This window comes from Caballeronia sp. HLA56 (assembly GCF_054655155.1).
This window is the reverse complement of the sequence record NZ_BAAHOB010000004.1, coordinates 230,687-692,059: the sequence shown is the minus strand read 5'-3', so window position 1 is coordinate 692,059 and position 461,373 is coordinate 230,687. Positions and strand designations below refer to the sequence as shown.

The following is a 461,373-nucleotide window of genomic DNA, read 5'->3' as shown; positions in this document are numbered from 1 at the left end:
CAGCAATTCGTCGATGCGTGAGATCTTGTGATCAGCGATGTGGGTCAGGACGTATTCGAGTTAGGCGCGCGGGTTGATCCCATTTAGCTTTGCCGACCCGATCAAGCTATACATCGCGGCGGCCCGCTCGCCCCCGCTGTCGGAGCCGACGAGCAGATAGTTTTTGCGTCCGAGCGCGACACAGCGCAGCGCGTTCTCGGCAAGCACGTTGCTGATCTCGACTTGACCGTCCTCGCAGTAGAATACGAGCGCCGCCCAGTGGTTCAGCGAGTAGTTGATTGCTTTGGCGAGCGCGGACTTCGTCGACAGCGTCGCGAGTTTCGTCCTGATCGTCGCTTCGAACTTCGTGAGTGTTGCCTTTCGCCGTAAAGGAGCCGGGTGTTTTCGGCGTAATGGCGCCAGAGAAAGGCGCCTGTTTCGGGGCTCGAACGGGGATCAAGAATCCTTGTTTTTACCTCCTTTCGCAAGTGCTGATTTATTGCTCTCGGGCATCGGACGAGGGGCGCGATAGCTTTCACCGTCGAGCACGACGCGGTATGCCGCATGTCGCAGGCGATCGAGCGTTGCGGCGCCGAGCATTTTGTTGGTCGCGAATGCGTCGCCCCATTCCGTAAAATCCAAATTACTCGTTAAGACAGTCGATGTATGCTCGTACCTCTCGGCGATCAGATCGTGGAAGTCTTCGTCTTCGGGCGTGCGCATGGGTTTCAGCCCAAAGTCGTCAATGATGAGCAGCGGCACCTTGGCAAGCGCCTAGAAGCGCCGTTCGTAGGAACCCACGGCTTGCGCGTTGCGTAGCGTGCTGAGAAGCCGGGTCTGGGTCATGAACAGGACATCGTGACCTTGCCGGGCGGCCGCATGGCCCAGCGCCTGCGCCAGATGGCTTTTGCCCGTTCCGCACGGACCGGCGATCAGCACGCTGACCTTCTCATCGATGAAGCGGCAGGTCGCGAGATCATGGACGACGGCGCGATTAAGATTGGGGAGCCGGTCGAAGTCGAAACCTTCCAGTGTCTTCTGGCCACGGAAGTTCGCGCGGCGCATGCGGGCGTCGAGCTTTCGATGATCGCGCCGTGCGATCTCGTCCTGAATGAGCAACGTCAAGAAATCGGTATAGGCAAGCTTGCGGTCGATGGCTTCACGGTTGCGTGCTTCGAGCGTGTCGAGGATGCCAGACAGTCGCAATTGCTTAAGGGAAAATGTGAGTTCGGGAATTGGATTCATGTTCAATGGATCAGGAGAGTCTGGGTATCGCGGCAGAAGCGGCCGCCGTGGGTGTAGGTACTCGCGCCCGATTCAATGGGCTCAGTCGACAGCCACGTCTGATCAAGGCCTTTCTGCAGGATCAGCTTGACGGCTTTGTAGCTTGGCGTGCCGAAGTGATTCGCCCGACGGCAGGCCGCCTCCAGGCGGGACGCGCCGAACTGCTGAGCGAAGCGCAGCACGCCCTGTACAGCGCGCAGCTTGATGAGAACCTGATCGCCGAAGAGCGCGTGAACAAGCGCGTAGCACGACGGCCCGATACGCTGCGCTTCTCTCAGGCACCATTGGGTGTCGTGCAGTTGCCAGGCCTGTGCTGCTGGCGGCATGTGATCGGCCACACGGATACGCGTTCCTGGCGCAGTCTGGCGGACATGCGATGCCGACAGTTCGTGCTCGTAGTAGAGCTGCACCATGGTGGCGGTTGCCTTGAGCCATAGATCTTTACCGGCAAGCCGGAACGGCACGGAATAGTAGGCGCGCTCGAATTGCACATGGGCGTCGCGATGGACCTTCACGCGCGCCCAGGTTGCCAGCTCGGGTGGCACATCGGGAAGCGGCCTCAACAGCGCCTGTTCGACATCTTCGAAACGCTTGAGCGGCACCTCGCGCGTCGTGCCATGCGTCCGGGTGCTGGCCTCTTGCATCACCCAAGCTTGCGCTTGCCGGTTGGCGTCGTCGAGATCACGAAATTCGCGAAGAGGAAGGAAGCTCGACTTCACGTATTTAACGCCCGATTCGACAATTCCTTTTTTAGCCGGGTCCCTCGGCGGACACGGATCGATCTTGAACGAATACCCTTCGGCGCATTGCGCATAGGCCCGCTGGACTTCGGGTTCGTAGATACAAGCCTTGACGATGGCGCACTCGGGGTTATCGATGGTCACGCGTCCCACTACGCCATTGAACCATTCGAAGGCGTGACGATGACATAGCAACCATGTGTCGACGCTCTGGTCGCGGACAAACTCGACGTATTGATGCCGCGACCAGCACAAGGTCATCACGAAGAACCACGTCTTGTGGATCTCGCCGGTGTGCGCATCGGTGATGGTCGGACCTGCGCCGAAATCAACCTGCGCGGCTTCTGCAGGTTTGAACTCCAGCCGCATCGGTACGTCCGGCGTGAACTCCGCCTTCAATTGCTGCAACAGCCTGTAGACGGATGAGTAACTTCCCGCGTAGCCGTGATTGCGCACCAGCGCACTGTGAATCGTCGTGCCGGGGACGCCGCGTCATGCCACTGGGCAATCTGTTCGCGCCACGGTTCGGCCGACGAGATACAGCTCGTGGGCAGGAACTCCTTGCGGCTGAACGCTGTAGCAAGCTGCGCGTCATCCGGCAGAGCGTTGTCCGGAGAAAGCCACCCGCGCTCGGTTGCGATCTCCCGCACGGCCGCGAGCTTCTTACGGCCCATGATCTTCGACCGGTCGATATCCCGGTCGGAGTCACCCTGGCGCATTCGCACCAGAACCTGTCGATATTGGTACATCTCGAACTTCCTCTTCAAGCCACCCTCCGGAGCAAATGCGTGCCGGGAGGGTAGCGGTTGGCGAAGTTCGAGCGCCCGACTCAGACGCCCGTGGCGCCTTTATGGCGAAAATCTACTGGCGCCTATATGCCGAAAGACTTGCGGCGCCTAAACGCCGAAAAGTCCCTGGCGCCTTTATGCCGAAAACGGTTTGGCTCCTTAACGGCGAAAGTTCACATCCTGCGGAATGCGGCGAGCCGGATCTGGGGATGTACGCCTTTGCGATTCGACGAGAAGTCGAACCATACTGCAGCCGGCTCAGTCGAGCCCGAGCGGTGATCGTCACGCACGTAGACCCAGAAGCGACCGGTCACCGTCTTTCCGTTGCCTGGCGCGAGCACCGCAACCGGTGTGTCGTCGACGTGTACTTCGCCGGCGACCAGCACGTAGCGCTGGATTGCTTCAACAAGCGGCCCGCAGAGCTCGGCGATCTGCCCGATCCAGCGGCCCATGCTGGCGCGATCCAGCGTCACGCCGTCGCGTGCCGCAATCTCCGATTGGCGATACAGCGGTTGGTGATCGGCGAACTTCGATACCGCAATGTCGGCCAGCAGGCTCGGATGCGCGATGCTGTGCTCGATCGGCAGGCTGGGCATCGCGGGCTGTTCGATGTGACCGCAGTCAGGACAGCACAGCTTGTGACGGATCGTGCGGATCACTTTGAACGCAGCCGCCACGCGCGCGAGCTGTTCGGAGACATCCTCGCCGAGTCGCTGCATCGTTGTCGCACACTTGGGGCAAGCCGGATTCGGCGTGAGTTCGATTTCATCGCGTGGCAAGTGCGGCGGCAGCGGCTCTCGCGTGGGCGCTCGACCGGGCGGCGCTGTCGACGTCTTGTCTCGGTGTCCTCGCGTCTCGGCCGCGCCCTGACCGGCCGTCAGGTCTTCCAGCTGCGCCTCGAGTTTATCGATCTGCCGGGCCAGTTTCTCGGACTTGCTCCCGAAGTACATCCGTCTGAGCTTGTCGATCTGCGCCTTCAGGCGTTCGATTTCGTCGTCCCGTGCGGCGATCTTCCGCACCATGTTCTCGATCGACGCCTGCTGCTCGAGCACCAAAGCCTGGAGCTCAGCGACGGTGGTGGGAAGCGGCGCATCTCTGGACATGCGTCGCAGTTTACGAGCCTTCGATCTGGTTTACAACATCAACAGAGCAGCGGTGCGTTGCGGGTGTCGCCAGTCGATGCCTTCGAGGAGCATCGACAGCTGTGCGCTCGTCAGATGGATCTTTCCACCGTCGGCCTGGGGCCAGATAAACCGGCCTCGCTCCAATCGTTTTGCGAGCAGCCAGAGGCCATCGTCGGTCGCCCAAAGCAGCTTCACGAGATCGCCGCGGCGGCCGCGGAAGATGAATACGTTGCCACCCAGCGGATTCTCTTCGAGCGCTGTCTGCACTTTCGCGGCCAGCCCCTGGAAGCCGCAGCGCATATCGGTCACGCCGGCCACGAGCCAAACGCGCGTACCTGCCGGCAGCGCGATCACTTCAGGCATTCCTGCAGGAACGCTTCAGCGCGCTCGGCAGACAGGCCGCGAATCCTCACACGCCGTTTGCCAATCTCCACCTCGATTTCGCACACGGGCGTCGGCATCGGTACGCCGCTCGGCGCTTGCGACGCCATTGCAGGCTCCGGCGGCTGCAGTACCAATGCCGAGTCGATCACCTCGACGCTCAGCAGATTCATGCTGGGCACGCTCGGCGCGGCTTCGAGTGCAGGGACGGCCAGCTTACCTTCACGGTATTGCTTGCGCCATCCGAACACCACATTGGCGTCGATGTCGTGCCGTCGCGCGAAAATCGACACCGACATGCCGGGTTCCAATGTCTCCCCGATCACCTGCTGCTTGAATTCTTGCGCATACGTGCGACGGGGATGCGTACGGCCCGCTGCGTTCGACATAGCTGACTGTCTCCGTCAATCTGAACGCGCCCATCATGCATCGAGAAATTCAGTACTGTGAAACGGCCGTGCCGAGTCGCTTACGTTGAAGCATCGCCGCGAAACTCTTGGCGAAATCGCGCAAGTGGCGCGCGGCTTTCCCCTCCTCCGCTCCGGAGCGATTCGCCTCCGCTTGCTCGATGACGGGCGCAAGCTCTTGCGCTGCTCGCGCGCAATCTCGCAGGCCTGCGGCCACCGAAAGGCATGGCGTGGACAAAATGCGGTTGAACGCTTCCTCAAGGCGCAGAGCGCCCTGCGCGCCGTGCCCGCCTCGTCGATTTGCGTTCCGAAGGGCGGCCAGAGACGCCGCCCGAAGCGCTTCGATTTCTCGCTCTTCTTCGCGCAGGCTCGCGCCCGCTCGCTCGGCCAACTTTCTAGCGTCGCGAAGCTCCGCGAGCATCGCCCGCAAATCAACGCTTTCTTCTTTCATGTCCGCTCGCTTTTGTGGGAAAAGGCGCGGCCATCTCTGCCATCGCTGTCGTCAACGTGTTGTCGGCCCGGCCGCCCGCATCTTCAGCTCGCGCTCCGCCTTGCCTGAAACGCCCGACGGCTTATTTGAGCGATGGCTCTAGTCGGCGCTCGGTGTGCGATTGCGCACTGCTCTGGCTGGCTTGCGACGCGAAACTCATTGAGCGCCGAGGGCAGTTTGGTGTCGAAAACATTCAAAAACCCAAAAAGAAAACGAAAAGAAAATGTGTTTCCCGACAATCTGGCGGGCTGCGGCCCAGCGCGCCAAGCGCGCCTTGTCCATGAACGCCGACGACGCGGCGGACGCCGCCGCGCCGAAGGAGGCGCGACGCCCCGATGGACCCGAGCCGGCGTCCTCCATCGAATACCGGGAGTCGCATCGCGGATTTTCGATTCGAGTCTTCTCCAACAACGACGGCTCCTTCTCGGTTCACGTGGAGGGCGGACGCGGCGAAGACGCCGCGAAAATCGAGAAGCGTCTCGCCGACGTAGGCGTTTCCATCGCGCAAAAGTTTCCATCGTTCGAGCGCGCGATGCGGTCCGTCGAGCTCGCAAAGCGCGCGATTGGCCCGTTTGCCGTGGATCGCGGCGACTGACGTTCTTGCTTGCGCTATCCTTTCGGAGACCTGCAAAGCCAACAGCATTGAGCCGTACCAATACCTCATCGCGTTGTTCAAAGGTCTACCGCACGCGCACACCGCCGACGACTACGAGGCTTTGCTGCCCTGGTGACTGAACCCAACCATGGCCTGACGCATGTCGCATGGCAATGCGCAAAGGACGCCGTCTAATGCTCGTTTCCGTTTAAAGCGCTATTGCGTTCACGATCGAGAAGATCTAGCAGGCGCTGAACATCTACCGGCTTCACGAGATGATGATCGAATCCAGCCGCCTGGGTACGCAGGTGGTCCTCCGCTTGTCCATAACCGGTAACCGCAATCAGCACCGGCTTCGCTGATCCCTTGTCCCTGATTCGTCTGGCGAGTTCGTATCCGTCGATCTCCGGCAGACCTATATCAAGGAGTACCACATCAAAGTGCTGAGTTTCGACCGCGTCGATGGCAGCTCTCGATTCGTACACGACGGTCGCAGTGTGCCCCTCGACCTCGCACAACATTCCCAACGAATCGGCTGCATCATGATTGTCGTCGACAATCAGTACGCGTGCCGCACCGGACCCAGGGGCTCCTAAGTCGGGCATGAAAGAATCTTCCACCGGCTGGGCGTTATCCGGATGAATCAGCGGCAAATTGATCGTGACGGTCGTACCCAAGCCCGGTCCAGGGCTCGTCAACGATATGGCTCCATCATGAAGTTGTACCAACCGCTTCACGAGCGACAAGCCGATCCCGAGGCCGCCTTCGGACCGATCGAGTGTCCGTTCGCCTTGGGAGAACAAGTCGAATATGTGAGGAAGCAGGGTCGGCGAGATGCCGCTGCCGTTATCGGAAATCGTAATGGTGGCCGTGTCGCTCAATGCGGCCACTGCGATTCGAATGCTCCCTTCTTCTTGCGTGTACTTACTCGCATTATTCAGTACGTTCACGAGCACTTGCGAGAGCCGCGTGGCATCGCCGCAGACCCAGACGGGCGTTAACGGCAGTTGGACCGAAACGTTCTGTCGACGGCTCGTCGTCATCGACGCAACCGTTTCGAGTGCCGCGTAGACTGCCGAGCCAACCAGCATTGGAGTACGCTGAAGCTTAATTTGCCCATGCGTGATGCGTGAGACGTCCAACAGATCGTCGACCAGACGCGCCATGCTGTCGATCTGACGATGAATCATGCCTACAAGGTCCGAGGCGCGCTGCTCAGACTGCTCCGGACGTTCTAACAATGTGATCGCGGTTCTCATCGGCGCCAATGGATTTCGCAGCTCATGCGCTAGCATCGCAAGAAACTCGTCCTTGCGGCGATCGGAATCACGCAGCGTCAGTTCAAGTTGCTTACGTTCGTTGATATCGACCACACTGCCGACGAGGCGATGCGGGTGTCCTTCGCTATCGCGCTGTAAGACAATACAGCCTTGCACCCACTGCGCGCCGCCATCAGCAACCGTTCGAAATTCGATTGGGTAGTCGAACGTCTCGCCGCGAGCCGCCGTCTGCAACGCAGCGTCAACGAGCCCTCGGTCTTCTGGATGCACTCGGGTCAAGACGCTTGAATAGGGTAGGCCCGTTGTGCCATCTGCGTCGTTCAACGACGTTTGATCATCGTCCCAGTAGACGCACCAGTTGCTCAGATCAACGTGGCCGGTTGTCGTGCGCGCACCCCGCATTGCAACGAACAGCCGGAGATCGCGATCCTTGATCGCTGCAATCCCCTCCTCTTCCTGCGTCCGGTCCGCGGTCACGCAGAACCATTCGACGAGCTCGTCTGTATCGTCGAGGATAGGCACGATGCGCGCCGTCATCGAACGATAGCCTTGCTCGCGCTGCATCAAGCGAAACGCTAACGTGCTGCAGAGCCGATCCTTAACGACGCCACGCCATTGACGACGGACGCGTTCGCGGTCGTCCGGATGCACGGCGTCGAACCATCCTGCATCGATTCGTTGGCGCGTGGCGAAACCCGTGAATCGTGCCCACTCTTCCGCGCCCATGAGAATTTGATGGCCCGAAGCATCAGTCGCCCAGGCAAGTTCGCTACTGAGTTCTGTCAACGCACGATGCCTACGCTCGCTCGCAAGCAGTTGCGCCTGTAGCCGGTAAAGCTCCGTCACGTCATAAGTCACGCCGAAGACTCGAGTAATACGCGACTGCGTTGCGTCGACTTCGCTTTCGCCCTTGAGTTGAAACAGACGTCGCTCGCCATTCGCGATAACGAATGGAAACGTAAGCTCGAACGGCGCGTCCTGACGCAACGCATCTGATACCGCTTCTGTGAACTGATTGCGCTTCTCAGGGGCAACTCGGTCCCACAGTTCGTTCAGCGGGACCTCACCGGTATCTTCAGAATAGCCGTAGATCTCGGCAGCGACGCGCGTAAGAGTCGCCGTGTTGTGTTCGAGGTCCCAAAGCCATGCACCGATGCGTGAGCTCGCCAAGGCCCGTTCAAGCAACGCCTCGTTGGATCTGCAGCGGGCAAGCGAAACAACCAATTCGTCGAGACTTGCTGCCATCGCGTACCCCAGCTAACTAGGCGCTTAAGAAAATGCTCGTGAGATCTGACTCGAGCACTGACCAGTTAAACCGCCCGATGATATCGCACGTCTGACGATTTCTTCTAACTAAACAAGATGCATGCGCTCTTCAGCTGAAGAGTATGAATGCTTGAAAGCGACGGCCTGAGGACATCAGATGTTTCTGGCCAGTACGCTAAAAGAACTAGTCCGATGTGGTTGTTGGTGCCTGCCCGAATAACGCTTTGAGGCAGAACAAATCTTCGTGACCTTTTCGATCAACGCCGCGTCGTCGCCAAACCAGTGCTGCAGTAGCGATTCCACACGCACCAATCCGGGGGTTAGTCTTAGATTGAGGCACGCTATGCAAATGCTTTCCTCCCAGCCCTGCGACTCACTTCGATTGACGCGCGCTTCGCGACGCAACTGTTCTGGGCCTAAATTTACGGTGATAAGTGTCGTTAGCTGGTCTATCCCCCAAGCAATTGATAGCATGCATCGATTCACGCCCCATTCCTCCGCACAGGCCGCCAGATTCGTCTTAGCAACGCTTCTGACGGTCTTCGTACTCTCCGGTCTCTGGGAACTGAAACCCGAAGGCTGGACGACGGCCTTACTGGGTCTTTCTTACGAAGCTAATTTCGAAGCCGCAGAGCGGTGGCGCTTTATCTTGACCTCGACCGGGTTTTCAGCTCTCGCTCTGATATTACCTGGCGTGCGCATAGCGCGGTTACTCGCCATCCAGCGTAAAGCGTTCGCTGCGTTGCGGGCGGAGCAAAATAAAAGCGACTCCCTTGCGCGGCATGATTCATTGACGGGTCTATATAACCGTCGTGTTTTTATCGAAACCTTGGACCAACGGCTTGCAATTCCGCATGAAAAAACTGCGGTCCTGATCATTGACTTGGATAAGTTCAAACCAATCAATGACACTTACGGTCACGCAACTGGTGACAAGGTGCTTTGCGAAATTGCGGTGAGGCTTGCCGAGTTTGGGAGCAATCGCTCGGCTACGGTTGCCCGGCTCGGGGGAGACGAGTTCGCGATGTTCATCCCCGAAGGCAGCAGAGAAACGCTTGCGCTGATATCGGAGAGCTTACTGCAGAAGATTGGGGCCCCCCTTTCCGCGATTTCAGGCAATGTGTCGATCAGCGCAACCATCGGGATCGGAATGAGCCCGTTTGACGCCGCCACCTCCGAAGCCCTCCTGAAATGCGCCGACCACGCGATGTACCGCGCAAAAAAAATGGGGAAAGACAGCTACCACTTCCACGAACCGCGTTATGACCAGGAACAAAAAGCAGCGGCCCAATTTGAAGAAGAGCTAGCGTATGCCGTCGCAAAAGAGGAGATCGAGCCTTACTTCCAACCGGTCGTGAGTTTGCCAGACCAGCGACTCGTCGGGTTTGAAATCCTAGCGCGTTGGCGACACCACGATCGTGGACTTCAAATGCCAGATACTTTTATCCCCATCGTTGAACGATTGGGCTTGATGCCTGAAATGAGCTTTTCGTTATTAAAGTTGGCGATCGCTCACGCCCTGACGTGGCCTGGAGAAATGACTCTGGCGCTAAATGTGACCGTCGGCATGCTAGAAGACAGCACGCTTCCCGAACGCCTTTGCAGCATCCTTGAGCAAGCGAACTTTCCCTTCAGTCGCCTGGAGGTCGAGGTGACCGAGCAGGCTCTGGTTGGCAATCTGCCCGCCGCACGCCGAGCGTTGCATGCTTTACGAGCAAGAGGCATCAGTGTATCGCTCGACGATTTCGGAACAGGTTACTCTGGGATTTACCATCTAACCCAGCTTGCGATCGACAAAATCAAAATCGACCGATCATTTATGAATGACCCGGTTCTAGGACGCGATAAAGTGATCTCTGCCGTGCTGGCGTTAAGCAAAGGCCTGAAGATGCTGACAACGGCGGAGGGCGTCGAAACAGACGAAGTGGCAAAGATGCTCAGCATCGGGGGGTGCGACTTTGGTCAAGGGTATCTTTTTGGCAAACCTATGTCCGGGATGGAAGTAGACCGCGTATTGGCGCGTACGCCGCTTAATACGCTTGGGTTCCGAGCGATTGCACGGCCGTCCGATAAGACGCTTCATAGCGTGACGTAATGTTCCCGCGCGCCTTCACGGAAAAGCTGCCGTCGACAAGAAATCCGCGCCGATTGGCGCATCGATGATCAATAGGTATCAGGCGGAGGTTGGTTGTCCATGAGCATTCGAATCCATAGGAAGGTTGGATCTCGCTAGGTGCTCAGATTAAAGCCGACGCCAAAACAGCCGTTATCCGTGTCATCGTACAACATTGAGGCATATTGGCCATGCGCCACCTATCGGTTCGAAGCAGCTTGCTAGCCGTCTCCGTGGTTTTCGGAGCGATGGTCCTATTCGGTGGGATTTTGGGAGTCGTAACGCTCAGCCGGGCAAATGCGAGTCTGAACCGAATTAATGAAATTGCGTCGCAGGTGACGGTCGTCAACGACGCTTATAAGAACTCAACCCGCACACGGTCCGCGTTGACGCGAGCCTATTCGGCACTAAAAGAGCGCAATGATGGCGCAACGCGCGATTCGGCGGTGAGCGCCGCCGCGACGACCATTAAGCGCGCTGCCGACGAAACCGAGGCGTTCCGCAACGCCGCGTCCGTCGAGGGGCAGGACGATGCGCTAAAGCAACAGTTGCTCGGGTCGTCAAACAAGCTCGCGGCGCTATTACAACAGGCCTCCGATGCACTGCTCGCAGGCGACACTAACGCCTATGCAACGATCAACGATCGCGACATCACCTCTTCGGGCGCGGCGTATTCAACCAATGTCGAGAAGTTTCAGGCCAGCGCGAACATGCTGTCCAACGATGCCGTCGCGCAGGTTGATCGAGAATATAAGTGGGTGATCGCCCTCGTGGCGCTCGGCGTGTCTGCTGCACTCGCGTTAATCGTCGCATCGCACTTCGCACTTCAACGCATCGTCACGAAGCCGCTGGCCGACGCGGCAAACCTGCTCGACCGCATCGCGGCCAACGATTTGACCGTGCCTATTCCCGAGGCGAGCGCCAACGAAATTGGCCAATTGTTGGCGGCAATGCACCGCATGCAGCGCGGCTTGACGCAAACAGTGGAGAATGTCCGCACCAATTGCGAAGCCATCTACGGCGGTGCGCGCGAAATTGCCGCGGGCAATCTCGATCTGTCGAGCCGTACCGAACAGCAGGCGGCGGCGCTTCAGGAAACAGCGGCAAGTATGGAGCAATTGACGTCGACGGTGAAGCAGAACGCCGATAACGCGCAGCTAGCCAGCGCTCAGGCATCAAGCGCGGCGCGGGTTGCTGAAAGCGGGGGCGAAGTCGTCGAGCGCGCGATCCATACCATGACCGCGATCAGCGGTAGCTCACGCAAGATCGCCGATATTATTGGCATGATCGACAGCATCGCGTTCCAGACCAACATTCTTGCGTTAAATGCGGCGGTCGAATCCGCGCGCGCTGGCGAACAGGGCCGAGGCTTCGCGGTGGTAGCAAGCGAGGTGCGCAGCCTAGCGCTACGCAGCGCGGGCGCCGCCCGCGACATCAAGGCGCTCATCACTACGTCCGTGGCCGACGTCGAGCACGGCAACGATCTCGTCGCGCAGGCTGGGCAGTCAATGAAGCAGATAGTCGGCGTGGTGCGCGATGTTGCCGCGCTGATGGATCAAATCCGGTCGGCGACGATCGAGCAGAGCACCGGCATCGAGGAAGTCGGTGAAGCGGTTTCGCAAATGGACCAGGTGACCCAGCAGAACGCCGCGCTCGTTGAAGAAGCCGCTGCGGCTGCGAGCTCGCTCGAACAACAGGCGCAATCGATGACGGATGCCGTTTCGGTGTTCAGACTCGCCGCGCACTGAACAATGCGGAATTAGTGCGCCTCGACGCGCGGGCTACCGCGTGCGCAAAAACAAACCCGTTTTCAATTGGAGTAGTAGATGAAGATGACGAAGATCGTCGGCGCAATCGCAGTTCTTCTCGCGGCCGGCATGGCCGCCAGCACTGCGCAGGCCGCGACATATGCGTACGTTTCGAACGCGGATAGCAAGGACATATCCGTCTTCAGCCTCGACGAGGCTAGCGGTGCGGTGACTGCGGTCGAGACCGTTGCGGTGGGCGGGACCGTCATGCCGATGGCGCTCTCGCCCGATCATTTGCGTCTTTACGCCGGACTGCGTTCGACGCCCTATAGCGCAGTAAGCTTCGCGCTCAATCCCCTTGACGGCAAGCTTATTGAATTGGGCAGGGCACCGCTGGCCGAGAGCATGGCCTATGTATCGACCGATGCAAGCGGCCGCTATCTGTTCTCCGCATCGTACGGCGGAAATATGGTAGCGGTGAACCGGATCGGTGCAAACGGCGTGGTGGGCGACGTGCAGCAGACGATCAAGACCGGTCCGATGGCACACGCCATCCGCAATGCGCCAGACAACCGCGCGGTGTTCGCGTCGGTGCTCGGCTCGGATGCCTGGCTGCGCTTCGGATTCGACGCCTCGAACGGTCAACTGACCCAGGACGTGGCGCCGGCTTATTCCTTACCTCCGAAGTCGGGCCCGCGTCACTTCGTCTTCTCGCCGGATCAGCGCTTCACTTATCTGATCGACGAGCTCGATGGCAATTTGCACGTGCTGTCGTTCGAGAACAAGCACGATGTGGTGAAACCGATTCAGACCGTCTCGATCTTGCCGCCCGACTTCTCCGGCGGCAATCCATGGGGCGCCGATCTGCACTTGACACCCGATGGCCGCTTCCTGTATGCATCGGAGCGGACGTCGAGCACGCTGGCGGCGTATAAGGTCAACAAGGCGACCGGCAAGCTGACGCGTATTGGCACGTTTTCGACCGAGAAGCAACCGCGAGGGTTTAACATCGATCCGTCCGGCAAGTACTTGCTGGCTGTCGGGCAACTGTCGCCTAAGCTAAGCGCTTACCAAATCGACGCCAAGACCGGCAAGCTGACTGCAATTGGACAGTATCCGGTTGGCAAGGGCGCGAATTGGGTCGAAATCGTCAGGTTCAACGGTTCGAACGTGGAGTAATATGAATTGCGACGTCGTCACGATTCACGTCTTGGCTTGGGCGAGGCGAGCGATGTCATTGGTAAAATTGTGTAGCCCTCTTGACCAGCGACCCATTTCCGCCCTTCTAACTTGCGCGGCCTCGACGGCGCAGCTAGGGGTCACAGAGCTGATCTGCCGCCGTTCCATCCAACAGATGAACCCTGTAGGTCGGACTCACGTTCGGGTTGACCAATATCAGTCACCTCTGGTGGGTCGTTTGAGTCTGGAGCGTCCGGAGTAAGAGGCTGAGTGTCGGGAATGGTCGGATCGGACATGATGTAGGTCCAATGTAAAAGGCATTCGATTTCCTAAATTAGTCGCGAACATATCGAATGCTTACCCGATCTGCGATTTTGGAAAGGCCCAAAGCCATACGTCATTCCTCGATTATGCTTTCCGACGGGCGGTTTGGCAGAGGTTTGCGCATATAGCCGTGTCATTTTACCCATCCTACCTGCTGCAGTTCTCGCTAGAAGCGCAAATTTCGCACTGTTAAGCACGTAAGCTCGATGGAACGGACGAGCGATTCCAGATCCGCCGTCGAGAAGTCTGTGTATTTCTACTTGCTGCTTTCTTCACGATACTGCGCCCGTCACCTGGCACGGGGCATCCTGTGTGCCATGTGTCGACGCCCAGCTTTCGTACTGAACACATTGCTTCTTGACGATGCCGTGATCGCCGACGTGTTCGGTCGGACTCCACCCTTGCCGAGCACATGCGACGCCGCCCCTTCATGTCCAGATGGCTTTCGCTTTACGTTTTGTCGGTTGCGCGCATGGCGTTGAAAGGGCCATGGCGACGATCAACTAGAAAGCCGCATGCTCATCAACGGAAATGTTGAGGTGTGTTAAGTCCGCTAATAGCGTTCAAACCCGCTATACCAAGCAGCTTTCCCGTCCGTTTTATTTGAACCACTTCGTGATGTAGTGGTCAACTAATCCCGGACACTGCGTTAAGTTTTTCTTCCGCAACAGCTGGTGCCAGTCCGTCGTTGAACTGATGCGGTCGTTTCCAGTTGTACCGGTGCATCAGATAGTGGCTGATATCCCGGTGCGCTTCCTGCGCCGACATGTATCCCACTGACGGCAGCCATTCCGTCTTGAAGCTGCGGAACAGCCTTTCCATCGGGGAGTTATCCCAACAATTTCCTCGACGGCTCATGCTCTGCTGTATCCGATAGCGCCAGAGGCGCTGACGGAATTTCCGGCTTGCATATTGGCCGCCTTGATCCGAGTGAAACAGCAAGCCTTGCGGTCGACCACGCTGCTCATAGGCCATCTCCAACGCCTGTGCGACCAGATCGGCATCAGGGCGTGTCGAGAACGACCAGCCAACAACCCGACGCGTGAACAGGTCGAGTACTACGGCCAGATAATGCCAACGGCCCTGCGCCCAGACATACGTGATGTCACCACACCAGACCTGATTCGGCGTACCAACCTCGAATTCGCGATTGAGATGGTTCGGGATATCGATCCGCTCGACCGTGGCTTGCTTGTAGATATGGCGCCCCGGCTGCTTGCAGATCAACCCGAGCTCTTCCATCAAGCGGCTGACCTTGAAGCGGCCAATCGCCGTACCTTCCTCACGCATCATGCCCATGATGCTGCGACTGCCAGCAGAACTTCGACTCTCGATGAACAGCTCATGTACTCGGCTACGCAGTGCCATGCGCTCGGCATCAACGCGTCGGGCTCGCCCTCGGTGGGCATACAGGCAAGACCGCGATACGTCGAATACCGCGCAGATCAGTTCGACCGATTCGCTTGCGCCAATCTGATCAATTACTTCGTACGTTCGATGCCTTCCGACATCAAGAGCGCGGTAGCCTTTTTTAAAATGGCCTTCTCACGCTCGAGGCGTTCGATACGTGCCTCGAGTTCCTGAATACGCTGTTGATCCGGCGTGATTGCCTTGCCCTGTGGCGTGACGCCCTGGCCTTCCACCTGAAGTTGCTGCACCCAGCGGCGCAGCACCGTCTCGCCGACGCCGACCGAGCGGCTTGCTTCCATATGGCTATAGCCCTGGTCGAGCACTAGACCGGCGGCTTGCTGTTTGAACTCCGGGGAAAACGTACGTCGTTGCTTGCTCATCAGACACCTCTTCATGGCGACCATTCTCGCCTAAATCAGCGTCCGGATTCATTAGACCACTACAAGATGCTGTGCGTATAAGATGTCGGGCGTTCCGCTCCCAGTCCTAAAGTTTGACAGAATCGCGTCGTTAAACAAACACTGGTTGGGCACTCTCAGGTCCAACCCTCGGTTAGGGCGCGCTTCGGTGCGCCCTTTTTTTGCTTTGATCACTTCGCAGCGCCCTCCGCTATCTACGTTACATCTTCACGCAACCTCCGCTACGTAAAGTCAGCGGCATCCATAAGCCCCCTTCCAAAATTATAAAAACTACGCTTTGGTATTTTGATAACAAGGGGCACTTCTTAAATAACAGCGTGGCGATGTCAACGGCACTCAGGAATTGATACAGTTTCTGTCGGCATCGGCACTTCAGATTTGATACACCGGGTTGTAGTGTTATTGCCGTGCCGACCGCATTCCGTTGGCGGCGTTCTCCTTTGTCGTAGTCGATCTCTTCATAACCAGTCCGGCGCGTCGCTTGTCGCGTAGTCGATAGCTCTCGCCTTGGATTGCCACGACGTGAGCGTGATGTAATAGCCGGTCGAGCATGGCAGCAGTGAGCGTTGCGTCATCGGCGAACGTCTGGTCCCACTGCCCGAACGGAAGGTTGCTGGTTACGATCAGACTGCCACGCTCGTATCGTTTGGCGATCACCTGGAAGAACAGGTTGGCCTGCTCACGGCTCATCGGCAGGTATCCGATCTCATCGATGATCAACAGCCTGTACGGGTTGATGAATCGTTTTAGCGCGTCTCCCAGCTGATTCTGTCGATGTGCCGTGGTCAGTATCATCAGCAGGTCCGCTGCGGTGATGAAGCGCACCTTGATCCCTGCTTGCGTTGCTGCGTAGCCAGCGCCAGACTTCAGTGTTGGAGGTCGTCACGTCGAGTTCGACGTTGGCTGCCTTGAACTGAGCGGCCAGCGGCACGTAAAAACTGCGGCGCAAATATCCGTTCATCCGTTCGACCTTGCCTTTGGTCTTCGCGCGATAAGGCTGACATAGCTCGGGCTTAAACCCGTAGTGCCGGGCGAAGTCGAGAAACCCCGGCTGAAAGCGATGCTGCTTCGGACCGTATGCATCCCGCTCGATGACAACGGTCTTCATATTGTCGTAGAGCGCACGACGCGGCACACCGCCGAACCAGTTAAAGCAGTTGACGTGACATCTCAGCAAGGTATCGAGCCGCATGTCGGAAACGAATTCGACGTAGGTCGCGCGGCTATAGCCGAGAGTGGCCACGAATGCGAACAGATTCGCTTCTTTGCGTCTGCGGAACTCGACCCAGTCGACCTGCATCTGATCGCCCGCAGCAGTCTCGAATCGCACCAAAGGATCGGGCGCCGGTACAGGTCGCAATGTGGCAACGAACTTGCGCACGATTCTCTCGCCGCCATCGAATCCCTTCGACTGAATCTCGCGCCACAGAACTGTCGCTGGAATCCAGTCCGGTGCCGCTGCCGCGATCCGTTCCCGGAGGTAGGCTTCGAACGGTTTCAGTATCGACTCGCGCGGAGTCGCCGCGGGCCGAAACTTCGGCGCGTCCTGCGCCGCCAGATACTTCCTTACCGTGTTGACCGAGCAGCCAACCTCACAAGCAATGGCACGCAGGCTCTTGCCCTGCCTGTGCAATATCCTGATCTGCATGTATCCCTCGTACGAGATCATCGCCGCTCAAAGCGGCCATTATACCTTCGTCGAGGTGTATTAATTCCTCAGTGCCGACGGTGTATCAATTTACAGGTGCCGATGACATCGACACGGAAAAAGGATCGGCCAGCGACGGCTGAAAAAGTATTGGTTGACTATGGAAGGCGTTTCCCCTGCTAGCTGACGACTCAAACTGTTCCTGAGCAGGTATCGTTATCAATCTTTCGCGATCTTTGCTATCCAGATAAGGTTACTTCTCCCTGCGATGCTGAAGCTTCAAAGCGAAACCCGCCCTCTAGAAACGTTTTCATGTGCCGATATCTAAGGGATCGACAAGCCAAACCGGACGGTAAAAAACATGAACAACGATCAACACGATATTGAACAGCGGGTGCGCCTGGCAGGTAGCAACATGTTTGAGTTGTTGCTGTTTCGCCTTGGTGCTACGCGCGGTACAGGTGCCCGCGAACTCTACGGAATCAATGTCTTCAAAGTTCGAGAAATCGTCGCAATGCCCAAGCTCACCGAACTGGCAGGGTCGTCTGACAAGATCCTTGGCGTCGCGGATGTTCGCGGCGAAATCATCCCCGTCATCGACCTTGCGAGAGTCACCGGATGTACCCCGCGCGAAGGAAATCGCATCCTGCTGGTGACGGAGTTCGCTCGCACGACCCAAGGCTTCGCTGTGGAGGAGGTCGACGATATTGTTCGCCTGGAGTGGAACCGCGTCCTCTCGGCCGAAGGACATTCGAGCGGCAAAACCGTGACCAGCATAGCCCGCCTTGACGCACACGCTGGCGGTAGACTCGCGCAGGTGCTCGACGTTGAGCAAATTCTGCGCGATGCCCTGCCTGCCAGTGAACCAGAAATCAACGAACAGAATACGGGCCGCCTTACTCTGCCGCCTGGTGCGCGGGTGCTGGCCGCGGATGATTCCGGTGTCGCGCGAGCCCTTATCGAAGAAAGTTTGAAGTCGATGGGGGTACCCTTCATCATGGCAAAGACCGGACAAGAGGCGTGGGATCTGCTGGAGAAAGCAGGCGAGAAAGCAGTTAAGGAAGGCAAGAAAGTCACGGACGACATCGCGTTGGTACTGACGGATCTCGAAATGCCGGAGATGGACGGGTTCACGCTTACCCGCAAGATCAAAGCTGCTGCTGGACTGCAGATGATCCCTGTTGTCATCCACTCGTCGCTGTCGGGCTCGGCGAACGAGCAGCACGTTAGAAAGGTTGGCGCCAACGCTTATGTGTCGAAGTTCGTTGCGGCAGAACTCGCTGCCGTCATGCGCCAGGCAATGTCCAAGGTTGCAGCGTGAACGGCATGTCTGGCAACTGACCCATGCGACCGTTTCCAACTAGACTCGGCGCGAGTGCTGTTTGGCAAGTCGGCGGCGCTCGCAAGCTCACCTTGTTCGTCGTCGATCAATCCATTCCGTTGTATAACGTCGTGATCGGAAGCTTGCGCTTCTTTGCCGATGCTGACCAAATAATTGAATTCGTCGATTGGCTTGACGCGGCGCCACAGGAACCACCATCGCCCCCGACGTGGAAATGGGTGTTTGAAAGTGGCTTTGATCAATCGATCGATGGGTCACGATCCAAAGGTTGGTGTTTGAAGCACAATTGAATGCAGCCCGCGTGGGCTGAGACCTCGGAATTTCGCCGCAACCGCGTGTTAGGACTTCTACATTGCGGGGTGAGCGGTCGGACCCCACTCATCTACTGCGCCAGCACTCCGCGCTTAATGCGCAGCGTGAGGCGCGTTTGTCGCAGTTACCTAGCGCGTCATATCCGGCTCAAAGCTTAAGTCGCTGCACTCCGCTGCAAGAACGCCTCAAGACGCCTGGCTAAAAATGCGATTCGTCATTCTTGGCCGTAAGAGCTCAGGGAGCGCATCAAGTTCCATTTACGTCTCCGAGACGCGCCCCTGACCTGCCCCGGTAACTTGAGACCGAATTGATCTAGGATAACGGCGCATCCATACGGAGCGCGTCATGAAGAAGAGTCGATACAGCGATGAGCAGATTGTTCGGATCTTGCGGGAGGCGGACAGTGCGCCGATTGCCGAGGTGGCAAAGCGACACGGTGTCAGCGACGCGTCGATTTACGCGTGGCGCAAGCGATTTGGCGAAATGGTCAGTGACGACGTCAAGCGATTGAAGGCGTTAGAGCTCGAGAACAACCGACTGAAGAAGCTCGTGGCGGAGCGTGACCTGGAAATCGAGGTCATGAGGGAGATTTCCGCAAAAAAATGGTAAGCGCACAGGCACGCCGCGAGCAAGCCCGCTATGCCATTTCGCGCGGGCTGAGCCAACGACGTGCGTGTGCGCTGATTCACGTCAGTCGCGCCAATCTCGGTTACATCAGCCTCATGCCGGGCAAGAACGGCCCGATCGTGGAGATGATGCGACGCCTCTCGGGTGATTATCCCCGCTTCGGCTCGCGGCGCATCCGCATCATGCTGGGCCGCGAAGGGATCGTCATCGGCAAGGAGCGGTGCAGCCGGTTGTGGGCGCAAGCCGGTCTTCAAGTGCCTCGCAAACGACGCCGACGCCGCGTTGCCGGTTCGCGTCCTCGACCGCTTGCTCCGAGCGCTCGCAACGCCGTATGGAGTTACGATTTCGTCTTTGACGCGTGTGCCAACGGCCAGCAACTGAAGTGTCTGACGGTCGTCGACGAGTACACGCGTGAATGTTTGGCCATAGATGTGTCTGGCTCGATCCGATCGGCCAGAGTCATTGAGGTGCTGAGCAAGCTAATCAGCGTTCACGGCGCGCCACGCTATATGCGAAGCGACAACGGCCCCGAATTCGTCAGCGCAGCGTTGCTCAAGTGGGTGGTATCGGAGAAGATCGAATCGGCGTTAATCGATCCCGGCAAGCCATGGCAGAACGGCACGAACGAAAGCTTCAACGGTAAATTCCGTGACGAATGTCTTGCTATGGAATGGTTTCGCAATCGGATTGAAGCCAAGATCGTGATTGACGACTGGCGACGGCATTACAACGAGGTTCGACCGCATTCGAGCTTGAACTACGACACGCCGCTGGCGTATCGCCAGCGCTTAGAAACCAATTCAACCCAAGCCGTTATTGCTAGAACGCAGTGGTCTTAGAAAAACGGGCAGGTCACCCCCGCTGAAAGCATACTGCTCGTACACAATCAGCTCGCCAATCTTAAAAAGTTGTTGGCGGCTAACGTCACGTCCGCGAGTGCGAGACAAGTGTAGCTTTGTAGGAAGTGACGCCAGTCGTAACACCATGGATAACACCTTTAGCAGGCAGCACTTACTTTCCGCCATGACTCCTCTTAATGAAAAAACGATACGGCATCCGTGAGCTTTCGACCCTGCCCATCCAGCGACTGCGCAGCAGCGGCTGCTTCTTCGACCAGCGCCGCGTTCTGTTGCGTTACGACGTCCATCTGCGTAATAGCCAGGTTGACTTGTTCAATTCCCTTACTCTGTTCAGACGAAGCACTGGCGATCTCCCCCATGATATCGGTGACGCGTCTCACGGCGTGCGTGAGTTCGGTCATAGTCGTGCCGGCGTCGTTCGCATGGTCTGCGCCATCAGCGATTTGAGCAACGGACATGGTAATGAGATCCTTGATCTCCTTTGCGGCGGTTGAAGAACGCTGTGCGAGCGTTCGCACTTCACCTGCTACGACTGCAAAACCACGGCCCTGCTCACCTGCACGAGCCGCTTCAACGGCCGCATTAAGTGCCAGAATGTTGGTCTGAAATGCAATACCTTCGATGATGCTGGTGATAGCAGAAATCTGCGACGAGCTTGAACTGATTGCGCTCATCGTCTGAATCACCTGATCGACGGCCTGATTGCCCTTATGAGCTATTTCTGAAGCGTGAGCGGCAAGCGAGCTAGCCTGCTGCGCGTTCTCGGAATTCTGCTTTACCGTCGAGGTCAGTTCATCCATGCTGGACGCAGTTTGCTGAAGCGCCGATGCTTGCTGTTCGGTTCGGGACGATAAATCAAAGTTACCCGTGGCAATCTCAGTTGAACCGGAAGCGATGTTGTCCGCCGCTGACCGGACCTCACCAATCATCTTGACGAGACTACCCTGCATGGTATGCATGGACGACAGCACGCTTCCATCGGCTGATTTATGGGCACCATCGATCGCGCGTAGATTTCCCTTCGCAACCCGTTGCGCGATGTTCGCCAGCACGCCAGGTTCAGCGCCCAGCGCGCGCAAGATACTGAAGGTGATGATCGCACCTGCAAAGATTGCGATCGACAAGGTTGCAACTGATAGTGCTATCAGCAGATTGCGCTGATGCTCGAATCGAACCTGTGCCTCATTGACCATCTCTACCGCGCGCGCATGGGTTGCGTCGGTGTAGGCGTTGGTCGCGCGTTTCAAATCTGCCAAGAGCGGACGACACTTGTTGTTGATAGCAGCAATGGCGGCGTCACGTTGACCGTCCATGGCAAGTCGGACAATCTCAAGGGCGACGGGCCGGTAGAGCCCTTCGATGCGAGGAATTTCAGTGGCGAGCTCGTGAGCTTGCGCAGGCATGTCTGTAGCGGCAGCAACCATCCGATTGAATTCGACGAGACGAACCTCGATTGTCTGCTCTGCCTTCAGAACAGCCTGGTGCTCAAGCTCAATGTCCGCAGGTGTCGTGACAAGCGCTAGATTGCGTACTGCCTCTGCGCGGTCATCGACTGCGGCGCGGATGGCCGTGGCCATTTCCGCGCGAGCATTGATGCCGTTGATAAATTTCTCGAATCGCGCGTTCGCATCGTTAAGCGAGCTCAGGGCCATACCAGCGATCATAAGAACGATCAGGCTCAGAGTTCCGAATGACGCGGCCAGTTTTGCCTTGATTGTCCAAGTTCCTTTTTTCATCTGTTTTCCGAAATGCATGAGTGGGAAACAAGGGTCATTCAGCACGAACGCACCCTCCGATACCTTTAAGCTTAACGGCGAGAAACACAGGTTTCTTGAGCCAATGCATCGCCTCCGTGACGGCATCTGTCTACTGCACGCAAAGGGACATGCTGTCGGAAATAAATACTGTCATCAAAACACTCAACTAATGCAAATCTCTAGTTTTCAGTATCAGCTTCAGAGGGGATCGGTCGTTAAGCATATTCGGATACGGCCGCGGGCCGTATTGCGAGAAAGTGGCAGTGACCACCTGGATTAATTCATTTCGCTGAGAGAAAAATGCTCCACAATCTAAATGTCAAAAGTAGGCTGGCGTGTGCGTTCTCGGTTCTGACTGTCATAGTGATCTGTATTTCGATCAACTCCATTTACGCGCTCAATCAGTCACGACAAGCATTCGAGTCTTATTTGGAAGGTGTTAGTGCGCGCGCAAACGTTGCCGCACGACTACGCGCGGCGGTCGATCGACGCGCCATCGCCGCGCGCAATGTTGTGTTGGTCACCACCGCGTCTGATCTTGCATTGGAGAAGACGGATGTCGTCGCGGCCCATTCCGACGTTCAGGCACATCTGACGGAACTCAAGCGGCTGGTTGCGAGACCCGATGCATCGGATCAGGCCCGCGCACTCGTTGGCCGTATTGATGAGATTGAGCAGGCTTATGCCCCTGTCGCTACTGCGATCCTGGAACTTGAGAATGCAGGTCGTCGGGACGCGGCGATTGCGAAAATGAACGCAGAGTGCCGCCCCTTGCTTGCCAAGCATGACCCATGCCACCGACGAGTATGCGGCGCTCACGCGACAAAAAGAAGCTGAGATCGCAGCCGATTATGATCAGCAGTATGTCTTGACCCGCAATATCCAGCTCGGCGTTTGTCTCGCCGCCATTCTGCTGGCGATCGGTGCAGCAGCGGCCATCACCCGCTCGATTGTCGAGCCTCTTAAGCGCGCGGTTCAGACTGCCAACGCGGTCGCGCAAGGCGACTTACGAACGACCTTGCATGTTTCAGGTCGCGACGAGACGGCGTCGCTGTTGCGGGCGCTCCAACAGATGAATGATCGATTGACCGCAACAATCGGTCAAGTACGGGAAAGCAGCACCGCTGTCGAATGCGCTGCAAGGGAGATTGCCACCGGCAACACTGACCTCAGCCAACGCACCGAGGAGCAGGCTGCATCGCTGGAACAAACCGCTGCCAGCATGGAACAACTTAACTCGGCCGTTAAAAGCAACTCCGAAAGCGCCTCACATGCGGCATCGCTCGCGGGCAACGCTTTCGACATCGCTCGACGAGGAAACGCAGTGGTTGGCCGCGTGGTTGAAACGATGAACGGCATCAGCGACAGCTCAACCGAGATCGCCAACATCACCGCAATCATTGAGGGCATCGCTTTCCAGACGAATATCCTGGCGTTGAATGCGGCGGTAGAAGCAGCGCGTGCCGGCGAACAAGGGCGCGGCTTTGCGGTCGTCGCCAGCGAGGTCCGAACACTCGCGCAACGCTCGTCGAGCGCCGCCAAGGACATTAAGACCTTGATCGAAAACTCGGTCCAAAAAGTCCAGGACGGAGCGCTCCTTGCAAGCGATGCGGGGCAAACGATGGCTGAGGCGACCGCTGCTGTGACCAAAGTGACTGACATCATGCAGGAAATTGCTGCGGCGTCAGGTGAACAAAGTCGCGGCATCGAACAAGTGAATCAGGCCATCGCGCAAATGGATCAGGTCACCCAGCAAAACGCCGCTCTGGTTGAGGAGGCGGCGGCCGCCGCTCAGGCGCTTCATGATCAAGGGATACAGCTTACCGCCGCGGTCGCTTTCTTTTCCATCGCCGAGGCCTAAACTGTTTTGGCGCGCCGATTTGCATCGTAGACCTCTTCGGTAGACTTCCGCCATTCGCTCAGTGTAGGAAGTCACCGTCGATCTTGGTGTCACCGCAATGCTCGACAAAATCGACTTCGCGAAAACCGGATAGCAGATCGTTCCAGTCAGTGAAGGTCCGGATCGGCACTGCTCGGCGGATTGCATTGCCGACTCCGCCCCGCACGTCGGCGCTGGTCGCCAAACGCTTTCTCACGCACATCTCGCTACTACCGATTCATCGTAGCGGCGCTGATCTCTGCGAGTTGCGTGCGCAATTCGTTTGGTAGCACCAAGTGACCGTGCCGTGTCATCGAGTCAAGCAGTGTCGGCATGAGCGCCTTTCGCCGCTCGCCGCATATCCGGTCGCTCGCCTCCCAGAGCGTGATGAGTTCCGCGCGCACGACATCGTTATAGCGACGCTGTGGACCTGGCTTGCCCATAGGTGGCAGGGACTCTTGGAACAGCATGCGTATTGCATGTTTGCGGTGATAGCCCGTCAATGAGACGAACTCGTCCAGGATCCGGCACTTATCGCTTCTCCCAGACCGTCGGTAACGCTCGCCGGTTGCTTCAGGCAATTAGTCAATTTTCGTCGCGTTGTCATGCACTGAATTAGGCTTTCCGTGATATCAGTGCTTGAAGCGCTCTCAGCTCCTTTTCGAGAACTGATCCTGCCTCGTTTCCACGTACAGCAAGTCATGCAGCGATCATCCTAGCCTCGTAATCGACGGGAGTGGAGAAATCGATAGAGGTGTGCAGGCGTTGTCGATTGTAGTAGCCCTCGATCCAGTCGACGATATCCAGACGAGCCTGCGCGCGCGTTTCGTAGCGAACCTGATAGATTCGCTCGACTTTCAGGGTTTTGAAGAAGCTTTCCATTGCCGCGTTGTCCCATGCATTAGCGCGACGGCTCATCGAAACGTTCATCTTAAAGTCAGCGGCCAGTTTTCGGTACGCCCGGCTTGCATATTGACTTCCGCGATCGGAATGTAGCAACAACCCCAGCGCGGGCTTACGGTGCCAGCACGCGCTGCGCAGTGCCTGGCAGACCAGTTCCGCGTTGATGCGCTCTGAAATTGACCAACCTACGATGCGTCGGCTTGCCAGATCCAGAATGGCAGCTAGGTATAGCCAACCTTCGCCGGTCCTGATGAACGTGATGTCGCTGACCCAAGCCTGATCGGGCTGCCAGCCGTCAAAACGACGATCAAGCAGGTTGGGGGCAACCGGTAAGCGGTGTGTCGAATCCGTCGTCACCCGATACGGGCGTTTATAGACCGGCCGCAGCCCTAGGCGTTGCAGACTACGGCGTACGCGTTCGGCGCTCGCCGGCTGGCCCTGGATCCTTAATTGCCTTACGATCCGAGGACGGCCGTAGCTGCCACGACTGGCCCGGTGAATCGCTGCCACCTCCCGATCAAGCGCGGCGTTGGCCTGCGCTCGCTGACTTGGCACGCGCTTACGCCACTGGCAATATCCGCTGCGCGACACCGTCAAGACGTGACACAGCCGAGTAACACTGTACTGGCCGCGGTGCTCGTCGATCCATGCGTACTTCACCGCGACCCCTTCACGAAGTACGCCGTCGCTTTTCGAAGGATCTCGATATCGAGTCTCGCACTGGCGAGCTCTTTCCGAAGTCGGCTGTTCTCCGCCTCAAGTTCGTTGATCGGGCGCGTCGATCGCGTGCTCTTCACTTCGTGACTGTCGACTTCGCCGATACTTTTAGCATTGCGACTGCGTCGACTCCAATTGCCCAAGGTTGCTACGGGCACCCCAAGCCTACGCGCGGCTTCGTGCTGCCCAACTGATTCGGCAAGCCTAATGGCCTCGACCTTGAACTCGTCTGTGTACTGCCGCTTTGGCACTAGCTTCTCTGACATTAGAACCTCCGTACAAACAGGAATTAGCAAATTTCTGCTGTACGTGAAATCGAGGCATGGTCAAACATCTGCTGCGTCGGCGTGCATCTGTGCAAGACCGGCATCCTTGTCATAGCCAGACGGCGTGCAGCGAGTAGCGGCAACATCGCGTAGCACCTCCGCAGCCATGCGAAGAGCTTCGGAAAGCGAAAGTGTATTCATAGCGTATTAAATGGATTTTTCCTCCCGGCTTGGCCGGACTCGTACTCCCATCGAAAACCAACGCGCTAGGGCCGCGCCAGTTATGCCGATACGTAGCTTGCACGTCGAACGATACTACAACGCAAGATGAACGATTCTAACTACTCTGCATCGTCATCTGCGAAGTATCGTGCCGCCGCCTCAAACATGCGCCGCTTTTCCGCTTTCACGTAAATGGAGGTGATTTGCAGTCAAGCCTGCCCCAGGATCGACCGAACCACGTCGGTCAGCATATCCCGTGCGACCGCTCGCGTGCCGAAGGTATGGCGAAACGCATGCGAGGAAGTGTTGACCAACTGGACTAGGTCTTCCGAGATCATCTCAGTCAGCGTTGCAGGGTCGGCCCGAAGCTCAATTACGACTCGCCGTACCGCCATGCGTACCAACCGCCCCGAGTGTGTCCGGCCTGTAGGCCATTTCAGGCTCGTCGGTGGCATGACGATTCTGCGCGGCGTAGGTCTCGGGACAAAATTGGCGCAATCTGCGGCCCTTCCGTTGGGCCATCGAAGTCGCAACCCCGGTCAGCCAATGGGCGCGAAGCGCATCGAGCGTAGCGCCGCTCACCGGTACGCGGCCCCAACTAATATCAATAAAGAGAGCCCGCCAAGATGATGAACCAACTTTGACGCAACTGCGCACGCCGGAGTTGGATGGCGCCCGGGAAGCAAATTAGCGCGATGATCGTCGCCGCACCCGACTGCTCAAGCAAGCCCGCCTAATGTATCCCCAGGCCGCCATCGAAGATCTTGACACTCGCACTGGTCGAGACGTGGACCCGCGTTCGCTCACAAGCCTGGCTCTCGGCGAATGGGTCGAGTCGGGATACAGCCTGCTCATTAGCGGCCCAACCGGCGCAGGTAAATCATGGCTCGCTTGCGCCCTCTCGCAGCATGCCTGCCGACGGGGGCACTCCGCCCTTTACTTGCGCTTGCCGCGTCTCGGCGAAGAACTGCGCGTCCTCCACGGCAACGGCGGCTTCACCAGATGGTTGCTGCAGGTCGCTCGCGTTGATGTTCTCCTGCTGGACGATTGGGGAATGGCTCCCCTCGAGGCGATAATTCGAACGATTTGCTCGAGATGATTGATGACCGGTCTGCTGGTAAAGCCACGATCGTGACCAGCTAGCTACCAATCGAACACTGGCATGGCTGGATAGGCGACGAGACGATCGCCGACGCAATGCTAGATCGCCTCATGCAGCGTCATCACCGCATCAAACTGATGGGCGAATCTCTCAGAAAACCGTCTACGGCGCCCAGCGGGCTGGAACCAGAACTCGACCAAAACTAGCAAGAAAATCTACAATCAACACCGCGCATTAATGCTGCGGCCTCTGCCAAGCGCGAGGTGCGTTGTGCAACGCTATCCGCCTGAGCTCGATCGACGCTAGCGGCGATGGCTAATAGCGCGGCTGGACTTCGTCCAATGGGTTCGCCAATCGACTTTCACAGGCCTTGTCCACCATGCTCACACCTCGCTCTAAAGCTGTGCGATATTCGTGATCGATATTGGCTTGGGTCGGGATAGAGATAGTGGGCCAGAGATGCCCGTCAAAGCCAATTATCTGAAGCAGCACAGCGGATCGGTTGCCGGCAGTGGCTGGTTGTTGGGAAATGAGTAAGCGATGAAGCCGGTAACGAATTTCCAATTTCAGTCTCTGATCGCGAGCGTAAACCGCATGGATGCCGTGCGACCGACTATCGTGATCCGCATTCCCACGCATCAAGCAGTATACGGATCGGACAGACCGTCGCACCGGTTGCCCGTACGATACGTAAAGCGAAGGCGTTTGGATGCGACTCCGGCGAAATAGCGAACTCTCAAGATACGTCGTCTGGTATTGTCGCGCCGCTACTCCGCCTTGACGCAAATCCAAGTTAGTCTGGCAGCGCTTCGCGAATGAGGATCGACTGAACGACATCTGCCAGCAAGTCCCATGCAGCCAAGGCCGCGAAATTTTCATCCGCTCAGAAGTGAATCTCTTACCAAAACCACGCTGGAACCGGAAATGACTCGAGGACCTTCGAGCCGAAGTCGATAATCGGCGCCGAGATCATGCAGTCGTTGGTGACGTTCGCCGTCACGGGAAACGAGAACGACGGGTAAAACCGGCAGCGCGAGACAGTCGAGAAACGTTCTGGTGATCGGCAGCGTCTGATAGCCGACGTGCGCCGTGCTACCGAACGTTGCGCCGAAACTGCCCGCCCGCACTGGCCAGGTCACGAAGCGCAGACGTCCCTCAGTCGATCGAAGGAGGCCGCCCTTGCGTCAACTCCCGCATCCAAGCCGGCCAGCGCTTATCGCGGGAGTGCGCCCGGCCGAAAAGCTCAATCTCAAGCTCGACAGAGGCGATATGGGCGGTTTGGTCAAGATATCTCGGCGCGGTAACGGGGCCAAACATCTCGTGACCATTCTTGCGCGTTGCCTCGATCGCCCGCTGGGCTGCGACCCTTCCGCTTTCGCCAAGCTCGAACGATTTGCGCAACGCGTCCCGCGTCGCTGCTGACTCGGGCAGGTGGTGCTCCCTCTCGCAATTTCGGTAATAGGCGGCCCAAGGAGACGCTTGCAAGAAGGCAGCGACTTCCACCGAGCAGAAACCCTCGGCCAACATAGCGCGCGCCGCGCGCCGCTCCGGGTTGGTTGGGAAAAACCGCTGCGCGGCCATGTCTTGTACAAAGTCCTGAAACTCGGCTTCCGCCTGCCCGCGTTTTCCAAGTTCGTCGCCCACTCCGCCACATTCGTCCGTTTGCTTGTTCACTTTCGGGTTCCCTCGTTCAGTTCCGCAAGCGTCACGCTCTAACGCCTAAAACGTATCGTTTTCGCTCAATCGCCAGGATCTAACTGGGACGCGGCAACAGCGTGTCTAGCAGGTCCTGCATCCTCCCTCCGTGATCAAGCTTTGCCTCAAGCCATTCATTGGCCTCCACGATCACGCCCATACGAACCTGCAATAGCTGGCGGTGATGCTCATTAAGCGCGCGGCCGATCGAAGCGAAAACCGCTGGCGCCACCTGCCAGTTTTTGTCGACGCAGCCCCGCTCGATCGCTTCTGCCAGTCCCGCGGCCGCCTCGGCTAGCGTTTCCTTGTCCAACGAACCAAACCCCAACTGGGCAACGCGAGCGGCCACGACCGTGGCGTGCGCGAGCGCTAGGACGGCTTCGGGGTCAGCGTCCCCCGCGCGCACGCGATCGAGCGAAGTCCATGAGCGAAGCGATATATGATTGGCGGTCGCCTCGTTCACAGGCAAGAACATGGCCTTGTTGTTGCGGGCGCGTTGGGCAAGCCTTCGCTTGATTTTGTTTTGCTGGACCATGACTTGGAAACGGCTCGGAATTCGGAAACAGGAGCATATTCGCGTGGCGTGCGTTCGCGAACGTCTTTTTGATTTAGGGCGCCATCGTCGAGCGTCGAACTTGCAAGCGTGTGGCGAACAAAAAACCGCCCGCAGGGCGGGACTCTTTGTCGGCAGCGAGGACCCGAGCGCCAGCACGGCGCAAGCGTGTACGATTGCAAGAGCAAACCAATTTGAGATCGTTATGCTACCGCGACTTAGACGGCTTCGACGGACGATGTTGCACCGTGCGATGAATCCCCTCGACCACCTTTTCGAGGGGGCAGGCGACTTGCGCCCCGCAAGAACTTCAGATCCTCACTCGACATTCGTTTCGGACGAGGCGCGCGCGCTGCACGGCGCGCTGAACGTCTTTGACGCTTGGTCGAATCGCATCTCAATGGTGTGCGAGTTGCACCTGCGTGCTGAAAATGGCGAAGCGGCCGCAAATCGCGCGACCCCATCGCTGTTAACGAACCATTGGTTGCTGCCAATGCTGTTTTCGGAACTTGAGCGGCAAGCAACTGGCGCAAGCCGGCGGACCCGTCGAGCGTTGCAAAACGTCAAAGTGGCCAAATCGAACGTCGCGCCATTCCTGAACCCGGCACAACGAGCCGAACAGCATGTGCGGGCGTTCGGCGACGCAACAGCGCGGTTGCAAGCGGCGTGCGAGCGCCTCCATGATGCACTCACCGAAGACGTCAATCGCCGGTCCTGAATGCGTCGATGCCTCTGTCGAGGCTTGTTATTTTTGCCATTGAGGTGATCTGGTTTTGCTACCGGCAAAATTGGCAAAGCGTTTATTTGATTGAAGCTAATCGGCTCGTCAAATGCTGCTACGGCGACGCAGTGTCCCCTTTCTGCTCCGTTTTTGGTTTCCTAAGTACAAGTGCAGTTTCTCCCGCACCTTTTCAAACAGAAATGGATCGAACCGGGCCATGTTTTATATCCATCTGCTCGTTCTTGCAGAAAGATCGGCGTACTTACTGATCTTCAGGCCGCGCTCAACGGTTGAGAATCGCCAGATGAGCCGCTCACCCGCTGGACACCGATATTCTTTTGTCCTGGCGTCGTAAATGAAGTCTTCCTTGCCGAACCGGCCATGAGCCGTTGCGCTCGATGTCACCGTCTTTGGAACGAACACGGTTATTCCGGCCTGATGGCATGCAAGTATCTCCTCGCTCTTGTAGTAGCCGCGATCCGCAACTGCGGTGAGCTTGTCGACGCCCATCTCTGTACGGGCAAGCTTCACCATCAATGCCAACTGATCACGATCAATGCCATCTGATCGTCACGACGTGCGCGACGATCAGATGGTGCTTCGTGTCTACCGCCGTCTGGATGTTATAGCCGACGACTCCGGTTCCTTGCGTCTTCATCGAACGGGCATCCGGGTCCGTGAGCGATCCCTGTCGGTCGGGTGCCTCGTTCAGCTTGACCTCGATTGCCTTGAGGCTTTGCATCTGTTCCTTCAAGGCTGCAATCTTTTCCCGTAGTCGCTCTGTTCTGGCCTTCGCGATTGCAGGCTCCTGACGATCCGCCGTATCCATCGCCTCGAGATAGCGGGCGATACTTGATTCGATGTCGCGCATGCGTCGTTCGAGCTTGGCGCTGGTGAAGTTGCGGTCGCGATTGTTCACCGCCTTGAACTTGCTGCCATCTATCGCAACGAACGCTTCGCCGAACAGGTCAAGACGCTGGCAGAGCATGACGAACTGACGACAGACGCTGCGGATTGCTTTGCCATTGTCCTTACGGAACCGCGCAATGGTCTTGAAGTTCGGCGCAAGGCGGCCCGTGAGCCACATTAGTTCGACGTTGCGCTGAGCCTCGCGTTCAAGGCGACGGCTGGATTGAATACGGTTCAGGTAACCGTAAATGTAGATCTTGAGCATTACCTCCGGATGATACGAAGGTCGACCCGTCAGCGCTGGCTCAACACCTTCAAATCCGAGCTTCTGAAGATCGAGCTCGTCTACAAAAACGTCGACTACGCGCACGGGATTGGTGTCCGTCACGTAGTCGTCATGTGCTTCAGGGAGGAGAAAGCTTTGTGTGCGACTGTCGCCTTGAACGAACCGCTTCATCTCGCTCACCCTCCGCTGTCGGATGAGCTATTTTACCGCGCCAAAACGGCGTTTTGACACGCTCTAGGCCGGTTTCCGACCCAACGCCGAGCTAGCGTTTCGTCTCGCGGCAAAATTTCGAAGGCAACCGGGCGGTAATCCTCCCGTCCAGTAAGCGGGATCAGAAGTAGAATTTCCAGCAAAGGGAGTTCTACGCAATGAAGAAGTCGAAGTTCACGGATAACCAGATCATGGACGCGCTCAAGCGCGCGGAAGCTGGCGTGACGGTGCCGGAGGTTTGCCGGGAGTTGGGCATCAGCACGGCAACGTTCTACAGCTGGCGCAGCAAGTACGGCGGGATGGACGTGTCGCTGATGGCGCGGATGAAGGAGCTGGAAGCGGAGAATGCGCGACTGCGCAAGATGTACGTCGAAGAGAAGATCAAGGCGGAGATCGTCGCAGAGGCGCTGGCAAAAAAAGACTGAGGCCATCTACTCGCCGCGAGATGGCCAGAGAAGCAGTAGCGAGCCGGGGCGTGTCGATCCGGCTTGCGTGCGAGGCATTTGGTATCAGCCAGACGTGCTACCGCTACGAGCGGCAGCGCAATGCAGAGAACGAGCAGATTGCCGACTGGCTGCTACGGCTGACCGACAATCATCGCAATTGGGGCTTTGGGCTGTGTTTCCTGTACCTGCGCAACGTGAAGGGCTTCGGCTGGAACCATAAGCGCGTGTACCGGATTTACCGAGAACTGGAGCTGAACCTGCGCATCAAGCCTCGCAAGCGGCTTGTACGGCAGGCGCCGGAACCGCTGATCTTGCCGGCGTCGGTGAATGCGGTGTGGTCGATGGACTTCATGCACGACCAGTTGAAGGACGGGCGCAGTATCCGGCTGTTCAACGTAATCGACGACTTTAACCGCGAAGCGTTGGGCATCGAGATCGACTTCTCGTTACCCTCGGCACGTGTCATCCGGGCCTTGGAGCAAATCATCGGCTGGAGAGGAAAGCCGTTGGCGATCCGGTGCGATAACGGTCCGGAGTACCTCAGTGATGCGATCACGCAATGGGCTGCAAGGCATGGCATCGCCTTGAACTACATTCAGCCTGGCAAGCCACAGCAGAACGCCTATGTGGAGAGATTCAACCGGACGGTGCGCTATGAATGGCTATCGCAATACTACTGGGACGACCTTGCGCACGTGCAGCACTTCGCAACCGAATGAATGTGGCAATACAATCACGAGCGCCCGAACATGGGCTTTGGCGGCATGACGCCGAAACAGCGGCTTATGGCCGCCGCATAGCCTCTACTTCTGACTCGCGTTAAAAGTGGGGGGATTACCCCTTTACCAGGTTGAGACTCTCGCACGCGGCGTACTGCCCGAAGGTCGAACCCGCGCGGACCAAACATATCAGTTACGTCAGGCGCACAGCGTGCCGTTGTTGAACGCATTCAGGATATGGCTCGATGAACAGGCGGCACACGTCCTGCCCGAAAGCCTGACAGGCAAGGCCATCAGCTACACGCGCAATCAGTGGGAATACTTGCGGCGCTACGTCAATGATGGTGACTCACCCATCGACAATAATTTGCTCGAGCGCGACATCCGGCCGTTTACGACCGGAAGAAAGGCATGGCTGTTCAGCGACACGGTTGCCGGCGCAAAGGCCAGCGCGATCATTTACAGCCTGATGTTGACGTGCCGTGCGTGCGGAGTCGAGCCCTATGCCTATCTGCTGACCGAGCTGCCGCAGCGCGCAGCTGATGCCGATATCCGTGACCTGCTCCCATTCAACTTCGTAACACGGAACGACGTATCCGCATCAACCTGATCGCGCAACGGGCAGTCGCTGGCTCTCGATGGTGTGCATTAATTCGCGCTTACGATTGAGTGGAGATCGACCACGCGCAGATACGTGGCCGCTAATCGCTCTGGGAGAAAAGCCTCAATGTAAGACTAGCCGCCATTACGAACGGCGGCCAGTCAACAACGAGTTTTACTGCGCCGCTGCTGTGCTTGCGGCAACCGGCGGAGTTCCTACCCGATAGCAAGCGGGTGTAGCGCCCGGTTTCGGCCGCTGATAAACCAGCTTGTAGCCATTCGTGCCACTCGCCCATGACGCCTTCGATGCAAATGTCAGCACTGGACCTGCGTTGTTGCTCGAACTTGGTGTCTGCGTGATGACGAGCGGTGCGAGCGCCGGATCGGTCTGTACCTTGTCGGCTTCGATAATACGGCGCACATGCGAGAGGCTCGCGGCGTACCAGTCGGCTTTCATCGTCGCATTTTGGATTACGAAGGGACGATAGGCCGGTCCGGCATTGTGACTGTCGATGATCATCCACGGATCCTTGTCCGTCGATTCTCCCAACTCGGACACCGGCATGGGCTTGCCGTCCGACGTCGACAGGTACGATGCGATGTCAACGCCCAGACGCGATCCGACCTTGCCAAGCGTACTCAAATCGAAGTGCGCCGGATCGCTCGCTTTAAGCTCGCTGTAATGCTTACCGGTCCAAGTGATAACGTGCGAGACATCGTAGCCGTCCGCTGTTGTGACCGTGCCGACGTTAGCGGGGACGGTCGCCTTTTGCGTAATGTACAGCAGGTCGCCCGGCTTCAAGTAACCGACCATGTTGGCGATGTTGCCCTGGTTGATATCCAGCAACACACCCGGCTCCTTTTGGCCTGAGCTTACGAGCGGATCATCGCCAGTAGAGCAAGCCTGCGAACCGATCCCCGTCTCGAGGTTATTAGTTTCCTGCGTGAGACCCGCGAAGTTGTACACCCATGAGGTGAAGTCTGAACAATCGACGCCTTGCCACTGAATCTCGTCACTTTGCGTCAAAGGCGTGAGGCTCTGCGACCCATCGGCGCGACGGTTCGCGGTGCAGGTCATTTTGGACGTGCTGCCGCCAGAGGTACTGCCCGAGGAAAAGTTGCGAAACTTAGCGGGCGACTTCGGCGGTAACCAGCCGGGGATGTGATGGTGGCAATAGTTGATGCCCTGATCGACCCAATAGTTCTCCACAGCCATGAGCAGTTCGCGCTGGAACGCCCCGACATCGCTGCCGCAAGCTGCCGCCGTGACCGGGCCGTAGCTCGCGGCGAACGGACCCCATGTGCCGCCGTTGGCAAAATTTTTCCAGTTCGCCACAGTGACGCCATTTCCGAGCTGTGCCTGAACTTCGTTCTTTCGATTGGCGAAGAGCGTGCCGAGCTCGCTTAACAGCTTTTCGCGATCCGTGCACGCCGCGCTGCTGATGGATACTGCGGCTGCATGACCGGGAAGCACATTCTTCAGGGCCGACAGTTTCTTGATGCCGGACTTGTTGTGACTGCCGCCGACGTAAGCGGCCGCGGCAGTGGTAATCGCGCAGTTACCGCTGACCGGTGCGTCGAGCGTGCCGTCAGAGTTGATGTTGCCTGCACCGGCGTTACATTGTGCGAGGTTGTCGCCGTTGCCGGCTTGCGCAACGATATTTTGCGTGCTCTCGACGACCGAGAGGCCGAGCGACGTGCGGCTCTGTGACTCCGCGCCGAGCGCGAGCGCCATCTTCGATCCATCGGAAACGTCCGTCGTAGTGCCGCTCGAAACGAAAGTCGGCGTGGTCGAGCTCACGTCGATGTCGCCCGCAAAGGCGTTCATACGTGACATCGCTGAAGCGATGTTGTCGGCAGTGAGGCCGCCTGCAGCGCGTGCGTCGGCAACGACGGCGTTCGAATAGGTGGAAACTACCATCTGAGACGGGGCAGTCAGGTAGACCGCGTCAAGTTCGCCGTTTAGCGTGGTGGCGGTGCCGGTTGCCTCTTCCTCGTAAGAACCGCCCGTGACACGTACGAACACCGGATAGTGCAGTGCCGATTTAAGCGTGAAGGAACCGTCGGACGCGGTAGTGCTAGTTGTGACGGGCTTGTCGGACACGGTACCGTCCGCTGCAAGCTCATGAACCTCGACCGTCGCGTTGCTGAGCGGACCCATGTAGACACTGCCGGAGGTCGACGGTGCAGAGCTGCCTCCGCATCCTGCAAAAACGGAGCAAAAGACCGCGAGCGTTGCGGCACTGATAAGGGTTGGTTTCACGAGTTCAAGGACGTTCAGTCTGGGTTTATGTGAATGGCGATGCGCCCAGGGCGCGCTCGCTGCTTATGTTGTTTCTACCTGATGAAGCGATCGCACCGTCGATCCACGTTTTCAGTTCCCGAACCATCTCTTTTATTGACGGCTTGCGGACCATCAACTTGAGGGTGGCGTGAGCCGGTGCGATGTCGCTTCGGCGTGCAAATTCCTACCGCATCACGCGTTAGGGGAAAACGGCATCGGAAAACGCGTAATACGCATTGCTGGAACCGCTCGACCCGTCAGTCAGTTTGATAAAGACTTTGCGTCCGATAAAGAACGGCATACCCCAGACAAAGGCGCGCGAGTCCTTGTTGGCGACAATGGCAATATTTCTGAACGCGCCCTTACCGCTGTTGATCAGACTGGTTGAATCGCCGACACGAAATTTGGCGGTCGCTTCCGTAGTTTGGCCTTTCAGAGTCGCGGATAACGCTGCTTCGGGCGCTGCACACCAGTGGGCGCCGCACGCGTGCACTCCAGCCGGCGGAGTGGCGAAGTAATATTCTTCGGTACCTGTATCGAAGTAGCTCGCAGAGTATGACTGCCCGTTCCAAACCGTCGTGAAGGTTCCATCCGGCGCGAGATCGATCACGTCGGTAACGTCGAGGGCATTGTTCGAACGCGTTGCGATGCCCAGCGTAAGCGTCCCCGGTGTGGCGCTCGCGCCCGACTCCGGAACCGCCTGTACGTTGAGCACGTAGCCATTGTTATCAGACGGAAGAGCCGCTATCGGATGAACAACGCGAAAATTCGCGGCCACGGGCTTAGCGATGGGCGTGCACCCTTCTGTAGTGCACTCGTAGTACCGAGGTGTTCTGAGCGAAATGAAACATGGATCCTTGCAATCGTTGAGGGATACCGGAGCAATCCCGAGCGTTCCGTTCGACGTCGGCTTGCTGCCTTTCGAACAGGAGTCGGGACGCGGATGATCGCCATACGACGCGCTTGCTTCATCGACGATCTGAATTGGAACACTCGATGCTTGGATGGCAGCTAACCGGACATCCGCGCGAGTCACTACTCCCCAAGCGGCCGATGAGACGAAGCGATAGCATTCCGCCAACGCATGTGCGTCGGGTCCTGCCATCGCCGAGAAGAGTTCAGGATGTTTGAGCGCGGAACGTTGCAATCGCAGGCCAACAGAGCCTGTATCCACCATGACGTTATTGACCGTTTCGCACATCGACGTGCCGGGCACGCAGACGGTGACGCTAATCAAGGCCCGGTTGATGTCATAGTTCGGCGTTTGCACGCTAATCGGTAATACGTTATCCGCAACTGTTGTCGCCGGGTTCGGCTCATTTGTGCCAACAACGGCGGACGTCGATGCCGGCGCCGACGCACCGGTAGCGGTCGTCGCTGGGCCTGATGCGCCAGGAGCAGACGTCGACGCCGTCGAGGAAACTGCGTTTGCTGCTGCCGCAGCTCCATTCGACGGTGTATTGGAGTTTCCTCCGCACGACACGAGGAAAGGAAGCGCAAGAAGAAATAGAGTGCTGACGAAATGCCGCATGTCTGCTTGTGTCAAGAATAAGTTGATGCACCCGGAACTTGGGCCGGGCTGAGGAAGGCATGCACAGCCTTTCAGGTTATCGACAGCGCCTGCGGTTCCTTGAGCAGTTTTGTGATGTGTGAGGGCTCGAGAGTCGCTTCATCGCACATCGATGTTCAGATAGGAGAAAGCGTCCTTCCTAACCCGTAGACGTGCCTGCATCAGGCCAATATGTTCGCGCAGGGGATAAAGTGCATCAGCATAGGCAATCGAACGCTGAATTCGTTAGCGACTGTTCAGCCGAAGCCAGTCCTTCAAGCAGCGCATGACGGTCGTCGTCATCGTCCAATAAAAGAGCCTTGCGCTCGACCGTCAGCAGACGGCCATAAGACCGATGATGCGTGACCAGATTCGCCGGCGATATATTGCTGGAATCAGCCGGAGCGCCGGAACGATAAACACCATGAGAGGTGGGAGCAGCGGTAGCGCCCGATCCATCGCACTCGCGAGCCAAAAGGGCCGTGTGCGGTAGAGGTAGCTCTTTCCGGAACGGTAATGACGAGTCGCCTGCTCGCTGATCGGAAGTCATGAGCGATGAGATTAGGGATGTCCACCCCGCTGCTTGATCGTCGATTTTCCGTGAACCTCGTGTGCTGTCACGGATCGGCGTAATCGAGCCGGGGATGATCGGCTTAATGAGGCCACATAGAGTAGCCCCGAAACGCAATTTAGAATGGTTTCAAGAATGCGGTTTTTTGCCTGATTTTGCAATGACGTTTTCGCCGCTTTCGGGCATTGGTCTGGGCTTACGGAAGCTCTCGCCTTCGAGGACGATCCGATAGCAACCGTGGCGCAGTCGATCAAGCGTGGCGGCGCCAAGCACACGGTTGTCTGGGAAGGCGTCTCCCCATTCGTCCAGATCAAGATTTGAAGTCAAGATCGTCGCTGCTCGCTCATAGCGGGCGGCAACGAGATCATGGAAGTCTTCGTCGTGTGGTGCGCGCAACGGTTTAAGCGCGAAGTCATCGACGATCAGCAGCGGCACACGCACGAACTGTTGAAACTTGCGCTCGTACATTCCTGTGGCACGCGCTGCATGCAGCTTCTTCAGTAGATCGGTCTGTGTGACGAACACGACATCGCGGCCCTGACGCGCGGCGCAGTGGCCCAACGCCTGCGCGATGTGCGACTTTCCAACGCCTGTTTGACCCACCATTAGAATTGCGACCTTCTCGTCGATGTAGCGTCCGGTCGCAAGATTGCGCGGCGACAATTGTTCTGTCCGGAGTGTTGCCTCACGGAATGATGCTACTCCCGGCTGGTTGTCACCGCGGAATCGTTTTGTGGTGAGGGCTGGCGCTGCGTAGCAGCGTCAGCCCTCACCACTTCGGCGTCGTCGCCGCTGAGTATCCGGGTCACCAGCTCCCTCGCTCGATCCGATCGCCACACTTTCACCCGGCGCTGCAGGGTGCGTAGTTGCGTGCCGGAATACAGCGTGGGCGCCATCGCAGTGAGACGCTCATAAAGCTGCTTTACCGTGATGCCGGGTTCGGTTTCGAGCCACGCCTGTATTTTCGGCCAGGTATGTTCGAACGGATCGTCGCGAGTGCGCCAGTCATGAGGGACGCGCGCTTTGCGGTGATGCGTCGGTCTAATCTCGCCGGCCTGCCACGCCGTCCCGAGACTGGACAGGAAGTCGGAGAGTGGAACCTCGGTTGCTGTCTTCGTCGACGCTAGCGGACCGCCGGACGCGCTGCTTAGTGCAATGCGCTGTTGTGCTTCGCGAATGCGATGCAGCAGATCCAACGGATCGAGCCTACGAAACCGCGCGCGAAGACTACGTTTGGTCGCCTCGGGAATAGATGGGGACCGCAAGACGCGTTCAAGCGGCGTCAACGGAGCTTCATAGAGCTTCGTCACCTTGGCGCCGTGACGCGTCTTCGATTTCAGTTTGAATGATGGCTGGAAGAAATTGATGTACAGCCGTGACACTTGATAGAGAGAAGCAAGCGTTTCCGTGGCTTCAAGACCTCGTAGCCTGCCGTAGCCCACAAGGCGGCGGACAATGGCGCCATTTTTTTGCTCGACCCACGCTTGATCGTTTTTCTTATAGGCACGCGAGCGCGTCAGTTCGATACCCGTTGCCTTGCAGAAGTCGAAGACAGCCGCGTTCATGAAGGCGCTATCGTTATCGCAGTCCAGACCACGCAACGGAAACGGTAAGGCAGCGCTCACCTGCTCGACGTGCTCAAGAACAAACGCGCTGCTGCGAAACGGCATAGCGAAACACTCGGTCCAACCCGTTGCGATATCTGTCATCACGAAGCTGTGTACAAAGTCGCCGTCGATCTTGGTACCACCGCAATGCTCAACGAAATCCACCTCAAGATAACCGGGTAGCGGGTCGTTCCAGTCAGTGAAGGTCCTGATCGGCACCGCGCGGCGAATCGCATTGCCGATTCCGCCAGCTCGCCGGCGCTGGCCGCTGAAGGCTTGCTCGCGCACATCCCGCAGCAGCCGATCAATGGTCGCGGCGCTAATCTGCTTGAGCCGCTGACGTAGGTCCTTGGGCAGCGACAGATGCCCATGCCGTGTCATCGAGTCAATCAGCGTCGGGATGAGCGCCTTCAGGCGTTTGCCGCAAATTCGGTCAGCAGCCTCCCATAGCGTGATCAGCGCGGAACGAACGTCATCGTCATAGCGGCGTTGCGGGCCTGGCTTCGCCTTCGGCGGCTGCGGCTCTCGGCACAGCACTCGGATTGCGTGCTTACGATGATAGCCCGTCAATTCAACGAATTCGTCCAAGATCTGGCGCTTGTCTTTCCGGTCGGAGCGGCGGTACCGCTCGCCAACTGCCTCGATCAATTCCCGTCTTGTTGTCATGCTGAGCCGCCTCGTCATAAGTCGCTCCCGCCAGCCGTCTGACAGGTAGCAAAATACTTGAGGCAACGAGCCTAGCTCGGTAACAAAAAACCTGAGTCAATGCGGCGGCCGCAGTAGTTGACGCCATACACAAGATCATCGATATGCGCCCGATTGAGCTTGGGAAGGCGGTCAAAGTCGAATGACTCGAGTGTCTTTCCTAGCGCAAAGCCGGCACGCAGGATGCGCGCGCCCAATTTCTTCTGGTCTCGCCGCGCGACTTCATCATGCAGCAGCATGGCGAGGAATTCGGTGTACGCAAGTTTGCCGTCGATCGCCTGTCGGTTGCGCTGTTCGAGCGAGTCGAGCACACCTGACAGGCGAAGTTGTTTGAGGGTCGTGTTCAGTTCGGGACTTGGATTCATGATGTTCAATGCAGAAGGAGGGAGTTGAGATCTCGACCGAAACGACCGCCACTCAAGTAGGTATCGGTGAGCGTTTGCGGGGCCGCGGCCACCGGCTCGCTGTCGAGTCCTTTGTCGAGGATGCCTTTGACGGTGCGGTAGTTCGGACTTGCAAACGCTAGGGCGCGATCACAAGCGGCATTCAGCCGCTGGTCGCCCACCTTCTCGCGCAGTCGCAAGATGCCCTGGACACCGCGCAGGTTCACAAGCACCTGGTCGTTAAATAGCGCGAGGGCGACCGCGAGACAGGCGGGCCCGATCTCTCTGGCACGAGTCAGACACCACTGCGGATCGTGCTCGAGCCATGCCTGTGCGGCCGGTGGCTGATGGTCTCGCACCGTATGACGATCGCCGGGCTTGCGCAGGCGTGGATGCGTTGCAACCAGGCCGTGCTGGTGGAACAATTGCACTACGGTGTCGGTGGCCTTAAGCCATAGATCCTTACCGACCAGCGTGAACGGTACCGAGTACAAGGCCTTGCGGTACACAACATGGCCGTCGCTATGCACGCTGACCTGCTTCCACATGGCTAGCACAGGCGGCACGTCGGGAAGTGCCGCGAGCAGTGGCTTCTCGACGGCAAAGCGTGCTAGCGGCTGCTCGTGGGGCGTGCCGTGCTTGCGGATGCTGGCTTCCTGCATGATCCATTCGTGTAACTGTCGATTCGCGTCGCTTAGATCGCGAAACGTGCGCAGCGGTACGAAGGACTTCTTCACATATTTGACGCCCGATTCCACAATTCCCTTTTTTGCGGGGTCGTGCGGCGGACAAGCGTCAACCCGAAAACCGTATGCCTCGGCAAGCGATGCGTAGGAGCGTTGTACTTCGGGGCTGTACATACACGCTTTAATGATCGCGCACTTCGCGTTGTCTATGATTACGCGCTCTGGGTGGCCACCGAACCATTCAAAGGTACGACGGTGGCAAGCCAGCCACGTCTCAACCGTCTGGTCGAACACAATCTCAGCATACTGATGCCTAGACCAGCACAACGTCGCCACATAGATCCACGTCTTGAGTGGAGCTCCGGATTCGTGAATCAATACGGGTCCGGCGCCGAAATCAACTCGCATCGCTTCGGCCGGAGCGAAATCCAGAATCGTCGTGGCGGCGACGCCTCGCTCGGCTTTCAAGTGGATCAGGAAACGACGCATCGCGGAGTAGCTGCCGGTGTAGCCGTGATTGCGTTTGAGCGCGCCGTACATGGTCGTGCCTTGCACACCGGCGTCGAACCAGCTGCGGATCAGGTCGCGAAATGGCTCGAGCGTTGAGATGCAACTGCGAGCTACGCCCGGATCGCGTCCAAATATGCCTGCGAGCTCCGCATCGTCCGGTAGCGGCCGGTCCAGCTCCAGCCAGCCCCGCTCGAGCGCCAACTTACGCACGCCCTTGAGTTTGCCGCGGCCCATAAGCCGCGCGCCAGCAATGTCGCGATCTGAATCACCTTGACGCATGCGCGTTAAAACTTGTCGATATTCAAACACTGAAGCGCACCGGGTTTTCCGGAGACCTTTACTCCTGAGAGAATAGAGTCATGGAAAACCTCGACAAAGCAAAACGGAAGACGGCGCCGAAATATTCGGCGGAAGTGCGTGAGCGCGCGGTTCGTATGGTGTTCGAGCATCGTGCGGAGTACGCGACGCAATGGGAAGCAATCCAGTCGATTGCCGCCAAGATGGGTTGCTCACGCGAAACGTTAAGAAACTGGGTTCGTCAGGCTGAGAGCGATCGTGGTCTGCGCGCGGGCCCCAAGACGCAGGAGCAGGACCGCATCCGCGAGCTTGAACGTGAAGTCCGGGAACTGCGTCAGGCCAATGAAATCCTGCGCAAGGCCTCGGCATATTTCGCACAGGCGGAGCTCGACCGCCGACCGAAGTGATGATTGCCTTCATTGACGATCACCGGTCGGCGTATGGGGTCGAGCCGATCTGCAGGGTGCTGCCGATCGCCCCGTCGACGTATTACCTTCATTTGTCTCGACGCGCTGATCCGCGTCGGCTGCCGCCGCGCGCGCAGCGCGATGCACTGCTGTGTCAGCATATCCGGCGTGTATGGGAAGAGAACTTTCGGGTATATGGTGCGCGCAAGGTTTGGCGGCAGCTATTGCGCGAAGGATTCAAGCTCGCACGGTGTACTGTCGAGCGACTGATGAAGCGGCTCGGGCTGCAAGGTGTGCGGCGCGGCAGATCGATTCGAACCACCGTCAGCGAGCGAAACACACCGTGCCCGCTTGATCACGTCCAGCGGCAGTTCAAAGCGTCAAGGCCGAACGCGCTGTGGGTGTCAGATTTCACCTTCGTGGCCACCTGGCAAGGCTTCGCTTATGTTGCCTTCATCGTTGATGTGTTCGCGCGACGCATCGTAGGCTGGAGAGTGTCAAGCTCAGCGCGTACTGACTTCGTGTTGGACGCGCTGGAGCAGGCGGTACATGAGCGCCGACCAGCCGAAAGTAACCGTTTGGTACATCATTCGGACCGCGGGTCGCAATACGTTTCAATTCGGTATACGGAGCGTCTAGCCGAAGCAGGAATCGAACCGTCAGTCGGCAGCGTCGGAGATTCATACGATAACGCACTCGCCGAAACGATCAACGGCCTTTACAAGGCAGACGTTATTCATCGTCGCGGACCATGGCGTAACGTGCAGGCGGTTGAACTCGCCACGCTTGAATGGGTGGACTGGTTTAATCACCGACGCCTGCTTGAGCCGATCGGCAACATCCCACCGGCCGAAGCGGAAGCCCGCTACTATGAACGAATCGCTGGAATGCCGATGGCAGCGTAACTCCAGCAAAAACGTCTCCGAAATTCCAGGTGCGCTTCAATTTATTGAAAGCGCGGCGCGAGATCAAGTCGCACTACCCGAGTGTCTTGACGACTACGTCGATGCTGTAACGCAGTACGAGTGGTAGACGTCTTTGTTGATGAGCTCGATCTAGTAGGCCTTGGGTTTGAGCGAGCCACACCCTCTTTGGTGGGCAGGCCAGCCTATCATCCTGACCTGCCCCGGTAACTTGAGACCGAATTGATCTAGGATAACGGCGCATCCATACGGAGCGCGTCATGAAGAAGAGTCGATACAGCGATGAGCAGATTGTTCGGATCTTGCGGGAGGCGGACAGTGCGCCGATTGCCGAGGTGGCAAAGCGACACGGTGTCAGCGACGCGTCGATTTACGCGTGGCGCAAGCGATTTGGCGAAATGGTCAGTGACGACGTCAAGCGATTGAAGGCGTTAGAGCTCGAGAACAACCGACTGAAGAAGCTCGTGGCGGAGCGTGACCTGGAAATCGAGGTCATGAGGGAGATTTCCGCAAAAAAATGGTAAGCGCACAGGCACGCCGCGAGCAAGCCCGCTATGCCATTTCGCGCGGGCTGAGCCAACGACGTGCGTGTGCGCTGATTCACGTCAGTCGCGCCAATCTCGGTTACATCAGCCTCATGCCGGGCAAGAACGGCCCGATCGTGGAGATGATGCGACGCCTCTCGGGTGATTATCCCCGCTTCGGCTCGCGGCGCATCCGCATCATGCTGGGCCGCGAAGGGATCGTCATCGGCAAGGAGCGGTGCAGCCGGTTGTGGGCGCAAGCCGGTCTTCAAGTGCCTCGCAAACGACGCCGACGCCGCGTTGCCGGTTCGCGTCCTCGACCGCTTGCTCCGAGCGCTCGCAACGCCGTATGGAGTTACGATTTCGTCTTTGACGCGTGTGCCAACGGCCAGCAACTGAAGTGTCTGACGGTCGTCGACGAGTACACGCGTGAATGTTTGGCCATAGATGTGTCTGGCTCGATCCGATCGGCCAGAGTCATTGAGGTGCTGAGCAAGCTAATCAGCGTTCACGGCGCGCCACGCTATATGCGAAGCGACAACGGCCCCGAATTCGTCAGCGCAGCGTTGCTCAAGTGGGTGGTATCGGAGAAGATCGAATCGGCGTTAATCGATCCCGGCAAGCCATGGCAGAACGGCACGAACGAAAGCTTCAACGGTAAATTCCGTGACGAATGTCTTGCTATGGAATGGTTTCGCAATCGGATTGAAGCCAAGATCGTGATTGACGACTGGCGACGGCATTACAACGAGGTTCGACCGCATTCGAGCTTGAACTACGACACGCCGCTGGCGTATCGCCAGCGCTTAGAAACCAATTCAACCCAAGCCGTTATTGCTAGAACGCAGTGGTCTTAGAAAAACGGGCAGGTCAATCCATCGACCTTGCTCAAGCTTTACATCTACGGGTACTTGAATCGAATTCAATCAAGTCGCCGCCTCGAGCGGGAAGCACGAAGGAATCTAGAATTGATCTGGCTGACGGGCCGACTGGTGCCTGACTTCAAGACCATCGCTGACTTCCATAAGGATAACGGCGTTGCGATCCGCAAAGTGTGCCGCGAGTTCGTGTTGCTTTGCCGTCGGTTGAGGCTATTCGCAGACGCTACCGTTGCTATCGACGGCAGCAAATTTAAGGCGATCAACAACCGTGACAAGAATTTCACTGACCGCAAACTTCAGGCTCGCATGGAGAAACTCGGACAAAGCGTTGCTCGCTATATGGATGAACTGGACCGGGCCGATCGAGAGCCAGCGAGCCTGCCGGATGAACGCATTCCTCACTTGAAAGAGAAGATCCAGAGTCTCAAAGCGCAAGTGCAGAAACTCGGTGAGATTGAGACGCGGATGCGCGCAGCGCCCGATGGCCAAATCTCGCTAACGGATCCGGACGCTCGCTCAATGGCAACCAGTGGGCGCGGCACGGGAATGGTTGGCTACAACGTACAGACCGCTGTAGACCTCAAGAGTCACATGATCGTTGCACATGACGTCGTCAACGTTGGACATGACCGAACGCAGTTGGCGAGAATGGCGGAAATGGCGCGGGACGCTATCGGCAAAAAGAAGGTGACCGTGCTTGCCGATCGCGGCTACTACAAGAGCGACGAAATTCTTCGCTGCGAGAAGCAAGGAATTAGGACACTCGTCCCCAAACCGCTGACATCGAACAGCAAGGCAGACGGTCGTTTCGACAAGCGAGATTTCGTTTACATTGAGACTGAAGATGAGTACCGCTGCCCAGCGGGAGAAAGAGCTATTTGGCGCTTCAAGACGGTCGAGGCGGGACTGACGATTCACAAATACTGGCCGTCAGCATGTCCAAGTTGCAAGCTCAAGCCGCAATGCACTCCGAGCCCCTATCGAAGGATAGCGAGATGGGAACATGAGAAGGTACTTGACGACATGCAGCGTCGCCTCGATAAGAGTCCACAGGCTGCAAGACTACGACGACAGACGGTCGAGCGCCCGTTCGGAACACTCAAGTTCTGGATGGGCTCGGCGCACTTCTTGACGAAAACGCTTCCTCGGGTGCGAACCGAGATGAGCCTTCACATCTTGGCGTACAACGTAAAGCGAGCAATCAGTATTCTGGGTACGTCGTCGCTGATCGAAGCGATAAGAACATAAGAACAAGCGGCGTGCCGCCTTGATCGGAAGCGAGGCGAATTTTCTTTTGTGACCGCACTTATTCGATCGTCCGTCGATTGACCGGGTACATCCGTGTGCTCGCCAAGGTGCTTCTCTTGTTTTCGCACAACCTCGACCCGAAGCGGACGGTAATGTCAGGCACATATCCGTCGCTATAGGACCCGTAAACGGTCATACGAGGTGATGCGCCCACCCTGAAAAAACATCAAATGATGTGCAACCGACTGTTCATTTCGCGTTTCTGCCACGGAGCGTGGGCCGCACGCGATTTAGATGGGGGATCACGATTCGCTATTCCATGTGCGCAATCGACTCCTTTGAAAACGCACACTGAAGAGCGGGTGCATCACGACAACTGAGCGCGAACAGCGCAATCGCCGCGACAACCGCCGGAACCGACAGAAGCATGAACACCGCACCGAACGACAGTCCCATGCTCATCATCACCCCGCCTGTCAACGCGCCGGCAACAGCTCCCATGCGGCCGACGCCAAGCATCCACGCCACACCGGTTGCGCGGCTCTGCGTCGGGTAGAAGGCGGCGGCCAGCGCCGAAATGGACGTGACCGCGCTCGTAACCGCCGTGCCGGTCAGGAAGATCAGCAACGCGAGCCACGCACGGTCCAACACGCCACTGCCGATGACCAGCACCAGTGCCGCCGACAACACGTAGGCGCACGCATTGACTCGGCGCGGATTGGCGCGATCCATCACCCAGCCGAGACACAGGTTGCCGAGAATGCCGCCGAGCGGAAACAACGAGGTCGTGAGCGCCGCCCCATGGGCGGTGAAGCCCGCGTCCTTGAACAGCGTCGGAAGCCAGTTGGTGAGGAGGTAATAGATCATCAGGCCCGTGAAGTAGGCGAGCCAGAGCATCGCGGTTCCGAAGCGGTACGGTTGCGAGACGATCAGCGACACCGACGACTTCGCCTTCGCCAGCGTCGAATCGCGCGTGTCGGCCGCGACAAAACGGAGCGCAGCGCTATCGTTCAGACGCGGGTCGTCGGAGATACGGCGCAGCACGCGTGCGATCTGCTCGGCCGGGCGCTTTTTCACGACCATGAATTGCGCGGATTCGGGCAACAACGCAATCAGCAAGACCGCCAGCACGAGCGGGCCGACCCCGCCGGTCACAAGCACGCTTTGCCAGCCGAAATGCGGAATGAGCCACGCCGCGCTCAAGCCGCCGATCGACAGCCCCGCGGAGAAGCCGCAGAACATCGTATTGACGGTGATGGCGCGGATGCGGGCGGGCGCGTATTCGGACATCAGCGTAACCGCATTCGGCATGGCCGCGCCCAGTCCGAGCCCGGTCAGAAAGCGCCAGGCCGTGAGCGATTCGATGGAACCCGCGTGCGCCGACGCAAGACTCCAGACGCCGAAGAAAAACACCGACAACACGAGCACCGCCTTGCGTCCGATCCGGTCCGCCGCCGGCCCGGCCGCGAGCGCGCCGATACCCAGGCCAATGAGCGCCGCGCTCATCACCGGTCCGAGCGCCGCGCGCGGGATGCCCCATTCGCCGACCAGCGAAGGCGCGATGAAGCCCACCGCCGCCGTATCGAAACCATCGGCGGCGACGACCAGAAAGCAAAGGATCAACACGATCCATTGATACGGCGAAAAGCGTTCGTTATCGATAAAGCTCTGGACTTCGAGGCTGTGCGTTTTCATTGCGGCTTGTCTCCGATGATTCGTTTATAAGGTCGATGAACAAGGCAGGCGGTCTTCTATGAGCCGTCATGCCGCGCCCGATGCGTGCCAGCCGCCATCCGCACTAAGCACGGCGCCGGTGACATAACTCGCCGCATCGGAGGCGAGAAACAGAATGGCCTGCGCGATTTCGTCGGGATGCGCGAGGCGTCCCATCGGCGTGCGGCGTTCGATGGACGGCAGGTCAATCTGCCCGTTCGCGACGAGCTTCTGCGCCAGTTCGGTCGCGACATAACCCGGCGCGACCGCATTCACCCGAATTCCGTCGCGGGCCCATTCGCATGCCATCGAGCGCGTCATCGCGGCGATGCCCGCCTTGGCCGCGCCGTAGGCGTTACGCTGCGGAATGCCCGCGAGCCCCGCGATGGAACAGAGATTCACGATGGCGCCCGAGCCTTGCGCGAGCATCGTCTTGGCGGCTTCGCGGCTGGCGAGGAACGTGCCACGAAGATGAACGCCGAGCAGCGCATCGAAAGCCTGCACGCTTTGTTCGACGGTCGGCTTCGCCTGTTCGCCGATACCCGCGTTGTTCACCAGCACGTCGAGCCGTCCGCAGGCGCGTTCGACCTGGCCGATCATCGCGACGACATCCGCTTCAGACGACACGTCCGCACCGAGCGCGAGATGTCCCGCGCCGCCGAGTGCTTCCACCCGCAGACGCGCTGCATCGCGATGCAGGTCCGCAATCGCCACGCGATACCCTTGCGCGGCGAACGCGTGGGCCGCCGCCCAGCCGATTCCGCTCGCCCCGCCCGTGACGAGCGCGACGCGTCGTTGTCCTTCATCCATCGACCTTCTCCTTTGATGAACTAGCGCACCGCCGCCGACAGACTCGCGAACTCGACGCGCCGAATGATGCGGCTCTCCTGCGCCACGATCAGATGCGCGGACGCCTGCAAATACACGGGCCACTCGGGATCGTCGTCGCGTGCGGTGCGGCGCCTGTCGTAATCCGCGATGCTCTCGTAGCCCCACAGATGCACGACCTGATTCAGCGCGCCGATGTCGCTCATGTAAAAGCCGACCGGCGCGCCCAGATACTTGAGCTGGATGGGCATGGCAAGACGGTCGAACACGTCGATGAATTCGGCCATGCCGCGCGGCCTGATCGTGTAGATGCGGTGATCGACGAAGGGCTTGTTGCTCATGCCACGCTCCTCAGTTCGCCGATGCTGTCGCGTTTTTTCACGCGGCTTGCCAGATGCAATCCGGTGAGATAGCCGAAGGTCATGATCGGACCGAGCGTGATTCCGGCGCCGGGATAGTTGCCGCCCATGACGCTCGCGCGGTCGTTGCCGACGGCATACAGACCGGCGATCGGCTCCGAGCCTTTCAGCACTCGTCCGTGTGTGTCGGTGGCGATGCCATCGAAAGTGCCGAGATCGCCCATCACGAGCTTGAGGGCGTAGTACGGCCCTTCGCCGACCGGCGCGACGCACGGATTCGGCGCGTGCGCGGCGTCGCCCAAATAACGGTTGAACGAGGTCGTGCCGCGTCCGAAAGCGCGGTCGTGTCCGCCCGATGCGTCGTGGTTGTACTCGCGCACGGTGGCCTCCAGCGCCGGGCCGTCGATGCCTGCGCGCTGCGCGAGTTCGGCGAGCGTGCGGCCCTTCACGAGATAGCCGTTCTTCAGATGAGGCGTCAGGGGCAAGGGCGCGGGCTTCGCGAATCCGAGTCCGTACTTGCGAATGGTCGCGTGATCGCAGACGAGCCACATCGCGGTTTCGCGCTCGTTGCAACACGCGTCGATCATCGCCGCGCCGACATCGTGATAGGAGTTCGACTCGTTGGTGAAACGCACGCCGCAACGCGTCACGCCGATTACACCCGGCTTGTAGCGATCGAGCAGATGCGGAAACACGCCGTAACTGCCGTCCTTCATCGGCACGCGCGAAACGAGCATCCACGCGGCGGGCTGCGGATATCGAAGATCGACTCGACCGCCCACGCGCTCGGCCATGCGCGCACCGTCGCCCGTATTGCCTTGCGGAACCGGCGACACATGCTCGCCGCCGCGCCGCACATGCGGATACGCTAACGCGATGCGCGCGAGATCGTGAGAAAAACCACCGCATGCGAGCACGACACCACGACGCGCAGTGATCCGCCGCGCTTGCCCGTGTGCTTCGACGACCGCTCCACTCACCCTGCCCTGCGCGGCGATCAGTTCCTTCGCGCCGGTATTGGTGTGGATCGGAATGCCGAGATCGAGCGCGGACTTCGCAAGCCGTGCGGCAAGCGCGTTGCCACTCGTCACTTGCACGCCGCGCTTGAAGAGCACGAGTTCTTTGATATGGCTCGCCAGCCGCTTCGCGACATACCATGCCGAAGCGAGAGACTTCGTCGCGTTGAAGAAGTGCTTGAGATCCGCGCTGGACGAATTGAACATCATGCCGATGAACGTGATCGTCTTGAGAGGCGGACGCAGCCGCTCGATATCCGCGCCGAGCGCGCGTGCATCGAAAGGCTTCGCCACGATGGAGCGGCCGACATCGACCCCGCCCGGTGCGTCGGGATGATAGTCGGGATACAGCGTCGGCAGAAACTCGACCGACGTTTCGCGCTCGAAGAACTCAACCATGCGCGGAGCGTTGTCGAGAAACGCATCGACCGCGTCCCGATCGAACATCGGGCCGGTTTCATGTTGCAGGTATTCCAGCGCGGCAGCACGCGTGTCTTCGATGCCCGCGCACTTCGCGTGGCGATTGCCGGGAATCCACAGCACGCCGCCGGAAAACGCGGTGGTGCCGCCGAAATACGCTTCTTTCTCCACGACGATCACGTCGAGGCCCTGCTTTTTAGCGGTGATGGCGGTGGCAAGACCGCCTGCGCCGGAGCCGATCACGAGCACGTCGCAAGCGAGATCGGACGACCCTTTTACGGTAGTCATCATCGTGTCCTTGATAAGTAAGCCGGGCGCGGCGGCGCCCGGGAGATGACGCGCTATGCTGCGCGTCTGGCCTCGAAGCCGGGGCGCGGCACGAGGTCCATCAACATGCACTCGAAGCGACGTTGTCAGGTTGGAGAGCCGGTCACGTAAGATGGCGTGATGAAGAACTCAAAATCGCTCTATCGCGGTCACCGTTTTCCGGCCGAAGTCATCAGTTGCGCCGTGCGTTGGTATTTCCGCTTCCAGTTGAGCCTGCGCGACATTGAGGAGTTGCTCTATGAGCGCGGTGTGATCGTGACTTACGAGACGATCCGATGCTGGTGCGATAAATTTGGCAAGGGCTTTGCCCACCGGGTGAAAGCAGCGCGACGCAAACCAGGTAGCACATGGCACCTCGACGAGATGTTCGTCACGCTACGTGGAGAGCCGTACCTGTTGTGGCGTGCGGTGGACGAGCATGGCGCCGAACTCGACATCCTGGTGCAAGAGCGGCGAGACAAGGCCGCCGCCAAAGAACCTGTCCGCATTTTTGTGTGCGAGGCGGTTAGCGGAGTCACCCGAGTGCGTTGGTAAAACGCTCTCCAAACAGGATGGCAAACTGGTTCATCGCGGACGACCAGTCGAACGCCGCGCGTACTGACTTTGCCAGCACGTTGCGCAATGCCAGCCACAGCAGCTTGATGGCGGCCTCGTCATTGGGGAAGTGGCCGCGTGTCTTGATGATCTTGCGTAGTTGCATGTTCAGACTCTCAATGGCGTTTGTGGTGTAGACGACACGGCGTATGTCCGGCGGAAACACGAAGAACGGTGTGACGTTCTCCCACGCCCGTCGCCACGACTGCACGATAGTCGGATACTTCGCACCCCACGGGCCTTCGGCGAAGGCCTCCAGGGCCTGCTGAGCGGCCTGTTCACTCGCGGCGGCATAGACCGGGCGCAGCGCTGCGGCCACGCTCTTGCGGTCCTTGTAGCTGGCGTACTCCAGACTGTTGCGGATCAGATGCACGATGCAGGTCTGCACGGCCGTACGCGGGTACGCCGTGCCAATCGCCTCAGCCAGTCCCTTCAGGCCGTCGACCACCGCGATCAGGATGTCCTGGCAGCCCCGGGTCTTCAGTTCGTTGAACACTTTCAGCCAGAACTTCGCACCTTCGGTCTGTTCGATCCACAGGCCGAGCACATCGCGCTGGCCGTCGGCCTGAATGCCCAGCGCCAGATACACCGCCTTGTTGCTCACCACGCCGTCGCCACGGATCTTCACACGCAGCGCGTCGAAGAACACCACCGGGTACATCGGCTCAAGCGGACGGCTTTGCCAGGCGAGCGCTTCAGCCATGACTTCGTCGGTGACCGAGCTGATGAAATCGGGCGAAACCTCGGTGCCATAGGCTTCGGCCAGAAACGCCTGGATCTCGCGCACACTCATGCCGCGCGCGTACATGGCGATGATGCGCTCGTCGAAACCGGTAAAACGGCGCTCGTGTTTCGGAATCAGGATGGGTTCAAAACTGCCGTCACGATCACGCGGCAGATCGACCCTGAGCGGGCCATAATCGGTGATGAGCGTCTTGCCGCTGGCGCCGTTACGTTCGTTGTCCTGGCCGTCGGGTTTCGGCTGCCCCGCCAGGTAGCCCAGATGCATCTTCATCTCGGCGCCCATCGCGCGCTCGATGAGTGCCTTGTTGAACGCCAGCATCAGGTCCTGGACCTCGGTGGGCGTCATCGGGCCTTTGACCAGGTCATCCAGCAGACCTTCCGGAAGGGCAGGTAGCGGCCCTCGGGCCGCTGCCTGAGAAGCGACGGTGCGTTTCTTCTTCATCGGCATATCCATGACTTTTACCTCACCTCTCATAATATGCCTCGCCCACAGAATTACGGATAGGTCCAATGCACGCGGCAATTTGTTCGAACTCGCGCTTTCACCTAAACAAGATATTGGGCCGTGTGGCCCCGTCCGGGTCATAGAGTGGTTCGAATCGGAAATCGCGTCTGGCAGGCGCGGTGCGGAGCATAAGGGAGAAGAGAGCTGGCCCACTATCGGGTTCGCCGATATCGAGTCAGCAAAAGCGCTGTTGGGGCAGGTACGGCTGATACGCAAGGGCTTGTTAGACCCTCGCAAAAGCGCCCAACAATCCGCGAGCGCCAAGGAACTTCAGGACGAAACTGTTGCAACACCAGTGCATCTGAGTTCAGATGCAAGCGCGTTGCTCCTCCGCTTCAACGAGTTGGTACGCGAAATTCCCGAAACAACTGAAGCGTTGCGTTTAGAGCGCAAACGAATCGGGCAAGACCTACTCCGTGCGTTTCGTCTGCGTACCTGTGGAGGCCGCTGCGCAGTGACAGGTCTATCGGTCTCGACGCTCCTGCGTGTTTCGCACATCAAGCCGTGGGCGCGCGCCACTGATACCGAAAGACTCAATCCCGCCAACGCACTGCTATTGGCGCCTCATCTAGATGCTGTGTTCGATAGAGGCTTTGCGACGTTCAGCGATTCTGGACACTTAGTTTTGTCAAACAGGTTGAGCGGCTTGGACCGTGAACAACTTGGGCTGTCAGAGGGCGGATTATTGACGCAGGCTACGGATGAGCAAACGGCATTTCTGGCATGGCATCGAGAAAACGTCTTCATTGGCTGACGTCAGGGGGAGTCGTTGCAGTCCGGGTGCTTCGTGCGAAGAACCGCCATCTCAGAGAGGGTGTGGTCTTTCGACGGACGTGCACGCGCTGAAACGTCTCGTTATCTATGCACTTGTACCCGCCGTATCGTTTCTCGCGGACACTCTCGCTACCTTCTACTCATCTGGTCGCCGCGACGTCCGCTTCCACTATGGCATCCAATATGTTCGCTCGCTGAGCGTCCCGGCTTGCGCGCCCATGCGGACTCAAGAGCACAGGTGATGGCTGAAGTGCAACGAACAGCTTCTCGCTTCGCGTAGGTCCTCTTCGCTTGACGACATTCACATCGATACCGCCGTCGGCAGGTCTGACCGCAAGTCGCAAGGTAGCTGGGGAGGCGTCCTGTGCGGACGCGAGCGGTCGAATCAGAACTAGAAGCGTCTCTGTCGACTGGGCCGCAAGATGAAGTCGCCGAAGCGATTCCGCTCGGATGTGCTGCTGCCAAAACAGCAACGCTCCACAGGTGCCGGCACTCAGGACGCGTTCGGCCGACCAAAGCGCGTCCGCGGTTTTCGGCGCACGAAGCCGCATGAGCTTCTCAAACGGTAGGCCGAGGTATGCGAGCGCAAGAGCATTGGGGACATGTGGGGCCTGAAGCAGAACGAGCGGTCGTTTGCTCACAGTCGCAAGAGCTGGTCGCAGCAAGCGTATCTCGCCGATTCCAGGCTGTTGAACGAGCAGCTCGACAAGCGAACCCACAGGCCAACCGCCACCTGGCAACTCTGCGGAGAGTTCGGGGTAGCCGGTTTCGACAGTCTTTCCGTAAGCGCGAGCAAGTTGAGACCCTCTCCAAATCGACGGGTGAATGTCCTCAATGTGTTTGGGGAGGGTTGCAATTGCTTGCAAGCTCTGTTGAGTGACGTGGCGGCCGGTTCTTCCGGCGACCGACTGATGTTGGACGTCGGCAACGTCATGGCACATCAATTCTCATTTCCACTCTCCCCTGTTTCGGCGATGCCCCGGCGTCGTCGTAACGCTCTTTGCCGCCAAGGCCGAATTTAGTTGGGCATTGAGACGCCGCGCGTCTCAATGCCCAACTTCAATGTCGGCAAGGCGTGTTAGCGGCCCGGGCGGTCTGCGCTCATATAAGTGCCGCTCGCTATCTGGTCGCATGGATGACTTTCATGAAAACAGAGAGGCAGGGCCGAACAGCGGTGGCAGTTTTGCTCGCAGATTGCCGGCAAGGCTGCTGGAGCTTTTGGCTGTCCTGGTAGCAGATGTTGCGAGCGACGTTGAAGTGGTCGCAAGAGAGCTTGGGCTCAGGGACGAGATGCGGGAAAGACTTCGCCGAGCGCTGGACCGAGTTGGTTGTGCGCAGGCGGTTTTGGGAGCAATGCGGGAGGTGGGCCTGAGGCAGTCGGCGCCGGCGGGGCAGTGTGCGCAGTTGCCGCGGTCCGGGCAGCTGAAGCAGGCGGGGTCTTCGAAGCAGTCGGGGCAGCTGAAGGAGTCCGGGCGGTTGACGGAGGAAATGTCGGCAGAGGGAAGCTACCGGGGCGGCGGTGGCGATACTGGCGGCAGCGATGACTACAGAGGAGACGAAGCGCTAGACGCAGTGGAACGCGTTCGGGGTGCGGTGGAATTGCTCGCAGAGGGGTGGCCACAGGACTACCCGGAGGGGGCGGTCGAGTGGCTTATTTTGGATGCAATGGAGGGGGCGGCGGGGTAGAAGGAGGGCTTTCTGACCCCAAACGCCCCAAAAATCACCCCCCCGCTAATAGTGTCCCTCAAGGGCGCAGGGGGCGGTTTTTCCTGGAATCAGAGGGGGGTTAAACGGGGGTTTTTTTATTAGCGTGCACCACGCCGAATGATAGTGTCCCCGGCCTTGCCCCGTAATGGTTTGCGGGAAAAATCACCCCGCTCGAGGGACACTTTTAGCAGAGGGGTGAGGGACGCTTTCATTCTTGGCGGGCAAACAATCGGCCTAGCGGTTGGCCCCTCGCTCCACGGTCACAGACTTCGCCAGATTCCGGATGTTGTCCACATTCGATAAAGACGTCGATCACGAACACGCGCCGGGTCTCGGCGCATCTCTGATGTCTGAGCCAACATCGCGATATCACGAAGACCTGTTGCGACGCCGGTTTGCGGTTTCATCGGAGTACGCTCCTGTTTCACCTCGTTAAGATAGGGCGTGATTTGCCCGGCTTTAAGAATTTCAGATACCTAACTTTCTGTCGCTGCAAGACGCCCGTCGAACTGCTATCCCGATAATATTGCTTATCATGATCTTCTTTTCGATAGCTTTCTTCAATTTCGATGGGCACTTCCCTGAGTCACGAAGTTGCGACGGACTTAGGTCGGTTGCCGATCATCTAGGTCAAATCCCGGCGTTTGTATCAAACACTACGAATCTCACTCGGATTGATACGTTCTCTCCAGCCGGCGTGAAAATTCGCCGTCACTCTTGGGAAATTGGCGCGCTATGCGGTTGTTCCGTGAAACAATCAGCTTGAAACGTTGCGTCATAAGGTTTATTTCTTCAAAAACAATTAGTTAGATCGCCTTGTTAATGTTGCATATTGTTTCACGGTCGCCACACTCTTCGGCTGGCAGGCAAACCACAAACCGATAAGGACTCCGTTACATTTTCCGAGTTCTCTTTGCAGGCTTTATACCTGAAACTCTTCGCAAGCGAGGGAATTCGAGGCAATTGGCGGGCGGCAGCAGGTGCGGATCGGGCTTGGATTTTTACTTCACCCTATGGCCGTCGATCGTCGGCTCAACGTCTCCTGCCCTGTCCGTCCAGCGTCCTGACGACCCCTATATCGCCAGGACCATATTGTTATGCCGGCTTAATGTTCGACGCCTGCTTACCCTTCGGACCCATTTTCTCTTCGTAGGTTTTCTGCCCTTCCGCGAGCGACCTGAAACCGTTCGACTGGATTTCCGAGAAGTGTGCGAACAGATCCTCACCGTCCGCATCCGGTGTGATGAAGCCGAAACCCTTTGCATCATTGAACCTTTTGACCGTACTAGTTGCCATTTTGTGTTTTGCCTTGAAAGTTGAGAACGGCGCGTCCCTCGCAAGCGCCGGAAGCGATCCTGATTGAGTGCATCTAGACGCGCAACGGCGCGACTCGACGAGAGCAGAGCGGTCTATCCCGATAATTCGACTTATCAGGCTTGACGAAAATCGCCCATCCTCCCCCTCACCCCCAGACCAACTATCGAACGGGGCGGGATGGGCCATCCACGACGTCAGTCCGGTACCAAAACGGCTGGTAACGTGATCGGCGCTTCAACGACTGATGCGGTCGCTCCGCCCTCCCCTGCGACCCGATGCGAAGAGACGAGATCGAACGCGCCGACGTGACCCGATGTCTACCGGCGTCTTCACCGCCCTTCCCAGCTTCTGAACCCGTTTTCGCGACGTGGTCGGCGTGGGCTCGTGCTCGAACTCTAGAGACGGTTCTGCGACCAACCGTTTCGTCCCTCCGAACGGTACCCGCAGCCCTGCAAGCCATGATTTCTTCGGTCGATTTGCTGCTGATGACGACCGTTTCGCGGGCTCCAGAAAATCAGATCGGTAGTTGCATTTGCATCCAAGATCGCGGGTCGGTCGATTCTGGCCTTGCTTGGATTGCGCGTCGTCGTGCTCCGCGTTCGCTTACTTGTGGCACCGCTGTCCGGCACCGGTCCGGCTTCGCGCCGAGAAATGTCGATTCCGCGTCACGCACCCGCGCGCCGCACTTTAAGCAGGTGTCGCAGACCGGCGATATGGTCGCGAACCGCACCCGTGAGCGGTGGCCTCGACGTGCTCAACAGAACGCTCGATGGTCGTACGTCGCCGAGTGCTTCCTGCTGCGCGTTAGCAAAGCGTTCGAGGTCAAGCCCTGTGGCCGGGCGAAGTTTGCCGGAGCGCAATGCAGCGGCGAATGACGGCATCCAGCCCGCAGCTTGCCGTCCAACTCGTTCCGTGAGGCTGAAGATCGTCAGCGAATCTCCGCCGGCTCCGAGCACGAACTGACGTGTATTGTCCGCATCGATGAAAGTTCGCCCAGCGTGTTGAAGGGCGATCTCCTGGCCGTCGGCGTCTTGTTGCTGGCGCGCTTGCTTGGCAACGTTGTCCGCAGTTTTGCGGCGCAGGAGGTGGGCGAAATCGACCGGATTGCGGAGCAGTGCGCGCAGGTAGTTGATCGGTGCCTTGGCAAGTTTTAGGTGATCCCAAGTGGCTTCCACGACATCTGAGAGACGCTTGCCGTGCTCGCGCGCTTCGCGCATGAGTTTGAAAATCAAGAAATCAAAGAAACCCAGGCCGCGCAGGCGTTGAAGATCCGCAGGCAATTGGCCCGGTTGTCTCTTTTGAAAAATAGAAGGGCTTAGATCCTTATATAAACCACCGTCTGCCACATTGGCAGACGGTACCGGCAATGAAGCTTGGGACGGGGAGAGCGCTGAGGACGAGAGCATTTCTGCAGTTTCGCTTTCGTGCGTGTGCGAAGGTTCGACCAGACCAAGGAGGGTCGCTGCGTGCTCCGTCAGGTGTAGGTATGCGCGCCCGAACAACCCTGCTTCAACATAGCGACCCTGTGGCCGACGATCGATTAGACCGGCGACCTCAAGATCATCGAGGCTGCGATAGAGCGTCCGCATGGATTGGAGGGCACGTCCCGTGAGCAACTCGCGACGGGCGAAGATGGCGGCGAAGGGCTTAGCCGCGTCAACCGTTCGGGCGAGGGCGGACAGTACGGCGCGAGCGCGCGGTGGGATCTGTTCAATGTGTGCGGCGCGGAAAGCCGCACGGAAGATAATCCAGGGCAGATTGGTTGAGTCACAGCGAAAGGCAGTGAGGGCGGCTGAATCTTCGGGATGTACTTCACCCTCGCCAGCAACGAAGCGTTGCGCGATAGACATGTCTAGCGGTCCATTACAGTAAATGGTTGGTTTCGCTTGACTGTCGATCTTGTTGCGCTACACTCCGGGTTGAGCGTTGTACCCTTTCCGGTTTCCAGCCGGGGAGTGTGGTGCTAGGATTTCCAGCCAAGCCCACTTATGCAAAGGCCCTCAGTTTCCAGCTGGGGGCCTTTGTCTTTCAGGCTTTAGTTTGCATCAGTCTTGGTTTCGTCACGAAAGATCAATAAAAACAGAGGCTTAGAAATTTTGTCGCGTCTTAGGGCTGCTTGCCCATTCCTTAAGTTACTGATTGCAAACGAGTTTCGCGCCGAAAATGATTACTTCAATTTCGATTCGATTAGGGTCTGAATTTCCTTGGCCCATTCGTTCGCGCGCTCTGCATCCACTTTCAGACGTACACCGATCACACCACCGCGAGTGGTGATCTCACAATAGTTTTTCTTTCCTCGCTTAACGATTAGCGTCTCTACGGCAGGCTGCTTCTTCACGGACTTAGCCTGCACGCTCGAAACTGCTTCCTTCTGCGTGTAACGCTCTTCCCTAATTAGGCGCTCAACAGCTTTGACAACTTCGCTTGTTCGCCCTTCTGAATGTGCCCGGGAGAGTTGAGCGGCGGCGTCGGCGCCCAATCTTTCAGGACGTTCTTCGAGGGCCGCTTTTGCTTCAGCTGGCAACCCATCGAACGCAAAAATTTTGCTGACGTGCGATTCTGACAATCCAACTGCCGTGGCCAACTCTTGTTGAGTTAATGCATCTGCAGCTTCTTGGAGGCGCTGAAAATGCCAGTATTTCTCGTAGTCAGAAAGGGAAGGGGCAAAGAGATTGGAAAAGAAGGCCAGTCTTTCGGCTTGATCCGGCTCCATTTCGGAAACGATCGAATCGATCTCCTCGATGCCTAAGTCTCTATAGATCGCAACGCGGTTGTTGCCAGCGTTGATATTCCATTCGCCGTCTTCGCGTGCTTCTAGGATTACCGGATGGACTAGCGGATGCTTGGCCAGGTTGGCTTTAAGTTCGGCATATTGCTCGGCGGTAAGCTTACGACGGCGTCCAGGAACCTCGTGAAGTTTCGCGATAGGGCGTTTAGCCCTTGCACCTTTGTCAAGCTGCAACTTGAGTTCGGCGATCTCTCTGCGTTGTCGCTCCGCGGTGGCCTGCAGCTGCATTAGTTGGCCCGGCGCTGTGCGAGGCGCTACCGGTTGGACGTCCAACGCTTTTTCCTTGTCCTCTGCCGTCACCTGAATATTCTTAGCCCGGGCGGCCTGTTCCTTCATCCACGAAGCCATTGTTACTCCTCCTGTGCCCAAATGGCGCACACCTTGTCATCTACGCGATCGACCAATTGATCTACCGGGTTGCGAATGCGGCGAAGCGTTTCGGCTCCGACGTCATTCGGCCCGAGATCGTAGAAAGTCGAAAATCGCATATTTGTATTGCGTGCCAGGTCGGATTCAGGAATCTCAATAGGCACGACGCGGGAACCATAGATCTGTGTAATCCAGCCTTGCAGGATCTGCGCGGCGGGCTTTGATGTCATGCGGGTAACAAGGACGTCGACGAAGTCAAACTCTTTTGCCCGACCATCGTCGAACGCTTGCATCCCGTTGATCAGATCACCGAACAAGTGCCAAAATTGCACCATCGACGCAAAGCTCAACATATCTGGCACGACTGGCACAATAACCCCGTCGGCTGCGAAAATCGCATTTATCGTAAGATAGCTTAGGGTCGGCGCGGTATCGACGATGATGTAGTCGTAGGTATCTTTCAGTTGCGACAATCCGTCGTGCAAAACCTGCTCAAAACGAACGTCTCCGTCACTAGCGGCTCGTGCGGGTAACATGAATTCCGCGTTGAACAGCTCGGTAGAGGACGGGATGATGTCGACGTTGGGCCAGTACGTCGGGACGGGGAGGGCGGTCATATCAAACGGTTTGCCCTCAAGATAAGCCTCGATCAAGGGCATGACGGTTTGGGATGAATCGACCTCAGCATGCGGATTGATGCCGTACAGCGTACTTGCGCTTCCCTGTGGGTCAAGATCGATGTGCAAGACGCGGCGACCTCGACGCATTGCGAGACCTTGAGCGAGAAGGGTGGAGGTCGTGGTTTTTGTCACACCGCCCTTAAAGTTCGCCACAACAATGACCTTCGCCGGACCGTTGCGAGGGAGGGGATTGCGCTCAGAGCGAATCCATGCAATCGTCTCCTCGACCGTAAACTGGCGAGGGGAGCCGGGCTTGGCTTGCGTGCCTGCGGGGAGTTCGCCTTTTTTAAGCACGTAGCCCATGCGCTGCTTATCGATTCCACACATCTCCTGGAGTCGAGCAGACGAAATGATGGGCGGCACTTTACGAGGAAAGGGCTCGAGCATCTCATCGCGGATTTTCTGCAGCATGCCGTCCGACAGTTTTGCCAAATGCATCAGATCAGCGCCGGTCGTTTTCCCTGCCCTGAGCTTTTTGATGGTGTCCATCGTTCTACCCGTAGCGTCCAGTGGACCGATTCAGAATATTTCGACCTAACCGGTCGAATTGTTCGAAGATTAGTCGCTGCGAAAAGTAAACGCAAGTTAACTTTGCAGCTGACGACTTACCGTAACGCCTGGCCAGCGGCGATTTCCCGCGAATATCTCGAAAAAAGTTGAAGTAGCGATCGGCCTGCCTGCATGAATCAACGTCGGCGCCTGGTCTCAGCGCTCAGCGGACTGAACGTCCGCACAAGGCGCGCGGTGCGGACGAAGGTATCGGTGCAAGCCAAATAACAGCTCATCAATGCGCTTTTGCCCTTCGCGTGTTTTCAATACATCAAGCCTGCTAGCCGTCATACATCCGGGGGCTAGTGGCCCCACCAACTCTCGAAGAACGGCCGGATCCATCGCCGGCTTGAATCGACCGCGCATTGCGTTCGGCGAATCTTTCCAAGGCTCCACCACGAACGTGCCTACCGATACTCCCGCTCATGCGGCGACGCGAACTGCCCTCTCATATTGCAAATACAAGCGTTAGATACACAACTAACCGTCTGTTCAGACCCTACCTTTAGATCGTCTTCCGCCAGACCATGGGCGAATCCGCGGACGCGGACCGGGCTCTACTCGCTTCGCTCCCCGAGCCTGAAGTGCCGGCCATTCGGTAACGATCCCTTTCGCAACACCTAAAACAAAGAATTATCTAGAAGAACTCCCCTAAGGGGCTCTGCCCCTGGCGCGCTACAAGGGAGATGGCTTCGCCCTGGCCGCGGGGCTTCCCCAAAATTTTTTCGGAAAACCGCCGAAAAAATCCCGGGTGATCCCCCTCCCCGCGTCCAGCCCTTGCAGCTTGCCTCCCCGGTCGTCGCCCGACGGTCGTCGGGTGCATGTGCGCAACACCAGCACATCCACCCCGAGACCTAAAGGAAAGACCATGACAGCGAAAACGAAAACCCCTCTCTCCGACATCTATACCCGAATGACAGAAAAAATCCTCGCCGACCTTGAGCACGGCGTCAGGCCATGGGTTAAGCCTTGGAGCGGCGCGAATGTCGATGACCGCATCACGGTACCTGTTCGGCGCAACGGTGTTCCTTACCAAGGCATCAACATCCTGCTCCTCTGGGGTGAGCAGCTCGACAAAGGCTTTCAGTCCAATCGTTGGATGACATTTAAGCAAGCACAAGTGCTTGGCGCCAACGTACGTAAGAACGAGCACGGAAGCCTTGTTGTCTATGCAAGCAAATTGACTAAAAGCGAGACTGCCGAGAACGGCGACGAGATCGAGCGTGAGATCCCTTTCATGAAGGGCTATACGGTGTTTAACGTCGACCAGATTGAGAACTTACCTGCCGAATACTGCGCTCAAACTGAAACCGTTCAAAGGCAGCCACTCGAACTCATTGAGCATGCAGAAGCATTCTTTTCCCGGACTCGCGCTGTGACTCGACATGGCGGAAATAAGGCGTACTACGCACCGTCGCAAGACATTGTGCAGTTGCCTATCCCTGACGCCTTCGAGACGCCGGAAAGCTACGCCGCAACGAAGGCGCATGAAATCACCCACTGGACCAGCCATACGACCCGTCTTAATCGTCAACTGGGCAAGCGATTTGGCGACGATGCGTACGCCGCGGAAGAATTGATTGCCGAGATGGGTGCCGCCTTCGTTTGCGCGCAGCTGGGATTGACACCGGAAGTTCGCGACGATCACGCCGCTTACCTCGACCACTGGCTCAAAGTCTTGAAAGCAGACAAGAAGGCAATTTTCACGGCCGCCAGTCAGGCGCAAAAGGCCTGCGAATTTTTATTCTCTCTGCAAGGTGCAGACGAACAGCAAGCAGCTTAAGGGCAATGACGAAGGCCTGAGCGAAACGCTCAGGCTGCTTCTGGAATTGATGGGGCACGATTCATGACCAACTTCACTGTTGTTTATGCGGTTAATGTGCCGCACTACGGCAAGACGCAAATAGAAGCGTCGACGGCGGCCGAAGCGATCTCGGTAGCCAAGCATTGTGATCCTGTGGAAATTTGCACCGAGCACGACCACAGTAACGCCGCCTGCGCGCGCATCGTCTCCATTTTGGACGATGCTGGTCGAAGCATTGCGGAGGGCGTCACGCTCGATGGGGCGTTTATGCGCTACGGCGGACGCACCGCCTGGCTCCTGTGCGAAGCGTCACCGGCATTACTCGAGAGTCTGCAGAAAATGGTCTCGCGCTCCGACGACCTCGTCCATGCACTAGTTTGCTCAACCGGACGCAACGAACATCTTGTGGAGCGGCTTTGCGCCGCGTGTCATGTCGCGAAAGCTGTCATTGCTGCGGCGAACGGCGACAAGTGATGCAAGCCGACAGTCGAGTTACCGGCGGGGAGGGCGCGCGCACCTCCGCAGAGGTTAACGCGCCGTCGAGAGATTATCAACGCCATCGCCGCAATGTGAGCTACCGCGCTTCGCAAGTAGTTCTGGGCGCGGTCTCAGAACATGGCAGTGCTCACAAATCAGTGGTGACTAGAATAAGCTTCCGCCGCACGCTTTGTTTCTCACAGAGCGCCCGCCAGCTTACTGCCGATGAGGCCGCCGACGATGCCGGCGGTTAGCGCGAAGACAGCCAGTAACATCACGAGCTGCCGCGCCTTGCGTTCAAGTGCGGTGTTCGCGATTACGAGTTGCGCAGCGCCACTGTTAAGCTGATTTCCGATCTGCGCGGCCGCTACGCGGCCCGCCTCCGTGAGCTTGTCGCTATTCTGCTCGATCACCGACTCGAAATTGAGCTTCGCCGCAAGAAACGCCTTGCCTGCTGCGTCAGTGGTTGCCCGCTCGATTTTGCCGGATAGCGCTTCATCAGCCTGTTCGAAGCGGCGCACAAGCGCATCGGCATCTTGTAAAAGCTCCGCCATCAGCGCTTCGCGTGCGGTGGATATGTTGCCACCCATGACGTCCCCCGTTACTTGAACAGCACCTTGTACACATCGTCCAGGTTCTTATGCGCGGACTTCGCGAGTCGCTGCGCCGAAATCATGCTGACGGCACGCGCTTTCATGTCCTCGTCGGTCGCTTCGCGAAGCATGGCCCGATAATCAGTCGCATCCGCGATGATCTCCGACACATTCTTCTTAAGCACACGCAGCCGCTCAAAAATCTCGTTTCGGAAAACCGCCGCCTCCGGCTTTAGCGTGAAGCACTTACGCTCCGCGTGAAGGCCAAACACCGTACTAAACAAGCGCGGCACATCGCTCGCGTCTTCAAGATCGACCTTGTTGAACACCACGCGGATTTTCTTCGGGGAAACGCCGAGCCCAGCCAGTGTCTCAATGGTGTTGACCGTGTCGATCTGCTGTTTCTTCTCGCTCACTGCTGGCACGACGAAATAGTCGAACTCTTCGTGTGAGCCGTCGAACTGGCTCATCTGTTTGATAAATTCCTCGACGTTCGATGCCCCTACATCCACGATGGCGGAGTCGAGCGTCATCAAATCCTCCTAAAGCCCCCCGTAGTCCTTGCCCTTGAGTCGTTCGGCGTTGGTACTAGACGACCCTGCATTAATCGTTTCGACCTCGAACTTCGGCGCATTCATGCGCGGCGCGAGCAGATTATCGACCAGCGTGGTTTTTCCCGGATTGCCACTGAAGTTGATTACGGCGACTTTCATGTGCGACTCCTTCGTTGCTGTTTGGCCAGGCGTTCATAACGTGCGAGCTTCTCGGCTTGTTCTGCTGGGTCAGGCTTCATCAATCGGTCAAGCTCTTGCATCGAGATCGGACCGTGTGACGTTGCGTGCTCCGATGAATCTGAATCGGTGACCGAAGATAAATCAGAGTGGTGTCGTTGTGACACTGGATCAGTGGCGCTGGAATGCTGCGCATTGGATTGAGTTTTATGCGCTGTAGTCTCTCGCTCGACCTGCTGCTTCTGCCGGTATCGGTACAAGTAGCTTTTCAATGTGGCCTCAGTCAAATCGATTCCACTCTCTCTTAGCGCCTTCAGAATATCTGCGATCCGCACACCCGCTGAGATCCTCTGTTCGATCAACGGCATCACCTCGCGTACTTTCGCCGCTTTGGTCTTTGGCTCCAGTGCTGTCAAAGCCTGCATTACGTCACGTTGCGGCATTCATGCATCCTCCGAGCTATTGATACGCAGTCCTATTGCATCTGATACGCATTATTCATACTATCAACTTGCCTCTGTTTTGCAACCTTTCTGCTGCTGCCTCGCATCTTTTTCGCCTACGCCCTTCGGGCTAGTCGACTATCACGCCCTTAACCCCTAGAGATCCCTGCCCTTAACAGGCCAGAAATCTCAATACACACCACGCACCCCCTTCGGGGATGCAAAGCCTTGGTTTTATCGGGCTCAAATCAAAAGTGACACTACTTTGGCTCTATAGCGTTGCTATAGGAATTCGCAGGAGAGCTATGTGTTTGCTCACTTGATGCCTATAGACAATACTATAGGTAAGAAGAATGAGTTACTCTATTTTCAACAACAGGGATAACCACGCATGAGCACAGGCAAATCGATCCCCGTCTGGTTTTCAGAGGAGGATCGCCGCAGGGTCGAAGAGGCCGCGGCATTGGCGGGCTATAAGCACCTGTCGAAATATATTCGCGATAAGGCAATGAGTCGTGATAACCAGCGCGACGCTGCTCGCGACAGCATGGAAACATGGGCTGAGCGCCAGGAGCTCAACGGTCGGCTCGAAGAGATTGAGCGTAGCCAAGTGACTTCGCACACACTGCTGGCCGCGCTGCTCTTCCTGATGCGCAAGAAGGCGACGACGGGCGAGCTCAATGATCTCGTGCTTGCATGCAAAGACGCCGAGATTGGCACCACTATGCCTGCGGAGTTGCTCGCGGCCTCATCTCCGGAACTCGCTTCGCTGATCGCTCGCTTGTCGGAGGAATCGTGATGTCTGATGTGACCGACCCGACTGGGTCTATCGAGCCCATCGAGCAGGTCGACGCCGATATTCAGGCGGCGCTCAGCTCACCCAGCATCAGCTACTGGCTGCGCGACGCGCTGCTCAGCGCGTTGCGGCGCGATTGCGTTGACGCGGCTCGCGATGCACAGATCCTGGCCACGTGGCTCGACAGGCGATGTGATGCAATCCTCAGGCGCAGCGGGAGCTAGGCCAATGCAGAAACACGAAGCGGAAAACGCGACGTTGCTGTTTGGCGTCAGCTTACCGATTGCCGGGTGGCTGGCCGGTACCTACGCTGCGGACGTGCCATTGCGCCCGCTCCCGGAAGCGCTCACCGTTGCGCTCCATATGACGCCGCACAACCCGCTCATTGCGATTGGTGTCGTGCTCGGTCTTAGCCTGGCCGCCACAACCGCGTATCTGTTGCATGAGTATGGCGACGACGGCTTCCGCGGCGCTCGATACCACCGGTGGCTGCGTGGTGCGCGCATGGCGAACTGGCATGGTGTCAAACAGCAGGTGAAGGCCGCGAATTGCCGTGAGAATCGCCGCCTTCGCTCTGAACTGAAGCGCGCGGCAGCGCTGGAGCCAGAGGCCGCGACCCCAAGGCTGGGCCGAAAAGCTAGGGCAACGGACTTGCCGCCCATCATGATCGGTCGGATGCCAATGCCGTTGCACCTTGAGAACCGGAACACGCTGATTTGCGCGACCATCGGCGCGGGTAAGTCGGTCGCCATGGAAAGCATGATCGCGTCGGCTGTGAAGCGCCGCGACAAAATGGCCGTGGTTGACCCGAACGGCACGTTCTATTCGAAGTTCAGCTTTCCGGGCGACGTCATTCTCAACCCGTTTGACCAACGTTCGGCCGGCTGGACGCTCTTCAACGAGATCCGGGGCGTGCATGACTTCGACCGGATGGCCAGAAGCATCATTCCCCCGCAACTGGATCCGACCGATGAGCAGTGGTGCGCGTACACGCGCGATGTACTGGCCGACACCATGCGCAAGTTGGTCGAGACCAACAACCCCGACCAGGACACGTTGGTCAATCTCCTTGTGCGTGAGGACGGGGAGGTCATTCAGGCGTTCCTCGCCAATACCGATTCACAGGGATATTTTCGCGAGAACGCGGAAAAAGCGGTCGCCTCGATCCAGTTCATGATGAACAAGTATGTGCGACCGCTGCGGTTCATGTCCAAGGGCGAGTTTTCCCTCTACCGATGGGTGCACGATCCGAACGCGGGCAACCTGTTCATCACGTGGCGTGAAGACATGCGCACGACACAGCGCCCGCTCGTGGCCGCGTGGATCGACACGATTTGCGCCACCATCATGAGCATCCCCGACAGTGCCGTGCCGCTTGCGCGTCGGCTTTGGCTCTTCCTCGATGAGCTGGAGTCGCTCGGCAAGCTCGAATCCTTCGTGCCGGCCGCAACCAAGGGCCGCAAGCACGGTCTGCGCATGGCGGCGTCCATTCAGGATTGGGCCCAACTGGATGAAACCTATGGCAAGGATGCTGCGCGAACCTTGCTCGGATGCTTTCGAAATTACCTCATTTTCGGCGGCTCGAACGCGCTCAATACCGATAAGGCGAGCAAGATCCTCGGCAAGCATCAGGTCGAGCGAGTCCAGATCACGACGAACGCAGGCGGCGGTGCCGGGGGCGGCGGCGGAGGGCGCAGCCGCAATATGGTCACCAGCCCGCCAGAACCCGTCGTGATGGATTCGGAAATTTCGTTCCTGAAAGACCTGGAGGGTTACGTCATGTTCGGCGAAGATTTTCCGATCGCAAAGATCAAGCTGGCCTACGTCAAGTATCCGCATCGCGCCACCGCAATCGAGATCAAGTGCCGGAGGCGCGGCCATGCTCAATGTGACGCCCATTCGCGGCAACAACCAGTATGCCGCAGCACATTATTTCTCGTCTGCCGACGATTATTATGCGAAGGAGAACCCTGGCGAGTGGCAGGGCGAAGGAGCGCGGCACTTGCGGCTCACCGGGCCGATCGAACAGGCACAGCTCTCGCGTCTCCTGGATGGACAGCTTCCCAACGGCCAGCGCATCCAGACCACATTCGACCCCGTCGACAACAAAAAGCGCATGGGGCTCGATCTCACGTTCTCGGCCCCCAAGTCGGTGTCGATGCAAGCGCTCGTCGCCGGCGACCGCGAAGTAACCGTAGCCCACGACCGTGCCGTGACGCGCGCGCTTAAGCAGGTTGAGCAACTGGCCGAGGCGCGCAAGAAGGTCAAAGGCAAGAGCTACCGTGAGCGCACGGGCAACATGACCATCGCCAAGTTCCGACACGAGATGAGCCGGGTGAAGGATCCCCAGCTGCACACGCACTCGGTCGTGATGAACATGACGCGACGCGCCGACGGCGCATGGCGCGCCCTCTCCAACGAGGACATATTCCGTGTTCAGCACGAGGTCGACGCGATCTACAAGGCCGAACTGGCGAAGGGCCTGCAGGCGATTGGCTACGCGATCCGTCTCGTCGACGACAAAGGCAATTTTGAGCTGGCTCACATCAGCCGCGACCAGATGGAAGCGTTTTCAGCGCGCAGTCGCGTGATCGAAGAGGCGTTGGCGAACGAGGGCAAGACGCGCGCAAGCGCGAGCACGCTCGAAAAGCAGGTCATTGCGTTTGCCACGCGCCCGCGTAAGGACGAGTCCGATCGCGAGATCGTCAAGCAATATTGGGTCGAGAAAAGCCGCGAGCTCGGTATCGATTACGGTTCGCGTTCCCGGCTCGACGGGCGCAGCTATGACGCGAAGGACGGCCGAGAACACCGAAGGCAAGCTGAGATCGCCGACACGAGTGGCATGCCGGAGGGACAGATGAACGGCAGCGTCGATGGTCGCGTCGGGCAACGGACTGACTCCGGCGAGCGCGACCGCGTTGCCGCTACGAATCTGCCAGCGGGAATTACGCCCGCGCAGGCGGTCGTGCAGTACGCGATTCACCACTTGACCGAACGCGAAGCTGTTGTGCGGGAGAGCGCCTTGATGGCGACCGCGCTGCGCCGATCCGTCGGATTAGCCGGTCCCGGCGAGGTGCGCACCGAGATCAAGCGTCTGGTCGGGCAGGGCGCACTGATCGAGGCGGTGCCGGCCTATCGCATGGCGGATCGGAAGGACGGACCCGCGCTTTCGTCCGCCGGTTGGAGACATTATCTGCAAGAGCTCAAGGGGTGGTCGAATAAGCAGGCGCAGCAATATGTCAACGCGGCAATCAAACACGGCTCGCTCGTTCCGGCCGAAAAGCGTTACACGACCCAACAGGCGCTTGCCCGTGAAAAGGCCATTCTTGCAATCGAGCGCACCGGACGCGGCGCTGTGGCACCAATCTTGGCCGTTACCGCCGTTCGGTCAGCACTCGAACGCTCCACGCTCAATACGGGGCAGCGTTCGGCGGTTGAGACCATCATTGCCACGAGCAATCGATTTGTAGGCATTCAGGGCGACGCGGGTACCGGGAAGACCTACACCGTTAATCAAGCCGTCGCGCTCATCAAGCAGGCATCGGCCTCGGCGATGGGAGAGGGCTACCGCACGGTCGCGCTCGCTCCGTATGGCAATCAGGTCAAGGCGCTCAAGAACGAAGGTCTCGAAGCGCACACACTCGCGAGCTTTCTTCGATCGAAGGAAAAACCGGTCGACAGCAAGACGATCATCTTGCTGGATGAATCGGGCGTCGTCGGTGCGCGCCAGATGGAGCAAGTGATGCGAACCGTTGAAAAGGCAGGGGCGAGAATGGTGTTGATCGGCGACACTAAACAGACCGAGGCGATCGAGGCAGGCAAACCATTCGCCCAGCTTCAGCACAATGGCATGCAGACCGCGCGCATCAGCGAAATACAGCGACAGAAAGATCACGAACTGAAAGCGGCCGTCGAACACGCAGCCGAGAGCCGCGTGCACCAATCGCTCGCCCATCTCAAACATGTTGAGGAACTGAAAGAGCCGGCGGAGCGACACCGCGCGATCGTGAATGACTACATCAAGCTCACCGATGCTGAACGCCGTGAAACCTTGATCGTCGCCGGCACAAATGAGGCACGTCGCGAAATCAACAAAATGGTGCGCGAGTCGCTGGCGCTCACGGGTACCGGACGCGAGTTTGAGACGCTGACCCGCGTGGACATGACGCAAGCGCAGCGCCGTTTCGCGCCTAGCTATCAGCCCGGCATGGTGATTCAACCGGAGAAGGATTACGTGAAGGCCGGGCTGATGCGAGGCGAAACGTATCGGGTCACGGAGGCGCTCCCTGGTAACGCGCTAGTCTTGTCGCGGCAAGACGGCACCACGGCCACGATCAATCCGCGTAAGGTGACGCAGCTCAGCGTCTATCGCCTTGAGCGGGCGGAGTTGTCTGTTGGTGATACGGTACGGATCAACCGTAACGACGCGGGTCGTGATCTCACCAACGGCGACCGCATGCGCGTCACAGGCGTCGGGGGCGTAATCGGTGGTGTCGTGAGCCTCGAATCGGTCGAGCAACGCAATGGTCGGCCTGTGCGGTCGTTGGAGCTACCGACCAGCCGACCCCTTCACTTGGAGCACGCATATGCTTCCACGGTCCATAGCTCGCAAGGGCTGACGAACGATCGGACCCTGATCGCGCTCGACACCAAGAGCCGCACGACGTCGATGAACCTGTATTACGTCGCCATCAGCCGAGCGCGGTATGAGGCACGCGTCTACACCGATTCGGTGAAATCGCTGCCGGCTGCAATCGCACGCCGCTTCGACAAGACGACAGCGCTGGTCATTCAGCGAGAACGCGAACTGCAGCGCCGCGGGCAAGGCATGCATCCGCGAGGCGCGGCGGAGGGTAAGAAAGGGTTGGAACGTCAATCGCTCGGAGACCGGCGCAGCCAACCAGCCAACGGTCACAAACCCTCAGACTATGCTCGATTTGGAGAGGCTTCGCTTTGACGGACGAACACTTGTTGATGGGTGCCCGCCAAGCACTTGAGAGCGTCCGCTAATCCTTCGAACGGTCGAAGGGCAGATGGATCAAATCAACGAGACATCGCGAGATCGGTCTAATCTTGATCGCGCAGGTGATTGCAAAGGTGCTGACCACGAAAATCGCGATCCAACGTCCCGGGTCCGGCCAGCTGGCAATCTGACCCAACATCTTTGTGGCAATAGCGGCGATCAGATAAGTGACCACTACGAAGGCGATTACATCGGCGAGGCGGATGAAAAGCGGACGGGTCATCTGTCGTGCTCCGTTTATAGATGGGCTGAGCGCTGCCGAGTTTGTAGATATGGCGTCTCTTGTCAAATTTGCTTTTCGCATGGCAATTAAGCGAGATTAGCAAGCTGTCGAACACCCAGCGAACATCCGTCACCAACGCACGCGCTGTTGCCACCCATTGTCGATATAGACGTCGATGGCGCGTGGGTTTTGCGGTAGCTGCCAGAGCACCTTGTCGAACACGGCAACGGTATATGTGTTGTCGTAGTTACCCACGACATACGATCCGATCCGCTGACCGACACACGCCCGTGCGCCAGATGCGTAGCCGTCATTGAGGGATGACTCCGAGACTTGCGGTCGATCATTCAGCGTGTACGTTCTATCGCCCCCGAACCAGCGGGCCTTGTTACCGCTCGATCCTTTGTGGCCCTGGACGACGTAGGCGCCACGTTCGGCGGGGAGCAAGGGTGCCGGGCAAGGATCGTACGGATCATAGACTTGACGGGCATAGCTCGATCCATCGTTGCCGTCAGCCTGATCGCAACTCGGAAACGGTCGCCCCTTGCTCAGATCGTGGTAGAGCTGATTGATGGGGGGCACGCACTCGCTTACGCCTTTGGGGCCGCCGTTGGATGCGGGGTTCGCGAGGCATAGCAACACCTTGCAGCCGTATTCCGAGGCCTGCGTCGACATCGACGTGCCGAGCACAAACAGAGCAACGAGGGTCTTTTTCATCCTTTCTTCTCCCAATGGCGCTTATATCGTGAGCGAGAAGCGTCAATCTACAAACTGCACGAACGGCGCAGTATCTTGCATGGTCGATGACGGTGATCGCTGGACAGGGACAGGCTGGGTTTCGTGTGATGACGACGCGGCGACGGGACGAGTCGGGCCGGCTTCGACCGCTGAGCCTCTGGTCGGTGTCGCGAGTCGCACCTTGACCGCCGGATCCTTGCCGCTATCCTCGACAGGATGGTCGGAAGTTTGGTCACGTCTCGACTGGCCGTCCGCAAACATCACCCATTGCGCTGGCGGGGCCGCTTGCTTCGCAGGCGCTGAGATGGCCGCCCGTCGCACCGCAACGCCTACATTGGCGCTATCTCGTTTTACTGCGGGCACGACGGGAATCGGTTCGGCAGTGTCTGTCGCGTTTGCGACAACCTTTTGTACGTAGCTTGGCTGACCCGCGCGATCTGGCCGGAAGCCACGCGTGAAATTGCCTGAGTAGTAGCAACTGAACGCCGCGCGCAGCGCCTGCTGATCGTCGGGTATTCGTGCCCTCGCGCGTCGATAGCAGTCTCGAAGAATCGCACCGCCGGCCTTGAGGTTGCGGCACGGCTCGAAAGCTGTTTCGTAGCGTTCGCCGTACTTCGCAAGGTTGTATCGATTAACCTGACCGAGGCCCATCGAAAAATTGAATCCCTGGCGTTCAAGCTCTCGTGCGGTTGCGACCGCTTCCGTCAGGTTGCGCGGCTGACGCTCGAGCCGACCGCCCACGACACCAATCGCGTAGGGATTGCCTGCCGATTCGGTACTCACCACGCCTTTGAGTGTTGTTGGATGAACCCAGGGGGCGCAATTGGCGGCCAGCTTCTCGAAGGGCAGGGGCGGCGCTGTCGTTTCCGCACCAGCAAACTGAGGGCAGACGATTAGCAGCCCTGTCGCCGCGACTATGGATGAGACGTCACGCGCCCGCATAAAGGATCTCCGATATGTATCGGCCGTTGCGCTCTGTGTATTTCCATTGGACAACAACGTCGATACGCCGCTTTACGCGCTCGATGATTTGTTCGCGTGTCATCGAGGTATGGCCGTCCATCAGCTCGCCAAACCGGTCGTACATCTCGGCGGGCGAATCCGTGTGGATGGTGGTGAGCGATCCTTTGTGGCCGGTGTTGAGCATGTTCACGAACTCGACCGCCTCCGAGCCGCGGATCTCGCCCATGATCACCCGGTCAGGTGTGAGCCGCATGCACGAGCGAAGCAACGTGGTCGGCGTCACCGCAGCTTGTCCTGATGCCTGATGGCGGGCGTAGGACAGTCGCACGCAGTTCGGCTGCGCCGGCTCGATTTCTCGGGAATCTTCGATTGTGACGATGCGTTCGTGCGCAGGTATTTCCTGTACCAGCGCATTGAGGCATGTCGTCTTGCCGCAATAGGTGCCAGCAGAGATGACAATATTCTTGTGCGCGAGGACAGCGCCGCGCAGGAATACGTCCCACTGCTTCTCCCGATACATCTCCTGCAGTCGTGCATCCGAGTATGGCTCGTCAACCACGTCGCCGTTCACGAAACGGAACGCGCCTTGCTCCAGGTACTTCGGCAGACTCATCCGAACCAGAGATTGCTTCCGAATCGTCATCGCGATTGTTCCCTCCGGAACGACGGGCGGGAGGATCATCTCCGCCCGATAGGTTCCGCGCTCGAAATCAGGAACGCCATCGTCGAGATTTACTGGTATTTCGGCCGAGAGAATCGGGCTGTCCCGGTCCACTTCAAGACTCTTGAAGGAGGCGGTGACATCAGCCAATGACGACAGAAGCTGATACGACAGGCCGGGCACTTCGATCTTTTCGGCGTAGTAGACGTCTTTCTTCCGAAGCCAGAGTTCGCCGGGCTTGTTAACCTGGATCTCGGTGACCTCCTTGTCATCGAGATAGTCTGCCAACAAAGAGAGCTTGGCCCGGAAGGAGGCAATTTGCGACATGTCTCCTCCTCATTGAATGAACGTCACGCCATCAACGTGCTTCGCCGTGTCGATTTGCTCCTTATAGATCGACGTGAAGTCCAGATCCTTGTTGACGTAGATGCGCACGCGGGAGCCCGCAGGTACCGTGACGGTGGGTTGGATGTTGATGTACGGAGAAAGCACTTGTTGCGACGACTGTGCCGCGGCCTGTTGCACCGACTGTCGGTACTGCGAGGCGGAGTTGTATTGATCGCCCGAACTCACACCGGCGTTCGATGCGCCCGCTCCAATGATCGACAGGAGTGCGGACATGCCAAAGATCTCAGCAAAATGGGTGTCGACAATGCCGCCCATACCCGCTGTTCCAAGTTGGTCGCCGCCAGCGCTGTCAATGGCAACTTGCACGCCGTCCGGGCGACGTAGTGTGTTCCACACGACGAAGAGACGATCCTGGCCCTTGCGCAGTTCCGCGTTGTACGTGCCGCACACCCGCGAGCCCCACGGAATCAGTTTGAGTCGGCCTTGTGCGCCGTATACGTCGCGTTGCACCAGCGCGCATAGTTGACCCGGCAGATCAGATATCGCTCGCGGCTCAAGTACCGCCTCGACGAACTCGCCCTGCAAGACCTTGTAGGGAAGGTTGTCGATCTGGCTCGCCATGCTCACCGGGACAGCGTTGCCGCTTACCGCGCGTGCGAAGCGCGAATTGGCATCTTGCGGACCCTGATTACCCGACGCGCCCCCTAACATCCCAGCGTTCTGCCGAACCTGGCCGCCTGCATCTGATCCAGGCTGCGGCTGAGCGCCTGCCGGCTGATTCGCGCTGTTTGGCGGGATGATGGCCGATTTCATGCGAGCTTCCAGCAGACGTCGCGCTTGTTCTCGACGCTGCATTTCCATTTGCTCCCGCTGAGCTTTCATCGGGTCATCGGCCTGAACCGTGCTTGCCGGTGTTGGCGCGGGGGCTGCAGCGACAGACGCAGTACTCGCCTGCTCACGATCCTTGAGCTTCGGCACAGGCTTCCGGTCAGGAAGCGAGATATCGCTGGTCGCGGCGGATTTCGCCGTGTCATTGCCGCTATGCTTGACCACCCAAACTGCCGCGATGGCACCGACCGCGATCGCGGCGATGGCGACGCCACCAAACCGCTTCTTACGATTGTCGACGACCATCGACGCATTCGCCTGCTTCTCCCACTCGCGAACGGCTGCTTCGCGGTCATCGGCAGCGTTGTTGTTCGGATCTGCCATGTCAGTGCTCCACAGCGCCGAGCGTTGAAGCGGTGCTCATATCGGCACGGTGATAAGGATTCGCGTTGTTCTGTACGCACAGGTGTGCGTCGCCATTGCGCAGCGTGAAGAGGCTCGCCGTGCGCTTGACGACCATATACGGGCCTTCCCTGCGCGGACTCACCGCGGACTCAGTACCGTCCGGGCCAACGGTGTAGAACGAGGGAATCTCGGCGTTCTGATCGAACAGAAAGTAAGTGAACTGCCCATCGTCAAATGCGCGTTTGAGCGGAATGGTGGCTTTGTCGCCCGACACACCGTAGTCGATGTTCAGTCGCGCAGGATCAATCCCGTTGCTTGTGCTTGCGTCGGTCCGGCCACCGCCGGCCATGCCGCTCAAGCTCGCATTTTGGTTCGAACCTGAGTTCAGATAGAAGAAACGCACGAGAAACGTCTGCGTCATGCGCGCCTTCGAACTGGTGAGCTTGAAGTAATACGTGCGCTTGTCCGTCACGACGGTCAGGTTGGTTGCCGCATTCGGCTCGACCGGCTTGATGAACAAGCGATTCTGGTAGGGAACCGTCTGCCAGGCGATCGAGTCACCCAACGAGACGACCTTGACGACCTCGTCATTGGCAAACTCGATAGAGGTCTGGTAACCGTATGTGCCGACTACCTCGTACACTTGATTCGGATCATAAGGCACCTGTTTGACGCGATCATCCGTTACAAGCGCGTGCGGGAGTTTGGCCGCCATTGATGAGGCTGGAATCAGCGAAATCGTCACGCTGCTGATTAGCGCGAGCCAAGCATTGGACGACGTTTACATGAATATTTGAATGGTGCTGATAACGGTCCCGAATCAGCCAGAGGCTTTTTATAACTGGCGCTTGGAAAGGACGACGTCAGAGTTTTACCGCGTGACTGCCAGCACGTTCAACGGCTTGACTTTGCTATCGAAAGTATGGAAGGCAACGGGACGACACAATCGGAGAGCGATGTGCGGTTACTTGCTGGATTGATTACGAGCCACGATTTCGACCGCAAAACCGTGGGTCTGATTCTGAGAAGCGCGTGTAGGCGCTCGACCTTCATTGGCACGACCGACGGCTTGAGTTTGCTAAATAGGGAGATTCTGCAAGAAGAATTAGTGGTCCATTTATCGATCGGATGTCGCGGCAGACGCAGCGAAGCACCACACTTCACAATACGAGGCTGTGTTCTCGAAGGTAAGCTTGCGGTGCTCGAGTCCGCGCGAAGATCACTTTAGTCCCGACTGAAGGCACTGCGATCGGGGCGTAGTTACTGCGGCAACGCTCGCTTACCGTTGAACACGGTGCCATTGCTGCTTCCGGCCAGTCCTGCAGCGACTAGCAATGCGGCGAAACGGATATATCGTGCGGTGCATTGTCTGCATCCGCTACCTACCAGGTGCGCAAGATCTGGCGAGTTGACAGGCCAGCGTCAACAATTCGAGGCACGGTGATGAGAAGATCGGCGGAGAACAAGTTGCGAGTCGTTGCGGTTCGCATTGACCCAGTAATCGAGCAGCGCCTCCGAGTGCTGGCCGAGGCATCGGGACGGAAGCAGTCGTTTTTCCTGCAGCGCATGATCGAGGAGGGGATTGACGCAATGGAAGACATTTGGCAATCACCCGAGACACTGGCCAAAATTCGGAATGGCGAACTATCGAACTTGGTTGGCGAGTACGCTACGACTTCTGATTTATTCGACCTGGAAGCGGCCGATACCTGATCAACGTAAATGCGGTTTCTTTTCCGCAGCCCGTAGCGATAAGTATTTGGCAATTGAAATGGGAGAAGGGATGAACAAGCAAGAATTGGTTGATGCAGTCGCATCTGAAGTTGGGATCAGCAAGAGCGCCGCGGAATAGGCAATCGGAGCTGTGTTGGAGACGATCTCGAAGGAGGTAGCGGCAGGAAATGGGGTTCAGCTTGTGGGGTTCGGCACGTTTGGCCGTGGTGAGCGAGCCGCGCGAACAGGTCGCAATCCGGCAACGGGCGAAGCGATGGAGATTGCTGCGTCGAAGACCGTGAAATTTACGGCGGGCAAAGCGTTCAAGGATGCGGTCAATCGGTCGTAACTTCGCGCGCGGTTGTTATCGAGCCACTCAGAAAAGCTGGCCCTCAAGCGGTTGCAGACTGGTGAGCTTGACAGCGCTCAGGCGCTCCGAGCCATCCGGATGAATCGATATGATCATCACGCGTTGCCCTCGTGCTTCACCCAAGACTTCGACGATGCGATCGCCGTAGCGTGCGATGGTGCCGCGAGGCAGCTTTCGCCTCATGATTTTGCGGGTAGAAGAAGAGGGCATAGAAAGATCTTGCAACTGCGACGTTGGCTCTACTTTCCTGGCGTTATGTCAACGCCGATGCGGTCTGCAAGGTCCAACAGTTCCGCGTAAGCCTGTTCGTCTCTCAATAGATTTCGTGAGCTGCCGACCTGCTGCAGCGTCCCCGTGGGAACGCGATCACCAAACAGCACCACGGAGCGCGCTGTGTCGTCCTGGCGTGAAATCCAGGAGAGCCCTTGAATGTCTTTGTGTTTTGCATGAATGGCCTCGGCCCACAGACGCGTATTCGGGTATTCATTCTTCTCTGTGTCGATCAACTGCTTGCGTTGCACGCCGAGTTTGCGTAGTGCGACGCTGCTGAGGTCGGCAAGCTTTAGGTCGCGTTGGGACTGTATTTTGGAATGCACTTGTCCCTCAAGCTTGTCCTTAGCGTAATTCTTATAGCCGGGCGCGTGAGAGACGTCATGGAACACCGATTCCATTGCGGCTGCGTCGAACGTGATCGCCGCGTAGATGGTCGGAATCGCCTTGCCTCTGTTATCGCGGATCGGGCTGAAACGCGCGTTGCCTTTCTTACCCGGATTGAATTCGCCAGCTTGGTACTGACCGGAGTGCACCCGGTGCAGCACCTGCTTTCTGTTCAGCGTCCATGGCGTGACATGAAGGGTCGCCGGCGGCGCTGGAGTCGGCGCCGATGTTGAATCCGACTGGATCTTGCTAGCGTCACCATCGCCCGAAGACGCGGCCATATCTGCCGCTGACGAAGGAGTGCGAGGTTTAGCCATGCAACACGCCTTCCACTTCGTCCTGGGCGGCGGCGAGAACCTGCGCCGGTTCGACCGCAAGCACATCTTGAGGGCGTCGGCCGGCCAAGAAGCTGTTTGCCGAGAGGAACCAGTAGGCTAGCCCCCAACTATCCTTTTTTTCGCCGAACATATCCAAAACGGGTTTAAGGGCCTTACGCGGCCGCCACCCGGCCTCGGGATCGAGCCCGTAACCCGGAAAGTAGTCGATGCCATTGTGGTGAATCGCGAAGATTCGGCGCTCGCGCTTCCACTTGTTGGGCTGGGTGCTGGGATTGGTTGCGCTTAAACCAGCGAGTTCGGTGACCTTAGCTGCAGTTAGCCAGTCGGCCCCTTCCAGCACGGCCTTGCGCGAACGCGCGAGCATTGCTGCTTCTTTAAGCAGGGTGGGTGTCGGAGGCGCCTTGGGTACGATGGCGTTGACCAAGGCCCTGAGCGTCTGCTCGTTTTGCTCGCTCAGCGTCTCGCCAAGAAAGGAGACAACGGTGGAAAGCGCTTGGGCGAGCATCACCGCCTGCTGAATACCCGCGTGAGCTAGGGGCACCACGATGACCTGTTCGGCTTTGTATTGCTCGAGCCAGCTTCGAACCTCCTGAGGGGTGCCGACCATGGGGGCAAATTCCGCAGGTTCATGAAGAGCAGGCATGGCAGGCTCCCGGATAGATTATGAAGAATATTGTATTGAATGATATCCGAAATAATCGTGCATGTCACCGACGATGCACCGGCCGACTACTGTTGCCGCGAGGAAGGCCGTTAGATCGCTGAATTGCCGATGTACTAAGTGGTCCTCGAAACGCTGATTATATTTATGTCCGCCCGCATGCCTACCGGATCGGGAGAGAAAGCCTCGCAATCCGCCCAGCGACCGCGGCAGCCGAGCCCCGTCGGCAGATATATACGTGCGGGCACTGTCGTAGCGGGGTAGCTTGATTCCGGCTGCATCCTTAAGCGGTCACTCGCGAATCGGCGCCAGCCAAATCAAATCGGATGCCCTTCTCGATCCAGGGGGCCTATTACCGTAAGCGAAACTGACAAATCCATTCACTCGGCACTGGGAAAGCATCACCGACGCGACAGTCGTCGCTCATCGTGGCTATGTGACAGAACGTCTACGGATAGCGCAGGGATTGAGCGGCCGCGCGCAGCACGTCGAGTTCGCCGGCTCGCCATCTCGACTTTGTTCCAAGCATTCCGGCGCTTGCTCACATGCTCAGGTAACGCGCACGACCTCTGCTTCGGCGAAGAACCACGTAGACATCGTCCGTGCCAGCTCTTCCACAACTTCCGAGTCGGTCCGGCCGGAAGACGCGCGCACGTGGAAGGAGTGATCTGCGTCTTCCACCACGTGCAGCGTGGCGCGTGGCCCCAGCGTCTCGACGACCGACTTCAGCAGGTGAAGCTCAGCCAGCTTGTCGCGCGTGCCCTGCAGGAAGAGAGTTGGGACCGTGACGTCCGCCAAGTGCTGTGCTCGCTCCACAGCGGGCGCACCCGCCGGGTGCAGCGGGAATGCTACAAAAGCAAGGCCACGCGCGCCATCGAGCGGGGAGATGGCTTGGGCTTGAGACGTCATGCGTCCACCGAACGACCTGCCGCCGGCGAAGAGCGGCAGGGCAGGCAGCCGCCGACGGGCTTCTGCGACGGCTGCCTGTACGGCAGCATGTGCCACAGCCGGCGAGTCTACCCGCTTGGAGCCCCGTTCCATGTACGGAAACTGGTAGCGCAATGTGGCGACATTGTTTGCCGCAAGCGCGTCGGCCAATGACGACATGCCGGCGTGCAGCATGCCCGCCCCGGCGCCGTGCGCGAAAACATACAAGGCTTGCGCGTCCTCCGGCACTTGGAGAAGTGTAGAGACCCTAGTGCCGTCGGGCAGTGCCAGGGAGAGCGATTCTGGGTCGTTCATCGCATTCAAGCCGTATCGTTGTGGCCTCGCGCCGTTTCTGCATCAACGAGATGTTGGAGACCGTTTGTGGAGGTCTTCGGCAAGGTATTATTGCACCGCTGGACCTTGCCGTTCACGATGAGCGCGTGCCCATCGTGAACGGCACCGAAGTCGCGTGGTGTCGGTTTACGACCGCAACCCCGACCTGCGAGCCGCAAAGTGATCCGCGCTTTGAGACATCGACGTATTAGCACGCCTGCATCGTTGTCGGCGATTTGTTACGACACTGCAATCAGCGTTAAAAGAAGTTCTCGAAGGGCAGGACATTTCTCCGGCTCTCTGGATTAGTCTGTCCCGCTGCAAACGGCCATCTTCGGCCGGTCGACCCTCTCGCGAAGTCGGCATTCGAATGGCTCCTTTCCTGCTGATGGCGGCCGCTCGATGGCTCGGGGAAGTGTAGCCTTCGTGGCACGTCTCCTCCGCAACAGGAAGGTGTGTTCCTGGCGCTGCTAAGGTCAGCCGGAACGTAAATCGAGCGCGACAACCCGAAGGGCAATATGGTCGCGCGGGGCGTTGACAGGACAGGTTCCGTCGGCAGCGAAGCCGTCACCTAACTGCTCCGTGAGGCGCGGCGTCGCCCGCGTGCATGCTTGCGCGCCCGTGTAGAACGGGCTATAGCAGGATGGCGAACTTTGTCGTGCCATGGATCCAGTCCTGTCCATCCGGCTCCGCTTGCTTATTTCAGGGATTATCTGTGCTCGCCTGCGATCGTGCCGACAAGCCATTATCGAAAAGGCGGTGACAGACGCGACTGGAGTCTGGGATGTCGCGGTGGCCAGCCTTTGCATGAGAAGGTCTGCAGAACCCATTACGCGCCCTGGCCTTTGCTCCGGAGCATCCGCAGATCCGCTAAATGAGGACAGAACGGGTGGTGGTAAATGCGCGCTTGTCTCTGCCATCACCTATCGTTAATCTGGCGTAAAAGGTCGGCGAGCCACAACATGCCAGCAAACGGACTACCACGGAAGCGTCTCGCCACGGTAGTTGTAGTAACGCAGTCCTGCCTTGCCCGATGACGCGGCTATCTGATTCACTATTCCGGGGATGCTTTCCTCAATGCTCAAGGTCGCATCGGCACCGCCCATTTCCGTCCGGACCCATCCAGGATCGACCAGCGCGAGGCTTTGTAAAGCGCTCCCGTGGCGCGCGGCAAAGGAGCGCATTAGCATATTCAAAGCCGCCTTGCTGGCGCGATAGACTTCCCATCCACCGCTTTCGTTCAGTGCCACGCTACCAAGACTTGAGGACATAATTGCTATCGTTCCTTGTTCTTTCACCTTGTCGTACAGCCGCTCAATGATGCGGATCGGACTCAACGCGTTTGTCACCATCAAACGGCTGAAGTCCTCGGTCGTAACCTCGTCTGCTCGATCCTCTGGACCAAGGGCGACACCGGCATTGACATACAGGACATCAAATTCGTGATCAGGCAGACGGCTCGCGAGGGCTTCAATTTCAGAGCTATCGGTAACGTCCATCTGCTCGATACGTATCTTCCCCGAAAACGCCTGTTCTAAGCGATGCAGCGGCGTATTGCCACTTCGTACCGTAGCAACGACGTTCCAGTCTCGCGAAAGCCACTCTTGGGCAAGTGCGAGGCCAAGACCACGCGATGAACCAATGATCAAAGCCTTTTTAGCGCTCGTCATATATAGATTCCTCCTTCAATAAGAGTGTTGAGACAACATTTTTTAAGACCTAAAGCAACCGCTACGGCCCTTGGTGTGACTATCGGAAAGTATGTTGCGCACCTCGCACCGCGTGCAATCGCCCGAGAGTCATAAGACATATGCCGGCGAGTAATGACCAGACCGGTCGCCGCCGCCTAAATTCTTTGTCATGAGGAAACTCGGGTGCCGGCGGCGAGCGGACGGCCAATAACCGATGTTCGCGCCGATGGCGGGAGCTTTTCGAATGGCTCCCATCACCCGCGATAGTTGCCCGCTACATTGCGCTTCTTGAAGCTGCGAAGCCTCACGGGCGCGCATCTGTTCAACCGTTCTCTCTCGCAAGCAGTTCGAGCTTGCCGATCGCTTTCGTTACCGCCGCCCGTGCGAGCATCTGGTCGTACCAGCGTTGTACATGCGGCGTCATGTCCAGAGTCACGTTTGGGAAGGCTCGTCGCCATATCCATCCGAAGTGGGCGATATCCGCGATGGAGTATTCGTCGCCCGCGACGAAGGGCTGTTCGGCAAGAATAGTGTCGAGCAGTTTCAGTTGACGATTCGCCTCGCCGGAAAAGCGCTCGATGGCGTGGGGCATCACTTCCGGTGCAAAGTTGAGAAAGTAACCTGCCTGTCCGAAGGCCGGACTCAGTCCAGACGCGTGAGCGAACAGTTGCTCAAATGTGCGCGCTCGGCGTACAGGGTCCCGCGAGAGAAGCTTGCCGTGCTTTTCGGCGAGAAAAACGAGAATGGCCGCAGACTCGGTCAGCACAAAATCGCGGTCTTCGGTGGTCAGCACTGGCACTTTTCCGTTGGCATTCAATGCGAGAAACGCATCGCTCTTCTGCTCGCCCTTTCGAACGTTGATGGCGTGCAGCGTGTAGTCGAGTCCGAGTTCTTCGAGTGCAATCGGCACCTTGACGGAGTTGGGTGTGGCGAATGCATGAACTTGGTACATGGGAAGTGATCCTTTCAGAGAGGGATATCGGCTTGGCCTGAGACGAACTGTGCGCGGCATTCGATCTCCAGTGAAGTCCGACCGGAGTGATAAGCGCTATTCCCCCAAGGAATGGCTCATGGTGCGCGGGATCAGATGCTTCTCGCTATTCCGCGCGGGAATGACAGCTATCGCTCATTGCTGTCTTCTGCGGAGTCGTGCTCGCATTGATGATCCACAGGTCTTCTCCCTTTTTCAGGCACTCGCGATGAACTCACTTTTTACGCAGACTCAGGTCGGCCCTTATCCGGTCAGTCACCGTGTCGTTATGGCGCCGCTCACACGGATGCGCACCGAAGCGCAGAACGTCCCCGGTGATCTGATGGTCGAGTACTACGCGCAGCGCGCTTCGGCGGGCGGCTTGTTGATTTCTGATGCAACGTCCGTGTCTCCGCTCGGTTTCGCCTATGTCGGCGCACCAGGCATTTATACCGACGCGCATGCGCGCGGCTGGAGACGCGTCACTGACGCCATCCATGCGAAAGGCGGACGTATCTTCCTGCAGTTATGGCATGCGGGACGACAGGCGCATCCCGCCAACATCGGCGGCGTATTGCCGGTCGCGCCTTCTGCCGTGCGCGCTTTTGAACACTCGGCAATTCAAGACAAAAACGGGCGCGTGATCGAGGTCGAGCAGGTCGTCCCGCGCGCACTCGCGCTTGAAGAGATTGCTGGCGTTATCGAAGAATTTCGTCGCGCCGCGACGCTTGCGAAGCGGGCCGGTTTCGATGGCGTCGAATTGCATGCTGCTAACGGTTATCTGCCCGACCAGTTTCTGCAGGACGGCTCGAACCACCGTACGGATGCGTATGGTGGTTCGCTTGAACGCCGGGCGCGCTTTCTGTTCGAGGTGTTCGACGCAATCGCTTCGGTGTGGCATGCCGACCAGATTGCAGTGCGCCTGTCGCCGGGGAGCTCGTATGGCACGATGTCCGATAGCGATCCGCATGCCACGTTCGGGTACGTCGCGCGGCGTCTGGACGGCTATGGGCTGGCGTATCTGCATGTCGTTGAGCCGCGAGTGCGCGGTAACGATGACGTCGCGGCAGCGGCGACCGCGGTTTCGGCAAAAGACCTGCGAGGCGTGTACAAGGGCACACTCATCGCGGCAGGCGGCTTTACTGCGGACAGCGCGCATCGCATGATCGAAACAGGCGACGCCGATCTTGTCGCATTCGGGCGCCTGTTTGTCTCCAATCCAGATCTGCCTGAGCGGCTGCGCATCGGGGCACCGTTGAACCATTACGACCGCTCGACGTTCTACGGCGGCAACGCACGCGGTTACACCGATTATTCCTTCCATAGCCCCGCGCCGGTTGCCTAACCGGACTGCACGCATCGCAAACTGGCCCGCTGCAGGATCGTCTGCGGCGGGGCCGCTTGTATTTGCGGATTGCTTTCGTGAACCGGAGACAGATGACAGAGACCGATCATCGGCAATTTCCATCGACCGGATGTTGTGACGCGCTAGACTTTCGCCTGAATACATCTCAGCCACAACAAGGACTTCACGGTCCGCAAGGAGAAGCAACGGCATGGACCGCATGGCAGCAATGGAAACGTTTGTCAGCGTCGTGGAGGCGGGTTCGTTCTCGGCGGCCGCCAAGCGGCTCAAGCTGGGGCAACCGGCCGTGTCGAAGTCGATCGCGCAGCTTGAGGAACGACTTGGCGTGCGGCTTTTGTTGCGCTCGACCCGCGGCCTGACGCCTACCGATGCAGGCCAGCGCTTTTACGAGCACGCAAGGCGCGCGATCGAAGAAGTGGACCTCGCCGAGCATGTCGCGCGCGACGCATCGACCGGGCTTTCTGGTGTGTTGCGCATCAGTGCAGCCGTGACCTTTGCGCGGCTGCATATCCTTCCGGCACTGAAGATGTTTATGAACCGGCACCCTAACTTGCAGATCGATATCGTGCTGGACGATCGCACCATTGACCTGCTCGAAAAAGGCGTAGACGTGGCGCTGCGCATGGGCTCGCTCGATGATTCTACGATGACCGCACGGCGCATTGCGCAAAGTCGTCGGCTGCTGGTCGGCACACCTGCGTATCTCGCCGAAGCAGGTGTGCCGAAGACCCCTGCGGAGCTCAGCCAGCATCAGGTGATCGTGTATTCGTTGCGAGGTGGTGGCGAGTCGTGGGCGTTCAGCCAGCAGGGCAAGGAAGTGGCGGTGGTGGTGTCGGGGCGTGTCAGCGTGAGCGCCGCCGAGGGCATGCGTACGATGGTGCTGAACGGAATGGGCCTGGCAATCGCGTCGGAATGGATGTTCTCGCCGGAACTTGCCGACGGCTCGATCCAAGCCGTCCTGACCGACTGGGAACTGCCCCCGATCGACCTGTGGGCAGTGTATCCGGCTGGACGCCTGGTGAGTGCGAAGGCGCGGGCGTTCGTCGCTTTCGTGGAAGCTTCACTTGGGGCCGAAGGCGCCAACGCCGGACGTGCGCCTTCAGAAAGCGAGCTTGCCGATTGACGCACCGCCGTCGACGTAGAGCGTCTGACCGGTCATGAAGGCGGCCGCATCCGAAAGCAGAAACGCGATCGTCGCGGCGATCTCATGAGGCTGGCCGAAGCGACTCATCGGTATTGCAGACAAATAGCGTTTCTCGCCCTCGCTTCCGGGCGGGTTGTTCGCGCGAAACAGCGCGGTCTCGGTCGGACCCGGTGCGACGGCATTCACCGTGATGCCCGTGCCTGCCAGTTCCAGCGCCCACGAACGCGCAAAGCTTACCAGCGCCGCTTTCGCCGCTGCATACGCCGTGCGTTGCGTCATGCCGAGAATCGTCAGGCTGGAAATGTTCACGACGCGTCCCCAGCCGCGTTCTTGCATGCCGGGAAGCAGCGCCTGAACCGTTTGGACGGCCGGGTGAAGATTTAGTGCGAGAACGTCATCGAGATCGTTTAGCGCGACGGCCCCGAGACGCTGCGGCCTGACTAACGCGACGTTGTTCACTACGCCGTCGAACGCGTGACGTCGCAAGAGGTCATTGAGGACCGCACCAGTTGTTGCGCGGTCGGCTAGATCGACGCGGACCAGTTCGCCCGGAAAATCGCTTGCTTCACGCGCCATCCCCACCACGTGGTGGCCGTCGGCAATCAGTTGTTCTGTCAACGCGAGGCCAATGCCTTTGGTCGCGCCGGTTATGAGAAATGTACGTTGTGTCATCTAATGTTCTCTTTGAATCAGAAGGATGAAGAGCCGCACCGGGTTCTCCAGCCCGGCAAGGCTGTCGCTTGGCGCTGGGCGTTGAGGCTTACGCCTTGGCCGTCGCTTTTTCCAGAACCGGGAACATGTCCGACGGGTCTGGACGACGCGTGTAGTCCGGGTTGACCTCCGAATACAGCACGGTGCCATCCTGTCCAATGACGTAACGCGCCGGCATCGGCAGGGTCCAGCTCGGGTCGTTATTGAACGCGGGCAGGTCATTCTTCAGGTTCTTGTACAACTCGACCAGATAGTCGGGCAACGCAAAGCGCAGGCCGAAGTCGGCGCCGGTTTGACCGTTCACGTCGCTCAGCACGGGAAAGCCGAGTTCGTTGGTACGCACGGACTTGCGGTTGTTGACTGGCGTCTGCGGAGAAATCGCCACGACCTTCGCGCCATAGGCCTGAATCTGCGGCAGCACTTCATTGATCGCCTGCAATTCAATGTTGCAATACGGGCACCACACGCCGCGATAGAACGTCACCACTAGCGGTGCCTTCACCAACAGAGCCGCAGACGACACGTCATTGCCATCCTGATCCTTGAGGTTGAAATGCGGTGCGCGGTCGCCAGCCTTGATTGCGCGGCCAGCTTGCCCACTCGCAATCAGTTCTGCTGTAGCGCGTTCCATCACCGGATGAATCTCCGGCGGTGCGTTAAAGGGCGGCTTACCCGCTTTGAAGTCGGCCCGGAATGCGTCGAGTTTGTCTTGCAGTGACATGAGTGTTCTCCGTTGAAAGGATTAAACGAATGAATAAATTCAGGCTGCGTTCTGTGCTGCTGCGATGCGCGCCACTTCGGCTGCGGTGATGCCTTCGAGCGCGAGGCCGTAGCCGATGCCCTTGTCGATCACGCGACGCAGGCGTTGAGTCAGGCCAATGCGCATGTATTTGGTGGTGAGCGGCGGCTGCTTTGTGATCGTCGCGGCGATGGCGGTCGAACGTGGACATGGCGGTTTCTCGGCGAGCCTACTGGAAGGGTTGGACGGTAGCCGTCAGGGCTCCCTTGGAGGGCTTATGCCGCAGCAGCGACTGGTTTGGTCCACTCATTACCGGCCATGAAGCCGTCGAGTTCGGTGTGGACGATGTGATTTGTGTAGTTGCTCATCACCTTCGTCGCCACGCCCAAGATCACTTCAAGGACGTTCTGACGGGTATAGCCGGCGACAAGAAACGCGTCCACATCGGCGTCCGGGACGAAGCCCCGCTCACGCACCACGAGCGTCGTAAAGCGATGCAGCGCTTCGAGTTTTGCATCGGGCAGCGGCGTGCCGGCGCGCAGTGCAGCGATCGCACCCGCATCCATCTTGATCATCTTTGCGAGCGTGCTGTGACCAGCCATGCAGTAGTGGCAGTTGTTCTCGAAGTTCGAGGTTAGATACACCACCTGCTGTTCGTGCGGTGTCAGCGTGCTTTTCGAGAAAAGGTCCCACAGCGCCGAGTAACCGGCCAGCAGCGCGGGCGACTCCGCCATATGCGCCTGAAGATTGGGAACGAAGCCAAATGCGCGCTTCGTGTTTTCGAGAACGGCCTTCGAGCCGGCCGGTGCGTTTTCGATCGAGTAGGTCGGGAAGTTGGTCATCGTATTGCTCCGGTTGGTTGACGGTGAGCAAATGATGAGAGTGAGCGCTTCTTCGGAGAAGGCAGGCGCGGTCGATAACAGTCATTCCTGTGAGGCATAACGCGACGGGGGCGTCGAGACGGGTTGCCCGAAAAACGGTGACGGTCCACCCACCAGGAAGAATCATTCAGGGCTCGGTCGACCGCCTTCGATCGTCGGCATTGGCAAGGGACGGGCCGCTTCCACTTCGAAGCGGACGCACAACTCGCGACTGAGCCATTGGCTGCTGAGGGTCGAGATGTGCCAGATCCGTCGGGCAGCAGGCGGTCCAGTTTCTGCCGTTCGCTTGTGCTTTTGCAGCGGTCACTCGAACGGCTGGTCCTCTCCGATCTAATGATCTAATCCGATGGGCACCCGCCAGCATTCGGCCACAAATGAACAGTCGACGGATTTCGACAGCTTCTAGATCAGATCGCCTGCAGCGTCGCCATGTTGGCGACGAATCAATGCGTTCAGTAACTTGAGGTCAGTCGGTTTAACTAGATGGTGATCAAATCCGGACAGTCGGGAGCGCTGAAGATGCTCTTCTTGTCCATAGCCGCTTAGGGCAATCAACACAGTGCTGGCATGTTTGGGTGACGCGCGCATGCGCTTTGCGACCTCGTAGCCGTCAATGTCCGGCAAACCAATGTCCAGCAGTACGACCTCCGGTTCAAACTCTTGTGCGATTGCCAACGCAGACAGACCATCTACCGCCAGCCGCACATTGTGCTGATCAAGCCGTAAGAACATCGCAGTGCTTTCTGCCGCGTCAACATTATCGTCTACCACCAAAATTTTTCTTGGCGTGTTCTCGACCATCGCCGCGTTGACCGCAGTGTGCTCCGTTGCATATTGCATGTCTTCCAGCAGCGCCGGCAAGCGAACCACAAACTCACTTCCTTTATCGATGCCTTCGCTAAAAGCCTGCACGGTTCCGTTGTGCAGCTCCGCCAGGCGTCTAACTAACGCCAGACCAATGCCTAGCCCCGCCGGTTTCCTATCAAGGGACAAGTCGGCCTGAACAAAAATCGTGAAAATAGTAGGAAGCAGCGCTGCACTCATTCCGATACCATTGTCTGATACCTTGAGTACTGCTTCGCGTTCTTCTCTAACCAGCGTTACCTTGATGAGGCCATGTGAAGGGGTGTATTTGACAGCATTGCCCACCAGATTCATCACGATCTGCTCAATGCGTAATGGATCACCCTCAATGAACAGAGGCTGATCAGGCACAGAAACAACAATCGTGTGTTGATGCCGTTCGATCTCGGGTTTCATTGCATCGATGGCATGTCGTGCGAGATCGACGACATCGATGCGCATCTGTTTAAGCTTAATGACACCGCGCGTGATACGAGATACGTCGAGAAGATCATCGACCAAGCCGACTTCATGCTCCAGTTGACGTTGGGCGATTGCGCGTGCTTTTTGTTCGATGGCGGGCTCAGCGGTACCACGTTCCCATATGTCCAAGCTGTTTCGAATGGAAGCCAGTGGATTTCGAAGCTCATGGGCGAGCATGGCTAAAAACTCGTCCTTGTTCTGATCTGCCGCTTGCAATTGATCGAGCGTTTCGTTTTGATCGGTCACATCATTGACGGTAAGCAGCACCAGTGCACGTGCCGGAAAATCGACACTTGTTGCGTTCAAACGCATGGTGCGTTTGCCTAAGACCGGAAACTCGTGCGTCAGGGAAAAATTCCTGACGCTCTTTGCCTCCGGCAGGATCTTTTCAAGCAACGCTTTAAGCGCTTCACTGTTCCATTGCCCGTTACCCAGTGAAAACAGCCTAGCCCCAATCGTCGAGTCGGGCTCTGTCTGAAACGTCTCATAGAACGCTTCGTTCGCTCGAACGATGCGCAAGTCGGAGTCAAGTACCAGTAACGGGTCAAAGATCGTCTCAAGCAATGAATCGGCGTAATCGCGCTCACGACTTGCCAAGTCGTGAAGCGCCTTCAGTTCATCGTTTCTATAGCGAAGTTCTTCGTTCGAGGTCGACAGTTCCTCGTTGATGGACTGCAACTCAGCCCTTGTTGTCTCGAGTTCCTCATTTGTACTTTGGAACTCTTCGTTGCTGGATAGCAGTTCTTCTTCGCTCGATCTAAGTTCCTCACGGGCACTTTCATGCTCTTCCAGCATGGAACGGATCTGTTCGCGTGCGGCTACAAGTTCCGCCGTGAGCTGTGCGATTTCCGCGTCTTTTCTTGCCAGGTTTCGAGAGCCGATACGGCCGACCAGGCGCTGCGACATGCGCAATACGGAATCCTTAATCGATCCTGTAACCATTGCAGGCAGAAGCGTCGGGCGAGCCGTCGTATCCTCGAAAAAGATGAGAAACCAGCGCCCGTCGACCTCATCTGAATGGAGTAAATGCACTTCAAGGTTAGCTTCGCGTGGGCCATTGAGAGAGGCTAAACGGATGGCTGTTTTGCGCGTTACCGAGCCGCTCGCGTCGCACTCCCTGACAGCCTGGCTAATAGGTAAAAAGATCTCGGGCTTGGCGAGGCGCTGCAGGCTTATGCTCGGAGGCCCGGCGGGATTGACGAGGAATGGGGAGGTGTCGCCGCGGAACTCGACAATGTTGAATTGCCCATCACAGATCACAAATGCAGGCGCGTAGCGCGCCACCACTTTTGCTTCGGCTTGGGCGACAAGCCGCTGAGCATGAGTGGGAATCGCTTTGTTCACTACTGCGCGTCCTGGCAAGGGCATCACTTCTGAGGGCGATTTCATCGAAAGCAACCGAGCCGCAGACTGACCCGTCCCGGCTCTCTTGTTGTAAAGCTTGGTGCGCTTGCTTTCGATCACTCCGAAGAGGGCAGAGAACGAGCCCACGCTCTCGGAAGGACCCAACATCAAAATGCCAGATGGGTTAAGCGCATAGTGAAAGAGCGGCATAACGCTGCCTTGCAGCACGGGATCGAGGTAAATCAGGAGATTGCGGCAGCTGATCAAGTCCATGCGTGAGAAAGGCGGATCAACAGCCACGTTGTGACGGGCAAACGTGCAGACGTCGCGGACATATTTTTCGACCTTGTAGTAATCGCCGTCACGAACGAAAAACCGCTCGAGCCGTTCGGGCGAAACGTTTCGGGCGATATTTTCGATGTAACGGCCTGCACGGGCCGTGTGCAGCGCGTCCTCACTGATATCCGTACCAAAAACTTGGAACTTCGTATCAATACCGTGTTCGCCGAGATACTCGAACATACAGATCGCAATTGAATACACTTCTTCGCCGCTGGCACAGCCGGGCACCCAGATACGGATTGGGCCAGTCGTTGGCGGATCATTAAAAAAACGTGGAAACACGCGTTGCGTCAAGGCATTGAACGCTTCTGGATCTCGAAAAAATTCAGTGACGCGGATCAACAGATCGCGGCCGAGGGCAAGCGGCTCTGATGGATCGGATCGAAGTAACGCTACATAGTCATCGATGTTAGACAGGCGGTGAAGCGCCATGCGTCGTGATAGGCGTCGATAAATGGTGCCGCGTTTGTAGTGACTAAAATCGACCTTGCAGGCGCTGCTCAAAATCCTGAACATGGGCCTTAAGCTTTCTTCGCTGGGGTCGGTGGCACGAGGAGTTTGCTCTAATCGAAAAAGGGCGAGATGGGGATGCATGCCCATTCTGCAGATTTCTTGACCAATACGCAAAGGCGGGAGGACAAGATCGACGCACCCCTGAGCCACGGCTAGGCGTGGCATGCTGGCGAATGCCGCGGTTGCTTCGTCCTGCGCAAGGGTGATCCCGCCCTCGCTATGCACCGATTGCAAACCAAGCACGCCGTCGGATCCCGTGCCGGACAAAATGACGCCGATTGCATTTGTTCCCTGGTCTTTCGCTAATGAATCAAGTAGGTCATCGACGGGCATCGGAGGGCCCATGGTCTTGTCACGCGGGCGAAGTCGAATTCGTCGATCTTTCACCGACATGCTGACAGCCGGCGGAATCACGTAAACGTGTCCCATCTCAATGGCCAACGCATCGGCGGCTTGCACAACTTTCAGTGATGTATGCCGGGCCAGAATCTCAGCCAACGAGCTCGCGTGGTCCGGATCGAGATGGATGACAACCAGACACGCAAGAGCGCAGTCTGGTGAAAACTCTGAAATCAACTCGGAGACGGCCTGCAATCCACCCGCAGAAGCGCCGATCCCGACGATTGGAAACGACCGGGATTCCGCCTTAACTGGGACGATCGCAAGTTTAGTCATACAAGACCCTCAGGTTAAAACACCAATTTTCCGTGCACCCGCCGAGTCTAGAGGGTAGGCATTGGATTTGCCCCCGTACTTCCGGACACCGTCTCACACTTGAGTTGATGAATCCGTCCTGCGCCTGAACTCACGAGGTGAACGGTATTTCAAGGCGCTGTGCGGATGCCTTTCGTTGTAATGCTCGAACGCCACTGCCAGATTGCGTACTGCCGTTGCAGCGTCCGGTTTGGGCATGAAGGCGACGTAGTCGCGCTTCATGGTCTTCACGAAGCTCTCGGCCATACCGTTGCTTTGCGGACTGCACACCGGTGTGGTGAGCGGCGTGAGTCCAATACCGCTCGCAAACGCACGTGTCTCGTGCGCAATATATCCCGAGCCGTTATCGCTTAGCCATTCAATCGAAGACGGTACGGCATCGACATTGCCAAACCGATGCTCGACGGCGGCAAGCATCACGTCACGAACATCGTTGCCGGTGTAGCCGCCTGTCGTCGCAACCCAGCTCATCGCCTCCCGGTCGCAGCAATCCAGCGCAAAGGTGACGCGCAGTGGCTCGCCATTTTCACACCGGAATTCGAAGCCATCGGAGCACCAGCGTTGATTGCTTCTGGCCACCGCAACACGTCCGTCGTGTTGAAGCGCACCTGGAATTTCGGAGACGTTTTTGCTGGAGTTACGCTGCCATCGGCATTCCAGCGATTCGTTCATAGTAGCGGGCTTCCGCTTCGGCCGGTGGGATGTTGCCGATCGGCTCAAGCAGGCGTCGGTGATTAAACCAGTCCACCCATTCAAGCGTGGCGAGTTCAACCGCCTGCACGTTACGCCATGGTCCGCGACGATGAATAACGTCTGCCTTGTAAAGGCCGTTGATCGTTTCGGCGAGTGCGTTATCGTATGAATCTCCGACGCTGCCGACTGACGGTTCGATTCCTGCTTCGGCTAGACGCTCCGTATACCGAATTGAAACGTATTGCGACCCGCGGTCCGAATGATGTACCAAACGGTTACTTTCGGCTGGTCGGCGCTCATGTACCGCCTGCTCCAGCGCGTCCAACACGAAGTCAGTACGCGCTGAGCTTGACACTCTCCAGCCTACGATGCGTCGCGCGAACACATCAACGATGAAGGCAACATAAGCGAAGCCTTGCCAGGTGGCCACGAAGGTGAAATCTGACACCCACAGCGCGTTCGGCCTTGACGCTTTGAACTGCCGCTGGACGTGATCAAGCGGGCACGGTGTGTTTCGCTCGCTGACGGTGGTTCGAATCGATCTGCCGCGCCGCACACCTTGCAGCCCGAGCCGCTTCATCAGTCGCTCGACAGTACACCGTGCGAGCTTGAATCCTTCGCGCAATAGCTGCCGCCAAACCTTGCGCGCACCATATACCCGAAAGTTCTCTTCCCATACACGCCGGATATGCTGACACAGCAGTGCATCGCGCTGCGCGCGCGGCGGCAGCCGACGCGGATCAGCGCGTCGAGACAAATGAAGGTAATACGTCGACGGGGCGATCGGCAGCACCCTGCAGATCGGCTCGACCCCATACGCCGACCGGTGATCGTCAATGAAGGCAATCATCACTTCGGTCGGCGGTCGAGCTCCGCCTGTGCGAAATATGCCGAGGCCTTGCGCAGGATTTCATTGGCCTGACGCAGTTCCCGGACTTCACGTTCAAGCTCGCGGATGCGGTCCTGCTCCTGCGTCTTGGGGCCCGCGCGCAGACCACGATCGCTCTCAGCCTGACGAACCCAGTTTCTTAACGTTTCGCGTGAGCAACCCATCTTGGCGGCAATCGACTGGATTGCTTCCCATTGCGTCGCGTACTCCGCACGATGCTCGAACACCATACGAACCGCGCGCTCACGCACTTCCGCCGAATATTTCGGCGCCGTCTTCCGTTTTGCTTTGTCGAGGTTTTCCATGACTCTATTCTCTCAGGAGTAAAGGTCTCCGGAAAACCCGGTGCGCTTCATGTCGCCGCGTGATGGTGGGACGCTTCGGCCGGCGCTGCAGCAGCAGGCCGTGAACGCGCATGACGCGATAAATGCGCTTGACGTTCACTGGCCCAGCACCATGCATCTCCCGGTTGCTGCGAATCACGCCCCAGACGCGTCGATAGCCGTAGCTCGGCAAGTCGATGACGGCCTCACGGATTTCCGCCACCAGTTCCGCATCGTCCGTCTGCACCGCGCTGCGCCTGTCTTGCCAGCTGGCAGGGCGTGCACGCCTGACCGACACGTTCGAGCGCGCAACGCCGAGAACATCACAGACCTGCTTCACTGGTCGTCCCCCGGCAATGATGGCGAGCGCGCTATCCATTTTTTTGCTCGACCGTACTCCACTGCTTCTCTCAGAATCTCGACTTCCACCGTCTTCTTGCCGAGCAGTCGTTGCAATTCGCGAATCTGCCTGAGCGCCTCCGCCAACTCCGAAGCGGGCACCACCTCTTCGCCAGCGGACACCGCCGACAGGCTTCCGTCCTGATACAGCTTCTTCCAATGGAACAACTGATTTGGATTGACGCCGTGCTGGCGAGCCACCATCGATACGGTCTTACCCGGCTCCAGACTCTCCCGGACCATCGCCGCCTTCTCTTCCGCAGACCACCGCCGCCGCCGCTCCGGCCCAGTCAACACTTTCATCACTTCCTGCTTGCTGTTAGGTCTAAACACAGTCGTATGACTACCCGTTATTTTAAGGTAGAGACCGTGTCCGGCAATTCAGGGGGCTGTTCCAGGCATAATAACCGGACCCGTCCACAAGAGGCTAAGTTGGGAAACAAGCTATTTTTTGTTCGGTGTCCGCCTCTCACAGCTTAATCCAAACCTTCCATGAATAGGAGGAGAAACTCATTAGCACGGGTTTTCCGGCAAATATCCGCAGTAATCACCGCTGCGCCGGAACAGATAATTCGTCAAACGGCCATTAGGTATGCGCGCTGCTAACATACGAACATACCGGAGTAGGTAATGACAAATCATCACGTGCGAGTCCGCGCATGGACAAACAGGCGAATCGCCGTTCATAGTGAGAGGCTGCGGGTGCTAGTTGTTGACGACCATGCGCTCGCGGCAGAGGCCTTGGCGGCAGCCCTAGCATTTGAAGACATCGATTGCCGGACCGCGTTCAACGGATTTGATGCGATTGCCATCGGCATCGCGTGGGTACCTCACGCAATCGTAATGGACGTTTCAATGCCTGGATGCAGTGGTTTTGAAGCGGCGCTCGCGCTGCGCAACGACCAACGAACGAACCACGTATCCATAGTTGCTTTCACTGCGCTCGATGAATCTGAAGTACTCCGACATGTCGTAGATAGCGAGTTCGATGGCTATTGTCAGAAAGGCCAACCTCCGGCGAGTTTGGTCGCGCTTCTTGGAGGTCAAGGTTCGAGTCTAGCGTAGCTCGGCGCCGAGTCGCAATGGTGAGCGACGCGGAGGATTGGCTGTGTTGCATGCGCATGGCCTCGAAGGTCCACTCTGTTGCCATGAAGGCGACGGTACTCGAGACGCTTTAGCGGCTATGGCCGCCGGGCGTGCGCTCCTGGATAGCTATCTTCGCCAAAGCGCTCACGCAGTTGCTTGCGCGCACGTGAGATCTGGCCAAGCATATCGTATTTGTCGGCGTGACTGCTTGGCGCATCGTAGGTGAGGACCGAAAACCCTGTAACCACTGCGCTTGCCGTTTCAAGGCGCTGGCGAGCGGCTAATGAAGACTCGCCGTCACCGTTGGCTTCACCGATACAGCGATTTACAGCCACCCAAGCACGTTCGCGGATCGTTTCATAGCTGTATTCCATACGGTGATTTCCCTTCAAAGTTGCAGCCTAGCTTGCTTCAGTAATTCGTCATATTGATTGGGCCTGACTTATCTGTTTCACAGAATAATGCGCGTGAGCGTAGACCCCTTTCACGCTCCTGCTCCGCAGTTCGGCGTTTCTCTATCTTAGACCGTCCTGACGAGGCGAAGCTCATTATTGCCTGAGAATCCGTCGGCCTGTTCGCACGACAACAGCGCGTGGAATCAGCAAACGTCGCAAGGGGATAGCAACTATTTTCCTGCAGATGTAGCTTTCACTTCTGCAAGACGACGCGCAATGTCGGCGGCTGCACTGTAATCATCGCCAAGGTGTCTGCGGCTAGTTTCATTCTCCGAAGCCAGCTTAAGGTAAGCGGCGGCAAGTTTTCGCAGTTCGTCTTCCGACGCGTCCTCTATGCCGATCAACTGATTACTCGCGGAGCGATGCGAGGCCAGCAGTTCGTTAAGCTTCAAATGAACCGCGACGCTGTCCTTGTTAGCACTCTGCTGAATCAGGAAGACCATGAGAAATGTGACGATCGTTGTGCCCGTGTTGATGACGAGTTGCCAGTTCTCAGAGAAGTGAAACACCGGCCCTGAGACCAACCATGCGATGACGGAGATCACTGCGAGGCCAAAGGCGAGTGGTGAGCCCGCCCAGCGGGTGACATCACTTGCAAAGTTATCGAATGCACGCGCGATTGGGTGGCGGTTGGCATAAGCCGGTGTTGAGGTCGCTGGGACCGTGTCCATCGGCTCAGCTTCAACGAACGGGCTGTTGTGTTTCATGACGAGCTCAAGGAAAAGTCCAAGCGGTAATCTAAACTGTCCACCTTTCGACCAACCTACAGGCGGCAAAATCTACGAGTGCTCCGAGTTCGAAATGATTGTTTCGCTGTGCAGTTCGGTACACTGATGTGCGCCCATCGTTGTCCTGCTATCACTCCTGTCCGCCGCGAGGGCATAGAGTCGCTCGCCGCGCCTGCAACATTGTATCCGTCAGCGCAACCCGTCTTGATTGTCCGTGTGCATGATGCGAAGGTTTGGCCATCGTAGTGATTGGAGTGATGCGATGGACGACGCCGCGGTGGGCCAAGCTGCTGTGCGAACGCGCAAACGACGCCCTCGCCAAGGCGAAGCGTTCTGGCGAGAGATGGTGGCAGCATGGAAGATGAGCGGCGTCGGCACTCGACGTTTCTGTCGCGAACAAGGCCTGGCCGTCAGCACTTTCGGGTTGTGGCGCAAGAAGTTTACGGGCGAAACGCCTTCAACGAGTCGGCTGGCTGTGACGGCCGACGCCGCGTTTGTCATTGCTCACCTCGAAGGTGAGCCTGCGGCGACATCATCATCTGCGTCAGCCGATACGCCATTATCATCGACGCGTGATCGCATTATGTTATCGATCGCCGGCGTTCGCATCGAATTGAGTGTTGTGCATGCTGAACGCATTGTGCGCTTCGTGCTCGGACAGCTTGGCGGTGCACGGTGCTGATCGCCGCTGACGTCCGAGCTTACATCTGCCGCGAGCCTGTCGACATGCGCAAGTCAATCGACACGCTGTCGTATCTGGTCGAACCGCTTCTTGCGCAGAAGCCGGCCTCGGGCAACCTATTCGTGTTCGTCGGCCGGGACCGCACGAAGGTGAAGTGCCTGTATTGGGATCGCACGGGGTTCGCGCTCTGGTACAAGCGGCTTGAACATGGGCATTTCCCATCGCCCGCGGCGCTGGCGCAACGTGGATTCACGCTCGCGGAGCTCAATGCATGGCTCGAAGGTATAGAGATTCCAGCGCGCGAACCTCATCGCGCCGTCGCGGTGACGCGCGTTGCGTAAGCGCCTGAATCGCGCGTAATTCAGGGCTCACGAAGCTTGTAAACGTCGCACGAGTTGGGCATCATGGTTGGTATGTTGCCCGCCGCCATCACTGCCGGGGATCTGCCACTGGAGCTCGAGGAGCTGCAAGCCTTCGCACTCGAGCAGAAACGGCTCGCATGCGTGTTGTGGAAGCAACTGGAGAGCCTGCATCATCAGATCGCGCAGCTCAATCGCGCTCGCTTCGGCGCGAGTTCTGAGCGCTTGGCGGGTCAGGCCGAATTGTTCGACGCCGCCATGGATATGCCTCTCCCTCCGGAGCCGGCGAAGGTCCCTGTCACGGGGCACGCTCGCCGGGGACGCCCCGCATTGCCAAAGGACCTGCCACGCACGCGCGTCGAATATGACCTGAGCGACGAACAGAAGGCCGCATTCGACGCGCTTGAGCGCATCGGCGAAGAGCATAGCAAGACGCTGCATTATGAGCCGTCAAGGCTCACAGTCATTGAACACATCCGCTTCAAGTATGCGGCGAAGAAGGATGGCGAGTCGACCATCGTGACGGCGAGCGCTCAGCCCTCGCCGCTGCCCAAGAGTAACGCGAGGGCGAGTTTGCTCGCCAACATCCTGGTCAACATCTACGTTGATCATCTACCGTTAAATCGGCAAGAGATGCGCTATGCGCGTCGCGGTATTCACCTGCCGCGGGCCACGCTGTGTGAATGGAAGTTGGCCGCAGCAGAATTACTCGCTGCGCTTATTCCGTCGCTGCGTTCACACCAACTGCAGGCACCGCGCATGCACGTCGACGACACGACACTGCCTTTGCTCGAGAAGGGTCGTAAGACCACCCGTACTGCGCGATTATGGGGCTACCTGGGTGCGGGCCAACGCGAGGAGAATGGCGTCTGGGTCGATCACCCTCCGGCGGTCGTGTTCGAGTTCGCAGAGTCGCGCGCGGGCTCGAATCCGCAAAGTTACCTGCGAACGTACAAAGGCTACTTGCAGGCCGATGCATACAGCGGGCACGAGGCGCTCTACGAGACGGGCGACATCATCGCGGTCGGTTGCTGGGCGCATTGCCGCCGTCGGTTCTTTGAAATCGCCAAGACCCAAAGCAAACCGGGGCTCGCGGCACAGGCACTGCAGTGGATCGCCCAGCTATACGCCATCGAGTCCCGAATCAACCATCGGACGCCCGACGTCAAATATGCGGCGCGGCAAACTGAGGCCTTACCGGTACTTGCAAAGTTCCGGCAATGGTTGGAAGGCAACGTCATCGGTTTGCCGACTCAGGCGCCGCTCGCCAAAGCGTTCGGCTACGCGTTACGTCATTGGCAAGCGCTGATTCGCTACACAGAGAGCGGTGTTCTGCTACCCGACAACAACGCGTTGGAACGGCAGATCAGGCCGATTGCGCTTGGAAGAGTCAACTGGACGTTTGCGGGCTCACCGCGAGGCGCTCGTGCGACGGCCACCATGTATTCATTGCTCGGCACGGCTCGCTTAAACGGTTTCGAACCGTATGCATGGCTGAAGGAAACACTAGAGAAGTTGCCGTCGTATCCCGTCAATCGCGTGCACGAACTGCTGCCGCTTGCCCGCTAACTACCCCGACATCATGGACATCCTGGACTCCCTTCGGCAGGCGCCCAGCGCTGAGTTATATCGCCTCTATCTGACCATCGGCAAAATGCTCGATGACCCCCGACGCATTCTCGAAGTCCGTCAACGACTGCACATTGGGATGACCGTCAGATACATCGGTGACAACCCGTTGGGCCCCCCATTGGAAGGCACTGTCACCGAGCTGCGACATACGCAAGCGGTCGTACAGGAAAACGTGACTCGCCGCCGATGGGCAGTGTTGTATGCGGCGATTCTCCTCGATGCCACCGCAGCCCCAACTCAAAAGGAAGCGCCGCCACCTCGCCCGCGCCTCGAAGAGTTCTTCATCGGCGACACCGTGGGATTCACCGACAAGCATCTGAACGAGCGTGTTGGAACCGTCGTCAGACTCAATGCGAAAACGGCGTCCATCGCCGTGACAGATTCCGAAGGACACTGGCGCGTCTCATACGGTCTACTGCGGAAAATCGTCGATATCTGATTGAACCTGTCAACGCGGGATGCGCTGACGGATACGCTTGCTCTAGATGCCGTTGCTCGATTACAAGCGCACCCCCGATGCGGGACAAGCATCGCCAAGCGTCCATGGGAGCGGTACACCGTACATCGGCCAGGCGAACAGGCTGACAGAATTTCCATCGATCTCAAGAACAGGACCGTGAAATGTCACACGTAGTGCAACTCCCCAATAGTTTGGCGGCAATCGATCGCTACGCCAATGAAGCGAAGCGGCGAATCGAACTCAAATCCGCAGGGCGTAGCGCTCTTGACCTGCCCCGGTAACTTGAGACCGAATTGATCTAGGATAACGGCGCATCCATACGGAGCGCGTCATGAAGAAGAGTCGATACAGCGATGAGCAGATTGTTCGGATCTTGCGGGAGGCGGACAGTGCGCCGATTGCCGAGGTGGCAAAGCGACACGGTGTCAGCGACGCGTCGATTTACGCGTGGCGCAAGCGATTTGGCGAAATGGTCAGTGACGACGTCAAGCGATTGAAGGCGTTAGAGCTCGAGAACAACCGACTGAAGAAGCTCGTGGCGGAGCGTGACCTGGAAATCGAGGTCATGAGGGAGATTTCCGCAAAAAAATGGTAAGCGCACAGGCACGCCGCGAGCAAGCCCGCTATGCCATTTCGCGCGGGCTGAGCCAACGACGTGCGTGTGCGCTGATTCACGTCAGTCGCGCCAATCTCGGTTACATCAGCCTCATGCCGGGCAAGAACGGCCCGATCGTGGAGATGATGCGACGCCTCTCGGGTGATTATCCCCGCTTCGGCTCGCGGCGCATCCGCATCATGCTGGGCCGCGAAGGGATCGTCATCGGCAAGGAGCGGTGCAGCCGGTTGTGGGCGCAAGCCGGTCTTCAAGTGCCTCGCAAACGACGCCGACGCCGCGTTGCCGGTTCGCGTCCTCGACCGCTTGCTCCGAGCGCTCGCAACGCCGTATGGAGTTACGATTTCGTCTTTGACGCGTGTGCCAACGGCCAGCAACTGAAGTGTCTGACGGTCGTCGACGAGTACACGCGTGAATGTTTGGCCATAGATGTGTCTGGCTCGATCCGATCGGCCAGAGTCATTGAGGTGCTGAGCAAGCTAATCAGCGTTCACGGCGCGCCACGCTATATGCGAAGCGACAACGGCCCCGAATTCGTCAGCGCAGCGTTGCTCAAGTGGGTGGTATCGGAGAAGATCGAATCGGCGTTAATCGATCCCGGCAAGCCATGGCAGAACGGCACGAACGAAAGCTTCAACGGTAAATTCCGTGACGAATGTCTTGCTATGGAATGGTTTCGCAATCGGATTGAAGCCAAGATCGTGATTGACGACTGGCGACGGCATTACAACGAGGTTCGACCGCATTCGAGCTTGAACTACGACACGCCGCTGGCGTATCGCCAGCGCTTAGAAACCAATTCAACCCAAGCCGTTATTGCTAGAACGCAGTGGTCTTAGAAAAACGGGCAGGTCACTCTCTCAATGCAGGAAGCGGAGGCAATTAAGCAGGAGCGGCGACTCCTTGAGAAACTCCAGGAACGTCGGCGGGTCATTCTTGCGAGCTGGAGGCTTTGAGGCCGGCTGTCGTTCCGCTCCTCGAGCGGGGCGACTGGAAAAAACGGCTTATTCTTTGAACTGATGCAGCAGCGAAAGAGCGAGGCCAGAGATGGCCACTACGGATCTTTGATTTCGACATGGGATCGGGAAAGAAACCTTGCTCTCGCACAGCTTCTTCCACCGCCTGCGGGCTGACGCATCCGCTGATCGCTCCGATAGGGTTTCCATTCACCGCCAGATGCCCGGACCAACGGCGGCTCGGGGCGCGGAAGGCCCTTGAAGTAAGCACCTTCACGGAGTGGCATCGGCCGACGACGTGGAGCAAGGCGTAAAAAGAACGAAATGAGAATACGCTGACGCAGGCAACGGCCTCAGTTCGTGAAAAGGCCGAGGCTCGAAAAGGACTGTGGCACGATGCCTTGCGGAGCTAAGCAAACTAACAACCGCTTATGACCGCCTCGAGTGCCTCGCGATCAACAGGTTTAAGTAGATATCCATCGAACGGTGCCAGTTCCTGCTCGGATAAATCCGATCGTCCAGTAATGGCGACAACGCATGCCTGCGAGTTTTGGCTGGCTTCCCGGAACTGCTGACATAGGTGGCGGCCATCGATGTCAGGTAATCCAAGATCAAGAAAAATAGCGTCGTAGACGGTATTGGCTGTCAGTTTCAATGCGGTCGCACCGTCATATGCAACTTCGGCCCGATGCCCCAGATCATTGGCAAGCGCACCGAACGCATCAGCCAGACGGGAATCGTCCTCGACAAAAAGTATAAGCATGGAATCGCCAATTTAGTTCTGAATAGGTCAAGCAACGGGACTGCCCCTAGTCGCGCCTCACGACGATGGCGTCCACGCGCGTCTTTAACGATTTGTACAATGCCAGCGCGTACGTCGTCAAACGTTCGGTAGGGGCGCCGGCGCCCGCCGGCATGCATCGATGTTAATCATCCAAACTTAGCGACCGTGCTTTTCGAGATTGTCTAATCAGCCGATTATCAACCGTCAACACTCAAACCTATTTTTTGCCATCCCAGCGCCCGGCCGGAAAACTTGTTAGTCAAGCGCAAAGAAAAACCCGCGAAGCGCGGGTCAGGTCTAACCGGCCTTATCAACTCAAATATCGCCTCCCCTCCGCACTTGGCTGGAAACAAACAGCAACCGTCCGGAAAAGAACGCGATCATCAGCGTCAGCGGGTTCTGTGATAGTGGAACAGTGATTGCTCGTCTATCAGAGAACTGGTAAAAGTCGAACTTCCGAACCGATTGAACTCAACGCCGCTCAACCCTCAAGGCGATGTCATGGACGAAACTCCTAAGAAATCCGTCAACTCCTTGGTTACCGAAAGAAATGGGAGTGCTTACCCGTTCCCTGCCGGTGAGGAAGATGCCCCACCACCGAGAAGCGAATCTTCGGCGGTAGGCAGCGAAGGAAGTTTCCGCGATGCGTCGCAGTCTTGGGACGCTGACGCCAACACCCCTCCGTCGGCCGCGGAAGGCGTCAGAACGAAGAAAAAGCTTTCCGACGTCCAAGATGCGTTGGGCAAAAGATATCGAGTCGCGAATGAAACAACCGATGATTTCGTGCACGACAGTCCTTGGAAAGCGATCGTCATGGCTGCATTGGGTGGTGTAGTAATAGGAATGCTGATCTCACGGTGAGCCGAGCCGATGCGCGGCCTAACGTTCCGCGCAGATCCATCATCGAAAGGCAGCCGTCTTTCATCGGGAGAGCCAAGTTGCCAACAGGTCACCGTGCTCGTTTGAGTCGTGCAGGGGTGTCCACCTGGACTGTCAAGAAGGGCTTTCATACGGAAGAAGTCGGCATGGTTACCGCAAAGATTTTCGGAATTTTGGCCCTAGTCTGCTCGGTTGCTGCGCTGGCGGACCAAAATGAAAGACCCCGAAACGCGGCGACGGTCGTTGGCGAGCCAACCAGAAATGAACCTTTGCCTTTACAAGATAACGCTACCGATGTGTCGACGTATTTGCACTCAGACGATCGATATCCGTCTAACCCTGCGACTGGGCCAAGCATAAAGAACGACGTCTCCGGATCGGGGCCAGAACGACCCTCGCCACCAAACGAGCCTGCTTCGCCAGGCAGTGGAATGAAGAAACCATATTAAAACTATGGGGCGCGGGATGGGGCTCATTCGTCAGCCCGATTGCAACTTCGGTGAGCAACAACGTTTCGCTCCGCATCTTGATGGTGCTTGGCGGTGCCTTCCGCACCGGCCTAATCAAAGTCGGGCGGTCCAATTGAGCCGCTCGCCATGACCGCTGCAGCTCTCCGAATCGAAAGCGAGCGAGGGTCGTTCTTTTTGGGCTCCGGTCCTAGATAGGCATCGGGAATGCTATCACCATACATCACCGACGCAAGGAGCCAGCAATGAATCCGAGGTCCCTTTTAGGCCGGGCGAGCGCATGGCCCATTCGGATGTTTAAACGCTTTTCCGCGGATCGCTGTGCACCGATGGCAGCCAGCATTGCTTTTTATTCGGCGTTCTCGCTCGCGCCGACGCTTGTCATGGTGATTGCAGTGGCGGGGCTCGTCTTCGGCGCAGAGGCAGCGCGCGGCAAACTTTTCGGTCAGATAAGCGGAAATGCTTGGTAAAGACGCAGCCGTGAGCGTCCAGACTATCGTGGAGCATGCTCACCAGAGCGGCGGCGGGGGACTCGCTGCCATAATCTCGTTCGCGCTGTTAGCCGTCGGTGCGTCAGCAACATTTTCTTCGCTAAACACTGCTCTATCAATAATTTGGCCCGCCAAGGAGCGTCCTACGTCGGGCGTGACGACGCTTGTCAAAGTGCGCCTGATTTCTTTTGGCCTCGTGATGGGCGTCGCGTTCCTGCTTGTGATATCGCTCGTCTTGGATACCGCTTTGCAAGCTGCCGGCAAGTGGATCTTTGGGGCGTCTCCTTTAGTGATTTTGACCGACATCGCACAATTCGTTATTGGGCTCTTGATATTGTCATGCGCCTTCGCTGCACTGCTTAAATACCTGCCAGATGGGCCCGTACCTTGGCGGGATGCAATGGTAGGTGGCAGCATCGCCGCGGTTCTCTTTTCGATTGGCAAGAAGCTTTTCGCGTTGTATCTGACCCATGCTGGCACGGCTAGCGCATTTGGAGCCGCCGGATCGCTGGCTGTCTTGCTGATGTGGCTTTACTTCGCTGCCGCCGTTCTATTGCTTGGGGCGGAAGCGGCCGCATCGCGCGTTGAGCAACGAAGCGGTGAGACCCGTGAAAGTGACGCAGCCACGGATAACGACCGCATTAGCCGCGATGCCGACGCCGCGTCCGCCATAACACGAACTGTGGGCACGGCGGCGTCCACATCAACTGTGCCGAGGACATCTGCAAGCACGGAACGGGTTGGATCGGACCATGTCGCCCGCGAACGCGTTGTGCGGCCGGCGCAAGTCAATCCCATTCGATGGGCGTTGGCGTTTGTCGAAGCTGGACTCTTCATCGTTATTCGTGTCCCTAAGCGTTTGAGCCATAAATAGCGCGTTCAGATTCAGCGCCACAGGTCGGTCCGGGAGTGATGCCTCGATGATGCATGTGATCTGCGCAATCCTCGTCGATCGGAGTCACGAGGTTATCGTGCGCAACGCCGGCTATCGACTTTCTTGCCGAGTATTCTTGGCGATGAACCGTCGTGGGCCCGCAAAGCGACGCGAGCGAAAAGCGGCGGTTCCGGCGTTGAGAGCGGCCGTTTGGACAGCAAAGTAAAAGCGGCCGCTGGAGGTGGCTCGCTGTCTCCCTGACATTAGGAATGCATTGGCAGGCGCGACTTAAGCGGGGCACGGGTAATGACGGTCCGAAATGAAGCGCCTAGGTGGCTCTGCAGTCAGCGTCCGATTTTCGAGCCGATGTTCTGTGGGCAGCGACAATTATTTTGGCCGACCGGCGATGCCGCTTGACGCTGTCTAGTTCTGCTCATCGATATTGGCCTGCCGGACATATCCGGCTATGAAGTCGCTCGAAAACTGCGGCTCGAGTCTCCGAGCGAAACCCTCTTGCTTATCGCGCTTACCGGCTGGAGCCACGAAGCGGGCCGTCAGGCGGCATTCGATGCAGGCTTTGACCATCATTTGGCGAAACCAGTCGATTACGATCGTCTACTCGCGCTGCTGGCATAGATCGGGACTGTCGGTTGCTTAAACGAAGTAAGCGGCGCGGTTCACCGCGATAGCAGGAAGTATCACATGCCGAAAATCTTGCTCGTCGATGATGAACCGGCGATAGTTGAAGTGCTCCCGATGACTCTCGATGACGCTAGATACGAAACAAGAGTCGCGCATGATGGCATTGCGGCCCTCAAAATCGTTGACGCCTGGTTGCCAGACGTCATCATTTCTGACTGGCAAATGCCGAAGATGAACGGCGAGGAGCTGCTCAATCGTCTTAAATCGGACGACCGACTGCGCCATATTCACGTGATCGCAATAAGCGCGACACCTCCTGTCTTGGAACTGCGATTGGTTGCCTTGCTTCAAAAACCGTTTGCCGTGGAAAAGTTGCTGCGCTTGATTTCAAAGACAGTCGGTTAAAGAAGGGGCGGTTCGTCTACGCCTGCAATGTTCCAGGAACGGCAAATACGAATCGGAGTTCGCGGGAACCCGCTTGTACGCAGTGAAGAACACACCAAGCCGCCTTGAAGGGCGGTCTTGTTGGCCGACAACATCACTTAGGGATGCCCGGTTGTCATGGCCTCTTGGAAACCCCTCTCGACAAAGCCATTTCCGCGTCTGCTCGATTGAACGACTACTGCGATGGGACGCGGTTCCGGGACGGATTCAACGACGTAAACATCGAGGGCCGAAACTCCCTTTTCTCGGAGAGAGGCTGAATCATCGCGGTTATCACCATCGACAAGTCCGCGGCTTTCCATGCGGTTAAGCTGAGGGACAACATTCAGCCCGGCAATGGCGTCGCAAACATCGCGACACGTACCAACTGGTACGATCGTTATATCTTTAAAAATCTGTTGGTAAAGCGGCCTATCGAGACTTGCCTCTGTCCCTTCTACAGCTTGCCATACGTGTTGGCCGAAGTACTGGTACAAAAAGTCAAGCTGATAACAAAACTGAAGTTGTTTCGTACACCTGTCGACCAAACCTTGTCGACGACGTGGTTGTTTATCGGCGTCTCGTTCAGGTTGAAGCCGGCCCGTTAAGACTTGTGAAACGAGCCGCTCAAGTTTGCAATGTTGGTGCCGTTGATAGGAGGATGCAGCGCCTCGGCTGCTGTCTCTCAGTGGTTTGGCTCGCCATCGGTGGCGGCCCCTTTTTTCGGCACCCCTTCCCGCGTTTTGAGTGCACGAGGGATCGCAACCTCGCACCGTCCATGTTCGACAAGAAGAAAACATGCCGTCTGAGAACGAATGCCTCTTACGCTTTCAAAAAGTACAACATAAAAAACACCGTCGGCAAGCCCATTGCGGCCGTTACAAGCCCGATGACGATCAGAACGTCGTAGACATGCATCCGTTCCTCAAACTCCTGCTGCCGTTTCAGGACCGGATCGGCGGCCAAGCGGTCATAGTTCAGCGAAATGTTCTCAACTCGCCTCTTGGGGCTCGGCCAAGAATTGGATGTGAAGGGTGTCATCATCGTTGTCCAGTTGGAAACCAGTCAAGCCGACCACGGGCGAAGTCGCCTCTTGCATGAATCCTACTGGGATCATTGCGGCGCAATTCGAGGAGCACGGCAGAGATCGGCCCTCTAATTAGGGCATAGGCCTTGCATAACCCTGATTAATAGCGGCCATTAGAGACACACATATGCTCGAGCGCGCGTTGCTTTCTGCAGCGCGTCGAACCTCGATAAAAAGTTTAAGGCTCTTTTGAAAACGGAGTGGGTAACGGGGCTCATCGGGCATGCTCATTAAAGCGCGAGAAGTCGAATTTTCCGGCGATGAGAAACAGGACAGTGCGCATGGTTTCGAAGCGAGCGTACCCGCGTGCTTTGCGTTTGGCGGCCTGAAACAGGCCGTTGATGGCTTCGATGAAGCCGTTGGTCTGGCGCGTCTGTGAACCGCCCCGACTTTGTCGGAGACCGCCGAGTTGGGCGCTACGCCGCGCGAGCGGATCGCACCAGATTCCGATTGTAGACTTCCTCTGCTTGCGCAGGCGATACGTACCCGAGCGGGCCGAGCAGCCGATGGTGGTTATACCAGTGAACCCATTTGAGCGTGGCGAGCTCGACGTCTTGGAGTGTGCGCCATGAACGCCGATGTACAACTTCGGCCTTATACAAGCCGTTGATCGTTTCGGCCAGAGCATTGTCATAGGAGTCGCCGACAGTTCCGACAGATGGCTCAACGCCCACGTCCACCAAACGTTCGGTGTACCGAATGCTGAGGTATTGGGCGGATTCAACCGGTCGTCGCAACACCGGATTGTTGAATAGATTTCAGGTACTCGTTTAGGGCTTCCGCAGGCGTTTTCCATCCAAGAGTTTTCCGCGGCCTTGAGTTCAACGTATTAGCAACGGCTTGGATCTCCCGAGCGTTCCATCGGGACAGGTCTGTACCTTTTGGAAAGTATTGTCGTAGAAGGCCATTGGTGTTCTCATTTGTACCGCGCTGCCATGGGCTTTGCGGGTCGGCGAAGAATACTTTCACGCCAGACTCGATAGTGAAGCGGGCATGATCGGAAAGCTCCTTGCCACGATCCCATGTCAATGACCGCCATAACTCAGCGGGCAAGTCAGTCACAGTCTTCTTAAGTGCGTTGGCCATCGTGACGGCCCCGTAGCCGGCTAGCGCAGGCCCGTTCTTCGTGCAAGGTATCAACCCGTAGCCTTTCTCTCGAGGTAAATGCACAAGCATCGTAAAGCGGCTCGACCTTTCCACCAGCGTCCTGATGGCCGATCGATTCAGACCGATGAGGAGGTCGCCTTCCCAATGGCCTGGCACCGCACGATCTTCCGCCTCTGCAGGCCGACTAGAGATCATCACCTGCTCACTGACATGCGCCCACGCCTTAGCACGCGCTCTTGCTCGAGGAACGCGCAACGCGCGCCCCGTGCGCAGGCAGCCCACCAGCTCGCGCTTGAGTGCGCCGCGCCCTTGAATATAAAGCGCTTGATAAATGGCTTCGTGGGAAATACGCATCGATTCATCATCCGGGAAATCAACCTGCAACCGATTGGCAATTTGTTCAGGTGACCAGCCATTGACCCATGTTCGATCGCCGCGATGGGGCTTATTTCGACCCTTAAACGGTGCCTGCCTAGGCCCAGCAATCACACGGCCATCAGCGTCATGAACTTTGCCTTCCAGGCGTTCCTGTACATATTGACGCAGTTGTTCATGAGTTGCCAGCTTCGCTGGCTTCGGTCGTTTGGCGAATCGATCCGCCTTCCACTGCGCAACAGAGGCGCGATACTCGAGATACCCACTGCGTGTTGCTGCATTGCGCGTGAGTTCTCGCGAAACGGTTGATGGACTGCGTCCGATACGCCGAGCGATTTCGCGCACTCTAAGGCCTTGAACAGAGAGCAATGCTATCTCTTCTCGCTCAGGAAACGACAAGTATCGACCAGCGATAGGTTTTGACATGAATAGTGGCATGCCGCCACGATAGCGGAACCAGCGCGAGCCCACTGCTTGAGATGCGCCTACCGCCTCCGCTGCCTTCTCGCTTGTAATGCCTGTCGCAATATGTTGCCAAAAGCGACGCTCGATCTCGTTTCCAAGTGATGGCGCGCCCGGCGAGTACATCGCTCCTCTACCGGTCAACCGATACACTTGCTTTGCACATCGGACCATGCAACACCTCCTCGATTAAAGGTGTTGCGACGACCGGTTGAATCCGCCTTGCGACCCGTGATCGCTGTGATGAATGAGCCTGGGCGGTGGCTGGCGATCGTGTAACGCCTGGTTCAGCGCATCCAGCACGAAGTCAGTCCTCATCGATGCCGACACGCGCCAACCGACGATACGGCGCGCAAACACATCGGTCACGAAGGCCACATAGACGAAGCCCGACCATGTCCAGCAATAGGTAAAATCCGCGACCCACAGCGCGTTCGGCCGCTCGGCACGGAACTGACGTTTGACCCGGTCCATCGGGCACGGCACCGCATCGTCGCGCTGCGTCGTCTTGATCCGGCGCCCACGCCGTACACCTTCGAGGCCCATCACCTTCATCAGGCGCGCAACCGTGCAGCGCGCGATCTTCACGCCATCGCGCAATAACTGGCGCCAGACCTTGCGCACACCATACACGCCAAAGTTCTCCTCCCAGACCGCCCGGATGAGAGCCTTCAGTTCAATATCGCGACGCGCTCGTGCTGGCCATTGCTCCGGATCGCTGCGCCGCCCGGCGTGCCGGTAATACGTCGACGGCGCGATCGGCAGCAGGCGGCAGATCGGCTCGATACCGTAGACGTCGCGATGCTCGTCGATGAACGCGATCATGGCTTCGATCGGCGGTCGAGCTCCGCCTGCGCGAAATATGCGGAGGCCTTGCGCAGGATCTCGTTGGCCGTGCGCAGCTCACGGTTCTCGCGCTCCAGTTCCTTCAGACGCGCCAAATCCGAAGTTGTCGCGCCCGTTCGTTGGCCACGGTCGCGCTCTGCCTGAATGATCCAGTTGCGAAGCGTCTCGCGCGACATCCCCATCTTCGAGGCGATTGAGCGGATCGCCGCCCCCTGCGTTTGGTACTCGTGTTGGTGCTCAAACACCATTCGCACCGCTCGCTCCCGCACCTCATCCGAATATCGCGTGCCGGTGGGCTTCCTTGTCTTGCCTTCGCTTTCCATACTTCAAATCTCCCGTTACAGCCAAGATCCGAAGTCTCCTACATTTCCGGGGCGGTTCACCTCGATTTCCAGGTCACGCTCCGCCACGAGCTTCTTCAGTCGGTTGTTCTCGAGCTCTAACGCCTTCAATCGCTTGACGTCGTCACTGACCATTTCGCCAAATCGCTTGCGCCACGCGTAAATCGACGCGTCGCTGACACCGTGTCGCTTTGCCACCTCGGCAATCGGCGCACTGTCCGCCTCTCGCAAGATCCGAACAATCTGCTCATCGCTGTATCGACTCTTCTTCATGACGCGCTCCGTATGGATGCGCCGTTATCCTAGATCAATTCGGTCTCAAGTTACCGGGGCAGGTCACAGGCGCGATACATCCAGCACCATGAGTACCTGCCCGCGACGACGATCTACGTTAGCTTCGAGTCAGCAGAAGAGGGTGCTGATGGCAGCATCAAGACGGAACGGGCGTCGCGGCTGAATGGGCTGTTGCACCGACGACGATAGCCGCGCGGCGCAAGCATCCTGTCGCGCTGGACTATCATGGCTTCTTGGTTTGCCCCGGTGGCACAAACGCCGTAGCATGCAATCTCATCCATTGCTCGAAGGCTTCGCGACCGAGCGGGCGGCTGATGAAATAGCCTTGAGCTTCGTCGCATCGACTTTCAGCCAGCATGGCATAAAGCTCTGCATTCTCGACGCCCTCAGCCACAACTTTGTAGCCGAGGTCGTGGGCTAGTTCCATCGTTGAGTGGACGATTAAAGCGTCCCGATGACTTTCCAGCATCGACGAGACGAGAGTCCGGTCAATCTTCAACACATCCGCTGGTAGATTGTGAAGTTGGGTAAGGTTACTAAACCCTGAACCAAAGTCGTCGATTGCGACACTGACTCCTGCTTTTCGCAAACGATCGAGCGCCGACGCCGCCACTTCTGGGCTCTGCACAACAGCACCCTCAGTCACTTCAAGCTCCAGACACGACGACGGTACGCCATACCGGGAAAGCTCAGCGGTGACTCGCTCAACAAAGTCTGCCCGGCAAAGGTCCGATGCTGCGATGTTTACCGAGATGATTAGATCCGGAAATTCTTCTCGCCAAATCGACAACTGCCGGATGCCTTCCTCCAAGACCCAATCCGTCACAAGCTCAATGAGCAGCGTCTGTTCAGCGATTGGAATAAATTCGACAGGAGAAATATTCCCAAGGCGAGGGTGGTTCCAACGCAAGAGGGCTTCTGCGCTGACGCAGGCATTGTCCGACAGACGAACGCGAGGCTGATAGACTAAATAAAATTGGTCCTTGCTGCCGAGTGCACTTTTTATCGAGTTTAAGATGACAAATGCCCGCTCGCGGCTTTGTTTCATCTTGTCATCGTAAAGCAAGACTGCTGCGTTCGATTCACGCGCAGCGTCTGCTGCAGTAATCAACGCTCCGAGTAAGCGTGCAGGGTCAGTTGGGGCGGCAAGCGCGGAAATTCCTGCTGAAGAGACCACCTCAACGGGAATGGAACGGTTGAGGATTAACGGGCTCGCGTGGCTAGCTACGCATCGTTCTGCCAGCAGGCGCGCGTTCTCGGCGCCGCTTTTCACTAGGAATGCATATCTTGCGTAGCCCACCCGATAAAGCGTGATGCCCTTGGGTAAAACCGCGCTCAGTCGTTCTGTCGTAAGGATGGCGGCGTGGACCGTCGTCTCGACGCCCAACGCTACCACCATACGGTTAACATATTCCAGCGGGCAGATATCAATCATCACCGCATGCGTGAATCCCGCCTGCGAATTATTCGAAGTGAAGGCAGCAACGTCAAGATTGAAACGTGCAAGGTTTGGGAGTGTTGTCGCTTCGTCACTGTACGCCAAGGAATTAAGCGCGCCCAGCCGCTCAATGACTGCCTGCGCAAGGGCCCAAAGCATAGACTGCTCTCTCCGACTGAAGCTGGAGCGCGATTGACCGTCGATCAAGCAGAGCGTGCCAACGGCTACCCCTCCGTTGATAACAAGAGGCGCGGCAGCGTAAAAACGGATGCCGGGTTCTGCGACCACCAAAGGATTATGAGCGAACCTTCCGTCTTGAGACGCATCAAGGACGACGGTTAAACCGGATTCGCGGATCGCGTGGGAACAGAACGATACAGACCGAGGCGTCTCTTCGCATTCAAATCCATGACGCGACTTAAACCACTGCCGCTCGGCATCAACGAAAGTAATGAGCGCGGAACGTACCCCAAATATATTGGCGGCCAGATCGGTAATACTGTCGTAAAAGCCCTCTGCTGGCGTGTCGAGCAGCCGTAACGAGCGTAGCACTTCCAGCCTCAGTATTTCGCTTTGTGTTTGTTGCGTGTGCACGGTGTACTCTCCTCGGGGCCCTTTGACCCGAACGCAGCCATCAGTGTTAGTTTTAGGCAGAACCTTCAATAACGACACAAAGGCCACCGACTTGAGAGCGCAACGTGCGCAAAGGAATTGAACACCGGCGGTGCGCGCCCTTTCTGACCGTCTCGTGCGGCGGCTCCTGCGCGTCGCGGAAGCAGAGACCGGCCTGTTGCAGCGGTGTCGTCACAGTTCCTCTTCGATATCGGCAATGTCGAAGCCGCGGCCGGCAGCAAACGTGACCTGAAGCTCGGACAACTGCACCAAATCATCATGGCGTGCCGAAATTCCGCTTCGTCGTCTTCGGCGGCGTCGAGTCCTGCAATAAATTGGTCATGCATGGTGATCTCCCTAAATTTGGATTGTCAAGTGTTCAGTGGCGCGTGTGAAACCGGTGTAAGCCAGCCGTGAATACGACGCAATATCGAATTCATTGTGCTTGGCGAAGTGATAGAGCGTACCAAGGCTGACGCCCCCTGATTTAATGGATTTCTACGTCGATTCGGCTGCGCTTTGTTTGAAGTTGCTGCAATTGGACGACGCTTCGAGCCGCATATCTGTGGCCAAAACACCGAATTCGCTTTTGAGTGCCATTGCGGCTTTAACCCAAATGTCGCGGTCGTTGAATCGAGATATGCAAGTGCTGCGTGTGATTTGGGAGATTCGTCATTCAAAATCGGGCGTGCATTCATTTTCACCTCCCAAGCGGCTGACGCGCGCCGGACGAGTTACCGCATGTGCGCCTCCAGGGCCGTCGTCGTCACTGGATGAATGGCATGGTGCGGCAGTTAACCTACAGATATACGCTCGTTGGCTATAAGACGTATGATTTGGATATCGCTTCTTTCAGAAAGGTAATTCTCCCGAGAACGTGGATTTTTGTCTGCAAAGGCGACACCATGAAGGTGTTCGTCGACAACGATGTTCTTGTGATCTACCTTTATCGAGATGACTATGGCGTTGAAGTCATGCGGCTGCGCTTCCGCAAAAGCGATTGCACGCAGTTCACCACAGCGAGCACGAACTAGTAGTACGGGCATGGCCAGCGGTTCCAATCACTGCAGCACCCGGCCAGCCATTGATCAACAAGATGTTAAGGTTGTTAGAAAAACAGACACCTCTTCCGTCCTGCGCGTTTGCATCCTTAGTATTTCTACGTGACAGGCTACGCAAGTTTACTCATCGTTTTCTTGTACGCGCGGCCAACTAGCCAGCAGATGTGGGCGCTAATGAATACGGTCAGAAACACAACAACTGCCAGGACGCCGTAGAACCAGATATCCGATAGGTCGCGACAGGACCTCGGCGCAGTGTGCAAACCGTCAACGGCCGCTAGCAGTTCGGCATCGGTCAAGTCGTGGACGTTCCTGCTATTCACCGTTCCGGTTGAGGGCTGCGCGCTTGTTTGCGCTCTTGACGCATCAAGGCATTCGTTGCGCTCTTGAATTGCAGTTACGGACGGCAGGGCTATCGTCAAGACGCCAAGCGCAAGGCTAGCTTGGAGAATGATTTTGCTGATGCGCTGCATGGCCCTTTCCCGACGCTTGGTAGTGATTGGGATATCGGAGGGTGCGGCGGAAACTTGAGCCGGTGGTCAAAGCAGGTACGTCTGGCATGACACGGGGCCTCGATTAGGGGTCAGCGCTCGGTGACAAGGGAAGATCCTTAAGCTTACTCATCTCCCATATCGTAAGCCGAGAACTTCAAAGTGACGTCTTCAATTGCGACGTTGGACAGCAGGGCGTCGCGGTCGTCGGAAGCCAGAAGGTCGTAAGGAAACTCAACGGAAAGAGATCCGTCGAAAGTGCCCTCCACCGTTCTTTCCTGATCGTCTCCTTCTTCGTCCATGTACTGCACTTCAAGGACCACCCTGCCAGCTAATGCAATGGTTGCAGATAAACCGTCTATCGTGTCTGGCTTCACTTCGTCAAGCGAGACGGTCGCCTTCGTTACATCCGCATCAAAGGTCCCGCCGCGCTTTCCGTGTATTTCCTCTTGATGGTTGTCTTGGAAGAATTCCTTCACAGCCTCTTGCGCGCTCTCTCTGAAACTTGAACTTGCGCACAGATCTTCGATGATGCTCATGGGGCCTCCGAAGGCTTGCGGGAAAACTCTATATGTTACCAGCAAGGAAGGAGCCAGTTAGAAAGCTCGCAGGAGGATGGCACATGGGCGAGCGCAAGTCACAAGATGTAGTGGCCGACGTGGTCAACCCTGACTGTACCCAGCATTCTTCAACGCCTGCGCAATGAAGTCATCGGCTTCCGGCGTCCGAAGCAGCCAGCTTTGCACAGCTGGTATTGCAGATACCCCGCCCGAAGGACACCAATCAATGACCTCTGGCTCGCCATCGTAGTAACTTTCTTGATCGCGACGACTATAGACCGTAAGCGTATTGCAACCTGCGTTGCCGCTCTGAAGCACGGCAAAGTAAGCGCGTTCAGGATGGGCCGCGAAAAAAGAAGTAGCCTCTTCGTCGAGGTCGTCGAACATAGGTGGCTCCGGATTCTCAGCGAGTGATGTTTGCCAAGAGATCGCGAAATTTTGAGAGTGCCGACCGACTTTGTCTAGTGACAGTTCGGTTTGCAGAGTACCGACCATAATCGGAATTCAGCCGCACCCCTTCATTTTCTATCCGGTTTTGCCGGTGCACGCATATAGGGTAGAAACTCGTTTCGCCCAACACCGAGCAAAGCCAATGCTGCACGCAACGATTCGATAGGTTGACTGAAATCGACACGCCTGACATCACCATCAGCGTGGGCGGCGATTCCGTGATGAATCACTAGAGCCTCTAGCGCGATACTGATGGCCCGAGCGATCTCCCCATCGCGGCTGGGGTCGGCGAAGATAGGATTCTGCGGCATCGCGGTCTCGTATCTTGAATCTGTGGACGGCAACTGAAGCCGTACGATACACCGGCGGACAAAACCTTGTCGATGACGTGGTTGTTTATAAGCGTCTATCGTTTGATTGGAGTCCGACCTGTTGAGACTGCGAGTCTAGCCGCTCTGGTTTGCAAATGCAGTGCCGTTAACGGGAGGATGCAGCACCTTGGCTGCATTCTCTCAGCAGGATTGCCCGCCCTTAGTAACGGGCTTTTTTTGGCACTGCTTTTGGCGCTTTGACTACACGAGGATCGCTATCTCGGCAATACCCCTGTCCAGTAAGCAAGATCGGAAGTAGAAGTTCCAGCAAAGGGAATTCTACGCAATGAAGAAGTCGGAGCACGGATAGCCTGTAGTGGTCTAATGAATCCGGACGCTGATTTAGGCGAGAATGGTCGCCATGAAGAGGTGTCTGATGAGCAAGCAACGACGTACGTTTTCCCCGGAGTTCAAACAGCAAGCCGCCGGTCTGGTGCTCGACCAGGGCTATAGCCATATGGAAGCAAGCCGCTCGGTCGGCGTCGGCGAGACGGTGCTGCGCCGCTGGGTGCAGCAACTTCAGATGGAACGCCAGGGCGTCACGCCACAGGGCAAGGCAATCACGCCGGATCAACAGCGTATCCAGGAACTCGAGGCACGTATCGAACGCCTCGAGCGTGAGAAGGCCATTTTAAAAAATGTATGGTCTGCCCCAGATTTGCAAGTCACTGGTTTGCGGTTTCGACAGAACAACGTTTGCGTCGATGTATCCGGCCTGTTGTTGCAGTCCGCAGACTGCTGGCCGTGATGGAATCCGCGCACATGCCCAATAAAGCTTTCAGTCTTTACGGACTGCTTTTTTAGCCGGGCTTTCGGCATGCCGGTCAACGGTTCTGTGTCATGGTAATCTCCCCACTTTTAACACGAGTCAGAAGTAGAGGCTATGCGGCGGCCATGAGCCGCTGTTTCGGCGTCATGCCGCCAAGGCCCATGTTCGGGCGCTCGTGATTGTATTGCCACATCCATTCGGTTGCGAAGTGCTGCACGTGCGCAAGGTCGTCCCAGTAGTATTGCGACAGCCATTCATAGCGCACCGTCCGGTTGAATCTTTCCACATAGGCGTTCTGCTGCGGCTTGCCAGGCTGAATGTAGTTCAAGGCGATGCCATGCCTTGCAGCCCATTGCGTGATCGCATCACTGAGGTACTCCGGACCGTTATCGCACCGGATCGCCAACGGCTTTCCTCTCCAGCCGATGATTTGCTCCAAGGCCCGGATGACACGTGCCGAGGGTAACGAGAAGTCGATCTCGATGCCCAACGCTTCGCGGTTAAAGTCGTCGATTACGTTGAACAGCCGGATACTGCGCCCGTCCTTCAACTGGTCGTGCATGAAGTCCATCGACCACACCGCATTCACCGACGCCGGCAAGATCAGCGGTTCCGGCGCCTGCCGTACAAGCCGCTTGCGAGGCTTGATGCGCAGGTTCAGCTCCAGTTCTCGGTAAATCCGGTACACGCGCTTATGGTTCCAGCCGAAGCCCTTCACGTTGCGCAGGTACAGGAAACACAGCCCAAAGCCCCAATTGCGATGATTGTCGGTCAGCCGTAGCAGCCAGTCGGCAATCTGCTCGTTCTCTGCATTGCGCTGCCGCTCGTAGCGGTAGCACGTCTGGCTGATACCAAATGCCTCGCACGCAAGCCGGATCGACACGCCCCGGCTCGCTACTGCTTCTCTGGCCATCTCGTGAACCGCCCCGGAAATGTAGGAGACTTCGGATCTTGGCTGTAACGGGAGATTTGAAGCATGGAAAGCGAAGGCAAGACAAGGAAGCCCACCGGCACGCGATATTCGGATGAGGTGCGGGAGCGAGCGGTGCGAATGGTGTTTGAGCACCAACACGAGTACCAAACGCAGGGGGCGGCGATCCGCTCAATCGCCTCGAAGATGGGGATGTCGCGCGAGACGCTTCGCAACTGGATCATTCAGGCAGAGCGCGACCGTGGCCAACGAACGGGCGCGACAACTTCGGATTTGGCGCGTCTGAAGGAACTGGAGCGCGAGAACCGTGAGCTGCGCACGGCCAACGAGATCCTGCGCAAGGCCTCCGCATATTTCGCGCAGGCGGAGCTCGACCGCCGATCGAAGCCATGATCGCGTTCATCGACGAGCATCGCGACGTCTACGGTATCGAGCCGATCTGCCGCCTGCTGCCGATCGCGCCGTCGACGTATTACCGGCACGCCGGGCGGCGCAGCGATCCGGAGCAATGGCCAGCACGAGCGCGTCGCGATATTGAACTGAAGGCTCTCATCCGGGCGGTCTGGGAGGAGAACTTTGGCGTGTATGGTGTGCGCAAGGTCTGGCGCCAGTTATTGCGCGATGGCGTGAAGATCGCGCGCTGCACGGTTGCGCGCCTGATGAAGGTGATGGGCCTCGAAGGTGTACGGCGTGGGCGCCGGATCAAGACGACGCAGCGCGACGATGCGGTGCCGTGCCCGATGGACCGGGTCAAACGTCAGTTCCGTGCCGAGCGGCCGAACGCGCTGTGGGTCGCGGATTTTACCTATTGCTGGACATGGTCGGGCTTCGTCTATGTGGCCTTCGTGACCGATGTGTTTGCGCGCCGTATCGTCGGTTGGCGCGTGTCGGCATCGATGAGGACTGACTTCGTGCTGGATGCGCTGAACCAGGCGTTACACGATCGCCAGCCACCGCCCAGGCTCATTCATCACAGCGATCACGGGTCGCAATACCTCAGCATTCGGTACACCGAACGTTTGGTGGACGTGGGCGTTGAGCCATCTGTCGGAACTGTCGGCGACTCCTATGACAATGCTCTGGCCGAAACGATCAACGGCTTGTATAAGGCCGAAGTTGTACATCGGCGTTCATGGCGCACACTCCAAGACGTCGAGCTCGCCACGCTCAAATGGGTTCACTGGTATAACCACCATCGGCTGCTCGGCCCGCTCGGGTACGTATCGCCTGCGCAAGCAGAGGAAGTCTACAATCGGAATCTGGTGCGATCCGCTCGCGCGGCGTAGCGCCCAACTCGGCGGTCTCCGACAAAGTCGGGGCGGTTCAGGTCACCAAACCCTGCTGATCCGCACATATAATCGCGTCGGGCGACGTGGCGGCAATGTTCTCGAAGCGGGACTGACTTGAGCGGCGGGCAAATTCCAGGCGGCGAACCTCGAGCTTGTCGAGCACAAGTGCGGCGAGCTCCGAGAGATTGCGTCGCTCGCTATCGCTGAATGCGTCTCTCGGTTCGGTGTCGATCAGGCAGAGTGTGCCTAACGCATAGCCGAGCGTATTGCGAAGTGGGGCACCGGCATAGAACCGTATGTGTGGTTCCCCCGTGACCAGCGCATTATTACGAAAGCGGGAATCCTTCTGGGCATCGAGGACGACCATGATCTCGTCACGCAGGATCGCATGGGCGCAGAACGAGACGTCGCGGGATGTCTGGCATGCAGTGAGGCCCACACTCGCAGCGAATAACTGGCGCTGGGCATCAACCAGTGAGACGAGCGCGATCGGCACGCGGAAAATGCTTTGGCCCAAGTGAACAAGGCGATCAAAACCCGGGTCGCCGAGCGCCGCGTCTATCGAGTATTCGTTCAGCGATGCAAGCCTCGATTCTTCGTCAGAGCCAATCGATGTGGAATCCATGGCAGTTTTGCTCTCGCCTGCTTTGTAAGAATAAAGGTCGTTTGGGGTCTAGCTTCGCCACGAAGTTTTGAATAGCCTGGACTTCCACCTTGATAACGGCGAAAAACCTGTGTGCTTGAGGCGCCGTGCCTCGTATCAGCGCGCACCTCCAGGCGAGCACTGCGGACGATGGCGCCTTGTCGGAGCTCCGACCCGAAGGATCGTCATGCCACTCGTAGTCGTCGAGGTCGGCTTCTGCGTCGTGTTCGGGCGCGCACCAGACCAAACACCTTGTAACTACTGTGGCGCCGAGTAGCACTACGACGTGAATCAACATCGCTTTCCCTACTGTCTCCAGACAAACAGAATCCGTAACGCGTACACGGCTCCAGTAAAAACCGTTTTTGCGCCCCATGCGTCGGTAACGGTTACTAAAGCAATAGAGGACCGCATCGGCCGGCGCCGCGGCTGGCGCGGCTGCGCTGCCCACGTGACGGCCTCAAGAAGCTAGCTGAAGCTACCAAGTCGGCGCGACCATCACTACGGCTGCCGCACCGCTCAGGGCCAAATCAGCGTCTATGAGGAGATTGAGCGACGAGAAGCGCTGCTCCCGTTTTCATTTCAGCAGACGGTCCAATTTAAGGTTTGTCTCCAGTCTGTCGTAAACGAGGTTCTAAACCTCTCGAGAAACGGGAATGCGGATTTGCTGCCTGATCTTGTGGACCTCCCTGTTTTTCCTCGGAGCGTGTCATGTTGCTGACGCCGACAAGGAAAAAGCTATCTCCCAGCAAAGCATTCCCCGAGATGGTGCCCAAAGCGCTGCGTGTCATCCTGTGCGCGCTGATGGACTAGACGAGCCGACCGTCAACTTGACCGGTCGAGAACGTCAAGTACTCAAACAGGCTGTCAAGCTGGAAATACTAGCGTACCTAGACGGCCAGCAGTCCTCTTATACGGACGACTCAGACATTGCAGATCGTCCTACTGCAATTACTTCTGGGATGTTGCAGCTGAAGTATGAGCGTGACAAGCATCGTGCGGATAACGAGTTCCTTGGGAGACATCTGATTGTGACGGGGCGCGTGGCCTCGTTTAAACGCATGCATGGCATGCTTGTCAGTGTTCGTCTAGATGGCGGATCGACAATCTTCCAGAGACCCATAGTTTCGATGGTGCTAGGTTACCCAGATCATCTGATGACACTTACGAAATTCGAACATGCTTCGTTTTCCTGTCGCGGCGCCGGTACGCGTTGGGGATCGGCACTTCTCGTTGATTGCGTTCCAGCGGACTCATGGGTTGCTGCGGAGACCGAGCGTTATGAAGCCAGCTTCCTAAAGCTGCCCATCGCTGCATTCACCAAGAAAGCATCAGTCGTGTTATCGGTCGCGAGAATCGCGCAATTGCTTTCGGTCAATAGTGCTTGCTTCTCAGAAACAGAAACGAAGAAGTGCGAGATCGAACTGAACGATTACACCGAGGAAGTGATCATGGCGCACACCACGCCAGCGCAATGGGCAGCCTTGAGCCAACGGGTGTTTGGTTCCGCGTATCCTGAATGAAGGCAGCCGGTTACGGCAAGCATGTACGGCCATGTCTTTCGCCGGATCTTTTGGGAATGTCAGCCCGGTGCGTAGCCTTTGGAAAAGCATTTTGTTCTGTTCATGCGCACGTGCGCGTAGAGGTATAGAAGGGAAACGGATAATTCCTGTTTGGACACGAATGAACAAGCGAGTGCCTTCCTGGGGGGCAGGAGACGCCTCTTGCTCCCCTTCTTCCGAAGCGTCGCGTAAAAGCGAAACTACGGTAATATTCTGAATGAGATAAGCGCATTATTGAGGTTGCGCTCAAGACGCTCTATGGACGATAAGAAGACTGAAGCATCTGCCTATCGACCGTCAATTTTCGCTGCGCCGTTTCGGCGAGATGGCGACGGGTCAGCCGTCGAGCTCCTGTCCGTTGCAGAGCAGGAAGCGTTGATGGAAGTGTCGCGCCTCGTCAGTGTGCGAAGAAACATCGTGCTCTATCCCGAAGGCGGTGAAGCGCGCTTCGTTTATAACGTCGTGAGTGGCGTGGCAGAAACGTATCAGCTTCTTTCGAGCGGTGAGCGCCGAATCACCGCTTTCCTGTTCCCGAGAGATCTGATCGGCCTCAGCGAGAATGGCGTTTATGTTTCGACCGCGCAGGCGCTAACGCCGCTTGTTGCATATCGAATTCCCGTTGAAGCGCTCGAAGCGATCCTCGAACGGAATCCACGGCTCGATATCGGTCTGCTCTGCAAGCTGTGTCACGAACTGCGCCGCTCCCAGCATCACGCGATAACCATCAGTAAAAACGATGCCGCCGCGCGTCTGGCGTCCTTTCTTCTCTGGATCGACCGTGCATACGCGCCTCCCGCTCGAACGGCTGGAGAGCTTATCCTGCCGATGGCTCGACACGATATCGCCGACTACGTGGGCCTGTCCGTCGAATCGGTGAGCCGCGCCCTGCGTTATCTGGAGGCTCAAGGCGCAATCAGACGCAAAGGTCCGCGTCTGATCGCGTTGCTCGATGCGGGAATGCTGGGGAAGCTGGCGGTCGAACACTAGCACTGATTCAACGGCTAGCACTCGTTCAAGTTGGCGGTTCGCCGTCAGTGCGTGGAGACGACTTACGCTGGCCAGCGCTGGCACCCGGATCACCGGCGGAAAGTTCAACTATTTCCGCCGTGATTTCTTCTTGCCGCAAGCGGCGAAAGTCGTCGGTCAATTGGTCGAGCGTATCCCGTACGTGAGTGCGTGCCGCGATCATGGCGCGCATGCGAGCTTCGTTTTCCGCCGCGAACGACAGCATGAGCGCTTCGCACAGTTGGGCGTAGACGTATTCCTCGGCAAGCGTCGCCATCAGGCGGTACGGCGGGAGCGTGACGAGCGGCGCCACGCGGCGCGCAGGCGCGGCAAAGCGCGTGAAGTCGAAAGGCAGCAACGATGTGCGCGCGACATCGAAACCCGCCGACGGCTGCGGTACTGCATGCACGAGCGTCACGCGCTTCGCCAGGCCTTTCTCGAGACGCTCGTACAGCACTTCGGTGATCCGGCTGCCGAGGGCGGCGACTTCGTCAGCGTGGGCGACCATCGGTGCGGACCAGCCAACGGAGAAACCGCGCGTTGCGGCAACTGCGGCGCCACGCCCGCCGATCACGAAGTAGTCGGGCGGCTCCGTACCGGGAACATGCTCCGCTTCCGCGATCATGTGTTCGTTGAAGGCGCCGACGAAGCCCTGCTCCGAACAGATCACGATGACCACATGTCTCTCGCCATCGCTCGGGGCGGGGCCGTCATGCGCGGGCCGGTCGTCGAGCATCAGCGCGTCGCCGATGGCCGAGCCGATCATCGCGGCGCAGGCGCGGATGCCGTCGAGCCGACCGCGCGCTTCCTGCGAACGCGCCGCCGCGATGCCGCGCATTGCGCCGACAACGGATTCCAGTTCGTGCACGCTCGAAATGCGCGCTTCGACCTCGCCGAGTTTGTTGCTCATGGCGAGATGGCTCCGGCAGGCGTCGACAGTTGCGCGGCGAGATCGCGCACAGCGGCGACGAGCGCCTTGCGCGTCGCCTCGTCGAGTGCGCCAGTCGTCACCGTCGCGCTGTGATGCGCATTCAGATGCGCGGCAAGCCGCGCGCGCAAGAGCGGAATGGAGTCGACAGGCAACGCGTCGAACACGCCGTCGTCGAGGGCGGCGAGCAGGGCGATTTCATCGACGGGTCGAAGGCGCGCGAAACGGGGTTGTGTGATCAGCGCGCGGATGCGTTCACCACGCGTAACCTGGGCCTGAACGCGTGCATCGGTGAGACCGCCGAAGCGCGTGAACATTTCCAGCTCCAGGAACTGCGAGTAATCGAGCCTCAAACGCCCGGACACACCCCGCAGCGCGGTGGTCTGCGCCTTGCCGCCGACCCGGCTCACGCTCAGTCCGACATCCACGGCGGGCCGCTGGTTTGCCGCGAACAGACTGGCGTCGAGCACGATCTGCCCGTCGGTGATCGAGATCAGATTGGTGGGAATATACGCTGACAGATTCCCGGCGTCCGTCTCCGCGATCGGCAGCGCGGTGAGCGAGCCGCCGCCCAGTGTTTCCGACAGCTTCGCCGCGCGCTCGAGGAGCCTCGCGTGCAGATAGAAAATGTCGCCGGGATACGCTTCGCGTCCAGGCGGCTCGCGCGTCAACAACGCCAGTTCCCGGTGCGTGGCGGCGTGCCTCGTCAGATCGTCGATGACGACGAGCGCGTGCTGACCCCGGTCGCGAAAGTATTCGGCGATCGTCATGCCGGTGAACGGCGCGATCCATTGCAGACCGGGGGACGCTGCCGCGGACGAAACGACGAACACGCATCGTTCGGGCGCGCCATGCTGGCGTACGGCGTCGATCGCTCGTTGTACCGCCGTCGCCCGCTGGCCGACCGCCACGTACACGCAGATCATGTCCAAGTCTTTCTGATTGATGATCGCATCGAGCGCGATCGAAGTCTTGCCGGTGGCCCGGTCGCCGATGATCAGTTCGCGCTGGCCACGCCCGATCGCGAACAGGGCGTCGATCAGCAAAATGCCCGTCTCCACCGGTTCCGCGACCAGATCGCGTTCGATGATCGCGGGCGCGGGCCGTTCGATCGGCATGCGCGCTGCGGCCGGAACCGCTTCGTCACGATCGAGCGGCCGGCCAAGCGGATCGACCACGCGGCCCAGCAGGCCCGGACCGACCGGCACCTCGACCACTTGCCCCGTGCCGGCGACGCACGAGCCGGCGGCAATCGAATCGCTTTCGTCGAGCAACACGGCGCCGATGGTGTCGGCGTCGAGCGTGAGCGCGAAGCCGAGCAGACCGCCGTCGAAGCGCAGCATTTCGTTGAGCCGGACATCCGGCAGACCCGAAACGAGCGCGATGCCATCGGCGATATGCTCGACGCGGCCTACCGCCTGCGCTTGCGCCGAGAAGCGGGTTTGCGCGAGTGTCGCGCGGCTGCGCGCGAGCCAGTCGTCCGCCGGATCAGGCGTGGTTCGTGTCATGGCCGGGCAGTTCCGTTTGAAGGCGTGCAAGGTCCGCGCGAAAGCTGTTTCGCACGATCGCGTGGGGCGCTTCGAGCTCGAGGCCGGCGATCACTTGCGGATCGACCGATGCTTCGAGCGTGACTTCGCGGCCCAGCGCTTGCGCGAGCACCGCGCGGCAGTGGGCCAGTTCATCGTCATTCAAACCTCGTGCAGCGACGAGCCGAAGGCCGCCGGCATCCAGTTGCGCACGCGTGGTCTGTGGCAACTGGCCGAGCGCGTCGGCGAGACCCTCGACGAATCCATCGACGCGCGCTTGCTGCGGCAAGCGGTCGAGCAGGCGCGCCGCGATGTCGAGCGCGAGTTGCGAGGCGCGCGCTGCGTCGGACCGGGCGGCGTCGCGCCGCATCGCGGCGATTTCATCACGGGCCGCGGCCCGCAGTCGGTCGGCATCGGCGTGCGCCGCGGCTTCGAGCGATGCTTTCAGCGACGCGGCCTCCGCGGTGGCGGCTTCGAGCAGCTCTCCGCGATGTTGCGCTAGTTGCGCCGTCTGGGCCGTGGCCTGCGCCTGGGCATCGGCCGTGGCTGCCTTCGCTGCCGCGGCTTCGTTCATGAGCGAGGCGACGGCCTGCTGGCGTTCGCTGACCATGCGGGCGACCGGTTTGAACAGAAACCGTGCGAGCAGCCAGACAAGGACGAGCGCATTGATGGTTTGCAGGCCGAGCGTCCACCAGTCGATATGCATGAGGGTCTCGCGCCTATCTGATGAACGGATTGGCGAACAGCACCAGCAGCGCGATCACGAGGCAGTAGATAGCCATCGTCTCGATCATCGCGAGGCCCACGAACAGCGTGCGCGAGATGGTGCCGGACGATTCGGGCTGGCGGGCCAGCGCATCCATCGCGGCCGCGACGGCCCGCCCTTCGCCGAGCGCCGGACCGACCGCGCCGAACGATACGGCGATCGCGGCGGCGAGGATGCTGACGACCTGAATTAGATTGTTCATGGTGTGCCTTCTTGTTGATTCGTGGATCGGGGTGCCGCGTCGGCCAGCGCCGCGCCGATGAACACCATCGCGAGCACCGTGAAAATGTAGGCTTGCACGGCGCCGGTCAGCAGATCGAGCGCCATCAGCGGAATCGGCACCAGCAAGCCGGCGAGCGACAGCACGATGCCGACGACGAACACGCCGCTCATCACGTTGCCGAACAGGCGCACGACCAGCGAGAAAGTGCGCGTGATCTGCTCGACGACGTTGAGCGGAATCATGATCCACGTCGGTTCGGCGAACGTCGCGAGATAGCGGGCGAGGCCGCGGCTGCGCACGCCGTAGAAGATCGTCGCGCAGAACACGATCACCGCGAGCGCGGCGTCGGTCTCGATGTGCGCCGTCGGCGGCTCGACGCCCGGCACGAGCGAGGACCAGTTGCCGGTCAGGATGAACAGAAAGAGCGTGCCGACGAGCGAGCGATAGGCGTTCGGATCGGCCTGCATCGTGTCGCGGATCTGATCGTCGACCGTTCCGACCAGCATCTCCAGCACTGTCTGCGCCTTCGAAGGCACAAGGGCAAGACGGCGCGTGAGCAAGGCGGCAAGCGTTCCCAGCAGCACGATGATGACCCACGTTGTGACTACCGGCGCCGACACCGGAACGGGACCGAGATGAAACAGCGCTTGCGTGTCGAGCGGAGAGCGCATCATGAAGACACCCCGATCCGACGAAGCACCACTTGCCGCGCGATCAGCAACCCCGCGGCGCCGGATAGAAGCGCCCACGGCCCGATCCGCGCCAGAGCGAAGAACACCGCCGCCAGCACGCCGAGACGCGCGAGCTGCAACCCGATCGCGATGCCGGGCGTCCCTGCCGTGAGCAGCCGCACGTTCCAGCGCAAGCCCGTGAAATGAATCAGTCCGGCCAGCACGCCGACGGACAGACCGATTGCGATTTGAGTGGTCATCGTCACCTCCTTGTTTGGCGATGCATCCATTTCCATGCGAACCACAGTCCAGCCGCCGCCCCGATCATCAGAAGCGGTGCGGAGAAAAACACGCCGGTGCCGAAACGGCGGTCCAGCCAACGGCCGAGCAAGAGCGCGAGGAGCGTCGGCATCACGATCGTCCAGCCGAGGATGCCGATCTGACCGAGGCGCGCGCCGAGCGAAGGCTCGGGTTCCTCGCGTGCCTCGCGCTCTCGCTCCGTGGCGCGACGGGCCGCGCGCGCCATCCGTTCGGTGGACGGATCGGAGGGTTCGACTGGTTCTTGCTCGCGACTCATGGCGCTTCCGGGCCTGTTCCCCGGCTGTCTTCGCGCAACGCGATCGCCGCGCCCGGGCGAAGATGCCGCAGAAGTTGTCTAACCGCCTGCGCGTGAAGTCGCGTCTGCTCGACGCGAGCGCGCCGCGCTGCGTCGAGGCGCTTCGCGCGCGCGGCTTCGACCCGGGCTGCGAGAGCGGCGAGCGTATCGCCTCGAACCCCGCCGCGGCATGCGATCGTCACATCGCGGCGGCCGGACACGCGAAGGACACCGCCTTCCACCGCACAGAAATGCGGCGCGCCATCTGTGCCATGCCAGCGGATCACGCCGGGCACGAGCACGGTCAGGAAATCGGCATGGCCGGGCAAGATGCCGAAGCTGCCGCTTTCGTCCTCCGCGCGCAGCGCCACCACATCGGGGCTGTCGGCCAGCACGGCGTCCGGCGTGGCGATGGTCAGGCGCAGCGATCCGCTCATGGCGCAGCACCCGCGGCCACGCCCGGCGTCGCTGCGCGCGATGCATCTTCCCGCGCGCGCGCCTCGTCCAGCGTGCCTACCATGTAGAGCGAACTTTCCTGCCATGTGTCGCACTTGCCGGACAGGATGGCCTCGCAGCCGGCGAGCGTCTCGGCGATCGAGACCGAGCGTCCGGGCACGCCCGTAATCGCCTCGGTGACGGCGAACGGCTGCGTCAGAAAGCGCTGCAGGCGTCGCGCGCGGCCCACGATGCGGCGGTCGTCCGCGCCCAATTCGTCCACGCCCAGCAACGAGATGACGTCCTGCAACTCGCGATAATGCTCGATGGTTCTCCGCACTTCGATAGCGATCGCCGCATGCGTTTCCCCTACGACGAGCGGATCGAGCAGCACCGACGACGACGCGATCGGATCGATCGCCGGGTACATGCCTTCGGCGGCCATCGAACGCGACAGCACGACCATGCTGTCGACATGCGCGGCGATGGTGGTCACGGCGGGGTCGGTGAAATCGTCGGCAGGCACGTAGACGGCTTCGATCGCGGTAACCGATACGTCTCCGACCGACACGATGCGCTCCTGCAACGCGGCGACTTCGCTCGCCAGCGTCGGCTGATAACCGACCCGCGACGGCAGCCGTCCGAGCAGGCCGGACACTTCCGCGCCCGCCTGAACGAAGCGAAACACGTTGTCCATCAACAGCAGCACGTTCTGGTGGCGCTCGTCGCGAAAGTATTCGGCGACCGTGAGCGCGGTCAGCGGCACGCGCCAGCGCGCGCCCGGCGGCTCGTTCATTTGCCCGTAGACGAGCACGGTGCGCGGTAATACGCCCGAGCCGCGCATGTCGAGCAGCATTTCATGGCCCTCGCGCGATCGCTCGCCGACCCCGGCGAAGACCGAGATGCCCTGATAGCGCTCGACCATCGCGTGGATCAGTTCCATCACCAGCACCGTCTTGCCGACGCCCGCGCCGCCGAACATGGCCGCCTTGCCGCCTTGCCGCCCTGCGCGAGCGGCGTGAGCAGATCGATGATCTTGATGCCGGTGGCGAAGATCTGCGTGGCCGCCCCCTGTGACGACAGTGGCGGCGGCCGGCGATGGATCGGGCGTCGCGGCACGTCGGCGGGGAGAGGCTCGCCGCGATCGCCCGGCGTGCCGGTGACGTCGATCAGGCGGCCGAGCATGGCTTCGCCGACCGGCACCTGAATCGGGCCGCCCGCGCAGCGAACCGGCGCGCCGCGCCGCAAGCCATTGGTGGAATGCAGCGCGAGCGCACGCACCGTGCATTCGTCCAGGTGCGCTTGCACCTCGGCGATGATGGGCGGCCCGCTATCCGCGTCGATCGAAAGCGACTCTTCGATGAGCGGCAGCGCCGCGGTATCGAAGGCGACGTCGATTACCGCTCCGCGCACCGCGATCACGCGACCGCTTGCCGCCGAGCCGGAATCGGATGGTTCTCGAGCCATGGTCATGCGGTGATGTGGAAACCGGCGTCCGCGTAGATCGTGGAACCGGTCAGCGTCATGGCCGCGTCGCTTGCCAGCACCGCGGCGATCCGTCCGATCTCGTCGATGGTGACGAGGTGCTGCGCCGGCGTATGCGCGCGAACGTCGTCGAGCAGCGCGTCGAAATGGTCGATGCCAGATGCCGCGCGCGTCTTCACGGCGCCCGCGGAAATGGCATGCACATGGATACGGCGCGCGGCCAGATCGGCGGCGAGATAACGCACGCTCGATTCGAGCGCCGCCTTCACGGGACCCATCACGTTATAGTGATCGACCGCGCGCTCGGCGCCATAGAAGCTCACGGTCATGAGGCTGCCGCTGTCGGACATCAACGGCAGGGCGAGCTTCGCCATGCGGATGAATGAATGACATGACACCGCCATGGCGAGCGCGAAGCCATCGGCCGGGCAGTCGATGAGGTTCGCGTGCAATGCGTCGGCGCTCGCGTAGGCGATCGAATGAAGCAGGAAATCGAGCCTGCCCCAGTCATGGGTCAGGCGCTCGAACACTGCTTCCATTTGACCGAAAACCGCGACGTCGCAAGGCAGCACGATGGACGCCCCGAGCGCCTGCGCAACGGGTTCGACGAAGGGCCTCGCCTTCTCGTTGAGATACGTCACGGCGATCTCCGCTCCCGCGTTCCGAAACATTCTGGCGCAGCCGGTGGCGATGCTGTGTTCATTGGCGATGCCGACCACGAGCCCGCGCTTGCCTGTCAGATCGATGACCGGATTCATTTGATGGACTCCTCGCGATGGTGAACGGCCACGGTTTCGTCGGCGATGATCTGTTCTTCGTCGGTCGGCATCACCAGCACCGTCACTCGGCTGCGCGCGCTGCTGATGACGCGTGCGTTGCCGGCATTGGACTTCGGATCGAGTTCGACGCCGAGCCACGCGAGCCGCTCGCACACGGCGCTGCGCACCTGCGGCTGATATTCACCGATGCCCGCGGTGAACACGAAGGTGTCGATACCGCCGAGCGTCGCCGCGAGACGCGCCGCTTCGCCCGCGATGCGAAAGGCGAAGAGCGCCAGCGCCTCGCGGGCTTCCGGCCGATCGCTCGCCTGCAATTCGCGGCTGTCCGCGCTGATGCCCGATACGCCGAGCAGCCCGGATTGCCGGTACAGCATATTCTCGACCGCGTCCACGGCCATGCGCCGCTGCTCGAGCAGATGCAGCACGACGCCGGCGTCGAGCGCGCCGCAGCGCGTCGCCATCGGAATGCCCTCGAGCGTCGAAAAGCCCATGCTGCTGTCCCGGCTGATGCCCGCATCGAAAGCCGCGAGGCTCGCGCCGCTGCCCAGATGAGCCGCGATCACCTTGCCACGCGCCAGGCGCGGGAACGTCTGCGCCAGCCGCTCCGTGACGAACCGGTACGAAAGACCATGAAAGCCGTACCGCTTGATGCCTTCATCGAACAACGCGCGAGGAAGCGCGAAGCGGCGCACGAGGTCGGTCTGCATCGCGTGAAACGCGGTATCGAACGAGGCCGACTGCAGAAGGCGCGGCCGCAGATGCCGGATCGCGCGGATCAGCCGCACGCTTTGCGGCTGATGCAGCGGCGCGAGCGGTATCAGCGCGGTGATCGCGGCAAGCGCGTCGTCGTCGATCGCGACCGGTCCCGTGAAACGATCGCCTCCATGCACGACGCGATGGCCGACGGACGCGAGATCGTCGAGCGCGAAATGCGTGGCGAACCAGCCGAGCGTTTCGTCGAGGACATTGTGCAAGTCTTCCGTGACGCGCGAAGTCAGCGCGATGTCGGTGCGCTCGCCGTCTTTCGTGAGATGCAGGCGCAGCGGCGTCTCACGAAAGTCGATCGTGGCCTGTCCCATTCGCTCCGCCACGCCGGACGGCACGCGAAACAGCCCGATCTTGATCGTCGACGAGCCGGGATTGAAGGTCAGCAGAAGCGGCGCACTCATGATGTCCGCGCGCCTCCTTGAGCGCGTTCGAACGCGAGTTTCGCTAGCGCGGCGGATGCGAGGCGCACGCGCAGGCTGTCGGCGCGGCTCGTGAGAATGATCGGCAGGCGTGCGCCGAGCACGATGCCCGCTGCATCAGCGCCCGCGAAATACACCAGTTGCTTGGCCAGAATGTTGCCGGCTTCCAGATCGGGCGCCAGCAGAATGTCGGCATGTCCGGCGACGGGAGAGTCGATGCCCTTGACCTGCGCCGCCTCCGCGCTGATCGCGTTGTCGAACGCGAGCGGGCCGTCTACCCACGCGCCCGTGATCTGTCCGCGCGCCGCCATGACGGTAAGCGCGGCCGCATCGAGCGTGGTGGGCATTCTCGGATTGACGGTCTCTTCCGCCGCGAGGACGGCGACGCGCGGCTTCTCGACGCCCAGCAGATGCATCAGGTCGATCGCGTTCTGGCAGATGTCGCGCTTCTGGTCGAGCGACGGCGCGATATTGACTGCGGCATCGGTGACCAGCAGCGGTTTCGCATAGGCGGGAATGTCCATCGCATAGACATGGCTGATCCTGCGATCCGTGCGCAGCCCGGACCCCGATGCGACCACGGCCGAGAGCAGTTCATCGGTATGCAGGCTGCCTTTCATCAATGCGCCGATCTTCCCCGACACGCCCAGTTCGACCGCGCGCGCGGCGGCCGCATGGCTGTGCTCGACCGGTTCGATATCGACGCCTTCTAGACTGAGTCCCGCAGCATCGGCAATGGCGCGAATCCGGGGTTCTGGTCCGATCAGGATGGGATCGAGCAGCCCCTGGTCGCGCGCTTCCAGCGCCGCACCGATGGCATCGTCCGAGCAGGGATGAACGATTGCAGTGCGCAACGACGGCCGCTGCCGCGCCTCGCGGATGAACGCTTCATAGCGGTAATGCCGGCGCACGCCCACTTCCGGGCGCGGCATGGACGGCCACGCGATCGGCGCGGCGGGCGCGATCACCGTGGCGACGCCCAGCAGCACCACCTCGCCTTTCTGGTTCGTGCAGCGCGTGTCGAGCAGCACGATGCGCTTCTCGGCGCGCTTTTCCGTGACCGTCACGGTAGCGGTGATGGTGTCGCCCGGCGTGACCGGATGGCGGAACTGAAGTGTCTGATCGAGATAGATGGTGCCCGGGCCCGGCAGTCGCGTGCCGAGCAGCGCGGAAATCAGCGCGCCGGTCCACATGCCGTGCACGACCACATGGCCGAACAGATTGGTCGCGGCGAAGGACGCATCCATGTGCGCGGGGTTGACGTCGCCCGACATCGCGGCGAAGAGGTCGATGTCGTTCTGCCCGGCGGTGCGCACGATCGAAGCCGATTCGCCGATCGCGAGCTCGTCGAAGGTCCGGTTGCGCATGAGCATGTCGTCGTTCATGGCATGGCTCCTAGGACTGGAAGACATAGGTGCCGGGCGCGTCGGCGAGCGTTGCGGCGTCGTCGCTTCCCCCCATGGCGGGCGGCGCGATGCGCTTCGGTCCGGAGTGCGCGGCGAGCCAGTCGGTCCACGCGAGCCACCACGAGCCCTCCTGCGTCGGAGCGACCGCCATCCATGCCTCGGGATCCATGCGCAGATCGCCCGCTGCTGTGTGCTTCAACCTGAAGTGGCGATGGGGATGCCCCGGCTCGCTGACGATCCCGGCATTGTGTCCGCCGCTCGTCAGCACGAAGGTGATGTCGGTATCCGAGAGATTGTGGATCTTGAATACCGAGTGCCACGGCGCGATGTGATCGCGTTCCGTGCCGACCACGAACATCGGCGTGCGAATATCGCGGATCGAGACGGGCCGCCCGTCGACCCGATATCGACCGCATGCAAGATCGTTGTCGAGAAACAGCTTGCGCAGATATTCGGAATGCATGCGATAGGGCATGCGCGTGGCGTCGGCGTTCCATGCCATCAGGTCGATCATCGGCGCTCGCACGCCAAGCAAATAGTTGTGAACGACGCGCGACCAGACGAGGTCGTTCGACTGCAGCAACTGGAAGGCGCCGGACATCTGATCGGCCGTGAGATAGCCCTCCGACCACATCATGCTTTCGAGGAAATAGACTTCGCTGTCGTCGATGAAAAGTTGCAGCTCGCCCGGCTCGCTGAAATCGGTTTGCGCGGCGAACAGCGAGACTGATGCGAGCCGCTCGTCGCCCGCGCCAGCCATCGCCGCGGCGGCAATCGCAAGCAGGGTGCCGCCCAAACAGTAGCCCGTGGCGTGGATACGCCGCCCCGGCACGATTGCCGAGATGCTGTCGAGCGCGGCCATCACGCCGAGTCGCCGATAGTCGTCGAGGCCGATGTCCCGGTCTTGCGCGCCGACGTTGCGCCATGAGATGCAAAACACCGTGTAGCCCTGTCCCACCAGATAGCGGATCAGCGAGTTGCGCGGCGACAGGTCGAGAATGTAGTACTTCATGATCCACGCGGGCACGATCAGCACCGGCTCGCCGAGCACTTTGGCCGTTGCCGGGCTGTACTGAATCAGTTCGATCAAATGGTTGCGAAACACGACCTTGCCGGGCGTGACGGCCAAATCGACACCGACCTTGAACTGATCCACGCCTGCGGGCTGCTGCCCGGCCACCTGACGCAGAACGTCTTCCACCGCGTTGCCGGCGCCTTGCAGAAGGCTCATGCCGAAAGTCGAAGCGGCTCGCTCGAAGACCTCCGGATTCGTCGACGAGAAGTTCGTCGGCGCGAAGATGTCGAGCCATTGGCGCGCGACGAACGAGACAACATCCTCGTGATGACGCGTCGTACCGGGCACGTCACGGGTCGCCGTGTTCCACCATTGTTCCGCGAGCAGAAAGCTCTGCTGCCACAGGCGGTACGGTTCCGTCTGCCATGCAAGAGCGGTGAAGCGGTTATCGCCCGGCGTGGCGTCGACGAGCGGCGCGACATAAAGCCCGGCTGCGACGTCACGCACGTAGTCGATGATACTCCTGGCGTTCTGCATGGCGAGCGCAGCCAGTTCCATGCGCTTGCCGGGCGCAGTGGCGAGATGGATGGACCAGTCCGCGAGCGCCAGCGTCAGTGCTGCCGGCGACAGTCCTGCCGTCGTTCGGGCGATCATTGCTTCCTTCGCATGATCCAGCGCCCGAAACGGTGCTTCAGGCTCGCTGCGCCGTGTATCTTCGTGAACCAAGGCGTTCCCCGGCGGGGCGGAACTGAGACGGGCATCCATTCGTCGTTTCCTGTCGTTCTGGAATACTGGAGAGGTCTTGCCATGCTCGCGTGCGCGCTCTGACCGATTCTTTGAGACCGGCCGATGGCGGTTGACATCGCGCACCGTGCACTATGTTGCGCTGCGAGAGAAAATGTAGCGACTTGCGAAGACGGTGGCGTTGACGCAAGTCAACGATTGCGGCGAAGCGGTTCGTCGCGTCGGTTCTTACCTTTGCGCGAGGGGTGAAATCGGTGAAGAGACCGCATCCTCCGTGGATGGAATCGGGAAGGCGAGATGCACGCGAAAACCGCGGCTCGGCGCGCTGTCGAGCGACAGCGTGCCTTTAATTTCATCGGCGCGCTCGCGCATGCCGATCAGCCCCAGCGAGCTTCCATCGTCCAGCAGGGAAAGCGCTGTTCCTTGCCCGTTGTCGGAAATATGCAGGATGCCGATGTTTCCAGCACGTTTCAGATCGATGGTGACCTTGCCGGCACACGCATGCCGTGCGACGTTGGTCAAAGCCTCCTGCACGATATGAAACAAGTTTTCGTCGGCACTCGGTTCGAGGCTGAGGTCATCGGTGCTGAAGCGGGCCTCGACGTCGATGCCATACCGTTGCACGAACTCTTCGACGAGTCTTTCGAGCGCGGCGGCGAGTCCCAGCGTCTCGAAGGCAAGAGGACGCATGCCGCTTGCAATACGCCGCAGCGACGCAACCGTCAAGTCGATGAGGCATTCCATATCTCTGACGCGCGTCGATGCCGGAGCGGTGATGATGCCGCTTTGGCAAAGCAGCTTCTCGAGGTCCGCAAGCGCCATCTTGAGCGCGGTGAGATTCTGTCCAAGATCGTCATGAAGCTCCCGCGCGATGCGCTTGCGTTCGTCTTCGCGCGCCGCCTGTATGGAAATCGCCGGCTCTTGCGTTCGCGGCTTCTGCTCTTGCTGGATCGAATCTTCCCTGTCGTTCATTCGTTTCCTCGACGCGCGCCGAAGTGAGCGGGAACCGGGTGCCACAATGGCCGGCTCTCCGGGCAGGTCATTGTGGCTGGAACGAACTCGAAGAAACACTGACGCAAATCAAAAATGGCCCCAGTGATCGGGGGACATTCGATAGGGACCGGTCTATCGTTTCGTGATGCAGGCGGCCGCGTCCGCTCTCAACTGGATTGGCGAACCGGCCGATCAGTGAGACATGAGCACAGGAACGGTCATCGACGCGAGGAGCGTTCGCGTGACGCCGCCGAGCACAAGTTCCTGCCAGCGCGCGTGACCATGGCCGCCCATCACCACCAGGTCCGCATTCAGATCGGCCGCGCGGGAGAGCAGTAACTCGCCGGCTGAGGCATCGGTCGCGCCGACGCTCGGCGAGATCTCGGCCTTCACGCCGTGCCGCGCGAGGCATACCGCGATATCCGCGCCGGGAATGCGCTCGCCATGCGCTCCGCCCCGGTCCGTACCGATTCTGACAATCGACACGCGCTCGGCCGTCTTGAGCAAGGGCATTGCGTCGTGAACGGCTCGGGCCGCTTCGCGACTGCCGTTCCAGGCGATCATCGGATGTCGGCCGGGCTCGGCGAAAAAGCCCGTGTAGGGAAGGAGCAGGACCGGACGCCCGGAAGACAGGATGAGTGTCTCCGGAAAATGATCGCCGACATAGGCTTCTGCATCTCCCGGATCGTCCTGGCTCGCAACTACCAGATCCGCGCAGCGCGCGAGACGCGGCACCACGACGTTCGCAGGCTCGGTCGTTTCGATCCATTCGCCGGGCACGCCCGCGCGCTTCAACTCCGCGTGAAACAGCCGCTCGATCGCGCCGCGTCTTTCGCGCCGCATGGCTGCGTGCTGCTCGTAATACCCGGCGGTGCCCGCCATGACTTCGAACGCGCGCGGGTCGGGTTGGAAGATCGCGAATAGTCCGACGATGTGTGCGTCGAAGCGCTTCGCGAGCTGCAAGGCGGTTTCCAGCCTCGGATGCGCACGCACGCTGGTGTCGAGATGCACGAGAACAGTCTTATAGCTCATCTCGTCACTCCTTGAACCGAAGGGCAAGCAAGTGAACACGTCGATTGCACGGATCCTCACAGCCAATGAGTCTAGAGACGCGGCGCGGCGATCCGGTTGATGCAGGTCAACGGCGCGGCGCTTCGTCGCCGTGGTCCGCTTCCGTTGACTCAGGTCAATCGCCGATGCCGGCCCGGGTCATACAATGGTCGCGTCGACGCAACGTCATGCGCTCACGAGGAGTTCGAAGATGAAAGCACTTGTCTATCATGGCCCGGGGAAAAAGTCGCTCGACGAGCGCCCCGTTCCGAAGCTCGCCAACGCCACGGATGCGATCGTGCGCGTGACGCGAACGACCATCTGCGGCACCGATCTGCACATCCTCAAGGGCGACGTGCCGAGCTGCGAGCCCGGCCGCGTGCTCGGACACGAGGGTGTCGGCATCGTCGAAGAAGTGGGCGCGGCCGTCGCCGCATTCAAGCCGGGCGATCACGTGCTGATATCGTGCATCTCCTCTTGCGGCAAGTGCGCGGCATGCCGACGCGGCATGTATTCGCATTGCGCGACGGGCGGCTGGATACTCGGCAATCGCATCGACGGCACGCAGGCCGAGTATGTTCGCATTCCGCATGCCGATACGAGCCTTTACCCGATCCCGCCCGGTGTGGAAGAAGAGGCGCTCGTCATGCTGTCGGATATTCTTCCGACGGGCTTCGAATGCGGGGTGCTCAATGGCCGCGTGCAGCCCGGCAGCACGGTCGCGATCGTAGGCGCTGGGCCGATCGGTCTTGCCGCCTTGCTCACCGCGCAGTTCTATGCGCCGGCGCAGATCATCATGATCGATCGCGACAAGCATCGTCTTGATGTGGCGCGCACTTTCGGTGCGACCGCGTGCATCGATATCGGGCCGACGGAACCCGTCGCAGAAGTCTTGCGCCTGACGGATGGCGCGGGCGTGGATTGCGCCGTGGAAGCGGTCGGTGTGCCTTCGACCTTCGAGTTGTGCCAGTCGATCATCGCGGCAGGCGGGACCGTCGCGAACGTGGGCGTGCATGGCGCGAAAGCCGATCTGCATCTCGAAACGCTGTGGGACCGCAACGTCACCATCACCACGCGGCTCGTCGATACGGTGAGCACGCCCATGCTGCTCAAGACGGTGCGCGCGGGCCGCCTGGTTCCGCAGCGGCTCATCACGCACCGCTTCAGGCTGGATGACGTGCTGGACGCGTATGCGACCTTCAGCAACGCGGCGGAGACTCGAGCGCTCAAGGTCCTGATCGAGGTCTCGTGAACCGCCCGAAGCGACGCACTCGGCAGAAGGCGAGAGCAAACGGAAAATGTGGCGCGTTACGACGTGGTCATCATCGGTACGCCCGTGTGGTCCGGCACGGTCAGCGCGTCAGTGCGCGCGCGGGTGACGGGGTCAACCGGCGCAAGCGCATGTGGGCCTTCCTCTGCACGCGACGCGCGCGCTGCTCCCACGGCCTTCGCAGACACGAAGAAGCTCGTCGGCAAGCAGCCCATCGCGCGCTGCCCGATCACAGGCACGCTTCGCGCGGACGATGAGCGGCGCGTCATCGATACCTTTGTGGAGCAGATCGAGCGCAGACTCGCACGGATCGACAATCTGGAAATCAGTGATCTGAGCCTGCCGTCCAAAGGGGAGCTTTCATGTACCGGAAAATCATGGTTGCGCTCGACGGGAGCGATTCGCAGCGCGTGCTGGACGGAGCGGCGCACATCGCGAAGTGCTCGAACGCGCGGGTTCACATCGTCTCGTGCCGTACGCGGCGGCGCTCTCGTCCCAACGCATTTGCACGCTGCGGGCAAGCAATGCGAGATGCAACTGCTGGAAACGCAAAGCAGCGCGGATCCGGTTGCGCGATGCCTTCAGCGCTGCGCCGTGAAACGCACGGCCGCGCCGGATTTCGGCGGCCCGTGCAGGACAGCGTCGTGCAGGCGTTCTTGAGAAATTCGATATGCCCCTTGCTTCTGATCCGCTCACGTCCTCAGGCATGAGCTTTTGCACTTGGGAGAGTGCATGCCCTCATTGATAACTGATCGATCGCAAAGGGCGTGCGACGCTGTATTACGGGCCAGGGTACTTCAATCGGACCGCTTCGAAACCAAACTATCGCGACATGGGACACTGGGTGTGTGAAATGGGCGCGGGCGGCGTCGAAACGCACGATGCACCCGCCGCAATTCGCGCCTGGCATCTGATGCGCTGGCCGCTGTTCGCCGCACAGCTCCTTCTCGTGCCAGCGTTCTACCTCGAACTCATCGGGCCGTCCGTCGGGATGCTTTGGGCGCGCGGACTTGACATGTTCGCAGGCTTTGCATGCATCGGCGTGGTGGGCCGCATGCTCGCACTGACTAGGCATCGTGCGGCGTTTCTGCATCGCAACGCTCTGGACGCGGGCCTCGGGTTGGCCGCGCTACTGAGCGTGTTTGCAAGCGCCGCACCCTGGTCGGCGCCCGGATGGGTGCTGAGACTCCTGTTCATGGGCGCGCTCGCATTGCGCATCGTGCTCACACTGCGAGCGTTCTTCGTCCCGCATCGCCTGCTGATCTTGCTGTCGATCGCCGCGGTGCTCATTTTGCTTGCGGGCGGCGGCTTCTATTGCCTCGAGCCGCGCGTGCAGACGTATGCGGACGGTCTGTGGCTCGCCTTCGAAAGCAGCGCGGCCGTCGGCTACGGCGACATCGCCCCGACGACGCCGGCCTCGCGGGTCTTCGCCGTGTTCATCGTGCTGTTGGGTTACGGCATGCTTTCGTTCACCTTCGCTAGCATCGCGGCGCTGTTCATCGGCAACGAAGAAAAGCAGCTTCGGCGGGACATGCACATAGACATCAAGCGCCTTGAGACGGAAGTGGCGGGCATGCGGGAGGACCTGCGCATGCTGCGCGAACTGCTCTCTCGCGCCGACGCCGCCACGAGCTACGATGCAGCCAAACGCGCGCCCCGATGAGCCGGCGCGCCGGCGTCGCATTCCGATGAGTTAAATCAAACCCGGGGCGCCAACGCGCCGGTATCGTCGAAGCCTGATCGCACGCCGTCCTGGATAAGTCGACCGGTGACGCGCCGGATGTGAAGCATGCAGCGCCGTTAGGCGCCAGGTCCGCAGCGCATGCTCGAAACGTGAAAAATGGGAGAGAAAGACCATGGGCCTCGGAATGCAGATCGACTGTCTGGGCTTTGCCGGCGCCGATGAGGTAGAGCGAGAAGCCGGCGTTGGTCTGGTTCGGCTCGAACGGGTCGCAAAGGACATCGCCAACTGCCATTTGAGCATCGAGGCGCATCTCGACCAGTCCGGAATTTGCTTCTACGATGCCCGGCTCGATCTGGTGACGCGTGAATTCGACGTCGTCCCGGCCGGAAGGATCTCGAGTCCCGATTTGAGCGTGGCGATTCATCAGGTGTTCGAGCATGCCGTGCGCCTTCTTCGGCAGAGATGCAGCGCTTGAGCATGAAGCGATGTGGGTTGGCCCACCGGATGCGCAGAGCGGATACTGCCGGGCGCTCGCAAGAAGAGCGCTCCACGCGTGCGCCAGTCCCTCTCTTTAATCCCAGGCGGCGTTCAAACCCGCTCGAGCCCCTCGCGATCCAGAATCCGCACTTCCTTGCCTCGCGTGTCCACCACGCCAGCCTTATGCAGCTTTGAGAACATCCGGCTCACCGTTTCCAGCTTGAGGCCCAGATAACTGCCGATTTCCTCGCGCGTCATTCGGAGCACGAACTGCGCCGGCGAACAGCCGCGCGCTTTCATGCGCGACGAGAGATTAAGCAGGAACGCGGCGACGCGCTGTTCCGCCGACATCGTGCCGAGCAGCATCATGAGCCTGGATTCGCGCACGATTTCGCTGCTCATCAGACGGTGCACGTGATGCTGAATGGTCCTGACCTCGCGGCACAGCCGTTCGAGCAGATCGAACGGAATGACGCAAACCACGCTGTCCTCCAGTGCGATGGCGTCGCAGCTATGGTGCTCCGAACTCACGCCGTCGAGCCCGAGCGCGTCGCCCGCCAGGTGAAAGCCCGTGACTTGCCCGTTGCCGTCGCGATGCATGACGACGGTCTTGAAGCAGCCGCTGCGTACGGCATAGAGGCTGCCGAACGCGTCGCCGCATCGGTAGAGCGTTTCGCCACGCCGTACGGTCCGTGTCGCGCAGATGATCGCATCGAGCCGCTCGTATTCATCGCGCGAGAGCCCGCCCGGCAAGCAGATTCGCTGCGTCGAACAGGTCGAGCAGCGCACGCCGTTGCGTGTCGCGGCGGACCTGGAACTTTCCGCGATCTGGAAAGCGCGGCGCGGCGCGGGCGCTTCAGATCGAACGGCGATGGATCTGTGTTCGCTTTCGAGAAACATGCGAGGCTCCTGTCGAATTTAGGATTCGCGTACGAGCCGGATGTCGTGAGACCCGAAAGCTCGATGCGCGGCAGATAAATCCATGCCTCGATTATCAGCCGCGCTATCTCGAAATTAAATCGGCAGCGATGGAAAGGTCGGTAGGGATTTGGGAAGGCGTGTAGGGAAATCCTGACACGCAAGAAGCCGGTCAGACTTTGTTGTCTTCGTCGTCGAACAGCTTATGCTTGACTGCATAACGCACGAGCGCCGCTTCATGCGACATCTGCATTTTCTCGAGTAAGCGCGCCTTGTATGTGCTGATCGTCTTGGCGCTCACGCACAACGTCTCGCCCATCATATTGATGGACTCGCCCGCGCAAAGTCGCCGGAACACTTCGAATTCGCGGTCCGACAGGTGTTCATGCGGTAGAAGGTCGGCGCGCCCGCTCAGATTCTGCGCGAAGCGTTCAGCCATCGCGAGGCTCACGTACGCGCCGCCCGCGGCAACCTTGGTCACGGCAGAGACCAGTTCCGCGCTCGCGCTTTCCTTGGTGAGATAGCCGGATGCGCCTGCCTTGAACGCCCGCGTGGCGTATTGCTGCTCCGCGTGCATGGTGAGCACGAGAATGCGCAGGCCGGGCCTTTCCTCCTTGATCTGCCCGAGCAGATCGAGGCCGCTGCGGCCCGGCATCGACAGATCGAGGACCAGCACGTGCGCCGGCGTCGAACGAACGAGATCGAGCGTGCTGGCCGCGTCGCTCGCTTCGCCGGCGACCTCGAAGCCGCTCGCGTCGGCGAGAATATGGCGCAGTCCGTCGCGTACCAGCGTGTGGTCGTCAGCGAGCAGCACTTTTATCGTCATGGTTGCGATTCCTTTTCCCGTACGGCGTCGCGCGGCAGAACTACGGTCAGCACGAAGCCGCTTTCCGGCATCGAATCGATCTGGACGCGCCCGCCCAGCGCGTTGGCACGCTCGCGCACGCCCAGCAAGCCGAACGATTTCGCGTTCGCCGATGGCAAGGCCGAAGCGCCGATTCCATCGTCGCCCACGCGCAGCACGCAATTGTCGTGGTCGGCGCTGAGCGACAGATCGACGCGGCTTGCGTGCGCATGGCGAACGATATTCGTGAGCGCCTCTTCGGCGATGCGAAAAACAGCGGTCGCCGCGTCCGTATTGAACGCGAGATCGCCGGTGTCGAACTCGTGCCTGACCTCGATTCCGTGGCGCTGAATGAAATCCTCGACGAGCCAGTCGATGGCCGCCGGCAAACCGAGATCGTCGAGCATGACCGGCCGCTGATGCGCCGCGATGCGCCTGAGCGACGCGATATTGCAGTCGATCAGGCCAAGCATGCGCTGCATCTGGGCGGCGATGCCATCGTCGAACTCGCCCTGCGCGTCGAGCCGCGCCTTGAGCACGGACATTTCCATCTTCAATGCGCTGAGCGTCTGGCCGAGGTCGTCATGCAGTTCACGCGCGATCCGGCTCTTTTCCTGCTCGCGAATCTGCTGAAGATTCGCCGAAAGCGCGCGAAGTTCCTCGCGCGATTGCCTGAGGATGGCTTCTGCTTTCACGCGCTCGGTCACGTCGCGCAGGATGACGGTGAGCAGTTTGCCGTCATCGTCTTCGGTCTGCGATATCGATGCCTCGAGAGGAAACTCCTTGCCGTCGGCGCGCAGCCCGTGCAATACGCGGCTCCCGCCCATCTGGCGATCCGACACGCCTGTTCGTTCGAAAAGCCTGGCCTGGCGCTCATGCCCCGCGCGATAACGCTCGGGGATCAGGCGAGACAGCGGCGCGCCTATCGCGTCGCTCGGATTGCAGCGGAAGACCTTCTCCGCCATCGGATTGAACATCACGATGCGCTGCGTCGAATCGACCGTGATAATGGCCTCCGTGGTGGAGCGGAGGATACCCTCCAGCCGCTTCTGGCCAAGAACGGCCCGGTCGGCCGAGGCGCGCGCGGTGCGCTGCGCGCCGAAAAGCAGGATCGATGCGGCCAGCAGCAGGGCCGATGTCACCGCGCCCGCCCACAACCAGAACTGCGCGAGTCCGCTGAGCGCACAAGCGGACAACAGGCGTTGAAGTCCGGTCGACCATGCGGCAAGCAAAGCCGCCCCGGCCAATGCCGCCAGCGCGATCCCATGGCGCAAACCGGTGCGCCAGCCGGGCGAACCGTTTATGAGTGTGGAGGGTCGGCGTTCGTTTCTGCTCATAGGACCGGATGACGACCACCGATAGTCTGCGGATGCACGTGGGCTGACCCCACGGGAACGAAGGTTTAAACAATTATCACCGATCCTCCAAGCCGCGCAAGCGGGCTGCATTCGCTGTGCCGAGGCGGGCGAGGCCCATTCGAACCGCGTGACGTGTTCAGAGCGTGCAGTCGCGCGCGAGATTTGTGCGACGCTCAACCGGCTGACCGCGCTGCCGGCTTCCTGGGCTTCGCCTGAGCTTCGGCTTCGCGTCCCGGCACGAGGATGACCGGGCAGCGCGCCAGTCGCATGAACCGATCCGCGACGCTGCCGAGCGCGAGACGTCGCCAGCCGCGCCGGCCATGCGTCCCCATCACGACGAGGTCCGCGCCGAATTCCTCCGCGCAAGTCTCGATGCGCTGGGCGATGTCGTCACCCGTAAGCTCGACTTCGCTGATGCGCGGCGTTCCTTTCACACCTTCCCGGCTCATGCGCTCGGTGGCTTGTGCGATGAGGCGTCGGCCCTCTTCGAGAAGCGCGTCGTGCATGTCGGAGTAGAAAGCGGCGGTGGTGTCGTAGGCGAGGGGCTGCGGATCAACGACATAGAGCGGCTGGAGTATCGCGTCGTTGGCTCGCGCGACTTTCAGGGCTTCGTCGAAAGCATGCGAGGAGGTGGTGCTGCCGTCGATCGGCGCGAGAATATGGGCGTACATGGCGAATTTCCTCGAAGAGGATTGAACTTGCTGCAAGCCAAGTCTACGGATGTCCGGGCGTCCGTCCTTGATTCAAATCAAGCGATCATACGGCGAGACTCGCTACATGGTCTGTTGACTTGGCTCCAAGGCGCGTGGCGCGACTCTCGTTAGAGTCGATCTGCGGAATCCGCCCGGAAGATTCTTGCCGAAGCGGATTGCTCCGTGTCAGCGCCGGCATGCGCGCGTCGGAGCGATCGGCTACCGCAACGAACGCGCTCATCGGAATCTCGACGTCGATTCGAAAGCCATCGCCCGGTGCGCCGCGAAATGTGACGACACCGTTCATTTGGCGTACACGTTCGCCCATGCCGAGCAGGCCGAATGTATTGGCGGCTCGGGCCGCGTTGGGCTGCGCGCCGCGTCCGTCGTCCTTGATGGACAGCATGCAGCGCGGCATTGTCAGGTTACCGAGAATGCGGCGGCACGACGGCAGGGGTGACGACTATCAGAAAGCGGTCGTCGGATTTTGGGCAAGTTCGGCGAGTTCGCGCCATGCAACAAAGCGGGCTGCGAGTTGCTTGCGATAGAGTGAAGCACGCAGCAGATGCCGCTTGAGCGCGAAATGTTGCCGGATCGGTCCGAAGCACGAGAGAAATTCCTGTGTGCTTTTAGGATCGCGAAAGCCGCGCATGCGTCGCTCGCGTTCGCGCGTCGGTTGGTGGCTGTTCTCGGCGCGGTTGTTCAGTCGAGCTGCAGCTTTGACGAATACGTGCTTCACCTTCGCAAGTTCCGGGATCTCGGCTTTTGCCGCCGCATAGCTGCGCAACTGATCGGTGACGATCTTGCGCGGCACTGGGTTGGAGCGCAGCACACGCTTGAAGAAGCGTTTGGCGGCGGCCTTGTCTCGCCGCTCTTGCACCAGGATGTCGAGTTCGGCGCCATGCTCGTCCACCGCACGCCACAACAGGTACGGCTCTCCACGTAGCGTGACGAACATCTCGTCGAGGTGCCATGTGCTACCTGGTTTGCGTCGCGCTGCTTTCACCCGGTGGGCAAAGCCCTTGCCAAATTTATCGCACCAGCATCGGATCGTCTCGTAAGTCACGATCACACCGCGCTCATAGAGCAACTCCTCAATGTCGCGCAGGCTCAACTGGAAGCGGAAATACCAACGCACGGCGCAACTGATGACTTCGGCCGGAAAACGGTGACCGCGATAGAGCGATTTTGAGTTCTTCATCACGCCATCTTACGTGACCGGCTCTCCAACCTGACAACGTCGTAAGCACGGCTATGCCGGCTTGCTAGCACTCGAGATCGACTATCTGCATCCCGCCTACGAAGACGACGAAAAGGCTATCGCCGACAGCATCGAATACATGCGCGGACTGCTTTAAGCATGCCGCATCCGAAATACTAGGAGACAACATGAGCGCCCCTGCCAAACAACTGAATGTCCAGGAATTCCTGGATTCAAGGCCGTTCGCCGGCTTCCAATGGAAAATTCTTTTTTTGGGCCTCGTGGTCCTGGTTCTTGATGGCTTTGACGTGGTCTCGATGGGCTTTATCGCTCCCGCACTGATCGCCGACTGGAAAATCAGCCGTGCCGCGCTTGGACCGGTGCTCAGCATGGGCCTGTTCGGCCTCGCAATTGGCGCGCTGACCGGCGGGCCGCTGGCGGACCGTTTCGGTCGTCGCAAAGTCATCATCGGCGCCGTCATTTTCTTTGGCGTGATGAGTCTTGCATCCGCATGGTCGCCTAACATCGAAGTGCTCTCCGTCTTGCGCTTTCTGACCGGGCTCGGCCTGGGCGCATCGCAACCAAACGCCGCGACGCTGGCATCCGAATATGCTCCGAAGAAGCATCGATCGGTGATGGTGACAGTGATTTACTGCGGGTTCACGCTGGGCGCAGCGGGGGGTGGCTTTCTCTCCAGCTACCTGATTCCGACTCACGGCTGGCATTCGATTTTGGTGGTGGGCGGTATCGTCCCGCTCCTGTTCGCAGTGATGCTGTTTTTCGTTCTGCCGGAATCCGCAAAATTCCTCGCCGTGAAGCACGAAGGTCGTACGGCACTCGCGAAAATCATCAACACAATCCAGCCCGGCACGGTGGACGCCTTCACCGAACTCACAACGGCCGAACGCGAACAAGCAGGCAAGAGCGCAATCCGACTCATCGTGTCGAAGCCGCATACCACCGTCACGCTGGCCCTTTGGGTCGGGCTGTTCATGAACCTGATGACGGTCTACTTCCTTAATAGCTGGCTACCAATCATCGTCAAGGACAACAATTTCTCGCTCGCCGACGCGGCGCTGGTGGGCGCGATGATGCAGGTTGGCGGAACGCTCGGCAATATCGTCATCGGTTGGGAAATGGATCGCTTCAAAGCGCACAAGGTTATGATCGCGACGCTGCTTGCAGCACTCATCTTCACAATCGCCATCTCGCAGCTGAACGTCGGCCTCGCCGGTCTCATTGCTCTTGTTTTCCTGCTCGGCTATTGCACAAACTCGACGAACACTGGCTGGACTGCAATGGCTGCGAGCTACTATCCCACTGAAATGCGTGCTACCGGCACCAGCTGGATGACGGGCATCGGCCGCTTCGGTGCGATCTCCGGCGCATCGATCGGCGCCGTGCTGCTGAGCTTCAAATGGAACTTTGGTCAGCTCTTTCTTTTCCTGACGGCCCCTATCGCAATTGCCATCGTCGCAGCTTATGTGCAGGGCCGAGTCCGTAGCAACGCGGCACCCGTGCTGCGCAATGCAACCACGCATTGACCCGAGGAGAGCATCGATGTCTGTATCACGAGTGGGTCTTATCGGCGCGGGCGCAATAGGGCGCGCGCATCTGGGCGGCGCGGCCCAAGCCAAAGGAGTCGAGATCGTTGGAATCGCAGACCCGAACGTCGCTGCGATGGCGCTGGCCGATGAATTCTCGATACCGTGGTTCGCCGACCATCGAGCACTTGTCGACCAGATGAAGCTCGACGGTGCCATCGTCGCAACGCCGAACGCCTTGCATGTGCCGATGTCGCTGGAGCTGATTAACGCGGGCATCGCCGTGCTCGTCGAGAAGCCAATCGCCGATACAGTCGATCAAGCACTTCGCTTGGCGAAGGCTGCAGCCGATGCGTACGTACCCTTGCTCGTGGGTCATCATCGGCGACATAACCCGATCGTCCGGACGGCCTGCTCGTTGATTCAGGAGGGGAAGCTGGGTAGGCTGGTTTCCGCGTCTGCGCTCGCTACCTTCCTCAAACCGGACGCCTACTTCAACGAAGCATGGCGCCGGACGACAGCGGCCGGACCGGTGCTGATCAACCTCATCCACGAGATCGACTTATTGCGCTTCGTTTGCGGCGAGATCGCGAGCCTGCAAGCCATTACGTCCAATGCGGTTCGCGGTTTCGAAGTTGAGGATACGGCTGCTATTATCATTCAGCTAAAGAACGGCGCGGTCGCGACGATTACCTTGTCCGATACGGCAGTCTCACCTTGGAGTTGGGACACGTCTTCCGGTGAAAACGCTTCGTTTGCGAAAAATTCCATTGAGAGTCACTTCCTGTCTGGGACCGATGCCTCGCTGGCGCTGCCCACGTTGCGGATGTGGCACTACACGGGCGATCGAGGGTGGTTCCACCCGCTCGCGATTGGGAAAGTGGACTACGCTGCCGCAGACCCCTATGTTGAGCAGATGCGCCACTTCGGATCGGTCATTCGGAAAGAGGAAGCGCCGCTCTGCGATGCGTTTGACGCTGCCAAAACGCTTGAAATCACTGCATCCGTTCGACAGGCCGCTCAGTCCGGAGAAGCCGTTCGCTTTAGCTGACCGCTGGAACAATATCTCGAACTAACGCGGTTTCGCGAAAAGGACTGCTTTATCGTCGGAAGCAGTCGTAGCTGTGAAAGAAGGTTCTAGAGCCGCTTCTGGGTGGCTTTATGCCTTTTGCATGAGAGATCGCGCCCGTCGCGACCGCCGGGCTTGCACATCGGGCGCTAGCCGGCCACCTAGCGCCATTCGGCATCGCTGGGGCGGCGTCATTCAGACGACCGATTCGCCCTGCAAGCAGTCTGAGAGATTACGTGCAAAACTCAGAGTCTGCTGACAGTTAGGTGTGCTTACTTAAACGGCCGATACCGTTGCTGCTCCGCTGACATCGGCGCCGCTATCTCCTAGGAGGCGTGCTTCGGTGGGCCTCACTGGATAGCACAAACCGCAGAGCGAATTCCTGATTGTCGTTAGTCTAAGTAGGGCAATAAAATACCGCTGACAAAAAAAAGCGACAAGAGGTAATTATTGTGCAATTTATCGCCAACGGTCCTGACATACCGAATGCGCTCTTGCAGGCACACGAGGAGGGGCGAGTAGTATTTTTTGCGGTGCAGGTATTTCTTACCCCGCCGGCCTGCCAGGCTTCAAGGGGCTGGTGGAAGAGATTTACCGGTTGAACGGCACGCTGCTCTCGGACATCGAACGCGAGTCCTTCGGCAAGGGGTGAAGCGCACCTGGAATTTCGGAGACGTTTTTGCTGGAGTTACGCTGCCATCGGCATTCCAGCGATTCGTTCATAGTAGCGGGCTTCCGCTTCGGCCGGTGGGATGTTGCCGATCGGCTCAAGCAGGCGTCGGTGATTAAACCAGTCCATCCATTCAAGCGTGGCGAGTTCAACCGCCTGCACGTTACGCCATGGTCCGCGACGATGAATAACTTCTGCCTTGTAAAGGCCGTTGATCGTTTCGGCGAGTGCGTTGTCGTATGAATCTCCGACGCTGCCGACTGACGGTTCGATTCCTGCTTCGGCTAGACGCTCCGTATACCGAATTGAAACGTATTGGGCGGATTCAACCGGTCGTCGCAACACCTTTAATCGAGGAGGTGTTGCATGGTCCGATGTGCAAAGCAAGTGTATCGGTTGACCGGTAGAGGAGCGATGTACTCGCCGGGCGCGCCATCACTTGGAAACGAGATCGAGCGTCGCTTTTGGCAACATATTGCGACAGGCATTACAAGCGAGAAGGCAGCGGAGGCGGTAGGCGCATCTCAAGCAGTGGGCTCGCGCTGGTTCCGCTATCGTGGCGGCATGCCACTATTCATGTCAAAACCTATCGCTGGTCGATACTTGTCGTTTCCTGAGCGAGAAGAGATAGCATTGCTCTCTGTTCAAGGCCTTAGAGTGCGCGAAATCGCTCGGCGTATCGGACGCAGTCCATCAACCGTTTCGCGAGAACTCACGCGCAATGCAGCAACACGCAGTGGGTATCTCGAGTATCGCGCCTCTGTTGCGCAGTGGAAGGCGGATCGATTCGCCAAACGACCGAAGCCAGCGAAGCTGGCAACTCATGAACAACTGCGTCAATATGTACAGGAACGCCTGGAAGGCAAAGTTCATGACGCTGATGGCCGTGTGATTACTGGGCCTAGGCAGGCACCGTTTAAGGGTCGAAATAAGCCCCATCGCGGCGATCGAACATGGGTCAATGGCTGGTCACCTGAACAAATTGCCAATCGGTTGCAGGTTGATTTCCCGGATGATGAATCGATGCGTATTTCCCACGAAGCCATTTATCAAGCGCTTTATATTCAAGGGCGCGGCGCACTCAAGCGCGAGCTGGTGGGCTGCCTGCGCACGGGGCGCGCGTTGCGCGTTCCTCGAGCAAGAGCGCGTGCTAAGGCGTGGGCGCATGTCAGTGAGCAGGTGATGATCTCTAGTCGGCCTGCAGAGGCGGAAGATCGTGCGGTGCCAGGCCATTGGGAAGGCGACCTCCTCATCGGTCTGAATCGATCGGCCATCAGGACGCTGGTGGAAAGGTCGAGCCGCTTTACGATGCTTGTGCATTTACCTCGAGAGAAAGGCTACGGGTTGATACCTTGCACGAAGAACGGGCCTGCGCTAGCCGGCTACGGGGCCGTCACGATGGCCAACGCACTTAAGAAGACTGTGACTGACTTGCCCGCTGAGTTATGGCGGTCATTGACATGGGATCGTGGCAAGGAGCTTTCCGATCATGCCCGCTTCACTATCGAGTCTGGCGTGAAAGTATTCTTCGCCGACCCGCAAAGCCCATGGCAGCGCGGTACAAATGAGAACACCAATGGCCTTCTACGACAATACTTTCCAAAAGGTACAGACCTGTCCCGATGGAACGCTCGGGAGATCCAAGCCGTTGCTGATACGTTGAACTCAAGGCCGCGGAAAACTCTTGGATGGAAAACGCCTGCGGAAGCCCTAAACGAGTACCTGAAATTTATTCAACAATCCGGTGTTGCGACGACCGGTTGAATCCGCCCAATACGTTTCCATTCGGTACACGGACAATCTAGCCGAAGCGGGGATCGAACCGTCAGTCGCCAGCGTGGGCAATTCGTACGATAACGCGCTTGCCTAAACAATCAACGGCCTTTACAAAGCGGAAGTTATTCGTCGTCGTGGCCCATGGCGCAACGTGCAGACGGTCGAACTCGCGACGTTCGAATGGGTTGACTGGTTTAACCACCGACGCCTGCTTGAACCTACCGGCAACATCCCGCCGTCCGAAGCAGAAGCCCGTTACTATGAGCAACTCGCTGGGGGGCCGATGGCAGCACAACGCCAGCGAAACCGTCTCCGAGATTCCCGGTGCGCTTCAATAGGTCGTTGCCGGGTCTGCGGGTCAAGCAGGTGCTTGAAGGGTTACGCGAGATGCGCGGCTTGCCTGCTTCCATCACGGTGGACGACGGTCGGGAGTTCGCTGGTAAGGTGCTGGATGCGTGGGCTTATGAGGTGGTGTCACGCTGTCGTCCATCGGGCCCGGCAGGCCCGTGGAAAACGCCTACATCGAGAGTTCTAACGGGCGATTCCGCGACGAATGCCTGAACGAGCACTGGTCCTTTCCATGCGCCATTCCAGGCATTGGATTGAGGAGTGGGCGAGTGGTTTGCTGCCTAAACCAGCCGCTTACGCGCTTGCGGCGCGATTCCCAGCTGTCTATCCACTTTCCGTTGTCGTCGTACTTGCCGCAAATGAAGACGACGGTCTCGGGATTGAGCATGCGCGTCATCAGTGCGAAAAAGTCGTCGCTGGTCTGCACGGCCGCCGCGCCCAGACGCGGATCGTTAGGTTGACGCCGCGCCTTACGAACGCGGGGGCATCGGGATCGATAGTCGGGTGTGCCATTTAAGTTAAGCCTCGGGTACCCAGGTCTGGGTACCAGGAAGATCGGAATGATAGTCATCGAGCACGACGATATCAACCGGCTTGGGCGTGTTGTCGCCCTGTCCCTGAATTTTGACGATATCCTGCGGGCACGCCGAAAAAGCGACAAAGCAATCCATCTCCGCGCGCAGCGTAATGGACTCGCCGGGCTGGGTCACCGTCGGCAAGGTATGCAGCGTAATGCCGTCCGGCTGCACGCGAATGTTCATAAAAATATTGAACGATGCGAGGTTCGCGCGCGGCGGCGTCACGCCAAGTTGGAACATGCCTTCAAACATGTTGTCGCAGCAGTTGCGGTGATAGCCGCGCACGCCGAGCAGTTCATAACGCTTGCGGTCGCAGGCGGCCATGAAGGTGTCGTGTACGCCAGGCGTCGTGTCTTCGACTACGGTCAGAATCGGATGACGCTGGTTCGTGACGAAGCTGTCGCCGACAGTCGGATTGAGCCGCTGGTTCCAGACGCGCGTCGTCTCCATGCACATGTATTCGGTGAGATCGTAGGCGTTCCAGGCCCAGCAATCGACGACCTGCGTGCCATGCGTATTGACCACGCGCACGGCCTGGCCTGCTTGAAGACGGACAGCCTTGCCATGCCCGGCGGGCACGGTAATGGGCGAAAGAGAAGATGTCATGAGCGGGGCTCTTGCGGTGTGAAGCGGTGAAGAAACTGGCGCAGACGCGCCGACGAAGGGTGATCGATGACCTGCGCGGGCGGTCCCATCTCAATGACCTTGCCGCCGTCCATGAAGACCACGCGATCGGCCACATCGCGCGCAAAGCCGATTTCATGCGTGACGACGATCATCGTCGTCCGCGTACCGGCGAGGCCGCGCATCACGGCGAGCACTTCGCCGACGAGTTCGGGATCGAGCGCGCTGGTGGGTTCATCGAAGAGAATGACTTCAGGGGCCATGGCAAGCGTGCGCGCAATACCGACGCGCTGCTGCTGACCGCCCGACAGACTTGCGGGCATGGCCGTGTGCTTGCCGGACAGGCCGACCTGCCGCAGCGCTTCCACGGCAAGGTCGCTGGCTTCTAGCCGCGTCATGCGCTTGACTGAGAGAAGGCCTTCCATCACGTTCTCCAGCACGCTCATGTGCGGCCAGAGATTGAAGCTCTGAAACACCATGCCGATGCGACTGCGCTGCGCGCGAATTTCGCGCTCGGGGCGCGGCCTGGAATTGTCTCGAAGGCCGATTCGTTCTCCGCCCATCCAGACTTCGCCCGCATCGGGCGGCGAAAGCCAGTTTAGGCAGCGCAGTAGCGTGGACTTGCCGGAGCCGGACGGGCCGAGAATGCAGACGACTTCGCCGCGCGCGACATCGAGCGTAACGCCGTCCAGAATGCGTTGCGTACCAAACGACTTGACGATGTTGCGAACGCTTAGTGCAGGGGCTGCGTTGAGATCCATGATTGATTACCGTCCGGGCGCGACGCCGATGGCATGAGCACGCGCGATCCGCCGTTCCCACGTGCGGGTCGCATGATTGAGCGCGGCGGTCGTCGCCCAGTAGACCAGCGCGACGATGAAATACACTTCGAGAGGCGCATAGGTTTCAGAGACGACGCCTTTCGCGGCGAACATGAACTCGTGCACCGAAATGACCGACAGCAGCGCGGAATCCTTGAACAGGCCGATCATGAGCCCGGTCATCGTCGGCAACAGCAAGGGCAGCGCTTGCGGCGCGACGATGCGGCGTGCGATCGCCAGCGGTGACATGCCGATGGCCGCGCCTGCTTCGACCGTTCCCTTCGGCACGGCATCGATGGCGGCCTGGATCACCTGCGCGATGTAGGGCGCGTAGTAGATCGCCAGCATCAGGATGCCGACCACGGGTGCGGGAAGCAGCACGCCGAAGTCGGGTAGGACGTAGAACGCGACGTAGAGCAGCACGAGCAAGGGCGACGCGAGCGTCAGCGCGATATACGTGTCGATCAACACGACGAGCGCACGCGGACCACGCCGCCTGCCCACCGCCAATACGGTGCCGAGCGCACAGGAAAGCAGACTGCTCAACACGCAAAGCCAGATCGTATCGATGAAGCCGTGCAGCAGATCGGGCACGTAGGCAGCGAGCACACCGAGATCGAATTTCATCTCATGCGTCTCGCACCGCTGTGTGCGTCCATCGCACGCGACTGCCGAGCCAGATCGCCGGCAGCACGACCGCGAGATAGCCGACGCTCACCAGCATCATGATCTGCGTCGACGTATAGATGCGCGCAATCACCATTTGCCCCGCATATGTCAATTCCGTGACCGCGACGACGGACGCGAGTGGCGTCGTTTTCAGCAGAATCGTGAATTCGTTGACAAGTGCGGGCACGCTCGCCTTCAGCATCTGCGGAAGCGCGATTCTCAGCGCGATCCGCCATGGCGCCATGCCGATGGCGATCGCCGCTTCGATCTGCCCGCGCGTCACCACGCGCATGCTGCCGCGAAGAATCTCCGCCGTGTACGCGCCGCTGTTGAGCGCCAGCGTGACCGCGGCGGCGAGCATGGGACGTCCGCCCAGGCCGAGGATCGGCAGCGCGAAAAACACCATGAACAGCTGCACCAGCGATGGTGTGCCCCGCATGAAGCTGATGTATAAGCGCGCGAGCCATCGCAGCGGCGCGATACGCGTCAGTTGCATGGCGAGCGCGAGGTGCCCGCACGCCAGACTTCCCGCCGCGCCGAGTACCGTCAGCTCCACGGTGAGCAGCCAGCCGTCCAGCAACGACGGCACGCTGCCGATGACCTGAGGGTCGAGCCACATGCTTACAGCTCGATCAGTTCTTCGGCGGCGGCGAGTTCCAACATTCCTGGCGTATCGTTGCCCGGAATGCCGGTGCAGCACGCCGACACGATGAAAGTCAGGTCCGCCGTCACGCGGCACGCGACGAAATCCCCAGCGCGCGTGGCGTTGCCTCGTGGTTCGATCCGGCCGTCCTGATGCAGATCGACATGCATGAAAAGGTTGATGGGATCGGGCACCTTGGGCGGCATTAGACCTTCTTCCGCGATGACCTTCGATACTGATTCGACGCAGCCCGTCTGGCCCGCATAACCGTGCTGTTCGAGAAACTCAGTCGTCGAGGCAGGGAGCAGGAGATCATGACGTCCAATGCTGTCCTTGCCGAGCACCATCAGCGCGCGACGCCGGTTGCTGACGATGCGCATGCCGGCATGCAATATGTAGGAGTTGCTGAACACGCGCGTGTGATGCACGGACATGTAGATGTCGGGGTTTGTGCGGCTGAACGCGAACATCGCGGCGGTCGCGCCCGCTTCCTTGGCCTCGATGCGTAGAATCTGGCCCGCCTTCACATCGATGGCGCGCGTATCGCCCGCCGGCACGATCACGCGCGTGGGCGGCAGCGGTTCGCGAATAGCAGTGTCTTTGAGTAACAGCATGGCTTAAGACGCGGAAGAAAGAGTCGCGTTCAAAGCGTAGACCGAGATATCGATGTCGGTCACGCGCAGGCCGTTGCCGGGAATGATGTCCTGCGGGCAGGACGACACCGCGCACAGCAGGTCGTCGAGCACTTCGAACGTAATGTGGTCGCCGGCCTTGCTGGTCGGGTCGGTCACCTGCATGCGGCGGTCGGGTGTGACCGGGCCGTTCTGGAACAGGTTGAACGGCTCGGGCACATCGAACGGCGAGAGACCATGCAGCGCCAGTCCCGAATGCATGTTGTCAAGACAGTTGCGATGCCCAGTCACATTGAAGTCGACGGTAAAGCGCGTGTCGTCGCAGGCGGGCACGTTCGCATCATGCACGCCGACCGTGTCTTCGACCACGCGCAACAGCGGACGCCCGAGCGACGAATACAGCGCATCGCCAAGATTGAAGAACAGGGACTGCAAATTGCGGCGCGTGTGAGTGGGCGAGAGCTTTTCGCTCTTGTCGGCGGCGGCCACTGCGACAAAGTCGGCGGCTTGCTGTCCTTCCACATCTGTAATGGTCAGAAACTGGCCCGCCTTTACTTCGAAGGTGCGGCCATGACCGGCCTTCACGGTCAGGGCGTAAATAACTTCATTCATGCTGTTGCGCCTTATTGTGCGGGAATGAAATCGGACGATGGCGTATCGAAGGTCACGCCAAGGTGTTGCTTTTGCAGGCGCCCAAGTTCGCCACTATTCTTCATCGCAAGAATCTCGTCGCTGATGGCCTTATTCAGACGCGTGTCTTCGGGGCGCGTAGCAAGGGAAATCCATTGCGATGGTCCGAGTTCGCCTGTCAGCTTCATTTTGCTCGGGTTCTGCTTAATGACGCCTGCAAGCACGGTGAGGTCGTCGAACACGAAATCGGCGCGGCGCGTCATGAGGGCGGCAACGGTTTGATCCACGCTATCCACGCTCAGGATGGTGATAGGCGCGAGATTCTTGGTCTTCAGCGTTTCGTTGAACTGCTTGAGGATTGTTTCCGGGGCGCTGCCAGACTTGACCGCGCCCGTCAGGCCCGCGAGCGATTCGAGCTCCGGCTTCGAAGGTATCTTTGTGTAGTCCGCGCGCACCAATGCGCCATTGACGGTCTTACTAGTCGGTACCACGTAGGCGATGCGCTTTGCGCGTTCCGCCGTCACATTGAGCGCGGAGCCTTCCAGATCAAACGAATGCGACAGAAGACCGGGAATGATGCCGCTGAAGGCCATGCGCTGATACTCAATCTTCACCCCCAGGCGCTTGGCCACTGCGTCGAGAATTGCGGGGTCGTATCCGACGATGTTGTTCTTGGCGTCAGTGTACTCGTACGGTGCGAACGTCGGGTCAATGGCGACGATCATCTTGCCGCGGCTCTTGATGTCGTCAAGTGTGTCGGCGTGTGACGTAGTGGAATGGAGCAGTGCGGCGGCGGGAAGCAGTGCGGCGAGCGCAAGACGGGAAAGGCGCGGCAAGGACATCGGGTGACTCCGTGGAGGGTTCATGAGTAGTCGACACTGCATGTAAGGCATGATCCGTACCAGTTTCGTCTTGAAACACTAATTGCAGATTTTTATCTAGAGAAACGTGTGATTCTTAAAGGTTAAAGCAGAAACAGGAGTTCCCGAAACCAAATGCGCTGTGACAGAATGACCCCGACTGCCAGTGGCTAGCGACGCACGACGTCCGTGCAAGACGCATTCAGAGCACTAGTCTGGTGCCAGTGCGCACCGGCAAGCGTCACTTCTTAACCCGAACTCAGCGACTATTCATGGTTTCCTCACAGGCGAAGAAGAACAAGCGTCCCGCATCGATTGAAAGCCGGATCGCGGAGAGCTACGATCAGTTGTCGGAGATCGATCAGCGACTTGCGGATGTCATCTTGAGCGCGCCGGGGCAACTAGCCATGCAGACGGCGACCAAACTCGCCGCCAGCGCGCAGGTGTCGAAAGCCACGGCCACGCGCTTCTTCCAGAAGCTGGGCTACGCGTCCTATGACGACGCGCGCGAAACCGCGAAGGCCGCGTTGATGGGCGGCTCGCCGCTATACATGCAGGAGCGGGGCAGGAAGGCGGCGGAAAGTGGTCTCGACGAAGTCGTTGAAGCACACCTGAAGCATGAAGTCATGAATCTCGTCAGCACGTATCGTTCGCTGGATAGGCAGATGCTGGCTGATGCGGTGAGTGGAATTGCGAGCGCGAGGCGCGTCGTCATCATCGGCTATCGGCACGGTCACACCATCGCAACGATGATCCGACGAGAACTCGTGCAGGTGCGCACGGACGTATCTGTGCTGCCAGCGCCCGGCGATACGCTGGCGGAGTACATCAGCGATCTTGGGGCTAAGGATCTCGCGATCGTGGTGGGCCTGCGGCGGCGCGTGCCGGCTGTCGAACTGGCGATGGCGGCACTAGCAGAAGCGGGCGTGAACACGCTCTATCTTTCGGACGTGATCGCGGGAAAGCCCGCGCGTCTCGCCCGTTGGGTGATCCGTTGCCATACGGACGGCATGATGCTGTTCGACAGCGTGGTGGGCATCGCCTCGCTCGTCAATTTAATCAGCTCGCTGGTAGCGGAACGTTTGCGCGATCGTGGAAGCGCGCATCTGCAACGCGTCGAGGTGCTCCATCAACAGTTGCAGGAGCTTGAGTAAGGTCCGTCTCTTCGTCGAGTACGACGTCCTTTTGGGCACCGGTGGAAGGGGCCGATATTACGACAATCGAAGGGCTCGACCCGCAAGGGCAGCATCGCTTGCTCAGGCCAATTCGGATGCATCTGGTGCAAGCTGTGCACCCTTCGCGAAGATGAAGCATCCTAACCGCGCTGCTTCTCGTCGCTATCACGCAGTACGCCTGCTTCGCGCGTTCATAGAAGGCAAAGCGTTCCTCAGCACGGTTGCATAGCTGTGCCGTATGTCTTGCATGCAGAAATAATGATTTTTGACGTCGTTTATGGCCGGTTAGCGTACAGGCATCGAGCATTCACCACTGACCGGCATGACAGGAATCGTCTTCACCGATGAAGCCGCGCATCACTACGCGCAAGCCATCCGCAACGTCGCACCCGACATCCCGCTCTGGTCGCTCGACGACGCGAAGGCGCCCGATGCGGATGTCGCCATCAGCTGGCTGCCGCCGCATGGCGCCTATGGTGCGCTGCCGAAGCTGCGGCTCATTCACAGCATCGGTGCGGGCGTGAATCACATCATCGCGGAGACGTCGGACGCGCATGTGCCGGTGTGCCGCATCGTCGATCCCGAGCAAGCGCGCATTATGGCTCAATATGTGCTGTGGGGCGTGCTGCATTTTCATCGCGGTTTCGACCGGCTGATGCGCGCGCAGCAAGAACAACGCTGGCTCAAATTCGAGCACCCGTCAGCCGGGCGCACGACGGTCGGCATCATGGGCATGGGCGTGATGGGGCAGACGGTGGCGAGTGCTATCGCGCGGCTCGGCTTCGATGTACGCGGATGGTCGCGCACGGGCCGCGAGCTCGGCGGCATCCGCATTCATGGCGAGGACGAACTGGACCGCTTTCTCGACGGTCTAGACATGCTCATTTGCCTGTTGCCGCTGACGGATGCCACACAAGGCATTCTGTCGACCAACCTGTTTTCGCGCATGAATCGCGGCGCGCGCCTCATTCATGTTGGACGAGGCGATCATCTCGTCACACGCGATCTCCACGCGGCGCTCGATGAAGGGCAACTCGGCGGCGCACTGATCGACGTGTTCCCGCTCGAACCCTTGCCGTCCACCGATCCGCTCTGGACCCGCGACAAGGTAATCCTCACGCCGCATATCGCCGCGATCTCCAGCAGCGAAACCGTTGCCACGCAGATTCTCTGGAACGTGCGTTCATTGCGCGCCGGCGCTCGGCTCAACAACGTCATCGAGCGTGCGCGCGGGTATTGACCATCGAGCCGCGCTCAAGCGTCGAAGTGCAGACGGCGAATGTAGTTCTCGCAGAACGAGACAAAGCGGTTCACCACCTGTCGCGACTTCATCTTCTTCGATTGCGCGATGCCGAGCGTCGTGGCGCTAAGATTGTCCTTGAAGCGTTTGATGACGAAGTCTTCGCCATCCACCGTGCGGCTCGATTTGAGCGGAAAATTGAGGATGCTGTAACCAAGGCCGTTCGCGACCATCCCGCGCACTACTTCGGGCTGCGATGAACGGAACGCCGGCACGGGGCGCTCGCCTACGGCGTCGAACAAGGCGGCGAAATACTCGCGGCTGTGCGGCAGGTCGAGCATCACGTAAGGCTCGTGGTGCAGGTCGGCGAGCGAGACCTTGCGTGCGCGGGCCAAGCGGTGCGTTCTTGGCAGGATCACATAGGGCGGCAGCGAGAGCAGCGGCGTGAAGCCGATATCCTCGGTCAAATCGAGGCTGTAGGTGAGCACGATGTCGAGCGAGCCGTCCTGCAGGCGTGTCATCAGCCCATCCTGATGCGCCTCGAGCGTGCGAAACGAAATGTTCGCATGCTCGCTCGCGAACCGGCTGATGAGCCCCGGCATGAGCGGCGGCGCAAGCGAGGTAAGGCAGCCCAGCGCAATGGAACCGGTCATGCCGCCATCCAGCTCCTTCGCGGATGTCTGCAATTCCTCCGCTATCTTTAGCAGGTTGCGCGCTTGCCCAAGCAGATCGCGTCCGGCCTGCGTGAGCGTCAGACCGCTCGCATGATGCCGGATAAAAAGCTGAACGCCGAAGTTGCCTTCGAGGTCCGTCATCGCGGTGGACACGGACGGTTGCGAGATATGCAGTCGGCGTGCGGCGGCGGTGAAGGACAGCATTTCCGCCGTCACCACGAAATACCGCAGTTGCCGCAGTGAGTAGTGCAGCGATTGCATCTCCATGCCGATGTGCCTCAGCCGCGAAGGATCTTGTGATATCTGCGGTCGTAGTAGATCAGCACGCCCGGATGTTCGTTGCTCGTGATCTCGCTGACTTCGCAGATGAGAATGTCATGCGTGCCCACCGCCGTGCGGTCCACCACGCGGCAATCGATCGATGCGCTCGCGTGGACGAGATGAGGCGGCCTGCCATCGCGCTCGATCCACGCACCGTGTGCGAAGCGCTCCGCCATTGTGCCTTTCTTCGAGAAGCCCGCCGAAACATCGTGCTGATCCGCACTCAGCGTATTAATGCAGATGCGCGCGTTCGCCGTCACGGCGTCATACGCTGACGAGGTCCGGTTGATGCACACCAGCACGCTCGGCGGTGTATCGGTCACGCTGCAAACGGCCGATGCCGTGAAGCCGGCGCGCCCGCCGGGACCATCGGTCGTGATGACGTGCACGGCGGCGCCGAGTTGCGCCATGGCATCGCGGAAGGTCTGCAGCGTGACTTCGTTCGAGTTCATGTCAGTCAGCATAGGAAGGGTCTTCCTTGTCGAGGATGCGCTTCATCTCCTCGAAATGCGCAATCGAAAAGTCGGTGATGCCTTCCCAGTCGCGCGCGGTCTTTTCCGCGACTTCGGCGGAGAGCACGTTAAGCGGCCGGCCGGTCGCATAGGCCACGCTCAGGATCTGGCAGGCGCGCTCCAGCGTGTACATGTCGTCGAACGCTTCGCCGATGGTCGGCGCGGCTACCATCACACCGTGATTGCCCATCATGAGACGCGATTTGTCGCCGAGCGCGGCCACCAGACGTGCGCCTTCGGCAACGGTGTCCGCCATGCCGCCGAAATCCTTGTCGAGTGCGACGCGGTTGAAATAGCGCGCCGTGTTCTGCTCGATCGGCTTGATCTCCGGATCGGCGAGGCAGGCGATGGCGGTCGCATAGACCGGATGCAGATGCAACGCCACGCGGATATGCGGCGCGCGGCGATGAATTTGTCCGTGAATGGCCCAGGCCGTTGCATCGATATCTTTGCGGCCCGCGAGGTCTTCGCCTTCGTCAGCGTCGAGCAGAAGCAAATCGCTTGCGCGAATGCGGGAGAAGTGCACCCATTTCGGGTTCATCAGAAACTTGGCGCCGTCGGGCGAGACCGCCGCACTGAAATGATTGGCCACGGCCTCGTGCATGCCCAGTTTTGCGAAGCATCGAAACGCGGCCGCGAGATCGACGCGAAGCTGGCGTTCATCCATTTCCAAGACTCTTTACGTTGTGTTGAGAAAAAGGCCCGCAATCGACGATTACGCGGCGGTCGCGCTCTTGCCGCGTGGTTGCACGACCTGAAGCACGAGAAACAGCAGTGTGACGACGCACAACACAACGGTGGAAGCCGCCGCGAGCGCCGGTGTCACCTGCAGCAGAATGTCGTTCCATAGCTGCTTGGGCAGCGTCGTCTTGACGCCGCCCCCGATGAACAGCGCCACCGTCAGCTCCTCGAACGACGTCAGAAAGCCGATAACGAAGCCTGCGATCAACCCGTTCTTCACAGACGGCAGCGTGATGCGCCGAAGCACTTGGCGACGATTCGCACCCAGCGTGCCGGCTGCGTGATCGAGCGCCCAGTCGTGACCGCGGAACGTGCTCAGAAGGATGACGAACACGATCGGCATGGCGATTACCACATGGCCGATGATGATGCCGAGGTTCGTCGCCACCAGCCCCATGTGCGCGCATAGGTAAAACAACGCGATAGCCGTCACGATGCTTGGCACGATCATCGGCAACAAGAACAGCAGGAACAGCGCGCTAGTCGCGCGGGACTTCGAACGCGCAATGCCGAGCGCCGCGAAGGTTGCGATCACCGCCGTGACGAACGCCGCGACCAGGCCGATGCCGAACGAGCGCACCGTCGCGCCGATCCACAGCGACGATGTGAAATACGTATCGAACCAGCGCAGGCTGAAACCCTTCGGCGGGAACGAAAGGAACGTGTCGGCGGTGAATGCCATCGGCACGATCGCCACGATGGGAAACAGCAGCAGGGCAATCAGCACGCACGAATAGACCGCGAGCGGACTTACGCGCACCGCACGCCGCACATGGCGGTCCCATGGCACGACCACGCGTGAGCACGCCAGTCCCAGCCCGTTGACGAGCGCATTGCCGAGACGCCGCATATGACGATGATGCGCGGGCTTCACGGCGTCGCGGTCCTCGGCGAGCGAGGCCATGCCGAAAACGAGGTTATAGAGGAAGCAACTGATGAGCGCCGACAGCACGAGCACCACCGCGAGCGCGCTGCCAAGCTGCCAGTTCTGCAACTCATTGATCTGCACGATGATGAGTTGCCCGAGCATCATTTCGCGCGGCGAGCCGAGCAGTGTCGGTGTGATGAAGAAGCCCAGCGCGCCGATGAACACGAGCAGGCCCGCCGCCGCCACGCCGCGCATCGACGAGACGAAGAAGATTCGCCAGAACACCTGCGCGCGGTCGCCGCCGAGCGTGGCCGCCGCCAGCGAGGTGCGGCGGTCGAACTGGTTCATCACCGGCAGCATCGTGACGACGGCGAGCGGCAGGAGCGTATGCGCCATCGCAAAGACGACGGCGGCGCGGTTGAAGAGCAACTGGTCGCCTCCTGCGATGCCGAGCATCCGCATGGCATCCGCCACGATGCCGTTGCGTCCCAGCAGCACGAGCCAAGCGAAGTTCTTGACCAGCGTGCTGGTCCAGAACGCGAGCAGCACGAGCAGCGCCACCGTTTGCTGCGTGCGTTTCGACAAACCTGACAGCCAGTAGGCGAGGGGATAGCCGAGCACGAGGCAATACGCCGTGGTTTGCAGCGCAATGGAGAACGTCGTCAGCAACACGCGCTGGTACACGCTCGGTCCGAAGAAGCGCGTGAACGCGGAGAACGACAGCGTGCCGGTGCCGTTCTGCATCACGGAAAGCGCGAGCAGGCGCAGCGACGGCACGATCAGGAACGCGAGCAGAAACACCACACCCGGCGTGGTAAGCCATAACGATCCCGGCCTCAGGCGTCTGCGCGGCGTTGCAATCTGTGCCGTGCTTGCGGTGGCGATGTTCATTGCGTTTCCCGCGCGTGGCGATTCACTGGCCGCGAAAGGCCGAGGTTGTCGCGCAGTGTGCGGCCGGTGTATTCGCTGCGATAACGGCCGCGACGTTGCAGTTCCGGCACGACATGCGTGACGAAATCCGACATGTCGTTCGGCAACACGTGGAAGGCGAGCATGAAACCATCGGCGGCGCGCGTGTCGATCCATTCCTCCATATGATCGGCGATGACCTGCGGCGTGCCGCACAAGGTGACCTTGCCGCGCTCGTAGCTCGTGTAGAGCTGACGCAAGGTGAGCTTTTGCTCGCGGATCATCGTGGCGATCTGGTTGAAGTAGGCCTGATGGAAATTGGCCTTTTGCGGAATCAGATGTTCCGGGATGGGTTCGTCGAGCGGCAGCTTCGACACGTCGAGTTCTAGGTCCGCGCCCAGACGCATGCGGCCTACATCGGGGTGGATCAGGCTTTGCAGCTCGGCGTATTTGTCTTGCGCTTCCGCATCGCTGCCGCCCACGACCACCGACAGGCCCGCGAGAATTTTCATGTCGTCGGGCGAGCGGCCGAAGGCGGGCATGCGGCCTTTCACATCGGCGTAGAAGCGTTGCGACTTTTCCAGCGTCGGGTCCGAGGCAAACACGACCTCGGCCGTTTCCGCCGCGAAGGATTTTCCATCTTCCGACGAACCCGCCTGAATGACCACGGGCCGGCCTTGCGGCGTGCGCTCGATGTTCAATGCGCCATACACTGTGAAGTACTTACCCTGATGGTCCGTGACGTGCATCTTCTCTGGCTCGAAGACCTTGCACGCTTCTTTGTCGTTCACAAAGGCATCGTCTTCCCATGTATCCCACAGTTTCGACACGACATCGAAGAACTCGCGTGCGCGGGCATAGCGCTGATCGTGCGGTGGCAGCTTGTCCAGACCGAAATTGCGCGCGGCGAAATCGTTCGCGGACGTGACCACGTTCCAGCCCGCGCGGCCATGCGAAAGATGATCGAGCGATGCAAAGAGCCGCGCGATGTTGTACGGCTCGTAGAAGCTCGTCGATGCCGTCGCGCCCAGCCCGATATGCTGCGTCGATCCCGCCAGCGCACTGAGCAACGTGATCGGTTCGAAGCAGTTCATGAAGTGCGGGTAGCGCGCATAGGCGTTGAGCTTTTCCGTGCGCGCGGCAGGCGTGTCGGCGATGAAGAACAGGTCCATCAGACCGGATTCGGCGAGCTGCGCGAGGCTACGGTAATAGTTGATGTCGGTCGTCGCGCCGCGTGGCGCGGTGGATTTGAGCCACGATGCCGGATGCGATCCCGTGGCGTGCACGAGCACGCCAAGTGCTATGTGTTGGTCAGCCATGATGGCGGCGTCTCCCTGGTGTAATGGATGATTGATCAAGTATTGAGCAGCCATTCCTGGAACTTCTCGTTGGCGGAGTCGAAGTTTTTGCCCCACCATGCGTTGTCACGGCGCTGAAGCCGTTCGAGATTCTTCGGATAGGTCGGCAGCAGTTCGGCGCGTTGCGCATCGATAAACTTGTACGCGTCGCTGTTGCTTGGACCGTTCGCGATGAGGCTCGAATACTGCGCCTGTCGATCCGCGCGCATGCAAAAGCGCACGAACTGTTGCGCCTGCTTGAGCCTTGACGTGCCGACCGGAATCGACCAACCATCGACGTTGTAGGTGCCTTCCCAGACGATCTTCACCGGCGCGCCCGAGGTGATCGCGGCGAGCGCGCGGGCGTTCCACGTATCGGACAGATCGACTTCTCCGCTTTGCAGCAGTTGCGTGTTTTGTGCGCCGTTCGCCCACCACACGTTGATGTTCTTGTGGATCTTGTCGAGCGACCTGAGCGCGCGGTCCACGTCAATCGGATAAAGATCCTTTGGTGCGACGCCGTCCGCGAGCAGCGCGTTTTCGAAAAGGCCGATGGGTGAGCGGAAGAGACCGCGGCGGCCGGGAAATTTCGCGGTGTCCCAGTAATCGTGCCAGCCAGTGGGCTGCGCCTTGGCGAAGCGGTCCGTTCGATACGCCATCACCACGCCGTAGATCGAGAAGCCGAACCAGTTGCTCGTGAGCATGCCGGGCAGAATGCCTTTCGCGTCGCTGGAGGCGATATCCAGCGGCGCGAGGTAGTTTTTCTGGTCGGTCAGACGGATTGCATTGTCGGGCGTGATCATCGCCACGTCCCAGATGTGCGAACCGGAATCGACCGAGAGCTTGAACTGCGTCACCGGGTCCGACTCATGCGCGACGTTGACGATGCGGATGCCCGTCTCCTTCTCGAACGGATCGTAGAACGCGGTACGCATCACCGGACCAAGCGCGCCGCCGTTATCGGCCACCGTCAGTTGATCGGCCGCGTGGGCGCGCTGCGTCCAGATGGTCGGGAAACCGAGCGCGAGGCCGGTGGCGCCCGCGGTCTTGATAAACTGTCTGCGGTTTGGCTTGTTGCTTGAACTCACGCTTGTTTCTCCGGTGATCTGATGCGATGGGCGATGTCTTGAGGCTGTGTGTGTCAGTGATCGAGCAGCAGCGAATGCTCCGGCTGCCAGCGCAACGAAACGGCATCACCGATGTCGCGCTGCGTGGTGCCCGCTGTCTGCCGCACGGTCAGCACAGTGCCGCTCTGAAGTTCCACGAGCAGCCGCGTTTCCGAGCCGCCATAAATGCGTTCGACAATGCGTCCGCGCACGAAGCCGCCATGGCCTTCCTCCATGCGGATATGTTCGGGCCGCACGATCAGCATCACTTCGGGCGCGTCGATGGCGCTGGACGCGGGATCGGTGGGAAGGGGGATGAAGCCGTCAGCGGTGGCGAGCAGTCCATCGCGCCCTGGTTTGCCGCGCAGCTTGTTCGACACGCCGATGAAATCCGCGACGAACGCCGTGCGCGGCGTTTCGTAAATGGCCTGAGGCGTGCCAATCTGTTCGATGCGCCCGCCGTTCATGAGGCACACGCGGTCCGACAGCGCGAGCGCTTCTTCCTGATCGTGCGTGACAAAGATGATGGTCGCACCCGTTTCGCGATGGATGCGCCGAATTTCCATCTGCATGTTTTCGCGCAGCTTGCGATCGAGCGCGGACAGCGATTCGTCCATCAACAGCAACGAGGGCTGATAGACGAGCGCACGCGCCAGTGCGACGCGTTGCTGTTGGCCACCGGACAGTTCACGCGGAAAGCGCTCCCCGAATGTGGCGAGGCGCACCATTTCGAGCGCGTGCATGACGCGGCGCTTGACTTCGCTAGCCGGCACGCGGCGCATCTGCAAGGGAAAGGCAATGTTTTCAAATACTGTCAAATGGCCGAACAGCGCGTAGTTCTGAAACACAACGCCGATATCGCGTTCATGCACCAACGCGCGCGTGCGGTCCCTTGAATCAATGATTAGCTTCCCAGCCGTCGGCTCCACGAGCCCGCAGATGATCTGCAACAGCGTCGTCTTGCCGGAGCCTGACGGCCCGAGCAATGTGAGCAGTTCGCCGTTTCTGACAGACAGATCCATCGGATGCAGCGCGACCGTCTCGCCGTAGAATTTCGACAAGCCTTCCGTGCGCATTTTGATGGTGAAGGTGGGCGCGGACGCGCTCGGCATGACGTCTGCGATACGTGCCAGCTTGTTCATGTTCAATCTTTCCTTGAGCGGTGGTTGCAGTCCGCCTGCCCTTGGCAGGCAAGGAACGAGATCCGTGCGGGGCATGCATCCATTGAGGCGGGTCTTGCGTGCCCCAACCTTCGATGCAATCTACCAAGTCAAATTAGAGGGAAAAATATTGTTTTCCCATGCACTGGATAGCCTCGCCCTATGCGGCGCGATGCGGCTGAATGGAGCAATTCGCTTGGCGGCAGTCCATGCACTTGGTTTGCGCGACGTTTCCAACTCTCGACTACACAGGAAAAACTCATGACTAATCGACCTGCTCCAACCGACATCGAGATTCATCCGCTTAGTGCGGGACGCTGGAGCCTGCGGCGTATTCCGTCCAAGCCGTCGACTACGCGGCAGTGCTCACCTTGCTGGAAGGGGCGCGCCGTCGGCGTATAACTAGCAATCGTGGCGCTTCGTCGTGTTCGAAAAGGGTGTAAATCGGCCGGCGTTCGGTCGTGCAATCGCTACGCTCGTGCTGTTCAATCAGTGATTGAATGTGAACAAGCGGGTGCTGATTGCTGTGGTCGCGGACACGCAGACGTCAAAGGGCACCGAGTACGGCACTGTGAGCTACGATGCAGCGCGCTGCGGTCATGCCTTTGTTTTCACAGGCACATTCGATGGGACTTGCTGCGCAATCCATGAGCGGTTCGACGCAATGCTTCGCGAAGCGTTCGAGATTCCCCGAGCGATTCAAGGTCCGGGCGATGATCTCGATCACGCATCATGGGGATGCAAAGGGATGCCGGATGGGTTGGCCGAGCGGGAAGGCGCGCCGCGCCTGCGCACGCCAATCGAACAGATTGCGAATCTTGGGAGCGAATGGGGTTGATTTCGGGTTTAACGTTTTGGGCGAGAACTGCTGGTCCCGCTCCTCACTCAGTAGCCGCCTGCCCGGCGGGGCAACTTTCTTCGCTGCTACAAATAAAGTTACCAACGAAAGCAGCTTTCAACCCTCTGCCCACTGGCTGGTAGGGTGATGTAAATTAGCAATACAGTGACCAGGAGACGGTTCCCCGAATAAAAAGACCGCACAGGCAACCTAACGGTCAAGCGCTTGAATAAACGAAGACAAGTGGATCGCGCTTGTTCTTCGGCCGCGCGCTGCGGGCGCGAAGAGCGTAGGAACGAAACTCCGCAGCGAGCGCATGTTCAGTCACATCGAGCGACCCAGCATCCAAATTACGCGGCCCCCACCTTGTTCTGCGCTTTGACTGTCAAGCTTGGTCGGTACGAGACCAAGGCATTGCCTCGAAGCGCTTGCGCGGGTCAGGGCCTAGCAAACTTTCGGAGACGTTCTAGGTGGCTGGGTCCTTGTACGTTGCGGGTTCCGTTATAGCGTGCTCGGCGCAATAGCGCATGACCGAAAAAATGAGCGCGGTCTGCTAAGGCTTGGGATTTGAGCGCGTGACCGTTAGGTTGCCTATGCGAGTAAGCAGGCGAGGAAGGTCTATTGCAGCCACTGTATCGTTAATTTAGATCACCTATCCAGCCAGCGGGCGGAGGGTCGAGTTGCTTTCTTCGGTGATTTCTTTGCAGCAGCAAAGAAAGTTCCCTCGCCGGGGAGGCGGCTAGGACCTATCCGTAATTCTGTGGGCGAGGCATATTATCAGAGGTAAAAGTCATGATATGCCGATGAAGAAGAAACGCACCGTTGCTTTCAGGCAGCGGCCCGAGGGCCGCTGCCTGCCCTTCCGGAAGGGCTGCTGGATGACCTGGTCAAAGGCCCGATGACGCCCACCGAGGTCCAGGACCTGATGCTGGCGTTCAACAAGGCACTCATCGAGCGCGCGATGGGCGCCGAGATGAAGATGCATCTGGGCTACCTGGCGGGGCAGCCGAAACCCGACGGCCAGGACAACGAACGTAACGGCGCCAGCGGCAAGACGCTCATCACCGATTATGGCCCGCTCAGGGTCGATTGCCGCGTGATCGTGACGGCAGTTTTGAACCCATCCTGATTCCGAAACACGAGCGCCGTTTTACCGGTTTCGACGAGCGCATCATCGCCATGTACGCGCGCGGCATGAGTGTGCGCGAGATCCAGGCGTTTCTGGCCGAAGCCTATGGCACCGAGGTTTCGCCCGATTTCATCAGCTCGGTCACCGACGAAGTCATGGCTGAGGCGCTCGCCTGGCAAAGCCGTCCGCTTGAGCTGATGTACCCGGTGGTGTTCTTCGACGCGCTGCGTGTGAAGATCCGTGGCGACGGCGTGGTGAGCAACAAGGCGGTGTATCTGGCGCTGGGCATTCAGGCCGACGGCCAGCGCGATGTGCTCGGCCTGTGGATCGAACAGACCGAAGGTGCGAAGTTCTGGCTGAAAGTGTTCAACGAACTGAAGACCCGGGGCTGCCAGGACATCCTGATCGCGGTGGTCGACGGCCTGAAGGGACTGGCTGAGGCGATTGGCACGGCGTACCCGCGCTCGACCTGCAGCCCTCGCTCCCGAACAGCCTCACCGAATGGCGCTCTCCCGAGCACGAGAACGTACGCGGTCCCGACTACTACCACTGACCGAAGGAGGTCACGATGTTGATGCAGCACACCCTTACCCAGCTGAAGGCGCTCAAACTGGACGGCATGGCCCGCGCGTTTGAGGAGCAGTCGACGCTCACGGCCAGCACCAGCCTGTCATTCGAGGAGCGCGTGGGCATGCTCGTCGATCGCGAGCTGGCCTGGCGCGATACGCGGCGACTCGAACGTTTGCTGCGCGCAGCGAAGCTCAAGAACCCACAGGCCTGCGTCGAGGACATTGAATACCGGCAAAGCCGCGGGTTGGACCCGCGCATCGTCGCCACGCTCGCCGGCTGCGACTGGGTGCGCAATGCGCAGAATCTGATCCTGACCGGCCCCACGGGCGCAGGCAAGACGTGGCTCGCATGCGCGTTCGGCCAGCAGGCGTGCCGTCAGGGCTTCTCGGTGTTCTATGTGCGCGTCGCCCGGCTGTTCGAAGAACTGAAAATCGCGCACGGCGACGGCAGCTTCACACGCCGGCTCGCGCAACTCGCGAAGATCGATGTGCTGATCCTCGACGACTGGGGCTTGCAGGATCTCGACCAGGCCGCGCGCAACGATCTGCTCGAGGTACTTGATGATCGTGTCGGTACGCGCTCGACTGTGATCACCAGCCAGTTGCCGCTCGAACACTGGCATGCGTGGCTGCAGGATCCCACGCTGGCCGATGCGATTCTCGATCGGCTCGTGCATCAGGCCCACAAGCTTCTGGTCAAGGGTGATTCGATGAGAAAGAAAACGAAATCCGAAACCGCTGACGCTTGATCGTGATCACTGTCGCTATAATCCATTGACCGCGCAACACCACCATCCAGACCGATCACGTTCGCCGAAACGACTGATCACCATCACCGAAATCCGCACTACGAGCGGTTTCCCGACGAATTGACGGCAGAGCTGGATATCGACGATGCAGCGGCGAAAGCGATTCTCGAAGAAGCCAAGGTGTCGGTCCGCGAATTCATCTACCCGAGGGCGGGCGTTGATGATATCGACGACTTCGCGAGTCGGCTGACCGGGCTGCTCAAGGAGGTGGCGCCGCAAATCGCCGCGGCGCGGGGCGGACGGGGCTCTTTTCGCGGGCAGACGATTCAACTGCGACGCTGACTACTGGAACGTTCAAGAGCTCGTTGATGATGGTCGCGGGCTGGCCCGCGACCATCATCGACCGTGAGCGAAGTACGGGTCAGGCAAACATGTACTCCCTGAACGGCGTCACGAGCCGCTCGCGTAAGTCTGGCGGTACGTTTTCAAGACCTGCTTGTTCAAACGTATCGACGCTCATTTTGAAGAACGCTCGCTCAACGCTCCGTAACAACGTAATAGCATTTGGGTATAGCGCGAGGAGCTGTTCTACAGCTTCCAATGCGCTAGCGTATCGGGCATCAGTCGGGGTGTAAGGATAGTTGTGCTCTCGTAGAAGCCAATCATTAGCAAAGAGAGTCGCGAGTCCTTCTTCCATGACCGGTGCATTTACGCCGCCACTTGGGGCCAATAGGTGAACACATTCGTGGGCAAGCTGATATTCGGCTTGCAACCAGTAGTCCTGCGCCGACGTCGAGAGCTGGATTGCGATGTGCTTGGCGCTGCCCGGATACCAGATTCGTGGGCCGGTTGATTCAAATTCAACCCCTACTAACGTGTAGGTCTCGTCACGGCTGCCGTATTTCGACTCGATTTCTCGCAAAATTGTGGCCGTTCGGCTCGCAAGGGTCCGTCGGTACCCGCCGGGCGTTGGATGGGTGATAAAAAAGTCGTCGTTCATGTCTGGTCGAGAACTGGTGTCACCTTAGGTGGCGGTCGAATGGTTTTAGCAAATTCCCGTTGAGTTTGACACCGCTGCTGTGAGGAAAGACATCGATGCTTCGGCACCGCAGGAAGTTGCGCCCCCGAGGTGGTCATGCCAGGAAAGACGAGCGCGGCTCGACAGTTGTGCTTGGATGCTGCTACGGATTCGGCGATGAGGTTCGTCGTTACCTGTCCGACGCTCTCGTCGAACCCTTACAACGGCTTCGCGCGCGTCGATTTTGCCGCCAATCGCAGTTGCCGGTTTTGGAGGCAAGTTTTGCCTGACCCTTGCTGGACAAGGCCGCGCGAGGGGAACCGAAATCTGATAACAAGGCCTTGCTGCCTCCCTCACGCAACTCCGCCGTTTCGCCCTCAGTTCCCGCCTCGCCCCTCCGCATCACCTCTCCCGCCACATCACCTTCGGCGCGGCAGCCGCGCGCGCTCACTTCGCGAATTCACTGGAGTAGTTGATTCCGTAGTGCCGCTCGCGATGACAGTTTGGGCACAGAGCAATCGCGTTCTCGACGGTATCTTCGCCCCCGTCGGCCAAACGTCTGCGGTGGTGCACCTCGAGGTACGGCGTCCCGTCTGCACGCTGGAACGGTGCCGACTGTGCGCACCCTTCGCACGCCCCATCGGCTCGGAGCTGAACTTCCGCGATGACGTCCGCATTTCGCCTGAATGCGCGGGTCAGGACGACCACTTGCTCTGGGTGCCTGCTTGCACTGGCAAGACGCGCTCTACGTTCTTCCGCAGAAGACTTCAGGGATTTCCGGACGGCGGCGTCCAGATTCTCGACGACCGTCTCGTGCAGAGCCTTGCCCTTCTCGATGCGTTCGCCGTCGTTTGCGTCAAGACTGCTTCGGCGTTTTGTCCGGCTCAGACTAGGAATCGCGCAGTGCTCGTTCGGCCTGCTGTAGTTGCAGGCTGCCAGCGACCACCGCTCTCGCCAATTCAAGGGCAAGCTGAAACGCAGAAGATGGAACCAGGTATCGAGGCATGTCCGGATTCTCGAAAGACAGCAAGGTGTAGGGCCATTCCACCGCTTACGCAGCGCCAACATTCGCCTGCCGCCGCTGTGCGGACTCAACTTGACGCTCCCGCTGCGCTTCGCAGGTCGTTACGCGCCGCGTCAAGCTTGTCGGGGTTGATAAGGTTGTTTAAATCGGCGCGGACGTTCTCACCGAGGAAGTACGTCGAGAGGTCCGGGCTCTCTCTGCGTGGATGCGGGAGGCCATTAAGAGCGCGTTCCCTAGAAGAACCCTTCCTTGGTCGGACACTCGACGCCTCTCGATGCGTTCGCCGTCGTTTGCGTCAAGACTGCATCGGCGTTTTGTCCGGCTCAGACAGGAATTTTCCGCGTAACTTCCAAGTGGTTGCGCGGTGGTCCTCAAATGAACCTCCTAGTTCAAGTCCGGCTTTCGTTGCCGTCAGCTTCAATCCCTCATTGATACCGAAGTCGTCCTCGTAGTTGACGGTCAAGGAAAACTCCTTCAATCCGTATTCCATTCGCCCATTTGCGATGGATTGCCACGTCGGTTCGTGCGGGTACCAGACGAGCGCACTCGGAAGGCGAGGAGTCGTTGTCCCGGCAAAGAGGCTTCATAAAGCAAACTTGAGGAGCTCGACTGCTTACTCGAGAGCTCCGCATGCACCGTCACTTCTGGGATGGGAGCAGATAGATTCGCAGCAAACTCGCGAGACCATCCGCGGACGTGTTCGACCTTAATTTCAGAGGCACCGAGGCTCATCAACAGGTTGATTGCCTCCGAGAATTTGTGCTCAAACGCAAGACGATGAAACGACGCGACCGCGAAGTAAACTTCTTCTTTCGCTGGATGCCCGACGTAAAGGGTTCCCTGTCGAGGGTGCCCTAGAGGAAAAGTCAGTCGCTTTGCGTCTGTTTCACTTATCTGGACAATGTTCAGCCCGTTCTCGCGGGCTTTGTATAAGGCAACAAGAGCCTCCGCCACGCCGACGATGGCGGACGTGACAAAATTGCCGCCAATAAAGAACTTGAATGCTTTGTCGGCAACGCTCGTGAAGTCAAAGCCGTTCTTCGGTTGCTTGGCCTCGGCTTCTTTGGCCGCCCGCACAACTTCGTCGGACGCCACAACAATGAGCTGGCTGTTCATGGCATTGAGCAGTGAAAGTGAATGGGAAGCATACCCTTAGCGATGCGCATTCTATAAGTAGTTACGACTTAGTGGGATGAGGATACAGAACCGCGTGACCTCATGGTCACAACCAATGAAGTGAGCCGTCCGTGTTTTTCGACAAGGGGAGTTCGTGGATTCCGTCGGCCCATAGGCAGTGGCTGCCAGTAAGTTGTTCGACCTCAAAACGTCGAACCCAACCAGCATTGCGTGCGGCCATAGGTTTATTGGTTTATTGGTATCTTGGAGCGAACCTTACAGGGGTGGAGTAGTCACGTGCGTGTGGGCGGCCTTCGGTGGGTGAGGCTACGCACAAGAATTTGTTGGAGCCCTGCTAGACAAGGGTGCGCGGTGGGAACCGAAATCTCGTAACAGAGTAGGTGGTCGCACGGCGTCGCATTTCTTAGAAACAGGGCGCGGCGTCTTATGAGCCGGTTTTTGGTCGCAGAGGCTTGACTGGCGGGGTTCTGGTTGAGGGGTGGACCCTACAATCTGCTGCCGCGCGGTGCACGTTCGAAACTGGCACTTCCCGACCGAAGCAGCGGCCACCTTCGGAGGGCAGTCGAAGCCGGTCCGCTCGCCGCGGATCACCTCAACATCCGCGCGGTTCGCCCGCACAAGAACGTCTCGTGACCCGTTCGTTTCGTCGAAAAGCCGAACGTAGGAACTGCCGCCCACGCCATGCCACACGGCGCGGGCATCGCGCGTTCCCCACTTATCAGTGGTCGGAAGCTTGCAGAACTGCACCTTCACTGCGCTCGCCGTCGCGATCGCAGCCAACTGCGTGTGTTCAGCGTCGGAGAAGACGACGACTTGACCGGGCGCCGAGCGCACGCCGAGGTTGACCATTGCCAGATTCAACAAGGCGGGGCGAGTCGCGACGAGCAAACCGAAGATCGTCATCGCAAGAAAACTCACGGTCAGGCGAATGCTGGGTCGCTGTGCCGTGGTGGGGACGATGAGCAGGAGGATCCCGCCGATTAGGCCAGCAGCCGCGAAGAACAACAACGTCGCGTGCATGCGCGCATCGGGCGATTGATCTCTCATAAAAAACAACGCGGAGGCAAATGCGAGCGTTGCAATCAACGACATGACGACCATTGCTCCGTTATCGACTGCCCGATGCAGCGAAGCGGCCGGCGGCTGCCCGCGGCGCTTGAGGCGGAAGTTGTTGGCGACGACGACAAGCTTGAGCACCCACAACGCCGCGAAGGCACCGAAGCCGATGCCAATCAGCGCAATGCAAGTGAATGAGAACGCGGCGGAGGCGAGGAAGAAGGCATCGCCGAGCGACAAACCCTCGGGCACGATGCTTTCGAAATAGCAGTAGGCGATCAACACAGCACCGCCGAGGAGAAGGACCGCTTTCCACGCTGTCGCGAAGGATGCTTGAATGACGTCGATGAGCGACTTGACCAGCTTAATCGCGTCGACGGGCTCTTTCTTGTTGGGTTCCATGGGACCTCGCTTAGGTGACGATAGCGACGCGAGTTCGTTCGCGTCACAAACCAGCCTATCGACACCACCGCGAAGTCAAGGACGGTTTTGAGCCTTTGGGCGGAATAAATATGGCGACACTGTTAGCGCATGCCGTCGCCTCGTCAGCGCCTAGCCGCGCTCTTTCATCCCGCCGACGATGCGATCGTAGTAATGCTGCAAGCCGCCTTTGCGTTTCCACGCAGCCATCGCGCGGCGTAGTTGATCCGCCTCACCCGGCGTGAAACCCGCCGCCAGGATCGCGACCTGCATCACCTGCTCCTGGAAAATCGGCACGCCGAGCGTGCGACCGAGGGCCGTTTTGAGCGCTTCGCTTGGATAGGTCACCGGCTCCAGTCCTTTTCGGCGTCTCAGATACGGATGAACCGCACCGCCTTGAATCGGACCCGGGCGCACGATTGCCACCTCAATGACGAGATCGTAGAACTCACGAGGTTTCAGGCGAGGCAGCATGCTCATCTGTGCGCGCGATTCGATCTGGAACACACCGACCGTATCGGCCTGCGAGATCATCTCGTAGGTGGCAGGATCTTCCGATGGAATGTCCTGCATCTCGAAGCGCTCGCCGCGTTGCTCTGAGACGATATCGAGCGTGCGGCGAATGGCCGAGAGCACGCCGAGCGCGAGCACGTCGATTTCAGGAGACCCAGCGCTTCGAGATCATCCTTGTCCCATTGAATTGCGGAGCGATCAGCCATTGCCGCGTTCTCGACGGGCACCAAGCGCGTGAGCTTACCGCGACTGATGACGAATCCGCCTGAGTGCTGCGACAGATGTCGCGGAAAATTCAGGATCTCCGCGGCGAGCTTCGCCCACATCTGAATCAGCGGGTTTTCGGGATCGAGCCCCGACTCCTCGAACGACGCAAGAGGTCCTGCGAGTGATCGAACCATTGATGACTCTTCGCGACTTTGTCGACGATCTGCGGATCGATCCCCAGCGCCTTGCCTGTTTCGCGTAACGCACCTCGCGGCCGGTAGGTTGAAACTGCTGCCGCGATTGCCGCACGATCGCGCCCGTATTTGCGATAGATGTACTGGATGACTTCTTCGCGTCGCTGATGCTCGAAGTCGACGTCGATGTCCGGTGGTTCGCCACGCTCTTTGCTGATGAACCGCTCAAAGAGCATGTTGCCGCGCGAGGGATCAACCTCCGTCACGCCCAGGCAGTAACACACCGCGCTATTGGCCGCAGACCCACGTCCCTGACACAGGATGTGTTCACTTCGCGCGAAGCGCACGATGTCATAGACGGTCAGGAAATACGCTTCATAACGCATCTCGCCGATCAGTTGCAACTCATACTCGATCTGCTGCTGCACGTCATGCGGAATGCCAGCCGGAAAGCGCTTATGCGCGCCGATGTAGGTCTCCTGCCGCAGGTAGCCTTCGTGCGTGAAGCCTGTAGGCACCAGTTCATCGGGATATTCGTAGCGCAGCTCATCCAGCGAGAATGTGCAGCGCTCGAGAATGTTGAGCGTCTGAGTAAGGGCGTGGACAGGATAGAGATTCGCGAGACGCAGCCGCGAGCGAAGATGCTGTTCCGCATTGGGTGCGAGATCGTAGCCACAATCGGCGACGGGCTTGCCGACACGGATCGCCGTCATCGTGTCCTGCAGCGGTTTTCGGAAGCGCACGTGCATCACGACCTTGCCGAGCGCGACGACCGGCACGCGATGCCGCTCGGCGATGTATTCGACGCTGCCGCGATGAATGTCGTCCGTCGCGCGTTGATGCAAAATCAGTCCGACCCATGCACGAGCCGGAAACGTCTCATTGAGCCATTCGAGCTGCGCTGAAAGCGCCTCTTCCTTCGCTGGGAAATCCGGCACGAGAATCGCCAAACAGTCAGGCACGCCGCGTAGATGTGCGTAGTCTTTGTCTGGCTTCGAGATGTCGTGCGGTGTGAGCAGATACGTGCCTTTTACCGCGCGCATGCGGCCCAGCGTGATCAGCTCGGACAGGTTGCCGTAGCCGTTGCGGTTTTGCGCAAGCAGAATCAGACCGAACGCCGGGCTCTTGTCTGCGTGCACGAGCCGGAAGTACGAGCCGATGACAAGCGGCAACTTTTCTTCTTTTGCCTGGACATGTGCGCGCACGACGCCGGCCAGTGAACACTCGTCGGTGATGGCCAGTCCCGAGTAGCCGAGTTGCGACGCACGCAGCACGAGCTCCTCACCATGCGATGCACCATGCAGAAACGAAAAGTTCGTGAACGCGAAAAGCTCCGCGTAGTCGGGAAGCGTCGAGGAGAACAGATCCACGGCAACACCGATTACCCGAACAGTCCGTGCAGAAACCAGCGGACCTCTTCAGTCTTCACGCTCGGCCGTTCACGGTAGATCCAATAACAGCTGTTGTCGGTGGCTTCCGCGACGTAATAATCGCGCGTTACCAACTGACCATCGTGCCAGCCTGCTTCGATGCGTTCACCCGTTGAGACAAGTTTGAGCGGGCAGCCATAGAATGGTCGGTGATTCTTGATCATCAGCCGCACAGGCGCGTCCAGCAACCACGTAGGACGCGGAAGATCGGCCGGAGGCAGGCAGGGCTTGGTGGATGCCTGTACGGGCACCCATTGATTCGCGTGTTCGGGCCGGTGATCAGATGTTGGCGCCGGCCGCAAGACGTTCTCGGATCCCAGACGCGCGACCAGCAGTTCGAGCAATCGATTGTGATCCTCTGCAGAGCCGCCTGGATCCGGGAAAAGCGAGTCGCTGGGCGGCTCGGCGGGCTGAACCTTCGTAGCGCTCAGGCGCACCGCAATGACAGCCGCTTCCAGCTCGATGCGGCCGAGTCGTTCTTTGAGCAGGCGAACCAGATGTTCCTCGTACCAAGTTGGCTCAGCGAGCGCGATATCGATTACTGTCGGTTCGATCGCCTGGCGGCCTCGCTCGTGTTCGAGCGTGATCGTCGCCTGCGTGAGTGCGAGCTGCTGCGCGCTCAACCAGCCGCAGAGTTGCACGATCAGGCGTCGTGCGGAGAAAAGGATGGCCTCGGCATGCTCGACGCGATCGGGCAGTTCGATACGCGTGCTGAAGGCAGGCGGCAAGTCCAGCCACGCGTACATTTCAGGCGACAGGCCGTAGGCCCGATCAAGCGAATCGAGTAAATCCACACCGCACCTCTTTTTAAGCCCCGCGCGCGGCAGGCGTCGAATATCGTTGAGTACCCGGCAACCCAGGCCGTTGAACCACTCGGCAAATGACCGGACTTCGGGGACCAACATGAACGGCAGCTCACCCAGATGGCGTTCGAGCGAACGCATCTTGAGCACGCGTCGATGGCCACGTTTAGCAAGCAACCATGCCCCTTGACCCGTGGGCGCCACGCTCATTCGGGCGGTGACGCCAATCGTTCTCACCATCTCGAGAATCTGCCGGCAGACGTGCACGATGCCACCGAAGAGCCGAAGACTTGCTGTCACGTCGACAATGATCGTTTCTTCTTCACGTAACGCAACTTGCGGCGAAAAACGAAGCAGGGCGAACGCGACTTCGCGTTGTACGTCCAGTTCACGCGCGGGGTCACGGTCGTACATCAGCGCATCGGCCGCGAGCGTCGTCACCCCACCGCGCTTCATGCCCACCAACACCCCTGCATCTTTTGCCGCCTGATCGAGGACGATCACGCGGTCACGCTCAAGCACCACACATCCGTGTTCAGTTGGAGATGACCACCTCGGACGGAACACTGAAGCGCACCTGGAATTTCGGAGACGTTTTTGCTGGAGTTACGCTGCCATCGGCATTCCAGCGATTCGTTCATAGTAGCGGGCTTCCGCTTCGGCCGGTGGGATGTTGCCGATCGGCTCAAGCAGGCGTCGGTGATTAAACCAGTCCACCCATTCAAGCGTGGCGAGTTCAACCGCCTGCACGTTACGCCATGGTCCGCGACGATGAATAACTTCTGCCTTGTAAAGGCCGTTGATCGTTTCGGCGAGTGCGTTATCGTATGAATCTCCGACGCTGCCGACTGACGGTTCGATTCCTGCTTCGGCTAGACGCTCCGTATACCGAATTGAAACGTATTGCGACCCGCGGTCCGAATGATGTACCAAACGGTTACTTTCGGCTGGTCGGCGCTCATGTACCGCCTGCTCCAGCGCGTCCAACACGAAGTCAGTACGCGCTGAGCTTGACACTCTCCAGCCTACGATGCGTCGCGCGAACACATCAACGATGAAGGCAACATAAGCGAAGCCTTGCCAGGTGGCCACGAAGGTGAAATCTGACACCCACAGCGCGTTCGGCCTTGACGCTTTGAACTGCCGCTGGACGTGATCAAGCGGGCACGGTGTGTTTCGCTCGCTGACGGTGGTTCGAATCGATCTGCCGCGCCGCACACCTTGCAGCCCGAGCCGCTTCATCAGTCGCTCGACAGTACACCGTGCGAGCTTGAATCCTTCGCGCAATAGCTGCCGCCAAACCTTGCGCGCACCATATACCCGAAAGTTCTCTTCCCATACACGCCGGATATGCTGACACAGCAGTGCATCGCGCTGCGCGCGCGGCGGCAGCCGACGCGGATCAGCGCGTCGAGACGAATGAAGGTAATACGTCGACGGGGCGATCGGCAGCACCCTGCAGATCGGCTCGACCCCATACGCCGACCGGTGATCGTCAATGAAGGCAATCATCACTTCGGTCGGCGGTCGAGCTCCGCCTGTGCGAAATATGCCGAGGCCTTGCGCAGGATTTCATTGGCCTGACGCAGTTCCCGGACTTCACGTTCAAGCTCGCGGATGCGGTCCTGCTCCTGCGTCTTGGGGCCCGCGCGCAGACCACGATCGCTCTCAGCCTGACGAACCCAGTTTCTTAACGTTTCGCGTGAGCAACCCATCTTGGCGGCAATCGACTGGATTGCTTCCCATTGCGTCGCGTACTCCGCACGATGCTCGAACACCATACGAACCGCGCGCTCACGCACTTCCGCCGAATATTTCGGCGCCGTCTTCCGTTTTGCTTTGTCGAGGTTTTCCATGACTCTATTCTCTCAGGAGTAAAGGTCTCCGGAAAACCCGGTGCGCTTCAGATTGATGCCGTGCAGCCGAGCCACCATCGAAACTGTCTTGCCGGGCTCGAACGTCTCCCGAACCATCGCCAGCTTCTCATCAGCCGACCAGCGCCGTCGGCGCTCAGGTCCCGTCAACACTTCCATTACTTCGTTCTTGTTGTTAGTCATATACACAGTCTTATGCCTACCCGCTATGTAAGTGGGAGACTGTGTCCGGTCTATCTGGGGGCTGTTCCAGTGGCGCTAGGCGTCGAGACAACTGTCCACGCTGCGATCATCACCGCAGAGAGACTGAAGGCGGCTCTTCCGCAAGACGTGACGCTGTACCGAGTGGGCTATGCAAGATACGCATTTTTGGTGACAGGCGGCTTCGACAATGCTCGACTGCTTGCAGAACAATGCGTCGCTAGCCACGCGAGTCCTTTAGTGCTTAACCGCTCAATCCCTGTTGAGGTTATATCGGCCGCAGGCATCGCCGCGCTGACCACGCCCACTGATTCTTCTCGCTTACTGGGAGAACTCATCACAGCAGCAGACGCTGCTCGGGAATCGGGTGCAGCGGCTTTGTTGTATGACAGCAAAATGAAGCAAAGCCGGGAGCGAGCGTTTCTCATTTTGAATTCGATCAAAAGTGCGCTTGGTAGCGATGGGCAGTTCTACCTCGTTTTCCAACCGCGCATCCGTCTTTCAGACAACGCATGCAAAGGTGCAGAGGCACTCTTGCGTTGGGAGCATCCAAGCCTTGGCAATATTTCGCCTGTGGAATTTATTCCGATCGCCGAACAGACTTTGCTGATCGCACTCGTCACTGACTGGGTCATGAATGCGAGCATTCGTCAGTTGGCGGACTGGCAAAAAACCTTTCCCGGACTCGTAGTTTCGGTGAACATCGCAGCGTCTGACCTATGCCGGGCTGATTTCGTCGAGCGGGTAACGGATGGCCTTTCCCGGCACGGCGTCTCGCCGGCGTGTCTTGAACTCGAGGTAACTGAAGGCGCTGTAGTGCAGAGCCCTGACACCGCGGCCGCGTCTCTCGACCGCCTACGCAAGGTGGGAATCAGTGTCGCAATCGATGATTTCGGCTCAGGATTCAGCAATCTCACGCAGCTTTACAAGCTGCCGGCGGACGTGCTGAAGATCGACCGTACGCTTGTATCGTCGATGCAGGACAGTCACCGTGACGCGTTGATTGTCAATTCAACGATGAAGCTTGCGCACGACCTTGGTTACAAGGTGGTAGCTGAGGGTGTCGAAAATACAGAGCTCTACGCCATGCTTGCGGATAGTCACTGTGACGAGGCGCAGGGCTACTTCATCAGCCGCCCGCTCCAACGCGAAGCTTTCGAAAATTGGATGAGAGCGCACGCGACAGCGTCCATGCCGCCGTTGTGGAACGAGGAGCTTTGATTACTTCTGGCCTGTCCTTGAGTTGCGCTTGCACGATCGGCACACACTTTGCAAGACCGAACACAAGCGCACATTGCGGTCAACTTAGGCATCCAGCAAATGGATAGCCACGCCTAGCGTCGCCGAAACGAACGTACCGTGTGTCGCGACGTGCAGTGATCCTGCCTCGTTTCCACGTACAGCAAGTCATGCAGCGATCATCCTAGCCTCGTAATCGACGGGAGTGGAGAAATCGATAGAGGTGTGCAGGCGTTGTCGATTGTAGTAGCCCTCGATCCAGTCGACGATATCCAGACGAGCCTGCGCGCGCGTTTCGTAGCGAACCTGATAGATTCGCTCGACTTTCAGGGTTTTGAAGAAGCTTTCCATTGCCGCGTTGTCCCATGCATTAGCGCGACGGCTCATCGAAACGTTCATCTTGAAGTCAGCGGCCAGTTTTCGGTACGCCCGGCTTGCATATTGACTTCCGCGATCGGAATGTAGCAACAACCCCAGCGCGGGCTTACGGTGCCAGCACGCGCTGCGCAGTGCCTGGCAGACCAGTTCCGCGTTGATGCGCTCTGAAATTGACCAACCTACGATGCGTCGGCTTGCCAGATCCAGAATGGCAGCTAGGTATAGCCAACCTTCGCCGGTCCTGATGAACGTGATGTCGCTGACCCAAGCCTGATCGGGCTGCCAGCCGTCAAAACGACGATCAAGCAGGTTGGGGGCAACCGGTAAGCGGTGTGTCGAATCCGTCGTCACCCGATACGGGCGTTTATAGACCGGCCGCAGCCCTAGGCGTTGCAGACTACGGCGTACGCGTTCGGCGCTCGCCGGCTGGCCCTGGATCCTTAATTGCCTTACGATCCGAGGACGGCCGTAGCTGCCACGACTGGCCCGGTGAATCGCTGCCACCTCCCGATCAAGCGCGGCGTTGGCCTGCGCTCGCTGACTTGGCACGCGCTTACGCCACTGGCAATATCCGCTGCGCGACACCGTCAAGACGTGACACAGCCGAGTAACACTGTACTGGCCGCGGTGCTCGTCGATCCATGCGTACTTCACCGCGACCCCTTCACGAAGTACGCCGTCGCTTTTCGAAGGATCTCGATATCGAGTCTCGCACTGGCGAGCTCTTTCCGAAGTCGGCTGTTCTCCGCCTCAAGTTCGTTGATCGGGCGCGTCGATCGCGTGCTCTTCACTTCGTGACTGTCGACTTCGCCGATACTTTTAGCATTGCGACTGCGTCGACTCCAATTGCCCAAGGTTGCTACGGGCACCCCAAGCCTACGCGCGGCTTCGTGCTGCCCAACTGATTCGGCAAGCCTAATGGCCTCGACCTTGAACTCGTCTGTGTACTGCCGCTTTGGCACTAGCTTCTCTGACATTAGAACCTCCGTACAAACAGGAATTAGCAAATTTCTGCTGTACGTGAAATCGAGGCATGGTCACAGGCAGCAAAGCAAATGCGTCAGCTATTCCTCGCCCATCTGAGCTGTCGGTCGCGTGTATGTAAGTTGATTTTGTCTGAGGCAAGGGCTGCGAGAGTATGCAGCATTGTCAGTTGCGAGGCTTTTATCCTCCGTGGATATCGGTCGATAACGCAAAGCGCCCCTAGCGGGTATCCCTCATAGTCAATTATTGGTGCCCCAGCGTAGAATCGAATCTCAGGCTCGCCGAGTACGAGCGGATTCCCACTGAAGCGCTCGTCCGCGGTCGCATCCTCGACGACGAAGACGCCGTCCTGCTCAATGGTGTAATTGCAGAACGCGTGTGCTCGGGGTGTCGCCTGGACATCCAGACCGTACCGCGCTTTGAACCACTGATGCTCCGCGGAGAGTAGCGTAATAAGCGCGATCGGGGTCTTGACAATGCTCGCTGCCATTGCGACGATTGCATCGAATTCTTCCTGCTGCGGGCTGTTCACTAAATGCGTTCGCGCCAAAGCCTGCAAACGCGCAAGTTCTTGCGAAGACTCCTTGTCTGTAGCACTTTCCCTGTATGGCGCGATCGCCGCTCGCAACTCCGCATCGTTGGCATGCTTGCTCACCACACGTATTTGCGCATCACCGAGATCGAATTTCAATTCGTCAGGGCTCAGCGCCGACATGACAACGACGCGCGAATGTGCAAGCCTAGGAGATGCGAGAAGTCGTTTAAGCAAGGCGATCCTTTCCCAGTCTAAACGATCGATCTCCAAAGCCACTACAGCCGGCGTCTGATGCCCTGCCTCGATCAGTCCAAATAAGGCGTCGTGGACAACGCTGACCCGAACAGTGGGTAGGTCGGCGACGCATTCACTGCATCGGGTTGCCGCCGCCTCGCTTGCGATGACAAGCACAGTGTGTACGGTCTGCGTTGGTGAGACCACTCGCCGCTCGCGAAGCGCGGACACTGCGCTCTCTCGGACTCGCCGGTGTCCGCCAGGAGTCTTCCAGGAATCAATAGCACCTTCTTCTACCCACGTTTGCACAGTACGGATCGACACACCAAGGATTTTCGCTGCTTGTCTGGTGGTCAGAATCGGATCGTTTTCCATGTATGGGACTCAGATGGCCAATGCGATATGAATGTTATTAATAATCATAAGAAAGAGCAAACAAAAATTCGGATAAATCGGCAAAACTAGAAATTTGAAATTGAATGGTCGTGTCGTAGCACCGCTTCGGTCGACCTGCTTTGACTACCTGCGTAATAGCTGCTTTTGGCCGATCCTCAGATCGGCCTTTTCTTTTTTGTCGTCGGTAATGACAAACGAAAACGAAAAATTTGGAAAAATTAAAGTTTGTCAGCGCGCTGCCGTAAGGCAGACATGGCGCGGAAACGAGGCTCTCCTTTGAACGAGGCCCTATTTGCTCACCGCGGAAACGAAAATTAGGTTTTCTATGAAAGCGTTGAGAAAAATAAATATTGGGTTGAAGCTCGGAATCGCCGCCGCAAAGTCAATGGCCCATCAGTCTAGTGCGCTGCGCGATCTGGTTTCCGTCTTCAAGTTGGACGGCTTGCTGCGAAGTACCGCGAGCAGGCAGCCGGAGGCGAATCTACAGATCCAGCCGAAAAAAGCCAACCCAATCGAACGCGATAAAGCATGCAACCACGGTATTCCGAAGCCTCGTCCAAACGTGAGCTCTCCACGCTTGACGCAGCCCGTGACAGACGATTGGCAAGCGTTCTGATTTCGATAAACCTCGTCCTGCACTGATCGTTCATGATGAATGCTCGTAAAACAACTTCTATACGTGGGCTCGGCTTTGCACGGCGTGCGTACGTATTACGGACTGTTGGTCTTGCTCTAGGGCTTGTCTTTGTCCAGACGATCCTCTGGCGCGAGCATTCTTCGTATATAGCTAAGGGCTACATCGCGTTGTATTGCGTCGTCTGGCCTCACGCTGCATATTGGTTCGCTCGTCGGTCACAGCACCCCGCCAACGCGGAGCGCCGTAATATGTATTTGGACGACTTCGTGAGCGGAACGTCCGTCGCGGTGATGAGTTTTACGTGGCTTCCCAGTACCCTCGTTCTGCTTATGTTCATGATGAACAATGTTGCGGCAGGAGGGTGGCGCCAGTTGGCCAGAGGGTCGCTGCTCTGTCTGTTAGGGACGTTAGCCGGTACGGCCTCCTTCGGTTCGCGAGTCGAACCGCAGTGGATCCCCGACGCGACAACCCTGTTAGCTTGTTTGCCGATGTTGGTCGTGTATCCATTGTCTTTGGGTCTTGCAAGCTACCGCACCGCACTCAAGCTAGCCGAGCGATCAAAAGCTTTGAGGATCCTTAGCGAACGCGATCCTCTCACTGGGCTGTTGAATCGGAGCACCCTCAATTCACATTTAGCTTTGCGACTTGATGCACGAGCTCCGAGTCACTCGCTCAACGTCCTTTTTATTGACCTAGACGATTTTAAGGTTGTCAACGACTCCCTAGGCCATCGGGTCGGAGATCAACTCCTGACGATTATCGCTACTCGACTGCAAGAGGTGACGGACCAAGCCACCGAAGATATCGCTCGCTACGGTGGAGACGAGTTCGTCATCGTCTCCATCCGCTCGCCTGCCGAGGCTATCCGAGTGCTGGCCAGGGAAGTCATTGACGAGATAAATCAACCGGTCGCTCTGGCTGGGCAGAAGATACGCGTGCGCGCCAGTATCGGCATCAGCACATTCCCTGATCATGGTCATGATCCGCAAGCGCTTCTGAGTCGAGCAGATGTCGCGATGTACGCCGCGAAGGCTGCAGGACGCAATCGAATAGAACACTTCAATGTGCGGTTGCATTTAGCAGCTGCGAAGCGTCTGGAACTTAAGACCCGCCTCCAGAGCGCCATGTCAAACAAGGCCCTTGAGCTGCATTACCAGCCACAGGTCGATATGGTGACGAGGAAAATCGTTGGCGCCGAGGCTCTGTTACGGTGGCACGATCCGGTGCTTGGAAACATCCCTCCTGCCGCTTTCCTACCGATTGCCGAGTCAGATGGACTGATTCATGCAATCGGTGAGTGGGTATTGAATAACGCGATAGAGGAAGCACGGACGTGGATCGACACAGGGCTACCGCCTACGCGAATCAGCGTGAATGTGTCTCCCGTGCAGCTGGAAAACCCCGGCTTCTTATCGATGATCGAACGTTCCTTGCACTCGCACGCGTTTCCGCCGCCTTTGCTAGAAATCGAGCTTACCGAGGGCGCGTTGATACGCGATATCGATGTTGCTGAGAAGACACTTAGAAGCCTTAAGGGAATCGGAGTATCGATCGCGGTCGATGATTTTGGCACAGGCTACTCCAGCCTCGCCTCTTTGCAGCGCGTCGACATAGATCGTATCAAGATAGATCAGAAATTCGTCCAAGCGATTGGGGTGGCGCCGCGAGGCGAGGCGGTCATCAAGGCCGTTATTACCCTCGCGCACGCGTTGGGCTTTCACATTCTTGCTGAGGGCGTCGAGACGGACGAACAGCGAACGTTCCTCACTGAGAGCGATTGTGCGATCGGACAGGGGTACCTTTTCGACAAGCCCTTGACTGCTGTTGCCATCAGAGAACGGTTACGCCAACGCTCCGTCCTGGTAACGGGCGTCCCTGCAATGGATTGCTCGTCGAACGTAATGTTCTGTAGCCGACCACATAATGCGAGCACCCGCGTTGCGAACTTCACGTCGCGAGACAATACCGGTAATAAGGATAAAGGATGCATGATCACGTGCGGCACTCCTTGATCGCGCAGGTCTTGGACTGCATCGTAGCGGCGCACGACGGTCACATAATGCTCGTTGCCGGGCTGGTGTGCGCTGCCGGCATCTATGCTTCGTTTGCTATTGCTCGACATGCTGCGCGCTCGACCGGCGCAGCGAGGACGCAGTGGGGTCTGACGAGCGTGATTGCAAGCGGCTGTACAGCGTGGGCAACGCACTTCATCGTCTTGCTCGCCTATCAGCCAAACATGCTGGTGGCTTTCGAGCCTATCCTCACAGCAGTCTCGCTCACGTGTGCCATTCTGGGAATTGGCGGCGGCGTAGCGGTTTCCATAAACAGTAAGCGTGGCCCACGGCAATTCATGGCTGGGTTGATCATTGGGGTGGGCGTCGCAGCACTGCACTACATCGGGCAGAGCGCGTATCTGGTGCAAGGAGCGGTTAGATGGGATCTGACGCTTGTCATCCCATCGATAATAGTCAGCCTGCCAATCTTCGGCTTGTCCATGATGGCTGTCGTCAGTAGAAGCCGGCTACTGCGGATGTGTGGCGCGCCCTCGATGCTTTTGGGGATAGCCATACTGCATTTTTTCGGCATGGCGGCAATGACGTTGACGCACGATTCGAGTGTCGAGTTTCCAGCGGACGCTGTTGCTCCTCAAACAATTACTCCAATTGTTGCGGGGATCTCCCTGGCGCTTATCGCGCTAGCACTTCTGGGTTGGCGCTTCGATCTTGCGGCTAAGGCCAGAATTCGCCAAGACCAAAGAAGATTGCGTGATCTTGCCGACGTGGCGCTTGAGGGGCTACTCATAACGCAGAACGATGTCATCATAGCGGCAAATCGCAGCATTGAGCGCCTGTCCGGTTTCAACCAAGACGATCTTACGGGAAGTGGAATCGGTCGACTCCTTCCAGGGCTTGAACTTACCGACCTTGCCGAAAACGAAGAACGGGAAGCGAACCTTTCCGGCGTCTACGGGACCGTCATTCCAGTGCGCGTGTTGCGCTCCACCGTTCCCCTCGGACACAAGGTGCAAACAGTCATTGCAGTTCGCGACCAGCGGGAACGGCTTCACACGGAAGAAAAGATGCGCAGGCTTGCGTTTGTCGATCCGCTGACCGGTCTGCACAACCGCACCAAGTTTACCGAGCTACTCGAACGGCACACATCGTCTGAACAACGTTCGGAAAATGAACTTGCCATCCTATTAATCGACCTTGATGGGTTCAATATCGTGAACGACACGTTCGGGCATGCAGTAGGAGACACCGTGCTCCAAGAGGTATCTGTCCGCCTGTCGTCGTTCGCAAAAGAGAAGGACGTGGTTGCGCGATTAGACGGTGACGAGTTCATTGTGATGCTAACGGGAAACGCAAGCGTCACTTCGTCCGCCGATATTGCAGCTGAGATCATTGCGCAGCTGAGTGCTCGACCACTCGATCTCAACGGTAGAACCATCCATATTGGCGCCAGCGTCGGACTTGCGCTGTTTCCGGACGATGGAAAAGATGCCACGTCGCTACTGCGAAACGCCGATCTTGCACTGCACTTAGCGAAAAGCGAAGGCAAGGGAACGTTCCGACGTTACCAAAACTTCCTGCACGAGAGACTTCAGGAACGGCAAAGCCTTGAAGCGGGGCTACGCGCGGCTCTGTCCGAAGGTCAGCTCGAAGTGCACTACCAACCCCTTATCGATACTGCGACAGGACGCATCACATCTGCGGAGGCCTTGGTGCGTTGGCGCCATCCAACGCAGGGACTGATTGCACCGGCGACATTCATCGGTCTCGCCGAGGAGACTGGCCTTATCGTGCCCCTTGGCGCCTGGGTATTGCGAACCGCGTGCGCCGAAGCTTCGACGTGGCCGGATGAAATCGGTGTGGCCGTAAATCTCTCCCCGGCTCAATTTCTTGACAAGTCGCTCGCCTCGATAGTCGCATCGGCTATACGGGATAGCAATATTTCCGCACAGCGCCTGGAGGTTGAGGTGACCGAAGGCGTGTTGCTTATGGACATTGGACCGACTATTGAAACGCTCAACCACCTCCGTGGCATGGGAGTCCGGGTTTCGATGGATGACTTCGGAACCGGGTACTCGTCCCTTAGCTATCTTCGAAAATTTCCATTCGATCGGTTAAAAATCGACAGATCGTTCGTACGAGGCATCCCGGTAGATGCGGAGAGCGTTGCTATCGCTCGAGCCATCATTACCATGAGCCACTGTCTCGGTTTGCTGGTAACGATGGAAGGCGTCGAGACGGCTGATCAATATGCATTCGCTGTTTCGGAGGGTTGTACCAGTGCTCAGGGTTATTTCATTAGTCAGCCGATGGCTCCCGACGTATTTGCCGCGTTTCGTGGCGCATGGAATAATCAAGCAGGTCGTAGACATGACTTAGCGGATGCAGAACACGAATTTTAGAACTTGGGAAAACTCCGCATGACTGGCAATGGCTGGCTGCGACGCATCGAGTTAAGCGCGCTTTCATATGAACTGAACCCTAAGAATTGCACATCGATCCAACTCTCGGGGGTTTTTTGTTGGCGAAGAACGACGAGCGATTGAAACTAAGAGTAGTGAAGCAGTCTTTGGCGGGCGGTATAGGGGTAGGGCCTTGGCCCGGGCCATTGGGTAGTCCGCGCGCTGGCGAGGTAGTAGATCGTTGAGCAGGTTGCATGAGACGCACAGCTGCAACACAATAAGCGCCGCGCCTACAGGGCGCATTTCCAAGCTGCAAGTGCTAATGCGTATTTCGGACGAAGGTGACCGGCCGTTTCGGGATCGTGACCGGCGATTTCGGCAACGTGACCGGCCGTTTCGGGAACGTGACCGAACGGACCGGACGACAGGAATGGCATTGCGCATGACATCAACCACGCGAGCTATGCTCGCCGGCTTTTGCCGGAGAGAGCATGCCCGCGCACCGGATGAACATGCGCATGATCAAGGACGTTTTACGACTTAAGTTCGACGGCGGTTTCTCGCATGATCGAATCGCCGCGTCGCTGGGCATTTCCAAGGGCGTGGTCACGAAGTATGTCGGACTGGCGGGTGCCGCCGGGCTGGATTGGGCGATCGCCTGTGATATGGACGAAGACGAGCTCGAGCGACGGCTTCTTGGCAAGCCCACCGGACCCGCAGCCTATGCACAGCCCGACTACGGTCGCATTCATCAAGAGCTGCGCCGCAAGGGCGTGACGCTGACGTTGTTGTGGGAGGAATATCAGGCGGAGTTCGCGAATCGGAAGACCTACCGTTACACGCAGTTCTGCGAGCACTATAAGGCGTTCGCGAAACGGCTGAAGCGCTCCATGCGGCAGATCCACCGTGCTGGCGAGAAGCTATTCGTCGACTTCGCCGGTCCCACGTTGCCGTTGACCACAGGGCGCCGCGCGCACATCTTCGTGGCCGCGATGGGCGCATCGAGCTATACATTCGCATGCGCCACGCCGGCCGAGACGATGGAGGACTGGCTGAGTGGTATCGCCCGCGCGCTGACCTTCTACGGCGGCGTTCCCCAACTGATCGTGCCGGACAACCCGCGCGCGATGATCGCCGATCCCGACCGTTACGAGCCGCGCGCAGGCGACACCGTGCTGGACTTCGCGCGTCACTACGGCACCTCATTTCTGCCTGCCCGCGTTTATCGTCCGCAGGATAAGCCGAAGGTTGAGGGTAAGCGACTCGGCACGGCCGTTTCACAGTACTGAATTTCTCGATGCATGATGGGCGCGTTCAGATTGACGGAGACAGTCAGCTATGTCGAACGCAGCGGGCCGTACGCATCCCCGTCGCACGTATGCGCAAGAATTCAAGCAGCAGGTGATCGGGGAGACATTGGAACCCGGCATGTCGGTGTCGATTGTCGCGCGACGGCACGACATCGACGCCAATGTGGTGTTCGGATGGCGCAAGCAATACCGTGAAGGTAAGCTGGCCGTCCCTGCACTCGAAGCCGCGCCGAGCGTGCCCAGCATGAATCTGCTGAGCGTCGAGGTGATCGACTCGGCATTGGTACTGCATGTGGCGCGACAATCCGGATGAGAGACGCGCGACAATCAAGTTGAGAATGTCGCGGCAGAATTGATGATGCCGATGTTGATTGACGCTGGCAAGCGTTTGTTGATTGACGCGCGGCGTTGATTGACGCGGGCAAGTGGGTGTAGCGCGACAATCAATCTGAAGCCCTTGGTAGCTGAGGATTGCTGTGTAATGGTGACGTCGCAGTTACTCTGCCAGCGCGACAATCAGGATGTACAACCGCGCGTCAATCAGGATGAGAATAGCGGGTCATTCGGTGAAGTTGATGCCGTGCTGATCCTCCTGTGTCGGTGGCACGCCAATGTTCTTTGGTGTCGCTCTACTGGCCGGGCGCCCCGGCCTCTGCTGCTTGCGCTGCAGGGCAGTTCGGCGACGGTAGCTTTCGACGTTCAGCTCGAAGATGGTCGAGTGGTGGACCAGCCGGTCGACGGCGGCCACCGTCATGGCTCTGTCGGGGAAAACCTTGTCCCATTCGCCAAACGGCTGGTTGGCCGTTATGCAAAGGGAACGGTGCTCATACCGGGCGCTGATGAGCTCGAACAGCACCGACGTCTCTGCTTGATCCTTGCTGACATAGGCGAAATCGTCCAGGATGACCAAGTCGAAGCGATCCAGCCGATTGATGGCGGACTCAAGTGCGAGCTCGCGGCGCGCGACCTGCAACCGTTGCACGAGGTCGGTAGTGCGAGCGAAGAGGACCTTCCAGCCCTTCTCCAGCAGGCTCAGTCCGATCGCCGACGACAAGTGCGATTTGCCCCCGCCGCTCGGCCCCAGAAGAATCAGGTTGGTGCCGTTCCTCAACCAGCCGTCGCCCGCGCAAAGCGCCGAGACGTGCGCGCGCGACACCATTGGCACCGCGTCGAAATCGAAGTTCTCCAATGTCTTGCCCGGCAGGAGCTTGGCGTCCCTGAGGTGACGTTCGACCCGGCGTCGATCGCGCTCGGCGATCTCGTGTTCGGCCAGCGCCATCAGCAGGCGCGCTGCCGGCCAGCCTTCCGTGTCGGAGCGCTCGGCAAAGCTGGACCAGATCTGCTTGATGGCGGGCAACCGCAAATCGTTGAGCAGCAGCGACAGGCGGGTAGCATCGATGTCGAGACTCATGCCGTCACCTCCGTTACCATATCAAGCAGGGCTTCGTAGTCGCTCAGCGGTGCCAGTTGGACATTTACTTCCGGCATGCTGTTCGTGCGCTTCGCTTCGAAACGAGAACACAATGCGTCCAAGTCGGGTAAGTGTCCATCGTCCAAGCACTGCTGCAGAGCCTGAACCAGTTGCGCTTCGCAGTTGTGCTCGTGGGCGAGGCCGAGCAGTTCAACCATGGTCCTGCATGCCTGGCGCTGCGGGAGCTCCTCAAGCAGGCGATCGAAGGTCAGTCGATACGCCTCGCGCGGAAAGATCTGATCGCGGTAGACCAGGTTGAGCAGCGCCATGGGCTTGCGGCGCAGCGCGTGGATGACGTGCCGGTAGTTGATGACATGGCCGTGCTTGCCGTTGGGACCCGCGCGGCCGCGCTGCAGTGTCATGAGGGCTGTGCCGCCCAGAAACAGTTCCAGCCGGTCGTCGTACAGGCGTACGCGCAGGTGATGGCCGATCAACCGTGACGGGACGGTATAAAACACCTTGCGCAGGACGAAGCCGCAGGTGGTTGTGACGTACACGCGCGTTTCCTCGTAATCACACGTACGCTGGACCGGAAGCGGCTGAAGGAGTGCCCGCTCGAGTTCGATGCGTTTGCCGTTGCGCGCGTTGATTCGACCGACAATCTCGTCGATGAAGCGGCGATAAGAACCGAGATTCTCGAAGTCGTGACTGCCGCGCAGAAGCAACGCATCACGCACCGCGCTCTTGAGGTGGCCATGAGGGCTCTCGATAGAGCCGTTCTCGTGGGCAACGCCACGGTTGTTGCGTGTGGGCTGCATGCCGTAGTGGGCGCACAGAGCATCGTAACGCGTGGTCAGATCCTTGCGCGCGTCAGCATCGAGATTGCGGAACGCCGCCGACTGAAGCGCACCGGGTTTTCCGGAGACCTTTACTCCTGAGAGAATAGAGTCATGGAAAACCTCGACAAAGCAAAACGGAAGACGGCGCCGAAATATTCGGCGGAAGTGCGTGAGCGCGCGGTTCGTATGGTGTTCGAGCATCGTGCGGAGTACGCGACGCAATGGGAAGCAATCCAGTCGATTGCCGCCAAGATGGGTTGCTCACGCGAAACGTTAAGAAACTGGGTTCGTCAGGCTGAGAGCGATCGTGGTCTGCGCGCGGGCCCCAAGACGCAGGAGCAGGACCGCATCCGCGAGCTTGAACGTGAAGTCCGGGAACTGCGTCAGGCCAATGAAATCCTGCGCAAGGCCTCGGCATATTTCGCACAGGCGGAGCTCGACCGCCGACCGAAGTGATGATTGCCTTCATTGACGATCACCGGTCGGCGTATGGGGTCGAGCCGATCTGCAGGGTGCTGCCGATCGCCCCGTCGACGTATTACCTTCATTCGTCTCGACGCGCTGATCCGCGTCGGCTGCCGCCGCGCGCGCAGCGCGATGCACTGCTGTGTCAGCATATCCGGCGTGTATGGGAAGAGAACTTTCGGGTATATGGTGCGCGCAAGGTTTGGCGGCAGCTATTGCGCGAAGGATTCAAGCTCGCACGGTGTACTGTCGAGCGACTGATGAAGCGGCTCGGGCTGCAAGGTGTGCGGCGCGGCAGATCGATTCGAACCACCGTCAGCGAGCGAAACACACCGTGCCCGCTTGATCACGTCCAGCGGCAGTTCAAAGCGTCAAGGCCGAACGCGCTGTGGGTGTCAGATTTCACCTTCGTGGCCACCTGGCAAGGCTTCGCTTATGTTGCCTTCATCGTTGATGTGTTCGCGCGACGCATCGTAGGCTGGAGAGTGTCAAGCTCAGCGCGTACTGACTTCGTGTTGGACGCGCTGGAGCAGGCGGTACATGAGCGCCGACCAGCCGAAAGTAACCGTTTGGTACATCATTCGGACCGCGGGTCGCAATACGTTTCAATTCGGTATACGGAGCGTCTAGCCGAAGCAGGAATCGAACCGTCAGTCGGCAGCGTCGGAGATTCATACGATAACGCACTCGCCGAAACGATCAACGGCCTTTACAAGGCAGAAGTTATTCATCGTCGCGGACCATGGCGTAACGTGCAGGCGGTTGAACTCGCCACGCTTGAATGGGTGGACTGGTTTAATCACCGACGCCTGCTTGAGCCGATCGGCAACATCCCACCGGCCGAAGCGGAAGCCCGCTACTATGAACGAATCGCTGGAATGCCGATGGCAGCGTAACTCCAGCAAAAACGTCTCCGAAATTCCAGGTGCGCTTCAATTTCGAGGCGCTGTCGAAGTACCTGCGCGCACACGGCAAACCGATGGCGTTCTACAGCGACAAGGCCAGTGTGTTCTATGTCAAGAACCGTTCGAGCACGGCGGGCAAAGGCGTGACGCAATTCGGTCGAGCCTTGTACGAGCTCAACATCGACGCATTTTGCGCAAACACGAGTCAGGCCAAGGGCCGCGTGGAGCGTGCCAATTTGACCTTGCAAGATCGGCTGGTCAAGGAGTTGCGTTTGCGTGGCATCAGCACGTGGGAAGCCGCTAACGCCTACGCGCCCTGCTTCATCGCCGATTTCAATCAACGCTTTGGCAAGCCGCCACGCAGCGATCACGATGCCCACCGGAGGCTGCATGCAGACGACGATCTCAGGCAGCTTCTGGCGCATCGCGTCTGGCGCAAGGTCACGCACGCGCTGGCGGTGCAATACGACCGCGTAATGTATTTGCTGGAGGACACTCCTGCGAATCGCACGCTGATTCACCAGCAGGTCGAAGTGGTCGAATATCCGAATGGTCAGGTCGAGGTGCAGGCCGACGGCGAAGTGCTCATCTACGCCACCTATGACCGCATTGCTCGGGTCAATCAGGGTGCCGAAGTCGAGAACAAGCGATTGGCGTACGCGCTCGAAGTCGCGCGCCTTGTGCAGGCCAAACGAGATGATCGCCGTGCCTGTGACGCACCGTCACGCACGCATCGAGGGGAACAGGTTCGAGCCAAGAAGGCGCTCGAAGGCCTGAAGAAGCAACGCGCACTGAGCATCGCCGACATGAACGAAGCGATTCTCAAAGTCAGCGCAAAAGCAATGAGGGAACGGGGGGCGGCTGCGCCGCCCCAACCCCGAAACCTAAAGGCAAACAAGCAAATCATCCGTTCAAAACACGACATCTCTATTTAGCGGTGACCCCGACATAATGAAATGGCCAGCCCGAACCCAGCGATCGTCCTACTATGAGAGGTTCGATCCAACGTAGATGGAGGGTGACATGGACGAGGTCACGCTGATCGGCATCGATCTGGGCAAGCATGTGTTTCACGTTCACGGGCAGGATGCGAAGGGCCATGCGGTCTTTCGCAAGAAGCTTTCGCGTCAGCAGTTGCTTTCCTTCTTCAGCAATCTCAAAGCCGTTACTGTCGTCATGGAAGCTTGTGCTGGTTCACACTGGCTAGCACGCAAGCTGAATGCGATGGGGCACGCGAGCAAGCTGATTTCGCCGCAATATGTGCGGCCGTTTGTGAAGAGCAATAAGAATGACTACATTGATGCTGAGGCGATCTGTGAAGCCGCATCCCGACCAGCAATGCGCTTCGTCGAGCCTCGAACGGAAGCCCAGCAACTTCTAGCCGCACTACATCGAACGCGTGAGGGTTTGGTAACGGAGCGTACGGCCACCATCAATCGAATTCACGGTATCTTGCTCGAATTTGGCGTCGTGGTGCCAATTTCCAAAGTAACCTTGCGTCGTTTGCCTGATGTCATCGCGATCAATGATCTCCCGTCGAGGCTTCTCCAAATCATTCAACGACTGCACGAACACTATAAATATCTTGACGCCCAAGTTGTCGAAATCGAGAAGGAACTGGTCGCGCAGCTTCGCGAGGACGAAAACGCCGCTCGATTGCTTTCAATTCCGGGGATTGGCACCATCACGGCAAGCTTGCTCGCATCTGAGATCGGAAGCATCACACAGTATGCGGGTGGAAGAAATTTTGCCGCATCGATCGGACTAGTCCCACGTCAGAAAAGCACGGGCGGACGAACGACCTTATGCGGCATCAGCAAACGCGGTGACAAACATCTGCGCCGTCTGCTCGTGCAAGGCGCGCGTGCTGTCATACAGCGCGTGCAAAAACGTAACGACAGGCTTGGAGATTGGATTCGTTCGATGTTGATTCGACGACACTCGAATGTGGTTGCATGCGCGCTTGCCAACAAGCTTGCTCGGATCGCTTGGGCCGTTCTGACGAAGCATACGGAATATCAAGGTTCGTTGTTGATTCACAAAAGTTGAGATTTTGCTAACCAGGTTTTGCGACTGCTGGAGTTTGATGGCCAACGGCTCAGCGACCGGACGAATAACCTGACAAGTTCTACAGCTCATTAGCAGCTGCCGACATTTTGAGGTTCGACTGGTGCGGTTTTCATCTCGGAACAACGGACGAGCGTCCGGCACGATTCCGGATAGATTTGCGCAAGCCACACACTGTCAAAACCAGAGGTTGCAAAATTCGGGCTGGCCATAGATTTGAACTTAGCGGCAACATCTAACGTTGTACTAAATGTTAGATCAGAGCGAACACATTGGAAACCCACGGCGGAGCAGGGTCCTTGCACGAGCGCTGCGGGGCGCTAGATCAATTCGCCAGCTTCACGAATTCGCTGAGCGGTCATCGGCAGCTCATTTTGCTCGAGCACTGTCGCGAATTCTTCCACTGAACTTTGCGGTCGTTTGCGGCGAGCACGCATTCGTTTAAATGATGAGATCGCGGCTAGCGGCTCAAGATCCCATTGGTTCACGATGAATCGGTCGGGATGTACGATTTCGATCCCATACGGCGTAACAGCGCTTGGAGGGAAATCGCGGACATTTGCGGTGACGATGCAATCCGCATGACCGGCTAAGGCGGCCGCTAGGACATGCCTGTCGTTAGCGTCGGGGAGGTTGAGACTTTTGACCAGCGGAGACCACGCTTCATCGAGCACTTGCCAGTCGGGTACGGCGTCGCGCATTGCGTCTCGTCTCACCCACAGCCTGTCCTTCAGATCCGGGCGACGCTGTACAAGCGCCAGCATCCATTCTTCTTCGATTCTGCTCGACCATTTGGCGCTGAAAAGACCAGCCGTCGCCAGACTCAGCAGCGCATCCGTCTCGACGATAGAGTAGAGCACACAAGCATCAAGTATGGCCGTGTAACGCGCATTCCCCGCCATCAGTAATCCAGGCCGAGATCGCGTGCGTTGTCTGCCATACGGTCCAATGCAGATTCTTGCCGTTCGCGCATTTGATTGGCGTAGTCCATCAGATCTCCAAAAGCAACTCGCCGATGCGTCCCGACCATCCGATGCGGAAGTCTTCCCGCTTCGATTTCCTTGATCACGAAAGGCCGTGAAACGTTGAGGAAGTGCGCTGCTTCGACGGTCGTGAACTCTTTCTGGCTTGGCACGACCGAGATCGGACGCCCTTCGCTCATCGCGCCCAGAAGCTGACCAATTAGCTTGAGCGCCGCTGGAGGCACGTCGATAGACGGATGCTCGCCCGTGTCAGTCGTCAATGTAATCGCAGCCGCACGTGAGTGGTCGAGCGCTTCCATGATGCAACGCTGTGCAACGCGCGCCATTTCGAGATCATGCTGACTCATCGGAGGCGGAGACACCTCGCGGATTCGATTGGTCGTTGCCATGGGATACCCCTCATTTAGTTTTCTAAACCAGAGTACGCGATAACTGCAATAAGTGCAACATCTGCAACATCTGCAACATCTGCAACATCTGTTTGCCCTTTGTCTGGACGGCCTGCGCCGGTACGGATCTAGGTGCCGGACTCGCGGCGCGACGGCAAAGCGGAGTAGCGAGGACGCGAACTGACGGCGGCGATGTTCGAAGGCGGCTGGTAAAATTAGCCTGTTGATTTTCAGGCACGCACCATGGGATGCGAACAGCTCACTGCGCTCAAAGCGCAGCTGAACCAAGGCGCGAACAGCAAAACTGTTGCTTCTTTGCCGCCAGTGGACGTCAAAAGGGAAATTAAGCCGATACCAAAGCCTCTGCAAACCTCTGCTGCGGCAGCTGTGCGTGCGGTGTCCACGCTGCAACGACATTTCCCGCACGCCTTTCCGCATAATCGCGCGCCAAAGGTTCCGCTCAAGGTTGGGATCCTGAAGGATGTGCTTGCCCGAGCAGCATCGCTTGGATTAAGCGAGCGAGATGCTCGCAACAGCGTCAAGCTCTGGTGTCGTGGCGGGCGCTATTGGGCCTGTCTCGTAGAGGGCAATGTGCGCGTGGATCTTACAGGCTCGATCACCGGCGTAGTCACTGCGGCTGAAGCGGAGTACGGCATAAGTCAAGAGAAGACTCGGCTCGCGCGTAGGCGGGAGCAGCTCGTGAAAAATCGTCGTGGCTAACCGCGGTGTGCGGCAGAACACGCGTCAAATATAGACTGTATTTTACATAAAAAGAAAGATAAATCGGGCCATACCGAATCTCGGCTAACGCCCACCAGCAGTGCGGAGCGTGGCGGGGACCGCCGAGTTCGGCCTAGAGCGTGTCAAAACGCCGTTTTGGCGCGGTAAAATAGCTCATCCGACAGCGGAGGGTGAGCGAGATGAAGCGGTTCGTTCAAGGCGACAGTCGCACACAAAGCTTTCTCCTCCCTGAAGCACATGACGACTACGTGACGGACACCAATCCCGTGCGCGTAGTCGACGTTTTTGTAGACGAGCTCGATCTTCAGAAGCTCGGATTTGAAGGTGTTGAGCCAGCGCTGACGGGTCGACCTTCGTATCATCCGGAGGTAATGCTCAAGATCTACATTTACGGTTACCTGAACCGTATTCAATCCAGCCGTCGCCTTGAACGCGAGGCTCAGCGCAACGTCGAACTAATGTGGCTCACGGGCCGCCTTGCGCCGAACTTCAAGACCATTGCGCGGTTCCGTAAGGACAATGGCAAAGCAATCCGCAGCGTCTGTCGTCAGTTCGTCATGCTCTGCCAGCGTCTTGACCTGTTCGGCGAAGCGTTCGTTGCGATAGATGGCAGCAAGTTCAAGGCGGTGAACAATCGCGACCGCAACTTCACCAGCGCCAAGCTCGAACGACGCATGCGCGACATCGAATCAAGTATCGCCCGCTATCTCGAGGCGATGGATACGGCGGATCGTCAGGAGCCTGCAATCGCGAAGGCCAGAACAGAGCGACTACGGGAAAAGATTGCAGCCTTGAAGGAACAGATGCAAAGCCTCAAGGCAATCGAGGTCAAGCTGAACGAGGCACCCGACCGACAGGGATCGCTCACGGACCCGGATGCCCGTTCGATGAAGACGCAAGGAACCGGAGTCGTCGGCTATAACATCCAGACGGCGGTAGACACGAAGCACCATCTGATCGTCGCGCACGTCGTGACGATCAGATGGCATTGATCGTGATCAGTTGGCATTGATGGTGAAGCTTGCCCGTACAGAGATGGGCGTCGACAAGCTCACCGCAGTTGCGGATCGCGGCTACTACAAGAGCGAGGAGATACTTGCATGCCATCAGGCCGGAATAACCGTGTTCGTTCCAAAGACGGTGACATCGAGCGCAACGGCTCATGGCCGGTTCGGCAAGGAAGACTTCATTTACGACGCCAGGACAAAAGAATATCGGTGTCCAGCGGGCGAGCGGCTCATCTGGCGATTCTCAACCGTTGAGCGCGGCCTGAAGATCAGTAAGTACTGGAGTTCGAATTGCCAGCAATGTCCGCTAAAAGGCGACTGCACACCAGGTCCTCAACGGCGCGTGACGCGCTGGGAACACGAAGCTGTTCTTGATGAGATGCAGGTGCGACTTGATCATGCGCCTGAGATGATGCGCATCCGGCGGCAGACTGTCGAGCACCCGTTCGGCACGATCAAGGCATGGATGGGCGCCACTCATTTCCTGACACGGACCATCGGGCGGGTGAGCACGGAGATGAGCTTGCACGTGCTGGCGTATAACATGAAGCGGGTGATCAAACTACTCGGTTCAGAAGCGCTAATAAATGCGATGCGGACGTGAAGCCCGTACGGGCTTGTTGAGCCTCTGCGATATGTGCGGCTGTGATTCGACGTTCGGGTTGCCGCAATCGACCAGCAGCGTTGCGCGCCGAGACAGGTTTCGTCAATTCCCAGTGGCTACGCGTTTTGGCACGCTCTGGGCCATTTTCGGCCGTCCGCCGCCTTCTGAGCAAAGGCAATCGAATGACCGTTAGACATCGTGAAGACTCATTTGCGCCTGCCGAGTTTGGTTCAGCGGTACAAGCCGGCGCATGACCGCAAACAGACGGGCTGCAGCTACACAGTTCGTAACCGGCGAAGGTCGGCTATGGCCGAAGAGCAGCGATCGCTGTCCGGCAGGGGGCTTCCAGGTTGGTGCCGTCCGTCTAAGCCTGTCAGCGGTCGTTCGAACGGCTAGTTTGCTCTAAGACCGGCCTGATACGCCACTCGCACATATGCGCAACGCCAACGTTTCGGCGCCTTGGTGGCAAAGCAACGACGAGGAGCAAAGGCGCCCGCTCATGGCATTGCTTTCCGGTGCCTTAGAAAAAACGCGACGAATTAGCTGCCGGTCAAGTCGCCGGCCTTCGCGACTGGCACAACGTGTTGCGGCTCAGACAAAGACGTCGTCGGGAATTCGCTTCAGTCGAGGTCCTCGCGCGTTCCCGTCCCAGCGGAGGACTGTCGTGCGAGTGTGGCCACTCAAACAAATGAACCGGCATCCGTGCTTGTTGAGAGATCGGATTGCCGCCGGTCACGCCGTAGACTTCGCCTTTGACGTAGCTTGATTCTTGCGACGCCAGGATGACGTACATCGGCGCTAATTCAACTGGCTGGCCAGGTCGCGTCATGGGCAATTCAGACCCAAACTGCGGAACATAGCATCCGCTCGAAGAAGCGCGCGTTTCTTTCCCAGAGCACCTGCGAAACCGATAATGCGACGATGCGGGCGATCAAGGCCGCGCTCGATCCGCTCGGGATGCTCAATCGGGGTAAGATCTTTTCGCGTACGCCGGAACAACGGTATGAGGATAGCTAAAGAACGCTTGCTGGCCGTCGCCGTGAACTGATGTTACTGGTCCAGCCGAAGCCGTGCACGCAGCCCAGCGGATACGGCGCGGCGACGCTCAGCAAGGTCAGTTCCATCATCGGCACGTCGGCGAGATGCCAGGTTTGCGCGCCATCGACGAAGGAATACGAGGCGTCGTCGGAATCGAACAGCGCGTCGTCGCCCATTTCGTCCGCAACGCGCACGCCGGCGTTAAACAGGCTCGCATGACGCACCTGCGCACGCAGCGCGGTCCATGCATGCGGGCTGTGTTCCGCCTTGACATTGAGGAAGGTCTCGATGGCCGCGCCCAGCCCGAGCTTCGCACGCGAAGTCCGACGATGATCCACAAGCCCGCATGCGCAATGCCGATATGAAGCTCGCCTATGTGCGATGCCACCGTCACGCCGCCATCGACGTCCTCCACCAGATCGATTTCGCCCGCATCGATGCCGGTTATGCCCGAGAGCAGAGTGCGGAGCACGGCTCGCTGCACCGCGAAGCGCTTGCTCGCCGGTGATTTCGCAAAGCGCGCCACGCGCGAGGCTTCGTTTTTCGACAGACTCGCCATGCCCTCGGTCTTGTCCAGCCGCTTCCATTCGGGCCGAAAGCGCCACAGGCAGACCGATCCCGCTTCTACGAGCAGGGGCTTCGCATCGGCATGAAAATTCAGCGGATGAGCGACGAAACGCGGGGCGAGTGCACGCCTGAACGCGGTCTCACGGCACTCCTTTTCGCGCAGCGATTCGACGGCAGCAAGCGTCGTGCTTTCGATCATCGTGTTCATTGCAGATAGGTGACGCGGCGTTCACGATTGCGCAGTGGCACGCCGACATCGAAGAGCGTCATCGCGAAGCAGTGTGCGATGTGCGAAAGCGACACGATCTCGCCCGACGAGAACCAGGCATTCAGCAGGCTGCGCGCCGACACGATATCGTGCGACTGGAAATGCGCGAGCACCTGAAGCAACTGGGTTTCGTCGTAGGAGAGTTCGGACGAGCAGCGGCAGCGGACGTCGAGCGGGCGCCGGGCCGCGATCGACCATTCCCCCATCAACAGGTCGAAACATTGCAGGCCGTCGCGCGACAGACCCGCGTCGAGCAACACGTCCTGCCAGGTCTTGCGCCCGCGCACCGCATCGCAGTCGGGGCGAAACCACGCGCGCACGGCGTCGGTCACGAGTTGATCGTCGGCATCGGGAAATTGCTCGAATGCATCGTCGAGCAGGGACGGGCCGCGCATCGGGAGCATGCTGATACTCATGATTCGCTCACCGCGGAAATGATGGCCTGCGTGTGCCCGACGCCGGTCCATTCGCGCAGATGCGCGGCGCACGCGGGGCGTTTGGCGCTGCGCGACTGTGGTTTCGGCGTGCCGACGAACAGGAAACCCAACAGGCGTTCATTGGCATCGAAGTCGAGTGCTTGATGCAGAAGCGCATCGTAGGCATCCGCGCCGGTCGCCCAGAAGCCGCCGTAACCGAGCGCATGAATGGCGTTGAGCATGTTCATGGCGGCCGCGCCGACCGACAGCAGTTGCTCGACCTCCGGAATATGCGATGCAGGATCCACCGCCGCGCCGAGCGCGATGACAAGCGGTGCGGCCGTCGCGCGCTGCCGGCGATGTTCATGCGTTTCCGCCGGTTCAGCCGGGGCGCGGGCGCGGGCGGCATCGACGAGCACTTGGCCCAGCGCCTCGCGCGCGTCGCCACGGACCAGCACGAAGCGCCAGGGACGCAGGCGGCCGTGATCGGGTGCGCGCAATGCCGCGTCGACGATAAGCGCGAGTTCTTCATCGCCCGGTGCGGGTTCGACGAGCGGCCAGTGTGACTGGCGCGAGAGCAGGGATCGCAGCACGGTGTCGGCGTCCTGCCGGCGTTGAGCGGCGAGGTCTGCGCCCTGGGTGTCCCGTGCGGCTTTAGGCGACAAAACGGTATCCATGTTCGGCGGAAGATTCGCTTGAGAGACCCAGATGATCGGCCAAAACGTGTCTAATTGCAAATCATTCGCATTTGCGTATCTATTCGGCCCGACTGTCTCCGCGCTGCGACGAGGGTGCAACTGCCGGTTTCGGCTAGGCTGTTCGGCGAGCTTGCGGCGCTTTTGGGCTCGAGAAGATTGATGCAAGTTCCATAAGTAGCCGGCCCGTCGTCATCGACGAGGCTTGGCTCGACAACCTCGACGCGCGCCTTGCGCAAAAAAGGGCGAACCCGCCATTCCGATGGATCGCTTCCGGCCCGACGGGGTGGTATCGGGACTCGTCGCGATCGAAGAGGATTTCGTCGATACGCTAATTTCCGACGGCATCGTTCTGCGCATGGTCAAGCCGTGCGCGCGCTGTCCGATCACGACCATCGTCCAGACACAGGCCGAGCGTGACGAGCGCTGGCCGAACGAGCCGCTCGATACCATGCTCGGCGAGCGCGCAAATTCGCGTGTCGATGACGGGCTGACGTTCGGGTAAAACGCGTTTGCCGCCATGGGCGTGGGAAACAAGTCGCGCGTATGCGCCCAGGGCCGGATTCGAGTTCACGTAAGTCGCGCGTATGCGCCCAGGGCCGGATTCGAGTTCACGTTCCGGGATGCTTTTTGACATCGGTGCATGCCGTGTGAACGCATCATCAGCGCGCATCGTTCGCACGCCAGCCGCCACCCAGCGCGCGATACGTCGACACCGCCGCCTGTAGCCGCGCGAGACGCACCTGCACGCGCTCGTCCTCGGCAGTGTAGAGCGTGCGTTGCGCGTCCAGCACGGTGAGCGCGGTTTCCGCGCCCGCACGGTAACGGCTCTGCGCGAGTTCGATCGTGCGGCGGGCTTCGCGCAGTTCGTCGTCCTGGGCTTGCCCTTGCGCGTCCGCACCGGCGGTGGCGTTCAGCGCGCGTTCGACATCCGCGAAACTTGTGACGATGGCGTGCCGGTATGCGGCCAGCAATTCCTCCTGTTGCGCGACCGCGAGATCGCGTCCGGCGGCCAGCAAGCCCGCGTCGAAGATCGGCGCCGTGAGGCCTGCTGCGACGGTGTAGAGCGGATTGTCGAAGATGCGTCGCGCGCGGTCGCTGCCGGTGCCGAAGGACGCCGACAGCGTGATGGTCGGGAACATTGCGGCGCGCGCGGCGGCGACATCCGCGTGGGCGGCGACGAGTTGCGCTTCGCTGTAGGCGATATCGGGCCGCCGCGTCAGCAGTGTTGACGGCACGCCCGCATCGATGGCCGGCGCGCGCACGGCATCGAGCGAGCGGGTGCCGATTGTGAAGCCGGACGCCGGTACGCCGAGCAGGATCGCGAGTTGCGCTTCGCTGTCGCCCGCCTGCTGACGCAGTTGCGCCACCGCGCGTTGCTGTGCGGCGACCAGCGTGCGCTGCTGCGCGGCATCGAGCGCGGTGACGAAGCCCGCGCGGTACTGCGATTCGACCGTGCGCAGAACGCCGCGCGCGGTATCTAGATTGCCTTGCGCGATCCCTTCGCGTTGGCGCAGCGCGACGGTCTGGAGCCACGCATTCGCGACATCGGCGCTCAGCGTGACCTGCACGGTCGCGCGGTCGAATTCCGACGCCCGCATCCGTGCGAGGGCGGCATCGCTGGTGGCGCGGTTTTTTCCCCAGAAATCGATTTCGTAGCTGGCAAGCAGGCCCGCGTCGAAAGCGCTGCCGCTCGGCAGGTCGTTGTTGACCATGAAGCCGCCCTGACGGCTGGCATCGGCGAACGCGCTGACGTTCGGCAGACGCGCCGCGCCGGCGATGGTCGCACTGGCGCGCGCCTGTTTTACGCGTGCGATGGCGGCGGCGACGTCGTAATTGCTGGTCGAAGCCTGCGCAACCAGCCGGTCCAGTTCGTCGCTGCCGAAGCCGCGCCACCAGTCGGCGCTGACGGCATCGCCGGTAGTCGAGGACGATGGGAAGCGGTAAGTCGCCGGCACCGCGACATCGGCGGCGGGCGGTGGCGGATTGCTCAGGCACGCGGACAAGATGAGCGGCAAGGCGAGCGGCGAAATGAGTGGCAGACGTCGTTTCATCGCATCCTCACTCGCTCGACAGCGCTACGACCGGATCGAGCCGTGCCGCCTTGCGCGCGGGCATGAAGCCGAACACCAGACCGGTGGCGAGCGCGCACGCGAAGGCCCCGAGGATCGCCCGCACCGAGAAGATCGTCGGCACGTTGGCGGCGATCAGCACCGCGCCGATCAGCACGCCGATCACGACGCCCAGCGCCCCGCCGATGCCCGATACGAGCGTCGCCTCGGTCAGGAACTGCCGCAGGATATCCCGCTGGCGCGCGCCCGTTGCGATGCGGATGCCGATCTCGCGCGTGCGCTCCTTGACCGTCATCAACATGATGTTCATCACGCCGATGCCGCCGACCAGCAGCGAAATGCCTGCGATCAGGCCGAGCATCAGCGTGAGCATGTCCTGCGTTTCGGTCTGCGCTTTGACCGACGCGGCGCGGTTGTAGATCTGGAAATCGCGCATGTGATGCGCGCGTTCGAGCACGTTGCCGATCTGCGTCGCGGTCTCGGCGGCGAGATCGAGTTCGTCGATCAGCACGGAAATCCAAGAAAGATGCGTGGTGCCGAGCACGCGGCGCGCACCGGTGGAGTAGGGCACGAGGATCACGTCGTCGTCGTCGGCATCGCCCGAGGTCGCGCCTTTTTCTTCGAGTTCGCCGATCACCAGAAACGGTACGTTGTTGACCAGAATATGCGCGCCCACCGGGTTCGCCGCGCCGAACAGCTTTTCGCGCACGCGCTTGCCGATCAGCGTGACGGTGGCGAGGCGGCGCTCGTCGTCGTCGTCGAAGAACACGCCGTGCACCGGCGTCCAGTTGAGCACGCGCGAGGCGTCGGGGCTCACCGCCCACAGGTTGGTGTGGATATCGGCGTTGCCGTGACGCAGCGTCACCTGGCCCATCAGAAAAGGCATCGCCACGCCGACATTCGGGATCTGCGCGACGCGCGCCACATCGCTCATGTCGAGCGTGCTGCCGGGGCCGCGCGCATTGTCGCCGCCGGGCGTCACATACATGCGATTGGTGCCGAAGCTCGCCATCTTGGCGATCACTTCGCGCTCCGTGCCGCGCCCGATCGCGAGCATGACGATCACCGAGGCCACACCAATGATGATGCCGAGCAGCGTCAGCAAGGTGCGAAAGCGGTTGATCCACACCACGCGCCACGCGGCCCGCAGCGCTTCGCTGGCATCGGCGATGAACGAGGCGGTGCGCGCCGAGGACGAGGACATCGAGCCGAGCAGGCTTTGCGCATCGAGCACGCCTTCGCGCGACAAGGGCTCCGTGCTCGCGTGCGCCGAATCCGCGACGATCTCGCCATCGCGAATCTCGATCACGCGCCGCGCGCGCGCCGCCACCTGCCGGTCGTGCGTAATGAGGATGATGGTATGACCCGCCGCCGACAGCTCGTCGAGCAGGGTCATGACTTCGGCGCCGCTCTTCGAATCCAGCGCGCCGGTCGGCTCGTCGGCCAGCAGGATATGGCCGCCGTTCATCAGCGCGCGGCCGATCGACACGCGCTGCTGCTGACCGCCCGACAACTGGTTCGGTCGATGTTCGAGCCTTTCGGCCAGTCTCAGCCGCGCCAGCAGTTCGGTGGCGCGGGCGCGGCGTGCATCGGGTTTCACGCCGGAATAGACCGCAGGCACTTCGACGTTCTCGCGTGCCGATTCGGTTCCGATCAGGTGATAGCCCTGAAACACGAAGCCGAAGGCCTCGCGCCGCAGCCACGCGAGTTCGTCCGCGCCGAAGCTCGTCACGTCCTGCCCCGCGAAGCGATAACTGCCCGATGTAGGGCGATCGAGACAACCGAGGATATGCATGAGCGTCGACTTGCCCGAACCCGATGCCCCAACGATCGCGACGAACTCGCCCGCCTCGATGGACAGCGACACGCCGCGCAGCACGTCGACGGGCGGCTCTTCGCCGTGGCCGCCATAGGACTTGTGCACCTCGCGCAGCTCGATCAGCGGGCTCACCATTGGAACTTGCCGTCGGCGGCGCGCAAACGGCGGATGCCGGTGACGAGCTGGTCGCCGGGCGCGAGGCCCGAGCGTACTTCGGCGTTCAGCCGGTCGTGCACGCCGACGCTGACCTGCCGCGTGACCACGTGTCCGTCATCCAGCACTTGCGCGGTGTAGCGGGACTTCGAATCGTCGGCCGGCTTGAGTGCCGACAAAGGCGCGACCACCACGTCGTGCGCCTCCTGCGCGACGAAGAACACCAGCGCGCTCATTTGCGGCAGCAGTTGGTTGCTCTCGTTGCGCACGTCGAACAGCACGGTGTAGAGCACCACCTTGCCGGTGTTGTTGGCGCTGGCGGCGGGCGGCAACTGGCCATCGGCCGAAGGCGCGGCGGTGTTCGGCGGCGCGGGCAGGATTTGCCGGACCGTGCCGGTCCAGCGGTGGTCATCCGCGCCGAGCGTCGTGAAATAGACCGGCATGCCGGGCCTGACCTTCAGCACATCGGCTTCCGAGACCTGCGTCCATACCGTCATGGTCGAGAGATCGGCGATCCGCAGGATGATCGGTGTCTGATAGGTCGCGTTGAGCGTCTGCCCTTCGCGTGCATCCAGCGTGACGATGGTGCCGGACATCGGCGCGTAGATTTTGGTGTAGCCGAGCTGGGCCTCGTCGCCGGAGAGCGTGGCGCGGGCGCCTTCGATTCCCGCGCGCAGATCGTCGAGATTCGCGCGCGATTCCTGCTGCGCGGCGTAGGCGCTTTGCAGGTCTTCGTCGCGTGTGGAGCCTTCGGACATCATGCGGCGCTGACGTTCGTACTGATGCTGCGTGAAGGCGAACTTCGCCTGCTCGCTCGCGAGTTTCGCGCGCAGGCTGGTGAGGGCGGAGCGGTCCACATCGTATTTCGCCTGCTGCACGCTCGGATCGATCTCGACGAGCAACTGGCCCTTCCTGACCACATCGCCCGGCTGCACGCCGATGCGGCGGATTTCGCCCGAGGCCTGCGAGCCGATATCGACATAGCTGTGCGGCTGCAGCGTACCGAGCGCGGCCACGCTCGACTCGATATTGCCGCGCCCGACCTTCACGGTATCGATATGTTCAGTGATCCGAAGCAGCAGCGCCCAGAACAGAACCGCAAGAAAGACAAGAGCGAGCAGGAGAACAAACCGAAAGGGTCCGCGTTGGAGGCGTCTCATTGAGTGTTCGAATAATGGGATCTGCAGCGAGGTCACATGAAGCATCGTGACGGGCCGCGTTGGGCCGGTTCGCCGTCGGCCGCTGAGTATAAACAATTCTCATTTACGCGGTAAACCCTCATCTCACCTCGGCGAGCCGCACCGGGACTTTATCTGGCGACCGGAAAGCCGTCGGATAGCCCGGTCGTTAGCACCCAAATGAATATCGATATCGGCCTCGATGTCTTGACTTCCTGCCCTCAACCCTCTAACGTGCTCAATCTAAATAGAAACGATTCGCGTTTACGCGTAGTAAGGTTTTCACAAGAATTTCACGTAAAAAGTCGTGTGAAGGGTGAGTAACCCGCACGAAGATTCGACGGCCTGCTTCATCGTGTCGTCATCTGCGTGAATGATTCTGAATTAAACGTAACTATCGAGGAGCAGAGAATGAGCTGGGGCGATGACACCACCACCTTCCACGTCGTCATGAACGACGAGGAACAGTATTCGATCTGGCCGGATTTCAAGGCGATTCCGGCGGGATGGCGCGCCGTCGGCAAGTCCGGCAACAAGGCGGATTGCCTCGCGTATATCGACGAGGTGTGGACCGACATGCGACCGCTCAGCCTGCGCAAGCATATGGCCGACGAGGACGCGAAGCGGGCGGCGCGCACGGCGCACTGAAGCAATGAGCGCATTCGTCGGCGACACGGCCATGCAGCCCGTGGACCTGATCTGCCTGCCGCACGCAGGCGGCCACGCGCTCTTGTACCGGCGCTGGGCGCAAGCCTTGCCGTTCGGCGCACGCGTGCGGGCGCAGGATCTGCCCGGTCACGGCGCACTGCGCGCGCTGCCGCCGCACACGGCATGGCCCGATCTGACCGATGCGCTCGCCACCCGCGTTCTCGCGCAACTCGACGCAAACGTTCCCTATGCCGTGATGGGTCACAGCATGGGCGCGCTCACCGGCATCGAACTGATTCGCGAGATCGAACGCAGGACGGGAAGGCAGCCGGTGTGGTTCGGCGTGTCGGCCTGTGTCGCGCCTTCGCGGCGTGCGCGTGAGGATCATTGGCTCACGTGCCCGCGCGACGCCATGATCGAGCGCCTGCGCAAGCTCGGCGCCACGCCCGAGGCCTTGCTCGAGGACCGCGAGTTCGTCGATTTCATGTTGCCCGTGCTGCGCGCAGACTTTCATCTGTGCGGCACCTATCCCGTGCAGGCGCGCGGTGAGCCGCTTGCGTGTCCGATCGATGTGTTCATCGGCGACGGCGACAGCGCCACGGCAAATCGCGACGACGTGAATGCGTGGTCGCACGAGACGCGACACCGCTGCACGGTGCATCGCTTCGACGGCGGGCATTTCTTCATCGAGGAGAAGCTGGGCGCGGTGCTGGCCATCGTCGCATCGACGCTGGCAGAGCTTCGCACGCAACAGCCCGAGTTATGGACGCACTGATCAACACCCCGGAAATCGCGCTGCACGAGCGCGTGATCGAACATTACGGTACGCGCGTGCTCGAACTGCGCCCGGCCGAAGGCGAGCTGCCCGATGCCTGCGCCAGCGCCTTGCAGGCACGCATCGAACGGGCGAAGCGCGAATACGGCGGCGTGCTGCTGCGCGAATTCGCCCCGTGGGGCTCGCAAGGACTCGACCGCTTTGCGTCGCTGTTCGGCGAAACCTTGCAGGCCTATGAGTTCGGCTCCACGCCGCGCAGCCGGATCGGTGGGGCCGTATTCTCTTCGACCGAATATCCGGCTGACCAATGGATCGATCAGCATAACGAACAATCGTATACGCTGCGCTGGCCGGAGTCGATTTTCTTCTACTGCGATATCGCCGCCGAAGAAAACGGCGCGACGCCGGTTGCCGACAGCCGCGTCGTCTATCAACTGCTCGATCCGGCGTTGCGCCGGCTGTTCGCATCGAAGCAGATCATGTACGTGCGCAATTTTGGCAACGGTCTGGATGTGCCGTGGGAACAGGTGTTCGGCACCGAAGACCGTGCGGAAGTCGAACGCTATTGCCGCGCCAACCGGATTGCATTCGAATGGCTCGACGATGGCGAAGCCTTGCGCACGCGCCAGGTGTGCCAGTCCGAACTGGTCCATCCACGCACCGGCGAGACGGTGTGGTTCAACCAGGCGCATCTGTTTCACGTATCGAACCTGCCGGACGACGTGCGCGAAGCGCTGCTCGAGATCGTCGATGAAGACCGCCTGCCGCGTAACACCTGCTTTGGCGACGGCACGCCGATCGACACCGCGATGCTCGATGAAATCCGCGCCGTGTACCGCGACACCATGCTGTCGTTTCCCTGGCAGCCGAACGATCTCCTCGCGCTCGACAACGTGCTGATGTCGCACGGTCGCGCGCCGTTCAAGGGCAAGCGCCGCGTGCTCGTCGCCATGACCGGCCGATAGCCGATAGCCGATAGCCGATAGCAGCGGTCCAGGACATTCAAGCAACGCAAGCAAAGAAAGGACATCCACATCATGACGCAGCCCGTGCCACCGCTTTTCGACTTCAGTTCCTTCGATGGAAAGAGCGAGCACTATCTCTCGCTCATCCGGCAGTTCGCCGCCGCCACGCCGTATCGCAGCGCGACGGTCGATGAGCTGGTGCTGGACAGCGACTATCATCGGCGCCCGCTGCGTCCGGAGGATTTCGAGTTCCTCAAGTTCAGGAAGCCGGTGCGCAACCATAACGTCAGCCGCCTGCCTGCGCTGGCGTCGAACCGTACGCTGCTGTCGATCTATGAACTCGATGTGGCGCGTCTGCCGAACAATACGAGCGCAGCGGAATGGTCGCGTTATGCCGATTTCTATCGCGACGACACTCGCGCGCTCGGTGCGCAGATTGCGCCTTTCCTCGAAGCGTATGCATTCGAGTATCTCTCGCCCGACGCCGATTCGACCGAAAGCCCGGACGCCGCTGCCGCGCGCTTGATGCAGATCGTCAATGAAGAAAGTGCTTTTTGGGAGCGTAGTTTTGCCCATCTGATGCGTCAGGACTATCTCGAAGAAGGATTGCGCTTCATCATGGTTCAGCGCTGGTCGCTGGCCTTGTCAAAGCGTCGCGCCCTGGCGCGAGCCAGCGCGAGCGGATTTTTCGACAGCCTGCCCGTGGACGCTCGCCCGACGCTGTCAGGCGATCTTCCCAACGATGCGCTGCTGCGCCGCGTTGCTGGCTTTGCGGGTCTCACGCGCGAGCAGCATGCGTACTGGCAGTTCTATCTGCCGACGAGTCTCGCCAAATGCAACCTGCTCTATGCGCTCGCGCGCAGGCCGGACCGTGCCTTTGCGTTCGTTGGCGCGGCCTTTGCAGCAGAGGCCGAGTGGCTCGCGTTCGGCATTGGACTGGAGAAGGCGTGTGCGCATCTTCAGCCGACCAGTCGCCAGCCCGCGGATGTTGTCGTGCGTCGTGCCGAACTGGCGGCGCGCTTCACGCAGGCGCTCGAACACGCCGCGCAACAGGTCGGCGGCGCTGCAGTCGCGCAGGCCGTGCAGGGTGTGATCGCGGGCGAGCGTCTGGCCGAACGTGCGCGCTGGGATCTGGGTGAACAATTGCGCTGGCTGTCGGCCATCCGGCGCTACGTGGAGTTCGCGCACCGAATCAGCGCGCGGATCGATCGCGAATGCCCGGATATCGATCGCGAGACCTTCGTGGAACCGCTGGAAATGTGTTCGACCACGCATGTCCACAACGATCATCGGCTGGTCACCATTCAGGAAGGCGACATGCTGTTCTGGGGCAATGTCGGCATGCAGCTCGACATGCATCCGGGCGACATGGTGCTGATTCCGGACGGACGCCTGCACGGCTCGACCGTCACCTCGCCGGAATGTACCTACCATCAGCCGATCATTCCCGACGACTGGGTTCAGGCGCTGGTCGACGAACTCGACGCGCACGCATCCGCGTGACATTCCAGGCGCTTCGACAGAAAGCGTCGGCAGACGCACCCCACAAATCGAGCAGCACGAAAAGCCCTTGGAATAGGGCATCGACGAGGCGCGCCGGCCACGCTTTGCTCAGTGGCGCAATGAACGGCACACGGCGCTCGTCGCATGGGTGGTGTTGACCAACAGGAATGACAATGCAATCAAACGATGACGTCGCGCACTTCGATGCCAGTGACTGGACCAGCCGCGTGATTTCGGGAACCCGCACCGGCGCGGCGGCACAGGCGCCTGCGTGGCTCGCGGGTTCGTATGCGACGCTGCGCGAGCAGGTGATGCATCCGGAATACCCGTGCTTCTTCGGCACCATTGCCGAGCGGCGCGGCGAGATGTTCTATGCGTGGGTGAACGGCAAGGACATTCGCGACCTGCCCGCGACGATGCAGACCTTCTCGACATTGGCGTCCCGTACGGAGTTTCGGCGCAACAACATCGCCGTGTTCTTCGAACCGGACGACGAGCCCTTGACGCACGAGCAGTATCGGGACCTCTTCTGGCAGACGCTGCAACATCTGCACGATGTCGATCCGGATCCCGAAGCGGACAAGCAGCCCGATCCGTCGCAGGAAGAATGGGAGTTCTCGTTCGCGGGCGTGCAGATGTTCGTGGTGTGCGCGTTGCCGACCTTCGAGGTGCGTCACAGCCGCAATCTCGGTCCGGGCATGGTCTTGCTGTTCCAGCCGCGCAGCGTGTTCGTGGACACCATCACCAACAAGGTGATCGGCCGCGAGGCCCGCAATCAGGTGAGAAAACGCCTTGAAACATGGGACGACGTGAGCGCGCACCCGGATCTCGGCTTTTACGGCGATCCCGGCAATCTCGAATGGAAGCAGTATTTCCTGACCGATGAAAACATCGCCGCCAAGGACCGCTGCCCATTCCTCAAGCGCAAGAAGGCGCAGGTGCAAGCGCATGCGCTCGGTCATGCCTATGCGCCGCGTCATGCCGCGCCGCAGCGTCGTACGGAGAAGCTCAATCCCGCGCGCCACGACAGCATGGGCAAGCGTCTGACGAGCGTCGATCAATGGCAGGCCGGCATGCCGCCGCGCTCGAAGGCGCATAACGACGAGAGCGAAAGCTGAACATCGCAGGACAGAACATAGAGACATGAGCGACACGACACACGCAGCCGTCCCCGATTTGCTCGCCGTATCGAAGGCATACGTGCAGTTGCCTGCCGAGAAGCGCAGGCAGTTCCGTCATCAGTTGCGCGCGCGCGGCATGCAGGCATCGCGTCTGCCTATCGTGCCGTTTCCGAACCGGGGTGCAATGTTTCCGCTCTCGCATGCGCAGGAGCGCATGTGGTTTCTATGGAAGCTCGATCCGGCGAGCGCGGCGTACAACATCACCGGCGCGGTGCGCTTGCAGGGCACGCTGGACCAGCGCGCGGTGCGCGCGGCGCTCGATCGTCTGGTCGCACGGCACGAAAGCCTGCGCAAGCATTTCATCGAACGCGATGGCGTGCCGATGCAGGTGACGGGATCGGCGAACTATGCGTGGCGCGAGCGTGTGTGTCCGGATGACATGCAGGCCGCGCTCGATGCGCTCAGCAACGAAGCCTTCGATCTCGAACACGGACCGCTGCTGCGCGTGACCTTGCTGCAAAGCGCGCCGGACGATCATGTGCTGCATATCGCGATCCATCACATCGTGTCGGACGGCTTGTCAATGAGTGTGTTCGTCGATGAATTCGTTTCTGCGTATCGGGCCGAACTGGGCGTTGCGCCGTCCACGCACGGACCCGGTGACGAACCGATCCAGTACGGCGATTTTGCGGCCTGGCAGCGCGAATGGCTCGACGACGAATCGCTGGCCGGTCAACTGGCGTACTGGCGTGGCGAATTGGGCGGTGAGCAACCGGTGCTCGAACTGCCCTTCGATCGCGTGCGTACCGGCATGCGTCATTCGGCGGGGGCGAGCGTTGCGCGTACCGTCGATGCGCGCACGGCGGCCGCGTTGCGTCGCGTTTCGCAGTCTGCCGATGCGACCTTGTTCACGACGTTGCTGTCGGCCTATCAGGTCTTGCTCTCGCGCTATGGCGGGCAGGACGATATTCGCGTCGGCGTGCCGGTCTCTGGACGCGACCGCGACGAGACCGAGCGGGTGATCGGCTTCTTCGTCAATACGCTGGTGTTGCGCGCGCGGATGGACGAGGCATCGACGTTCATGCAACTGCTCACGCAGATGCGCGCGCGCACGCTTGCCGCCTATGCACATCAGGACGTGCCGTTTTCGCGGCTGGTGCAGGAGTTGCAGCCGCAGCGCAGTTTCGGACATACGCCGCTGTTTCAGACCATGTTCAACTACCTCGGTGCGCAGGGCGGGCCGATCGAACTACCGGGTCTGACGGTCGCGGATATTTCTTCGGAGATGCAGACTGCCCGCTTCGATCTGGTGTTGAATGCGCGTGAGCGTGGGGACGGACTGGAGGTGTCGTTCACTTATGCGCGTGATGTGTTCGATGAAGCGACCATTGCGCGCATGCTCGATCATTACGTGTCGCTGCTGAGCCAGATTGCGGTCGATGGTCATGTGCACCTCGGCGCGTTGACGCTCGATGCAGCGGCGTCTGCTCCTGCGCTTGCTGAACACGCATTCGCGCCCGTTGGCGCACGCGTGGCCGAACAACGCATCGGCAATGCGGTGCATTGCGAAGGCGTGCGCCTGAGCTATGCCGAGTTGCAGGCATGGTCGGCGCGGATTGCGCATGCGTTGATTGCGCGCGGCGTGCAGGCGGAAACGCGTGTTGGCCTGTGCTTGACGCGCTCGCCTGCGTTAATCGCTGCATTGGTGGGCGTGCTGCGTTCGGGCGGCGCTTTCGTGCCGCTCGATCCGGCTTATCCCGCCGAACGCCTGCAAACTATGCTGGACGATGCCCGCGTGCAATGCGTGATTGCGGACGCCGACACGCTCGGGCAATGCGGAGCCTTGTTCGAAGGCATCGATGTGATCGATGTGAACGGCGTAGGGATGCTTGCGGACACGGCACCCGATGTATCGATCCACCCCGAACAACTCGCCTACGTGATCTACACGTCAGGTTCCACAGGCAAGCCCAAAGGTGTCGCGGTGAGCCACGTCTCGCTGTCACGGCATCTGGACGACTTCATCGGGTGCTACGGCATCACATCGGACGATACGCAGCTTCAGTCGTCGACCATCAACTTCGACGTCGCATTGCACGAAATGCTGCCTGCCTTGATGCAAGGCGGACAAGTGGAAATGCGTGGCCCGCAACTCTGGGATATCGACACGACGAGTCGCCATCTGCGCGATGCGCGCGTGACCTTCTCGCGCATTCCGACCGCGTACTGGCAGCAGTGGCTACGCACACCACCGCCCGCACATGAACTGGCCGCACTGCGCCAGATCACCGTCGGCGGAGAGGGCTTGCCGGGCGATGCCCTCGCGCAATGGCGACGTGGACCCCTTGCGCACATCCGCCTTGACAATCTCTACGGTCCCACCGAAACGACAGTCGCCTGCCTGTATCGGCAGACGAATGAGGCGGACACCCGGCAGAGCATCGTCTCGATCGGCGAGCCGTATGCATCGCGCTGCGTGCAAGTGCTGGACCGCTTCGGCAACGAAGCACCGGTTGGAGGACTCGGCGAGTTGTGCATCGGCGGGCTGACGCTGGCACGCGGCTATCTGGGCCGAGCGGATATCACGGCGGAGCGCTTCGTGCCGGACCCGCGCACGCCGGGCGCACGGATGTACCGAAGCGGAGACCTGTGCCGTCGCCGCGCGGATGGTGGCATCGACTTTCTGGGGCGACTGGATCAGCAAGTGAAGCTGCGAGGCTTCCGCATCGAACTGGGTGAGATCGAAGCAGCGCTGCGCCAGATCGAAGGCGTGAGCGCGGCGATCGTGGCGCTCACAGGCGAAGGCGAATCACGTCAACTGGTCGGCTACGTGGTCGGACAGGACGACGTACGCCTGCTGCGCCGCACGCTGGAAGCACGGCTGCCGTCGTACATGGTGCCGTCCTCGTTTGTCGCACTCGATGCCTTGCCGCTGATGCCCAACGGCAAGGTGGATCGCGCGGCGCTCCCGGCACCCGAAGCGCCCTCACATCAGGAACACGTATCAGCCCGCACACCGCTCGAAGCCGAGTTGCTGTCGATCTGGCAAAGCGTGCTGAATCGAGCCGATATCGGCGTGACGGAGAACTTCTTCGAAGCGGGCGGACATTCGCTGCTGCTGATGCAGGTGGCCTCGCGCATTCGTCAGGAGATGGGGCGGGAGGTATCGCTGGCGACCTTGTTCATGCATCCCGTGCTGGAGAGTCTGGCGGCGGAGTTGGAAGCGAGTGAACGTCAGACGGTCGAGCGGATTCGTGCTCGGGCAAAAGACAGTCGCATTCCGCTGACGCACGCCCAGGAGCGTTTGTGGTTCCTGTGGAATCTGGAGCCGCAGAGTGCGGCATACACGATTGCGGGAGCGGTGCGACTCAAGGGCAAGCTGAACAAGGCCGCGGTGCGCACGGCGCTCGATACGCTGGTGACCCGTCATGAAAGCCTGCGCACGCGCTTCGTGGAAGAGGATGCGCAGACGTGGCAAGTGGTGGATGAGCAACCGCGCTACGGCTGGCACGAAGCCGCGTACGAAGGCGAAACGCAACTGCACGCGCTGTCTCACGCCCCGCTCGATCTGCGTCAGGGTCCGATGCTGAAGGTGGCGCTGCTCGCTGTGAACGAACAGGAAGCGGTGTTGCACTTCGCGATGCCGCACATCGTGTCGGATGCGTGGTCGCAGGGCATCTTGCTACGCGAGTTCTCTAACGCGTATGCAGCGGCGTTAGGTCATGAGGTGACGCCACCCGAAGCACTGCCGATTCAATACGGCGACTACGCCGCATGGCAACGCGAGCACACGAGCGATGCGACGCTGGAAGCGCAATACGCGTACTGGCAAGCCACGCTCGGCAAAGAACATCCGGTGCTCGAATTGCCCGTCGATCGTGTACGGCGTGGCCCACGCACCAGCGCCGGCGCTACACTCGAACGCTGCCTCGATCCGACGCTCTCTCAAGCGCTCGATACACTCTCGCAAACGCAGGGCGTCACGCGTTTCATGACGATGCTCGCCGCCTTCGGTCTCCTGCTCGGCCGATGCAGCGGCCAGCGCGATATCCGCATCGGCGTGCCCGAAGCGGGACGGGACCGTCTTGAAACCGAGCCGCTGATCGGCTTTTTCGTGAACACGCTCGTCATCCGCATGGAGGCACGCGGCACGCAGCCCTTCGAGGCCTTGCTTGCCGAGGTACGCCAGCATGTACTCGATGCCCAGTCCAACGCCAGCGTACCTTTCGCGAGGCTCGTCGAGCGTCTGCAACCGCAACGCACCACGAGTCATACGCCGCTGTTTCAGGTGTTGTTCAACTACAGCGAACAGACCGCCGCCGAACTGAATCTGCCGGGCGTGCAGATCACGCCGCTTTCGAGCACGACGAACAGCGCGCAGTTCGATCTGTCGATGGAAGTGACCGGCGACCATGCGCTCACGCTCGGCCTGAACTACGCGACCGATATTTTCGATGCATCGACCATTCATCGTCTGCTCGATGATTACGTGACCGTGCTAGAACACATCGTCCGCGATGCGGGCATTCGCGCGACGCAGATCGAACTGGACCGCACGGCGGATGCGCAAGCGAACGCGCGTCCGTTGATTGACTACACGTTCACGCCGACACCCGCACTCATCGCGATGCAGGCCGCGAGCACGCCCGATGCCATCGCCGTGCGCTGCGGCGACGAATCGACCACATACGCCAAACTCGATGCATGGGCGAACCGCATCGCAGCGCATCTGCACGCCAGCGGCGTACGACGCGAGGCGCGCGTGGGCATCTGCACGGCGCGTTCGGCGGGCATGGTCGCGGCGCTGATCGGCGTCATGCGTTCGGGTGCCGCCTATGTGCCGATCGATCCGGCGCTGCCTGCCGAACGCATCGCCTACATGCTCGACGATGCCGGCGTGGCATGCTTGATCGCAGACGACACGACGGCGCGATCGTTCGATGGCGTCGTCGCCCGCGTGATCCGTCTCGCACAGACGACGGATGCGCCCTCGCACGACGCAGGTGTTTTCGCTAACATTCACGCCTCGCAACTGGCGTATGTGATCTACACATCGGGCTCGACGGGCAAGCCCAAAGGTGTCGGCATCTCGCACGATGCATTGGCGCGCTTCCTTGCCAGCATGCGCGTGCGCCCCGGCATCGACGCTGACGATGTGATGCTGAGCGTGACCACGCTGTCGTTCGACATCGCCGCGCTCGAACTCTATCTGCCGCTCGTGAGCGGCGCGCGTATCGAGCTTGCGCGGCGCGAAGACGTCACCGATGGCGAGCGTCTCGCGGCACTGCTCGCACGCTCGGGCGCGACCATGATGCAGGCCACCCCGATGGGCTGGAACGTATTGCTCGAAGGCGGCTGGCAGGGCACGTCCGGCGCACGCGCGACATTCAAGGCCTTGTGCGGTGGCGAAGCCTTGCCCGCAGAACTCGCGTCGCGCCTGCAGGCACGCGGCGTCGAACTGTGGAACATGTACGGTCCGACCGAGACGACCATCTGGTCGAGCATCGCACAATTGAATGAGTCACGCGCCACGCTCGGCGAGCCGATCGAAGGCACGACCTTTCATCTGATCGACGCCGATGGCGCCAGCGTGCCGAAGGGCGGCATCGGCGAACTGTGCATCGGTGGCACAAACCTCGCACGCGGCTATCTCGGCCGTGCCGCGCTCACGGCCGAACGCTTCGTGCCCGATCCATTCACGCACGGCGCGCGGCTCTATCGAACCGGTGATCTGTGCCGCATCGAAGGCGGACGCCTGGCGTACGTGGGGCGTGCCGATCATCAGGTGAAGCTGCGCGGTTTTCGCATCGAACTGGGTGAGATCGAAGCGTCGTTGCGCCGTCTGGAAGGCGTGCGCGATGCCGCCGCTGCGGTCAAGGAGGTCGCCGGCCAGCCGATGCTCGTTGCGTATCTCGTCACTGTGGGCGGCATCGACGCCGAGACCGCCGGATGGCAGGCGGAACTCGCGCGTCATCTGCCGCCCTACATGGTGCCGCAGCGGTTCATCCCGCTCGATGCGTTGCCGCGCACGCATAACGACAAGCTCGATCGCAATGCCTTGCCCGTGCCTCGGCATGAGACCGATGATGCGATAAAGGATGCCCCGCGTACCGCCGCGGAACTCGCGATCGCGAATATCTGGCAGAGCGTGCTCGGCGTCGATGCCGTGAGCGCGAACGACGACTTCTTCCTGCTCGGCGGCGAATCCTTGCGCGCGTTGCGCATGATCGCCGCCATCAGGACCGCGTTCGATATCGATCTGCCTGTGCAGGCCGTATTTGCGCATCCGGTTCTTTCGGCGCTTGCATCCGTGGTCGACGGGGTGCGCGACAGTACGCGCGGTCCGCGAAGCATCGCCGTGCATGAGGACCGTCGCGCGCCTGCGCCGCTTTCGTTCGAGCAGGAGCGTTTGTATTTCTTCTCGCGCCTCGATCCAGAAAGCGCCGCCTATAACCTGTCGGGCGCGGTGCGGATGGAAGGCGCGCTGGATCGCGATGCCGTGCGCGCGGCGATCACGGCACTCGTCACGCGGCACGAGAGCATGCGCACGACCTTCGTCGAGGGCGACGAGGGCCCGGTGCAGATTGCATCGCTGATTGCGGAGCCGGCATGGTCGGTGCTCGATTTCGCGGACGTTCCTGAGGCTGTTCGCGAGGAACGTCTTGATGCCGCGCTTCGTGCCATCGCGCGTGCGCCGTTCTCGCTCGAACGCGGTCCGTTGTTGCGCGTGACGCTGCTGCGACTGGCGACCAACGAGCATGTGCTGCAATTCGTCGTGCATCACATCGTGTCGGATGCATGGTCCGTGCAGATCATGATCGACGAGTTCGCACGTGAGTATTCCAACGCACGAGGTGGCCGGAGTGCGGCGCTGCCCGCCTTGCCGATTCAGTACGCGGACTATGCACGCTGGCAGCGTGACCCGCACGCATCCGCGCGCCTCGACGACGATCTGGCGTACTGGCGCATGCGACTGGCCGGGGACGAACCCTTGCTCGCCCTGCCGTTCGATCGCTCGCCGCAGGGCACGCGCAGTCAGGATGGTGCGCGTGTGAGCATCGCGCTTGAAGCGTCCGTGCAGCGAGCGGTGACGGCCGTGGCTCAACGTCATCGAACCACGCCGTTCGTCGTATTGCTCGCGGTCTTCGACGTGCTGCTCGCGCGCTACAGCGGCAGCGATGACGTTCGTATCGGCGTGCCGGTGGCGGGGCGCGAACATGGCGACACGCAGGCGCTGATCGGCTTCTTCGTCAATACGCTGGTGATCCGCAGCGAGCTGGCCACGCTGCGTAACGTGGACGAGCTGATGGCGCACGTCCGCGAGCGCGTACTCGAAGCGCAGGCGCATCAGGCGGTGCCGTTCTCGCGCGTGGTCGATGCCTTGAGTCCGGGCCGCAGCCTGGCGCAGACGCCGCTGTTCAACGTCATGTTCAATTTCGAACCGGCGCTCGGGCGTGAAGCGTTCGCGATGCCGGGGTTGCGTGTGTCGCCGATGGAATCGGGTACGGGTACGGCCCGCTTCGATCTGGTGTTGAATGCGCGTGAGCGTGGGGACGGACTGGAGGTGTCGTTCACTTATGCGCGTGATGTGTTCGATGAAGCGACCATTGCGCGCATGCTCGATCATTACGTGTCGCTGCTGAGCCAGATTGCGGTCGATGGTCATGTGCACCTCGGCGCGTTGACGCTCGATGCAGCGGCGTCTGCTCCTGCGCTTGCTGAACACGCATTCGCGCCCGTTGGCGCACGCGTGGCCGAACAACGCATCGGCAATGCGGTGCATTGCGAAGGCGTGCGCCTGAGCTATGCCGAGTTGCAGGCATGGTCGGCGCGGATTGCGCATGCGTTGATTGCGCGCGGCGTGCAGGCGGAAACGCGTGTTGGCCTGTGCTTGACGCGCTCGCCTGCGTTAATCGCTGCATTGGTGGGCGTGCTGCGTTCGGGCGGCGCTTTCGTGCCGCTCGATCCGGCTTATCCCGCCGAACGCCTGCAAACTATGCTGGACGATGCCCGCGTGCAATGCGTGATTGCGGACGCCGACACGCTCGGGCAATGCGGAGCCTTGTTCGAAGGCATCGATGTGATCGATGTGAACGGCGTAGGGATGCTTGCGGACACGGCACCCGATGTATCGATCCACCCCGAACAACTCGCCTACGTGATCTACACGTCAGGTTCCACAGGCAAGCCCAAAGGTGTCGCGGTGAGCCACGTCTCGCTGTCACGGCATCTGGACGACTTCATCGGGTGCTACGGCATCACATCGGACGATACGCAGCTTCAGTCGTCGACCATCAACTTCGACGTCGCATTGCACGAAATGCTGCCTGCCTTGATGCAAGGCGGACAAGTGGAAATGCGTGGCCCGCAACTCTGGGATATCGACACGACGAGTCGCCATCTGCGCGATGCGCGCGTGACCTTCTCGCGCATTCCGACCGCGTACTGGCAGCAGTGGCTACGCACACCACCGCCCGCACATGAACTGGCCGCACTGCGCCAGATCACCGTCGGCGGAGAGGGCTTGCCGGGCGATGCCCTCGCGCAATGGCGACGTGGACCCCTTGCGCACATCCGCCTTGACAATCTCTACGGTCCCACCGAAACGACAGTCGCCTGCCTGTATCGGCAGACGAATGAGGCGGACACCCGGCAGAGCATCGTCTCGATCGGCGAGCCGTATGCATCGCGCTGCGTGCAAGTGCTGGACCGCTTCGGCAACGAAGCACCGGTTGGAGGACTCGGCGAGTTGTGCATCGGCGGGCTGACGCTGGCACGCGGCTATCTGGGCCGAGCGGATATCACGGCGGAGCGCTTCGTGCCGGACCCGCGCACGCCGGGCGCACGGATGTACCGAAGCGGAGACCTGTGCCGTCGCCGCGCGGATGGTGGCATCGACTTTCTGGGGCGACTGGATCAGCAAGTGAAGCTGCGAGGCTTCCGCATCGAACTGGGTGAGATCGAAGCAGCGCTGCGCCAGATCGAAGGCGTGAGCGCGGCGATCGTGGCGCTCACAGGCGAAGGCGAATCACGTCAACTGGTCGGCTACGTGGTCGGACAGGACGACGTACGCCTGCTGCGCCGCACGCTGGAAGCACGGCTGCCGTCGTACATGGTGCCGTCCTCGTTTGTCGCACTCGATGCCTTGCCGCTGATGCCCAACGGCAAGGTGGATCGCGCGGCGCTCCCGGCACCCGAAGCGCCCTCACATCAGGAACACGTATCAGCCCGCACACCGCTCGAAGCCGAGTTGCTGTCGATCTGGCAAAGCGTGCTGAATCGAGCCGATATCGGCGTGACGGAGAACTTCTTCGAAGCGGGCGGACATTCGCTGCTGCTGATGCAGGTGGCCTCGCGCATTCGTCAGGAGATGGGGCGGGAGGTATCGCTGGCGACCTTGTTCATGCATCCCGTGCTGGAGAGTCTGGCGGCGGAGTTGGAAGCGAGTGAACGTCAGACGGTCGAGCGGATTCGTGCTCGGGCAAAAGACAGTCGCATTCCGCTGACGCACGCCCAGGAGCGTTTGTGGTTCCTGTGGAATCTGGAGCCGCAGAGTGCGGCATACACGATTGCGGGAGCGGTGCGACTCAAGGGCAAGCTGAACAAGGCCGCGGTGCGCACGGCGCTCGATACGCTGGTGACCCGTCATGAAAGCCTGCGCACGCGCTTCGTGGAAGAGGATGCGCAGACGTGGCAAGTGGTGGATGAGCAACCGCGCTACGGCTGGCACGAAGCCGCGTACGAAGGCGAAACGCAACTGCACGCGCTGTCTCACGCCCCGCTCGATCTGCGTCAGGGTCCGATGCTGAAGGTGGCGCTGCTCGCTGTGAACGAACAGGAAGCGGTGTTGCACTTCGCGATGCCGCACATCGTGTCGGATGCGTGGTCGCAGGGCATCTTGCTACGCGAGTTCTCTAACGCGTATGCAGCGGCGTTAGGTCATGAGGTGACGCCACCCGAAGCACTGCCGATTCAATACGGCGACTACGCCGCATGGCAACGCGAGCACACGAGCGATGCGACGCTGGAAGCGCAATACGCGTACTGGCAAGCCACGCTCGGCAAAGAACATCCGGTGCTCGAATTGCCCGTCGATCGTGTACGGCGTGGCGCAGCCGACAGCACAGGCGCATGGGTTCATCGCGCGATCGACGCAACGCTTGCGGGCAGGCTCGAATCGCTCTCGCACGCCCGCAACGCTACGCGCTTCATGACGATGCTCGCAGCGTTCGGCGCCGTCTTGCAAGGCTACAGTGGCCAGCGCGATGTGCGCATCGGCGTGCCGGTCGCCGGACGCGATCGTCTGGAAACGCAAGCGCTGATCGGTTTCTTCGTCAACACCGTGGTCATTCGAGTCGACACCGCACCGGGCACTGCGTTCGATGCGCGTCTCGCGCAGGTCCGTGAACGCGTGCTCGGCGCGCACGATCACGCGACCTTGCCGTTCGCCCGGCTGGTCGAGCGTCTGCAACCGCAACGCAGCATGAGTCACACGCCGCTGTTTCAGGTGATGTTCGATTACAGCGAGGCCGGCACCACGCTGTCCATGCCGGACATCGAAGCTCAGGCGCTGGAAGGCGGAACCGGCACCGCGCAATTCGATTTGTCAATGCAGATTTCCGCCGATGCACAGGGCGCAAACCTTCACATCGGCCTCAATTACGCGACCGATATTTTCGACGAAGCCACCATCGATCGCATCATCGACAGCTATGTCGCCGTACTCGAACAGATTGCCGAACAACCTTCGCGCCGCAGTTTCGATCTGCTCGATGCAACCCAGCGCGCCTCGCTCGCGAATTGGACCCAGGGCGCACTACTGGCGCCCGAGACCGGCTTCGTGCACCGACGCTTCGAAGCGCACGCTGCCGCGCGCCCGAACGACATCGCGCTCATGCTCGACGAGCAGACGCTCAGTTACGGCGAACTCAACGCACGCGCGAATGGCGTGGCGCATTGGCTGATCGCGCAAGGCGTGAGGCCCGACGACAGAATCGGCGTCGCGGTCGAGCGTTCCATCGGCATGATCGTTGCGCTGCTGGGCGTGCTGAAGGCGGGCGCGGCCTACGTGCCGCTGGACCCCGCCTATCCGGCCGAGCGTCTTGCCTACATGATCGAAGACAGCAGCATCGAGATGCTGCTTACGCAAAGCGTATTGCGCGCGCGTCTGCCTTTACCCGCTTCGCTGAAAACGGCGACGCTCGAAGCGATCGAGGCATCGGCATCGCGTCACGACGACACGCTCATCGTCCCGCATGCACAGCATCTCGCCTATGTGATCTACACGTCAGGCTCGACCGGCAAACCGAAGGGTGTCGGCATCGCGCATGGCGCGTTCGCGCAGCACGTCGATGTGTCGATCGGCTTCTTCGGCTTGACGAACGCAGACCGCGTGCTGCAGTTCGCGACCTTCAATTTCGATGGTTTCGTCGAACAACTGTTTCCGGCGCTGTGCGTCGGCGCATCGGTGGTATTGCGTGGGCCGCAACTCTGGGACAGCGAGACCTTCATTCGACACGTGCTGCGCGACCGCATCACGGTGGCCGATCTGACGACCGCCTACTGGCAGTTGCTCACGCAGGACCTCCAGACGCGCGGCGTGAACGACCTCGGCGCATTGCGTCGCGTCCATGCGGGCGGCGAGGCCATGTCGCTGGCCGCGCTCAGGCAATGGCGTAACACGCCTGCACTGGCGAACGTGAAGCTGCTCAACACCTATGGTCCGACGGAGGCGGCCGTCACCGCATCCACCTTCGATTGCAGCGCGGCGCAGGACATCGACGCCTTGCCCGCGCAGGTGCCGATCGGCACACCGCTCGCCAGCCGCGCGATGCATGTACTGACGCCCGAACTGACGCTCGCGCCCATCGGTGTGATTGGCGAAGTCGCGATAGGCGGCGCGATGCTGGCGCGCGGTTATCTGAACCGGCCGTCACTGACCGCCGACCGCTTCATCCCCGATCCGTTCGATGCCGATGGTCGCGGCGCGCGCCTGTATCTCACCGGCGATCTCGCGCGCCGCAATGCCAGGGGCGAACTCGAATACGTGGGTCGTATCGATCATCAGGTGAAGATTCGCGGCTTTCGTATCGAGCTGGGCGAGATCGAATCCGCGCTGCGCGCACAGGCGCTCGTGCGCGATTGTGCTGCGGCAGTGAGAGAGGTCGGCGGCGAGCCCATGCTGATCGGTTACATCGTGCCGGTGAACGCCGACGAGCGCATCGACACGCGCATGGTTCGCACGACGCTTGCGGCGAAGCTCCCGATCTACATGGTGCCGCAACGGATCGTCGTGCTCGACGCCTTGCCGCTTTCACCGAACGGCAAGCTCGATCTGAAGGCCTTGCCGTTGCCCTCATCCGATCGCGACGCGGCATCGGATATCGAGCCAGGCACGGCCACCGAACTCGCGCTCGCGACGATCTGGCAGAAGGTGCTCGGCATCGCGCACGTATCGGCCGATGACGATTTCTTTGCGCTCGGCGGTGACTCGCTGCGCACGCTGCAAGTCGCTCGTCTCGCACGCGAAGCCGGATTGCCGCCGCTCGGCATCGACACGCTGTTCGCCCGGCCGCGTCTTGCGGATCTCGCCGCGCATCTCGACGCACAGGGCGATGCGGTATCCGCGAGCGTCGTGCCGATGAACACCGCAGGCGCACCCGTCACCGCGTTCGCGATTCATCCGGCCTACGGACTAGTGGCCGAATACCGCACGCTGGCGCGCAGTCTCGACGGCATCGCGAGTATTCACGGACTGCAATCGCCGCTCTACGACGACGCGCACTGGTGGGCCGGCGATCTCGATGCGCTCGCACGCGACTATGCCGCACGCGTGCGAAGCGTGCAGCCGCATGGTCCCTATCGTTTCATCGGCTGGTCGCTGGGCGGTCTGCTGGCGGTCGAAATCGCCGCGCAACTGGAAGCGGCGGGTGAAACAGTGGACTTCGTTGCCCTGATCGATGCGGGCATGCAGAGCGAGATCGCGCTCGATGCGCAGCGCGCGCGCGAGGTGTTGGCGCGTCGGCGAACCGCATCGGCGGAAGAGGTCGCGCGCTTCTGGGATGAAGCGAGCGACGCGCACAAGCAATGGCAAGCCGAACTCGGCGAGGGCGCAAACGACGCCGATGTGGTCGGTCATGCGCTGATCGCCATCGAGCAACTGCAGGCCTTGACGCAGGGCTGGCGGACACGCTCGCTCCACGCGCCGCTGACCGTCTGGTGGTCCGAACGCGAACTCGACGGCACGCGGCTCGATGACGCGACACTCGATCGAAAGACGGCGCTCTGGCGCGCTTGCAGCACGAACGAAACCACGCATGCCGGCACGATCGACACGGATCACGTCGGGATCGTGCGTCACGAAGCACTGTTGCGCGATCTCGCGGCACGACTCAAAGCATTGAGCGGTAAGGATGGGAAAAAAGGACAGGCACATGGCTGACAACATGATCGGGCGCTTGCGCGAACTGATGAACACGCGCGCTGACGATACCGCGCTGATCGTCGTCGATGCGAACGGCGACACACCGCTGACCTACGCACAACTCGGCGCTTACATCATGCGTATCGCGGCTTTTTTGCGAGATCATGAGGCGCGGGGCGAACGTGCGTTGCTTCTCATGGACAGCGGCGCGGACTATGTCGCGGCGTTCTTCGCGTGTCTGCATGCGCAGACTGTCGCGGTTCCCGCTTACCCGCCCGAGACCGTGCGTGCGCAGCATCTCGCCCGTCTTCAGGCCATCGCTGCCGATGCCGATGCGCGTTTCATCCTGACCACGCGCGCGCTGGCGCAACGATACCGCGATGCGTTCGCATCGATTGCGCCGCATGCGAAGCTGATCGAAGTGGATGCGCTCGCAGCACATGAATCCGATGACGACTTCACCGCATCGCACGTGGAAGCATTGGACCTCGCGTTTCTCCAATACACCTCGGGTTCGACCTCCACGCCGAAGGGCGTCGTGGTCACGCACGGTGCGTACTGGGCCAACGAAATCGCGATACAGGAACGCCTCGGCGTGAGTGACGACGATGTATTCGTGAGCTGGTTGCCGCTCTATCACGACATGGGCCTGATCGGCTCGATGTCTCAGCCGGTCTTCAGCGGCATTCCGCTGGTGCTGATGTCACCGCAATTCTTTCTCGAACGGCCGGTGCGCTGGCTCGATGCGATTGCGCGTCATCGCGGCACCATCTCGGGTGGCCCGGATTTTTCGTACCGTCTGTGTGCGGACAGAGTCAGCGACGAGCAGATGGCATCGCTCGATCTCTCGACGTGGCGCGTCGCATTCTCGGGATCGGAACCCGTGCGACATGCCACGCTCGACGCCTTCGTCGAACGCTTCACGTCGTGCGGGTTCGATGCAAATGCGCTGTTTCCCTGCTACGGACTGGCGGAAGCGACGCTGCTGGTGACGGGCGTGCGGCGCGGCGCGGGTGTCACGCGTGCCTTGCTCGATGCAAAAGCCCTTGAAAAAGGACTCGCGCAAGCGACGCAGGACGAAGGCGTTACGCTCGTCTCGTGCGGCATCGTGCCGGCGGGTCATACGATCATGATCGTCGATCGGGCGAGTGGCGCACGTGTAACCGATGGCGTGGTCGGAGAGATTCTGGTGTGTGGGCCGAGCGTGACCGCCGGTTACTGGCGACGCGCGGAGGCGAGCGCGGAGACCTTCGTCGAGCGTGATGGTGAACGATGGCTGCGAACCGGCGATCTGGGTTTCCTTCACGACGGTGGCCTGTATGTGGCCGGACGCGTGAAAGATCTGCTGATCGTGCGCGGACGCAATCTCTATCCGCAGGACCTGGAACTCGTCATCGAACGCGAAGTTGATCTGGTGCGACGCGGTCGCGTGGCCGCGTTCGCGGTGCAGATCGATGGCGCGGAATGCATCGGCGTGGCCGCTGAAATTTCGCGCAGCGTGCGCAAGCTGGTGCCTGCTGAAGCGCTTGCCGCAAGTATCAGCGAGGCCGTTGCGTTGACGGTTGGCGAGCCTGCTCCGGCGATCGTGCTGCTTGAGCCGGGCGCATTGCCGAAAACGTCGAGCGGGAAGGTGCAGCGCGTCGCGTGTGCGCGACGCTGGGCGAATCGCTCGCTGAAAGCATATGCGTGGTTTTCGAATGGCGCGCGTATCGATCAGGATGCGGTGGCGTCGGTGCCGGATGCGCTGACGGATATTGAAGCGGAACTCGCGCAGATCTGGAATCAGGCGTTGGAATCGATGCCGGCTCGCCGCGATGACAGCTTCTTCCGCCTCGGCGGAAACTCGCTGGCGGCGGCGCGGGTAGCGTCCGCCGTCGGTACGCGTTGGTCCATCGAATACGATGCGCGCGATGTGTTCGAAGCGCCGTCGCTGGGTGCGGCTGCCGCGCTCATCGCAAAGCGTCTTGCGCAAGGGAGTGAGCTTCGGCGCACGCCGCTCGTAGCGCTTTCGCCGGAAGCGCGGCGCATGACGCGTGCATCGCATGCTCAGCGTGCGCTGTGGATGACCTGGGCGCACGATCCGCAGAGCAGCGCGTACAACATGAGCGGCGTTCTGTCGATCGATGGTCCCTTGCATATCGACGCATTGCAGCGCGCCTTCGCGACGCTCGTTGCACAACACGATATTCTGCGCGCCCGCTTCGAACTGGACGATGACGGTGAACTCGTGCAGATCGTCGACGGCGGCTCGACGATCGCGCTCGAATGCTCGGATGTTTTGACGGATATCGAGTCGCGTATCGCTCATGCGCCATTCGATCTGGAGCATGGCCCGCTGTTGCGCGGTCATTTGATTCGCGCTAGTGAGAAAGCTCATCGACTGGTGCTGGCGGTGCATCACATCATCGCAGATGGATGGTCGGTGAACGTGCTGCTCGAATCGCTTGCACGGGCGTATCGTGCGGAAATCGAAGCTACACCGCTCGCGGATGCGCCGTCGTTTCAGTTCGCGGATTTTGCCGCGTGGGAACACAGCTCAGTCGATGAAGAAGCAATCGAGCGCGACATCGACTACTGGCGCAACCGGCTTTGTGCGGATGGAGATGCGTCGCGCGTGGCTCGTCTGTTCGAGCGACGTGAGGCTTCGGCAACGGCACGCAATGGCGTTCAGCGCACGCATGTCTTCAGTTTGAACGCTAAGCTTTCGTCGCAACTCCGCGCCTTCGGTGACACGCAAAACGCATCACTCTTCATGACGATGCTCGCCGCATTCGGCGCGACTTTGCAGGCCATCAGCGGCAAGCGGGATATCCGTATCGGTGCGCCCATGTCGACGCGTCGGCATGAAGAAGCGCAGGCGGTCATCGGCTATTTCATCGGCATGCAGGTATTGCAACTCGTGATCGCGGAAAAGAGCACGCCACGCGCGCTCGTCGCGGCAGCGAAGGATGCGGTGCTGTCGGCGCAGGAACATCGCAATGTGCCCTATGACAGGCTCGTCGCTGCGCTGCTACCCAACCGTGTACGCGCCGACGATGCGTTGTTTCAGGTCAAACTCACCGAACAACGTCCCTTCGCGCTGGATGCGTTCGCGCCGCTGGCAACACGCTTCGATGTCGTGCATGGCGAAGTCGCGCATTTCGATCTTGCGCTCGATTTCTTCGATCGTCCGACCGGTATCGAATGCATGCTGGCTTACGACGATGCGGTGTGCGATAACGCTTTGGCACGCAGAATCGAAGCGCTTTTGCCGCGCATGGTCGAAGCGCTGGTTGCTGCGCCGGATAGCGCGATGCCGGTCCGCGAATCGGCCGTCGAGCCAGATGTGTCGACGCTGTGGAAGCGTAGTGTGATGCAGCATCCGCAGCGTATGGCGGTTCAGGATGTGAACCGCTCGCTGAGTTATGCGGAGCTCGACGCGGCATCGGATGCACTGGCGTCGCGCTTGCTCGATCTAGGATGCGTGCCTGAAGCGCGCGTGGCTGTGCTCGCGCCGCGCAGTGTGGAAATGGTGCTCGGCATGCTGGCCTGCTTCAAGGCCGGCGCCACGTGGGTGCCGCTCGATCCGCAGCTGCCGGTTACACGTAACGCAGCGCAGATAGCGGATTGCGGCGCGGACATCGTGCTATACGCAGCCGTTTGTCCTGACGAGATTGCCGCGCGTGCAAAGACCGTGCTTCCATTGGCGTTCGATAACGAGGCCACGAGCTTTACGCTGCCGGGCATCGTCCACGCCGATCAGGCCGCCTACCTTATCTACACCTCCGGTTCGACGGGTAAGCCCAAGGGCGTGACCGTCACGCATGCGTCGCTCGGAAACTACGTGCGGAGCATGCTTCAAACCATCGACGTGGGCGACGGTGCAGCCTTCGCGATGGTCTCCACGCCCGCAGCCGATCTGGGGCATACCGCGCTTTTCGGTGCGTTGTGTTCAGCGGGCATGCTTCATCTGGTATCACCGGAAGACGCATTCAATCCAGATTCGTTCGCGCATTACATGTCACGGCATCGCGTCGATGTATTGAAGATCGTGCCGAATCATCTGGCGGCGCTGCTTTCTGCGAGCGATGCGCGCAAGGTGTTGCCGGCGCGTGCGTTGATTGTCGGCGGCGAAGCCACCTCAGCGGCTTTGCTCGGGCAGATTGCAGCACTCGCGCCATCGTGTGGCATCTTCAATCACTACGGGCCGACGGAAGCCACGGTCGGTATCGCCATGCATGCGATGTCGGGCGATCACGATATGACGCGTGCGTTGCCGTTGGGGAATGCGCTTCCGCATGCGCGACTTTATGTGCTCGACGAGCGGATGGAGCCCGTGCAGCGCGGGGCAACGGGTGAGCTGTATCTGGGCGGTGCGGGCGTTGCGCGCGGCTATCATGCGCAGCCGGGACGCAGCGCCGAGCGCTTCGTACCCAATCCGTTCGTGCCGGGTGCGCGCGTGTATCGATCAGGGGATCGCGTCCGCGTCGGTCACGATGGCACGCTCGACTATCTCGGACGCGCTGACGATCAGGTCAAGATTCGCGGCTACCGCGTCGAACCGGGTGAAGTCGAACGCGTGCTGTGTGATGTACCGGGGGTTCGTGCAGCGGTCGTGTTGGCTTATGAGACAAACGGCATTGCACGGCTTGGCGCATGCGTGGCGGGGGACGTGTCGGTAGAGGCGTTGAATGTGCAGGCGTTGGCGGCATTGCCTGAGTACATGGTGCCTTCGGAGACGATCGTCATCGAACACTTGCCGCTCAATGCGAACGGCAAGATCGATCGAGGCGCTATCCTCGCGCGCTTCGCTGAAATCAAGCAGGCGCCTTCGGTGGAGGCAGATTCTGGGCATGCGCCGCGTGGCGAGACCGAGCGAAAGCTCGCTGAGATTTGGGCCGAGGTGCTGCGTGTCGATGCGTCCACGATGCGACGTGACTGGCACTTCTTCGCATCCGGTGGCGATTCGATTCTCGGACTCAAGGTCGTCGCGAAGGCGCGGAAGGCAGGGTTGAAGATCGCGCCGAAACAACTCTTCGGGCGGCATACGCTTGCGGAACTGGCGGCGGCGGTCGCGCCCGTGAAGACGAGCGATGAGACTATGCGTTGTTTGCCAGACGTTGTTCGGGCGCGGACCGAGGCATCGTATGCACAGCAGCGCTTGTGGTTCCTGTGGCAGTTGTCGCCGGAGAGCAGCGCGTATCACGTCTCGGGCGGCCTGCGTTTGCGTGGCGCGGTGAATCACGCAGCGCTGCGTGCGAGTTTCGAATCGATCGTGGCGCGACATGAGAGCCTGCGCACGCGTTTCGTGGCCGATGTGAACGGTCGCGTCGAGCAAGTCATTGATGCAGAGGTCGCGCTGGACTGGCGCGAGGCATCGCTCGATGCGAGTGAATTCGATGCCACCGCGCGTGCTTTAGCTGCAGAGCCGTTCGATCTGCAACACGGCCCGTTGCTGCGTGTGGCCTTGTTCAGCGCGAGTGCGGAAGAACACTTGCTGGTGCTGTCGATGCATCACATTGTGTCGGACGGTTGGTCCGTGCAGGTGTTGCTCGATGAACTGGTGGCGCACTATCGCGCGGGCGTTTCAGGAAGCGCAATTGAGCGTGCGGCGTTGCCCGTCCAATACGCGGACTACGCCGCGTGGCAACGCGACTGGCTCGACGCAGGCGAACGCGAACGTCAACTGGCCTACTGGCAAGCGACACTGGGCGATGAACACCCGGTGCTGGCCTTGCCCACCGATGCCCCCCGCCCCGCACACGCGACGTATCACGCTGGGCGTCATCATGTGAGCCTGCCGCCTGCATTGGCCGATGCGGTGCGCGAGCGAGCCCGCCAAAGCGGCAGTACGCCTTTCATGGTGCTGCTGGCCGCGTTCCACGCGCTGCTGTATCGCTATACGGGGCAGCAGACGGTACGTACGGGCGTACCAGTGGCGAACCGTCATCGGGTGGAAGTCGAAGGACTGATCGGCTTCTTCGTGAACACGCAGGTAATGCAAAGCCGTGTTGACGCCTCGACGGACACGGCGATGTTACTCGCACAGGTACGCGAAGCGACACTCGGTGCGCAGGCGCATCAGGATTTGCCCTTCGATGCACTGATCGACGCACTGCGTCCGGAGCGCAGCCTGAGCCACACGCCACTGTTCCAGGTGATGTTCAATCATCAGCGCCGAGACTGGCGGGTGCTGAAGGATTTGCCGTCACTGGAAATCGAGCCGTATGCCTTGCCGGCCGAGATGGCGCAGTTTGAACTGCTGCTGGACACGCGCGAGGAAAGTGACGGGACGATATCGCTTGAGCTGAGCTATGCACGCGAGTTGTTCGAGGCAGGAACGATCGCGCGCATGGCGCAGCATTACGAGGCGATGCTCAAGGCGCTTGTCGAAGCCACGGCGTTGATCATCGAAGTGCCGCTACTGAGCGCAGAAGAGCGCGCAGAGATCGAAGGCTGGAGCCGCAACGACACGCGCTTCAAGAACCTTGAGCCGGTGATACGCGGCTTCGAGCGTCACGCTGAACTCGCACCGGACGACATTGCGCTGACCTTCGGCGATATCCGTCTGAGCTATGCCGAACTCAATGCGAAAGCGAATGGTCTGGCATATGAACTGATCGAACGCGGCATCGGATTAGAGTCGAAAGTAGGCGTAGCGGCAGAGCGTTCGGTGGAACTGGTTGTAGCGCTGCTGGCGATCATGAAGGCGGGGGGCGCCTATGTGCCGCTGGATCCGTCGTTGCCGCACGAGCGGCTTGCTGAAATCCAGACCGATAGCGGCATGACGCTGGTGCTACGGGATATCGATGTATCAGGCGAAGATGCACGCAATCCTGACGTAGCCATCCAAGGGAACAATCTAGCCTACGTCATCTTCACCTCAGGCTCGACGGGCCGTCCGAAAGGCGTCGGCAACACGCACGCTGCGCTATCGAATCGACTGCAATGGATGCAGCAGGCCTATCCGCTCGAACGCGGCGAAACGGTACTGCAAAAGACGCCGTTCAGCTTCGACGTATCGGTATGGGAATTCTTCTGGCCATTGATGGTCGGAGCCCGTCTTGCGGTCGCCGCACCCGGTGCGCATCGCGATCCACTGCAACTGGCCCAGACCATCGTGCAGCAGGAGGTAAGCACGATTCACTTCGTCCCGTCGATGTTGCAGGCGTTCATCGAAAGTGAACACGCGCTGTCGTGCGCAGACACGTTGCGCCGAATCATCTGTAGTGGCGAAGCGCTGCCTGAAGAATTGCAGCGCAAGGTCTTCGCGCGTCTGCCGAATGTCGAACTGCACAACCTGTACGGCCCGACCGAAGCGGCGATTGACGTGACCGCGTGGCAATGCCGCGAAGAGCGCCGGCCGGTGCCGATCGGCGCACCGATTGCAGCCACACAGACGTGGGTGCTTGATGAGCGCATGCAACCAGTGCCGCGTGGCGTAGCGGGTGAGTTGTATCTGGGCGGAGCCAATCTGGCACGCGGATATCTCAACTGTCCGGGATTAACCGCAGAGCGCTTCGTGGCAGACCCCTTTGCAAGCGAGACAGGCGCACGCCTGTACCGCACGGGCGATCTGGTGCGCTGGCGCAGCGACGGCGTGCTCGACTATCTGGGACGTCTCGATCATCAAGTCAAGATTCGCGGCTTCCGGATCGAGTTGGGCGAGATCGAATCGAGGCTGGCGCAGATCGAAGGCGTGCGTGAGGCAACCGTGATCGCCCGCGACGCAAGGCTGATCGCCTACGTGACGGGCGAGCCATCGCTGGACGCGCAGCGATTGAAGACGAGCCTCGCGCAGGGCGTACCGGATTACATGGTGCCGTGGCGCATCGTGGTGCTGGATGTGATGCCGCTGAACGCGAACGGCAAGGTGGATCGCAAGGCGCTGCCGGTGCCGTCGGTGCAGGACGAAGACCACGAATGGGAAGCCCCACAAGGCACCGTCGAAACACAACTCATGCAAATCTGGTCGACGCTGCTGGGCATCGAACGCATCGGCCGGAACGACAACTTCTTCGAGCTGGGCGGCAACTCGCTGATGGCCGTGCGACTCAATGCGCGCATCGGACTGGAACTCAAAGCGAGTCTGCCGCTAACTGCGCTTTTCGAGGCCACGTCGCTGGCCGCGCTCGCGCAGGCGATCGACGATGCGCGCACCGCCGGTCCCGGCGATCAGGCGCTCGACGAACTCGACGCCTTTCTCGATACTCTTTGAGCAAGCTTCATGGATAAGGACAAAGCCGCGCGCATCGCGCAGCGCTTCATAGAACTTTCGCAGGACAAGCGCCGCATCTTCTGGCGCAAGATGGTCGATGAAGGCGTGACGCCTTCGCAACTGCCTATCCTTGCGAGAGCGAGATCGCCGGGAGAGGCATCGCCCGCGTCGTATGCACAGCAGCGCTTGTGGTTCCTGTGGCAGTTGTCGCCGGAGAGCAGCGCGTATCACGTCTCGGGCGGCCTGCGTTTGCGTGGCGCGGTGAATCACGCAGCGCTGCGTGCGAGTTTCGAATCGATCGTGGCGCGACATGAGAGCCTGCGCACGCGTTTCGTGGCCGATGTGAACGGTCGCGTCGAGCAAGTCATTGATGCAGAGGTCGCGCTGGACTGGCGCGAGGCATCGCTCGATGCGAGTGAATTCGATGCCACCGCGCGTGCTTTAGCTGCAGAGCCGTTCGATCTGCAACACGGCCCGTTGCTGCGTGTGGCCTTGTTCAGCGCGAGTGCGGAAGAACACTTGCTGGTGCTGTCGATGCATCACATTGTGTCGGACGGTTGGTCCGTGCAGGTGTTGCTCGATGAACTGGTGGCGCACTATCGCGCGGGCGTTTCAGGAAGCGCAATTGAGCGTGCGGCGTTGCCCGTCCAATACGCGGACTACGCCGCGTGGCAACGCGACTGGCTCGACGCAGGCGAACGCGAACGTCAACTGGCCTACTGGCAAGCGACACTGGGCGATGAACACCCGGTGCTGGCCTTGCCCACCGATGCCCCCCGCCCCGCACACGCGACGTATCACGCTGGGCGTCATCATGTGAGCCTGCCGCCTGCATTGGCCGATGCGGTGCGCGAGCGAGCCCGCCAAAGCGGCAGTACGCCTTTCATGGTGCTGCTGGCCGCGTTCCACGCGCTGCTGTATCGCTATACGGGGCAGCAGACGGTACGTACGGGCGTACCAGTGGCGAACCGTCATCGGGTGGAAGTCGAAGGACTGATCGGCTTCTTCGTGAACACGCAGGTAATGCAAAGCCGTGTTGACGCCTCGACGGACACGGCGATGTTACTCGCACAGGTACGCGAAGCGACACTCGGTGCGCAGGCGCATCAGGATTTGCCCTTCGATGCACTGATCGACGCACTGCGTCCGGAGCGCAGCCTGAGCCACACGCCACTGTTCCAGGTGATGTTCAATCATCAGCGCCGAGACTGGCGGGTGCTGAAGGATTTGCCGTCACTGGAAATCGAGCCGTATGCCTTGCCGGCCGAGATGGCGCAGTTTGAACTGCTGCTGGACACGCGCGAGGAAAGTGACGGGACGATATCGCTTGAGCTGAGCTATGCACGCGAGTTGTTCGAGGCAGGAACGATCGCGCGCATGGCGCAGCATTACGAGGCGATGCTCAAGGCGCTTGTCGAAGCCACGGCGTTGATCATCGAAGTGCCGCTACTGAGCGCAGAAGAGCGCGCAGAGATCGAAGGCTGGAGCCGCAACGACACGCGCTTCAAGAACCTTGAGCCGGTGATACGCGGCTTCGAGCGTCACGCTGAACTCGCACCGGACGACATTGCGCTGACCTTCGGCGATATCCGTCTGAGCTATGCCGAACTCAATGCGAAAGCGAATGGTCTGGCATATGAACTGATCGAACGCGGCATCGGATTAGAGTCGAAAGTAGGCGTAGCGGCAGAGCGTTCGGTGGAACTGGTTGTAGCGCTGCTGGCGATCATGAAGGCGGGGGGCGCCTATGTGCCGCTGGATCCGTCGTTGCCGCACGAGCGGCTTGCTGAAATCCAGACCGATAGCGGCATGACGCTGGTGCTACGGGATATCGATGTATCAGGCGAAGATGCACGCAATCCTGACGTAGCCATCCAAGGGAACAATCTAGCCTACGTCATCTTCACCTCAGGCTCGACGGGCCGTCCGAAAGGCGTCGGCAACACGCACGCTGCGCTATCGAATCGACTGCAATGGATGCAGCAGGCCTATCCGCTCGAACGCGGCGAAACGGTACTGCAAAAGACGCCGTTCAGCTTCGACGTATCGGTATGGGAATTCTTCTGGCCATTGATGGTCGGAGCCCGTCTTGCGGTCGCCGCACCCGGTGCGCATCGCGATCCACTGCAACTGGCCCAGACCATCGTGCAGCAGGAGGTAAGCACGATTCACTTCGTCCCGTCGATGTTGCAGGCGTTCATCGAAAGTGAACACGCGCTGTCGTGCGCAGACACGTTGCGCCGAATCATCTGTAGTGGCGAAGCGCTGCCTGAAGAATTGCAGCGCAAGGTCTTCGCGCGTCTGCCGAATGTGGAACTGCACAACCTGTACGGCCCGACCGAAGCGGCGATTGACGTGACCGCGTGGCAATGCCGAGAAGAACACCGGCCGGTGCCGATTGGCGCGCCGATTGCAGCCACACAGACGTGGGTACTCGATGAGCGCATGCAACCGGTGCCGCGCGGCGTCGCCGGTGAACTTTATCTGGGCGGAGCCAATCTGGCACGCGGATACCTCAATCGTCCGGGACTGACCTCAGAGCGCTTCGTGGCAGACCCCTTCGCACGACACGCAGGCGCACGCCTATACCGCACGGGCGATCTGGTGCGCTGGCGCAGCGATGGCGTGCTCGACTATCTCGGACGTCTCGATCATCAGGTCAAGATTCGCGGCTTCCGGATCGAGTTGGGCGAGATCGAATCGAGGCTGGCGCAGATCGAAGGCGTGCGTGAATCAACCGTGATCGCCCGTGACGCAAGACTGATCGCCTACGTGACGGGCGAACGCTCGCTGGACGCGCAGCGATTGAAGACGAGCCTTGCGCAGGGCGTACCGGATTACATGGTGCCTTGGCGCATCGTGGTGCTGGATGCGATGCCGCTGAACGCGAACGGCAAGGTGGATCGCAAGGCGCTGCCGGTGCCGTCGGTGCAAAACGAAGACCACGAATGGGAAGCCCCACAAGGCACCGTCGAAACACAACTCATGCAAATCTGGTCGACGCTGCTGGGCATCGAACGCATCGGCCGGAACGACAACTTCTTCGAACTGGGCGGAGACTCGATCCTCGGCTTGCAGATCGTCGCACGCCTGCGCCAGTCGGGATTCATCGTCACCGCGCGTCAGATATTCGAACAGCAGACCATCGCGCAACTCGCAGCGGTTGCGGTCGAAGCGAAAGAGGGTGTCACCGAACAGACCGGCGAAACGGAATCCAGCAACGAACCCTTCCCCCTGTTGCCGATTCAATCCTGGTTCTTCGAGCAGGCGATGCCTTCGCGCGATCACTGGAACCAGTCCGTGCTGCTCGAACGCACGACCGCGCCGAAACTTGCTCACCTCGACACCGCGCTGCATGCATTGGTCGCGCATCACGCAAGTCTTCGTCTGCGCTTCAATCGTTCCGATGACGGCCGCTGGTCGCAACACCACGCACCCGAAGAAACGCACACGCTGATGACGGTAATGCAAGCCGTCCCGAAGCGCGACATCGAGCATCATTGCGCTCAGGCACAAGGTAGCCTCGACATCGAGCACGGACCGCTGATCCGCGCATCGGCGATGTCCATCGATGACGGCACGTGGCGGCTGTTCATCGTGATTCACCATCTCGCCGTGGATGCCGTATCGTGGCGCATTCTGCTCGACGATCTGCAAAGTGCATGCGCGCAACTGGAGGCAGGCGAGCCGATTGCGATACCGCCGTGCACCACCTCGTTCAATTCGTTCGCGAGGATGCAGCATCGCGCGGCATGCTCGGTCGAGATCACTGCGCAAATCCCTTACTGGAACGACGTGCTCGCCGTGTCCGCGTCCCTGCCGCGAACGCACGCGCATGCCGGTCAGCCCGTCAGTGCAACGATCAAGCTCGATCGCGACGCCACGCGCAAGCTGCTGCAAGACGCCAACGCAGCCTATCGCACGAGAATCGATGAACTGCTGCTCGTAGCAGCGGGGCGCGCACTTGTGCGATTGGCCCACGCAGATGCATTGCGCATCGATATTGAAGGGCACGGTCGCGATGTGCATGGCGAACATGCCGATCTGAGCCGCACGGTCGGCTGGTTCACGTCGCTCTATCCCGTCGTGTTGCAGGCGCAAGGCAAGCACGCCGCTGCCATCAAGCGGGTCAAGGAAGCGTTACGTACCGTACCGCAGGCAGGTGCAGGCTTCGGCCTGTTGGCGTATTCCGGTGATGACCTCCATCGCACGGCCTTGAACAATGCATCGAACAGCGACGTGGTATTCAACTATCTCGGTCAGTTCGGCGGTACGCTCGATCGTGATAGCGGCTGGCAACGCGCAAGCGAGCAAACCGGCGCATCGCAACATGAGGACGCGACGCCTGCACATGCGCTGGAAATACTCGGTCAGGTGATGAATGGCGAGCTGTCCGTCACGTTCCATCATCGCCGAGGCGACCGCTACGACGCATCGACGATTGCGTCTCTCTCGCGCGACTTCGAACAAGAGTTGCATGCGTTGAACGCACATTGCACGAACGGCGCGCAAGGCATTACGCCATCGGATGTACCGCTCGCCGAACTCGATCAATCTGCACTCGACGCCTTGCCGATCGAGCCTGCGCGCATCGCCGACCTTTATCCGCTGGCGCCCATGCAGGCGGGAATCGTCTTTCACAGCTTGTTGGGCGAGCATACGAACGCCTACATCAATCAGTTGCGTGTGGATCTGGACGGCCTCGACGACGCACGTTTTATTGCCGCGTGGCAGGCCATCGTCACGCGTCACGCGGCTTTGCGTACCGGCTTTATTCAATGCAAAGACGAGCCGCGCCAGTGGGTGGCTCGCAGCGTAACCTTACCCGTGTTCCAGCAAGATTGGCGACATCGCGACGCACGCGACGATGCACTCGATAAGCTTGCGTCGGCGCAGATCGCGCAGGGCTTCGACATGGCCGAGCCGCCGCTGATGCGCATCGCGCTGGTAAGAACGGATGAGGCGCGGCATCATCTGGTCTGGACATTCCATCACGCGCTGCTGGATGGCTGGAGCATGGCGCAAGTGCTGTCCGACGTGCTGCGTTACTACGGCGGCAACCGTCAGGAAGCCACACTTGGCCGATATCGAGACTTCATCGAATGGCTCGCGCGTAACGAGTCGAGCCGCGAGACCGCCCATGCCTTCTGGCGCGGCTTGCTCGCGCCGCTCGAAGGACCGACGCATCTTGCCGCGTCCCTGCCGCGTTCGAAGGATGATGCGAACGAGACCTTCGGTGATGTGACGCTCGAATTCGACGCCGATCGCACCGCGCATCTCACCCGCTTCGCCCGAAGCCAGCATGTCACGCTCAACACGCTGGTTCAGGCGGCGTGGCTCCTGCTGCTGCAACGCTACACCCACGCACCGACCGTGAGTTTCGGTGCCACTGTGGCAGGTCGTCCCGCTACGCTGGAAGGCGTCGAACGAATCGTGGGCCTGTTCATCAATACGGTGCCCGTGGTCGGCACACCGCACGCTGCGATGCCGGTCGCGCAGTGGCTCGGCGAAATCCAGCAGCAGAGCGTGGCTTCACGCGAGCATGAGCATGTCGCGCTCAACGAGATTCAGCGGCTTGCGCAACTCGACGGCGGTCAATCCCTGTTCGACAGCATTCTCGTGTTCGAAAACTATCCGCTCGACGACGCGCTGCGCGAGTCCGCGCACGACGGTGTCACCTTCTCGAATATCGCCGCGCGCGAGCAGACTAACTATCCGCTTACCGTTTCGATCACCCAGCGAACGGACCTGCGCATCGACTTTTCTTATGCCCGCAAGCACTTCGATGCCGCGAGTATCGAGCGTATCGCGCATCATCTGAGCACGCTGCTCGATGCCTTGACCATCGACGCCTTGCGTGCGCTTGCCGATGTTTCGATGCTCGACAAGGACGAACTCGCGCATCTGAATCGAATCGGTGAGCGCAGCACGGCGACCCTCGATGCGACGCCGGTTCATCGACGTATCGCGGCTCATGCAAGCGCCCATCCGCACGATACCGCGCTCGTACAGGGCAATGAATCGATTAGCTTTGCTGCGCTCGAACAGCGCGCGAACCGCATCGTGAACGGGCTCGCGGCAATCGGTATCGGTGCCGAAGCGCGCGTCGGTATTGCGCTGGAACGGTCCATCGATATGATCGCCGCGCTCCTCGGCGTGATGAAATCCGGTGCGGCCTATGTTCCGCTCGATCCATCCCATCCGGCCGAGCGTCTTGCCTACATGGCGCGCGATAGCGGCGTGAAGCTCGTCATCGCATCGCAGGAAGGCGCGTTCGATGGTGTCTCGACGCTCGATGTCGCCACCTGCGGCGAAGGCTGCGTCGACACTGATCCGCACGTCGCTATTCACGGCACGCAACTCGCCTATGTGATCTATACCTCCGGTTCTACCGGACAACCGAAGGGCGTCGAGATCACCCATGATGCGCTTGCACGGCACACGCAGGCCGTGACCGACGCGGCGCGCATCACACGCGCGGACCGTGTGCTCCAGTTCTCGACCTTCAGTTTCGATGCTTTCGTCGATCAGCTCTTTCCGGCGTTATGCATGGGCGCGACGGTCGTGCTGCGGGACGAGACCTTGTGGGACAGCGCGCGTTTCCTGCATGAAGTGCGGTCGCAGCGTATCACGGTGGCGGATTTGACGACCGCCTACTGGAGCGCCTTGGCGCTCGACTTTGCGAGCGGCCCGAAATCTGCACGAGAAGCGCTGGCGAGCTTGCGCCGCGTGCAGGTCGGCGGCGAAGCGATGTTCGGCGACAGCGTGCGCGCCTGGAAAGCGGCGGGCCTCGCCCACGTCGAACTGGTGAACATGTACGGGCCGAGTGAAACGACGGTCACGGCGACGACGTTCGATTGCACGCGCTACGTCCAGACGCAGGATGAAATACCCGTGCGCATCCCCATCGGCAAGCCGTTGACGGGAAGAAGCGTGAACGTGCTGGATGCGCAACTCATGCCTGTACCGATGGGCGTGCCGGGCGAGTTGTACATCGGTGGAGAACTGCTGGCGCGCGGCTATCGAAGCCGGCCCGGTACGACCGCCGAGCGTTTTGTCCCCGATCCTTTCTCGAACGAAGCTGGCGCTCGCATGTATCGCGCGGGTGACATCGTTCGCTGGAATGCGGAGGGCGAACTCGACTATCTGGGCCGCACTGATCATCAGGTCAAGGTGCGCGGCTATCGCGTGGAGCCGGGCGAGATCGAGGCGCAGTTGATTCGGATGCCGAATGTAAGAGAAGCAGCCGTCATCGCAAGATCGTCGCGACTGATCGCCTTCGTCACGTTGAACGGAGAAGCAAGCTCCACCGATCTGCGCGCGCGACTGAGCGAAGCGTTGCCGGACTATATGGTGCCGGCCGCGCTCGTGATCGTCGATGCCATGCCGCTCAATCCGGCGGGAAAAATCGACCGTCAACGTCTTCCAGACGACGATCATCACGACAGCATCGCACAAACGTTCGTGCCACCCGAAGGCGAGATTGAAAGCACGCTCGCGCGCGTATGGACCGAGGTGCTTCAGGTCGCACGCGTCGGCCGGCACGACACGTTCTTCGCCCTCGGCGGCGATTCGCTCGCCGCCATGCGCACGCAGGCCGCGTTGCGCCGCGCGCAGATTGACGCGCCGCTTGCCGTGCTGATAAGCCATCGGCCGTTGCACGAAATGGCCCGTGCATTAAGCGATGAAAGCCCCGCCGGCACGACCTCTGCAAGCGATGCCGCGTCCCTGCTCGATCTCATGAACACGCTTTAGCGCGCGGTTCTGAAGCACTGTAGGGTAGTCGCATGAATGCGAATCGTTTGCATTTACGTCGCTGGCTCGGTATAGTCGCGCGGATGTTTTGGAAGCTTCGCATCAGGTTCGCGGCGAAAAGCTCCGTTTGAGCGCCGCGATTCATCTAACCAGAAAGTCTATCGAAAGCAAAAGGCCGGGCATGAGAGCGCGCAGGCTTCAGCAAGCAATGAACAGAGGGGAGAGGGCAGAACGCTCGCGGACTTCGCGGATGACGCGCGGCATGCGTCGCCGCCATATCGCGATGGCCGCGATGGTGATGCTCGGTGGCGCCGCACACGCCCAGAGCGCGGATCCCGCGACGGGCGCATCGTCGCCGAAAGCGGGCAGCGCCGATGCACAGCAACTCAAGCCCGTGACCGTCACGGGCGAGCGCGAGAAGGAAACCGCGACGAGTCCCGTCGAAGGCTACGTGGCCAAACGCAGCGCCACCGGCACCAAGACCGACACGCCGATCATCGAGACGCCGCAATCCATCTCCGTCATTACCAGCGACCAGATGCAGGCGCAGGCCGCGCAAACGGTCGGCGAAGCGCTGCGCTACACGCCCGGCGTGATTGGCGAGCAATACGGCGGGCTCGACACCACGGTCGATTACTTCACCGTGCGCGGCTTTTCCAATACCTTCCCCTTCGTCGATGGCCTCTCGACGCAGGACTTTTTCACTGTGCTGTCGCCGACCTACGACACGTATGGTCTGGAGCGCATCGATATCCTGCGCGGACCGGCATCGGTGCTGTACGGACAGAACATTCCGGGCGGCATGGTCAATCTCGTGACCAAGCGGCCGACCGAAGACGCGTTACACGAAGCCTCGATCGAAGTCGGCACGCGCGGCACGGTGGGCGGTCGCATCGACATGAGCGGCCCCGTCACCAAGGACGGTTCGCTGCTGTATCGCTTCACGGCCGATTCGAGCAGTGAAAGCACCCAGACGGCCTTCGTGCAGGACAAGCATGTCTATATCGCGCCCGCGCTGACATGGAAGCCGAGCGCCGACACGACCTTCACGCTGCTGTCGCATTTCAGCTATCGGGACACGGGCCGCCAGAACGTCGACCTGCCTTCGGTCGGCACCTTGCTCGCAGGGCCGGGCGGACGCATCGGTACGGGCACCTTCCTCGGTGAGCCGGACTTCAACGAATATCGCCGTACCGATGAAGCCATCGGCTACGAACTGGAGCACCGCTTCAACGATATCGTCACCGTGCGGCAGAATCTGCGCTATACGCATACGCACGTGGATCAGAAGATCGTCGGTGACGCGGGCCTTGAAGACGATCAGCAAACGCTCGACCGCTACGCATACGCCGCAGTGGCGCAGTCGAACGTCTTCACCGTCGACAATCAGGCGCAATTCAAGTTCGGTACCGGTCCGGTCGAGCATACGCTGCTGGTCGGTCTCGACTACACGCGCTCGGTGGACAACTGGGACGAACGCGATGCCGATTCGGTGCCGTCCATCAATGTCTATTCGCCCGTGTACAGCGGCGCGAGCAGCATCGTGCTGCCGAGTTCGCCGGATTACAGCGTGCACGACACGCTCAATCAGCTCGGCCTCTATGCGCAGGACCAGATCAAGTTCGGCAAGCTGGTGGCGACGCTCGGCGTGCGGCAGGACTGGACCAGCACCAAGCAATACGACAACATCGCCGGCACGAACAGCCAGGACAACGATGCGAACCGCTTCACGTATCGCGCGGGTCTGGTCTATCTGTTCGACAGCGGCTTCGCGCCGTATGTGAGCTATTCGACCTCGTTCCAGCCGGGCCTCGGCAGTACCTTCGACGGCTCGGCGCTCAAGCCGACAACCGGCCAGAGCGTGGAAGCGGGCGTCAAGTACCAGCCGAAGAACCAGAAGAGCTTCGCGATGGTCTCGGTCTACAACATCAAGCAGAAGAATGTGGTGGAGCCGGACTTCGATCATCCGGAGGGCAACTTCGTGGTGCAGACCGGCGGCATTCGCGTGCGCGGCATCGAACTGTCGGGACTCGCGGATCTCGGTGGGGGCCTGAGCCTGACCGCCGCGTACACCTACATGGACGGCAAGATCACCGACAGCGATCAGGGTTATGCGGGCAATCGTGCAGCGAACGTGCCGCACAACATGGCGAGCCTGTGGCTCGACAAGACCTTGCAGACCGGTCCGCTCAAGGGCCTCGGTTTCGGCGGCGGCGTGCGCTATATCGGCTCGCAGTTCGGCGATCAGGCCAACACGATCCAGCTCGCGTCGACCACGCTGTTCGATGCCGCGGTCCATTACGACATCGCGCACTGGCGCTTCTCGGTGAATGCGCAGAACCTGTTCGACCGCATTTACGTGAATTGCCAGAGCGACACCTACTGTAGCTACGGTTTGCGCCGCAGTGTCATCGGGCGTGCGACTTACCAGTGGTAACCTGCGCATTCCGCGCAGCGCTTGAAGTAGTCATGCAAGACGATGCCAGCGCCGCTTGCCGGCATCGGAGAGGAGAGGAGAGGAGAGGAAGTATGTCGCTGATCTGGTATCTGATTCGCAACTCCCGCTGGACCCTGCTCGTCGCGATGGTGACGAGCATCATCAGCGGTCTGGCAAGCGCGGGGCTGGTCGCACTCATCAATCAGGCGCTGGGCGCATCGCGTGAGCGTCTGGCCGAACTCGGGCTGCGCTTTCTGTTGCTCAGCGTGCTGGTGCTGGTCACGCGTGCGGTGTCGTCCACGTTGTTCATGAAGCTAGGCCAGAACGCCAAGGCCACGCTGCGCATGCGCACCATTCGCCGCATCGGCGCAGCGTCGTTCCAGCATCTGGAAAGGCAGGGCGCATCGCGCGCGCTGTCCGTGCTGACGGCGGACCTCGACTCCATTGTGGTGTTCTTCGTGAGCCTGCCGACGCTCGCCATGCAGGGCGCGGTCATCATCGGCTGCCTGATGTATCTGGGCTATCTGTCATGGCAGATCCTGCTGTTCGCCATCGTCACGATCTTTCTCGGCTCGCTCGGTTTTCATCTGGCCAACACGCGTGCGGCCTTTCATCTGCGCGCATCGCGTCTGCGTGAAGACGATCTGGTGAAGCACTTCCGCGCCTTGTTCGATGGCGCGAAGGAACTCAAGCTGCATCGCAAGCGCAAGGAAGCGTTCATCGACAACACGCTCGCCACCAATATCGAAGCGGTGCGCGTGCAGCGTACGCGCGGCTATGTGCTGTATGCGGCGGCTGCGAGCTGGGGCAGCTTCATCTTCTTCGCCTTCATCGGTTGCGTGCTGTTCCTGCTGGCGCGCTATTACCCGGTGCAAGGCCCGGTGATGTCCGGCTACGCGATGATCTTCCTCTACATGATCATGCCGATCGAAGGCGTGCTGTCCGCGCTGCCCAATATCAGCACCGCGAAGGTCGCGATCGAGCGTATCGACGCGATCAACGCCGATCTGCCGCCGGAAGACACGCTGCCCGCCGATACGGTCACCTCGTTCGACAGCATCGTGCTGGAAGGCGTCACGCATCGCTACTATCGCGAGCGCGAGGACGAAGTGTTCACGCTCGGACCGATCGATCTGGCGTTCAGGCCCGGCGAACTGGTGTTTCTCATCGGCGGCAACGGCAGCGGCAAGACCACGCTGGCGAAGATGATCGTCGGCCTGTATGCGCCCGAAGGTGGCCGCATCCTGCTCGATGGCAAGCCGGTGAACGAGGCAGAGCGCGATATCTATCGTCAGCACTTTTCGGTGGTGTTCAGCGACTTCTATCTGTTCGAGGCCTTGCACGGCCTGAAGCTCGACGGTCTCGATGCGCGCGCCCAGTCCTTGCTAAAGGCACTTCATCTCGATCACAAGGTCAAGGTGGAACAGGGCAAGTTCTCGACCACCGACCTGTCGCAGGGCCAGCGCAAGCGGCTCGCGCTGCTGGTCACCTATCTGGAAGATCGCCCGTTCTACGTGTTCGACGAGTGGGCCGCCGATCAGGACCCGGTCTTCAAGGACGTGTTCTATCGTCAGTTGCTTCCCGAACTCAAGGCGAAGGGCAAGGCCGTGCTCGTCATTTCGCACGATGACCGTTACTTCCACCTGGCCGACCGTTACGTGAAGCTCGACTACGGCCAGCTCGTTGAAGAAGGCTCGGGCGATGCGCTCAATCATGAACCGCCCACGCGCGAACGTGTCTCGCTCTAGGTAATGGTTCATCGTTTCATGCCCGATCCGAAGCGCCGCCGCCTGCTCGGCGGCCTTGCGCTTTTGCCGTTCACCACGCTTGCCCGTGCGGTGGCGCCCGTGCGTGTGCCCGTGCGTGTGGCCTCGCTCAGTTGGGCCGGTGCGCAAATGCTCGTGTCGATCGGCGTGACGCCGCTTGCGCTGGCCGAACGCGACAGTTACCCGGAAGCTGGCGCGCTGCCCGTCATGCCTGCGGGCGTGCTCGAACTCGGTTCGCATAGCGAGCCGAATCTCGAGCTGCTCGCACAACTCAAGCCCGATTTGATCGTGCGCGACGATGACCAGTCGAATCTCGACACGCAACTCAGGTTCATCGCGCTAACCCACAGCATCGACATCTACGACGCACAACGCGGCAAGCCGTATGCACGCGCGGCAGCAGAAACCCGGCGTCTGGCGGCGGTGTTGAACCGCGAGCCAGAGGCCACGACCTATCTCGCGGATGTCGATCGCCAGATCGCCGAATGCGCGCAGAAGGTCGCGAAGCTGAATGCGCGGCCCGCGCTGGTCGTCGATCTCTATGACGACGGCCGGCATCTGTTCGTCTACGGTCCCAACAGCATGCTGCACGATGTCATGACCCGTCTGGGCGTGCGCAATGCTTGGCGTGGCGACACCGACAGCGGCTTCGCGTTGCTCGATATCGAACACCTCGCCTCGATGCACGATGCACAGTTGTTCTACATCAGCCACGGCGAGCGCGATGACGTCGCCTTGCGCAATCTCTCGCGCAGCCTGCTGTGGCGCAGTCTGCCCTTCGTGGCAGCAGGTCGGGTGCATCCGTTGCCGGGCTTCTTCACTTATGGCGCGAGTTCCTGCGCCGTGCAGTTCGCCACCGGACTGGCCGATGGACTGACGGTGACGCATGGCTGAGACCGTCGCCATGAATGCGCACACGCGCCGCCTGCACATGCATCCCGCGTGGCTCGTCGCCGCGCTGTGCCTCTGCGCACTATTGCTGTCGATGCGCCACCTCGCTGCGCTGCTGCCCGCCGATATGTGGTGGCGCGCGCTCACGCGCCCGGACGTGGGCGATCTGCGACAGATCATCGTGCATGAGAGCGTGTTGCCGCGTATCGCCGTGTGCCTGCTCGCCGGCGCGCAGCTGTCGCTGGCGGGCGCGATCTTTCAGCAGGTGTTACGCAATCCGCTGGCCGAACCAACCACGCTCGGCGTCTCGGCGGGCGCATCACTGGCGCTCACCGTCGTCACCCTCGTCGCGCCGCAATGGCTGTTCGCGGGGCAGCAATGGCTGGCGCTCGCGGGTGGGGCGCTGGGCATGCTCGTCGTGCTGATGCTGTCGTGGCGCAGACGTTTCGCACCGGTCGCGCTGATCCTCGCGGGCCTCATCGTCACGTTCTATTGCGGCTCGATCGGCGCGGTGCTCACGCTGCTGCATCGGGAGGCGCTGCAATCGCTGTTCATGTGGGGCGCGGGATCGCTCGCGCAGAACAACTGGGATGCGCCGCGCACGCTGGTGCCGCATCTGGCAGTCGGTGCCGTGCTCACGGTCGCACTGGCGCGCCCGCTGACGACGATGTCGCTGTCCGATGCCGGCGCGCAATCGCTCGGCGTATCGTTGCGCATGGTGCGTATCGGTGCGCTGGCGGTGGCGGTGTTTCTGAGTGCGTCGGTGGTGGCATCGGTGGGCGTGATCGGCTTTCTCGGCATGCTCGCGCCGTTGATCGTGCGTCTCGCGGGCGCGCGGCGCTTTCGTGCACGGCTGGTCTGGGCGCCGCTGTTCGGTGCAGCCTTGCTCTGGATGACTGATGAAATCGTCCAGATGATTCCCGGCGGCCGCTCCGGCATTCCGACCGGTGCGGCCATGTCGCTGCTCGGCGCGCCGTTTCTGTTCTGGATGCTGCCGCGCCTTCCCGCGCTGCCGGATACGGTCGACCTGTCTTCCGGGGCAAGCGAATTCCGTCATATTCATGTCGCACGCTGGTTCGTGCTCGGCCTCGTGCTGCTGGTGCTCGTATCGATGCTCGGTCTGTCGTTGGGCGTCTCAATGACCGGCTGGCAATGGAGCGTCGATGCCCTGCTGCACTGGCGTGCGCCGCGCGTGGCCGTGGCGCTGTCCGCCGGCGCGATGCTCGCGGTCGCCGGTGCGATCCTCCAGCGCGTCACCGGCAACTCGATGGCCAGTCCCGAAGTGCTCGGCATCTCGTCGGGCGCATCGCTCGGCGTGATCGCGCTCGCCTTCATCGCGCAGGATGCGGGACGGTTCGCGCAAACCGGCGCGGCGGCCATTGGCGCATTCAGCACGCTGGTCGTCATGCTGGCGCTGGGCCGCCGTTACCGCTTCGCGCCCGAACGCATGTTGCTGCTCGGCGTCGCGCTCGGCACCGCGTTCAGCGCGCTGGTGAGCGTGCTGCTCGCGACCGGCGATCCACGCGTGGCGAATCTGCTCGCGTGGCTGTCCGGCTCGACCTATGGCGTGGCATCGAACGATGCGGCGTTTTCGTGCGCGTCGTTCATCGTGCTGATGCTCGCATCGCTGGCCTTCGCGCGCTGGCTCGACCTGCTGCCACTGGGCGATACCGTTTCGCGCAGTCTCGGCGTGCCGCTCGACGCCAGCCGCCTCGCGCTGATGCTGCTCGCCGCCGCGTTGACCGGAGCGGCCACGCTGGTCGTCGGCCCGTTGAGCTTCGTCGGCCTGATGGCGCCGCATCTTGCCCGCATGCTCGGCTTCCGGCGTCCCGCCGCGCAACTGACCGGCGCCGCGCTACTGGGTGCGCTGGTGATGGTGCTGGCTGACTGGCTCGGCCGCAACTTGCTGTTTCCCTATCAGATTCCGGTAGGCCTGCAATCCACGCTGGTCGGCGGAATGTATTTCATGTGGTTGATGCTGCGTGGACGCACCGCGCTTTGAGGACGCGATGAAGCCAATCGTCAAGAATCACGAAGTATTCGAAGGCATCACCTACGAGGTAGAGGGAGCTTCGTTCTCGCTGGGCAAGCGCGTGCTGCTGCATCCGCTGACCCTGACGCTGCCCGCGCGGCGCGTATGCGGTCTCATCGGCCATAACGGCTCGGGCAAGAGCACCCTGCTCAAGCTGTTGGCGCGACAGCAGATGCCGACCGGCGGCACCATCCGCTTCGAGGGACGCGCGCTCGATGAATGGGAAAACCGTGCGCTGGCGCGCAAGGTCGCCTATCTGCCGCAGCAGCCGCCCGCGGCGGACGGCATGACGGTGCGCGAACTGGTGTCGCTCGGCCGCTATCCGTGGCATGGCGCGCTCGGCCGCTTCGGCGTGAAGGACGGCGCGAAAGTGCTCGAAGCAATGGAACTGACCGATGTGGTTCGCTTCGCCGATCGTCCCGTCGATAATCTCTCGGGCGGCGAACGCCAGCGCGTATGGCTCGCCATGCTCGTCGCGCAAGACAGCGATTGCCTGTTGCTCGACGAACCGATCTCGGCGCTCGATATCGCGCATCAGATCGAAGTGCTCGGTCTGGTGCGCGAACTGAGCCAGAAGCGCGGACTGTCGGTGCTGGTCGTGCTGCACGACATCAACATGGCGGGGCGCTTCTGCGATGACCTCATCGCGCTGAAGGGCGGCCGTCTGCTCACCAGCGGGCCAGCAGTCGAACTCATGCGCGCCGAGACGCTCGAGGCCATCTACGGCATTCCCATGGGCATCGTGCCTCATCCGCGCGGCGGCACGCCGATCAGCTTCGCGCATTGAACACTACTCTTATGCATCGATTGATTGCTGGCTTGTGCGCGGTGGCATCCGCGTGTCTCTTCGGTTGTGTTTCGCATCAGGAATCCACCGTTTCCACTGAAACGCATGCGCCTCATCGTGAATACAGGGCCGATATCTGGCGCACCAGCGATGGTGTGCCGCATATCCGCGCGAACGACTGGGCCGGTCTCGGCTACGGCGTGGGCTATTCTCAGGCACAGGACGATCTCTGCACCCTGGCCGATTCCTTCGTCACCTGGCGCGGCGAGCGTTCCGCGTACTTCGGCGGCGAAGCGCGGGCGAGCGCGCCGTCATCCTTTGGACAACCACGTAATCTCGACTCGGATTTCTTCTTTCGCATGATGGCGGACGATGCCGCCGTCTCACACTACAAGTCGGCGCAACCCGCAAAGCTGCGCGAACTGATCGATGGCTACGCCAGCGGCTACGACCGCTACGTCGATGAAATGCATGCTGCACGACACCCGGGCGTGCATGCGCAATGCGCGAGCGCGCCGTGGCTCGGCCACATTTCCAGCGATGACGTCTATCGCCGGCTTATCGCACTGAGTCTCGCGGGAGGTGCCGCGCGCTTCGTGGAGGGCATGGCGAATGCAGTTCCACCCGGTGCGAAAGAGGCCGCCAGCAAGAACACGCAACGCGTATCGATGGACGTCGGCGGCCACGCCGGTATCGGCAGCAACGCACTCGCATTCGGCGGCAAGGTGACGGACGACGGCCGCAGCATGCTGTTCGGCAATCCGCACTGGCTCTGGAGCGGTCCGGACCGTTTCTATCAGACGCAACTGACCATCCCCGGCCAGCTCGATGTGGCAGGCGTGTCCTTTCTTGCGGTGCCGGTGGTCGTGATCGGCTTCAACGGCGACATTGCGTGGACACATACCGTATCGAGCGCGCGACGCTTCGGCGTATTCCAGTTGACGCTGTCGAAGGACGATCCGACCCGCTACGAATACGATGGTCACGAAGAACCCATGGAGCCGGTGCGCCTCACCGTGCAGGTGCGCGACGACGCGGGCGGCGCCACCCATCCGGTCACGCGCACGCTCTATCGTTCACGCTTCGGTCCGCTGGTCGATCTCTCGTCGATGGCCCCGCAACTCGCGTGGACCGGACAGCAGGCCTTCGCGCTGCACGACATCAACGCGGACAATGCGCGTGCCTTCGCCAATTTCCTCGCGTGGAATCAGGCGAAGTCGCTCGACGATTTCATCTCGATCCAGAAGCAGTACGCGGCGATGCCGTGGGTCAACACCTTCGCGATCGGCCGCAACGACCCGCGTGTCTGGTTCGCCGATATCGGAGCGGTGCCGAACGCATCGGATGCGCTGGTGGCCGCCTGCACGACGCCACTCGGCCGCGCCTTCGACGCGAAGGTGCCCGGCGTGCCGTTCTTCGATGGCTCGCGTTCGGCGTGCTCATGGACGACGGGCGAACATAACCCGATGCAAGCCAATGCCTTGCCCGCCGCGCGCATGCCGAGCCTGCTGAACACGGACTATGTCGGCAACTTCAACGGCAGTTACTGGCTGACAAATCCGCGCACGCCGCTGACCGGCTTCGATCGCGTGACGGGTGCAACGGGCACCGAGCAGTCCTTGCGCACGCGGCTCGGCCATGCACTGGCCGTGCAACTGATCGACGATCCGCGCCACGTCACGCGCGATGCGCTGGAACATACGGTGCTCGATAGCTCGTCGATGTCGGAGCGCCTGTTCCGTCAGCCCTTGCTCGACTCGGTATGCAAGGCGGGTAGCGTGCCGCGCGCAGTAGAACTGAAACGAAAGGGCGGCGTTACTGTGACGGTCGATCTGAGCGAGTCGTGCCGCGTGCTGCGCGCATGGAATGGCAAGGGAAGCGTGGATGCACGCGGCGCGAATCTCTGGGATCAGTTTTGGCAACGCGCCAGCGATATTCCCGATGCCCAACTCTACACGGAGCCGTTCGATCCGAAGCGTCCGCTCGCGACGCCTGCGGGGCTGAAGCCCGACAATCCCGCACTCGCGCAGGCGCTGGCGTCGGCCTCGCTCGCCTTGACGAACAACGGCTTTGCGCTCGATTCGGTGCGCGGCGACGTGCTCTATGCGCTCGATCACTACACGAAGATTCCGCTCTACGGCGGCTGCGATCCCGAAGGCTATTTCACCGTCGAATGCCCGCTGCACGACCTGAACAAGCAGGGCCTGGTGCTCGACCGCGATGCACACGGCAACAGCTATATGCAGGTGGTGCGCTTCGGCGATGACGGTCCGCAGGCCGATACGCTGCTCGCTCATTCCGAGTCGGACGACCCCGCCTCGCCGCATTACCGCGATGGAACGCGGCGTTATGCGCGGCAGGCGTGGTCACGCTTTGCCTTCACCGCGCGGGAGATCGAGGCATCGCCGGGCGTGACGAAAACGGTGATCGACAGCTCAGGGCGCTGACACGGCCGCATCGTCTTCTACGCGCGTGCGGGCCATGAACCAGTAGAACAACGCGGCACACCCCGCAATCGCGCCACCGATCACGAAGGCCAGCGAGTAAGAGCCGGTGCGGTCGACGATGAAGCCCGCTGCCACCGGCGAGAACGCGCCGCCGAAGTAGCCGCCAGAAGTTCTGGATCGCGCTGACCGAACCGACCATCGCCGGTGGCGCGATATCCCCGCGAGCGCCCACGCATTGCCGATGGTCGCCGCAATGAAGGCGAGACCGAGTGTCATCAGCACGATTGTCGTGCTGATCGAGTCCGTGAACGGTAAGGCGATGCGTGGTTCAACGCGCATAAGGAACCTGAATGCAGCAACTGGAACGCCCGTGCAGGCGCCAAACATACAAGTCAAGTAACCAGGCCAACCTAGAGTAAATGTGCTCCAGATATAAGCGAGCGCCGTGAACGTACCGTACGCGAAGGCGACCCCACCGAGTAACTCGATGGGCGGTTTGAACAGTAAGGCCGTGCCCAGGGCAAGCACTTGAGGCATGCGCCAAAGGGCTAAATTCGGCCAGAAATGGGGTCCGCTCGGCGTGCAATACGCGTCAATTACCAACACGTATGTCCGCGGAATTCTCCACCGATGCCGACTTCCGCCGACGGGTCGAGAAGCTCAACGCGCTTGAGCAGGGCTTGAATGGCTAACAACCATGTCGTGGTGCTGGGTAGCATCAATACCAATCTGGTCTATGCGCTTCGTCGGCGCAGTGGGTGCGGACGAAGTCTGGCGATGCGCGCGCGGCGCTCGCCGCCCGGGGCATTGCCTATGGCGATGGCACGACGCGTATCCGGCCAGCGGCACATGCCGCGCATGCGGTCGAGACCTCTGGCGCAGGCGATGCGTTCATCGGCGCATTCGCGGCGGCGCTGGTGGCGGAAGCGTCGCTGGAATTTGCGATCGACCGGGCGCAGCGCGCGGCATCAATCAGCGTGACCAGGAACGGCGCGATGATATCTATCCCGTTCATGAATGAAGTACTTTCCTGACGTTGGTGCCGGAGCGGACACAATGACAAAAACCCGCCGTGCCGGCGGGGTTTCGATTGCTTATATCGGCGTTAGCGTCTTACTCCCGGCTCTTCGACGAACGCAAGCGCGGCGTTCTCATCGTCACGCTGATGCTTCTGCGCGCCGCCATTCGTGAACAGCCTTTCCGGCTTCATCGCGAACGTGAGCAGAATCCCGCACACCATCACGCCGATCGACACCATGAACGTGATATCCCAATTGCCGAAGCGGTCCGCCACGAAGCCCGCGAGCACCGGGCTGATGATCGCGGCAATGAAACCGTTGCCGCTCATGATGCCGCTCGCCGTGCCGGAATGGTCGTAGGCGATGTCCATCGGGATCGCCCACATCGGGCCAACGGTCATTTCGTTGAAGAACATCGCCGCGCCGAGGAAGATCAACGAGTACACCGGATCGTGCAGCAGCACGACTGGCACCAGTGACAGCCCCGTCAGCGCCATGCACACCGCCACGAGGTAACTGCGCGCGAGGCGCACGTTGCCCGTCCGGCGCAGCAGCCGGTCGCTGACGAGACCTCCCACCAGATCGCCGATCACGCCCGCGATGAACACGCCCGACGTGAAGATCACCGCCTTCTTGATGTTCAGGTTGAAGCTGTGCATGAAATACAGCGGCATCCAGTTGAGCAGCAGCCACAAAATCCAGTTGTAGCAGAAGTACACCGACGAAACCGGCGCCATGCGGCGATAGAGACGCATCCATGTGCCGGGAGGATCGACGGGATGCGTCTTTGGCGGCGGCAGCGTCGCCAGTTCTTCACGCGAGATGCGCGGATGATCCGCAGGTATCTCCGTGTACGTGACGCACCACAGTACCAGCCAGACCGCGCTCAGTGCGCCCATTAGAAAGAACGAGAAGCGCCAGTCGGAGGCGGTCATGAGCGCGAGCACGAGCATCGGCGCAATCGCATTGCCCAGCCGCGCGGACGAATGCGTGATGCCTTGCGCCATGCCGCGCTTGTCGCGCTGGATCCACGAAGCCATTGCGCTCGTCGAGGCAGGGAAGGTCGCGCCTTCGCCCAGACCGAGCAAAAGACGCGCGGCGATCAGCGAGAAGAAGCCGCCCGCGAGGCCGGTAAGGGTAGTCGCCACGGCCCAAATCGCCGCGCAGGCAATCAGCGTGCGGCGCGCGCCGAAGCGGTCGCTGACCCAGCCGCCGACGAACTGGAAAATCACATACGGATAAGCAAAGGCCGAGAAGACGAGACCAAGCTCCGTGTTGCTCAGGCCGAGTTCGCTTTGGAACTGTCCGGCCGCCGTGCTGATATTCACGCGGTCGACGTAGGTGATGAAGTACATCAGGCACAGCATCACGAGCACGGTTGTGCTCGCCTTCAATGACAGGCGTCTCATGTCTCGCTCCAATGCTTTTATCGTGTGATGCGAAGGGTGTTTCAGTCTTTCGATGAATTCGATCCGAAAGCGGCCACCGCGGCGCGGAAGTTCTCGCTGCCGTACACCGAGGAAACGAGGTCGTCATCGTCGAAGCGCTGTTCCATCACGATGCGGCGCACGCTTTCGTTCACCGCGCGCTGCGTGACCGGCGACAGCGCGATAAGCCGTTCCGCCAGCGCTTGCGCCGCACCTTCGACCGCGCTTTTCTCAACGACTTCGTACACGTATCCACACGCGAGCGCCTCGTTTGCGCCGATGAAATCCGCGAGCATCAGCATCTTCTTGACGCGTGGCGCGCCGAAAGCGGCCACGAGCCGCGCGAGGTTGCGCGACGACAGGGTGTTGGAGAGCGTCTTTGCAATCGGCACGCCGAAACGCGATGCATCGCTTCGTACGCCACGCCTTGTTCGCCGCTCGTGAAATCGCGGAAGTAGTCGATATCCGTGCCCGATACGAACGACTTGCCGCCCGCGCCGCGCAAGGTGATGCAGCGCACCACCTCCGAACGCTCGCAGCGCTCCAGAAGTTCGACGAGCGTCCGGTACATCGGTATCGTCATGGCGTTGTGACGGCCGGGCCGGTCGATCACGATCTGCGCGACGCCGTTCGTGACGGCATGCAGCGTGACGAGTCCTGCCGTCTCTTCGGCGCTCATGACCGCACTCCGGCCTTCGCAGCTTCGAGTTCCGCGCGCAGTTCCTCGTTGTGTTCGCCCAGCAGCGGCGGATGGAAGCGCATACGCTGCGGCGTGCCCGACAGCTTCACCGGGAAGCCGATGTTCTTCACCTTGCCTTCGATCGGATGATCGATTTCCATCGCCATGTCGCGATGTTGCGCGTGTTCGCTTTCGAACGCTTCCGGATAGGAGAGGATGGAACCGGCGGGAATGCCCGCATCGAGCATCGCCGAAATCCAGTCTTCGCAGTCGCGCGTGCCGAACGAGGTTTCCAGCGATTCAATCAGCGCTTCGCGGTTCTTCAGGCGCAAAGCGACTGATGCATAGTCTTCATGCTGCAACAGGTCGTCGCGATCGAGCAGCGTGCAGAGCTTCGTCCACAGCTTCTGGTTGGTCGCGCCCATCACGAAGTAGCCGTCGCGTGCTTTCACGGCCTGATACGGCGCGCTCATCTTGTTGCTCGTGCCGAGCGGCGTCGGCGGCACGCCTGTGCCCCAGTAATCCGACATGTCCCAGATGGCGAAGGCCATCGCCGAATCGAAGAGCGATGCATCGATATGCTGTCCCTCGCCACTCTTCTGCGCGCCGATATACGCCGACAGCACGCCATACACGGCAAACAGCGCGCAGCCAATGTCCGCCACCGGCACGCCTGCCTTCACGGGCTTGCCGCCCTTGTAGCCGGTCACGCTCATCACGCCCGACATAGCCTGCGCCATCAGATCGAAGCCGGGACGCGACGCCCACGGCCCGCTCTGGCCGAGCCCCGAAATGCTCGCATAGACAACCTTCGGATTGATCCCGCGGATCGTCTCGTAGTCGATGCGCAAACGCTGCACGACGCCCGGCCGGTAATTCTCCACGATCACGTCGGCAGTTTTCGCCAGATCGTAAAAGAACGCGCGTCCTTCCTCACTCTTCAGATCCAGCGCGACCGAGCGCTTGTTGCGATTGAGGTTAAGAAAGCCCATGCTGTCCGGGCCCTTCATCTTGAAGCCCATGGCGCCGCGCGTCTGGTCGCCTTCGAGCGGCTCGACCTTGATGACGTCCGCGCCGAGATCGGCGAGCATCATGCAGGCAAAGGGACCGGCCATCACCTGGTTCACGTCAAGCACGCGGATGCCTTGCAGCGGCAAGGCGCGCGCGTCGTTCGCTTCGGTCGATTGATTTTGTTGTGTCGCTGCGTGCATCTTCGTCTCCCGTTTTGAGTGGGTGCGCGCGCCATCGAAGAGCGCGGCGCTTCAGGAGACTGTGGCCCACCGGCCTGCATGCGGCAAGCATGTAGCCGACATGCCTGGTTTCGCAAAAGACGAAAGTGCGGCTGCCTTGCTTCGCGGTTCGTCAAATGCGCATCAGCATGCGCGCAATTGCTCCACCACGTTGGCGAGCGTTTCGGCTTGCGCATGACCTTCGACGCACGACAGCATATACGCGCGCCGGTGCCAGTCGCCCGCCGGCGGCGCGGACGAAATGGTCTCTTCCGGATGGAGACTGCGCAACACGTCGGGTGGCATCAGTCCGACACCCAGCCCGTGGCGAACGACCGCAAGCATGTGTCGAAGCCCGATACCGCGAAGTTGTTCTCGAAGCGCCGTCCTTCGTCGCGATACGCGCGCTGCACCGCCGACAGAATGGCCGATCCCTTGCCGAGCGAAACGAGTGGAAGATCGAGAAGGGCATCGAGCGGCACGGGCGTGGTATCGAAACGAAAATGCGCGCGGCTGTAGACGAGCATGAGATGATCGTCGCGATAGGGCTGCTGCGCGAGATCGAGAAAGCCGCTTTTCTTTTCGTAGATGCCGATGTCGGTCACCTTGTCACGAAGCATCTGCTGGATGATCTTGCTGTTTTCCTCGACGATCTTCAGCGCGATACCGGGAAACTTGCACCGTATTTCCGCAAGATCGCGCGCCAGAAATTCGATGATGACGGCCTTCGTTGCACCGATGATGATGCGTCCGCCCAGCCCCGTCACGAGCGCCCGAGCGTCTCCCTCGAGCCGGTCGACGAGAGTGTCGATCTGCTGGATATAACCGATGAGTTGCGTGCCGGATTCGGTCACGTCCACGCCGTGCGGCACGCGCCGGAACAGCTTGGTGCCGAGTTGCGCCTCAAGATCTGACACTCGTCGCGACGCCGCCGCGACCGCGAGACCCAGCCGGTTGGCGGCGCGGGAAATGCTGCCTTCCTCGACCATCGCGATGACCAGCGCAATGGTGGTCGTGTCGATCTTCACGGTGTCGCATCCTCGTCCGATGGAGAGCCGCTATGCTAACGCACGGCATTGCTTCGGTGAGGTCCGCCGATGCGTCATCGGGTTGCTCATATCGACAGGCGGCCCACAGCCCCTTGCGCAAGCATCAACGTGAACCAAGGCACATCACCGCATCGCCTGCATTGGGTCGATGGGTGGTCTCGTACGGACAATTCGAAATGCACATATGTCACGTAACTAACATGATTATCCGAATTCCGAATCATAGCCTGCAGGATGCGATCGGATTTGGAGCCAGTGGTCTCTTGAGAGATGGTTAAGCAAGTTGGAGGAAAAAGGATGTCTCAGGATTTCGCCTAGCAAGATTTCTTTCGCCTGCGGCGTGTCCATTTCCGGTCTCCCAAAAGTTGTCAGCTCAGCGAGGCCTGTCACGCAACCGCGATATCTACGAGTCGCACGCGACTTCGGTCAACTTGTTCTGCCCGGCAAAGCGCGCCAACGCCCAATACTGCCAATTTGGTGTAAAATATATGCCAAATGGCAGGAGGCGTTATGACCGTCATCGGCAAAATTTCGGCGAATTCGTTGTTGGGCGGACGCTCGGTTTTGCGCCGCGCACCTCGGTCGGGGCTCGAATGGGTGGATATCGTCCGTCATGGCATCTCCTCTCAGGCGCTCGACTCATTGCTCAAATCCATCGCGATTTCGCAGTCAGAACTAGCGCAAGCGCTCGATATTCCCGAGCGGACCTTGGCGCGGCGCAAGCGCGAAGGCGTTTTCAGCCGCGAGGAGTCGGCCAAGTTACTACGACTCGCACGTGTCGCGGCGCGCGCGGCGGAAGTATTCGAAGATCTCGATCTGGCGATCGGGTGGCTCAAGGCACCGGCAGCGGCACTGGGTGATGCTACTCCGCTCAGTCTTCTCGATACCGACATTGGTGCCGATAGCGTGATGGATACGCTCGGACGCATCGAGCATGGTGTTTTTGCATGACCTTGACGGCATGGCGGGTAGTTACCGAGCGGTATGCTGATAGCCCCTTTTCCGGCGAAGGTGCGCGCCTCTATGGTGGGCGGTGGAACCCGAAAGGGGTGGCGCTCGTATATTCAGCACAAACACAATCGCTTGCGCTCCTCGAGATGCTCGTGCAGGACTCACCGCTGCGGGCGCGGTATGTGATGATCCCGGCGCAAATTCCTGAGACCCTGATCGAGCGGGTCGATGCTGCGATTCTGCCGCCCGACTGGAGAGAGCTCAGTGCACGGACCGAGCTGCAACAGATTGGTGCGATGTGGGCGCAGAAGCGAACGAGCGCGGTGCTTGCGGTGCCGAGCGCGGTCGTCCCTGCCGAAACTAACTATCTGCTCAACCCCAGTCATCCAGACTTCGCGCAAATCGCAATTGGCCCGCGCGATGAATGGGAAACTGACCCGCGGTTGTTGCGGCGCGCCGCTCGAAACGACTCATGACAATGTGTCGCCACCACGCAACCGGCGTTTTGATTTTTACAAACGGGCTTGAGCTAGAGTGTCGGCCGCGTTCGGCATCGCCGTTTGGGAGGACCGCCACGGGCGCCGAAAGGCGATGTTTGAAGGCGACTGGTAAAATCTGGCGACCGATTTCAGGCATGCACCATGGGATTCGAACAGCTCGTTGCGCTTAAGGCGCAGCTGAACCAGGGCGCGAACGGCAAAGCGCTTGCTTCGCGCTTGACTTCATCGCCAGTGGACGCCACACCGGATATCAAGCAGCCACCGAACCTTCGGCGCACGTCTGCCGGCGCAGCCGCGCGCGCGGTCACTACGCTGCAACGACATTTCCCGCGGGCGTTTCCGCGCAGTCCGGCACCAAAGGTCCCGCTCAAGGTCGGGATTCTTAACGCCGTCCTTGCGAGAGCGGCGTCGCTTAGACTCAGCGAACGAGATGCTCGAAACGGCGTGAAGCTCTGGTGTCGTGGCCAACGCTACTGGACGTGTCTAATCGAAGGCGCTGTGCGTGTAGATCTTGCCGGCGCATCCGCTGGCGTTGTCACCGCTGCTGAAGCAGAGTACGGGACAAGTCAGGAGACGACTCGGCTCGCACGCAGGCGGGAGCAAATTACAAACAAGCGTCGTGCCTGACCCTGTCGAGCGGGGAACGTATTCCAAGCGCGCTCTCAATTTTACATCATAATAATTGACCCCAATCTCAGGCCAACATTTTGAGGTTCAATAGCTGGAAGATAGGGCCGTCGTACAGTGTTTGCCCGGTAGGTCGGAAGCGAGTAGGATTAAATCCTACTGAGCGGAGGCTGGTATGAGAACAACCCAGCAAATGAGCATTACGTTACCCAACGAGATGGCCGAATTCGTGCGAACGAAGGTGGCAAGCGGCGACTACGCATCTGACAGTGAAGTGCTGAGAGACGCACTTCGTGCGCTTCGCGAGCGTGACCGTGCCGTCGAAGCATGGTTGCGCAACGAAGTCGTTCCGGCAGCGCAAGCGCTTCGAGACGATCCGAGCCGCGCACTGTCTGTCGATCAGGTACGCGCTGAGCTGAAAAAATCTCGCACGCGTCACGAATGAGTTGGCGGATCCAGTTCGCACCCGAAGCGCTCGATCAACTGCGCAGACTCGAAGCACGCATCGCAAACGCCGGCGCTCCCATGACGGCTGAACGATATGTCGATTCGATCGTCGATTTCTGCATGACGCTCCAGACTTTTCCTGCACGTGGCGTCGAGCGCGACGATCTGCTGCCGGGCCTTCGCATCACTCATTTCCGCAAACGATCGATCATCGCCTATACCTTGGAGGCGGACGCTGTTTCGATTGTGGGTGCCTTCTACGGCGGCCAAGATTATGAAGCAGCCCTGTTGTCTGATGACGACCAGTGATCCGGCATATCAGCGCCATTAACGGTCGCCGTGGCAAGCTAACGGCTACTTATTTGACATAAATCAATGTGAACACCGACATCTGGGAAGCCTTATACAGCGACCTTCGCGGGTTGAGAGAGTTATCTCGATAGTGGTTTTAGAGAGGAAACTAGCTGACGGGCGAATGTCTGCCGCAGTGCTCGGCAGACCTAGATGGTATTGAGGTACTCGATGCATTCCTAGCGGTTTGGTAGGCGTAGACGGTAGGGTGGTTGAGCTCAATCTCAGAAAGATCGCGCACTCTCACTCAGGCGCCACCGCCTGTGCCGATATCGTTCGCAAATAGCGGGCGACGATGGCCGACCTCAGATTTGCGAACATCGTGCTGGCACGGTAAGGCTGACTCGTCGGCTACGTCCGCAAGACGAGTCGCGCAGCGACGAAAAACTTCTCGCGAGTTGTGCCAGCGAAGCTTCTTGTTGCGTTGGGCGCGGTGGCATGGGACGCCTGACCGCACCGATCAGTGCTCCCGATCCTGTCTGCCGAATGGAACATAATTCATTAGACCCTTGCTGTTTGTGACAACGGCAGATGCACGGCAATCAAACGTACCATTCGAGCGGCGACTGTCCCGCCGCTTGCGCGAGGCCGCTCCTCGCAACCCCTTCGAGCGAACGGTACGGTTTCTCGCACCGGTTACGACATTTGTTTTACTGGATCATTCCGGGTTCTCGCGACTGTTCCCAGCGCGACACGAGCTCATGCCGCTCGACTCGGCTTCTTTGCCGGCGCGTCGATAGGTTAGTAACCGCCTTTCTCGCCGGAAGCCGGCTTATCGGAAGCTTCCCTGTAAGTCGAAAGGAGCTTCGAGGCCGCGCTCATGAGCAGGCTAACGTCCGTGCCCACTGCGACAAAAGTCGCGCCTGCGGCCAGATACTCTCGCGCATAGGCTTCGTCAGGGGCGAGCACGCCCGCCGCCTTGCCCGCTTGCCTGACGGTGGCGATGCCGTTGCGAATCGCTTCGCGAACGGGTTCTGCGCCACCCTTGCCAAGCAAGCCCATCGAAGCGCTGAGGTCCGCCGGTCCAAAGAACACGCCGTCGACGCCTTCGACTTGCACGATGGAATCGAGGTTGCGCAAGCCCAGCGATGTCTCGACCTGAACGAGCACACAAATTTCGCTGGCCGCTTGCTCCAGATAACCGGGAACGCGATTCCAGCGTGGAGCTCTGCCGAGCGCCGCGCCGACGCCACGAATCCCTTGAGGCGGGTAGCGTGTCGCCGCAACCGCTTCTCGCGCCTGTTCCGGTGTATCGATCATCGGGAGCAGCAAGGACTGAGCGCCGACATCCAGAAGCTGCTTGATGAGCGCGGCGTCGTTGCGCACCGGCCGCACGACCGGTTGCGTTCGATACGGCGCCATTGACTGAAGTTGAGCGAGCGTGCTGCGCAGATCGTTCGGCGCGTGCTCGTTATCGACGAGGAGCCAGTCGAAGCCGGTTGTCGCAAGTGCTTCCGTGACATAAGCGTCCGCAAACGCGGCCCAGAGTCCGAACTGGGGAATACCCTTCGAAAGCTCACGCTTGAAGATGTTGATCGGCAGTTCCATGCAGGTCCTTGGAGAAGACAGTGTGGCGAAGGAACTCGTCACACGTCGATCTGTTGACGATAGCTCGATTATCTGGCGTTCCGGGTGGCACGGAACATCCACCATCTCAGTCCCGTGTGACTCAATGTAGGAAATATCCGCCTGGTGGACAATTCGAGGATTTTCCCTCGTGTTCAGGACGCTTGTGACCGTGCAGTCTCAGCGTCTGCGCCACGCGCGTTAGAACGTAATGCATCCATCGACCCACGGAGACAGGCACTTGAAGCGGCCACCCAAACCTTTATCAGCCCCGGCAACGCCACCCTCGGGAAGTGGCGTGAGCGACGACGAATCGTCCAGCGTACGCGTGATCGGACGCGCGTTCCACGTCCTGCGCGTCTTGGCGCTCGGCGGCGAACATGGCGTGCGGCTCACGGATATCGTGAGGTATTCGGGCCTGAGCCATCCGACCGTTCATCGAATCCTTCAGACGCTGATATCCGAAGGCGTTGCGGAGCAGGAAAGGGCCACGCGGCGCTATCGTGTCGGGCCTGAAATCAGCCTGCTCGGTCTCAGCCGGCCCGCTCACTTTCCCGTGCGCACCGCGGCCGAACCCTATCTCGCGGCACTGACGAACGAGATCGGCGACACGACGTTCCTCACGATCCGCGCCGGCTGGGACTCGGTGGCCATTGATCGCAAAACCGGCTCTTATCCGATCAAGGTGCTTGCCATCGACGTCGGCACGCGCCGTCCGCTCGGCGTCAGCATCGCGGGCGTCATGCTGCTCGCGACCATGCCGCCGGATGAAGCCGAGCACATCTGCGCAATGAACGTCGCCCGACTGCCTGCGGACGGTCCGTCTGTCGAGACGATCCGGGCGCGCGTGGAAGCGGCGCGCATCAATGGATACGCTTATTCGCAGGACGGCGTGTTGCAAGGTACGCGCGCCATCTCCGTACCGGTCGTGAACGAAGATGGCAAGGCCATCGCCGTGATTGCGATTGCGGCCATGTCAGAACGGCTCGCCGAGTCGGAACTCCCGCGCATCGTGAAGATGATGCGCAACAAGGCGGCGCTCATCGCGAAACGCCTTACTGAAATGCAGCAGACCGGCCGCTCGCGTGCGCGCTGAAGCGCACACTTTTGCCCGCTTGACGCTCTCTTCTAAAAAAATCCGCAGGGCGGACAAATACGCGGTTTCGCTGTGGCTGCGGCTCACACGCCGTGAAATCATCAAGCCACACGAAATGACCGCGCAACGTTAGCGCGACGAGTGGCCACACCGGAGACTCGTCGCGATTTCAGGAAGCGCGCAGGAGACGCGCATGAACGACACCGCTGACGCACCCTATGGCCTCCAACAACGACTGGGCATCATCGTGTCGTGCATGCTCGGCTTCGCGCTCGATCTCTACGATGTACTGATCATGCCGTATCTCATGCCATCGATTCAGCACTCGATGCGCATCACGCTGGGCGAGGCTGCGAGCATCACCACAATCACGCTGATCGGTTCGGTGCTCGGCGGTGGCGTATTCGGCTGGCTGGGCGACCGGATCGGACGCAAGGCCGCATTGCAATGGACCCTCGTGGTGTTCGCGGTGGCTTCCGTCAGTTCGGCATTCGCGTGGAATTTTTCCGCACTGGTCGTGTTGCGCTTCATCGTCGGCGTCGGTCTCGGCGGCGAATGGGGCGCAGGGATGGTCCTTTTTAACGAGACCTGGAATCCCCAACGCCGGGGACTCGGCACCGCCCTCATTCAAGGCTCCGCGGCTATTGCAGGCGCGTGTGCATCGATCGTCGGTCTTTGGGCCGTTCAGACATTCAGTGCAGATTGGGGATGGCGTATTGGACTTTTGACGGGTGGCTCACCGGTCGTCCTGGCCGTTTTCATTCGGTTTTGGATGCCGGAATCGAAGGTTTTGGGAACAATACGATCGCACGCGCCGCGCGGGTCTCGCGAAATCGCGTCAGAACACTTTCACCGCGATGTTGAGTGGTCGCCTGCGCGCCATTTCCGTGGTTGCTGCGCTTTGGCTCACGGCCTACATGTTCTGCTACTACGCGGTGGTCGTCTTCATCCCGAGCCTGATGCTCAAGACGCTTCAGACGCCGTCGGATATTGTGCGGACCACGACGGTCACGGCGGCGCTGGTGGGCGGAATCAGTTACATCGCGATGGGCTGGCTGAATGACCGCTTCGGGCGAAAGTTCGGCGCCATCGCCCCCGGCGTGTTCTGGTTGATCGCGCTCTTGATTCTCGTCGCGGCCCCGAACACGCATTACGCCGGCTCGTTACTCGCGTGGCCGATCTTCTGGTTGCCCGTTGTCTTCGCCATCGGCAGTAGCGCGCTTGGCGTGGTCGGCGCATGGCTTTCTGAATTGTATCCAATCGAAGTGCGTGCAACCGCTGTGTCGACGCTGTACATGCTCGGTCGCGCAGCCGGAAGCCTCGCGCCGATCTTGGTGCCGGTCGCCGCGACCATGCTGGGCGGACGCCTCGCACATGGCATGTTGATCGCGCTGCCTGCGGCTACCGCATTCATTCTCCTCTCCTTCGTCCTTCCCGAAACACGCGGCCGCCGTCTGACGGCCGCCGCCGAAGCGGCTGCATCCAAGTCCGCTTCGCCCGGGAGCGACGACGCCTGGCTCAACAACAGCCAACGCCGCTAGACGCGGCTAACTCATCCATCGACTATCAGGAACGGGTCATGAAACTTCTCCGCTTTACCTTGCGCAATGGCGACGGCCTCAAGCGTGCCGGCGTGCTGCTGGACGACGGCATCGTCGAGATGCGCGAAGTCGCGACGCTGGACGATCTGCTGGCATCCGGCGACGTGTCCGCCGTGACGCACCGGGCGATTGATGCCGCGGGCGCCGCGCGCATTGCCCTTGGCGATGTGCGGCTGCTTCCTCCGCTGAGCGCGCCGGAAAAGATCTGGTGCATCGGCGTGAACTACAAGGAACGCAACGAGGAGTACAAGGACAACTCCGACCTCCCGCGTTATCCGAGCCTTTTCGTGCGTAACGCACGTTCCTTTGTCGGTCACGACGAAGCGCTCATTCGTCCGCGCGTTTCCGAACAACTCGATTACGAAGGCGAACTCGTGTTGGTGATCGGCAAGGCCGGACGTCATATCGCTCGCGAGCGCGCTTATGAGCACATCGCCGGCATGACACTCGCCAACGAAGGATCGGTGCGCGACTGGCTCAAGCACGGCAAATTCAATGTCACTCAGGGCAAGAACTTCGATGCATCGGGAAGTCTGGGACCGTGGATCGTCACGGCCGACGAATGCGATCCGGCCGCTGAACACGCCATTCGAACTCGCGTGAATGGCGAGCTTCGTCAGAACGATACGACCGCGCGTCTCATGTTTCCGTTCGACGCGCTGATCGCTTATCTGAGCACCTTTGCGACGCTCCAGCCGGGGGACCTGATCCTCACCGGCACGCCGACTGGAACGGGATGGCGTCAAGACCCGCCGAGCTGGCTCAAGCCCGGCGACGTGGTGGAAATCGAGTCGCCCGGCATCGGCACGCTGCGCAACACTGTCTCCGACGAGGTCTGATCATCATGCTGGAACAAGCAATCATCAACCGGCTGGCGCAATCGCTCGAAGAGTCGGAACGCAGCCGCGAGCCGCTCGGCATCTTCTCTCATGCGCATCCCGACATCACGATCGACGACGCCTACGCCATTCAGGCCGAATGGATGCGCATCAAGAAACAGAAGGGTCGCAAGGTGATCGGTCACAAGATCGGCCTGACCTCCAAGGCGATGCAGGAGGCCGTGGGCATCGACGAGCCGGACTTCGGTGTGCTGCTCGACCACATGCTGGAGTACGACGGCGCGCAAATCGACACATCGCGCTTCCGGCAGCCGCGTATCGAAGTGGAACTGGCATTCGTGCTCGACAAACCCTTGTCCGGTCCCGGCTGCACGCTTTTCGATGTGCTCGACGCCACGCGCTATGTCGTGCCCGCACTCGAAATTCTCGATGCCCGTCTGCACCGCGTGGACCCGGCGACGAAGCGGGGGCGCAAGGTGATGGACACCATTGCCGACAACGCCGCGAACGCCGCACTCGTGCTCGGTGCCCGGCCGTTTCGCGTGCATGACTTCGATCTTCGCTGGGTGTCCGCGCTGCTGTACCGCAACGGACAAATCAGCGAGACCGGTGTTGCCGCAGGCGTGCTTGGACATCCCGCATTGGGTGTCGCGTGGCTCGCCAACCGGCTCGCGGATCACGGTCAGATGCTTGCCGAAGGCGAGATCGTTCTGGCGGGTTCGTTCACTCGCATGATCGACGTCGCTGCGGGCGATGTGATTAACGCGGACTACGGTCCATGTGGCTCGATTTCGTGCCGCTTCATCTGATCGGAAGACCAACGCCATGTCGCGCCGCAAAAGCATCTATATCCCCGGGTTCAAGCATAAAAACCCGATTCCGAACGCCTGCGTGATCGATGGTGTTCTGACGTCGGGAATCATTCTCGGCATCGATCCAAAGACCGGTGACATGCCTGCCGACATTCAGGCGCAGTGCGCCAACATGTTCGGCCATGTCCTCTCCATCGTCGAAGCAGCAGGCGGCACGCGTGACGATATCGTCAAGATGACCGTCTGGTTGCGCGATCCGTCTCAGCGGCAACCGGTGAACGACGAATGGGTGAAGCTCTTCCCCGATCACGATGACCGCCCCGCGCGTCATGCCATGCCGCTCACGGCCGAAGGTCCGTCGCTCGTACAGTGCGACGTGATGGCTGTATTGCCGCGATAAACGGACAGACCACAGGAATTCAACATGCCAGAATATTTTCCGTTCGATCCCGAACCGCGCACGCCGTCCAAGATGCCGCCGCCGCTTGCATGCGATAGTCAGTTCCATGTGTTCGGTCCTGCAAAGCGTTATCCGGTGCTGCCGGGTGCGGCTTACGAAATGCCGAGCGCGACGATCGAACGCGCGCTGCGCCTGCATTCGGTTCTGGGCTTCACGCGAGGCGTGATTGTGCAGGCCACGACTTACGGTGCGGACCATCAGGTCGTGCTGGACGGACTCGCGGCCGCCGGCCCCAACTATCGCGGATGCGCAAATGCAGTCGTGCTCAAGGAACGGGACGACGCGTACATTGCGAAGTTGCACGATGCGGGTGTGCGTGGCGCGCGTTTCTCGCGCGCCGGCCTCGGCCCATCGATGGACGAGAAAGACGTGCAGCGGGCGCTGGCGCGCGTCAAGGAACTTGGATGGTATGTGAAGGTGCAGCCAGAGCCGGGTGGCATCGCCTCGACCATCGCGCCATTTCGCAGGCTCGACGTGCCGCTGGTGATCGATCACATGGGCCGGCCGAATCCGGAAGCGGGCGACGCCGATCCTTCGCTGCAAGTGGTGCTCGAGATGCTCTCGGAAGGGAATACGTGGACCATGCTTTCGCTCGGCGAGAAGATCACGAAGGCGGGCCGCCCGTGGGACGATGTCTTGCCGATCGCGCACAAGCTCGTCGAAGCCGCGCCGAATCGATGCATTTACGGCACGGACTGGCCGCATCCGGTATCGCCCAGACAACCCCCGAATGATGCCGATCTGCTGGAACTGCTTTATCGCTATGTGCCCGATGAAGCAACGCTCAGGCGTGTGCTGGTCGACAATCCCGCAGAACTCTTTGGGTATTGACCGCTTATCGTCGGTCACTTGGCTTCGTTAAAGAAGAGAAACGACATGATCATTGATTGCCACGGTCACTTCACGACCGTCCCAGCATCGTTCAAGAACTGGCGGATGAGGCAGGTCGAACACGCAAACGATCCGGCCAATGCGCCATCGCGCGAAAGCGCCCGCGTGAGCGACGACGAGATTCGCGAAGCCATCGGCAACGGCCAGTTGAAACTGCAACGCGAGCGTGGCAGCGACCTGACGCTGTTCTCACCGATCGCCGGCCTGATGAGTCATCACCTCGGCAACGAACGCACGAGTCTCGAATGGGCCGAGCTGTCCAACGATCTGGTGTTCAGAGTCACCGAGTTGTTCCCGGACAACTTCGCGCCGGTGTGTCAGTTGCCTCAGTCGCCGGGCGTGGCTCCGGCCAACTCGATTCCGGAGTTGCGGCGATGCGTGGAGGAACTGGGTTTCGTGGGTTGCAATCTGAATCCCGATCCCAGCGGCGGATTCTGGACCGGCAAGCCGATGACGGATCGCGAATGGTATCCGCTCTATGAAGCGTTGGTGGACCTCGACGTGCCCGCGATGATCCACGTGGCGTCGTCGTGCAACGCGTGCTTTCACAGCACGGGCGCGCATTATCTGAATGCCGATACCTCCGTATTCATGCAGGTCCTTCAGTCCGATCTCTTCAAGGACTTCCCGACGCTGCGTCTGGTGATTCCTCACGGCGGCGGCGCGGTGCCGTATCACTGGGGACGCTATCGCGGTATGTCGCTCGACATGCGCGAGCGTCCGCTCGAAGGCTTGCTGGACAACATCTTCTTCGATTCGTGCGTGTATCACCAGCCGGGCATCGAACTGCTGACGAAGGTCATTCCGTCCGACAACGTGATGTTCGGTTCGGAGATGATCGGTGCGGTGCGTGGCAAGGACCCGGCGACTGGCCAGTATTTCGACGACACGAAGCGTTATATCGATGCCTGCCCGGCGCTCACCGACGAAGATCGCTTCAAGATTTTCGAGGGCACCGTGCGGCGCGTCTATCCGCGTCTGGACCAGCGCCTTAAGGCGCGCGGCAAGTAAGGCGAATCGGACCATGTCAAACATCATCGATAGTCACCCGCACATCGTCTCCGACGACGAGCAGCGTTATCCGCCCGCGCCTTTGTTTGGCAAGCGCTCGGCGTGGTCGAAAGAGCGTCCGACGACCGTCGACACGTTGATCGAACAGATGGACCGTGCCGGAGTCGCGAAGGCTGCGGTCGTGCATTCGTCGACCACGTATGGTTTCGACAACGGCTATGTCGTCGATGGATGTGCGAAGTATCCGGACCGGCTGGTCGCGGTCGGCTCGGTCGACGTGCTGCAACCGAACGCGCCCGACATGATCCGTGACTGGGTCGATCGCGGCCTCGTCGGCCTGCGTTTGTTCACAGGCGGCAGTACGCAGGCGTTCGATGCGAGCGTGCTCGAAGATCCGCGTTCTTATCCGTCATGGGAAGCATGCGCCGAACTCGACCTTCCGATGTGCATCACGACGAGTCTCGCGGGCCTGGCTCAGGTCCAAGCGCTGGCCAGACGGTTTCCGTATGTCGCGATCGTGATCGATCACATGGCGCGGCCGAATCTCAAGGATGGGCCGCCTTATCGGAGCGCACAGGATTTCTTCGGTCTTGCGGCGTTCGATAACGTATTTCTCAAGCTGACGCCCAAGAACTGCGAGGATGCCCGAAGCGGACTGGCGACTCCCGAGACGTTCTTTCCGCAATTAGTGGATGCCTTCGGTTCGCATCGGCTGACATGGGGTTCGAATTATCCGACATCGCCCGGAACGCTGTCCGACATTCTTCGCACCATGCAGGAGAGTCTGGCCTGCGTGAGCGCCGAGGATCGCGCCTGGATCTTCGGAAAGACAGCCCAGCGCTTATATCCGGCGCTTGCCGACACGCCAACAATCGACACTACGCAAGGGAAAACATCATGAGCGATGTGCGACTCAACAGCATCATCCGTGCGTTCGAATCAGGCAAGCCGGCGCTGACCGCGTTTGCGAAGCTCGACAAGCAAACGGCCATCGAAATGAGCGATGCGCCTTATGACGGCATCGTGTTCGAAATGGAGCACAACCCGTATGACGTCGCCGCGCTCGGCGACGCGCTTCAATACATGTTGAACCGGAAGGACATTGCGACATCCGGGTCGATCGCGCCGCGTGTCACTCCAATCGCACGTATTCCGGCCAATGGCGTGGAAATGAATCAGGCCTTCGCCAAGCAAGTGCTGGATCGCGGCTGCTATGGCGTGGTCTGGCCACACGTTTCGACGGTCGAACAGGCCTACAACGCGGTGGCGTCCTGCCGCTATGCGCGGCCTAAGAATGCGTCGCTCTACGAACCGAAAGGCGTGCGTGGCGACGGACCGGCAACGGCGGCACGGTACTGGGGCTTGAGCATGGCCGAGTACTACGCCAAAGCCGATGTATGGCCGCTCGCGCCGCAGGGAGAGATCCTCGTTGGTTTGATGTGTGAGAGCGTGGAGGCAATCGAGAATCTCGACGACATCCTCTCGAACGTTCCTGGCATTGGCTTCATTCTGATCGGCGAGGGCGATCTCAGTCAGCAACTCGGCTATGCGCGTCAGTATGAACATCCGGAAGTGCTCGGCGCCATGGCGAAGATCGTCGAGACCTGCGGCAAGCACAAGGTCGTGGTCGGGCATCCGCACGTCACCTCGAAGAACCACCAGCGCGTGCTTCAGGAAGGATTCCGCTTCCTTATGTCGGCCCCGTCCCGCAGCTACGGCATCGTGAGCGAAACGTGGGAACTTGCGGGTTACTGATTGCCTAACGAGTATCAAGGAAGTTGAACATGTCAACGACTCAGAACGTGCCGACGCTTCGCGTCAATCTGGACGATCATCCGATATCGAAAGCCATGCGGGATGGTCGCGTGAGCTCGGAGCTTTTGAAGCTCGATTACTGCGGGCCATCACCGGCTCACAACGGCTTCAGGGCGATGTTGCGCGAGGACAGGTTCGATGCGGGAGAGCTGGCGATCGTGACCTATCTGCAGGCTAAATGCTACGGGAAGCCCTATGTGTTGCTGCCGGCGCCTATCCTTGGGCGGCTGCAACACCACTGCGCGGTCTATAACTCCGTCTTTGGCGAGCTTGAACCGAAGGATATCGAAGGCAAGCGCGTCGGCGTTCGATCGTACGCACAGACAACGGGGTTGTGGGTGCGCGGCATCTTGCGTCATGAATACGGCGTGGATCTGGACAAGGTTCAATGGATGACGCTTGAGGATGGACACCTCGCGGAGTATTCCGACCCGCGCGGTTGCGAGCGGCTTCCGCACGGCACGTCGATTGCCCGGCGCATGCTCGACGGCGATCTGGCCGCGGCTCTCCTGGGCGCGCCGGACATGCCAAAAGATCCGGCCGTGCGCACGTTGATTCCGAATGCACATGCTGCTGCTGAAGACTGGTTCGCGCGAGAGGGCGTCGTCCCGATCAACCATATGTTCGTGGTTCATCAGGATATCTCGACGAAGCACCCTGAACTCGTGCGTGAGTTGTATCGAATGATTGTCGAGAGCCGTGAGCAAGCGGAGGGCTTGCCGGCTATCTTCCCGCCGATCGGACTCGAAGCAAACAGAAAAGGGCTGCAACTCGCGATAGATTGGGCGGTGGAGCAAAAGATCATTCCCCGCGCGCTCAGTGTCGATGAATTATTCGATGACGTGACAGGCAGTCTCGGCTGACCTTCCTCCGATACAAGCCAGGACTGCCGGACCCTGCACAGGCGGACATTGGTTCGGCGAACACGAATAAAAAAATATAAATAAGTATTCCGTATTAAAAAAAGGGACGATGAATCAGACCGCGAGCAGCGGCCGGCGCGGTGTCGGCCAAAGAAAAGCGCCGCTTGCTGACGGATCGAAGTAGATCGATAATTTACTAAAAGAGGCATGGAGATGATTAAGCGGATTTCGTTATTGTTTGCATTGGGCTCAATGACCGGAGCAGCGTATGCACAGTCGAGCGTGACGCTGTCGGGTACGCTAGACGGTGGCATCCGTTACACGGATTCAAAGGCAGGGACGACTTACTCGACCAATAATCGCGGCTGGTATAGCTCGAACCGGCTGATCTTCACCGGAAGCGAGGATATCGGGGCGGGTTGGTACACATTCTTTCGTCTAGAGTCAGGTTTCTTCCTGGGCAACGGTGCGCTCGACAACACCACCAATACATTGTTCAATCGGGCGTCGTATGTTGGCGTGCGCGGTCCCTACGGCACCTTGATCGCCGGGCGACAATTCACGATCGCGCATGATGTCGCATACGACTACGATCCCTTCAATCTTCTCTATCCCACCTTGATTCCCGTGTCGGGGGCATCGGCCGGGTTTCGCGTCAGTAACGATGTCAAGTACATCGCGAAAATCGGCGGTCTCGATTTCCGCGCGGAAAATTCGTTCGGCGGGCAAGCGGGCGACTTCAATGCCGCTGCCATGCGCGGACTAGGCGTTCAGTACCGATGGAACTGGCTGAAGGTCGGCGCCTCATACGAATATCGCGACATACAGCAAGGCACGACCGCGATCTATAGACCGGACAACTACTACACGTTTGGCGCCGAGTTGACTTTTGGCGCGTTGCGTCTGGCCGGCGGTTATATGAACGACAACCAGACTCAGGCCGCGCCGGTGTCCGACGTTCGCACGCTCAATTACTGGGGCGGCACGACCTATGATCTCACCCCGAGCATTCGTCTGGGCGCGGCTTACTACATCACCGACCTGCCGAATCAGAGCGGCAAACGAAGCCTCGGCGTCGGGAGCCTGACTTACTTGCTTTCCAAGCGTACCTTGCTGTATGCCGAGGTGGATTACACGAAATACGGTGGCAGCTACATCACGAATGCTTCGTTGAATGCGCAAAAAATTCCGCATCAGATCGGCGCGACGGTCGGTATCAATCACTCGTTTTAAACGCACGGCGGAGTCACGTCCAGGCGTCTATTTTCGGAAGAACATCGTATGAAGTCGGGAGAGGGTATGAACGGAAATGCGGAAATGACCGACACAAGGCTATTGAGCCGTTCTTCTACGGATAGGCCCTGGGCCATTCTCGTATTGCTCACCGTTGGCTGGCTGATCTCGTTCATCGATCGAACGAGTCTTTCATCGGCGATGGCCGACAAGACTTTCATTCACGAGTTCGCTTTGACCAGCGTCCAGCGCGGATGGCTTGGCTCGGCCGTGTTCTGGTCGTATGCGGCCCTTCAGTTGCCGATGGGATGGATCGTCGACCGTTACGGCGTGAAATGGCCGTACGGCATCTGCTTTTTCTTGTGGTGCCTCGCGGCGGCGGCCACGGCATTGACCCATTCGCTTACGTCGCTCATCGTCGTGCGTTTGCTGATCGGCGCGAGCGAGGCGATCGTCTTGCCAGCCAGCTATCGCTACATCGCGAACAGTTTCGACGAAGCGCGAAAAGGCACCGCTACCGGCATCTTTTCAATGGGCGGCAAAGTAGGGCCGGCAGTCGGTGCGGCCGTGGCAGCGTGGTTGATCGTAGCGTACTCGTGGAAAGCGATGTTCGTCGTGACGGGCTTGCTGGGAATGGTGTGGCTGCTTCCCTGGCTCGTCTTCATGAAAAACGACTTTCCGACAAGGGACCAATTGTCGATCGCCAAGCGCAGTGCCACCCGAGTGCCGCTTCGCAATCTGCTGGTGAGCCCGGTCGTGTGGGGCGGCTTCATCATGACGTTTTCCTACAGCTATTTCGTTTTCTACTGCGCGACATGGATGCCATCGTATCTGGTGGAGCAGCGCGGTCTGACGTTGATGAGATCGGGCATGTACACGTTCGTCAGCTTCATCAGCGTGGCATTCGTCGCGGTGGCCGCAGGTTGGGCCGCGGATCGGATCATCGCCCGAGGGAAGAATGCGTTAATGGTGCGCAAGGCTTTCGTGGTCGCGGGGGCGCTCGGCGGCATGACTGTGATTCTTGGTGCTTACACCGAGTCGCAGGATATGGCGCTGTTCTGGAACATCGCCTCGCTGACATTGGCGGGCCTGGCGACAGCGAACAACTTAACGCTATCGAAACTCATGTTGATCCCGAAACCGGCCATCGGCTTGAATACCGGATTGCTGACCGTTGCGACGAGTCTTGCGGGCGGGGTATCGGCGAGCCTGTGCGGATGGCTGCTTCACGTGGGCGGAAGCTATACGCTGCCCATGCTCTCTGTTTGTATTTTCTTGCTGATCGGTGCAGTGAGTGCGGTAGTGTTGATGCGACGCGAGTGGGCCCCGAAAGTCAACGATGCGCTGCCCGATTGAATCGTTCAAGTGCGAAGCGCGTACGCCCTGCGCTTCCCATTGACGTTTGCTTTTGCCGGTTTGCTCATCGACCTGACTGAACGGCGCTGTCTGTCGCTGATCCGAAGGCCGCGTTGGCGCTTTGCTCGCGAGCGACAGTTGCTTCGGCCTGCTGCAAGTTTCGCGGATAAAGCCAGTTGTTCGCATACGGCTTGTAGCCTGCGTTTTCGAGTTGCACGAGATTCTCGCGAACCTGAGCACGGGTGGCCGACTCGCTCGTTTGAGCATGGGAAAGAGGCGGGACGAGCAGAGCAGCGACCGCGAGAAGTGTGTGTAGTTTGAGCATGTCTGTATCACCTAGTTCATGGCTACGAACAGTTCGCAGCGACATGCTCAGTCTACGGGTAAACGTGGTTAGGGAAAACGCTGGCTCGACGCTAAGTTGCGTTAATGTCCGCCAGTTGGACTTCACACGTTTTGCTTCGAGCGCCCTAGTAGCCTTCTATGAGAATGGTCGCTCAGCTCTTGAAAATTTCCTACTGTCGGCGAAGGCTTAAACGGCGGCCATACGGCTGCGGCGCCGACACCGTCCATTGATCGCAAGCCCAACCGAACCACTGAGAGGTTCGGACACGACCTCGGTGGTATTCCTCAGAGGTTAGAATGCAAACCAGGCGAAGATCAGGCGAAACGATCAAGTCCGGAGACACACTCTTGAGTATTTACCGACAGCGATAAGCGTCCCCGCATCTAGCGCTTTTGACGCCACCTTCAAGCTTTCGACGAAGGCGGGCGCATTAGCGAGAGCTTCGGGAAAGACTTCGCGAACGCCGAGTATTGAGGTGACAAGCGCTTCCGGGCTTGGCGCATTCGCGGCGAGTTCGGTCAGGCGTTGCGCCATCGGATCGCTGATCGGGTATGACGTGCCGTCGTCGGCGCGGCCGCGCAGGAAGCGCAACCACGCCGCCACCGCCAGCGCGAGCCCGTCGAACGACTGTCCCGCATCCAGCCGCGCCGAAATCGACGACAGAATGCGCGGCGGGATTTTCTGACTGCCGTCCATCGCAATCTGCGCACAACGATGCTTGAGCGCCGGATTCGCATAACGTTCGAGCAAGGCATCGCGGTAAGCGAGCAGATCGAACGATGCAGGCACGTCGAGCGTCGGCGCAATCTCATGCGTCATCACCGCGTGGATGAGTGCGCGCAAGGGCGCGTGGCCGACCGCATCGCTGATGGCTTCGAAACCCGCGAGCATGGAGAGATAGGCGAGCGTCGAATGCGTCGCGTTGAGCATGCGCAGCTTGGCGATTTCGAATGGTGTGACATCGTCCACGAGTTGCGCGCCCGCAACTTCCCACGCGGGGCGTCCTTGCGGAAAGCGATCCTCGATCACCCATTGACGAAACGGCTCGCACGGCACGGGCACGTTGTCCGTCACGCCGAGCGCGGCGCGTGCGGATTCGCGCTCGGCATCGGTCGTGGCGGGAACGATGCGGTCCACCATCGTCGAGGGAAAGGCGACGTGTTCCGCGATCCACGCGCCAAGCGTTGCATCGAGCCTGGCAGAGAACGAGCGCACCACTTGCTGCAAGGCCGCGCCGTTGTTCGAGAGGTTGTCGCACGACAGCACGGTGAACGGCGGCGTGCCGGCATCGCGGCGCGCTTTGAGGGCGGCGCTGAGAATGCCGGGCACGGTCGTCGCGTCGTCGGGATGGGCGAGATCGTGAATAACGCCCGCATGGTCGAAATCCGCGTCGCCGGTCTTCGCATCGCGGCAATACCCTTTTTCGGTGACGGTCAGCGAGACGATCTTCACGCGCGCATCGGCCAGCAATTCGAACAGACGCACGCGGTCGAACGGCATCGCCAGGACTTCGACTAGCGAGCGCACGACCGTCACGCTCACACCTGCCGGGCCACGTTCGACGACGCTGTAAAGACCGTCCTGCGCCATCAGGGCATCGCGCTTGCCGACATCGCCCTGCAAGGTGACGCCGCAAATGCCCCAGTCGCCGCCGCGCGCGAGCATCGCCTCTTCCGTGTAAAGCGCTTCGTGCGCGCGATGAAAATTGCCGATGCCCAGATGCACGATGCCAATCGCCGGCGCGCGCCAATCGGCGGAGAGTACATGGCCGCTCAGCGCGGGCAGTCCGGCACGGGAAAGGCTTGAGTTTTGCGTCATTTTTCGGTGTGTCTGATGAAGGCCGGCAGGGAAAACCCGGAATGACCGAGTGACATACTGGTATGGTAGTATGCGCTTGACCGCTTGCCCATTCAAGGAAATCCCTATGAAGATCATTCGCGCTGACGTCATCGTGACATGCCCCGGCAGAAATTTCGTCACGCTGAAAGTAGTGACGGACGAGGGCGTGTACGGCATCGGCGACGCCACGCTCAACGGCCGCGAACTGGCCGTCGCGTCCTATCTGAAGGATCACGTCTGCCCGATGCTGATCGGGCGCGATCCGGGACGCATCGAGGATACGTGGCAGTTGCTCTACAAGGGCGCGTACTGGCGGCGCGGTCCGGTCACGATGACTGCGATCGCGGCGGTGGACATGGCGCTGTGGGACATCCTCGGCAAGGTCACGAACATGCCGCTGTACAAGCTGCTGGGCGGTGCCTCGCGCGAAGGCGTGATGGTCTATGGTCACGCCACGGGCCGCGACATTCCCGAGGCGCTGGATCGCTACGCAGAACACGGCGAGCAAGGCTACAAGGCCATTCGCATTCAGTGCGGCGTGCCGAACATGCGCTCGGTCTATGGCGTGTCGAAAGGTAACGGCATGTACGAGCCAGCGACCAAGGGCGCGGTGGACGAGCAAAGCTGGTCTTCTGAAAAGTATCTGGATTTCGTGCCGAAGCTGTTCGAAGCGGTGCGCGAGAAGTTCGGTTTCGATACCCATCTTCTGCACGACGTGCATCACCGTCTCACGCCCATCGAGGCCGCGCGGCTGGGCAAATCCATCGAACCGTATCGCCTGTTCTGGATGGAAGACCCGACGCCCGCCGAGAATCAGGCCGGTTTCCGTTTGATCCGCGAACACACGGTCACGCCGATTGCCGTGGGCGAAGTCTTCAACAGCATCTGGGATTGCAAGACGCTGATCGAGGAACAACTCATCGACTATATCCGCGCGACGTTGACGCATGCGGGCGGCATCACGCATCTGAAGCGCATCGCGGATTTCGCGTCGCTCTATCAGGTGCGCACGGGCTGTCACGGACCGTCGGATCTCTCGCCGGTCTGCATGGGTGCGGCGCTGCATTTCGACCTGTGGGTACCGAACTTCGGCGTGCAGGAATACATGGGTTTCCCCGAGGAAGCGCTCGACGTGTTTCCGCATGCGTGGTCGTTCGATCACGGCATGATGCATCCGGGCGATGCCCCCGGCCACGGCGTCGATATCGACGAAACGCTGGCGGCGAAGTATCCCTACGAGCCTGCCTATCTGCCCGTCGCGCGACTGGAAGACGGCACGCTCTGGAACTGGTGACGGCATCGGTCGGCACACGACATCGAACATTCGAATTCACGCGTTACGCACAGGAACCTGACCATGCTCGCAGCCGTACTCCACGAAGCGAAGAAGCTCCATATCGATGAAATCGACACGCCGCAACCGCTCGCGGGCCAGGTGCAGATTCGCGTGCGCGCGGGCGGCATCTGCGGCTCGGACCTGTCGTATTACTTCAAGGGCAAGAGCGGGGATTTCGCGGTGCGCGAGCCGTTCGTGCTCGGTCACGAAGTGGCAGGCGAAGTCGCGGCGCTCGGCGAAGGCGTCACGGGCCTGCGCGTGGGCCAGCGCGTGGCAGTGAATCCGGGCCTGAATTGCGGTACGTGCCGTTTCTGCGTGAAGGGCATGCCGAACCATTGCCTGAACATGCGCTTCATGGGCAGCGCATCGACGTTCCCGCACATGCAAGGCATGTTCCGCCAGTACATCACGGCGGCGGCGCGTCAGTGCGTGCCGGTGCCCGACACGCTCGATTACGCGCAGGCGTCGATGGCGGAACCGCTGGCCGTCGCGCTGCACGCGCTGAAGCAGGCCGGCTCGCTGGTCGGCGCGAGCATGTTGCTGGTGGGGTGCGGGCCGATCGGCTGCATCGTGCTGGCGGCGGCGCGGCGTTCGGGCGCGCATCGCGTGGTGGCGCTCGATCTCGCGCCGAAGGCCTTGCAGATGGCCGAATCGCTGGGCGCGGATGAAACCGTGCTCGCGACCGATGCCGCGCGCATTGAGCAATGGTCCCGCGAACGCGGCACCTTCGATGTCGTGATCGAGGCATCCGGCAGCCCGGCGGGTCTCGACACCGCGTTGCGTTCGGTGCGTGCGGGCGGCGCGGTCATCCAGTTGGGCAATCTGCCGGCGGGGCAATCGCCGGTCGCGGCCAATCTCGTGATGGCGAAGGAACTGCGCTATCAAGGCTCGTTCCGCTTCACCGACGAATACGCGGTCGCCGCCGAGGAACTGGCGTCGCGACGTATCGATCTTCGTCCGCTGATGACGCATGCCTTCCCGCTCGCGGAAGCCAATCGCGCGTTTGAAGTCGCGCTGGACCGAAATCAGTCGATGAAGGTGCATCTGCAATTCGACTGAACTGTTTCATCCGCCATAACGACGATAAAAACAGGCGGCACACCGGAGACGTGATGATGATCAAAAGCCAGCGATGGTTCGTCGTCGGCCTGCTGTTTCTGGCCGGCGTGGTGAACTATCTCGACCGTGCGGCGCTGTCGATTGCCGCGCCGCTGATTCAGAAAGACCTGCATTTCACCCATGCCCAGATGGGCGTGGTGTTCAGCAGCTTCTTCATCGGTTATGCGCTGTTCAATTTCGTGGGCGGCGTGCTGTCCGACAAGATCGGCGCGAAGAAAGTATTCGGCGGCGCGATGGGCATTTGGTCGCTCTTTTGCGGGGCGACCGCGCTGGCGAGCAGCCTCGTTTCGCTGATCGTGCTGCGTGTGCTGTTCGGCATGGGCGAAGGACCGTTCAGTTCGTCGAACAGCAAGATGGTCAACAACTGGTTCCCGCGTCGCGAAGTGGCGAGCGCGATCGGCGTCATCAATTCGGGCACGCCGCTGGGCGGCGCGCTGGCCGGGCCGATCGTGGGCTTCATGGCAATTCAGTTCGGCTGGCGCTGGGCCTTCGTCATCATCATGGTGATCGGGCTGGCGTGGCTCGTGTTGTGGACCTTCGCGACGACCGAGCATCCGCAGGAAAACAAGCGCGTGAGCCGCGATGAACTCGCGCTGATCGTCGCGGGCCAGCAGACTGACGTATCGATGGAGCAGGGCGCGCACGGCGAAAAGGCCGGGCTCGGCTTCTATCTGCGTCAGCCGCTCATTCTAGCCACGGCGTTCGCGTTCTTCTCGTACAACTACGTGCTGTTCTTCTTTCTCTCGTGGTTCCCGACCTATCTGACCGAAGCGCATCACATGTCCTTGCGCGACATGAGTTTCGCGACCGTGATTCCGTGGCTGCTCGGCAGCATCGGGCTCGCGGCGGGTGGGTTCATCACCGATGCGATTCTGCGCATCACCGGCAAGCCCTTGTTGTCGCGGCGGCTGGTGTTGTCGGTATGTCTGGGCATCGCGGCGCTGTGCGTGGCGTTCGCGGGGCGCGTGCAGACCACGCAGGGCGCGGTCGCGCTGATGTCGGTCACGATCTTTTTTCTGTATGTCACCGGCTCGGTTTACTGGGCCGTGATTCAGGACACCGTGCGACGCGAAAACGTGGGCGGCGTCGGCGGCTTCGTGCATCTGCTCGCCAATCTCGCGGGCGTGATCGGGCCGGCGGTGACGGGCTTCATCGTCGAGGCGACGCATGGGGCGTATGGCGCGGCGTTCGTGCTGGCGGGCGTGGTCGCGGTGCTGGGCGCGTTGTGCGCGTTCATCTGGATTCGCGAGCCGCGCCATGCAGGCCGCGGCGCCACGCAGGCGCGCCCGGCAGAAGCACGCGCGTCTACGCGATGATCTTCACGCACATCGGCGTGCCGATCGGCATTTCATCCGCCTGGTCGACGAGCGCGCCGCTTGCCGGATCGCGCCGCCACACGACGAGGTTATCGCTGTCCTGATTCGCCGCGAGCAGAAAGCGGTTCGATGGCGACAACGCGAAGCTGCGCGGTGTCTTTCCACCGCTTTCGTAGATGCCGCGACGCTCACCGATCGCGCCATCGTCCGCGAGCGCATACACGCCGATGCAGTCCTCGCCTCTGAACGACGCATAGAGAAAGCGTCCGTCGTTCGACACGGCGAGATCGGCGGCGTGGCTCACGGCGCAGGACGCGGGAAGACCATCGACGGTCTGCACGATCTGTAGCGTGCCGTTCGCCGGTTCGTAAGCCAGCACGTCGAGCGTGTTGTTCAACTCGTTGACGACATACACACGGTCGAGCACAGGATGAAACGCCAGATGACGCGGACCACTTCCCGGCACACAGCGCAACGGTTCTGTGAGCGGCGGCAACAGCCCGTCGCCGTTCGCATCGATGCGATAGGTCGATACCGTGTCCGTGCCGAGGTCCGTCACCAGCGCGAAGCGATTGTCCGGCGCGACCGCGATGCAATGCGCATGCGGCACGCCTTGCCGATCCGCACGCGGTCCCGCTCCGCGATGCGCGTATTCGCCGCGCGCCTTCGTCAGCGTGCCGTCGTCCTGCACCGCGAAACTCACGACATGACGGCCTGGGGTTTCGCCCGGTGTTTCGTGCGCATAGTTCGCGACGAAGACATGGCGTCCCGCGCGATCGGTCGTGCAGTAAGCGGACAGACTGCCGCGCGTCGAGCGGCTTTCGCCGACGGCCGCGAGCGTGCCGCTCGCGTCATCGAATGTGTACGCGCCTATCGCGCCTTCCGCGACGCCGAAAACCTCGCTCGATGCGTACAGCATGCGGCGCGCGGGCAGCACGGCGAGATAGGTGGGATTGTCCATGCCATCGAGTTTCGCGAGCCGTTCGAGTTTGCCAGTGGTTTCATCGAGCGACAGCGTGGTGATGCCGCGCCCGTTGGCGGTCGCGAAATGCGGCACCGCGCGATTCACGCTGCCCACGAAAACGAGCGCGCCTTTGCGTTGGTTCATCGTTTCTCCTTCAAGTCTTCCGATGTCGTTCCGATGACGCAGCTTACGCGCCGCACCGACGTGCCCGATTCCGGACAAATACCTACTTGTATGGTAGTAGGTTGATCTCTATGATTCAATCAACGGCACGGTACGGCACCGTAACGACACAAGGAGACGACAGTGGCACTCACATCCATTCGCGCAGCACAACTCGCGGGCATTGCCTGCATGGCGATCAGCGCGGCCGCTTCCGCCGCTGTCGCCACGGGCGATACCTCGAAGGACAAGATCGCGCTATCCAACAGCTATGCGGGCAACACGTTCCGTCAACAGCAGTTGAAGAGCTGGGCCGATGTCGCGACGCAGGCGAAGAAGGCCGGACTCGTCGCCGATGCGCCCGCCTTCACGACGGCCGAGAATCAGGCGACCGAGCAGGCGCAGCAGATCCAGAATCTCGTGTTGCAGGGTTACAAGGCGATTGTCATCAACGCGGCATCGCCGACGGCGCTCAATGGCTCGATCAAGCAGGCGTGCGCGGCGGGCGTGGTGGTGGTGTCGTTCGATGGCATCGTGACCGAACCGTGTGCGTATCGCATCGCGGCGGACTTCCACAAGATGGGCGCGGAGCAGGTCGATTTCCTCGCGAAGCAACTGGGCGGCAAGGGCACGCTTCTCGAAGTGCGCGGGCTCGCCGGCGTGTCGGTGGATGACGAGATTCATCAGGGCATCGTCGATGAACTGAAGAAGTATCCGAACATGAAGATCGCCGGTTCGGTGTACGGCCAGTGGACGCAGACGGTCGCGCAGAAGGAAGTCGCGGGCATCCTGCCGTCGCTGCCGCAAATCGATGGCGTCGTCACGCAAGGCGGCGATGGCTACGGTGTCGCGCAGGCATTTCGCGCGGCGGGCCGCAAGGTGCCGACCATCATCCTCGGCAATCGGCAGGAAGAACTGGCGTGGTGGCAACAACAGGGCGTGGGCGCGTACAAGACCATGTCGATTGCCGCCGATCCGGGTTCGTCGACCTTCGCGTTCTGGGCCGCGCAACAGATTCTCGCGGGCAACAAGCTGCCGCACGACATGTCCCTGCCGACGCTGACCGTCACGCCGGAATCGTTGCCGACGGTCTTGCCGAAGACCGCGCCGGGCACGGTCGCGAGCAATGTGTTTTCGCGCGAACAGGTGGTCGACATGGTGCAGGGCGTGAAGAAATAAAAGCAGAAGTAAAAGCGGAAGTAAAAGCGCTTTCGTATTTCCTTACTCGAACCCACTCCATCCGGAGCCCTGGCGGATGAATCACTCCGATAGCATCGTGTTCGACGCGCCGCACGCTTCGTCTCCTCTGAAAACGCTTCTGTCGATCCGCGCACTGGCCGTGTCCTTCGGTCCGGTGCGCGCGTTGCAAAGTGTCGATTTCGATTTCGCGGCGGGCGAATGCGTCGCCATCGCCGGGCACAACGGCGCGGGCAAGTCCACGCTCATGTCGGTGCTGTCCGGCGCGCGGCGCGCGAGCGAAGGCGCGGTCGAGATGGATGGCGACACGCACGCCAACGGCTTCGAGGCGGCCACGGCGCGCGCGCTCGGCATCCGCTGCGTGTTTCAGGAACTGTCGCTTTGTGCGAACCTCACCATCGAGGAAAACATGCGCGCGGTGCATCCGCAGTTACGCGGCTTTGGATGGCGCAGGCAGGCGCGCCGCATCATCGAGGCGCAACTGGACGCGATCTTTCCGGGGCACGGTTTGCGCGGCACGGACGTCGTCGGCGATCTCTCGCTCACGCAGCAGCAGGTGGTGGAAATCGCGCGTGGTTTCGCTCAGGTGGATGCGCCCGTGCGCCTCGTCATTCTCGATGAACCCACGTCGAGCCTCGACCGCTACACGGCGCAACAACTGCTCGCGTATATCCGCGTCTGCGCGGGGCGCGGCATCACCTGCATTCTCATCACGCACATGCTGGAGGAGATGTTGCAAAGCGCCGACCGCGTGATGGTCATGCGCGATGGCAAGATCGTCGCGACGCTGCCCGCGACGAATCTGGAGAAGGAACACATCATCCGCGCGATGGGGCAGTTCACCGAAGCCGCCGCGCCATCGCAGCAACGCGCGGCGAAAGCGAACGCGGCAGGCGCGCTCATGCAATGGAACGTCGGACCGCGCGGACGCACGAAAATCGAGGCAGCGCGCGGGAGCATCGTCGGCTTCGCGGGGCTGGCGGGACAAGGGCAGACGGACGCCTTGCTCGCCATCTACGCGCAAGCCCGCAAACGCGGATCGGGACAGACGGTGGCGTTCGTCGCCGGCGACCGGCGCGCGGACGGCGTGTTCGCGGACTGGTCGATTGCCGAGAACTTCGACATCCGCGCGCTCTACGACAGTAAAAGCCCGACGTGGATCGACCGCGAAGGACTGCGCGCGCGCTTCGATACGTGGAAGCAGCGCATCAATATCCGCGGTGCGGGACCGGCCGCGCCGATTCTCTCGCTCTCGGGCGGTAATCAGCAGAAAGTGCTGTTCGCCCGCGCGCTCGCCTCCGACGCCGCACTTGTGCTGATGGACGACCCCATGCGCGGCGTCGATATCGGCACGAAGCTCGAAATCTACGGACTGTTGCAGGCCGAAGCCGAGAAGGGCCGCACCTTCCTGTGGTACACCACGGAAAACGACGAGTTTGCTTATTGCGACCGCACCTACGTCTTCCGTGCGGGCCGCGTGACGCGCGTGCTCGACGCGGCCGAATGCACCGAAGACGCGCTGCTCGCCGCCAGTTTCGATGAGGTTCCCGCATGAACACGACCACCGCCGTGAGAACGGCTTCCCCCCGCGCGGCACGGCGCATCGACTATCGCGCGGCGCTGCCGTTCGTCTCGCTGCTGGCCGTGCTGGTGCCGATGGCGATCATCCAGCCGAACACGCTCAGCTACTTCGGCATCGTGATGCTGCTCAACCTCGGCGTGCCGATCGTTTTCGCCACGCTCTCGCAACTGGCCGTCATCACGGCAAACGAACTCGATTTGTCGATCGGTGCGTTCGTGAGTCTGGTGGCGTGCATCGGCGCGACGCTGCTGGTTCAGCATCCCGTGCTCGGCTGGCTCGCGCTCGCGGGATGCGTGGTGCTGTATGCGCTCGTCGGCGCGCTGATCGAGTTGCGGCGCATCTCGTCGGTGGTCGTCACGCTCGGGCTGTCGTTCATCTGGAACGGGCTGTCGGTGCTTCTGCTGCCGTCGCCGGGCGGCACGAGCCCCGACTGGCTTTCCTCGATCATGGGCTTCAAGTCGCCGGTGATTCCCGCGCCGCTCGTCTGGACCGCGGGTATCGCGCTGGTCGCGCATCTTTTGTTGATGCGCTCGCCCGCCGGTGTCGCGCTGCGCGGCGTGGGTGGCAACGCGCCCGCGATGCGCCGTTTCGGCTGGTCGATCATCCGAGCGAAGGCGCTGCTGTTCGGCTGCGCGGGTTTGTTCGGCGTGTTCTCGGGGCTGGCGCTGCTTGGCCTCACTACCTCGGCGGATGCGAACATCGCGCTGCGCTATACCTTGCTGTCGGTCGCGGGCGTGATCCTCGGCGGCGGCGAATTCGTCGGCGGGCGCGTGTCGGCGTTCGGCGCGGTGCTTGGGGCGATTACGTTGACGTTGGCGTCGTCGTTCCTGTCCTTCCTGCAGATTCCGCCTGAATGGCAGGTCGGGCTGCAAGGGCTGATTCTCATCGTCGTGTTGTCGCTGCGGCTCGTGTTCCGCAACCGGGGAGGTCGTCAATGAAAAGCGCGCAATCGATGAACAAGCCCGCGCTCTCGACCACGCTGCGCGACTTGCCGTGGCTCTGGTCGGTGGCAGGCGCGGTCGTGACCGGCATCGCGGCGATGGTCGCGTTCGGCGCATTCACGGCGGGCAACATGCTGTCGGCGGCGTCCGCGTTCGTGGTATTCACCGTGCTCGTCGGACTCGGACAGATGCTCGTGGTGACGAGCGGGCCAGGCAACATCGACCTGTCGATTCCGGCGACGATTGCGCTGGCGGGCGGCGTCGCCATGCGCGTGATGGCGGCGAAAGACGGCGCGCTGCTCGCGGGCATTGGCGCGGCGGTGGGCGTGGGCATCGGCATCGGACTGTTCAACTACGCGCTGATTCGCTTGCTGCGCATTCCGCCGATCATCGCCACGCTGTCGTCGAGCTTCGTGCTGCAATCCACGGCCATCAGCCTCGGACGCGGCAGTTCGGCACCGCCGCCGATTCTCGAGAATTTCTCGCTGAGTCATGTGGCGGGCGTGTCGAGTCTCGCGTTCGTGGCGTTGGCCGCTACGCTGCTGGTGGCGCTCGCGCTTTTTCGTCTGGTGCCGGGGCGAAGTCTCTCAGCGGTGGGACAGAATGCGCGCGCGGCAAATCTCGCGGGCGTTCGCGTGGAGCGCGTGCGGTGCGCGACCTACGTGAGCTGTTCGGTGCTGGTGTCGCTGGCAGCGTTGCTGCTGGCGTCGTTCTCCGGCGGCGCGACGCTCGACATGGGCGCGGACTACATGCTGCTTTCCGTCGCGGTGGTGGTGATCGGCGGCACGCAGGTGTCCGGCGGCCGCGCCAGCCCGACCGGCGTGTGGGGCGCGGCGTGCTTCCTGTTCCTGATCAACGCGCTGCTCAATGCGAGCGGCGCGGGGGCGGGCGTGCGCGCGGTGGTGTACGGCGCGCTCATCATCGCGGTGACGACGATTGCGGGCGGCTCGCCGGCGGCGCGTCGCTGATGAGGAGAGCAGGCGGCCAGTTGCAGTAACGAAGCATAGTAGTATGGAGGCATCGATTCACGACCGAGCACGACCGCCCCGCGCGTTTTCCGCCCACCGCCACGACGACGATGAAAGCTGCCAAATCCGACGACGTCATTCTGCTCGAACCTGACAGCGCCGAACCCGCGAGTCCCGCGCCCCGCCGCGCGCGCCGGCGTCTGGGCGATGCCGGCGCGGTCGCCGAGCAGTTGCCCGACCTGGGCGCGCAAGTGTCGATGGATTCGCCCGAGCCGATCACGCGGCAGATTTATCGCGCGCTGCGTCAGGCGATCTTCGCCGGTCAGATGGTGCCCGGCACGCCGCTCTCCGAAAAGGAAGTCTCCGACATGTTCCATGTCTCGCGCCAGCCGGTGCGCGAGGCGTTCATCAAATTAGTCGAGGCGGGCGTGCTTCAGGTCTTGCCGCAACGAGGCACCTTCGTAAAGCGCATCTCGCCGCGCCGCGTGCGCGAGGGACGGTTCATCCGCGAGGCCATCGAGACCGCCGTCGCGCGCAAGGCCGCCGCGCACATCACCGATGCACAACTGCGCACGCTCGCCGATAACCTGAAGGATCAACGCGTTGCCGCGAAGGCGAACGACACCGCCGCGTTCCTCGCGCTCGACGAGGCGTTTCATTGCACGATTGCGCAGACCATCGACTGTCAGGCCGCGTGGGACACCATTCAGGACATCAAGGCGCAGATGGATCGCGTGCGCTATCTGAGCCTGCCGGACGATTCGCCGCTCGATCATCTCATTCGCCAGCACGCGAAGATTCTCGCGGCCCTGCGCGCGCACGATCCCGATGCCGCGGAAAACGCCATGCGGTCGCATCTGCGTGAAATTCTTGTCACCCTGGGCCCAATTGCGAAGCGGAATCCGGCATGGTTCGAGGCGGATGAGAGTGAAACTGTGCCGTTATTGGAATGATCTTCGCTATGCGTCCGAGCCGTATGCGCTCGACGGCGCGAGCGGTCACACGTCTGTTTGCTTAAATCCTGTAGTGCGGGTTCTGTTGAGGCGGCAGCTTCGTTCCAGGGCCGAGATTACGTGCTCACACGGGTTCGGTCGTGAGTGTTCGCTTGCCGGTGCAGGCGGTAGCGTCTTGCTGTTCGACACAGCCCACGTCAGCATGCTGCCAAAGCTGCAAAGTTTGTACATGTCCGGTACCAAAAGTCTGCAAAGGCGGACGACTCGCCTCGATCGCCGACCCGAATGTCGACTGCATTTTGCAATCCGCCGTTCGGGCGGACGGTCCTCAACAGGCGGCTTCGGGTCGCGAGTACGCATTGGCGCCGGTGTGACTCGTCATTTTCGGCCAACGACGTGCGGATGACCGGAACGTGGAGTACAGCAGCCTCAGCAAGACCGACGCTCGAACGACCGCAAAGGCCGAAACCGCGACGGTAGACACCGATGCGCAGACCTCACCGCCTCCAAAAATCCTTGGGGATGAGGAGAATCGGGCTGTCGCTGCAAGTTAAAGATTTTCGTTCGGCAACAGCATGAATGCGGGCGCGACCATCTTGGAAACATTGCAATATGCGTTGTTCGGCGGCTGAAGGCTCGAGCCAGAAAAACTGTTGCAAGGCTTCGATCGTCATGACGCACGCGAAAGAACGTTTGTTCCTTATCACCGAGAATTCGACACCGCGCTTGGTCAGGCGAAGTGGAGGTTGATTGATTGGAAGTTCCATTGCTTGTTAAGTCAATCGGCTGGCGTTAGAGCTCGGGGTTCTTAAGATCACTCTCGACAATGCTGCGCCCGATCTGCTGGGCAGCCGAGATTGCCTCGTCCTTGCTTGCGAAGGGGCCAATCGGCAAAGCGCCGTCAAACGGGAACAGCAGTGTCGCATCTGTTTTGCGGACCACCTTCAATGTCCCGTAAAAGCCACTTGCTCGAGTGCCACGATAGGACGCGTAGATGGCGAAATCGCACTCGGACAAACCAGGCGTCGGTGGCATTGGTTTTGTCGGATAAGGAACTAACTTTGGTCGTTTTCCAGTGGACATATCAACGTCTCCGGACTCAAACTCTACGAGACCTGGAAAAGGCAAAATTTATTCCTATAGCGGCGCTTAAACGGGACAAGATCTTACAATATTCATCGTCCCGTCTTTGACTTCGATCGTCGTGTAGCGGAGTTTGCGGCTCCAGCGGAAGACCAGGAAGACCGACTAACCGGAGCGCCGGCGTGCGCTGTCGCTTCAGATGGAGTTGTTGATACGAGTAACTATGTAATGTCCTCACCCGCTATGGAAGTGCGAGTCTTGAACCGATGAATTAGGGCATCAAGGTCATCGGGCGCGCCCACATTGAACTCAAGATTACCGATGGTCAAGCGTACAGTTCGTCCGGCGCGACCTTGCAGCCACGCACATGCAGCTCGTCCCAGTACCGGTCCGATAGGTTGAGCCAAGGGGACGACAAATTCTCCTGTAAACCGCTGTCGATCACCGCACCGGCCGCTGTCAGTGCGACAGCATTCATTCGGATTCCAGTAGCGCGTATCAAGCTAAAAAACCGCTTCAGCTCTAGCTGATAGTTAAAGCCGAAAACCGGTACGAACACGCCCACGACGCCAATCCCACCGGTGAACTTCACCGACGAGACCAGATTGTTCATGGTGAGATTAGGTCGCTCCTTGCGCTTTGGCGCGGGATCGTGGCACTGGTAGCCGACGCATTCGCATCCCACGTCTGCGCCCATTCCGTGCGTCAGGTCCATCACCCGCTGCACCGGGTCATCTTTCGAGTAGTCGATCGCGATTGCGCCGATCGATTCGGCTAGCTTCAGTCGGTCGGGATGGCAGTCGACCACCATTACGCTGCAGGCGCCCTTGATCATTGCCGAATGTGCCGCCATCAGCCCAACAGGTCCCGAGCCATAGATGACCACAGCGTCGCCGGGCCGCATCCCGGCTAGTTCAGTTGCGTGCCAACCGGTCGGGAAGATGTCCGCACACATCACATAGTCAACTTGCTTCTCCTGCGCGTCCGGCGGTAGCTTTAAGGCCATGAAGTCCGCCCAAGGCACGCGCAGAAATTCGGCCTGTCCACCCTGCCACGGCCCCATGTCCGCAAAGCCGAATGCACCGCCGGCAATGCCGGGTTGGTTTGCACTCAGGCAAAATGCAGTAAGTCCGCGCTCGCAGTTCTTGCAGTGTCCGCAACTGATATTGAACGGAAGGCACACCCAGTCGCCAGGCTTGAGGCGCTCAACCGCCGGTCCCACCTTCAATACCACGCCCAGGTTCTCGTGACCAAATATTCGACCCTGTTCGAAGTCGGTCCGGCCCTCGTACATGTGAAGGTCAGAGCCGCATATGTTGGTGCTTGTGATTTTGACAATGGCGTCGGTGGGACGCTCGATCTTAGGCTCTGGCACGTCTTCAACTGCCACTTGTTGAGGACCGCGATAGACAACAGCTTTCATAGTCTGGCTCCTTTAATCTGTTAGCAATGGCTGCCACGCAGAAAGGAGGTGGCTGCGGGACGCTGGGAATGCGTCGGTAGTTCGAGGCCCCGCCGGGCCGTCCTTAAGCCCAAGACTTCCAAGCAAGGATAGGGCAAAAATTCAACAATGATAGGGGGATTGAGTTTTACAGTGAGTGTCCGAGGCGGTGGGAACTAATCACCGTCCCGAGCGGAGTGATCCAGCAGCATTGAAGCGATCACTCGTAAGGATACCTACCGAATAAGAAAGCCACATAACCCATTGTTCAAGTATGTTTGAACTTGTTACTCCTCATTCGGATATTTATGACCGTCGAAGTCATCCAGTCCAGCCGACAACATGCTATGGAGCGGTCTGTCGTCGCGACATCATTTGCTTACACGATCAGCAGCGCTTTCACCATCCAAGCCGAGACCTTCGATGCCTAGGAAAACACCTACGATCTTCGGATCGTAAGTGTTTATAGTAGGTCGTCTAGGCGTTTCGCTAGCGGTACGGTCGGTAGATCGGGACTCGGTCACACAAATGTCATGAGAGCTTGTTTTTTTGCTGCTGCTTTTTCTCGGAATGTTCTCGTTAATCGGGCCAATTACTTACACCGACCATCAATCTGCGGCTTTCGTTTTTTTAAGGGCCCCGACTTCAAACACCAGGGGTTGGCAGCTGGCTGGTGCACTTATGACCGTCGCGGGCGCCGTCTCCAAATGGTCGTCGTACGCGCGACGCTAGTTGCGCCCGGCTTCACACCCGCAACGCCGGTGTCCTAGACAAGGAGTCGCCATGAGTCAAATAAGTCGCTGTTTCGCCGCTGTAAGTCTTGTCTGCGTCGCACAAGGCGCACTCGCGCAGGGCATGCCGGATGATGTCGCAACAAGGGCACGTGCAAGCGGCGCTCAGCTGCAGCTCGTGGCGCGATTTGAGCATCAAGTCACAGGCGTAACTGTTTCGCCAACAGGTCGCACCTTCGTCAACTTCCCTCGCTGGACTGAAGACGCGCCCATCTCAGTGGCCGAGCTAGGCGCAAGCGGCGATTTGCGGCCTTTTCCCGACGCCGAGTGGAACTCCTGGCGCAACGCACGGCGAGACGAAGTCTCTGCAGCCGATCATTGGGTCTGCGTTCAGTCAGTCGTGGCGGACAAGCAGGGCAATCTGTGGGTGCTCGATCCTGGCGCGCCTGCGCAATCGTTGATCGTGCCAGGCGCGCCCAAGCTTGTGCAAATTGACCTCGGAACGAATCAGATCGCCTATGTGTTTCATTTTGACGAAACCATCGCACCGCAGGGCAGCTATTTGAACGATCTTCGTCTTAGCCCCGATGGTCGCTTTATCTACATCACCGACTCGGGCGTGCGAGGCGCCATAGTCGTCATTGACCGGACAACAGGCGTTGCTCGGCGCGTCCTGGACGGGGATCCCAGCACACAGATTGACAAGACGGTGACGGTTCAAGTCGATGGCAAGCCTTTGCGGCAGACAGACGGACGCGGCGTCAGTTTCTCGGCTGATGGAATAGCATTGACACCGGACGGGCGATACCTCTATTTTCAAGCCGTCAAGGGCAAGACACTGTATCGCATTGCAACGGACGCGTTGCAGAATACGCAGCTAAGTGCTCAACAAGTAGCCTCGCGTGTGGAAGCGGTCGGCATCGACGGCACTGCTGACGGCTTGCTTTTCGATGAGCGCGGCCGGCTCTACGTGTCGGCGGTAGAGCACCATGCAGTTCGGGTACGCAATGGCGATCGGTTATGGACGCTCGTGCGCGACCCACAGTTGCGCTGGCCAGATACCTTCGCTGAAGGCCCGGACGGCACTGTGTATGTGACGGACTCTCGAATTCCGGACATGAGCTGGTTCACGCCGGGCAATCCTGTTGCTCTGCCCACCTCGTTGTACGCGATCAAGCGCAGATAGGTCCAATGGCTTAAGTTGAACCGACCGTTTTGTTGGCCGTTCGTAGTTGCCAGCGCCTGCGGGAAGCTGCGAGCGGGTCGAGCGCGAGTATGGGTGTCGTCGCGTTCATTCTGACCGATCGCGAAACGTTGAACCAGTATGGCGAGGAACAAGCCGCGCGCCTTTGTTTAACAGCTTCTCGCGCAGCGCGCCTTGTGCATACGGTGTCTTGTGAAGTTTGCGCGTCTGCAACTCGGGAATGACGAGATCGGTAAAGTCCTCGCAGCATTCCAGCGTCACCGTGCTAGTGGGGTAAAGCCGTCGACGCCGGGTTCGTCCACCCACGATTGCAACGAGACAGCCACCCGCGCCGCGTCACCGACGATGGTTATATTGCGCCCGCGTAGAAACCTAGTCGCGGAAGACTGTGCGTGCGCTTGTTGCCCGCTAGGCAGCACACGATGCCGGAGACTACAGACTAGACGCAAAGAGTCCCGTTTCTCAGCATGGCTGGGCCAGAACAAACGCCGATGTTCTGCTTACTGTCCTTTCGCCTTACTCTTTGGTGTCGGCGATTCGCGCATGATATAAAACCCTATACCCTCATGGCTTTGGCCATCCGGGATTTGTTGAATCTATGGCTGTCGTCTTTTTTGCTCAAGTCCCCGTGCGTATGGGTCGATCGTTAGGGGCCGACGATCGCGCAATGCAAGACGTGCTGCATGGTGCAGCATTAAGCTGGCTGGTTAGAACGTGGTCAGTCTATGTGAACTAAAGATCTACGCGTTAAAACGATGGACTGCTAATCATTATTAGCAGTGAAGGTTTTAATGGGTAAAATGAGGGGTATCGCCATTTACACCTCGCCGAAAGCCCATTAGCACGTGGCAGAGGTGGGTTTTCGGACTAGTCAGTGGGCTGAGACGTTACTGCCAGGTGGCAATGTTTGGACGGCGGGCGGAGCTGAGCGGCGACGCTCTATGGATGAGGTGAGCACCTGCGGGAGCACGCACGACAGATCGATGGCCAATCAACCCCAACAATTGACGCTGCCCACGCCGCGCACCTACACCCGCACCGACTTCACGGCGCTGCGCGCGTTCGTGCAGCGGGTGCCCGCAGCCACCATCGCGCGGCTTTACTATGACGTCGAACGCTCGCCCCATGCGGCGAGCGCCGAAACCACCGAGCGCTACCTGCGCCAGATGCGCGATGACCTGGTGAGCCTGGCGCTCAAACACGGCTCATCGGTGCTCGCCGATCACCTGAAAGCCTCGATCAAGCAGCACGGCAGCGCGCGGCTTACGGCCATGACGCTGCGCATGGTCGAGCAGGCGTCGACCCTGGCGGCCGCCTCGCCGGCGCTGGGCCATCCGGTCGAGTTGTGGTTCCGGCCGCTGATCGCACGACGCTTGATCGGGGAGGGGATCACCACGCTGGGCGCCCTGATTGAGTACTGCAACGCCCGTGGCGGCAGCTGGTGGCGATCCGTGCCGCGCATCGGACCGCTGCGCGCGGCGACCCTGGTGGCATGGCTGCGTCGCCATGAGCGAAGCCTCGGCGCACGCGTCGCCGACGACGTTGATGCGAGGCCACTTGACGTCACCTTTCGCGCAGCGGGCAAGCCGGTTGCCATCGTGGTGGGCGGCGATCCGGCCGTGCCGCGTCTGGCGCCCTTCGAGCAGCTTGCCGTGCCGGATGAGTTATCGGGCAGTGATGGCCTCTATCGAGGCATCAACCGCGCGGGCAGCTTCGCCTTCATTCGCGCTGAGCACGATCTGGCCGCCTTGCACGCCTACCTGCACCGCTACCGCGATCGGCCTGTGACCTTGCGCGCCTATACGCGGGAGCTTGAACGGCTGATTTTGTGGAGCGTGGTTGTTCGACAGAAGCCGCTGTCCTCACTGCTCGTTGAAGATTGCGAGGCCTACAAGGACTTTTTGCGAGCGCCGATCGCGAGCTTTACGGGACCGAAGCGTCCGCGCACGAGCGGCCGTTGGCGGCCTTTTGCGCCCGATGGACTGTCGGACGACAGTCAGGCGTATGCGGTCCGCGTAATCCGTGCGACATTCGCCTGGCTCGTTGAGGTGCGCTATCTCGCCGGCAATCCCTGGAGCGCCGTGCATGAACCGGCGACGGTCATCCGCGAGTCCGCTGTCCAGGTTCACCGCGCGCTACCCGCGGATCTTTGGACGCGCGTCCGACGGCTGCTCGATGAACGTTGCACGGTGCCGAATCTGCCGTCACGCGCAAAGATGGGCGACCCAGCGGCGCGTTTGAGCGAGCGGGCGCGGGTGCGTCAGGAGCAGGAGGCGGCACCTCAATGGCGTGCCGCACGTGCTGCCATCCTCTTGATGGGGGACTCGGGACTGCGTCGCGTGGAAGCCGCTCAAGCTCGGCGCGAAGATCTGCGGCCTTCTGACGTCAGAAGCAAATTGTCGGCATCCGCGCGGCGCACATCAGGGGAGGCGCCTGCGATAGGTGAAGCATCTGGGTTGCGTCCTCGGAACGTTTGGATCCTGTCAATTGTCGGCAAGCGGCGCAAGCAACGCACGGTGCCGGTCAGTGGCGCCACGCTCGATGCGCTGCGCGCCCACTGGGCCGACCGCGATCGTGATTTTAATGGTCATGCGCACGGGCCGCTCATTGCGCCACTCTGGATTCCCGAGACCGACGCCGCGCAAGATCGACATGCCGCCGCCGACGAAGACATGGCCTACACGCCGGACGCACTGGGGCGGCTGGTACGCATGGCCGTCCGGCGCCTCGTGGTTGAACTGCGAGCGGATCCCGCGTCGCTAGGCGAGATGAGCACCGAGGACCTGGTGCAACTAGTGAATACCTCGGCGCATGCGTTCCGTCATACGTTCGGTACGCGAGCGGTCGCGCGGGATATGCCGACGGACGTTGTCCAGTCCATCCTCGGCCACGCCTCCCTGCAAACAACTTCGATCTACGTCAAGGCGGAAAGGCGCCGCATGCTCGAGGCGGCCGCGCAGTACTACGCCGATGATGACGGGTGGGATGAAAATGAGCGTTAGGCAGAGATCGGACATGTTTGCGGTAAGCTGCCCAGATCTGCTTCTGACGTTGGAAACACTGCGCACCGCGTGTGGACTTCTGACGTTGGAAAAGCAGAGTTAGATAAGCGTAAGCTTGCGAGCTAACCGGCTAAACGCCAAAAACTTTAAACCAACTGACGGAGCGAGGCTTTGCTTGTCCTCTACCCCGTGCCGGCAAGCGGTGGACAAATGGGGTCCCTCTGGCTGGACCTCACCCAAAAAGAGGCGCATTTGATTGCGACCATTAAAAAAAATTTGGCTCGACCCATACCGTTGAGCTAGATAACGCGGGACGCGGTGGGATCCGCATTGAATTCTCGGGCGGCAATGCGAGTGTTTGCAGTTCTCGCGACGACGAAGGTCTTGCACGCGCGGTGTTGCCGACAAAAACATTCGTCACGGTGACACGATGATTTTTAAAATTCAAAGGAACACTTCGCCGATAGGAACAAGCGCATCGAATGCAAAGGTGCTTTAATTCTGCTACCGGTTGCACTAAATCTGCTAACACACCTTTGGCGTCGCGATCTGCTCCCCGTACATGCTTATCGTGATGAGCAGCCGACTCATGTTTGTGCTTGCCGCGCAATTGCGGCTGGACGTTGCGCGGATGTTATCCCGTGCTTTTCGCATGATCGATGTCGGTGTCGAGGCATACGGACCACGTCAATTTACATCAAAGCAGAGAAGCGACGCATGCTTAGGGTGGCGGCAAGATACTACGCGGACGACGATGCGGAGTAACCGCAAAATTTTTCATCTGGGCTCGTTTCAGCATCCATCGACGTGCGAGCTACGTATCGGCATAACCGGCGCTACCAAGGCGCGTCAGTTCTTTTTAAATGCGGGTCCGGCAACGCCGGTCGGCGGATTTGCTCTCCACACTATGAATACACTTTCGCTTTCCGTCGCTCTTTGCATGGCTGCACAAGTGCTACGCGACGTTGCCACTGCCCACTGCACGCCGTCTGGTTTTGACATGGACGCAGCTGCATGCCGATGCGGCCGATGTTCTCGAAAAGGAGTTGAGAGCAATCCAACCGCTGTCATCAGGGGAAGCCTGAATTTTCCGAAAGGGCACGGGTTCGTTTTGGCGGCAGCCGGCCCAGACCGTGTCAAAACCCCAATAAGATGGGTTGGCCAGAACAGCGTCAACGGCGGCGGACCAAAGCGTCGTCCGTACAAGGTTCTGGTGCCGTAGAGTCGCGTGTTCGACACGATGAGGTGCGATCCTCCTGCCTGCCCATCAACTCGCTGCTTGCACGCTTCGATCTTGAATTGCGCAGATCAAGTCCGCCCAGCCGAGTAGTTTGATGACCCGCTTCATGTTGTACGCCAGCACGTGCAAACTCATCTCAGTGCTGACCTTCTCAATAGTTCTGGTCAGGAAATGTGTTGCGCCCATCCAGGCCTTGATCGTCCCGAACGGATGCTCGACGGTTTGCCTCCGATACGCATCATGTGCGGTGATGGTCAAGACGCGTTTGCATTTGTTCTAGAACGGCCTGTGTTCCCATCGGCTCACCCGTCGTTGAACGCTGGGAGTGCACTTGTCTTTTAGCGTGCATTGCTGGCAATTCGAACTCCAGTAGCGATGAAGTCTCAGACCGCTCTCCACGGTTGCATACCGCCAGATCAGACGCTCACCCGCCGGGCATGAATATTCGTTCTTCGATGCGTCATAGATAAAGTCGTCCTTGCCGAAGCGACCATCGGCAGTGGCATCCGAGGTTACCGACTTTGGTACGAACACTGTGATGCCTGCTTCATGACACGCGAGGATTTCTTCGCTCTTGAAGTACCCTCGGTCAGCGACGACGGTGAGGTTATCAACTCCCATTTCGGCTCGCGCGAGGCGCGACATCGACGTGAGTTTGTCCCGGTCGAGGCCGGTGTTAGTTACTTCATGGGCAACAATGAGATGATGCTTCGCATCGACTGCCGTTTGCACGTTATAGCCAACCACGCCCGTGCCTCGCGTCTTCATTGAACGGGCATCAGGGTCGGTCAGCGACAGTTGTTTATCCGGTGCCGCATTGAGCTTCACCTCGATATCCCTGAGCACCTGCATCTGCTCCTTCAGCGCCGAGATTTTGTCTTGCAACCGCTCTGCCTTTGCTTTGGCGATCGTCGGCTCCTGACGGTCAGCTGTCTCAAGCGCCACGAGATAACGGTTGATGCTTGACTCGATATCTTCCATACGCCGCTTCAGCTTTGCGCTCGTGAAGTTGCAGTCCCGGTTGTTGACCCCCTTGAACTCGCTGCCGTCAATTGCGACGAGCGCATCGGAGAATAGATCCAACTGTTGGCACAGCATCACAAACTGCCGACACACGGCACGAATCGGCTTACCGTTATCTTTGCGGAAACGGGCGATCGTTTTGAAATCTGGCATCAATCGCCCCGTCAACCACATCAGTTCGATATTGCGTTGAGCCTCGCGCTCCAGTCGTCGACTGGACTGAATGCGATTGAGATAGCCGTAGATGTATATCTTCAGCATGATTTCAGGATGATATGACGGCCTGCCAGTATCAGCCGGTTCAACACCGTCAAAACCCAGTTGACCAAGGTCGAGTTTGTCGACGAACACGTCGATCACGCGGACAGGATTCGTGTCCGCTACGTAATCGTCGAGCGATTCAGGAAGCAGGATGCTTTGCGTACGACTGTCGCCTTGAACAAAACGCTTCATCTTGTTCACCCTGTACCCGATGCCACCATGATAGGTGTTCAAAATGCGTTTTGACACACTCCGGGCCATGAGCGGTCGTTCAACGGATCACTTGGGGCGGCCGCTGAAGCGCGCTCCTCGGCCCAGTCGACGACCCGAATCCTTATATACTTCGAAGCCTCAGATGAAAACAACGCCAGTATGCGCAGAGCAGAGAACAGGAGCTAGGCCAGACACAGCCCCGGGGTTCTACCACACAAGGTGTTCTGCCCCACTATTGCTCGTTTTCATATGCCCGCCGCACGCTTGCTACGCTCATCTGTTACGTGCGCGCTTTCGCACGCGCGAGCGGTACATCAAGCGATAACTTCACACGCTCCATCGCAACGAACGTCCGGAAGTGCTTCACGTTGCCTTCGGTAAAGAACAGGGACCTCGTCAGCGCCGTGTACTCCAGCATGTCCCGGGTCGCCATGATAAGGATGAAATCCACGTCGCCGGTTACGTAGTAACACTGCTGTACTTGGGGACAAGTCGCGAACCGCTCCTTCATCGAATCAAGAAGTTCGATACGTTCACTTTCCGCCGCGACGTGGACGATGAGCGTCACGTTTGCTCCAACTGCCTCGCGCATCAGAACGCTCTTGTCCGCGGCAATGACCCCGCTTGCCCTCAACCTTTGCAACCGACGCGCCACGGATGGCGCGGAAAGGTTGATGGCATTCGCGATTTCGCGGTGTGGGGTCAGATTATCCCGCTGGACCAACTCGAGGATGTCAAGGTCGTACTGGTCGAGTGCGATAGGGTCTGCTGAAGTCATAAGAATTTTTCTCGTTTGAAGGCCCAATAATAATAAAGAAAAAACAGCCTAAAACAATAAACTCTCGACATCGCCTCTTGACTGCTCTAGAACATGCAAATTCACATCAACCGAACCCCGCAACTTGGTAACGCTCTCCAGGCTTCGGATGAGAGTTACTTCCATCCTCGTGTCGTCGAAGAAGTCCGTCGATTTTTGTCGCACGTGCCCTATCAAAGCACCCCGTTGCACTCGCTTGGCACGCTCGCGAAGCAGAATGGGGTCAAGGGCATCCTCGTCAAAGATGAGGGCACGCGGTCTCGCCTCGGGAGCTTCAAGGCCTTGGGTGGGAGCCATGCAGTCATTCGTTTGGTGATTGAAGAAGCCAGCATTCGTCTCGGCAGAAAAATCGAGCCGGAGCAACTTCACGACGCTGCAGTGCGAGAGGTCGCGAGCACCATGACGTTCGCCTGCGCTACGGATGGTAACCACGGCAGGGCTGTTGCCGCCGGCGCAACGCTATCCGGCGCGCAATGCAAGGTGTTTGTGCACTCCGGCGTTAGCTCCGCGCGGGCGGAAGCTATCGAAGCAGAAGGAGCAGCTGTCACCCGCACGCCCGGAAACTACGACGACTCCATCGCTGCGGTCAACGCCGCCGCCACCGAACATGGTTGGCAGGTGGTGTCGGATACTTCGTGGCCCGGCTACGAAGCCATTCCCTCGCGAGTAATGCAGGGCTATTTGGTCATGGCGGAAGAGTCGGTGCGCCAAGCGCATGAGACAGGTTCTACCCCCACCCATGTCTTCCTGCAGGCAGGTGTAGGTGGCTACGCGGCCGCAGTCGCTGCGTTCCTGACGCTCAAGCTGGGTATCAACGCCCCCCGCGTGGTCGTAGTTGAGCCGGCTCGCGCTGCTTGTCTCTTCGAGAGCGCTCGTGCTGGAGAAGCAAAGCGCATCGAGGCTGACGAGCCGACCGTCATGGCCATGCTCGAATGCTACGAGCCTTCGGCCATCGCCTGGCGAATTCTTGAGCGGACTACGCACGCCTTCATCACAGTCGACGAATCTGATGCGATCGACGCCATGCGCACCCTTGCCAGGCCGCGCGATGGCGACCCCCGAATTGTTGCTGGTGAAAGCGGTGGTGCGGGCGTGGCCGGTCTACTCCGCGCCACGCAATCTGAAGACGCACGCGAAGCATTGGGGCTCAACGAATCCTCTGTAGTCCTCCTGTTCAACACGGAAGGCGCCACCGATATTGATACGTATCGCGCCCTGATTGGCGATGAAGAGGCCACGCTGTGAAAATCGACGCTCCCCGTTTGATAGCACGCCTCGAGCAACTGGGCCAGGTCGGCAGCAATGCTCAAGGTGAAGGTCGGACCCGCCTCGCGTTGACCAAGGAGGACCGCCTCGGGCGCGACCTCGTCGCCACTTGGATGCGCGAGACAGGCGGGGAGGTTGCAGTTGACTCAATCGGAAATATCCATTGCGTTCTGCACGGACAAACTGAAGACCCGCCAGTCATGACTGGCTCTCACATCGATACGGTCCGGCGTGCAGGTGCTTTGGATGGCTGTTACGGCGTCATCGCTGGAATCGAAGTGCTGGATGCCATCGCAAAGACAGGGGTTTCGCCGCGCAAGACGCTGGTTGTTTCGGCATTCACGAATGAAGAAGGGGTTCGCTACATGCCCGACCTGCTTGGGTCGCGCGTCATGACCAAGGAAATGAGCCTCGACCATGCGATGCATCTCATTTCGACGGACGGCCAGCGATTCGGCGAAGAGCTCGAGCATATCGGCTATGCAGGCGAGATTGCGCCGTGGGCGTGGCTGCCCGGCATGTTTGTCGAGCTTCACATCGAGCAGGGCCCGATTCTCGATACGAAGGGCATAACCATTGGTGTCGTCGAAGGCGTGCAGGGCTATTCATGGTGGAAGGTTTCTGTGACCGGACGAGCAAACCACGCTGGCACGACACCTATGACGATGCGTCTCGATGCAGGGACCGCCGCGATGGCGTTGATTCGTGGAATCACGGAACGCGCCGCGGCATCGCAAGTGCCGGCTGTCGCCACGGTCGGGACGTTTTCAGTGGAGCCGGGCTCCATTAACGTCGTACCAGGCAAAGCGACCTTCACCGTCGACATGCGTGACCCGGACGACCGAAAGTTGGCCCGCGCGGAAGACGATTTGAGGGATGCGCTTGCAGCACTCGAGGAAGAAGGCTTCCAGGTTTCTGCGACGTGCACGGCGAGGAATCAGGCCGTGAAGTTCAGCACAGCACTGTGTGAGCAGATTGAGACGCTCGCGAGCGCACGTTCGCTGTCCACTATTCGCATGGTTTCCGGCGCGAGCCACGATGCACAAATGATGGCACGAGTCTGCCCGACGGCGATGATTTTCGTCCCTAGTCGCGAGGGCATCAGCCACAACCCGCGTGAATTCTCAGAGCCAGAGCACCTGACGGCCGGCGCGGACGTTCTTCTCGACACACTGGCGGAACTTGTCGAGGCATAGGAGACGCCGCAGTAGTACCACACACTAATACCCCAAAGTTTGGAGCTTAATTTATGAAGCCGGTTTTGAAACTTGCCACGCGAGCACTGATGTTCTCGCTTCTCTGCACCGTGGGCGCGCTGTCCGCTTCGGCTGCTACCATCTCGCCGGGCACGCTCACCGTTGGCAGCGATATGACTTACCCGCCCTACGAATCGCTCGACGGCACCACGCCCGTCGGCTTCGACCCGGAGTTCGTGGCGAAGATGAGCGCGAAGATGAAAGCGACGCCGAAGTTCGTCGACACACGTTTCGCAAACCTGATTCTCGGTCTGACTGGCAATCGCTACGACGTCATCGTCTCGGCGCTGTACGTCACCCCTGAGCGTGCCAAAACTCTGGATTTCATTCCCTATTTCATGACGGGCGGTTCGTTGCTCGCGAACGCAGCGAGTGGCTTCAAGCCGAAGACCATGGCTGACCTGTGCGGCAAGAAGGTCGGTTCCCTGAAGGGCGCGGCGTGGGTACCGACGTTGCATGAAGTGTCGGAGAAAACCTGTCAGCCCCCAGGCAAGGGCTCCATCGATGTGCATGAATATGACACCTCGTCTGAAGCCGCCCAAGCCCTCCTTTCGAAAGCAGTCGATGCGCAATACGATGACTCGGGTGTGGCCAAGATGATTGCCGATAAGCTGAAGGGGCGGGTTGTCATTACCTCCACCGGTGCGATGAATCCCGTGGTTTGCGGCATTGCCATCAAGAAGGGGAACGACGCGGTCAAGCAGCAGGTCGCTAGCGCTTTTGACGCCATGAAGAAAGACGGCGAGTATCAAGCGTTGCTCAAGAAGTACAACCTCGTCGAGCCGACCGCACAGGATGTTGTGCGAGCGCTGGGCGATGCAAAGTAAGTGAAATGTAGCAAGGGAAGCGGCCAATTTTCATATGGCCGCTTCAAACCGGAGTGAGAGAATGGATTTCGATTGGCACTATGCCTTATCGCTACTGTCGTACAAGGCCTTCTGGGAGGCGACGTGGACGGTGGTAGAGCTCAGCGTTCTGAGTTGGGTCATCAGTATTGTGGTGGGGTTCTTCTTCGCTCTGGGTAAGCAGTCTTCGATTCGTGCTGTTCGTATCGTCTGCCGCGCATATGTCTGGTTCTTCCGCAGTCTGCCGCTTCTGGTGCTGCTTATCTTTGTCTACAACCTTCCCCAGGTATTCCCGTGGACAGGCCCTTTGCTCTCCAACCCCTTCTTCGCAGGGTTGATTGCGCTAGCCTTGAGCGAGACCGCATATGTGGCAGAGATTCATCGCGGCGGACTCGCTGCCGTGGCGAAGGGACAGGTTGAGGCTGGGCGCGCCCTTGGAATTGGCTATCTTGGCATGCATCGCCTGATTGTCCTTCCGCAGGCATTCCGTGTTGCGCTGCCTACGCTGATTAACGAATACATCACCATCGTCAAGCTAACCTCGTTGGTGTCCGTGATTTCACTCGGCGAAATCCTGCTGGTGGGCGAGCGCTTGTACACGCAGAACTTCAAGGTTTTGGAAACGATGCTTGCGGTAGCTTTTTACTACGTCGTCGTCGTTACAGTGTTCGGCTTCCTGCTCGGTTACGTCGAGAAGAGGATGGACTTTACGCGCCGCACCACGCAGATGTCGAAGGACCAACCCGTCCGCGAGAGCAGCGTTGTGGCCCTCGACAGCGCAACCCGCGAAGCGAATCGCGCGAAGCCTGCTATCGAATCAATCCACATTCACAAGAAATACGGTGACCATCACATCCTGAAAGGTATAGACCTTCGCGTCAATAGTGGTGAGGTCATCTCAATCATTGGCCCTTCGGGGTCGGGCAAAACATCGTTTATCCGCACACTTAACGGCCTTGAAGCCATTGATGATGGCGAGGTTCGCCTGCATGGCAAACCGTTCCTGTGGTCGCCGAATGGCACGCACGGAAAGCTTCCTCGGTCGCACTATCGCAATGGCATCGTGAACATCGGAATGGTGTTTCAAAGCTTCAACCTGTTTCCGCACCGCACCGTTCTGGAAAATCTGACGCTGGCCCCGGCTTACCATGACCGCTCGTCCAAGGAAGAGCGCAAAGAGAAGGCGGCCAAACTTCTGGCAAAGGTTGGACTCGGCGCTCATGCGAACAAGTATCCACATCAACTGTCTGGCGGTCAGCAACAGCGAGTAGCTATCGCGCGAGCTCTGGCGATGGACCCGGCCATCGTTCTCTTCGACGAGCCTACTTCGGCGCTTGACCCGGAACTCGTCGGTGAAGTGCTGAAGGTTATCGAAGGTCTGGCCCGCGAAGGGATGACCATGCTCATCGTTACGCACGAAATCGACTTCGCGATGCGCATTTCCGACCGGGTTGTCTTTATGGAAGGTGGGCACATCGTGCATGACATGCCGCCGGCCGAGTACGAGTCATTGGGCCGCGACTCGCGAGTCGGAAAATTCCTGAAGGGTTATCAACTGGAGATGAGTGCCTGAGCCATCGGCACATCACTCCCTGTCTAGCTATCGTAAGCGAGGTCATTGTGAACGTTCTTCCTTTCCCCAAAGCCGAATTCGCCAGCCGTATTGAACGCGTGCAGAAAAGCATGCAAAGCCACGAGCTCGACGCGCTGGTTATCACCGCCCCCCCGAATTACCGTTACTTCACAGGCTACGACACCCAGTTCTGGGAGAGTCCCGCTCGTCCATGGTTTCTCGTTATTCCTGCGAGCGGCGAGACCATTGCCGTCGTTCCGGAGATTGGCGAACCGGTCGTCGCAACGTACGCGGTCGGAAGCATCCGTACTTGGCCGGCCCCGCGGCCTCAGGATGAGGGTGTCTCCCTTCTGTCGTCCACGCTCAAGGAACTGCCTCGGCGGTTCGGTCGTATTGGCTTCGAGCTCGGCCGCGAATCCGTACTGCGCATGCCGGTCAGCGATTTCTTCCAGGTTCAGAAGAACGTAGGCCCGATTGAACTCGTGGATGGCTCTCCTTGTATCTGGGAAGTGCGAAACATCAAATCGCAAGCCGAGATTGAGACGATTCGCACGTCTGGCCAAATCGTCAGCCGCTCGTTTGAAGTGCTGCCGAATTTCGCACGCAAAGGCATGACGGAAGCGGAAGTCTGCCGCCAGATGACTGTCGACATCATTAATCGTGGTGCACATGCCGTCCCGTTCTTGGCATGCGCATCGGGCGAAGGCGGCTATCCGGAAATCATCTCCCGTCCGAAAGCGCGCGAACTGGTCGATGGTGATGTCCTTATCATCGACGTGGGCGCTACTACCCATGGGTACTTCTGTGATTTCGACCGGAACTACGCGGTTGGAAAGATTTCCGATGCCGCGGCGAAGGCGCACGAAGCGGTATGGCTGGCTACCGAAGCAGGCATCAATGCAGCGCGACCGGGAACAAAAGTCAAGGACCTTTGGCGCGTCATGATGGACGTTATGGAACCGGCTGGCATGCGCGGTAATAACGTCGGCCGTCTCGGCCACGGTCTTGGCCTGCAACTTACTGAGCCACCTTCAAACAGCGCACACGATGACGCCGTGCTCGAAGTCGGCATGGTCATCACGATTGAACCGGGAATGGAATACGCGCCGGGCAAGATGATTGTTCACGAAGAGAACATCGCTATCACGGCAGACGGTGCAGAACTGCTCACGACTCGTGCTCCCCGCGAGATGCTGGTAATCAACTAAGCTCAGCCGCTGCGTTCGATCGATGAACGCTTGATTGGCGATGAACGGCGGGCGTTTGCGACGGGCACGCCGGGTCGGCTTGACACCAATAGGGCCGCTACCGCTGGTACACAATACGTGTGATAGAAAAGGACGCTGGCTGTCCGGCTATCCGAAGTGGACCCGCAAAGCGACATCGACCCTGATCGGCCGACGGACCGCTCAGGGTCGGCAAGGGAAGCTCATTGGTCGACACGATAAGCGGCGAGCGGCACACGTGCTAGGAACTTCGGAGGTCGGCCATGGGCGATTGGTCGAGGTCGGCGTCCCATTCGGCTAACGAAGGCCCCGGCCGCCCTCGCTGAATGGCCATTGTTCGGTAAGGTAATTGCCGTTGGGACCGCCTTAAGCCGCCAGTAGCGGACCTTCATCTGTTTAGGCAAGAGTGAGGTAGTCGAGATAGCCTTCGGGCCCTTGGGTGAACCACAACGTGCCCTTATCGGCTGCCAACGGGGCGCCTGCACTGAAACGCCGCGGCAAATCCGGATTAGCGATGAATGGTCGACCGAAGGCGACGGCGTCCGCCTCGTCGCCGTCGATAGCCGCCGTCGCACGATCGAGACCGTAATCGGAATTGAGGATGGTCACGCCTGCGAACGCCCTCCTGATTGCTGGCGCGAAGGGCGGCCGATCAGACGCACCAAAGGTCCCGTCCTTCGGCGGCTCGCGTAGTTCTAGATGCGCAACGCCGAGTACCGAAAGGGTTCGAGCCGCCGCAACGAACACGGTTTCCGGATCGCTGTCGCGCACACCCTGGTCCGTGCCATTGGGCGTGAGCCGTACCCCCGTGCGGCGAGCACCGGCTATTTCGATCACCGCCTGCGTAACTTCCCTGAGCAGCCGGACGCGATTCTCGATTGTGCCGCCGTAAGCATCGTTTCGGAAATTGGTGCCGTCACGCAAAAACTCGTCGATCAGATAGCCGTTGGCGGCGTGCACCTGCACCCCGTCGAATCCTGCGCGCAATGCATTTCGCGTAGCACGGCGAAAATCGTCAAGCAGAGCAAGCACTTCGTCTGCGCGCATGGGTCTGCCCGCAACGTACTGCCGCTTGCCGCTATAGGTGTAGAGGTGCGTTAATTCTGCTACTGGGTGCACTAATTCCGCTAATGCACCTTCTCGGGCAATTTTCAATGTCTGCGGGGAATTTGCTTCCCAGCGTAAGCAGCGTTGCGCATTAAATTCCTGCGGAACACTTGCTGTCTAAGTCGTGCGCCTCTTCCCCTGTGTTCCTCCAATGCTGCGACCCCGGAGTCCAGCCCGATTGGTTTCCAGCGAAATAGGGGCTATGCCACGGTCTTCTACCAGACTTCGAGAGTAGTGCGGAGTGCAAACGCTCGAGCGCCAATTTGAACATCTCCGCCTGCGCGCGTCGCTATATCGTCTAGTCTGCGGTAGCAATATAAGCGCACCGGACTGGGGTAGTAGCAGAATTAGCGGCCACGGCACAGGGAAACGTTGCGCCCCGGCAACAGCATCAGAGGATTCGAAAAGTCACATTAGTGCCTATAAAATCAACGAGTTGCTGGCTCTTTCTCATTAGCGTTATTAGTGCACTTCGTAGCAAAATTAATGGACCTCAACACCATGAGCGAAGCCTCGGCGCACGCGTCGCCGACGACGTTGATGCGAGGCCACTTGACGTCACCTTTCGCGCGGCGGGCGAGCCGGTCGCCATCGTGGTGGGCGGCGATCCGGCCGTGCCGCGTCTGGCACCGTTCGAGCAGCTTGCCGTGCCGGCTGAGTTATCGGGCGGTGATCGACTCCATCGAGGCATCAACCGCGCGGGCAGCTTCGCCTTCATTCGTGCCGAGCACGATCTGGCCGCCGTGCACGCCTACCTGCACCGGTATCGCGATCGGCCGGTTACGCTGCGAGCCTAAACGCGCGAGCTTGAACAGCTGATTTTGTGGAGCGTGGTCGTTCGACAAAAGCCGCTTTCGTCGCTGCTGGTGGAAGACTGCGAGGCGTACAAGGATTTTTTTGCGAGCGCCGATTGCGAGCTTCACAGGACCTAAGCGTCCGCGCACGAGCGGCCGTTGGCGGCCCTTTGCGGCAGAAGGCTTATCGGCCGACAGTCAGGCGTATGCAGTGCGCGTGATTCGCGCGGCGTTCGCGTGGCTGGTCGAGGTGCGCTATCTCGCCGGCAATCCCTGGAGCGCGGTGCATGAACCGGCGACGGTCATCCGCGAGTCCGCTGTCCAGGTTCACCGCGCGCTACCCGCCGATCTCTGGACGCGCGTACGACGACTGCTCGATAACCGTTGCACGGCTCCGATTCTGCCGTCATCAACGGAGCCGAGGGAGGCAGGGGCGCATTTGAGCAAGCAGGCGCGGGCGCGTGTGGAGCAAGAAGCGGCGCCTCAGTGGCGTGCGGCGCGGGCGGCCATTCTCTTGATGGGCGACTCGGGACTGCGTCGCGTGGAAGCGGCTCAGGCCCGGCAGGAAGATCTGCGGCCTTCTGACGTCAGAAGTGAGTCATCGACACCAGCGCGACGTCCATCAGAGGAGGCGCCTGCCACAGGTGAAGCATCTGCGTCGCGTCCTCGAACCGTCTGGACCCTGACGATTGTCGGCAAGCGGCGCAAGCAGCGCACTGTGCCGGTGAGCGGCGCCACGCTTGATGCACTGCGCGCCCACTGGGCCGACCGCGATCGCAATTTGGATAGTCAGGCGCACGGGCCGCTGATCGCGCCACTCTGGATTCCGGAAACTAACACTGCACAGAATCGGCATGCGACTGACGACCTCGACGTGGCCTACACGCCAGACGCGCTCGGGCGCCTTGTGCGCACGGCCGTCCGGCGACTCGTGGTTGCGCTGCGTGCGGATCCTGCTTCGCTAAGCGAGATAAGCACCGAAGACCTGGTGCAATTGGTCAATACCTCGGCGCATGCCTTTCGCCATACGTTCGGCACGCGCGCCGTTGCACGAGATATGCCGACGGATGCCGTCCAGTCGATCCTCGGACACGCATCGCTACAAACCACGTCAATCTACGTCAAAGCAGAGAAGCGGCGCATGCTTGAGGCAGCTGCACGGTACTACGCAGATGACGATGCGCAATAATCAAACCATTCGTCTCCTATTGCAACATCCATTGACGTGCAAGCTACGTATTCGCATAACCGGCGCCACCCTGGCGCAGCAGCTTCAATTGCAATACAGGTCCGGCTAAGCCGTCGGCGGATTTATACCCACACCTGGCAGATCAGCATGTTTGCTGTGCTCGACGCGTTGGGCCCGGTAAATCCCCGTGTGCCCGGAGAACAAGTAGGCCACCACGCATGCAAGCCCTGCATACACACCAATATCGACCCCAAATAACTCGATGGCCATGACCGTGGAGGCGATAGGCGTGTTCGCGGCGCCGGCAAATACGGCGACGAAACCGAGCCCGGCGAGGACTGGAAAGGGCAGGGCCAGAACGTGAGAGAGCGCGTTGCCGAGCGTCGCGCCGATGTAAAAGAGTGGCGTGACCTCGCCCCCCTTGAAGCCTGACGCTAACGTGATCACGGTAAAGCCAAATTTTCCGACTGACGTGTAAAGGGGAAGCTGCCGGTGAAAAGCTTCCACGATTGTCGGTATGCCGAGCCCGAGAAACGGCGATGTTCCCGGTACCAACGAAGCAAGCGCGACGGCGATGCCACCCACGAACGGACGGGCCGGCGCGTACTTGACGATTCGCTTGATCAACCCCGACAATCCATGCGTCGCGTCGGCAAACAGCATCCCCGTAATCCCGAAAATCATCCCCGCCACGATCACGTATCCCAATCCGCTTAGGCTGACCGGTGGAATGAACGGGATCGAATAAACGGTGTGATGAATTCCCCAGGCGCGTGTAACCAGATCGGCGGAAATTGACGCAATAAAGCAGCTGAGCAAGGCGTCGTATCGCAAACGTCCAATCGCCAGGACCTCGAGGCCGAACAGCGCGCCTGCGAGCGGGGTGCCGAACACTGACGAGAATCCTGCTGCGATGCCGCCCATCAGCAGTATCCGGCGGTCCTCGCGGCTAAGGCCGAAGCGGTGTGTCACCTGATCGGCGAGTGCGCCGCCCATCTGCACAGCCGTGCCTTCGCGCCCCGCTGAGCCACCAAACAAATGAGTGATCACCGTTGCGATCAACACCAGCGGCGCCATGCGCTTTGGAACGATTTTCTTCGGATCGTGGATTTCGTCGATCAGCAGATTATTTCCGCCTTCGACACTGGCCCCGATCCGCAAATAAACCCAGCCGACACAAAAGCCGGCGACGGGCAGCAGCCCGATGAGCCAGGGGTTCGCCACGCGAGTGTTCGTGGCGATATCGAGCGCCCAAAGAAAAAAGGCTGAGGCGCTTCCCGCCAAGGCACCGACGAGACCCGACAGCAAAAGCCAGCGCGCCACATGCGGCAGCATTAGGAGCTGCTCGGGAAAGACGAAACGTTTCATGAATTTCCAAGTTTGAAGAACTCAAACCTGGGCGGCGAAAGCCGCGAGGGAAGTGCGCCGAACGCGCATGCCTACGGATTCCTGACCCAGGAACGCGTAGGCATCATTAGCTGGCTTAATTAGGCGACTCAATCAGGTAAGTCAGCTACGTAACTAATCCAGCGGTTTGCGATGAGCTGCAGGAGGAATGCCATCTCCGTGAGCGCAATTGTAAAAGAATTCGGAGTGGGCTGTCGAGCGGGAATTCCGCACCGGGCGCGCTTCCTGCACTGCGGAGAGGGCCGTAACCCCTCTTCCCAAACGCAGATTCAACGCCGGAGATACGAATGACACCAGCTGCGCTCGACAAGCGAATCCATTCCACATCGCCGCTCAACGCAGAGCCGGCACTCAAGCGTTTGATCGCCGGCATGCATACGACTCAAGACGACTTCTACGTTCGCAACCACGGCAATGTGCCGGTGATTGACGAGACGCTCCACCGGATTTCGGTCTCAGGCCGAGTAAGCCGTCCGATCAGCCTCTCACTGAACGATTTCAAAAGCCGCTTTGAGCGTGTATCCGTCAGTGCGGTGATGCAATGCGCTGGAAACCGGCGTGCTGACCTGCTGTCGGTGAAACCCGTCTCGGGTGACCCATGGGCGCCGGGGGCGATTGGCAATGCGGTTTGGACCGGTGTGAGGCTCAACGACGTGCTTGAATCGGCCGGCATCATGTGCAGTGGAGAAATGCACGTGGTATTTGCAGCGTGCGACGACTGCGAAGCAGAAGGCAAACGCTTCCGCTATGGCGTGTCAATTCCGGCAAGCAAAGCGCTATCGGGCGATGTGCTGCTCGCCTACGAAATGAACGGCGAAGTGTTGAGCCCGGAGCATGGGTATCCATTGCGCGTAGTGGTTCCAGGATACGCAGGCGTGCGTAGTCCGAAGTGGCTGGCATCGATCGAGGTGCGCGACAAACCCTCGGACAATCACATGCAGCAACGCGAGTACAAATTGTTCCCCGCTTCCGTCGATGAAACCAGCGCGGACTGGGAGAACGGGACGACGATCAACGATATGCCGCTGAATTCAGCCATTTGCGAACCGAACGAAGGAGCAACCTTGTGCGCAGGTCCTGTCCGGGTCGCCGGATACGCCGTGGCGACGGGAACATCGGTGGCGCGCGTAGAAGTGTCGTCAGATGACGGTGTGACGTGGACACAAGCCGCACTCAACGTCGCGCCTGGCACCCCGTGGAGCTGGACGCTCTGGAACGTCGAGCTGGCGCTGCCGAAGGGCACGCATGAACTCTCAGTGCGCGCATGGGACTCGGCCGGGCAGACTCAGGTATCGCAGGTAGCTGATGTATGGAATTTCAAAGGCTATCTAAGTACAGCGTGGCATCGGATTACCGTCACCGCACAATAAGGGAGCTGAAGCGGGCGGGAAATTGTTCATCAAATAGTTTGACGAAAGCCTCCGTGCTGGGCGCAAACGATCTGCCTTTCAACCACACCACATGCAGCGAGCGTTTGATATCGACGCCCATGACCTTTAGCCTGACGAGATCGCCCCGCGCGATTTCATCTGCGACACTCAACGACGAAACATAGGCGATGGCTTGGCCCGATAACAGCATCCGCTTGATGGCCTCGGTATGGCTGACCGACATGAGTGGGGTCATCGACAAGCCTGCGCGTTTATACGCCTCTTCCACGGCAGCCCGCGTTCCGGAGCCGAGCTCGCGCAGGATCACGGCTTTGTCGGCCAGTTCGCGTGCGGCGAATCTCCGCTTCGCCAATGGATGCCCGACTGCAGCCACCGCAATGATTTCATCCGCACCGATAACGTTAGCATCGAAGACAGCGGCATCGTAGGGGTCTTCGATAAAGCCCAGTCCGAAAGCGTGTGCCAGGAGTCCCTGTTCGACTTGTTCGGTATTGGCCACCGTCAGCTCCACTGTGACCTTGGGAAAAAGGACATTGAACCGCGCGATCACTGCGGGCACCAGATATACACCGACGGTCGCACTCGCCCCGATCAGCAACTGACCTGCAGTTAATCCCGCCAGTTCGGTCAACTCGCGTTCCGCTGCTTCCGACAACGCGAATATCCGGGTCGCATATTCCTGCAGCGTTTTACCCGCTTGAGTGAGCGCAACGCCTCGTGGCAACCGGTCGAAGAGGGTCACGCCCAGACGCTCCTCGAGCTCCCTGATCTCGCGAGTCACAGCTGGCTGACTGACGTGCAGACGTTGTGCGCCAGCGCTGATTGAGCCCGCGCGCGCGACTTCGTGGAAAGCCAGCAAGTGAACGAAATTCATGCCTATTTGATATGGGAGAGATACGGAATATGTATTTTAAGTATATCGACAATCTCGTTATTCTGGATACGTAGATCAACGAGGAGTCGACCAAGATGACCGAGACGCAGGTGAAAACACCGGAAAGAACAGTATTTGATGCTTTAAAGCCGTTCAGGCATGTCACTCGCCGTCGTGAAATCGTTCGGCAATTCACGCCCAATTGGTTTGCGTTGACGATGGGAACGGGGATCGTCTTTCTCGTCCTTCTCGCCGCGCCTTTTCGTTTAGCCGGTCAACACAGGGTTGCGGAGGCGTTATGGATGATCGACATCGTGTTCTTCGCCGTTTTCTCTATCTTTTTCATGGCGCGCCTGATTCGGTTTCCGGAAACGATCAAGCCCATGCTTGACCATCCGGTGCAGTCGATGTTCTTGGGCGCGATCCCGATGGGACTGATTCCCATCGTGAATGGTCTGAGTGTGTTTGGTCCTGAGCTTTTCGGCCCGGCAGCACTGAGCGTGGCGCATGCGTTGTGGTGGATCGACGCAGGGCTGGCGGTATCGATTGCATGTCTCGTGCCGTATCGCATGTTCACGACGCAGCAGCATTCGACCGAACAGATGACTGCCGTCTGGCTCTTGCCAATCGTTGCACCTGAAGTGACTGCGTCCAGTGCCGGCGTGCTCGCTCCGCATCTTTCGCACAGTGCCGCGCAGTTGCTGGTCGGGTCGGGTTATGTGCTCTGGGCGATTTCCGTACCCCTTGCATTTTCAATCCTGACAATCGTGTTTTTGCGCCTCGCGCTTCACAAGCTTCCGCATCGCGATATGGCGGCGTCGTCGTGGCTCACGCTGGGTCCGATCGGGACCGGAAGCCTTGGTCTGCTGCTGCTCGGTCAAGCTGCGCCTGCCGCATTCGCCGGCACGGCGCTCGAACAAGTCGCAATCGTGGCTAGGGACTTCGGACTGCTGGGCGGCCTGCTTCTGTGGGGCGTGGGCGTGTGGTGGCTCGTGATCGCTGTCATCTTGACTGTGCGCTATCAGCGCGAAGGCATGACGTTCAACATGGGATGGTGGGGGTTTACGTTTCCGATCGGCGTGTATACCGCTACGACCTTCGCGCTGTATCGGCTCACGCAGTTCTCTCCATTTGCAGTCATCGGTACGGCGCTTACAGTCGCGCTGATCGGGTTCTGGCTGATCGTGGTGAGCAAGACGCTCAAGGGAATGTGGCACGGCAACCTTTTTCAGGCACCTTGCCTTGCTACGCCCAGGAAATAAAACGGTTGTCCCCGGGTGGATCAGAGTGAGCCGGAGCAGGGCGATGATCTTCAACGACTCGATTTACTCCATGACTCCAGCACCCATTGGCGCTCCATGAGCGATTCCGAAGGATCTGAGGCGCTTTCAGAAGCATGCGATCTGCTCCGAGACTCGGAGGCGCTTCAGCGACGGATCGCGCTCCTCGATCAACCGCATATCAAACCCTTGACCCGATTCGCCGAAGAGCTGTCCGCGCGAAGCAGTGCAGTTCCCTATTTCGATCCGCTCGACGGCGGCTGCGAGGCCAAGGTGCTTGTGCTTCTCGAGTCTCCGGCAAGACTTGCATCCCGGCCGCGGTTTGTATCGCTGGACAATCCGGTGCCCGCGCAACGCAATCTCAAGCGCTTTTTCGATGAAGCGGGATTGGCTCGTCGCCAGAGTGTGTTGTGGAACGTGTTCCCATGGCTACCGGCGTCAGACGGGCCACGCGAAACCTTGACGATCGGTGAGATTGAGCGGGGGATCGGCGAATTGCCATCGTTGATCGGACTGTTGCCCGATTTGCGCGTGATCGTATTGGCAGGTCGCAAAGCTCAACGCGCGTTCTCTATGCTCACACAGTTGCCGGGTTCTCCTGTGATTCTTACGACGCCTCATCCGAGTCCTCTTGCCGTGTGCCGGTTCCCGGACGTTGCAACAAATATAGTGGAAACGCTCAAGCGGGCCGCACGAGTAGCCGCGTCCCGATAATGCCGCAAGCGGTGCTGGCGCTGACGTTTGTCTTGCCACAAGTGGTAAACCCTTTGTTTGAAAATATCTGGGAATAAACGGCCCATAAACGGCGTTCGCCCGTTGCCACTTACCTAATCAGGAACATGCACGATGGCTTCGAATTCCCCGGACTGGCTAGCCGCCACACTGTCGTTAGCTGGCGCCCTCATTTTTCTGCCCGCAAGCGCTACCGCTTATGCGGGCAACGCACCATCGGATGCTTCGTCCGCGGAGGCTTCATTTCTATCCGAAAACGATACGGCGATGTCGACCATGATGGCGAACATGGCGGTCAAGCCGAGTGGGAATATCGACAATGATTTCGTGGCGATGATGGTGCCGCACCACCAGGGCGCTATCGATATGGCGCGCGCCGAACTGCAATATGGAAAGAACGAGCAGTTGCGCCGCATCGCGCAAGAGATCGTGGTTGAGCAGCAGCAAGAGATCGTTGCGATGCATCTGGCGATCGGTTCGAGCGTATCGACTTCAGCGCCCGGCACAGCTGGTAGCGCAGACCGGGCGTCCGATATTGCACATGGAAAAATGCAGTCCCCTAAACATAACAGCATGTCTATGAAAATGAACCAAACGCCACAATGAACCGCATTCCTGCAGTCTCGACGCTTTCAGCCCTGGTCGCGCTCGTCTTTGCGCCAGTTGCCCTCGCAGGGCAGGCACCTGGAAAGGCTTCTGCCGCCGACATACCCATCAGCCATCAGGATCGCGTCTACGCGGCCGAGCAGTTTTCTAATACCGTTTCCGTCATCGATCCTGCCAGCAATACGCTAGTCGGCTTGATCAAACTCGGCGATCCGTCGCCCGGCAATTTTAGCCCGCTCTACAAAGGCCAGGTGCTGGTTCACGGCATGGGCTTTTCGCCAGACCACAAGACGATCGCCGTGGTCTCGATCGGCTCTAATTCAGTTTCGTTCATCGATACCGAGACCAACGCGCTCAAGCACGTGACGTATGTCGGACGGTCCCCGCACGAGGCGTTCTTCACGCCCAGCGGCAAGGAGGTTTGGGTTACGGTGCGAGGTGAGAATTACATCGCCGTGCTGGATGGTTCGACCTACGAAGAGAAATCTCGCATTGTCGTGCCGGCGGGACCTGGCATGCAGATCTTCTCGCCCGACGGGAAATACGGGTATGTCTGCTCGTCGTTCAATCCGGAGACTGTCGTGATCGATGTCGCGACTCATAAGATAGTCGGCCACGTTACGCAGGCCAGTCCCTTTTGTCCGAATATCGCCGCCACGCCCGATGGCAAGCAGGTGTGGTTCACTTTAAAGGATACGGGCAAGACGCAGGTATTTAACGCCCAACCACCGTTCAATATCCTCAAGACGATCGATACCGGCTCTATCAGCAATCACGTCAACTTCGCACGCAATAGTAACGGCTCTTATGCCTACGTGACGATTGGCGGTACCAATGAAGTCAAAGTGTTTAAAACCGATGACTTCTCCCAGATCGCGACGATTCCCGTCGGAAAACTTCCGCACGGCATCTGGCCATCAGGCGACGGCACACGCATGTACGTCGGTCTTGAAAACGCCGATGCGATGACTGCGATCGACACGTTGACGAACCAGGTGATTGCCACCGTGCCAATCGGACAAGCGCCACAAGCGGTTACCTATGTACCGAATGCCGTTCGAATGGGTGATGGCACCCAGAATACGCAGCCGCTCGGTGTGGCAGGCAAAGCGGCGCATCTGACGATGACGGCGGTGGGAGACTCGTCCACGTCAGCAAGCACGACCGCGCCAACGAGCGTGTCACTTTTTGATCAGGGCTTAGTTCAGGTATTGCAAGCGTCGGTCACGGGACTGCAGCCCAAGAAACCCTATGTCATTGCGCTTTCAGACCACCCTGATGGAAGCGGCGAGCTGGAACCGTTGGCGAACTTCATGAGCAACCCGGCGGGTTCAGCGATCGTCAACGCAATCGGGCAAATCCGTCAGATCGTGCGGCCAGAAGCGAAAAGCGCCACGAGCACGCAAAGATATCTAGTCGTTGCTCCGCGCGACGCAGAAAAAATCGGCGCTGCCGTTCAAGTGCAGTCGAATTAAAAATCGAAGCTGTTCGAATCAAGCAAACACGGGCGGCGCAACAACTACTTATATCGTTAATGGTAGCGCGCGGGCGCCGGCCCTACGTAAGTTGTGTTCAACGTTATCCCGGCAACTAAGGGAATGGCGGTTGCACACCGCTTAACCGCCGCTTGCACCACGCTATGCGCTGAGACCGCTTCGGGTCGCGTCCGGAAGTTCGGACCGAGGTCGCCAGTGATTCGCAGCGCTCGTGCTGTTATTTCCGGCAACCGGCCACGAGCGGACGGTCGACGCCGACGCCTAGATCGTGGACAATTTCCGTGTCCGTCTTTTGATGAACGAGTGGCGTGATAAGGGAGAGCTGATGGGACACGAGTTGGCCGATGATGAACTGGAACTGTACCGACGAGTGGACGAAGTTCTGTTCTATGTTTGGGACCCGATTGGCGTCGCGACAAGCCCGACAGCACGCGACGAGTATTATGGGTACCTGCCCATCGTTTTTTCAATGTTACAGGGTGAGGGAGCGAATGCGTCGATAATCGCTGCATACCTTGACAGCATCGCGAGCGAGCGAATGGGTCTGGATGCGAATCCTGAACATTCCAAGCGCGTCGCCCAATTGCTGCTCGACTGGAAACCGAAGTCCGAACAATTTTTGCACGGCCGAAGTGAGCCTACGGACCAACTCAAGCCCTTAGCGTCGATCAGGCTCAGCTTCCACGAGCGGCCAACAGCGGTAACTCTACCTGCCGACGCGAATCGTCGACAACGGTGTAAATTCCACTCCTGCGGCCAAGGTCGTCCATTCAAACACAATGAGCCCATTCGTCTGGAAACTTTGCGAAGCGCCAGTACTTGGACTGTTGGCTTGGGCTCCAAATCTGTGCGCGATTCCTCCGCTAATCGAATCGTCAAACGTGTCGCTGGCACCTGCGACTTGCGCAATCGATGCGAACGTAACGACACGCGTCCCGGTCCGGAAAGGTTATCAGCCTGCATTGATGGTTAGGCGGGCGGGTGCGGCAGACACGGCAAAGAGCGGTGAAACCGTCAAGCTAAAGCGTGCGGAATCCAATTCAAGCTCGAAGCGCGCGATGGAGAATGTCCCGCAGATCAGCCCAGAACAACGAACCCCGTTCAGGGTGACGGTTACTAACTTGGCTAACGGGCGCATAGTATCGAGCACGATAGCGGGTTTATCGAGTAGGACGGCGTATAACCAAACAATGAACGAGTACCAAATTGGTGGCCTTATCTGGCTCGTTCCTGGACGCTATCACATTGCGGTTTGCACCTTGAGCAAAGGACTTGAGGATCCTGCATCGATTTACGACATTGCTATCAGATGACATGCGACGCTGCCTTCGACTCTGACGGTCCAGTGTGTCGTTGACGGGCGAAAGACCGCTTTAGAGAAAGCCGTATGTCCCTTGTGGGTCAAATAACGGCCGGACCGTGCTATTTCTGACGTTGGAAACGCAGTCGTAAAGTCAGAGTTAAGGGAACCAAAAACCGGATAGTTCAGACTTGAGTGAACCAGCAATTTAGACTTGTACGAGCGCGGCAGCTGCAAAGCCCAGCGCTCGCTGATGCGAGAGTTCGCTCAACTCTGAACTTCCCGCGGCACGCGCCGTTCTCGCGTCGGCGCAGGCAGGAAATCGAGAGCCACTGCGAGGAGCGGTCGGAAAATCGGAAAATCGGCGGGTGAGGAAGGACGGGAGGTAGGGGGTGATCGAGAGAGCGGGCACGATCTGCCGGCTCAGTTCGGCCACATCGCGGCCGCTATTTGGGCTCGGGCGTCTGATTGAGGCTCATTCGTTGCTCGTTTAATAATCAAGATGGTTGCTGGTAATCGTTCCAAGCGAGGTCACAATGAACACCCAAAACGTTGCCCGGTTGGACGAACAGTCAGAACGCGAAACGCCAATCGTCCTGCTGATCGACGATATGGAGGACATTTTCGCGGTGTGGTCGCTGGTGCTTGAGGCGGAGGGGATTACTGTCTTCACATCTCAAGACGGTGTGGACGGCCTCGAGAAGGCGCGCGTCTACCGGCCGGACGTCATTGTTTGCGATCTTATGATGCCGGGCTTAGACGGCCTGGAGGTGTGCGCGACTATCCGGCGCGACGCAACCTTAAGCCATGTCTTCATCATCCTCTGGACAGCCGCACATGGTGTGAGGGCGGGTAATCATGCAGACTTGGTGGTTGAGAAGCCTGTTGAGGTTGAGCCGTTCCTAAAACTCATTCGTGACGTTGTACGGCATTAGACGATGGTGCGACCAGCACACGCGCGAATTTCGTTCTGGAGTAGCCCCCTTAATCTCAGGACACGAGAACTCTTTTAGAATTCGGGATATCTTGTGTGGTCGCGTGACCGTGGACCGTAGCAATGCGCGGCGGTGTTCGAACGGCTCTGAGTTCCGGTGCGACGATGGCCAGCGCTTCAAGGGGCAACTCTTCAATGCGCGGGGAGTATGCGGACCGCAACGTTCGGCCATGCTTGCATAGCGACCTGAAGGGCTGAGGGTTGGTCACCGAAGATTAGCACCTCGGTCCCGGCTGCCCGCAAAATTTCCACCTGCCAGCTATCATCATGACGGGGGCGCACGATAACATCTTGAACGTTCACACCTTCTCTCGAAATCATCTTTGTCGCTTTCTTGGAAGTCGCTTATGCGACTATTTTGCATGACGATTCGCTTCATGTGAGCCAATATTCGTGGAGAATTTTCGTATCAGAGCATTCGAGGGAAATTCGACTGAAACGAGGTGGACAAGAGGTGGTCAAGCATTGGATAGCTTCTCGTGTGCCAACCAATACCAGCATGCGCGTTAGTGCTTTTTATGGACCAGCGAACAAGACCGACTGTACCGACCGAAAAGCCCGACCCCGCCACTCTTTTCGAGATGCTGGCGGATGCGTATGTCGTGTTGAATCGCGAACATCAAATTGTGTTTGTGAATTACGCCTATCTCCAGCTGATCGGACAGTCAAAAGAGACTTTGATAGGTCGCTCAATCTTCGACGTGAACCAATATGGCGATGGCGCTCAACTCGCCGGCCGTGCAGATTGGATCCACTCTATGCTGGCCGGTCTGGTGCCAGGGCAGACACGATCGTCGCCGTACTTCCGCGCGGACTGGCCGTCGTCAGCTGAGAGCCAGCAACTCGTGCCGCGTTTTTGGAAGTTGAAGGCCAGCGTTATCGATATTCCCGATGATGGGCGTCGCTATTTCGTTCTACGAGTGAGCGACGTCACGTCCAGAGTGCAACGACGTGAGGCGGAGCAGCGTGAAAAAGCGCGCTTGCGCTCGCAGGCACAACTTCGGCAGATTGTAGCGGCCGACAAAGAGAAGCAACTCAGGGAAAGTCGCGAGCATCTCTCCGAGGTTCTTGCTTTCGCCAAGGTCGGTGCATGGCAGCGCGACATCGCGACCGGCGTGGTTGTCTGCACCGATCAATGCAAATTGAACATGGGCATTCCACCTGCAGAGGAACTGAGCGAGAAGCGCCTGTTTACGGAGCTAGTCCACTGGGAGGATCGACGTCGGACGCGCAGTGAATTGATCGCATCGATCGCCGAGCGACGTGACTACAAGGTCGAGTTCCGGGTGATCGATACAATGGGCTCGACAAGGTGGCTTTTGGCCGGTGGTCGAGCACGCTACGACGAAAACGGCTACGCCACGCATATGCTGGGTTTCACGCTCGACATTACCGCGCGCAAGGAGCAGGAACTGGAGCAGCAGCGCATCGCAGGGAGTGAGCGCGTGGCACGCGTGCGCAGCGAGGACAATGCACGCGCAATGGATCACTTTCTCACGGCGGTGTCTCACGAACTACGCTCACCAATCAGCGTCATCCTTAGCTGGACGGAGTTACTAGCTCGCTCCGGTGACAAAATCGGCGTAACGCGCGCCACTGAGACGATCCAACGAAACGCAAAGCAGCTGTCATTGATGGTCGACGACCTGCTGGATAGTGGTGCGATCGTATCGGGCAAGCTGTCGATTCAGCTGGCCCCTGTGGCCCTGGATACGCTGGCACGCGACATAATCAGCGATCTGCGTCCGCAGGCGCAACAGAAGGGTTTGACGCTGGAAGGGCCGTTACTTGAGCCGAGCATCGTCGAGGGCGACGCAGCACGTCTGAAGCAGATTGTCTGGAACTTGGTCACCAATGCCATCAAATTCTGTGATGCCGGTGCGATCAACGTGTCGGTAACCCATGCGGGAAAGCAGGCGGTCATTACGGTGCGTGACACCGGTTGCGGGATCGCGCCTGCATCGATCGCTACAATCTTCGATCGCTTTGAGCAGATCCGCCCGAAGTCGTCAGGTCGTGTGGGAGGGCTCGGACTTGGACTTTGGCTCGTCAAGACGCTGGTCGAGCGCCATAACGGAACAATTGAAGTACGAAGCGAGGGGGAAGGGCACGGCGCGACTTTCACAGTGTTCCTTCCGCGTGAAGTTTAACTGGATGAACGGACCGCTTGGAGACCGTACACGGCAGTTACGAACCTCACGATCTATTCGACGTAGGTTTGCTTTCGTTGAGAACGATCCAGAAGGTGCCGATATCCCGAATCGCATCCATGAAGTCTTGAAACTCCACAGGCTTGACAACGTAGGCATTCACACCGAGATCGTAGCTCTTGAGTAAGTCAGTCTCCTCGCGGGATGAGGTAAGCATCACGATCGGAATATGTCGAAGGCGATCATCTGCTTTGACGGCGGCTAATACTTCGTGCCCGTCGAGTCTCGGCAATTTCTTATCCAGCAATATCACTGCAGGATGGATGTCAGGACGGCCGGCCCACTCGTTTTGACGACGCAGATAGTCGATGGCCTGCACTCCGTCCCGAACGACATGCACGGGGTTCTCAACGCCTGCTCGTTCAAGGGCGAGCAGCGTAAGTTCAATATCGTTCTCACTGTCCTCAACAAGCAAGATTGTCATTCGCACGGTCGCTCCATCGATACTACTCATATTGCGCAAGCACTCTACGTATTGTCCCGTCTGCACTTTGTCATTGTAGCGCTGGCTGACTTTGTGTCACTGGCGTCGCGCCGTTGGTCCTCAAATGAATTCCGATCTTGTTGGTCTGTAAGCGACTCGGCTGGGCCAGTTCCTCATTCGTGCGCGCGTGAGGCATGATGGTGATGGTGATGGTGATGGCGTGCTGGAATTCATTTAGATCACGGGCGATCGTGGACACGATCCATCCAAATCTTCAAATCTTCCAGATCTATCCGGTTAAGGTGTAGGCGGAGTGGCCGGCTTCAGTTTGTCGGCCACGTTCCAGGGCAGCAATTCGTCGATGCGTGAGATCTTGTGATCAGCGATGTGGGTCAGGACGTATTCGAGGTAGGCGCGTGGGTTGATCCCATTTAGCTTTGCCGACCCGATCAAGCTATACATCGCGGCGGCCCGCTCGCCCCCGCTGTCGGAGCCGACGAACAGATAGTTTTTGCGTCCGAGCGCGACACAGCGCAGCGCGTTCTCGGCAAGCACGTTGCTGATCTCGACTTGACCGTCCTCGCAGTAGAATACGAGCGCGGACTTCGTCGACAGCGTCGCGAGTTTCGCCCTGATCGTCGCTTCGAACTACGTGAGCAACGGCTTGGTTTTTTCCTGCCTCAAGCGCAGCCGCTCGTCAGGCGCCTTGCCCCGGATGTCGGCTTCGATACTGTAGAGCTCGCCGATCATCTCGAGCAGTTGCTGGGTATCTGGAGTCGGTGTGCGCGCGTGAACATCGTAGATGTACCTCCTCGCGTGATCCCAGCATGCCGCTTCGTGGATCTCGCCGCTCGCATACAATTGATCGAAACCGGCGTAAGCATCGGCCTGCAGGATCCCGCGGAATGCGGCGAGCCGGATCTGGGGATGTACGCCTTTGCGATTCGACGAGAAGTCGAACCATACTGCAGCCGGCTCAGTCGAGCCCGAGCGGTGATCGTCACGCACGTAGACCCAGAAGCGACCGGTCACCGTCTTTCCGTTGCCTGGCGCGAGCACCGCAACCGGTGTGTCGTCGACGTGTACTTCGCCGGCGACCAGCACGTAGCGCTGGATTGCTTCAACAAGCGGCCCGCAGAGCTCGGCGATCTGCCCGATCCAGCGGCCCATGCTGGCGCGATCCAGCGTCACGCCGTCGCGTGCCGCAATCTCCGATTGGCGATACAGCGGTTGGTGATCGGCGAACTTCGATACCGCAATGTCGGCCAGCAGGCTCGGATGCGCGATGCTGTGCTCGATCGGCAGGCTGGGCATCGCGGGCTGTTCGATGTGACCGCAGTCAGGACAGCACAGCTTGTGACGGATCGTGCGGATCACTTTGAACGCAGCCGCCACGCGCGCGAGCTGTTCGGAGACATCCTCGCCGAGTCGCTGCATCGTTGTCGCACACTTGGGGCAAGCCGGATTCGGCGTGAGTTCGATTTCATCGCGTGGCAAGTGCGGCGGCAGCGGCTCTCGCGTGGGCGCTCGACCGGGCGGCGCTGTCGACGTCTTGTCTCGGTGTCCTCGCGTCTCGGCCGCGCCCTGACCGGCCGTCAGGTCTTCCAGCTGCGCCTCGAGTTTATCGATCTGCCGGGCCAGTTTCTCGGACTTGCTCCCGAAGTACATCCGTCTGAGCTTGTCGATCTGCGCCTTCAGGCGTTCGATTTCGTCGTCCCGTGCGGCGATCTTCCGCACCATGTTCTCGATCGACGCCTGCTGCTCGAGCACCAAAGCCTGGAGCTCAGCGACGGTGGTGGGAAGCGGCGCATCTCTGGACATGCGTCGCAGTTTACGAGCCTTCGATCTGGTTTACAACATCAACAGAGCAGCGGTGCGTTGCGGGTGTCGCCAGTCGATGCCTTCGAGGAGCATCGACAGCTGTGCGCTCGTCAGATGGATCTTTCCACCGTCGGCCTGGGGCCAGATAAACCGGCCTCGCTCCAATCGTTTTGCGAGCAGCCAGAGGCCATCGTCGGTCGCCCCCAAAGCAGCTTCACGAGATCGCCGCGGCGGCCGCGGAAGATGAATACGTTGCCACCCAGCGGATTCTCTTCGAGCGCTGTCTGCACTTTCGCGGCCAGCCCCTAGTGTAGTGGTCAACTAATCCCGGACACTGCGTTAAGTTTTTCTTCCGCAACAGCTGGTGCCAGTCCGTCGTTGAACTGATGCGGTCGTTTCCAGTTGTACCGGTGCATCAGATAGTGGCTGATATCCCGGTGCGCTTCCTGCGCCGACATGTATCCCACTGACGGCAGCCATTCCGTCTTGAAGCTGCGGAACAGCCTTTCCATCGGGGAGTTATCCCAACAATTTCCTCGACGGCTCATGCTCTGCTGTATCCGATAGCGCCAGAGGCGCTGACGGAATTTCCGGCTTGCATATTGGCCGCCTTGATCCGAGTGAAACAGCAAGCCTTGCGGTCGACCACGCTGCTCATAGGCCATCTCCAACGCCTGTGCGACCAGATCGGCATCAGGGCGTGTCGAGAACGACCAGCCAACAACCCGACGCGTGAACAGGTCGAGTACTACGGCCAGATAATGCCAACGGCCCTGCGCCCAGACATACGTGATGTCACCACACCAGACCTGATTCGGCGTACCAACCTCGAATTCGCGATTGAGATGGTTCGGGATATCGATCCGCGCGACCGTGGCTTGCTTGTAGATATGGCGCCCCGGCTGCTTGCAGATCAACCCGAGCTCTTCCATCAAGCGGCTGACCTTGAAGCGGCCAATCGCCGTACCTTCCTCACGCATCATGCCCATGATGCTGCGACTGCCAGCAGAACTTCGACTCTCGATGAACAGCTCATGTACTCGGCTACGCAGTGCCATGCGCTCGGCATCAACGCGTCGGGCTCGCCCTCGGTGGGCATACAGGCAGGACCGCGATACGTCGAATACCGCGCAGATCAGTTCGACCGATTCGCTTGCGCCAATCTGATCAATTACTTCGTACGTTCGATGCCTTCCGACATCAAGAGCGCGGTAGCCTTTTTTAAAATGGCCTTCTCACGCTCGAGGCGTTCGATACGTGCCTCGAGTTACTGAATACGCTGTTGATCCGGCGTGATTGCCTTGCCCTGTGGCGTGACGCCCTGGCGTTCCATCTGAAGTTGCTGCACCCAGTGGCGCAGCACCGTCTCGCCGACGCCGACCGAGCGGCTTGCTTCCATATGGCTATAGCCCTGGTCGAGCACCAGACCGGCGGCTTGCTGTTTGAACTCCGGGGAAAACGTACGTCGTTGCTTGCTCATCAGACACCTCTTCATGGCGACCATTCTCGCCTAAATCAGCGTCCGGATTCATTAGACCACTACACGATGTCATCGACTTCTTCCACGGCAAAGCCTTGCGTCGTACGGGCAAATTCAGTCACCAGAAGTATCCGGTTGCTCTCGCGCGCAACGCAACCGGTGACCTTCGCGAGATTGATGACAGGAATGATTCCGCCGCGGACATCAGCAACACCCAGAATCATCTCGGATGAACAGGCGACTTCCGTCAGGACCGGCATCGCGACGATCTCGCGAACCTTGAAAACCTTAATGCCGTAGAGTTCACGAGCCCCGCCTCTTTGGTGAGGCGCCTAGCCGAAACAGCAACAGTTCGAACATGTTGCTACCCGCGAGCCGCACCCGCTGCTCAATGTCATGCTGATCGTTATGCATCGAGGCTCCTTCGAAGCCGAGTTACCGTGAACCTGCTTACGGCACTTCCATCGCTATTCTGAAGGTGGAATTTCCTGGTAGTGTTAGCGGCTTCGATCTGCTTATCTGCCGTCAATTTCGAATAGCAACGCTGGGCGCATGCGCAAGTCGAGACGATGCGCGTTGCGGTTTTGTAGTTGTTTTAAGTCGGTGGCGAAAGGTTAGAGAAGTAGATGGAAATGCACGCGATATGAACCGGATATGGCAAAAACAGAACTTTGGCTCTTCCGTTTAGCTTGTGTCGAGATCTTTCCACCGCGTTTTTTCACTGCCTTACGGGCGATCGTGGTTGCGTTCGAACGCCGCGTTTCTTGCGATAGTAAAACCCGCATGGCGAAAAAATATGGCAAAAGTTAAAGTTTTCCAGTCACGTTGTCGTAAAGGCGAGCATGCCGGGCAGGAAAACTTGCGCCCGACCTAGACGGCTTCCATCTGCATCGTCGCCATAACCGAACAAGGGACTTTTCATGAAAGCGCTACGGAATATAAGAATCGGGGCGAAGCTCGCCATGGGTTTCGGGATTGCCTTGCTGGCTCTTTGCTTGATCGGCGCGCTTGCGCTGGTTCAGGTATCGAGGGTCTATCAAGGAACGGCCGATCTGGCTGGCAATTGGTTGCCAAGTGTGCAGACGCTCGGTGATGTTCGTGCCGCAACAAACGCCGTTCGCCGCGGCTCGATGGGGGCGCTGCTTGCGACCAACGCGCAAGAAAAAGCGGCGCAGGCGAAGAAGCGTGGAGACGCAGTGCTGGCGCTTGAACAGGCGCTCAACAAATATCAGGGGCTTATTTCGTCGCCTGAAGAAAAGCAACTCTTCGAAGACTTCAAAGCGGCCTGGCGGTCTTACATGACAGTCGACGACAAGATCAATGCGCTAAACGATCAGGAGCAACTTGCCGAGGCACGGGAACTGGCAGCGAACGTATCGTCTGGGCTTTTCGCAACGGCTGCCGACTTGATCGGCCGAGACATTGCGCTTAATTCGAAGGGCGCGAATGACGCGGCGGCGGCAGCGGGTACTGAATATCAAAAGACGCTGGTTTATACCGCTATCTGCAGCGTATTGGCTATCGTGCTTAGCGTTGTTGCCGCCGCTTTCATTTATCGGGCAATCGTCGCACCCATTCGCCGCTCGCTTGAAGTTGCTGAAACCGTTGCTCAGGGCGACCTGACGTCGGTCATCACCGATGACGGCAAGGACGAGACAGGCCAATTGCTTCGCGCTCTCGGGCACATGAACGAGCGCCTCGGGGATATCGTCGGTCGCGTTCGCAGTGGCAGCGAAAGCATTGCAACGGCTTCGGCGCAGATTGCAGCGGGCAACACTGATCTGAGCCAGCGCACCGAAGAACAAGCGGCTTCGCTTCAGGAGACGGCCGCCAGTATGGAAGAGTTGACGTCAACGGTGAAGCAGAACACCGAGAATGCGCAGCAGGGCAATACGCTTGCCGCGAATGCATCTGAAGTGGCGGCCCGCGGCGGTGCAGTCGTCAGCCGCGTCGTGGATACGATGAGAGACATCAGCGCGAGTTCGACCAAGGTATCCGAGATCATCTCGGTCATCGAAGGAATTGCATTTCAGACAAACATCCTCGCACTCAACGCGGCCGTCGAGGCTGCACGGGCAGGTGAAGAAGGTCGTGGCTTCGCCGTGGTGGCGGGTGAGGTTCGGACGTTGGCGCAGCGTAGCGCAACGGCCGCCAAAGAGATCAAGGACCTGATCGACGCGTCGGTGCAGAAAGTCAGCGCAGGCTCGCAACTTGTCGACGAAGCGGGTCACACGATGAATGAGGTCGTGCAATCGGTCAAGCGCGTGGCCGACCTGATGGGCGAGATTTCGGCGGCATCGTCGGAGCAACATACCGGCATCGAGCAGGTCAATGTCGCGGTCTCGCAGATGGATGAAGTCACCCAGCAGAACGCCGCGCTGGTCGAACAAGCGAGTGCGGCCGCGCAATCGCTGGCGCAGCAGTCCGGCTCGCTTCGGGACATGGTGTCGATTTTCAAGGTCGGCCACGTCAATCGCATTGTGGCGGAAGCGTTGGCCGAACCTGTGCGTGAGGTCATTCGTCCTCGCGCGGCTGCCACCGCCGCCTGTGTTGCGTTGCCGAAGAAAGCGGCATCTGCACCGGTTCAAAGCGCTAAGGTGAACCGCGTACGAGAACCGAGCGAAGGGGACTGGCAGTCGTTTTGACGATGAGCGGCGCAGTGAGACCGCACGACGTGGACGGGTGTTTGCGACCCGCGTTGCAGGGGAAACAACGGCATGAGGACATGGGCGTGTCACTGCTTGCGGTCTATGGCACGTGGCAATTCGAAGGAAATGTGCGACATCGATGGCCAGATGATGGCGTTGACGTTGCCGGTTTCGTCTTTGAGCGTCACGAACATCACACCCTTGGCGGTGCCCGACCGCTGCCGCACGGTCAAGAGTCCGCATCCGCGTGCAAGGCAGCTGTCGCGGCATGCGCGCAATGTCGATGCCGGTATGAGCTTTTGTTCAAGCAGAACCGGACGCAAAAGAGAAAGCGGATGACGGCCCACCGTCAGGCCCGACGACTTGTTATCGCTGGCGATATCTTCCGCTTTGGACGGTGCGCCGGGCATCAATCAGGACGAACAGCTTGGACGACGTTCCGGCGGAACCCGCGGCGGTAGCGGTTCCTGATCGCGACATGCTAGGCCGATCCCCGTATTCGTGCATCCAAAGGATCTCGTGGACTTTGCACGTCAACGGGTAACCGAGGCACGTGTTGCGGACATTCTGAAGCCGCACGGTGATGACGTTCTGCTCGAACCTACATGCGGCGCATTTAACGTGACTGTTCGAGCGGGGTACGGGCAAACCCGCTTACGAGTGTGGAATGCGCTGTGGATGCTTGAGGTCGATATATGAGGGTGATCTGCGTCACGGTGAACGCGAGAAGTGCGCGCTCACGTGGGGCAGCGCGCTCATCATCGCGCAGATGATGGGTTCGAGCGCCGTGTTGGACGACGGCGTCAGGATGCCGATCCTTGATCGATTTATTTGCATGCCGGGTCTCACCTCAACGCGCACTAATCGGCCAGCAGGGCTTTGATCGAGGCCGGGGATCACACCGTCATCGACGACGACGCGCCCGATCACGATGTTGGATCGCACGCTTGCCGGCTCGCCTGCCGTCACCGGCGCAACCGCGAGATCGTGAAAACCATAGAAGCGCGGATCGTCGACGTCATACAGCACGAAGTCCGCCGCTATGCCGATTTCGATCGGGCCGACCGCATCGAGGCCGAGCGCGCTTGCGCCGCCCGCGCTGCCCCAGTGAATGGTCTCTTCAACGGTCGTCGCTGATGCGCCGTGCGCCGCGCAATGCACGACCGCCGCGCGCAGGCCCTCCGTTGCGCAGATTTTGACGCGGCTTCGCGGTTTGATTGACTGTTCAACAGTGTCCCGGCGAAAGGTCCAGTCCTCACGACCATCGATGTCCCGTGAGCAGACAAGCGCGTGATGCCCAAGAAGGCACGCTCGGCCCGGCGAGTGTAAACGGCAATTCCTGCTGTTTAATGCTGCAGGTAACGAAGTTTTTTCTGAAGCTTACGCTTCAGTCGGCCAAAAACATGTCGTTAAGCGGACAGTAAAGGAGCTTTTGCGCCGTCCAGCAAGAAGGGCCGGAGGCAACTGCCAGCCCGGCCATGCTCGAGGGGCACCGGTTCACAGCTCGACTCCGTTTATACGATGACCGCTTCGATTCCTCACGACATTCTTGCCGTACCTGCCGCTGAAACGACGGTATCCGTCGCGCCGGTCACGTTCACGCCGCATCCGGTCTCCGCGAATGGCGCCGGCAAACCGCCGTTTCCGTTGCCCGCGTCCGTGCCGACGCAAGAGGCTTTGCACGGCGTGCGTTTCGATTTCAACGACGGCTGCCGCGTGGTTCTCCCCGAAGGCGAATGGCATGTCGTGCTGCGCGACTACGAGACAGACAACCTTCTGTTCCAGACGGACATGGGCGCGGGCGCGGTTGCGAGCGGCAAGAAGTATTTCGTCCCGTTTGAACTGCAAGTCCACAGGCGCGGCAAGAATGCGGACGCGGCGTTCATTCACCGCTTCGACGCCAACGATCGCGAGGTGCTGGTCCAGTTTCCCGTCGGCACGCTGGGCGATCTGATGGGCTGGTTCCCTTACGCAGTCAAGTTTCACCGCAAGCACAACTGCAAGCTCACGTGCGCGATGTCCGCGCTGATCGCGCCGCTCTTTCGCCGTGCCTATCCGGACATCGAGTTCGTGACGCACGAGGAAGTGAAGCCGGAGCGCTATTACGCGACATACAATATCGGCCTGTTCTTCGACGACGAAGCGCACACGTATCAGCCCGCCGATTTTCGTCATGTCGGGCTGCATCGCACCGCGGGTCACATTCTTGGCGTCGATACCGAAGAGATGCGCCCGGACATCGTACTTGCCAACGACACCCGGCCCATTGCAGAGCGTTATGTCGTGATCGCCGTGCAAAGCTCGACGCAGTGCAAGTACTGGAATCATCCGACCGGCTGGCGCGAAATCGTCGCGTTCCTGAAGAATGCCGGGTATCGCGTGATCTGCATCGATCAGAAAGCGACGCATGGTTCGGGAATCGTCTGGAACCATATCCCGCACGGCGCGGAAGACGAAACCGGCGATCGCCCTCTGGAAGAGCGTGCACGCTGGCTCAAGCATGCCGACTTCTTCGTTGGCCTGTCGAGCGGACTTGCATGGCTCGCGTGGGCATGCAATACGCCGGTCGCGATGATCAGTGGCTTCACCGCCGAGAACAACGAGTTCGCGACGCCCTACCGCGTCATCAACTACCACGCCTGTACAGGCTGCTGGAACGACGTGCGTCATCGCTTCGATCACCAGGATTTCTTCTGGTGCCCAAGGCACAAGGACACCCCGCGTCAGTTCGAATGCACGCGCCTCATCATGCCCGAGCAGGTGAAGCGCACGTTGCAGCGCATTCCCGGCTTCGGCAAAGGATTGAAGCAAGCAGCCAGCGATACCTGATCCGCCAGCCTTTCCTGAATTTTTTGCCATCGCGCCTTCGACGAAGAGCGTGAGGGGCACACTCATACCAACACGAAGAAATGAAGCCGCTTACTTATCGCCGCAAGTTTTGTCTGCATGTGTTCGGTAGCCGCCGACGCGGGCTGTCGCGCCTCCTGTCCGGGATGTTCGCGCTGTTGGGGCTGCAGGCCGCGCTGGTGCCCGCCGCGCAGGCCTACACCGCCGAAGTCACGAGCGGCACGACCGTCACCGGCGAATCCGTCACGGGTACGCAGAACGTGTCGGGCGGCGGCTACGCGAATTCATCGACGGTCTACGGCACGCAGAACGTGCTCGAAGGCGGCTCTGCATCGACCACGACCGTGTATGGCGCGCAGAGCGTCGCATCGGGCGGACGCTCGACGGGCGTGACCGTTTCCGCGGGCGGACGCGAAACGATCGCCGCGGGCGCGACGGTGACCGGGCTTGCGATGACCTCCGGCTCCGTGCTGGTAGCGACGACCTCGGGCACGATCAACGGCACGAACGTGGATGGCTCGACGTTCAATGTCGGCGGCAATGTCGCCAGTGGCATCAAACTCGGCAGTCAAAGCCAGCTGGAAGTGCTGGCGGGCGGTGTGGCGAGCACTACGCAAGTGCTGGGCGGCACATTGAATGTCGATGCGGGCGGACGCGCCGTGAATACGCTGGTGACGAGCGCCGGCACGCAGAACGTGGCGGGCTCGGCCTATTACGCGACCGTTACGAGCAACGCGCTTCAGAATGTCCTGGCGGGCGGCGTTGCGAGCAACACGACCCTCACGTCGGGCGGGCGGCAGTCCGTGGCGGCGGGCGGCTCGGCCGCCGCGACGACCGTGAACAGCGGCACTTCGCTGTGGACGGCGGGCGTGGCATCGGGCGTCACGGTGAATTCGGCGGGCAGTGTATCGGTTGCGAGCGGCGGTTTGGTGGCGGCGGCGAGCGTGCTGGGCGGCGCGACGGTAAGCGTCGCGGCCGGCGGCACCGCCAGCGGTTCGATCTTGTCGGGCAACGGCACGTATTACGCGCAGCAATCCGTCGCGGGCGTCGAGAACGGGACCAATGTCGGCGCCTATTCGACCGACACCGTGCTGGCGGGAGGCGTTGCCAACAACACGACTGTCAACGGCACGAATGCATCGCAATGGGTCGGTTCGGGTGGCCAGACCAACGGTGTCGTGGCGCTCAACGGCGCTCAGGTCAACGTGCAGTCCGGCGCGAGCGCAACGGCAGCGGTGGTCAGCTCGGGCAGCACGCTGACGATCGATTCCGGCGCCGCCGCGATCGGTGTCACGCAGGCGGCGAGCGGCGGACTGGTTGCGACCACGTCCTCGACGGTGCTCGCGGGCGTCAACACGCGCGCCGACGGCACGGGATTTTTCATCTCAGGCGGCGTCGCCTCGCATACGCAAATCGTCGGAACGGGTCATCTGACGGTACTGTCGGGCGGCGCGGCGCAAGATACGGTCTACTCCGCCGGCGGCATCTTTCAGGTCAATACGGCAGGCACCGCCGATACCGTGCGTCAGGGCGCGGGCGGTCAGATCGTCACGAACACATCGGCGACGATCACGAACGGCGTCACGGATTCGGGCCGCACCTTCTTCGTGTCGAACAACTACGCCTCCGGCGTCATGCTCGATGGCAGCGCCGCGAATCTCGAAGTGATGAGTGGCGGCGTGGCGAGCAACACGCTCCATTCGGCAGGCATCTTCCAGGTCGATGCGGGCGGCTCGGCCAACCAGGTCGCGCAGAGCGCGGGCGCGGCGCTCATCACCAACACGTCGGCGGTGATCACGAACGGCACGGACCGCATGGGTGCGTTCTCGGTGATCGGCAATGTCGCATCGAATCTCGTGCTGGAGAACCGCGGCAGTTTGACGGTGTTCAACGGGGGCTTGGCGACGTCGACGACCATCGGTACAGGCGGCAACACGGCCGTGCAGGGCGGCGGCTACGCGATCTCGACGACGGTCGCCAATTCCGGCCGCCTCGAAGTCGATGCCAGCGCCGCGGCCGATACCGTCACGGTCTCATCGGGCGGCGCGCTCGTCACCAACACATCGGCGACGATCACGAACGGCACCAATCGTCTAGGCGCGTTCTCGATCAACGGCAATATCGCTTCGAACGTGGTCGCGGAAAACGGCGGCGCGATGACCGTGCTCGATGGCGGCACCGCGTACGCGACCACAGCGGGCAGCGGCGGACTCGTCACAGTGTCGGGCGGCGTGGCTCAGGGCGTGACGATCAACTCGGCGGGCGCCGGCATCACGACCGGCAGCGGCGTGATGAACAATGCCGTGGTCAACAACAGTGGCTCGCTGGTCGCCTCGGGCGGACTGACGAGCAATACGACCGTCAACGCGGGTGGTGTCGTCACGGTGACGGGCACGGGCGTGATGTCGAACACACAGTTGAAGAGCGGCGCGCGGGAGCAGGTCTACGGCGGCACCGCGAGCGGCACGGTCATCTCGGCGGGCGCGACCGAAACGGTTCTGGGCGGCAGGACGAGTGGCGCCATCATCGCGGGCGGCACGCAACTCGTCTCCGCCGGCACGACCTACGGCACGCAGTTCAACAACGGCACGCTGATCGTGAGCGGCGGGGTGGCATCGGGCACTGCCGCGGCGGCAGGGACGCTCGTCGATGTGCAAGGCGGCACCACCTTCGGCACCGTGCTTTCGGGCGGCGCGTCGGAAGTCGTGACGAGCGGACGCGCCAATCTGACCTTCGTCGGCAGCGGCGCGTCGCAAACCATCGGCGTGTACGGCTATGCATCGGCGACACAGATCCAGGCCGGCGGCAACGAAGCGGTGAACGGTTCGAGCATCGGCGCGACAGTCTCGGCGGGCGGCAATCAGACCGTCACCGGAGTGAACGCGCGCACGACCAGTGCGACGGTGCTCGCGGGCGGCGCGATTGCGGTGCGCAACGGCGCAACGACCGCTGGCGCGAGTCTTCAGGGCGGCTCGCTTACTGTCTCGTCCGGATCGACGGCAACCAGCACCGACGTGCTGAGCGGCGGCAACCTGAGCATTTCGTCCGGCGGCGCGGGGTACAGCAACCGCATCGGCAGCGGCGGCGCGCAGAGCATCGCCTCCGGCGGCACCGCGTACAACGATGTCGTGTCCGGCGGCACGCAGACCATCGCGGGCGGCGGCGTGGCGCAAGGCGCGACGGTCATCTCGGGGGGCGTCCAGAGCGTGCAGGCGAACGGCGTCGCGAGCGCGACGATCGTGTCGTCGGGCGGGGCGCAAGCGGTTCGCAACGGCGGCCTGGCCTACGGCGGCGCCGTGCGCGGCGGCGTGCAATCGATCGAAAGCGGCGGCCTGGCGAGCAGCACCGTGGTGTGGTCCGGTTCGCAGATCGTGAGCGCGGGCGGCACCGCGAACGGCGCGACGCTGCGCGGCGGCGTACAGCAGATTCTCGCCGGTGCGCACGCATCCGGCAGCACCATCGTCGCAGGCGGCGCGCAGGAAGTCGATGCGGGCGGCGTGGCCTCGGGCACGACGCTCAACGCGAACGGCAAGCTCACGGTGCAGGCGGGCGGCTCGGCGCTCGGCATCGTGCAGAACCTGGGCGGCGCGCTCGTCGTCGATACCGACACGGTCATCGGCGGGGGCGGGCCGAACGGCACGTTCAGCATCGCCAATCACGTTGCGTCGAATGTCTATCTGGCCAACGGCGGGCAGCTGAGCGTGCAGTCGGGCGGCGCGTCGATCGCCACGCGCGTGGCTAGCGCAGGCGGCGAAATCGTCGCGACGGGCGGCGTCGCGACCGGTACGCGCGTCGATTTCGGCGGCGTGCAATCGGTCGCCTCGGGCGCGAGCGCCGTATCGGCGACGATCGGGGGCGTGCAGACCGTCGATGGCGTCGCCTCCGGCACGATCGTCATCGCAAGCGGCGCGCAGAACGTCAATAGCGGCGCGCAGGCCTCGGGCACCGTCGTGCAGACCCTCGGCGCGATGACCGTATCGAGCGGCGCGCTCGCGACGAATGCCAGTATCCGTGGCGGCACGCAGACGGTACTCGCGGGCGGTACGGCTTCGGGCACCACGGTGTCTTCGGGGCAGCAGAACGTGCAGGGAACGGCCACGGATACGGTCGTCTCGGGCGGCGCGCAGACCGTCGTGGCGGGCGGTTCCGCCAGCGGCACGCTAGTGACGGGCGCGGGTTTGCAGAACGTGACGGGCGGCACGGCCGACGGCACGACCGTCCGCTCGGGCGGCAGGCAAGTCATCGCCAACAACGGCGTTGCGAACGCAACCGTGGCGGGATCGGGCGGCACTGTGGCCATCTCGTCGGGCGGCACGCTGAACTCGGCCTACGCGTCGGGCGGCGTGATCGTCGTGGGCGGCGGCGGTGTGGCGGCGGGCACATCGGCGACCAACGGCGGCGCGGTGCTGATTACATCCAACGGCATGGCGAGCGCGACGAACGTCGGCAGCGGTGGTCAGATACAGCTGCTCGCCGGCGCCAGCGCATCGTCGTCGACCTTGCTGAACGGTGCGCTGATGGTCGTATCCGCGGGCGCGAACGCAAGCGACGTCGATCAGCGAGCGGGAGCCGCACTCATCACGGACACGGGTGCGAGCGTCGCGGGCGCGAATGCCAGCGGCGCGTTCTCGGTCGCGAGTAACGTCGCGACCAACGTCGTCGTCGAGAACGGCGGACGGCTCACCGTAACGTCCAATGGCACGGCAAGCGGCACGCATGTCGGCGATCTGGGCATGGAGAGCGTGCAGTCGGGCGGTGTTTCGCTGAACGCCGTCATCGCGGGCGGCCAGCAGTTCGTATCGTCGGGGGCGAGCGCCGTTGGCGCCATGCTGCAAAGCGGCGGTCAGTCCGTCATGGCCGGCGGTCTTGCAAGCGGCACGCAGGTGAGCGGCGGTATCCAGTCCGTTATGGGCAGTGCGACGGACACCGTCCTTACCGGCGGCACGCAGAGCGTCGGCAGTGGCGGCTCGACGACCAGCACGAGCGTCGGCTCCGGCGCGTCCCAGCAAGTGCTCGGCGGTATCGCGAGCAACACGACCGTGGCGTCGGGTGGCGTGCAGATCATCAACGGCGGCGCTTCGATCGGCGCGCTGATCTCGGGCGGCTCACAGCAGGTCTTCAATGGCGTCGCGAGCGGCACGCTGGTGCAGGGCGGATCGCAAGCGGTGAACATCGGCGGTGTCGCAGTCGGAACCGTCGTGCAGTCGGGCGGCACGCAGACGCTTACCTTCGGTGGTGTCGCATCGGGCAGCGAGGTCCAAGCGGGCGCGTCGCAGCTCGTGCAGACTGGCGGCGCGGCATCGGGCACCACGGTCGAGACAGGCGGGATGCAGGTCGTGTCCGGCACGGCGGCCGATACGGTGGTGTCGGGCACGCAGATGGTGTATGGCAGCGTCGATAACACCACGCTCACCGGCTCGGGCGCGACCCAGACAGTGGCATCCGGCGGCGTGGCGACCGGTGGCATGGTAAGCAATGGCGCGCTTCAGGCAGTTGCGTCCGGCGGCTACGCGAGCGGCACGACGATCGGTGCGAACGGCACGCAAGATGTAGCCGGCGAGGCCGAAGGCACGGTCGTATCCGGTGGCGTGCAGAACATCTCGGGAGCCGGCGCGCTCGGGCTCGGCACGGCACTCGTTGCAGGCGGACAGCAAAACGTGGGTTCGGGCGGCGCGGCGACATCGACGAGCATTGGCACAGTTGCGACGCAGACGGTGCTGAACGGCGGGTACGCGAATGCGAGCGTGATCGGCGCGGGTGGGGCTCAGACCATCGGAGCATCCGGAAGTGCGACGTCTTCGACGGTCTTGTCTGGCGGCACGCTGACGGTGTCGGCAGGCGCCGCGCTCGATCACGTCGATCAGCAAGCGGGCGCGGCCCTGGTTGCCAATACCTCGGCCACGATCACGAATGGCCACAACGCATCGGGCGCGTTTTCGGTCATGGGCAACGTCGCATCCGGCGTACTCGTCGAGCGTGGCGGCAACTTCACGGTGCTTTCCGGCGGACAGGGTTTTGGCACGCATGTCGGACTCGGTGGCGTGGAGCATATCGAGGCGGGCGGCATCGCCTCTGGTTCCATCGTGTCCGGCGGCGCGCAAAACGTCAGCGGCACGGCGACGGGCGCGTCGGTGCTCGCCGGTGGCCAGCAGACTGTTGCGTCGATGGGCAGCGCGGTCGGCAGCATCGTGGGCAGCGGCGGGCGCATCGTGGTCAATGGCGTCGCGAGCGGCACGCAAGTGGGCAACGCGGGCGTGATGTCCATCGGCTCCGCGGGCAGCGCGTCGGGTACGAACGTCAGCAGCGGCGGCGCGGTCACGGTCGCCTCGGCGGGTCTGGCGCGCGGCACCGTGCTGAACGAAGGCGCCTCGCAGACCGTGCGGGCGGGAGGCATGGCGAGCGCGACGGCCATCGACGCGGGCGGCGTGGAGACGGTCGCATCGGGCGGCGTGTCGCGCGACGCAAGCGTGTCGAGCGGCGGCACGCAAAGCGTCGCGTCGGGCGGATCCGCGAGCGGCACGGCAGTATCGGCGGGCGGCTTGCAGGCCGTGCTTTCGGGCGGCGTCGCCTCGGCATCCAGGGTGCTGTCGGGTGGCCAGCAAAACGTCACGGCGGGAGGCAGCGCGGTGGCGACGCTGGTGGCAAACGGCGGTGCACAGACCGTGCAGACGGGCGGCACCGCCATCGACACGACAGTGGCGAGCGGCGGCGTGCAGGATGTCGCCTCCGGGGGCACCGCCACCGGAACGCTGGTGAGCGCGGGCGGCGTGCAGCGCGTGTCGTCCGGCGGCAATGCAGGCGCGGTCACGCTTGGCAGCGGCGGCAACCAGTATGTGTCATCGGGCGGGGTGGCCAACGGCGTCGCCGTGTCGAACGGCGGCACGCAGACCGTGCTCGCGGGAGGAACCGCCAGCGGCACGATGGTTTCGAGCGGCGGCATGCAGGCCGTGTCGTCGGGTGGAAGCGCGACCGGCGCGGTCGTGTCCAGTGGTGGCCGGCAGACGGTCACGACCGGCGGCACGACGAGCGGCACGCTGGTGCAGAGCGGCGGTTCGCTGACCGTATCCGGCGGCGGGTCGGCGGGGCAAGTCATCGTGCAGAACGGCGGCCTTGCGACCGTGACTGGCGCGGGCAGCGCGACCATCACGCAGCAAACGGGCGCGGCGCTCGTCACCGATACGTCGGCAACGGTGAGCGGGACGAACACCGGCGGCGTTTTCGCGGTGGCGGACAACGTCGGTTCGAACGTGCTGGTCGAGAACGGCGGCACGTTCAACGTCTTGTCGGGCGGTGTCGCCATCGGCACGCAGGTCGGATCGGGCGGCATGGAAACGATCAATGCGGGCGGCTCCTCGTTGCGTTCGCTCATCTCCGGCGGCACGCAGCTTATAGAGGCAGGCGGCACGGCCGTGGGCGCGATCGTCAGCGCGGCTGGGGTGCAGCAAGTGGCCTCCGGCGGCAACGCAACGAGCACGACGGTCGCGACAGGCGGCACGCAGGCGGTCGCGGGCACGGCTGCCAGTACGATGGTGTCGGGTGGCACTCAGTTGGTCTCTTCCGGCGGCGTGGCCCAAGGAACGACGGTCGTAAGCGGCGGTCAGCAGGTCATCAGCGCGGGCGGTCTCGCCATGACGACGACGCTCCTCGCAAACGGCACGCAGACGCTGACTTCGGGCGGCGTGGCGAGCGCGACGACCATCAACGGCGGCACGCAGAACATTCTCGCCGGTGGCGTCGCCTACGACACGACCGTCAATTCAGGCGGCCTGCAATATGTCGATGGCGTCATCGAAGGCTACGCATACAACACGGTCGTCAACAGCGGTGGCGTCCAGCAGGTGGCGTTTGGCGGCTTCGCGGGAAATGCGCTCATCAATGCGGGCGCATTGCAGGAGGTGCAGGCCGACGCCATCGCAAGCGCGACTACGCTCAACGGCGGTATGCAGGTCGTCAGTTCGGGCGGCGCGGCGGATGCGACCACGGTCAATTCCGGCGGCGTGCAGCGCGTGCGATACGGCGCAACCGTGACGAGAACGCTCGTCAACAACGGCGGCACGTTGACGGGCGACGGCAACGTGGCCGGCGTGACCGTGACGAGCGGCGGTCTGGTGCAGAACCTTGCAAGCGCGAGTCTTGGCATCGTCAACGACGGCGGCACGGTGCGGGTCGATACCGTCACGGCGGCGAGTGCCGCGGTGAACGCGGGCGGTGTGTTGTTCGGCAGCGGCTCGCTCATTGGGAACGCGACGTTCAACTCGGGCGGCGCGCTGGTCGCGAATACGCCGGGTCAGACGTTGCGCGTGAACGGCACGCTCGCATTCAACGATGGTTCGACCTTCGTCGTGAGTGCGAATGCGGCGGGGCAGACGGGCAGCGTCGCCGTGGCAGGCGACGTCGACATCGCGCAGAGCGGTCCGAATGGCGGCGCGAAGGTCGTCGTGAACGCATCGCCCGATGCGTGGAAGACCAACACGAAGTACACCATCCTGACTTACACGGGCGCGCTCAACGGCACGTTCTCCGGCGTCGGCATGGACTACGCGTACCTCTCGCCGACGCTCTCGTACGCGCCGGGCGAGATCGACCTGACGCTCAAGATCGCATCGATCTTTTATCAGACGGGCGACTTCGCGGGCTTCGGCATGGTCGGGCAAAACCGCAACCAGTTGCAGGTGGCAAGCGCGCTGAACCGCGTGCTTCTCGCCAGCGGCAACGCTATCACCGACGCATTGCTCTTCGAAACGAAGGCAGGCGCGCAATCGGCGCTTGCGCAGATGACCGGCGTCGAAGCGACGGGCCTGCTGCGCGTCGCGCGTCAGAACACCGAGGCGCTCGGCAATACGGTGAGCGAGCGCATGACGTCGGTATCGCAGGTGCGTCCGTCGAACGACTTGTGGGCGGCGGTGCGTTATGGCCAATCGCATGTATCGGGTGATGCAACGGTTGGAAGCAACGCGCTCGATACACGTTCGAGTTCGCTTACTGTCGGCTACGATCGCGAAGTGGCGCGCGACGTCCGTGCGGGCGTGGCGGTCGATGCGGATTACAGCGATCTCGGCTTCAATCAGCCGGGCGCCAGCGGTCACACCAACGGTTGGCAGGCGCTGCTCTACGGCGCGTGGCAACCGGCGACGCAGCCGTTCTTCGTGCGCGGTATGGCAAGCATCGGGCGATGGAGCAATGCGGAGAATCGCGTCGTCGGCTTTGGCGGTTTGTCGGGCACGCCGCAAGGCAGCGTCGAAACGCGCGCCGCGACCGCATACGCGCAAGGCGGTCTGAACCTGCATCTGCGCGATGACATGACGCTCCAGCCCTATGTCGGAATGCGCGTGGGCCGGTATGCCCAGGACGGCTTCGGCGAAGGCCAGGGCGGCGTGTTCGATCTCGTCTACCAGGGCAGCACTCAGGCCGCGACGGCCGGCATCGCGGGCGTGCGTTATCTGTTCACGCAAAAGCGCCGCGACGGAGCGGCCAATACGTGGGAGATCGATGCGAACGTGCAGCAGCGCATCGGCAGCCTCGGCCAGACGCTGAATGCGTCGTTCGCTCAGGCGCCGGGCGCGGTCTATCAGGTATCCGGCACGCCGCTCGCGCGCACCGTCGGTCATGTGGCCACCGGCGGAGCATGGGAGATCGGCAAGAACGCGTCGGTGTTCGCACGTGTCGGCGTGGACTTTGCCAAGCACGAGCAGGACTACAGCGGCATGGCGGGCGTGAACTGGAAGTGGTGATGTGACCAGGCGGCGGGAATATCCGCGAGCGATATCCCGCTCCCGATCATCATCCAATCCGTGATTGCCCAAACGGCCGCGCGCGGCGGGGCAAAAGAGCCGGTGGCGCATTGCGCTCGCCGAGCCTGCGTGCTGCTTCACCGAGAATATCACAGAACGACTCCGTGAACGCGCTGCCCGGCCGCAATGACGGCCTGAGCATCGCGATCCGGCGCGCGGCGGTATCGTTTCGAGCGGCACGAAGGCCAGACCGTTTGCATCGATGGACTTGGCCGTCAGGCTCTCGACGATCGCGTGGCACCGCGTCAGTTGCACCATCCGGCAAGCCAGCGCCGAGCTCGACACGCGTGCATGGATCAACCGTCCATTCTCCAAGGACGACAGCAGCGCCTGCTATTCGGGGATGCTTTCGAGCGCGCCGACGCTCGTCAACGCGACATCGGCCAAGTCGCCGATCTTCACTGAACGACGCTTCGCGAGCGGATCGTCCAGAGGCATCGCGCAGACGATGGTCGAATCGAGCAAATGCTTTTCCGTCACGTGGCGCATGGCGCGAGACGGCGTGCGGATGCCGAGATCGACTTGCTGGCTCTTCACGAGATCCAGCATTCGTTGAGCGTTTTCAATCGCCACTTCCACGAAGAACTTCGGGAACCGCGTCTGAAAAACGGCGATGGCCTCAAGCAGCAATATCTCCGTCACCGCCGGATACGCACATAAGGAAACCCGGCCGAGCGTGCCGGAGCGCAAACCGTCGGCGAGTTCGTTGAGTGCGCGAAGGCTCGCGTTCGTTCGGTCTGTTCGAACAGCAGGATGGCTTCCGCCGTGGGCACGAGCCGGCCTTTTTCGCGCTTGAAGAGCGCGACGCCCAGACTCTCTTCCAGCGCCTTGAGTTGCTTCGTCACGGCAGGCTGCGAGATATGTAGGTTTTGCGCTGCCGCCGTCAAGGTCCTGCACCGGACGACTTCGTATAGCAATTCGACCTGGTGATAATTAAGCGTCGATCTTGCCATGCTTTCTCCTTGCGCGCCATCGGTATGACCAGAGCATAACCCGGGGTTATGGCCCACGCTCGACAATGTATTGGCGTGCGGCTGAGTTATGGCCCACGCTCGACAATGTATTGGCGTGCGGCTGAGTTTTTAGCTGAAATCGTGATCACGCACATGATCGACATGGCTCGCACGGAGCCGGGGAAGAGACGATGCAGACAATGCCACTCGCACAGGCTCGAAAGCCGACGAGATTCAGATGGTTCATGGTGTTCCTCGCGTTTGTCGCGATCGTCAGCAACTATATGGACCCCGCGAATCTCTCCGTCGCGTTGCCTTATATGAACGCGGAGCTGCATCTTTCCTCGGCGGAATCGGGGCTCATTCTCGGCGCTTTCTTCTGAACCTACGCGGCTTTCCAGATTCCGGCCGACATGCTCGTGGACCGGCTCGGCGCGAAAGCCGGATTCGCCGCGGCTGTCGTCTGGTGGTCCGTTTTCACGATGGCGACGGGCCTCGCACGCGGCGGGGCATCGCTTCTCGGCCTGCGTGTGTTGCTCGGTGTCGGGGAAGCAGGCGCGTTCCCCGCCGCCACGAAGTTCGTCGAACGCTGGTTTCCGCCGACCGAACGCGGCCTTGCTTCCGGCATCTACGATTGTGGCGCGCGCGGCGGCACGCTGATCGCATTGCCCGTCTGCACGGCGATCATCACCGCGTACGGATGGAAGGCGTCGTTTCTCGTGACAGGCGTGGTCGGGCTCGTCTGGGTCGCCGTGTGGCTTCTCGTGGCGAGCGAGTTTCCATCGCAAAGCCGCTTCGTCAACGAAGCCGAAGTCAAGCACGTGGAGCAGGACGTGCCTGCGGTGAAGAAGCCCGCGGTGCGCATCAAATGGCGCAAACTCTTCACGTCGAGAGTCGTGTCGGCGACGTCGCTGGGCTTCGCCTGTCAGGGCTACGTGATCTATTTCTTCATCACCTGGTATCCGACCTATCTGGTCAAGGAGCGCGGCTTTTCGCTGCTGCAGCTCGGCATCTACGGCATCTTGCCGGGACTTGCGGGCCTCATGGGTTCGTGGCTCGGCGGCTGGATTCCGACAGGATCGCCGCCAGCCGCTACGGCCTGAACTTCGCGCGCAAGGCCTGCATCGTCGTGGGCATGGCGTTGAGCGCGACCATCGGGCTTGCCGGCATCGTGCGCACATAACCGACCATCAGTGGTCCGAGAAACTGACCGATCAGATTGCCGACGCCGCTCACGAAAGCGACCGCGGGCATCGCCTTGCGCATCGGCAAGATTTCGGTCAACCGCGCGAAGACGAGCGGCATCAACAACTTGAGCGTGAAGCCGAGCGCGATGAACAGCGCGATCTGAAGCCAGAAGAGCGGGGCGGGCACGCACGCGGCGGCGATCATGAGCAGGCCGGTGAGCATGGTCGGCACGGCGGCGTGCCAGCGGCGTTCCTGTCCGTGACGATCCGAGCGGCGGCTGATGTAGTAGGTGCCGAGCATCGACATCACGAACGGCGCACGGGCGAGAAAGCCGATCGCCGTTTCGCTCAGTTGCCCGTACGACTTCATCACCGAGGGCAGCCACAGAGTCGTGCCATACAGCAAGATCGTGTTGAACCCGAAGCCGAGCGTGAGCAGCCACACGGCCGGTTCGCTGAAGAGGGTCCACCATGGATCGCTATCGGGCTTGGCGTACGACGCCTGCTCATCGGCGAGATCGCGCCTGATGAATGCGCGATCCGTGTCGCCGAGCCAGTGCGCGAGATCGATGCTCTGCGGGATTCGAGGGAACCAGCTGCGGCTCCGAGCTATGTCGCGACTCCGGCGAGGGTCGTGCAAGCGGCCGACAAAGGAGGAGCAGAAACTACGTTGCCGCCAACACGTGGATCCGCATAGCCTAAAACATCGGACGACCACGATCCTCTGCGGTTTTCCGGTGTTCAGTCTTTCTATGTTCCGACCTCTTGAGGGGCGTGCTTCGCATTTATAAAACCAATGAGCTTCAGCTCTGGATTGGGGCGAAGCTCACGTCGGTCAGCTGAGTTTTAGGTCACGGCCGATAAGGTCCTTACGAGTGCGCCACCGCATCACCAGCGTTACTCTTCCTTCTTCGCTGCACAGCCAAGCATTGCGTCACCGATTTGTTGGTTGCCGCGGGAATTAAGCATTCCAGCGGGGCCTCGAATGTCTCGGGCATCTTTATGCTGTCCAAGTTTGCGTTTGCCGACCCATCGCGTAACTTCGATCTCGAGTCCCACGATCGCATCGAGCTGTTGCTCCACATAATCGACTGGAGCATCGCCCATCTTCCAAGGTTTTGGTTCCTGCGCTTCGTGCGTTCGGGTAAGCCGTGCGACGACACCACGCACAAATTTCTTGTTGTCGCGGATCTGGATTCGGCCGTACGCATGGACGACAATGTAGTTCCACGTAGGCACCTGTTTATGGTGCTCATGCTTACTCGGATACCAGGTCGGCGAGATGTAGGCGTCCCCAGCGTTAAAGATGACCATCACCTCGTCATTGTCGGTCACGTCCTGCCATACCGCATTCGCCCGAGCGACGTGAGCCAACAATGTCCCAAATTGCCCTTGATCCGTGATCAACTCAAACGGGATGTGATTTGCGTCGAGTCCACTCTTTCCGCTTGTGACAAGCGCTCCGAACGGATGCTGAAGCACGAGCTGCTGCAAGACTTCGGTATTGGTTTCGTTGAAGTGATCAGGTATGTACATGAAAAATCTCGTGACGTGGACACAGAGAAGAGCGAATGATGGACGAGGGCTAGCCTTCTCGGTTTGTGATTGCGACGACAACACCGAGCATGAGCATCGTTGCGCCCGATAGTCGGGTCATCAGCCGCTGTCTGGCAGCCCCAGCGGTACCTGAGGCGACAACGCGATGCGCGGCGAAGACCGCGACGACATCTGCGGCACTGTTCAAGACAATACACGTCGTTCCGAGCACGATAAATTGAGGCGTCAGTGCACGGTCCGTGGACAGGAATTGAGGAATGAAGGCCAGGAAAAACATGGCGGTTTTTACATTGAGCGCCTCGACGATAATCCCGTCTCTGAATGCTCTAGAAATGCTTGACTGCACTTGCACCGACTGGCTAACCGCCCGCGTTTTCGACATGAGTGTGCGCACGCCAAGAAAAATGAGATAGGCCGCGCCGACGTATTTGACAACCGCATAAGCCATGGCCGATTGAGCAATGAGCATTGAAAGCCCAAGTGCGGCGGCAAAAACATGGACCATGCCACCGAGAGCCGCACCGATGGTGGAAGCGATCCCTGCGGCTTTGCCTCCGGAGACCGTACGTGCAACGACGTAGGCGAGGCCTGGACCTGGAATGATCGCCAACAGGACCGCGGCAGCGAGAAAGGAGGTGGAGGGGAGCATGTCGAGAGTCGTTGTCACAAGGTATTCGCACCGATCAGCCGAGTGTTGACAGCAGCTTCGGGCATCAAAGAACGCAGGCCAGAAACGAGCGCGTCGCCCGCTTCATGAAGCGCAGCGACCGGCATCTCTGGCAAACTTTCCACAACAAACCACATTTGCTTTGCATCGGCGGTAAGCCTGGTCCTCACACCTTGTCGCCAGTTCCAACGACGACACGTGACACCGACGTCGTCGCGCCAAACAACTTCGCCGGACTCTGGGACCTCGACGGCCGGCACGCCGTGTTTGACCGTGTCGAATGCCTCCGTACCATCCGAAATTACGAGTTGTGGCATTCCGACATAGGCATCGAAATTTTCACCGCCAACGGGCACGGCGAATCGCAAACTGATCGCGTTGTACAAGTCGACGACCGGATCGATACTTGGCAGCCCTCCTGACTTTAAGACGCGCGTGCGCAATGCTTCTGCCGAGCACGCGGTTCGCTGCGGTTTAGCGCCGAACTTTCTAAAGACATCGGCCCACGCAGAAAGATGCGCATCGGCCCAAACGGGAACGTCCGATGCGACCGCCTGGCAGGCCCCGCCGAGAGATTGTTTGCCGAAGTCCGGGCGCAACATGCGCGATGCATTGACGCTGATACTCAAGGCGCGAAAGCCCGGAGCGAGCAATGCGACGTGGGGGCTGATTGACGGGAAAACGGTGAGCATGGAAAATCACGCGGTGACTAATTTAGATCATCATATCGACCAATGACTAGTAAAGTCAACATATCGACCACGTCAGGCGCCAGCGTTCAGACTGTGAGCGAGGCAGTGGCAACGCGTCTCAGGGAATACCGGAAGCAACAAAGGCTGACGCTGGACGCGCTATCGCGGCGTTCAGGTGTCAGCAAAGGCATGCTTGTGGAGATCGAGAACTGTGCTGCCAATCCGAGCATTGCAATTCTTTGCAAGATAGCAGCGGCGCTTGGCGTCTCAGTCGCGGACATCGTGAACGTGACCAGTTCACCTGCGGTTCATCTCATTCAAAAGCAAGATATCCCAACATTGTGGACAGGAGGTAAGGGCGGCTCAGCACGATTGTTGGCCGGCACGAGCGGGCCGACCATGGTCGAACTGTGGCGCTGGGAAATGCAGCCAGGCGAAACTTTTGAGTCCACGGGTCATCCCGATGGGACGAGCGAGCTGCTGCACGTCGAGCAAGGCCAACTGAAAATTGTGGTGAACGAGACGGAATTTCTCATTGCTGCCGGCTGCTCTGCGGTCGCTAAGACCGACACGGCTCATCAATATTCGAACGTGGGTAAGTCAAAGCTAATATTCACGATGACCGTGTCGGAGCCCCATTGAAGGGACCCGCGAGCTGGAACTGGTCCGGGCTCAAGGGCGGAACTTCGTACCGACGCCCAGACCTCTTCCGCTAATCAGCCCTTAACTGCAATATTTGAAGCGGCGTTAAGCGGTTGTGATGCGTCGCTCAACGGCAAGATGTTCGGTCAATGCGGAGCCGACATTCGCGTTTGTCCGGGGTTAATTCGGCCATTCGCCGCTTGCCTACTTCAGACGCCCCGATCGGGGCGATGCCGTCAGTACCTATGCGTACGGACCCGTTTTCCCGCGCCGCCCCGCAGCCACATACGCACTGGCGGTCACAAATCAGAGCCGTCAGCGGTGAGTGCGATGTTTTCCTCATGCACAATCATTTTCCGAGTGTGTATTCCATACCTGGCTCGACCGTGATGACCATCCCTGCCGTTAATACGCATCGTCGTCAGCACTAATACACGGCGGTTCGGTGAGGTGCAAGCCTAGAACGTTGCGCCTCGACCAGCATTGAACAAGCTCAAGAGCCACAGTAATGCTCATGGAATCAACGACTTGTTGGCACTTCCCCGTTAGCGTTAAAGCGCACCCAGTAGCTGAATTAATGGACCTCAACAGTTCCAGCCGCTGATCGCGCGACGATTGATCGGGGAGGGGATCACCACGCTGGGCGCCCTGGTCGAGTATTGCAACGCGCGCGGCGGCAGGTGGTGGCGATCCGTGCCGCGCATTGGACCGCTGCGCGCCGCGACGCTGGTGGCATGGCTGCGTCGCCATGAGCGAAGCCTCGGCGCACGCGTCGCCGACGACGTCGATGCGAGGCCACTCGACGTCACCTTTCGCGCGGCGGGCGAGCCGGTCGCCATCGTGGTGGGCGTCGATCCGGCGGTGCCGTGTCTGGCGCCCTTCGAGCAGCTCGCCATATCGGCTGAGTTTTCGGACGGCCACGGTCTTCGCCGGGGCATCAACCGCGCGCGCAGCTTCGCCTTCATTCGCGCCGAGCACGACCTGGCCGCCGTGCACGCTTACCTGCACCGGTATCGCGATCGGCCGGTGACCCTGCGCGCCTATACGCGGGAGCTTGAACGGCTGATTTTGTGGAGCGTGGTGGTTCGACAAAAGCCGCTGTCCTCACTGCTCGTCGAAGACTGCGAGGCGTACAAGGATTTTTTTCGAGCGCCGATCGCGAGCTTTACGGGACCGAAGCGTCCGCGCACGAGCGGCCGCTGGCGCCCCTTTGCGCCCGGGGCTGTCGGACGACAGGCAGGCGCGGGCGCGTGTGGAGCAAGAGGCGGCGCCTCAATGGCGGGCCGCACGGGCGGCCATTCTTTTGATGGGTGACTCGGGGTTACGTCGAGTAGAAGCCGCTCGGGCGAGGCGTGAAGACCTTCGGCCTTCTGACCTCAGAAGCGAATTGTCGACGTCCGCGCTACAACAATCGGGTAAGGCGTCTAGCGCGCGTGCGCGAACCGTCTGGACCCTGACGATCGTCGGGAAGCGGCGCAAGCAACGCACCGTGCCGGTGAGCAGCGCCACGCTTGATGCGCTGCGCGCTCATTGGGCCGACCGCGATCGCAATTTTGATGGTCAGGCGCACGGGCCGCTGATCGCGCCACTCTGGATTCCGGAAACCAACACTGCAGATCGGCCAGCTTTCTCTGGAAAATGATTTTTTAAGCGGCGCGCTCAACAAGGCGGGATTGCTAAGAGCGGAACCTTGGGTGCGGGATTTCGCGGAAAAGCACGCGGGAAATTTCGCTGAAGCGTGGTGACTGCGCGCTCGGCTGCATGACGGGACGTTGGCGGCGGCTTGAGTCCTTGCTTGATATCCCGTCCTCCGACTGATGCCATTGACGTTGGGTGTGAATCCGCCCTTGGGTCCTTTGCGCGTTGGATTAAGTTCCAACTTGAGCGCGGCGAGCTGTTCGAATTCCATTGCGTGCGCTTGAGGCTCATTGGTAAGAGTTTATCAGCGATGGTGCTTACTTTGCCCAAGACGAGACGCAAGCCGTGACGACGCCGCGAACACATCGAGACGATTGGCCGGCTCTGCTTGTAGGCAGTGAAAATTTCGCCATCCGTTTGGATCGAACTCATATAGCAAACAGTCGCCGCACTGCGTGCACAAAACTCGCCTATGGGGAAAGCAGCAGCGCTCATTGTTGGCATCAACCTTGCACCGACATGCTCACCCTCGTGGCCTCTTTTCGAATGGAGTACTGCCATGGAAGTCCTGGTCCTCGACGACGACTCCGACCTCGCGCAAAGCTTGGCGGACCTCATCACAAAGATGGGGCATCAAGTCGCTATCGCCCACGATTGCGAATCAGGGCGAACTCTTGCTCAATCTCGGTCCTTCGACATCATCCTGGCCGACGTCGACTTACCGGATGGCGATGGCCGCGAAGTCTGCGAAGGGCTTCGCATGACGGGTGCGTCGCAAGAGGCCGTCATGATCGCGGTGACGGGAAGGGTTGACTTGAACGACAACGACTTTCCTGCATTCGACGGGTATATGCGCAAACCTCTTACATACGGTCCGTTGGAAAGAGCACTTGAGGAACGGCGCGTGGCTCTAGGCCTTTCCAAAAATGCGGATCCGGTGAGCACATAATTTTTTCCGGCTAACCCGAAAATCCAAGTGGCTTTACAACGGAGGTACATAATGTCCGATCCAACCATTCCCGACAGTCAACCGCTTACGCCAGACGCTCCGGCACCAAACAATCCATCGGACGTGCCTGATGTCGGTCAGCCAGAGCGAGAGCCAGACCAACAAGGTCTGGCTGTTGAATGAAACGGAGGCAGGACACTTTCTACGTTAGGCGCGGCCGTCGAGGCTGCGCCAAGTCAAAGCGCAGTAATGGGTGCATTCGCTGAAATGCGCGCCAGGGTGGAGCACGCCCGGATCCTCCGTCACTGACCTGTCAGGCAAGAACTCCTGGACGACGCTACGTCCCCTTTGCGTCGTAATGCTGTGCAGCGGCCTAGCGCTTTCCAACAGCACACTGACAGCCATTTGTCCCCGCACTGCGCGTGTTTCCTTTAGCCGAAACATCTCCAAGTAACGCAATTATTTAGATACGCTATTGTCTTATAAAGCCTGATAACGTCGCATTATCGGGATGGCGTTTGAGGGGTAGAATTCGGCATTTCCCACTTACCTGAGAGGGTAGAGGCCCGTGGCAAAAGACTTTGCGACTGATGACGATCGCGGGCCGTTTTCTGACGCTGAGGTCGCCCGCGTCGTGCTCGCGCTCGATTACGCCATTACCTGGTTTCGTCGCGCGCATGCGATGGGTCATCTGGTGGAAGGACGGCCCGTGTCGCTACCCGTCAAGCCGACTCGGATCGAACTGGCGGTCTTCACGTCTCTCGCTCAGATCTATGGCCGCACAATAGTGGACGATCAACGGTACCTCCCGGTGCTCGACATGATTGCAGAGTGCGGCGCCGTGGCACTTGTGCAGCGGGTCCTGTGGGGCGAGGCACCCAGTGACCAATGGCTTGCCAGGCAACAGCAAGACCTTCGCGTTGCCTTTGAAATCCTCTGCGGGACGTGGCCAGACGTATTTATGGGGCAGGCCCATGCGGAATTAACGCGACTCGGTCTGCCGACGCTCGTGCCGCCGATGTTTCGCGATTTACCGCGCGCGCCTAGCGCGGGCGAGGGCGACGATGAGGCGGAGCGCGATGCTTGATGCTTCGAAGCCCCGCGCCCCGGAAAAGCTCACTTTTGAGCGGGGCTATACCGCCAAGGACTTCACCGCACTGCGTGCGTACGTCCAGCGTATCGCGCCGGCTGTCATCGCCTGGACCTACTACGATCCCGACGACGATCCGCATGCTGCGACCCCTGGCGCGATGGAGCGGCATCTCAACACCATGCTCGATACGCTGGTGACGCTCGCGCTTGCACACGGTTCGACCGCGCTGGCCGAGCATCTGCGCGCGTCTGTCCGTCAACACGGGCACGCCAAGCTCACGGCGGTGACCTTCCGGATGGTCACGGAAGCAGCGCAACTGGCGGCGCTGCCTCCACATCCGGATCACGCCATTGGGGCGTGGTTGCGTCCGCGCATCGCCCGGCGTTTAAAAGGCGAGGGCATCACCACGCTGGCCGAGCTAGTCGCCTTCTGCAATCGACGCGGCGGCAGCTGGTGGCGGTCGATCCCGCGCATCGGTCCGGGTCGCGCCCGCGCGATCGTCAGTTGGCTGCGGCGTCAGCAGGCGGCGCTGCAACTGACCACGAGGCCGATGTTGATTCGGCCGAGCAGCTTGGCGTTCCGTTGGTGGCGGCTGAACTCATTGAGGTGGCGCCGGCTCTCGCTTTGGACCAAGAGAAAAATCAGACCGCGAGCCGCCTAGTACTCGCGCCGCTCGAACGGTTAGCCGTACCACACGCTCTTTCGGGCGCCGAGGGCGAAAACCGCTCGACCGCCTTCTGCTATATCCAGGCGAGCCCCGATCTGGATGCAGTGCGCGCCTTTCTAAATCGCTACCTTTCATGCCATATGATATGCTAAATATTCGTTAGCCTAACAAAGTAGTTTTTACTTTTGCTCTGCCGGCAAATTTTCTCCTAAGCTCGTCAACTCGATACCCACGCCCGATGAAGTTCCTAACTAAAGATATTTCGTGCCCCAAGCGGACAATGGTCTGGGCATCTGATCGTCAATGGAGATGTTATCGGCGGTATCAGCGGATGTGCCAACCCTGAAATTGTCAAGCAAGCGGTAAGCGAACAAGGTTTCGATCCGGAATCTGTAGAGGTCGAAGCATCTTCCGAGCCTTGGGCACCGGCTCTAGCTAAGTCGGCAATAGGCGTTCAAGGGGCAGTTCCCGAGTAGATCTGGCGAACGGCCGGCCGAAACTTTGCTAGTCAGACCCGCGATGCGCTTGATAGACTCCTTGCTCGCAAGGGTGATGCATTGATGCATATCTCTCATCCTCGAGACGCTGTCTGTGAAAATGCCACGCTCTGCTAATTGAAAAACAGCGTTTCGCCGTATCGCTTGAACGCCCCCGTCATGACGGTCATATGGTGATGATGCGTTAGGAAATAACGCGCCCATCGGTTGACCCGCCGCTCGCGGCGGGTTTTTTTCTGCCGCACCATACAACTTGAGCCGGTACCCTCCTTACCGCGCTTCAGGCGACCGCCGGAAGCCCATCGAGAAGCTTATCAAGTGTGACGGGATAATCTCGGACGCGCACGCCGGTCGCGTTATAGACAGCGTTCGCGACCGCCGCTGCTACGCCGCAGAGACCCAATTCACCTACGCCTTTAGCCTTCATTGGGGAAGAGATGGGATCGACCTCATCAAGAAAAATGACTTCTTGGTGCGGAATATCGGCATGTACCGGGACTTCGTAGCCCGCGAGGTCGTGATTGGCGAAGAAGCCACGTCGCTTATCGACAACCAAGTCTTCCATCAGGGCACCGCCTACACCCATCGTCATGGCGCCAATGACCTGGCTTCGAGCCGTCTTCGGATTGAGAATTCGGCCTGCTGCGCACACCGCAAGCATGCGTCGAACGCGAATCTCACCCGTTGCAGAGTCTACGGCGACTTCGACGAAATGCGCGCCAAATGTCGATTGCTGGTACTTCTTGTCTAAGTCTCCGTATTCGATGAAGTCCTCCGCAACGAGCTCTTCCTTCGCTGCTGCCTCTCCCAGCGAGACAGCGTGACCATCGGCGAGTACGTGTCCACCAGCGAATGTTGCATCTGAGTCTAGTATTCCCAGACGGCTCGTCACCATCTCGCGCAACTTCAGGCAAGCTGCATACAGGCCGGAGGTTGAATTGTTGGCACCCCACTGGCCACCCGAGCCCGCCGATGCTGGAAATGACGAATCACCCAATCGCACCGTCACGTCGTCAATGGAGACACCCATCATCTCTGCAGCTGTCTGGGCGAGGATGGTATAGGTACCCGTGCCAATATCGGTCATATCGGTTTCGACCGTGAGGTGACCCGTGCGGTCGAGACGGATGCGTGCACCGGACTTTGTGAGCTGGTTGTTTCGAAACGCTGCTGCCATGCCCATACCGATGAGCCAACGACCTTCACGAACACTTGCCGGTTGTGCGTTGCGGTGCGCCCAGCCAAAGCGCTCCGAGCCAACCTTCATGCATTCAATAAGCTGTCGCTGCGAGAAAGGACGGTCAGGCTTTTCCGGGTCAACTTGCGTATCGTTACGCACACGAAATTCGACCGGATCAAGATTGAGCTTTTCGGCCATCTCGTCCATCGCGATTTCGAGCGCCATCAGACCCGGTGCTTCGCCGGGTGCGCGCATCGCATTCCCTTCGGGCAAGTCGAGTAGGGCCAGTCGTGTAGCGGTGAGTCGGTTCGCTCCTGCGTACAGAAGCCGCGTCTGATTGACTGCAGTTTCAGGACCTCCGCCCATCAGATTGCCGGACTAGCCTTCGTGCGCAATGGCCGTCAACCGACCGTCAGTGCCTGCGCCAAGCCGAACGCGCTGAATTGTCGCTGGACGATGAGTCGTATTGTTGAACATGAGGGGCCGGGTCAACGCCACTTTTACAGGACGTCCGACGGCCTTCGAACCGAGCGCCGCAAGCACGGCGTCGGACCGAACGAAGAGCTTGCCACCAAAACCACCACCCACATAAGGTGACATCAGTCGAACTTTGTCGCGACTCACGCCGAGCGTTGTTGCGATGTCACCCGCGCCCCAGTTAATCATCTGGTTGGAAGTCCAGATGTTGACTGAGTCGCCTTGCCACCAGGCGATGGACGCATGAGGCTCCATCATCGCGTGCGCCTGGTCCGGTGTCGTGTACGTGGCGTCGAGCTTGACGGGCGCGCTATCGAAGGCACCTGCGAAGTCCCCAACCGTCGTCTGGGACGGCCCGCCAAAGCTGGTCGGACGGGCGAGCCCTGCGCCGTCCTTTGCTTGGGCGAGGTCGTACGTGCCCGAAGACGGTATGTATTCGATGCGCACCAAGGAAGCAGCTGCTCGAGCTTGTTCGAAGCTCTCTGCTACAACGATTGCTACCGCTTGATGGTAATGCTGGATGTCCGGTCCACCGAGCAGTTTTGCCGTGTTGAATTTACCCTTCCCGAGCCTGCCGGCGTTGGCCGCAGTCACGATGGTCAACACCCCTTGCGAAGCGCTCGCCGCCTTGAGGTCCATCGACGCGATGCTTCCTTTCGCGATCGCGGAGCCAACGACGAAGCCATATGCCGGTGAAGGAAAACCCTTATGGTGCTCATAGGCGTAAGTGGCGGTCCCCGTTGTTTTCAACGGACCGTCCACGCGGTCGGTCGGTCGACCGACCACTTTGAGTTGATCGATGGGGTTGGTCTTGGCGGGTTCAGAAAATTTCATCTTTATGCCCTCGCTTCCATCAAGACTGCACTCAACGTTCGCTCGGCGAGCTTCAACTTGAAGTTGTTGTCGGGAGTCGGTCGCGCATCGGCGAAGGCCTTTGAAACGACCGCCTGCGCCCCCTGCGGAAGCGATGTTTCCGCAGCTTCCGCACGCCAGGGCTTCGGTGCCACGCCACCGAACGCCACGCGTCCCGTTCCATCGCGTTGCACGATTGCGGCCACAGACACGAGCGCGAACGCGTATGAGGCCCGGTCTCGCACCTTGTGATAGACGTGAACGCCACCGACAGGAGCCGGCAATGTGACGGAACTTATGAGCTCACCCGGCTGCAACGCCGTCTCAAGTTGAGGCGTCTCTCCGGGTAGGCGATGTAAGTCCGCGATGGGAATGCGGCGGCGCTGATTCTGCGAGTTCACCGTCTCGACGGTCGCGTCCAGCACTCGCATGGCAACGGCCATGTCGCTCGGATGGGTCGCAATACAAGCGTCACTGGTGCCGATCACGCCCAGCGAACGCGATGCGCCGCCTATTGCGCTACAGCCAGAGCCCGGACGACGCTTGTTGCATGGCTGATTGGTGTCGTAGAAGGAGGGGCATCGAGTGCGCTGAAGCAAATTGCCAGCAGTCGTCGCTTTATTGCGAAGCTGTCCGGACGCGCCTGCCAGTAGCGCACGCGACAGCACGCCATAATCGCGTCGCACTCTCATGTCTGCTGCGAGGTCCGTGTTTCGGACAAGTGCGCCTACACGGAGTCCACCTTCGGGCGTAGCCTCGATTCGGTCGAGATTGAGGCCGTTGACGTCGACGAGATGCTGCGGCGTTTCTATTTGCAGCTTCATCAGGTCCAACAGATTCGTGCCACCAGCAATGAACTTGGTGTCCGGGCGCCGGCTAGCAGCCGCCGCGGCTTCGGCGGGTGTATTAGCTCGCTCGTAGGTGAACGGCTTCATGCTTCACCTCCCGCAACTTCAGTGATGGCCTCGACGATATTGGAATAGGCGCCGCAGCGACAGATGTTGCCGCTCATGCGCTCGCGAAGTTCGTCGACACTCAGTAGCGGCTTCTCGACCAGGCTCTTACTCACATGGCTCGGCACCCCGCGTTTTACTTCATCAAGCATGCCAACTGAGGAGCAGATTTGCCCCGGCGTACAGTACCCGCATTGATAGCCATCGTGTTTAACGAAAGCGGCTTGCAACGGATGCAGATGGTCGGGTGTGCCAAGACCCTCAATAGTGGTGACCTTGTCACTTTGATGCATCACGGCGAGCGTAAGACAGGAATTGATGCGGCGACCGTTCACGAGAACCGTACAAGCGCCGCATTGACCGTGGTCGCAGCCTTTCTTCGTGCCCGTCAAGTGAATGTGTTCCCGAATCGCATCCAGCAGCGTCGTGCGAGTGTCAAGCTGCAGCGTATGACTTTGCCCATTGACGTTAAGCGTCACGTGGGTGGTCATTTCGCTTCGCTCGGTCGCGGAAGACGTCGTGGTGGTTGCCGCAAGCGCACGGTCAGGTCTCACGCTTACCGCGGCGGCCGCGGCAGCGCCACTGACGAGAAAGTTTCGCCTTGATAGGGTGGGTGTACTGTCATCCATACGCTTGCTCCTTAATGTCGCAATGGGAGGGGATAGCCGCGTGACGTCTGAAGTCTTGCCGGCGTCCGCGAAGTGTTCGTCTTGATAGCGTGTCAAAGAGCCTGTCTGCGCCCAGTGCGCGCTTAAAAAATGCCGTGCTTGAAGAACGCTTTTTTCAATCTAATGCGCAAGGATGTTTGCTGCCGCGTGATAGCTTCTTCAGGCCAAGTGCGGACACGGCGCTGCCGATTCCCATGAGAGCAATGACCAATCCCATTGGAAAAGGGCTTCCGTTTGAAAGCGCGCCCACGACGGCGGAGCCGGCAATTCCGGTTCCGTACTGAATAGCGCCGATAAGGGCCGATACTGCGCCTGTCCTTGTTGAGAAGATGCCCATGGCACCGGCAATCGAATTGGCAACGATAAAACCGTTCAACGAGACAAACACAAAAAGCGGTATGACGAGGCCGGCGACGCCACCGAAATCGGTCAAAGAGGTAATCGCGACAGCTACGCCGGAGAGGGCGGCAGCGACCGCTCCCGCACGCATGATATTGTCGCCTCCCCAGTGTCGAACGTATCGCGCGTTCAACTGATTGGTCAACATAATCCCGACGATGCCTGCTGCGAACAGCAGTCCGTACCCTTGCGGTGAAACATGATGGTACGCAATAAAGGCGAATGGCGTTCCGGCTATGTAGGCGTATATGCCACCGTAGAAAAAGCCGCCTGCCCCGGCGTACGCCAACAGTGGCCTGCTTCGGAGCAAATTTCCGTAAGCGATGAACGCGTGCTTCAGCGGCTCTTGATTTCGCCGCGCCGGCTGTAATGTTTCAGGCAAAAGTGTCAGGGCCAACATCGTGAAAAGCCCGACGCCGACGAGCGTCCAAAAGATGACTCGCCATGACGCAAGATGCAGGATAATGCTTCCGACGCTTGGTCCGATCAGAGGCGCAATGGCCATTACTGTTATCAGCGTGGACATCATCTGCGCTGAACGAACGCCGGTGTAGAGGTCGCGGACAATGGCGCGCGCAAGGACGACACTAGCGCACGCGCCGACAGCCTGCACGGCACGCCACACAATCATCGTGTGCGCGTCATTGGACAATGCGCAGCCTGCCGACCCCAGCACGAACAGCACGAGGCCCGCAGAAATAGGCAATTTACGGCCGAACCGGTCGCCGATAGGGTCCCACAGCAGTTGGCCCAGACTGAAGCCAACGAGATATCCGGAGATGGTGTATTCGAGCGTCCCTGCGTCGGCATGAAGCGTCTCTGCCATGCCGGGTAACGCAGGGAGATACAGGTCCGTGGAAATCGAAGCGAAAGCCATCAGCAAACTAAGAATGGCCAATGTGCGCATACTGTGAGTCCTTGCGTCTGCAACCGTCCCAGATTGTTCAACAGACGCGACAGGCGGTGACGGTGCCTCGACGGTGTGATTGGTATTCGTGGATGAATCTGTCAGTTCGGTCATGCGATTTAGGCGCGCCGTTCGATTCCGCAAATCACTAAAGATAGACCACCATTTAAAACTCAACAATCCGCGTATGATTGCAAGGCCTAGTGAGAAATATTCATCAATGCCTCGCGCCGCTATCTCTGACCTGTCTACCTTCGTCTCCATTGCGCAGCACGGGAGTTTCAGCGCGGCGGCACGAGCGTTAGGCGTTACACCGTCCGCACTCAGTCATACCATGCGTGCGCTCGAGGCGCGCCTGAAAGTGCGACTGTTTAACCGAACGACTCGCTCCGTGGCATTGACCGAAGCAGGGCAGCAACTTCTACTCCGGGTTGCGCCAGCGATACACGAGATGGAAGTGGCTGTGGACGAAGTCTCGTCAGCGCAGCACAGCCCGTCTGGGACTGTGCGCGTGAGTTGCTCCGAAACTGGCGCAAGGCTTCTTGTTCGCGAGATTCTTCCGGGTTTTCTCAAGCAGTATCCCGATATCCAAGTTGAGTTCGTCGTCGACACGCGGCTGGTCGACATTGTGGCAGGTGGCTTCGACGCCGGCATCCGCGTCTTTGATGACGTGCCTCGCGATATGGTTGCCATTCAGTTCGGGCCGGAGATGCGAATGGTAGCGGTCGCGTCACCGGCCTATGTAGCGGAGTGGGGCGTGCCGAAAGCGCCCGATGATTTGCTGAAACATCGCTGCATCCGCTTCCGGTTTGAAAGCGGTGCGTTGTATCTGTGGGAGTTCGAGAACAGGGGAAAGCGAGCCTCCCTGGACGTGAAGGGGCCGATGACGCTTGGCAACCTGAACCTGATGGTCGACGCCGCGCTCGGCGGAATCGGAATCTCGTGGGTCCCGCTGTCTATGGTTGAGCAACTCGTCTTATCTGGAGACTTGCTCCACCTGTTGCCTGGATGGGGCCTGACTTTTCCCGGTCTTTGCCTCTACTATCCAGCAAACCGCCACACGCCTATGGCGCTGCACCTATTTGCGAAGGCAATTCGAGAATGGGTCCGAGACAGGCAAGAGCCCTAGGCTTGACGTCGCGGGCAGGACTTTTGTCTAGAGCCGGTTAGATCGAAGCCCGCACATTTCACAAGCAATATGAGCCCTTATTGATGTGTTATCCGAATTAATGCGTTAGCTTTTTGAGAGGCAAAGAACCAAGATTGGTCTCGATGCATCATCGTGCCGACATTTCAGGGGCGCTTGGCCTCATTTCTCGTCAAGCTGGCAACTTTGGCAGCGAAGACGCGTGTCGGACGTTTTTCGCCGGTGCTCTCTTATCCTTAATCCCAAGACGATTGATTTTTCGGCAGCGCGTTGTGCGGGTCATAAAGCTCGAGATGGTCTTGCAAGTCAAGGGGCTCTGTGTAGAGAACGAGGTTCGTACCGTCAGGCGTGAGCCGCGATTTAAAGAGGATAACCTTAGCACCACATGAAACAACCTCGTCGCCGAGGATCCAACTCGGCGGCTCAATGCGTTGATGAAACCAGCATTGACGCCAGTCGCAATAGAAATCCTCCCATAAGGAAGACCACTTACCGCTTTCGTATCCGTTCGTGAAGTCAACTACCGGAGCGACAGTGAGGTTATAGCTGACGAGGGTTCCCGGCGGCATCAATGACGAGATTTGTTGATACTCGCGGATGGCAGTGTCATGGTCCAAGGCCAGATAGAGCGCATTGAGGCCGACACGATTTGCGCGACCGCCATGCGCTCCTACTCCCGCGCCGCTCGCCGGCGTGCCGGCCCATTTCGGTACGTGCATCCGATAGGCGATTACACCGGCCAATTCGGTAAGGATCATCCTGCGGCACCCGCCTCGAACGACGAGACGTAACGAAGGACGTCGTCGGTTCGACCTTCAGATACCAATTGCTCTGCAGTTTTGTAGCTGAACACCGGAAGTGGCTCGTTCCGGTACCAGAAGAGCGCCTTTGTGACGTCCCCTGAAATATCCGTCGCCGCACGGATGACCCGAAGCGCATCGCGCAGGAATCGCTGCACGCTTTCGGAGGCGGGCTGACGGCTGATCGTGTTCCGGTGTACGTGAGCCTGCTGCGCTAGGGTTTGCAGGTCGATATGCAGGGCATCGCCAAAGCGCCGTGCGGAGACAATCGGAGCAGGATCTTCGGGATCGCGCAGTGAGGCCATAAACCGATCGAAGCTTTCGTCGGCGCTGGGAACGATGGGAGTATCAATAGGCATGGCCACCTCGAAGCATACTATATGCACAATATTAGCATAACATCTGCTCAAGAGATTGAGCGACAGTGCTCTTTTTAAATTCTACGTCTTTTTGGTGATCTTGGAAGATAGGACGCTTACATAAGGATCTCAGCACCTCGGAATGCGACACTTGAACTTAAATTATGCAAATTCGGTGCTCATATTAAGCATGTACGTCACGCGCTTTCACGTGAAACAACTCTCTGAACTAGCGAATCTTACAACATAAGTAGTTAACAAAAACCGATAAATTGATTTATGTAAAGTTTGATCTAGTTTGCTGCGCGGAACCCAACTCAGTCGGTGTACAAGGTGATTTTCTCTCGTTACAGGATCGCTCCGATGCGGACTTCAACGCCCGTCGTGAGGCTACCGAAAGGGACCACGAGGCATCCCACGTGCAAGGGGATCTGGTTCTCGTCCGTGATACGATCCGCCAGCGCATTCGATGTGAACCGCGAGCTTCGCCGAAAGATCTCGTTTTGGAAGGCTTCAGCGACCAACCCTTCACCTGCTGCAGGCCCTTCAACGAGGAGCCGCGAGCAAAAATTCGCAACCCTTTGCGGGCAAGCGACTTACCGGACCACATAACACCGCGTTCGACAATGAGGCGGCGACTCAAACGAGAACGCCCTCGCCTGACGAGTCGATCCGGAGACTCTTCCTTTCAACGCACAGCGCCATCATTCCCGGCCACCCGTTCGATGAATCTCTCGGCAGCGAGCGTGAAGGACCGCCGCCAGATGCGCTCAGCAGCGGTGAAGTCTTTCTCCTTCAGAGCCTTCGCCAAGGCATCGACGCGCTCCTCCGCGTCTTTCTCCCTGTCCGTGTAGGACATTTTCAGCAGGTTATTGAAGCGGACCACCTCAGCGGATAGCTCCTCGAAGTAGCGTGCAGTCTTGTCGAGGTTACTGGCGCGAACGATGGCGTTCTGGAACTCCAGGTGATTATTGATGGACGCTTCCTGATCGGACTCCTTGGCGAATCTCAGCGCATTGCGCGCCAGACGTTCGAGGTTGCGGATCACCGTACCGGTCAGCAACTCGGGTTTCTTCGCCAGCGCGCCGAGCGCGATCGCGCCCAATGCTGAGCGCAATGCATAGACCTCGAGAATATTCTCCGGATCGATTTCCGCGACAATTGCCCCGCGATTCGGCCGAATGTCCACGAAGCCTTCGCGACTCAGGCGCTTAAGCGCCTCGCGCACCGGATGCCGCGAAACGTTGAGTTGATCCGTCAGCCGCGCTTCGATCAGGCGCGTCCCCGGCGTGAGGCGACCGGAAACGATCGCATCACGAATCTGTTGAGCAGCATATTCCACGCTATCCAGTGCAGACTTCGGAACCAGTCCGCCGAAGTCTGTCTTTGTCTTGATTGCCACCAGAAATCACCCTGGAAAATGTCGACAATCAGCATTATAAGGGAGTAACTCACGGGCCAAAATAGACGGCTGAATGCGTTCAGCATGATAGCGCGCTGCCCTAACGTCGTGATCGCCGCCCAATCGTGTTTCGCTCGCGCACCCGCGTTACAGCGAGATGGTGATGCGTTCCTGCTGCTGATCGCCCGCGCCTTTGTAGGCGGTGATCTCAATCTCGAACAGATATTCGGGGCCGCCGAGCGGCGAGCACGTCACGCAGCTGGCCGGATCGATGCCCCGAAATCGCTCGCCAATAAACGCCATGACTTCCGGCACATCCGACTGACGCGGAATGAACACGCGAGAACGCACCACGTCCCTGAGCGTCGCACCGACCGACGCGAGCGCGCCTTCCACATTCCTGAACGCTTGCTCGGCCTGACCGACTGCCGTATCGGGCATCTTGCGCGTCTTGTAGTCGCGCCCTGCGGTCAGCGACATGAAAACCCAGTTATCCAGCACGACCACACGTGAATAGCTTTCGCGGTCTTCCAGAATGCTGCCCGACTTGACTTTGGTGATTTGCGTCATTTGATTGTCCTTTGCTACTTCGTTGATCGAGTTCAACTCCAGCCGCCATCGACGACGAAGTTCTGCGCACTGCACATGCGGCTGTCGTCGGCGGCGAGCCACAGCGCCATGCGCGCGACATCGTCGGGCATGACGAGATCCTTCAGGCACTGGCGGCGCGCGATCTCCGCCTTGCCGGCTTCGTCGACCCAAAGGTCGAGCTGACGCTGCGTCATGATCCAGCCCGGAATCAGCGTATTCACGCGCACGTTGTGCTGACCGAGATCGCGTGCGAGACCGCGCGTGAGGCCTTCGATACCGGCTTTCGCCGCGGTGTAAATCGGCATGCCGCCGAGGCCCACATGCCAACTGAACGATCCGACATTAATGATCGACCCCGCGCCGCGCCGGATCATCCCCGGCACGACCGCTTGCGCGCAGAAAAACAGGTGCCTCAGATTCAGCGCGATGCGCTCGTCCCAGTACTCAACCGATACGCTCTCCAGCGTGTGGCGTTCGTCGTGCGCTGCATTGTTGACGAGCACGTCGATGTCGCCATGCGTGGCGATGTGCTGCTCGACCGCCGCCTTCACCGCGCTCACGTCGCGCAGATCGACCTGCAGGAACACGGGCTTGCGCAGACAATTCGCATCGAGTTTGTCGAGCAGCGTGTTGGCCGCCGCCGCATCGCGTTCGATGAATGCAACACGCGCGCCCTGAAGGCAAAACTGCTCCACATGCGAAGCGCCGATACCGCCGCCGCCGCCCGTCACCAGCACATGCCGGCCTTCGAGGCTCGGATAGCGTGCGAAATTCATGATTTTTCTCCTGAGCGCGAAACGCTTCAGTGTTCGACTGCGACACGCTGCGCCAGTCTTTGCTGGCCGATATCCGCAATCGGTCCGACTTCTTTCTCGACCAACGGCAGCACCTTGGTGACGAACAACTCCATCGAACGATGCGCGCGCTTGAGCGGCATGCAGCCGAATTGGAAGTTGCACGCGTAATGCGTCGGGTCAAGCTGGCGAATGTCCTTTACGACGCGTTCCGCCACCTCCTCGACGCTGCCGCACAACGTGTTGGCGGCGTACTGTTCGATGGTCTGCTCGCCCTTGAATGGCTCGTCGGCGATGAAGCTGCCGTCCATCGGCAGATCGTTGAAACGCAGATGGCTAGCCATGCGCCCGACATAGCGCGCGCGTTCGCCGGCTTCGAGCGCTTCTTCGCGACTGTCGGTGACGTGCACGTATTGCATGACGGACAGCGGCTTGCTTTTCGGATCGACGCCGATCGACGCCCAGTTCTGATCGAGCTGGTCGACCATTTTGTAGAGCACCGGCGAGCCAAGCGTGCTGGCAGCGAGGAACGGCGTGGCGTCCGTGTGCTTGATGCGTTCGAGCAACGGAACCTGACTTGTTGTCATGTAGACGGGCGGCATCGGCGACTGCACCGGGCGCACCGCGAAAGTCGAGCGCGGCACCTTGAAGTACTTGCCGTCGGCTTCGACTTCGCCGTGCATCAGCACGCTTTCCACCGCGTTCCAGTATTCGAGGAACATCTCGACCTTCTCTTCGATCGGCAGGCGGAAGCGTTCGAATTCGAACTGCTGATAACCCGTGCCCACGCCGATCACCGCGCGCCCTTCCGATTGCACGTCCAGCAGCGCGATTTCCTGCGCGACGCGAATCGGGTTGTACAACGGCAGCACGATCACGCCCGTGCCGAGCTTGATGCGCTTGGTCCAGCCCGCTGCATAAGAGGCCATCATGAGCGGCGATGCGGACATCGAGTAATTGCAGAAGTGGTGTTCCGCGAACCACGCGATATCGAAACCGAGTTCCTCGGCGCCCTGCACCATCGTCTTGGTGTCTTTCATCACGCCGGCCGCGCCGTCGGGATGATCGCGCAAGGTCATCAGGCTAAAAATTCCGAACTTCATGAGCTTCTCCTTGACTACGGTGATATTCAAAAAACGTGAATGCGCCCGGTCAGGCGTTCAGCGCCAGCGCACTCGCATACGCGCCGTTCTGGTAAATGAGCGGACTGACTTCGTCGGTGAAGCGCACTTCGCTGACTTCCCCGATCACGACGATGTGCGTGCCGTACTCGACCGTCTGATGCACCGCGCAACGCAGCGTGGCCTGTGCGTCGGCGAGATACGGCAGCCCGGATGCATCGCGCTGCCAGTCGCCCACGCCGAAACGCGCATCGCCCTTCAACTTGCCGCCGAACGCGCTCGACACCGCCACGTGCGACCGACTGAGCACGTTCACGTTGAAGCGGCCCGCCGCCATCAACGGTCTGATCACCGAGGACGATGCGTTCAGGCACACGACCATCGAGCAAGGCTCGGTGGAAAGCGAGGTGACCGCCGTTGCGGCCATGCCGAACCAGCTTCCCTCGTGCGCGCAACTGATCACACTGACGCTGGCGGCCAGCCGGCGCATGCATTGGCGGAAATCCTGAGAAAGGTCTTGGGTGGTCATGGCCGTGCTCGACTCAATGAGGTTTCAACGACTTCCATATTGCGGATTATCTACAATCTGTCAAATCAAAATGGCGTGCTCGAAAATGCTCGCCACCGGTTTCACTTCACAGGCTGATGCCGCCGTCCACGATGATGGTCTGCCCGGTCATCATGCGCGCGCCGAAGCCGAGGTACAGGATCGACTCGGCGATGTCCGCAGGCATCGCCCAGCGCTTGAGCGGCGTCTTTTCGATGGATTCGGTCTTGTGCTCGTCCGTCCAGCCTACGCCCCACGAACTATCCACCACGCCCGGCGCGACTGCGTTCACGCGCACGTTCGGCGCGAGGGCGCGCGACAGGTTCTTCGTCAGATTGATGACGGCCGCTTTGGATGCGCTGTAGCACAGCGTGCTCGCGACCGAACCGAAGCCCGCGATCGACGCCGTGTTGACGATAGCGCCTTTCGCCTCGATCAGCGCGCTCGCCGCGACTTTCGAGCAACGGAACACGCTCATCAGGTTCGTGTTGAGCATGAAGGCCCAGAGGTCTTCGGTGATCGATTCAAGATCCGTCACCGGAATGGCCTTCTTTACGCCGGGCGCGCCCGCGTTGTTGACGAGCAGATCGAGGCGGCCGAGTTGCTGGATCGCTTCGTTGACCATCTTTTCGACGCTGTCCGCATGGCCGACATCGCCCGGTGCGCCGATGGCCTTGCCGCCTTCCGCGATGATCGCCTGCACTGCTTCCGGACCGCGAGGGTCGCCCGGCAGATAGTTGATCGCGACGGTTGCACCCGATCGTGCGAGCATCCTCGCGGTTTCCAGGCCGATGCCCGACGCGCCACCGGTCACGAGCGCCGCACGGTCCTTGAGGTCGAACGAAATCATGATGTTCCTTGTAGATTGCAGAATGAATAAAGCGTGGATGCGCCGGTCAGGCCATTTGTTCGCGCTGCAGGAAGCGCTGGGTGCGCTCGTCGCGCGGCGCTTCGAACATCTGCTTGACCGTGCCGACTTCGCACACGCGCCCCGAATGCAGAAACGCAATGCGATCGCCAGAGTGCCGCGCGAACTTGACGTCGTGCGTGACGACGACCATCGTCATGCCTTCGGACTTGAGCAGGCGCATGGTGTCGAGCACTTCGCCTACGAGTTCCGGATCGAGCGCGGAGGTCACTTCGTCGAACAGCATGTATTCCGGCTCCATCGCCAGCGCGCGGGCAATCGCCAGACGCTGCTGCTGGCCGCCCGAAAGCCGTGAGGGCATCAGGTTGATCTTGTCGCCTAGGCCCACATGCGACAGATGCTTGCGCGCGATCGCCGTGGCATCGGCGCGATTTTTCTTCGCCACCAGTTTGAGCGCGAGTTCCACGTTTTCCAGCGCGGTGAGATGCGGAAACGCGTTATACGACTGGAACACGATACCGAGCTTGCGGCGCAGCTTGTTGAGGTCCGTGCCCTTCGCGTGGACATCGACACCATCGACCGTGATGGTGCCCGCCTGAATCGGCTCCAGACCGTTGATGCACTGAAGCAGCGTGGACTTGCCTGAACCGCTCGGCCCGAGCAGACAGAGCAGTTCACCCTTGTTCACGTCCAGGTCGATGCCCTTGAGAATTTCCACTTCGCCGAATCGCTTTTGAACCGAACGGATCTCAATCATGATGCGATGCCTCTTTGCAGATGCGCGCTGTAACGCGACACGGAATAACAGATGACGAAGTAGAACAGCCCGACGCCCAGCAAGAGCGGCAACGTTTCGTTGGTGCGCGAGATCAGGATCTGCGCCGATTTCATGAAGTCGACATAGCCCACCACGCTGACCAGCGCCGTGTCGCGCGTGAGACCGAGTAACAGGCCGATCCACGCCGACATGCCCGTGCGCCATGCGAGCGTCGCGGAGATGTTGAACAGCGTCTGGAAGTACGTCATGCCGAGCGAGCGCGCCGCGCGCACGTAGGCATAAGGGACCGTGGACAGCGCGCCGCGCACCACTTCGGCGGTCACTACGGTCATCGACGAACTCAGCACGATGATGCTTAGCCAGAACGTGTCGAATTGCGCACCGGACAAAGCCAGCATGCTATTGGCGAGAATGAGCTGGATGATCAGCGGCACGCTGCGCGTGACATCGACATACGGCGTGGTGAGGACGCGGACCGCCGGCGAAGCGTGCCTCAACCAGCCGAGCGCGATGCCGAGCAAGGTGCCGATCGCGCCCGAGAGAATCGAGACCAGCAAGGTGTGCCCCGCACCGACGAGCAGAAAGGTCAGGTCTGTCCAGTGGAAGCTCTGATCGGGCAAAACGAAGTTCATGCTCAGGTCCTCAGTGCGCGCCGGAACACAAGCCGCGAGCCGAACTCAACGCCCTTGGCCAGCACGTAGTAGATCGCGGCGGTCACGATGAAAAACTCGAAGCTGCGGAACGAGACCGACTGCGCCGCGTTGGCCGCACCGCTCAGTTCCTGGAGCCCGATCAGCATGCCGAGCGATGAATTGAGCAACGCCCATACGGCCTGATTGGTGAAGGGGAGGATGACGTGGCGGAACACCTGCGGGAACACGACCTTCCGGTAAGCCTGGATCTGCGTCATGCCGAGCGAACGGGCCGCGCGCAACTGCTGCGCGGGCACGGCTGTAAGACCGCCGCGAAAGATCTCGGCGAGATAGCCCGCGTTGTTGAATGTCAGCGCGATCAACACGGCCCAGTAGCTCGAAATATTGAGCCCCAGCGCGCCGACGCCGAAATACATGGCGTACACCTGAAACACCGTGGGCGTGTTTCTCGCGATCTCGATCCAGCCTGCCGCGAACCCGTGCGCGATGCCGCGCGGGCCTTGCCGCGCCACCGAGAGGGGCATCGCGAAGAAGGTGCCGAACAGGACCGACAGACACGCGATCTGCACGGTCAGCCAGACGCCGGCCGCGAGTTGCGGCAGCGCGTCCCAGACCAGCGACCAGTAAAAGGTATATCCGAACACAGCTCCTCCTGCCCTTCTTGTACAGAGGCTTGGTAATGCAATCAGTAATCGACGCCCTTGAGATTCAGCGGTGCCGGCTCGCCGGGCGCGACGTACTTGTTATAAAGCTCCTTGTAGCGGCCCGACGACACCTGATTCCACACGAACAGCTTCACGAAATTGAGGAACTGATAGTCGTCGCGCTTCACGGCGATCGAATCCATGTCGTTCAGATCGACGTTTCCGGTCACCACGAAAGTCGGGAACTTGCCGCTCTTGACCAGCAGATTCGCGGTGGATGCCGAAACCAGAATGGCATCGGCCTTGCCTTGCTGAAGCGCGAGATAGGCTTCGGTATCCGAGGCGAAGCCGGTGTACGTGGTCTTCGAATCCTTCCATTCTTCCATATTGCGCTTGATGTACTGCTCGGTCGACGTGCCGTTCACGCCGCCCAGCGGATGCCCCTTCATGCCCGCCGCGTTCTGAATATTGCTGCCTTTGCGCGAGAGCACCACCGTGACGTAGTTGATGTACGGCTGGCTGAACGCGACCGAGATGCCGCGCTGCGCGGTATTCGTGGTCGAGGCGATCAGCACGTCGATGCGGTTCGACACCAGCGCGGGAATGCGGTCCTGCGAAGGCGTCTCGACGATCTCGGCGGTCGCGCCCAGCGTCTTCGCCATGTCGAAACAGTATTGGACGTCGAAACCGTCGGGCTTGTTATCGGGCGTTCTGAAGCCGGCCGGCGGCGAATCGAGCATCACCCCGCAGCGCAGCTTCTTCGACTGGATCACCGAGTCGAGCGTGGAGGCCGCGTGGCTCGGGACCATGATGGCCGCAAGCGCCATCCCGGCGATGCAACGCACAACTGCATTGAACTTCGACATATCCATCCCTTTTATGCTGAAGGGGCGCGATCCGGCGCGACCCCGTATCGATCGATTTCACCCGCGAACCGCCCTGCTCGCGGCCTCTGGTCCATATCCGCTTAAAGGAAGCTCGCCTGTTTTCTTTACCCGGCCTTTCGACTCGCCGGCGCATCGCGAATCAGTCAAAGCGCGTCTCCGATCTTCGCCGACATGACAACATTAAGTAGATTGTCTACAATCGTCAACTGTTCAAAATAAACTTATTCGACCTGTCCGGTCGACCGGTTCCCGAGCGCAGCCCCTGAAAGGAGACGTGATGCAGGCCCACGAGTTCGAAGTGTGCGACCAGCGCTTCCGCCATTTGATCCAGCCGAACGCCCTGCTGCACAAACTCGCGGGCGATTGTCTCTGGGCGGAAGGCCCGGTGTATTTTCCCGCTGCGGACCTGCTGATCTGGAGTGACATTCCGAACGACCGCATGCTGCGCTGGGCGCCGGGAATGGGCGTTGGCGTATTTCGCGCGCCGTCGGCGTTCAGCAACGGCAACACGCGCGACCGTGAGGGCCGCCTCGTCACCTGCGAGCATGGCGGCCGGCGCGTGACGCGCACCGAACACGATGGCCGCATCGTGGAACTGGCGTCGCGGTTCGAGGGCAAGAGCTTGAACTCGCCGAACGATGTGGTGGTCGACTCTCGCGGCGCGACCTGGTTCACCGATCCCGACTACGGGATCCTCGGCGACCATGAAGGGCATCGCGCGGAAAGCGAGATCGGGCGATGCAATGTCTATTGTATTGCGCCGGTGGACGGACGCGTGAAGCTCGCAGCCGACGACTTCGTGAAGCCCAACGGACTCGCATTCTCGCCGGATGAGTCGACGTTCTATGTCGCGGATTCCGGCGCGACGCATGACGAGCACGCGCCGCGTCATGTCCGGGCGTTCGACGTTTCCCGCGACGGCGCGTTGTCGAACTCACGCGTGCTGATCGAAATGCGAAGCGGCGTGCCGGACGGCTTTCGTGTGGCCGAACACGGCAACCTCTGGATCAGCGCGGAAGACGGCGTGCATTGCTATTCCTCCGATGGCGCACTGCTCGGAAAGATTTTGATTCCCGAGGTCGTCTCCAATCTCACCTTCGGCGGCACGGCACGGAACAAGATCTTCATTACCGCGACGACGTCAGTGTATGCGTTGTCGCTGTGTGTTCGCGGCGGGGGCACATAGCGGCGGATGATCTTGTTTCGTTTGCTGCGATTCCCCTTTTTTCGACTTTATTCAGAAACCGTTCCTTATGTCGTCTCTCGTTACGCTCACGATCACGCCTGAATTTGAACCCGAATGCGGCGCGCCCTCGCCCTCCCGTGTCATTTCCGGCAATCCAACCGCCAAGACCTGGATTCTCGATCAGGCATGCGAAGACAGTATTCACACTGGCATCTGGGAAGCCACACCAGGAGAAACGCGCGCAATCAAGGGCGATACCTTTGAGTTCTGTCACATCCTGTCAGGCGTCGTCGAAGTGATCGAAGACGGCGGTCTGCCCGTTCGCTACGAGGCAGGGCAGAGCTTTTTGCTCAAGCCTGGGTTCGTAGGTGTGTGGAAGACGATCGAGACAGTGAGAAAGATTTTTGTCGTGTGCGAATGACAGATAAATCGAGGCTCAACGCATCCTTGGTAGTGACCCTTGCCAGCATCGGACGCGCGAAAGGGAGTAATACGGCCGCCGCCACCGCCGCGCGCACGCTCAGTTAGAGCCACGCCACCAGCACGCGTTCCGCCGACGATCCGCAACTTTTGCGAGTGGTCGGCCGTGTGGGGCGCATGAGTAGATAGCCTGCGCGGTCACCGCGCGCACTGGACCGCGCCGCTCACGCGAGCACCAACGGCCGTGGCGATGCGCAGGCGATCCTCGCCGAAAAAGAAATCGAAGTGTGGCAGGCGCAGACCGTGGTGTCGCAGCTCGTCATTGATGCAGCGTCCAGCATATTCTACGCGCTCGGTGCATCGGCGACAGTACGAATGGCCGGACTCGATGGTACTCGCGCAATGCGTGCACGATCGCATCGCATAATCCGCGCATCTACAAAGACCGGATCGTGGGTGACTTCGCGGCAATGGAACGTTTCCGCTGGGGCAATGGCGGATCAGCGTGCACCGGGTTCGCGGATCGCGTGGACCCAGCAGTTGCGGCAAGGCGCATCCTTTTCTCGTCGCCCGACGAGAGCCCACTTCGAAGCGTGCCCTGGTCCAAGAGAAGGAACGCCTCCTCTGCTTACCCTCTAGGTACAAGCACCAATGCCTCGCCGAAAGTCAACGTATAAAATGACTGGTATTCCAGATCTCAGACATCACTATTCGGTCGTAATGCCGGTGATGTCCGTGACGCTCAACCGTGAGATCGACGCAAGGCTTGCGATCGAACTCTTCCATCCGCTCGAGGAACATCCATGAAACGACGCATCCTGGCTGCGTTTGCAGCTACCATCGCTCTGTCCGGAGCGAGCCTGGCACACGCCGCAGACAACCTGGCGATCGCGGGCATCGTCTTCCAGCAGGACATGTTCATGCGCAGCGTCGCAAGAGGCATGGGCGAAGAGGCCAAAGCGGAAAACGTCCAACTGCTGGACGGTAATTCGGACAACAAAGCCGAAAAAGAAGCCAGTCTCATCGATACGTACATTGCCCGGGGCGTCAAGGCGATCGTGATCGCACCGCTGAGCGATCAGGCGTCGATCCCGGCGCTCAAGCGCGCACACGACAAGGGTATTCAGGTCGTTACATGGACGACGGATATCAAGGCCGACTTTCCGGCCGCGCGCGTCGGGTCGTCGGGCGCGATCATGGGCGGTGGAACCGGAAAGGCTGCCGCGCGATTCATCAAGGAAAAGCTCGGCGGCAACGCGACCGTCGGGCTGATCGGCTTCAAGGCGCAGTTACCCGAGCTGAGCACCGCGCGCACGCAGGGTTTCCTGACCGAAGCGCGCAAGGGAGGCACCGTCAATATCGCCGCCGAACAGGATGCGTGGCTGGCCGAAAAGGCCGTGAACGTAGTCAGCGACATGCTCACGGCCAATCCCAGGATCAACGTGATTTATGCCGCCAACGAAGGCGGCACGGTCGGCGCGGTCCAGGCAGTGCGCCGCATGAACAAGCAGGGCAAGGTGTTCGTCTTCGGCACCGACGGCTCCGAGCAACTGACCGCATTTCTCCAGGATAACGATGGCGTTCTGATCGCGACGACGGCCGCGCAGCCCAAGCTCATCGGGCGAGAAGCGGTCAAGGCGGCGATCAAGGCCGCGAAGGGCCAGCCGGTCGACAAGGTGATCGAAGTCCCCGCCGTGCCGCTCAGCCGCGACGACCCCAAGACGCTCGCCTCCTACGCGTCGAGCCTGAAAAATGTCAATTGATACCGCTGCGGCGGACGCGCCGATCGTCGATGAAACGCGGGCACGTCTGACGCCCGCGCGCATCGAGGCGCGTGGCCTGTCGCGCAGTTTCGGAGCGAGTGTCGCGCTCAGGCCGTTCACGCACACGTTCGAGCCGGGGCAGATTCACGCGCTGATGGGCAAAAACGGTTCGGGCAAGTCGACGCTGCTCAAGATTCTGGCCGGCTCGATTCGCGCGGACGGCGGCGAGTTGCTCATCAATGGCACGCCGTGCGACTTTCATCACCCGTCCGATGCGTTCGCGGTCGGCATCCGCATGGTGCATCAAGAGTTGTCGCTGGTGCCTACGCTGTCGGTTGCCGAGAACATCTTTCTCGGACGGCTGCCTGTCACGCGCCGCGGACTCACGCGCGGCATCGACTGGAAGCAGTTGCGCCGCGACGCCGAACGCATGCTTGACGCCACGGGTCTCGATGTCTCGCCCGACGATCCTGTGTCGAAGCTGCCCGTCGGCCAGCAGCAGATGGTGGAGATCGTCAAGGCGTATGCCACGTCGCCTTCGGTCCTGCTGCTCGACGAACCCACGTCGGCGCTCAGTCATCGCGAAGTGGACCGGCTTTTCACGCTTGTGCGATTGCTGCGTTCGCATGGCGTGACCATGCTGTACATCACGCATCGCATGAACGAGATTTTCGATATCGCCGATACATGCACGGTGCTGCGCGACGGCGATCATGTCAGCTCGCTGCCGATCGCGCAGACCAGTCCGAAGGAAGTCGTTCGCGCCATGTTTGGCGAGCATCACGTACCGGCGCGGGTCGAGCCGCGCCAGTTGCCCGTGGATCAGCCGGCGCTGTCCGTCAGGAACCTGCAACGCAGCGGCGTGTTCGAAGACGTCAGTTTCGATTTGCGCCGCAGCGAAGTTTTGGGCATCGCGGGCATGCTGGGCGCGGGACGAACCGAACTGCTGCGTTCGATCTTCGGCGCCGATCCGCTGGGCAGCGGCAGCATCGAACTGCACGGCGAACGTGTTCAGGCGCCCACGCCGGCTCGCATGAAGAAGCTCGGGCTCGGTTATACGCCCGAGAATCGCAAGGAGCACGGCCTGGTGCAGATGCATTCGATTCACGAAAACCTCTGCCTGGCGGGCCTTACGCGCATGTCGCGCCTGAGCTTCATCAATCAGCAGATGGAAACCGCGCCGGTCCGGCGACAAATCGAGGATCTCGCGATCAAGGCGCCGCGCCCTCAACTTCCCGTCTCGTCGATGTCGGGCGGCAACCAGCAGAAAGTAGTGCTCGGAAACTGGTTCAACACGAATCCGCGCGTGATGTTCTTCGACGAACCCAGTCGCGGCATCGACATACAGGCGAAGGAACAGATCTTTCGCATCATCCGCGAGAAGACGCTGCAGGGCATGAGCGCGATCGTGGTGTCGAGCGAGCCGGAGGAACTGCTCGAAGTGTGCGACCGGATTTTGATCATGCATCGCGGACGGCTCGTGGCCGAGGTCAACCCTCAGACGATCGCACTCGACGATCTTTACCAAATCATGATGGAGGGCGCGCGATGACCGCCAAAGGAAATACCATGCCGAACGCGACCGCGGCCATGAAGGGCAAACAGCCCGGCGAATCCCTGTTGTATCGCTACATGCTGGAATTCGTGCTGATTTTCGTCGCGGTGATGCTGGCGTTCTGCGCGCAGGGCTTCGCGACCTTCTCCAACCTGCTCAACGTGATGCGTGCCATCTCCATGCTGGGCATCGTCGCGTGCGGCATGACGGCGGTGATCATCTGCGCGGAGATCGACTTGTCGGTCGGCTCGGGGATGGCGCTCGCCGGGTGCATTCTCGCGTGGGTCGTCGGCGCCTGCACGCCGGTGGTGGGCAGTGTCGCGGCGGTGCTGATCGGCTCGGCCGCCGCCATTCTCGCGGGCATGGCATGCGGCGCGTTCAGCGGTGTCATGAAAGCGGCCTTCAACGTGCCGACCTTCATCACCACGCTCGGGCTGTTCGCCGCACTGCGCGGAGCCGCGAATCTCATCACGGGCGGCTATCCGCTCGCCACGTTTCCGGGCTGGTTCGATTTCATCGGTAACGGCGCGCTGTTCGGGCTGCCCTTTCCGGCCTTCGTGTTCGTCGCTGTCGTGCTCGTGATGCACTTCGTCATGAGCTATACGACCTTCGGACGCGCCGTCTATGCGGTCGGCGGCAATGCCGAGGCGGCACGCCTCTCGGGCATCAAGGTTGCATGGGTAAAGACGGCGACACTAGTTCTGACTGGCGGACTCGCGGCACTGAGCGGCATTCTGATCGCGTCGCAGATCGGCTCGGGCACAGGCACGACCGCCACGGGCATGGAACTCGACGTGATCGCGGCAACGATCATCGGTGGCACCAGTCTGTTCGGCGGGAAGGGACGGATCTGGGGTACCTTCATCGGCGTGCTGTTCCTCGGCATCATCGGCAATGGAATGACTTTGATGAATGTTTCGGAATATTGGCAATATGTCGTGCGCGGTGCGCTGATCGTGGGCGCCGTCATGCTGAGTCAGGTCACGGACAAGCGGCGCTGATATCCGACCGGTACGCCTGGCTGTCATGCCGCGCATCTGCGCGGCGCTCCGGCCTACTCTCCCTGATCGTTCTGACGCATTCCTCTTCTGCCTTGACCCGGACATATCATGGAGCCCATTGCACGCAGTACATCATTGGCCGAGAGCGTCGCCGCGCGGCTTCGCGCGGCAATCGTAAGCGGAGACTATGAACTCGGACAGGCTTTGTCCGAACGGGTGCTGGCCGAAATTCTGCAGGTATCGAAGACGCCCGTGCGCGAGGCGTTGTCATTGCTGCGCATGGAAGGTCTGGTGAAGGTCCTTCCGCAGCGAGGCGCGATGGTCTTTCTGCCAAGCGAAGACGAAGTGCGCGAACTCTGCGAGTTGCGGCAGGCGCTCGAAAGCACAGCGGCGACTCGCGCCATGCAGCGCGATCATCTCGGCTTCGCCGACAGGCTCGACGATATCGTGCAGCGAATGACCGTCGCGCGCGAGCAGAAGCGCACGCGCACCTACCTCGAATGCGACACCGCGTTTCATCAGTGTTTCTTCGACTTCTGCGGCAATCAACTGATGTCCAGCACCTACGCGACGCATAGCGGCAAGATCGCGGCGTTGCGCACGCATCTCGCCGCGCGGCCCACGCATACCGACCTCAGCTTTGAGGAACATCGGCAGATTGCGGTTGCCGCGCGCGGGGGAGACACCGCGCGCATTCTCGCTCTCCTGGATAAACATATCGACCGGACCAGGCAAAGCTTCGCGCGCATCGTCGACGCCATTCAGGCCGCGCATCAGAATGCCTCGGCGCGCTCCGAGATCACACATGGGCGGCAGCGCGTCACGGCGCCATTGAAAAACGTTTAGCGGTCTGAAGCGCGCTTTGATAGGCGAGCGATTTTTCTTTCGTCGTCTTGATGTTCTGACCGCGCTTGTAAAGCCCCGAGCCGAGTCCGAATCCGCTTGCGCCGTCCTGCATCAAGGCCGCGATGTCAGCGGGCTGCACGCCGCCCACGGGAATCAGCGCGCACTCCGGCGGCATCACGCTGCGCCATGCCGTGAGCACGCTGCGCCCCAGTTGTTCGAACGGAAACAGCTTGAGCACGTCCGCGCCGTGCCTGAGCGCGGCGAATGCCTCGGTGGGCGTCGCCACGCCGGGCGCGGTAATAAGCCCGCTCGCCTTCGCCATCGCGATGATCTCGGCGTCGCTGTGCGGCATGACGATCAACTGGCCGCCCGCCTCCTTGACGTCGCGCACGTCCGAAGGACGAAGCACCGTTCCCGCGCCGACGAGCGCATCTTCGGGCATGGCGCGGCGAATGGCTTCGATACTTTCCAGCGGACGCGGCGAATTGAGCGGAACCTCGATCACTCGAAGTCCCGCTTCGTACAGCACGCTCGCGTGATCGACCGCCTCGTGAGCCTCGATGCCCCGAAGAATCGCGATCAGCGGGCAGGCGTCGAGTGCTGCCGCGAGCCGTGTTCGTGTCGCGGCCGAAGAATAATCGTTCGATATCGAAATCATGTTTGCCGTACCATCCTGGTTCAATTTGCGCGCACCGGCGCGGCGACAAGCCCCGCATCATGCGCAATACGGAAAAGTCCACATTCCGTCATGCCCTGAAGCACGCGAACGTCGGACGACCCCATTTTCTCGAGCGCCAGTTCGTACTTGCGGCATAGCGCGGCTTCGCCGATCAGGCCGAGCGTCCATTCGCTCAGCATCGACTGCTTCGCCGCGAGATGATTCGAAAGTCCCAGCAACTCGTGCGCGATCAACAAGCCCGACAGATAATCGGCCTGCTCCTCGGCTTGCAGTTCGCCGGTGAGCCCTAGCGTGCGCGCACTGAAAATAGTGGCGAGCATCCCGGCGCCACCCAAACGCATGGCAGTGTCGACTCCGCGAAGGAACGCTGTATCGTCCGGGCGAGGACAGGGATGCATGGTGCGGCCAAGAATTGTGTAATCCCGCAGCACGCCGAATACTTCGCCGGTCATGAAGGTGAGAAAGTGCTCGATCTGTCCATCGACGACGAACGCCCACTTCGCATGCGTGCCGGGAAGTCCGATCAGCGTTTTGCCGCCATCGGCAAGTTCGGGATGCGCCACCAGCGCGCCGAAGATCTGCGTTTCCTCCCCGCGCATCACATTCGGCAACGCGCCCCGCTCGATGATGCCCGGCACGATATGCACCGACGCACCGCGCGATGACGTGACGGTCTTGAGCGCGCCGCTCAATGGTGCGCAGTTGGCGGGTGCCGTGACGTAGGGCGCCTCCGCCCAACCTTGCGCGCTGCCGATCATGCCCGAGGCGATGACGGGCAACGCGCGCGAGTCCAGCCAGTCGCCGCAGAGCGCTTCGAACACTTCGTCGAAGCCGCCCATTTCGCGCGGCTTCGGCAAGCGCATGATGCCGTTCGCTGAGTGACGCGAATCCAGCACGGCGCCCGTCTCGTCGAACAAGTAGGCGCGCAAGGACGAGGTGCCCCAATCGAGACCGATCAGCGCCGGCGGGTTCGTGTTTTCAGTGGTCATCCGGCGGCTCGGGAAGAAAGGATTTCACGGTGGTTCGAATTACGACGTTCCATCGCATGGATCGACGAGGAAAGCATCACGCCACGAGATAGCCGCCATCGACCGGCACGATCGCGGCCGTCATAAACGACGCCGCCGGCGTGCACAAGAACACCGCCGTCTGCGCGACTTCTTCGGGCGTGCCCCAGCGTCCGAGCGGCGTGCGTCCGAGAATAGTCTTCGAGCGCGCGTCGTCCTGCTGAAGCGCCTGCGTCAACGGCGTTGCAATCCAGCCCGGCGCGATGGCGTTGACGCGAATGCCGTCCGCCGCATAGGCAATCGCCAGCGACTTCGTGAGTTGCGCCACGCCGCCCTTGCTTGCGCTGTACGCGGGCACGAGACCGCCGCCGAAAAAACTCAGCATCGATGCGGTATTCACGATGCATCCGGACGACTGCCTGAGCAACGGCCGCGCACCGGCGCACAAACGCATGGTGCCGTTGAGATTGATATCGAGCACCTTCTCGAAGACATCGACTTCATGCTCCTCGCCGCGCCGGATCACGCCCGCGCAATTGACGAGAATATCGAGGCGTTCGAATCGGCCCAACACGGTTTGGACGTCTTGTGCCGAACACACATCGAGCGAGACCTGCTCGACGGCTTCATCGACCGTGTTCGGTGCGCCATCGGGTGGCGGCAAGCCCGCCGCGACGACTTTCGCGCCGAGCGAGGCAAGCAAATTAGCGATGCCCGCCCCGATGCCCGATCTTCCGCCCGAAATGAGCGCGACCTTTCCTTCGAAAAGATTGTCTTTGAACGTCATGTGAGTCCCATGCAACGAATGATGTGAGCGTGATTCGCACTACTACGGGCTGCGTGCGTAAGAAGCATCGCAGACGATCTTCTCAGCGGATGAACTGATCGACGTAAGATTCCCCGAGTCCGACCGATGCATAGTGCCGTCTGCACATGTCGATCTTGGTGAACACGTCTTCATAGCCCGTATAGTTGCCGTACGGGTCGCAGTAGTACATCACGCCGTTCACCTGAAAATACGTGATCATTTCTTCCACGTCTTCCGGCACGTAGAGCGTGTGCGTTTCGCCCGGCGGCTCGTACACGTAGCTGCCTTCGGTCGCGGTCCACTCGTGTTCGAGATATTTCCAGCGGCCCTTCAGCACCATGCCATGCACGCCTTGCGGATGACGATGGCGGCTCAGCACACCCGACTTGCGCACGCGCAGCAGATTCATCCAGTAACCTTGCGATGCGTTCAGGCACAACGGGCGAAACGAGACATTCTCGGCTTGCGGCACCCACACGCGCTCGTCATCGGGAATGGCCATGGGCACGACGACTTCCTTTTGCGCTTCCTTGGGAAAGGGCAATTGGTAGGGTGTCATCGAGGAATACTTTTCGGCGATGTCAGGCATTGCTGCGCTCCTTGGAAACGATTGGGGAAAGAGTTTGTTGTTCGCGACCGCCGTGAAGAAGGCCCGGATGGTCCAGCAGATGTTCGACCTCGCGGGTTAGCGCGCGTTGGCTGCGCTCGTCGCGATGGCGAACCGCACCGCGATTCGCGCGCAACTCGTCGATGGAGCACATGCCCATCAGCGCGAGCGTCAATTCGGATTCCTTGCGCAGCAGTTCGATCGCCTGCGTCACGCCCTTGCGTCCGGCCGCACCGAGCCCATAGGCGTACGCGCGTCCCAGAAGCACGGCGTCCGCGCCCAGACCGATGGCCTTGACGATATGGCTGCCGCGACGAATACCGCTGTCGAGCAATACTTCCGCGCGTCCGGCCACGAAGGCGGCGATCTCGGGCAGCATCGAAATGGACGAACGCGCGCCGTCGAGTTGCCGTCCGCCATGATTGGATATGCACACGCCGTTCGCGCCACCATCGAGCGCCCTGCCTGCGTCATCGACGGAAAGAATGCCCTTGACGACGAGTTTGCCCGGCCATTCCCGCCGCAGCCACGCAAGATCGGACCAGTTCATGCTCGGGTCGACGTTCGCGGACAGATACGCGGCCTGCGCCATCAGGTTGCCGGGCACGCCGGCCTTGTCCCTGACATTGCCAAGCATCAGGCGGCCTTTCAGGCCCATACGCACGCACCAGGCGGGACGCGACAGCACATCGAGCACCGTGCCGATCTTCAACGACGACGACGTGCGAAAGCCGTTGCGCGTATCGCGTTCGCGCACGGACGAAACATTGGTATCGGCCGTCAGAAACAATGTGGTGACGCCGACTTTCCACGCACGCTGCATGATGTCCGAGGCAAGCTCGCGGTCCTTGAAGACATAGAGTTGCATCGCGAGACCGCGCGGCATGGCAGCGCCCACTTCTTCGATCGAATTGACCGAAAAGGTCGACAGACACATCGGTATGCCGGCATCGGTCGCGGCGCGCGCGACCTGTACTTCGCCGTCAGGCCAGAACGATCCCGCGAATCCGACCGGCGCGAGCATCGCGGGCATCGAATGGCGGCTGCCAAGAAACTCGGCCGACAAGTCGCGCTTCGAAAGATCCACGAGTACGCGCTGCTCCAGCGTCCACTCATCGAAATCCTGGGTGTTGCGTGCGAGCGTGGCCTCGGAGAACGCGCCGCCGTCGATATAGTCGAAGAACATCTTCGGCAATTTGCGACGCGCTTGCCGGCGCAGATCGTCGATGTTGGAAATAGTCATGGCCGCACGATCCCGTCACGTCCTTTCGACGTGTTCGTAGACATCGTCCTCTGGACGATAGCCGAGATACTCGATGGCTCCGCTCAGATCCCAGTCCATGTCCTTGTTGTTCGACACGCCGTTCACGACGATTGCCTGCGACGGCCATGTTTCGCTCGAAGCCAGCACCGAACGAATGAACAACTGATCGAGGTCGCGGTTCGACAGCCACATGTTGCGGAACCATCGCAGCGTGCGGCGCGCTTCGTCGTCGAGTTCGGTCGTGTCGGATGTGGACGCGGGCGACCCCGAGTGAGTGATGTCGCGCGCGTTGTTGTCTCCGGTGAGCGCCCAGCCCACGCGCACGGACACGGCACTCAGCTTGCCTTGCGCCAGTTCCGCCACCGATGCGCAGAGCTTCTCGCCCATTACCTTGGCCGTGCCGTAAGGAAGCGAATGCAGTTCGCGCGTGCCGTCGTGCCATCGCGTGCCGGGCGCGGTGTCGATATCGGTGGTAAGCAGGCCCGGCCCCATCTTCGCGGCGAGCGGCATGTCCTTGTACGCGCCGACCGTGTGATTCGACGACGCAAACACGAAGCGTCCGACGCCCGCGCGCACGCATTCCAGCAGCAGGTTCGAGGTCATGTCGTAGGACGCGAGCGAGTCGAGCCATGACGAATCGGGCACCGGATTCAACGCGGCGAAGTGAATCACGGCATCCACTTCTTCCATTGCCTGAGTCCATTCTCCGGCGCGGCGGGTCAGATCGCCCGGCACCAGCCGAAGGCGTTCGCGCGCGACATCGGAGAACTTCGCATAGTTGCCGCTGCGATCGATGCCGATCACCTTTTCGCACCAGTCGGTGCGCGCCAATGCTTCCACGACCTTCTGGCCTAGATTGCCGCCGGCGCCCGTGACCATCACGCGGCGAGGGAGGGAATGACTCATGATGCCGTTCTCCTTAAATGAACTCTATGCAGACTGCCGAAGGAATCGCATGCGTGTAGCCGGTATCGGTCAGCGCGCCCGTTTCCGCATCGATCGAAAACACGCGGATGAAGCCATCGTCCTGCGATGCGGCCAGCAGAAAGCGTCCATCGGGCGATACCCGGATATCGCGCGGCGTCCGGCCGCCGACGGCCCATGTTCCGATCGGCGTGAGCGTGCCCGCGGCTTCATCGATACGCGCGGCGAACACGGAGTCGTGGCCGCGATTGCCGACATAAACGAACTTGCCCGACGGATGCAGGCGCATGCCGCCCATCGCGCTCTCGCCATCGAACGCGGCCGGGAGCGTCGAAATATCGCTGACGAGTTTCACGTCCGGTTCGCCGAGCGCGTACAGGCGAACCGTTGAGGTCAGTTCATAGTTGACGAGCAGATGCGAGCCCGACTTGCTGAACACCAGATGACGCGGCCCCGCGCCGGGCGCCGCCGTCAGCGCCAGATCGGCGGTTTCGTCTATCTCGCCGTTCGCGCTGTCAAGGCGATGCCGCACGACCTTGTCGACGCCCAGATCCGACAGATACACATGCCGCCGCCCCGGACCGACGAGCGCGCAATGCGCGTGCGGGCCGTCCTGGCGCGCGGCGTTCGGTCCGCTGCCGGTGCGCGCGAGCACCGTGGGCGTGCCGCCCGGCACTCCGTTTTCATCGAGTGCGTACGCCAGCACTTCGCCCGTCGCATAGTTGGAAAGCAGCAGCAGCGAGAGTTCGTTATCGACCGATACGTGACACGGCCATCCGCCCGGCGTCGCCAGATCGTGAAGCAGGTCGAGCGAGCCATCGGCCGGATCGAATGCATACGTGCTCAGGCCCGGACCGTCTTTCGCATCGACTTCGCGCACCGCGTACAGACGCCGGCGATCCGCCGACAACGCCACATACGACGGATTCACCGCGGTCTCGACCGCGATCTCGCGCAGCGTGCCGGCCTTCGTGTCAAAGCCCAGCACATAGATGCCTTTGCCCCGGCCGTCGACATGCGGCATGGACACCGTATAGGTGCCGACGACGAGCATGGCTTGCGTGCCCTGATCTTGATTCACATCTGTCTCCTTGATTTATCGGAATGGCGCTCGAATGGAAGCACGGAATCACTAAAGCACGCCGCCGCTGTTGCGAATATTGCCGATCATCTTTTCGCGCGTCGAAGCCAGGTGCTGGCAGATCGCCCGTTCCGCTGCTGCGTCGTCTTTCGACACGACGGCTTTCAGGATTGCGAGATGTTCGGCATGCACGCGCTTGGGCGGCACGAGCGGCCGGTAATAGTGGCTGCGCATGATATGCATGTAGATGTTCAGGTTCTCGTAACTCAGCTTCATGCGCTGGTTGTTGCAGGCGTCGATCAGTGTGTTGTGGAACGCGCTGTCCGCCAGCGAGAACGCCAGGTAGTCCTTGAACTCGCTGTCCGACATGAAGCCGCTCATCTCGTCGATCAGCGCCCGCATCTTCTTCGTCACCTGCGGATTCTCCGGGCTGTGGATCACGAAGCGCGCCGAATAGAGTTCGAGGGCTTCGCGCACCTGAAAGATCTCGACCGCGTCCTGCTCGGTAATGCCCTTGACGAACGTGCCCCGCCGCGCCCTCACCTCAACGAGTCCGTCCGACGCCAGCCGCTTGATGGCGTCGACCACGGGCGTGCGGCTGACTTGCAACTCCGATGCGACTTCATCCACGTTGATCTGCTCATCGATCTTGATGGCCCGGCTGAGTATGCGGGCGCGCACTGCGTCGTAGACCTGATCGGTCAGATGCGTGTGCTGAATCGGCGTGAATCCGCGGGTCATAGGTGCTGCTCCTCTCATTCGTTTGCGACTCGACTCTGAGACTCGAAATCGCAGATGTTGTTGACATCAACATCTAATATGTGAAATATTACACTACACAACGAGCGCTGCCAAGCAACGCGAAAACGTAATTCAACCCGGAGACAACCCGACATGAAGCAACGAAAAGCCTTTCTCATCCGCACCCTCGCCGCGGCCGCGCTCGCGCTTGCCGGCGTTGTCAGCCAGGCGGCGGAACCCGTTCTCATGCCGGGTGCAATCGTGCGGGAAGGCGACAATCCGCTGACCGCGCCGAATCAGTACAAGAAGCCGGCGCCGTGGAAAATCGGTTTCAGCATCTGGGGCTTTGGCAATACGTGGATGACGCAGATGGTTCACGAGACGGACGCCGAAGCCGCGAAGCATAAGGAAATCGCCAAGGTCGTATTCGCCGACGCCAACTCCAAGCCGGCCAAGCAGATTGCCGACATCGAAGACATGATCGCGCAAAAGGTCGATGCCATCATCATCGCACCGGTGTCGTACACGGCGCTGACGCCGGTTATCAAGAAGGCGGTCGCAGCCGGCATTCCAGTGATCGTGCATTCGACCGAAGTGGATAGCGATGCCTACACCACCGAGATTCAGGGCGAATCGCTCTACTTCGGTCAGGTCGGCGGCAAGTTCCTCGTCGATACGCTGCACGGCAAGGGCAATATCTGGGTGCTACGCGGTCAGGCCGGCATCGCCGCCGACACCATGCGCTACGACGGCCTGCGCAAGGCGCTCGCCGGTTCGAACATCAAGATTGCTTCCGAGCAATACGGCGACTGGTCCTACAACAAGGGCAAGCAGGTTTGCGAGTCGCTCATGCTGAGCAACCCGAATCCGGACGGCATCTGGTCCTCGGGCGGCGACATGAGCCGCGCGTGCATCGAAGTATTCAAGGAATTCGGCAAGCCGGTTCCGCCCATCACCGGCGAAGGCAACAACGGCTTCATGCGCGCATGGAAGGACAGCGGTGCGAACGCGATGGCCGCCGTGTTCCCGTCCGAACAGGGCGCGGCAGGCATTCGCGCGGCCGTCTCGCTGCTCAACGGCGAATCGCTGCACAAGCGTTATGTGCTGCGCCCGGCGCCGATCACCAAAGAGAATTTCTCGCGATTCTTCCGTGCCGACCTGAACGACAACTACTGGGCACCGAGTTCGCTCTCGGAAGCGGACCTGAAGAAATACTACGGCAACAAGTAGTCGGCGGGAGTCAGACGTCATGGATACGTTAGTAGCTGCGAGTCACATCACCAAGCTGTACGACGGTGTGCCTTCGCTCGTGGATGTCGGCATCACCGGAAAGGCGGGATCGATTCACGCCGTCACAGGTGAGAACGGCGCGGGCAAATCGACGCTGATGAAAATCATCGCCGGTGTGGTCACGCCGACCGAGGGCCAGGTGTTCCTGCGCGGCGAGCCGGTGCGATTCACGTCGCCGCTCGACGCGCTGAACGCGGGGATTTCGACCGTGTTTCAGGAATTCTCGCTGGTCGGCAATCTTACGGTGGCCGAGACAATGTTCCTCGGCCGCGAGCCGAAACGCGGCATGGTCAGCGTCGATCGCCGGCGCATGCAGGAAGAGGCGCGTGCCGCGCTCGGCTACATCGGCCTGAAGATCGACCCGCGCCGTCTCGTGAGTTCGCTGACCGTGGCCGAGCAGCAATCGGTCGAGATCGCGAAGGGCCTGGCGGTCAACGCGGATGTGTTCATCTTCGATGAGCCCACCGCCGCGCTCAACACGAAGGATGTCGAACGCATCGAGACGTTGCTGTTGAAGCTGCGTGATCAGGGCAAGTGCATCTTCTACATCTCGCACCGCATGCGCGAGATTTTCGATCTGTGCGACACGGCGACCGTGCTCAAGGACGGCAAGCTCGTGGGCTCGTATCCGACCGCCGATCTGAATCCCGACCGGCTGTTGTCCCTGATGGTGGGACGTGACGTCGAACATCTGTATCCGCCGCGCGCCGAATATCACAACGGCACGGCATTGAAGGTCACGGATCTCAGCACCGCGCCGGGCCGTCCCGGCGTGAACTTCAATGTGCGACGCGGCGAGATCGTCGCGCTCGGCGGTCTCGAAGGCCAGGGCCAGCGCGATCTCGTGCGCGCGCTCGCGGGCGTCGTCAAGGGCTGCACCGGCACGCTGGAACTGAAACGCCGCTCGGGCACGGGCATCACGTTCCGGCCGCGCTCGGGCGCGCGCCGCGCGCTGGCCAAAGGGCTCGCGTTCATGCCCGAGGACCGCAAGGGCGAAGGGCTGTATCTCGACCTGCCGATCCGCGACAACCTCACGCTCGGCGTGCATCAGCGCAAGCAACCGTGGGCACTCGCGCGTCCGCTCACCGGCCTCATCAAGAAGCTGTCCGACGAGTTGCGGATTCGCGCGGCCAGCACAGCGCAGGCGGTCGTGAATCTGTCCGGCGGCAATCAGCAAAAAGTGATGCTCGGCCGCTGGATCGCGATCGATGCCGACGTGCTGCTCATCGAGGAGCCGACGCGCGGGGTCGATGTCGGCGCGAAGGTGGAAATCTACGGCGCGCTGCGCACGTTCTGCGAGCGCGGTGGCGCGGTCCTGTTCACGTCGCGCGAACTGCCCGAGGTGATCGGACTCGCGGACCGCGTGCTCGTGGTGTCCGGTCATCGCATCGTCAAGGAAATCGATGCGAAAGACGCGACCGAGGAAGACATTCTTCAGGCCGCGGTCTCGCATCCCGAACCCGAAGTGGGAGCACTCGCATGATCAACCGTCTGATTTCGCTACGCGCGGACCGGACCGGTGGCCAATACGTGTCCGGTGTGCTGCTGCTGGTCGCGGTGGCGGCGCTGGCCGTGTCCTTCGCCAGTTTCCGCACGCCGCAAAACCTCGGCAACCTGATCGTCCAGGCCACGCCGCTGATGGTGGTCGCGCTCGGGCAGACCTTACCGATCCTGACCGGCGGACTCGATCTCTCGGTGGGCGTGGTCATGAGTCTGTCGACCTGCATTCTCGCGACGACGGGTTCGCCCGCGCTCGCGATCCTGCTGACCATCGTGAGCGCGGCGCTGGTGGGCGTGCTGAACGGCATCGGCGTGACGCGCTTTCGCGTGCATCCGATCATCATGACGCTCTCCACCGGGACGATCCTGCAAGGCATCGTGCTGCTCGTGCAGCCATCGCCCGGCGGCAGCGTCTGGCCGATGATTCCCGCCGCCGTCGGCAGCTCGGTCATGGGCGTGCCCATCGCGCTGCTGTGGGTTCTGCTCGCGGTGTATGTCGCGTGGACGCTGCTGCATCGCTCGCGTCTGGGTCTGCACATCTACTCCGTCGGCGGCGGCGCGGACAACGCGGCGCTCGCAGGCGTCTCGGTCACGCGCACGACCATTTCGGCCTATGTCATCTGCGCCCTGTTCGCGGCGGTCGCTGGCATCTTTCTGGCCGGGCGCATTTCGTCGGGCGATCCGTGGGTCGGCGCGTCTTACGGGCTCGACTCGGTGGCCGCGGTCGCGCTGGGCGGCACGCAATTGAGCGGCGGCATCGGCGGACCGCTGGGCACGGCATTCGGCGCGCTCCTGCTGAGTATCGTCGGCAACGGGATGAACATCGTGCAGATCAATCCCTTCCTGCTGTCCGTGGTGAACGGCGCGCTGCTGTTGTTCGCCGTCTGCCTGCGTCGTCGCAAAGAAATCGGAATCTAATCCCATGCCAGTTCAACCTGCTTCCGAAGCCGCAAAGTTGACGCTGCGTGCAGCACCACGCTTCAACTTTCGCCAGCTCGTCGTCACGGTGCCGCCGTCGGTCTTCGTGCTCGCCGCGCTCCTGCTGTTCTGCGTGTTCTTTCGTCCCGTGCTGTTGCAACTGCCGTTTCAGATGGTCATCGCGCGGCAGGCGGCGCCGCTCGGTCTGGCGGTCGCCGCGCAGATGATCGTGATGCGCTGCCGCTCGATCGATCTGTCCGTGGGCGGCGTCTTCGTCCTCACGAACTACGTGATCACGTCCGCGCCGCTCAACGAGATGTCCGCGCCCGTGCTGATTCTCGGCGCGCTCGCGGTGGGCGCGGTGATCGGCCTCGTGAACGGTGTGCTCATCACGCAGTTCCGGGCGAGCGCCGTCATTGCGACGCTGGCGATGGCGTCCATCCTCACCGGCATCGTGCTGTTCCTCAGTTCCGGCAGCAGTCCGGGTTCGGTGCCCGATGCCGTGCAGACGCTCGGCAGCGCCAAGCTCGGCGTGGTGCCGATCGCCACGGTCATCTGGCTGGGCGTGCTTCTACTGCTCGCGATTCCGCTGCGCTTCATGGTGTTCGGGCGTCTGCTCAAGGCGGTCGGCAGCAATCCGGTGGCGGCTTCGCTCTCGGGCTTGCCGGTTGAAGGCGTGTTCATCGCGGCGCACGTCGCGGCGGGCGTGCTTGCTGCGGGCGGCGGGCTGTTGCTGTCGGGCTACGTGGGCGTGAGCACCACCAGCGTGGGCGCCGATGTCGTGATGAATTCGATCGCCGGCGTGATTCTCGGCGGCATCACCTTCGGCGGCGGACGCGGCGGCCTGATCGGTCCGTGCGCGGCGGCCTTCGCGCTCACGCTGCTCTTCAACGTGCTCAATGCCTATGGCGCGGGCGAATCCGGCAAGCTGATCGTGCAGGGTCTGGCCATCGCGGGCGCGGCCATTCTCGCCGGCATGGCGCGGCAGACGCGCCGCTGAAGCGCATCGCAACTCGCAGAATCGGGCGCCGTGTTCGGACGCGGCGTACAGGACAGGAATACCAAGGTTTCGTTAATGGCTAATGCAACGACACGCTACGATTTCATCGTGATAGGCGCAGGCGCGGCCGGATGCCTGACCGCTGGCCGCCTCGTGCGCGATCACGGCGCGCGCGTGCTGCTGGTCGAGGCCGGCGCGCGCGATCGCAATCCGCTCATCCACATGCCCGCCGGTTTCGTCAAACTGCTGACGAACCGCGATTACATGACGTTTCACCGGAGCGCGGAGCACTCGCATCTGAACGGACGTCAGCCGTCGATTCCCCAGGGCCGCGTGCTCGGCGGCGGAAGCTCGGTCAACGCGATGGTCTATATTCGCGGCCAGCAGCGCGACTACGACGACTGGGTGTCGATCACCGGCGACGAATCGTGGCGGTATCAAAGCCTGCTCCCGCATTTCATGCGGCTCGAAGGAAACTCCACCTTCAACAACGCCGCGCACGGTGTGGACGGACCGCTCAAGGTTTCCGATGGCGCGAATCTGAGCGATGTCTCGCGCGCCTTCGTGCTCGCGGCGCAACAGACCGGCCTGCCCTACAACCCCGACTTCAACAGCGGCACGCAGATGGGCACGGGCTTCTATCAGACGACCACGTTTCGCGGCCGCCGTTGCAGCGGTGTCGATGCGTTTCTCGCGCCGGTCATGAACGATCCGCGTCTGGAGATTCGCACGGACACACGCGTGACGCGCATCCTCATCGAAGGGAACGCGGTGAAGGGCATCGAAGTACAGACCGGCTCGCGTGTCGAAAAGATCGAAGGCGATCAAGTGATCCTGACGGCCGGCGCGCTGGTGACACCCAAGCTGCTGATGCTCTCGGGTATCGGCGCGGCGAGCGAGTTGTCGCGGCTCGGCATTCCGGTGAAGGTCGATCTGCCCGGCGTCGGCGAGAATCTTCAGGATCATCATGAAGTGCCGGTCGTGGCGTTTTGCAATGGCCGCTATGGCTACTTCGGGCAGGATCGCGGCTGGAACCAGATTCGCAACGGGCTGCAATATCTCGCCTTCCACAATGGCCCGGTCGCCTCGAACGCGGTGGAAGCCGGCGCGTTCTTCAATCCCGACGATGCATCGGGCGCGCCGTCCATTCAGGTGTTCTGTCTGCCGACCGTGTATCTCGACCCGGACGTGACATCGACGCGCGCCACGTACGGTTTCACGCTCAACAGTTGCGTGATGCGCCCGAAGAGTCGTGGCCGCGTCTCGTTGCAAACGGCCGATCCGGAAGCGACGCCCATCGTCTATCCGAACTATCTGCATCATCCGGACGACTTGCGGTTGTCGATCGAAGGCTTGCGCCGCGCCGAACAGATCATGCGCGCCGGGCCGCTCGCGGGCATGGTCGAGCGAATCGTGCTGCCGGACGAGCGCGCGCTCGCCGCGCGTTCCGCTGCCACGGACGAAGCGCTCGCCGAGCATTGCCGGCGCACCGTGAAGACCGTCTATCACCCGGCCGGCACCGCGCGCATGGGCGCGGACCACGATCCGATGGCCGTCCTTCGTCACGATCTGAGCGTGCGTGGCGTGAGCGGACTGCGCGTGTTCGATACCTCGTCGTGGCCGACCATCATCAGCGGAAACACGGTCGCGACGACGTATGCCGTCGCGGATCGCGGGGTGTCGCTGATGATGGGCGAAACGCTGCCGGGCGCGCGTGAGGACCGGGCCAGCGGCATCCCCGATCCGGCCTTGATGCACGCGCTCTGAAGATCGGCGACCGAGACACGAATCGTGTCTCCCGACTCAGATCAGGATACCTAATCAGGAACGCAACATGCACGACATACTTTCCTGCTTCGCACCCGATGTGCTCGCGGGCAAGACCGCGCTGGTATCGGGCGGGACGAGCGGCATCGGCCTGGAGATCGCCAGAGGGTTCGCCGGTCTCGGCGCGCGCGTCATGGCCACGGGCAGTTCGGTCGAAAAGATCGCGCAACTCAGACGCAACGCACCGGCAGACCGGCTCGAATTCGACTGCCTCGATGTGACCTCGCCCGACGCGGTGACATCGTTCGCCGAACGCTTCGAAAGCCTCGACATTCTGGTGAATTCGCAAGGCATCTCACGGCCCGGTCAGGAATACGACGACGCCACGTTCCTCAACGTGATGGACATCAATCTGATCAGCGCCATGCGTCTGTCGAGCGCGATGCTGCCGCTGCTGACGCGTTCGCGCGGAACCATCATCAATATCGCGTCGATGCTCAGCTATCTCGCCGACGAGGAAGTGCCCGCGTATTGCGCGAGCAAGAGCGGCATTCTCGGACTGACGCGCGCGCTGGCGCATCGGTATGGTCGCGACGGCGTGCGGGTCAACGCGATTGCGCCAGGTTATCACCGTACCGCCATGACACACGGCCTGTGGAGCGCCGAACCCGCCGCGTCGCAGATCGCGCGCCGCACCGCGCTCAAGCGCTGGGGCGAAGCCGACGATCTCGTCGGCGCGGCCGTCTTTCTGTCCACGCCTGCATCGCGATATGTCACCGGCGCGACGCTTGCCGTCGATGGCGGATATGTCGTCGGTTGATCGAGCCAACGCCCGCCACGCGCCCATGAGGAGCCCGTCATGCTGAGAACAAGCGTCTTTCCTTCGCGTTATGTTCAGGGTGCGGGCGCGCTGCTCGCACTCGACGACGAACTTGCCCGCTTCGGTTCGTCGGCGGCGTGTCTCGTGGATGCCAACGTCAAGGCCATCCTCGAACCGCTGTTCGCGCGCGCCCATCGGGTGAAACTGCATGCGCGCGGCGTTCACGCGGCCTGCACGGAACGCTCGATTGCCGAAGCCGCCGCATGGATACACGACACCGGCGCACAGATGGTGATGTCGCTCGGCGGCGGCAAGGTGGTAGACACCGGCCGCGCGGCCGCGGACGATCTGCGTCTGCCCTTCGTGTGCGTGCCGACGATTGCCGCATCCGATGCGCCCTGCTCCGCGCTGTCGGTCATCTACGACGAAGAAGGCCGCGTGATTCGGGATCGCTTCATGCGGCGAAATCCCGATCTCGTGCTGGTGGATTCGCAGATCGTGGTGAGCGCGCCGGTGCGCTTCTTCATCGCGGGTATCGGCGACGCCTTGTCGACGTGGTACGAGGCCCGCGCCTGTCAGCGCGCGCATGCGCCGAACCTGTGCGCTGGACGTGCGACCGCCTTTGCGATGGAAGCCGCGAAGCTGTGCCGCGACACGCTGTTCGCCCACGCGGTTCAGGCCGTGGACGACTGCCGCGCCAAGATCGTCACGCCCGATTTCGATGCCGCGCTGGAAGCCACCGTGCTTCTGTCCGGGATTGGCTTCGAATCGGGCGGTGTGGCCGCGGCCCATGCCATTCATCATGGCCTGGCCGAGTTGCCACAGTCGCACGCTTTCCTGCACGGGGAAAAAGTCGCGATCGGCACACTGGCCTCGCTTTTTTTATCGCCAGTCCCCGACGACGAGCGCCGTGAGGTGTTTCAGTTTTGCAGTGATGTCGATCTGCCCACGCGCCTGGCCGATATCGGGCTCGATGCGTCCGACGCACAAGCACTCGGCATCGTGGCGGATCGCGCATGCCGCAGCGGCGAAATCATCCATAACGAACCGTATCCCGTCACACCCGCCATGGTCGCCGCCGCATTGATCGCCATGGATCGGTACGCGGAACGGCACTCGTTTTGATGTTGCATCCGATGACGCGGCTTGGTCGATGGCCGCGCATAAATGAATGATCCACAAGAAAGGAAATCCCGTGTTCAAAGTCTATGTCACCGATTACGATTACCCCGATCTCGCGATCGAACGGGACATCCTCGAACCGATCGGCGCGCAAGTGATCGGCCTGCAGTCGCGTACCGGCGAAGGATTGGCGGACCTCGCCCGCGACGCCGACGCGCTCATGCAGCAATACGCGAAGATTCCTGCCGAGACCATTCGCGCGCTCAAGCAGTGTAAGGTCATCGCGCGCTACGGCATTGGCGTCGATATTCTGGATGTCGGCGCGGCGCGCGAGGCGGGCATCGTGGTCACTAACGTGCCGGACTATTGCCTCGAAGAAGTCGCCGATCATTCGATCAGCATGGCGCTGACTATTTTCCGGTCTATACCGACGTATGCGGCCTCGACGCGACGCGGCGAATGGCACTGGAATACGTGGAACCGCCCGATTCCGCGCATGCGCGGCAGCGTGTTCGGCATGATCGGTTTCGGCCGCATCGCGCAAAACATGGCGCGCAAGCTCAACGTATTCGGCTTCGACATCGTCGCTTACGATCCGTTCGTGTCTGCCAGCATGATGGCGTCGCATGGCGTCAGAAAAGTCACGCTGGAAGAAATGTTGCCGCAGGCCGACCTGATCGACGTGATGTGCCCGTACACGCCGGACACGCACCATCTGATCGATGCGACCGCTATCGCTGCGATGAAGCGCGGTGCGCTGCTCGTCAATTGTGCGCGCGGCAAGGTGGTCGATAACCGCGCGTTGTACGACGCACTGGTGAGCGGTCAGCTTGCCGCCGCCGCACTCGACGACACCGAAGAAGAGCCCGCCAAGCAGAGCGACTGGAAGCCTTCCGACAATCCGCTGTTTGCGCTGGAAAACTGCATCGTCACCCCGCACGTGGCCTACATCTCGCAGGACGCATTGCACGAGGCGCGCCGCGTGGCCGCCGAAAACGTGCGCGCCGTTCTGCTCGGCGAAAAGCCGCTCAACCCCGTTTCGGCCACTTACTGATTCTCAAAGGAGTTGCATTTATGAGCACGATCATCAACAAGCGCCCCGAAGTCGACCGCGATCTGGTCGCACGTTTCGTTTCCATGGCAGATGTCATGTCGCTGTCCTGCGTGGTGTCGGATGCGCTGGAGCGCCGCGGCACTATGCGTCACGATATCAAGCCCAAGGGCGCGGACCGGAAGATCATCGGCACAGCACTGACCGTGCAACTGTCGGCCGGCGATATCGTCGATTGCCTCGACGTGTTCACCGTGGCTAAACCGGGAGATGTCATCGTCATTGATGCATTCGGCGAAACCGAAACGTCCATCTGGGGCGGGCTGATGACCGGCCTCGCACGCAACGCGGGCGTAGTGGGTGCGGTGATCGACGGCAGCTGCCGCGACACGGACGAAGCGAAGTTCCTCGATTTCCCGGTCTCAGCGAAGGTGTCGGGTCCGCGTCAGGCTCATACTGCGATCAGCGGACGCCGCGAGCCGATCAGTATCAACGTGCCCATTTCCTGCGGCGGCGTGATCGTGAATCCGGGCGATCTGGTGGTGGCCGACGAGATCGGCGTGGCCGTGGTGCCGCACGCGGACATGAGCGCGGTGTACGAGCGGGCGCGGACCATCGCCGACAACGAAGCGCGCATGCGCGAGATGGTTCTCGAAGGGAAGACCTTCCAGGACCTGCTCGACAAGTTCGGCCGCATCTGAGTCTGGGCGTGCACTTTTCCGGGAGAAAACTGTGAAGATCGAAAGTGTTGACACGTTCGTGCTCAAGACGAAACTGGACAAGCCGTTCGCCTATTCCCAGGGATGGGTCACCGGCCGCTCGACAACCGTGGTGCGTATTCGTACCTCAGACGGCATCGAAGGATGGGGCGAGACGTTCAGCGTAGGCTTGCAGCCGCCGGAGATCGCGGCGACCGTGGTGGACAGCGCGCTCAAGCCGCTGTTGCTCGGCAAAAACCCGCTCGATACCGAATTGCTTTGGAATACGATGTATCTCCGCACGCGCGACTATGGCCGCAAGGGTGTGGTGATCGGCGCGATCAGCGCGGTCGATATCGCGCTGTGGGACGTCGCCGGCAAGGCATTGAAGCAACCCGTCTGGCAATTGTTGGGCGGTGCGTTCCGCAAGCGCGTGCAATGCTACGCGACCGGCTTTTTCCGCCCGGAAGGACAAGGGCAGGCCGCCGAAATGGCCGAAGAAGCGAAACGTCATCAGGCAGCAGGTTTCTCGATGATGAAAGTGAAGCTTGGCTTCGGCATCGACGACGATATCGCGGTCATGCACGCCATTCGTGACGCGCTAGACCCCGCAACGCAACTCATGATCGACGTCAATCATGCTTATGGCGCGAACGAAGCGATCCGCCTCGGGCGCGCGCTCGACAGCTTCAGGTTGCGCTGGATCGAAGAGCCGGTCGTGCCGGAAGACCTCGCTGGATACCGGCGCGTGCGAGATGCCATCGACACGCCGGTGGCGGGCGGAGAAGCCGAATTCTCGATGTACGGCTTTAATGACCTGTTCGCGGCTCGCGCAGTTGATATCGCGCAGCCCGATATCTGTCTCGCGGGTGGCTTCACGGCGCTCCGGCACATCAACACGCTTGCGCAAGTCAACGGTGTGAAGGTGAATCCGCACGTGTGGGGCACCGCCATCGGACAATATGCGTCAATGCACATGATCGCCGCCACGCCCGATACGCATTACTCGCTCTATGCCGATCAGCCGCTGTTCGAATACGACACGTCGTCGCATCCGTTCAGAACGGCGCTCGTCGAACAGCCGCTCGAACAGAATGGCGGATGGCTCGACGTGCCAGACCGGCCGGGCCTCGGCTTCGATCTGGATCAGGCTTTCTTCGACAAGACAGCCATTCGCGTCGGCACCTGACACGCGCCATTCGGACCACAACCTGAAGGACTGCACGATGCAGAACAACGAACGCTGGACATTGAAGTGGGACCACGGCGAAGCAACTGTCCAGGCTATGGGCGGCATGCTCGCGCCCGTGCGCTTCGATCTCGGCGCGGGCCGCAGCGTCTCGCCGCTTCACGTCGCGCCGTGGGGCGACGATCCGGCGTGGCCCGGGCTCATGCGTGCCCTTCGGGGTGAGTGGCCGTGTCTTCCGTTTGGGACGATCGACGTCCCGCCCGATCTTCCGCCTGGCTTCGAGACGCGGCAGCCGGATGACGAATGGCGCCACGGGTTCAGTTCGAACCACATGTGGCAGTGCGTGGAACAGACGCCGCATCGTATCGCGTTGCACGTCGATTATCCGGAGGACCACGCAGTGCAAAACCTCAGCCGCGTGATCGAAGCGAGCCCGGATGAGGCGTCGCTCACGGTGTCGCTGACGGTTCGCGTTCGCCGCGACATCACGCTGCCCTTTGCGCTTCATCCGACCTTTGCCGTTCCGGAGCAAGGCGTGGAGATCCTCGCCTGTTCGTATCGTGCGGTCCATACCTATCCGGTTGCCATCGAGCCAAACTACTCGCGAATCGTCACGAACAGGACGTTTGCGTCGCATACCGCGCTCGAAACGAAGGACGGATCGTTCGATGTCTCGCGCCTGCCCTTGCCGGTCGTCACCGAGGAACTCGTTCAGCTCGAAGCCTGCGAACCGCCGTTCGTGCTCCGCTATCCCGCCGACCGCGCGGAAGTCAGACTCGACTGGAATACCGCCGATTTCCCCGATGCCGTGCTCTGGATCAGCAACGGGGGCCGGGACTACGCTCCGTGGGCGGGCAAGAACTTTGCGCTCGGCGTCGAACCGGTCAACGGCTTCTTCGATCTGGGACGTGTCGTGAGTCCGCCGCCCGGTCATGCGCTTGCCGGACGTGTCGGCGCCACGTTCACCGCCGCGCTGCCGCGCACCATTTCATACCGCCTGTCGGCCGCCGCCGTTCAGGACTGAAGCATCGACACAGACGAGCCGGAACGATCCGGCCATCCATTCAAGGAGACTTCACCATGAACTTCCTGTTCCACACCGGATACGAGTCGCCTCATTCGCCTCACGTTCCGCCCGCCGACGATGTGCTGAACGCGCTTTTCGCAGACGGCTTTGCAGGCATCGCCTTCAGCCTCATTCACGAAGAAGGCACAGTGAATCGGCCGGCGAACGCTGCGAAGCCGGACGTCTCCCCTCAATAGTCATTCACGAGAATTTGAATGCAATCCGAAGATGCGGTTCCCCGCACCTGGCAAGCGTGGACCTGGACCGGCGACGCCGATCCACTGAAACTCGCGTTGCGCACCGTCGATGCCTCGCCGCTCGCGCGTGGTGAAGTGCTCGTGCGCAACGTTACGATTGGCCTGAACCCGGTCGACTGGAAGGTGCTGGGCGGCGAACTGGTGGACTGGCGTCCGGGCAAGGTTCCCGGCGTCGACGGCGCGGGGGAAGTCGTGGCGGTGGGTGCGGACCTATCGCGCGAATGGCTGGGCACGCGTGTGGCCTATCACACGAGTCTCGGGAAACCGGGCAGTTTCGCGGAGTACACCCCTATCGATGCGCGCGCGTTGCTTGCTGTCCCGCCCGTGGTCGATTTCGGCACAGCCGCGAGCGTGCCGTGTCCCGCGCTGACCGCATGGATGGCGCTCGACAAACTCCCCACGCGCTCGGGTTCTCGCATGCTGATCAGCGGCGCGGGCGGCGCAGTTGGTCTCTATGCGACGCAGCTTGCGGTCATGCAGGGATTCGATGTGAGTGTCATGTGTCATCCGCGGCACTGGGATCGCTTGCGTGAACTCGGCGCGAGCGCTTGCCACGAAGGTCCGCTCGATGCGCACGCCACCTGGGCCCGGACACACTCGGGCGAGTTCTTCGCGATCGCCGATACGGTTGGCGCGCAGCACGCCGAACGTTTGTCACCCGCACTCGCCGCGAACGGACATCTCGTCTGCATCCAGGGGCGCGTTGAACACTGGCCATGCGCGCCGTTCGATCGCACGCCCTCGCTTCATGAAGTGGCGCTAGGCGCGCTGCACCGGTACGGAAGCGATGCCGACTGGCGGCGTCTCGTCGAAGCGGGCGAGCGCATTCTCGGGCTCATCGCGGATAGGCGTTTTAGCGCGGAAGCGACGATCGTGGGCGACTTCGCCGACCTGCCCCGGCAACTCGATGCGTTGCGGCAGCGCTCGGTCTCCGGAAAGTCGATTGTCAGGCTCGATTCGTTCGGCGCCGTGGCCCGCCATTGACCATCTGGACCGAAGCGACATGCGAAGCTCGAAGGCACGAACTGTAATCGCGATCCCGCCTCCGGAGGCGATCGACGATCCGACCATGCAACTGGAAATGAAATCCGGCGATGTCTCGACGCTGATCGCCGCGCTCGAAGCGTTACTGCGCGAACGCGCAATGGCTTATCAGATCGCGTCGGATTACCTTGCCCGGCGCCACCAACCCCAGATCGACCAGACGTCCTTTGGACTGGCGCATGTCATCTGCCTCAAGCGTTTGCTCGAAGCGCGCCTCGATGACGTGAAACAAGCGACACCTTAGCGCGCTCCAGAAGGCTGGACGTCGCAGTCATTCAATTGGGCTTCAATCATTCACTTTGAGTGAAACGCTCCGCCACCATCGCATTCCGGCGAAGCGGATCCGTATTCACTCGCCAGGATAAAAAGTTTCGGATACCTTCTCATGCTGAATTTGAAGAACGACACGAGCGCGACATCGCTATTGAAACCCGCAGGAAAGCAGCGATGGATCGTCCTTGGCCTCTTGTGCCTGATCGCGCTGGTGAACAACATCGACAGATTGACGCTTTCGATCGCCGCACCCGCCATGCAGTCGGAGCTCGGCTTGACGGCTACCGACATCGGCTTGCTGGGCAGTGCTTTCTCGCTTTTCTACGCATTCGGGCAGCTACCGTCCGGATGGTTCGTCGATCGCTTCGGGCCGCGTAAATTACTCGGCCTGTCGATCATCGTATGGAGCGCCGCCACCGCAGCCATGGGCACCGCACACACGCTCGGGGCGTTCCTGTTCGCGCGGGCGTGGCTCGGTGTCGCCGAGTCGCCCTCCTTGCCTTCGACAAACAAGATCGTCACGCAATGGTTCCCCCGGAGGGATCAGGGTATCGCCAACGCCAGCTGGGATGCGGCGCTGAAGGTGGGACCGGCGTTCTTCACGTTCGCGCTAGTCTTTATCGTCGCCGAGTTCGGCTGGCGCGTCATGTATCTGGGCGCGGGCGCGGCCGGCGTGATCGTCGCGCTCGTTTTCCTCGTGTTTTACAGGGACATTGACAAGAACAAGCGGCTGACGGCGCAGGAGCGCGCCTATCTTGCTCAGGATGGCGATGCGCAAGTCGGCTCAGAAACAGCACGCGTGCCCTGGAGCGCCATGTTCAGGCGTCAGAGCATGTGGGGAATGATGGCCGGCTTCTTCTGCAATCTGTGGGTCTATCAGATCTTCCTCGTCTTCATCCCGATGTTCATCATCAAACAGTTCGGCGTCAAATTTTCGTCGCTCGGATTTGCAGCGAGCGTGCCGTGGGTAGGCGCGATTCTCGGCGATATCGCCAGCGGACTTGTGTCGGGGAAACTGGCTGGCTTGCCGGGGTGGACGCCGCTCAGGGCCAAGAAAGCGACGATCGTCGCCGCGCTGCTGTTGCAGGCTGTCGTGCTGGCGCTGCTTCCCATCAACGCCGTGTTCGGCCAGTCGGCGGGGCTTACGGTCGCCGTCGTGCTGATGGCGTTCGCGCTCGGATTCAATGGCGCGGTGGTGGCGCACGCGTGGTCGCTTCCTGCGGAAGTGACGACGTATTCGACGGTTGCATCGGCAGGGGCGGTGCAGAACTTCGGCGGTTTTCTCGGGGCCACGCTGTCGCCGCTGGTTGCGGGCCTCATCATCGATGCGACGCACTCGTTCACGCCTGTGTTTCTCACCTCGGCCATCGTGTCCGTGCTCGGCGCGATCGCTTATCATTTCTTCGTGCGTCATCCCATCATTTCCGGGGACGCACCGGCTGCGGTGCGAGCCGAAGGAAGACAGGAAACGGTCATCTGATCCCGAATGCCGGTCTGGGAACCGCGTTTACTGCACGGGCGCTGCGCGGAGCGCCGTCTCACAATGAGCACTCTCGACCCATGCACGAACTCATTCTGTCACTTGGCGACATCGTCGGTAGCAACTTCGTCTTCATGGGCACAACCGAGACCCGGCGCTTCCGGCAGGGATATCGCTATGGAGAAGGAGAGATTCTGGCCGCCGTGCAGCCCGGCACGCTCGTGGAGATGTGGCGCGCGCTGCAGGCCTGCCATCGAGCGAAAGTCATCGTCATCTGTCAGGCGGCCAACACCGGCCTGACAGGTGGCTCGACGCCGGCTTCGGATGGTTACGACCGGCCGGTCGTCGTGCTCAACACCATGCGCCTGCGCCGCCTCGATGTGATCCGCAATGGTGAACAGGTGATCTGTCAACCGGGCGTCACGCTCGACCAGCTCGAAAAGCGCCTGCAACCGCTTGGACGCGAACCGCATTCGGTCATCGGCTCCAGTTGCATCGGTGCCTCTGTGACGGGCGGCATCTGCAACAATTCCGGCGGTTCGCTAGTTCGTCGCGGCCCCGCCTTTACGCAACTGTCGATTCACGCGCGCGTGACGGCGGACGGAGAACTGAAACTCATCAATCATCTCGGTATTGATCTGGGCGATTCCGCGGAAGCCATTCTCGGCCGTCTGGATGCAGGGGAATTGCCCGAAGATATTCCGGCAAGCGCTCTGCTCGCCTCCGATCACGAATACAGCAGCCACGTGCGAGACATCGACGCGCCGACGCCCGCACGCTTCAATGCGGACCCGCGCCGTCTCTACGAAGCGTCCGGCTCGGCCGGACATCTTCCGGTGTTTGCGTTGCGGCTCGACACCTTTGCGGCGGATGAAAACCCGCAGGTGTTCTATATCGGCAGCAACGATCCGGCCGAACTCGAAACGCTGCGCCGCGACGTGCTGAGCGGATTTCGCAGCTTGCCGATCGCGGGCGAGTACATGCATCGCGGGGCGTTCGATATCAGCCGCCGCTACGGCAAAGACATGTACATGTATATCCGTGCGTTTGGCACGGACAAGGTGCCGCATGCTTTCAAAGCAAAAAGTCGCTTCGATGGCATGACCGAGAAGGCAGGTTTGGGGAGTTCTGTGAGCGACCGGTTGTTGCAAGCACTCAGCCGCGTCTTGCCCGAGCATCTGCCACGCAGACTGATCGAGTTTCGCGACCGTTACGAGCATCATCTCCTTCTGAAGATGGGGAGCGACGGCATCCAGGAAGCGCGGACGTACCTCGAATCGCGTTTTCCGACGCCGCAGGGTGGCTACTTCGAATGCACGCCCGAAGAAGGCAAGGCCGCGTTTCTCAACCGCTTCGCCATCGGGGGTGCGATGGTACGTTATCGGGCGGTGCATCCGCGCACGGTCGAAGATATCGTCGCGCTCGACATCGCTCTGCCCCGCAATGCGACCGAGTGATTTGAGCAACTACCGCCACATATAACGGAAAACATCGAGTTTGCGATGTATTGCGGCCACTTCTTTTGCCATGTGCTCCATCAGGAGTATCTGGTCAAGAAAGGGCGGGACTGCGGTGCGATCAAGGACGATATCCTCGACCTACTCGCAGCGCGTGGAGCCGAATACCCCGCCGAACACAATGTCGGGCACCTTTATGAAGCGAAACCGTCGCTGAAAGAGTTTTACGAAGCGCTCGATCCAAGCAACGCTTTCAATCCAGGAATCGGAAAGACTTCTCGGCAATTCAGATGGGGAAAATCGCTCGGCAACTGCAACTGCAACTGCAACTGCAACTGCAAGTGCGAGGCGGCCATTGAATCACACGGCGCAGCAGAGCGAGGTTCTCGCGGATGAGCTAGCGTATCTTGCTGAAATCAAGTCCAGCTCGCTTTAGATACAAACGATGCGTGCGATGAACCTTCCGCGTCGCATCGTGTTTCCCTAAAAGCGAACCCATGAACATAATCGCAGAAGACATTGCATCGACGCATCGATATCGTCACCGCTACGCCATGATTTCGATATCACAGACAGTCAGCACGCTGCCGCCGGCCTGATCTACTTCGCTCTCCCGTAAATCGCGCAAAAGACCGGAGCGTTGGAATTATTACCATAACCCGCGATGGTCGGTATATAAATCTAGTGGTCTCCATGTTCACTTATCTTAAGTTAAATGATGCGGAAAGAAGCCTACTGAGCGAACCCTCGCTGTGCGGTGCCAGGTGCTCGATATTCCGCCGCGAACACGCGGGCTAGGGCCAAATAGAACAGGCCGTTGTCGCCTATCGCATTCTCCGGTTGGTTCGACCGGCTGCGTAAGCTTTGTGGCAAATTCATGGCGTGTTATTTACTAAAGTCATGAGTCGACTGCGCTAAAACGTCGCCATCAATAACCGATAACGTGCCAGGATCAGGATTTACCGGAAGTGCAGCAGGTTTGCCTGTCAAAGGCAAGCCCGCGACGCGTTTTTCGGCCGCCTTCAGATCCGCCGGATAGGTCTGTGACGTCGAGGTCGCCGGATTATATCCAGCCTTCTCGAGCGCGAGGAGTTGGTCTCGCACCTGAGCACGAGTCAGCGATGGTGTGTCAGTGGTTTGCCCGAGAGCAGCCAAGGGGGCAAGAACGACGGCGGTCATAAAAAACGCGTTTGCGAGGGCTTTCATTATTCGAACCTTGAAAGAGTTGGCGGCTAGGGTCGGCGCGCTGTGGTTCTCAGTGTACGGAAAATGGCTGCATAGGGAAAACCCCTAAACTCATAAGTTTTAGTGCTCTGGACATTAACAATGATGCGCTACGCGTCGAACATCTCGGGCCTGGCGCCGAGAACCATCGGGGTCAGCGCTTCGGCGTATTGCCGTCCATGCAGGCTTCCTTTAGCGACTCCACGAATGCCTCCTGAATGGCCGTACCCAGCCAGTCCGAACGCGTGGTGAACCCCACCGCACGCTGCGCCTCGGGCGTTTCCAGTTCGAGTGCGACCATTTCGCCGCCCATGTAGCCATCGCGAATCTGCGAATTCGACAGCAGTGTGATGCAGTCGCTCTCCACCAGCATGGCGATCATCATCGCCAGCGAACTCGTCTCAACGACGACTGCCGGTTTGCGAGGCAGCCGCGCGAACAGGGAATCGATGACACTGCGGCGCGGCACGTTCTTCTGCGGAACAACCCACTCGTAGTCCGCGAGGTCACGCGCGCCGATGCGCGTCTTGCGCGCGAGCCGGTGGCCCTTGCGAACCGCGACGACGTAAGGATCGGCAAACAACTCGGTTTCCTGCACGGCGCCGGTGAGTCTCGGCTCCCGCAGGCCGCCCACGATTATGTCGATTGCGCCGCGGCGCAGATCGCGCAACAAGCCGGCGTGCGATCCTTCATCGACGGTGACACGCGCTGCAGGATAACGTTCGCGCAAATACTGAATGGCGCGCGCCACGAGCCGTGGCGGCAACAGCGGCAGCACACCGAGCGCGACGCGTCCGGTGTATTGACCGCGCGCGTAGGCGAGATCCTCGATGGCCTGTGCAATCTCATACAGCGCGAGGCTCAGACGACGCGCGAACTCCATGCCCGCCGGATTTGCCGACACGTTGTGCACTCGCCGCCGATACAGTGAGACGCCCACGATCTGTTCGATCTGCTGGGCCGCTCGATGCACCGCCGGCTGCGAAATACCGAGCGCCTGTGCGGCCTCGGCGGCGGATCCGGCATCGGCAATCGCCACATGACAGCGCACCTGCGCATCGGTCAGATGCCGGCAAACCTGAGCTACGTGCGCCGTCGAGGCAGAGCCGACCGCAGCCGCCACCGCGCCCTCCATCTGCTGGAGCATTCTTCGCACGCGCCGCCACAGGATCAGACCTTCGTCGGTGAGTTCGCTGCCGCCGAATCCACGCCTGAAAAGCTGCCCGCCGAAACTCGCTTCGAGCTTGCCGATGGCCAGGCTGACCGCTGGCTGGGTGCGGCCGATGCGTGCCGCAGCCTGGCCGATGCCGCCTGCCTCGCAGACGGCATCGAAGATGAACAGGCGCCGCAGACGGGTCAGTTCGTCGGTTTCAGAGGATTTTTCCTTGGTGCTCATTGTCTCTCACCCGCGCCTGCGATCCTAGGTTTAAACCCCTAGCTTAACCAAAATTTATGACCGACGGTGCGTTACATATTGAGTCGTTCGGCGATTCGGCACGTACATTAGCGTTCATTCGATCAAGATGTTTTTCCCCAGGAGTCAGTTCATGTCCGTCGTCATCGACACGCACACCCACGCCATTTCCGCGGATTCGACGCGTTATCCGCTTGCGCCGGTGGGCGGTCATCAATCCGAGTGGTCGGCGAAGCGGCCCGTCACATATGGTGAGCTGCTCGACTCGCTGGATGCGGCGGGGATCGACCGTGCCGTCGTGGTGCAGGCATCGACGGTCTACGGCAACGACAATAGTTATGTGGTGGACGCGGTGCGCAGTCATCCCGACCGGTTCGCGGGCGTGTTCTCGATCGATGTGCTGGCCGACAACGCCCTCACTCAGATGCAGCGTTGGCTCGATGCCGGTCTTTCCGGTCTGCGCCTGTTCACGACCGGTAGCACGATGCCCGGCCAGGCCGGCTGGCTCGACGACGAACGCTCGTTCCCGGTCTGGGACTACGCGCAAAAACACGGCGTGTCTATCTGCCTCCAGATGACCGCGCAGGGTATTCCGGCGCTGCTGAACATGCTGTCGCGTTTTCCGGCCGTGCGGGTGCTACTCGACCATCTCGCGCGGCCGGAACTCGCGGGCGGGCCGCCGTACGAGGCTGCTGCTCCGCTGTTCAGCCTTGCCGGGCATCAGGGCGTGTTCCTGAAACTCACGAATCGCACCATCGCGGAAGCCGCGCGCGGCGCCTCGACGCCTGCTGCGTTTTTCCCGCGCGTGCTCGATGCATTCGGTGCGCATCGCATTGCGTGGGGCTCGAATTTTCCGGCGGCCGAGGGTTCGTTGCCTCAACTGTTCGCCGATGCAAAGGCGAGCCTGTCGATGCTGCCCGTCGACGCTCAGGAAGCGATTTTCGGCAGCACCGCGCTGAACGTCTATCCGTCGCTTGCCGCGTAAACCCTTCTCAACGAATCCGTCTGGCCGATTGTGATCATGGAAACAACGACGAATCATGCAGCGCCGCTCAGGATCGCGCTGAAGTCTTATCCGCACACGCGCGCGATCATTGCGGGCGAACTGCGCGATCCCGCAGTCAATCTCACGTTCGAGGAAGTCGAGCCGATTCATCGCGCATTCGCGCCAATGGCACGCCATCAGGCCTTCGACATCAGCGAAATGGCAATCGTCACGTATCTGCAGGCGAAGGCCTACGGCAAGCCCGTCGCGCTGTTGCCGGCAGTCGTCGCCGCGCGTTTCCAGCAAGGCTGCATCATCCATAACGCACGGCGCGGCAAACTCGATGTGACACAACTCGCGGGCAAAACCGTTGGCGTGCGCGCCTATACCCAGACGACTGGAATGTGGGTGCGCGCGATTCTCGGTGACACTTATGGCGTGCCGCTCGAACAGGTCAGATGGGTCACTATCGAAGGAGCGCATGTCGAGGAATACCGCGATCCGCCCTTCGTACAGCATCTCGATGGAAAACAGTTATTGCCGATGCTGCGCGATGGCGAGATCGACGCTGCCATTCTCGGTAACGATCTGCCCGACGAAGCCGGCCTCGAACCGCTGATTCCCGACGCCGCCGCCGCTGACCGCGCGTGGTACGACACGCACGGTTACGTCCCGATCAATCACGTCGTAGTGGTCAAACAATCGCTGGTCGAATCGCAGCCGCAGGCGGTTCGTGCGGTGTACGACTTACTATGTCGGGGGAAAGCCTCCGTCGCGAAGGATAGCGCCGGCAAACCCGACAAGCTGCTGTTCGGCTACGACGCACTGCGCGGACCGCTCGAAGAAACGATCGCTTATTGCGAGAAGCAACGACTTCTGCCACGCAAACTGAGCGTCGACGAGATCTTCGCGGACACCATCGGCATACTGGGCGACCTTGCGCGCTGAAGACGTCAGGATCGGCGCCGATGCGCATACATCGTTCCGGGCGAGTCCGAACTCGCCACGGCAATACAAAGGAGACACAATGAGCCTGCCCGGCAATTCAGCCACCCAACCCAAGGCACGTCGCCCGTTCTATCGCGATCTGTCCTTTCAGGTGATGGCCGGCATGGCGCTCGGAGTCCTGACCGGCTACTTCTTTCCGAAGTTCGGCATCGATCTTCAGCCGGTCGGCGACGCGTTCATCCGCGTCATTCAGATGCTGATCGGACCGATCATTTTCTGCACCGTATGCAGCGGCATCGCGGGCGTGAAAGACTTCAAGAAGGTCGGCCGCGTCGCCATCAAGGCGCTTGTCTATTTCGAAGTGGTGACCTCGCTCGCTCTCGTGATCGGACTCGTCGTGATCAACGTGCTGAAGCCGGGCGCGGGCATGAACGTCGATCTGCACAGCATGCATTCGAGCGCCGTCGATGCGTATATCGGCCACGCGCATCATGTCGTCACGACGAGCGAGTTCCTCCTCAACGTGATCCCGCACACCGCCATGAGCGCATTCACCGGCGGCGATGTCCTTCAAGTGCTGTTCTTCTCGGTGCTGTTCGCCTTCGGTCTTGCCGCCATCGGTGAGCGCGCCGCGCCGGCAATGGCGTTCATCGACTCGATATCCGGTTCGCTATTCTGGATCATCGGCCTGACGATGAAAGTCGCTCCGCTCGCCGCGTTCGGCGCGATTGCCTATACCGTCAGCAAGTTCGGTTTCGGCACCCTGCTCTCGCTCGGCAAACTGGTGCTCGAGTTCTATCTGACGTGCGCAATCTTCATCGCGCTGATCCTCTGGCCGATCGCAAGACTCAACGGCTTCAGCCTGCTGCGGCTGATGCGGTACATCGGCGCGGAATTGCTGCTCGTCATCGGCACGAGTTCGTCCGAGACCGTTTTTCCGCAACTGATCGACAAGCTCGAACGGCTCGGCTGCGACAAGTCGGTTGTCGGCCTCGTGCTGCCTACCGCTTATACCTTCAATCACGACGGTACATGTTTGTACTTCGCGACGGCGGCCGTGTTCCTCGCACAGGCGACCAACACGCCATTGAACTGGCACGACCAGCTGGTGCTGCTCGCCGTGCTGCTGCTGACCTCAAAAGGCGCGGCGGGCGTATCGGGCGCGGCGATTGCCGTGCTGGCGGCCACGCTCGCGGCATCGAACACTATTCCGGTCGAATCGATCGCATTGATTCTCGGCATTCATAAGGCCATGTCGAGCGGATTCGTCTTTACCAATATCGTCGGAAACAGCGTGGCCACGATCGTCGTTGCAAACTGGGAGAAAGCGCTCGATCGCAAGGCATTACGCGACGAACTCAGGACGGGATTCAAGTCGGTCGAACCCGTAACGTCCGGCCGCCTCGGACAGACTCATCACTGAATATGCGCGCTGCCGCTTCGGCTCGTCGAAGCGGCAGATCGATGAAGGTTCGACGCATGGGAATCTCTCATCGCATATTCCGTTAGTCGTACTGATCACCAGAACAGAGACCGAAACACGCATCGTCCAGGTTTCGGGAACTCGAACATAAAAAAGGAGACACGAAATGAGTAAGCGGGTTTGGAGAACCTTTGGATTAAGCATTGCCGCGACGGCGGCGTCACTTTCCGGATCGTCCGTGCAGGCGCAAACGAGCATCAGCCTCTATGGCACGGTCGACGGTGGCGTACGCTTCCAGAATAACGCGGCCAAAGGCGGCGGCTCGGTCTACACAATGAATTCGAATGGCTATTTCAGCTCTAACAAGCTCGATTTCGGTGGACGAGAAGATCTCGGCGATGGATGGAATGCGCACTTTCTGCTCGAGAGTGGCTTCAATCTCGGCAATGGCGCCTTCGATAACACCACCGGCACTGAATTCAACCGTCAGTCGTTCATGGGCATCGGCAATAAAAAGTACGGTTCTCTCGACATGGGACGCCAGTACACCATCGCGCACGACATCATCAGCATTTACGATCCGTATGCCTTCCACTTCACGCCGATTATTCCGTTGACGCAGGCATCCGACGGAACGCGCAACAATAACTCGGTGAAGTACAAGAATACCTTCGGCGCCCTGCTTTTCGAGGCAGACAACTCGTTCGGTGGCGTTGCTGGGAATTTTTCGGGCGGTGCGACACGCTCGGTAGGCGTGAGCTATGCGCAGGGACCGTTTTCCGTCGGTGGCGTGTATGGACATCGGAGTATCGCGACCGGCACGACCAGCACGACGTATGTTGGCGACACGTATTACATGGGCGGTGCGGCGTGGCAGATCGGACCGGTGCGCCTTTCGGGGGGCTTCATGTCGGAAGACCAGGAAAACCCGGCATCGCCGCACGCCGTGACGAACAACGGCTTTGGTGGTCTGACGTGGAACATTACGCCCTTCCTGATTTTTCGCGGCGCTTACTATCAGACTGTCGTATCCAATGACAAGGCGAGCCGGCGCGGATTGTCCGTGGTGACGCTCGCGTATCTGCTATCCAAACGAACCACGCTATACGCCGAAACGGACTACACCTCTTACAAGCACGCAGTAGTGAGTACGCTGAATCCGGCAGGCGTGCCTCGCCAGACAGCCGTGACGATCGGCATCGATCACTTGTTCTAAAACGATTAGGGAACCACCACATGATCATCGACATCCACGGCCACTACACCACAGCGCCGAAGGCGCTAGAAGCCTGGCGCAACCAACAAATCGCAGGTATAAAAACCCCATCAGAAAAGCCCAAAGTCGCAGATCTGAAAATCTCCGATGAAGAACTGAAAGAGTCGATCGAAGCAAACCAGCTCCGCCTGATGAAAGAACGAGGCCTGGACCTGACAATCTTCAGCCCAAGGGCCAGCTTCATGGCCCACCACATCGGCGATGCCGAAGTCTCGCAAACCTGGGCCGCCATCTGCAACGAACTCTGCTTTCGCGTAAGCGAACTATTTCCCGATAACTTCATCCCCGCGGCGATGCTGCCGCAAAGCCCCGGCGTCGACACTAGAACCTGCATCCCCGAACTGGTGAAGTGCGTCGAAGAATACGGAAACGTGGCGATCAACCTGAACCCCGACCCCTCGGGCGGCCACTGGACCAGCCCGCCGCTGTCGGACCGCTACTGGTATCCCATCTACGAAAAGATGGTCGAGTACGACATCCCCGCGATGATCCACGTGAGCACGAGCTGCAACGCCTGCTTCCACACCACCGGCGCGCATTATCTGAATGCAGACACAACGGCGTTCATGCAATGCCTGACCTCGGACCTGTTTCCGCGATTTCCCGTCGCTCAAGTTCGTGATCCCGCACGGCGGCGGCGCCGTACCCTATCACTGGGGGCGCTTCCGTGGCCTCGCGCAGGAAATGAAAAAACCGCTGCTGAAGGACCATCTGCTCAACAACATCTTCTTCGATACCTGCGTCTATCATCAACCTGGCATCGATCTGCTCACACGCGTGATCCCCGTCGACAACATCCTATTCGCGAGTGAGATGATCGGCGCGGTACGCGGCATCGACTCGGAAACGGGACACTATTTCGACGACACCAAACGCTATGTCGAAGCGGCCAGCATCGAACCCGAAGCGCGCTACAAGATTTACGAAGGCAATGCACGGCGCGTCTATCCGCGTCTGGACGTGCCACTCAAGGCAAAAGGACTGTGATCATGTATGAACTCGGTGTGGTGTATCGCAACATCAATCGTGCCGACGGCGACGTCGCGCAAAAGCTCGTCGAACTCGGCTCGGCCACAGTGCACGAAGCCATGGGCCGCGTCGGCCTCATGAAGCCCTATATGTGCCCCATCTATCCGGGCGCGCAGGCCGGCGGCACGGCCGTCACCGTGCTGCTGCAACCCGGCGACAACTGGATGATGCACGTCGCCGCCGAACAGATTCGCCCCGGCGATATCGTCGTGGCCGCCTGCACCGCCGACAACACCGACGGCTTTTTCGGCGATCTGCTCGCAACCAGCTTCCAGTCGTGCGGCGCAAAAGGGCTCATCATCGACGGCGGCGTGCGCGATGTGCGCGTGCTCAAGGAAATGGATTTCCCCGTCTGGAGCAAGGCCATTTCGTCCAAAGGCACGGTCAAGGCGACGCTCGGCTCGGTCAATATCCCGGTGGTGTGCGCGGGCGCGCTCGTGACCCCCGGCGATGTGGTCGTCGCGGACGACGACGGCATCGTGGTCGTGCCCTCGGCAATGGCCGCAAAGGTGCTGGAAAAAGCCGCCGCCCGTGAAGCGCTGGAAGCCGAAAAGCGCGCGAAGCTCGCGGACGGCGTGCTCGGACTCGACATGTACAACATGCGCGGACCGCTCGAAAAGGCCGGCCTGCGGTATATCAACTGACTAAACGCAATTCTCTGCTTTCAGAATCAGCTTCCAGTCGCTTTGGCTGACGGGCTGTCGCTTAAACGGTGATCATTCGGTAAAAACTTGGCAGCTAATCCGTTTGGCTCGCCAGTGTGCGGAGAGTTGAAAAGATCCCGCGTTAGAAAGCGCATTTAGCCCTCGCAACTGCCCTACGCTTACATTCCGCATTGTCGGTGTGCATGACCTAGTGGGGGCCCGCTCGGCGCTGTCTAACCGGGCCGACCAGTTTATATGTCGGTGCGATCCTTTATCTCTCATACTGGTCGGTCGACGCCCTACGGTCAAAAGTTATCCAAAAAAGCTCTGTTTCTGCTAGATGAGCGGGATTTCAGAAACGCCGCGATGCCAGATACCGCATCCGGCTCCTCACGCCCCCAAAGTGTGAGAACGTTGCCATAAAGCTCTTCAGTTTTGAAGGAGTGGATTGCGCGCGTGGTAATCTCCTACCAGCCCGTGGCGATATCAGTGCCGCAGAAGCGATACGCTTTGTGAAAACAGCCTGGATTTTTACCGACAACGATTGCAAGTCAATGGCCCCAGTTAGCCTGAACGATGTTGCCCGCGCTGCGGGTTGCTCGGCGTCGACCGTGTCGCGCGTGCTGCGCACGCCGCATGTCGTGCGGGATGAGGTCGTTCAGCGCGTACTCGCGGCTGTGCGCAAGCTCGGCTACACGCCGAACAATGCCGCGCGCGCTCTGCGTTCGCGCCGCACTCGCATGATCGGTGCGGTTCTCCCAACGCTCGAGCACGCCATCTACGCCCGCTTGGCCAATGCGCTCGAAAGCCGTCTCGCGACTGAGGGGTATTCGCTCATCGTGACTACGTCGGGATTCGACGTTCGGAAAGAACTCGAACAAACGCAACTCATGATCGAGCGCGGTGCGGAGGGGGTGGTGCTTGTCGGTGACGCGCACGAGCAAGCGCTATACGAATTTCTCAGCTTACGAAGCGTGCCCTACATCAACACTTATGTGTATGCGCCGCAGTCGGTTCATCCATGTGTTGGCTTTGACAACAGCCGCACCGCGAAACAGATTGCGGAATATCTGCTAAGTCTTGGTCACCGGGACATCGCCATGCTGACCGGCGTTCGCAAGGACAACGACCGCGTGCGCGCTCGTATCGAAGGTGTCGAGGAAGCGCTTACGGAACATGGACTGCGGATTCCACGCGAGTACGTCATCGAAGGCACTTACGCCATCACGTCGGGCCGCAATGGGATGCGCAAGCTGCTGAATTTACCAAAGGCGCCTGAGGCCGTGATCTGCACGAGCGATATCCTGGCGTTCGGTTGTCTCGCTGAATGCATGGCAGCAGGAATCTCGGTCCCGCGGGACCTGTCGATTAGCGGCTTCGACGATCTCGACTTCGCCGCGCATCTGAGCCCGCCCCTCACGACGATGCAGGTGCCTGCCGCTGAAATGGGAACCCAAGCGGGTCAGTTTCTCGTCGACACCTTGGAAGGACACTCACCGCTCGATAGCGTCGAACTGGAAGCGCGCCTCGTAATTCGCGGCACGACGGGACCAGCCAAAGCTGTCGCGAGGCGCCGGGCGTAACTAACGAACGCGAGGGATCATCGATCAGGGCGGCGCAGCATCATCGTTGTCGTCCTGCCCGTCTGCACGCATTCGCCGCGCTGATTGAATACCTCGATTGCCAACACGACGATGCCACGGTCGGGCCGTGATGTTTCGCGCTTTGACTCGACGCGCATGACGGCGGTGATCCGGTCGCCGCTCAACACCGCGCGCTTGTAGTCCCACGCGAGCGAGACGGTCGCCACAGCCCGGAGTCGCCACGCGCAGCGCATTTTCATGGCATCGACGAGCGCCACGATCAGCAGACCATGCGCAATGCGCCGCTCGAATCCAAGCGCCCGCGCCGCCTCGTCGTCGGTATGAACATCGTAGAAGTCGCCGCCAACGCCGGCGAACGCGACGATGTTGGCATCGCCGATGCTCACACCACCCAGATCGATGCTGTCGCCCGACTCGAGATCCTCGAAGTGCCGTCCGGCTTCGTTCATCGGTCCGCCACCCATTTGAGAATATGCTCCGCCACGCATACGAGCGCACCGCCCTGATTCACGATGCGAATCTCCGCCACCGTCCGGCGCCGCTCAATGTCCACCTCACGGACGGTGTATGTCAGCCCGAGCGTGTCGCCGGCAAAGACCGGCAGCAGAAAGCGCACGTGGTCATAGCCCAGCGAAACCGGCGTTTCCCGTGCACGAACGCCCTGCACACGCTCGACGATCGCCGTGGAACAGGCCGACATGAACGCGACCATCATCGCGCCGTGTGCGATCACGCGGCCGTAGGCGCTTACCGACATTGCCGCTTCGTCAACGTGATTGGGCGAGTAATCCCCGCTCAGCTCCGCGAATGCGCGAATGCTCTCGGCACTTAGTTTCCGCTCGAGAGAGACGGTGTCTCCGGCCGCCAGATAAAACCCTTTGGATACGAGCGTACCGGTCGTCATGCAGACACCTCAGCCCGGACGATGCCGCGTCCCGACACGACGCCCGCCTCGGAGAGCGCCTGAATGTCGGCGTCGCCATAGCCGAGTTCCCTGAGAATCTCCCGGGTATCGTGGCCAATCTCGACCGCGAGGTGGCGTACAGGCGGCGGCGCACCATCGTAGCGCAACGGATGGTTGACGAGCGTAGCCTGTCCTTTCTTAATGTCGACTGTCTCGAATACGCGATTGTGCACGGCCTGCGGATTCTCGCGAAGATCGCTGTAGTCTTGCACAGGCGCCCACCACATCTGCTTCGCATCGAGCGCGTCCGCAAGCTCGTCAAGTGAAAACTGCGCCACAGCTGCGGCCGTGGCGCGCGCATACGCATCGCGCTCTTCGTAGGGATTGCAGTGTGCCAGGGCACGCAACCCGTCGTTGTCTAGCGCCTCAGCGAAAACCTCTGGAGGGTTGAGCGAGATGGCGACTGCACGTCCGTCGGCGGTGCGGTAGATGCCGTACGGGGCCTGATGAAACCATGTCGCGAGGTGCGCGTCGCGCTCGAACACGCTCGCATCCTTGTGCGCGGTCAGATAGTTCGTGATGGCTTCAGCCTGCAGATCGATGCCCGCATTGAACAGATTGCCTTCCACGCGCGTGCCCTTGCCCGTTTTCATGCGCTTGACGTAGGCACCCAGAATGCCCATAGCAAGCAACGCACCGCCGTGCTGGTCGCAGATCGCCGCGCCTACCGCCGTCGCACCGTTTGCGGACGCCGAAACGAGCCCGGTGCGAGCCTGGATCATCAGATCCTGGCCGGGCATATCACGCATTGGCCCTGAACCGCCGAATCCGCTAGCCGAAGCATAAATAATGTCTGGCTTGCGTGCCTTGATGGTTTCGTAACCGAGTCCAAGCCGGTCGAGCACCCCGGGCCGAAAGTTTTCGACAACAGCATCGGCCTGATCAATCAGCTTCAATGCGATGTCGCGCCCTTGCGCAGACTTGAGGTCGAGCGCAATGACACGCTTGTTTCGATTAGCGCAGAGAAAGAACGCACTGACGTCCTCGACAAAAACCCCTGCGCCCGACCAGTGCCGCTCGTATGCTCCCTTCAGCGCTTCGATCTTGATGACGTCGGCCCCCATGTCGGCCAGATATTGTGTCGATGCCGGACCCTGCAGATAGTGGCAAAAGCTGACGATGCGCATGCCATCAAGCATTGCTGTCTCCTGATTTCGATGTGACGGTATAGGCTGGGTCATTGAGTCGGCGTCGGCGCAAGGGGTGGAAGCGATGACGCGGTATGCACCGCGCGCACGCTGCTCGCCAGCGCCACGGCCACGACGAGCGCCGCGCCCATGAAAAGATAGGACGATGCGGGATCGCCCGTCAGACCCGTCAGATAACCGACCGCATAGGAGCCAAGGAACGAGCCGAGCGCGCCGATACTGTTAATGAGCGCGAGTGCGCCGCCCGCCACGGTGCGCGGCAACACTTCGGGTGCGATCGAGAAAAACGGTGGGAAAACGACATACATGGAAATGCCGGCCAGCGTGAGCAACGCGAACGAAAGCCAGAAGCTGCCGTTGCCGACGAAATACAGAGCGAAGAACGCCGCCGAGGCAATCGCCAGCGGCACGGCGACGAATACCTTGCGGTTCTGCATGCGGTCCGACATCCACGCGACCGGCAGCATGCACACCACCGCGCCGAAGTACGGCACAGCCGAAAGCCAACCCGTGTTGACCATGCTCAGAGTCGCTCCGTGCCGCAAGATGGAGGGCAGCCATAGCAGAAATCCATAGAAGCCGAGACTCTGAAAAAACAGCACGCCGGTAAGCTTCCAAACGGTCAGCGACTTGAACGCTTCACGATAGTTCTTGACCGGCGCGAGGTCCTTCTGCTCTTCGGCGAGCTGGTTTTCGAGCGCGGCTTTCTCGGCATTGGTCAGCCAGCTCACCTGCGAAGGCCGGTCGCGGACCACGGCGATCCACACAAAAGCCCAGACTACCGCAGGCAAACCTTGCGCAATGAACATGGCCCGCCAGCCCCATGACTGCACCATGTAGCCGGACACTACCGACATCCACAAGATGGTCGCAGGATTACCGAGCAGGAAGATCGTGTTGGCACGAGAGCGTTCGCGCCGCACGAACCAATTCGACACGTAGACGAGCATGCAAGGCATCACTGCTGCTTCGACGATACCAAGCGCGAAGCGCACCGCCATCAGCATGGGAATGCTCGTCACGACACCGGTCAGCGCGGCCAGGCCGCCCCAGGCGATCAGGCTAAAAAAGATCAGACGCCGCACGCTGCGACGCTCGGCATACATGCCGCCGGGGACCTGGAAAAAGAAATACCCCAGAAAAAAAAGCGAGCCGAGTAACGACGAAGTCGAATGGCTGATACCGAGATCGCGGTCGATGCCCGCCGCCGCAGCGAAGCCGTAGTTCGCGCGGTCAAGGTAAGCGAGGCTATACGTGATGAACGCCACCGGCAGGATGGTCCACCATCTTTTGATGGGAAGTGGTGTTGCGGACATCGATCGTCTCCTGTGTACCGGACTGTTGTGTGTGGTTCGACGGCGCATTGACCTGATCCGCGCCTCTGACAACGATTGCAGACACAGTAGGCCTCGATTGGCATCGTTGTCAACGAATTTGGGAAGCCTTGTGCCGAGGTGAAAACCCTAGCTTGGCACAAAACCCTTTACTGACGGGCGCTTCAGACTACGCTGCCCCACTGCCGAACTCCCTGCACTTGCCACTGAGAGATTTTTACGTCAAATTGGCAACGTTGTCATTTTTGTCAGTAGCTGCGCACCCCCTATGGCCGGAGAAGACATGAACGATTGGTTGAATGACGGAATCGATGCCGCAGTGGCAAAAGTGATCGCGCAGGTGCATCGCGGAGGCGATTTTCCCCATATCACTCAGGACGGCGAATGGTGCTACACCCCAGACGGTGTCTGGACGGGAGGCTTCTGGGCCGGACTGGTCTGGCTGGGCTACGAGTTGCGTGGCTCGGACGAATTACTGCGTTCGGCCCGGTTGCTGACCGACCGACTTTTGCCCCGCGCAGCGGACGCCGTCAATCACGATCTCGGTTTCATGTTCTATCCGAGCGCGATCAAAGGCTGGCGCTTGACCGACGACGAAAGTTATCTTCGCGCCGCACTGACCGCGGCCGACAGCCTTGCCGCACAGTTCAATTCAAGCGGGGGATTCATTCCGGGCTGGGGGTTCTTCGGCGGCGAAGATTGGTCCGGATCCGTGTTGGTCGACACACTCATGAATTTGCCCTTGCTCGTCTGGGCCGTGAATCACGGCGCAGACTCCCGGCTTCTGGATGTCGTTCATCGCCACGCACGGACCTCGCTAGCCAATCATTTAAGACTAGACGGCTCCGTGTATCACGTCTACCGCTTTGATCCCGTCGATGGCACCCCGCTCGGCGGTGACACTTACCAGGGTCTCGACGCGTCAAGCGCCTGGTCGCGCGGACAAGGATGGGCACTCGCCGGGTTTTCGATGCTTGCGGACATGACCGGCTCACCCAACTATCTGGAGGCAGCGCGACGTGTCGCGGCATTCATCGATCGAAATTTGCCGCCTGATCGCATTCCGCCATGGGACTACACGGCAACGGGGGACGCGACGAAGGATTCCTCGGCGGGCGCCATCACCGCGTATGGCCTCATCCGCCTGTGGGAACTCACTGCTGACTCGCATCATCTCGAACTCGCCGAAGCCATACTTGAAGCGCTGTGCGCGCGATGCCTCGCGCAGCCAGAGATCGCGCCGGTGCTCGCCCATGCGACCGCCGATCTTCCACACGGACTGGGCATCGACGAATCGACCATCTACGGGGATTATTATTTCCTCAAGGCGATGGTCGCTCTGCGCTGCATTCGTGCGGAGCGCGCAGATCCGGCGCTGATACACGCATCGAACGCCTAACAGGAGACCCGGAAATGGAACTGATCTCGCAACAGCGCTTCGATGGCGTGACAGTACTGACGCTCGACCGCCCAGAACGTCTCAACGCACTAAGCAAGCCGCTTCTCAAACGCCTCGATGAAATATTCGTGGAGCTTGCATCAGATGAGCGAACACGCGTGGTCGTCATCACCGGCTCAGGAACAAGGGCGTTTTCGGCAGGTGCGGACATCGAAGAACAGCGCGGCTTCTCCCCGGAGGACGCGTACGCGCATATGCGCTGGGGCCAGGCAATCTTTGACCGCATCGAAACACTTCCCAAGCCCACGATCGCTGCGCTCAATGGTGTCGCACTCGGCGGCGGTCTCGAACTCGCAATCGCCTGCGATATGCGATTTGCAGCGGATACAGCACGGCTTGGCACCCCTGAGATCACACTCGCCAGTTTTCCTGGCTGGGGCGGCACGCAACGACTTCCGGCGTTAGTAGGAACGTCTCGCGCGTTCCGGATGATGTATTCCGGTGAACTCATGTCGTCGCAATGGGCATACGAGGTTGGACTCGTCGACGACGTCGTGAACGCGACCGCTCTGATTGACCGCACGCTAACTGTCGCGCATTCGATAGCGCGACACTCGAGCGAAGCGCATGCCACGCTCAAAGCAGTGGTTCGCGCCGGGCTGATAGAAGGTCGCGCGGTCGGTCTTGCAAGAGAGGCCAGTGGAGTAGCGAAGCTTTGGGGAAGTCCCGCGCAGCAAGCCGCACAGGAGGTCTTCTTCGCGAGGAAAAAGCACTGATAGCCCGTTATTAGGCCGACCGACGCGCGAGGTGACAAGGACGCTCCGCTTTCAGATGCCTATCCTAAAGCAATATCCAGGCGCTCTTCCGTGCCCGTCGCTTTGCTGCTCCTCGCGACTCACTCCTGACCGCGCAGTTCGCAGGCGCAGCAGCAGCCGTGCGGTTAAGAAACGGCGATACTGTGACGGATGCGTCGATCGAACGTTGACTTTGAATCGCTACGTACACATTCCGGAACTTCGGGGCGCGCTGCCGCCGCGGCCCCTTCCGTTGTCGCCGAAAATCAAGCCGATGCCGTTGCCCTCTGACGATTGACGCACTGATTGTCCTTGCCCGCGACCATCGGCGTCAGGACGAAATTGAACTCAATTTCCTTGTACGCATCTTCCTTCAATCCGAGCGCTCGGCCGCCGGTCTTTTCGATCACCGGCGGAATCAGGTCTTCGCGCGTGGCGTAAGCGAAGTCGTCCCAGATGAGCGGATCGCCTTCGATATTGATCTGCGTCGTCAGCTTACGCAGGCCATCGCTAGTTACGAAGAAGTGCACGTGCGCCGGACGATTGCCGTGCCGCGCGAGCATGTCCAGCAAATGTTGCGTCGAGCCGTGCGGCGGGCAGCCGTACCCCACGGGCATCAGTGTACGGAACTCGTAGGTACCGTCGCCGCCCGTGCGCACCGAGCCGCGTAGATTGAACGGGCTCTGCGCGCCGGTCGGATCGAAATGCGAATAAAATCCGTTCGAATTGGCGTGCCAGCATTCGACCACTGCGCCCGCGACCGGCTCTCCGTCCGGTCGTGTAACCGTTCCGCGGATGACTAGCGGACGGGCGTTGGGATCGACGTCGAGATCGATTTTCGACATGCCGTCGCGCACCGGCGCACCGCCCACGTACAGCGGACCTTCGATGGTGCGCGGCGTGCCACCATCGATTTCAGCCTGTTTGTCGGCGGCGTCCATGCGGATGTCCAAAAACTTTTCCAGGCCGAGTCCTGCAGCGAGCAAGGCGGCTTCGCCATCCTGCCCGAGTTTATTGATGTAGTTGACGCCAGCCCAGATTTCATCGGGCGTCATCTCGAGATCATCTATAGCCTTGAACAGATCGCTCAGGAGTCGATGCGTGATCTGCTTTGCCCGCGCATTGCCGCTTTCGCTGTCGAGATTTGTCGCCGCCCTAAGCAGGTCCTGCACTTCCTTATTGGCAAATACTTTTGTGTTCATGGTTTCTGTCTCCGCTGATATTGGGGGTTTTTTCTAACGCTCACACTCATGCATCGCCGTCACGGACGGACGATGGATGACGGCATAACGGTGTCACCGAAATTTTCATGTAAGGAAAAAGCGGCAAGGCGGTTAAGATGTCGTGCAGTTCCGCATTGCTCTCGACATCAAAGATGCTGTAATTCGCATACTCGCCCGCAATGCGCCAGATATGACGCCACTTGCCGCTTAACTGAAGCTCCTGCGAATAGGCTTTCTCGCGCGACTTAATTGCATCAGCGAGATCGGCGGACATGTCGGGTGGAAGGTGCACGTCCATTCGTACTTGGAAAAGCATTGTCGGGTTCCTGTTGATTATTTGCTGACTGTCTTCAGTCCGTCTCGCGTGAAGCGCTTGAGCCTTTCTTCGTCCAGTTCAATGCCGAGGCCCGGACCGTTCGGCACAGTCAGTTCAAAATCGCTGTAATCGAGCGGCTGCGTGACGATTTCCTCGGTAATGAGCAACGGTCCGAACAACTCGCTTCCCCATTGCAGATTCGCGAAGCTGGCAAAGAGATGCGCAGAAGCCGCCGTACTGAACGCGCCTTCCAACATTGTGCCGCCGTACAGTTCGATGCCAGCTGCATCCGCAATGGCCGCCACACGCTGCGCGGCGAACAAACCACCGCTCTGTTCGATCTTGATTGCGAATACATCCGCGCCCGCGTGCTTCGCGATCTCGAAGGCGCTGTCCGGACCTTGCAAGATTTCATCCGCCATAAGCGCGACGGGAAAGCGGCGCATCAGACGTGCGAGCGCCGCGGCTGACGCAACGGGTTGCTCGACGAGTTCGCAGCCCACATCGGCCAGCGCAGGGATAGCCCACGCTGCCTGCGTCTCGCTCCACGCCATGTTGACATCGACGCGCACAGCGCCTCGATCGCCGAGTTCCCGCTTGATTTGCGCGACGTGCGCGATGTCGGTCCTGAGGTCTTTCGCGCCAATCTTGAGTTTGAATACCTTGTGCCGGCGTGCGTCGAGCATGCGCTCCGCTTCCGTGATGTCCCTCGCGGTGTCACCAGACGCGAGCGTCCATGCCACGGGTAGACGCTCGCGCCTGCGGCCGCCGAGCAGTTCACTCAAGGGTACGTTCAGCCGCTTGCCGTGCGCATCAAGCAAGGCGGTTTCTAGCGCGCTCTTGGCGAAGTGATTCACCTTCACCAGTTTGCCGATGTACGCCATCGTGTCCTGAACACGCGTCGCATCGCGACCGATAGCAGCAGGTGCCAGATAAGCGTCGATCGCGAGTTTCATGGACTCGGGGCTTTCCGGACCGTACGCCATTCCCGCGATGGTCGTGCCCTCCCCGACGCCGACTACACCATCGCTGCAAAACACCTTCACGAGCATTAGCGTCTGCCCGTGCATGATTGCGACCGAAAGCTTGTGAGGGCGAATTGTGGGCAGATCGACAAGACAGGTTTCAATACGCTCGATTGTTGCGTGAGTCACAGCAAACCTCGCAGGGGTATGGCCGAATTGCGGAGTGTCTCGAGGTCGAGCGGTTTGCGCGCTGCAATGAGGCGCTTGCACACGCCGATGTCTCGGCCCGCGTTGACGCTGGCCACGGCCTCGAGCTGACGCGCGTCGTTCAGGCCCAGCACGCTGAACGACCCGCTCGCCAGATCGCCACGCGTGATTAGCATGTTCTCGGCATGGAAAAGCCCGAGCGTCTGCAGGTTGCAGTCGTACTGATCCGACCAAAGCCAAGGAATGTCCGCATAGTGCTCGTTGCCACCCAGCATGTTGGCCGCAGCGACTACTGGCTGATTCTCTGCCACTTGCCAGGATTCCACACGCACATGCCGTCCGAGCCGCGGATTAAAGTGCAGGGTGACCTCGCCTGCAGCGAAGATGGACGGATCACTGGTTCGACATTGCTCGTCCACGACAATGCCGTTTTCAACTGCGAGTCCCGCTTGCACAGCTAGCTCGGTATTTGGGACCACGCCAATCCCTATTACGACGACATCTGCTTCGATCGCCCCTCCGTCGGTTTCGACCACCGTACCGACTGCACTGTGGCGTACAGCGAGCGCTGTCGTACCCGTGCGCACGTCCACACCTTTCGAAACATGCAAGCCGTGAATGAACTCCGCAACAACACGTGGAGTCGAGCGCATGAGCAGACGCTCAGCGGGTTCGACAAGCGTGACCGCGCAACCAGCCATCGTCGCCGACGCCGCCACTTCCAGTCCAATGAAACCGCCACCGATCACCGCAACACGCCGGCCCGCCACCAGCGCCCGACGAAGCGCTCGCGTGTCCTCCACCGTACGGACGTAATGGAGCTTAACCCCCGCATCGACATGGCCAGGAAACGGACGAACGCGCGACCCCGTAGAAAGCAGCAGACGCTCATACTCGATGCGCGCGCCATCTTTCAATACGACGCAGTGCTCCGCGCGATCTATGGCCTCAACACGCACGCCGAGCCGCATGTCGATACGCGCTGCGTCGTACCACGCAGCATCGCGAATAAAAATACGCTTCTCGCCGTCCTCGGACAGCAGCGCGCCTTTCGAAAGCTCCGGGCGATCGTAGGGCAACACGGATTCGTCGCCGACCACGACAACCGATATATCCGCATCCTTTTCGCGTATGGACTCGGCAGCGCGCCGCGCTGCATGCCCTGCGCCGACAATCACGAAAGGCCTAGTCGACATGGATTTCGACCTGTCCATCGACGATGCGAATGGGGTACGCGCGTACGGCTTCGGTCACCGGTGCACAACGGGGGGCGCCGGTGCGGATATCGAAAAGCCCTTGATGCAGTGGACATTCCACGCATCCGTCTTCAACAAAGCCTTCCGACAGACGCGCATGCCCGTGCGTACACAAATCGTGCAACGCAAACACTTCATCGCCTATGCGGAAGACGGCAACCGGTTTGTTGTCCGCAACGACCGCAACCGGCTCGCCTTCTGCGAAGTCATCGAGATGGCCGATGACCTGCCACGCATTCGAGAGCTGTTCCATATGGGTCCCTTAGATCGGCGTTGCAAGCAGTGTTTGTACGCGAGACGTGTCGTAAATTACGCGCTTCGACTGATAGCGCAAGCCATCAGGCGTGCGCACGACGCGATCGAAATACTTGCCAGCCTGATATACATTCGACTCGCCGTTGGTGCGCGTCTGGATGACTACATAGTTGCTTTCGGTTTCGATCACGCCGTCGTTCTCGCCCGTGACTGTGAGACCCGAGGTCATATGCCGGTAGCTATGCTCTTCGTAGATATTTGCGTGACGCAGCGACACCACGCGGTCGCGCAACATTTTCTGGTTCGTGCAATAGATGATGCCGATGGGCAAGCCCATGTCGGCGTTTTCTTTCGGCACGATCTCGTAGGTGCAGTCCTCGGTGAAGAGCGTGGGCCACTCTTCGAGCCGGTCGTTATCGAGTGTATTGATGTACTGATCCTGCAGCATGTGCAGTTCGAACCACAATTTCATCTGTTCCATGGCGGCAGTCTCGTCTCAATATCCCATCAGCTTCTGATACCCTACCCAGAACTTGCGGATCAGGCTTTCAGTGATCACCGTGTCCTGCTGGTCCGGGTTGCCGCGCGACATTTCGATCACTGAGGTCGCATCGGCATCGCGCACGGTGCCGCGCTGCACGAGTTCGGTCGCTTCGGTGTCTTCCATCGAGATATAACCGGCCGGTCCGACCAGATTCGCCTGCTTGATACGAAGCTCGCGTAATTCGGGCGAATCGTCCGCATAACCGAAGAAGTGGAAAATTAGTTCGAAATTGTTCGGACCTTTTGGCAGCAACTGACGCGCGACCAGCGTGTTGTGAATTTGCTGGATGACAAGTTGCGGGAAGATCGGCTGAATATGATTGGTCGTGTCTTCTTCGTATTCGGAGACGAGGCCGAGAATCGAATCGTCTTCCAGCGCGAAGCCTTCGTCGAAGGATCGGATGTTCTGCTGCTTATACGCCGAGGAAGTGTCCTCGCCCGTTTTCGTCACCGTGATGATGCTGTGCAGACCATGCGTTGCATCCGGAATCGAACGCGCCTTCATGCCGACGCGGAAGATATTGAACGTGGTGTGGAACAGGTGCAGCATGCTCGCGTGGTACGGGTCTTTCACGTTCTCGAAGTACAGCTTCCAGTTCGACTTCGAGTATTGACGCGTGCAGCCGAGATATTCAATCGGCTTATGGAAAATGCGGTCGATCCACGGACGCATTTCCGAACCAAGGTACTCGGGCAGCGGCGCGACTTCATCGCTGAAGCTCGCGAACACGAGGCCCTTGTAGCTGTCCACGCGCAATTGCCGCAAGCTATGGTTCTTCGGATTGAAGTCAGCGGGCATACCGGTCATGCCCTTCTGACCGCGCCGGAACGGCACGCCGAGCAGATTGCCGCTGTTGTCGAAACTCCACTGGTGGTACACGCACGTATGGGATGTTGCATTGCCGCGCGACTTGCGACACACGGAAGCACCACGATGCGCACAACGGTTCACCCACGCGGCGAGGCCGCCGTTTTCGAGGCGCGTAACCACCACGGGTGTATCGCCTACAAAGGTGCTTTTGAAGTCGCCCGAACTGGGAATTTCCGCTTCCAATGCGACAAAATTCCAGGTAGGACCGCGGTAGATGCGCTCCTGTTCACGGTCATACACGGCTTGCGAACTGAAGACTTTGTAGGGGATCCGCGAGCCGTCGGCATGCGGGAATTCAACGTAATCCGAGTCGTTCGGATGTTGCGGGCGATAGACCAGTTCTGCCGTGTCCACGGAGGTTCTCCAGTTGCGGGGTGCCGTGCTCGAAGGGGCACGGTGTCATCACATTTTTGTAGAGAGACAATGGTGGGTCTAGCCACCAAAAACGACGCTGTATCACGTACTATCCAAAAACGGCAGCTTTATGCATCGAATGCCCAGACCGTGATCGACGGTACGATTTCCACTGTTCTTTTGCGCCCTTCATGTCCACGAACTTCTTCGCACCCCACGCTTTGCGAAGTCATCGACTCTTCGAATCGAATGATCTCGACGAGACGCGTGATCTGATTTCGCGCGTGATGCAGCCCCATGTGCTGCAGCCATCGGGGCGGGATCGCGGGCGCTCGTTCATGGACTTCGTAAAGGTAGGACGGCTCGGGCTCGGCGCCATCTCATTCGGCGTACCCATGCACGTCGATGTGCAGTCGGTCGATGGCTACTATCTGTTGATGTTCTGCGTGTCGGGTCACGCAACGGTGCGCACGGTCGATACCACGCTCAATGTCGACGACACGCACGCCGTGCTTTGCGCGCCGGGGCAGCCATTCGATGCCTCGCTCTCGGCCGACTGCGAGCAATTCGTGCTTCGCATCGACTCGGATGCGTTCAATCGCGCGAGCCATGGAGCCGGCGCGTCACTCGCGCCGGGACTGTCGATCGACAGCCCTGCTTTCCAGGGGTGGATGCATCAACTGCGGGCGCTGACAAGTTCGCGCGAGCTGCTCGAATGCGTGCGTGCCAATGCGCAAATCGCGAGGCAAATGGAAGGTTTGCTGATCGACATGCTCGCTGATGCGCTGCCCTATACAGCAGCGGCACATGGAGCCATCGCGCCGGCATTTTTGAAGCGGGCCGAAGAGTTCATTCGCACACACGCCAGCGACGATCTGCAGCTGGAGGACATCGCGAACGTGGCTGGCGTCTCGCCGCGCACGTTGCGAGACCGCTTTCAATCCGTGCGCGGCGTAAGCCCCATGCAGTTTTTACGCGATGTGCGTATGCAGCAGGCGCGTGATGCGTTGCTCGCAGCCGAACCCCACGCGCGTGTCTCGGATATCGCGCTGGCGTGCGGCTTCTTTCATCTAGGACGCTTCTCGATTGCGTACGCCAAGGTCTTCGGCGAGTTGCCCTCGGAGACGCTGCGCAAGCGTTGAGGCCGTTCACGAAACCTTCGTCAAAATCATTCGATTCTTCGAGGGAAAAACGAGAACGAGCACTTGCTCCACAATCTCGTACTCGATTTCCTCGGGCAAATTTTTCGTGTTCAGCGTTGACTGTGGTTGTGCTTCGTCGTAGTGAAGCTGTATCCATTGAAGCATTTGAATCCGATGCTCTTCGACCTCGTATGGCCCGGCATTGGCATGGAGACGGCATGTGTCCGGCACCGTACTGGCATACCTGATGGCCGCGACCAGATGTGATCGGGAGAAGGCAACCAGACCACTCAAGTCATGCGAGACGCCATCTACCTCGTACGTGACGGCTTTCCACATTCCGATCAGAGACCGCTCATTCATCCTCATTCGCCTTGCGAAGTTCAGAGGCGCGTCGCATCCAGTTGGCAAATTGGCGCGAGACGGGGCTCGATGAGTCGGCCAGTGCGAGATGCACCTCGAAGTGATCTGCGCCGGAAACAACGAAGTGTTCCACCGGCCACTGGTGTTGAGCCAATTTTTCCTTCAGCGCGAAGCTCGAATGCTGCACTCGTTGGATTTGCGTTTCTGTCTCGCCCCAGGCGAGCAAAAATGCGGTCCGGTTTTTCTCGACCAACGGGACGGCAAGCGGCGCATTCTGATCGACCGGCATTGGCCCGGCCGGCAGATGCGGCTCGCTGCCAGCGGTACCTGTAATGGCGAGCCGATTGAACGAGCCACTCAATGCGAACACTCCGGCCACGCGCTGAGAAGCAGTCTGCGGATCCAGCGCAACAAGCGTCGCGAGCGCCGCCCCGGCGGAATGGCCACCCACAAAAACCTGCCGGGCGTCTCCTCCGAAGCGATCGATATTACGCAGAACCCATTCGAACGCAAGCCTGCAATCGTCCAATGGAAGCGGCCATTCGACCTCGGGCATGAATCGATATCCAACCGAAACCAGAATGGCCGGGATGCTCATGAGCAGTGGACCCATCAAAGCATTCCATTTCCTGCTGCCTTGAGTGAACCCTCCGCCGTGGATAAGGACGACGACCGGGAGCTTGGTCGGCTTTCCGTGTTTAGCCGATTCGATTCCGGCCGGAACCAGCACGTCCAGCTTGTGCATGGGATGCGCACCATAAGGGATGTCCTCGCGGAAGACACCGTTGCCGGCATCTTTGGCGGTGCGTCCCAGCGCAAGCGCTCGTTCGGCATAATCTGCCGCGCTGATCTGTCTTTGCATCGGGTCGGGAACCTCGTCCTTGGCCGGTCAGACCCGCGCGAAATCATTCGCCGCGATCTTGATCACGATATCGTTCGGGCGCACGAGGCGATTCGATACAGCTGCATACAGCCGGCCAGGCCGTGCTGCGCGAAGCTGCGTACGTGCAATTGCCGGATCGTCGGCACAAGGGTCAACGATCTCGGCAATCACGTCGCCGGCTTGCACATCCGTACCGAGCGGGATCGGATACACGATGACTCCTCCCACGGGCGTGCGCATCATGGAGATGGCTTCGTGCGGAGTCTTTTCGCCTGCCCACTTTGCGTCCGGATCGAACTCGCCTTCGACCACGCCGATACGCGCAAGATGACGAAAGATTGCTTGCGCATCGCGGCTTGCGAGTTCGTCGGTGACATCGGCCGCACCTCGCATCTCGATCGTCACGCTGACGTTCCCTTGAGGAATCGGATAGCTGTCGCCAAGTGTCTGACGCAGATCGTGCCACGGCTTGCTGCACGTTCCGTCGAACAGCGTCGGGGTGTCTGTCACGTGAACGAGTCCGGGATCGATCTCGGCAACGAAGGGATCGAGCATGGACTCGCACCAGGGCGCCACGACCATGCCTGCGATTGCCACGAGTTCCGTGTGCGAGTCCACCACGAAGTCGGCGTCGATTGCCAGCTTGAGCAACTCGGTCTGCAACGATTTCACCTCGGTCGGCGGCTTCAGCGTGTCCAGGGCGGCTTTGAGCGCCTCGCGAATCGCGTGCTTGTTCGCCTCCGCATCGGCGCCGAGCTTGCCTTCGAGCCGTTGCGCCAGACCCGTGGACAGGTCAGGCCAGCCCCGATTGTAATTACCGCCGCCATCGAGTGCCTCACGACCGATCTGATTGCCGAGCACGTTGTCCGACAGCCCGACAGGATTGGCATACGGCACGATGACCAATTCCCCCTTGAAGAGGCCAGCGCGCTCCGCCGCAAGTGAAAGCCGCAGCAAGTGGTGGCCGATCAGAAGGCCCGGTGTTTCATTCGCGTGCAGAGCCGCCTGAAAGTAAGCTTTGGGCCTTGCACCGACATGTCCGATGCGATGGACCTTCAGCGTGCGTTGCGTCCCAGGACTGGACGACAAGATTGGTACGGATTCGATCACATGTGCCATGAAATTTCCTTTCTCGTTACTTCACTTCTCCGGAGGCACTAGCGGGAATGCCGCGCGCCGCCGGTGCCCTCGGTGTTTCTCCGTCGCCCGCGGCTCGTGGATACGCGCCAAGCAACAACAGCACGCCAGCTCCGACAAGGACGATCACCGCATTGATCAGCAGGACAGCGTCATAGCCATTCAGCATCGCCAGGAGTTTGCTGAAGGAGAAAGGACCCAGACCCGCGCCAACGGCAAAACCAATGAAGACACCACCGTAGATCGCAGAGTAAGCAAGCATCCCAAAGTAACGCGAAACAAGATACGCGAGCGCGTCATACTCCACGCCAGACGACGTTCCTACGATCAGGACTAGCAACGACGCTACCCAGAAACTGTTCACACCATGGGCGAGCAGTAGAAAAGCGATGGCGCATGGCACCAGCATTGCAAAGACAACGAGCGGGGCCCAAAGACGATCGAGGAACCAGCCCGTGATCAGCCGGCCGATCACGATTCCGACGCCATACCACGACGCGATGCTTACCGCATCGGACATGCTAAAACCCGACTTGGTCCAAAACCGTTCGAGGTTCGGTGCAATCCCCGCCAGCGCAAGGGACAACAGAAAGAAACTCGCCGACAGCAGCCAGAACGCGGGCGTCCGCAACGCCTGCTTCATCGTGAGACCGGGGAGTGTCGGGACCTTTTCATTTTCTGTCGGCGGGGCAACGTTGGCATCGACGGCTGGCTCTTTAAAAAAGAAGAATGCGATCGGCAAGGTGATGACGAGCAAGAATGCGCCGAGACTGACATAGGCCATGCGCCAACCGAACAGACTAAGCATGTGAAAAGCGTATTGCTTGATCAGCGAGCCGAAGATGCCGGTACCGACGAGACAAATGCCCAGCGCAATCCCACGATGCTTTTTGAAGTGCACCACGACGCTCTTGGTCCATGTCACAGGAAGCGTCCCTGCGCCGAGGACCGTGATGACCGCAAAAATGGCATAGAACGAGACGATGGAACTCGACGTAAGCGACAGCAGCATCCAGCCTATAGCCAGACCCAGGACGGAGCACAGCACGATCTTGCGTGGCCCGATGCGGTCGGCCAGCGTCCCGATGTACGGGCCAAGGAGGCTGGAACCGAAGAACAAGATCATGAATGTGATCATGACTTGCGAGTCAGCCCATCCAAACGCTTTCGTTAGCGAAGGCAAGAACACTCCGGCACTGTAGGACGCCATTGTCGTCAGACTGGTCCCGATACCAATCGTGGCTGCGAGGATGATCCCCCAACCCGTCTTAAATTCCTTTGTACCCGACACGTCGTTCCCCTTTCCGAAGGTAGCCAACTTTGGTGATCGCTGCATCGCGATTGTGCGCGAGCGGTAATTTGATCAAATAATAAAATGATCTGAATTCATTCTTCGGCGGCAGAAAAACTGTGTCAAGCGAAAGGTGCCGCGATCCTCGACACTTTGCGTATTAGCGACGCAAAGCGTCCTGAACCATGCCCACGGGTAACAGCATTTGCGGCGCATAACGCGCAAACGTATGTGCGGTGATTGGCGAAGCAGCAACGAGCGGGATCGGAAGCGACGAAGGATCACGATCTACCGCGTATTTGGCGACGCGTTGACCGAGCGAGGTGGTCATCGCGATACCGCGCCCGTTGCAGCCGATGGGCGCAAACCAGTTCGGTCCGACTTCGAACAATCGTGGGAGAAAATCGGGCGTAAGCGCTGCGCCACCGCGCCAAATGAAATCGAAGCGCACGTTTTCCAATTGCGGGAAGATCCGCTCTAACCGGCGCGCCAGTGAGCGCAACAAGCGAGGCTCAGCCATCCATTGCGTCAACGGGGCCATGCCGCCTGTTACGATGCGCCCGTCAGCAGTGAAACGGAGGGCGAAAAGGTTGTTTCGCGTATCGGACAACGCTTCATCGCCAGTCAACATTGAACGACGTGTCGATGGCGCGAGCACGGATGTTGCGAGTTGGAAGACAGTCAGTGGCACAACACTGCGTGCCACCTGAGGCGCCAGTGCGCGGGGTCCGGAGGGAGCTGCATTTGTACATTGCAGGATCGTCCTGGCTCGCACCGTGCCCGTCGGCGTCTGGAGGATATATCCGCCGCTTGTTTGGCTTACTTTTAGAACCGGCGCGTCGACGAAAATGCGTGCGCCCTTTCCGCTCGCCGTGCGTGCGAGTTCCTGTGTGTAAGCAAACGGATTGAGGTGGCCCCCGCTCGGGTCGTAGAGTGCGCCATGGAATGACTGGCTACCGATCCGCTCGCACGCCTCAGCGCGGTCCATCCAGCGCGCGCGTGATCCGGCTTTTTGCCAAGCGCTCACCCGTGCCTTAAGGCCGCCCACGAGTTCGTTCGCGTGCGCGGGATTTATCCAACCTCCCTGCACGGCTTCACAGTGCAGCCCGTGACGTTTGATGAGATCGAAGACGGTCTGCGCTCCATCGGCGACGAGCCGAACCAGGCGCGGACCGTAGTCGTCGCCGAGAATGCGCACGACGTCCGCCGGACCGACACGCGGCAGACTCGGAACAACCAGTCCGCCGTTACGGCCCGACGCCGCCGTCGCCGGATGCTCGGCTTCGAGTACAGTCACGCTCGCGCCACGTTCCCGCAGCGCCAGGGCGCTGCTGAGTCCCAGAATGCCCGCTCCGATGACCGCGACATCACACTCGACGTCAGCAACGAGCCGTTCGAGTGCGGGAGCGGCGCCGGCCGTGGTTGGCCAAAAATTTTGCCGGAGTGCGGCGTGCGGGTGGTCCGTGTTCATCACGCCCTCGCGAGGCCAAGGGTGCAAGCACCGTTCTTGCGAATCGCCGAACAGCCGGTCATCAGGGCCTGAAGGTCTTGCGCGTCGACTCGCGCGACCACGTTGCCGGCGAGCCAGCCGATCGGGAACAACATCCGGCCACCAGGGCCGTAGAAGAAGCCGAGATCGAAAACCGGTTGCGGGTTACCACCCCACATTTGCGCCGGCACATAGGCCAGCACTAGGTCTCCTGTCTGCGGTGTGATCGTGGCGTTTTCCGGCGCCAGTGCGCAGGAGTTGCGCTCCGGATCGATCATGTCGGTCGGCACCGGACATGAAATCTCCGGACCGGTCCACATTGCGTGTATAGCGGGAATCTGGCGCGGCGTGGCAAGAAAATCCCAAACGAACGCCGAACTCGCTGGGGCCTGCTGCGTGAGCAAGGTGAAACGGGCGCGCAACCCACTCTTTTCTTCGGTCACGACAATACTTCGGGCAGTCATAGTCTCTCCGTGGTGACGCGTGCGCGCGACTCTCGCGTCGGCGCTCGCAACGAACTTGAGATTATTTGATCAAATTATAAAAATTTAAGCAAGCTGTCACACTGTCGGGCACGATCAATAGGAAGGCTCGTCGTTTGCCCTTGACAGTAGCTTTTTAAGCCCTGAAACTTTGTTCAATATCATTTGATCAAATTATTAGGGTCTGCAATGCCACTGAATGTCGGAACCGAGCTTCCTGATTTCGAGGCGGCATCGACGCACGGTGCCCTCAGTCTGTATGACTGGTTGGGCGACAACTGGGGGCTGGTCTTTGCCTTCAAGGCGATGTCGCCTACCTGCAGCACCGAATTTGTCGAATTGGAGAGACACCATGAGAGCTTCGCCGCCCTCGGCACGCGAGTGCTTGGTGTCTCTATCGATAGTGAAAATACCGTCGGTGCGTGGCTGGTCGATCTTCGTGAAGTCCTTAACTGCACGCCCTCCTTCCCGCTGGTGTGTGACGTGAACGGGGACGTACCGGCGCTGCTCGGGCTCATTGATCCGCGTGCCACGCAGGCTAGCCTGCTACGCACCGCATATCTGGTCGCCCCGGATCGACGGGTTGCCGTGTCGCTCACTTATCCGGTCACCAACGGCCGCAGCATTGCCGAGCTGCTTCGCACGCTTAAAGCAGTGCAATTGACAACGAATTGTAAGGTTGCAACATCATCGACATGGAGCGAAGGTGAGCCGGTGATGTTGCCGCCCTCGTTATCGCAAGAGAAGGCTGAGGCCTTATATCCACAGGGTGTCAAAGTCTTGCGCCCATATTTGCGCATCGTTTCGCAGCATTGAGTCGGTTCGCCGAGGAGTTTTAGGATGGCAGTTTTAAAGAAATTCGAGGTGCTGTCACGGCAGCCCGTGTTCGACGGCATGTGCTTCGGCGAAAACGGCCAAGTTGGTGCTTATGAGTTGCTGTCAGGACGCGCGCATTGCGAGATCGATCCAGCAGCGCCCCTCAACAAAGGCATTGTCAATCTGTCGCGAGCTCCGCGTGCAGCGAACGGTCTTGTCGAATACAGCGTGGACTTTCATATCTACAAGCCGGTCGATCTCGAACGCGGGAACGGTTGGCTGTTTTATGAGTATCTCAATCGCGGCACGCAACGCGGGATCGTGCGCATCAACAACGCGCCTGTCGTCGCGCTGCCGTCCACGCCCGCTGACATCGGCAATGGCTTCCTGATGAACGAGGGTTACTCGATCGTCTGGACCGCGTGGCAAGGCAACGTAGAACCCGGCGGCGGACGTATGCTCGCGCAGTTCCCGGTGGCGACCGATGAAGGCAAGCCAATCACGGGCACGGGTTGGGAAGAATTTGTGCTTGATGCGCCCGACTCGATTCGTGGCGCGATCGTGCAAGAAGCCGGCGACGATTGCACGGTGCTGACGCTTTCATATCCCGCCGCGAATCTCGATCCGGCGAGCGCCAGCCTTACCGCGCGCCAGCATGAGCGCGATCCGCGCGTGGCAGCGTCGGGCATCGAGTGGCGCTTCCTGGATCGCAACCGTATCGAAGTTCGACGGCTGCCGCACTGCACGCTAGACCGCGGGGCCATTTTCGAGTTCATCTACGAAGCACAGGACCCTGTCGTAATGGGCCTCGGCTACGCCAGCGTGCGCGACGTGATGGCGTTCCTGAAGTACGAATCCCATGACAGCGAGGGCACGCCGAATCCGCTCTGGCAGGGCGATTACGGTCGCGCCAACCGCGCGCTCGGTTTCGGGCTCTCGCAGAGCGGCCGTGTGTTGCGAGATTTTATCTATCAGGGCTTTAACGAGAGTCTCGATTCGCGCATCGTATTTGATGCGGCCGTGCCAATCATTTCAGGTTCGCGTCGGGCGTGGGTCAATGCAGCCTTCTCGCAGCCGGGCCGATACTCGCGTCAGCACGAGGATCACAACTATCCCGGTGACCAGTTTCCGTTCGCGTATCAGACGCTCACCGACCCGGTCAGCGGGAAGACGGACGGCATTCTGGCGCGGGCCGAAGCATCGAAGACCGTGCCTAGGATCATGCAGATGGACACGGATTCCGAAGCATGGTCGGCGCGCGCATCGCTGGTCGCGACCGATTGTGAAGGCCGGGATCTGCCAGAGCACCCGCAGGTCCGTCTGTATCTTATGACCGGCATCGCCCACGGCGACTACCCCCTGCCGACGCTCAAGGTGACGCGTTACGCGACCAATCCACTCACTTATGGCGCGAGCTTGCGGGCGCTGCTGGTCGCCATGCGCGAGTGGATCGACGACGAAATCACACCGCCGCCCAGTGCGTTCCCTTCGCACGCGAGCGGAACCTGGTGGACGCTGGATAACTTCCGTGAGCGCTTCGAAGCGGACACGGGCATCGACAGTCCTCGCGTCATCAACGAACTGCATCTGCTCGACCACACGCAGGTACCCCCGAAGCAAGGCGCGCGCTACCCGGTTTTTGTCCCATCCGTCGACGCCGACGGCAACGGCAGCGCGGGCGTGCGCCATCCCTTCGTTCAGGCGCCGCTCGGCACCCACGCAGGCTGGGCGCCGCGCGCCGAAGGATTCGCGTGCGGCGGTCTGTACAGCGTCTATGGCTCGTATATTCCGTTCGCGCGCGATGGCGAAAGGCCACTGGATATCGAGGACGACCGCCGCCCCTCGTTCGAGGCGCGCTACGAAAGCCACGACGCCTGGCGAGCCGCCCTGCTCGCGGCGGCCTCCTCGCTGGTGGACCAGCGCCTGATGTTGCCCGACGACGCAGCGCTGCTCGCCGCCGAACTCGATCGCGCCTCCGACCCCTTCCACATCATCTGAACCTCATGATCAATCAGAACACCATTGCGCTCGTCACGGGCGCAGATCGCGGGCTGGGAGCGATGTTCGTCGAAACGCTTCTCGCGCATGGCGCACGTAAGGTCTATGCAGCCACGCATCGTCCCGTTGATGCATCCGCTTACCCGGACCCGCGCGTCGTTCCTCTTACCCTCGACGTGACGCAGTCCGAAGACGTCAAGCGCGCGGCCGAAATCGCCGGCGACGTGACGCTACTCATCAACAACGCGGGCGTCAATATGCAAACAGGGCCGCTCCACGCGGAGCAGCCGAGTCGCGCGCGCATCGAGATGGAAGTGAACTTTTTCGCGACGCTGGTAATGGCCAACGCCTTCACACCGGCTCTGATCCGCACGCGTGGGGCCATGGTCAACATCCTGTCGGTGCTCGCGCGCGTCACGCTGCCGCCAATGACCTCGCTATGTGCTTCGAAGGCTGCTGGATTGCGTCTTTCCGAAGGACTGGATGCCGAACTGGCGCCGCAAGGGGTGCGCGTTTATGCGGTCATGCCGGGTGCCATCGACACCGATATGAGCCGTGGCTACGACGGTGAGAAGCTCACCACGCGCGAAGTCGTCGACGCAACGCTTGCTGCAATCGGCGGTGCACCGCGCGAAATCTATATCGGCGCTATGGCCAAAAGCGTGTCGAGCATGCTGGCCACAGACCGCAACACGCTCCACGCGCAACTTCTCGGCGACGCGCAAGCGCAACCCCAATAAGCGAGGCAAGCATGGGTGAATTCATTCAGATTGAAAGTCACGACGGCAAGGCTTTCTCGGCGTATAAGGCGGTTCCCGCGCAGGGTTCGGGTCCGGGTCTTGTCCTGCTGCAAGAAATTTTCGGCATCAACGGCTACATGAAAAGCATGGCCGATCGCTACGCCGAAGAAGGTTACGTTGTTCTCGTGCCGGATCTTTTCTGGCGCATGGAACCCGACGTAGTCCTGGGCTACGGACAGGAGGACTTCGGCAAGGCGCTGAGCTTCAACGAGAAACTCGATATTGACCTGGCCGTGCGCGATATCGAATCGACCGTGGCCGCTTTGAGCAACCAGACTGAACATGCGGGCAAGATCGGCGCACTCGGTTACTGTCTCGGGGGCAAGCTGGCCATGCTCACCGCCGCGCGCGCCCTGATCGATTGTGCGGTGAGTTACTACGGCGTGGGGCTCGACGCATTCCTTGACGAAGTGCCCGCTATCCGCTGCCCGATGGTGTTCCACTTCGCCGGTGACGATGCCTTCTGTCCGCTCGATACGCGCGAATCCATCATGCGCTCTCTAGCCGTGAATGCGAATATCGAACAATACGTGTATCCCGGCTGCGACCACGCTTTCGCCACCCCCGAACGGGAACACTTCGACAAACCCGCGGCAACGATGGCCTATTCACGTTCGCTTGCGCTCCTGCGCAAGACCATGGGGCCGGTCCATGACCTCAACGCGTTGTGGGAACGCCACTGCTACTACGAATTCGCCACTCGCGACGTCGATGCCATCATGCCGACAATGGTCGCCGAACCCTACGTGAATCACGTTCCGACAATGACTGGCGGCGTCGGTCACGATCAACTAAAGCGCTTCTACAAGTACCACTTCGTCGACGCGAACCCCGAAGATACCCGACTGATTCCTGTGTCCCGCACAATTGGTTCGGATCGCATTGTCGACGAGTTCGTGTTCTGTGCCACGCACGATCGCGAGATCGACTGGCTGCTTCCAGGACTGTCGCCCACGGGCAAGTATTTCGAGATTCCGATGCTCGCTGTCGTCTGTTTTCGAGGCGACAAGCTCTACAACGAGCACATCTACTGGGATCAGGCGTCAGTGCTGGTGCAACTCGGCGTGCTGAACGCTGAAGGCTTACCAGTCGCTGGAATTGATACCGCAAAAAAGATGCTCGACGAAAGCTTGCCGAGCAACGAACTCATGCGCAACTGGGTATCGAGCGAAGGTAAGCCAGTTTGATCCAGGCGCAGCACTAAATACCGCTTCCTGTGGCTTGCGTGTTTGCGGCACGCAAGTCAAGACCATCTTTTCGGACATTCCATGAAACTCGCCAAACGCATCACCGAAACATCGAAGAAGTCTTACGGCATGTACGAGAAAGCCCGCACTTTGCCGGGCGACACGTCTGATCTCATCCATCTCGAACTCGGCTGCCCGCACGCGGACACGCCGATGCCTATCAAAAAAGCGACGATCGACGCACTGCTGCGGGGCGATGTTCACTACAGCGACATGCGCGGCCAGCCCGCATTGCGTCGTGCGCTCGCGGAAAAACTACGCTCACGCAATGAACTCGATGTGACCGAGAACGATATTCTCGTCACGAATGGTCTGACGCATGCGTCGTTTGCTGCATTCTTCGCGCTGATCGACCAAGGCGACGAAGTCATTTTGCTGGCACCGTACTATCCACAGCACATCGGCAAAATCGAAATGGCGGGCGGCAAGCCCGTGATTGTCGACCTGGATCGCACGAATTTTTCGATCGATGCAGCGGCTATCGAGCGAGCGATTACGCCGCGCACACGCGCCATTGTGATCGTTAATCCCGCCAATCCGACCGGCCGTGTGTACAGCCGAGAAGAATTATCCGCCCTTGCCGAGATTGCCATTCGCCACGATCTGGCTGTCCTCTCCGACGAAGTTTACGAGGAAATCGTCTATGACGGCGCAAAGCACATCAGCATCGGCTCATTGCCTGGTATGAAAGAGCGAACCCTTTCGATGTTCGCATTCACCAAGTCGCACGCAATGGACGGCTGGCGCGTTGGCTTCATGACCGCCCCTGATGATGTGATGCCTGCGTTGCTGAAGATCACTGCCAACGATGTTACCCACGTCAATACCTTTATTCAGGCTGGCGCACTCGCGGCGGTCAGCGGCGACCGTGCAATGCTCGAACACCTCGTCAGTGAGGATGCACAGAAGCGTGCAATCGTGGTCGAAAGCCTCAACGCCATGCCGCATGTCAAATGCGCTTCGCCGGAAGGGACCATCTACGCTTTCCCTGACATCAGCTCAACGGGGCTGACGGCGCAGGAGTGTGCCGACCGCATTCTGACCGAAGCGCGTGTCGTCGTCGAAGCCGGAAGCTTCTATGGTGCAGCGGGTGAAGGCCACCTTCGCGTCTGCTTCGGATCGGAGTCAAAAGAACGTATCGTCGAGGCGATGAAGCGCATGCATCGGTTCTTTGAAAGTATTTAAATTTTTAACGCAGTACTAAATAAAAAGGCCGGTAAAATTACCGGCCTTTTCTGCTTTATCTATCTGGCGTCAGAACCGATGACGAATGCCGATGTCACCAACAATTTGATTCGGACTGGACGACGTTCCAATGCCGATGATAGAAGCCCGAACGTTGTTACCCTCCATATGCTCCCCAAGCACCATTGCATAGACGTCGGTCCGCTTCGACAGTGCATAATCTAGCGTCGTACTGACTTGATGGAATTTAGTGGAGCCGAGAGTTGTCAATGTGTAACCCGTACCCGCGGTCAAAGCTGGCGTGAATGAATACGTCATGCCGAGTTCGCCGTTGCGGAACAAGGCATTCTGCACATTTTTGCCTCGAACGCCGGCGTACAGCGATTGCGTATACATCGCATACACGAAGGTCTTGTCGAAACGGTAACTCGTCGCCACGCCGAACGTGCGCAGGAAGCTTCCGCCGAGAACTGTGCGGCCCGTGGGTTGGCCGAAAATCGACGAGACGTCGAGCAGTGACGACGCGCCAGCCACTTCCGTGTAAGCGGCTGCAAGATTCCACGCGCCCGCCGTATAGCTTGCTGAATAACTGTAGGAGCGGCCGTCGCCATTGATATCGCCTGCGAGATTGGAAAACCCGTATTGGGCGCCCAACTGAAGGCCATTCCATACTGGCGTCATATATTGAACCGAATTCGGCACCCGCTGTGCATTGGCGCGGTCGTTGGCGAACGGATGGTCCGAGAACTGGCCAAGGAGCCACGTTGACGTCTCATACATGCCAAGCGTCAGCCCCATGAAGTCATACTGATTGCCGAAAGTGAGCGTACCCCAGCGCTTGTCTTTAAGACCGACGTAGGCCTGCCGACCAAACAGCTTTCCACCCTGCCCGAGCGCGCCGGTAGTCGTGCTGTAGCCGTTCTCCAGCACAAAGATGGCGCTTGTGCCACCGCCCAAATCTTCAACACCGCGAAAGCCCAGTCGGTTTGCTTGCATCACGGAGTTGGTCGCTAGCCAGTCCGTCTTACCGTTGACGTTGCTGACGTAAGCCACGCCTGCATCGACGATGCCATAAAGCGTGACCGAACTTTGGGCGCGACTTTCGACCGGAGCGCAAAGCGCAGCGCAAGAGCCTGAAACGGCGAGCGCCGCCAACCACGCGGGATGTTTGGAAGGTCTATCGATAGGTGTAGATCTGATCATGTCTGGCGAGGATGAGCGTGGAGAATGGTCGTATGCGCACCATCACGTCAAGGCTTTGGTGGCGCTCCATCATTTGATCAAATAATCAAATGATGGAATTGATTCTCTCAGGCCAATAATCCTTGTCAAGCGGGGATCAGCCGACACGCGTTGTTCTCGCAACAGTCCTCGAAAGCCGGACTCGGTACTCCGCAGGCAATTAAGAACTGGTACCATCTCCCAAGCCAGCAACATAAGTGATCGATTGATCACACGAACATCATGAATGAGCAGTTCACGCGTGTCGTGAAGCGGTCGACCATGCAGGAGTCAATCTACGCGCAGCTACGCGCGTCATTGATGCAGGGCCGGTTCGAGCCGGGTCGCCAATTAACTGTAGCTACGCTGGCCGAGGCCTTCGGATCTAGCGCTATGCCCGTGCGTGAGGCGCTCCGTCAACTGGTAGTTGAGAATGGACTGGTTGCGCTGCCAAACGGGACGATTCAAGTGCCGGAGATCAGTGAAAAGCATCTGCGCGATCTCTGCGATGCACGAATTGCCCTTGAAGGGTTGGCCACGGAAATGGCCGCAGCTCACACCGACGAGCAGGTGGTGCGTCGCCTGCGTCGTTTGATATCGGAACATGAGCTCGCAATCAAGCACGACGGCATTCATGAGAGCCTGGTGAAAAATCAGGAATTTCACTTTTTGATTTACCGATCCTCGGGATCATCCGTCCTGCCCCCGCTCATCGAGACAGTGTGGTTGCAGTGCGGGCCGTACATGCGGGTCATCACAGAGGAAGTCGAGCGCGACGAGAAAGTCCCGTACAACACGGCAGGCACTGATTTGCATCACGTTGTGGTGGATGCGTTGGAAGCACACAATGCGCCGGCTGCGCGCGCAGCGATGGAGAAGGACATTCGCATGTCTTTTGAATTTTTGCTCAAAACGATTGGAAAACGGAAGGTCCTCTCTACCGCGCTGTGACGGTTGAACCTAAATGACTCGGTACATTGCACTTGTGGTTTCTAGGAGTCTTAACCGCAGCAGGTCAGTTCCGCGTGGACATCAACACGTCGTCACACGCAAAAGACCGCAGATCGGGGTCGTATCCTCAACGCTGTATCGATCAGTGAACGTTCCGCCACGGTTGCACGCTCGGGCGACCGGAACGACGGCATCGGACCGGCGCCTGCCCATGCTTCGGCAATGGGCTTGAGCAAACAAGGCTTACGAAAACGGGTCGCCCATCAGCAGTATTCAGCCCTGGGACCGTTCCAAGTGGAACGATGCTCGTGTACTCAGCTCATGATTTCGACTTCGCTCGAATCAGACCACTTTCCACAAGCACGTACCACTCAATACGCGTTCAGTTTCATGTTTCAGCGTAAGCGCGCAGAAATGGACGTCTGGAACTCTTTGATCTGAGCGTGCAGGCTATGTCCACTGTTTCGATGAAGTGACCCCCGAAGGTTGCACCTATCTTTGGGGAATGTCTTGGGAAAATATACAGAACAAGCGAAGCTCGCTGCAGTTAAGGATTATTGCGCTGGCCATCACGGGCTCAAGGTCGTCGCGCGACGTCATGGCATCAACGTAGAATCGCTGCGTAGATGGGCAGCGCTTTACCGCGTACATGGCGCTGAAGGTGTGCAGGAGAAGCGTAGAGCGACCTATAGCTTAGAATTCAAGCTATCGGTTTTGCAACGTATGCGAGATGACGAATTGTCCTACCGCCAAGTTGCAGCCCTCTTTGATATCCGAAATTTCAACATCATTGGCAACTGGGAACACGCATACGACGAAGGCGGCATGGCCGGCTTATCGCCGTACGCTTCCGTGCGCCGCCCAAGAATGAAAAAGCCGTCAATAAAAAAGCCTCAGCCGAAGTCATATGATGGCAGCTCCCCTAGCCGCAAAGAGTTGCTGGCAGAACTGGATCATCTTCGAATGGAGAACGCATACCTAAAAAAACTCGACGCCTTAGTTCAAGCGAAGAAGCAAGAAGCGCAGCAGTAAAAGCGCGAATCGTGCTTGAACTAAGGCAACAATATCCACTCGCTGGCTTGCTCAAGGTGGCGGGCCTGGCACGGAGTACCTTCTACTATCAGAAGAAGGCGCTCGGGATTGCCGACAAGTATGCAAGCCTGAAGGTCCAGATTCGCTCGATCTTTGACGAGCATAAGGGGCGGTATGGCTATCGCCGCATCACTGCCGTGATACGGCAAGAAGGCACCAAGATCAACCACAAGACAATTCAGCGCCTGATGGGTGAACTTCGGCTGAAGTCGTACGTCCGGTTGAAAAAGTACCGTGCATTCAGAGGCGAGGTGGGCCTTGCGGCACCGAACATTCTTGAACGGCGATTCGATGCGAAGCGTCCGAACGACAAATGGGTAACTGACGTCACCGAGTTCAATGTCGGTGGCGAGAAGCTGTATCTCTCGCCCGTTCTCGACCTGTACAACGCCGAGGTTATCGCTTTCGAGATAGCCCGACGACCTCTGTTCGACATGGTTGGGACCATGCTCAAGAGAGCGTTCGCGCGCCTCGGACCGAACGACAGACCCATACTCCACTCGGATCAAGGCTGGCAATACCGAATGCCGGTCTATCGGAAGGCTTTGGACAAGCATTCTGTCAAACAAAGCATGTCGCGCCGGGGCAATTGCCTCGACAACGCGCCGATGGAAAGCTTCTTTGGCACACTAAAGTCAGAATTCTTCCACCTAAACAAGTTTCGAGACGTTGATGAACTCCACGCCGGACTGAAAAACTACATTCACTACTACAATCACAAACGTATCAAGATGAAGCTAGGAGGCGTGAGCCCGGTCGCATACCGGTCTCTGCTCGCAACAGCATAGCTGTCACACCGTCCAATTTTCGGGGGTCACTTCATCGAATCAGTGGACACCTTTCATGACAGAAGAGCACTCAGGAACGACCGGGTTGAAGGTCGTCAACGTTGGTCGGGACGGCAAGCGCAGATATGACCGGCAAACGAAACAGAAGTTGGTGGAAGCGTGTCTTGAGCCGAGCGCTTCGGTCGCCGGACTCGCACTCAAGCATGGCGTCAACGCCAACTTGCTGCGCAAGTGGATCAAGCTGCATCAGCAGCGACTGGCTGGCACGTCCCTAAAGCCGACGCCGACTGGCACAGCTTTCGTTCCAGTAGTCGAAGTCGAAAGTCACGAAGCGGTGGTTGCGCCCGCATCCGCGAAGGCACACCGCCACACCCCCGCAGCAAGGACGTCGTCGCCCACTTCGGCGCGGTTGATGGTGCAGATGCCCAACGGCGTCACACTCCGGTTTGAATGCAGCGGCAATGACGCGCCGTTGCTATCGGTCATGATCGAGGCGCTCGGACGGTGCGATGTTCCGCCTGGACGATGAACTGAAGGTCTATGTGCATCGCGACGCCGTTGACTTCCGCAAGAGCATCAATGGTCTCGCAGCCATCGTCGAGCAGTCAATGAAGCTCGATCCTTTCGCGCGCGCGGTTTATGTGTTCAGCAATCAGCGGCGCGACCGCATCAAGATGCTGCTGTGGGACCGTAACGGCTTCTGGCTTCTCATGAAGCGCCTTGAGCAGGACCGCTTCGTATGGCCGCGCAAGGAAGCGGCGCTTATACTGCGAACAGAGCAACTTCACTGGTTACTCGAGGGCATCGACATCGAAGCGATGCGCGCGCATCCGAGGCGCTATTATGAGCGCGTGACCTGAAACGAGAACCGGCATGGCTGGTCTAATTCAGCGATGCCGCCATCATCCTCTTCCTCTACCGACGAACTGCAGGCGCTGCGCGCAAAACTCGCTGCCATGAAGGGCGAGTTGCGTGTGGTGACAGTCGAACGCGATTTGCTGCGCGAGAAGCTTAAGGCCTATCAGCGGCAGTTGTTTGCTTCCAGGAGCGAAGTGCGCGGTGCTGAGCAACGCGACCTCTTCCTGAACGAAGCAGAAGCGCTCGCAACGGGATGCGAGCCGGCGCAAGAGACCGAAACTGAACAGAGCGTTGAAGTCGGCGCGCATGAACGCAAGAAGCGTGGGCGCAAACCGTTAAACCCGATGCTACCTCGCGAGGTCGTGCGCCATGAGTTGCCCGAATCAGAACGCGTCTGTGCACACGACGGCCACGCACTGGTCGAGATCGGCGCCGAGATCAGCGAGCAACTCGATATCGTGCCGCAGCAGGTTCGCGTCATTCAGCACCAGCGACTCAAATACGCATGCCCTTGCTGCGACCTTGGCATCAAGGTGACGCCGTCACCTTCGCGCATCATCCCGAAGGGCTTACTCACTGAATCAGCGCTTGCATGGGTGGTTGTGAGTAAGTTCGCTGACGCGCTGCCGCTGTACCGGATCGCCGCGTTGCTGCACCGTTTCGGTGGCGATCTCTCACGCGGCACGCTGGCAGCAAGCGTAGTGCGCGTCGGCATGGCAGTGCAGCCGCTGATTAACCTGATGCGCGACCACCTGCTCGAGGCCGACATCGTCTACGGCGATGAAACGACGGTGCAAGTTCTAAAAGAGCCAGGCCGTGCTGCACAACGTAAGAGCTACATGTGGGCGCAGATGAACGGTACCGGACCACCAGTGCGAATGTGACCATGCCTCGATTTCACGTACAGCAGAAATTTGCTAATTTCTGTTTGTACGGAGGTTCTAATGTCAGAGAAGCTAGTGCCAAAGCGGCAGTACACAGACGAGTTCAAGGTCGAGGCCATTAGGCTTGCCGAATCAGTTGGGCAGCACGAAGCCGCGCGTAGGCTTGGGGTGCCCGTAGCAACCTTGGGCAATTGGAGTCGACGCAGTCGCAATGCTAAAAGTATCGGCGAAGTCGACAGTCACGAAGTGAAGAGCACGCGATCGACGCGCCCGATCAACGAACTTGAGGCGGAGAACAGCCGACTTCGGAAAGAGCTCGCCAGTGCGAGACTCGATATCGAGATCCTTCGAAAAGCGACGGCGTACTTCGTGAAGGGGTCGCGGTGAAGTACGCATGGATCGACGGGCACCGCGGCCAGTACAGTGTTACTCGGCTGTGTCACGTCTTGACGGTGTCGCGCAGCGGATATTGCCAGTGGCGTAAGCGCGTGCCAAGTCAGCGAGCGCAGGCCAACGCCGCGCTTGATCGGGAGGTGGCAGCGATTCACCGGGCCAGTCGTGGCAGCTACGGCCGTCCTCGGATCGTAAGGCAATTAAGGATCCAGGGCCAGCCGGCGAGCGCCGAACGCGTACGCCGTAGTCTGCAACGCCTAGGGCTGCGGCCGGTCTATAAACGCCCGTATCGGGTGACGACGGATTCGACACACCGCTTACCGGTTGCCCCCAACCTGCTTGATCGTCGTTTTGACGGCTGGCAGCCCGATCAGGCTTGGGTCAGCGACATCACGTTCATCAGGACCGGCGAAGGTTGGCTATACCTAGCTGCCATTCTGGATCTGGCAAGCCGACGCATCGTAGGTTGGTCAATTTCAGAGCGCATCAACGCGGAACTGGTCTGCCAGGCACTGCGCAGCGCGTGCTGGCACCGTAAGCCCGCGCTGGGGTTGTTGCTACATTCCGATCGCGGAAGTCAATATGCAAGCCGGGCGTACCGAAAACTGGCCGCTGACTTCAAGATGAACGTTTCGATGAGCCGTCGCGCTAATGCATGGGACAACGCGGCAATGGAAAGCTTCTTCAAAACCCTGAAAGTCGAGCGAATCTATCAGGTTCGCTACGAAACGCGCGCGCAGGCTCGTCTGGATATCGTCGACTGGATCGAGGGCTACTACAATCGACAACGCCTGCACACCTCTATCGATTTCTCCACTCCCGTCGATTACGAGGCTAGGATGATCGCTGCATGACTTGCTGTACGTGGAAACGAGGCAGGATCAATCTTCAGCAACACTGCTGGATGGTAGGACGGGCGTCCTGTAGTCGACGGCATTGCTCCATCGAAGCCGAGTGATGCAAGGTCAAGCTCTTCTACAAACGCCTCGATAATCCTGACCGGGTTGTCCTCTGCGACGAAGTCATCAAGGCACTCTGGAAGCAGCGTCACCTGCTTGCGATCTTCACCTTCTATGAATCGCTTCATCCGGTCACCCATGCTGAATGAATTAATCCAGTTTAGGCGATCAGCGCGTTTTCACACAAGCTCGACCCGTGACGGGCATTAGCAAAGGCGTCGACGAGCAAACCACGACTCGCCTTGCGCCTCGCGTGAGAGCCACGTAGAGGTGTTGCGCAGTCATGCGCTCGGGCTCAAGAATGACCGCGACGTCAGCCTCCAGGCCTTTCAGAAGAAGCGTGCTTCCAACGGCGCGCCGACCCAGCGGCCGGCCCAGATGGCGGTTTCGCTCGCGGGCCTGAATCGCCGCGCCGATGAACCCACCTTCGCCCCCGGCTACTCTAAGCGCTGAGATACAGCAGTGCAGTACTTCGGGTCGGTAGACACGCGCACCCCGTTGGTCAGCGAGGGACTGGAGCACGTCAATTGAGGTCGTGTGGCTGGGAGCTGCCATGAACGCCACTGCTGCGGCTTCTGCAGGCGTCGCGGGCGTGCGGGCTCGGCCGCCTCGTATGGTTTCGACTCGCGTGAGCAAATTTGTAGCGCCCACCCCGGTCATCAGTGAAGTCGCGAACTCGGCAATTTGTCGCAGCGCGTTGGGACTCGCCAAATCGAACTGGCGGGCGAAGTTCACCAGGTCTTTCAGATCGACCGCCTCGACGGAAGTGGCGCCCGGCGTCTGCATGGTGAGTTGATGGCGACCATTAACATTGATGGAGTCGCCAATGACGAGAACGCGCCCGTCTCGGTTTGGCGCTTCTGTCTGGGCAGCCACCAACCGCTGTTGCAGTTCCGTGCCTTGAGTTAGTTGAACCCACTGAACTCCCTCTGGCGCTCCACGCAGGTCCACAGGTTGACCGGCCTGCAAAGATGCGCGGGCTTGAAGTAGCCAGGCACCCAGCGCATCCATGCCTGCGAGTCGCCATCGCCAAGGGGTCTGAAGTGCGCCGATGGGCGGGAACGCAACTTGAGCCTCACGCTCCCAGAGGACCAGTGGGTCGCGGAAGCCGAATATCGCCTGCATCGGGTCACCAAGGATGCAAGTGGGCAGTATTTGCGCGATGGAACAGACGATTGCGTGCTGCGCGGTGTTGCAGTCTTGATACTCGTCGACCAGCAAGCGCGAATATGTCGAGGCTATGAGGTCATTGATGTGACCGGCCTGTAGGAGCCCTTGCACCGCACCTCGGATAGCAGGGTAGTCGGCGTTTGGGTTGGCCAGTTCGAGAACGCGCGCGTCGAGGCCCGTGCGGATCGGAAACTTGCCCGCTAGCCGCATCGCGAAACCGTCGATGGTCGACACCGTGTACGCCGAGCTCGGGACGCCGCCACGCAGGAGCCTAGCGCGTAGAGCGGCAACTCCAGCGTTGGTGTGCGTCAGCACCAAGACTGGCTTGTTGTGGGTGTGCTGCCCCAGCGCGTCCGCGATGAGCTGGGTCTTGCCGCATCCGGCTGGGGCGGTAACTGAGCCTAGGCGCGCCTGAAAGATGTCGATTTCAGGCGGCGGCACTGGTCCACCCCCAGAGCTGGTTCGTAATTTGGACGAAGCCCGCTTCTGCATTCGCTATATGAGGGCCGACGACGTCCTTGGCGATTTCCTGGAAACCGCTCACAGACTTGAACCAGCCGTTCTTGTTATTGCGAGCGGCAAGTCCGAGCAATGCTCGGCTCGCAGATGTGAAGCCACCATTCAGCCCTTCGGCCTCTATGGCATCCAAGGTGACTTGTCCGTTTGACTTCGACGTGATGTGCTCGGCCATGAGCTCGCGGCCGACCATCTCGTCGGCCTTATTCAGCAGCGCGTGGACCGCGTCATTGCTTGAATGGCGGAATAGCTCGTCCTCGAGTGCCAAACCAGGCCGCCACGTGAGGTACTGGCCGCCAGCCGCAACGAATCTCTCGACGAGTCCGACGGTTGAAACGGGCTTGTCCGCGTCGACGAAGACGAGGACGCGATAGCCCAACTTGAGGAACGCCTCCCCTCGTGTGAAGCATTGGTCGGGGCTTCCTCCACCTGCGTCCACGTATGAGCCTCCGTGGGCCAGAAATGACGTCGCGCCACAGTGGGCCCACCACTGGTCCATCCCGCGAGCGAATCCGACTTCGCTGGCGCCTTCACAGACGATGACGGACTTGGACAGGAAGGCCTCGGCCGCCTTGCGCAGTGTGCCCTGAATGCCGTCGTCCGTACCGGCGCATGTGGCCGTGTGGATGCGCGAACGCTGGCGCACGACGAAAAGCTGGTTGCCAGCGAGCTCCCTGAGCGTCACAGGTGAATGGGTTGTCATAAAGACCTGCAGCGGTTGGGTCGCGTCCTTCGCTCCTAGTGAGTCGAGCAGTCGCATGAGCCGGTGCGGCTCAAGTCCGTACTCGACTTCGTCTACCAGGGCGACGGTGGCGGCCGCCGATGCGGCCCTTTGCAACCCCGCGACAAGGAGCCGCCCCGAACCTGTACCCAGCGACCGCAGAGGAATGCCCGTGTCGCTGTGGAGCGCGATGGCACCGTCGCCAATCGACACCGAGTGAGCATCAAGTAGCGCCTGAGCGCTCGCACCGACGGCTACGCCCAGGCCGGTAGCTGTCTGGGTGACCACCTGCAGGGTCTGGGCGAGTTGTGGGCCAGCCTGCGCGCCGAAGGTGGCCCGAGCGGCACGCGCCGCGCCGGCGAGTTCCGAGCCAAGGTTCGCGCGCTCTTCCGTGAGCCGGTTCAAGACCGAGCCCCTAGCCCAGGAAAGGTTCGTGTTTGCGTAGGTGCCGATTCGCGCTGGTGCTAGGAGGCTGCGGTCCTTCCAGGCCAGAGACCGTCCCAGTTGCTGGTGGGCGGCTCGGTCGGAATAGAGCATCCAATTCGGCTCGAGGTCGCCGTTGACCTCGAGCTTCAGCGTCAGAACCGTTTCTAGACCTACCCGCGGCTCGTCTTCAAGCAGCCCGGTGCCGAGGTCAAATCCGCGAAGGAACTCTCCGTAGGTGTCGATGTTCTTCAGCGCGTCGGGTAGTGCGCCGAGCGTGATCGCAATCGCGATGGTCCGGGTGACGTCCAGGCCGAAGAAGTCCGTGTCGCTGAAAGGTGCGCTCCTGCGCGCTCCAAGGCACAGGTCGATGGCATCGAGAATGGTCGACTTGCCACTATCACCCGGGCCAATAAGGCAGTTCACGCCGTTGGACGGTGTCCAGTCGAGCGTCTGTATCGATCGGAAATTGCGAATTTCAAGGCGACGGACGCGCGTCATGTTTCCTCTCAGTTGGTCTGGCAAATATCCCGACGCAAGCTGCCCAGGGGATGCACGGGTACGCATCAGATATCCCTTAACGTCAGCTATCTCAGGCAAACCGGTCACCGAGAATCTAGACGCTGACCGAGCGCATGCAGCCTATATCGGCCGCTCAGATTCTATCTTTTAGTGACGGTTCGTGGCCGGTTGCCGAAGTTCGGTCTACGCATAGAACTGGTGGAAAGCTTCGATCGACGCGGCTACGGAAAGCGGTTGTAGCGGGAAACATTGAGCAAGCTCATTCATGCTGGTCTGGTCGGTAAGCCGCCGAGTGAATAGCGCCACAGCGTCTTTCCTAATGTGCCCATGGCGGTTCAAAAATTGCCCCCAGAGGGGCATATTGCGGAACCTGTTTTCTGCCACCGTCGCCGTCGCGACGTAACACTCAGGAAATAACCGTCTATAGGCTGGCAAGTTGTATAGCCACGAGACCCCGGCTACTCGCCTGACCTCCCTGTGCTGTGAGCGGACGTGGTTTATAAGCGAAGTCAGCTCGGATAACCGGGAGGCCAAGCGCTCCTCGCTCAATGGAGCATAACGCTCCTCATCGGCGTTATGGAAATGAAGCCGAATTCGGTCCGAATCCTCAATAGCGTACGAGAAACATCCGAACGTCGCGACAACCGTTGCGGGCTGAACCCGATGGGGGAAATTACGGTAAAAGCGGTACGTCCAATCGCGTAGATCGGTCTCGCGCCCCAACCCTGCCTCATAAGCTGTCCAGACCGGACTATTGCTATCGAATTTTCGATCACCAACGAACCGCACGTACAGATTCGTGAAGTCAAGAAGAGCCACCGGCAACGCGATGGGTCCTAGCTCCGAAACTCTTCCGGCGAACTTGAGCTGAAGGTCAAAGAATTCCTTGGCGTAACTCATCCCGATTCCACCCGGTGAGATGTTTTCCTGTTGCGAGTTTAACAATTGTCGCCAATCCTCGGTCGGCTGCCGACTGTCCGAAAGTGGCCGGAACCAGAACCAGTCGTGCTTGAAAGTCGTCAACCGACACATCGCGACCACGGCGCCGTTCACAATGGCGCGCTCCCTGATTCGGCCGGCTCCACCTGTTAGACGCTTTGGCGGAAACTGCCACAAACGCTCCCCGATGCCTCTTTGATGCAAAATCGGCGCAAAGGACACAAGCACACACACGACGTGAATACGATGGACGACCCAGAATCGCTTTCCCTGACATTGCCCGACGACACTAAGGTCTCTGCGCTCCTCCAAGTGCCGGAGGATGCGCGAGCGCTGTATGTCTTCGCGCACGGCGCCGGAGCGGGCATGCAGCACGCCGGCATGTCGTCATTGGCCGACGCGCTTGCGGTGGTCAACGTCGCCACATTGCGCTACCAGTTTCCATATATGGAACGGGGCTCCAAGCGAGTCGACCCGCCGGCCTCGGCGCATGCTGCCGTGCGGGCAGCCGTCGCAGACGCGCGGCGGCGGCTGCCAGCCCTGCCGCTCTTCGCGGGCGGCAGATCGTTCGGCGGCCGCATGACGTCCCAAGCCCAAGCCATCTCTCCGCTCGACGGTGTGCGTGGCCTCGCTTTCGTTGCGTTCCCGCTGCATCCGGCAGGCAAGCCCGGCGTGGAGCGTGCACAGCACCTTGCGGACGTCACGGTGCCAATGCTCTTCCTGCAGGGCACGCGCGACAAGCTGGCCGAGCTTAACCTGCTGCGGTCGGTCGTCGAACCGCTAGCGCCGCGCGCCACGCTGCATCTGTTGGACGACGCAGATCATTCGTTCCACGTGCGCGCATCCTCCGGCCGGACCGACGCGGAGGTCGTGCTCGAACTGGCACGAACGATGTCGGCATGGTTCTTCGCTGCAGGATAGTTCGTGTGCGTTACCTGTGCAGGCGCGGTAATGTTTCAGGAATCTGCCGATCTTGTGTTTTGCGCCGCGGGTATATGAGAGCCCGAGCGTCGTTGATTCACTTATGGCCGTCGGGCGCCCCCCCCGATGGCATGGGACCCGACCCGCATCCCGTATTCACTCGAGTCGTTTAACGCCTGCGCAGGCCAATCACCTGAAACCGTGCAACTCAGATAATTTTGCCGGGCCTCTGGAGGGCATCAGCTCCGCGACACCTTTATTTGCTCTGTGGAAGCGCTGTGCGAACGCGCTGCTTCGCAGCCTGGGTCACGGGGTTATGGTACTTGCCGCTTGTCAGCGTGCGTTGTGCGTGGTGGCAACCGTTTCGGGAAAGCTCAACTCTTTGATAGTAAATGCCATTTATACAGTGCCGGAGGGCATAACCTTGTCAAACCAAGGTGCTCAAGCCCAGAATCACAAAACCAAAAACGGGTCGTTTCCCCGATGAAATCGGATCGCAACTCGCTGAGATTGCCGAACCGAGGGTTCACGGGTGGATGGATCCGGCATCTTTGCCAAGTTTGCCAATCAAGATATACTGTTGGCAATATCGTCGCTTGCCGCGGAGGGCGCCATGACCAAACTTAACGAGCCGGTTACTTCCCACCTTTTTCTCAGGGTGCCGCTGCCAGAAGGCATGAGCCCTGCACTGGCGGCCTCGCTACAAACGGGCGTGGAACAGGCTATCAGTGCACTGGGCCCGGAAATCAACGCACGAGTGCTCCCGGCGGCCGATGACCTCGCTAAGCTGATCAGTGGCCTGACGCAGCCCAACCCGCAGCTCATTGAGGAGCGGGCGCTACGCCATAAGACGATGAAGGCGGTGTTCGCCGATGGGCATTGGCTCACTTCAGAGGACATCAACAGACTGCAGCCCTCTCCCCCCGCCAACAAGTCGCTTCCCGCGAGTGATTGGAAGCGTCGCAGCCGACTTTTTTCCGTGCCCTACGACGGGAAGGAATACTTCGCGCGGTATCAGTTTGACGAGATGTACCAACCGCTGCCGATTATCAGGGACATCCTGCAGCAGATCGGCGAAGTCGCGGATTCGTGGAAGATCGCCGCCTGGTTTCACTATCCAAACGGTTGGATTGCCAATGTTGATGGGACGAAACCGGTGGCCCCCAAGGACGCGCTCGATCGCCGTGAAGACGTGCTGGCAGCTGCTCGCCGGATGAGAGGGACGTACGAAGCATGACCTTCTCCGTCCCGATCGCCCCTGCCGGCGCGAATTTCAAGACAATCACGCTTAAGCCCGACGACGTGCAACATTGGTACCACGTTTATTCGACTGAGTGGCATCCCAACACCGCAACGACGTTTGCCCAAGGCTGGGGCGACACGCGCTTCGCCCCGATCTATCAGGAAAACGGCGCGCCCGTTCACACGTATTACGCGGCGAACGGCGTCGAGTGCGCAATCCTGGAGTCCGTTCTCCACGATATCGTGCTCGAGGCACCCAGCGCTTTTAGCCTCGACCGCCTGCAGCATTTCTGGATTGCAACAATCGATATCCCGAGCGCCCTTGACCTGGTCAGTTTTCATACCGCGCACCTGCCGGCCTTAGAGCTGAGCCGCGCCCAATTGATCGACAGCCTGCCTACGCATTACAGCAAGACCAGAACATGGTCACAAGCGGCATATCGAGAAGTGCCGCATGCGCAAGGGATAGCTTATGGTTCCCGCAGATACGACGCGAATCGTTGTGTGATGTTGTTCGAGCAAAGACTAGACATGCCTCCATTTAGGGTCGTTGAAGACCGGTCTTTAGCGCTTGAGCCCCGCCGCAGCGAGGTTATTAAGCTGCTGCGCGAGTTGGACATTCCCGTGGCATGAGCGCACCATTTGCCTTGCGGCCCGCGGTCATAGAGCGCTAAGGGTTAGCCAGGCCCTCTTATATGGTAGAAGACGAGCGGGCACAATGCACCAACTTTTTGCAGTCCTATTTGTACCCAAAGGCACTCAGAATCGAGCGCTTACATCGAGAAGAATTAGGGCAGAGTTCGACTCGCGATCCTCCGCCACCCATCGCGCGTGGGGACAAAATCGCTTACATCCTCGAATGTTGTGAGTCCGCTAAGCATGCGGTTCCACTGAGAATTGATTGTCAAAAGATGACGGCTGCGCAAAAGGTACTTGATCCCCTTCAAGTAAGATGTCGGAGGGCCAAATTGGCTTCTGCAGGACCGCGTCGCCCAAAGACCGGTCTCGGAGACGAACTACACGGTTACGATGGTCCTTCGGCGCGCGAAGTGATTCCTATGCGTGCCTGGCAGGTCAATATGAACCGCACTACGAGGTGTTGCCCGCCCACGCGGGCAAGCCCATAGTGATTGCGATTGTTGGCGTATGGGATACTCGACAGGCCGATTGAGAAAACCTGGGCGACGTTCATGCAATGGCGACGCAACACGCATTGATGCGCAACAGCACGTTGACGTGGTCACGATTGTCGACGCCGCGGACGTTCAAGCTGACTGATACTGTTTATAAACTTGTTCCAGGAATGCACGACCGCACGATGGGATTCGAACAACTTGCGGCGCTCAAAGCGCAACTTAGTGACCATAGTGAGCACGATCGTGACGATCTACGCCGGACACCAGCAGCAGCACCAGAAGTAACCGGACAAGACGTCACGCCATCGTCGAAGCCTCCGAAGACGTCGGCGGCGGCAGCCTTGCGCGCAGTTACAAAGCTGCAACAGCACTTCCCGCGCGCGTTTCCGCCTAGTCCTGCACCAAAAATCCCCCTTAAAGTCGGCATTTTGAAGGACGTGCTCGCGCAAGCAGCGTCGATAGGTCTGAGTGAACGAGACGCTCGTAACGGCATCAAACTCTGGTGTCGCGGCCAACGTTATTGGAGCTGTCTGGAAGAAGGTAGTAATCGCGTCGATCTTGCCGGCGCAGTGACTGGCGTTGTATCCGCCACCGAAGCCGATTACGGCATCTCTCAGGAAAAGACGAGGCTTGCTCGTACGAAGGACAGGATGGTGAAGAACGGTCGACGCCTTCCGCGTTGATCGAAAATCGCGGTAGGGTGCACACAATTTCGACATCGCAAAGTCGAACCTTTTGATTAGGTTTTCTTACTATCATGCCGATTTGCTTAAGCAGCTTTGTACCATTTACTACGCAGAAGCAGCCGGATTGAACCCCGCCCGTCTTTTGAAGACGTGGGGGTTGGCGAAGCGCCAGCTTCGCGTTACCCTTGTACTTCGCCAAATTCAGTATATCGACTTTATGACGTGGGATTTGTGGCTGTCCGATCCTGAAGAAGCTTACGGGCAACGGCAACGCGAAGAAGCGGTCGGCGCTGACCGGCGGGCATTTGCAGAACAATCCATCGTCCAGCATCGCTCAATGTTCTCGCGCTTCAACGATTACCTTATCGAGCATCGGCAGACCGTCGCGACTTTTGGCACCGATCACATCGAGCGCTTCTTTGCAGAGCTTGCACGAGACTGCTTGCCTGGCACAACGACAAGGCTTCGCTACCTCAAACTGATAGATCGCTTCACACGGTATCTGGTCAGCATGGAATTGCGCGAAGATAATCCTGCCGCCGTCATGCTAAGCATAGAAAGCTGGCCGGAAGATGAACCGACGCCAATCTACTTGTCTGCGGACGATGACGCACGGCTGCAGAGGCTGTGCACCTTGTCCAGCCCGGAGTCGTTCAAACAGTTGCGGAACGTGGCTATCGTTGCGCTCTTTCTTGCCTCAGGCGTGACGGCAGCCGAACTGAGGCAATTACGCGTTGATGACATAGACATGGGAAGCGAACGCCCGACCATCTTCGTCGATAAGCATGGACCGCGCATCGCGCGTCGGGTACCGATCGATGTGTTTGCCGCTCACGTGCTGCGCGCATATGTTGACGCGCGCCGCTCCATGCAGTGCGCAACGTCCTGGCTGTTCATCACGACCGCCTCCGGCAAACCGATGAGGCCGGACACGCTGCTCAACTGTGTGCGCGCCGCCTTGCACGAGGCCAACCTTTCTGCCCCTGATGAGAGCCCGCGCCTACTACGAAACACATTTGGCCGACGCTATCTGATTGCGGGCAAAACCAATGAACAGGTCAGTGTTCTTATGGGTTTGTCCAGTCATCGAACGGTAACTCGGCTACGTCAGACCATCGACGACTCGGTGATCCAAAGCACGCAACGGTGATGATGGTCGTTGCGGCAGACTAGAGAGCGCCACCATTAGCTTGGAGACCGTTGAACTTGCAATGAGTGCGCCGATGAGAAAGCGGCGCTTGAAGAAAGAAAAAAACCGCTTGGTTAAAAGCGGGTTGAATCCATATCAGGAGACATGAAGGAGACGGGGTTAGTATAAACCCGTAGCGCGGTTTTGCAAGGGGCCGTCGGCACAGAGCAACACTGAATGTCGTGCCTGCAGTCGGGCCCGCAGTTTGCACCGTGCGTTTCCTGGAGGTGGCGCCATGAAAACCCACGCATTCCTCAAACAGGCTGAGCGCGAGGCGCGATTCGTCGATGCCCTTCTACTGGCACGCTATGCTCTCACGATCCACGACGGCATGACGATCCTTGGTGATGACGAAGATCGGTCCCGCTGGCCGATGGACTTCAGCATCGAGCTCGGACGGATTGACGAGGTGCTACAGATGGCCGGGATCGACACGACTCAGCCTCTGCCGCAATTTCCATCGCGGCAAGTTCCACTGCGTCGAAGCTTCCCGCGCACCGACGTGGACGATCCGCCCACGCCACCCGATCACGGCGAGTCCTGAGATGGGGCGCTGGAATGGTCCAAGCAAGGCCCGCGTACGCGCGCCGGCAACGCCGGCAGGCGAGATGCCGATCATCATTGAGCCGCAACTTGCCACGCTGGTGGATCGCCACCCTGCGACCGGCGACTGGTCTTACGAGATCAAATTCGACGGCTATCGCATGCTCGCACGTGTCGAGGACGGCACCACGACCCTTATCACACGCAACGGGCACGATTGGACGAGCCGCATGCCGCGCCTGCAGAAGGCGCTCGCATCAATTGATGCGGACAGCGTGTGGCTCGATGCCGAGGCGGTCGTGCTGGACGCATCAGGGAAGCCCGATTTCAATGCGTTGCAGAACGCCTTCGATCGTCGTAGCACCACCGATATCGTCCTCTTTGTTTTTGATCTGCTTTGGCTCAATGGTGTCGACCTGCGTGAGCAGCCGCTGCGCGCACGTCGCAAGCTGCTGCTCGAGCTGCTCGATAAAGTGGAGAGCTCGCTCATCCGCTTTTCCGATGACTTCGCGGACGACCCCGCGTCTCTCGTTGCATCTGCGTGCAAGATGCAACTCGAGGGCATCATCGGCAAGCGCGGCGATGCGCCCTATCGCTCCGGCCGATCACCGGACTGGATCAAACTCAAATGCCAGTCCCGTCAGGAATTTGTGATTGGCGCATTTTCGCGCGTCAAAGGGGCGAAGTCAGGCGTGCGCTCCTTGCTCCTTGGTGTGTATGAAAAAGATGGGTCGCTACGCTACGCGGGCAACGTCGCGCCTCACTTCACGCCGTCGCGCGCGGCTGCTTTCGCCAAGCGTGCGGAATCGCTTCGGCAGAAGAAATCGGCCTTCCACAATGCACCGATGCCGGAGCCGGATCGCGATTTTCACTGGTTGGCGCCCGACATCGTCGCCGAAGTCTCGTTCCTGGAGTGGACGCCGTCTGGCGAGATCCGGCATCCGGTGTTCCAGGCGCTTCGAGAAGATAAGCCGGCGCGCGCGGTGACGAAGGAAACAGCAGGCGCCTCCGTCGACGATCCGCCAGTCGAAAGCGTTGGCGCAACACGCGAACGCACGGGCCCACGCGGGACCGTCCTTGTTCGCGACATCAGGATCAGCAATCCACAACGGGTAATGGACAAGGTCTCGGGTCTAACCAAGCTGGATATCGTCCGCTACTACGATGCGATCGCGCAGTGGGCACTGCCTTACCTCCATTGCAGACCGCTGGCATTGATCCGTGCGCCCGACGGTATCGCGGGCGAGCAGTTTTTCCAGAAGCACAGCGAGCGCGCTCGCATTCCTGGTATTGAAGAACTGCCCGCCAGTGTCTATCCCAATCATGCCCGGCTTCTTGCTGCCAACTCCGCGGAGGCGCTGGTTGGCCTGGCACAAATGAGCGTGGTCGAGATCCATTCGTGGAATGGTGTTGCGCCGGATCTCACGCATCCGGACCGCGTGATCTTTGACCTTGACCCAGACCCGACGCTGCCCTGGTCCGCGATGCTGGAGGCGGCCACGTTGGTCAAGGTGGTGCTCGATGAGATCGGACTTCGCTCGTTCGTCAAGACAAGCGGCGGCAAGGGTTTTCATATTGTCGTGCCGCTGACACGTCGACAAGATTGGGACGAAGTCAAAGCGTTCTCTCATGCTGTCGCACAGTATATGACGCGGGTTGTTCCGGACCGATTCTCGGCCGTGCTCGGTCCCAAAAACCGCGTTGGAAAGATCTTTATCGACTACCTTCGCAACGGACGCAGCTCGAGCACAGTCGCGGCGTTCTCGGTTCGCGCCCGTCCGGGTCTGGCTGTATCGATGCCCATCGCATGGGATGAACTGAAGGAAGTGAAAAGCGGCGATCAGTGGACCATGCTGGAGGCCATCAAGAGGCAACGCTCGCTGGACCGCGACCCGTGGGACGGCTACTGGCGCACGCGGCAAAGCATTACGCTCGCGATGCGCCGAGCCGTCGGAATGACGTAACCGCGAAGGCTTAGGTCCGCGATTCCGGACCCGACTCTGTACCCGGGTTCGTACGCGAGTCCGTGCCCTTCAGTGCCTCATGTTTGTGGGCGTGAGTCGCGCCATATTTCAACTCGAAATGTGCGCCCTTACCGCTTCGCGTCGGCGGGAAGTGTTCGCCTTCCACGCAGGTGACCTCGAACGTGTCTTTCCCGTCGTCATGAACGACCGAATAGATCCCCGACACCTTCACGTGTTGAGCTTCACGGAGTCTTAACCCACCGGGGATGCGGCTATTTTCTTGGACTGTTTTATGTTGTTAGGCCGAGGCTTTCACGGTACTCGATGGGGCTGAGATAGCCAAGGGAGCCCTTGATCCGTTTCTCGTTGTACCAGCGAACGTAGGCGTTCAGTATCTCAACAAACTCCGCGATGGTCGTCGAACGCCAGTCTCCTGGATAGAACATCTCGGTCTTCAGCCTGCCGAAGAATCCCTCGCAGGCAGCATTGTCAGGGGAACAGGCTTTCCGCGACATGGATCGAATCAGATTAGCCTTTGCAACCCGCGATAGCCAGCCAGGCCAACGGTAGTGGCCACCCCGATCGGAATGCACGATCGGCGTTTTATCTTCTTCAGTCACGGTTTCGATAGCCGCATCCAACATGGTATTCACGAGCTCTGCATCAGGGCTTGTGCCAATCGACCAGCTGACTACCATGCCATCGAAGCAGTCGATCATGGGCGACAGATATACCTTACCCGCAGGAATCTGGAACTCGGAGATATCCGTCACCCACTTTTCGTTGGGGGCGTCAGCACGGAAATCGCGATTGATGATGTTATCTGGGGCAGGGCTGATTTCCCCAATATAAGAACGGTATCGGCGCCGCCTGGGCCTGGCTGCATGGAGGCCGCCTTGTTTCATGAGGCGACGCACGACTTTCTCTGATAGAAACACACGTTGTCGGCCGAGCGCTGCCTGCACCCGACGATAGCCGTATGATCGGTGATTGTCCTCGAAGATCTCTGCAACGGTACGACGGACTTCTGCATATTTGTCGGCAACCCGCATGGACGACCGTCGGTAGAAATAGGAGCTGCGCGCGAGGTCCAACCGCGCAAGCAGCTCAGCCAAACTGTATTCGGCTCTCAGGGCGTCAACCAGCGTCGTCTTCTCCCGGTTGTTCAGGAGTGGCAGGTCGACGCCCAGGTCTTTTTTTAGGAGTTCATTCGCCTTCTTCAACAGGTCGTGTTCAAGCTGCAGATTGCGAATGTCGCGCCGGAGTCCTTCGACCTGTCGCTCCAGTTCGTCCCGATCCGTCTCTGCAGGTGTTCGCTTGTCGCGTTTCATGAATGCAGGGGCCTCCCGGCCGAGTAACTGGGTCTTCCAGTTGTACAGCGTCACCCTGTCGACGTCCAGCTTTCGCGCCAACGCCCGCGCACTTCCTTCACGTGGGCAGAGTTCGTACACGGCGGCCTGCCTGGACGCTAATGACGCGGCCGGTCGCCCTCGTTTGCCAACCACGTATTTCCTGGTTTCCGGATAGCGTTCGCGAACCCACGCCGTCAGTATCTGGCGACAGGGATAGCCTAATGCCCTGAGAGTGAAGGCGACGCAGCGCCCGTGGTTGACGTAGTGCTCGAGTGCTACGTTCTTCTGTTCCTCTGAGTACTTCGGCTTTCCGCGAACATACTCCTTCTGCAAATCGCCCCTCTTCTCGAATTCTTCGCACCACGCCTTGAGAGAATTCTTTGTCGGGTAACCCAACTGGCGGATTGTCGCCTTGATGCGCTTGCCGAGTTTCAGGTACAGCTCAACCGCCCGAACGCGGTCTTCGTATGAATACATGGACTACCTCCTGGTAGTCCAAGATTTTGTCCGCACCCCCGTGCCGATGCAACTCAAACGCACTATTAGTCTAGTTGTGATGCGTCCGTCTAGAGTGATCGGGAACATGCGGTTGACGAAGACGCGGCGAGACGTATCAAAGGAACAGATGCAAAGCACTTTATACCAGTGCCACGAACCAGGGCGGGTGAACGCTGACATCGAACGGCTTTGATGGTAACCCCTGTACTCACTGATTGCTTCTGTGACCACGATACACGGTGCCTTGATGGTTCGGGTAGAGGCAGCCGCTAGTCTACTTATCACTGCGCCGCGCTCAGCGTTGCCACGGCATCGAGCGCGCCGCGCACCATCTCTCGCACCACGGGCACGACGCGCGCCGCGCGCTCTTCGACATAATCGAACGGCGCCGACTCGTTCATGTAAGTGGACTGGCACATCTCCAGTTGCACCGCATGCACGCCGTCGCGCGGCGCGCCAAAATGACGTGTGATGTACCCGCCCTTGAAGCGGCCGTTGGCGATCCATGTGTAATCGCTCGACTGCGCGGCGTGCTCCACTCGCGTCTGCACGGATGCATCCGCCGTGCGTCCATCCTGCGTGCCGATGTTCAGGTCCGGCAGTTTGTTGTCGAACAGTCGCGGTAAGACGCTGGCAATCGAATGCGCGTCCCACAGCAGCACATTGGCATGCAGGCTACGCAAACGCCGTACTTCGGCGGCGAGCGTCTCGTGATACGGCTGCCAGTACTCGCGCACACGCGACTCGCGAGCGGACCCATCGGGCGCGCGTCCTTCGCGATAGAGCGGCTCGCCGCGAAACGTCTCGAGCGGGCACAAAGACGTGGTGGTCTGTCCGGGATACAGGCTTTCGTCGTTTGGTGGCCGGTTCAGGTCGATCACATAGCGCGACAGGCGCGCGCCGAGCACGGTCGCACCCAATGCCTTCGCGAATGCATACTGGCGATCGAGATGCCAGTCCGTATCCGCGACGCTCAGCGCGATATCCGTATAGTCGCCGCGCAGCGCGTTGGGAATTTGCGTGCCGAGATGCGGAATGGAGATGATGAGCGGCGCATTGCCGCGTTCCAGCTTAAAGACTTCGGTCATGGTGAAGTTCTTCGCTAAAGGGTGTGTTCACACATCCTTGAGCAGACGCGACAACACGGCGCGATAGTCCGCGTAAAGACGCGTCTCGTCGCGATGGCGTCCTTGCTCGACGATGTGCCGTCCGCCCGTATAGACATCGCGGATGGGCGTGCCGCCGTGCTCGGCGAACATGACCGACGACAGCCAGCTGCGCGGCGTCTGTTCGGCAAGATTCGGATGATCGGGGTCGAGCACGATCCAGTCCGCGCGCGCGCCCGCTTCGAGTTTTCCGACTGTGCGTCCGGTGGCGCGCGCACCGCCATCCAGCGCGGCGGCGAACAACCGGTCGGCGACCTGTGCGCGATCCGGCGCGGTCAGCACATTGCGCTCGCGCCGCGCGAGACGCTGCCCGTATTCGAGCAGGCGCAACTCCGCGCGCCAGTCCACGCCGATATGGCTGTCCGAGCCCACGCCGAACACGCCGTTTGCACCGAGATAATCATGAGCGGGGAACAGGCCGTCGCCAAGATTCGCTTCGGTCGTGAGACACAGGCCTGCGACGGCCCCGCTGCGCGCGAGCGCGGCAGTTTCGCCTGCATCGATATGCGTCGCATGGACGAGGCACCAGCGCGCATCGACATCGAAACGATCGAGCAGCCAGCGTACCGGACGCGCGCCTTCGGCTTCGAGGCAGGCATCGACTTCGGCCGTCTGCTCGGCGATATGGATATGCACCGGCGCGAGCGCATTTAGCCCTTCCAGCAAGGCACGCAACGAGGCTTCCGACACCGCGCGCAACGAATGCGGCGCGACACCGTAACGCAGATCGCCGCGCTCGGGATGCGCGCGGCGCAAGTCCTCGACGATCCGCAGCAACGCGTCGGGCGTATTGACGAAGCGCCGTTGATCGTCGCGCGGCGGTTGCGCGCCGAATCCGCTGTACTGGTACAGCACCGGCAACATCGTCATGCCGATGCCCGTCTCCGAGGCGGCCTGAACCACGCGCTGCGCGAGTTCGGCGCGATGGTCATACGGCACGCCGCCGGGCGCGTGATGCACGTAATGAAACTCGCAAACGGACGTATAGCCCGCCTTCAGCATTTCGACGTAGAGCCAGCGCGCGATGGCGCCGAGATCATCGGGCGTGATGCGCGCGGCGAAGCGGTACATCAGGTCGCGCCAACTCCAGAAGCTGTCGCGCGTGCTCGCGCGATATTCGGTGAGGCCCGCCATCGCCCGCTGAAACGCATGCGAATGAAGGTTCGGCATGCCGGGCACGAGCGGTCCCGCCGCCTGCGGCGCATCGTGCGGCGCGTGATCGAGATCGGGCGTGACGCGTTGCAGCGCGCCGTCCGGCGACCATTCGAGCAGCACGTTACGACGCCAGCCGTCGGGCAGCCAGGCGTGTTCCGCGAACAGCGCCTGCGAGGGTGAGTGAGTAGTCATATGTTCGGATAGCGCTCGGAGCGCGCGAAAACGGTGTCGCCGCCGCGCACGACGCGCGCGCACAGCGGACGGCCGAACCAGTAGGCGAGTTCCGCGATGGACTGTACCGGCCACACGGCGAAATCGGCGGGACGGCCGGCTGCGAGCAGACCGTGACGGCCGCTATCGCCGAATGCGCGCGCCGCGTGACGTGTCACGCCTTGCAGCACTTCGGGCACGGTCATGCGAAACAGCGTGGTCGCCATATTCATCATCAGCAGCAGTGACGTGACTGGCGAAGTGCCGGGATTGCTGTCGGTGGAAATGGCGATGGGTACGTCGTAGCGGCGCAGTAGATCGAGCGGCGGCAACCGCGTCTCGCGGATAAAGTAATACGCGCCCGGCAGAAACACCGCGACGGTGCCCGCTTCCTTCATCGCTGCGACGCCCGCTTCGTCGAGATATTCCAGATGATCCGCCGACAGCGCGCGATACCGCGCGGACAGCGCCGCGCCTCCGCTGTTCGACAACTGCTCTGCATGCATTTTCACGCCGATGCCGCGCTTCGCCGCCGCCTCGAACATGCGCTCGCTCTGCGCCAGCGTGAAACCGATACGCTCGCAGAAGACATCGACAGCATCGACGAGTCCTTCGTCGGCGAGTACGGGCAGCATGCGCTCGCATACTTCGTCGATGTAGTCGTCCGCGCGTCCCGAGAACTCGGGCGGCAACGCGTGCGCGCCGAGAAACGTCGTGCGTACGGTGACCGGATAACGCTCGCCGAGTTGGCGCGCGACGCGCATCATCTTGCGCTCGGTGGGCAAATCGAGACCGTAGCCGGATTTGATTTCGATGGCGGTCACGCCGTCCGCGAGCAGCGCTTCGAGACGCGCGGCCGATTGCGCGAACAGCGTGGCTTCGTCGGCGGCCCGCGTGGCGCACACCGTCGATACGATGCCGCCGCCCTGCCGCGCGATCTCTTCGTAGCTCACGCCCGCGAGACGCTGCGCGAACTCGTCGGCGCGTTGGCCGCCGTAGACTAGATGCGTATGACAGTCGATCAGGCCGGGCGTGACCCATGCGCCGTGCAAGTCTTCGCGCGGCCATGACTTCATTTCGTCCGGCAGGTCGGCAGACGCGCCGAGCCAGGCAATCTTGCCGTTTTCGACGGCGATCGCGGCGTCGTCGATCGAATAATCGGGGATGCCGTCGGCGCAGAGTTTCAGGTTGTGCCAGAGCGTGCGCTTCATTGCAGGTCCTTCAAGGCGATGGCGAGCAATGCGCCGCTGCCTTCGGTATCGATATGTGCGCAAGCGTGGTCGATGCGAAGCATGTCGCCATGATTTAGCGCGATGGCCTCGCCCTCGTTCACCCGCACGCGCACGGAACCTTGCGCGCAGTACAACAGCGCCGTGTCCGCATCGAGATTGTGCGACTCGGGCGCGCGCCAGATTTCGAGCGTGCCGTGCGCAGCGTCGCGGCGAACCATCAGGTTGAAGTCGCGCGTGGGGCCATCGGCGAGCGTGGCATCGACCGATGCTTCGCCCGCGAAGTGCGCAATATCGAGCGGACAGGCGAGCGTGTGCGTGCGTTCGCCTTCGTGCAGCCGCATGCCCGCGCCGTCGAGCAAGACCAGCGTGCGATCGACGCCCGGGAAGCGCGAAAACGGCGCGGCCTGCGCGACTTCCGCGATGCTCACGCGCCACGCGAACGTCTCCATCGATGCGCCCGCCGGAAAGACGGCGACTTCGCGCGTGATGCCGCCGCCGTTCTTCCATGGCGACGCCACCAGATCCGCCCCGCGAATGATCGTGGTACACGCCACGCTCATCGGCCGAGCATCGGCAGATTGAGACCCGCTTCGCGCGCGGTCGACTGCGCCAGCTCGTAACCGGCATCGGCGTGACGCATGACGCCCGTCGCGGGATCGTTGAACAGCACGCGGCTGAGGCGTTCGTGCGCAGCATCGGTGCCGTCGGCGACGATCACCACGCCCGAATGCTGGCTGAAGCCCATGCCGACGCCGCCGCCATGATGCAGCGACACCCACGACGCGCCGCCCGCTGTGTTCAACAGCGCATTAAGCAGCGGCCAATCGCTGACGGCGTCCGAACCGTCCTTCATCGATTCGGTTTCGCGATTCGGGCTCGCGACCGAACCCGTATCCAGATGATCGCGTCCGATCACAATGGGCGCTTTCAGTTCGCCATTCTTCACCATCTCGTTGAACGCCTGACCCAGCCGATAGCGATCCTTCACGCCGACCCAGCAGATGCGCGCAGGCAAGCCCTGGAACGCGATACGCTCGCGGGCCATGTCGAGCCAGTTGTGCAGATGCGGATCGTCGGGAATCAGTTCCTTGACCTTGGCGTCGGTCTTGTAGATGTCTTCCGGATCGCCCGACAGCGCGACCCAGCGGAACGGGCCCTTGCCTTCGCAGAACAGCGGACGGATATACGCGGGCACAAAGCCGGGAAAATCGAACGCGTTTTTCACGCCCATTTCCAGCGCCATCTGGCGAATGTTGTTGCCATAATCGAGCGTAGCCGCGCCGCGCTCCTGCAGCGTGAGCATCGCCTGAACCTGCGTCGCCATCGACTGCTTGGCGGGCGTCACGATGCTCTGCGGATCGGTCTTCTGACGCTCGCGCCAGTCTTCGATCGTCCAGTTTTGCGGCAAATAGCCATGAAACGGATCGTGTGCGCTGGTCTGATCCGTTACACAGTCCGGTGTGATGTTGCGCTCGACCAGTTGCGCGAACACGTCGGCGGCGTTGCCGAGCAGGCCAATCGACACCGGCTTGCCGCTCTCTTTCGCCGCTTCAATCATGGCGAGCGCCTCGTCGAGCGTCTTCGCCTTCTTGTCGACGTAGCGCGTCTTCAGGCGGAAGTCGATGCGCGACTCGTCGCATTCCACGGCAATCATAGAAAAGCCCGCCATGGTCGCGGCAAGCGGCTGCGCGCCGCCCATGCCGCCGAGACCGCCCGTGAGAATCCAGCGGCCGTTCGGATCGCCGTTGAAATGCTGGTTCGCCACCGAGAAAAACGTCTCGTAGGTGCCCTGCACGATGCCTTGCGAGCCGATGTAGATCCAGCTACCGGCCGTCATCTGGCCGTACATCATGAGGCCACGGCGGTCCAGTTCGTGGAAGTGATCCCAGTTCGCCCAGTGCGGCACGAGATTGGAATTGGCGAGCAGCACGCGCGGCGCATCGGCATGCGTGCGGAACACGCCGACCGGCTTGCCCGACTGGATCAGCAGCGTTTCGTTTTCGTTCAGATCCTTGAGCGAGGCGAGAATCTGGTCGAAGCAGTCCCAGTTGCGCGCCGCGCGGCCAATGCCGCCGTAGACCACCAGTGCATGCGGATGCTCGGCGACTTCCGGATCGAGATTGTTTTGAATCATCCGGTACGCGGCTTCGGCGATCCAGGTCTTGCAAATTTTTTCGCTGCCGCGCGGGGCGCGAATCGTGCGGGTCGGATCGAGACGCGGATCAATTTTCTTTAGATTGTTCATGGTATGTAGGTAAAGCGGTACCCTTAAAGATATTTTGGAAAGCGTGAACTTTTCTGACGCTGTTTTGCAGAGGGAAAATTCGAAACTTTTATATCGGATAACTTAACAGTAAGAAAGGGAATTACATGTGGAATTACCACATCGCTATCAAAGCTCTCTTACCAGCTCAGGTACGGACAAGAATAAATCTTCAACTAATCCATAGTCAGCGACGCTGAAAATAGGCGCTTCCGGATCTTTGTTGATGGCGACGATGACCTTGCTGTCTTTCATCCCGGCCAGATGCTGAATGGCGCCCGAAATACCAACGGCCACGTACAACTGCGGCGCGACGATCTTGCCCGTCTGACCCACTTGATAGTCGTTCGGCACGTAGCCGGCATCCACCGCCGCGCGCGATGCGCCCATCGCGGCGCCAAGCTTGTCGGCCAACGGTTCGAGCACTTTCGTGTAGTTCTCGCCGCTGCCTAGACCACGTCCACCCGACACGATGATCGAAGCCGAAGTCAGTTCCGGCCGATCCAGCTTCGTGACTTCGCGGCTGACGAATGACGAGATGCCAGCGTCGGCTGCCGCTTCGATCTTCTCGACCGATGCACTACCGCCTTCCGCAGCCACCGGATCGAAGCCCGTTGCACGGACCGTGATGACCTTGATCGGATCGCTCGATTGCACCGTCGCGATAGCGTTGCCCGCGTAGATTGGACGCTCGAAGGTATCGGCGCTGTCGACGGCGGTAATGTCGCTGATCTGCGCGACGTCAAGATGCGCTGCGATACGCGGCGCGATGTTCTTGCCATAGGCCGTCGCGGGCGCGAGGATGTGCGAATAGTCCTTCGCGATATTCAGCACCGTGCCCTCGACGTTCTCGGCCAGACCTTCGGCGAGTTGAGGCGCATCCGCAAGCAGCACTTTAGATACGCCTGCGATCTTGGCTGCCGCATCGGCCGCGCCTTGCGCGTTCGCACCGGCGACCAGCACATGAATATCGCCACCGATTTTCGATGCCGCCGCTACCGTGTTCAACGTCGCGGCCTTGATGGACGCGTTGTCGTGTTCCGCAATTACCAGAATCGTCATTTCGTGCGTCTCCGTTACAGGACCTTGGCTTCGGTCTTGAGCTTCTCGACCAGCGTCTTCACGTCCGGCACCGTAATGCCTGCGCTGCGCTTGGGCGGCTCGACGACCTTCAGCGTCTTCAGTCGCGGCGCGACATCCACGCCGAGGTCGGCCGGCTTCACGACCGTCAGCGGCTTCTTCTTCGCCTTCATGATGTTGGGCAGCGTCACATAACGCGGCTCGTTCAGGCGCAGGTCGGTGGTGATGACAGCGGGCAGCTTCAACGACAGCGTTTCCGCGCCGCCGTCGACTTCGCGCGACACGGCGGCTTTGCCGTCGGCCACGACGACCTTCGATGCAAACGTCGCTTGCGGCAAGCCTGCCAGCGCGGCGAGCATCTGTCCGGTCTGGTTAGAGTCGTCGTCGATTGCTTGTTTGCCGAGGATGACGAGTTCGGGCTTTTCCTGATCGACCAATGCCTTGAGCAGTTTGGCGACGGCAAGCGGCTGCAACTCATCCGCGGACTCGACGAGAATGGCGCGATCCGCGCCGATTGCAAGCGCCGTGCGCAGCGTTTCCTGGCATTGCGTGACGCCGCACGACACGGCGATCACTTCGGTTGCCACGCCCCCTTCCTTCAGACGCACCGCCTCTTCCACGGCGATTTCGTCGAACGGGTTCATGGACATCTTCACGTTGGCGATATCGACACCCGTGTTGTCCGACTTCACCCGGACCTTCACGTTGTAGTCGACCACGCGTTTGACACATACCAGCACTTTCACTGTTCTCTCCGTCTTTCATCACCAGCGCAACCTCACGAAAACATCGACAATGTCTGCTTAGCCGAACGTTTCGATTACTGATGACACATATAGCCTACGCGGCGAATCTATGACCCAAATCAATATTAGTGGCCGTCTTCGCAGCACGAATCGCGCTGTCGACATCTGGTGCGCTTGCGATATGCTGCCGGTCGATTCGGACAAGCCACCTGTTTGATTCAAACCTGAACGTTATTCTCCGTTCTTCCAACATCTCGGAGAACCATCGCCACAATGCGGCGTCATCGCTATTCGCCAGTAACGCCGCCTTTTCGCGTGCATGTTCAAACACTTTCATCACTTTCCACCCAATAGTTTGCTATCGAAGTGCTGAAGAAATTTCAGCCCGTGACGTTGAGTCTTGCACTCGCCAGCGTTTCCCTTCAGCGAATCCTTTTCGTGGGGTGCAGACGCCTTCTAAACACCGGCGCTGCGACCTAGATACGCAGACTCATACAACGTTGTCAATTGGATTTTCCGCATCACTGTTCAGGAACGTGCAAGAACTGCCTGCAAAAAGCCTTGCGTGCGTTTCTCGGACGGCTTAGTGAAGATTGTTGTGGGAGGACCAAACTCGACAATCCCTCCATGATCCATCATGACTACAACGTCAGCCACCTCGCGTGCAAATTCCATTTCGTGAGTCACAACAACCATGGTCATACCTTCGCTCGCTAGAAGTTTCATTACCTGCAAGACTTCTCCAACAAGCTCAGGATCAAGCGCTGAGGTTGGTTCGTCGAACAACATTACACGAGGTTCCATTGCGAGCGCCCGTGCGATAGCTACACGTTGCTTTTGTCCGCCCGACAAGCTTGCAGGCATCGCATTGGCTTTGTGCCCCAATCCCACCTTCTCTAGCAATACTTTTGCATGCGATTCTGCGGCGCTTCGGCTAAAACGCCGCAACTTTCGTGGCCCGAGCGTGATGTTCTGCAATACAGAAAGGTGTGGAAACAGGTTGAACGACTGAAATACCATTCCAACCTCTTGACGCAAAGCGTTGCACTTGGCGTCCTCTAGCATTCGACCTTCACGAAACAAGGTGCGTCCGCATATATCGATTCGCCCTCCTTCGGGATGTTCTAGACCGTTGCAGCATCGCAAAAAGGTACTCTTGCCTGATCCGCTGGGTCCGATAACAACCACTACTTGTGAGGGAAAAACGTCAAAATCTATCCCGTTTAAAACGAGGTGCGCACCAAATGACTTACGCAGACCCCGAATGCTTAAAATTGCCGGCGGATGTATATTCATTGTCGTCATTGCACCGTCCCTCCTGCCCGAACTCGCACTTCCAACCTGCCGAGTAGAAATGTCGTGAGGCCGGTCAGAACAAGATAGATGAACGCAACCGCCAAATAAACGTCTAATGACCGATAAGACACGCTGATGATTTTTTGACCCTCGTGCATTAAATCGTGAATCGTTAGCAAAGAGACAAGCGCAGAATTTTTGATAAGGGCAACAAATTCATTACCCATAGGAGGGATCATGCGCACGACTGCTTGGGGAAGAATGACATTGAGCATAGCTTGGCCTGCCGAAAGCCCGATGGATCTCGCCGCTTCTGTCTGGCCTCTGTCGACCGAACGAAGCGCTCCTCGTACAATTTCCGATACGTAGGCCGCTTCGTATAGGCCAAGCCCGATCACCCCGCACACGAACGCCGGGAGCATTATCCCAAGCTGAGGCAGGCCAAAGAAAAGTAGGAAGAGTTGCACAAGAAGGGGCGTACCCCGGATAACCGCTAGATACGCAGTGCATACACCATAAATGATGCGGTGGCGTCTATTAAGCCGCCCAATGCCGATAAGTAATCCAAGCAGGCAAGCCAACAGCAACGAGGCCGCTGTGATCTCCACGGTGACGATAGCACCCTGGAGCAGCTGAGGCCAACCTGCCCACACAGGGGAGAGATCGAGATTCATATTGTGAGGCCGCCTGTATAAGGGTTAGTGAGCAGCGCTGAACCACTTCTTTAGGATCGCAGCATAAGTGCCATCGGCTTTCAGCTTCGCAAGCGCGCCGTTCAGAGCATTGCGCAGATCTGAATCGTCTTTACGTAGCGCTATGCCGTATTCTTCGGTGCTAAGTTGCTGGTCGAGAACGCGCATGCCGGGCCGGGTCTGTGCATAGTAGTACGCTGCGGGTTTGCCGGTCACGACACCATCCGCACGCCCAATCTGCACAAGATTGAACATCTCGTCGTTCTTTTCCACTTCCACACGCTGGATTAACGGATACCTGTCCTGAAGGAATGCGACTGACTTTGTCGCAACCTGAACAGTGACTTTCTTGTGGTCTAGATCCGCCAACCTCTTGATGCTGCTGCCCTCTTTCACCATCGCGACGAGGCCCCCTGCGAAAGTCGGGTCTGTAAAACTCACAACCTTACGACGCTCCTCAGTAATATAGACGGGTATGGCCATATCAAACCTGTGTGCGATGATCCCAGGAATGAGACCTTTGAAATCAATGTCGACCCATTCGATACGCCGATTTAGCACTTTGCCGATTGCCTCGACTAAATCGACGTCAAAACCCACACGCTTTCCGTCCTTGATAAATTCCATTGGAGGAAAAGTGGCGTCAGTGCCGACCTGAAGCACCGCGCTCTGCGCGTGAGCGTTATTGAAGAAGCAAGAAGTGACGAAGATGGCCGCCACTGAGATGCAGCGCAAGATTTTCATGGACAGTTCCCCAAGCACAAGTTCAACTAGCCGCGCGACGCGCGTGCGGCTTTGGCGATAAAACGAACTATCGACTATTCAAGCACGTACACTGGTGTCTGGCGTCGCAGTCTGCCCAGTCCAGTTCGACGAAAAGCGCTTTTGCAAAGACTGACCGACGTGCATGGGCGCAAACTTTGGTGCTTCGCCAGGTGCTACGCAGTTGGGCAGGCACTCCACCACGGTGTCGAAATCAGGAATTGCGAAGAATGGCGCCGAGTAGCGCTCTTTTCCGCTATGGTTGTAGACCCTGTGCATGGTCGACGCGAAGCGGTCGTTGGTCCATCTCGCCATCATGTTGCCGATGTTAATCAGGAATGTCCCCGGAATCGGCCGTGCATCGACCCATTTATCTCCGCTTTGAACTTGAATTCCCCCCACGTCATCCTGTGCCAGAATCGTGAAGCTTGTATCATCCGTGTGAGGGCGGATTCCATAATCTGTATCGAGCTTCGGTTCCTGTGGGGGATAATGCAACAAGCTGATCTGCGTGATGGGTTTGCGATAATACTTCGCGAAGTGATCCTCGGGTAGGTCAAGGGCGAGAGCAAATGCGCGAAGCAGACGACCACTCAGCTTTTCCATTTCACCGAAATAATCAAGCAGGGTCAGTCGCCACATTGCAGGAACGACCGTGTTGTTTGGCCATTTGTTGAGCCTGTGAACTCTGTTCCCGTCAACGATGTCGGGATCATTAGCCTCGAGTTCCCGCTGGAATTTGAACGCCTCATTCAAATCGGGAGAAGTTGCGTTAGCGTACTGTTTCGCTCCGAACGCCTGGTAGCCCCGATTCCACTCTGGCGTAGACTGCAGATCGTGGTCCAGCTTGACAGCTTCAGGCAGCGCGAAGAACTCTTTCGCCGCTCCGAACAGTCGATCGATCTTCTCTTGTGGGACGCCGTGATCAGACAAATACATAAAACCTACTTTCTCACAGGCTTCTTGGATCTTTTGAGCAACTCGCATGCGGCCGGCTGAGTCGTCATCCTTGAAATCCGCGAATGAAATCACTGGAACCGACTGGAAATCTTCTGGCGACCTAGAGTTTTTCATTTAAAGGGCTCCTACTTTTGTTAAAGAGATTAGTAAACTAAACAAAGCGGCGCGCGCCGGACGCTAAGAGACGTCGTGCAACGTCCCCTCCTAATGCGTCAGCGGCTGTGAAATCAGGATCGAACACTGTCTGATGAGCACGGATCAATTTAACCGGTTGAACTGTCGCATCGCCCCATGCTGCTTCTAGCGATAGCGTGCGCCCCGCCCATTGCGCATGTGCCGCCAAAGGCATCGAGCAATTCCCACCAAGCGCTTGATTGACAGCACGTTCGGCTGTCGCACAGATCCAAGACTGCCGATCAGACAAAGGTGCTAGTGCGTTCCTTAGATCCGCCCGATCGCTTCGAATCTCCACCGCTAGCGCGCCCTGCCCTCCAGGGGGCAACATGCGCTCAGTAGAAAAGATCTCCCGGATACGGTGATGAAGGCCGAGACGCTGAAGCCCGACTGCAGCCAGTACGATCGCGTCGTAGTCTTCGTGGTCTAAGTTGCGTAAGCGGGTTTCAACGTTTCCACGCAATGGCACGATTTTGAGGTCGGGA

General features: G+C 60.0%; 368 protein-coding genes, 54 pseudogenes, 1 riboswitch and 6 other annotated features (2 of these 429 only partly in view). Of the genes and pseudogenes, 194 read left to right on the top strand and 228 right to left on the bottom strand.

Annotated elements, in window-relative coordinates; all coding sequences use genetic code 11:
- The 6 genes and pseudogenes from ACYQ47_RS19230 to ACYQ47_RS19205 form a co-directional block, all read right to left on the bottom strand.
- Positions 1–309, bottom strand: a pseudogene (locus ACYQ47_RS19230) (IS66 family transposase); its annotated part reaches 51 nt to the left of the window's first position; the annotation flags it as partial.
- Positions 310–435: 126 nt separating this feature from the next.
- Positions 436–1,224, bottom strand: a pseudogene (gene istB / locus ACYQ47_RS19225) (IS21-like element helper ATPase IstB).
- 2 nt (positions 1,225–1,226) lie between these two features.
- A pseudogene (istA, locus tag ACYQ47_RS19220) lies at positions 1,227–2,752 on the bottom strand (IS21 family transposase).
- Positions 2,753–2,976: 224 nt separating this feature from the next.
- A pseudogene (tnpC, locus tag ACYQ47_RS19215) lies at positions 2,977–3,894 on the bottom strand (IS66 family transposase); the annotation flags it as partial.
- A 30-nt stretch (positions 3,895–3,924) separates the two neighbouring features.
- Positions 3,925–4,278, bottom strand: coding sequence for an IS66 family insertion sequence element accessory protein TnpB (tnpB, locus tag ACYQ47_RS19210; protein WP_409014990.1), 354 nt, complete (start codon positions 4,276–4,278; stop codon positions 3,925–3,927).
- The gene (locus ACYQ47_RS19205) at positions 4,266–4,685 is read right to left on the bottom strand and encodes a transposase (RefSeq protein ID WP_459906465.1); all 420 of its coding nucleotides are present in this window, start codon (positions 4,683–4,685) and stop codon (positions 4,266–4,268) included. Before ACYQ47_RS19205 ends, tnpB (ACYQ47_RS19210) begins: the two co-directional genes overlap by 13 nt.
- An 85-nt stretch (positions 4,686–4,770) precedes the next feature.
- Between ACYQ47_RS19205 and ACYQ47_RS19200 the strand changes: the two genes are divergently transcribed.
- The 3 genes and pseudogenes from ACYQ47_RS19200 to ACYQ47_RS19190 all read left to right on the top strand — a co-directional run.
- On the top strand, positions 4,771–5,262 hold the full coding sequence (locus tag ACYQ47_RS19200) for a hypothetical protein (RefSeq protein ID WP_459906464.1): 492 nt from the start codon (positions 4,771–4,773) through the stop codon (positions 5,260–5,262).
- 211 nt (positions 5,263–5,473) lie between these two features.
- Complete coding sequence (locus ACYQ47_RS19195; RefSeq protein WP_459906463.1) at positions 5,474–5,788, top strand: hypothetical protein; 315 nt, start codon at positions 5,474–5,476, stop codon at positions 5,786–5,788.
- Between the two features lie 19 nt (positions 5,789–5,807).
- Positions 5,808–5,924: pseudogene (locus ACYQ47_RS19190) on the top strand (transposase domain-containing protein); the annotation flags it as partial.
- 55 nt (positions 5,925–5,979) lie between these two features.
- Here the strand turns inward: ACYQ47_RS19190 and ACYQ47_RS19185 are convergent.
- Positions 5,980–8,313, bottom strand: a complete 2,334-nt coding sequence (locus ACYQ47_RS19185; protein ID WP_459906462.1) for a PAS domain-containing hybrid sensor histidine kinase/response regulator — start codon at positions 8,311–8,313, stop codon at positions 5,980–5,982.
- A gap of 493 nt (positions 8,314–8,806) precedes the next feature.
- On the opposite strand from ACYQ47_RS19185, the gene ACYQ47_RS19180 reads away from it, so the two are divergent.
- From ACYQ47_RS19180 to ACYQ47_RS19170, 3 genes are all read left to right on the top strand, one after another.
- Complete coding sequence (locus tag ACYQ47_RS19180) at positions 8,807–10,429, top strand: putative bifunctional diguanylate cyclase/phosphodiesterase (protein WP_459906461.1); 1,623 nt, start codon at positions 8,807–8,809, stop codon at positions 10,427–10,429.
- Positions 10,430–10,638: 209 nt separating this feature from the next.
- On the top strand, positions 10,639–12,195 hold the full coding sequence (locus tag ACYQ47_RS19175; protein ID WP_459906460.1) for a methyl-accepting chemotaxis protein: 1,557 nt from the start codon (positions 10,639–10,641) through the stop codon (positions 12,193–12,195).
- Between the two features lie 84 nt (positions 12,196–12,279).
- Positions 12,280–13,374 (top strand): lactonase family protein, encoded by a 1,095-nt coding sequence (locus ACYQ47_RS19170; RefSeq protein WP_459906522.1) that lies wholly within the window; start codon positions 12,280–12,282, stop codon positions 13,372–13,374.
- 951 nt (positions 13,375–14,325) lie between these two features.
- Here the strand turns inward: ACYQ47_RS19170 and ACYQ47_RS19165 are convergent.
- The 3 genes and pseudogenes from ACYQ47_RS19165 to istA (ACYQ47_RS19155) form a co-directional block, all read right to left on the bottom strand.
- Positions 14,326–15,488, bottom strand: a protein-coding gene (locus ACYQ47_RS19165) for an IS3 family transposase (protein WP_459906459.1) whose coding sequence is annotated in 2 segments (ribosomal slippage) — positions 14,326–15,233 and positions 15,233–15,488 — 1,164 coding nt in all. Because the reading frame shifts where the segments join, the coding sequence is not laid out codon by codon here.
- 438 nt (positions 15,489–15,926) lie between these two features.
- Positions 15,927–16,382, bottom strand: a pseudogene (locus tag ACYQ47_RS19160) (ATP-binding protein); the annotation flags it as partial.
- A pseudogene (gene istA / locus ACYQ47_RS19155) lies at positions 16,363–17,196 on the bottom strand (IS21 family transposase); the annotation flags it as partial. The pseudogenes ACYQ47_RS19160 and istA (ACYQ47_RS19155), both read right to left, overlap by 20 nt.
- Positions 17,197–17,536: 340 nt before the next feature.
- On the opposite strand from istA (ACYQ47_RS19155), the gene ACYQ47_RS19150 reads away from it, so the two are divergent.
- From ACYQ47_RS19150 to ACYQ47_RS19140, 3 genes are all read left to right on the top strand, one after another.
- On the top strand, positions 17,537–18,496 hold the full coding sequence (locus ACYQ47_RS19150; protein WP_244832080.1) for a chemotaxis protein: 960 nt from the start codon (positions 17,537–17,539) through the stop codon (positions 18,494–18,496).
- Positions 18,497–18,519: 23 nt separating this feature from the next.
- Positions 18,520–18,807, top strand: a complete 288-nt coding sequence (locus ACYQ47_RS19145) for a hypothetical protein (RefSeq protein ID WP_459906458.1) — start codon at positions 18,520–18,522, stop codon at positions 18,805–18,807.
- Between the two features lie 367 nt (positions 18,808–19,174).
- Positions 19,175–20,295 (top strand): IS3 family transposase gene (locus tag ACYQ47_RS19140; protein ID WP_310391523.1). Its coding sequence is split into 2 segments (ribosomal slippage): positions 19,175–19,433 and positions 19,433–20,295, totalling 1,122 coding nucleotides; the frame shifts between segments, so codons are not numbered across the junction.
- A 194-nt stretch (positions 20,296–20,489) separates the two neighbouring features.
- On the opposite strand, the gene ACYQ47_RS19135 is transcribed toward ACYQ47_RS19140, so the two are convergent.
- Complete coding sequence (locus ACYQ47_RS19135; protein WP_459906457.1) at positions 20,490–22,052, bottom strand: methyl-accepting chemotaxis protein; 1,563 nt, start codon at positions 22,050–22,052, stop codon at positions 20,490–20,492.
- Between the two features lie 321 nt (positions 22,053–22,373).
- Between ACYQ47_RS19135 and ACYQ47_RS19130 the strand changes: the two genes are divergently transcribed.
- On the top strand, positions 22,374–22,910 hold the full coding sequence (locus ACYQ47_RS19130; protein ID WP_459906456.1) for an MCP four helix bundle domain-containing protein: 537 nt from the start codon (positions 22,374–22,376) through the stop codon (positions 22,908–22,910).
- Positions 22,858–23,934 carry a methyl-accepting chemotaxis protein gene (locus tag ACYQ47_RS19125; RefSeq protein ID WP_459906455.1) on the top strand — a complete coding sequence of 359 codons (1,077 nt, stop codon included), beginning with the start codon at positions 22,858–22,860 and terminating at the stop codon, positions 23,932–23,934. Before ACYQ47_RS19130 ends, ACYQ47_RS19125 begins: the two co-directional genes overlap by 53 nt.
- A 58-nt stretch (positions 23,935–23,992) precedes the next feature.
- Here the strand turns inward: ACYQ47_RS19125 and ACYQ47_RS19120 are convergent, their stop codons facing one another.
- Together ACYQ47_RS19120 and ACYQ47_RS19115 are read right to left on the bottom strand one after the other, a co-directional pair.
- Positions 23,993–24,169 carry a hypothetical protein gene (locus tag ACYQ47_RS19120; RefSeq protein WP_459906454.1) on the bottom strand — a complete coding sequence of 59 codons (177 nt, stop codon included), beginning with the start codon at positions 24,167–24,169 and terminating at the stop codon, positions 23,993–23,995.
- A gap of 482 nt (positions 24,170–24,651) precedes the next feature.
- Positions 24,652–25,838 (bottom strand): IS3 family transposase gene (locus tag ACYQ47_RS19115; protein ID WP_459905946.1). Its coding sequence is split into 2 segments (ribosomal slippage): positions 24,652–25,544 and positions 25,544–25,838, totalling 1,188 coding nucleotides; the frame shifts between segments, so codons are not numbered across the junction.
- Between the two features lie 913 nt (positions 25,839–26,751).
- Between ACYQ47_RS19115 and ACYQ47_RS19110 the strand changes: the two are divergent.
- A pseudogene (locus ACYQ47_RS19110) lies at positions 26,752–27,368 on the top strand (ATP-binding protein); the annotation flags it as partial.
- 949 nt (positions 27,369–28,317) lie between these two features.
- On the opposite strand, the gene ACYQ47_RS19105 reads toward ACYQ47_RS19110, so the two are convergent.
- Together ACYQ47_RS19105 and ACYQ47_RS19100 are read right to left on the bottom strand one after the other, a co-directional pair.
- Entirely contained in the window at positions 28,318–28,836 is a 519-nt protein-coding gene (locus ACYQ47_RS19105; RefSeq protein ID WP_459906453.1) for a hypothetical protein, read from the bottom strand.
- Between the two features lie 79 nt (positions 28,837–28,915).
- Entirely contained in the window at positions 28,916–29,392 is a 477-nt protein-coding gene (locus ACYQ47_RS19100) for a hypothetical protein (protein WP_459906452.1), read from the bottom strand.
- 271 nt (positions 29,393–29,663) lie between these two features.
- On the opposite strand from ACYQ47_RS19100, the gene ACYQ47_RS19095 reads away from it, so the two are divergent.
- Positions 29,664–30,128, top strand: a complete 465-nt coding sequence (locus ACYQ47_RS19095) for a hypothetical protein (RefSeq protein WP_459906451.1) — start codon at positions 29,664–29,666, stop codon at positions 30,126–30,128.
- A 261-nt stretch (positions 30,129–30,389) separates the two neighbouring features.
- Here the strand turns inward: ACYQ47_RS19095 and ACYQ47_RS19090 are convergent.
- Positions 30,390–31,497 (bottom strand): annotated as a pseudogene (locus tag ACYQ47_RS19090) (IS1182 family transposase); the annotation flags it as partial.
- A gap of 197 nt (positions 31,498–31,694) precedes the next feature.
- Here ACYQ47_RS19090 and ACYQ47_RS19085 point away from each other — a divergent pair.
- Positions 31,695–32,782: pseudogene (locus ACYQ47_RS19085) on the top strand (IS3 family transposase).
- 40 nt (positions 32,783–32,822) lie between these two features.
- Positions 32,823–33,311, top strand: a pseudogene (locus tag ACYQ47_RS19080) (transposase domain-containing protein); the annotation flags it as partial.
- A gap of 165 nt (positions 33,312–33,476) precedes the next feature.
- Here the strand turns inward: ACYQ47_RS19080 and ACYQ47_RS19075 are convergent.
- The 6 genes and pseudogenes from ACYQ47_RS19075 to istA (ACYQ47_RS19050) all read right to left on the bottom strand — a co-directional run bounded on the left by ACYQ47_RS19075 (position 33,477) and on the right by istA (ACYQ47_RS19050) (position 41,905).
- Positions 33,477–35,462, bottom strand: a complete 1,986-nt coding sequence (locus ACYQ47_RS19075) for a hypothetical protein (protein WP_459906450.1) — start codon at positions 35,460–35,462, stop codon at positions 33,477–33,479.
- A 322-nt stretch (positions 35,463–35,784) separates the two neighbouring features.
- Positions 35,785–37,131 (bottom strand): DUF3443 family protein, encoded by a 1,347-nt coding sequence (locus ACYQ47_RS19070; RefSeq protein ID WP_459906449.1) that lies wholly within the window; start codon positions 37,129–37,131, stop codon positions 35,785–35,787.
- A 703-nt stretch (positions 37,132–37,834) separates the two neighbouring features.
- A pseudogene (locus ACYQ47_RS19065) lies at positions 37,835–38,356 on the bottom strand (ATP-binding protein); the annotation flags it as partial.
- Between the two features lie 47 nt (positions 38,357–38,403).
- On the bottom strand, positions 38,404–39,978 hold the full coding sequence (locus tag ACYQ47_RS19060) for an integrase catalytic domain-containing protein (protein WP_459906448.1): 1,575 nt from the start codon (positions 39,976–39,978) through the stop codon (positions 38,404–38,406).
- 122 nt (positions 39,979–40,100) lie between these two features.
- A pseudogene (locus ACYQ47_RS19055) lies at positions 40,101–40,382 on the bottom strand (ATP-binding protein); the annotation flags it as partial.
- 5 nt (positions 40,383–40,387) lie between these two features.
- Complete coding sequence (istA, locus tag ACYQ47_RS19050) at positions 40,388–41,905, bottom strand: IS21 family transposase (RefSeq protein WP_459906447.1); 1,518 nt, start codon at positions 41,903–41,905, stop codon at positions 40,388–40,390.
- 50 nt (positions 41,906–41,955) lie between these two features.
- Between istA (ACYQ47_RS19050) and ACYQ47_RS19045 the strand changes: the two genes are divergently transcribed.
- The 4 genes and pseudogenes from ACYQ47_RS19045 to ACYQ47_RS19030 form a co-directional block, all read left to right on the top strand.
- Positions 41,956–43,205 (top strand): IS3 family transposase gene (locus tag ACYQ47_RS19045; RefSeq protein WP_459906407.1). Its coding sequence is split into 2 segments (ribosomal slippage): positions 41,956–42,271 and positions 42,271–43,205, totalling 1,251 coding nucleotides; the frame shifts between segments, so codons are not numbered across the junction.
- Positions 42,258–42,374 (top strand) — a sequence feature (AL1L pseudoknot). Its footprint overlaps the gene before it by 117 nt.
- 22 nt (positions 43,206–43,227) lie before the next feature.
- Positions 43,228–43,418, top strand: a pseudogene (locus ACYQ47_RS19040) (IS5/IS1182 family transposase); the annotation flags it as partial.
- A gap of 65 nt (positions 43,419–43,483) precedes the next feature.
- A protein-coding gene (locus ACYQ47_RS19035; protein WP_310391523.1) for an IS3 family transposase occupies positions 43,484–44,604 on the top strand; the annotation gives its coding sequence in 2 pieces (ribosomal slippage) (positions 43,484–43,742 and positions 43,742–44,604; 1,122 coding nt in all).
- 15 nt (positions 44,605–44,619) lie between these two features.
- A pseudogene (locus ACYQ47_RS19030) lies at positions 44,620–45,876 on the top strand (IS1182 family transposase); the annotation flags it as partial.
- Between the two features lie 312 nt (positions 45,877–46,188).
- Here ACYQ47_RS19030 and ACYQ47_RS19025 read toward each other — a convergent pair.
- The 4 genes from ACYQ47_RS19025 to ACYQ47_RS19010 all read right to left on the bottom strand — a co-directional run bounded on the left by ACYQ47_RS19025 (position 46,189) and on the right by ACYQ47_RS19010 (position 50,503).
- The gene (locus ACYQ47_RS19025; RefSeq protein WP_459906446.1) at positions 46,189–47,571 is read right to left on the bottom strand and encodes an MFS transporter; all 1,383 of its coding nucleotides are present in this window, start codon (positions 47,569–47,571) and stop codon (positions 46,189–46,191) included.
- A 66-nt stretch (positions 47,572–47,637) separates the two neighbouring features.
- Entirely contained in the window at positions 47,638–48,399 is a 762-nt protein-coding gene (locus ACYQ47_RS19020; protein ID WP_459906445.1) for an SDR family NAD(P)-dependent oxidoreductase, read from the bottom strand.
- A gap of 20 nt (positions 48,400–48,419) precedes the next feature.
- On the bottom strand, positions 48,420–48,758 hold the full coding sequence (locus ACYQ47_RS19015) for an NIPSNAP family protein (RefSeq protein WP_459906444.1): 339 nt from the start codon (positions 48,756–48,758) through the stop codon (positions 48,420–48,422).
- Complete coding sequence (locus ACYQ47_RS19010; RefSeq protein ID WP_459906443.1) at positions 48,755–50,503, bottom strand: FAD-dependent oxidoreductase; 1,749 nt, start codon at positions 50,501–50,503, stop codon at positions 48,755–48,757. Before ACYQ47_RS19010 ends, ACYQ47_RS19015 begins: the two co-directional genes overlap by 4 nt.
- Positions 50,504–50,659: 156 nt before the next feature.
- On the opposite strand from ACYQ47_RS19010, the pseudogene ACYQ47_RS19005 reads away from it, so the two are divergent.
- Positions 50,660–51,013 (top strand): annotated as a pseudogene (locus ACYQ47_RS19005) (IS6 family transposase); the annotation flags it as partial.
- 40 nt (positions 51,014–51,053) lie between these two features.
- Here ACYQ47_RS19005 and ACYQ47_RS19000 read toward each other — a convergent pair.
- On the bottom strand, positions 51,054–52,325 hold the full coding sequence (locus ACYQ47_RS19000; protein ID WP_459906521.1) for an IS256 family transposase: 1,272 nt from the start codon (positions 52,323–52,325) through the stop codon (positions 51,054–51,056).
- Between the two features lie 76 nt (positions 52,326–52,401).
- Here ACYQ47_RS19000 and ACYQ47_RS18995 point away from each other — a divergent pair, with 76 nt between their 5' ends.
- Complete coding sequence (locus ACYQ47_RS18995; RefSeq protein ID WP_459906442.1) at positions 52,402–53,136, top strand: HNH endonuclease; 735 nt, start codon at positions 52,402–52,404, stop codon at positions 53,134–53,136.
- A 160-nt stretch (positions 53,137–53,296) separates the two neighbouring features.
- Here ACYQ47_RS18995 and imuA read toward each other — a convergent pair whose 3' ends face one another.
- From imuA to ACYQ47_RS18970, 5 genes are all read right to left on the bottom strand, one after another.
- Complete coding sequence (gene imuA, locus ACYQ47_RS18990; protein WP_459906520.1) at positions 53,297–54,013, bottom strand: translesion DNA synthesis-associated protein ImuA; 717 nt, start codon at positions 54,011–54,013, stop codon at positions 53,297–53,299.
- 1,945 nt (positions 54,014–55,958) lie between these two features.
- Complete coding sequence (locus ACYQ47_RS18985) at positions 55,959–56,159, bottom strand: cold-shock protein (protein WP_459906441.1); 201 nt, start codon at positions 56,157–56,159, stop codon at positions 55,959–55,961.
- A gap of 686 nt (positions 56,160–56,845) precedes the next feature.
- Positions 56,846–58,030, bottom strand: coding sequence for a Replication protein O (locus ACYQ47_RS18980; RefSeq protein WP_459906440.1), 1,185 nt, complete (start codon positions 58,028–58,030; stop codon positions 56,846–56,848).
- A 317-nt stretch (positions 58,031–58,347) separates the two neighbouring features.
- The gene (locus tag ACYQ47_RS18975) at positions 58,348–59,316 is read right to left on the bottom strand and encodes a ParB/RepB/Spo0J family partition protein (RefSeq protein WP_459906438.1); all 969 of its coding nucleotides are present in this window, start codon (positions 59,314–59,316) and stop codon (positions 58,348–58,350) included.
- A gap of 2 nt (positions 59,317–59,318) precedes the next feature.
- Positions 59,319–60,506: a ParA family protein gene (locus ACYQ47_RS18970; protein ID WP_459906437.1), complete on the bottom strand. Its 1,188-nt coding sequence runs from the start codon at positions 60,504–60,506 to the stop codon at positions 59,319–59,321.
- A 928-nt stretch (positions 60,507–61,434) separates the two neighbouring features.
- Here ACYQ47_RS18970 and ACYQ47_RS18965 point away from each other — a divergent pair.
- Both ACYQ47_RS18965 and ACYQ47_RS18960 read left to right on the top strand, forming a co-directional pair.
- Positions 61,435–62,349, top strand: coding sequence for an ArdC family protein (locus ACYQ47_RS18965; RefSeq protein WP_459906436.1), 915 nt, complete (start codon positions 61,435–61,437; stop codon positions 62,347–62,349).
- Positions 62,350–62,412: 63 nt separating this feature from the next.
- Positions 62,413–62,844: a hypothetical protein gene (locus ACYQ47_RS18960; RefSeq protein ID WP_459906435.1), complete on the top strand. Its 432-nt coding sequence runs from the start codon at positions 62,413–62,415 to the stop codon at positions 62,842–62,844.
- Positions 62,845–63,044: 200 nt separating this feature from the next.
- Here the strand turns inward: ACYQ47_RS18960 and ACYQ47_RS18955 are convergent, their stop codons facing one another.
- The 4 genes from ACYQ47_RS18955 to ACYQ47_RS18940 form a co-directional block, all read right to left on the bottom strand.
- The gene (locus ACYQ47_RS18955) at positions 63,045–63,368 is read right to left on the bottom strand and encodes a hypothetical protein (protein WP_459906434.1); all 324 of its coding nucleotides are present in this window, start codon (positions 63,366–63,368) and stop codon (positions 63,045–63,047) included.
- A gap of 80 nt (positions 63,369–63,448) precedes the next feature.
- A complete protein-coding gene (gene stbB, locus ACYQ47_RS18950; protein WP_459906433.1) occupies positions 63,449–63,973 on the bottom strand; it encodes a StbB family protein in 525 nt (174 codons plus the stop codon).
- Positions 63,974–63,982: 9 nt separating this feature from the next.
- A complete protein-coding gene (locus ACYQ47_RS18945) occupies positions 63,983–64,153 on the bottom strand; it encodes a hypothetical protein (protein WP_459906432.1) in 171 nt (56 codons plus the stop codon).
- Entirely contained in the window at positions 64,150–64,614 is a 465-nt protein-coding gene (locus ACYQ47_RS18940; protein WP_459906431.1) for a conjugal transfer protein TraD, read from the bottom strand. The genes ACYQ47_RS18945 and ACYQ47_RS18940 overlap by 4 nt, the downstream gene beginning before the upstream one ends.
- Before the next feature lie 391 nt (positions 64,615–65,005).
- On the opposite strand from ACYQ47_RS18940, the gene ACYQ47_RS18935 reads away from it, so the two are divergent.
- The 4 genes and pseudogenes from ACYQ47_RS18935 (at position 65,006) to mobF (ending at position 70,367) form a co-directional block, all read left to right on the top strand.
- On the top strand, positions 65,006–65,413 hold the full coding sequence (locus tag ACYQ47_RS18935) for a hypothetical protein (RefSeq protein WP_459906430.1): 408 nt from the start codon (positions 65,006–65,008) through the stop codon (positions 65,411–65,413).
- The gene (locus ACYQ47_RS18930; protein WP_459906429.1) at positions 65,413–65,634 is read left to right on the top strand and encodes a hypothetical protein; all 222 of its coding nucleotides are present in this window, start codon (positions 65,413–65,415) and stop codon (positions 65,632–65,634) included. The genes ACYQ47_RS18935 and ACYQ47_RS18930 overlap by 1 nt, the downstream gene beginning before the upstream one ends.
- Positions 65,635–65,638: 4 nt before the next feature.
- Positions 65,639–67,273 (top strand): annotated as a pseudogene (locus tag ACYQ47_RS18925) (type IV secretion system DNA-binding domain-containing protein); the annotation flags it as partial.
- 16 nt (positions 67,274–67,289) lie between these two features.
- The gene (gene mobF / locus ACYQ47_RS18920) at positions 67,290–70,367 is read left to right on the top strand and encodes a MobF family relaxase (protein WP_459906428.1); all 3,078 of its coding nucleotides are present in this window, start codon (positions 67,290–67,292) and stop codon (positions 70,365–70,367) included.
- A 49-nt stretch (positions 70,368–70,416) separates the two neighbouring features.
- Here mobF and ACYQ47_RS18915 read toward each other — a convergent pair whose 3' ends face one another.
- The 6 genes from ACYQ47_RS18915 to ACYQ47_RS18890 form a co-directional block, all read right to left on the bottom strand.
- Positions 70,417–70,656 carry a hypothetical protein gene (locus tag ACYQ47_RS18915; RefSeq protein WP_459906427.1) on the bottom strand — a complete coding sequence of 80 codons (240 nt, stop codon included), beginning with the start codon at positions 70,654–70,656 and terminating at the stop codon, positions 70,417–70,419.
- 129 nt (positions 70,657–70,785) lie between these two features.
- Positions 70,786–71,373, bottom strand: a complete 588-nt coding sequence (locus ACYQ47_RS18910; protein ID WP_459906426.1) for a hypothetical protein — start codon at positions 71,371–71,373, stop codon at positions 70,786–70,788.
- 42 nt (positions 71,374–71,415) lie between these two features.
- A complete protein-coding gene (locus ACYQ47_RS18905; protein ID WP_459906425.1) occupies positions 71,416–72,336 on the bottom strand; it encodes a lytic transglycosylase domain-containing protein in 921 nt (306 codons plus the stop codon).
- A complete protein-coding gene (virB11, locus tag ACYQ47_RS18900; protein WP_459906424.1) occupies positions 72,323–73,345 on the bottom strand; it encodes a P-type DNA transfer ATPase VirB11 in 1,023 nt (340 codons plus the stop codon). Before virB11 ends, ACYQ47_RS18905 begins: the two co-directional genes overlap by 14 nt.
- 9 nt (positions 73,346–73,354) lie before the next feature.
- Positions 73,355–74,578, bottom strand: coding sequence for a TrbI/VirB10 family protein (locus ACYQ47_RS18895; protein ID WP_459906423.1), 1,224 nt, complete (start codon positions 74,576–74,578; stop codon positions 73,355–73,357).
- Position 74,579: 1 nt separating this feature from the next.
- Positions 74,580–75,314, bottom strand: a complete 735-nt coding sequence (locus ACYQ47_RS18890) for a TrbG/VirB9 family P-type conjugative transfer protein (RefSeq protein WP_459906519.1) — start codon at positions 75,312–75,314, stop codon at positions 74,580–74,582.
- 728 nt (positions 75,315–76,042) lie between these two features.
- On the opposite strand from ACYQ47_RS18890, the gene ACYQ47_RS18885 reads away from it, so the two are divergent.
- Complete coding sequence (locus ACYQ47_RS18885) at positions 76,043–76,312, top strand: hypothetical protein (protein WP_459906422.1); 270 nt, start codon at positions 76,043–76,045, stop codon at positions 76,310–76,312.
- Positions 76,313–76,382: 70 nt separating this feature from the next.
- Positions 76,383–76,661: pseudogene (locus tag ACYQ47_RS18880) on the top strand (HU family DNA-binding protein).
- A gap of 27 nt (positions 76,662–76,688) precedes the next feature.
- On the opposite strand, the gene ACYQ47_RS18875 reads toward ACYQ47_RS18880, so the two are convergent.
- The 6 genes from ACYQ47_RS18875 to ACYQ47_RS18850 all read right to left on the bottom strand — a co-directional run bounded on the left by ACYQ47_RS18875 (position 76,689) and on the right by ACYQ47_RS18850 (position 82,301).
- Positions 76,689–76,865 carry a hypothetical protein gene (locus ACYQ47_RS18875; protein ID WP_459906421.1) on the bottom strand — a complete coding sequence of 59 codons (177 nt, stop codon included), beginning with the start codon at positions 76,863–76,865 and terminating at the stop codon, positions 76,689–76,691.
- A 56-nt stretch (positions 76,866–76,921) separates the two neighbouring features.
- Positions 76,922–77,656, bottom strand: coding sequence for an RES family NAD+ phosphorylase (locus ACYQ47_RS18870; protein WP_459906419.1), 735 nt, complete (start codon positions 77,654–77,656; stop codon positions 76,922–76,924).
- Positions 77,649–78,320, bottom strand: a complete 672-nt coding sequence (locus tag ACYQ47_RS18865) for a hypothetical protein (RefSeq protein ID WP_459906418.1) — start codon at positions 78,318–78,320, stop codon at positions 77,649–77,651. The genes ACYQ47_RS18870 and ACYQ47_RS18865 overlap by 8 nt, the downstream gene beginning before the upstream one ends.
- Before the next feature lie 567 nt (positions 78,321–78,887).
- Positions 78,888–79,580: an alpha/beta hydrolase family protein gene (locus ACYQ47_RS18860; protein WP_459906417.1), complete on the bottom strand. Its 693-nt coding sequence runs from the start codon at positions 79,578–79,580 to the stop codon at positions 78,888–78,890.
- A 995-nt stretch (positions 79,581–80,575) separates the two neighbouring features.
- The gene (locus ACYQ47_RS18855) at positions 80,576–81,268 is read right to left on the bottom strand and encodes an SDR family NAD(P)-dependent oxidoreductase (RefSeq protein ID WP_459906416.1); all 693 of its coding nucleotides are present in this window, start codon (positions 81,266–81,268) and stop codon (positions 80,576–80,578) included.
- Between the two features lie 343 nt (positions 81,269–81,611).
- Complete coding sequence (locus ACYQ47_RS18850; RefSeq protein WP_459906415.1) at positions 81,612–82,301, bottom strand: glutathione S-transferase family protein; 690 nt, start codon at positions 82,299–82,301, stop codon at positions 81,612–81,614.
- A gap of 187 nt (positions 82,302–82,488) precedes the next feature.
- Between ACYQ47_RS18850 and ACYQ47_RS18845 the strand changes: the two genes are divergently transcribed.
- Together ACYQ47_RS18845 and ACYQ47_RS18840 are read left to right on the top strand one after the other, a co-directional pair.
- On the top strand, positions 82,489–83,604 hold the full coding sequence (locus ACYQ47_RS18845; protein ID WP_459906414.1) for an alkene reductase: 1,116 nt from the start codon (positions 82,489–82,491) through the stop codon (positions 83,602–83,604).
- Between the two features lie 211 nt (positions 83,605–83,815).
- The gene (locus tag ACYQ47_RS18840) at positions 83,816–84,748 is read left to right on the top strand and encodes a LysR family transcriptional regulator (protein ID WP_459906413.1); all 933 of its coding nucleotides are present in this window, start codon (positions 83,816–83,818) and stop codon (positions 84,746–84,748) included.
- Here the strand turns inward: ACYQ47_RS18840 and ACYQ47_RS18835 are convergent.
- From ACYQ47_RS18835 to ACYQ47_RS18800, 8 genes and pseudogenes are all read right to left on the bottom strand, one after another.
- Positions 84,725–85,441: an SDR family oxidoreductase gene (locus tag ACYQ47_RS18835; protein WP_459906412.1), complete on the bottom strand. Its 717-nt coding sequence runs from the start codon at positions 85,439–85,441 to the stop codon at positions 84,725–84,727. The two genes, ACYQ47_RS18840 and ACYQ47_RS18835, sit on opposite strands and share 24 nt — an antisense overlap.
- Before the next feature lie 88 nt (positions 85,442–85,529).
- Positions 85,530–86,201 carry a peroxiredoxin-like family protein gene (locus ACYQ47_RS18830; protein ID WP_459906411.1) on the bottom strand — a complete coding sequence of 224 codons (672 nt, stop codon included), beginning with the start codon at positions 86,199–86,201 and terminating at the stop codon, positions 85,530–85,532.
- Positions 86,202–86,240: 39 nt separating this feature from the next.
- Positions 86,241–86,366 carry a hypothetical protein gene (locus tag ACYQ47_RS18825; protein WP_459906410.1) on the bottom strand — a complete coding sequence of 42 codons (126 nt, stop codon included), beginning with the start codon at positions 86,364–86,366 and terminating at the stop codon, positions 86,241–86,243.
- 128 nt (positions 86,367–86,494) lie between these two features.
- On the bottom strand, positions 86,495–87,061 hold the full coding sequence (locus ACYQ47_RS18820) for a carboxymuconolactone decarboxylase family protein (protein ID WP_459906409.1): 567 nt from the start codon (positions 87,059–87,061) through the stop codon (positions 86,495–86,497).
- A gap of 441 nt (positions 87,062–87,502) precedes the next feature.
- On the bottom strand, positions 87,503–91,300 hold the full coding sequence (locus ACYQ47_RS18815; protein ID WP_459906408.1) for a chemotaxis protein CheB: 3,798 nt from the start codon (positions 91,298–91,300) through the stop codon (positions 87,503–87,505).
- Between the two features lie 93 nt (positions 91,301–91,393).
- A pseudogene (locus ACYQ47_RS18810) lies at positions 91,394–91,939 on the bottom strand (DDE-type integrase/transposase/recombinase); the annotation flags it as partial.
- Between the two features lie 37 nt (positions 91,940–91,976).
- A protein-coding gene (locus ACYQ47_RS18805) for an IS3 family transposase (protein WP_459906407.1) occupies positions 91,977–93,226 on the bottom strand; the annotation gives its coding sequence in 2 pieces (ribosomal slippage) (positions 91,977–92,911 and positions 92,911–93,226; 1,251 coding nt in all).
- Positions 92,808–92,924, bottom strand: a sequence feature (AL1L pseudoknot). (Overlaps the previous gene by 117 nt.)
- A gap of 46 nt (positions 93,227–93,272) precedes the next feature.
- Positions 93,273–93,946, bottom strand: a pseudogene (locus ACYQ47_RS18800) (transposase); the annotation flags it as partial.
- Between the two features lie 327 nt (positions 93,947–94,273).
- Between ACYQ47_RS18800 and ACYQ47_RS18795 the strand changes: the two are divergent.
- Positions 94,274–94,708 carry a response regulator gene (locus tag ACYQ47_RS18795; protein WP_459906406.1) on the top strand — a complete coding sequence of 145 codons (435 nt, stop codon included), beginning with the start codon at positions 94,274–94,276 and terminating at the stop codon, positions 94,706–94,708.
- Between the two features lie 116 nt (positions 94,709–94,824).
- Here the strand turns inward: ACYQ47_RS18795 and ACYQ47_RS18790 are convergent, their stop codons facing one another.
- Entirely contained in the window at positions 94,825–95,103 is a 279-nt protein-coding gene (locus ACYQ47_RS18790; RefSeq protein WP_459906405.1) for a hypothetical protein, read from the bottom strand.
- 251 nt (positions 95,104–95,354) lie between these two features.
- The gene (locus ACYQ47_RS18785; RefSeq protein WP_459906404.1) at positions 95,355–95,891 is read right to left on the bottom strand and encodes a low affinity iron permease family protein; all 537 of its coding nucleotides are present in this window, start codon (positions 95,889–95,891) and stop codon (positions 95,355–95,357) included.
- A gap of 283 nt (positions 95,892–96,174) precedes the next feature.
- Between ACYQ47_RS18785 and tnpA (ACYQ47_RS18780) the strand changes: the two genes are divergently transcribed.
- The 5 genes from tnpA (ACYQ47_RS18780) to ACYQ47_RS18760 all read left to right on the top strand — a co-directional run bounded on the left by tnpA (ACYQ47_RS18780) (position 96,175) and on the right by ACYQ47_RS18760 (position 100,497).
- Positions 96,175–96,594, top strand: coding sequence for an IS66 family insertion sequence element accessory protein TnpA (gene tnpA / locus ACYQ47_RS18780; protein WP_459906403.1), 420 nt, complete (start codon positions 96,175–96,177; stop codon positions 96,592–96,594).
- Between the two features lie 44 nt (positions 96,595–96,638).
- Positions 96,639–96,935 carry an IS66 family insertion sequence element accessory protein TnpB gene (gene tnpB, locus ACYQ47_RS18775; protein WP_051154128.1) on the top strand — a complete coding sequence of 99 codons (297 nt, stop codon included), beginning with the start codon at positions 96,639–96,641 and terminating at the stop codon, positions 96,933–96,935.
- A gap of 63 nt (positions 96,936–96,998) precedes the next feature.
- A complete protein-coding gene (gene tnpC, locus ACYQ47_RS18770) occupies positions 96,999–98,522 on the top strand; it encodes an IS66 family transposase (RefSeq protein WP_459906401.1) in 1,524 nt (507 codons plus the stop codon).
- A 13-nt stretch (positions 98,523–98,535) separates the two neighbouring features.
- Entirely contained in the window at positions 98,536–99,024 is a 489-nt protein-coding gene (locus tag ACYQ47_RS18765; protein WP_459906400.1) for a hypothetical protein, read from the top strand.
- A 352-nt stretch (positions 99,025–99,376) separates the two neighbouring features.
- Positions 99,377–100,497 (top strand): IS3 family transposase gene (locus ACYQ47_RS18760; protein ID WP_310391523.1). Its coding sequence is split into 2 segments (ribosomal slippage): positions 99,377–99,635 and positions 99,635–100,497, totalling 1,122 coding nucleotides; the frame shifts between segments, so codons are not numbered across the junction.
- Between the two features lie 535 nt (positions 100,498–101,032).
- On the opposite strand, the gene ACYQ47_RS18755 is transcribed toward ACYQ47_RS18760, so the two are convergent.
- A complete protein-coding gene (locus tag ACYQ47_RS18755) occupies positions 101,033–101,377 on the bottom strand; it encodes a response regulator (RefSeq protein ID WP_250470165.1) in 345 nt (114 codons plus the stop codon).
- 522 nt (positions 101,378–101,899) lie between these two features.
- On the opposite strand from ACYQ47_RS18755, the gene ACYQ47_RS18750 reads away from it, so the two are divergent.
- From ACYQ47_RS18750 to ACYQ47_RS18735, 4 genes and pseudogenes are all read left to right on the top strand, one after another.
- Positions 101,900–102,259 (top strand): ElaB/YgaM/YqjD family protein, encoded by a 360-nt coding sequence (locus ACYQ47_RS18750; protein ID WP_250470164.1) that lies wholly within the window; start codon positions 101,900–101,902, stop codon positions 102,257–102,259.
- Between the two features lie 730 nt (positions 102,260–102,989).
- Positions 102,990–103,860: pseudogene (locus ACYQ47_RS18745) on the top strand (YihY/virulence factor BrkB family protein); the annotation flags it as partial.
- A gap of 678 nt (positions 103,861–104,538) precedes the next feature.
- Complete coding sequence (locus tag ACYQ47_RS18740) at positions 104,539–104,745, top strand: response regulator (RefSeq protein ID WP_459906518.1); 207 nt, start codon at positions 104,539–104,541, stop codon at positions 104,743–104,745.
- A 66-nt stretch (positions 104,746–104,811) separates the two neighbouring features.
- Entirely contained in the window at positions 104,812–105,156 is a 345-nt protein-coding gene (locus tag ACYQ47_RS18735) for a response regulator (protein WP_459906399.1), read from the top strand.
- A gap of 840 nt (positions 105,157–105,996) precedes the next feature.
- On the opposite strand, the gene ACYQ47_RS18730 is transcribed toward ACYQ47_RS18735, so the two are convergent.
- From ACYQ47_RS18730 to ACYQ47_RS18695, 8 genes and pseudogenes are all read right to left on the bottom strand, one after another.
- Complete coding sequence (locus ACYQ47_RS18730) at positions 105,997–106,218, bottom strand: hypothetical protein (protein WP_459906398.1); 222 nt, start codon at positions 106,216–106,218, stop codon at positions 105,997–105,999.
- A 257-nt stretch (positions 106,219–106,475) separates the two neighbouring features.
- Positions 106,476–106,640 (bottom strand): annotated as a pseudogene (locus ACYQ47_RS18725) (transposase); the annotation flags it as partial.
- Positions 106,641–106,677: 37 nt separating this feature from the next.
- Positions 106,678–106,977: pseudogene (locus ACYQ47_RS18720) on the bottom strand (integrase core domain-containing protein); the annotation flags it as partial.
- A gap of 4 nt (positions 106,978–106,981) precedes the next feature.
- The gene (locus tag ACYQ47_RS18715; RefSeq protein ID WP_459906397.1) at positions 106,982–108,379 is read right to left on the bottom strand and encodes an IS30 family transposase; all 1,398 of its coding nucleotides are present in this window, start codon (positions 108,377–108,379) and stop codon (positions 106,982–106,984) included.
- Between the two features lie 48 nt (positions 108,380–108,427).
- Positions 108,428–109,374: pseudogene (locus ACYQ47_RS18710) on the bottom strand (IS3 family transposase); the annotation flags it as partial.
- Positions 108,956–109,072: a sequence feature (AL1L pseudoknot), on the bottom strand. (Overlaps the previous pseudogene by 117 nt.)
- A gap of 57 nt (positions 109,375–109,431) precedes the next feature.
- Positions 109,432–109,665 (bottom strand): annotated as a pseudogene (locus ACYQ47_RS18705) (transposase); the annotation flags it as partial.
- A gap of 244 nt (positions 109,666–109,909) precedes the next feature.
- Positions 109,910–111,718, bottom strand: a complete 1,809-nt coding sequence (locus ACYQ47_RS18700; protein WP_459906396.1) for a putative bifunctional diguanylate cyclase/phosphodiesterase — start codon at positions 111,716–111,718, stop codon at positions 109,910–109,912.
- Between the two features lie 516 nt (positions 111,719–112,234).
- Positions 112,235–112,378 (bottom strand): PriCT-2 domain-containing protein, encoded by a 144-nt coding sequence (locus ACYQ47_RS18695; protein WP_459906517.1) that lies wholly within the window; start codon positions 112,376–112,378, stop codon positions 112,235–112,237.
- Between the two features lie 263 nt (positions 112,379–112,641).
- On the opposite strand from ACYQ47_RS18695, the gene ACYQ47_RS18690 reads away from it, so the two are divergent.
- On the top strand, positions 112,642–112,770 hold the full coding sequence (locus tag ACYQ47_RS18690; protein WP_459906395.1) for a hypothetical protein: 129 nt from the start codon (positions 112,642–112,644) through the stop codon (positions 112,768–112,770).
- A 137-nt stretch (positions 112,771–112,907) separates the two neighbouring features.
- Here ACYQ47_RS18690 and ACYQ47_RS18685 read toward each other — a convergent pair whose 3' ends face one another.
- The 4 genes from ACYQ47_RS18685 to ACYQ47_RS18670 form a co-directional block, all read right to left on the bottom strand.
- Positions 112,908–113,270 (bottom strand): hypothetical protein, encoded by a 363-nt coding sequence (locus ACYQ47_RS18685; protein WP_459906394.1) that lies wholly within the window; start codon positions 113,268–113,270, stop codon positions 112,908–112,910.
- A gap of 143 nt (positions 113,271–113,413) precedes the next feature.
- Positions 113,414–113,827, bottom strand: coding sequence for a hypothetical protein (locus ACYQ47_RS18680; protein WP_459906393.1), 414 nt, complete (start codon positions 113,825–113,827; stop codon positions 113,414–113,416).
- A 123-nt stretch (positions 113,828–113,950) separates the two neighbouring features.
- Positions 113,951–114,235: a hypothetical protein gene (locus tag ACYQ47_RS18675; RefSeq protein ID WP_459906392.1), complete on the bottom strand. Its 285-nt coding sequence runs from the start codon at positions 114,233–114,235 to the stop codon at positions 113,951–113,953.
- 131 nt (positions 114,236–114,366) lie between these two features.
- A complete protein-coding gene (locus ACYQ47_RS18670; protein ID WP_459906391.1) occupies positions 114,367–114,609 on the bottom strand; it encodes a hypothetical protein in 243 nt (80 codons plus the stop codon).
- 436 nt (positions 114,610–115,045) lie between these two features.
- Here ACYQ47_RS18670 and ACYQ47_RS18665 point away from each other — a divergent pair.
- Positions 115,046–115,327: pseudogene (locus ACYQ47_RS18665) on the top strand (transposase); the annotation flags it as partial.
- Between the two features lie 223 nt (positions 115,328–115,550).
- Here ACYQ47_RS18665 and ACYQ47_RS18660 read toward each other — a convergent pair.
- A pseudogene (locus tag ACYQ47_RS18660) lies at positions 115,551–116,354 on the bottom strand (IS3 family transposase); the annotation flags it as partial.
- 60 nt (positions 116,355–116,414) lie between these two features.
- On the opposite strand from ACYQ47_RS18660, the gene ACYQ47_RS18655 reads away from it, so the two are divergent.
- Positions 116,415–117,655 (top strand): IS3 family transposase gene (locus ACYQ47_RS18655; protein ID WP_459906390.1). Its coding sequence is split into 2 segments (ribosomal slippage): positions 116,415–116,721 and positions 116,721–117,655, totalling 1,242 coding nucleotides; the frame shifts between segments, so codons are not numbered across the junction.
- Positions 116,717–116,833, top strand: a sequence feature (AL1L pseudoknot). It overlaps the preceding gene by 117 nt.
- A 37-nt stretch (positions 117,656–117,692) precedes the next feature.
- Here the strand turns inward: ACYQ47_RS18655 and ACYQ47_RS18650 are convergent.
- On the bottom strand, positions 117,693–118,283 hold the full coding sequence (locus ACYQ47_RS18650) for a GAF domain-containing protein (RefSeq protein ID WP_459906389.1): 591 nt from the start codon (positions 118,281–118,283) through the stop codon (positions 117,693–117,695).
- Between the two features lie 695 nt (positions 118,284–118,978).
- On the opposite strand from ACYQ47_RS18650, the gene ACYQ47_RS18645 reads away from it, so the two are divergent.
- Together ACYQ47_RS18645 and ACYQ47_RS18640 are read left to right on the top strand one after the other, a co-directional pair.
- Positions 118,979–119,824 (top strand): hypothetical protein, encoded by an 846-nt coding sequence (locus ACYQ47_RS18645; protein WP_459906388.1) that lies wholly within the window; start codon positions 118,979–118,981, stop codon positions 119,822–119,824.
- A gap of 417 nt (positions 119,825–120,241) precedes the next feature.
- Positions 120,242–120,850, top strand: coding sequence for a Crp/Fnr family transcriptional regulator (locus tag ACYQ47_RS18640; protein ID WP_459906387.1), 609 nt, complete (start codon positions 120,242–120,244; stop codon positions 120,848–120,850).
- A 25-nt stretch (positions 120,851–120,875) separates the two neighbouring features.
- Here the strand turns inward: ACYQ47_RS18640 and ACYQ47_RS18635 are convergent, their stop codons facing one another.
- The 15 genes and pseudogenes from ACYQ47_RS18635 to ACYQ47_RS18565 form a co-directional block, all read right to left on the bottom strand.
- The gene (locus ACYQ47_RS18635) at positions 120,876–121,778 is read right to left on the bottom strand and encodes a F0F1 ATP synthase subunit gamma (protein ID WP_459906386.1); all 903 of its coding nucleotides are present in this window, start codon (positions 121,776–121,778) and stop codon (positions 120,876–120,878) included.
- Complete coding sequence (locus ACYQ47_RS18630; protein WP_459906385.1) at positions 121,775–123,304, bottom strand: F0F1 ATP synthase subunit alpha; 1,530 nt, start codon at positions 123,302–123,304, stop codon at positions 121,775–121,777. Before ACYQ47_RS18630 ends, ACYQ47_RS18635 begins: the two co-directional genes overlap by 4 nt.
- The gene (locus tag ACYQ47_RS18625) at positions 123,285–124,028 is read right to left on the bottom strand and encodes a F0F1 ATP synthase subunit delta (RefSeq protein ID WP_459906383.1); all 744 of its coding nucleotides are present in this window, start codon (positions 124,026–124,028) and stop codon (positions 123,285–123,287) included. The genes ACYQ47_RS18630 and ACYQ47_RS18625 overlap by 20 nt, the downstream gene beginning before the upstream one ends.
- Positions 124,029–124,041: 13 nt before the next feature.
- Positions 124,042–124,290 carry a F0F1 ATP synthase subunit C gene (locus ACYQ47_RS18620; RefSeq protein ID WP_459906382.1) on the bottom strand — a complete coding sequence of 83 codons (249 nt, stop codon included), beginning with the start codon at positions 124,288–124,290 and terminating at the stop codon, positions 124,042–124,044.
- A complete protein-coding gene (locus ACYQ47_RS18615) occupies positions 124,287–124,985 on the bottom strand; it encodes a F0F1 ATP synthase subunit A (RefSeq protein WP_309853633.1) in 699 nt (232 codons plus the stop codon). Before ACYQ47_RS18615 ends, ACYQ47_RS18620 begins: the two co-directional genes overlap by 4 nt.
- Positions 124,982–125,242 (bottom strand): ATP synthase subunit I, encoded by a 261-nt coding sequence (locus tag ACYQ47_RS18610; protein ID WP_309853636.1) that lies wholly within the window; start codon positions 125,240–125,242, stop codon positions 124,982–124,984. The genes ACYQ47_RS18615 and ACYQ47_RS18610 overlap by 4 nt, the downstream gene beginning before the upstream one ends.
- 2 nt (positions 125,243–125,244) lie before the next feature.
- Positions 125,245–125,559, bottom strand: a complete 315-nt coding sequence (locus ACYQ47_RS18605) for an AtpZ/AtpI family protein (RefSeq protein ID WP_459906381.1) — start codon at positions 125,557–125,559, stop codon at positions 125,245–125,247.
- Positions 125,556–126,014: a F0F1 ATP synthase subunit epsilon gene (locus tag ACYQ47_RS18600; RefSeq protein WP_459906380.1), complete on the bottom strand. Its 459-nt coding sequence runs from the start codon at positions 126,012–126,014 to the stop codon at positions 125,556–125,558. The genes ACYQ47_RS18605 and ACYQ47_RS18600 overlap by 4 nt, the downstream gene beginning before the upstream one ends.
- Positions 126,011–127,485: pseudogene (gene atpD / locus ACYQ47_RS18595) on the bottom strand (F0F1 ATP synthase subunit beta). The gene ACYQ47_RS18600 and the pseudogene atpD overlap by 4 nt, the downstream one beginning before the upstream one ends.
- Positions 127,482–128,255, bottom strand: a complete 774-nt coding sequence (gene fabI, locus ACYQ47_RS18590) for an enoyl-ACP reductase FabI (RefSeq protein WP_459906379.1) — start codon at positions 128,253–128,255, stop codon at positions 127,482–127,484. The pseudogene atpD and the gene fabI overlap by 4 nt, the downstream one beginning before the upstream one ends.
- Positions 128,252–129,445 carry an acetate/propionate family kinase gene (locus tag ACYQ47_RS18585; RefSeq protein WP_459906378.1) on the bottom strand — a complete coding sequence of 398 codons (1,194 nt, stop codon included), beginning with the start codon at positions 129,443–129,445 and terminating at the stop codon, positions 128,252–128,254. Before ACYQ47_RS18585 ends, fabI begins: the two co-directional genes overlap by 4 nt.
- Entirely contained in the window at positions 129,442–130,848 is a 1,407-nt protein-coding gene (locus tag ACYQ47_RS18580; protein WP_459906377.1) for a bifunctional enoyl-CoA hydratase/phosphate acetyltransferase, read from the bottom strand. The genes ACYQ47_RS18585 and ACYQ47_RS18580 overlap by 4 nt, the downstream gene beginning before the upstream one ends.
- 10 nt (positions 130,849–130,858) lie before the next feature.
- Positions 130,859–132,649, bottom strand: coding sequence for a PHA/PHB synthase family protein (locus tag ACYQ47_RS18575; protein WP_459906376.1), 1,791 nt, complete (start codon positions 132,647–132,649; stop codon positions 130,859–130,861).
- A 207-nt stretch (positions 132,650–132,856) separates the two neighbouring features.
- Positions 132,857–133,600: a sensor histidine kinase gene (locus ACYQ47_RS18570; protein ID WP_459906375.1), complete on the bottom strand. Its 744-nt coding sequence runs from the start codon at positions 133,598–133,600 to the stop codon at positions 132,857–132,859.
- Positions 133,601–133,813: 213 nt separating this feature from the next.
- Complete coding sequence (locus ACYQ47_RS18565) at positions 133,814–134,653, bottom strand: universal stress protein (protein ID WP_459906374.1); 840 nt, start codon at positions 134,651–134,653, stop codon at positions 133,814–133,816.
- Between the two features lie 229 nt (positions 134,654–134,882).
- Here ACYQ47_RS18565 and ACYQ47_RS18560 point away from each other — a divergent pair, with 229 nt between their 5' ends.
- Positions 134,883–135,923 carry a zinc-dependent alcohol dehydrogenase family protein gene (locus ACYQ47_RS18560; protein WP_459906373.1) on the top strand — a complete coding sequence of 347 codons (1,041 nt, stop codon included), beginning with the start codon at positions 134,883–134,885 and terminating at the stop codon, positions 135,921–135,923.
- Between the two features lie 56 nt (positions 135,924–135,979).
- On the opposite strand, the gene ACYQ47_RS18555 is transcribed toward ACYQ47_RS18560, so the two are convergent.
- Positions 135,980–136,210, bottom strand: coding sequence for a hypothetical protein (locus ACYQ47_RS18555; RefSeq protein WP_459906372.1), 231 nt, complete (start codon positions 136,208–136,210; stop codon positions 135,980–135,982).
- A gap of 93 nt (positions 136,211–136,303) precedes the next feature.
- On the opposite strand from ACYQ47_RS18555, the gene ACYQ47_RS18550 reads away from it, so the two are divergent.
- The 3 genes from ACYQ47_RS18550 to ACYQ47_RS18540 all read left to right on the top strand — a co-directional run bounded on the left by ACYQ47_RS18550 (position 136,304) and on the right by ACYQ47_RS18540 (position 138,100).
- The gene (locus ACYQ47_RS18550) at positions 136,304–136,651 is read left to right on the top strand and encodes a universal stress protein (RefSeq protein WP_459906371.1); all 348 of its coding nucleotides are present in this window, start codon (positions 136,304–136,306) and stop codon (positions 136,649–136,651) included.
- 122 nt (positions 136,652–136,773) lie between these two features.
- Entirely contained in the window at positions 136,774–137,604 is an 831-nt protein-coding gene (locus ACYQ47_RS18545) for a potassium channel family protein (protein ID WP_459906370.1), read from the top strand.
- A gap of 193 nt (positions 137,605–137,797) precedes the next feature.
- A complete protein-coding gene (locus ACYQ47_RS18540; RefSeq protein ID WP_459906369.1) occupies positions 137,798–138,100 on the top strand; it encodes a hypothetical protein in 303 nt (100 codons plus the stop codon).
- A gap of 113 nt (positions 138,101–138,213) precedes the next feature.
- On the opposite strand, the gene fnr is transcribed toward ACYQ47_RS18540, so the two are convergent.
- The 6 genes from fnr to ACYQ47_RS18510 all read right to left on the bottom strand — a co-directional run bounded on the left by fnr (position 138,214) and on the right by ACYQ47_RS18510 (position 143,115).
- The gene (gene fnr, locus ACYQ47_RS18535; protein ID WP_459906368.1) at positions 138,214–139,002 is read right to left on the bottom strand and encodes a fumarate/nitrate reduction transcriptional regulator Fnr; all 789 of its coding nucleotides are present in this window, start codon (positions 139,000–139,002) and stop codon (positions 138,214–138,216) included.
- Positions 139,003–139,192: 190 nt separating this feature from the next.
- Positions 139,193–139,846, bottom strand: a complete 654-nt coding sequence (locus tag ACYQ47_RS18530) for a response regulator (protein WP_459906367.1) — start codon at positions 139,844–139,846, stop codon at positions 139,193–139,195.
- The gene (locus ACYQ47_RS18525) at positions 139,843–141,138 is read right to left on the bottom strand and encodes a PAS domain-containing sensor histidine kinase (RefSeq protein ID WP_459906366.1); all 1,296 of its coding nucleotides are present in this window, start codon (positions 141,136–141,138) and stop codon (positions 139,843–139,845) included. Before ACYQ47_RS18525 ends, ACYQ47_RS18530 begins: the two co-directional genes overlap by 4 nt.
- A 257-nt stretch (positions 141,139–141,395) precedes the next feature.
- On the bottom strand, positions 141,396–141,893 hold the full coding sequence (locus ACYQ47_RS18520; RefSeq protein ID WP_459906365.1) for a universal stress protein: 498 nt from the start codon (positions 141,891–141,893) through the stop codon (positions 141,396–141,398).
- A gap of 85 nt (positions 141,894–141,978) precedes the next feature.
- The gene (locus ACYQ47_RS18515) at positions 141,979–142,320 is read right to left on the bottom strand and encodes an ATP-binding protein (protein ID WP_459906364.1); all 342 of its coding nucleotides are present in this window, start codon (positions 142,318–142,320) and stop codon (positions 141,979–141,981) included.
- A gap of 60 nt (positions 142,321–142,380) precedes the next feature.
- Complete coding sequence (locus ACYQ47_RS18510) at positions 142,381–143,115, bottom strand: IS6 family transposase (protein ID WP_459906363.1); 735 nt, start codon at positions 143,113–143,115, stop codon at positions 142,381–142,383.
- A 188-nt stretch (positions 143,116–143,303) separates the two neighbouring features.
- Between ACYQ47_RS18510 and ACYQ47_RS18505 the strand changes: the two genes are divergently transcribed.
- Together ACYQ47_RS18505 and ACYQ47_RS18500 are read left to right on the top strand one after the other, a co-directional pair.
- On the top strand, positions 143,304–144,659 hold the full coding sequence (locus ACYQ47_RS18505) for an MFS transporter (protein WP_459906362.1): 1,356 nt from the start codon (positions 143,304–143,306) through the stop codon (positions 144,657–144,659).
- Positions 144,660–144,675: 16 nt separating this feature from the next.
- Positions 144,676–145,710: a Gfo/Idh/MocA family protein gene (locus ACYQ47_RS18500; protein WP_459906361.1), complete on the top strand. Its 1,035-nt coding sequence runs from the start codon at positions 144,676–144,678 to the stop codon at positions 145,708–145,710.
- A gap of 706 nt (positions 145,711–146,416) precedes the next feature.
- On the opposite strand, the pseudogene ACYQ47_RS18495 reads toward ACYQ47_RS18500, so the two are convergent.
- Positions 146,417–146,719 (bottom strand): annotated as a pseudogene (locus ACYQ47_RS18495) (integrase core domain-containing protein); the annotation flags it as partial.
- 45 nt (positions 146,720–146,764) lie between these two features.
- Between ACYQ47_RS18495 and ACYQ47_RS18490 the strand changes: the two are divergent.
- From ACYQ47_RS18490 to ACYQ47_RS18480, 3 genes and pseudogenes are all read left to right on the top strand, one after another.
- Positions 146,765–148,162: an IS30 family transposase gene (locus tag ACYQ47_RS18490; protein WP_459906360.1), complete on the top strand. Its 1,398-nt coding sequence runs from the start codon at positions 146,765–146,767 to the stop codon at positions 148,160–148,162.
- Positions 148,163–148,166: 4 nt separating this feature from the next.
- Positions 148,167–148,463 (top strand): annotated as a pseudogene (locus ACYQ47_RS18485) (integrase core domain-containing protein); the annotation flags it as partial.
- Between the two features lie 190 nt (positions 148,464–148,653).
- Positions 148,654–148,740 (top strand): annotated as a pseudogene (locus ACYQ47_RS18480) (integrase core domain-containing protein); the annotation flags it as partial.
- A gap of 300 nt (positions 148,741–149,040) precedes the next feature.
- On the opposite strand, the gene ACYQ47_RS18475 reads toward ACYQ47_RS18480, so the two are convergent.
- From ACYQ47_RS18475 to ACYQ47_RS18445, 7 genes are read right to left on the bottom strand one after another with little or no spacing between them, the layout of a single operon-like run.
- Positions 149,041–149,706, bottom strand: a complete 666-nt coding sequence (locus ACYQ47_RS18475; protein ID WP_459906359.1) for a DUF1989 domain-containing protein — start codon at positions 149,704–149,706, stop codon at positions 149,041–149,043.
- Positions 149,703–150,485 carry an amino acid ABC transporter ATP-binding protein gene (locus ACYQ47_RS18470; RefSeq protein WP_459906358.1) on the bottom strand — a complete coding sequence of 261 codons (783 nt, stop codon included), beginning with the start codon at positions 150,483–150,485 and terminating at the stop codon, positions 149,703–149,705. The genes ACYQ47_RS18475 and ACYQ47_RS18470 overlap by 4 nt, the downstream gene beginning before the upstream one ends.
- 6 nt (positions 150,486–150,491) lie before the next feature.
- Positions 150,492–151,172 (bottom strand): amino acid ABC transporter permease, encoded by a 681-nt coding sequence (locus ACYQ47_RS18465; RefSeq protein ID WP_459906356.1) that lies wholly within the window; start codon positions 151,170–151,172, stop codon positions 150,492–150,494.
- A 1-nt stretch (position 151,173) separates the two neighbouring features.
- Entirely contained in the window at positions 151,174–151,833 is a 660-nt protein-coding gene (locus ACYQ47_RS18460; protein ID WP_459906355.1) for an amino acid ABC transporter permease, read from the bottom strand.
- Between the two features lie 2 nt (positions 151,834–151,835).
- Positions 151,836–152,471 (bottom strand): urea carboxylase-associated family protein, encoded by a 636-nt coding sequence (locus tag ACYQ47_RS18455; RefSeq protein ID WP_459906354.1) that lies wholly within the window; start codon positions 152,469–152,471, stop codon positions 151,836–151,838.
- A 3-nt stretch (positions 152,472–152,474) separates the two neighbouring features.
- Positions 152,475–153,101, bottom strand: coding sequence for a DUF1989 domain-containing protein (locus tag ACYQ47_RS18450; RefSeq protein ID WP_459906353.1), 627 nt, complete (start codon positions 153,099–153,101; stop codon positions 152,475–152,477).
- 11 nt (positions 153,102–153,112) lie between these two features.
- The gene (locus ACYQ47_RS18445; RefSeq protein ID WP_459906352.1) at positions 153,113–153,961 is read right to left on the bottom strand and encodes a transporter substrate-binding domain-containing protein; all 849 of its coding nucleotides are present in this window, start codon (positions 153,959–153,961) and stop codon (positions 153,113–153,115) included.
- A 290-nt stretch (positions 153,962–154,251) separates the two neighbouring features.
- Between ACYQ47_RS18445 and ACYQ47_RS18440 the strand changes: the two genes are divergently transcribed.
- Together ACYQ47_RS18440 and ACYQ47_RS18435 are read left to right on the top strand one after the other, a co-directional pair.
- Positions 154,252–155,133, top strand: a complete 882-nt coding sequence (locus ACYQ47_RS18440; protein ID WP_459906351.1) for a MurR/RpiR family transcriptional regulator — start codon at positions 154,252–154,254, stop codon at positions 155,131–155,133.
- Between the two features lie 343 nt (positions 155,134–155,476).
- Positions 155,477–156,394, top strand: coding sequence for a 2-hydroxyacid dehydrogenase (locus ACYQ47_RS18435; RefSeq protein ID WP_459906350.1), 918 nt, complete (start codon positions 155,477–155,479; stop codon positions 156,392–156,394).
- A gap of 14 nt (positions 156,395–156,408) precedes the next feature.
- On the opposite strand, the gene ACYQ47_RS18430 is transcribed toward ACYQ47_RS18435, so the two are convergent.
- From ACYQ47_RS18430 to ACYQ47_RS18400, 7 genes are read right to left on the bottom strand one after another with little or no spacing between them, the layout of a single operon-like run.
- Complete coding sequence (locus ACYQ47_RS18430) at positions 156,409–157,335, bottom strand: LysR family transcriptional regulator (RefSeq protein ID WP_459906349.1); 927 nt, start codon at positions 157,333–157,335, stop codon at positions 156,409–156,411.
- Positions 157,336–157,346: 11 nt separating this feature from the next.
- Entirely contained in the window at positions 157,347–157,853 is a 507-nt protein-coding gene (locus ACYQ47_RS18425; RefSeq protein WP_459906348.1) for a flavin reductase, read from the bottom strand.
- A complete protein-coding gene (locus ACYQ47_RS18420; RefSeq protein ID WP_459906347.1) occupies positions 157,843–158,568 on the bottom strand; it encodes a class II aldolase and adducin N-terminal domain-containing protein in 726 nt (241 codons plus the stop codon). Before ACYQ47_RS18420 ends, ACYQ47_RS18425 begins: the two co-directional genes overlap by 11 nt.
- Before the next feature lie 48 nt (positions 158,569–158,616).
- Positions 158,617–160,401 (bottom strand): ABC transporter permease subunit, encoded by a 1,785-nt coding sequence (locus ACYQ47_RS18415; protein ID WP_459906346.1) that lies wholly within the window; start codon positions 160,399–160,401, stop codon positions 158,617–158,619.
- Positions 160,398–161,738 carry an LLM class flavin-dependent oxidoreductase gene (locus ACYQ47_RS18410; RefSeq protein ID WP_459906345.1) on the bottom strand — a complete coding sequence of 447 codons (1,341 nt, stop codon included), beginning with the start codon at positions 161,736–161,738 and terminating at the stop codon, positions 160,398–160,400. The genes ACYQ47_RS18415 and ACYQ47_RS18410 overlap by 4 nt, the downstream gene beginning before the upstream one ends.
- Positions 161,739–161,773: 35 nt before the next feature.
- Positions 161,774–162,844 (bottom strand): extracellular solute-binding protein, encoded by a 1,071-nt coding sequence (locus ACYQ47_RS18405; protein ID WP_459906344.1) that lies wholly within the window; start codon positions 162,842–162,844, stop codon positions 161,774–161,776.
- Positions 162,845–162,897: 53 nt separating this feature from the next.
- The gene (locus tag ACYQ47_RS18400; protein WP_459906343.1) at positions 162,898–164,004 is read right to left on the bottom strand and encodes an ABC transporter ATP-binding protein; all 1,107 of its coding nucleotides are present in this window, start codon (positions 164,002–164,004) and stop codon (positions 162,898–162,900) included.
- A 514-nt stretch (positions 164,005–164,518) separates the two neighbouring features.
- On the opposite strand from ACYQ47_RS18400, the gene ACYQ47_RS18395 reads away from it, so the two are divergent.
- The 4 genes and pseudogenes from ACYQ47_RS18395 to ACYQ47_RS18380 all read left to right on the top strand — a co-directional run bounded on the left by ACYQ47_RS18395 (position 164,519) and on the right by ACYQ47_RS18380 (position 167,649).
- Positions 164,519–164,860, top strand: a complete 342-nt coding sequence (locus ACYQ47_RS18395) for a hypothetical protein (protein ID WP_459906342.1) — start codon at positions 164,519–164,521, stop codon at positions 164,858–164,860.
- Positions 164,861–165,663: 803 nt separating this feature from the next.
- A pseudogene (locus ACYQ47_RS18390) lies at positions 165,664–166,459 on the top strand (IS256 family transposase); the annotation flags it as partial.
- A gap of 98 nt (positions 166,460–166,557) precedes the next feature.
- Positions 166,558–167,307 (top strand): IS21-like element IS408 family helper ATPase IstB, encoded by a 750-nt coding sequence (gene istB, locus ACYQ47_RS18385; RefSeq protein WP_459906341.1) that lies wholly within the window; start codon positions 166,558–166,560, stop codon positions 167,305–167,307.
- A 120-nt stretch (positions 167,308–167,427) separates the two neighbouring features.
- The gene (locus tag ACYQ47_RS18380) at positions 167,428–167,649 is read left to right on the top strand and encodes a hypothetical protein (RefSeq protein WP_459906340.1); all 222 of its coding nucleotides are present in this window, start codon (positions 167,428–167,430) and stop codon (positions 167,647–167,649) included.
- A gap of 79 nt (positions 167,650–167,728) precedes the next feature.
- On the opposite strand, the gene ACYQ47_RS18375 is transcribed toward ACYQ47_RS18380, so the two are convergent.
- The 9 genes and pseudogenes from ACYQ47_RS18375 to ACYQ47_RS18335 form a co-directional block, all read right to left on the bottom strand.
- Entirely contained in the window at positions 167,729–168,307 is a 579-nt protein-coding gene (locus tag ACYQ47_RS18375; protein ID WP_459906339.1) for a hypothetical protein, read from the bottom strand.
- Between the two features lie 465 nt (positions 168,308–168,772).
- Positions 168,773–169,393 (bottom strand): HNH endonuclease, encoded by a 621-nt coding sequence (locus ACYQ47_RS18370; RefSeq protein ID WP_459906338.1) that lies wholly within the window; start codon positions 169,391–169,393, stop codon positions 168,773–168,775.
- A 251-nt stretch (positions 169,394–169,644) separates the two neighbouring features.
- Positions 169,645–169,812 (bottom strand): hypothetical protein, encoded by a 168-nt coding sequence (locus ACYQ47_RS18365; protein ID WP_459906337.1) that lies wholly within the window; start codon positions 169,810–169,812, stop codon positions 169,645–169,647.
- Positions 169,813–169,823: 11 nt separating this feature from the next.
- Positions 169,824–170,465, bottom strand: coding sequence for a hypothetical protein (locus ACYQ47_RS18360; protein WP_459906336.1), 642 nt, complete (start codon positions 170,463–170,465; stop codon positions 169,824–169,826).
- 327 nt (positions 170,466–170,792) lie between these two features.
- Entirely contained in the window at positions 170,793–171,944 is a 1,152-nt protein-coding gene (locus ACYQ47_RS18355; protein ID WP_459906335.1) for a hypothetical protein, read from the bottom strand.
- A 153-nt stretch (positions 171,945–172,097) separates the two neighbouring features.
- A pseudogene (locus ACYQ47_RS18350) lies at positions 172,098–174,246 on the bottom strand (error-prone DNA polymerase); the annotation flags it as partial.
- Positions 174,247–174,257: 11 nt separating this feature from the next.
- A complete protein-coding gene (locus ACYQ47_RS18345; RefSeq protein WP_459906334.1) occupies positions 174,258–175,631 on the bottom strand; it encodes a Y-family DNA polymerase in 1,374 nt (457 codons plus the stop codon).
- Positions 175,632–175,715: 84 nt separating this feature from the next.
- A protein-coding gene (locus tag ACYQ47_RS18340; RefSeq protein WP_459906072.1) for an IS3 family transposase occupies positions 175,716–176,965 on the bottom strand; the annotation gives its coding sequence in 2 pieces (ribosomal slippage) (positions 175,716–176,650 and positions 176,650–176,965; 1,251 coding nt in all).
- Positions 176,547–176,663: a sequence feature (AL1L pseudoknot), on the bottom strand. It overlaps the preceding gene by 117 nt.
- A 51-nt stretch (positions 176,966–177,016) precedes the next feature.
- Positions 177,017–177,142 (bottom strand): annotated as a pseudogene (locus ACYQ47_RS18335) (transposase); the annotation flags it as partial.
- 93 nt (positions 177,143–177,235) lie between these two features.
- On the opposite strand from ACYQ47_RS18335, the gene ACYQ47_RS18330 reads away from it, so the two are divergent.
- Positions 177,236–178,405 carry a putative bifunctional diguanylate cyclase/phosphodiesterase gene (locus tag ACYQ47_RS18330; RefSeq protein ID WP_459906333.1) on the top strand — a complete coding sequence of 390 codons (1,170 nt, stop codon included), beginning with the start codon at positions 177,236–177,238 and terminating at the stop codon, positions 178,403–178,405.
- A gap of 186 nt (positions 178,406–178,591) precedes the next feature.
- Here ACYQ47_RS18330 and ACYQ47_RS18325 read toward each other — a convergent pair.
- Together ACYQ47_RS18325 and ACYQ47_RS18320 are read right to left on the bottom strand one after the other, a co-directional pair.
- Positions 178,592–179,778, bottom strand: a protein-coding gene (locus ACYQ47_RS18325; RefSeq protein WP_459905946.1) for an IS3 family transposase whose coding sequence is annotated in 2 segments (ribosomal slippage) — positions 178,592–179,484 and positions 179,484–179,778 — 1,188 coding nt in all. Because the reading frame shifts where the segments join, the coding sequence is not laid out codon by codon here.
- A gap of 83 nt (positions 179,779–179,861) precedes the next feature.
- Positions 179,862–180,929 (bottom strand): GAF domain-containing protein, encoded by a 1,068-nt coding sequence (locus ACYQ47_RS18320; protein ID WP_459906332.1) that lies wholly within the window; start codon positions 180,927–180,929, stop codon positions 179,862–179,864.
- 313 nt (positions 180,930–181,242) lie between these two features.
- Between ACYQ47_RS18320 and ACYQ47_RS18315 the strand changes: the two genes are divergently transcribed.
- The 5 genes and pseudogenes from ACYQ47_RS18315 (at position 181,243) to ACYQ47_RS18295 (ending at position 187,624) form a co-directional block, all read left to right on the top strand.
- Positions 181,243–181,566: a hypothetical protein gene (locus ACYQ47_RS18315; RefSeq protein ID WP_459906331.1), complete on the top strand. Its 324-nt coding sequence runs from the start codon at positions 181,243–181,245 to the stop codon at positions 181,564–181,566.
- A 32-nt stretch (positions 181,567–181,598) separates the two neighbouring features.
- The gene (locus tag ACYQ47_RS18310; protein ID WP_459906330.1) at positions 181,599–183,599 is read left to right on the top strand and encodes an EAL domain-containing protein; all 2,001 of its coding nucleotides are present in this window, start codon (positions 181,599–181,601) and stop codon (positions 183,597–183,599) included.
- Entirely contained in the window at positions 183,572–186,001 is a 2,430-nt protein-coding gene (locus ACYQ47_RS18305) for a bifunctional diguanylate cyclase/phosphodiesterase (protein WP_459906329.1), read from the top strand. Before ACYQ47_RS18310 ends, ACYQ47_RS18305 begins: the two co-directional genes overlap by 28 nt.
- Positions 186,002–186,513: 512 nt before the next feature.
- Positions 186,514–187,254, top strand: a pseudogene (istA, locus tag ACYQ47_RS18300) (IS21 family transposase); the annotation flags it as partial.
- Positions 187,255–187,339: 85 nt separating this feature from the next.
- Positions 187,340–187,624: a transposase gene (locus tag ACYQ47_RS18295; protein ID WP_459906328.1), complete on the top strand. Its 285-nt coding sequence runs from the start codon at positions 187,340–187,342 to the stop codon at positions 187,622–187,624.
- A 246-nt stretch (positions 187,625–187,870) separates the two neighbouring features.
- Here the strand turns inward: ACYQ47_RS18295 and istB (ACYQ47_RS18290) are convergent, their stop codons facing one another.
- Together istB (ACYQ47_RS18290) and ACYQ47_RS18285 are read right to left on the bottom strand one after the other, a co-directional pair.
- Complete coding sequence (istB, locus tag ACYQ47_RS18290; RefSeq protein ID WP_459905954.1) at positions 187,871–188,722, bottom strand: IS21-like element helper ATPase IstB; 852 nt, start codon at positions 188,720–188,722, stop codon at positions 187,871–187,873.
- Positions 188,719–189,621 (bottom strand): annotated as a pseudogene (locus ACYQ47_RS18285) (IS21 family transposase); the annotation flags it as partial. The pseudogene ACYQ47_RS18285 and the gene istB (ACYQ47_RS18290), both read right to left, overlap by 4 nt.
- A 51-nt stretch (positions 189,622–189,672) precedes the next feature.
- Here ACYQ47_RS18285 and ACYQ47_RS18280 point away from each other — a divergent pair.
- The 3 genes and pseudogenes from ACYQ47_RS18280 to ACYQ47_RS18270 all read left to right on the top strand — a co-directional run bounded on the left by ACYQ47_RS18280 (position 189,673) and on the right by ACYQ47_RS18270 (position 192,980).
- Positions 189,673–190,922, top strand: a protein-coding gene (locus tag ACYQ47_RS18280; RefSeq protein WP_459906072.1) for an IS3 family transposase whose coding sequence is annotated in 2 segments (ribosomal slippage) — positions 189,673–189,988 and positions 189,988–190,922 — 1,251 coding nt in all. Because the reading frame shifts where the segments join, the coding sequence is not laid out codon by codon here.
- Positions 189,975–190,091, top strand: a sequence feature (AL1L pseudoknot). It overlaps the preceding gene by 117 nt.
- Before the next feature lie 41 nt (positions 190,923–190,963).
- A pseudogene (locus ACYQ47_RS18275) lies at positions 190,964–191,866 on the top strand (transposase family protein); the annotation flags it as partial.
- An 88-nt stretch (positions 191,867–191,954) separates the two neighbouring features.
- Positions 191,955–192,980 (top strand): IS110 family RNA-guided transposase, encoded by a 1,026-nt coding sequence (locus tag ACYQ47_RS18270; RefSeq protein ID WP_459906326.1) that lies wholly within the window; start codon positions 191,955–191,957, stop codon positions 192,978–192,980.
- Positions 192,981–193,318: 338 nt separating this feature from the next.
- On the opposite strand, the gene ACYQ47_RS18265 is transcribed toward ACYQ47_RS18270, so the two are convergent.
- Positions 193,319–193,900 (bottom strand): PIN domain-containing protein, encoded by a 582-nt coding sequence (locus ACYQ47_RS18265; RefSeq protein WP_459906325.1) that lies wholly within the window; start codon positions 193,898–193,900, stop codon positions 193,319–193,321.
- Complete coding sequence (locus ACYQ47_RS18260; RefSeq protein WP_459906324.1) at positions 193,900–194,370, bottom strand: excisionase family DNA-binding protein; 471 nt, start codon at positions 194,368–194,370, stop codon at positions 193,900–193,902. Before ACYQ47_RS18260 ends, ACYQ47_RS18265 begins: the two co-directional genes overlap by 1 nt.
- Before the next feature lie 243 nt (positions 194,371–194,613).
- On the opposite strand from ACYQ47_RS18260, the gene ACYQ47_RS18255 reads away from it, so the two are divergent.
- The 3 genes and pseudogenes from ACYQ47_RS18255 (at position 194,614) to ACYQ47_RS18245 (ending at position 197,739) form a co-directional block, all read left to right on the top strand.
- Positions 194,614–195,090, top strand: coding sequence for a ProQ/FinO family protein (locus ACYQ47_RS18255; protein WP_459906323.1), 477 nt, complete (start codon positions 194,614–194,616; stop codon positions 195,088–195,090).
- A 200-nt stretch (positions 195,091–195,290) separates the two neighbouring features.
- Positions 195,291–196,722, top strand: a pseudogene (locus ACYQ47_RS18250) (IS1182 family transposase).
- 801 nt (positions 196,723–197,523) lie between these two features.
- Positions 197,524–197,739, top strand: coding sequence for an FAD-linked oxidase C-terminal domain-containing protein (locus ACYQ47_RS18245; RefSeq protein WP_459906516.1), 216 nt, complete (start codon positions 197,524–197,526; stop codon positions 197,737–197,739).
- Here ACYQ47_RS18245 and ACYQ47_RS18240 read toward each other — a convergent pair.
- Positions 197,736–198,098: a hypothetical protein gene (locus ACYQ47_RS18240; RefSeq protein WP_459906322.1), complete on the bottom strand. Its 363-nt coding sequence runs from the start codon at positions 198,096–198,098 to the stop codon at positions 197,736–197,738. The genes ACYQ47_RS18245 and ACYQ47_RS18240 overlap by 4 nt on opposite strands.
- Positions 198,099–198,106: 8 nt before the next feature.
- Here ACYQ47_RS18240 and ACYQ47_RS18235 point away from each other — a divergent pair, with 8 nt between their 5' ends.
- The gene (locus ACYQ47_RS18235) at positions 198,107–198,268 is read left to right on the top strand and encodes a hypothetical protein (protein ID WP_459906321.1); all 162 of its coding nucleotides are present in this window, start codon (positions 198,107–198,109) and stop codon (positions 198,266–198,268) included.
- Between the two features lie 263 nt (positions 198,269–198,531).
- On the opposite strand, the gene ACYQ47_RS18230 is transcribed toward ACYQ47_RS18235, so the two are convergent.
- Together ACYQ47_RS18230 and ACYQ47_RS18225 are read right to left on the bottom strand one after the other, a co-directional pair.
- A complete protein-coding gene (locus ACYQ47_RS18230; protein ID WP_459906320.1) occupies positions 198,532–199,011 on the bottom strand; it encodes a hypothetical protein in 480 nt (159 codons plus the stop codon).
- Entirely contained in the window at positions 199,008–199,688 is a 681-nt protein-coding gene (locus ACYQ47_RS18225) for a nitroreductase family protein (RefSeq protein WP_459906319.1), read from the bottom strand. The genes ACYQ47_RS18230 and ACYQ47_RS18225 overlap by 4 nt, the downstream gene beginning before the upstream one ends.
- A 223-nt stretch (positions 199,689–199,911) precedes the next feature.
- Here ACYQ47_RS18225 and ACYQ47_RS18220 point away from each other — a divergent pair, with 223 nt between their 5' ends.
- Positions 199,912–200,211, top strand: a complete 300-nt coding sequence (locus ACYQ47_RS18220) for an MOSC domain-containing protein (protein ID WP_459906317.1) — start codon at positions 199,912–199,914, stop codon at positions 200,209–200,211.
- A 157-nt stretch (positions 200,212–200,368) separates the two neighbouring features.
- On the opposite strand, the gene ACYQ47_RS18215 is transcribed toward ACYQ47_RS18220, so the two are convergent.
- From ACYQ47_RS18215 to ACYQ47_RS18205, 3 genes are read right to left on the bottom strand one after another with little or no spacing between them, the layout of a single operon-like run.
- The gene (locus ACYQ47_RS18215) at positions 200,369–201,760 is read right to left on the bottom strand and encodes an efflux transporter outer membrane subunit (protein WP_459906315.1); all 1,392 of its coding nucleotides are present in this window, start codon (positions 201,758–201,760) and stop codon (positions 200,369–200,371) included.
- Positions 201,761–201,767: 7 nt separating this feature from the next.
- Positions 201,768–203,732 carry a MacB family efflux pump subunit gene (locus tag ACYQ47_RS18210; protein ID WP_459906314.1) on the bottom strand — a complete coding sequence of 655 codons (1,965 nt, stop codon included), beginning with the start codon at positions 203,730–203,732 and terminating at the stop codon, positions 201,768–201,770.
- Positions 203,726–204,910: an efflux RND transporter periplasmic adaptor subunit gene (locus ACYQ47_RS18205; RefSeq protein WP_459906313.1), complete on the bottom strand. Its 1,185-nt coding sequence runs from the start codon at positions 204,908–204,910 to the stop codon at positions 203,726–203,728. The genes ACYQ47_RS18210 and ACYQ47_RS18205 overlap by 7 nt, the downstream gene beginning before the upstream one ends.
- Positions 204,911–205,339: 429 nt before the next feature.
- Here ACYQ47_RS18205 and ACYQ47_RS18200 point away from each other — a divergent pair, with 429 nt between their 5' ends.
- The 14 genes from ACYQ47_RS18200 to ACYQ47_RS18135 all read left to right on the top strand — a co-directional run bounded on the left by ACYQ47_RS18200 (position 205,340) and on the right by ACYQ47_RS18135 (position 249,675).
- Positions 205,340–205,576, top strand: a complete 237-nt coding sequence (locus tag ACYQ47_RS18200) for an MbtH family protein (RefSeq protein ID WP_459906312.1) — start codon at positions 205,340–205,342, stop codon at positions 205,574–205,576.
- A 4-nt stretch (positions 205,577–205,580) separates the two neighbouring features.
- Positions 205,581–206,351 (top strand): thioesterase II family protein, encoded by a 771-nt coding sequence (locus ACYQ47_RS18195; RefSeq protein ID WP_459906311.1) that lies wholly within the window; start codon positions 205,581–205,583, stop codon positions 206,349–206,351.
- Positions 206,339–207,316 (top strand): TauD/TfdA family dioxygenase, encoded by a 978-nt coding sequence (locus ACYQ47_RS18190; RefSeq protein ID WP_459906310.1) that lies wholly within the window; start codon positions 206,339–206,341, stop codon positions 207,314–207,316. The genes ACYQ47_RS18195 and ACYQ47_RS18190 overlap by 13 nt, the downstream gene beginning before the upstream one ends.
- A gap of 72 nt (positions 207,317–207,388) precedes the next feature.
- Positions 207,389–208,819 (top strand): cupin domain-containing protein, encoded by a 1,431-nt coding sequence (locus ACYQ47_RS18185; RefSeq protein WP_459906308.1) that lies wholly within the window; start codon positions 207,389–207,391, stop codon positions 208,817–208,819.
- A 173-nt stretch (positions 208,820–208,992) separates the two neighbouring features.
- Positions 208,993–209,937 (top strand): YqcI/YcgG family protein, encoded by a 945-nt coding sequence (locus tag ACYQ47_RS18180; RefSeq protein WP_459906307.1) that lies wholly within the window; start codon positions 208,993–208,995, stop codon positions 209,935–209,937.
- A gap of 25 nt (positions 209,938–209,962) precedes the next feature.
- On the top strand, positions 209,963–223,381 hold the full coding sequence (locus ACYQ47_RS18175; RefSeq protein WP_459906306.1) for an amino acid adenylation domain-containing protein: 13,419 nt from the start codon (positions 209,963–209,965) through the stop codon (positions 223,379–223,381).
- Positions 223,374–231,560: an amino acid adenylation domain-containing protein gene (locus tag ACYQ47_RS18170; RefSeq protein WP_459906305.1), complete on the top strand. Its 8,187-nt coding sequence runs from the start codon at positions 223,374–223,376 to the stop codon at positions 231,558–231,560. The genes ACYQ47_RS18175 and ACYQ47_RS18170 overlap by 8 nt, the downstream gene beginning before the upstream one ends.
- A gap of 9 nt (positions 231,561–231,569) precedes the next feature.
- Complete coding sequence (locus tag ACYQ47_RS18165) at positions 231,570–239,315, top strand: amino acid adenylation domain-containing protein (RefSeq protein ID WP_459906304.1); 7,746 nt, start codon at positions 231,570–231,572, stop codon at positions 239,313–239,315.
- Between the two features lie 250 nt (positions 239,316–239,565).
- Complete coding sequence (locus ACYQ47_RS18160; RefSeq protein WP_459906303.1) at positions 239,566–241,752, top strand: TonB-dependent siderophore receptor; 2,187 nt, start codon at positions 239,566–239,568, stop codon at positions 241,750–241,752.
- A gap of 92 nt (positions 241,753–241,844) precedes the next feature.
- Positions 241,845–243,500, top strand: coding sequence for a cyclic peptide export ABC transporter (locus ACYQ47_RS18155; RefSeq protein WP_459906302.1), 1,656 nt, complete (start codon positions 241,845–241,847; stop codon positions 243,498–243,500).
- A gap of 18 nt (positions 243,501–243,518) precedes the next feature.
- A complete protein-coding gene (locus tag ACYQ47_RS18150) occupies positions 243,519–244,412 on the top strand; it encodes an ABC transporter substrate-binding protein (RefSeq protein WP_459906301.1) in 894 nt (297 codons plus the stop codon).
- The gene (gene fhuB, locus ACYQ47_RS18145; RefSeq protein WP_459906300.1) at positions 244,405–246,411 is read left to right on the top strand and encodes a Fe(3+)-hydroxamate ABC transporter permease FhuB; all 2,007 of its coding nucleotides are present in this window, start codon (positions 244,405–244,407) and stop codon (positions 246,409–246,411) included. The genes ACYQ47_RS18150 and fhuB overlap by 8 nt, the downstream gene beginning before the upstream one ends.
- A 7-nt stretch (positions 246,412–246,418) precedes the next feature.
- Complete coding sequence (locus ACYQ47_RS18140) at positions 246,419–247,228, top strand: ATP-binding cassette domain-containing protein (protein WP_459906299.1); 810 nt, start codon at positions 246,419–246,421, stop codon at positions 247,226–247,228.
- Positions 247,229–247,239: 11 nt separating this feature from the next.
- Positions 247,240–249,675, top strand: a complete 2,436-nt coding sequence (locus tag ACYQ47_RS18135; RefSeq protein ID WP_459906298.1) for a penicillin acylase family protein — start codon at positions 247,240–247,242, stop codon at positions 249,673–249,675.
- On the opposite strand, the gene ACYQ47_RS18130 is transcribed toward ACYQ47_RS18135, so the two are convergent.
- The gene (locus ACYQ47_RS18130) at positions 249,664–250,014 is read right to left on the bottom strand and encodes a hypothetical protein (RefSeq protein WP_459906297.1); all 351 of its coding nucleotides are present in this window, start codon (positions 250,012–250,014) and stop codon (positions 249,664–249,666) included. The two genes, ACYQ47_RS18135 and ACYQ47_RS18130, sit on opposite strands and share 12 nt — an antisense overlap.
- 419 nt (positions 250,015–250,433) lie before the next feature.
- Here ACYQ47_RS18130 and ACYQ47_RS18125 point away from each other — a divergent pair, with 419 nt between their 5' ends.
- Entirely contained in the window at positions 250,434–250,709 is a 276-nt protein-coding gene (locus ACYQ47_RS18125) for a PfkB family carbohydrate kinase (protein WP_459906296.1), read from the top strand.
- Positions 250,710–250,780: 71 nt separating this feature from the next.
- On the opposite strand, the gene ACYQ47_RS18120 is transcribed toward ACYQ47_RS18125, so the two are convergent.
- The 4 genes and pseudogenes from ACYQ47_RS18120 to ACYQ47_RS18105 all read right to left on the bottom strand — a co-directional run bounded on the left by ACYQ47_RS18120 (position 250,781) and on the right by ACYQ47_RS18105 (position 255,057).
- Positions 250,781–252,103, bottom strand: a complete 1,323-nt coding sequence (locus ACYQ47_RS18120; protein ID WP_459906295.1) for an MFS transporter — start codon at positions 252,101–252,103, stop codon at positions 250,781–250,783.
- Between the two features lie 41 nt (positions 252,104–252,144).
- Positions 252,145–252,800: pseudogene (locus tag ACYQ47_RS18115) on the bottom strand (enoyl-CoA hydratase-related protein).
- Positions 252,797–254,011 carry a CaiB/BaiF CoA transferase family protein gene (locus ACYQ47_RS18110; protein ID WP_459906294.1) on the bottom strand — a complete coding sequence of 405 codons (1,215 nt, stop codon included), beginning with the start codon at positions 254,009–254,011 and terminating at the stop codon, positions 252,797–252,799. Before ACYQ47_RS18110 ends, ACYQ47_RS18115 begins: the two are co-directional and overlap by 4 nt.
- Before the next feature lie 162 nt (positions 254,012–254,173).
- A pseudogene (locus tag ACYQ47_RS18105) lies at positions 254,174–255,057 on the bottom strand (LysR family transcriptional regulator).
- 531 nt (positions 255,058–255,588) lie between these two features.
- On the opposite strand from ACYQ47_RS18105, the gene parS reads away from it, so the two are divergent.
- From parS to ACYQ47_RS18080, 5 genes are all read left to right on the top strand, one after another.
- On the top strand, positions 255,589–256,029 hold the full coding sequence (parS, locus tag ACYQ47_RS18100; RefSeq protein ID WP_459906293.1) for a type II RES/Xre toxin-antitoxin system antitoxin: 441 nt from the start codon (positions 255,589–255,591) through the stop codon (positions 256,027–256,029).
- A complete protein-coding gene (locus ACYQ47_RS18095) occupies positions 256,026–256,505 on the top strand; it encodes an RES family NAD+ phosphorylase (RefSeq protein ID WP_459906292.1) in 480 nt (159 codons plus the stop codon). The genes parS and ACYQ47_RS18095 overlap by 4 nt, the downstream gene beginning before the upstream one ends.
- A 165-nt stretch (positions 256,506–256,670) precedes the next feature.
- On the top strand, positions 256,671–257,156 hold the full coding sequence (locus tag ACYQ47_RS18090) for a ProQ/FinO family protein (protein WP_459906291.1): 486 nt from the start codon (positions 256,671–256,673) through the stop codon (positions 257,154–257,156).
- A gap of 175 nt (positions 257,157–257,331) precedes the next feature.
- Positions 257,332–257,601, top strand: coding sequence for a type II toxin-antitoxin system ParD family antitoxin (locus tag ACYQ47_RS18085; protein WP_459906290.1), 270 nt, complete (start codon positions 257,332–257,334; stop codon positions 257,599–257,601).
- Positions 257,598–257,912 carry a type II toxin-antitoxin system RelE/ParE family toxin gene (locus tag ACYQ47_RS18080; protein WP_459906289.1) on the top strand — a complete coding sequence of 105 codons (315 nt, stop codon included), beginning with the start codon at positions 257,598–257,600 and terminating at the stop codon, positions 257,910–257,912. The genes ACYQ47_RS18085 and ACYQ47_RS18080 overlap by 4 nt, the downstream gene beginning before the upstream one ends.
- 783 nt (positions 257,913–258,695) lie before the next feature.
- Here the strand turns inward: ACYQ47_RS18080 and ACYQ47_RS18075 are convergent.
- A complete protein-coding gene (locus tag ACYQ47_RS18075) occupies positions 258,696–259,502 on the bottom strand; it encodes an aldolase/citrate lyase family protein (protein ID WP_459906288.1) in 807 nt (268 codons plus the stop codon).
- A 316-nt stretch (positions 259,503–259,818) separates the two neighbouring features.
- Here ACYQ47_RS18075 and ACYQ47_RS18070 point away from each other — a divergent pair, with 316 nt between their 5' ends.
- The 13 genes and pseudogenes from ACYQ47_RS18070 (at position 259,819) to ACYQ47_RS18010 (ending at position 271,497) form a co-directional block, all read left to right on the top strand.
- On the top strand, positions 259,819–260,616 hold the full coding sequence (locus ACYQ47_RS18070) for an IclR family transcriptional regulator (RefSeq protein WP_459906287.1): 798 nt from the start codon (positions 259,819–259,821) through the stop codon (positions 260,614–260,616).
- Between the two features lie 193 nt (positions 260,617–260,809).
- A pseudogene (locus tag ACYQ47_RS18065) lies at positions 260,810–261,424 on the top strand (MFS transporter); the annotation flags it as partial.
- A 49-nt stretch (positions 261,425–261,473) separates the two neighbouring features.
- Positions 261,474–262,157 carry an MFS transporter gene (locus ACYQ47_RS18060; RefSeq protein WP_459906286.1) on the top strand — a complete coding sequence of 228 codons (684 nt, stop codon included), beginning with the start codon at positions 261,474–261,476 and terminating at the stop codon, positions 262,155–262,157.
- 38 nt (positions 262,158–262,195) lie between these two features.
- Positions 262,196–263,056 carry a fumarylacetoacetate hydrolase family protein gene (locus ACYQ47_RS18055; protein ID WP_459906285.1) on the top strand — a complete coding sequence of 287 codons (861 nt, stop codon included), beginning with the start codon at positions 262,196–262,198 and terminating at the stop codon, positions 263,054–263,056.
- 5 nt (positions 263,057–263,061) lie between these two features.
- Positions 263,062–263,865 (top strand): 2-oxo-hept-4-ene-1,7-dioate hydratase, encoded by an 804-nt coding sequence (hpaH, locus tag ACYQ47_RS18050; RefSeq protein WP_459906284.1) that lies wholly within the window; start codon positions 263,062–263,064, stop codon positions 263,863–263,865.
- A gap of 16 nt (positions 263,866–263,881) precedes the next feature.
- Positions 263,882–264,268 carry a RidA family protein gene (locus ACYQ47_RS18045; RefSeq protein WP_459906283.1) on the top strand — a complete coding sequence of 129 codons (387 nt, stop codon included), beginning with the start codon at positions 263,882–263,884 and terminating at the stop codon, positions 264,266–264,268.
- Between the two features lie 24 nt (positions 264,269–264,292).
- Positions 264,293–265,159: an amidohydrolase family protein gene (locus ACYQ47_RS18040; RefSeq protein ID WP_459906282.1), complete on the top strand. Its 867-nt coding sequence runs from the start codon at positions 264,293–264,295 to the stop codon at positions 265,157–265,159.
- A gap of 45 nt (positions 265,160–265,204) precedes the next feature.
- Positions 265,205–266,230 (top strand): amidohydrolase family protein, encoded by a 1,026-nt coding sequence (locus ACYQ47_RS18035; protein WP_459906281.1) that lies wholly within the window; start codon positions 265,205–265,207, stop codon positions 266,228–266,230.
- A 13-nt stretch (positions 266,231–266,243) separates the two neighbouring features.
- On the top strand, positions 266,244–267,131 hold the full coding sequence (locus ACYQ47_RS18030) for an amidohydrolase family protein (protein ID WP_459906280.1): 888 nt from the start codon (positions 266,244–266,246) through the stop codon (positions 267,129–267,131).
- Positions 267,128–267,985: an HpcH/HpaI aldolase family protein gene (locus ACYQ47_RS18025; RefSeq protein WP_459906279.1), complete on the top strand. Its 858-nt coding sequence runs from the start codon at positions 267,128–267,130 to the stop codon at positions 267,983–267,985. Before ACYQ47_RS18030 ends, ACYQ47_RS18025 begins: the two co-directional genes overlap by 4 nt.
- A gap of 125 nt (positions 267,986–268,110) precedes the next feature.
- Positions 268,111–268,908: a substrate-binding domain-containing protein gene (locus tag ACYQ47_RS18020; RefSeq protein ID WP_459906278.1), complete on the top strand. Its 798-nt coding sequence runs from the start codon at positions 268,111–268,113 to the stop codon at positions 268,906–268,908.
- A 207-nt stretch (positions 268,909–269,115) separates the two neighbouring features.
- A complete protein-coding gene (locus ACYQ47_RS18015; RefSeq protein ID WP_459906276.1) occupies positions 269,116–270,141 on the top strand; it encodes a porin in 1,026 nt (341 codons plus the stop codon).
- A gap of 84 nt (positions 270,142–270,225) precedes the next feature.
- Complete coding sequence (locus tag ACYQ47_RS18010) at positions 270,226–271,497, top strand: MFS transporter (RefSeq protein ID WP_459906275.1); 1,272 nt, start codon at positions 270,226–270,228, stop codon at positions 271,495–271,497.
- Between the two features lie 64 nt (positions 271,498–271,561).
- Here ACYQ47_RS18010 and ACYQ47_RS18005 read toward each other — a convergent pair whose 3' ends face one another.
- Both ACYQ47_RS18005 and ACYQ47_RS18000 read right to left on the bottom strand, forming a co-directional pair.
- Complete coding sequence (locus ACYQ47_RS18005) at positions 271,562–271,822, bottom strand: DUF4148 domain-containing protein (protein WP_459906515.1); 261 nt, start codon at positions 271,820–271,822, stop codon at positions 271,562–271,564.
- 348 nt (positions 271,823–272,170) lie between these two features.
- On the bottom strand, positions 272,171–273,661 hold the full coding sequence (locus tag ACYQ47_RS18000; RefSeq protein ID WP_459906274.1) for a mannitol dehydrogenase family protein: 1,491 nt from the start codon (positions 273,659–273,661) through the stop codon (positions 272,171–272,173).
- Positions 273,662–273,767: 106 nt separating this feature from the next.
- On the opposite strand from ACYQ47_RS18000, the gene manD reads away from it, so the two are divergent.
- The 3 genes from manD to ACYQ47_RS17985 all read left to right on the top strand — a co-directional run bounded on the left by manD (position 273,768) and on the right by ACYQ47_RS17985 (position 277,453).
- Positions 273,768–274,976: a D-mannonate dehydratase ManD gene (gene manD / locus ACYQ47_RS17995; RefSeq protein ID WP_459906273.1), complete on the top strand. Its 1,209-nt coding sequence runs from the start codon at positions 273,768–273,770 to the stop codon at positions 274,974–274,976.
- A gap of 63 nt (positions 274,977–275,039) precedes the next feature.
- Entirely contained in the window at positions 275,040–276,077 is a 1,038-nt protein-coding gene (locus ACYQ47_RS17990) for an L-idonate 5-dehydrogenase (RefSeq protein WP_459906272.1), read from the top strand.
- A 56-nt stretch (positions 276,078–276,133) separates the two neighbouring features.
- Positions 276,134–277,453 carry an MFS transporter gene (locus ACYQ47_RS17985; protein ID WP_459906514.1) on the top strand — a complete coding sequence of 440 codons (1,320 nt, stop codon included), beginning with the start codon at positions 276,134–276,136 and terminating at the stop codon, positions 277,451–277,453.
- Here ACYQ47_RS17985 and ACYQ47_RS17980 read toward each other — a convergent pair.
- A complete protein-coding gene (locus tag ACYQ47_RS17980; protein ID WP_459906271.1) occupies positions 277,443–278,561 on the bottom strand; it encodes a lactonase family protein in 1,119 nt (372 codons plus the stop codon). The genes ACYQ47_RS17985 and ACYQ47_RS17980 overlap by 11 nt on opposite strands.
- 210 nt (positions 278,562–278,771) lie before the next feature.
- Here ACYQ47_RS17980 and ACYQ47_RS17975 point away from each other — a divergent pair, with 210 nt between their 5' ends.
- From ACYQ47_RS17975 to ACYQ47_RS17955, 5 genes are all read left to right on the top strand, one after another.
- Complete coding sequence (locus ACYQ47_RS17975; RefSeq protein ID WP_459906513.1) at positions 278,772–279,758, top strand: substrate-binding domain-containing protein; 987 nt, start codon at positions 278,772–278,774, stop codon at positions 279,756–279,758.
- Positions 279,759–279,834: 76 nt separating this feature from the next.
- Positions 279,835–281,331: an ATP-binding cassette domain-containing protein gene (locus tag ACYQ47_RS17970; RefSeq protein WP_459906270.1), complete on the top strand. Its 1,497-nt coding sequence runs from the start codon at positions 279,835–279,837 to the stop codon at positions 281,329–281,331.
- Entirely contained in the window at positions 281,328–282,296 is a 969-nt protein-coding gene (locus ACYQ47_RS17965; protein ID WP_250467720.1) for an ABC transporter permease, read from the top strand. Before ACYQ47_RS17970 ends, ACYQ47_RS17965 begins: the two co-directional genes overlap by 4 nt.
- Positions 282,293–283,267, top strand: coding sequence for an ABC transporter permease (locus tag ACYQ47_RS17960; RefSeq protein ID WP_459906269.1), 975 nt, complete (start codon positions 282,293–282,295; stop codon positions 283,265–283,267). Before ACYQ47_RS17965 ends, ACYQ47_RS17960 begins: the two co-directional genes overlap by 4 nt.
- Positions 283,268–283,377: 110 nt before the next feature.
- The gene (locus tag ACYQ47_RS17955) at positions 283,378–284,220 is read left to right on the top strand and encodes a GntR family transcriptional regulator (protein ID WP_459906268.1); all 843 of its coding nucleotides are present in this window, start codon (positions 283,378–283,380) and stop codon (positions 284,218–284,220) included.
- 497 nt (positions 284,221–284,717) lie between these two features.
- On the opposite strand, the gene ACYQ47_RS17950 is transcribed toward ACYQ47_RS17955, so the two are convergent.
- The 3 genes from ACYQ47_RS17950 to ACYQ47_RS17940 all read right to left on the bottom strand — a co-directional run bounded on the left by ACYQ47_RS17950 (position 284,718) and on the right by ACYQ47_RS17940 (position 286,726).
- Complete coding sequence (locus ACYQ47_RS17950; RefSeq protein WP_459906267.1) at positions 284,718–284,987, bottom strand: DUF1488 family protein; 270 nt, start codon at positions 284,985–284,987, stop codon at positions 284,718–284,720.
- Between the two features lie 25 nt (positions 284,988–285,012).
- The gene (locus tag ACYQ47_RS17945; RefSeq protein WP_459906266.1) at positions 285,013–285,303 is read right to left on the bottom strand and encodes a DUF6723 family protein; all 291 of its coding nucleotides are present in this window, start codon (positions 285,301–285,303) and stop codon (positions 285,013–285,015) included.
- Positions 285,304–285,628: 325 nt separating this feature from the next.
- Complete coding sequence (locus tag ACYQ47_RS17940) at positions 285,629–286,726, bottom strand: alcohol dehydrogenase catalytic domain-containing protein (protein ID WP_459906265.1); 1,098 nt, start codon at positions 286,724–286,726, stop codon at positions 285,629–285,631.
- Positions 286,727–287,599: 873 nt separating this feature from the next.
- On the opposite strand from ACYQ47_RS17940, the gene ACYQ47_RS17935 reads away from it, so the two are divergent.
- A complete protein-coding gene (locus ACYQ47_RS17935; protein WP_459906512.1) occupies positions 287,600–288,661 on the top strand; it encodes an SMP-30/gluconolactonase/LRE family protein in 1,062 nt (353 codons plus the stop codon).
- A 1,001-nt stretch (positions 288,662–289,662) separates the two neighbouring features.
- Positions 289,663–291,681 (top strand): phage integrase family protein, encoded by a 2,019-nt coding sequence (locus tag ACYQ47_RS17930; RefSeq protein ID WP_459906264.1) that lies wholly within the window; start codon positions 289,663–289,665, stop codon positions 291,679–291,681.
- Between the two features lie 1,267 nt (positions 291,682–292,948).
- On the opposite strand, the pseudogene ACYQ47_RS17925 reads toward ACYQ47_RS17930, so the two are convergent.
- Both ACYQ47_RS17925 and ACYQ47_RS17920 read right to left on the bottom strand, forming a co-directional pair.
- A pseudogene (locus ACYQ47_RS17925) lies at positions 292,949–294,397 on the bottom strand (IS1182 family transposase).
- 301 nt (positions 294,398–294,698) lie between these two features.
- Positions 294,699–295,196 (bottom strand): Lrp/AsnC family transcriptional regulator, encoded by a 498-nt coding sequence (locus ACYQ47_RS17920; protein WP_459906263.1) that lies wholly within the window; start codon positions 295,194–295,196, stop codon positions 294,699–294,701.
- A gap of 93 nt (positions 295,197–295,289) precedes the next feature.
- Here ACYQ47_RS17920 and ACYQ47_RS17915 point away from each other — a divergent pair, with 93 nt between their 5' ends.
- The 5 genes from ACYQ47_RS17915 (at position 295,290) to ACYQ47_RS17895 (ending at position 301,383) form a co-directional block, all read left to right on the top strand.
- A complete protein-coding gene (locus tag ACYQ47_RS17915) occupies positions 295,290–296,480 on the top strand; it encodes a diaminopropionate ammonia-lyase (RefSeq protein WP_459906262.1) in 1,191 nt (396 codons plus the stop codon).
- A complete protein-coding gene (locus ACYQ47_RS17910; protein ID WP_459906261.1) occupies positions 296,477–297,697 on the top strand; it encodes a M20 family metallo-hydrolase in 1,221 nt (406 codons plus the stop codon). The genes ACYQ47_RS17915 and ACYQ47_RS17910 overlap by 4 nt, the downstream gene beginning before the upstream one ends.
- A 110-nt stretch (positions 297,698–297,807) precedes the next feature.
- A complete protein-coding gene (locus tag ACYQ47_RS17905) occupies positions 297,808–298,584 on the top strand; it encodes a transporter substrate-binding domain-containing protein (protein WP_459906260.1) in 777 nt (258 codons plus the stop codon).
- Between the two features lie 61 nt (positions 298,585–298,645).
- Positions 298,646–300,175 carry an amino acid ABC transporter permease/ATP-binding protein gene (locus ACYQ47_RS17900; RefSeq protein WP_459906259.1) on the top strand — a complete coding sequence of 510 codons (1,530 nt, stop codon included), beginning with the start codon at positions 298,646–298,648 and terminating at the stop codon, positions 300,173–300,175.
- Positions 300,176–300,222: 47 nt separating this feature from the next.
- Positions 300,223–301,383, top strand: a complete 1,161-nt coding sequence (locus tag ACYQ47_RS17895; protein ID WP_459906258.1) for a M24 family metallopeptidase — start codon at positions 300,223–300,225, stop codon at positions 301,381–301,383.
- A 414-nt stretch (positions 301,384–301,797) separates the two neighbouring features.
- Here ACYQ47_RS17895 and ACYQ47_RS17890 read toward each other — a convergent pair whose 3' ends face one another.
- Both ACYQ47_RS17890 and ACYQ47_RS17885 read right to left on the bottom strand, forming a co-directional pair.
- A complete protein-coding gene (locus tag ACYQ47_RS17890) occupies positions 301,798–302,520 on the bottom strand; it encodes an oxidoreductase (RefSeq protein ID WP_459906511.1) in 723 nt (240 codons plus the stop codon).
- Between the two features lie 647 nt (positions 302,521–303,167).
- Positions 303,168–303,431 (bottom strand): hypothetical protein, encoded by a 264-nt coding sequence (locus ACYQ47_RS17885; protein WP_459906257.1) that lies wholly within the window; start codon positions 303,429–303,431, stop codon positions 303,168–303,170.
- Positions 303,432–303,519: 88 nt separating this feature from the next.
- Between ACYQ47_RS17885 and ACYQ47_RS17880 the strand changes: the two genes are divergently transcribed.
- On the top strand, positions 303,520–304,491 hold the full coding sequence (locus ACYQ47_RS17880; RefSeq protein WP_459906256.1) for a tyrosine-type recombinase/integrase: 972 nt from the start codon (positions 303,520–303,522) through the stop codon (positions 304,489–304,491).
- Between the two features lie 105 nt (positions 304,492–304,596).
- Here ACYQ47_RS17880 and ACYQ47_RS17875 read toward each other — a convergent pair whose 3' ends face one another.
- Positions 304,597–305,859, bottom strand: coding sequence for a voltage-gated chloride channel family protein (locus tag ACYQ47_RS17875; RefSeq protein ID WP_459906255.1), 1,263 nt, complete (start codon positions 305,857–305,859; stop codon positions 304,597–304,599).
- Positions 305,860–305,949: 90 nt separating this feature from the next.
- Positions 305,950–306,066, bottom strand: a riboswitch (Fluoride riboswitch).
- Between the two features lie 119 nt (positions 306,067–306,185).
- Between ACYQ47_RS17875 and ACYQ47_RS17870 the strand changes: the two genes are divergently transcribed.
- A complete protein-coding gene (locus ACYQ47_RS17870) occupies positions 306,186–307,268 on the top strand; it encodes a molybdopterin-dependent oxidoreductase (protein ID WP_459906254.1) in 1,083 nt (360 codons plus the stop codon).
- On the opposite strand, the gene ACYQ47_RS17865 is transcribed toward ACYQ47_RS17870, so the two are convergent.
- The gene (locus ACYQ47_RS17865) at positions 307,255–308,163 is read right to left on the bottom strand and encodes a LysR family transcriptional regulator (protein ID WP_459906253.1); all 909 of its coding nucleotides are present in this window, start codon (positions 308,161–308,163) and stop codon (positions 307,255–307,257) included. The genes ACYQ47_RS17870 and ACYQ47_RS17865 overlap by 14 nt on opposite strands.
- Positions 308,164–308,258: 95 nt before the next feature.
- Between ACYQ47_RS17865 and ACYQ47_RS17860 the strand changes: the two genes are divergently transcribed.
- The 7 genes from ACYQ47_RS17860 to ACYQ47_RS17830 all read left to right on the top strand — a co-directional run bounded on the left by ACYQ47_RS17860 (position 308,259) and on the right by ACYQ47_RS17830 (position 316,721).
- Complete coding sequence (locus tag ACYQ47_RS17860; protein WP_459906252.1) at positions 308,259–309,425, top strand: TDT family transporter; 1,167 nt, start codon at positions 308,259–308,261, stop codon at positions 309,423–309,425.
- A gap of 96 nt (positions 309,426–309,521) precedes the next feature.
- Positions 309,522–310,157 carry a uracil-DNA glycosylase gene (locus tag ACYQ47_RS17855; RefSeq protein WP_459906250.1) on the top strand — a complete coding sequence of 212 codons (636 nt, stop codon included), beginning with the start codon at positions 309,522–309,524 and terminating at the stop codon, positions 310,155–310,157.
- Between the two features lie 132 nt (positions 310,158–310,289).
- Complete coding sequence (locus ACYQ47_RS17850) at positions 310,290–310,781, top strand: DUF305 domain-containing protein (RefSeq protein ID WP_459906249.1); 492 nt, start codon at positions 310,290–310,292, stop codon at positions 310,779–310,781.
- Positions 310,778–312,256 carry a YncE family protein gene (locus tag ACYQ47_RS17845; protein WP_459906248.1) on the top strand — a complete coding sequence of 493 codons (1,479 nt, stop codon included), beginning with the start codon at positions 310,778–310,780 and terminating at the stop codon, positions 312,254–312,256. The genes ACYQ47_RS17850 and ACYQ47_RS17845 overlap by 4 nt, the downstream gene beginning before the upstream one ends.
- Before the next feature lie 289 nt (positions 312,257–312,545).
- The gene (locus tag ACYQ47_RS17840) at positions 312,546–313,250 is read left to right on the top strand and encodes a hypothetical protein (RefSeq protein ID WP_459906247.1); all 705 of its coding nucleotides are present in this window, start codon (positions 312,546–312,548) and stop codon (positions 313,248–313,250) included.
- Positions 313,251–314,113: 863 nt separating this feature from the next.
- Positions 314,114–314,512: a response regulator gene (locus ACYQ47_RS17835; protein ID WP_459906246.1), complete on the top strand. Its 399-nt coding sequence runs from the start codon at positions 314,114–314,116 to the stop codon at positions 314,510–314,512.
- Between the two features lie 577 nt (positions 314,513–315,089).
- Positions 315,090–316,721 carry a PAS domain-containing sensor histidine kinase gene (locus ACYQ47_RS17830; RefSeq protein WP_459906245.1) on the top strand — a complete coding sequence of 544 codons (1,632 nt, stop codon included), beginning with the start codon at positions 315,090–315,092 and terminating at the stop codon, positions 316,719–316,721.
- Positions 316,722–316,767: 46 nt separating this feature from the next.
- On the opposite strand, the gene ACYQ47_RS17825 is transcribed toward ACYQ47_RS17830, so the two are convergent.
- From ACYQ47_RS17825 to ACYQ47_RS17795, 7 genes and pseudogenes are all read right to left on the bottom strand, one after another.
- Positions 316,768–317,205 carry a response regulator gene (locus tag ACYQ47_RS17825; RefSeq protein ID WP_459906244.1) on the bottom strand — a complete coding sequence of 146 codons (438 nt, stop codon included), beginning with the start codon at positions 317,203–317,205 and terminating at the stop codon, positions 316,768–316,770.
- A 70-nt stretch (positions 317,206–317,275) separates the two neighbouring features.
- Positions 317,276–317,464: a hypothetical protein gene (locus tag ACYQ47_RS17820; protein WP_459906243.1), complete on the bottom strand. Its 189-nt coding sequence runs from the start codon at positions 317,462–317,464 to the stop codon at positions 317,276–317,278.
- A 38-nt stretch (positions 317,465–317,502) separates the two neighbouring features.
- Positions 317,503–319,026: pseudogene (gene tnpC / locus ACYQ47_RS17815) on the bottom strand (IS66 family transposase).
- 30 nt (positions 319,027–319,056) lie between these two features.
- Entirely contained in the window at positions 319,057–319,233 is a 177-nt protein-coding gene (tnpB, locus tag ACYQ47_RS17810) for an IS66 family insertion sequence element accessory protein TnpB (protein ID WP_459906242.1), read from the bottom strand.
- A gap of 20 nt (positions 319,234–319,253) precedes the next feature.
- Positions 319,254–319,328, bottom strand: a pseudogene (locus ACYQ47_RS17805) (hypothetical protein); the annotation flags it as partial.
- A gap of 15 nt (positions 319,329–319,343) precedes the next feature.
- Positions 319,344–320,506 (bottom strand): annotated as a pseudogene (locus ACYQ47_RS17800) (IS3 family transposase).
- A gap of 62 nt (positions 320,507–320,568) precedes the next feature.
- Positions 320,569–320,920: pseudogene (locus ACYQ47_RS17795) on the bottom strand (chemotaxis protein CheW); the annotation flags it as partial.
- A gap of 506 nt (positions 320,921–321,426) precedes the next feature.
- On the opposite strand from ACYQ47_RS17795, the gene ACYQ47_RS17790 reads away from it, so the two are divergent.
- Entirely contained in the window at positions 321,427–323,151 is a 1,725-nt protein-coding gene (locus ACYQ47_RS17790) for a methyl-accepting chemotaxis protein (RefSeq protein WP_459906241.1), read from the top strand.
- Between the two features lie 137 nt (positions 323,152–323,288).
- Here the strand turns inward: ACYQ47_RS17790 and ACYQ47_RS17785 are convergent.
- From ACYQ47_RS17785 to ACYQ47_RS17775, 3 pseudogenes are all read right to left on the bottom strand, one after another.
- A pseudogene (locus ACYQ47_RS17785) lies at positions 323,289–323,558 on the bottom strand (hypothetical protein); the annotation flags it as partial.
- 293 nt (positions 323,559–323,851) lie between these two features.
- A pseudogene (locus tag ACYQ47_RS17780) lies at positions 323,852–323,991 on the bottom strand (Asp/Glu/hydantoin racemase); the annotation flags it as partial.
- 45 nt (positions 323,992–324,036) lie between these two features.
- Positions 324,037–324,324 (bottom strand): annotated as a pseudogene (locus ACYQ47_RS17775) (amidohydrolase family protein); the annotation flags it as partial.
- 351 nt (positions 324,325–324,675) lie between these two features.
- Here ACYQ47_RS17775 and ACYQ47_RS17770 point away from each other — a divergent pair.
- Positions 324,676–325,983, top strand: coding sequence for an autotransporter strand-loop-strand O-heptosyltransferase (locus ACYQ47_RS17770; RefSeq protein ID WP_459906240.1), 1,308 nt, complete (start codon positions 324,676–324,678; stop codon positions 325,981–325,983).
- Between the two features lie 80 nt (positions 325,984–326,063).
- Positions 326,064–335,732 carry an AIDA repeat-containing protein gene (locus tag ACYQ47_RS17765; RefSeq protein WP_459906239.1) on the top strand — a complete coding sequence of 3,223 codons (9,669 nt, stop codon included), beginning with the start codon at positions 326,064–326,066 and terminating at the stop codon, positions 335,730–335,732.
- Positions 335,733–336,125: 393 nt separating this feature from the next.
- Here ACYQ47_RS17765 and ACYQ47_RS17760 read toward each other — a convergent pair whose 3' ends face one another.
- Together ACYQ47_RS17760 and ACYQ47_RS17755 are read right to left on the bottom strand one after the other, a co-directional pair.
- The gene (locus tag ACYQ47_RS17760) at positions 336,126–336,434 is read right to left on the bottom strand and encodes a LysR family transcriptional regulator substrate-binding protein (RefSeq protein WP_459906238.1); all 309 of its coding nucleotides are present in this window, start codon (positions 336,432–336,434) and stop codon (positions 336,126–336,128) included.
- Complete coding sequence (locus ACYQ47_RS17755; RefSeq protein WP_459906237.1) at positions 336,431–336,745, bottom strand: LysR family transcriptional regulator; 315 nt, start codon at positions 336,743–336,745, stop codon at positions 336,431–336,433. The genes ACYQ47_RS17760 and ACYQ47_RS17755 overlap by 4 nt, the downstream gene beginning before the upstream one ends.
- Positions 336,746–336,936: 191 nt before the next feature.
- On the opposite strand from ACYQ47_RS17755, the gene ACYQ47_RS17750 reads away from it, so the two are divergent.
- Both ACYQ47_RS17750 and ACYQ47_RS17745 read left to right on the top strand, forming a co-directional pair.
- Positions 336,937–337,128, top strand: coding sequence for a hypothetical protein (locus ACYQ47_RS17750; RefSeq protein ID WP_459906236.1), 192 nt, complete (start codon positions 336,937–336,939; stop codon positions 337,126–337,128).
- A 30-nt stretch (positions 337,129–337,158) separates the two neighbouring features.
- The gene (locus ACYQ47_RS17745) at positions 337,159–337,848 is read left to right on the top strand and encodes an MFS transporter (protein ID WP_459906235.1); all 690 of its coding nucleotides are present in this window, start codon (positions 337,159–337,161) and stop codon (positions 337,846–337,848) included.
- On the opposite strand, the gene ACYQ47_RS17740 is transcribed toward ACYQ47_RS17745, so the two are convergent.
- The 4 genes from ACYQ47_RS17740 to ACYQ47_RS17725 all read right to left on the bottom strand — a co-directional run bounded on the left by ACYQ47_RS17740 (position 337,838) and on the right by ACYQ47_RS17725 (position 340,848).
- The gene (locus ACYQ47_RS17740) at positions 337,838–338,572 is read right to left on the bottom strand and encodes an MFS transporter (RefSeq protein WP_459906234.1); all 735 of its coding nucleotides are present in this window, start codon (positions 338,570–338,572) and stop codon (positions 337,838–337,840) included. The genes ACYQ47_RS17745 and ACYQ47_RS17740 overlap by 11 nt on opposite strands.
- A gap of 257 nt (positions 338,573–338,829) precedes the next feature.
- The gene (locus ACYQ47_RS17735) at positions 338,830–339,468 is read right to left on the bottom strand and encodes an FMN-binding negative transcriptional regulator (RefSeq protein WP_459906233.1); all 639 of its coding nucleotides are present in this window, start codon (positions 339,466–339,468) and stop codon (positions 338,830–338,832) included.
- Between the two features lie 49 nt (positions 339,469–339,517).
- Positions 339,518–340,138, bottom strand: coding sequence for a LysE family translocator (locus ACYQ47_RS17730; protein WP_459906232.1), 621 nt, complete (start codon positions 340,136–340,138; stop codon positions 339,518–339,520).
- A gap of 14 nt (positions 340,139–340,152) precedes the next feature.
- Complete coding sequence (locus ACYQ47_RS17725; protein WP_459906231.1) at positions 340,153–340,848, bottom strand: B3/B4 domain-containing protein; 696 nt, start codon at positions 340,846–340,848, stop codon at positions 340,153–340,155.
- Positions 340,849–340,953: 105 nt separating this feature from the next.
- Here ACYQ47_RS17725 and ACYQ47_RS17720 point away from each other — a divergent pair, with 105 nt between their 5' ends.
- The gene (locus ACYQ47_RS17720) at positions 340,954–341,490 is read left to right on the top strand and encodes a helix-turn-helix domain-containing protein (RefSeq protein WP_459906230.1); all 537 of its coding nucleotides are present in this window, start codon (positions 340,954–340,956) and stop codon (positions 341,488–341,490) included.
- A 615-nt stretch (positions 341,491–342,105) separates the two neighbouring features.
- Complete coding sequence (locus tag ACYQ47_RS17715; protein WP_459906229.1) at positions 342,106–342,804, top strand: phage integrase family protein; 699 nt, start codon at positions 342,106–342,108, stop codon at positions 342,802–342,804.
- Positions 342,805–342,892: 88 nt separating this feature from the next.
- On the opposite strand, the gene ACYQ47_RS17710 is transcribed toward ACYQ47_RS17715, so the two are convergent.
- Positions 342,893–343,399: a hypothetical protein gene (locus tag ACYQ47_RS17710; protein WP_459906228.1), complete on the bottom strand. Its 507-nt coding sequence runs from the start codon at positions 343,397–343,399 to the stop codon at positions 342,893–342,895.
- A gap of 288 nt (positions 343,400–343,687) precedes the next feature.
- On the opposite strand from ACYQ47_RS17710, the gene ACYQ47_RS17705 reads away from it, so the two are divergent.
- The 3 genes from ACYQ47_RS17705 (at position 343,688) to ACYQ47_RS17695 (ending at position 345,831) form a co-directional block, all read left to right on the top strand.
- Positions 343,688–344,077 carry a response regulator gene (locus tag ACYQ47_RS17705; RefSeq protein WP_459906227.1) on the top strand — a complete coding sequence of 130 codons (390 nt, stop codon included), beginning with the start codon at positions 343,688–343,690 and terminating at the stop codon, positions 344,075–344,077.
- A 568-nt stretch (positions 344,078–344,645) separates the two neighbouring features.
- Positions 344,646–345,164: a hypothetical protein gene (locus ACYQ47_RS17700; RefSeq protein WP_459906226.1), complete on the top strand. Its 519-nt coding sequence runs from the start codon at positions 344,646–344,648 to the stop codon at positions 345,162–345,164.
- Positions 345,157–345,831 carry a phage integrase family protein gene (locus tag ACYQ47_RS17695; RefSeq protein WP_459906225.1) on the top strand — a complete coding sequence of 225 codons (675 nt, stop codon included), beginning with the start codon at positions 345,157–345,159 and terminating at the stop codon, positions 345,829–345,831. Before ACYQ47_RS17700 ends, ACYQ47_RS17695 begins: the two co-directional genes overlap by 8 nt.
- A gap of 783 nt (positions 345,832–346,614) precedes the next feature.
- Here the strand turns inward: ACYQ47_RS17695 and paoC are convergent.
- From paoC to ACYQ47_RS17675, 4 genes and pseudogenes are all read right to left on the bottom strand, one after another.
- Positions 346,615–348,825, bottom strand: a pseudogene (gene paoC, locus ACYQ47_RS17690) (aldehyde oxidoreductase molybdenum-binding subunit PaoC).
- Positions 348,826–348,827: 2 nt separating this feature from the next.
- Positions 348,828–349,778 (bottom strand): FAD binding domain-containing protein, encoded by a 951-nt coding sequence (locus ACYQ47_RS17685; protein WP_459906224.1) that lies wholly within the window; start codon positions 349,776–349,778, stop codon positions 348,828–348,830.
- Positions 349,775–350,425 (bottom strand): aldehyde dehydrogenase iron-sulfur subunit PaoA, encoded by a 651-nt coding sequence (paoA, locus tag ACYQ47_RS17680; protein ID WP_459906223.1) that lies wholly within the window; start codon positions 350,423–350,425, stop codon positions 349,775–349,777. The genes ACYQ47_RS17685 and paoA overlap by 4 nt, the downstream gene beginning before the upstream one ends.
- Positions 350,426–350,579: 154 nt before the next feature.
- Positions 350,580–351,770 (bottom strand): multidrug effflux MFS transporter, encoded by a 1,191-nt coding sequence (locus ACYQ47_RS17675; RefSeq protein ID WP_459906222.1) that lies wholly within the window; start codon positions 351,768–351,770, stop codon positions 350,580–350,582.
- 220 nt (positions 351,771–351,990) lie between these two features.
- On the opposite strand from ACYQ47_RS17675, the gene ACYQ47_RS17670 reads away from it, so the two are divergent.
- Positions 351,991–352,899 carry a LysR family transcriptional regulator gene (locus tag ACYQ47_RS17670; RefSeq protein WP_459906510.1) on the top strand — a complete coding sequence of 303 codons (909 nt, stop codon included), beginning with the start codon at positions 351,991–351,993 and terminating at the stop codon, positions 352,897–352,899.
- Positions 352,900–353,153: 254 nt separating this feature from the next.
- On the opposite strand, the gene ACYQ47_RS17665 is transcribed toward ACYQ47_RS17670, so the two are convergent.
- From ACYQ47_RS17665 to ACYQ47_RS17610, 12 genes are all read right to left on the bottom strand, one after another.
- Positions 353,154–353,675, bottom strand: a complete 522-nt coding sequence (locus tag ACYQ47_RS17665; RefSeq protein ID WP_459906221.1) for an RES family NAD+ phosphorylase — start codon at positions 353,673–353,675, stop codon at positions 353,154–353,156.
- Positions 353,672–354,076, bottom strand: a complete 405-nt coding sequence (locus tag ACYQ47_RS17660; RefSeq protein ID WP_459906219.1) for a DUF2384 domain-containing protein — start codon at positions 354,074–354,076, stop codon at positions 353,672–353,674. Before ACYQ47_RS17660 ends, ACYQ47_RS17665 begins: the two co-directional genes overlap by 4 nt.
- A gap of 688 nt (positions 354,077–354,764) precedes the next feature.
- Positions 354,765–355,478 carry a GntR family transcriptional regulator gene (locus tag ACYQ47_RS17655; protein ID WP_459906218.1) on the bottom strand — a complete coding sequence of 238 codons (714 nt, stop codon included), beginning with the start codon at positions 355,476–355,478 and terminating at the stop codon, positions 354,765–354,767.
- Between the two features lie 147 nt (positions 355,479–355,625).
- Positions 355,626–356,048 carry a RidA family protein gene (locus tag ACYQ47_RS17650; RefSeq protein WP_459906217.1) on the bottom strand — a complete coding sequence of 141 codons (423 nt, stop codon included), beginning with the start codon at positions 356,046–356,048 and terminating at the stop codon, positions 355,626–355,628.
- A 32-nt stretch (positions 356,049–356,080) separates the two neighbouring features.
- On the bottom strand, positions 356,081–356,845 hold the full coding sequence (locus tag ACYQ47_RS17645) for an SDR family NAD(P)-dependent oxidoreductase (RefSeq protein WP_459906216.1): 765 nt from the start codon (positions 356,843–356,845) through the stop codon (positions 356,081–356,083).
- A gap of 26 nt (positions 356,846–356,871) precedes the next feature.
- Entirely contained in the window at positions 356,872–357,966 is a 1,095-nt protein-coding gene (locus ACYQ47_RS17640) for an LLM class flavin-dependent oxidoreductase (protein ID WP_459906215.1), read from the bottom strand.
- 49 nt (positions 357,967–358,015) lie between these two features.
- The gene (locus tag ACYQ47_RS17635; protein WP_459906213.1) at positions 358,016–358,513 is read right to left on the bottom strand and encodes a flavin reductase family protein; all 498 of its coding nucleotides are present in this window, start codon (positions 358,511–358,513) and stop codon (positions 358,016–358,018) included.
- Between the two features lie 106 nt (positions 358,514–358,619).
- Positions 358,620–359,381 carry an SDR family NAD(P)-dependent oxidoreductase gene (locus tag ACYQ47_RS17630; protein WP_459906212.1) on the bottom strand — a complete coding sequence of 254 codons (762 nt, stop codon included), beginning with the start codon at positions 359,379–359,381 and terminating at the stop codon, positions 358,620–358,622.
- 46 nt (positions 359,382–359,427) lie between these two features.
- Entirely contained in the window at positions 359,428–360,156 is a 729-nt protein-coding gene (locus tag ACYQ47_RS17625) for an amino acid ABC transporter ATP-binding protein (RefSeq protein WP_459906211.1), read from the bottom strand.
- Positions 360,153–360,809, bottom strand: coding sequence for an amino acid ABC transporter permease (locus ACYQ47_RS17620; protein WP_459906210.1), 657 nt, complete (start codon positions 360,807–360,809; stop codon positions 360,153–360,155). Before ACYQ47_RS17620 ends, ACYQ47_RS17625 begins: the two co-directional genes overlap by 4 nt.
- Before the next feature lie 2 nt (positions 360,810–360,811).
- The gene (locus ACYQ47_RS17615) at positions 360,812–361,474 is read right to left on the bottom strand and encodes an amino acid ABC transporter permease (RefSeq protein ID WP_459906209.1); all 663 of its coding nucleotides are present in this window, start codon (positions 361,472–361,474) and stop codon (positions 360,812–360,814) included.
- A 41-nt stretch (positions 361,475–361,515) separates the two neighbouring features.
- On the bottom strand, positions 361,516–362,340 hold the full coding sequence (locus ACYQ47_RS17610; protein WP_459906208.1) for a transporter substrate-binding domain-containing protein: 825 nt from the start codon (positions 362,338–362,340) through the stop codon (positions 361,516–361,518).
- 298 nt (positions 362,341–362,638) lie between these two features.
- On the opposite strand from ACYQ47_RS17610, the gene ACYQ47_RS17605 reads away from it, so the two are divergent.
- The 7 genes from ACYQ47_RS17605 to ACYQ47_RS17575 all read left to right on the top strand — a co-directional run bounded on the left by ACYQ47_RS17605 (position 362,639) and on the right by ACYQ47_RS17575 (position 369,132).
- Positions 362,639–363,547, top strand: a complete 909-nt coding sequence (locus ACYQ47_RS17605; protein WP_459906207.1) for an SMP-30/gluconolactonase/LRE family protein — start codon at positions 362,639–362,641, stop codon at positions 363,545–363,547.
- A 67-nt stretch (positions 363,548–363,614) separates the two neighbouring features.
- The gene (locus ACYQ47_RS17600; protein WP_459906206.1) at positions 363,615–363,968 is read left to right on the top strand and encodes a cupin domain-containing protein; all 354 of its coding nucleotides are present in this window, start codon (positions 363,615–363,617) and stop codon (positions 363,966–363,968) included.
- 677 nt (positions 363,969–364,645) lie between these two features.
- A complete protein-coding gene (locus tag ACYQ47_RS17595; RefSeq protein ID WP_459906205.1) occupies positions 364,646–364,774 on the top strand; it encodes a hypothetical protein in 129 nt (42 codons plus the stop codon).
- Positions 364,771–365,730: a substrate-binding domain-containing protein gene (locus tag ACYQ47_RS17590; RefSeq protein WP_459906204.1), complete on the top strand. Its 960-nt coding sequence runs from the start codon at positions 364,771–364,773 to the stop codon at positions 365,728–365,730. The genes ACYQ47_RS17595 and ACYQ47_RS17590 overlap by 4 nt, the downstream gene beginning before the upstream one ends.
- Entirely contained in the window at positions 365,720–367,282 is a 1,563-nt protein-coding gene (locus ACYQ47_RS17585; protein ID WP_459906203.1) for a sugar ABC transporter ATP-binding protein, read from the top strand. The genes ACYQ47_RS17590 and ACYQ47_RS17585 overlap by 11 nt, the downstream gene beginning before the upstream one ends.
- Before the next feature lie 17 nt (positions 367,283–367,299).
- Positions 367,300–368,286 (top strand): ABC transporter permease, encoded by a 987-nt coding sequence (locus ACYQ47_RS17580; protein ID WP_459906202.1) that lies wholly within the window; start codon positions 367,300–367,302, stop codon positions 368,284–368,286.
- Between the two features lie 108 nt (positions 368,287–368,394).
- The gene (locus ACYQ47_RS17575) at positions 368,395–369,132 is read left to right on the top strand and encodes a GntR family transcriptional regulator (protein WP_459906201.1); all 738 of its coding nucleotides are present in this window, start codon (positions 368,395–368,397) and stop codon (positions 369,130–369,132) included.
- Here ACYQ47_RS17575 and ACYQ47_RS17570 read toward each other — a convergent pair.
- The 8 genes from ACYQ47_RS17570 to ACYQ47_RS17535 all read right to left on the bottom strand — a co-directional run bounded on the left by ACYQ47_RS17570 (position 369,107) and on the right by ACYQ47_RS17535 (position 376,243).
- Positions 369,107–369,790 (bottom strand): 2-dehydro-3-deoxy-6-phosphogalactonate aldolase, encoded by a 684-nt coding sequence (locus tag ACYQ47_RS17570; RefSeq protein ID WP_459906199.1) that lies wholly within the window; start codon positions 369,788–369,790, stop codon positions 369,107–369,109. The two genes, ACYQ47_RS17575 and ACYQ47_RS17570, sit on opposite strands and share 26 nt — an antisense overlap.
- 20 nt (positions 369,791–369,810) lie before the next feature.
- Positions 369,811–370,800 (bottom strand): 2-dehydro-3-deoxygalactonokinase, encoded by a 990-nt coding sequence (locus ACYQ47_RS17565; protein ID WP_459906198.1) that lies wholly within the window; start codon positions 370,798–370,800, stop codon positions 369,811–369,813.
- A 76-nt stretch (positions 370,801–370,876) separates the two neighbouring features.
- A complete protein-coding gene (locus ACYQ47_RS17560; RefSeq protein ID WP_459906196.1) occupies positions 370,877–371,605 on the bottom strand; it encodes an SDR family NAD(P)-dependent oxidoreductase in 729 nt (242 codons plus the stop codon).
- Between the two features lie 82 nt (positions 371,606–371,687).
- Positions 371,688–372,215, bottom strand: a complete 528-nt coding sequence (locus tag ACYQ47_RS17555) for a 2,4'-dihydroxyacetophenone dioxygenase family protein (RefSeq protein WP_459906195.1) — start codon at positions 372,213–372,215, stop codon at positions 371,688–371,690.
- Entirely contained in the window at positions 372,208–373,476 is a 1,269-nt protein-coding gene (locus tag ACYQ47_RS17550) for an alpha-hydroxy acid oxidase (protein WP_459906194.1), read from the bottom strand. Before ACYQ47_RS17550 ends, ACYQ47_RS17555 begins: the two co-directional genes overlap by 8 nt.
- Positions 373,477–373,491: 15 nt before the next feature.
- Complete coding sequence (locus ACYQ47_RS17545) at positions 373,492–374,403, bottom strand: NAD-dependent epimerase/dehydratase family protein (RefSeq protein WP_459906193.1); 912 nt, start codon at positions 374,401–374,403, stop codon at positions 373,492–373,494.
- 13 nt (positions 374,404–374,416) lie between these two features.
- On the bottom strand, positions 374,417–375,502 hold the full coding sequence (locus tag ACYQ47_RS17540; RefSeq protein WP_459906192.1) for a lactonase family protein: 1,086 nt from the start codon (positions 375,500–375,502) through the stop codon (positions 374,417–374,419).
- A gap of 51 nt (positions 375,503–375,553) precedes the next feature.
- On the bottom strand, positions 375,554–376,243 hold the full coding sequence (locus ACYQ47_RS17535; RefSeq protein WP_459906191.1) for a GntR family transcriptional regulator: 690 nt from the start codon (positions 376,241–376,243) through the stop codon (positions 375,554–375,556).
- 153 nt (positions 376,244–376,396) lie between these two features.
- On the opposite strand from ACYQ47_RS17535, the gene ACYQ47_RS17530 reads away from it, so the two are divergent.
- The 16 genes and pseudogenes from ACYQ47_RS17530 (at position 376,397) to dld (ending at position 393,571) form a co-directional block, all read left to right on the top strand.
- Entirely contained in the window at positions 376,397–377,473 is a 1,077-nt protein-coding gene (locus ACYQ47_RS17530) for a substrate-binding domain-containing protein (RefSeq protein ID WP_459906190.1), read from the top strand.
- Between the two features lie 19 nt (positions 377,474–377,492).
- Entirely contained in the window at positions 377,493–379,016 is a 1,524-nt protein-coding gene (locus ACYQ47_RS17525; RefSeq protein ID WP_459906189.1) for a sugar ABC transporter ATP-binding protein, read from the top strand.
- Positions 379,013–379,951, top strand: coding sequence for an ABC transporter permease (locus ACYQ47_RS17520; protein WP_250527412.1), 939 nt, complete (start codon positions 379,013–379,015; stop codon positions 379,949–379,951). The genes ACYQ47_RS17525 and ACYQ47_RS17520 overlap by 4 nt, the downstream gene beginning before the upstream one ends.
- Positions 379,952–379,955: 4 nt before the next feature.
- The gene (locus ACYQ47_RS17515) at positions 379,956–380,951 is read left to right on the top strand and encodes an ABC transporter permease (RefSeq protein ID WP_459906188.1); all 996 of its coding nucleotides are present in this window, start codon (positions 379,956–379,958) and stop codon (positions 380,949–380,951) included.
- 75 nt (positions 380,952–381,026) lie between these two features.
- A complete protein-coding gene (locus tag ACYQ47_RS17510; RefSeq protein ID WP_459906187.1) occupies positions 381,027–382,718 on the top strand; it encodes a GMC family oxidoreductase in 1,692 nt (563 codons plus the stop codon).
- 67 nt (positions 382,719–382,785) lie between these two features.
- The gene (locus ACYQ47_RS17505) at positions 382,786–383,538 is read left to right on the top strand and encodes an SDR family NAD(P)-dependent oxidoreductase (protein ID WP_459906186.1); all 753 of its coding nucleotides are present in this window, start codon (positions 382,786–382,788) and stop codon (positions 383,536–383,538) included.
- A 39-nt stretch (positions 383,539–383,577) separates the two neighbouring features.
- Positions 383,578–384,663: a glycerol dehydrogenase gene (locus tag ACYQ47_RS17500; RefSeq protein WP_459906185.1), complete on the top strand. Its 1,086-nt coding sequence runs from the start codon at positions 383,578–383,580 to the stop codon at positions 384,661–384,663.
- Positions 384,664–384,733: 70 nt separating this feature from the next.
- Entirely contained in the window at positions 384,734–385,714 is a 981-nt protein-coding gene (locus ACYQ47_RS17495; protein ID WP_459906184.1) for a C-terminal binding protein, read from the top strand.
- Between the two features lie 20 nt (positions 385,715–385,734).
- Positions 385,735–386,412, top strand: coding sequence for an RraA family protein (locus ACYQ47_RS17490; RefSeq protein ID WP_459906183.1), 678 nt, complete (start codon positions 385,735–385,737; stop codon positions 386,410–386,412).
- 31 nt (positions 386,413–386,443) lie between these two features.
- Positions 386,444–387,598 (top strand): mandelate racemase/muconate lactonizing enzyme family protein, encoded by a 1,155-nt coding sequence (locus ACYQ47_RS17485; RefSeq protein ID WP_459906182.1) that lies wholly within the window; start codon positions 386,444–386,446, stop codon positions 387,596–387,598.
- A 37-nt stretch (positions 387,599–387,635) separates the two neighbouring features.
- On the top strand, positions 387,636–388,622 hold the full coding sequence (locus tag ACYQ47_RS17480; RefSeq protein ID WP_459906181.1) for a hypothetical protein: 987 nt from the start codon (positions 387,636–387,638) through the stop codon (positions 388,620–388,622).
- Positions 388,623–388,678: 56 nt separating this feature from the next.
- Entirely contained in the window at positions 388,679–388,861 is a 183-nt protein-coding gene (locus ACYQ47_RS17475) for a hypothetical protein (RefSeq protein WP_459906180.1), read from the top strand.
- Positions 388,862–388,879: 18 nt separating this feature from the next.
- Complete coding sequence (locus ACYQ47_RS17470; protein WP_459906179.1) at positions 388,880–389,905, top strand: zinc-binding dehydrogenase; 1,026 nt, start codon at positions 388,880–388,882, stop codon at positions 389,903–389,905.
- A gap of 19 nt (positions 389,906–389,924) precedes the next feature.
- A complete protein-coding gene (locus ACYQ47_RS17465; RefSeq protein ID WP_459906178.1) occupies positions 389,925–390,209 on the top strand; it encodes a hypothetical protein in 285 nt (94 codons plus the stop codon).
- A 141-nt stretch (positions 390,210–390,350) separates the two neighbouring features.
- Entirely contained in the window at positions 390,351–391,718 is a 1,368-nt protein-coding gene (locus tag ACYQ47_RS17460; RefSeq protein WP_459906177.1) for an MFS transporter, read from the top strand.
- An 80-nt stretch (positions 391,719–391,798) separates the two neighbouring features.
- A pseudogene (dld, locus tag ACYQ47_RS17455) lies at positions 391,799–393,571 on the top strand (D-lactate dehydrogenase).
- A 489-nt stretch (positions 393,572–394,060) separates the two neighbouring features.
- Here the strand turns inward: dld and ACYQ47_RS17450 are convergent.
- Both ACYQ47_RS17450 and ACYQ47_RS17445 read right to left on the bottom strand, forming a co-directional pair.
- Positions 394,061–394,381, bottom strand: coding sequence for a DUF4148 domain-containing protein (locus ACYQ47_RS17450; protein ID WP_459906176.1), 321 nt, complete (start codon positions 394,379–394,381; stop codon positions 394,061–394,063).
- A gap of 172 nt (positions 394,382–394,553) precedes the next feature.
- Positions 394,554–395,795 carry a LysR family transcriptional regulator gene (locus ACYQ47_RS17445; RefSeq protein WP_459906175.1) on the bottom strand — a complete coding sequence of 414 codons (1,242 nt, stop codon included), beginning with the start codon at positions 395,793–395,795 and terminating at the stop codon, positions 394,554–394,556.
- 151 nt (positions 395,796–395,946) lie between these two features.
- Between ACYQ47_RS17445 and ACYQ47_RS17440 the strand changes: the two genes are divergently transcribed.
- The 7 genes and pseudogenes from ACYQ47_RS17440 to ACYQ47_RS17410 all read left to right on the top strand — a co-directional run bounded on the left by ACYQ47_RS17440 (position 395,947) and on the right by ACYQ47_RS17410 (position 403,701).
- Positions 395,947–396,798, top strand: coding sequence for an amidohydrolase family protein (locus ACYQ47_RS17440; RefSeq protein WP_459906174.1), 852 nt, complete (start codon positions 395,947–395,949; stop codon positions 396,796–396,798).
- Positions 396,799–396,834: 36 nt separating this feature from the next.
- A complete protein-coding gene (locus ACYQ47_RS17435; protein WP_459906173.1) occupies positions 396,835–397,746 on the top strand; it encodes a substrate-binding domain-containing protein in 912 nt (303 codons plus the stop codon).
- Positions 397,747–397,825: 79 nt separating this feature from the next.
- Positions 397,826–399,169 carry a C4-dicarboxylate transporter DctA gene (gene dctA / locus ACYQ47_RS17430; protein WP_459906172.1) on the top strand — a complete coding sequence of 448 codons (1,344 nt, stop codon included), beginning with the start codon at positions 397,826–397,828 and terminating at the stop codon, positions 399,167–399,169.
- A 166-nt stretch (positions 399,170–399,335) separates the two neighbouring features.
- Entirely contained in the window at positions 399,336–400,385 is a 1,050-nt protein-coding gene (locus ACYQ47_RS17425; protein WP_459906171.1) for a porin, read from the top strand.
- Positions 400,386–400,405: 20 nt separating this feature from the next.
- Positions 400,406–401,432: pseudogene (locus ACYQ47_RS17420) on the top strand (amidohydrolase family protein).
- Positions 401,433–401,434: 2 nt separating this feature from the next.
- Positions 401,435–402,118: a 4-carboxy-4-hydroxy-2-oxoadipate aldolase/oxaloacetate decarboxylase gene (ligK, locus tag ACYQ47_RS17415; protein WP_459906170.1), complete on the top strand. Its 684-nt coding sequence runs from the start codon at positions 401,435–401,437 to the stop codon at positions 402,116–402,118.
- Between the two features lie 443 nt (positions 402,119–402,561).
- Complete coding sequence (locus ACYQ47_RS17410; protein ID WP_459906169.1) at positions 402,562–403,701, top strand: LacI family DNA-binding transcriptional regulator; 1,140 nt, start codon at positions 402,562–402,564, stop codon at positions 403,699–403,701.
- A 17-nt stretch (positions 403,702–403,718) separates the two neighbouring features.
- Here ACYQ47_RS17410 and ACYQ47_RS17405 read toward each other — a convergent pair whose 3' ends face one another.
- Genes ACYQ47_RS17405 through ACYQ47_RS17390 form a run of 4 tightly spaced genes read right to left on the bottom strand, consistent with a single transcriptional unit; the run spans position 403,719 to position 407,150 of the window.
- Entirely contained in the window at positions 403,719–404,171 is a 453-nt protein-coding gene (locus ACYQ47_RS17405) for a MaoC family dehydratase (RefSeq protein WP_459906168.1), read from the bottom strand.
- Entirely contained in the window at positions 404,168–404,626 is a 459-nt protein-coding gene (locus tag ACYQ47_RS17400) for a MaoC family dehydratase (RefSeq protein ID WP_459906167.1), read from the bottom strand. The genes ACYQ47_RS17405 and ACYQ47_RS17400 overlap by 4 nt, the downstream gene beginning before the upstream one ends.
- On the bottom strand, positions 404,623–405,825 hold the full coding sequence (locus ACYQ47_RS17395) for a CaiB/BaiF CoA transferase family protein (RefSeq protein ID WP_459906166.1): 1,203 nt from the start codon (positions 405,823–405,825) through the stop codon (positions 404,623–404,625). The genes ACYQ47_RS17400 and ACYQ47_RS17395 overlap by 4 nt, the downstream gene beginning before the upstream one ends.
- Before the next feature lie 38 nt (positions 405,826–405,863).
- Positions 405,864–407,150, bottom strand: a complete 1,287-nt coding sequence (locus ACYQ47_RS17390) for an MFS transporter (protein ID WP_459906165.1) — start codon at positions 407,148–407,150, stop codon at positions 405,864–405,866.
- A 301-nt stretch (positions 407,151–407,451) separates the two neighbouring features.
- Between ACYQ47_RS17390 and ACYQ47_RS17385 the strand changes: the two genes are divergently transcribed.
- Together ACYQ47_RS17385 and ACYQ47_RS17380 are read left to right on the top strand one after the other, a co-directional pair.
- Complete coding sequence (locus tag ACYQ47_RS17385) at positions 407,452–408,567, top strand: glycoside hydrolase family 88 protein (protein WP_459906164.1); 1,116 nt, start codon at positions 407,452–407,454, stop codon at positions 408,565–408,567.
- 14 nt (positions 408,568–408,581) lie between these two features.
- Entirely contained in the window at positions 408,582–409,343 is a 762-nt protein-coding gene (locus ACYQ47_RS17380) for an enoyl-CoA hydratase/isomerase family protein (RefSeq protein ID WP_459906163.1), read from the top strand.
- Between the two features lie 284 nt (positions 409,344–409,627).
- Here the strand turns inward: ACYQ47_RS17380 and catA are convergent, their stop codons facing one another.
- Genes catA through andAc form a run of 7 tightly spaced genes read right to left on the bottom strand, consistent with a single transcriptional unit; the run spans position 409,628 to position 415,351 of the window.
- Positions 409,628–410,563, bottom strand: a complete 936-nt coding sequence (gene catA, locus ACYQ47_RS17375; protein ID WP_459906162.1) for a catechol 1,2-dioxygenase — start codon at positions 410,561–410,563, stop codon at positions 409,628–409,630.
- 46 nt (positions 410,564–410,609) lie between these two features.
- The gene (catC, locus tag ACYQ47_RS17370) at positions 410,610–410,900 is read right to left on the bottom strand and encodes a muconolactone Delta-isomerase (protein WP_459906161.1); all 291 of its coding nucleotides are present in this window, start codon (positions 410,898–410,900) and stop codon (positions 410,610–410,612) included.
- Between the two features lie 17 nt (positions 410,901–410,917).
- Complete coding sequence (locus ACYQ47_RS17365; protein WP_459906160.1) at positions 410,918–412,054, bottom strand: muconate/chloromuconate family cycloisomerase; 1,137 nt, start codon at positions 412,052–412,054, stop codon at positions 410,918–410,920.
- Positions 412,051–413,268 carry an anthranilate 1,2-dioxygenase system ferredoxin--NAD(+) reductase gene (andAa, locus tag ACYQ47_RS17360; RefSeq protein ID WP_459906159.1) on the bottom strand — a complete coding sequence of 406 codons (1,218 nt, stop codon included), beginning with the start codon at positions 413,266–413,268 and terminating at the stop codon, positions 412,051–412,053. Before andAa ends, ACYQ47_RS17365 begins: the two co-directional genes overlap by 4 nt.
- On the bottom strand, positions 413,258–413,581 hold the full coding sequence (andAb, locus tag ACYQ47_RS17355) for an anthranilate 1,2-dioxygenase ferredoxin subunit AndAb (protein ID WP_459906158.1): 324 nt from the start codon (positions 413,579–413,581) through the stop codon (positions 413,258–413,260). Before andAb ends, andAa begins: the two co-directional genes overlap by 11 nt.
- A gap of 9 nt (positions 413,582–413,590) precedes the next feature.
- Positions 413,591–414,064 carry an anthranilate 1,2-dioxygenase small subunit AndAd gene (andAd, locus tag ACYQ47_RS17350; protein WP_459906157.1) on the bottom strand — a complete coding sequence of 158 codons (474 nt, stop codon included), beginning with the start codon at positions 414,062–414,064 and terminating at the stop codon, positions 413,591–413,593.
- 15 nt (positions 414,065–414,079) lie between these two features.
- Positions 414,080–415,351 (bottom strand): anthranilate 1,2-dioxygenase large subunit AndAc, encoded by a 1,272-nt coding sequence (gene andAc, locus ACYQ47_RS17345; protein WP_459906156.1) that lies wholly within the window; start codon positions 415,349–415,351, stop codon positions 414,080–414,082.
- Positions 415,352–415,542: 191 nt separating this feature from the next.
- On the opposite strand from andAc, the gene andR reads away from it, so the two are divergent.
- On the top strand, positions 415,543–416,493 hold the full coding sequence (andR, locus tag ACYQ47_RS17340) for an anthranilate 1,2-dioxygenase regulatory protein AndR (RefSeq protein WP_459906155.1): 951 nt from the start codon (positions 415,543–415,545) through the stop codon (positions 416,491–416,493).
- Between the two features lie 6 nt (positions 416,494–416,499).
- Here the strand turns inward: andR and ACYQ47_RS17335 are convergent, their stop codons facing one another.
- The 6 genes from ACYQ47_RS17335 to ACYQ47_RS17310 all read right to left on the bottom strand — a co-directional run bounded on the left by ACYQ47_RS17335 (position 416,500) and on the right by ACYQ47_RS17310 (position 422,120).
- Positions 416,500–416,856, bottom strand: coding sequence for a hypothetical protein (locus ACYQ47_RS17335; RefSeq protein WP_459906154.1), 357 nt, complete (start codon positions 416,854–416,856; stop codon positions 416,500–416,502).
- Entirely contained in the window at positions 416,849–417,718 is an 870-nt protein-coding gene (locus tag ACYQ47_RS17330; protein ID WP_459906153.1) for an alpha/beta hydrolase, read from the bottom strand. The genes ACYQ47_RS17335 and ACYQ47_RS17330 overlap by 8 nt, the downstream gene beginning before the upstream one ends.
- 27 nt (positions 417,719–417,745) lie before the next feature.
- Positions 417,746–418,858, bottom strand: coding sequence for a succinylglutamate desuccinylase/aspartoacylase family protein (locus tag ACYQ47_RS17325; RefSeq protein WP_459906152.1), 1,113 nt, complete (start codon positions 418,856–418,858; stop codon positions 417,746–417,748).
- 16 nt (positions 418,859–418,874) lie between these two features.
- A complete protein-coding gene (locus ACYQ47_RS17320; RefSeq protein WP_459906151.1) occupies positions 418,875–420,212 on the bottom strand; it encodes an MFS transporter in 1,338 nt (445 codons plus the stop codon).
- A 115-nt stretch (positions 420,213–420,327) separates the two neighbouring features.
- Positions 420,328–421,638, bottom strand: coding sequence for an NAD(P)/FAD-dependent oxidoreductase (locus ACYQ47_RS17315; RefSeq protein ID WP_459906150.1), 1,311 nt, complete (start codon positions 421,636–421,638; stop codon positions 420,328–420,330).
- Positions 421,638–422,120, bottom strand: a complete 483-nt coding sequence (locus ACYQ47_RS17310) for a DUF3830 family protein (RefSeq protein ID WP_459906149.1) — start codon at positions 422,118–422,120, stop codon at positions 421,638–421,640. Before ACYQ47_RS17310 ends, ACYQ47_RS17315 begins: the two co-directional genes overlap by 1 nt.
- Before the next feature lie 207 nt (positions 422,121–422,327).
- Between ACYQ47_RS17310 and ACYQ47_RS17305 the strand changes: the two genes are divergently transcribed.
- The 5 genes from ACYQ47_RS17305 (at position 422,328) to ACYQ47_RS17285 (ending at position 428,184) form a co-directional block, all read left to right on the top strand.
- Positions 422,328–422,954, top strand: a complete 627-nt coding sequence (locus tag ACYQ47_RS17305; protein ID WP_459906148.1) for a redoxin domain-containing protein — start codon at positions 422,328–422,330, stop codon at positions 422,952–422,954.
- 24 nt (positions 422,955–422,978) lie between these two features.
- Positions 422,979–424,952, top strand: a complete 1,974-nt coding sequence (locus ACYQ47_RS17300) for an alpha/beta hydrolase domain-containing protein (protein ID WP_459906147.1) — start codon at positions 422,979–422,981, stop codon at positions 424,950–424,952.
- A gap of 5 nt (positions 424,953–424,957) precedes the next feature.
- Positions 424,958–425,692, top strand: a complete 735-nt coding sequence (locus ACYQ47_RS17295) for an SDR family NAD(P)-dependent oxidoreductase (RefSeq protein WP_459906146.1) — start codon at positions 424,958–424,960, stop codon at positions 425,690–425,692.
- Positions 425,693–425,703: 11 nt separating this feature from the next.
- A complete protein-coding gene (locus ACYQ47_RS17290; protein WP_459906145.1) occupies positions 425,704–426,939 on the top strand; it encodes a dienelactone hydrolase family protein in 1,236 nt (411 codons plus the stop codon).
- Between the two features lie 81 nt (positions 426,940–427,020).
- Positions 427,021–428,184 (top strand): pyridoxal phosphate-dependent aminotransferase, encoded by a 1,164-nt coding sequence (locus ACYQ47_RS17285; RefSeq protein WP_459906144.1) that lies wholly within the window; start codon positions 427,021–427,023, stop codon positions 428,182–428,184.
- A gap of 69 nt (positions 428,185–428,253) precedes the next feature.
- Here ACYQ47_RS17285 and ACYQ47_RS17280 read toward each other — a convergent pair whose 3' ends face one another.
- Positions 428,254–429,339 (bottom strand): porin, encoded by a 1,086-nt coding sequence (locus ACYQ47_RS17280; RefSeq protein ID WP_459906143.1) that lies wholly within the window; start codon positions 429,337–429,339, stop codon positions 428,254–428,256.
- A 309-nt stretch (positions 429,340–429,648) separates the two neighbouring features.
- Here ACYQ47_RS17280 and ACYQ47_RS17275 point away from each other — a divergent pair, with 309 nt between their 5' ends.
- The 6 genes and pseudogenes from ACYQ47_RS17275 (at position 429,649) to ACYQ47_RS17250 (ending at position 435,225) form a co-directional block, all read left to right on the top strand.
- Positions 429,649–430,356 (top strand): GntR family transcriptional regulator, encoded by a 708-nt coding sequence (locus tag ACYQ47_RS17275; RefSeq protein WP_459906142.1) that lies wholly within the window; start codon positions 429,649–429,651, stop codon positions 430,354–430,356.
- A 510-nt stretch (positions 430,357–430,866) separates the two neighbouring features.
- Positions 430,867–432,236, top strand: a protein-coding gene (locus ACYQ47_RS17270) for an IS3 family transposase (protein ID WP_459906140.1) whose coding sequence is annotated in 2 segments (ribosomal slippage) — positions 430,867–431,344 and positions 431,344–432,236 — 1,371 coding nt in all. Because the reading frame shifts where the segments join, the coding sequence is not laid out codon by codon here.
- 55 nt (positions 432,237–432,291) lie between these two features.
- Positions 432,292–432,765, top strand: a complete 474-nt coding sequence (tnpA, locus tag ACYQ47_RS17265) for an IS66-like element accessory protein TnpA (RefSeq protein ID WP_459906139.1) — start codon at positions 432,292–432,294, stop codon at positions 432,763–432,765.
- Positions 432,746–433,096: an IS66 family insertion sequence element accessory protein TnpB gene (tnpB, locus tag ACYQ47_RS17260; protein WP_459906138.1), complete on the top strand. Its 351-nt coding sequence runs from the start codon at positions 432,746–432,748 to the stop codon at positions 433,094–433,096. Before tnpA (ACYQ47_RS17265) ends, tnpB (ACYQ47_RS17260) begins: the two co-directional genes overlap by 20 nt.
- A 33-nt stretch (positions 433,097–433,129) precedes the next feature.
- Positions 433,130–433,975 (top strand): annotated as a pseudogene (locus ACYQ47_RS17255) (transposase); the annotation flags it as partial.
- A gap of 63 nt (positions 433,976–434,038) precedes the next feature.
- A protein-coding gene (locus ACYQ47_RS17250; RefSeq protein ID WP_459906137.1) for an IS3 family transposase occupies positions 434,039–435,225 on the top strand; the annotation gives its coding sequence in 2 pieces (ribosomal slippage) (positions 434,039–434,333 and positions 434,333–435,225; 1,188 coding nt in all).
- A gap of 29 nt (positions 435,226–435,254) precedes the next feature.
- Here the strand turns inward: ACYQ47_RS17250 and ACYQ47_RS17245 are convergent.
- From ACYQ47_RS17245 to ACYQ47_RS17230, 4 genes and pseudogenes are all read right to left on the bottom strand, one after another.
- Positions 435,255–435,458, bottom strand: a pseudogene (locus ACYQ47_RS17245) (IS5/IS1182 family transposase); the annotation flags it as partial.
- Between the two features lie 40 nt (positions 435,459–435,498).
- Positions 435,499–436,992 carry a UvrD-helicase domain-containing protein gene (locus ACYQ47_RS17240; RefSeq protein WP_459906136.1) on the bottom strand — a complete coding sequence of 498 codons (1,494 nt, stop codon included), beginning with the start codon at positions 436,990–436,992 and terminating at the stop codon, positions 435,499–435,501.
- Positions 436,928–438,661 (bottom strand): ATP-dependent nuclease, encoded by a 1,734-nt coding sequence (locus tag ACYQ47_RS17235; RefSeq protein ID WP_459906135.1) that lies wholly within the window; start codon positions 438,659–438,661, stop codon positions 436,928–436,930. The genes ACYQ47_RS17240 and ACYQ47_RS17235 overlap by 65 nt, the downstream gene beginning before the upstream one ends.
- A gap of 204 nt (positions 438,662–438,865) precedes the next feature.
- Complete coding sequence (locus ACYQ47_RS17230; protein WP_459906134.1) at positions 438,866–439,735, bottom strand: hypothetical protein; 870 nt, start codon at positions 439,733–439,735, stop codon at positions 438,866–438,868.
- Positions 439,736–439,867: 132 nt separating this feature from the next.
- Between ACYQ47_RS17230 and ACYQ47_RS17225 the strand changes: the two genes are divergently transcribed.
- From ACYQ47_RS17225 to ligD, 7 genes are all read left to right on the top strand, one after another.
- Positions 439,868–440,542 carry an alpha/beta hydrolase family protein gene (locus ACYQ47_RS17225; RefSeq protein ID WP_459906133.1) on the top strand — a complete coding sequence of 225 codons (675 nt, stop codon included), beginning with the start codon at positions 439,868–439,870 and terminating at the stop codon, positions 440,540–440,542.
- Positions 440,543–441,155: 613 nt separating this feature from the next.
- Entirely contained in the window at positions 441,156–441,779 is a 624-nt protein-coding gene (locus ACYQ47_RS17220; RefSeq protein WP_459906132.1) for a hypothetical protein, read from the top strand.
- On the top strand, positions 441,776–442,417 hold the full coding sequence (locus ACYQ47_RS17215) for an RES family NAD+ phosphorylase (RefSeq protein WP_459906131.1): 642 nt from the start codon (positions 441,776–441,778) through the stop codon (positions 442,415–442,417). The genes ACYQ47_RS17220 and ACYQ47_RS17215 overlap by 4 nt, the downstream gene beginning before the upstream one ends.
- 562 nt (positions 442,418–442,979) lie before the next feature.
- On the top strand, positions 442,980–443,603 hold the full coding sequence (locus tag ACYQ47_RS17210; protein WP_459906130.1) for a ProQ/FinO family protein: 624 nt from the start codon (positions 442,980–442,982) through the stop codon (positions 443,601–443,603).
- Between the two features lie 127 nt (positions 443,604–443,730).
- On the top strand, positions 443,731–444,756 hold the full coding sequence (locus ACYQ47_RS17205; protein WP_459906129.1) for a tyrosine-type recombinase/integrase: 1,026 nt from the start codon (positions 443,731–443,733) through the stop codon (positions 444,754–444,756).
- A 274-nt stretch (positions 444,757–445,030) separates the two neighbouring features.
- The gene (locus ACYQ47_RS17200; protein ID WP_459906128.1) at positions 445,031–445,339 is read left to right on the top strand and encodes a hypothetical protein; all 309 of its coding nucleotides are present in this window, start codon (positions 445,031–445,033) and stop codon (positions 445,337–445,339) included.
- A gap of 1 nt (position 445,340) precedes the next feature.
- Positions 445,341–447,302 carry a DNA ligase D gene (ligD, locus tag ACYQ47_RS17195; protein ID WP_459906127.1) on the top strand — a complete coding sequence of 654 codons (1,962 nt, stop codon included), beginning with the start codon at positions 445,341–445,343 and terminating at the stop codon, positions 447,300–447,302.
- A 10-nt stretch (positions 447,303–447,312) separates the two neighbouring features.
- Here the strand turns inward: ligD and ACYQ47_RS17190 are convergent, their stop codons facing one another.
- The 14 genes from ACYQ47_RS17190 to hemC form a co-directional block, all read right to left on the bottom strand.
- A complete protein-coding gene (locus tag ACYQ47_RS17190) occupies positions 447,313–447,570 on the bottom strand; it encodes a hypothetical protein (RefSeq protein ID WP_459906509.1) in 258 nt (85 codons plus the stop codon).
- Positions 447,571–447,592: 22 nt separating this feature from the next.
- Positions 447,593–449,131 (bottom strand): IS3 family transposase, encoded by a 1,539-nt coding sequence (locus ACYQ47_RS17185; protein WP_459906126.1) that lies wholly within the window; start codon positions 449,129–449,131, stop codon positions 447,593–447,595.
- Between the two features lie 302 nt (positions 449,132–449,433).
- Entirely contained in the window at positions 449,434–450,240 is an 807-nt protein-coding gene (gene hutG, locus ACYQ47_RS17180; protein ID WP_459906125.1) for an N-formylglutamate deformylase, read from the bottom strand.
- Between the two features lie 27 nt (positions 450,241–450,267).
- Entirely contained in the window at positions 450,268–451,665 is a 1,398-nt protein-coding gene (locus ACYQ47_RS17175) for a formimidoylglutamate deiminase (protein ID WP_459906124.1), read from the bottom strand.
- Entirely contained in the window at positions 451,662–452,894 is a 1,233-nt protein-coding gene (gene hutI / locus ACYQ47_RS17170; protein ID WP_459906123.1) for an imidazolonepropionase, read from the bottom strand. The genes ACYQ47_RS17175 and hutI overlap by 4 nt, the downstream gene beginning before the upstream one ends.
- Positions 452,891–453,475, bottom strand: a complete 585-nt coding sequence (locus ACYQ47_RS17165; protein ID WP_459906122.1) for a HutD/Ves family protein — start codon at positions 453,473–453,475, stop codon at positions 452,891–452,893. The genes hutI and ACYQ47_RS17165 overlap by 4 nt, the downstream gene beginning before the upstream one ends.
- Complete coding sequence (gene hutU, locus ACYQ47_RS17160; RefSeq protein ID WP_459906121.1) at positions 453,472–455,160, bottom strand: urocanate hydratase; 1,689 nt, start codon at positions 455,158–455,160, stop codon at positions 453,472–453,474. The genes ACYQ47_RS17165 and hutU overlap by 4 nt, the downstream gene beginning before the upstream one ends.
- 147 nt (positions 455,161–455,307) lie before the next feature.
- Positions 455,308–456,240, bottom strand: coding sequence for an electron transfer flavoprotein subunit alpha/FixB family protein (locus tag ACYQ47_RS17155; protein ID WP_459906120.1), 933 nt, complete (start codon positions 456,238–456,240; stop codon positions 455,308–455,310).
- Positions 456,241–456,254: 14 nt separating this feature from the next.
- Entirely contained in the window at positions 456,255–457,004 is a 750-nt protein-coding gene (locus ACYQ47_RS17150; RefSeq protein WP_459906119.1) for an electron transfer flavoprotein subunit beta/FixA family protein, read from the bottom strand.
- A gap of 528 nt (positions 457,005–457,532) precedes the next feature.
- A complete protein-coding gene (locus ACYQ47_RS17145; protein ID WP_459906118.1) occupies positions 457,533–458,309 on the bottom strand; it encodes an amino acid ABC transporter ATP-binding protein in 777 nt (258 codons plus the stop codon).
- On the bottom strand, positions 458,306–458,974 hold the full coding sequence (locus ACYQ47_RS17140) for an amino acid ABC transporter permease (RefSeq protein ID WP_459906117.1): 669 nt from the start codon (positions 458,972–458,974) through the stop codon (positions 458,306–458,308). Before ACYQ47_RS17140 ends, ACYQ47_RS17145 begins: the two co-directional genes overlap by 4 nt.
- Before the next feature lie 24 nt (positions 458,975–458,998).
- Positions 458,999–459,736 carry a transporter substrate-binding domain-containing protein gene (locus tag ACYQ47_RS17135; protein WP_459906116.1) on the bottom strand — a complete coding sequence of 246 codons (738 nt, stop codon included), beginning with the start codon at positions 459,734–459,736 and terminating at the stop codon, positions 458,999–459,001.
- Between the two features lie 78 nt (positions 459,737–459,814).
- The gene (locus ACYQ47_RS17130; RefSeq protein ID WP_459906115.1) at positions 459,815–460,828 is read right to left on the bottom strand and encodes an isopenicillin N synthase family dioxygenase; all 1,014 of its coding nucleotides are present in this window, start codon (positions 460,826–460,828) and stop codon (positions 459,815–459,817) included.
- A gap of 37 nt (positions 460,829–460,865) precedes the next feature.
- A protein-coding gene (gene hemC / locus ACYQ47_RS17125; RefSeq protein ID WP_459906114.1) for a hydroxymethylbilane synthase crosses the window boundary here: on the bottom strand, positions 460,866–461,373 show its 3' portion. 407 nt of this gene lie beyond the right edge of the window; only the last 508 of its 915 coding nucleotides appear in the window; its start codon lies beyond the right edge, outside the window — the gene reads right to left on this strand; its stop codon occupies positions 460,866–460,868.

Coding starts and splice junctions, on each gene's coding strand:
- ACYQ47_RS17985 (WP_459906514.1), top strand. CDS start 276,134: ATGATCAAAAGCCAGCGATGGTTCGTCGTCGGCCTGCTGTTTCTGGCC.
- ACYQ47_RS18450 (WP_459906353.1), bottom strand. CDS start 153,101: ATGAATGAAGTTATTTACGCCCTGACCGTGAAGGCCGGTCATGGCCGC.
- ACYQ47_RS17965 (WP_250467720.1), top strand. CDS start 281,328: ATGAACACGACCACCGCCGTGAGAACGGCTTCCCCCCGCGCGGCACGG.
- ACYQ47_RS17900 (WP_459906259.1), top strand. CDS start 298,646: ATGGATTTCGATTGGCACTATGCCTTATCGCTACTGTCGTACAAGGCC.
- ACYQ47_RS18600 (WP_459906380.1), bottom strand. CDS start 126,014: ATGAGCGGATCGCTGCGCCTGACCATCGCCACGCCGGACGCCGTGCTG.
- ACYQ47_RS17185 (WP_459906126.1), bottom strand. CDS start 449,131: ATGTATTCATACGAAGACCGCGTTCGGGCGGTTGAGCTGTACCTGAAA.
- ACYQ47_RS17650 (WP_459906217.1), bottom strand. CDS start 356,048: ATGACGCAAATCACCAAAGTCAAGTCGGGCAGCATTCTGGAAGACCGC.
- ACYQ47_RS19135 (WP_459906457.1), bottom strand. CDS start 22,052: ATGAAAAAAGGAACTTGGACAATCAAGGCAAAACTGGCCGCGTCATTC.
- ACYQ47_RS17745 (WP_459906235.1), top strand. CDS start 337,159: ATGCTCGTGGACCGGCTCGGCGCGAAAGCCGGATTCGCCGCGGCTGTC.
- ACYQ47_RS17695 (WP_459906225.1), top strand. CDS start 345,157: ATGCTTGATGCTTCGAAGCCCCGCGCCCCGGAAAAGCTCACTTTTGAG.
- ACYQ47_RS17865 (WP_459906253.1), bottom strand. CDS start 308,163: ATGAATTTCGTTCACTTGCTGGCTTTCCACGAAGTCGCGCGCGCGGGC.
- ACYQ47_RS18530 (WP_459906367.1), bottom strand. CDS start 139,846: ATGACGATAAAAGTGCTGCTCGCTGACGACCACACGCTGGTACGCGAC.
- ACYQ47_RS18205 (WP_459906313.1), bottom strand. CDS start 204,910: ATGAGACGCCTCCAACGCGGACCCTTTCGGTTTGTTCTCCTGCTCGCT.
- ACYQ47_RS18965 (WP_459906436.1), top strand. CDS start 61,435: ATGACAGCGAAAACGAAAACCCCTCTCTCCGACATCTATACCCGAATG.
- ACYQ47_RS17640 (WP_459906215.1), bottom strand. CDS start 357,966: ATGAAGTTCGGAATTTTTAGCCTGATGACCTTGCGCGATCATCCCGAC.
- ACYQ47_RS17390 (WP_459906165.1), bottom strand. CDS start 407,150: ATGTCCGCAACACCACTTCCCATCAAAAGATGGTGGACCATCCTGCCG.
- ACYQ47_RS17625 (WP_459906211.1), bottom strand. CDS start 360,156: ATGATTGAGATCCGTTCGGTTCAAAAGCGATTCGGCGAAGTGGAAATT.
- ACYQ47_RS17300 (WP_459906147.1), top strand. CDS start 422,979: ATGGCAGTTTTAAAGAAATTCGAGGTGCTGTCACGGCAGCCCGTGTTC.
- ACYQ47_RS18615 (WP_309853633.1), bottom strand. CDS start 124,985: ATGATGCGCTCTCCGCTCGACACGCAAGCGCTGTTTCATCTCGGTCCC.
- ACYQ47_RS17550 (WP_459906194.1), bottom strand. CDS start 373,476: ATGACTATTTCCAACATCGACGATCTGCGCCGGCAAGCGCGTCGCAAA.
- parS (WP_459906293.1), top strand. CDS start 255,589: ATGACCGTCATCGGCAAAATTTCGGCGAATTCGTTGTTGGGCGGACGC.
- ACYQ47_RS17525 (WP_459906189.1), top strand. CDS start 377,493: ATGGATACGTTAGTAGCTGCGAGTCACATCACCAAGCTGTACGACGGT.
- ACYQ47_RS17755 (WP_459906237.1), bottom strand. CDS start 336,745: ATGGCAAGATCGACGCTTAATTATCACCAGGTCGAATTGCTATACGAA.
- ACYQ47_RS17580 (WP_459906202.1), top strand. CDS start 367,300: ATGCCGAACGCGACCGCGGCCATGAAGGGCAAACAGCCCGGCGAATCC.
- ACYQ47_RS18510 (WP_459906363.1), bottom strand. CDS start 143,115: ATGAAGAACTCAAAATCGCTCTATCGCGGTCACCGTTTTCCGGCCGAA.
- ACYQ47_RS18025 (WP_459906279.1), top strand. CDS start 267,128: ATGAGCGATGTGCGACTCAACAGCATCATCCGTGCGTTCGAATCAGGC.
- ACYQ47_RS18795 (WP_459906406.1), top strand. CDS start 94,274: ATGACAAATCATCACGTGCGAGTCCGCGCATGGACAAACAGGCGAATC.
- ACYQ47_RS18035 (WP_459906281.1), top strand. CDS start 265,205: ATGATCATTGATTGCCACGGTCACTTCACGACCGTCCCAGCATCGTTC.
- ACYQ47_RS17220 (WP_459906132.1), top strand. CDS start 441,156: ATGACCAAACTTAACGAGCCGGTTACTTCCCACCTTTTTCTCAGGGTG.
- ACYQ47_RS17770 (WP_459906240.1), top strand. CDS start 324,676: ATGACCGCTTCGATTCCTCACGACATTCTTGCCGTACCTGCCGCTGAA.
- ACYQ47_RS18140 (WP_459906299.1), top strand. CDS start 246,419: ATGAAGCCAATCGTCAAGAATCACGAAGTATTCGAAGGCATCACCTAC.
- tnpB (WP_409014990.1), bottom strand. CDS start 4,278: ATGCCTGAAGTGATCGCGCTGCCGGCAGGTACGCGCGTTTGGCTCGTG.
- ACYQ47_RS17705 (WP_459906227.1), top strand. CDS start 343,688: ATGGAAGTCCTGGTCCTCGACGACGACTCCGACCTCGCGCAAAGCTTG.
- ACYQ47_RS19020 (WP_459906445.1), bottom strand. CDS start 48,399: ATGGATGAAGGACAACGACGCGTCGCGCTCGTCACGGGCGGGGCGAGC.
- ACYQ47_RS18940 (WP_459906431.1), bottom strand. CDS start 64,614: ATGCCGCAACGTGACGTAATGCAGGCTTTGACAGCACTGGAGCCAAAG.
- ACYQ47_RS18605 (WP_459906381.1), bottom strand. CDS start 125,559: ATGAGTCGCGAGCAAGAACCAGTCGAACCCTCCGATCCGTCCACCGAA.
- ACYQ47_RS18080 (WP_459906289.1), top strand. CDS start 257,598: ATGAGTTGGCGGATCCAGTTCGCACCCGAAGCGCTCGATCAACTGCGC.
- ACYQ47_RS18005 (WP_459906515.1), bottom strand. CDS start 271,822: ATGCTCAAACTACACACACTTCTCGCGGTCGCTGCTCTGCTCGTCCCG.
- ACYQ47_RS17870 (WP_459906254.1), top strand. CDS start 306,186: ATGACACCAGCTGCGCTCGACAAGCGAATCCATTCCACATCGCCGCTC.
- ligK (WP_459906170.1), top strand. CDS start 401,435: ATGTATGAACTCGGTGTGGTGTATCGCAACATCAATCGTGCCGACGGC.
- ACYQ47_RS19010 (WP_459906443.1), bottom strand. CDS start 50,503: ATGATGACTACCGTAAAAGGGTCGTCCGATCTCGCTTGCGACGTGCTC.
- ACYQ47_RS18930 (WP_459906429.1), top strand. CDS start 65,413: ATGTCTGATGTGACCGACCCGACTGGGTCTATCGAGCCCATCGAGCAG.
- ACYQ47_RS18210 (WP_459906314.1), bottom strand. CDS start 203,732: ATGGTGAGCCCGCTGATCGAGCTGCGCGAGGTGCACAAGTCCTATGGC.
- ACYQ47_RS17790 (WP_459906241.1), top strand. CDS start 321,427: ATGAAAGCGCTACGGAATATAAGAATCGGGGCGAAGCTCGCCATGGGT.
- ACYQ47_RS17860 (WP_459906252.1), top strand. CDS start 308,259: ATGACCGAGACGCAGGTGAAAACACCGGAAAGAACAGTATTTGATGCT.
- ACYQ47_RS17710 (WP_459906228.1), bottom strand. CDS start 343,399: ATGGAATTCGAACAGCTCGCCGCGCTCAAGTTGGAACTTAATCCAACG.
- manD (WP_459906273.1), top strand. CDS start 273,768: ATGAAGATCATTCGCGCTGACGTCATCGTGACATGCCCCGGCAGAAAT.
- ACYQ47_RS17320 (WP_459906151.1), bottom strand. CDS start 420,212: ATGCAGCGATCACCAAAGTTGGCTACCTTCGGAAAGGGGAACGACGTG.
- ACYQ47_RS18230 (WP_459906320.1), bottom strand. CDS start 199,011: ATGAGTATCAGCATGCTCCCGATGCGCGGCCCGTCCCTGCTCGACGAT.
- andAd (WP_459906157.1), bottom strand. CDS start 414,064: ATGGAACAGATGAAATTGTGGTTCGAACTGCACATGCTGCAGGATCAG.
- ACYQ47_RS17145 (WP_459906118.1), bottom strand. CDS start 458,309: ATGACGACAATGAATATACATCCGCCGGCAATTTTAAGCATTCGGGGT.
- ACYQ47_RS17135 (WP_459906116.1), bottom strand. CDS start 459,736: ATGAAAATCTTGCGCTGCATCTCAGTGGCGGCCATCTTCGTCACTTCT.
- ACYQ47_RS18215 (WP_459906315.1), bottom strand. CDS start 201,760: ATGAAACGACGTCTGCCACTCATTTCGCCGCTCGCCTTGCCGCTCATC.
- ACYQ47_RS18150 (WP_459906301.1), top strand. CDS start 243,519: ATGCCCGATCCGAAGCGCCGCCGCCTGCTCGGCGGCCTTGCGCTTTTG.
- ACYQ47_RS17610 (WP_459906208.1), bottom strand. CDS start 362,340: ATGTCGAAGTTCAATGCAGTTGTGCGTTGCATCGCCGGGATGGCGCTT.
- ACYQ47_RS18845 (WP_459906414.1), top strand. CDS start 82,489: ATGAACTCACTTTTTACGCAGACTCAGGTCGGCCCTTATCCGGTCAGT.
- ACYQ47_RS18400 (WP_459906343.1), bottom strand. CDS start 164,004: ATGAACAAGCTGGCACGTATCGCAGACGTCATGCCGAGCGCGTCCGCG.
- ACYQ47_RS18225 (WP_459906319.1), bottom strand. CDS start 199,688: ATGGATACCGTTTTGTCGCCTAAAGCCGCACGGGACACCCAGGGCGCA.
- ACYQ47_RS18670 (WP_459906391.1), bottom strand. CDS start 114,609: ATGCCGCAGAATCCTATCTTCGCCGACCCCAGCCGCGATGGGGAGATC.
- ACYQ47_RS19185 (WP_459906462.1), bottom strand. CDS start 8,313: ATGGCAGCAAGTCTCGACGAATTGGTTGTTTCGCTTGCCCGCTGCAGA.
- ACYQ47_RS17470 (WP_459906179.1), top strand. CDS start 388,880: ATGCAATCCGAAGATGCGGTTCCCCGCACCTGGCAAGCGTGGACCTGG.
- ACYQ47_RS19130 (WP_459906456.1), top strand. CDS start 22,374: ATGCTCCACAATCTAAATGTCAAAAGTAGGCTGGCGTGTGCGTTCTCG.
- ACYQ47_RS18910 (WP_459906426.1), bottom strand. CDS start 71,373: ATGAAAAAGACCCTCGTTGCTCTGTTTGTGCTCGGCACGTCGATGTCG.
- hutG (WP_459906125.1), bottom strand. CDS start 450,240: ATGACCGAAGTCTTTAAGCTGGAACGCGGCAATGCGCCGCTCATCATC.
- ACYQ47_RS18320 (WP_459906332.1), bottom strand. CDS start 180,929: ATGGAAAACGATCCGATTCTGACCACCAGACAAGCAGCGAAAATCCTT.
- ACYQ47_RS18980 (WP_459906440.1), bottom strand. CDS start 58,030: ATGTCTATCGCGCAACGCTTCGTTGCTGGCGAGGGTGAAGTACATCCC.
- ACYQ47_RS18515 (WP_459906364.1), bottom strand. CDS start 142,320: ATGCTGTCCATCAAGGACGACGGACGCGGCGCGCAGCCCAACGCGGCC.
- ACYQ47_RS17670 (WP_459906510.1), top strand. CDS start 351,991: ATGCCTCGCGCCGCTATCTCTGACCTGTCTACCTTCGTCTCCATTGCG.
- ACYQ47_RS17240 (WP_459906136.1), bottom strand. CDS start 436,992: ATGCAGAAGCGGGCTTCGTCCAAATTACGAACCAGCTCTGGGGGTGGA.
- ACYQ47_RS17940 (WP_459906265.1), bottom strand. CDS start 286,726: ATGAAAGCTGTTGTCTATCGCGGTCCTCAACAAGTGGCAGTTGAAGAC.
- fabI (WP_459906379.1), bottom strand. CDS start 128,255: ATGAATCCGGTCATCGATCTGACAGGCAAGCGCGGGCTCGTGGTCGGC.
- ACYQ47_RS18200 (WP_459906312.1), top strand. CDS start 205,340: ATGAGCTGGGGCGATGACACCACCACCTTCCACGTCGTCATGAACGAC.
- ACYQ47_RS17675 (WP_459906222.1), bottom strand. CDS start 351,770: ATGCGCACATTGGCCATTCTTAGTTTGCTGATGGCTTTCGCTTCGATT.
- ACYQ47_RS17930 (WP_459906264.1), top strand. CDS start 289,663: ATGGCCAATCAACCCCAACAATTGACGCTGCCCACGCCGCGCACCTAC.
- ACYQ47_RS18055 (WP_459906285.1), top strand. CDS start 262,196: ATGAAACTTCTCCGCTTTACCTTGCGCAATGGCGACGGCCTCAAGCGT.
- ACYQ47_RS17960 (WP_459906269.1), top strand. CDS start 282,293: ATGAAAAGCGCGCAATCGATGAACAAGCCCGCGCTCTCGACCACGCTG.
- ACYQ47_RS17290 (WP_459906145.1), top strand. CDS start 425,704: ATGGGTGAATTCATTCAGATTGAAAGTCACGACGGCAAGGCTTTCTCG.
- ACYQ47_RS17505 (WP_459906186.1), top strand. CDS start 382,786: ATGCACGACATACTTTCCTGCTTCGCACCCGATGTGCTCGCGGGCAAG.
- tnpA (WP_459906403.1), top strand. CDS start 96,175: ATGGACGACGCCGCGGTGGGCCAAGCTGCTGTGCGAACGCGCAAACGA.
- ACYQ47_RS17605 (WP_459906207.1), top strand. CDS start 362,639: ATGCAGGCCCACGAGTTCGAAGTGTGCGACCAGCGCTTCCGCCATTTG.
- ACYQ47_RS18425 (WP_459906348.1), bottom strand. CDS start 157,853: ATGCTGACTGACATGAACTCGAACGAAGTCACGCTGCAGACCTTCCGC.
- ACYQ47_RS17575 (WP_459906201.1), top strand. CDS start 368,395: ATGGAGCCCATTGCACGCAGTACATCATTGGCCGAGAGCGTCGCCGCG.
- istB (WP_459905954.1), bottom strand. CDS start 188,722: ATGAGTCTCGACATCGATGCTACCCGCCTGTCGCTGCTGCTCAACGAT.
- ACYQ47_RS17560 (WP_459906196.1), bottom strand. CDS start 371,605: ATGACGTTCAAAGACAATCTTTTCGAAGGAAAGGTCGCGCTCATTTCG.
- ACYQ47_RS18185 (WP_459906308.1), top strand. CDS start 207,389: ATGACGCAGCCCGTGCCACCGCTTTTCGACTTCAGTTCCTTCGATGGA.
- ACYQ47_RS18565 (WP_459906374.1), bottom strand. CDS start 134,653: ATGAGCTATAAGACTGTTCTCGTGCATCTCGACACCAGCGTGCGTGCG.
- ACYQ47_RS18550 (WP_459906371.1), top strand. CDS start 136,304: ATGTACCGGAAAATCATGGTTGCGCTCGACGGGAGCGATTCGCAGCGC.
- ACYQ47_RS17855 (WP_459906250.1), top strand. CDS start 309,522: ATGAGCGATTCCGAAGGATCTGAGGCGCTTTCAGAAGCATGCGATCTG.
- ACYQ47_RS18270 (WP_459906326.1), top strand. CDS start 191,955: ATGGACGAGGTCACGCTGATCGGCATCGATCTGGGCAAGCATGTGTTT.
- ACYQ47_RS17665 (WP_459906221.1), bottom strand. CDS start 353,675: ATGATCCTTACCGAATTGGCCGGTGTAATCGCCTATCGGATGCACGTA.
- ACYQ47_RS17955 (WP_459906268.1), top strand. CDS start 283,378: ATGAAAGCTGCCAAATCCGACGACGTCATTCTGCTCGAACCTGACAGC.
- ACYQ47_RS18885 (WP_459906422.1), top strand. CDS start 76,043: ATGAGAAGATCGGCGGAGAACAAGTTGCGAGTCGTTGCGGTTCGCATT.
- ACYQ47_RS17275 (WP_459906142.1), top strand. CDS start 429,649: ATGAATGAGCAGTTCACGCGTGTCGTGAAGCGGTCGACCATGCAGGAG.
- ACYQ47_RS18555 (WP_459906372.1), bottom strand. CDS start 136,210: ATGACGCGCCGCTCATCGTCCGCGCGAAGCGTGCCTGTGATCGGGCAG.
- andR (WP_459906155.1), top strand. CDS start 415,543: ATGTCCACGAACTTCTTCGCACCCCACGCTTTGCGAAGTCATCGACTC.
- ACYQ47_RS18840 (WP_459906413.1), top strand. CDS start 83,816: ATGGACCGCATGGCAGCAATGGAAACGTTTGTCAGCGTCGTGGAGGCG.
- ACYQ47_RS18890 (WP_459906519.1), bottom strand. CDS start 75,314: ATGGCGGCCAAACTCCCGCACGCGCTTGTAACGGATGATCGCGTCAAA.
- catC (WP_459906161.1), bottom strand. CDS start 410,900: ATGCTTTTCCAAGTACGAATGGACGTGCACCTTCCACCCGACATGTCC.
- ACYQ47_RS17750 (WP_459906236.1), top strand. CDS start 336,937: ATGCAGACAATGCCACTCGCACAGGCTCGAAAGCCGACGAGATTCAGA.
- ACYQ47_RS18465 (WP_459906356.1), bottom strand. CDS start 151,172: ATGAAATTCGATCTCGGTGTGCTCGCTGCCTACGTGCCCGATCTGCTG.
- stbB (WP_459906433.1), bottom strand. CDS start 63,973: ATGACGCTCGACTCCGCCATCGTGGATGTAGGGGCATCGAACGTCGAG.
- ACYQ47_RS17305 (WP_459906148.1), top strand. CDS start 422,328: ATGCCACTGAATGTCGGAACCGAGCTTCCTGATTTCGAGGCGGCATCG.
- ACYQ47_RS18415 (WP_459906346.1), bottom strand. CDS start 160,401: ATGAACATCGCCACCGCAAGCACGGCACAGATTGCAACGCCGCGCAGA.
- ACYQ47_RS18460 (WP_459906355.1), bottom strand. CDS start 151,833: ATGTGGCTCGACCCTCAGGTCATCGGCAGCGTGCCGTCGTTGCTGGAC.
- ACYQ47_RS18830 (WP_459906411.1), bottom strand. CDS start 86,201: ATGTCACTGCAAGACAAACTCGACGCATTCCGGGCCGACTTCAAAGCG.
- ACYQ47_RS17325 (WP_459906152.1), bottom strand. CDS start 418,858: ATGGCACATGTGATCGAATCCGTACCAATCTTGTCGTCCAGTCCTGGG.
- ACYQ47_RS19075 (WP_459906450.1), bottom strand. CDS start 35,462: ATGGGTCCGCTCAGCAACGCGACGGTCGAGGTTCATGAGCTTGCAGCG.
- ACYQ47_RS18765 (WP_459906400.1), top strand. CDS start 98,536: ATGGACATCCTGGACTCCCTTCGGCAGGCGCCCAGCGCTGAGTTATAT.
- ACYQ47_RS17830 (WP_459906245.1), top strand. CDS start 315,090: ATGGACCAGCGAACAAGACCGACTGTACCGACCGAAAAGCCCGACCCC.
- ACYQ47_RS18120 (WP_459906295.1), bottom strand. CDS start 252,103: ATGAGACGCCTGTCATTGAAGGCGAGCACAACCGTGCTCGTGATGCTG.
- ACYQ47_RS17570 (WP_459906199.1), bottom strand. CDS start 369,790: ATGATTTCGATATCGAACGATTATTCTTCGGCCGCGACACGAACACGG.
- ACYQ47_RS17520 (WP_250527412.1), top strand. CDS start 379,013: ATGATCAACCGTCTGATTTCGCTACGCGCGGACCGGACCGGTGGCCAA.
- ACYQ47_RS18610 (WP_309853636.1), bottom strand. CDS start 125,242: ATGACCACTCAAATCGCAATCGGTCTGTCCGTCGGCGTGCTGGCCGGA.
- ACYQ47_RS18090 (WP_459906291.1), top strand. CDS start 256,671: ATGGGATTCGAACAGCTCGTTGCGCTTAAGGCGCAGCTGAACCAGGGC.
- mobF (WP_459906428.1), top strand. CDS start 67,290: ATGCTCAATGTGACGCCCATTCGCGGCAACAACCAGTATGCCGCAGCA.
- ACYQ47_RS17500 (WP_459906185.1), top strand. CDS start 383,578: ATGCTGAGAACAAGCGTCTTTCCTTCGCGTTATGTTCAGGGTGCGGGC.
- ACYQ47_RS17835 (WP_459906246.1), top strand. CDS start 314,114: ATGAACACCCAAAACGTTGCCCGGTTGGACGAACAGTCAGAACGCGAA.
- paoA (WP_459906223.1), bottom strand. CDS start 350,425: ATGGATGACAGTACACCCACCCTATCAAGGCGAAACTTTCTCGTCAGT.
- ACYQ47_RS18640 (WP_459906387.1), top strand. CDS start 120,242: ATGGAAGTGTCGCGCCTCGTCAGTGTGCGAAGAAACATCGTGCTCTAT.
- ACYQ47_RS17945 (WP_459906266.1), bottom strand. CDS start 285,303: ATGTCCACTGGAAAACGACCAAAGTTAGTTCCTTATCCGACAAAACCA.
- ACYQ47_RS17380 (WP_459906163.1), top strand. CDS start 408,582: ATGGAACTGATCTCGCAACAGCGCTTCGATGGCGTGACAGTACTGACG.
- ACYQ47_RS17480 (WP_459906181.1), top strand. CDS start 387,636: ATGCAGAACAACGAACGCTGGACATTGAAGTGGGACCACGGCGAAGCA.
- ACYQ47_RS18435 (WP_459906350.1), top strand. CDS start 155,477: ATGACAGGAATCGTCTTCACCGATGAAGCCGCGCATCACTACGCGCAA.
- ACYQ47_RS18835 (WP_459906412.1), bottom strand. CDS start 85,441: ATGACACAACGTACATTTCTCATAACCGGCGCGACCAAAGGCATTGGC.
- fhuB (WP_459906300.1), top strand. CDS start 244,405: ATGGCTGAGACCGTCGCCATGAATGCGCACACGCGCCGCCTGCACATG.
- tnpC (WP_459906401.1), top strand. CDS start 96,999: ATGGTTGGTATGTTGCCCGCCGCCATCACTGCCGGGGATCTGCCACTG.
- ACYQ47_RS18130 (WP_459906297.1), bottom strand. CDS start 250,014: ATGCGCGTTGAACCACGCATCGCCTTACCGTTCACGGACTCGATCAGC.
- ACYQ47_RS18355 (WP_459906335.1), bottom strand. CDS start 171,944: ATGGAACCCAACAAGAAAGAGCCCGTCGACGCGATTAAGCTGGTCAAG.
- ACYQ47_RS18505 (WP_459906362.1), top strand. CDS start 143,304: ATGAGCGCCCCTGCCAAACAACTGAATGTCCAGGAATTCCTGGATTCA.
- ACYQ47_RS18815 (WP_459906408.1), bottom strand. CDS start 91,300: ATGACTAAACTTGCGATCGTCCCAGTTAAGGCGGAATCCCGGTCGTTT.
- ACYQ47_RS17295 (WP_459906146.1), top strand. CDS start 424,958: ATGATCAATCAGAACACCATTGCGCTCGTCACGGGCGCAGATCGCGGG.
- ACYQ47_RS17435 (WP_459906173.1), top strand. CDS start 396,835: ATGGAAACAACGACGAATCATGCAGCGCCGCTCAGGATCGCGCTGAAG.
- ACYQ47_RS17595 (WP_459906205.1), top strand. CDS start 364,646: ATGACTGGTATTCCAGATCTCAGACATCACTATTCGGTCGTAATGCCG.
- ACYQ47_RS18490 (WP_459906360.1), top strand. CDS start 146,765: ATGGTCCGATGTGCAAAGCAAGTGTATCGGTTGACCGGTAGAGGAGCG.
- tnpB (WP_051154128.1), top strand. CDS start 96,639: ATGCGCAAGTCAATCGACACGCTGTCGTATCTGGTCGAACCGCTTCTT.
- ACYQ47_RS17405 (WP_459906168.1), bottom strand. CDS start 404,171: ATGAACGAAGCCGGACGGCACTTCGAGGATCTCGAGTCGGGCGACAGC.
- ACYQ47_RS19100 (WP_459906452.1), bottom strand. CDS start 29,392: ATGGTCCAGCAAAACAAAATCAAGCGAAGGCTTGCCCAACGCGCCCGC.
- dctA (WP_459906172.1), top strand. CDS start 397,826: ATGAGCCTGCCCGGCAATTCAGCCACCCAACCCAAGGCACGTCGCCCG.
- ACYQ47_RS18895 (WP_459906423.1), bottom strand. CDS start 74,578: ATGGCAGATCCGAACAACAACGCTGCCGATGACCGCGAAGCAGCCGTT.
- ACYQ47_RS18785 (WP_459906404.1), bottom strand. CDS start 95,891: ATGAAACACAACAGCCCGTTCGTTGAAGCTGAGCCGATGGACACGGTC.
- andAa (WP_459906159.1), bottom strand. CDS start 413,268: ATGTCGACTAGGCCTTTCGTGATTGTCGGCGCAGGGCATGCAGCGCGG.
- ACYQ47_RS18630 (WP_459906385.1), bottom strand. CDS start 123,304: ATGACACGAACCACGCCTGATCCGGCGGACGACTGGCTCGCGCGCAGC.
- ACYQ47_RS17545 (WP_459906193.1), bottom strand. CDS start 374,403: ATGAGTCATTCCCTCCCTCGCCGCGTGATGGTCACGGGCGCCGGCGGC.
- hutU (WP_459906121.1), bottom strand. CDS start 455,160: ATGAACAATCTAAAGAAAATTGATCCGCGTCTCGATCCGACCCGCACG.
- ACYQ47_RS17510 (WP_459906187.1), top strand. CDS start 381,027: ATGGCTAATGCAACGACACGCTACGATTTCATCGTGATAGGCGCAGGC.
- ACYQ47_RS17990 (WP_459906272.1), top strand. CDS start 275,040: ATGCTCGCAGCCGTACTCCACGAAGCGAAGAAGCTCCATATCGATGAA.
- ACYQ47_RS18875 (WP_459906421.1), bottom strand. CDS start 76,865: ATGAGGCGAAAGCTGCCTCGCGGCACCATCGCACGCTACGGCGATCGC.
- ACYQ47_RS17660 (WP_459906219.1), bottom strand. CDS start 354,076: ATGCCTATTGATACTCCCATCGTTCCCAGCGCCGACGAAAGCTTCGAT.
- andAb (WP_459906158.1), bottom strand. CDS start 413,581: ATGGAACAGCTCTCGAATGCGTGGCAGGTCATCGGCCATCTCGATGAC.
- ACYQ47_RS17590 (WP_459906204.1), top strand. CDS start 364,771: ATGAAACGACGCATCCTGGCTGCGTTTGCAGCTACCATCGCTCTGTCC.
- ACYQ47_RS19150 (WP_244832080.1), top strand. CDS start 17,537: ATGAACAACGATCAACACGATATTGAACAGCGGGTGCGCCTGGCAGGT.
- ACYQ47_RS18455 (WP_459906354.1), bottom strand. CDS start 152,471: ATGCTGTTACTCAAAGACACTGCTATTCGCGAACCGCTGCCGCCCACG.
- ACYQ47_RS18360 (WP_459906336.1), bottom strand. CDS start 170,465: ATGAACAGCCAGCTCATTGTTGTGGCGTCCGACGAAGTTGTGCGGGCG.
- ACYQ47_RS17845 (WP_459906248.1), top strand. CDS start 310,778: ATGAACCGCATTCCTGCAGTCTCGACGCTTTCAGCCCTGGTCGCGCTC.
- ACYQ47_RS17155 (WP_459906120.1), bottom strand. CDS start 456,240: ATGACGATTCTGGTAATTGCGGAACACGACAACGCGTCCATCAAGGCC.
- ACYQ47_RS17630 (WP_459906212.1), bottom strand. CDS start 359,381: ATGATTTCGTTCGACCTCAAGGACCGTGCGGCGCTCGTGACCGGTGGC.
- ACYQ47_RS18625 (WP_459906383.1), bottom strand. CDS start 124,028: ATGCATATCGACTGGTGGACGCTCGGCCTGCAAACCATCAATGCGCTC.
- ACYQ47_RS17385 (WP_459906164.1), top strand. CDS start 407,452: ATGAACGATTGGTTGAATGACGGAATCGATGCCGCAGTGGCAAAAGTG.
- ACYQ47_RS18850 (WP_459906415.1), bottom strand. CDS start 82,301: ATGCCGCGCACAGTTCGTCTCAGGCCAAGCCGATATCCCTCTCTGAAA.
- ACYQ47_RS17395 (WP_459906166.1), bottom strand. CDS start 405,825: ATGCTTGATGGCATGCGCATCGTCAGCTTTTGCCACTATCTGCAGGGT.
- ACYQ47_RS18860 (WP_459906417.1), bottom strand. CDS start 79,580: ATGAACGACCCAGAATCGCTCTCCCTGGCACTGCCCGACGGCACTAGG.
- ACYQ47_RS17620 (WP_459906210.1), bottom strand. CDS start 360,809: ATGAACTTCGTTTTGCCCGATCAGAGCTTCCACTGGACAGACCTGACC.
- ACYQ47_RS18015 (WP_459906276.1), top strand. CDS start 269,116: ATGGAGATGATTAAGCGGATTTCGTTATTGTTTGCATTGGGCTCAATG.
- ACYQ47_RS17915 (WP_459906262.1), top strand. CDS start 295,290: ATGCAAATTCACATCAACCGAACCCCGCAACTTGGTAACGCTCTCCAG.
- ACYQ47_RS19025 (WP_459906446.1), bottom strand. CDS start 47,571: ATGAAAACGCACAGCCTCGAAGTCCAGAGCTTTATCGATAACGAACGC.
- fnr (WP_459906368.1), bottom strand. CDS start 139,002: ATGTTTCTCGAAAGCGAACACAGATCCATCGCCGTTCGATCTGAAGCG.
- ACYQ47_RS18650 (WP_459906389.1), bottom strand. CDS start 118,283: ATGGATTCCACATCGATTGGCTCTGACGAAGAATCGAGGCTTGCATCG.
- ACYQ47_RS17235 (WP_459906135.1), bottom strand. CDS start 438,661: ATGACGCGCGTCCGTCGCCTTGAAATTCGCAATTTCCGATCGATACAG.
- ACYQ47_RS17445 (WP_459906175.1), bottom strand. CDS start 395,795: ATGAGCACCAAGGAAAAATCCTCTGAAACCGACGAACTGACCCGTCTG.
- ACYQ47_RS17140 (WP_459906117.1), bottom strand. CDS start 458,974: ATGAATCTCGATCTCTCCCCTGTGTGGGCAGGTTGGCCTCAGCTGCTC.
- ACYQ47_RS18045 (WP_459906283.1), top strand. CDS start 263,882: ATGTCGCGCCGCAAAAGCATCTATATCCCCGGGTTCAAGCATAAAAAC.
- ACYQ47_RS18635 (WP_459906386.1), bottom strand. CDS start 121,778: ATGAGCAACAAACTCGGCGAGGTCGAAGCGCGCATTTCGAGCGTGCAC.
- ACYQ47_RS19125 (WP_459906455.1), top strand. CDS start 22,858: ATGACCCATGCCACCGACGAGTATGCGGCGCTCACGCGACAAAAAGAA.
- ACYQ47_RS18160 (WP_459906303.1), top strand. CDS start 239,566: ATGACGCGCGGCATGCGTCGCCGCCATATCGCGATGGCCGCGATGGTG.
- tnpB (WP_459906138.1), top strand. CDS start 432,746: ATGTTCCGCCTGGACGATGAACTGAAGGTCTATGTGCATCGCGACGCC.
- ACYQ47_RS17210 (WP_459906130.1), top strand. CDS start 442,980: ATGGCGACGCAACACGCATTGATGCGCAACAGCACGTTGACGTGGTCA.
- hpaH (WP_459906284.1), top strand. CDS start 263,062: ATGCTGGAACAAGCAATCATCAACCGGCTGGCGCAATCGCTCGAAGAG.
- ACYQ47_RS17935 (WP_459906512.1), top strand. CDS start 287,600: ATGCCGGATGATGTCGCAACAAGGGCACGTGCAAGCGGCGCTCAGCTG.
- ACYQ47_RS18445 (WP_459906352.1), bottom strand. CDS start 153,961: ATGTCCTTGCCGCGCCTTTCCCGTCTTGCGCTCGCCGCACTGCTTCCC.
- ACYQ47_RS17730 (WP_459906232.1), bottom strand. CDS start 340,138: ATGCTCCCCTCCACCTCCTTTCTCGCTGCCGCGGTCCTGTTGGCGATC.
- ACYQ47_RS17490 (WP_459906183.1), top strand. CDS start 385,735: ATGAGCACGATCATCAACAAGCGCCCCGAAGTCGACCGCGATCTGGTC.
- ACYQ47_RS17635 (WP_459906213.1), bottom strand. CDS start 358,513: ATGACCACCCAAGACCTTTCTCAGGATTTCCGCCAATGCATGCGCCGG.
- ACYQ47_RS17850 (WP_459906249.1), top strand. CDS start 310,290: ATGGCTTCGAATTCCCCGGACTGGCTAGCCGCCACACTGTCGTTAGCT.
- ACYQ47_RS18305 (WP_459906329.1), top strand. CDS start 183,572: ATGCATGATCACGTGCGGCACTCCTTGATCGCGCAGGTCTTGGACTGC.
- ligD (WP_459906127.1), top strand. CDS start 445,341: ATGGGGCGCTGGAATGGTCCAAGCAAGGCCCGCGTACGCGCGCCGGCA.
- ACYQ47_RS18715 (WP_459906397.1), bottom strand. CDS start 108,379: ATGGTCCGATGTGCAAAGCAAGTGTATCGGTTGACCGGTAGAGGAGCG.
- ACYQ47_RS17950 (WP_459906267.1), bottom strand. CDS start 284,987: ATGGAACTTCCAATCAATCAACCTCCACTTCGCCTGACCAAGCGCGGT.
- ACYQ47_RS17875 (WP_459906255.1), bottom strand. CDS start 305,859: ATGAAACGTTTCGTCTTTCCCGAGCAGCTCCTAATGCTGCCGCATGTG.
- ACYQ47_RS17465 (WP_459906178.1), top strand. CDS start 389,925: ATGCGAAGCTCGAAGGCACGAACTGTAATCGCGATCCCGCCTCCGGAG.
- ACYQ47_RS17425 (WP_459906171.1), top strand. CDS start 399,336: ATGAGTAAGCGGGTTTGGAGAACCTTTGGATTAAGCATTGCCGCGACG.
- ACYQ47_RS17335 (WP_459906154.1), bottom strand. CDS start 416,856: ATGAATGAGCGGTCTCTGATCGGAATGTGGAAAGCCGTCACGTACGAG.
- ACYQ47_RS18685 (WP_459906394.1), bottom strand. CDS start 113,270: ATGCAGCGCATCAGCAAAATCATTCTCCAAGCTAGCCTTGCGCTTGGC.
- ACYQ47_RS19180 (WP_459906461.1), top strand. CDS start 8,807: ATGCATCGATTCACGCCCCATTCCTCCGCACAGGCCGCCAGATTCGTC.
- ACYQ47_RS18820 (WP_459906409.1), bottom strand. CDS start 87,061: ATGACCAACTTCCCGACCTACTCGATCGAAAACGCACCGGCCGGCTCG.
- ACYQ47_RS19170 (WP_459906522.1), top strand. CDS start 12,280: ATGACGAAGATCGTCGGCGCAATCGCAGTTCTTCTCGCGGCCGGCATG.
- ACYQ47_RS18500 (WP_459906361.1), top strand. CDS start 144,676: ATGTCTGTATCACGAGTGGGTCTTATCGGCGCGGGCGCAATAGGGCGC.
- ACYQ47_RS18375 (WP_459906339.1), bottom strand. CDS start 168,307: ATGAACGACGACTTTTTTATCACCCATCCAACGCCCGGCGGGTACCGA.
- ACYQ47_RS17645 (WP_459906216.1), bottom strand. CDS start 356,845: ATGAATTTCGCACGCTATCCGAGCCTCGAAGGCCGGCATGTGCTGGTG.
- ACYQ47_RS18475 (WP_459906359.1), bottom strand. CDS start 149,706: ATGACATCTTCTCTTTCGCCCATTACCGTGCCCGCCGGGCATGGCAAG.
- ACYQ47_RS17215 (WP_459906131.1), top strand. CDS start 441,776: ATGACCTTCTCCGTCCCGATCGCCCCTGCCGGCGCGAATTTCAAGACA.
- ACYQ47_RS17975 (WP_459906513.1), top strand. CDS start 278,772: ATGGCGATCAGCGCGGCCGCTTCCGCCGCTGTCGCCACGGGCGATACC.
- ACYQ47_RS18735 (WP_459906399.1), top strand. CDS start 104,812: ATGCCGAAAATCTTGCTCGTCGATGATGAACCGGCGATAGTTGAAGTG.
- ACYQ47_RS18260 (WP_459906324.1), bottom strand. CDS start 194,370: ATGGCAACGACCAATCGAATCCGCGAGGTGTCTCCGCCTCCGATGAGT.
- virB11 (WP_459906424.1), bottom strand. CDS start 73,345: ATGTCGCAAATTGCCTCCTTCCGGGCCAAGCTCTCTTTGTTGGCAGAC.
- ACYQ47_RS17725 (WP_459906231.1), bottom strand. CDS start 340,848: ATGCTCACCGTTTTCCCGTCAATCAGCCCCCACGTCGCATTGCTCGCT.
- hutI (WP_459906123.1), bottom strand. CDS start 452,894: ATGAAGCGCACGCTCTGGCACAACCTGAAACTCTGCGCCGACGGCATC.
- ACYQ47_RS17565 (WP_459906198.1), bottom strand. CDS start 370,800: ATGACCACTGAAAACACGAACCCGCCGGCGCTGATCGGTCTCGATTGG.
- ACYQ47_RS18110 (WP_459906294.1), bottom strand. CDS start 254,011: ATGCACGCAGCGACACAACAAAATCAATCGACCGAAGCGAACGACGCG.
- ACYQ47_RS18440 (WP_459906351.1), top strand. CDS start 154,252: ATGGTTTCCTCACAGGCGAAGAAGAACAAGCGTCCCGCATCGATTGAA.
- ACYQ47_RS18540 (WP_459906369.1), top strand. CDS start 137,798: ATGGGCCTCGGAATGCAGATCGACTGTCTGGGCTTTGCCGGCGCCGAT.
- ACYQ47_RS18095 (WP_459906292.1), top strand. CDS start 256,026: ATGACCTTGACGGCATGGCGGGTAGTTACCGAGCGGTATGCTGATAGC.
- ACYQ47_RS18190 (WP_459906310.1), top strand. CDS start 206,339: ATGGACGCACTGATCAACACCCCGGAAATCGCGCTGCACGAGCGCGTG.
- ACYQ47_RS18935 (WP_459906430.1), top strand. CDS start 65,006: ATGAGCACAGGCAAATCGATCCCCGTCTGGTTTTCAGAGGAGGATCGC.
- ACYQ47_RS19195 (WP_459906463.1), top strand. CDS start 5,474: ATGAACGCCGACGACGCGGCGGACGCCGCCGCGCCGAAGGAGGCGCGA.
- ACYQ47_RS19095 (WP_459906451.1), top strand. CDS start 29,664: ATGAATCCCCTCGACCACCTTTTCGAGGGGGCAGGCGACTTGCGCCCC.
- ACYQ47_RS18960 (WP_459906435.1), top strand. CDS start 62,413: ATGACCAACTTCACTGTTGTTTATGCGGTTAATGTGCCGCACTACGGC.
- ACYQ47_RS18265 (WP_459906325.1), bottom strand. CDS start 193,900: ATGGCGGGGAATGCGCGTTACACGGCCATACTTGATGCTTGTGTGCTC.
- ACYQ47_RS18825 (WP_459906410.1), bottom strand. CDS start 86,366: ATGCGCATTGGCCTGACTCAACGCCTGCGTCGCGTGATCGACAAGGGC.
- ACYQ47_RS18790 (WP_459906405.1), bottom strand. CDS start 95,103: ATGGAATACAGCTATGAAACGATCCGCGAACGTGCTTGGGTGGCTGTA.
- ACYQ47_RS18945 (WP_459906432.1), bottom strand. CDS start 64,153: ATGAAAGTCGCCGTAATCAACTTCAGTGGCAATCCGGGAAAAACCACG.
- ACYQ47_RS18470 (WP_459906358.1), bottom strand. CDS start 150,485: ATGGATCTCAACGCAGCCCCTGCACTAAGCGTTCGCAACATCGTCAAG.
- ACYQ47_RS18915 (WP_459906427.1), bottom strand. CDS start 70,656: ATGACCCGTCCGCTTTTCATCCGCCTCGCCGATGTAATCGCCTTCGTA.
- ACYQ47_RS17175 (WP_459906124.1), bottom strand. CDS start 451,665: ATGACTACTCACTCACCCTCGCAGGCGCTGTTCGCGGAACACGCCTGG.
- ACYQ47_RS18000 (WP_459906274.1), bottom strand. CDS start 273,661: ATGACGCAAAACTCAAGCCTTTCCCGTGCCGGACTGCCCGCGCTGAGC.
- ACYQ47_RS18060 (WP_459906286.1), top strand. CDS start 261,474: ATGTTGAGTGGTCGCCTGCGCGCCATTTCCGTGGTTGCTGCGCTTTGG.
- ACYQ47_RS17530 (WP_459906190.1), top strand. CDS start 376,397: ATGAAGCAACGAAAAGCCTTTCTCATCCGCACCCTCGCCGCGGCCGCG.
- ACYQ47_RS18865 (WP_459906418.1), bottom strand. CDS start 78,320: ATGCCTGCTCTTCATGAACCTGCGGAATTTGCCCCCATGGTCGGCACC.
- ACYQ47_RS18680 (WP_459906393.1), bottom strand. CDS start 113,827: ATGAGCATCATCGAAGATCTGTGCGCAAGTTCAAGTTTCAGAGAGAGC.
- ACYQ47_RS18010 (WP_459906275.1), top strand. CDS start 270,226: ATGACCGACACAAGGCTATTGAGCCGTTCTTCTACGGATAGGCCCTGG.
- ACYQ47_RS17980 (WP_459906271.1), bottom strand. CDS start 278,561: ATGAACCAACGCAAAGGCGCGCTCGTTTTCGTGGGCAGCGTGAATCGC.
- ACYQ47_RS18730 (WP_459906398.1), bottom strand. CDS start 106,218: ATGATGACACCCTTCACATCCAATTCTTGGCCGAGCCCCAAGAGGCGA.
- ACYQ47_RS17130 (WP_459906115.1), bottom strand. CDS start 460,828: ATGAAAAACTCTAGGTCGCCAGAAGATTTCCAGTCGGTTCCAGTGATT.
- ACYQ47_RS17225 (WP_459906133.1), top strand. CDS start 439,868: ATGGACGACCCAGAATCGCTTTCCCTGACATTGCCCGACGACACTAAG.
- ACYQ47_RS18755 (WP_250470165.1), bottom strand. CDS start 101,377: ATGCTTATACTTTTTGTCGAGGACGATTCCCGTCTGGCTGATGCGTTC.
- ACYQ47_RS18520 (WP_459906365.1), bottom strand. CDS start 141,893: ATGTACGCCCATATTCTCGCGCCGATCGACGGCAGCACCACCTCCTCG.
- ACYQ47_RS17765 (WP_459906239.1), top strand. CDS start 326,064: ATGAAGCCGCTTACTTATCGCCGCAAGTTTTGTCTGCATGTGTTCGGT.
- ACYQ47_RS18985 (WP_459906441.1), bottom strand. CDS start 56,159: ATGGCAACTAGTACGGTCAAAAGGTTCAATGATGCAAAGGGTTTCGGC.
- ACYQ47_RS18040 (WP_459906282.1), top strand. CDS start 264,293: ATGCCAGAATATTTTCCGTTCGATCCCGAACCGCGCACGCCGTCCAAG.
- ACYQ47_RS18855 (WP_459906416.1), bottom strand. CDS start 81,268: ATGACGAGCGCTAAAAAGGCTTTGATCATTGGTTCATCGCGTGGTCTT.
- ACYQ47_RS17165 (WP_459906122.1), bottom strand. CDS start 453,475: ATGAGCGTGGCGTGTACCACGATCATTCGCGGGGCGGATCTGGTGGCG.
- ACYQ47_RS17515 (WP_459906188.1), top strand. CDS start 379,956: ATGCCAGTTCAACCTGCTTCCGAAGCCGCAAAGTTGACGCTGCGTGCA.
- catA (WP_459906162.1), bottom strand. CDS start 410,563: ATGAACACAAAAGTATTTGCCAATAAGGAAGTGCAGGACCTGCTTAGG.
- ACYQ47_RS17460 (WP_459906177.1), top strand. CDS start 390,351: ATGCTGAATTTGAAGAACGACACGAGCGCGACATCGCTATTGAAACCC.
- tnpA (WP_459906139.1), top strand. CDS start 432,292: ATGACAGAAGAGCACTCAGGAACGACCGGGTTGAAGGTCGTCAACGTT.
- ACYQ47_RS17475 (WP_459906180.1), top strand. CDS start 388,679: ATGAACTTCCTGTTCCACACCGGATACGAGTCGCCTCATTCGCCTCAC.
- ACYQ47_RS18585 (WP_459906378.1), bottom strand. CDS start 129,445: ATGAGTGCGCCGCTTCTGCTGACCTTCAATCCCGGCTCGTCGACGATC.
- ACYQ47_RS18155 (WP_459906302.1), top strand. CDS start 241,845: ATGTCGCTGATCTGGTATCTGATTCGCAACTCCCGCTGGACCCTGCTC.
- ACYQ47_RS18135 (WP_459906298.1), top strand. CDS start 247,240: ATGCATCGATTGATTGCTGGCTTGTGCGCGGTGGCATCCGCGTGTCTC.
- ACYQ47_RS19060 (WP_459906448.1), bottom strand. CDS start 39,978: ATGACAACAAGACGGGAATTGATCGAGGCAGTTGGCGAGCGGTACCGC.
- ACYQ47_RS19205 (WP_459906465.1), bottom strand. CDS start 4,685: ATGTCGAACGCAGCGGGCCGTACGCATCCCCGTCGCACGTATGCGCAA.
- ACYQ47_RS18195 (WP_459906311.1), top strand. CDS start 205,581: ATGAGCGCATTCGTCGGCGACACGGCCATGCAGCCCGTGGACCTGATC.
- ACYQ47_RS18310 (WP_459906330.1), top strand. CDS start 181,599: ATGATGAATGCTCGTAAAACAACTTCTATACGTGGGCTCGGCTTTGCA.
- ACYQ47_RS18905 (WP_459906425.1), bottom strand. CDS start 72,336: ATGCGGGCGCGTGACGTCTCATCCATAGTCGCGGCGACAGGGCTGCTA.
- ACYQ47_RS17825 (WP_459906244.1), bottom strand. CDS start 317,205: ATGACAATCTTGCTTGTTGAGGACAGTGAGAACGATATTGAACTTACG.
- ACYQ47_RS17585 (WP_459906203.1), top strand. CDS start 365,720: ATGTCAATTGATACCGCTGCGGCGGACGCGCCGATCGTCGATGAAACG.
- ACYQ47_RS18295 (WP_459906328.1), top strand. CDS start 187,340: ATGTCGAACGCAGCGGGCCGTACGCATCCCCGTCGCACGTATGCGCAA.
- ACYQ47_RS17685 (WP_459906224.1), bottom strand. CDS start 349,778: ATGAAGCCGTTCACCTACGAGCGAGCTAATACACCCGCCGAAGCCGCG.
- ACYQ47_RS17400 (WP_459906167.1), bottom strand. CDS start 404,626: ATGACGACCGGTACGCTCGTATCCAAAGGGTTTTATCTGGCGGCCGGA.
- ACYQ47_RS19145 (WP_459906458.1), top strand. CDS start 18,520: ATGCGACCGTTTCCAACTAGACTCGGCGCGAGTGCTGTTTGGCAAGTC.
- ACYQ47_RS17600 (WP_459906206.1), top strand. CDS start 363,615: ATGTCGTCTCTCGTTACGCTCACGATCACGCCTGAATTTGAACCCGAA.
- ACYQ47_RS18975 (WP_459906438.1), bottom strand. CDS start 59,316: ATGGCTTCGTGGATGAAGGAACAGGCCGCCCGGGCTAAGAATATTCAG.
- ACYQ47_RS18620 (WP_459906382.1), bottom strand. CDS start 124,290: ATGAACAATCTAATTCAGGTCGTCAGCATCCTCGCCGCCGCGATCGCC.
- ACYQ47_RS18570 (WP_459906375.1), bottom strand. CDS start 133,600: ATGAACGACAGGGAAGATTCGATCCAGCAAGAGCAGAAGCCGCGAACG.
- ACYQ47_RS18255 (WP_459906323.1), top strand. CDS start 194,614: ATGGGATGCGAACAGCTCACTGCGCTCAAAGCGCAGCTGAACCAAGGC.
- ACYQ47_RS18180 (WP_459906307.1), top strand. CDS start 208,993: ATGCAATCAAACGATGACGTCGCGCACTTCGATGCCAGTGACTGGACC.
- ACYQ47_RS17920 (WP_459906263.1), bottom strand. CDS start 295,196: ATGACTTCAGCAGACCCTATCGCACTCGACCAGTACGACCTTGACATC.
- ACYQ47_RS17330 (WP_459906153.1), bottom strand. CDS start 417,718: ATGCAAAGACAGATCAGCGCGGCAGATTATGCCGAACGAGCGCTTGCG.
- ACYQ47_RS18420 (WP_459906347.1), bottom strand. CDS start 158,568: ATGGATGAACGCCAGCTTCGCGTCGATCTCGCGGCCGCGTTTCGATGC.
- ACYQ47_RS18580 (WP_459906377.1), bottom strand. CDS start 130,848: ATGAACGACGACATGCTCATGCGCAACCGGACCTTCGACGAGCTCGCG.
- ACYQ47_RS19175 (WP_459906460.1), top strand. CDS start 10,639: ATGCGCCACCTATCGGTTCGAAGCAGCTTGCTAGCCGTCTCCGTGGTT.
- ACYQ47_RS17450 (WP_459906176.1), bottom strand. CDS start 394,381: ATGAAAGCCCTCGCAAACGCGTTTTTTATGACCGCCGTCGTTCTTGCC.
- ACYQ47_RS18370 (WP_459906338.1), bottom strand. CDS start 169,393: ATGTTGGCGCTGCGTAAGCGGTGGAATGGCCCTACACCTTGCTGTCTT.
- ACYQ47_RS17970 (WP_459906270.1), top strand. CDS start 279,835: ATGAATCACTCCGATAGCATCGTGTTCGACGCGCCGCACGCTTCGTCT.
- ACYQ47_RS19000 (WP_459906521.1), bottom strand. CDS start 52,325: ATGCCGATGAAGAAGAAACGCACCGTCGCTTCTCAGGCAGCGGCCCGA.
- ACYQ47_RS18575 (WP_459906376.1), bottom strand. CDS start 132,649: ATGGATGCCCGTCTCAGTTCCGCCCCGCCGGGGAACGCCTTGGTTCAC.
- ACYQ47_RS18175 (WP_459906306.1), top strand. CDS start 209,963: ATGAGCGACACGACACACGCAGCCGTCCCCGATTTGCTCGCCGTATCG.
- ACYQ47_RS17735 (WP_459906233.1), bottom strand. CDS start 339,468: ATGTACATACCTGATCACTTCAACGAAACCAATACCGAAGTCTTGCAG.
- ACYQ47_RS17285 (WP_459906144.1), top strand. CDS start 427,021: ATGAAACTCGCCAAACGCATCACCGAAACATCGAAGAAGTCTTACGGC.
- ACYQ47_RS18235 (WP_459906321.1), top strand. CDS start 198,107: ATGCGCAATGCCGATATGAAGCTCGCCTATGTGCGATGCCACCGTCAC.
- ACYQ47_RS19015 (WP_459906444.1), bottom strand. CDS start 48,758: ATGAGCAACAAGCCCTTCGTCGATCACCGCATCTACACGATCAGGCCG.
- istB (WP_459906341.1), top strand. CDS start 166,558: ATGTTGATGCAGCACACCCTTACCCAGCTGAAGGCGCTCAAACTGGAC.
- ACYQ47_RS18030 (WP_459906280.1), top strand. CDS start 266,244: ATGTCAAACATCATCGATAGTCACCCGCACATCGTCTCCGACGACGAG.
- ACYQ47_RS18690 (WP_459906395.1), top strand. CDS start 112,642: ATGAAGGTGTTCGTCGACAACGATGTTCTTGTGATCTACCTTTATCGA.
- ACYQ47_RS18675 (WP_459906392.1), bottom strand. CDS start 114,235: ATGTTCGACGACCTCGACGAAGAGGCTACTTCTTTTTTCGCGGCCCAT.
- ACYQ47_RS18970 (WP_459906437.1), bottom strand. CDS start 60,506: ATGGACACCATCAAAAAGCTCAGGGCAGGGAAAACGACCGGCGCTGAT.
- ACYQ47_RS18410 (WP_459906345.1), bottom strand. CDS start 161,738: ATGGCTGACCAACACATAGCACTTGGCGTGCTCGTGCACGCCACGGGA.
- ACYQ47_RS17535 (WP_459906191.1), bottom strand. CDS start 376,243: ATGACCCGCGGATTCACGCCGATTCAGCACACGCATCTGACCGATCAG.
- ACYQ47_RS18560 (WP_459906373.1), top strand. CDS start 134,883: ATGAAAGCACTTGTCTATCATGGCCCGGGGAAAAAGTCGCTCGACGAG.
- ACYQ47_RS18170 (WP_459906305.1), top strand. CDS start 223,374: ATGGCTGACAACATGATCGGGCGCTTGCGCGAACTGATGAACACGCGC.
- ACYQ47_RS18545 (WP_459906370.1), top strand. CDS start 136,774: ATGGGACACTGGGTGTGTGAAATGGGCGCGGGCGGCGTCGAAACGCAC.
- ACYQ47_RS17315 (WP_459906150.1), bottom strand. CDS start 421,638: ATGAACACGGACCACCCGCACGCCGCACTCCGGCAAAATTTTTGGCCA.
- ACYQ47_RS17440 (WP_459906174.1), top strand. CDS start 395,947: ATGTCCGTCGTCATCGACACGCACACCCACGCCATTTCCGCGGATTCG.
- ACYQ47_RS18085 (WP_459906290.1), top strand. CDS start 257,332: ATGAGAACAACCCAGCAAATGAGCATTACGTTACCCAACGAGATGGCC.
- ACYQ47_RS17200 (WP_459906128.1), top strand. CDS start 445,031: ATGAAAACCCACGCATTCCTCAAACAGGCTGAGCGCGAGGCGCGATTC.
- ACYQ47_RS17555 (WP_459906195.1), bottom strand. CDS start 372,215: ATGCCTGACATCGCCGAAAAGTATTCCTCGATGACACCCTACCAATTG.
- ACYQ47_RS18870 (WP_459906419.1), bottom strand. CDS start 77,656: ATGGCTAAACCTCGCACTCCTTCGTCAGCGGCAGATATGGCCGCGTCT.
- ACYQ47_RS18165 (WP_459906304.1), top strand. CDS start 231,570: ATGGATAAGGACAAAGCCGCGCGCATCGCGCAGCGCTTCATAGAACTT.
- ACYQ47_RS18430 (WP_459906349.1), bottom strand. CDS start 157,335: ATGGAGATGCAATCGCTGCACTACTCACTGCGGCAACTGCGGTATTTC.
- ACYQ47_RS18750 (WP_250470164.1), top strand. CDS start 101,900: ATGGACGAAACTCCTAAGAAATCCGTCAACTCCTTGGTTACCGAAAGA.
- ACYQ47_RS17310 (WP_459906149.1), bottom strand. CDS start 422,120: ATGACTGCCCGAAGTATTGTCGTGACCGAAGAAAAGAGTGGGTTGCGC.
- ACYQ47_RS18075 (WP_459906288.1), bottom strand. CDS start 259,502: ATGGAACTGCCGATCAACATCTTCAAGCGTGAGCTTTCGAAGGGTATT.